The sequence below is a fragment of the Mycobacterium sp. 1164966.3 genome, from assembly GCF_001665395.1.
GTDB lineage: Bacteria > Actinomycetota > Actinomycetes > Mycobacteriales > Mycobacteriaceae > Mycobacterium.
The window spans coordinates 1-375,432 of sequence record NZ_LZSG01000005.1 but is presented as its reverse complement, the minus strand read 5'-3'; the positions used below and the strand labels follow the sequence as shown (position 1 = coordinate 375,432).

Annotated in this window: 341 protein-coding genes, 7 pseudogenes and 2 riboswitches; of the genes and pseudogenes, 193 read left to right on the top strand and 155 right to left on the bottom strand. The window is 65.7% G+C overall.

The genetic code is table 11. The features are described 5' to 3' along the window. A partial coding sequence (locus A9W99_RS03715) for an HNH endonuclease signature motif containing protein (protein ID WP_172828797.1) occupies nt 1-296 on the top strand: 296 nt, incomplete at its 5' end. A 189-nt stretch (nt 297-485) separates the two neighbouring features. Here A9W99_RS03715 and A9W99_RS03710 read toward each other — a convergent pair. From A9W99_RS03710 to A9W99_RS03685, 6 genes are all read right to left on the bottom strand, one after another. Next, entirely contained in the window at nt 486-1,154 is a 669-nt protein-coding gene (locus tag A9W99_RS03710) for a hypothetical protein (protein ID WP_156622920.1), read from the bottom strand. Between the two features lie 32 nt (nt 1,155-1,186). Continuing rightward, nucleotides 1,187-1,933 (bottom strand): PP2C family serine/threonine-protein phosphatase, encoded by a 747-nt coding sequence (locus tag A9W99_RS03705; protein ID WP_067373453.1) that lies wholly within the window; start codon nt 1,931-1,933, stop codon nt 1,187-1,189. Then, entirely contained in the window at nt 1,930-3,273 is a 1,344-nt protein-coding gene (locus tag A9W99_RS03700; RefSeq protein ID WP_067373450.1) for an aromatic ring-hydroxylating dioxygenase subunit alpha, read from the bottom strand. The genes A9W99_RS03705 and A9W99_RS03700 overlap by 4 nt, the downstream gene beginning before the upstream one ends. Before the next feature lie 5 nt (nt 3,274-3,278). Then, entirely contained in the window at nt 3,279-5,042 is a 1,764-nt protein-coding gene (locus A9W99_RS03695; protein ID WP_067373447.1) for an amidohydrolase family protein, read from the bottom strand. Between the two features lie 219 nt (nt 5,043-5,261). Then, entirely contained in the window at nt 5,262-5,687 is a 426-nt protein-coding gene (locus A9W99_RS03690; RefSeq protein WP_216639702.1) for an ATP-binding protein, read from the bottom strand. A gap of 76 nt (nt 5,688-5,763) precedes the next feature. Continuing rightward, nucleotides 5,764-6,132: an STAS domain-containing protein gene (locus A9W99_RS03685; protein ID WP_067373444.1), complete on the bottom strand. Its 369-nt coding sequence runs from the start codon at nt 6,130-6,132 to the stop codon at nt 5,764-5,766. Nucleotides 6,133-6,425: 293 nt separating this feature from the next. Here A9W99_RS03685 and A9W99_RS03680 point away from each other — a divergent pair, with 293 nt between their 5' ends. From A9W99_RS03680 to A9W99_RS03655, 6 genes and pseudogenes are all read left to right on the top strand, one after another. Continuing rightward, nucleotides 6,426-7,472, top strand: a complete 1,047-nt coding sequence (locus A9W99_RS03680) for an ABC transporter permease (protein ID WP_067373441.1) — start codon at nt 6,426-6,428, stop codon at nt 7,470-7,472. 3 nt (nt 7,473-7,475) lie between these two features. Further along, complete coding sequence (locus A9W99_RS03675) at nt 7,476-8,468, top strand: ATP-binding cassette domain-containing protein (RefSeq protein WP_067373439.1); 993 nt, start codon at nt 7,476-7,478, stop codon at nt 8,466-8,468. A 66-nt stretch (nt 8,469-8,534) separates the two neighbouring features. Beyond that, nucleotides 8,535-9,584, top strand: a complete 1,050-nt coding sequence (locus A9W99_RS03670) for an ABC transporter permease (protein ID WP_067373437.1) — start codon at nt 8,535-8,537, stop codon at nt 9,582-9,584. A gap of 3 nt (nt 9,585-9,587) precedes the next feature. Next, nucleotides 9,588-10,583 carry an ATP-binding cassette domain-containing protein gene (locus tag A9W99_RS03665; protein WP_067373435.1) on the top strand — a complete coding sequence of 332 codons (996 nt, stop codon included), beginning with the start codon at nt 9,588-9,590 and terminating at the stop codon, nt 10,581-10,583. Between the two features lie 102 nt (nt 10,584-10,685). After that, nucleotides 10,686-11,579 carry a fructose bisphosphate aldolase gene (locus A9W99_RS03660; RefSeq protein WP_067373432.1) on the top strand — a complete coding sequence of 298 codons (894 nt, stop codon included), beginning with the start codon at nt 10,686-10,688 and terminating at the stop codon, nt 11,577-11,579. A gap of 66 nt (nt 11,580-11,645) precedes the next feature. Next, nucleotides 11,646-11,912: pseudogene (locus A9W99_RS03655) on the top strand (crotonase); the annotation flags it as partial. A gap of 27 nt (nt 11,913-11,939) precedes the next feature. Here A9W99_RS03655 and A9W99_RS03650 read toward each other — a convergent pair. Genes A9W99_RS03650 through A9W99_RS03630 form a run of 5 tightly spaced genes read right to left on the bottom strand, consistent with a single transcriptional unit; the run spans nt 11,940 to nt 19,403 of the window. Further along, nucleotides 11,940-16,139 (bottom strand): AMP-binding protein, encoded by a 4,200-nt coding sequence (locus tag A9W99_RS03650; protein WP_067373426.1) that lies wholly within the window; start codon nt 16,137-16,139, stop codon nt 11,940-11,942. Further along, nucleotides 16,126-16,359 (bottom strand): acyl carrier protein, encoded by a 234-nt coding sequence (locus tag A9W99_RS03645; RefSeq protein ID WP_082929808.1) that lies wholly within the window; start codon nt 16,357-16,359, stop codon nt 16,126-16,128. Before A9W99_RS03645 ends, A9W99_RS03650 begins: the two co-directional genes overlap by 14 nt. Before the next feature lie 4 nt (nt 16,360-16,363). Further along, nucleotides 16,364-17,950, bottom strand: coding sequence for a fatty acid--CoA ligase FadD10 (gene fadD10 / locus A9W99_RS03640; protein WP_067373420.1), 1,587 nt, complete (start codon nt 17,948-17,950; stop codon nt 16,364-16,366). Between the two features lie 23 nt (nt 17,951-17,973). After that, complete coding sequence (locus tag A9W99_RS03635) at nt 17,974-18,537, bottom strand: FcoT family thioesterase (RefSeq protein ID WP_067373417.1); 564 nt, start codon at nt 18,535-18,537, stop codon at nt 17,974-17,976. After that, nucleotides 18,534-19,403: a TauD/TfdA family dioxygenase gene (locus A9W99_RS03630; protein WP_067373414.1), complete on the bottom strand. Its 870-nt coding sequence runs from the start codon at nt 19,401-19,403 to the stop codon at nt 18,534-18,536. Before A9W99_RS03630 ends, A9W99_RS03635 begins: the two co-directional genes overlap by 4 nt. A gap of 159 nt (nt 19,404-19,562) precedes the next feature. Between A9W99_RS03630 and A9W99_RS03625 the strand changes: the two genes are divergently transcribed. After that, nucleotides 19,563-20,372, top strand: a complete 810-nt coding sequence (locus tag A9W99_RS03625; RefSeq protein ID WP_067373410.1) for a class I SAM-dependent methyltransferase — start codon at nt 19,563-19,565, stop codon at nt 20,370-20,372. A gap of 514 nt (nt 20,373-20,886) precedes the next feature. After that, nucleotides 20,887-23,547: an adenylate/guanylate cyclase domain-containing protein gene (locus A9W99_RS03620; protein ID WP_253869549.1), complete on the top strand. Its 2,661-nt coding sequence runs from the start codon at nt 20,887-20,889 to the stop codon at nt 23,545-23,547. Here A9W99_RS03620 and A9W99_RS03615 read toward each other — a convergent pair. Next, nucleotides 23,531-24,118, bottom strand: a complete 588-nt coding sequence (locus tag A9W99_RS03615; protein WP_067373405.1) for a TetR/AcrR family transcriptional regulator — start codon at nt 24,116-24,118, stop codon at nt 23,531-23,533. The two genes, A9W99_RS03620 and A9W99_RS03615, sit on opposite strands and share 17 nt — an antisense overlap. A gap of 105 nt (nt 24,119-24,223) precedes the next feature. Here A9W99_RS03615 and A9W99_RS03610 point away from each other — a divergent pair, with 105 nt between their 5' ends. The 3 genes from A9W99_RS03610 to A9W99_RS03600 are packed head-to-tail and all read left to right on the top strand — an operon-like array spanning nt 24,224 to nt 28,099. Next, the gene (locus A9W99_RS03610; RefSeq protein ID WP_067373403.1) at nt 24,224-26,449 is read left to right on the top strand and encodes an acyl-CoA dehydrogenase; all 2,226 of its coding nucleotides are present in this window, start codon (nt 24,224-24,226) and stop codon (nt 26,447-26,449) included. Nucleotides 26,450-26,458: 9 nt separating this feature from the next. Beyond that, nucleotides 26,459-27,667 (top strand): thiolase family protein, encoded by a 1,209-nt coding sequence (locus A9W99_RS03605; RefSeq protein ID WP_067373400.1) that lies wholly within the window; start codon nt 26,459-26,461, stop codon nt 27,665-27,667. Between the two features lie 15 nt (nt 27,668-27,682). Beyond that, nucleotides 27,683-28,099 (top strand): Zn-ribbon domain-containing OB-fold protein, encoded by a 417-nt coding sequence (locus A9W99_RS03600; protein WP_067373397.1) that lies wholly within the window; start codon nt 27,683-27,685, stop codon nt 28,097-28,099. A 56-nt stretch (nt 28,100-28,155) separates the two neighbouring features. Here the strand turns inward: A9W99_RS03600 and A9W99_RS03595 are convergent, their stop codons facing one another. Both A9W99_RS03595 and A9W99_RS03590 read right to left on the bottom strand, forming a co-directional pair. Then, nucleotides 28,156-29,613 carry an aldehyde dehydrogenase gene (locus A9W99_RS03595; protein ID WP_067373394.1) on the bottom strand — a complete coding sequence of 486 codons (1,458 nt, stop codon included), beginning with the start codon at nt 29,611-29,613 and terminating at the stop codon, nt 28,156-28,158. A 196-nt stretch (nt 29,614-29,809) separates the two neighbouring features. After that, nucleotides 29,810-30,787, bottom strand: coding sequence for a LacI family DNA-binding transcriptional regulator (locus tag A9W99_RS03590; RefSeq protein WP_067373391.1), 978 nt, complete (start codon nt 30,785-30,787; stop codon nt 29,810-29,812). A gap of 139 nt (nt 30,788-30,926) precedes the next feature. Here A9W99_RS03590 and A9W99_RS03585 point away from each other — a divergent pair, with 139 nt between their 5' ends. The 7 genes from A9W99_RS03585 to A9W99_RS03555 all read left to right on the top strand — a co-directional run bounded on the left by A9W99_RS03585 (nt 30,927) and on the right by A9W99_RS03555 (nt 37,808). Continuing rightward, entirely contained in the window at nt 30,927-31,331 is a 405-nt protein-coding gene (locus A9W99_RS03585; RefSeq protein WP_067373390.1) for a nuclear transport factor 2 family protein, read from the top strand. A 230-nt stretch (nt 31,332-31,561) separates the two neighbouring features. Further along, nucleotides 31,562-32,914 carry an amidohydrolase family protein gene (locus A9W99_RS03580; RefSeq protein ID WP_067373387.1) on the top strand — a complete coding sequence of 451 codons (1,353 nt, stop codon included), beginning with the start codon at nt 31,562-31,564 and terminating at the stop codon, nt 32,912-32,914. Between the two features lie 2 nt (nt 32,915-32,916). Continuing rightward, nucleotides 32,917-35,232, top strand: a complete 2,316-nt coding sequence (locus A9W99_RS03575; RefSeq protein WP_067373384.1) for a CoA transferase — start codon at nt 32,917-32,919, stop codon at nt 35,230-35,232. 8 nt (nt 35,233-35,240) lie between these two features. Next, complete coding sequence (locus A9W99_RS03570) at nt 35,241-35,570, top strand: hypothetical protein (protein ID WP_067373630.1); 330 nt, start codon at nt 35,241-35,243, stop codon at nt 35,568-35,570. Nucleotides 35,571-35,581: 11 nt separating this feature from the next. Further along, nucleotides 35,582-36,751, top strand: coding sequence for a thiolase family protein (locus tag A9W99_RS03565; protein WP_067373381.1), 1,170 nt, complete (start codon nt 35,582-35,584; stop codon nt 36,749-36,751). Then, entirely contained in the window at nt 36,748-37,164 is a 417-nt protein-coding gene (locus tag A9W99_RS03560; protein WP_067373378.1) for a Zn-ribbon domain-containing OB-fold protein, read from the top strand. Before A9W99_RS03565 ends, A9W99_RS03560 begins: the two co-directional genes overlap by 4 nt. Beyond that, nucleotides 37,161-37,808 (top strand): PadR family transcriptional regulator, encoded by a 648-nt coding sequence (locus tag A9W99_RS03555; protein WP_067373375.1) that lies wholly within the window; start codon nt 37,161-37,163, stop codon nt 37,806-37,808. The genes A9W99_RS03560 and A9W99_RS03555 overlap by 4 nt, the downstream gene beginning before the upstream one ends. On the opposite strand, the gene A9W99_RS03550 is transcribed toward A9W99_RS03555, so the two are convergent. The 3 genes from A9W99_RS03550 to A9W99_RS03540 all read right to left on the bottom strand — a co-directional run bounded on the left by A9W99_RS03550 (nt 37,805) and on the right by A9W99_RS03540 (nt 40,052). Next, nucleotides 37,805-38,575 carry an SDR family NAD(P)-dependent oxidoreductase gene (locus A9W99_RS03550; protein ID WP_067373372.1) on the bottom strand — a complete coding sequence of 257 codons (771 nt, stop codon included), beginning with the start codon at nt 38,573-38,575 and terminating at the stop codon, nt 37,805-37,807. The two genes, A9W99_RS03555 and A9W99_RS03550, sit on opposite strands and share 4 nt — an antisense overlap. 179 nt (nt 38,576-38,754) lie before the next feature. Further along, nucleotides 38,755-39,036 (bottom strand): hypothetical protein, encoded by a 282-nt coding sequence (locus A9W99_RS03545; RefSeq protein WP_253869545.1) that lies wholly within the window; start codon nt 39,034-39,036, stop codon nt 38,755-38,757. A 185-nt stretch (nt 39,037-39,221) separates the two neighbouring features. After that, the gene (locus tag A9W99_RS03540; protein WP_067373366.1) at nt 39,222-40,052 is read right to left on the bottom strand and encodes an alpha/beta fold hydrolase; all 831 of its coding nucleotides are present in this window, start codon (nt 40,050-40,052) and stop codon (nt 39,222-39,224) included. Nucleotides 40,053-40,119: 67 nt separating this feature from the next. Here A9W99_RS03540 and A9W99_RS03535 point away from each other — a divergent pair, with 67 nt between their 5' ends. Further along, nucleotides 40,120-40,722, top strand: coding sequence for a TetR/AcrR family transcriptional regulator (locus A9W99_RS03535; RefSeq protein WP_067373363.1), 603 nt, complete (start codon nt 40,120-40,122; stop codon nt 40,720-40,722). A gap of 72 nt (nt 40,723-40,794) precedes the next feature. Here the strand turns inward: A9W99_RS03535 and A9W99_RS03530 are convergent, their stop codons facing one another. Continuing rightward, nucleotides 40,795-42,057 carry an amidohydrolase family protein gene (locus A9W99_RS03530; RefSeq protein WP_067373360.1) on the bottom strand — a complete coding sequence of 421 codons (1,263 nt, stop codon included), beginning with the start codon at nt 42,055-42,057 and terminating at the stop codon, nt 40,795-40,797. An 83-nt stretch (nt 42,058-42,140) separates the two neighbouring features. Beyond that, nucleotides 42,141-43,076, bottom strand: coding sequence for a PHB depolymerase family esterase (locus tag A9W99_RS03525; RefSeq protein ID WP_067373623.1), 936 nt, complete (start codon nt 43,074-43,076; stop codon nt 42,141-42,143). Between the two features lie 75 nt (nt 43,077-43,151). Here A9W99_RS03525 and A9W99_RS03520 point away from each other — a divergent pair, with 75 nt between their 5' ends. After that, nucleotides 43,152-43,598, top strand: coding sequence for a MarR family winged helix-turn-helix transcriptional regulator (locus tag A9W99_RS03520; protein WP_067373357.1), 447 nt, complete (start codon nt 43,152-43,154; stop codon nt 43,596-43,598). Between the two features lies 1 nt (nt 43,599). Here the strand turns inward: A9W99_RS03520 and A9W99_RS03515 are convergent, their stop codons facing one another. The 4 genes from A9W99_RS03515 to A9W99_RS03500 form a co-directional block, all read right to left on the bottom strand. Further along, complete coding sequence (locus A9W99_RS03515; RefSeq protein ID WP_082929798.1) at nt 43,600-44,703, bottom strand: glycosyltransferase; 1,104 nt, start codon at nt 44,701-44,703, stop codon at nt 43,600-43,602. Beyond that, nucleotides 44,700-45,317: a TetR/AcrR family transcriptional regulator gene (locus A9W99_RS03510; protein WP_067373353.1), complete on the bottom strand. Its 618-nt coding sequence runs from the start codon at nt 45,315-45,317 to the stop codon at nt 44,700-44,702. The genes A9W99_RS03515 and A9W99_RS03510 overlap by 4 nt, the downstream gene beginning before the upstream one ends. 85 nt (nt 45,318-45,402) lie before the next feature. After that, nucleotides 45,403-46,140 (bottom strand): alpha/beta fold hydrolase, encoded by a 738-nt coding sequence (locus tag A9W99_RS03505; protein WP_067373351.1) that lies wholly within the window; start codon nt 46,138-46,140, stop codon nt 45,403-45,405. 124 nt (nt 46,141-46,264) lie between these two features. Next, entirely contained in the window at nt 46,265-47,083 is an 819-nt protein-coding gene (locus A9W99_RS03500; RefSeq protein WP_067373615.1) for a polysaccharide deacetylase family protein, read from the bottom strand. Nucleotides 47,084-47,455: 372 nt separating this feature from the next. On the opposite strand from A9W99_RS03500, the gene A9W99_RS03495 reads away from it, so the two are divergent. Beyond that, nucleotides 47,456-48,475, top strand: a complete 1,020-nt coding sequence (locus tag A9W99_RS03495) for a nitronate monooxygenase family protein (protein ID WP_067373612.1) — start codon at nt 47,456-47,458, stop codon at nt 48,473-48,475. A gap of 43 nt (nt 48,476-48,518) precedes the next feature. Here the strand turns inward: A9W99_RS03495 and A9W99_RS03490 are convergent, their stop codons facing one another. Beyond that, nucleotides 48,519-49,451, bottom strand: a complete 933-nt coding sequence (locus tag A9W99_RS03490; RefSeq protein ID WP_067373348.1) for a LysR family transcriptional regulator — start codon at nt 49,449-49,451, stop codon at nt 48,519-48,521. Between the two features lie 70 nt (nt 49,452-49,521). On the opposite strand from A9W99_RS03490, the gene A9W99_RS03485 reads away from it, so the two are divergent. Continuing rightward, nucleotides 49,522-50,625 carry a hypothetical protein gene (locus A9W99_RS03485; protein WP_067373345.1) on the top strand — a complete coding sequence of 368 codons (1,104 nt, stop codon included), beginning with the start codon at nt 49,522-49,524 and terminating at the stop codon, nt 50,623-50,625. Nucleotides 50,626-50,663: 38 nt separating this feature from the next. Next, nucleotides 50,664-51,188, top strand: coding sequence for a UGSC family (seleno)protein (locus tag A9W99_RS03480; protein WP_067373342.1), 525 nt, complete (start codon nt 50,664-50,666; stop codon nt 51,186-51,188). A gap of 79 nt (nt 51,189-51,267) precedes the next feature. Here the strand turns inward: A9W99_RS03480 and A9W99_RS03475 are convergent, their stop codons facing one another. Beyond that, nucleotides 51,268-52,665: an alpha/beta hydrolase domain-containing protein gene (locus A9W99_RS03475; RefSeq protein WP_067373339.1), complete on the bottom strand. Its 1,398-nt coding sequence runs from the start codon at nt 52,663-52,665 to the stop codon at nt 51,268-51,270. Nucleotides 52,666-52,730: 65 nt separating this feature from the next. Further along, nucleotides 52,731-53,519: a PaaX family transcriptional regulator C-terminal domain-containing protein gene (locus A9W99_RS03470; RefSeq protein WP_067373335.1), complete on the bottom strand. Its 789-nt coding sequence runs from the start codon at nt 53,517-53,519 to the stop codon at nt 52,731-52,733. A gap of 60 nt (nt 53,520-53,579) precedes the next feature. Here A9W99_RS03470 and A9W99_RS03465 point away from each other — a divergent pair, with 60 nt between their 5' ends. Next, nucleotides 53,580-54,740 carry an SRPBCC family protein gene (locus tag A9W99_RS03465; RefSeq protein WP_067373332.1) on the top strand — a complete coding sequence of 387 codons (1,161 nt, stop codon included), beginning with the start codon at nt 53,580-53,582 and terminating at the stop codon, nt 54,738-54,740. Between the two features lie 161 nt (nt 54,741-54,901). Here A9W99_RS03465 and A9W99_RS03460 read toward each other — a convergent pair whose 3' ends face one another. The 4 genes from A9W99_RS03460 to A9W99_RS27070 all read right to left on the bottom strand — a co-directional run bounded on the left by A9W99_RS03460 (nt 54,902) and on the right by A9W99_RS27070 (nt 59,526). Continuing rightward, nucleotides 54,902-55,987 (bottom strand): anhydro-N-acetylmuramic acid kinase, encoded by a 1,086-nt coding sequence (locus A9W99_RS03460; RefSeq protein ID WP_082929796.1) that lies wholly within the window; start codon nt 55,985-55,987, stop codon nt 54,902-54,904. Nucleotides 55,988-56,035: 48 nt separating this feature from the next. Beyond that, nucleotides 56,036-58,324, bottom strand: a complete 2,289-nt coding sequence (locus A9W99_RS03455) for a cation-translocating P-type ATPase (RefSeq protein WP_067373329.1) — start codon at nt 58,322-58,324, stop codon at nt 56,036-56,038. 12 nt (nt 58,325-58,336) lie between these two features. Beyond that, on the bottom strand, nt 58,337-59,230 hold the full coding sequence (locus tag A9W99_RS03450) for a hypothetical protein (protein WP_067373326.1): 894 nt from the start codon (nt 59,228-59,230) through the stop codon (nt 58,337-58,339). Between the two features lie 101 nt (nt 59,231-59,331). Then, complete coding sequence (locus A9W99_RS27070; protein WP_067373323.1) at nt 59,332-59,526, bottom strand: hypothetical protein; 195 nt, start codon at nt 59,524-59,526, stop codon at nt 59,332-59,334. A 272-nt stretch (nt 59,527-59,798) separates the two neighbouring features. Between A9W99_RS27070 and A9W99_RS03440 the strand changes: the two genes are divergently transcribed. Next, the gene (locus A9W99_RS03440) at nt 59,799-60,272 is read left to right on the top strand and encodes an SRPBCC family protein (protein WP_067373606.1); all 474 of its coding nucleotides are present in this window, start codon (nt 59,799-59,801) and stop codon (nt 60,270-60,272) included. 1 nt (nt 60,273) lies between these two features. On the opposite strand, the gene A9W99_RS03435 is transcribed toward A9W99_RS03440, so the two are convergent. After that, a complete protein-coding gene (locus tag A9W99_RS03435; RefSeq protein ID WP_067373320.1) occupies nt 60,274-60,828 on the bottom strand; it encodes a pyridoxamine 5'-phosphate oxidase family protein in 555 nt (184 codons plus the stop codon). Nucleotides 60,829-61,008: 180 nt separating this feature from the next. Between A9W99_RS03435 and A9W99_RS03430 the strand changes: the two genes are divergently transcribed. Both A9W99_RS03430 and A9W99_RS03425 read left to right on the top strand, forming a co-directional pair. Next, nucleotides 61,009-62,808, top strand: coding sequence for an NAD(P)/FAD-dependent oxidoreductase (locus tag A9W99_RS03430; protein ID WP_067373603.1), 1,800 nt, complete (start codon nt 61,009-61,011; stop codon nt 62,806-62,808). Next, on the top strand, nt 62,805-64,391 hold the full coding sequence (locus A9W99_RS03425) for an NAD(P)/FAD-dependent oxidoreductase (RefSeq protein WP_067373317.1): 1,587 nt from the start codon (nt 62,805-62,807) through the stop codon (nt 64,389-64,391). Before A9W99_RS03430 ends, A9W99_RS03425 begins: the two co-directional genes overlap by 4 nt. A 119-nt stretch (nt 64,392-64,510) precedes the next feature. On the opposite strand, the gene A9W99_RS03420 is transcribed toward A9W99_RS03425, so the two are convergent. Further along, nucleotides 64,511-65,326 carry an SDR family oxidoreductase gene (locus A9W99_RS03420; RefSeq protein ID WP_082929795.1) on the bottom strand — a complete coding sequence of 272 codons (816 nt, stop codon included), beginning with the start codon at nt 65,324-65,326 and terminating at the stop codon, nt 64,511-64,513. Nucleotides 65,327-65,404: 78 nt separating this feature from the next. After that, nucleotides 65,405-66,703: a sodium:proton exchanger gene (locus A9W99_RS03415; protein WP_067373314.1), complete on the bottom strand. Its 1,299-nt coding sequence runs from the start codon at nt 66,701-66,703 to the stop codon at nt 65,405-65,407. 237 nt (nt 66,704-66,940) lie between these two features. Between A9W99_RS03415 and A9W99_RS03410 the strand changes: the two genes are divergently transcribed. Further along, nucleotides 66,941-67,549, top strand: a complete 609-nt coding sequence (locus A9W99_RS03410; RefSeq protein ID WP_067373311.1) for a bifunctional 2-polyprenyl-6-hydroxyphenol methylase/3-demethylubiquinol 3-O-methyltransferase UbiG — start codon at nt 66,941-66,943, stop codon at nt 67,547-67,549. On the opposite strand, the gene A9W99_RS03405 is transcribed toward A9W99_RS03410, so the two are convergent. The 3 genes from A9W99_RS03405 to A9W99_RS03395 are packed head-to-tail and all read right to left on the bottom strand — an operon-like array spanning nt 67,546 to nt 69,827. Beyond that, on the bottom strand, nt 67,546-68,364 hold the full coding sequence (locus A9W99_RS03405; RefSeq protein WP_067373308.1) for an SDR family NAD(P)-dependent oxidoreductase: 819 nt from the start codon (nt 68,362-68,364) through the stop codon (nt 67,546-67,548). The genes A9W99_RS03410 and A9W99_RS03405 overlap by 4 nt on opposite strands. Continuing rightward, complete coding sequence (locus A9W99_RS03400) at nt 68,365-68,778, bottom strand: nuclear transport factor 2 family protein (protein WP_067373305.1); 414 nt, start codon at nt 68,776-68,778, stop codon at nt 68,365-68,367. Beyond that, on the bottom strand, nt 68,775-69,827 hold the full coding sequence (locus tag A9W99_RS03395) for a zinc-binding dehydrogenase (protein WP_067373302.1): 1,053 nt from the start codon (nt 69,825-69,827) through the stop codon (nt 68,775-68,777). The genes A9W99_RS03400 and A9W99_RS03395 overlap by 4 nt, the downstream gene beginning before the upstream one ends. A gap of 41 nt (nt 69,828-69,868) precedes the next feature. On the opposite strand from A9W99_RS03395, the gene A9W99_RS03390 reads away from it, so the two are divergent. From A9W99_RS03390 to A9W99_RS03350, 9 genes are all read left to right on the top strand, one after another. After that, nucleotides 69,869-70,789 carry a helix-turn-helix domain-containing protein gene (locus A9W99_RS03390; protein ID WP_082929794.1) on the top strand — a complete coding sequence of 307 codons (921 nt, stop codon included), beginning with the start codon at nt 69,869-69,871 and terminating at the stop codon, nt 70,787-70,789. A gap of 22 nt (nt 70,790-70,811) precedes the next feature. Continuing rightward, nucleotides 70,812-72,218 carry an MmgE/PrpD family protein gene (locus tag A9W99_RS03385; RefSeq protein ID WP_067373299.1) on the top strand — a complete coding sequence of 469 codons (1,407 nt, stop codon included), beginning with the start codon at nt 70,812-70,814 and terminating at the stop codon, nt 72,216-72,218. A 98-nt stretch (nt 72,219-72,316) separates the two neighbouring features. Further along, nucleotides 72,317-73,087: a DUF2127 domain-containing protein gene (locus A9W99_RS03380; RefSeq protein ID WP_067373296.1), complete on the top strand. Its 771-nt coding sequence runs from the start codon at nt 72,317-72,319 to the stop codon at nt 73,085-73,087. Nucleotides 73,088-73,096: 9 nt separating this feature from the next. Then, complete coding sequence (locus A9W99_RS03375; protein WP_067373292.1) at nt 73,097-73,945, top strand: SDR family oxidoreductase; 849 nt, start codon at nt 73,097-73,099, stop codon at nt 73,943-73,945. A gap of 90 nt (nt 73,946-74,035) precedes the next feature. After that, the gene (locus tag A9W99_RS03370) at nt 74,036-74,551 is read left to right on the top strand and encodes a PaaI family thioesterase (RefSeq protein ID WP_067373289.1); all 516 of its coding nucleotides are present in this window, start codon (nt 74,036-74,038) and stop codon (nt 74,549-74,551) included. Nucleotides 74,552-74,683: 132 nt separating this feature from the next. Then, the gene (locus tag A9W99_RS03365) at nt 74,684-75,514 is read left to right on the top strand and encodes an alpha/beta hydrolase (protein ID WP_067373596.1); all 831 of its coding nucleotides are present in this window, start codon (nt 74,684-74,686) and stop codon (nt 75,512-75,514) included. 86 nt (nt 75,515-75,600) lie between these two features. After that, nucleotides 75,601-76,071, top strand: coding sequence for a helix-turn-helix domain-containing protein (locus A9W99_RS03360; protein WP_067373593.1), 471 nt, complete (start codon nt 75,601-75,603; stop codon nt 76,069-76,071). A 351-nt stretch (nt 76,072-76,422) separates the two neighbouring features. Next, nucleotides 76,423-76,890 (top strand): SRPBCC family protein, encoded by a 468-nt coding sequence (locus A9W99_RS03355; protein WP_067373286.1) that lies wholly within the window; start codon nt 76,423-76,425, stop codon nt 76,888-76,890. Nucleotides 76,891-76,909: 19 nt separating this feature from the next. Beyond that, complete coding sequence (locus A9W99_RS03350; RefSeq protein ID WP_067373283.1) at nt 76,910-77,719, top strand: SDR family oxidoreductase; 810 nt, start codon at nt 76,910-76,912, stop codon at nt 77,717-77,719. A 12-nt stretch (nt 77,720-77,731) separates the two neighbouring features. Here A9W99_RS03350 and A9W99_RS03345 read toward each other — a convergent pair whose 3' ends face one another. From A9W99_RS03345 to A9W99_RS03335, 3 genes are read right to left on the bottom strand one after another with little or no spacing between them, the layout of a single operon-like run. Beyond that, nucleotides 77,732-78,469 (bottom strand): methyltransferase domain-containing protein, encoded by a 738-nt coding sequence (locus A9W99_RS03345; protein ID WP_067373280.1) that lies wholly within the window; start codon nt 78,467-78,469, stop codon nt 77,732-77,734. A gap of 12 nt (nt 78,470-78,481) precedes the next feature. Beyond that, nucleotides 78,482-79,867: an adenylate/guanylate cyclase domain-containing protein gene (locus A9W99_RS03340; protein ID WP_067373277.1), complete on the bottom strand. Its 1,386-nt coding sequence runs from the start codon at nt 79,865-79,867 to the stop codon at nt 78,482-78,484. A gap of 43 nt (nt 79,868-79,910) precedes the next feature. Further along, on the bottom strand, nt 79,911-80,507 hold the full coding sequence (locus A9W99_RS03335; RefSeq protein ID WP_067373274.1) for a TetR/AcrR family transcriptional regulator: 597 nt from the start codon (nt 80,505-80,507) through the stop codon (nt 79,911-79,913). An 86-nt stretch (nt 80,508-80,593) separates the two neighbouring features. On the opposite strand from A9W99_RS03335, the gene A9W99_RS03330 reads away from it, so the two are divergent. The 4 genes from A9W99_RS03330 to A9W99_RS03315 all read left to right on the top strand — a co-directional run bounded on the left by A9W99_RS03330 (nt 80,594) and on the right by A9W99_RS03315 (nt 85,141). Beyond that, nucleotides 80,594-81,550 carry an oxygenase MpaB family protein gene (locus A9W99_RS03330; protein WP_067373271.1) on the top strand — a complete coding sequence of 319 codons (957 nt, stop codon included), beginning with the start codon at nt 80,594-80,596 and terminating at the stop codon, nt 81,548-81,550. 127 nt (nt 81,551-81,677) lie between these two features. Beyond that, nucleotides 81,678-82,571, top strand: a complete 894-nt coding sequence (locus A9W99_RS03325) for an SDR family NAD(P)-dependent oxidoreductase (RefSeq protein WP_067373589.1) — start codon at nt 81,678-81,680, stop codon at nt 82,569-82,571. Then, entirely contained in the window at nt 82,568-84,133 is a 1,566-nt protein-coding gene (locus A9W99_RS03320; RefSeq protein WP_067373268.1) for an AMP-binding protein, read from the top strand. Before A9W99_RS03325 ends, A9W99_RS03320 begins: the two co-directional genes overlap by 4 nt. 201 nt (nt 84,134-84,334) lie before the next feature. Next, nucleotides 84,335-85,141 (top strand): L,D-transpeptidase, encoded by an 807-nt coding sequence (locus A9W99_RS03315; RefSeq protein ID WP_067373586.1) that lies wholly within the window; start codon nt 84,335-84,337, stop codon nt 85,139-85,141. A gap of 8 nt (nt 85,142-85,149) precedes the next feature. Here the strand turns inward: A9W99_RS03315 and A9W99_RS25795 are convergent, their stop codons facing one another. The 3 genes from A9W99_RS25795 to A9W99_RS03305 all read right to left on the bottom strand — a co-directional run bounded on the left by A9W99_RS25795 (nt 85,150) and on the right by A9W99_RS03305 (nt 91,938). Further along, complete coding sequence (locus A9W99_RS25795; RefSeq protein ID WP_082929792.1) at nt 85,150-85,611, bottom strand: hypothetical protein; 462 nt, start codon at nt 85,609-85,611, stop codon at nt 85,150-85,152. A gap of 446 nt (nt 85,612-86,057) precedes the next feature. Next, the gene (locus A9W99_RS03310; RefSeq protein ID WP_067373265.1) at nt 86,058-90,869 is read right to left on the bottom strand and encodes a cation-translocating P-type ATPase; all 4,812 of its coding nucleotides are present in this window, start codon (nt 90,867-90,869) and stop codon (nt 86,058-86,060) included. Nucleotides 90,870-90,975: 106 nt separating this feature from the next. Beyond that, complete coding sequence (locus A9W99_RS03305; protein ID WP_067373263.1) at nt 90,976-91,938, bottom strand: sigma-70 family RNA polymerase sigma factor; 963 nt, start codon at nt 91,936-91,938, stop codon at nt 90,976-90,978. A gap of 137 nt (nt 91,939-92,075) precedes the next feature. On the opposite strand from A9W99_RS03305, the gene A9W99_RS03300 reads away from it, so the two are divergent. The 3 genes from A9W99_RS03300 (at nt 92,076) to A9W99_RS03290 (ending at nt 94,471) form a co-directional block, all read left to right on the top strand. After that, complete coding sequence (locus tag A9W99_RS03300) at nt 92,076-92,894, top strand: SDR family NAD(P)-dependent oxidoreductase (protein ID WP_253869541.1); 819 nt, start codon at nt 92,076-92,078, stop codon at nt 92,892-92,894. Between the two features lie 66 nt (nt 92,895-92,960). Beyond that, nucleotides 92,961-93,716 (top strand): SDR family oxidoreductase, encoded by a 756-nt coding sequence (locus A9W99_RS03295; RefSeq protein WP_067373261.1) that lies wholly within the window; start codon nt 92,961-92,963, stop codon nt 93,714-93,716. A gap of 14 nt (nt 93,717-93,730) precedes the next feature. Further along, nucleotides 93,731-94,471 (top strand): DUF899 domain-containing protein, encoded by a 741-nt coding sequence (locus A9W99_RS03290; protein ID WP_067373259.1) that lies wholly within the window; start codon nt 93,731-93,733, stop codon nt 94,469-94,471. Between the two features lie 76 nt (nt 94,472-94,547). Here A9W99_RS03290 and A9W99_RS03285 read toward each other — a convergent pair whose 3' ends face one another. The 3 genes from A9W99_RS03285 to A9W99_RS03275 form a co-directional block, all read right to left on the bottom strand. Then, nucleotides 94,548-96,233 carry a PPE family protein gene (locus tag A9W99_RS03285; RefSeq protein ID WP_067373579.1) on the bottom strand — a complete coding sequence of 562 codons (1,686 nt, stop codon included), beginning with the start codon at nt 96,231-96,233 and terminating at the stop codon, nt 94,548-94,550. A 122-nt stretch (nt 96,234-96,355) separates the two neighbouring features. Continuing rightward, nucleotides 96,356-96,533, bottom strand: a riboswitch (cobalamin riboswitch). 145 nt (nt 96,534-96,678) lie between these two features. Continuing rightward, nucleotides 96,679-96,903 (bottom strand): hypothetical protein, encoded by a 225-nt coding sequence (locus tag A9W99_RS03280; protein ID WP_067241768.1) that lies wholly within the window; start codon nt 96,901-96,903, stop codon nt 96,679-96,681. Between the two features lie 58 nt (nt 96,904-96,961). Then, nucleotides 96,962-97,363 carry a nuclear transport factor 2 family protein gene (locus A9W99_RS03275; protein WP_067373256.1) on the bottom strand — a complete coding sequence of 134 codons (402 nt, stop codon included), beginning with the start codon at nt 97,361-97,363 and terminating at the stop codon, nt 96,962-96,964. An 85-nt stretch (nt 97,364-97,448) separates the two neighbouring features. Here A9W99_RS03275 and A9W99_RS03270 point away from each other — a divergent pair, with 85 nt between their 5' ends. Both A9W99_RS03270 and A9W99_RS03265 read left to right on the top strand, forming a co-directional pair. Beyond that, nucleotides 97,449-98,306: a rhomboid family intramembrane serine protease gene (locus A9W99_RS03270; protein WP_067373253.1), complete on the top strand. Its 858-nt coding sequence runs from the start codon at nt 97,449-97,451 to the stop codon at nt 98,304-98,306. Nucleotides 98,307-98,346: 40 nt separating this feature from the next. Next, the gene (locus A9W99_RS03265) at nt 98,347-98,808 is read left to right on the top strand and encodes an SRPBCC family protein (protein WP_067373250.1); all 462 of its coding nucleotides are present in this window, start codon (nt 98,347-98,349) and stop codon (nt 98,806-98,808) included. Here the strand turns inward: A9W99_RS03265 and A9W99_RS03260 are convergent. The 10 genes from A9W99_RS03260 to A9W99_RS03215 form a co-directional block, all read right to left on the bottom strand. Beyond that, nucleotides 98,790-100,541 carry a class I adenylate-forming enzyme family protein gene (locus A9W99_RS03260; RefSeq protein WP_253869539.1) on the bottom strand — a complete coding sequence of 584 codons (1,752 nt, stop codon included), beginning with the start codon at nt 100,539-100,541 and terminating at the stop codon, nt 98,790-98,792. The two genes, A9W99_RS03265 and A9W99_RS03260, sit on opposite strands and share 19 nt — an antisense overlap. A gap of 11 nt (nt 100,542-100,552) precedes the next feature. Next, complete coding sequence (locus A9W99_RS03255; protein WP_067373244.1) at nt 100,553-101,749, bottom strand: MaoC family dehydratase N-terminal domain-containing protein; 1,197 nt, start codon at nt 101,747-101,749, stop codon at nt 100,553-100,555. An 11-nt stretch (nt 101,750-101,760) separates the two neighbouring features. Next, the gene (locus A9W99_RS03250; protein WP_067373240.1) at nt 101,761-102,753 is read right to left on the bottom strand and encodes an MDR family oxidoreductase; all 993 of its coding nucleotides are present in this window, start codon (nt 102,751-102,753) and stop codon (nt 101,761-101,763) included. 7 nt (nt 102,754-102,760) lie between these two features. Beyond that, nucleotides 102,761-104,191, bottom strand: a complete 1,431-nt coding sequence (locus tag A9W99_RS03245; RefSeq protein WP_067373237.1) for an aldehyde dehydrogenase family protein — start codon at nt 104,189-104,191, stop codon at nt 102,761-102,763. Nucleotides 104,192-104,205: 14 nt separating this feature from the next. Further along, nucleotides 104,206-105,918, bottom strand: coding sequence for a thiamine pyrophosphate-binding protein (locus A9W99_RS03240; protein ID WP_067373234.1), 1,713 nt, complete (start codon nt 105,916-105,918; stop codon nt 104,206-104,208). 3 nt (nt 105,919-105,921) lie between these two features. Next, nucleotides 105,922-107,085: a CaiB/BaiF CoA-transferase family protein gene (locus tag A9W99_RS03235; RefSeq protein WP_067373577.1), complete on the bottom strand. Its 1,164-nt coding sequence runs from the start codon at nt 107,083-107,085 to the stop codon at nt 105,922-105,924. Between the two features lie 133 nt (nt 107,086-107,218). Beyond that, complete coding sequence (locus A9W99_RS03230) at nt 107,219-108,130, bottom strand: SDR family NAD(P)-dependent oxidoreductase (RefSeq protein ID WP_067373231.1); 912 nt, start codon at nt 108,128-108,130, stop codon at nt 107,219-107,221. Further along, the gene (locus A9W99_RS03225) at nt 108,131-109,993 is read right to left on the bottom strand and encodes an NAD(P)/FAD-dependent oxidoreductase (protein ID WP_067373228.1); all 1,863 of its coding nucleotides are present in this window, start codon (nt 109,991-109,993) and stop codon (nt 108,131-108,133) included. It lies immediately after the preceding gene. 66 nt (nt 109,994-110,059) lie between these two features. Beyond that, nucleotides 110,060-111,436: an SRPBCC family protein gene (locus A9W99_RS03220; RefSeq protein WP_067373225.1), complete on the bottom strand. Its 1,377-nt coding sequence runs from the start codon at nt 111,434-111,436 to the stop codon at nt 110,060-110,062. Beyond that, on the bottom strand, nt 111,436-112,281 hold the full coding sequence (locus A9W99_RS03215; RefSeq protein ID WP_067373575.1) for an SDR family NAD(P)-dependent oxidoreductase: 846 nt from the start codon (nt 112,279-112,281) through the stop codon (nt 111,436-111,438). Before A9W99_RS03215 ends, A9W99_RS03220 begins: the two co-directional genes overlap by 1 nt. Before the next feature lie 218 nt (nt 112,282-112,499). Between A9W99_RS03215 and A9W99_RS03210 the strand changes: the two genes are divergently transcribed. From A9W99_RS03210 to A9W99_RS03195, 4 genes are read left to right on the top strand one after another with little or no spacing between them, the layout of a single operon-like run. After that, nucleotides 112,500-114,131, top strand: coding sequence for an SMP-30/gluconolactonase/LRE family protein (locus A9W99_RS03210; protein ID WP_067373223.1), 1,632 nt, complete (start codon nt 112,500-112,502; stop codon nt 114,129-114,131). Further along, nucleotides 114,131-114,868 carry a GntR family transcriptional regulator gene (locus A9W99_RS03205; RefSeq protein ID WP_067373220.1) on the top strand — a complete coding sequence of 246 codons (738 nt, stop codon included), beginning with the start codon at nt 114,131-114,133 and terminating at the stop codon, nt 114,866-114,868. Before A9W99_RS03210 ends, A9W99_RS03205 begins: the two co-directional genes overlap by 1 nt. A 10-nt stretch (nt 114,869-114,878) precedes the next feature. Then, on the top strand, nt 114,879-116,444 hold the full coding sequence (locus tag A9W99_RS03200) for an AMP-binding protein (RefSeq protein WP_067373217.1): 1,566 nt from the start codon (nt 114,879-114,881) through the stop codon (nt 116,442-116,444). 1 nt (nt 116,445) lies between these two features. Then, nucleotides 116,446-117,219, top strand: coding sequence for an SDR family NAD(P)-dependent oxidoreductase (locus tag A9W99_RS03195; protein ID WP_067373214.1), 774 nt, complete (start codon nt 116,446-116,448; stop codon nt 117,217-117,219). A gap of 12 nt (nt 117,220-117,231) precedes the next feature. Here A9W99_RS03195 and A9W99_RS03190 read toward each other — a convergent pair whose 3' ends face one another. Next, nucleotides 117,232-118,392: an NDMA-dependent alcohol dehydrogenase gene (locus A9W99_RS03190; RefSeq protein WP_067373211.1), complete on the bottom strand. Its 1,161-nt coding sequence runs from the start codon at nt 118,390-118,392 to the stop codon at nt 117,232-117,234. Nucleotides 118,393-118,706: 314 nt separating this feature from the next. Here A9W99_RS03190 and A9W99_RS03185 point away from each other — a divergent pair, with 314 nt between their 5' ends. Beyond that, complete coding sequence (locus A9W99_RS03185) at nt 118,707-120,806, top strand: acyltransferase family protein (RefSeq protein ID WP_082929790.1); 2,100 nt, start codon at nt 118,707-118,709, stop codon at nt 120,804-120,806. A gap of 3 nt (nt 120,807-120,809) precedes the next feature. Here A9W99_RS03185 and A9W99_RS03180 read toward each other — a convergent pair whose 3' ends face one another. Beyond that, nucleotides 120,810-121,469: an O-methyltransferase gene (locus A9W99_RS03180; RefSeq protein ID WP_067373205.1), complete on the bottom strand. Its 660-nt coding sequence runs from the start codon at nt 121,467-121,469 to the stop codon at nt 120,810-120,812. Nucleotides 121,470-121,576: 107 nt separating this feature from the next. Continuing rightward, a riboswitch (M-box (ykoK) riboswitch) is annotated at nt 121,577-121,751 on the top strand. Between the two features lie 254 nt (nt 121,752-122,005). Here A9W99_RS03180 and A9W99_RS03175 point away from each other — a divergent pair. Beyond that, nucleotides 122,006-122,224, top strand: a complete 219-nt coding sequence (locus A9W99_RS03175; protein ID WP_156622917.1) for a hypothetical protein — start codon at nt 122,006-122,008, stop codon at nt 122,222-122,224. A gap of 58 nt (nt 122,225-122,282) precedes the next feature. Here the strand turns inward: A9W99_RS03175 and A9W99_RS03170 are convergent, their stop codons facing one another. Further along, nucleotides 122,283-123,221, bottom strand: coding sequence for an NADP-dependent oxidoreductase (locus A9W99_RS03170; RefSeq protein ID WP_067373198.1), 939 nt, complete (start codon nt 123,219-123,221; stop codon nt 122,283-122,285). A gap of 141 nt (nt 123,222-123,362) precedes the next feature. On the opposite strand from A9W99_RS03170, the gene A9W99_RS03165 reads away from it, so the two are divergent. After that, the gene (locus tag A9W99_RS03165; protein WP_067373196.1) at nt 123,363-123,953 is read left to right on the top strand and encodes a hypothetical protein; all 591 of its coding nucleotides are present in this window, start codon (nt 123,363-123,365) and stop codon (nt 123,951-123,953) included. A gap of 91 nt (nt 123,954-124,044) precedes the next feature. Here the strand turns inward: A9W99_RS03165 and A9W99_RS03160 are convergent, their stop codons facing one another. Both A9W99_RS03160 and oxc read right to left on the bottom strand, forming a co-directional pair. Next, nucleotides 124,045-124,800: a L,D-transpeptidase family protein gene (locus A9W99_RS03160; RefSeq protein ID WP_067373193.1), complete on the bottom strand. Its 756-nt coding sequence runs from the start codon at nt 124,798-124,800 to the stop codon at nt 124,045-124,047. A 173-nt stretch (nt 124,801-124,973) separates the two neighbouring features. Then, on the bottom strand, nt 124,974-126,722 hold the full coding sequence (gene oxc / locus A9W99_RS03155; protein WP_067373190.1) for an oxalyl-CoA decarboxylase: 1,749 nt from the start codon (nt 126,720-126,722) through the stop codon (nt 124,974-124,976). Between the two features lie 181 nt (nt 126,723-126,903). Between oxc and A9W99_RS03150 the strand changes: the two genes are divergently transcribed. Beyond that, on the top strand, nt 126,904-128,460 hold the full coding sequence (locus A9W99_RS03150) for a FadD7 family fatty acid--CoA ligase (RefSeq protein WP_067373187.1): 1,557 nt from the start codon (nt 126,904-126,906) through the stop codon (nt 128,458-128,460). 17 nt (nt 128,461-128,477) lie between these two features. Here the strand turns inward: A9W99_RS03150 and A9W99_RS03145 are convergent, their stop codons facing one another. Both A9W99_RS03145 and A9W99_RS03140 read right to left on the bottom strand, forming a co-directional pair. Beyond that, nucleotides 128,478-130,625, bottom strand: a complete 2,148-nt coding sequence (locus A9W99_RS03145; protein ID WP_067373184.1) for an elongation factor G-like protein EF-G2 — start codon at nt 130,623-130,625, stop codon at nt 128,478-128,480. Between the two features lie 240 nt (nt 130,626-130,865). After that, complete coding sequence (locus tag A9W99_RS03140) at nt 130,866-131,273, bottom strand: TIGR03668 family PPOX class F420-dependent oxidoreductase (protein ID WP_067373181.1); 408 nt, start codon at nt 131,271-131,273, stop codon at nt 130,866-130,868. A 42-nt stretch (nt 131,274-131,315) separates the two neighbouring features. On the opposite strand from A9W99_RS03140, the gene A9W99_RS03135 reads away from it, so the two are divergent. The 5 genes from A9W99_RS03135 to A9W99_RS03115 all read left to right on the top strand — a co-directional run bounded on the left by A9W99_RS03135 (nt 131,316) and on the right by A9W99_RS03115 (nt 136,994). Continuing rightward, complete coding sequence (locus tag A9W99_RS03135) at nt 131,316-131,777, top strand: nuclear transport factor 2 family protein (protein ID WP_067373178.1); 462 nt, start codon at nt 131,316-131,318, stop codon at nt 131,775-131,777. 131 nt (nt 131,778-131,908) lie between these two features. After that, nucleotides 131,909-132,970: a S1C family serine protease gene (locus A9W99_RS03130; RefSeq protein ID WP_067373175.1), complete on the top strand. Its 1,062-nt coding sequence runs from the start codon at nt 131,909-131,911 to the stop codon at nt 132,968-132,970. 102 nt (nt 132,971-133,072) lie between these two features. Continuing rightward, nucleotides 133,073-134,869: a maltose alpha-D-glucosyltransferase gene (gene treS, locus A9W99_RS03125; protein ID WP_067373570.1), complete on the top strand. Its 1,797-nt coding sequence runs from the start codon at nt 133,073-133,075 to the stop codon at nt 134,867-134,869. Nucleotides 134,870-134,915: 46 nt separating this feature from the next. Further along, a complete protein-coding gene (locus tag A9W99_RS03120; RefSeq protein WP_067373173.1) occupies nt 134,916-136,277 on the top strand; it encodes a maltokinase in 1,362 nt (453 codons plus the stop codon). Between the two features lie 9 nt (nt 136,278-136,286). After that, entirely contained in the window at nt 136,287-136,994 is a 708-nt protein-coding gene (locus A9W99_RS03115) for a YoaK family protein (RefSeq protein ID WP_067373170.1), read from the top strand. 66 nt (nt 136,995-137,060) lie between these two features. Here A9W99_RS03115 and ag85C read toward each other — a convergent pair whose 3' ends face one another. The 6 genes from ag85C to A9W99_RS03085 form a co-directional block, all read right to left on the bottom strand. Continuing rightward, complete coding sequence (ag85C, locus tag A9W99_RS03110; protein ID WP_067373167.1) at nt 137,061-138,062, bottom strand: diacylglycerol acyltransferase/mycolyltransferase Ag85C; 1,002 nt, start codon at nt 138,060-138,062, stop codon at nt 137,061-137,063. Between the two features lie 236 nt (nt 138,063-138,298). Beyond that, nucleotides 138,299-139,123 carry an ABC transporter permease gene (locus A9W99_RS03105; RefSeq protein ID WP_067373164.1) on the bottom strand — a complete coding sequence of 275 codons (825 nt, stop codon included), beginning with the start codon at nt 139,121-139,123 and terminating at the stop codon, nt 138,299-138,301. Further along, on the bottom strand, nt 139,113-139,943 hold the full coding sequence (locus tag A9W99_RS03100; protein ID WP_067373161.1) for an ATP-binding cassette domain-containing protein: 831 nt from the start codon (nt 139,941-139,943) through the stop codon (nt 139,113-139,115). The genes A9W99_RS03105 and A9W99_RS03100 overlap by 11 nt, the downstream gene beginning before the upstream one ends. Beyond that, a complete protein-coding gene (locus tag A9W99_RS03095) occupies nt 139,940-140,392 on the bottom strand; it encodes a MarR family winged helix-turn-helix transcriptional regulator (protein WP_067373158.1) in 453 nt (150 codons plus the stop codon). Before A9W99_RS03095 ends, A9W99_RS03100 begins: the two co-directional genes overlap by 4 nt. A 127-nt stretch (nt 140,393-140,519) precedes the next feature. Then, nucleotides 140,520-141,017: a metallophosphoesterase gene (locus tag A9W99_RS03090; protein WP_067373568.1), complete on the bottom strand. Its 498-nt coding sequence runs from the start codon at nt 141,015-141,017 to the stop codon at nt 140,520-140,522. A 182-nt stretch (nt 141,018-141,199) separates the two neighbouring features. After that, entirely contained in the window at nt 141,200-141,736 is a 537-nt protein-coding gene (locus tag A9W99_RS03085; RefSeq protein WP_067373155.1) for a DUF4232 domain-containing protein, read from the bottom strand. A 92-nt stretch (nt 141,737-141,828) separates the two neighbouring features. Between A9W99_RS03085 and A9W99_RS03080 the strand changes: the two genes are divergently transcribed. Further along, nucleotides 141,829-142,284 (top strand): MaoC family dehydratase, encoded by a 456-nt coding sequence (locus A9W99_RS03080; protein ID WP_067373564.1) that lies wholly within the window; start codon nt 141,829-141,831, stop codon nt 142,282-142,284. Nucleotides 142,285-142,301: 17 nt separating this feature from the next. Here A9W99_RS03080 and A9W99_RS03075 read toward each other — a convergent pair whose 3' ends face one another. The 3 genes from A9W99_RS03075 to A9W99_RS03065 form a co-directional block, all read right to left on the bottom strand. Further along, nucleotides 142,302-143,597: an acyl-CoA dehydrogenase family protein gene (locus A9W99_RS03075; protein WP_067373152.1), complete on the bottom strand. Its 1,296-nt coding sequence runs from the start codon at nt 143,595-143,597 to the stop codon at nt 142,302-142,304. A 118-nt stretch (nt 143,598-143,715) separates the two neighbouring features. Next, entirely contained in the window at nt 143,716-144,087 is a 372-nt protein-coding gene (locus A9W99_RS03070) for a nuclear transport factor 2 family protein (RefSeq protein ID WP_067373149.1), read from the bottom strand. A 261-nt stretch (nt 144,088-144,348) separates the two neighbouring features. Further along, nucleotides 144,349-145,461, bottom strand: coding sequence for a F420-dependent hydroxymycolic acid dehydrogenase (locus A9W99_RS03065; RefSeq protein ID WP_067373146.1), 1,113 nt, complete (start codon nt 145,459-145,461; stop codon nt 144,349-144,351). A gap of 54 nt (nt 145,462-145,515) precedes the next feature. Here A9W99_RS03065 and A9W99_RS03060 point away from each other — a divergent pair, with 54 nt between their 5' ends. Further along, a complete protein-coding gene (locus A9W99_RS03060) occupies nt 145,516-146,121 on the top strand; it encodes a GNAT family N-acetyltransferase (protein WP_067373143.1) in 606 nt (201 codons plus the stop codon). A 15-nt stretch (nt 146,122-146,136) separates the two neighbouring features. Here the strand turns inward: A9W99_RS03060 and A9W99_RS03055 are convergent, their stop codons facing one another. Continuing rightward, on the bottom strand, nt 146,137-146,811 hold the full coding sequence (locus tag A9W99_RS03055; RefSeq protein ID WP_067373140.1) for a TetR family transcriptional regulator: 675 nt from the start codon (nt 146,809-146,811) through the stop codon (nt 146,137-146,139). Between the two features lie 69 nt (nt 146,812-146,880). Here A9W99_RS03055 and A9W99_RS03050 point away from each other — a divergent pair, with 69 nt between their 5' ends. The 4 genes from A9W99_RS03050 to A9W99_RS03035 all read left to right on the top strand — a co-directional run bounded on the left by A9W99_RS03050 (nt 146,881) and on the right by A9W99_RS03035 (nt 150,813). Further along, the gene (locus A9W99_RS03050; protein WP_067373137.1) at nt 146,881-147,966 is read left to right on the top strand and encodes a ferredoxin reductase; all 1,086 of its coding nucleotides are present in this window, start codon (nt 146,881-146,883) and stop codon (nt 147,964-147,966) included. A 19-nt stretch (nt 147,967-147,985) separates the two neighbouring features. Beyond that, nucleotides 147,986-149,095: an acyl-CoA desaturase gene (locus A9W99_RS03045; RefSeq protein ID WP_067373135.1), complete on the top strand. Its 1,110-nt coding sequence runs from the start codon at nt 147,986-147,988 to the stop codon at nt 149,093-149,095. Nucleotides 149,096-149,218: 123 nt separating this feature from the next. After that, entirely contained in the window at nt 149,219-149,743 is a 525-nt protein-coding gene (locus A9W99_RS03040; protein WP_172828795.1) for an SRPBCC family protein, read from the top strand. Beyond that, complete coding sequence (locus A9W99_RS03035) at nt 149,743-150,813, top strand: LLM class flavin-dependent oxidoreductase (protein WP_067373133.1); 1,071 nt, start codon at nt 149,743-149,745, stop codon at nt 150,811-150,813. Before A9W99_RS03040 ends, A9W99_RS03035 begins: the two co-directional genes overlap by 1 nt. A gap of 33 nt (nt 150,814-150,846) precedes the next feature. Here A9W99_RS03035 and A9W99_RS03030 read toward each other — a convergent pair whose 3' ends face one another. Together A9W99_RS03030 and A9W99_RS03025 are read right to left on the bottom strand one after the other, a co-directional pair. Then, nucleotides 150,847-151,059 carry a molybdopterin-binding protein gene (locus A9W99_RS03030; protein ID WP_067373131.1) on the bottom strand — a complete coding sequence of 71 codons (213 nt, stop codon included), beginning with the start codon at nt 151,057-151,059 and terminating at the stop codon, nt 150,847-150,849. A 39-nt stretch (nt 151,060-151,098) separates the two neighbouring features. Further along, entirely contained in the window at nt 151,099-151,728 is a 630-nt protein-coding gene (locus A9W99_RS03025; protein ID WP_067373128.1) for a TetR/AcrR family transcriptional regulator, read from the bottom strand. Nucleotides 151,729-151,846: 118 nt separating this feature from the next. Here A9W99_RS03025 and A9W99_RS03020 point away from each other — a divergent pair, with 118 nt between their 5' ends. After that, on the top strand, nt 151,847-153,172 hold the full coding sequence (locus tag A9W99_RS03020; RefSeq protein ID WP_067373125.1) for a cytochrome P450: 1,326 nt from the start codon (nt 151,847-151,849) through the stop codon (nt 153,170-153,172). 28 nt (nt 153,173-153,200) lie between these two features. On the opposite strand, the gene msrA is transcribed toward A9W99_RS03020, so the two are convergent. Further along, a complete protein-coding gene (gene msrA / locus A9W99_RS03015) occupies nt 153,201-153,713 on the bottom strand; it encodes a peptide-methionine (S)-S-oxide reductase MsrA (protein WP_067373122.1) in 513 nt (170 codons plus the stop codon). A gap of 83 nt (nt 153,714-153,796) precedes the next feature. Between msrA and A9W99_RS03010 the strand changes: the two genes are divergently transcribed. The 4 genes from A9W99_RS03010 (at nt 153,797) to A9W99_RS02995 (ending at nt 156,709) form a co-directional block, all read left to right on the top strand. Beyond that, nucleotides 153,797-154,303 carry a nuclear transport factor 2 family protein gene (locus A9W99_RS03010; RefSeq protein WP_067373119.1) on the top strand — a complete coding sequence of 169 codons (507 nt, stop codon included), beginning with the start codon at nt 153,797-153,799 and terminating at the stop codon, nt 154,301-154,303. After that, nucleotides 154,303-155,337, top strand: a complete 1,035-nt coding sequence (locus A9W99_RS03005; RefSeq protein ID WP_067373116.1) for an NAD-dependent epimerase/dehydratase family protein — start codon at nt 154,303-154,305, stop codon at nt 155,335-155,337. Before A9W99_RS03010 ends, A9W99_RS03005 begins: the two co-directional genes overlap by 1 nt. Nucleotides 155,338-155,356: 19 nt before the next feature. Further along, nucleotides 155,357-156,163: a class I SAM-dependent methyltransferase gene (locus A9W99_RS03000; protein WP_067373559.1), complete on the top strand. Its 807-nt coding sequence runs from the start codon at nt 155,357-155,359 to the stop codon at nt 156,161-156,163. Nucleotides 156,164-156,328: 165 nt separating this feature from the next. Beyond that, nucleotides 156,329-156,709, top strand: a complete 381-nt coding sequence (locus A9W99_RS02995) for a DUF427 domain-containing protein (protein ID WP_067373113.1) — start codon at nt 156,329-156,331, stop codon at nt 156,707-156,709. On the opposite strand, the gene A9W99_RS02990 is transcribed toward A9W99_RS02995, so the two are convergent. After that, nucleotides 156,706-157,059, bottom strand: coding sequence for a nuclear transport factor 2 family protein (locus A9W99_RS02990; protein ID WP_253869559.1), 354 nt, complete (start codon nt 157,057-157,059; stop codon nt 156,706-156,708). The genes A9W99_RS02995 and A9W99_RS02990 overlap by 4 nt on opposite strands. Nucleotides 157,060-157,156: 97 nt before the next feature. Between A9W99_RS02990 and A9W99_RS02985 the strand changes: the two genes are divergently transcribed. The 7 genes from A9W99_RS02985 to A9W99_RS02955 all read left to right on the top strand — a co-directional run bounded on the left by A9W99_RS02985 (nt 157,157) and on the right by A9W99_RS02955 (nt 164,187). Next, entirely contained in the window at nt 157,157-158,068 is a 912-nt protein-coding gene (locus A9W99_RS02985) for a DNA-3-methyladenine glycosylase (RefSeq protein ID WP_067373107.1), read from the top strand. Nucleotides 158,069-158,145: 77 nt separating this feature from the next. Continuing rightward, nucleotides 158,146-158,703, top strand: coding sequence for a Dps family protein (locus A9W99_RS02980; RefSeq protein WP_067373104.1), 558 nt, complete (start codon nt 158,146-158,148; stop codon nt 158,701-158,703). A 229-nt stretch (nt 158,704-158,932) separates the two neighbouring features. Continuing rightward, entirely contained in the window at nt 158,933-159,919 is a 987-nt protein-coding gene (locus tag A9W99_RS02975; RefSeq protein WP_067373556.1) for a pirin family protein, read from the top strand. A 52-nt stretch (nt 159,920-159,971) separates the two neighbouring features. Further along, a complete protein-coding gene (locus A9W99_RS02970; protein WP_067373101.1) occupies nt 159,972-160,607 on the top strand; it encodes a TetR/AcrR family transcriptional regulator in 636 nt (211 codons plus the stop codon). Between the two features lie 108 nt (nt 160,608-160,715). Further along, a complete protein-coding gene (locus tag A9W99_RS02965; RefSeq protein WP_067373098.1) occupies nt 160,716-161,657 on the top strand; it encodes a class I SAM-dependent methyltransferase in 942 nt (313 codons plus the stop codon). A gap of 130 nt (nt 161,658-161,787) precedes the next feature. Next, nucleotides 161,788-163,245 carry an aldehyde dehydrogenase family protein gene (locus A9W99_RS02960; RefSeq protein WP_067373095.1) on the top strand — a complete coding sequence of 486 codons (1,458 nt, stop codon included), beginning with the start codon at nt 161,788-161,790 and terminating at the stop codon, nt 163,243-163,245. A gap of 81 nt (nt 163,246-163,326) precedes the next feature. Further along, complete coding sequence (locus tag A9W99_RS02955) at nt 163,327-164,187, top strand: SDR family NAD(P)-dependent oxidoreductase (protein ID WP_067373092.1); 861 nt, start codon at nt 163,327-163,329, stop codon at nt 164,185-164,187. A gap of 3 nt (nt 164,188-164,190) precedes the next feature. Here the strand turns inward: A9W99_RS02955 and A9W99_RS02950 are convergent, their stop codons facing one another. Beyond that, complete coding sequence (locus A9W99_RS02950) at nt 164,191-165,000, bottom strand: tyrosine-protein phosphatase (protein WP_067373089.1); 810 nt, start codon at nt 164,998-165,000, stop codon at nt 164,191-164,193. Between the two features lies 1 nt (nt 165,001). Further along, nucleotides 165,002-166,213 carry an acyl-CoA dehydrogenase family protein gene (locus tag A9W99_RS02945; RefSeq protein ID WP_172828799.1) on the bottom strand — a complete coding sequence of 404 codons (1,212 nt, stop codon included), beginning with the start codon at nt 166,211-166,213 and terminating at the stop codon, nt 165,002-165,004. 120 nt (nt 166,214-166,333) lie between these two features. On the opposite strand from A9W99_RS02945, the gene A9W99_RS02940 reads away from it, so the two are divergent. The 4 genes from A9W99_RS02940 (at nt 166,334) to A9W99_RS02925 (ending at nt 169,718) form a co-directional block, all read left to right on the top strand. Further along, complete coding sequence (locus A9W99_RS02940; RefSeq protein WP_067373084.1) at nt 166,334-166,798, top strand: nuclear transport factor 2 family protein; 465 nt, start codon at nt 166,334-166,336, stop codon at nt 166,796-166,798. A gap of 78 nt (nt 166,799-166,876) precedes the next feature. Beyond that, a complete protein-coding gene (locus tag A9W99_RS02935; RefSeq protein ID WP_067373081.1) occupies nt 166,877-167,965 on the top strand; it encodes a Re/Si-specific NAD(P)(+) transhydrogenase subunit alpha in 1,089 nt (362 codons plus the stop codon). 8 nt (nt 167,966-167,973) lie between these two features. After that, on the top strand, nt 167,974-168,297 hold the full coding sequence (locus A9W99_RS02930; protein WP_067373553.1) for an NAD(P) transhydrogenase subunit alpha: 324 nt from the start codon (nt 167,974-167,976) through the stop codon (nt 168,295-168,297). After that, nucleotides 168,294-169,718 (top strand): NAD(P)(+) transhydrogenase (Re/Si-specific) subunit beta, encoded by a 1,425-nt coding sequence (locus A9W99_RS02925; protein WP_067373079.1) that lies wholly within the window; start codon nt 168,294-168,296, stop codon nt 169,716-169,718. The genes A9W99_RS02930 and A9W99_RS02925 overlap by 4 nt, the downstream gene beginning before the upstream one ends. A gap of 47 nt (nt 169,719-169,765) precedes the next feature. Here the strand turns inward: A9W99_RS02925 and A9W99_RS26400 are convergent, their stop codons facing one another. Continuing rightward, entirely contained in the window at nt 169,766-169,891 is a 126-nt protein-coding gene (locus A9W99_RS26400) for a hypothetical protein (protein WP_156622914.1), read from the bottom strand. Nucleotides 169,892-170,058: 167 nt separating this feature from the next. On the opposite strand from A9W99_RS26400, the gene A9W99_RS02920 reads away from it, so the two are divergent. Then, the gene (locus tag A9W99_RS02920) at nt 170,059-170,682 is read left to right on the top strand and encodes a TetR/AcrR family transcriptional regulator (RefSeq protein ID WP_067373076.1); all 624 of its coding nucleotides are present in this window, start codon (nt 170,059-170,061) and stop codon (nt 170,680-170,682) included. An 18-nt stretch (nt 170,683-170,700) separates the two neighbouring features. Here the strand turns inward: A9W99_RS02920 and A9W99_RS02915 are convergent, their stop codons facing one another. After that, nucleotides 170,701-172,221, bottom strand: coding sequence for a PE-PPE domain-containing protein (locus A9W99_RS02915; protein ID WP_067373073.1), 1,521 nt, complete (start codon nt 172,219-172,221; stop codon nt 170,701-170,703). Nucleotides 172,222-172,305: 84 nt separating this feature from the next. Further along, nucleotides 172,306-173,205 (bottom strand): alpha/beta hydrolase, encoded by a 900-nt coding sequence (locus A9W99_RS02910; protein WP_067373070.1) that lies wholly within the window; start codon nt 173,203-173,205, stop codon nt 172,306-172,308. Nucleotides 173,206-173,333: 128 nt separating this feature from the next. On the opposite strand from A9W99_RS02910, the gene A9W99_RS02905 reads away from it, so the two are divergent. The 3 genes from A9W99_RS02905 to A9W99_RS02895 are packed head-to-tail and all read left to right on the top strand — an operon-like array spanning nt 173,334 to nt 176,541. Beyond that, nucleotides 173,334-174,422, top strand: coding sequence for a diacylglycerol kinase (locus A9W99_RS02905; RefSeq protein ID WP_067373067.1), 1,089 nt, complete (start codon nt 173,334-173,336; stop codon nt 174,420-174,422). A 19-nt stretch (nt 174,423-174,441) separates the two neighbouring features. Beyond that, the gene (locus A9W99_RS02900; RefSeq protein WP_067373064.1) at nt 174,442-175,182 is read left to right on the top strand and encodes a glucose 1-dehydrogenase; all 741 of its coding nucleotides are present in this window, start codon (nt 174,442-174,444) and stop codon (nt 175,180-175,182) included. 21 nt (nt 175,183-175,203) lie between these two features. Then, nucleotides 175,204-176,541: an FAD-binding oxidoreductase gene (locus A9W99_RS02895; RefSeq protein WP_067373061.1), complete on the top strand. Its 1,338-nt coding sequence runs from the start codon at nt 175,204-175,206 to the stop codon at nt 176,539-176,541. A 75-nt stretch (nt 176,542-176,616) separates the two neighbouring features. On the opposite strand, the gene A9W99_RS02890 is transcribed toward A9W99_RS02895, so the two are convergent. From A9W99_RS02890 to A9W99_RS02880, 3 genes are read right to left on the bottom strand one after another with little or no spacing between them, the layout of a single operon-like run. Further along, nucleotides 176,617-177,165, bottom strand: coding sequence for a TetR/AcrR family transcriptional regulator (locus tag A9W99_RS02890; RefSeq protein ID WP_067373058.1), 549 nt, complete (start codon nt 177,163-177,165; stop codon nt 176,617-176,619). After that, a complete protein-coding gene (locus A9W99_RS02885) occupies nt 177,162-178,019 on the bottom strand; it encodes a thioesterase family protein (protein ID WP_067373055.1) in 858 nt (285 codons plus the stop codon). Before A9W99_RS02885 ends, A9W99_RS02890 begins: the two co-directional genes overlap by 4 nt. A gap of 22 nt (nt 178,020-178,041) precedes the next feature. Continuing rightward, the gene (locus A9W99_RS02880; protein ID WP_067373051.1) at nt 178,042-178,863 is read right to left on the bottom strand and encodes an SMP-30/gluconolactonase/LRE family protein; all 822 of its coding nucleotides are present in this window, start codon (nt 178,861-178,863) and stop codon (nt 178,042-178,044) included. A 128-nt stretch (nt 178,864-178,991) separates the two neighbouring features. Between A9W99_RS02880 and A9W99_RS02875 the strand changes: the two genes are divergently transcribed. From A9W99_RS02875 to A9W99_RS02865, 3 genes are read left to right on the top strand one after another with little or no spacing between them, the layout of a single operon-like run. After that, on the top strand, nt 178,992-179,882 hold the full coding sequence (locus A9W99_RS02875) for an acyl-CoA thioesterase II (protein ID WP_067373048.1): 891 nt from the start codon (nt 178,992-178,994) through the stop codon (nt 179,880-179,882). A gap of 15 nt (nt 179,883-179,897) precedes the next feature. Beyond that, the gene (locus A9W99_RS02870; RefSeq protein WP_067373045.1) at nt 179,898-180,812 is read left to right on the top strand and encodes an LLM class F420-dependent oxidoreductase; all 915 of its coding nucleotides are present in this window, start codon (nt 179,898-179,900) and stop codon (nt 180,810-180,812) included. Further along, a complete protein-coding gene (locus A9W99_RS02865; protein WP_067373042.1) occupies nt 180,813-181,958 on the top strand; it encodes an acyl-CoA dehydrogenase family protein in 1,146 nt (381 codons plus the stop codon). It abuts the gene before it with no gap. Between the two features lie 64 nt (nt 181,959-182,022). Here the strand turns inward: A9W99_RS02865 and A9W99_RS02860 are convergent, their stop codons facing one another. Then, nucleotides 182,023-182,697, bottom strand: coding sequence for a DUF427 domain-containing protein (locus A9W99_RS02860; protein ID WP_067373039.1), 675 nt, complete (start codon nt 182,695-182,697; stop codon nt 182,023-182,025). A 91-nt stretch (nt 182,698-182,788) separates the two neighbouring features. On the opposite strand from A9W99_RS02860, the pseudogene A9W99_RS02855 reads away from it, so the two are divergent. The 8 genes and pseudogenes from A9W99_RS02855 to A9W99_RS02820 all read left to right on the top strand — a co-directional run bounded on the left by A9W99_RS02855 (nt 182,789) and on the right by A9W99_RS02820 (nt 189,477). Then, nucleotides 182,789-183,958: pseudogene (locus tag A9W99_RS02855) on the top strand (CaiB/BaiF CoA transferase family protein). Nucleotides 183,959-184,124: 166 nt separating this feature from the next. Further along, on the top strand, nt 184,125-184,697 hold the full coding sequence (locus tag A9W99_RS02850) for a hypothetical protein (protein ID WP_067373036.1): 573 nt from the start codon (nt 184,125-184,127) through the stop codon (nt 184,695-184,697). Nucleotides 184,698-184,701: 4 nt separating this feature from the next. Then, complete coding sequence (locus A9W99_RS02845; protein ID WP_067373032.1) at nt 184,702-185,406, top strand: NIPSNAP family protein; 705 nt, start codon at nt 184,702-184,704, stop codon at nt 185,404-185,406. A 44-nt stretch (nt 185,407-185,450) separates the two neighbouring features. Continuing rightward, a complete protein-coding gene (locus tag A9W99_RS02840; protein WP_067373029.1) occupies nt 185,451-186,626 on the top strand; it encodes a cytochrome P450 in 1,176 nt (391 codons plus the stop codon). A 1-nt stretch (nt 186,627) separates the two neighbouring features. Next, nucleotides 186,628-187,596: a zinc-binding dehydrogenase gene (locus A9W99_RS02835; RefSeq protein WP_067373026.1), complete on the top strand. Its 969-nt coding sequence runs from the start codon at nt 186,628-186,630 to the stop codon at nt 187,594-187,596. 2 nt (nt 187,597-187,598) lie between these two features. Then, nucleotides 187,599-188,360 carry an HpcH/HpaI aldolase/citrate lyase family protein gene (locus tag A9W99_RS02830; protein ID WP_067373023.1) on the top strand — a complete coding sequence of 254 codons (762 nt, stop codon included), beginning with the start codon at nt 187,599-187,601 and terminating at the stop codon, nt 188,358-188,360. Beyond that, the gene (locus A9W99_RS02825) at nt 188,357-188,749 is read left to right on the top strand and encodes a nuclear transport factor 2 family protein (protein WP_067373020.1); all 393 of its coding nucleotides are present in this window, start codon (nt 188,357-188,359) and stop codon (nt 188,747-188,749) included. The genes A9W99_RS02830 and A9W99_RS02825 overlap by 4 nt, the downstream gene beginning before the upstream one ends. Nucleotides 188,750-188,751: 2 nt before the next feature. After that, complete coding sequence (locus A9W99_RS02820) at nt 188,752-189,477, top strand: SDR family NAD(P)-dependent oxidoreductase (RefSeq protein ID WP_067373017.1); 726 nt, start codon at nt 188,752-188,754, stop codon at nt 189,475-189,477. A gap of 88 nt (nt 189,478-189,565) precedes the next feature. Here the strand turns inward: A9W99_RS02820 and A9W99_RS26395 are convergent, their stop codons facing one another. After that, entirely contained in the window at nt 189,566-189,793 is a 228-nt protein-coding gene (locus tag A9W99_RS26395) for a hypothetical protein (protein ID WP_156622913.1), read from the bottom strand. 9 nt (nt 189,794-189,802) lie between these two features. Here A9W99_RS26395 and A9W99_RS02815 point away from each other — a divergent pair, with 9 nt between their 5' ends. After that, a complete protein-coding gene (locus tag A9W99_RS02815) occupies nt 189,803-191,050 on the top strand; it encodes an HNH endonuclease signature motif containing protein (RefSeq protein WP_067373014.1) in 1,248 nt (415 codons plus the stop codon). An 86-nt stretch (nt 191,051-191,136) separates the two neighbouring features. On the opposite strand, the gene A9W99_RS02810 is transcribed toward A9W99_RS02815, so the two are convergent. After that, complete coding sequence (locus tag A9W99_RS02810) at nt 191,137-192,243, bottom strand: alcohol dehydrogenase catalytic domain-containing protein (RefSeq protein ID WP_067373011.1); 1,107 nt, start codon at nt 192,241-192,243, stop codon at nt 191,137-191,139. A gap of 14 nt (nt 192,244-192,257) precedes the next feature. On the opposite strand from A9W99_RS02810, the gene A9W99_RS02805 reads away from it, so the two are divergent. Both A9W99_RS02805 and A9W99_RS02800 read left to right on the top strand, forming a co-directional pair. Next, nucleotides 192,258-192,752, top strand: a complete 495-nt coding sequence (locus A9W99_RS02805; RefSeq protein ID WP_067373008.1) for a thioesterase family protein — start codon at nt 192,258-192,260, stop codon at nt 192,750-192,752. A 51-nt stretch (nt 192,753-192,803) separates the two neighbouring features. Continuing rightward, nucleotides 192,804-193,241 carry an SRPBCC family protein gene (locus A9W99_RS02800; RefSeq protein ID WP_067373005.1) on the top strand — a complete coding sequence of 146 codons (438 nt, stop codon included), beginning with the start codon at nt 192,804-192,806 and terminating at the stop codon, nt 193,239-193,241. A gap of 105 nt (nt 193,242-193,346) precedes the next feature. Here the strand turns inward: A9W99_RS02800 and A9W99_RS02795 are convergent, their stop codons facing one another. Further along, nucleotides 193,347-194,039 carry a GntR family transcriptional regulator gene (locus A9W99_RS02795; RefSeq protein WP_067373002.1) on the bottom strand — a complete coding sequence of 231 codons (693 nt, stop codon included), beginning with the start codon at nt 194,037-194,039 and terminating at the stop codon, nt 193,347-193,349. A 138-nt stretch (nt 194,040-194,177) separates the two neighbouring features. On the opposite strand from A9W99_RS02795, the gene fadD5 reads away from it, so the two are divergent. The 14 genes from fadD5 (at nt 194,178) to A9W99_RS02725 (ending at nt 209,743) form a co-directional block, all read left to right on the top strand. Continuing rightward, the gene (gene fadD5 / locus A9W99_RS02790; protein ID WP_067372998.1) at nt 194,178-195,815 is read left to right on the top strand and encodes a fatty-acid--CoA ligase FadD5; all 1,638 of its coding nucleotides are present in this window, start codon (nt 194,178-194,180) and stop codon (nt 195,813-195,815) included. Nucleotides 195,816-196,192: 377 nt separating this feature from the next. Beyond that, nucleotides 196,193-196,909, top strand: coding sequence for an MlaE family ABC transporter permease (locus A9W99_RS02785; RefSeq protein ID WP_371514915.1), 717 nt, complete (start codon nt 196,193-196,195; stop codon nt 196,907-196,909). Between the two features lies 1 nt (nt 196,910). After that, nucleotides 196,911-197,780 (top strand): ABC transporter permease, encoded by an 870-nt coding sequence (locus tag A9W99_RS02780; RefSeq protein ID WP_067372995.1) that lies wholly within the window; start codon nt 196,911-196,913, stop codon nt 197,778-197,780. 4 nt (nt 197,781-197,784) lie between these two features. Then, nucleotides 197,785-199,098, top strand: a complete 1,314-nt coding sequence (locus A9W99_RS02775; RefSeq protein WP_067372992.1) for an MCE family protein — start codon at nt 197,785-197,787, stop codon at nt 199,096-199,098. Then, nucleotides 199,095-200,135: a virulence factor Mce family protein gene (locus A9W99_RS02770; protein ID WP_067372989.1), complete on the top strand. Its 1,041-nt coding sequence runs from the start codon at nt 199,095-199,097 to the stop codon at nt 200,133-200,135. The genes A9W99_RS02775 and A9W99_RS02770 overlap by 4 nt, the downstream gene beginning before the upstream one ends. Further along, nucleotides 200,132-201,712 (top strand): virulence factor Mce family protein, encoded by a 1,581-nt coding sequence (locus A9W99_RS02765; protein WP_067372986.1) that lies wholly within the window; start codon nt 200,132-200,134, stop codon nt 201,710-201,712. The genes A9W99_RS02770 and A9W99_RS02765 overlap by 4 nt, the downstream gene beginning before the upstream one ends. Next, nucleotides 201,709-203,364, top strand: coding sequence for a virulence factor Mce family protein (locus A9W99_RS02760; RefSeq protein ID WP_067372983.1), 1,656 nt, complete (start codon nt 201,709-201,711; stop codon nt 203,362-203,364). The genes A9W99_RS02765 and A9W99_RS02760 overlap by 4 nt, the downstream gene beginning before the upstream one ends. Further along, the gene (locus A9W99_RS02755) at nt 203,361-204,536 is read left to right on the top strand and encodes a virulence factor Mce family protein (protein WP_067372980.1); all 1,176 of its coding nucleotides are present in this window, start codon (nt 203,361-203,363) and stop codon (nt 204,534-204,536) included. Before A9W99_RS02760 ends, A9W99_RS02755 begins: the two co-directional genes overlap by 4 nt. Further along, on the top strand, nt 204,530-206,113 hold the full coding sequence (locus A9W99_RS02750) for a virulence factor Mce family protein (RefSeq protein WP_067372977.1): 1,584 nt from the start codon (nt 204,530-204,532) through the stop codon (nt 206,111-206,113). The genes A9W99_RS02755 and A9W99_RS02750 overlap by 7 nt, the downstream gene beginning before the upstream one ends. Further along, nucleotides 206,083-206,784, top strand: a complete 702-nt coding sequence (locus A9W99_RS02745; RefSeq protein WP_067372974.1) for an Mce protein — start codon at nt 206,083-206,085, stop codon at nt 206,782-206,784. The genes A9W99_RS02750 and A9W99_RS02745 overlap by 31 nt, the downstream gene beginning before the upstream one ends. Beyond that, nucleotides 206,781-207,758, top strand: coding sequence for an RDD family protein (locus A9W99_RS02740; RefSeq protein WP_067372971.1), 978 nt, complete (start codon nt 206,781-206,783; stop codon nt 207,756-207,758). The genes A9W99_RS02745 and A9W99_RS02740 overlap by 4 nt, the downstream gene beginning before the upstream one ends. Next, nucleotides 207,755-208,318 carry a mammalian cell entry protein gene (locus A9W99_RS02735; RefSeq protein WP_067372968.1) on the top strand — a complete coding sequence of 188 codons (564 nt, stop codon included), beginning with the start codon at nt 207,755-207,757 and terminating at the stop codon, nt 208,316-208,318. The genes A9W99_RS02740 and A9W99_RS02735 overlap by 4 nt, the downstream gene beginning before the upstream one ends. Next, nucleotides 208,285-209,064: a mammalian cell entry protein gene (locus A9W99_RS02730; protein WP_067372965.1), complete on the top strand. Its 780-nt coding sequence runs from the start codon at nt 208,285-208,287 to the stop codon at nt 209,062-209,064. Before A9W99_RS02735 ends, A9W99_RS02730 begins: the two co-directional genes overlap by 34 nt. A gap of 13 nt (nt 209,065-209,077) precedes the next feature. Continuing rightward, complete coding sequence (locus A9W99_RS02725; RefSeq protein WP_067372962.1) at nt 209,078-209,743, top strand: YoaK family protein; 666 nt, start codon at nt 209,078-209,080, stop codon at nt 209,741-209,743. Nucleotides 209,744-209,799: 56 nt separating this feature from the next. Here A9W99_RS02725 and A9W99_RS02720 read toward each other — a convergent pair whose 3' ends face one another. The 4 genes from A9W99_RS02720 to A9W99_RS02705 form a co-directional block, all read right to left on the bottom strand. Continuing rightward, complete coding sequence (locus A9W99_RS02720; RefSeq protein ID WP_067372959.1) at nt 209,800-210,924, bottom strand: phosphodiester glycosidase family protein; 1,125 nt, start codon at nt 210,922-210,924, stop codon at nt 209,800-209,802. A 270-nt stretch (nt 210,925-211,194) separates the two neighbouring features. Beyond that, nucleotides 211,195-212,604, bottom strand: coding sequence for a YhgE/Pip domain-containing protein (locus tag A9W99_RS02715; protein WP_067372956.1), 1,410 nt, complete (start codon nt 212,602-212,604; stop codon nt 211,195-211,197). A 52-nt stretch (nt 212,605-212,656) separates the two neighbouring features. After that, nucleotides 212,657-213,370 carry a pirin family protein gene (locus A9W99_RS02710; RefSeq protein ID WP_371514914.1) on the bottom strand — a complete coding sequence of 238 codons (714 nt, stop codon included), beginning with the start codon at nt 213,368-213,370 and terminating at the stop codon, nt 212,657-212,659. A gap of 4 nt (nt 213,371-213,374) precedes the next feature. Beyond that, complete coding sequence (locus A9W99_RS02705; protein WP_067372951.1) at nt 213,375-214,187, bottom strand: MarR family transcriptional regulator; 813 nt, start codon at nt 214,185-214,187, stop codon at nt 213,375-213,377. A 103-nt stretch (nt 214,188-214,290) separates the two neighbouring features. Here A9W99_RS02705 and A9W99_RS02700 point away from each other — a divergent pair, with 103 nt between their 5' ends. Further along, nucleotides 214,291-215,424 (top strand): dihydrodipicolinate reductase, encoded by a 1,134-nt coding sequence (locus A9W99_RS02700; protein ID WP_082929789.1) that lies wholly within the window; start codon nt 214,291-214,293, stop codon nt 215,422-215,424. 10 nt (nt 215,425-215,434) lie between these two features. Here A9W99_RS02700 and A9W99_RS02695 read toward each other — a convergent pair. After that, nucleotides 215,435-216,533: pseudogene (locus A9W99_RS02695) on the bottom strand (sigma-70 family RNA polymerase sigma factor). Between A9W99_RS02695 and A9W99_RS02690 the strand changes: the two are divergent. Genes A9W99_RS02690 through A9W99_RS02675 form a run of 4 tightly spaced genes read left to right on the top strand, consistent with a single transcriptional unit; the run spans nt 216,481 to nt 220,745 of the window. Continuing rightward, on the top strand, nt 216,481-217,320 hold the full coding sequence (locus A9W99_RS02690) for an alpha/beta hydrolase (protein ID WP_067372947.1): 840 nt from the start codon (nt 216,481-216,483) through the stop codon (nt 217,318-217,320). The pseudogene A9W99_RS02695 and the gene A9W99_RS02690 overlap by 53 nt on opposite strands. 34 nt (nt 217,321-217,354) lie before the next feature. Then, complete coding sequence (locus tag A9W99_RS02685) at nt 217,355-218,104, top strand: DUF2786 domain-containing protein (RefSeq protein WP_067372943.1); 750 nt, start codon at nt 217,355-217,357, stop codon at nt 218,102-218,104. Between the two features lie 11 nt (nt 218,105-218,115). Next, complete coding sequence (locus A9W99_RS02680; protein WP_067373538.1) at nt 218,116-218,625, top strand: TIGR04338 family metallohydrolase; 510 nt, start codon at nt 218,116-218,118, stop codon at nt 218,623-218,625. After that, complete coding sequence (locus tag A9W99_RS02675) at nt 218,622-220,745, top strand: beta-glucosidase (protein ID WP_172828794.1); 2,124 nt, start codon at nt 218,622-218,624, stop codon at nt 220,743-220,745. The genes A9W99_RS02680 and A9W99_RS02675 overlap by 4 nt, the downstream gene beginning before the upstream one ends. Before the next feature lie 21 nt (nt 220,746-220,766). Here A9W99_RS02675 and A9W99_RS02670 read toward each other — a convergent pair whose 3' ends face one another. Continuing rightward, a complete protein-coding gene (locus A9W99_RS02670; RefSeq protein WP_067372940.1) occupies nt 220,767-220,913 on the bottom strand; it encodes a metallothionein in 147 nt (48 codons plus the stop codon). 123 nt (nt 220,914-221,036) lie between these two features. Between A9W99_RS02670 and A9W99_RS02665 the strand changes: the two genes are divergently transcribed. Then, nucleotides 221,037-221,690, top strand: a complete 654-nt coding sequence (locus A9W99_RS02665; protein ID WP_067372937.1) for an O-methyltransferase — start codon at nt 221,037-221,039, stop codon at nt 221,688-221,690. A 69-nt stretch (nt 221,691-221,759) separates the two neighbouring features. Here A9W99_RS02665 and A9W99_RS02660 read toward each other — a convergent pair whose 3' ends face one another. Both A9W99_RS02660 and ilvD read right to left on the bottom strand, forming a co-directional pair. Continuing rightward, nucleotides 221,760-222,743: a nitronate monooxygenase family protein gene (locus tag A9W99_RS02660; RefSeq protein ID WP_067372934.1), complete on the bottom strand. Its 984-nt coding sequence runs from the start codon at nt 222,741-222,743 to the stop codon at nt 221,760-221,762. An 84-nt stretch (nt 222,744-222,827) separates the two neighbouring features. Continuing rightward, nucleotides 222,828-224,519, bottom strand: a complete 1,692-nt coding sequence (ilvD, locus tag A9W99_RS02655) for a dihydroxy-acid dehydratase (RefSeq protein ID WP_067372931.1) — start codon at nt 224,517-224,519, stop codon at nt 222,828-222,830. A gap of 69 nt (nt 224,520-224,588) precedes the next feature. Here ilvD and A9W99_RS02650 point away from each other — a divergent pair, with 69 nt between their 5' ends. From A9W99_RS02650 to A9W99_RS02625, 6 genes are all read left to right on the top strand, one after another. Next, nucleotides 224,589-224,879: a metal-sensitive transcriptional regulator gene (locus tag A9W99_RS02650; protein ID WP_067372928.1), complete on the top strand. Its 291-nt coding sequence runs from the start codon at nt 224,589-224,591 to the stop codon at nt 224,877-224,879. Nucleotides 224,880-225,004: 125 nt separating this feature from the next. After that, on the top strand, nt 225,005-226,246 hold the full coding sequence (locus tag A9W99_RS02645) for an MFS transporter (protein WP_067373535.1): 1,242 nt from the start codon (nt 225,005-225,007) through the stop codon (nt 226,244-226,246). 117 nt (nt 226,247-226,363) lie between these two features. Continuing rightward, complete coding sequence (locus tag A9W99_RS02640; protein ID WP_067372925.1) at nt 226,364-227,362, top strand: L,D-transpeptidase family protein; 999 nt, start codon at nt 226,364-226,366, stop codon at nt 227,360-227,362. Nucleotides 227,363-227,396: 34 nt separating this feature from the next. After that, on the top strand, nt 227,397-228,281 hold the full coding sequence (locus A9W99_RS02635; protein WP_067372922.1) for a L,D-transpeptidase family protein: 885 nt from the start codon (nt 227,397-227,399) through the stop codon (nt 228,279-228,281). Nucleotides 228,282-228,378: 97 nt separating this feature from the next. Then, nucleotides 228,379-228,984 carry a TetR/AcrR family transcriptional regulator gene (locus A9W99_RS02630; protein ID WP_067372920.1) on the top strand — a complete coding sequence of 202 codons (606 nt, stop codon included), beginning with the start codon at nt 228,379-228,381 and terminating at the stop codon, nt 228,982-228,984. After that, nucleotides 228,981-231,221, top strand: a complete 2,241-nt coding sequence (locus tag A9W99_RS02625; protein ID WP_067372916.1) for a molybdopterin-dependent oxidoreductase — start codon at nt 228,981-228,983, stop codon at nt 231,219-231,221. Before A9W99_RS02630 ends, A9W99_RS02625 begins: the two co-directional genes overlap by 4 nt. An 11-nt stretch (nt 231,222-231,232) precedes the next feature. On the opposite strand, the gene A9W99_RS02620 is transcribed toward A9W99_RS02625, so the two are convergent. After that, nucleotides 231,233-233,221 carry a M13 family metallopeptidase gene (locus tag A9W99_RS02620; RefSeq protein WP_067372913.1) on the bottom strand — a complete coding sequence of 663 codons (1,989 nt, stop codon included), beginning with the start codon at nt 233,219-233,221 and terminating at the stop codon, nt 231,233-231,235. Nucleotides 233,222-233,263: 42 nt separating this feature from the next. Between A9W99_RS02620 and A9W99_RS02615 the strand changes: the two genes are divergently transcribed. Both A9W99_RS02615 and A9W99_RS02610 read left to right on the top strand, forming a co-directional pair. Next, entirely contained in the window at nt 233,264-233,938 is a 675-nt protein-coding gene (locus A9W99_RS02615) for a hypothetical protein (protein WP_067372910.1), read from the top strand. After that, the gene (locus A9W99_RS02610) at nt 233,935-234,624 is read left to right on the top strand and encodes a hypothetical protein (protein ID WP_067372907.1); all 690 of its coding nucleotides are present in this window, start codon (nt 233,935-233,937) and stop codon (nt 234,622-234,624) included. Before A9W99_RS02615 ends, A9W99_RS02610 begins: the two co-directional genes overlap by 4 nt. 236 nt (nt 234,625-234,860) lie before the next feature. Here A9W99_RS02610 and A9W99_RS02605 read toward each other — a convergent pair whose 3' ends face one another. The 3 genes from A9W99_RS02605 to A9W99_RS02595 form a co-directional block, all read right to left on the bottom strand. Next, entirely contained in the window at nt 234,861-235,373 is a 513-nt protein-coding gene (locus A9W99_RS02605; RefSeq protein WP_067372904.1) for a hypothetical protein, read from the bottom strand. After that, entirely contained in the window at nt 235,370-238,387 is a 3,018-nt protein-coding gene (locus A9W99_RS02600; RefSeq protein WP_067372901.1) for an MMPL family transporter, read from the bottom strand. The genes A9W99_RS02605 and A9W99_RS02600 overlap by 4 nt, the downstream gene beginning before the upstream one ends. Nucleotides 238,388-238,576: 189 nt before the next feature. Next, entirely contained in the window at nt 238,577-239,749 is a 1,173-nt protein-coding gene (locus A9W99_RS02595) for a TIGR00374 family protein (RefSeq protein ID WP_067372899.1), read from the bottom strand. Between the two features lie 147 nt (nt 239,750-239,896). Here A9W99_RS02595 and A9W99_RS02590 point away from each other — a divergent pair, with 147 nt between their 5' ends. Continuing rightward, nucleotides 239,897-241,090 carry an AI-2E family transporter gene (locus A9W99_RS02590; RefSeq protein WP_067372895.1) on the top strand — a complete coding sequence of 398 codons (1,194 nt, stop codon included), beginning with the start codon at nt 239,897-239,899 and terminating at the stop codon, nt 241,088-241,090. 21 nt (nt 241,091-241,111) lie between these two features. On the opposite strand, the gene A9W99_RS02585 is transcribed toward A9W99_RS02590, so the two are convergent. The 3 genes from A9W99_RS02585 to trmB all read right to left on the bottom strand — a co-directional run bounded on the left by A9W99_RS02585 (nt 241,112) and on the right by trmB (nt 245,507). After that, nucleotides 241,112-243,895: an MMPL family transporter gene (locus A9W99_RS02585; RefSeq protein ID WP_067372892.1), complete on the bottom strand. Its 2,784-nt coding sequence runs from the start codon at nt 243,893-243,895 to the stop codon at nt 241,112-241,114. 94 nt (nt 243,896-243,989) lie between these two features. Further along, nucleotides 243,990-244,706, bottom strand: a complete 717-nt coding sequence (locus A9W99_RS02580; protein ID WP_067373532.1) for an NYN domain-containing protein — start codon at nt 244,704-244,706, stop codon at nt 243,990-243,992. A gap of 6 nt (nt 244,707-244,712) precedes the next feature. Continuing rightward, nucleotides 244,713-245,507 (bottom strand): tRNA (guanosine(46)-N7)-methyltransferase TrmB, encoded by a 795-nt coding sequence (trmB, locus tag A9W99_RS02575; RefSeq protein WP_067373529.1) that lies wholly within the window; start codon nt 245,505-245,507, stop codon nt 244,713-244,715. 175 nt (nt 245,508-245,682) lie between these two features. On the opposite strand from trmB, the gene A9W99_RS02570 reads away from it, so the two are divergent. The 3 genes from A9W99_RS02570 to A9W99_RS02560 all read left to right on the top strand — a co-directional run bounded on the left by A9W99_RS02570 (nt 245,683) and on the right by A9W99_RS02560 (nt 250,233). Continuing rightward, a complete protein-coding gene (locus A9W99_RS02570) occupies nt 245,683-246,690 on the top strand; it encodes a hypothetical protein (protein WP_067373524.1) in 1,008 nt (335 codons plus the stop codon). After that, nucleotides 246,687-248,180 (top strand): hypothetical protein, encoded by a 1,494-nt coding sequence (locus A9W99_RS02565; protein WP_067373526.1) that lies wholly within the window; start codon nt 246,687-246,689, stop codon nt 248,178-248,180. The genes A9W99_RS02570 and A9W99_RS02565 overlap by 4 nt, the downstream gene beginning before the upstream one ends. A 223-nt stretch (nt 248,181-248,403) precedes the next feature. Then, nucleotides 248,404-250,233, top strand: coding sequence for a phosphoenolpyruvate carboxykinase (GTP) (locus A9W99_RS02560; protein ID WP_067372889.1), 1,830 nt, complete (start codon nt 248,404-248,406; stop codon nt 250,231-250,233). Between the two features lie 203 nt (nt 250,234-250,436). Here the strand turns inward: A9W99_RS02560 and soxR are convergent, their stop codons facing one another. Further along, nucleotides 250,437-250,901 (bottom strand): redox-sensitive transcriptional activator SoxR, encoded by a 465-nt coding sequence (gene soxR / locus A9W99_RS02555; RefSeq protein ID WP_067372886.1) that lies wholly within the window; start codon nt 250,899-250,901, stop codon nt 250,437-250,439. A gap of 55 nt (nt 250,902-250,956) precedes the next feature. Between soxR and A9W99_RS02550 the strand changes: the two genes are divergently transcribed. The 4 genes from A9W99_RS02550 (at nt 250,957) to A9W99_RS02535 (ending at nt 255,279) form a co-directional block, all read left to right on the top strand. Beyond that, nucleotides 250,957-251,670, top strand: a complete 714-nt coding sequence (locus A9W99_RS02550) for an SDR family oxidoreductase (protein WP_067372883.1) — start codon at nt 250,957-250,959, stop codon at nt 251,668-251,670. Further along, nucleotides 251,667-252,728, top strand: coding sequence for an S-adenosylmethionine:tRNA ribosyltransferase-isomerase (locus A9W99_RS02545; RefSeq protein WP_067372880.1), 1,062 nt, complete (start codon nt 251,667-251,669; stop codon nt 252,726-252,728). The genes A9W99_RS02550 and A9W99_RS02545 overlap by 4 nt, the downstream gene beginning before the upstream one ends. A 67-nt stretch (nt 252,729-252,795) precedes the next feature. Then, complete coding sequence (fadD4, locus tag A9W99_RS02540; protein ID WP_067372877.1) at nt 252,796-254,325, top strand: fatty-acid--CoA ligase FadD4; 1,530 nt, start codon at nt 252,796-252,798, stop codon at nt 254,323-254,325. Nucleotides 254,326-254,328: 3 nt separating this feature from the next. Continuing rightward, on the top strand, nt 254,329-255,279 hold the full coding sequence (locus A9W99_RS02535; protein WP_067372874.1) for an enoyl-CoA hydratase/isomerase family protein: 951 nt from the start codon (nt 254,329-254,331) through the stop codon (nt 255,277-255,279). Nucleotides 255,280-255,281: 2 nt separating this feature from the next. Here the strand turns inward: A9W99_RS02535 and A9W99_RS02530 are convergent, their stop codons facing one another. Continuing rightward, a complete protein-coding gene (locus A9W99_RS02530) occupies nt 255,282-255,722 on the bottom strand; it encodes a CD225/dispanin family protein (RefSeq protein ID WP_067372871.1) in 441 nt (146 codons plus the stop codon). Between the two features lie 115 nt (nt 255,723-255,837). Beyond that, a complete protein-coding gene (locus tag A9W99_RS02525; protein ID WP_067372868.1) occupies nt 255,838-256,983 on the bottom strand; it encodes an acyl-CoA dehydrogenase family protein in 1,146 nt (381 codons plus the stop codon). Between the two features lie 85 nt (nt 256,984-257,068). Here A9W99_RS02525 and A9W99_RS02520 point away from each other — a divergent pair, with 85 nt between their 5' ends. The 5 genes from A9W99_RS02520 (at nt 257,069) to A9W99_RS02500 (ending at nt 262,638) form a co-directional block, all read left to right on the top strand. Then, the gene (locus tag A9W99_RS02520) at nt 257,069-258,316 is read left to right on the top strand and encodes an RNA-guided endonuclease TnpB family protein (RefSeq protein ID WP_172828793.1); all 1,248 of its coding nucleotides are present in this window, start codon (nt 257,069-257,071) and stop codon (nt 258,314-258,316) included. Further along, complete coding sequence (locus A9W99_RS02515) at nt 258,313-259,362, top strand: MaoC family dehydratase (RefSeq protein ID WP_067372866.1); 1,050 nt, start codon at nt 258,313-258,315, stop codon at nt 259,360-259,362. The genes A9W99_RS02520 and A9W99_RS02515 overlap by 4 nt, the downstream gene beginning before the upstream one ends. 127 nt (nt 259,363-259,489) lie before the next feature. Next, on the top strand, nt 259,490-259,981 hold the full coding sequence (locus A9W99_RS02510; RefSeq protein ID WP_156622910.1) for a hypothetical protein: 492 nt from the start codon (nt 259,490-259,492) through the stop codon (nt 259,979-259,981). Nucleotides 259,982-260,161: 180 nt separating this feature from the next. Continuing rightward, nucleotides 260,162-261,340: a CoA transferase gene (locus A9W99_RS02505; RefSeq protein WP_067372863.1), complete on the top strand. Its 1,179-nt coding sequence runs from the start codon at nt 260,162-260,164 to the stop codon at nt 261,338-261,340. Next, nucleotides 261,334-262,638 carry an amidohydrolase family protein gene (locus A9W99_RS02500; protein ID WP_067372861.1) on the top strand — a complete coding sequence of 435 codons (1,305 nt, stop codon included), beginning with the start codon at nt 261,334-261,336 and terminating at the stop codon, nt 262,636-262,638. Before A9W99_RS02505 ends, A9W99_RS02500 begins: the two co-directional genes overlap by 7 nt. Here the strand turns inward: A9W99_RS02500 and A9W99_RS02495 are convergent. Next, nucleotides 262,623-263,537, bottom strand: coding sequence for an alpha/beta hydrolase (locus A9W99_RS02495; RefSeq protein WP_067372859.1), 915 nt, complete (start codon nt 263,535-263,537; stop codon nt 262,623-262,625). The genes A9W99_RS02500 and A9W99_RS02495 overlap by 16 nt on opposite strands. Before the next feature lie 105 nt (nt 263,538-263,642). On the opposite strand from A9W99_RS02495, the gene A9W99_RS26390 reads away from it, so the two are divergent. The 6 genes from A9W99_RS26390 (at nt 263,643) to A9W99_RS02465 (ending at nt 269,752) form a co-directional block, all read left to right on the top strand. Next, complete coding sequence (locus A9W99_RS26390; RefSeq protein WP_067372856.1) at nt 263,643-264,287, top strand: methyltransferase domain-containing protein; 645 nt, start codon at nt 263,643-263,645, stop codon at nt 264,285-264,287. 59 nt (nt 264,288-264,346) lie between these two features. Further along, a complete protein-coding gene (locus A9W99_RS02485) occupies nt 264,347-265,570 on the top strand; it encodes a molybdopterin-dependent oxidoreductase (protein ID WP_067373515.1) in 1,224 nt (407 codons plus the stop codon). Between the two features lies 1 nt (nt 265,571). Then, on the top strand, nt 265,572-266,105 hold the full coding sequence (locus A9W99_RS02480) for a hypothetical protein (RefSeq protein ID WP_067372853.1): 534 nt from the start codon (nt 265,572-265,574) through the stop codon (nt 266,103-266,105). A 133-nt stretch (nt 266,106-266,238) separates the two neighbouring features. After that, entirely contained in the window at nt 266,239-267,450 is a 1,212-nt protein-coding gene (locus A9W99_RS02475) for an alpha/beta hydrolase (protein ID WP_067372850.1), read from the top strand. Between the two features lie 43 nt (nt 267,451-267,493). Next, nucleotides 267,494-268,903, top strand: a complete 1,410-nt coding sequence (locus tag A9W99_RS02470) for a wax ester/triacylglycerol synthase family O-acyltransferase (protein ID WP_067372847.1) — start codon at nt 267,494-267,496, stop codon at nt 268,901-268,903. Between the two features lie 69 nt (nt 268,904-268,972). Beyond that, nucleotides 268,973-269,752, top strand: coding sequence for a crotonase/enoyl-CoA hydratase family protein (locus tag A9W99_RS02465; RefSeq protein ID WP_067372844.1), 780 nt, complete (start codon nt 268,973-268,975; stop codon nt 269,750-269,752). Nucleotides 269,753-269,818: 66 nt separating this feature from the next. Here A9W99_RS02465 and A9W99_RS02460 read toward each other — a convergent pair whose 3' ends face one another. Beyond that, the gene (locus tag A9W99_RS02460; protein WP_067373513.1) at nt 269,819-270,409 is read right to left on the bottom strand and encodes a TetR family transcriptional regulator; all 591 of its coding nucleotides are present in this window, start codon (nt 270,407-270,409) and stop codon (nt 269,819-269,821) included. A gap of 81 nt (nt 270,410-270,490) precedes the next feature. On the opposite strand from A9W99_RS02460, the gene A9W99_RS02455 reads away from it, so the two are divergent. The 3 genes from A9W99_RS02455 to A9W99_RS02445 all read left to right on the top strand — a co-directional run bounded on the left by A9W99_RS02455 (nt 270,491) and on the right by A9W99_RS02445 (nt 272,892). Then, nucleotides 270,491-271,021, top strand: a complete 531-nt coding sequence (locus tag A9W99_RS02455) for an isoprenylcysteine carboxylmethyltransferase family protein (protein WP_067372841.1) — start codon at nt 270,491-270,493, stop codon at nt 271,019-271,021. Nucleotides 271,022-271,105: 84 nt separating this feature from the next. Beyond that, nucleotides 271,106-272,599 (top strand): class I adenylate-forming enzyme family protein, encoded by a 1,494-nt coding sequence (locus A9W99_RS02450; RefSeq protein WP_067372838.1) that lies wholly within the window; start codon nt 271,106-271,108, stop codon nt 272,597-272,599. After that, on the top strand, nt 272,596-272,892 hold the full coding sequence (locus tag A9W99_RS02445) for a hypothetical protein (protein WP_067372835.1): 297 nt from the start codon (nt 272,596-272,598) through the stop codon (nt 272,890-272,892). Before A9W99_RS02450 ends, A9W99_RS02445 begins: the two co-directional genes overlap by 4 nt. On the opposite strand, the gene A9W99_RS02440 is transcribed toward A9W99_RS02445, so the two are convergent. Continuing rightward, nucleotides 272,875-273,519: a TetR/AcrR family transcriptional regulator gene (locus A9W99_RS02440; RefSeq protein ID WP_253869537.1), complete on the bottom strand. Its 645-nt coding sequence runs from the start codon at nt 273,517-273,519 to the stop codon at nt 272,875-272,877. The genes A9W99_RS02445 and A9W99_RS02440 overlap by 18 nt on opposite strands. A 368-nt stretch (nt 273,520-273,887) precedes the next feature. On the opposite strand from A9W99_RS02440, the gene A9W99_RS02435 reads away from it, so the two are divergent. Further along, nucleotides 273,888-274,706: a crotonase/enoyl-CoA hydratase family protein gene (locus A9W99_RS02435; protein ID WP_067372832.1), complete on the top strand. Its 819-nt coding sequence runs from the start codon at nt 273,888-273,890 to the stop codon at nt 274,704-274,706. Here the strand turns inward: A9W99_RS02435 and A9W99_RS02430 are convergent. Together A9W99_RS02430 and A9W99_RS02425 are read right to left on the bottom strand one after the other, a co-directional pair. Beyond that, nucleotides 274,703-276,172, bottom strand: a complete 1,470-nt coding sequence (locus A9W99_RS02430) for an aldehyde dehydrogenase (RefSeq protein ID WP_067373509.1) — start codon at nt 276,170-276,172, stop codon at nt 274,703-274,705. The two genes, A9W99_RS02435 and A9W99_RS02430, sit on opposite strands and share 4 nt — an antisense overlap. A 104-nt stretch (nt 276,173-276,276) precedes the next feature. Beyond that, on the bottom strand, nt 276,277-277,044 hold the full coding sequence (locus tag A9W99_RS02425) for a class I SAM-dependent methyltransferase (RefSeq protein WP_067372829.1): 768 nt from the start codon (nt 277,042-277,044) through the stop codon (nt 276,277-276,279). Nucleotides 277,045-277,085: 41 nt separating this feature from the next. Here A9W99_RS02425 and A9W99_RS02420 point away from each other — a divergent pair, with 41 nt between their 5' ends. After that, on the top strand, nt 277,086-278,240 hold the full coding sequence (locus tag A9W99_RS02420; protein ID WP_067372826.1) for a glycosyltransferase family 4 protein: 1,155 nt from the start codon (nt 277,086-277,088) through the stop codon (nt 278,238-278,240). 64 nt (nt 278,241-278,304) lie between these two features. On the opposite strand, the gene A9W99_RS02415 is transcribed toward A9W99_RS02420, so the two are convergent. Together A9W99_RS02415 and A9W99_RS02410 are read right to left on the bottom strand one after the other, a co-directional pair. Next, a complete protein-coding gene (locus A9W99_RS02415) occupies nt 278,305-280,023 on the bottom strand; it encodes a hypothetical protein (protein WP_067372823.1) in 1,719 nt (572 codons plus the stop codon). A gap of 7 nt (nt 280,024-280,030) precedes the next feature. Next, nucleotides 280,031-281,269 (bottom strand): DUF3068 domain-containing protein, encoded by a 1,239-nt coding sequence (locus A9W99_RS02410; protein WP_172828792.1) that lies wholly within the window; start codon nt 281,267-281,269, stop codon nt 280,031-280,033. Between the two features lie 110 nt (nt 281,270-281,379). Between A9W99_RS02410 and A9W99_RS02405 the strand changes: the two genes are divergently transcribed. Beyond that, nucleotides 281,380-282,591: an acyltransferase gene (locus tag A9W99_RS02405; RefSeq protein WP_067372816.1), complete on the top strand. Its 1,212-nt coding sequence runs from the start codon at nt 281,380-281,382 to the stop codon at nt 282,589-282,591. Nucleotide 282,592: 1 nt separating this feature from the next. On the opposite strand, the gene A9W99_RS02400 is transcribed toward A9W99_RS02405, so the two are convergent. From A9W99_RS02400 to A9W99_RS02390, 3 genes are all read right to left on the bottom strand, one after another. Further along, nucleotides 282,593-283,342 carry a PP2C family serine/threonine-protein phosphatase gene (locus A9W99_RS02400; RefSeq protein ID WP_172828791.1) on the bottom strand — a complete coding sequence of 250 codons (750 nt, stop codon included), beginning with the start codon at nt 283,340-283,342 and terminating at the stop codon, nt 282,593-282,595. Between the two features lie 106 nt (nt 283,343-283,448). Beyond that, nucleotides 283,449-284,942, bottom strand: a complete 1,494-nt coding sequence (locus A9W99_RS02395; RefSeq protein ID WP_067372813.1) for an AMP-binding protein — start codon at nt 284,940-284,942, stop codon at nt 283,449-283,451. Continuing rightward, the gene (locus A9W99_RS02390; protein WP_067372810.1) at nt 284,939-285,919 is read right to left on the bottom strand and encodes a phosphotriesterase; all 981 of its coding nucleotides are present in this window, start codon (nt 285,917-285,919) and stop codon (nt 284,939-284,941) included. The genes A9W99_RS02395 and A9W99_RS02390 overlap by 4 nt, the downstream gene beginning before the upstream one ends. A 128-nt stretch (nt 285,920-286,047) precedes the next feature. On the opposite strand from A9W99_RS02390, the gene A9W99_RS02385 reads away from it, so the two are divergent. The 3 genes from A9W99_RS02385 to A9W99_RS02375 all read left to right on the top strand — a co-directional run bounded on the left by A9W99_RS02385 (nt 286,048) and on the right by A9W99_RS02375 (nt 289,579). Next, the gene (locus tag A9W99_RS02385) at nt 286,048-287,757 is read left to right on the top strand and encodes an acyl-CoA dehydrogenase family protein (RefSeq protein ID WP_067372807.1); all 1,710 of its coding nucleotides are present in this window, start codon (nt 286,048-286,050) and stop codon (nt 287,755-287,757) included. A 195-nt stretch (nt 287,758-287,952) separates the two neighbouring features. Next, nucleotides 287,953-288,624 (top strand): TetR/AcrR family transcriptional regulator, encoded by a 672-nt coding sequence (locus A9W99_RS02380; protein ID WP_067372804.1) that lies wholly within the window; start codon nt 287,953-287,955, stop codon nt 288,622-288,624. Nucleotides 288,625-288,634: 10 nt separating this feature from the next. Continuing rightward, nucleotides 288,635-289,579: a R2-like ligand-binding oxidase gene (locus tag A9W99_RS02375; RefSeq protein WP_067372800.1), complete on the top strand. Its 945-nt coding sequence runs from the start codon at nt 288,635-288,637 to the stop codon at nt 289,577-289,579. An 81-nt stretch (nt 289,580-289,660) separates the two neighbouring features. Here the strand turns inward: A9W99_RS02375 and A9W99_RS02370 are convergent, their stop codons facing one another. Continuing rightward, nucleotides 289,661-291,037 carry an NADP-dependent succinic semialdehyde dehydrogenase gene (locus tag A9W99_RS02370; protein ID WP_067372797.1) on the bottom strand — a complete coding sequence of 459 codons (1,377 nt, stop codon included), beginning with the start codon at nt 291,035-291,037 and terminating at the stop codon, nt 289,661-289,663. Nucleotides 291,038-291,104: 67 nt separating this feature from the next. On the opposite strand from A9W99_RS02370, the gene A9W99_RS02365 reads away from it, so the two are divergent. From A9W99_RS02365 to A9W99_RS25780, 4 genes and pseudogenes are all read left to right on the top strand, one after another. Then, nucleotides 291,105-292,754 (top strand): acetolactate synthase large subunit, encoded by a 1,650-nt coding sequence (locus A9W99_RS02365; protein ID WP_067372794.1) that lies wholly within the window; start codon nt 291,105-291,107, stop codon nt 292,752-292,754. Between the two features lie 2 nt (nt 292,755-292,756). Further along, nucleotides 292,757-292,945 (top strand): annotated as a pseudogene (locus tag A9W99_RS25785) (LysR family transcriptional regulator); the annotation flags it as partial. Between the two features lie 17 nt (nt 292,946-292,962). After that, on the top strand, nt 292,963-293,331 hold the full coding sequence (locus A9W99_RS02360; protein WP_067373503.1) for a VOC family protein: 369 nt from the start codon (nt 292,963-292,965) through the stop codon (nt 293,329-293,331). Nucleotides 293,332-293,618: 287 nt separating this feature from the next. Then, nucleotides 293,619-293,750, top strand: a pseudogene (locus A9W99_RS25780) (hypothetical protein); the annotation flags it as partial. Nucleotides 293,751-293,830: 80 nt separating this feature from the next. Here A9W99_RS25780 and A9W99_RS02355 read toward each other — a convergent pair. After that, nucleotides 293,831-294,157: a GNAT family N-acetyltransferase gene (locus A9W99_RS02355; RefSeq protein WP_067372791.1), complete on the bottom strand. Its 327-nt coding sequence runs from the start codon at nt 294,155-294,157 to the stop codon at nt 293,831-293,833. Between the two features lie 163 nt (nt 294,158-294,320). On the opposite strand from A9W99_RS02355, the pseudogene A9W99_RS02350 reads away from it, so the two are divergent. Next, nucleotides 294,321-294,839, top strand: a pseudogene (locus tag A9W99_RS02350) (GMC oxidoreductase); the annotation flags it as partial. Nucleotides 294,840-294,961: 122 nt separating this feature from the next. On the opposite strand, the gene A9W99_RS02345 reads toward A9W99_RS02350, so the two are convergent. From A9W99_RS02345 to A9W99_RS02330, 4 genes are all read right to left on the bottom strand, one after another. After that, nucleotides 294,962-296,401: a lipase maturation factor family protein gene (locus tag A9W99_RS02345; RefSeq protein WP_067372785.1), complete on the bottom strand. Its 1,440-nt coding sequence runs from the start codon at nt 296,399-296,401 to the stop codon at nt 294,962-294,964. Nucleotides 296,402-296,471: 70 nt separating this feature from the next. Continuing rightward, nucleotides 296,472-300,656: an alpha-(1->3)-arabinofuranosyltransferase gene (locus A9W99_RS02340; protein WP_067373500.1), complete on the bottom strand. Its 4,185-nt coding sequence runs from the start codon at nt 300,654-300,656 to the stop codon at nt 296,472-296,474. Between the two features lie 85 nt (nt 300,657-300,741). Then, nucleotides 300,742-300,915: a DUF2613 domain-containing protein gene (locus A9W99_RS02335; protein WP_067373497.1), complete on the bottom strand. Its 174-nt coding sequence runs from the start codon at nt 300,913-300,915 to the stop codon at nt 300,742-300,744. A gap of 107 nt (nt 300,916-301,022) precedes the next feature. Beyond that, nucleotides 301,023-301,295 carry a hypothetical protein gene (locus A9W99_RS02330; protein WP_067239412.1) on the bottom strand — a complete coding sequence of 91 codons (273 nt, stop codon included), beginning with the start codon at nt 301,293-301,295 and terminating at the stop codon, nt 301,023-301,025. Nucleotides 301,296-301,427: 132 nt separating this feature from the next. Here A9W99_RS02330 and A9W99_RS02325 point away from each other — a divergent pair, with 132 nt between their 5' ends. The 3 genes from A9W99_RS02325 to A9W99_RS02315 all read left to right on the top strand — a co-directional run bounded on the left by A9W99_RS02325 (nt 301,428) and on the right by A9W99_RS02315 (nt 304,592). Continuing rightward, the gene (locus A9W99_RS02325) at nt 301,428-302,585 is read left to right on the top strand and encodes a glycoside hydrolase family 3 N-terminal domain-containing protein (protein WP_067372782.1); all 1,158 of its coding nucleotides are present in this window, start codon (nt 301,428-301,430) and stop codon (nt 302,583-302,585) included. A gap of 63 nt (nt 302,586-302,648) precedes the next feature. Continuing rightward, a complete protein-coding gene (locus A9W99_RS02320) occupies nt 302,649-303,290 on the top strand; it encodes a TetR/AcrR family transcriptional regulator (RefSeq protein WP_067372780.1) in 642 nt (213 codons plus the stop codon). Between the two features lie 75 nt (nt 303,291-303,365). Beyond that, the gene (locus tag A9W99_RS02315; RefSeq protein WP_067373492.1) at nt 303,366-304,592 is read left to right on the top strand and encodes a chloride channel protein; all 1,227 of its coding nucleotides are present in this window, start codon (nt 303,366-303,368) and stop codon (nt 304,590-304,592) included. On the opposite strand, the gene A9W99_RS02310 is transcribed toward A9W99_RS02315, so the two are convergent. Continuing rightward, the gene (locus A9W99_RS02310) at nt 304,587-305,429 is read right to left on the bottom strand and encodes a MaoC/PaaZ C-terminal domain-containing protein (RefSeq protein ID WP_067372777.1); all 843 of its coding nucleotides are present in this window, start codon (nt 305,427-305,429) and stop codon (nt 304,587-304,589) included. The two genes, A9W99_RS02315 and A9W99_RS02310, sit on opposite strands and share 6 nt — an antisense overlap. 17 nt (nt 305,430-305,446) lie before the next feature. Further along, nucleotides 305,447-306,811 (bottom strand): 3-oxoacyl-ACP reductase, encoded by a 1,365-nt coding sequence (locus A9W99_RS02305; protein ID WP_067372773.1) that lies wholly within the window; start codon nt 306,809-306,811, stop codon nt 305,447-305,449. A gap of 137 nt (nt 306,812-306,948) precedes the next feature. Here A9W99_RS02305 and A9W99_RS02300 point away from each other — a divergent pair, with 137 nt between their 5' ends. Beyond that, entirely contained in the window at nt 306,949-308,268 is a 1,320-nt protein-coding gene (locus A9W99_RS02300; protein WP_156622908.1) for an acetyl-CoA C-acetyltransferase, read from the top strand. Nucleotides 308,269-308,581: 313 nt separating this feature from the next. On the opposite strand, the gene A9W99_RS02295 is transcribed toward A9W99_RS02300, so the two are convergent. Next, a complete protein-coding gene (locus A9W99_RS02295) occupies nt 308,582-310,417 on the bottom strand; it encodes an acyl-CoA dehydrogenase (protein WP_067372767.1) in 1,836 nt (611 codons plus the stop codon). Nucleotides 310,418-310,614: 197 nt separating this feature from the next. Between A9W99_RS02295 and A9W99_RS02290 the strand changes: the two genes are divergently transcribed. Next, nucleotides 310,615-311,640, top strand: coding sequence for an isopenicillin N synthase family oxygenase (locus tag A9W99_RS02290; protein ID WP_067372764.1), 1,026 nt, complete (start codon nt 310,615-310,617; stop codon nt 311,638-311,640). A gap of 6 nt (nt 311,641-311,646) precedes the next feature. Then, nucleotides 311,647-312,138: a flavin reductase family protein gene (locus A9W99_RS02285; protein ID WP_067372761.1), complete on the top strand. Its 492-nt coding sequence runs from the start codon at nt 311,647-311,649 to the stop codon at nt 312,136-312,138. On the opposite strand, the gene A9W99_RS26750 is transcribed toward A9W99_RS02285, so the two are convergent. From A9W99_RS26750 to A9W99_RS02265, 5 genes are all read right to left on the bottom strand, one after another. Beyond that, the gene (locus A9W99_RS26750; RefSeq protein ID WP_172828790.1) at nt 312,135-312,290 is read right to left on the bottom strand and encodes a hypothetical protein; all 156 of its coding nucleotides are present in this window, start codon (nt 312,288-312,290) and stop codon (nt 312,135-312,137) included. The genes A9W99_RS02285 and A9W99_RS26750 overlap by 4 nt on opposite strands. A gap of 53 nt (nt 312,291-312,343) precedes the next feature. Beyond that, nucleotides 312,344-313,090: a succinate dehydrogenase/fumarate reductase iron-sulfur subunit gene (locus A9W99_RS02280; RefSeq protein WP_067372758.1), complete on the bottom strand. Its 747-nt coding sequence runs from the start codon at nt 313,088-313,090 to the stop codon at nt 312,344-312,346. Beyond that, nucleotides 313,090-315,018 carry a fumarate reductase/succinate dehydrogenase flavoprotein subunit gene (locus A9W99_RS02275; protein WP_067372756.1) on the bottom strand — a complete coding sequence of 643 codons (1,929 nt, stop codon included), beginning with the start codon at nt 315,016-315,018 and terminating at the stop codon, nt 313,090-313,092. The genes A9W99_RS02280 and A9W99_RS02275 overlap by 1 nt, the downstream gene beginning before the upstream one ends. Nucleotides 315,019-315,056: 38 nt before the next feature. After that, on the bottom strand, nt 315,057-315,878 hold the full coding sequence (locus tag A9W99_RS02270) for a hypothetical protein (RefSeq protein WP_067372753.1): 822 nt from the start codon (nt 315,876-315,878) through the stop codon (nt 315,057-315,059). 78 nt (nt 315,879-315,956) lie between these two features. Further along, complete coding sequence (locus A9W99_RS02265; RefSeq protein ID WP_067373489.1) at nt 315,957-316,253, bottom strand: hypothetical protein; 297 nt, start codon at nt 316,251-316,253, stop codon at nt 315,957-315,959. A gap of 60 nt (nt 316,254-316,313) precedes the next feature. Here A9W99_RS02265 and A9W99_RS02260 point away from each other — a divergent pair, with 60 nt between their 5' ends. Beyond that, nucleotides 316,314-317,084, top strand: a complete 771-nt coding sequence (locus A9W99_RS02260) for an isocitrate lyase/phosphoenolpyruvate mutase family protein (protein WP_067372750.1) — start codon at nt 316,314-316,316, stop codon at nt 317,082-317,084. A 147-nt stretch (nt 317,085-317,231) separates the two neighbouring features. Here the strand turns inward: A9W99_RS02260 and A9W99_RS02255 are convergent, their stop codons facing one another. Continuing rightward, nucleotides 317,232-317,672 (bottom strand): Hsp20/alpha crystallin family protein, encoded by a 441-nt coding sequence (locus A9W99_RS02255; RefSeq protein ID WP_067373486.1) that lies wholly within the window; start codon nt 317,670-317,672, stop codon nt 317,232-317,234. 215 nt (nt 317,673-317,887) lie between these two features. Here A9W99_RS02255 and nirB point away from each other — a divergent pair, with 215 nt between their 5' ends. Then, the gene (gene nirB / locus A9W99_RS02250) at nt 317,888-320,437 is read left to right on the top strand and encodes a nitrite reductase large subunit NirB (RefSeq protein ID WP_082929782.1); all 2,550 of its coding nucleotides are present in this window, start codon (nt 317,888-317,890) and stop codon (nt 320,435-320,437) included. Between the two features lie 12 nt (nt 320,438-320,449). Continuing rightward, entirely contained in the window at nt 320,450-320,806 is a 357-nt protein-coding gene (gene nirD / locus A9W99_RS02245; RefSeq protein ID WP_067372748.1) for a nitrite reductase small subunit NirD, read from the top strand. Nucleotides 320,807-320,929: 123 nt separating this feature from the next. Here the strand turns inward: nirD and A9W99_RS02240 are convergent, their stop codons facing one another. The 10 genes from A9W99_RS02240 to A9W99_RS02195 form a co-directional block, all read right to left on the bottom strand. Further along, nucleotides 320,930-321,379 carry a hypothetical protein gene (locus tag A9W99_RS02240; protein WP_067239441.1) on the bottom strand — a complete coding sequence of 150 codons (450 nt, stop codon included), beginning with the start codon at nt 321,377-321,379 and terminating at the stop codon, nt 320,930-320,932. Between the two features lie 10 nt (nt 321,380-321,389). Then, nucleotides 321,390-322,184, bottom strand: a complete 795-nt coding sequence (locus A9W99_RS02235) for a sirohydrochlorin chelatase (RefSeq protein ID WP_082929781.1) — start codon at nt 322,182-322,184, stop codon at nt 321,390-321,392. Further along, nucleotides 322,181-323,326, bottom strand: coding sequence for a uroporphyrinogen-III synthase (locus A9W99_RS02230; protein ID WP_067372745.1), 1,146 nt, complete (start codon nt 323,324-323,326; stop codon nt 322,181-322,183). Before A9W99_RS02230 ends, A9W99_RS02235 begins: the two co-directional genes overlap by 4 nt. 89 nt (nt 323,327-323,415) lie before the next feature. Next, nucleotides 323,416-324,834 carry an MFS transporter gene (locus A9W99_RS02225; RefSeq protein ID WP_371514913.1) on the bottom strand — a complete coding sequence of 473 codons (1,419 nt, stop codon included), beginning with the start codon at nt 324,832-324,834 and terminating at the stop codon, nt 323,416-323,418. Between the two features lie 288 nt (nt 324,835-325,122). After that, entirely contained in the window at nt 325,123-326,529 is a 1,407-nt protein-coding gene (locus tag A9W99_RS02220) for a NarK/NasA family nitrate transporter (RefSeq protein WP_067372739.1), read from the bottom strand. A gap of 156 nt (nt 326,530-326,685) precedes the next feature. Next, nucleotides 326,686-327,231: a GNAT family N-acetyltransferase gene (locus tag A9W99_RS02215; RefSeq protein WP_067372736.1), complete on the bottom strand. Its 546-nt coding sequence runs from the start codon at nt 327,229-327,231 to the stop codon at nt 326,686-326,688. Nucleotides 327,232-327,259: 28 nt separating this feature from the next. Then, nucleotides 327,260-328,171 (bottom strand): 5-oxoprolinase/urea amidolyase family protein, encoded by a 912-nt coding sequence (locus A9W99_RS02210; RefSeq protein ID WP_067372733.1) that lies wholly within the window; start codon nt 328,169-328,171, stop codon nt 327,260-327,262. 30 nt (nt 328,172-328,201) lie between these two features. Continuing rightward, nucleotides 328,202-328,873 (bottom strand): allophanate hydrolase subunit 1, encoded by a 672-nt coding sequence (locus tag A9W99_RS02205; RefSeq protein WP_067372729.1) that lies wholly within the window; start codon nt 328,871-328,873, stop codon nt 328,202-328,204. 100 nt (nt 328,874-328,973) lie between these two features. After that, nucleotides 328,974-329,975, bottom strand: coding sequence for an ABC transporter substrate-binding protein (locus A9W99_RS02200; protein ID WP_067372726.1), 1,002 nt, complete (start codon nt 329,973-329,975; stop codon nt 328,974-328,976). Between the two features lie 32 nt (nt 329,976-330,007). Next, entirely contained in the window at nt 330,008-331,264 is a 1,257-nt protein-coding gene (locus A9W99_RS02195; protein ID WP_067372723.1) for a DNA polymerase domain-containing protein, read from the bottom strand. 67 nt (nt 331,265-331,331) lie between these two features. On the opposite strand from A9W99_RS02195, the gene fadD2 reads away from it, so the two are divergent. Continuing rightward, the gene (gene fadD2, locus A9W99_RS02190; protein WP_067372720.1) at nt 331,332-333,011 is read left to right on the top strand and encodes a long-chain-fatty-acid--CoA ligase FadD2; all 1,680 of its coding nucleotides are present in this window, start codon (nt 331,332-331,334) and stop codon (nt 333,009-333,011) included. Between the two features lie 67 nt (nt 333,012-333,078). On the opposite strand, the gene A9W99_RS02185 is transcribed toward fadD2, so the two are convergent. From A9W99_RS02185 to A9W99_RS02170, 4 genes are all read right to left on the bottom strand, one after another. After that, nucleotides 333,079-333,429 carry an ATPase gene (locus tag A9W99_RS02185; protein ID WP_067372717.1) on the bottom strand — a complete coding sequence of 117 codons (351 nt, stop codon included), beginning with the start codon at nt 333,427-333,429 and terminating at the stop codon, nt 333,079-333,081. A gap of 130 nt (nt 333,430-333,559) precedes the next feature. Further along, nucleotides 333,560-335,755 carry an acyl-CoA dehydrogenase gene (locus A9W99_RS02180; protein WP_067372714.1) on the bottom strand — a complete coding sequence of 732 codons (2,196 nt, stop codon included), beginning with the start codon at nt 335,753-335,755 and terminating at the stop codon, nt 333,560-333,562. A gap of 136 nt (nt 335,756-335,891) precedes the next feature. Then, complete coding sequence (locus tag A9W99_RS02175; RefSeq protein ID WP_067372711.1) at nt 335,892-337,025, bottom strand: alpha/beta hydrolase; 1,134 nt, start codon at nt 337,023-337,025, stop codon at nt 335,892-335,894. Next, nucleotides 337,022-337,672 (bottom strand): TetR family transcriptional regulator, encoded by a 651-nt coding sequence (locus A9W99_RS02170; protein WP_067373481.1) that lies wholly within the window; start codon nt 337,670-337,672, stop codon nt 337,022-337,024. The genes A9W99_RS02175 and A9W99_RS02170 overlap by 4 nt, the downstream gene beginning before the upstream one ends. A gap of 99 nt (nt 337,673-337,771) precedes the next feature. Here A9W99_RS02170 and A9W99_RS02165 point away from each other — a divergent pair, with 99 nt between their 5' ends. Together A9W99_RS02165 and A9W99_RS02160 are read left to right on the top strand one after the other, a co-directional pair. Beyond that, on the top strand, nt 337,772-338,368 hold the full coding sequence (locus A9W99_RS02165; RefSeq protein ID WP_067373477.1) for a VOC family protein: 597 nt from the start codon (nt 337,772-337,774) through the stop codon (nt 338,366-338,368). Nucleotides 338,369-338,374: 6 nt separating this feature from the next. Next, nucleotides 338,375-338,923 (top strand): hypothetical protein, encoded by a 549-nt coding sequence (locus A9W99_RS02160; protein ID WP_067373472.1) that lies wholly within the window; start codon nt 338,375-338,377, stop codon nt 338,921-338,923. Here A9W99_RS02160 and A9W99_RS02155 read toward each other — a convergent pair. Beyond that, nucleotides 338,880-339,545 carry a TetR/AcrR family transcriptional regulator gene (locus A9W99_RS02155; protein WP_067372708.1) on the bottom strand — a complete coding sequence of 222 codons (666 nt, stop codon included), beginning with the start codon at nt 339,543-339,545 and terminating at the stop codon, nt 338,880-338,882. The two genes, A9W99_RS02160 and A9W99_RS02155, sit on opposite strands and share 44 nt — an antisense overlap. Before the next feature lie 97 nt (nt 339,546-339,642). On the opposite strand from A9W99_RS02155, the gene A9W99_RS02150 reads away from it, so the two are divergent. Beyond that, nucleotides 339,643-340,551: an oxygenase MpaB family protein gene (locus tag A9W99_RS02150; protein ID WP_067372705.1), complete on the top strand. Its 909-nt coding sequence runs from the start codon at nt 339,643-339,645 to the stop codon at nt 340,549-340,551. Nucleotides 340,552-340,692: 141 nt separating this feature from the next. After that, a complete protein-coding gene (locus tag A9W99_RS02145; RefSeq protein WP_067372702.1) occupies nt 340,693-342,252 on the top strand; it encodes a PPE family protein in 1,560 nt (519 codons plus the stop codon). A gap of 81 nt (nt 342,253-342,333) precedes the next feature. Here the strand turns inward: A9W99_RS02145 and A9W99_RS02140 are convergent, their stop codons facing one another. Beyond that, the gene (locus A9W99_RS02140) at nt 342,334-343,809 is read right to left on the bottom strand and encodes a PPE family protein (protein WP_067372699.1); all 1,476 of its coding nucleotides are present in this window, start codon (nt 343,807-343,809) and stop codon (nt 342,334-342,336) included. Between the two features lie 160 nt (nt 343,810-343,969). Between A9W99_RS02140 and A9W99_RS02135 the strand changes: the two genes are divergently transcribed. Next, entirely contained in the window at nt 343,970-346,213 is a 2,244-nt protein-coding gene (locus A9W99_RS02135) for a cation-translocating P-type ATPase (RefSeq protein WP_067373469.1), read from the top strand. Nucleotides 346,214-346,219: 6 nt separating this feature from the next. Here A9W99_RS02135 and A9W99_RS02130 read toward each other — a convergent pair whose 3' ends face one another. Continuing rightward, nucleotides 346,220-346,939: a DUF2275 domain-containing protein gene (locus A9W99_RS02130; RefSeq protein WP_067372696.1), complete on the bottom strand. Its 720-nt coding sequence runs from the start codon at nt 346,937-346,939 to the stop codon at nt 346,220-346,222. Nucleotides 346,940-346,983: 44 nt separating this feature from the next. Further along, entirely contained in the window at nt 346,984-347,892 is a 909-nt protein-coding gene (locus A9W99_RS02125) for a class I SAM-dependent methyltransferase (protein WP_067372693.1), read from the bottom strand. 339 nt (nt 347,893-348,231) lie between these two features. Here A9W99_RS02125 and eccA point away from each other — a divergent pair, with 339 nt between their 5' ends. From eccA to eccE, 11 genes are all read left to right on the top strand, one after another. Further along, nucleotides 348,232-350,073, top strand: a complete 1,842-nt coding sequence (gene eccA, locus A9W99_RS02120) for a type VII secretion AAA-ATPase EccA (protein ID WP_067372690.1) — start codon at nt 348,232-348,234, stop codon at nt 350,071-350,073. Then, nucleotides 350,070-351,695, top strand: coding sequence for a type VII secretion protein EccB (gene eccB, locus A9W99_RS02115; protein ID WP_067372687.1), 1,626 nt, complete (start codon nt 350,070-350,072; stop codon nt 351,693-351,695). Before eccA ends, eccB begins: the two co-directional genes overlap by 4 nt. Beyond that, nucleotides 351,692-355,672 carry a type VII secretion protein EccCa gene (eccCa, locus tag A9W99_RS02110; RefSeq protein ID WP_067372684.1) on the top strand — a complete coding sequence of 1,327 codons (3,981 nt, stop codon included), beginning with the start codon at nt 351,692-351,694 and terminating at the stop codon, nt 355,670-355,672. The genes eccB and eccCa overlap by 4 nt, the downstream gene beginning before the upstream one ends. A gap of 35 nt (nt 355,673-355,707) precedes the next feature. After that, nucleotides 355,708-356,016, top strand: coding sequence for a PE family protein (locus tag A9W99_RS02105; RefSeq protein ID WP_067373466.1), 309 nt, complete (start codon nt 355,708-355,710; stop codon nt 356,014-356,016). Between the two features lie 2 nt (nt 356,017-356,018). After that, a complete protein-coding gene (locus tag A9W99_RS02100) occupies nt 356,019-357,548 on the top strand; it encodes a PPE family protein (RefSeq protein WP_156622907.1) in 1,530 nt (509 codons plus the stop codon). 64 nt (nt 357,549-357,612) lie between these two features. Further along, the gene (locus A9W99_RS02095; RefSeq protein WP_067238878.1) at nt 357,613-357,906 is read left to right on the top strand and encodes a type VII secretion protein EsxS; all 294 of its coding nucleotides are present in this window, start codon (nt 357,613-357,615) and stop codon (nt 357,904-357,906) included. A 38-nt stretch (nt 357,907-357,944) separates the two neighbouring features. Further along, the gene (locus A9W99_RS02090; protein WP_067238882.1) at nt 357,945-358,235 is read left to right on the top strand and encodes a WXG100 family type VII secretion target; all 291 of its coding nucleotides are present in this window, start codon (nt 357,945-357,947) and stop codon (nt 358,233-358,235) included. Nucleotides 358,236-358,245: 10 nt separating this feature from the next. Then, nucleotides 358,246-359,121 carry an ESX secretion-associated protein EspG gene (locus A9W99_RS02085; RefSeq protein ID WP_067372678.1) on the top strand — a complete coding sequence of 292 codons (876 nt, stop codon included), beginning with the start codon at nt 358,246-358,248 and terminating at the stop codon, nt 359,119-359,121. Nucleotides 359,122-359,174: 53 nt separating this feature from the next. After that, the gene (gene eccD / locus A9W99_RS02080) at nt 359,175-360,620 is read left to right on the top strand and encodes a type VII secretion integral membrane protein EccD (RefSeq protein ID WP_156622906.1); all 1,446 of its coding nucleotides are present in this window, start codon (nt 359,175-359,177) and stop codon (nt 360,618-360,620) included. Next, complete coding sequence (mycP, locus tag A9W99_RS02075) at nt 360,617-362,023, top strand: type VII secretion-associated serine protease mycosin (protein WP_067372675.1); 1,407 nt, start codon at nt 360,617-360,619, stop codon at nt 362,021-362,023. The genes eccD and mycP overlap by 4 nt, the downstream gene beginning before the upstream one ends. After that, nucleotides 362,020-363,006, top strand: a complete 987-nt coding sequence (gene eccE / locus A9W99_RS02070) for a type VII secretion protein EccE (protein ID WP_067372672.1) — start codon at nt 362,020-362,022, stop codon at nt 363,004-363,006. The genes mycP and eccE overlap by 4 nt, the downstream gene beginning before the upstream one ends. Before the next feature lie 169 nt (nt 363,007-363,175). Here the strand turns inward: eccE and A9W99_RS02065 are convergent, their stop codons facing one another. Next, nucleotides 363,176-364,363: a S9 family peptidase gene (locus A9W99_RS02065; protein ID WP_156622905.1), complete on the bottom strand. Its 1,188-nt coding sequence runs from the start codon at nt 364,361-364,363 to the stop codon at nt 363,176-363,178. 179 nt (nt 364,364-364,542) lie between these two features. On the opposite strand from A9W99_RS02065, the gene A9W99_RS02060 reads away from it, so the two are divergent. Then, on the top strand, nt 364,543-365,322 hold the full coding sequence (locus A9W99_RS02060; protein ID WP_067372669.1) for a trans-aconitate 2-methyltransferase: 780 nt from the start codon (nt 364,543-364,545) through the stop codon (nt 365,320-365,322). Between the two features lie 102 nt (nt 365,323-365,424). Here the strand turns inward: A9W99_RS02060 and A9W99_RS02055 are convergent, their stop codons facing one another. From A9W99_RS02055 to A9W99_RS02045, 3 genes are read right to left on the bottom strand one after another with little or no spacing between them, the layout of a single operon-like run. Continuing rightward, complete coding sequence (locus A9W99_RS02055; RefSeq protein ID WP_067372667.1) at nt 365,425-366,822, bottom strand: sulfatase; 1,398 nt, start codon at nt 366,820-366,822, stop codon at nt 365,425-365,427. A 7-nt stretch (nt 366,823-366,829) separates the two neighbouring features. Then, nucleotides 366,830-367,525, bottom strand: coding sequence for a 5,6-dimethylbenzimidazole synthase (gene bluB, locus A9W99_RS02050; RefSeq protein WP_067372664.1), 696 nt, complete (start codon nt 367,523-367,525; stop codon nt 366,830-366,832). Nucleotides 367,526-367,553: 28 nt separating this feature from the next. Next, nucleotides 367,554-368,039, bottom strand: coding sequence for a hypothetical protein (locus tag A9W99_RS02045; RefSeq protein ID WP_067372661.1), 486 nt, complete (start codon nt 368,037-368,039; stop codon nt 367,554-367,556). 47 nt (nt 368,040-368,086) lie between these two features. On the opposite strand from A9W99_RS02045, the gene A9W99_RS02040 reads away from it, so the two are divergent. Both A9W99_RS02040 and A9W99_RS02035 read left to right on the top strand, forming a co-directional pair. Next, nucleotides 368,087-368,779: a phosphatase PAP2 family protein gene (locus tag A9W99_RS02040; protein WP_067372658.1), complete on the top strand. Its 693-nt coding sequence runs from the start codon at nt 368,087-368,089 to the stop codon at nt 368,777-368,779. A gap of 4 nt (nt 368,780-368,783) precedes the next feature. Further along, on the top strand, nt 368,784-369,440 hold the full coding sequence (locus A9W99_RS02035) for a L,D-transpeptidase (RefSeq protein ID WP_067372655.1): 657 nt from the start codon (nt 368,784-368,786) through the stop codon (nt 369,438-369,440). 75 nt (nt 369,441-369,515) lie between these two features. On the opposite strand, the gene A9W99_RS02030 is transcribed toward A9W99_RS02035, so the two are convergent. Beyond that, on the bottom strand, nt 369,516-369,992 hold the full coding sequence (locus A9W99_RS02030) for a nuclear transport factor 2 family protein (protein ID WP_067372651.1): 477 nt from the start codon (nt 369,990-369,992) through the stop codon (nt 369,516-369,518). A gap of 27 nt (nt 369,993-370,019) precedes the next feature. Next, complete coding sequence (locus tag A9W99_RS02025) at nt 370,020-370,640, bottom strand: TetR/AcrR family transcriptional regulator (RefSeq protein WP_067372648.1); 621 nt, start codon at nt 370,638-370,640, stop codon at nt 370,020-370,022. 39 nt (nt 370,641-370,679) lie between these two features. Here A9W99_RS02025 and A9W99_RS02020 point away from each other — a divergent pair, with 39 nt between their 5' ends. The 3 genes and pseudogenes from A9W99_RS02020 to A9W99_RS02010 form a co-directional block, all read left to right on the top strand. Then, nucleotides 370,680-371,906, top strand: a complete 1,227-nt coding sequence (locus A9W99_RS02020; RefSeq protein ID WP_067372645.1) for a hypothetical protein — start codon at nt 370,680-370,682, stop codon at nt 371,904-371,906. A gap of 154 nt (nt 371,907-372,060) precedes the next feature. Beyond that, nucleotides 372,061-373,927: pseudogene (locus A9W99_RS02015) on the top strand (Hsp70 family protein). 208 nt (nt 373,928-374,135) lie between these two features. Next, nucleotides 374,136-375,432, top strand: a 1,297-nt coding sequence (locus A9W99_RS02010; RefSeq protein WP_082929801.1) for a hypothetical protein, incomplete at its 3' end; no start/stop codon positions are given.

The window sequence follows — 375,432 nt, the reverse complement described above, 5'->3', positions numbered from 1 at the left end:
TGCTCGCCCACCACATCCGGCATTGGGAAGACGGTGGGCCCACCGAGCTGGAAAACCTAATCTTGGTGTGCCCGTATCATCATCGGCTGCACCATCGCGGCCTGATCACCATCAGCGGACCCGCCGACGATCTCATCGTCACCGACAGCGACGGACGAACGCTCAGCGCCGCCTCGCTGGCCCGCCCACCCACTGGCCCACCGCCGGCGGTCCCACCGTGCCCCGGACCCACCGGGGAGCGCGCCGACTGGTGGTGGTACGACCCATTCCAGCCACCCCCACCGGCAACCAACTAAGCCACGTCACTACCGGCACGATGCTCGGGCAGCCCAAACCGGTTGAGGCAGAACGCAATTCGCGCATCCTGAAAACAGGACTGCCAACCAGTTCCGCAACGCGCGAATCACGATCCACGCTGACGGCGCACACCAATTTAAACCAAGCCGGGTTCCGCACCAATCCGGTCGACAGGGTGGCTGAACCGCTCAGGGTTCGACCGAGATACGAAGCGATGCAGTGGGACTGGTACCGATCGGGTTGTGCGTGGCGACGTCGGTCCTCGTCACGTTGATGGCGCCCTCGCCCTTGCTGACGGTGAAATCCTGCTTGGCGTCGAGCTGCATTTCCAGGTCGTAGGTGACGACCTGACCTCCGTGTTTCACGTCGAAAGGCGGCACCAGGGTTTGCAGAATGAAGTCCATCCCGCCGGCTTCGCGGACATACGGCGCCGCCACCCATGTGTTGGTGTTCTGGTCGAGCATCCGCATCGACCCCCGGGGCATCATGTGTTGCTCCGGCGATCCGCACGAACAATGGCCCAGGGACACAACGAGTCCCACCTGTGCAATGTCATTGGCGGTGGTATTCAACAGCGTGATGCCGAAGCGCATTGGCGGCCCACCCGGCCGGACCGTGGTGCCCTCTTGCGGATAGATGGTGATTTGCAGTCCATCGGCCTTTCCGGTACGCCGCGGATCGCTGGAGGCCGGCACGCCCGAGGAGCTGGGTGACACTTGACCCGACGGCGATGCGGATTGTGTCTGCGGAATGGAGCTGCCGGAACTGGTTGGTCGTCCCGACGTCGAGCAGCCGACGAGGACCAGGATTGCCCCGACAGACGCGGCCAACGCCGCGAACCGATAGTTGATAACCATGAATGTTCCTTCTGTGGCGTTGCGATGCAACACTATTGGTCGGTCTCGACGATGTCGATCACCACAGCGGTAATGTTGTCCGGTCCGCCCGCCTGCTTTGCGGCGTCGATCAGTGCCGCACAGGCATCTTCCGGCACGGGGTGCCCGCCCAGTATCTGTGCGAGTGACGATTCGTCGACGACGCCATGCAGGCCGTCGCTGGACAGCAGGATCCGGTCTCCGGGAAGCAGCTCCACCGCCGCGGTATCCGGTAGCGCCCGCGGATACATCGCAATGTGGCGGGTGATGATGTTTCGGCCCGGGTGGTCCTTGGCGTCCTCGACAGCCAGCTCGCCCGCTTCGATCAATTCCTGGACCAGGCTGTGATCGCGGGTGATGCGCTGCAGCTCCTGCTCGCGGTAGAGGTATGCGCGACTGTCTCCCAGATGAGCGAACAATGCGCGCGACCCCGAAACGACCAGCGCCACCAGCGTGCTGTTGGCCCCGGCCACCCGTGGATCGGTGTTGGCGTAAGCGCGAAAGTCATTGCAAAATTCCGTGACAGCGCGTCCCAGCGATTCCGAGGCCGTCGAACCCACGTCTTCCGCGGTGAGGTGACGGGCCACATATGTCGGCAGCAACTCAACCACAAGGTGAGCGGCCATGGCGCCGTCGGTGCTGCAGGCCACGCCGTCGGCAACCATGAACAGGGACTGTTCGGGATCGGCTCCCCAGCTGTCCTGGTTGTTGGTCCGTAGACAACCGACGTCGGTGAGACCCGCAAACTGCAAACCGGTCACTTCGGCCGGCCGGTATCGCCCCCGGTCATCCGCTCCGATTCGGGCAGGTCGAGATAGCGCTCGAGATTGCGGTGCATGTTGATCACCCGCCGCTCCTCGTTTGACAGGACCAGGTGAGTGAAACCGGGCTGGTGCATGCCCCGCTGCAAGCCCGCGAGAACTCGGACGTCTTGCGTGAGCACCAGGCCCGGTGCGGACTCGCCCGCGGTGGTGCGCACGTCGGTCGGTTTGCTCCGCGGCGCACCCGGCGGCATGCGTGTCATCAAGAACATGACCATCTCGCCTTGATCGGGGGTGGGGCCGGGTCGTGAGCACATGATCGTCAGGTGGTCGGCGTTGGTCAGAAACGTCATGTTGGGGAACACGTTGTACTGGTGCAGCCGGGTGATCCGGTCGGTGTCCGCCCAGTCCAGATCTACGCCGCGTTGTGCCGCAAACGCGCGGGTGCGCGCCGCGATCAGGTCTTGCACGGTCTGTCCCGGTTGGCGTTCTTCGGCGGGAAACGGCGTGCCTTCCGGTGCGCCCATGAGTGCGCCTTGGGTGTAAACGTAAGCGTCCCAGACTTCCTCGCCGCTGAGCGCGCCGTCAAAGCGTGGGCTCTGCACACCGTAGGGCTGGTCGGATTTACCCGTGTGCCCCCAAATCTGTTGTGGCGCATGGATATCGTCTACACAGCGCAACAGTTCGGGATGCAGCGTCTGAACGTGATACGTCTCGCTGTAGCCGTCGGCAATCGTCTTCCAGTTGGCGTCCACCTCGATGGTCAGCGTGGCGTAGCAGCGGAATTCGCTCAGATTGGTCCAGGCGACGTCTTCCGGTATGGCTTCCAGATACTCGAGCAACGGCATCGCGGCCCGATCGAGGTTGACGAAGACGAGACCCTCCCAGGTATCCACCCGCACCGGCACCAACGGAAAGTCGGACATCCGCAGCGCACCGAAACCTTTGCGGTTGGGCACCCGCTTGAGTGTGCCGGCCAGGTCCCACGTCCAGCCGTGGTAGCCGCACTTGAGTTCGCGCAGGCCCGAACCCGAGCCCACGCACACCGAGTTGCCGCGATGGCGACACGCGTTCTGGAACGCGCGCAGCACGCCGTCGTCACCGCGAACAATCAGGACTCCGTATGGACCGCAACGGTATTCGAAGTAGTCGCCAGGCTCGGCGACATGGTCGACCATGCAGGCTATCTGCCATACCTTGGGCCACATGCGCTCAAACTCGAGCGCCGCGAACGCCGGAGAGTAATAGCGTGCGGCAGGCACCAGCGTCGGGCTTTCCGGCGGTGTGCCGATCGCGTCCTCGTCACGGGTACGGGCCGGATTGCCCGCGGTGGCTGTCATGTGCCTTAACGGGCGCCGCGCACCAGGCGGCCGGGACGCGCCCCGGTGTCGACGTCGTTGCGACGCGTCACCGTTCCACTGACGATGGTCGCGGCGTACCCGCTTGCGCCCTGCAGGATCCGGTTTCCGCCGGCGGGCAGGTCGAAGGCCATCGCCGCGGGGTGCAGCGTCAGCGCGTTCATGTCAATGACGTTGATGTCGGCCTTCTTGCCGGCCTCGATCGTGCCGCGGTCGGTCAAGCCGAACAGATGTGCCGTGTCATGCGACTGCTTGCGGATCACGTATTCCAGCGACAGCTTGTCGCCGCGCTTGCGGTCCCGCGCCCAGTGCGTCAGCAGGAACGTGGGATATGAAGCGTCGCAGATCATTCCGCAGTGGGCGCCGCCATCGGACAGGCCCAGCACGCCGGCCGGGTGCAGCATCATCTCGCGAATTGCGTCGTGGTTGCCGTCTGCGTAGTTGAACAGCGGCAGCATGAGCATGGCGGTCGCGTCCGACTCGAGCATGAGGTCGTACAGCGTCGACAGCGGATCCTCGCCGCGGGCCTTGGCAATCGCGGCGACGGTGCGATCCGGCGTGGGCTCGTAATCGGGCGGGTTGCCGAGCGCGTAGAGCCGTCCCAGGGAGTGTTGCACCAAGGCGAACATGCCGTCGAACAACAGAGTCGGATCGGCGGGCAGGTCGTCCTCGGCGAGGATCGCGGCCTTCACCGCAGGGTCTGCCAGGCGCTGCGCGAGTTCCTCGCGGCTGCACTCGGCCGCCAGCCGGCGATAGGTGGGCCGATGGCTGAAGCCATGATGGCCCTGGAAGCCGATCATCATGCCGAACGGACGCGCCGCGATCTGGGGATGCAGCCGGCTGCCCGCCTCATGCGCGGCCGCAGAGAGCTCCAACATCTCGCGCCACAGGTTCGGGTCGGCGTCCACTTGTATGAGTGCGAACGACACCGGCCGATCGATTTCGCCGCCCAGCCGTCGCATCCACTCCAGTTCCTTCTTGGGGGCGACGATGTCCTCCCCGGCGGCCCCCTGCGGGGCCAGCTCGAACACGCCTTGGCCGCCGGCCGCCATGGCGCGACCGAGACCGAAAAGTTCGTCTTCGGCGGCGAACGTGCCGGGCACTGGTTCGCCATCCATCGCACGGTGTCCCATGGTGCGCGACGTGGAGAATCCGAGCGCGCCAACTTCCATCGCCTCGGTGACCAGCCGACCCATTGCCGCGATGTCCTCGGGGGTGGCCGGCTCGTTCTTGGCGCCCCGCTCGCCCATCGCGTAGGCGCGGACGGCGCCGTGGGCGACCTGGCTGCCCACGTCGATCGCGAACTTTTGCTTCCCGATCGCGTCGAGGTACTCGGGATAGGTTTCCCAGCCCCAGGTGATGCCCTCGGTCAGCGCGGTGCCGGGGATGTCCTCGACCCCCTCCATCAACTCGATCAGCCAGTCCTCGGTGCCGGGCCGGACGGGGGCGAACCCGACGCCGCAGTTGCCGGTGACCACAGTGGTCACGCCGTGCCCGCTAGATGGCTCCAGCAAGCTGTCCCAACTGACCTGACCGTCGTAGTGGGTATGGATGTCGACGAAACCGGGAGCCACCACATGTCCGGTCGCGTCGATCGTTGCGGCGGCTTCGGCGCTGTCCAAGCCCTCGTCGTTGGTACCGCGGCGGACGACGTCGACGATCTTGCCGTCCTTGATGCCGACGTCGGCGCGATAGCGTTCTGCGCCGGTGCCGTCGACGACAGTGCCACCGATGATTTTCAGGTCGAACATGGATCCTCCAGGGCAGCGAACCCGGGCTTGAGGGATTATTACGCTACGCCACGTAGCGTATGTATTGACGGTAGGCGCCTCAGTGGGCTGAGTCAATGAATCCTTTGGCCGGGGTGGCCGTAGCGACGAGTTGAGTGTGCGTTGGCTTTGATTCAGTCGCAGAGCCCAGGATTCACACCAAACCCCGACGCATTCACGCGGACGAGGAAACCTGGGGCGTCAGGTGACTGACCTGGCGCCCGTGAAGTCTGTCCAGGTCAGCCTGACGCTTGTTCCGTGCGGTGTGCCGTCGATGATCGCCTCATCGGCAAGCGCCCGCATCAGGGGGATTCCGCGTCCCCGAACCTGACATAGTCGCCCAGGAGCAACCGGTGCCGGCACACTGTGGCGCCAACGACCGCGGTCGTTGACGGTGACGGCGAGGGTGTCCGAATGTGCGTCGTAGTCTGCGCTGACGTCCATCGTCCCGCACTGCGCGTCATCGATGTAGGCGAACTCGGCGGCATTTGCAATCGCTTCATTCACCGCCAGCAGCAAGTCATTGAACCGTTCGGCGCCGAGGCTGAAATGTTTGTCAAGCCAGTTCCCGAACTCGGCTCGGGTCTGAGCGGCGCTGGACGCGTCTGCGGCAATTCGCTTTCGCACGAATCGTGATTGGTCGTCTCGCGGTAGATCGTCTCGCGGTAGGTCGTCGATGTGAGACACCGAATGCCGCCAATGATCAACAATCGCTCAGCGCGCTATCCAGCGTGCTGTACAGCGGTAATACGCTGTCGATTCCCATGAGCTTTATCGGTCGGCTGGTGGCCGGCCCGTCCGCGACGACCGCGAACCGAGTGGGTGCGACGACTTCCGCCTGCGCGGTGACGAGAGCGGTCATCCCGGCAGATGCGAGGAATTCCACCTTCGACAGATCGACGACCAGGGTCTCAGGCTTGGTGGCCAGGGCGGCTTGGATCGCCTCGGTCAACTTCGGCGCGGTGAGCATGTCCACTTCGCCTGCGACGGTCAGTACGACCGCCTGACCTGCTTGGTGTTTCCCGACATCGAACGGTGTCGGTTCGACGGAGTTGCCAGATTTTTCGATCATCGCTGTTTCTCACATCCGTCCCGACTGGGATAGTTCTCCGACAATCAGTCGCCGACCGGGGCTGTTGCTTCAACCCGTACGGAACAGTGCCGTCCATCCTGTGCAGCCAACTGGAGGTGTAGGGGACCTCCAAACAGTGGTAATCGTAGGCCACCCGGATAACACCGGATGTCAGCGGTCCGCGCGTCGCGGATTTTTCGGCCACCGCTAGCGCGGTATCCACCCGAATTTGTGCGCGCAATAGGTACACAAAATATGGTCAGTTAAGCAGTTGGCATTGGTAGGTTCTGGGAATGTTGTTTGCGGCGCTGCGTGATATGCAATGGCGAAAACGGCGCCTTGTCATCACGATCCTCAGCACCGGACTGATCTTCGGGATGACGCTCGTGCTGACCGGGCTGGCGAACGGGTTCCGGGTCGAGGCCAGGCAAACAATCGATTCCCTCGGTATCGACCAATTCGTGGTCAAAACCGGCGCGGCCGGACCGTTCGCGGGTTCGATACCGTTTCCGGAAGTCGACCTGGCCCGGGTGGCATCCGAGCCCGGCGTCGAGGCTGCCGTCCCACTGGGCTGTGTGGTGACGATGATGCAGGACGGGAAGTCAACACGAAACGTCACCGCCTTCGGCGCGCCCGAGCATGGCCCCGGCATGCCGCACGTGCCTGAAGGTCGGGCACCTTCGGCGCCGGACGAGGTCGCGGTGTCGAGCACGATCGGCCGCCATATCGGCGAGAGCCTGGAAGTCGGGGCCCACGTGCTGCGCATCGTCGGCCTCGTGCCCAATTCCACGGCGATGGCGGTACCCAACATCTTCCTGACGACACAAGGCATACAGCAAATGGCCTACAACGGGCAGCCGCTCATCACATCGATCGGGATCAAAGGTAGTCCCCGGGCACTGCCCGCCGGCTACCAGACTTTCGACCGTGCGGGCGCTGTCAACGAGCTGGTTCGGCCGCTTAAGGTCGCGGTCAGTTCGATATCCATCGTGGCTGTGTTGTTGTGGATCGTGGCCGTGCTGATCGTCGGATCAGTGGTGTACCTCTCCGCCCTCGAGCGGCTGCGCGACTTCGCGGTGTTCAAGGCGATCGGCGCACCGACACGCTCGATCCTGGCGGGCCTCGCTCTGCAGGCGCTCGTTATTGCGCTGGTCGCCGCGGCGGTGGGCGTCCTCCTTGCACAGCTGCTCGCGCCGTTGTTCCCGATGATTGTCGCGGTGCCCGTCGGCGCCTACCTGGCGCTACCGGTGGTCGCGATCGTGATCGGTCTGCTGGCCAGCCTCCTCGGACTGAGGCGCGTCGTGGCCGTCGATCCCGCGCTCGCGTTCGGAGGTCCCTGACCGGTGGGCGACCTCAACATTCAGAACCTGGTTGTCGAGTACTACAGCGGTGGCTACGCACTGCGGCCGATCAATGGTTTGAACCTCGACGTGTCAACCAGCTCGTTGGTAATCCTGCTGGGTCCCAGTGGCTGCGGGAAGACGACGCTGCTGTCGTGCCTCGGCGGCATCCTGCGGCCGAAGTCTGGGGCAATCAACTTCCGGGATGTCGACATCACGACTCTGGAGGGCACCGCGCTGGCGAAATACCGGCGCGACCAGGTAGGCATCATCTTTCAGGCCTTCAATCTCGTGCCGAGCCTCACCGCATTCGAGAATGTGATGATTCCGCTGCGATTGGCCGGGTGGTCACGCGCTGCCGCCCGAGAGCGGGCTACGGAACTGCTGACGCGGGTCAATCTTGAGGAGCGGATGAAACACCGCCCGGGTGACCTGAGCGGCGGGCAGCAGCAACGCGTGGCCATTGCTCGCGCGATCGCGCTTGATCCGCCGCTGATCCTCGCCGACGAACCCACCGCACATCTCGACTACATCCAGGTGGAGGAGGTGCTGCGGTTGATTCGAGAACTCGCCGACGGGGAGCGCGTCGTGGTGGTCGCGACTCATGACGCTCGGATGCTGCCGCTGGCCGATCGCGTCGTCGAGCTGACGCCCGATTTCCCGGAGGCAGCCGGGCCCCCCGAGACCCTGCAGGTAAAGGCGGGCGAGGTGTTGTTCGAGCAGTCCACGACGGGCGAGCTGATCTACGTGGTGACCGAGGGTGAGTTCGAGCTGGTGCGCGAATTGGCAAACGGCGGTGAGGAATTGATCAAGGTGGTGGGCCCATGGGACTACTTCGGCGAGATCGGAGTGCTGTTCCACATGCCGCGTTCGGCCACGGCGCGCGCCCGCACCGATGCGACCGTCATCGGTTACACCGCACCGGCGTTTCGTAAGCGGGCCGGTATGGGTGCGCTGCGCGACGTGATCGAGCACCGCGAGCTTGCCAGCGATTGATCTGACGCGCCCCAGGGACCAAGAAAGGGCTGTCCGCGACGGGGCTGCGGCGGTAGCGTCGTGACCATGCTGATCGCGGCGTTACGCGACATGCAATGGCGAAAGCGGCGCCTCGTCATCGCAATCATCAGCACCGGGCTGGTCTTCGCAATGACGCTTGTCCTGACCGGACTGGCGAACGGCTTTCGGGTCGAGGCCCAGCGGACCGTCGACGCTATGGGCGTCGACGGGTTCGTGGTCAAAGCCGGTGCGGCCGGACCATTCCTGGGCGCGACTCCATTCGCCCAGGTAGACGTCGCCAGAGTGGCCGCGGAGCCCGGGGTGGTTGCAGCGGCGCCGCTTGCCACCGCCGCGTCTGCGATCAGGGAAGGAACCTCGGCGCGGAACGCCACAGCTTTCGGCGCCCCGGCGCACGGACCTGGCATGCCGCAGGTTTCGGAAGGCCAGACACCGACGGCGCCCGACGAGGTCGAGGTGTCGAGCACCCTGGGGAAGCACATTGGCGAGGACCTGCAGGTCGGCTCGCGCACTCTGCGGATCGTCGGCATCGTGCCCAACGCCACCGCACTGGCGAAGACGCCGTGTATCTTCCTGACGACCGAGGGCCTGCAGCAACTGGCGTACAACGGGCAGCCGATGATCACGTCGATCGGGATCATCGGCAAGCCCCGGCACCTCCCCGAGGGCTATCAGACCGTCGATCGCGCGGCCGGCGTCACCGACTTGATGCGTCCGTTGAAGGTCGCGGTGGGTGCGATCACGATCGTTGCCGTCTTGCTGTGGATCGTGGCGGTGCTGATTGTCGGCTCATTGGTCTACCTATCCGCGCTCGAGCGGCTACGCGACTTCGCGGTTTTCAAGGCAATCGGTGTGCCGACGCGACAGATTCTTGCCGGCCTCGCGCTGCAAGCGGTCGTCGTCGCGTTGCTTGCGGCCGTGGTCGGCGTTCTCCTTGCGCAGCTGCTGGCGCCGCTGTTCCCGATGATCGTGGTGGTGCCCATGCGGGCCTACCTGGCACTGCCCGTGATCGCGATCGCGATCGGTCTGCTCGCCAGCGTTGCGGGACTAAGACGCGCGGTAGCAGTCGATCCGGCGCTCGCATTCGGAGGTCCCTGATCGATGGGCGACCTGAGCATTCAAGATCTCGTCGTCGAGTACTCCAGCGGCGGATACGCGCTACGGCCCATCAACGGGCTGAATCTCGACGTGGCCGCGGGGTCGCTGGTGATTCTGCTCGGCCCCAGCGGTTGCGGGAAGACGACGCTGCTGTCGTGCCTCGGCGGAATTCTGCGGCCGAAGAGTGGAGCGATCAAGTTCGGCGGCACCGACGTCACCGCGCTCGACGGCCACGAGCTGGCCAGGTATCGGCGCGACACAGTGGGCATCGTCTTCCAAGCCTTCAACCTGGTGCCCAGCCTCACCGCCCTCGAGAACGTAATGGTTCCGCTGCGCGCAACCGGATGGTCGCGGGCGGCATCGCATCGGCGCGCCGAGGAATTACTGAAACGGGTCAACCTCGAAGACCGGATGAAACACCGTCCGGGCGACCTCAGCGGCGGACAGCAGCAACGGGTCGCAGTCGCTCGCGCGATCGCGCTGGAACCGCCACTGATCCTCGCCGACGAGCCGACTGCGCACCTCGACTTCATCCAGGTGGAGGAGGTGCTGCGGTTGATCCGCTCGCTCGCGGAGGGAGAGCGTGTCGTGGTCGTTGCGACCCACGACAGCCGGATATTGCCGATGGCCGATCACGTCGTCGAGATGGCGCCCACGCAGGCTTCGACGAACCGGCCCCCCGAGACGGTGCAGCTCAAGGCGGGCGAAGTGTTGTTCGAGCAATGCACGATGGGTGACCTGATCTATGTGGTGTCCGACGGCGAGTTCGACATCGTGCGCGAATTGGCCGACGGCGGCGAGGAACTGGTCAAGGTGGCGGGACCGGGGGACTACTTCGGCGAAATGGGTGTGCTCTTTCATATGCCACGATCGGCAACGGTGCGCGCCCGAACCGACGCGTCGGCCGTCGGCTACACGGCGCAGGCATTCCGTGAGCGACTCGGTGCAGCGGGTATAAGCGGGGTAATCGGGCAACAGGAGCTTGCCAGGACGGAGTGACGACCTGCCTGCTCCCGGCCTGACCGCACGAATATGATCGGCACGGTTTGGGCTTGACGGTGCGCCGTCCCCGAGAGTGCCACGACGAAGTGGAGGAATTCCATGCCGAACCAGCAGCAAGCCGACCGGATGACGTCGGGTAAGGGATTCATCGCCGCCCTGGACCAGAGCGGGGGTTCCACACCAAAAGCGCTGCGCCTGTACGGAATCGAAGAGGACGCGTACTCCTCCGAAGAGGAGATGTTCGACCTCATTCACCAGATGCGCTCGCGAATCATCACCTCGCCGGCGTTCACCGGCGATCGGGTCCTGGCAGCGATCTTGTTCGAACAGACCATGGATCGCGAGATCGGCGGTCAGCCGTCGACCACCTATCTGTGGGAGACCAAGGGCGTGGTTCCCATCCTCAAAATCGACAAGGGACTGGCCGACGAATCCGACGACGTGCAGCTCATGAAGCCCATACCAGGGCTGGACGAACTGCTGGAGCGGGCGGTGGGCAAGGGCGTTTTCGGCACCAAGGAACGGTCGGTGATCGGTGGTGCCAACCCCAAGGGCATCGCCGCGGTGGTCGCCCAGCAGTTCGAGCTCGGCCAGCAGGTGCTGTCGCACGGTTTGGTGCCCATCCTCGAACCCGAGGTCACCATCTCGATATCGGACAAAGCACAGGCCGAGGAGATACTTCGCGACGAGATCAGCAAGCAGCTCGAAACCGTGCCCGATGGCCAGCGCGTGATGCTCAAGTTGAGCCTGCCAACCGAGGTCAACTACTACCGTCCGCTGATCGAGCATCCGAAGGTGATGCGGGTGGTGGCGCTGTCCGGCGGCTACTCACGCGAGGAAGCCAACGAACTGCTGGCGAAGAACACCGGTCTGATCGCCAGCTTCAGCCGAGCGTTGACCGAGGGGCTCTCCGCCGACCAGTCTGACGAACAGTTCGACGCCACCCTGGACAAGTCGATCCAGTCGATCTACGACGCCTCGGTCGCCGGCTGAGACCCGACGGCAAATCGGCTTTGAGCGATCTCACCGTATCGATCGCCGATGGCGTCGCGCTGGTCACGCTCAACCGGCCATGCGATGACGGTGGCCCGCGACATCGCCGTCAACGTTGCGCCGATGTCTGCCGCGCTGAGCAAGCGACTGCTCTGGGACACCATGAGCAACGGGTATACGCCGCGCCAGGTCGCGGACCTCGAGACGAAGCTACATCACCGGGTCATGGGCAGCGCCGATGCGCGCGAGGGCGTCGACGCGTTCCTGCAGCACCGTCCGCCGCGGTGGAGCCGATCGGTGTCGACCGATTGGGAACCGCTGCCCAAGTTGTGACGCGAATAGCCCCAACGCTCGAATTGATTATCCAACAACCACTTCCGGCGCCTGCGAAAAGCCATTCGCCACCAGGGTACGCAGCGATTGCGGTGGCGCGGCCAGCTCTCCGACGGAGTCGATGCCGAGGGCGATGGTCGGGTAGTCCGCCAGGTACTCCGCGTATGAGCGCGTGCCCAATCTCATGCCCAGGCCGAGCCAGGCGTCAACTACCGACCACCTTCGGGGATTTCTCTTCGCCCAGTCGCTTTCGTCGAGCCGGTGCTTCCACTCAGCCACGTCAAGTTCGTCGAGCGCATACCCGCTGAGAAACTCACCGTATTCCACTGCTTCACCGCGCACCACGGTGATTCCGCGTCCCAGTCGAGTCGCTTCTGCCGACGGGGCCAATTGGCCAAGGATCGCGTTCGCGACGGCCCGGCCAGTGGTGACTTCTTCGGTCAAGGTCAGAGAAGGGAAGGCCCGCAACGCAGTACAGGCGTCGGCAACCGAGAGCAGGATGTCGGCGGAATCGTGCAGTTGATAGTCCTCGCCAAGTACCCGCGGCAGGCGCACGATGGTGAAATCGAGTTCGTCCGGGGATCCGGCCACTACCAGCTCCGCGAGCGACTTGGATGCCGCATAGGGATACGGGGCATCGCGGGGATCGGTAACTCGCGGCACGGTGACATCCGCATTGACGACAAACGTCGACAGATGCACCAGTTTCACGGCATTGTTCGCGCATGCCTCAGCGATCGCGGAAACCAATTCCACGTTGGCCGGCCGGAGTTCGCGGTATGGCACCAGCACATTGGTGTTGCCGATGCAGTTCACGACGGTTCCGGCGCCCGTGTCGTGGATCAGCGCCTCCAGCTCTGATCGGCCGACTTCAGCAGACAACTGATGGATCCGCACCCCATCGATGCTGCGGAGAGCAGCCCACGGATTGTGTTCGGGCAGTTTTGATCTCGTGGCCAACACCACGTCGGCGCACGGGGCTCCCGACCGCCTGAGGTCTAGAACCGCTTGCGCGAACCCGGTGCCCAGGACGCCCGACGCACCCAGCACGACGATTGTTTCGCGGCTGTTCGGGGATCGTTTGACACTGGACTGGGCAGCCGCGCGCCGTCGCCGCAGCGAAGAAAGGTCGCTCTCTATCTCGGCGGCGGTGTCCGCATCCATCCATGCATCGGCTGTCAACCCGTCGTCGATGAGGTTTGCGGCGGTATCGGCACTGATCAGATCCAGGATCGAGACGTGTCGACCCAGATACCTGCGGGTGTCGGGGAGGATTCTGATGAGATCCAACGAGCCGATGCCCTCGCCGAGGAGCGATGAGTCCGGCCGGATGGTCCTCCCGAGATGCCGGCTCCAGACCTCCGCTAGACCGGCCGCCTTCTCTCCCGTCGCGGTGTCGGCTAGCACGGTATTCACGAACTGAGGCATCGTTCGCAAATTGTCGCTGTCGACCTTCCCATTGGGCTTTCTCGGGATACTCGGGACTCCGACAACGAAAAACGAAGATACACCTGAGCTTACGAGGATCAATCTGATCCGTTCCGCTGCTGCACTGTCATCGCCGGCTTCGCGGGTCTGCTTAGTCTCGAACCACACGCCAAGGCTTCCGCTGTGAAGTTCGACGGCGACATCCGACACCGCGGGGTCCGCATAGATACGCCGAGTCACCTCAGCCGTGTCGACTCGCTTGCCGGAAATCTTGACGATGGCGTCTTTGCGTCCGGCGAAGACCGGAAAATCCTCGGCATCAAGCGTTACCCGGTCGGCGGTGGCAAACGCGCGACGTCGTGAACCGTCACCGGTGGCCACCGTGCCGAAGCTGCGGTCGTCTGTCCCGAGGTAGCCGGGAGAAACCAAGTCTCCCGCGATGACGACTTCACCGAAGGCGATGAACACGGAATTCGGTACTACCGGCCGGCCCAGCCTGAGCCGTGCGCCACCCGTAACGGTTGCTCCGTTGCAGGCGATCGGCAAAAAGGTGACTACTACGGTGGTTTCCGTCGGACCATACGTCGAGACAAGCGAAATCGACTGAGAGGCACCAGAATCGAGCCATTTGTCGACTGCACTGGAACGGATGGCCTCACCGCCGATCACGATCTGCCGAAGGCGAGAGCGGCGGATCGCGTCAATCGCGTCGTCGTCCTCGCACATCAAATGCCATACGGCGGTCGGCAAGTCGAGGACTGTCGCGCTCTTGTCGACGAGATCTCTTGCAAGCGTGTCCAGGTCGCCCGTTTTCATGCCCGTGGATCGGAGCAGCTCCGATCCACAGCTAGCGCCACCAAAGATCTCCTCGACGCTGATGTCCGACGTCAGCGGCGCACATTGCAGGATGGTGTCGTGCGGGCCCCATCCGTAGGCCCGTCTGACGGCGTCACAGAAAAGCGCGAGCGAGCCGTGGGAGATTCGGACCAGCTTGGGCTGGCCGGTCGACCCCGAGGTCGGCATGACGTACGCCGTCTTGGTGGCTAACGAAACATCTTGGGTGACTCCCCTGATGCGTTCATTCAGGAGCTGCTGTAACTCGTCACTCAAGCTCTCCGGCAGCTGTGCGGCTACGACGTCGACCACATGCGCGGCGACACCATCGATGTGATCAGCGATGGCGCCGGCGCGTAGAGGAATCTGGTCTGGGGTGTCGCAGACGCTGTAGCCGCAGCCGGCAAGGTGGCACGCGATCAGTAGATCTATGGTCCGTGAGGTGTTGTCGTCAGTGAAAATCAGGACGTCACCGGGCGCGGCGCCGCTCTGTACCAACCAGGCAATCCATTGCGCAACGTACTGGTGTCGTTCCAGGATTTGGTGCACGCCACCTGCCGCGTCCAAAAACCATGCCGGCGTTGTCGGCAGTGTCTCGATTGCCGTATCGCCTTGGCAGCGCGCCCCGTCCGGACCGACACCGAACCACTCGTCGACGGTCATGGCGATCGGCTGATCCCACGTCTTTGCCATCGAGTCCAGCGCGGCAGCGATGCGCTCCGCGACTCGGTGGTGCATACGATGCGGGGGCAGATCTGCTCTGTTCCAGATCGCCAGGTCAAGCGTCCGGTGGTCTTCGTCCAGGACACACGCCACGGTCATGCCCTCGACCGGACCGATATCCGTCGCGACCGGTGTTTCCGAGAGGAACGGACGAAGCTGGGGCGCACACGCCTGGCGGATGAAGTTGAGCGTCAACGCCTCAACGTGAGATGTCCGGTTGATCGCCAAATACATTCGGCGGTAGTGCTCTTCGCGAAACCATCGGCGTCGCACGGCCTTGACGTAGCCGCGGTCGAGCAGTCGAACGACCTCTTGCACCGAAGCGAATGGTGAAAACCGGACGGCGTGCGCAACCGAGTTGACCAGACATGTCGCGACATTCAGCTCAGGATCGCCGAACCGGTTGTCCACGGGATGAACCAGCAGACCCTCGGTGCTCTGCCGAAGGCTCGCGTCCACCGCGACCGCGGCTGCGGCCACCAACACGTTGAGCGGGACCTGCTTCTCCTCCGACAGGGCCAGGATCGCGTCATAGGCCCGGCCGGAGATTGTCACTGACTCGCTGAGGACGCCCTTAGCTGCCATACCAGGGGCATCGATTGTGTCGTGACCATGCCCGCCGTAACGCGCTTCGTCGGCCAGCTCACGCCGCACGACATCGGCGAGACGCTGCAGCGATTCTTCGACTTTGGTCGTCTCACGCCGGTGTGCTTCCGTCAGCTTGATCAGACCCGCTGTGAGAGAAGGAGGTTCAGCAGGAGCACCGGCCGCGAGGTGTCGGGCCAGGTCGGTCTCGATGATCGCCGTCGCGCCGCCGTCAACCAGAATGTGGTGGGTGTGCACGTTGAGGCCCGACACGTCGCCGGTTTCGTCTGTCAGCACGGTATAGCGTGCCAGTGGCTTACCGAGGATGCCGGAAGTCCACGCGGACTTCAGTTCGTCGGCACTGTGGGGCGTCTGGTCCGACCGCACCTGGACGATGTCATCGAACCTCAGCCGAGGCACCAGAACCGGATAGCCAACCTCCGTCGCAGACTTCTCGAGAACGCAGAGCTGCCCTGCACTTTCGAGCATCGCGGTTTCCAGAGCGGCCAGGAATGTCGTCAGCTCCAGCGGGTGGAACCGATAACTCTTGCCGATCAGATACAACTCGGGATTGCCGTCTTGCAGCACCCCGTTGTAGAGGTTTTGTTGCGACCTGCTCAGCGGAACTCGTAGCACGCGTTGTTCAGGCGCGTTCACCGAGATTCTCCAGCTCCTTAACCCAGCCCTCAATCGACAGGTTTTCCGCCAGTCGGGACGGTACCTCGGATTCTCGGTCCACGCCGAGCTGCTTCATGATGAGAACGAACCGAACGGAATCCAGCCCGAGGTCTCTGAGATCGGTGGCATCGCCGTCGGTGAGATCCGCTTCTTCGATGTACAACACATCGCAGACGGCTGCGAAGACCTTTTCCCTCAACGTGTCAGCCACGAACGACCACCCCGGCTTTGTCTTCGCTTACCGTCGCAGCCAGTGAAGTACGCATGACCTTGCCGGACTGCGTTCGAGGAATATCCCCGACGATCTTGATCGTCGAAGGCCGCGCCATCGACTCCGATTGTTGCCGGAAACGTGCCGCGATCGCCTGTTTGAGCTTGCGGGCTTCTGACTCGTCCAGTTGCGTGGAGGAGACCACAGCCAGACCCACCAGCGCTCCGAACTCCGCATCCGGAATTTCGTAACATGCCGCCTCGCGGACGCCCGGAACCCCCTCCGCGATGCGATCGACCTCGTCGGGCGCGATGTTCACGCCACCGGAGATGAACATTTCCGAAGATCTCCCCTTGATGTAGAAGAAGCCGTCGTCGTGGCGCTCCAGTAGGTCACCGGTGTTCACCCATCCGTCGACGAGGACCTCTTGGGTGCGTTGCGGGTTATTCCAGTACCCCAACATGTTTGCCGGCGACTTTATCCACAAAGTGCCGAACGTAGCGGAAGAATCGGTGCTGCCGGCGGTGGGCCCACTGTCGCCTGGGCCTGCCAGATAGACCTCCACGCCGGGATAAGGACGCCCCACCGCGCCCGCCTCTATTTTGGCGATCGATCCATCATCGGTCGGCAAACACAAAGCGGTGCAGCCTGTTTCGCTCAAACCGTAGACCTGTGCGGTGCGAACACCCGTGGCTTCGATGAATCGCACGTCGGCCGCGATTGCCCGTGAACCACCGTATCCAAGCAGTCGCAGCGACGGCAGCGTCGTGTCGGCCAACTTCAGCTCGGCAACCAGTTTCGTAAGAAGAGTCGGAACCACGCACGTACTCGCGACCTCATTGTTCCTGAGCAGCTCCATGAGGGAGGACGTGTTCTCACCGCCGGTGATACACAAACATCCGCGCATCAGACAAGTGAAGATCCACCACAATCCGCCGACATGGGTAGCCGGCAGCGGCGAGTAGGTGGTTTCGCCGTCGACCCAGGTGACCCAGTTCAAACCGTTGTCCCGCAAGATGTCCGGGATGGCGAAGAAGGTGCGATTGGCCAGCAGCACGGCTTTTGGCTCACCCGTCGTGCCACTGGTGAAGATCATCGCCAGTGGATCATCGGCGCCCAGTTGTGGGGTGTTGGCAGCCGCCGGGTGAACCGTCTCCCGGGCGCCGGCGGTCAGATCGACCCGGGTCGCCGGTATCGACTGCAGACCATCAGGCAGGCCGGCCGATGCGGTTCTGCTCCCCGGTGCGATGAGAATCGCGCTCGGGGTGGTTACCTGACCGAATCGATCGATGGTGGCGGGCGGGAGATTCCCGTCCGCCATGACGGCGATCGCGCCGACCTTCGCACACGCCAGCACCGAAAGGTATGTCTCGGGGCCGTTGTCGGAGATGACGAGCACCCGGGATCCCTGAGACACCGACTGGGTCCGAAGCGTCGCGGCAAGCCTGTCGATTTCGGCGACGAGTTCGCGGTACCGCAGTGCGCTTTTGCCGTCGCAGCGGCGCAAGGCGATTGCCTCGGGCCGCTGCCGGGCCTGCTCGACGACCCGTTCCAGCACCGTAAGCGGTGAGTGCGACATAGCTGTAAGTGTCCCTCAGTACCTTACGGGATGTTAAGTGCTGCTAGTTCGACCTCGCCGGACGCGGCTCCGCCGAACTCGTCCCAGAACTCGATGGAGCACTCGATGTTGAGATAGCGCGTCCTGCGGTCGACCACCTGGAAATTCTGGCACTGCAAGCGGGCGGAGAAGGCCGGGGCGTGGATCATCCTTTTGAATCGCGATGCCGTGTTCTTGATCAGCATGCTCGGCAGCTGAAGGTCGAAATAATCCGAGATCGACCAGCCCCGCAGTACCGGGATCTCCTCGTTGAGGATGGCCGGCGCGAACGCGCTGTACGCGAGTTGGTTGAAGCACATGATGAATTCCGCGGCGTTGAAGTGGCCCGTGCTGCGAATGTAGGCCGGCTCGCCGATGCTGAAATTTCCGATTGCGAGGACCGAGTCAGGGGTTGCTTTGTACTCGGCGTCGAGCAGATAACGGCATCCTTTGTATGCGTACGGGTCAAGGACTCTGACGAGCAGCTCCTCTGCGATCGGAGTTGTCTCGCTGGAATCCGCGAATTCTGCCTCGAACTGCGTGGGCTGGATTAAGTCGATGATGGTCATGCTGCATGTCCTGGTGTGATAAGGCCGTCCAACATGGTCAGCCGGTGGGTGGTTAAATGGCCTGCGGCAGTACCGTGCTTCGCGCGGTGCATGAGAACGCGGTTGTCCCACAGAATGATGTCGCCAACTTCGTAGTGCTGCGTGTGTATAAACGGCGATTTGAATTCGGTATCGAGCTGGCCGGTGGCGACCATGAGTTCTTGCAGAATCGACGGGTCAAGCAAATTCCCGTCCTTGTCCTCGATCTTGGTGGTGCCCGAGGCACAGATGTAGAGGATCTCTTCCCCGGTGTGCGGGTGCCTGATCACCGTGGGCCACTTGATGGGGGGCGTGGTCCTGGTGATCTCGTCCCAGATTTCGCCGATTGGTTTGTGCACGTCGCTGGGGCGAATCTTGATGTGCCGGCGAGGATCGTGGGTGCTGACGGTTCCGCGGACCGGGTCTTGCTTGGCGGCGGGCAGCGATTCCCAAACTTTGTTCAAATCGATGAAGTAGGTGCCGCGGTCGCTTCCCGGCACCGAAAGAGGCAGCACCATGGAAAACGCAAAAGGCTCCGGCATGAACATGTAGTCGATGTGCCAGAACGCGCCGGTTTTCGGCACGCCGCGCCCTTGTTCGGTCGAAGAAACGAAGATTTCCGGGTAAACCGGGTGGTGATACATAGGCTCGTAGTAGGTGACGATATCCCCGACTATTCTGCCCAGTTTCAGGAATTCTTCGGGAGAAGGGTGAACGTCTTTCAGAACAACGAGCTTGTTCGTGTAGACGATTTCGCGGATCTCCTCGGTAGTGAGGTGGTCCAGGTTTTTGGGATCGAGGCCGGTAACCTCGGCACCGAGTCCCTCGCCTTTCACATTGAGCGTCATGTACTGTCTTCTCCTGAATTCCTTGCCGTTCTGGTTGATGCGGATAAGGAAACCTCAGGTCACTCAACGTATTCTTGACGAATCCTTGAAGGATTCTTGGAGTCGCGGAGACAAGAGGAAAAGCTCGCACTGCGCGCGTCTCGATGCTTAGGTGGATCCATGGCAGTCGTCGACGGCCGTCATCTCGACGGGATATCCGAAACCGCTCTGCTCACGTTGCATCAGCGCGCGACCGAGGCCGCACGGCCCGACGGGATCATCGACGACCCGATGGCTATCGCCCTGCGCGACAGCATCGACTACGACTACCACCACTTCGGTCGCACCCACCAGGCGACGGCATTGCGCGCCTTGGCTTTCGACGACGGTTCTCGCGATTACCTAAGCAACCATCCGCGTGCCTCCGTGGTGGCACTGGCGGAGGGGCTGCAGACCAGTTTCTGGCGCCTCGACAATGGCGAGCTGACCTGGCTTTCGGTAGACCTCGAACCGATCGTGCGACTGCGGCGGCAACTGCTTCCGGAATCGGATCGGTTGCGATACTGCGCCCAATCCGCACTCGACTATTCCTGGATGGACGAGGTTGAAGACACGAATGGTGTGCTGATAACCGCCGAGGGGCTGTTTCAGTATCTCGAGCGCGATGTGGTCTACGACCTGATCGCGGCTTGCGCCAAACGGTTTCCCGGTGGTCAGTTGATCTTCGACAGCATCCCGTGGGTGTTGAGCGCATATTCGCGCAGACGCGGTTTCAGACCCAGTAAGCATTACACGGTGCCACCAATGCCGTTCTCCTTCACCGCCAACGAGTACGCCGAACTGCGCGCGTTCGACGGCGTCCGCGCGGTACGCGAGCTGCCGCCGCCGGCAGCGCGGGGCAAGGTCTTACGGTGGGCTCTTTCATTGGCATACCGGGCGCCTCTATTGGAGCGACTGCGGGCCCCAGTGACAGTCGTCGAATTCGGTTGAGAGGCACTTTCGCGAGCTCGTTGGTGTGCGCCGCGTGACAGGATGAGACCGGCCGGAAGCTCACCAGTCACATCAGCCACGCGAGTCCCTGCGCGTGTGGGCGAGCGATCTTGAAACTTGGTATCGCCCGCGCTATCACCTTGACAATCGCGACATGACCACCATTTTTGGTACATCAGTGGCATTCCAACGATCGAGTCGGTGGGGGCGCCCGACGCCGCGACCAGATGAGCTGCCAGGCCGAATGCCGAGAAAGCCTGAGCTGCAGAGCTTCTCATAACCGTCCATCCTAATTGGGCTAAATCGAGGCATACCAGAATGGCGGTGCCCTCGTCGAGATCGACGCCACCGCGGGAATCTACGAGGAAATCCCGCGCTAGCGTCGATCTCGATGAATTCATTCGCGAGCAGACGCAAACTTCCCCGATCACCGCCCCGGCGTGTCGGGGGATTTTTCGTCTGCTCGGCGGGGCTATGGCCATGTTTGCCAGGCTTGTTGTGGGATGCTGCGTGAGTGCGCCCTGCTGGGCTGGTGACGTTCCTGTTCACCGATGTCGAGGGTTCGACCCGTCGGTGGGAAGCCGATGCGGACGCGATGCGGGCAGCTTTGTCCGCGCACGACGAGGTGCTGCGCACGACCATCGAGGCGCACGGCGGCTGGTTGTTCAAGCACACCGGCGACGGCGTCTGTGCCGCGTTCGCGTCGCCACGATCAGCCGTCGACGCCGCGGTGGCCGCGCAGCGCGAGTTGGCGTTGCCGGTTCGCATGGGCATTGCGACCGGCGAGGCGGAGCTGCGCGGGGGCGACTATTTCGGTGCGGTGCTGAACCGGGCGGCGCGGGTGATGGCGGCCGGGCACGGCGGTCAGATCCTGGTGGCGGAGTCAACGGCCGGTCTGCTCAGTGGAGTTGATCTCGTCAATCTCGGTCCTCGGCGGCTGCGCGATCTGCCCAACCCGATTGGAATTTCTCAGGTCCGAGCACCGGGTCTGCGCACCGACTTTCCGCCGTTGCGTGCGCTGGATACCAGTCAGGGCAATCTGCGGCCCGCAGTCACCACTTTCATCGGCCGGGAGTCGGAGATCACCCAGGTTGAAGCGGCCGTACGCGCGCACCGGTTGGTGACGCTGACCGGCGTCGGCGGGGTCGGCAAGACCCGCCTCGCACTAGAAGTCGCGGCACGGCTGTCCGATGAATTCCCGGACGGCGTTTGGCTTTTCGAGCTGGCGGCTGTCGCCGACCCGGCGGCCGTGCCCGAAGCCGTGGCTGCGGTGCTCGGAATCACCCCGCAACCGGAAAAGAGCGTCGCCGAGAACGTGGCCGCCACTCTAGAGGGCCGTGTTCGGTTGTTGGTGTTCGACAATTGCGAGCACCTGCGCGACGCCGCCGCAGATCTGGTCGAGGCGATCCTGGCTCAGTCGACGAGCGTCAGGGTTCTTGCGACCAGTCGCGAAGGCTTGGGCATCGCGGATGAGCAGCTGTGGGTGGTGCCGTCGCTGGACGTCACGGCCGGAGTTGACTGCGCCGCGGTGGCCCTGTTCGTCGAGCGAGCCCGCAGCGTTGCCACCGGCTTCTCGGTCGAGGCGTCTGACGAGGCGACCGCGGTGATCGAAGTCTGCCGCCGACTTGACGGGATTCCGTTGGCCATCGAACTGGCGGCCTCACGCATGGCGTCGATGACCGCCGGCGAGGTGCGCGATCGCCTGGATCAGCGGTTCCGGCTGCTGGTCGGCTCGCGCCGCGGATTGGAACGCCACCAAACGTTGCGCCATGCGGTGGCGTGGTCCTACGAACACCTCGATGACGAGGAGAAGCAACTGCTCGATCGGTGTGCGGTGTTCGCCGGAGGATTCGATCTCGAAAGCACGTGCGCTGTAACAGGAACCGACGATACTGACGAATTTGCCGTTCTCGATCTGCTGGACGCGCTGGTGCGCAAGTCACTGTTGGTCGCCGACCGGACATCGGGACGCACCCGGTATTCGATGCTGGAGACGATCCGCCAGTTCGCCGAGGAGCAACTCGTCGCTCGCGGTGAGGCGGCAGTGGCCCGGACCGCGCACGCACGCTACTTCGCCGGACGCGAAGCCGACATCCTGGACGTATGGGACAGCCCCCGGCAACGGGACGCCTACAGCTGGTTCGCCACCGAGCAGGCCAACCTGCGCGCCGCGTTTCGGTGGGCCGCCGATTGCGGTGACCTCGACTCGGCAGCCTCCATTGCCACGTATGCGACGCTACTTGGCGCGATGGTCGAAAATTACGAACCCATCGCGTGGACCGAGGAACTGATCGCGCCCGCCCGGGCAGCCGGACATCCCCGACTCGCCGCCCTGTACACGTTGGCGTCATGGTGCTACCTGACTGGCGGACGGCTCGAGGAGGCCATCGATTACTGCGAGGCTGGCCAAAGCGTTGTCGCGGGCAGCCCCGAGCGGGTGCTTTACGGCTTCGAGACCTGGCTTGGCGGTGTGTACAACTTCACTGGCGAGTTCGAACGGAGTGTCGAGTGGACTCGGCTCCTACTGGCCCGCGGACCGGACCCATACGCAAATATCAGGGCCGGGCTGGTCTTCGGGCTAATACGGACAGGTTCTTACGCGGAGGCGGTGGCCGTCGCGAAAGACGTCCTCAAAGCCGCCGACGTCATCGCAAACCCATGGGCGGTGTCGTTTGCGTTGCTGACCTACGGGATAGCTTGCGGCGACGTCGATCCCGGCGGCGCGCGCGACGCGATGCGTAGGGGTCTGGCGATCGCTCAAGATAGCGGCAACCGTTACAACATAACCCATCTGGCGAATCTTCTCGGTCGGTTCGAGGCGCGATACGGGGAGCCGCTTGTTGCGCTCGATTATCTGGCTCTTGCCATCCGTAACTACCACGACTCGGGCAACAGCACCATCATGCGAGTTCCGCTCGCCGTTCTCGCCTCGATTCTGGAGCGACTCGGACACGCGGAGCCAGCCGCAACCATTGCCGGATACGCCTTCAGCCCAGTTACCGAATCCTGGACCCCTGAGATCAGTGCGCTGATCGCACGCCTGCGCCATGTGCTGGGCGATGAAGCTTACGAATCGCTGGCCCGAAGCGGTGCATCGATGACGGCCGCCGGCATCGCAGCGTGTGCCTTCGACCAAATCGACCAGGCCCGAGCAGAACTCATCGCTCGGCAGTGACCGCAGCGACGATGATCCGGGTGGTCAGCTCGGCACGCCGCCGTGAATACCGTTGCACGCCAGAAAGAATCGGATAAACCACGCCACCGACGACGGCATCCGCGGCTGATTCGGCCGTCAGTTCGTCGACGCCGTCGGCCAGCAGCCGGTTCCGGACGCTGTCGTGCAGCGGCTTGCTGAATCCCGCGCGCAGCTTCACCGCGGTGTCCTCGTGCTCCATGCCGGCAGCGGTCAACGTGCGCAGCATGGCCTTGCCGCGAAGGGTCGTCAGGCTCGTCGCGAGCTTGCCCACCCACTCCACCAGGTCGCCGGCCAGGTCATCGGTGTGGCGGACCGACGCAAGAATCTTGTCGGCGTCTTCGAGCATGACGTCGGCGACGAGCGCGGGACGGCTGGGCCACCAGCGGTAGATGGTCTGCTTTCCGACCCCGGCACGGGCCGCGACCGCCTCGATGCTCAGGCCGTCGAATCCACGCTCGAGCAGCAGTTCTCGCGTGGCGGTGACAATCGCCATGCGCGACTTCTCGCTTCGCCGCCGGGGCGGACTCGCCTGGCCCAGATCGGCTGGCATCTGGTGATCCTCTCGGGGTCGAACGCGCTTTACATATCCTGCCCCGCACCGTAGTCTTCCACAAGACGAGACGGTTCGTCTTGTAACACGAAAGGGTAGCTGCCTGTGGGCCTGGGCCTGACCCCGGAGCAGCAGACGCTCAGCGAATCCGTCGGGCAGTTCGCTGCCCGGCATGCGCCAATAGCTGCAACGCGGGACGACTTCGACGCGCTTGCGGACGGGAAGTTGCCGCCGTGGTGGGATGAATTGATCGCCAACGGCTTTCATGCAGTGCACCTGCCGGAGCATCTCGGCGGTCAGGGCGGCGGCCTGATGGACGCCGCCTGCGTGCTGGAGGCGGCGGCCAAGGCACTGCTGCCGGGGCCGCTACTGCCGACGGTGATCGCGGGAGGTGTTGCGTCGCTGGCTGATCCGGCGCCTGCTGCCGAATCACTGATACGCGACCTGGCGTCCGGTGCACCTGCGACGGTGATCCTCCCCGACGAGGGTGACTTCCAGGCTCGGGCCGCGGAAGGGCAGTGGCGGATCGACGGCACCTCGGACGTCGTCGCCGGCGCATGCTCGGCACGGAAGATCCTCCTTGGCGCACGGACCGCAGCGGGCGACGTCGTGTGGGTGCCGATAGACGCCGACAAGCCCACGGTCACAGTCGAATCCGTGTCCGGCACCGACCTGGCCACCGACGTGGGAGTCGTGCGCATCGCGCAATACGCCGTGGCCGAGTCAGACGTGCTCACCGGCATCGACCCGGACCGGGCAGCGTGCGTCGCGTTGGGTCTGGTGGCCGGCGCCACCGCCGGCATCGCGCAGTGGTGCGTCGAGGAGGTCACCGCGCACCTGCGAACCCGCGAGCAATTCGGCAAGGTGATCGGCACTTTCCAGGCCTTGCAGCACAACGCGGCAATGCTCTTGGTCAACAGCGAGTTGGCCACCGCGGCGGCCTGGGACGCCGTGCGTGCCGTCGAGGAGTCGGTCGACCAGCACCGAATCGCGGCGGCTGCAGCGGTGGTGATCGCGATTTCGCCGGTGCCCGATCTGGTGCTCGACACACTGACCATGTTCGGCGCCATCGGCTTCACCTGGGAGCACGACCTGCACCTGTACTGGCGGCGGGCCACCAGCCTGGCCGCGTCGACCGGCGGCGCGAGCCGTTGGGCCCGGCGACTGGGGCAACTGACGTGCACCCGGCAACGCGAGATGTCGGTCAACCTCGGCGATGCCGAACCAGACTTCCGGTCGTGGGTGGCCGAGACGCTGGACGCGGCAATGAAGCTGAGCAACGACCAACCAGGACGTCAGGGTGACTATGAAGACTTCAAGACCGGGCCGCAGCGCACCCTGCTCGCCGAGGCGGGGCTCATTGCGCCACACTGGCCGCCGCCGTGGGGAATAGACGCCGGCCCGCTGCGGCAACTCATCATCGACGACGAGTTCGCCAAGCGACCCGGCCTGGTCCGCCCCTCCCTGGGCATCGCCGAATGGATTCTGCCGTCTATGATCCGCGCCGCGTCGAAGGATCTGCAGGAGAAGCTGATATCGCCGACACAACGCGGCGAGATCGCATGGTGTCAGCTGTTCAGCGAGCCGGGAGCCGGCTCGGATCTGGCTGCGCTGACCACCCGGGCATCCAAGGTCGACGGTGGTTGGAAGATCAACGGGCACAAGATCTGGACGTCAGCAGCGCATCGCGCGGACTTCGGCGCCCTCCTGGCCCGTACCGACCCGTCAGCCGGAAAGCACCGCGGCATAGGGTATTTCATTGTCGACATGCGATCGCCAGGGATCGAAGTCCAACCGATCAAGACGGTAACGGGCGAGGCGCACTTCAACGAGGTCTTCCTCACCGACGTGTTCATACCCGACAAGATGCTGCTCGGCGGGCCGGGTGACGGCTGGACCCTCGCGATTGCCACCATGGCCGAAGAGCGGTCGGCCATCAGTGGCTACGTCAAGTTCGACAGGGCGGCCGCATTACGGGAGATCGCGTCCCAGCCGGGACCGGACCGTGACGACGCGGTACGAGCGCTCGGTGAGCTGGACGCGTACACCAACGCCATCAAGGCATTAGGGGTTCGGGAGACCATTCGATTGCTGGACGGCCAGCCGTCTGGACCGGCATCCAGCATCGCCAAGGTGGCCATGAATGTGCTGTTGCGGCGCACCTTCCAGGCCACGCTGCAGTTGACCGGCAGGCTGGCGATGCTGGCCGATTCCAAGCCCGCGATCGTAGAGCCATACCTGCACCTGCCTGCCGAGCTTTTGGGCGGCGGTACCAGAGAGATTCAGCTGAACATCATCGCCCAGATGATCCTCGGGCTGCCCCGAAAGTAAGGACACGCCATGGGATTACGTGGGGAAGCCGCGATCGTCGGATACGTCGAACTTCCGCCGGAGCGGCTCAACAAAGCCTCACCCGCGCCGTTCGTCATCGAACAATGGGCGCAACTCGCCGCCGCGGCACTCGGTGATGCCGGACTGCCGGCCGACGTCGTGAACGGCATTGTCGCTTCGCACCTGGCCGAGTCGCAGATCTTCGTCCCCTCCACGATCGCCGAATACCTGGGCATCGGTGCCAGATTCGCCGAGCATGTGGATCTGGGCGGAGCCAGCGCCGCGGCCATGGTGTGGCGGGCAGCCGCGGCGATCGAACTCGGCATCTGCGACGCCGTGTTGTGCGCGCTACCGGCTCGATACATCACACCGATGTCGAAGAAGAAGCCCCGGCCGCTGGTCGATGCGATGTTCTTCGGTTCCTCGAGCAATCAATACGGTTCTCCGCAGGCAGAATTCGAGATCCCGTACGGCAATCTCGGGCAGAATGGGCCATACGGCCAAGTGGCGCAACGGTATGCGGCCGTCTACGGCTACGACGAACGGGCCATGGCCAAGATCGTCGTCGACCAGCGGGTCAACGCCAACCACACCGATGGCGCCATTTGGAAGGACAAGCCGCTCACTATCGACGACGTGCTGGACAGCCCGGTCATCGCCGACCCGCTGCACATGCTGGAGATCGTCATGCCATGCGTCGGCGGCGCCGCCGTCGTCGTCGCCAACGCCGACCTCGCGCGACGCACACGACATCGTCCGGTCTGGATCAAGGGATTTGGCGAGAATGTGCCGTTCAAAACCCCGACCTACGCGAAAGACCTGTTGCACACACCAATCGTCGAAGCGGCCCAAACCGCCTTTGTCATGACGGATTTGACTCGTGATCAGATGGACATGGTGTCGATCTACGACTGCTACACCATCACCGTGCTGCTATCGCTCGAGGATGCGGGCTTCTGCGAAAAGGGCAAGGGCATGGAGTTCGTGGGAAGCCACGACCTGACCTTCCGCGGAGACTTCCCGCTGAACACCGCGGGCGGACAGCTGGGCTTTGGCCAAGCGGGGCTGGCGGGCGGAATGCACCACGTCTGCGACGCCACCCGCCAGATCATGGGACGCGCGGGTGCGGCGCAGGTTCCGGACTGCAACCGCGCCTTCGTGTCCGGCAACGGCGGCATCCTTTCCGAGCAGACCACGCTCATCCTGCAGGGCGACTGAACGAAAGACAGAGTCATGCCAATCAGCTTCGAGCGGCCGATGCCCGTCAAAACACCTACCACCGCGCCGTTTTGGGATGCGCTGGCCGAGCACCGAATCGTTATTCAATATTCGCCGTCGGCGCAGTCCTACGTGTTCTATCCGCGGGTGCGCGCTCCGGGAACCCTGGCCGACGACCTGGAATGGCGCGAGATTTCTGGCATGGGGACGCTGTACTCGTTCACGGTTGCCCGAAGGCCGGTAAGCCCGCACTTCGCCGACGCCGTCCCGCAGCTGCTCGCGATCGTCGAATGGGACGAGGGGCCAAGGTTTTCCACCGAAATGGTGAACGTCGATCCTGGTGATCTGCGCGTCGGGATGCGGGTGCGGCCGGTGTTCGTCGATTATCCGGAGCACGACGTTACAATGCTGCGCTACCAGCCCAGCGACTAGGAGATCGCGAGCGCGGCAGAGCTGGGCGAAGCGGGTTGCCTACATCCTGACTGGGCTTACATCTGCGCCCAAACGATTTTCGTTTGCAGGTAAGTGTCGATGCCGGCCTTGCCCGACTCGTAGCCCCAGCCGGACTGCTTGTACCCGCCGAAGGGCATTGAGTGGTCGAACTGCATCTGACAGTTCAGCCCGACGGTTCCGGCCTTGAGCCGCTTGGCCAGCCGGTGCGCGCGGCCAAGGTTTGTGGTCCAAGCCGTCGCTGCCAGCCCGTAGGTGCTGTCGTTGGCCAGGGCGATCGCTTCGTCATCGTCGTCGAACGGAAGGATCGTGACCACCGGCCCGAAGATCTCCTCCTGGAACAGCCGGCTCGCCGCGGGGTCGACGTTGGTGACCACGGTGGGGTGGACGAAGTAGCCCTTCCGGTCGAGGCGGTGCCCGCCGGTGACCAACTCGTTGCCGTCGGACTTGCCCTGTTCGATGTATCCCAGGACGCGGGTGAGTTGCTTCTGGCTGATCAGCGGCCCGACCATGGCGCCCTCGTCCTTGGGGCCGCCCAGCAGCATGTTGTTGGCCATGTTGGCGATGCCCTCGACAACCTGCTCGTACACGCCGCGCTGCGCGAAGATGCGCGATCCGCACACGCACGCCTGGCCGGAGTGGATGAACGTCCCGAACGACGCCATTGGAATGGCCATATTCAAATCGGCGTCATCGTAGATCAGCACCGGCGACTTGCCGCCGAGTTCCAGCGTGACCTTGTTCAGGTTGCTGTTCGCCGACGCGTGCACGATTTCCCGACCGACTTCCGTCGACCCGGTGAACGCCACCTTCTCGACATCGCGGTGTGCGGTGATGGCCGCACCGGCGGTGTGACCGTAGCCGTTCACCAGGTTGACGACGCCCTCGGGGACTCCGGCTTCGGCCAGAATCCTCTCGAGGACAAGCGCTGACAACGGCGTCTCCTCGGCGGGTTTGACGACGCTGCTGCAGCCCGCTGCCAGCGACGGCGCCAGCTTGGCGCAGAAATTGAAGACCGGCCCGTTCCACGGGAATATCAGCCCCACCACCCCGTAGGGCTCTTTGAGGGTGTAGGTGTGCATGTGCGAGTCGACGCCGGTGAGGCCGCCGGTGTTCACGTCCCGGGCGATGCCGTCGATCTTGGTGCACCAGCCGGCGTAGTAGCGGAACCATTCGGAACCCACCTTGGTGATGATCTGCGCCTGCGCCGGCGGAATGCCGGCGTTGAGCGACTCGAGCTCGGCGAGGATGTCGGCGTTCTGGTCGATCAGATCGGCGACGCGCCAGAGCACCTTGGCCCTGTCGTAGTCGGGCAGACCGGACCAGACGCCCGACTCGGCGGTTGCCTTGGCGCGCGCGACCGCGTCGTTGATGGCTTCGGGTCCGCAGTCGGTGAACTCGGTGATCTGCTCCTCGGTGGCAGGATCGATGATCGGGATGACGTCACCGGTGCCGGGTCGTTCACGAATCTCGTCCAGCACAGCCTGCACCGTCATGGGCACTCCTCCTTGAGTATCCGGCTCGTCAAGATCCGTAGGTTATGCGCTTAACCAGTGGTTGTCCAGTGGGTCCGCTCGCAGAGTCGTTCGAGACTGCGGCCAGGGCTGCTCCGCACAGCGACGCGCGCTCACCGCAGTTTCGGCGACCTCACCGCAGACTCGACGCAGCGATCATGTGCTGACTGCCGCTCGCTCAAGTCGATGCGCGCACGATCAAGCGAGCGATGTCGGTCGGCTCCGGAGGCGGCTGGGCCGGATAGCCCAACTCGGTGAGCACCGCTGCGAGCGCGGCATCGGCAACGGCACCGGGGTTGAATTCCACCGTGGTCAAAGGTGGTGTGCTGAGCACACCCATGGGACTCGCATCGACACCGATCACGGCCAGATCTTGTGGACAGCGAAGCTGCGCCTGGTGGATCCCGTAGAGGACCAGACAGGCTATGTCGTCGCTCTGCGCGCACACCGCGGTGACGCCGTCGCCCACCCAGCCAGCTGCCACATCGGCCGCGTTGTCCGCGGTGATCTCACTGACGCGCACGGGCGCCAGCCCACGTAATTGCGCTGCGCGCGAAACGCCTTCGAACCAGTAGTCGCCCAGAGCCCGCCATTTGGCGACGCCGGTGTATGCAAATGCGATGGCGTGGTGACCGCGCGTGACGAGATGGTCGACCCGCATCTCCCCGATCGAAAGGTGCGGATCGCCGAGGGCGGGCAGCGTCCCGATTTCGATGTACGGAATCACGGCGGCTTTCACCGCGCTCACCGCGGCCTCGCTGAGCGGGAACAGACTCGTCACTGCGACCGGGTCGAGATTCTCGATCGCGTCGACGACGATTTGATCATCGTCAGTCTCGAAAATCTGCACCTGCAGCAAACCGAGGCGCGCCAATTCCGTGGTCATGCGACTGCCGGCTTGCATCGGCATCTCACCCACCGCTACATGCGGAATCACGTACAAGACCACACCGCTTTTGCCGCGGGCGAGATTACGCGCGGCGAGGTTGGGCCGATAGCCCAAGAGCTTCGCGGCGCGGTAGACCTCGTCCCGGGTTTGCTCGGAGATTCTGCGTCCTTCGGCGTTGTTCAGGACGTAACTGACCGTCGCGGTCGACACACCGGCCAACCGGGCCACGTCAGCGGTGGTTGGCCGGACAGCTTTGTTAGTGGTCAACTCGCATCACCTTTTCCGGCCCGGTCATGCCTCATGGTGGCATGCGGATACGAGCGCCGTCACCAGCGCGGCGGGCGGATAAGCGAGTAACTTGTCCGCTACGTCGTCAAGCCACCTTCGGAAACGTGAGAGGCATCCCATGACCGACCAGGACCGGCGAGCGCGCCGCGAGGCCAGGAAAGCTCGAGTGATCGAGCACATGCAGAGCGAGAACGTGCAGGAGTGGGACCGGACCATGGCAACTTTCAGCCATGCCCGCTACGAGTTGCCCGACGGGACGGTGATCGACGGCGCCGAGAACGTGATGCGGTATTGGATCGAAGGCCGCACGCTGGTGCCTGATCAGCGTAACGAGCTGATCGAACTGACCCACCTCGACGACGGCCGAGTGCAGATCGAGTTCTGGCTGCGCGGCACACCCGCCGCCAGTGGCGAGCCGTTCGAGGCGCGGCTCTGGGCGGTGTTCGGCTTCGACGAGAACGATCTCATGACTGGCGAGAAGGTGTATGCGGCTAGGCCGACGGCCGATCAGCTCGCTGGCTAGTCCGGAAGAATCCAAGGACTAATAGTCAGATCAGTCGATGTGGTCCACTGCGGGCGACTGCACGGCGCTCGAGCACCCAGCAGTCCGCTGGGCTTTCAGCAATGCCATGCTACAGCTGGATTTAGCGCTCACCGCAGCTGACAGCCGTACAGAGCAACCGTGCGCCGCCGATCGTTGACACTGTGACGCAGATCAATGTCTACTAGTCATCAGCCAACCGGGAGTGCAGCATGAATAAGGACGATCTGATCCTGATCAGCGTGGACGATCACATCGCCGAGCCGGCCGACATGTTCGACGCGCACGTGCCCGCAAAATACAGGGACCTCGCCCCCCGGGTGATCATCGAGCCCGACGGCATCCAGCAGTGGTATTACGGCGAGATCCGCGGCCGCAACATGGGCCTGAACGCCGTCGCCGGAAAACCCCGCGAGATGTACAACGTCGACGCCTCACGCTACGACGAAATGCGGCCCGGATGCTTCAACGTCGACGAGCGGATCCGCGACATGAATGCCGGCGGGCAGCTGGCGGGTTTGAACTTCCCGAATTTCACCGGCTTCTCGGGCCAGGTTCTCAACCAGGGCCCGGATCGCGACGTCAACCTGGTGATGATCAAGGCCTACAACGACTGGCATATCGACGAATGGTGCGGGACCTATCCGGGGCGGTTCATTCCGTGCGGCATTCTGCCGCTGTTCGACGTCGCCGAAGCGGCCAAGGAAGTCAAACGACTCGCGGATAAGGGCTGTCATGCGGTCACGTTCTCCGAAAATCCGGAGGCGTTGCAGATGCCCAGCATCCACACCGAGTACTGGTACCCGCTCTTCGAGGCCGTTTGCGAGAACAACACCGTGCTCTGTACGCATGTCGGCTCCGCATCGCGGTCTCCGATGGTGTCGACGGACGCCCCGCCCAGCGTGATGATGACGGCGTCGTCGATGATGAGCATGTTCACCTTCACCGAGCTGATTTGGGCCGAGTTCTGGGCCGACTTCCCGCAACTCAAGTTCTCCCTCACCGAGGGCGACGTCGGCTGGATTCCGTACTTCCTCTGGCGTGCCGAGCATGTCTACCAACGACATTCGGGTTGGACACTGGCGAAATTCCCGCCTGGCTGCAGCGGACCGATCGACGTCTTCAAGCGGCATTTCTACACCTGCTTCATCAGCGACAAGGTCGGCGTGCGAAACATGGAGTGGTTCAACGAGGACATGCTGTGCTGGGAGTCCGACTTCCCGCACTCCGACAGCAACTGGCCGTTCGCGCCTGAGGACGTCATCGAAACCATGGGGCACCTGGACGACTCAGTGATCAACAAGATCACCCACGAAAACGCCATGACCGCTTACTCGTTCGACCCGTTCCGCCACATCCCCAAAGAACACGCCCGCGCCGGTCACCTGCGCGCCCAGGCCACCGAGGTCGACGTGGTCACCCATGTCGGTCACCAGGCCAGCCAACGTGACCGCGACGCCTGGACCAGAATGACGACTTTTGCGTTGCAAGCACAGGGCATACCGGCGCCGGTGACGGCGGAGGCCACCGGAATCGCCGGCCGCGCGACCACTCTGGGCAACTGAGCGTGACCGCACTGCCGCCGTTCGCCGGTTGGCGCGTTTTGGAGCTCGCCAACGGTATCGCGGTGTCCTACTGCGGCAAGATGTTCGCCGACGCCGGCGCAGAAGTGGTGAAAGTCGAATCGCGGCGGGGTGATTTGCTGCGCCGGTGGTCGGCTGGCGGTCCGCCGGGCGCCTTGTTCGGTTATCTGGCCGCGGGCAAGAAGTCGGTGGTGAACGAGGTCGAGACGGCGGGGCTGCTCGGCGGTGCGGACATCGTGCTCACCGACCTCACCGATGGCTGGACACTCGACGCTATCACCGCTCACACTGCCCCGTCGGCGGTAGTCGTCGCCGTAACACCTTTCGGTACAGCCGGTCCCTATGTCGACGAGCACCTGATTGCCAACGAATTCATCCTGCAGGCGTTGTGCGGCTCGATCGCGGGCCGGGGCTGGCCGGACGACGAACCGGTACAGGCGGGCGGCCGGCTCGGGGAGTGGCTGGCGGGCACGTTCGCTGCGGCCGTGGCCGCTGCGTCGGCTCGGCATGCCTTTCGGGGCGGTGGTGGCGAGGTAATCGACGTGTCGACGTTCGAGGCGATGGTGATCGCGATGGGCGGCTTGTCCGCCATGTCGGCCAGCGTGCTGGGCGCGGATTCCCTTGTGCATCAACGCAGTCTGGAACTCCCGTCGATCGTTCCCACCGCTGACGGAATGGTCGGCTTCTGCACCATCACCGCACAGCAGTTTCAGGACTTTCTGGTGATGATCGATCGCGCCGATCTGGCCGACGATGCCGAGCTGGCATCGATGACGGGACGGATCACCCGGCGCGACGAATTCCTTGGCATGGTCGGCGAGTGGACCGAGACCCGCTCCACAGCCGAAATCGTGGATCTCGCTGCGGCATTCCGGATTCCGGTGGCACCCATAGCCACCCCGGCCACATTGCCGAAGATCGACCACTTCGTGCAGCGCGGCGTGTTCGTCGAGTCGGGGCAAGGGGTGCTGGTGCCGCGCGTGCCGTATCGCAGCGACGCGCTGACGACCACGCCACCCGGCCCGCCGCCAACGCTGGGCGCCGACAACGGCCGCGTGCAATGGCCTCCCCGCCCCGAGCGGCCTGGTGATTCCGGCGCACTTCCGTTGTCAGACATACGCATAACCGACCTCACCGCGTTTTGGGCCGGACCCGTCGCCACTCAACTCCTTGGTGCGCTGGGCGCCGACGTGATCAAACTCGAAGGAGTTCGCCGCCCCGACGGCATGAGATTTTCCGCGGGCCGCCCACCTGACTGGGACCAGTGGTGGGAGTGGGGGCCGGTATTTCTGTGCAGCAACAACAACAAGCGCGATGTCAGCGTCGAACTCAGCACCGAAGCCGGACGCGGCATCGCGTTGGAGCTCATTGCCGCAAGCGATCTCGTCATCGAGAACTTCTCACCGCGGGTGATGGAGAATTTCCGCCTGGAATGGGATGCGGTCAGTGCGGCCAGCCCGCGTGCCGTGATGGTCCGGATGCCGGCATTCGGTCTCGACGGGCCGTGGCGCGATCGGGTGGGATTCGCCCAGACGATGGAACAGGCAACCGGAATGGCCTGGATGACCGGACATTCCGACGGGCCGCCGATCATTCCCCGCGGCGCGTGCGATCCGATAGCCGGGCTGCACGCCGCGTTCGCCGCCATCGCGGCGCTGGTGGTACGCGACCGCGACGGGATCGGCGTGCACGTGGAATCGACCATGGTGGAGTCGGCGCTGAATGTGGCAGCCGAAATGCTGGTGGAGTACTCGAGCAACGGAATCGAAATGCGTCGCAACGGAAACCGGGGCCCCGGCGCATGCCCGCAAGGAGTTTATCCCTGTCGAGGGGACGACGAGTGGGTGGCGCTTGCCGCAATGGACGACGTTGCCCGCGGCGCGGTCGCTGACCTGGTCGGCGAACCTGCTGCCGCCGCACGGCAGGACCGAGTCGACGAACTGGACAAGCTGATCTCGGATTGGACCGCCCGGCGTTCGGTGCACGAAGCGGTCGACGAACTGCGTTCCCGTGGTGTGGCCGCAGCGCCGGTGGTGGCACCGCCCGCACTGCTGAATGATCCGCAACTACTCGCGCGGGGCTTCTGGGAACCCGTGGAGCATCCCGTCGCCGGGACATTCCTATGCACCGGGATGCCGTTCTCGTTCGCCGGCAAACCGCGTCGTTGGATCCGGCGGGTGCCGCCGTTGTACGGGCAGCACACCGACGAGGTGCTCACGGGTGTGCTCGGGCACAGCCGGGAGGATCTGGTTTCGTTGCGAGAGTTAGGCGCAACAAGTACACGGCCGGCAGGATTGTGACGCAACGTATCTCGGTGACCCTCTGCGTGCCGCCGCGCGCCGGCGAACTGTGCGCACCGGTGCGCTTCTTGGTGCGGCAGGACTCGCTGGTGATGGAGCTGACCGCTCGGCACCGGATCACCGGCGTCGAATGGGACGAAGCCGAGCGTGCGGTGGCTATGCTCGTCGAGATCACCGACCCGCAAACCGCCCGCCCCGTCGACGTGCGCGTCGACATCGTCGAAGCCGGCACGGCACCCGCTGATCCCCGGACCGTCATGATCGGCACCATCACGCACGACAGACGCCAATATGACGTGCTGGGAACGTATCTCGGTGTTGTCGCGGACGAAAACTGATCGGGAACGGAGTGAGTTTGACGAAGTGCACCGCAGCCATCGTCGGAGTGCACAACACCCGACAGGGCCGTCGGCTGGACGGGGAGACGTCACGCGGCCTCGCGCTCAAGGCCATTCACGGCGCACTGCTCGATGCCGGCCTGAGCCTGAACGATGTTGACGGCATCAGCGCGGGCCCACAATCCACGGCGCTGATCTACGACCTGCGGATCGGACCGGCGTGGCAGGGGCTCGGCTTTGGGGTCGGCATGATCACCGAGGCCGCATCCGCAATCGAGCACGGCATGGCCGACGTCGTCGTGCTCGTCGCCGCCCAAGCAGGCGAATACCGCGATCACGAAGCCACGGCGCCGTGGACCAGACCGGAGAACGAATTCGTCGCGCCATGGGGGATGTTCACCACCGCTGAGTTCGCCCTCATCGCCCGCCGTCACATGCACGTCTATGGCACCACACGCGAACAACTGTCGATCGTCGCGGCGACGATCCGTAACAACGGTTCACGAAACCCGGAAGCCGTTTATTACCAACGTGGTCCGTTCAGCCCGGGCGATATTACGGCATCACGTCCGGTGGCCGAACCGTTCCATCTGCTCGACTGCGCCACCACTTCTGAGGGCGGATGCGCGCTGGTCGTCGCGAACATCGACAAAGTCGAAACTGCCGGCCGGCCAATGTATGTCCTCGGCAGCGGCGCCGACTTCCACGGCCCGTCATATCAGCACCCCCCGGCGTGGGACCTCGCAGGCCGCCGCCGCGATCACGGTCACCACGTCAATGGCGTCGTGGGCAGGCGCGCAGCCGACCGTGCCTTCAGCTTCGCCGGGTTGCGACGCGACGACGTCGACGTCTTGGAACTCTACGACCCGTTCTCCTTCGAGATCATCCGCCAATTGGAGGCTTTCGGCTTCTGCGCCGATGGCGAGGGCGGGCCATTCGTCGCCGACGGGCACATCGCGATCGACGGCAGCCATCCGATCACCACGGACGGAGGAACCATGTCCTTCAGCCATGCGGGCGCCAACCCGCAGATGATGCAGCGCGCCGTCCGGGCCGTTGAGCAATTACGCGGTGTGGCAGGCGATTTGCAGGTGCCCGACGCACACGTCGCGCTCTGCAGCAACGGAGGAGCTGGGGCGCTGTTCACCACGGTGCTGATTCTGGGAGACGAGCCACGATGACTTTGTTGAATCCGCAATCCGGGCCGGTTCCACATGCCGTTAGCCATCTCAGCGCTCCGTTCTGGGACGCGTGCCGCGCGGGGGAGCTGCGCTACCAATGTTGCCGGGCGTGCGGTGCAGCGAACTTCCCGCCGACCGAACACTGCCGTCAATGCCTTTCCGACGACCTGGTTTGGAACGCGAGCGACGGCGTTGGCGAAATATACAGCTGGACAGTGGTTTACCGGCCCGTGACCGCGGAGTTCACTCCGCCCTACGCGCCGGCGATCGTGACCCTGGACGAGGGATATCAGATGCTGACCAACATCGTCGGGGTCGAACCCGACCAGCTGACGATCGGTATGCGTGTGCGGGTGCAGTTCCATCCGGTTGGTCCCGACGTCAGGTTGCCTTATTTCACGAGGTTGCGGTGAGCCCGCAACGCACCAGCAACGGCTTGCCGGTAACGGCTTACCTCGTGCTGGGCGTGCTGGCCGCCAACGACGAGCAACTGACCGCCGGGGAGATCAAGGTCCGCGCCGAATTGTCGGTCGGCCACTTCTACTGGTCGCCGTCGGTCAGTCATGTGCGGCGCGAACTCAACCGGTTGCTGGCGCGGGGCATGGTCAACGAGATCGGCGCGCAGTCCGGCAAGCGTGCCATCACGTTGTACGAGACAACCGACGCCGGACTCGACGCGCTGCACCGGTGGGTGCAAGATTTCCCCGGCCAGGAGCGGGTCGTCATCAAGCACCCCGTCATCCTCAAGACCTGGCTCGCCCGCGGTGATGACCCAGCGCGCGTCGTCGATACGTTGGACCGGCATCTGGAGGCGACGCGCGCACGGCTGGACGAGGCACTCTGGTCGCGCCGCCGTTCTCGTGAAGTCGGCATCATCGACGACCCGCAGCAGCGGTACTCCTTCGCCGTCCTCGACTATGCGATCCGTGGCCTCTACGCCGAAATCTCCAACATCACCCAGCTGCGCGACGAAATCGCAAGCGGCACAACGCGAGATCCGGTCAAGCGGGTACGACGTCCGAAGGGTCAGATGCGTCGCCGCGCTCGCGTTATCTAGGCGCCCACCATCATCAGCCCGCCGTCCACCGCCAGCAACTGCCCGGTGATGAAGCCCGAGCCGGGTCCGGCGAGGAAAACCAGCATCGGCCCGACGTCACGGACGGGGTCTCCCAAGGCCCCGCCCAGCGGAATCATCGACTTGATCTGTTGGTCGATCAGGGCGCCGGCGTCGGGACCGAGGAAATCTCGCAATCGGTCCGCGCCGGCCGTCTGCACCGCAGGCGCCAGCGCGTTGACGGTGACGTTGTCGGCGGCCCAAACCCGGGCCGCGGATCGTGTCCAGGCCTGCACCGCGCCCTTCGTCGCGGCGTAGACGGCCGAGATCGGGCTGCCCACAACGGCTTCCGAGGAGCCGAAGTTGATGATGCGGCCTCCTTTGGGCACCTGGTCTTTCATCACCGCATATGCGGCTTGATTGGTGAGGATGGTCGCCTTCACGTTCGTGTCCAACAGGAACGAAATGTCGTCCGGGCTGATGTATCCGGGTACCCCGGCTTGCCACAGTCCGGCGGCGTTCACCAAGACGTCGAGCCCGGCGAGCTGCGCGGTCGTTTGCCGCACCATCGCCGAGACCGCGTCGGCGTCACGCACGTCGCACTGCAACCAGGTCGCCGCGAGATCATCCGGCGGCGGAGTCTGGTGGTACGTCGCGGCTACCTGCGCCCCCGCTTCGGCGAGCACCCGTACGGCGGCCGCGCCGATGCCGGTCGCCGCGCCGGTCACCAGGACTCGTCGGCCTCGCAGTGGTTGCGCCCCATCTGACATGGCCGAAACGCTATCTGCCCACCATCAGTGACGATCGGTCGGCCTCAGCGAGAACAGTCCACCGCGATCTCCGGGGGCTTTCGGAGGCTCGCGTGTGAATCCTGGGGCAGACGGGTGAACACAGGAGCGGTTCCGGCCAAAGCCGACGCTGTACACCGGACGCGACACAAAACCGCGTCCTATGGCAGCGTGCCCTGCTGACTCAGACTGAACAACACGTAGGCAACGCACACCAAGAAGTTCAACACCACCAGAACCAGGCCGGCGAACACCAGCGAGCGAGCGCTGCGGCGGCGCAGGCGCTGGAATCTCGCGCAACGCTCGTCGTGGTTGATACGCGTCGCGATCAGAGCGAAATTGAAGTCGGTCATTTCGTCGTCTGTGACGGGGCCGCCGGCCAGCATCTCCTGCAGTCGTTCCGGCGAGGTCTTGACGCCGACGCTCGCGAAACACCTGCTCAACCGCCTCGCCTGTCTACGGCCGAGGACCGGGCCTCGCATCGGCAGCTGCCGCGGAAGCCGCTTTCGTTGGTCGCCCCAGGGGTTTGACGGGGTCGTCACAACGGGGAGCCTAGTTCGCAGAGTCCACTTTCGGGGCGGTAAAAGCCAAATACATCTGCTGGCGCCATCCCGTCGAGTCGGACGGGCTAGGTCCGCACCGCGATCGTCGACAGCAGATCGGCGAGTTGGTCCGGCCGGTCCAGCATCGAAAAGGTTCGTGCACCGGCAATGACCTCGAGGCGGGCGTTGGGAATGGTCGCGGCCAGTCGTTTCCCGTCGTCGAGCTCGAAGAACTTGTCGTCAGCGGACCAGGCGATGAGCGCCGGCTTGTCGAACTCAGGCAGCCGGGCGGCCACGCCGGTGGTGACCTCGGTGCGCATCGACAGCGAGAATTGGCGCAGATCTTCCGCGATCGCGGGGTCGGACATCGCCGGACGCACCCACTCCGCAGCGAGTTCCTCCACGTCGTGGTATGCCAGGTCGCCATACGCGCGCTTGCGCGCGACGGGGGCCCGCATGACCTGCAGTGCACTGCGGAACAGTGCCTTCGACTTGGCCGCAGCAATCACCGGTTTCAGGATCGGCGGCGGAAAGTGTTCGAACGCATCGCAACTCGTCAACACCAGCGCGCCGATCCGCTCGGGATGATGCACGGCCACGAGTTGGGTGACGACCCCCCCGGTGTCGTTGCCGACCAGCACCACGTCGTCGAGCCGCAGGGCCTCCAGCGTGTCGGCGACGATGTGCGCGATGCCGGTGATGGTCCGGTCGGCGCCGGGGCGCAGTGGCTCGGGATGTGCGCCGAGCGGCCAAGTCGGAGCGATGCATCGCAGGCCCTGGCCGGCGAGACGCTGGCTCACCTGACGCCAGAGCTCGCGGCCCATCATGTAGCCGTGCACGAACACGACAGGCCTGCCGTCTTCGGGTCCGGTTGCTTCGTAGTGGATGGTTCCGGCACTAATGTCGATCGTCGACATGGATTGACTCCTACTTCGGGATAGAGTTACAAACAGGCTGTCTGTTCGTAAGTTACCAACAGGTTGTATGGAAATCAAGAGACGCACTCAGGAAGAGCGCTCCGCGGCAACCCGCGACGCGCTGATCTCCGCTGCCCGCAAGCTCTGGGGACAGCGGGGCTATGCGGAGGTGGGCACCCCGGAAATCGCCAAGGAGGCGGGGGTGACCAGGGGTGCGATGTATCACCAATTCGCCGACAAGGCAACGCTATTCCGCGAGGTCGTCGAGGCCGTGGAGCAGGATGTGATGGCCCGGATGGCGATCACCGTGGCCTCCTCGGGGGCGACGACGCCCGCCGACGCAATTCGGGCCGCGGTCGACGCCTGGCTCGATGTGTCCAGCGATCCCGAGGTGCGACAGCTGGTCCTGCTCGATGCGCCCGCTGTACTCGGCTGGGCCGGGTTTCGTGACGTTGCCCAGCGTTACAGCCTGGGCATGACCGAGCAATTGCTTACCGAGGCAATCCGCGCGGGTCAACTGGTTCGGCAGCCCGTGCGGCCGCTGGCAACGGTGATGATCGGCGCGCTCGACGAGGCGGCGATGGCCATCGCGACGGCCGACGACCCAAAGCGGGCCCGCAAGGAGATCAGGTTTGTGTTGCGCCGCCTCATCGACGGCATGCTTTCCTGATGCCGAGCAGACGCAAAATCGCCTATATCATGCCCGAAAATGGGGATTTTGCGTCTGCTCGCGCCACTATAGTCACCCTTTGACCAGGCGGCCGTCCTTGATGATGGCGGTGAAAGCCTCGTGGGGCCGGGCCAGCAACGAAATATCGGCGACCGGGTTGCCGTCGACGAGAATCAAGTCGGCCAAAGCCCCTTCGGCCACCACACCCAGTCGTCCCGGGTAGGGGTTGCGGGGCCCGGACATGGCCAGCAGTTCCGCATTGCGAATCGTTGCCTGCTGCAGCACTTCGGCCGGCGTGTACCAGCGGGTGAGCTTGGCGAGTTGAGCGCCTTGCCGGCGGGCGAGCTTGTCGTCGAACAGGATGTCCGTCCCGAACGCCACCTTGACCTGGTGCTTGATGGCCAACTGATACGCCGTGTCGGTGCCCGCCGTCATCTCCAGGAATTTCGCCTGATTAGCCGGGGGCAGGGGTACCGCGTCCTTGTCGTCGAGGAACGGCTGCAGGCACCACCAAATGTCCTTTTCGGCCAGCATGGCGGCGGTCTCCTCGTCGGCAAGGTGGCCGTGTTCGATGCAGCGGACGCCGGCGTCGACGGCAGTGCGGATGGCGCGCGGCGTATAGGCGTGCACCGTGACATAGGTGCCCCAGTTCTCCGCAGCCTCGACCGCGGCGCGAATCTCGGCCTCTGTGTATTGGGCAACATCGAGCGGGTCGTACGGCGAGGCGCAGCCCCCGCCGGCCATCAGCTTGAGCTGAGATGCCCCGCGCCGCAACATCTCTCGCGCACCGCGAAGTACCTCGGCTTCGCCGTCGGCGATGACGGCAGCGCCAATGATCTCGCTGTAGCTCAGATGCCCGGTCACGCCGCGGGGAACTTCGTTGGGCAGCCGGAAGTCGCCGTGCCCACCGGTCTGGGAGATGAAGCCGCCCGCCGGGAAGATCCGCGGGCCGTCGACGACGCCCTCGTCGATGGCCTGCTTAAGGCCGAACACCGGACCTCCCAGGTCGCGGACCGTGGTAAAGCCGCGCAGCAATGTCTCGCGAGCGTTGACGATCGCTCGGGCGAAGACGTAGCCGATTTCGCTGAGCTGCGCGACGGCTGCCGGAACGGTGGTGAACATCGCGTGCCAGTGCGCGTCGATCAAGCCGGGCAGCAGCGTCTTGCCGGTCCCGTAGATCGTCTGGGGGGCGGACGCGGACGGCTCGGTCCGCGCCGCGGGGCCTACCGACACCACCAGCCCGTCCCGGACGCTGACGTCCATCGGCCCGACGACGCGAGCCGCGACGCTGTCGAAGACATGGACGTTCGAGATCCGCAGCTCCGGAGTTTCCACCGCTTCAGCCTAGCCACGCCGAGCAGACGCAAAATCACCGAATTTCGGCAAGAATTGGGCGATTTTGCGTCTGCTCGCGCCAGTTACCGGTGGTGCTCGGCGAAGAATTGCCAGATGGTGGCGGTGGCGTTGAGCGCCGACGACGGTCCGGGCAGGCCGAACCTTTCCACCAGCGGACTGGGCTCACCGCCGGGCCACTGATGGCCGGCCCCCGCCACCGAGATCAACTCCACCGTCCGCCCGTCCGCGCACACGGCCGTAGAGGTCGTCACCGGTCCGGAAGTGTTAGCGGCTGGTTCTGCGCAGGCGTCGATGGCACGCCAGGTGGCGTTGACCGACGGTACGGATGGGCCGTCGACACGTGGGTTGCCGTTGATCGCGAAGACCTTGCCCGGGCCGCCGTCATAGGGCACCCGGTCGTCGGCGGTGCCGTGGATTTGCAGCACCGACGTAGGCCGAGCGTGCGAGCAATCGGTGAGCAACGTCCCCGCGACCGGCGCGATCGCCGCGAACATGTCGGTCTGGCATCCCAATCGAAGCGCCATCATGGCTCCGTTGGACATCCCGGTGACATACACGCGGGCCGGATCGATGGACGTCTCTTGCCCGATCGCCGAGACCATGGCCGTGATGAATGCGTCGTCGTCGACGCCGGTGCGCTGCGAATTGCCGCAGCATGACCCAGCGTTCCAGGCGCGGTTGAGACCGTCGGGGTAGGCCACCAGGAAATGCCCGTTGTCGGCTTCGGTATCCCAGTGATAGGCGCGTTCTGCCTGCGGGCCGCTGCCAAAGCCGCCGTGCAGCATCACCACCAGCGGCGCGGACCCGGCAAGTCCCTGCGGCCGGTATAGGTGGAAGGTTCGGCTGACTCCGCCGGACTCGAGGGACTGGGTGGACTGGCCGACCGGGATCGACTTGGGATCGGGCGTGCCCACCGCATGACCACCGCCCAGACAACCGCCGACCAAAAGCACCAGGCTTCCGAGCAGACAGATCGCGAGTACCCGTCCAGACCGCATGGCCCCATAGTGGCAGCCGCAGGTCATTTTGACAAGTAGCTTGTCAATCTGGCACCGGATGGCAAACTCGAGTCCATGCCACGTGTTCCGGATGCCGACTGGGAGCCGACCGTGCCCGCGCTGGTGCAACTTGTGGCCGCATCGCGTGGCCCGCATCTGAGGGCGGCTTTCGCCGCGGCCGGGCTCGACGGGATCCGCCCGGCGCAGTCGGTCGCACTGGTACCGCTGACGGCAGGCGGGCTGCATGCGTCAGATCTGGCTGACCGGCTCGGGGTGAGTCGCCAAGCGGTTGCTCAAGCGGTCGCGGCACTGGAACGGCACGGCTATGTGAATCGGGTGGCCGATCCGGCTGACGCCCGCGCTCGCATCATCGAGTTGACCCCCCGCGGCCGACGGGCACTGCGGGTAATGCGTTCCAGCGCAATAGAGTTGGAAAAACGGTGGCAGCAGAGCCTGGGCGAGCGACGACTAGCCGAACTGCGCAAGACCCTCATCATCCTGCTGTCCGCGGAAGATCCGTAATTCACTGCGCGACATATGATTCCGCGAACTCGCTGATCGCGTCGGCTGCTCTCTCAGCGCCATCACGTTCCCGGATGCTTTCGCCGAGGCGGCGTGCGGCATCTCGGTAAGCAGTGTCTCCCAGCACCCTGCTGATTGCCGAGCGTATCCGGCGCGCAGTGGCGTGCTTGGGTAGCAAGATGCCGGCGCCGACATTCTCCAGGACGGCGCCGACGCGCTTCTGGTCGATCAGCGTATTGGCGGGCATAACTACCAGTGGCACACCGAAAGACAGCGCCCGCATCGTCGTGCTGTGTCCACCGTGGCCCACGACCAACGAACTGGTCGCCAGCACCTCGTCGTGATCGAGCCAAGCGTGCAGCGTCGCGTTGGCCGGAACGCGCAGTCCGGAAGCATCGATGGCCGGTCCCACCGTCACCGTCGCCTTCACCGGCAATGGTCCGACGGCGTCGAGGATGTGCTGCAGCATGCGCCGTTGGCCGGCGAATGCGCACGTACTCAGGCTGACCAGAACTCGCGGCACCGGCATTTCCGTTGCGGCGCTCGGGGTTCCCTGCCATACCACGCCGACATGACGCACGGGCGGAGTGCCGCGCATCGGGTCGAGATCGGAACGGGCAGTGACGATTCGCAGCGCCGCGGTGCGTTCCAGCCCGAGCGGCGGGGTGCCGCGAAGACGTAGGAGCCACCCGACCGGACCGGCGGCCAGGTCTTGCAATCCGCGATAGAAGAAGTGCACGAATACCACGGTCGGGATACCGGATGCCACGACTTCATAGATCGCCGCCGGCAGCAATACGTCGACGACGATCACGTCCGCACCGTGGCGCTGTCCCGCTGCCAACACGTCGCGCCCGACTCGGCGGTCCATGGCGACCTTGGCGAAATCGCTCATCAAGCTCAGTAACGGTCGTTGCACCGTCGGGCTGAATTCCCCTGTTGTCATGAATGATTCGAAGGAAAAGCCGGCGTCCTGGACCTGGGCACGGATGCCCTGATGACCGATGAAGTGGACCTCGGCTCCGCGAGCGCGCAAAGCGCGGGCGACCGCCAGCTGTGGCGGGATATTTCCGCCTCCGTCGACCACCGCGAACAGCACCCTCATCGCATTGCCCCTTCGACGGCTGCATTGGCCGGCGCGGCCAAAACGGCACCGCACATCAGCAGCATCCGGTCGCGAACGTCATCGACGCTCAGACACCGATCCCGTCGCAGCAACTTCCAGGCGTACACGTCGGTGGCCACCACCAAAGCGTCAACAAGCCGAGCCCGTTCAACGGCTTCGGGCGGCAGTTCCGAACCGAACAGGTCTTCGACCCATTTGCGATGCAAAGCCCTTCCGGTATTGCAGATTTGACGGGCTCGAGGGTCGCCATCCTCCTCGGCCAGCACGCCAAGCACGGGGTCACCGCGCCGCTCGTAATGCGCGATGAGCACCGTCAATGCATGTTCGACGTCGTCGGGCGGAGCCGTCCGCTCGAGGAGCACATCCTGCAGGGCCCGCGCGGCGGCTTCCTCGATGAGCGCTTCGCGAGTGCCGAAGTGCCGCAGCACAGTCTTGACGGTGACGCCGGCGCGGTCGGCGACTGTGCCCAGGGTGATTCCCAGCGACCGCTCCGCCATGACGGAATCTACCGCCGCTGCCACGATGGCGCTGCGAGTCGCGGCCGTCGCCTCCTTCCGGGCCCGCATCTCGTAGCTGCGCTTTTTCGTGTCCATGGCGAGGTACATCAAATCACAATTTGACGTCCCGCGCAATGGACATTAAAGCGCAGCGCTGCGGCTAAGTTGTTCGGGATCGGGACTACGCGTAAGACCGGCAGCGCTCGACGAGGAGCTCTGCCAGCCGTTCGGGTTCGCTGACCATCAGCATGTGGCAGGTGTCTACCTCGAAGACCGCTTGAACTCCGCCCAGCGCGTCGATGTATTGGCGCTGCACTTTCGGAGCCAGTGCGCGATCGCGCCGAGTCAGAATCCAGGTGCGATTGATCTGGTCGGGAATTGCCCGCCGAGACACCTTCTCGGTGAGGATGCGCAGCGACTCCGCATAGAGCTTGCCGTTCATGAATCGACGGCGATCCGAAGGCACGCCATTCATGAACACGAGTCGCGCGTACCACTGCGGTGTGGGCGCCGGCACGTTCTTCTTTGCCCGATGCCGGGCGATTGTCGCAATAATCCGCGGTGAGCCATCCACGATCGATGTGCCTTCAGGCGGAAGGAAGCTGGCGGCGAAGATCATTTCGCGTACTCGCGCCGCTCCAAGCTTGGTGACCACCCCGGGCAGCGTCATCGCTCCCAGTGAGTGGCCAGCGATGACGATGTCGTCCAACCCGGCGCTTTCGACATCGCCGACAAGCGAGTCCACATAGTCGGCGATGGTCATCGTCTTGAGATCTCCCGGCTTGTTCCGCCGTCCCGGCATATCGGGGGTCAGTACCGTCAACTCCGGTGCCAGCCGGTGGATCTCGTCGACAGTCAACTCCCACGAATCGGCGGCGAGTCCACCGCCGTGCACAAGAACCAAAGCGGGCAGTGCCATGGCGAGCCTCCTTCAACGCCGCTGCACCGCATCGTAAAACCCGCGGCGCGACGGCGCGCCAGATTTCGCTACATCAATAGGTCGCCAACGCGACCGCTGAGGCGCTCAGCGAAACCCATTGCCGCTAAGGAGTTTTCAGAAACACGTCGTTGAGTGTCACGGTACGCAGATTGCGGGCCCGGATGACCTCGACGAGCTGCGGATAGACATGCGTGACCGGTAGGTGGTTGAGATGTCCGATGACGATGGCCTGAGGGGTGAAGTACTGGTTGGCCATCTTCACGATGTATTCCTCGGTGATCAGCGTCGAATCCGACAGCGAGCCCGACCACAGAACCGGAACGGTGTAGCCGAGGTCGGCCGCCACTGCGTCGACGGCGCCGTTGTGCTTTGCGTACGGCGGACGCCAATATGGTTTCGCGCCAACGCCGTAAGTCTTTTTCAAGAAATCGTCGTTCCGGGTCAGCTGCTGAGCGATCTGGCTTTTGGTCTGCGTCGTCAAATCCGGATGCGACCAGGTGTGGTTGCCGAGCTGGATCTGCCCCGAATCCACCAGCGGCCGAAGCAGCGCAACGTTCTCGGTCCACGAGTCATAGGTGCCATTGACGAAGAACGTCAGCCGCACGCCGGTGTCTTTGGCGAACTGGATGTAGGCGCGCACTACTTCGCTGTTGACACCGTCGTCGACGGTCAGCGCGAGCAGATCACCCTGGCCGGGCAGCTTCATCAGTGCCCCACCGCCCGGCAGCCCGATGCGCGCGGTCGACGGTGGGGGAGGCAACACGCGCGCCGCTCGGACGGCGGTCGCCGCCCCCGGCGGACTCGCTGCCGCCACGGGCGCTTGGGCGAATGTTCGCGGTTGCGGGTCGACCACCAGACGCGCCGCTCCGACGCCGGCGACGGTGGCCGCGGCGAGCGCCCCGAGGAAGCGACGACGGTTCAGGTCTGACACCGCGCGTCCCTCAGCAGCGGGCACGGGTGGTTTGCGGCGCGCTGCGCAACGGACACCCCTCGGTGAAGGATGCCCGGGTTGAGAAATGACGCCGCCACAGCAGCGAACCGTACCAGTACCAGGCCGGATCTGTCGGATTCGGGGCGGGAGGTCACCGCTGATATCAAACCGAGATGTGGCTGCTGACCTTGCCAGAACCCACGGCCGCGAGGCCGCTCTGCGATACATAGCCGCGCTGCATTCGTCCTGAGCCGAATCGGCGCCGTTGCGAACGTTGCAACCGGTGTGCTTTACCTGGAGGCGTTGCCGTCGCGACCGTCGACCGGCGCGGTATGACGAGGATCACAACTGACAGGTGTGAGCATGCTCGAGCAGTTCGGAATGTCCTTTCCCATCGTTGCCGCACCGATGTCGGGCGGTCCGACCACGCCGGCGATGGTCTGCGCGGCGACTCGGGCGGGCGGTCTGGGCATGCTCGCGGCCGGCTACAAGACCACCGAGGCCGTGGCGGCCGAGATCAAACAGGTACGGGCCGACGGTGTCCCGTTCGGGGTCAACGTGTTCGCCCCCAACCCGCTGCCGGTCGACCCGGAGAGCTACCGAAGCTATGCCGCCATCATTCAGCTTGAAGCCGACCGGTTTGGCCTGACCCTGCCGCCCGAGCCCATCGAGGACGACGATCGGTTCGATGCCAAGATCGCGCTGCTGCTCGACGACCCGGTGCCGATCGCGTCCTTCACCTTCGGCATTCCACCCGGCAACGTGCTTACCGCGCTGCAGAAGGCCGGCACTCTGGTGATGCAGACGGTCACCACTGCGGAACAGGCGACTCAAGCCCGCGCCGCCGGTGTCGACCTGCTCGCCGTGCAGGCGTCGACGGCCGGGGGGCACTCGGCTACCCTCACGCCGCGCGAGCCGGTGGCTACGACGCCGATCGCCGAGCTGGTGCGCAGCGTCACCCAGGCGGTGGACATCCCCGTCGTTGCAACCGGAGGCATCGCCACCCCGGAGGACGTCGTCGAGGTGATCCGTGCGGGCGCCGCCGCGGCCATGGTCGGCACCGTCTTGCTGCGTGCCACCGAGAGCGGCGCCTCGGCCACCCACCAGGCCGCCCTCGTCGATCCGTCGCGCACCGAGACAGTGTTGACCCGAGCCTTCACCGGCCGCCCCGCCCGCGGGCTGCGCAACAGCTTCATCGACGCCCACGAAGCGCAGGCGCCCTTGGGGTATCCGGCGATTCACTACTTGACCAGCCCGTTGCGCAAAGCGGCGGCTGCGGCCGGGGAACCGGACTACGTCCACCTATGGGCGGGCACCGGATATCGCCACGCCACCGCCGAGCCCACCGCTGACATCCTGCAGAAGCTCGCCGGAAAGCTGTGAGGGGCATGACCAGTCACACCTAGGATGCTGGGCCTTCAGGCCGCTATGCGAGCTGCGGGTAGTGCCGACTCAGGTCGCGCAAGTACAACGGCGACGCCTGCACGGCGACGTCGAGAAAGCAACGCAGGGTTGGTGATTCGGTTGAGGTGCGCCACGCCAGCGCCAGCGGCCGGTTCGGCAGCGGACCGTGCAACGGGATGAACCGGACGCCCCTTCGGCTGAGGTTGATGAATGACGTTGGCAGCAAGGCTATTCCGGCCTCGGATGCCACCAGAGCGAGGATCGTCTGGATTCGCGCCACTTCGTCGACGATCGGCGACTCGATGTTGTGCATCCGAAACAGCTCGACGACGTCGGCGTAGGTGGTGGCCGCGGCGCCCCGAGTCCACATGATGATCGGCTGATCCGCCAGCAGTGCCGGGGCGACTCGATCATGCTCGGCGAGTGCGTGACCCTCCCATACAACTGCGGCAAGCGGATCGTCGACCAGAGTCTTTATGGTCAGCGACGGTTCGTCGACGGGTCCGCGCAGGAAGCCGACATCGAGTTGGTGTTCCAGCAATTGGGAGACCTGCTCGGCGGTGCTCAACTCCGACAGCTCGAGCTTGACGTCGGGGTAATGCCTGCGGTGCGAGCGCATCACATATGGCAGGACACCGTCGACCGCGGCCTGCAGGGCACCGATGTGAAGGTGGCCGAGCTGGCCGGCCGCGGCCCTACGCGCCGCAGCGAATGCTCGCCGACCGTGCGTGAGCGCAAGCCGCGCCTCCTGAAAAAGGGCAGTGCCAGCATCGGTGAGTTCGATCGGCCGCCGGGAACGGTCGATCAGGTCCACTCCCAGCTGACGTTCCAGCTTCTGAATCTGCTGACTCAGCGGAGGCTGAGCGATGTGTAGCCGTGCGGCGGCCCGGCCGAAGTGCCGTTCCTCGGCGACGGTCACGAAGTAGCGCAGCAACCGCAGCTCAGGATCTGACATATCTCCAAAATATATTAGGTGTGCAGATATGTCTTAGACAGTGAAGATACGACGAGCCTACGGTTGCCTTATGACCGCTCTGATCACCGACGAACGCGACCTCGTCGAGTACTACTTCGACCAGCCCTGGAGTGACGGGCTTCCAGTGGTCCCGCCGACGCCCGAGCGGGTAGCTGAGGTGCTCGACGTCCTGGGCGGAGATCCCGACAAACTCGTGGCGCGCATTCCACCGCGTTGGGGCAGCCTGACGCGCGAACTTCTGGCCGTCAATATGGTGATGGCCGGGTGCAAACCCGAGTACGCGCCGGTGGTGCTGGCGGCTGTGCTCGCCCTGGTTGACGCGCGCTTCAACCTGAATGGCATCCAGGCGACGACGCATGTGGTCGCACCGCTGATCGTCGTCAACGGACCCATCGGCCGTCAGATCGGGATGAACTCCGGCGGCAATGTGTTCGGTTCCGGCAACCGTGCGAACGCCACGATCGGCCGGGCGGTTCGGCTGGTCCTCCTGAGCGTCGGTGGCGGCATTCCCGGCGCGCTCGACAAGAGCACGCTGGGCCATCCGGGGAAGTACACCTTCTGCATTGCCGAGAACGAGGAGGCCAGCCCGTGGGCGCCCTATCACGTCGAGCACGGATATGCGCCCGACGACAGCACCGTCCTGGTGATCGGGGCGGAAGCGCCGCATAGCGTGACCAACCACATTTCCGATGACCCACAAGGGATTCTGGATTCCATCGCCTCCGCGATGAGCACCATCGCGCACAACAACGCTGTGCTCGGCGGTTCTTGCGCGGTCGTCATCGGTGTGGAACATGCACGCACAATCGCCTCCTTCGGCTGGAGCCGAGACGATGTGCGGCGCTACCTGTGGTTGAACGGCACCAACGATTGGGACGACGTGAGCTATGGCAATCGCTACGCACCGCCTGGGGGGCGCACCTACAACCGAAATCTGCCGAAATGGTTTCCGCGCGAAGCGGGCCGGCGAGTGCCGATCGTCTTCACTCCCGACGACATTCACCTGTTCGTCGCCGGCGGATCAGCCGGCCGCTTCTCGGCGTTACTGCCGGGGTGGAGCACCGCGACGACTCCGGTGCTGCGCGCAATCGACGATGACACCGGCGGGGCCGGTCGCGAGTTCGACTGCTCCGACGGTACCTGCCGACTGTGAAGCACTGCGCGGCAAAGTAACTCAGCAAAGGAAGTCCGATGACTGAATACATTTATGACCCGTGCGGCGTCGTCGAGGTGGAGGCCCTGCCCATGGCTCCCCGGGTGAGCAGCCTGCTCGGCCTACGCCTGGGCGTGCTGAGCAACACCAAATGGAATGCCGCAAAGCTGTTGCGTGCCACTGTCCGCGAGCTTGCCGATCAAGGGCACACCTTCGCCTCGGTCACCTATTACGACAAGCACCACTTCTCGTCGGACGCGAACGCCGAGTTGATCAGCCAGATCGCCGCCGAAAACGACGTCGGGCTAACCGCAATCGGTGACTGCGGCTCGTGCTGCTCGGCCTGTGTGAACGACGCGGTGCGTCTGGAAGAGGCCGGGCTGCCGACAGTGGTAATCGTGACAACGGAATTCGAGCAGGAGGCTCGGCTGCAGCGGGAGTCGCGTGGAATGGCCGGTCTGGAGCCGGCGGTCGCGACGCATCCGATCAGCAGCCTGACGCTTGAACAACTCGACGGCCGTGCCGCCGAAATCGCGCCACAGGCCCTGCGCATCTGGTGCTAGTTTCTCCCCCGCGAGCGACCGCATATGTACGCGATGACGCCGGTTTGGCCGGCAATTCGCGGACGCTCGCGGCAAGAAATCAGGCGTCAGCGGGATAGGACGCGGAAGCGATCTCGATGATCTCCTCGCGATCTGCCGGCAATATGAAGCCCGACCGGATCGCCGTGTCGAGCGCCGCAGTGAAGCGTTCCAGATATTCCTCGCGCCCGCCGGGATAGAGCCGGCGCAAAGTAGCGGCGTCGAATAACTCCCCGGAGCCGAAGATGGCCGCCATCAGGCTCTCGGCGCTGCCGGTTCCAGATGTCCGGGCAACCGGGATGTCGACCCATGGGGTACGGATGCCGCCGGTTGCAAGGCCGTTGGCATCCAGAACCGGCTCCGGCGGATCGGCGTCGGTCAGCTCGATGTCTGCGCCGCCGGGTGCCGGTTCGCCCGTTCGAACCCATCGGCACAGCTGGGATAAGGCCGCCTGCAGCACATAGTGGTGCTGCGGGGCGAAGTTGATGCAGTGCTGCAATTTCTGACCCATCAGCATGTCGGTCGGCGCGTATGCCGCCACGATGTCGCTCAGCGGCGCCGAGCCCGAGTCGATCGGTGCCACCAGGATCGTGTAGTTGTCAGCGTGTGCGGTGCCGGCAATCTCCCAGACCCGCAGCCGGTCGTTATCGGGTTGGCGCGCAAGGTAATAGCCGGATCGGATACCACCGAACAGGTCGGTCTCGGTGATGATGGCAACGAGTGGGACGCGCAGACCGGGATTGAATCTGGCGGCTTCGGGGGTGTTGGCTTGCGATTCGTCGAAGATCGAGCTGTTGTCCAGCGGTGCGGCGGCCGCGAATCTGGAATGAACCAAGAACCCGTCGTAAACCTGGGCCAGCGGGTCGACGGCGTTGACGTAGGTGGTCATGAACAACGCCGATTGGGATTCACCCAAGGCGACGACGTGCTGTGGACGAAGCTCACCCAGCACGCCATCTCGCACGAGTCGCCCGGTCTGGGAAAAGATGTCGTAGGAGAAGGCGTCGCCCGGGTGGCTCAGCGGCTCATACCGCGTCGGGTTCTGGCTCTTCAGCGACATGTCGATGCCCATCAGGTTGGCGCCGCCCTGCACACCCACCTGTTGGGCCGAGACGCCGACGTACGCGTAGCCGGAGCGCACGATTTCGCGATGCGCCATGAACCACACCGCCGGGGCATCGATGCCGCCGCTCACGTTGAGCCACTCGACGAGCACCGTTCCGTTGAAATGCGCCGGGTCTATTGGCTTCACTACGACCATTCGGGTGGTGTAATCAGCTGTGTCATAAGGTTTTACGGGCCAGCGGCCATCGAGTCCGAGTTCTGCGGTGGGCGTGTAGCAGGCAGCCGTTCCGGAGACGAAGAATTCAACGGCGTCGTAGCCCAGGGCGCCGAGGTCAAACGCGCCAAGCAATAGGGCTGGTGTTCCGGGTACGGGCGTTGCGATGGGGCGATCCATTACAGGACCCCCTCAATTTGTAAAGGCGACACAGTTACTTCCTACACCAAGGCTCGAGACGTCAGTCAGCCACGGTAGGCACGGCTCATTCGTTGCTTGAACGCTTCGTCGAAGCGGCGGTAGGTGTCCCGCAGGGTGTGCCCCGGCCACCGGGCCGGTATGAGTTCGGCCGGCAATTGAGGGTCGAGCTGAAGATGCCTGACAACCGCGATGGACAGCGCGAACTCATCGGCGAGACGTTGCGTCGAATCGGCCCGCTTGTTGGCCCGGAGGTTCATCGCCTCGATCAGCACCTCGGCGTCCGCTGCCCATTCGTCCAGCGAGAAGAGTGACCGCATCTGGTCGGGCGAAATGTCCGTCGCGGCGCCGTGGAAGTGGATGCACTGCCGATCCAGCACCGCACGCGATCCCGGAAGCCGTTGGGAGTCAAGGTTATCCGGACGTAGCCAGACACCCTCACGAAGCTCAGCTAGGTGTAGTGCGATGGCCGCCTTGCGAAGTTCGAGGCGTTCCGCCGCGGGCCGACGCTCGAGCGAGACGATCGCCAGTTCCCAGGTCCCGTCCCACTCGGCTGCGTCGTCCATCCGCGATGCCTCGTCGACGCGTTCGCGGCGTTCCAGCAGGCGTCCGGCGAGCGCATAGTTACCGTCGTCGGCGGAGAGTTCGCCGGCCGACACCATGCGCCACAGGCAGGTTCGGGTGGCGCCGGCGCTAATGCCGAACAGCGACGCCACGTTGATGAGTTCGCCCGCCGTCAGCCGGGACTCATCGGACCCCAGTAACGCTGACGCAAGCACAGAGCGCGCGCTCAGCGGCCGGTTGCCGATCAGCTGCTTCACCAGAGATTGCGCCACCGCGGTACCGTATCACTAAATCATTGACGCGTGTCCATAAGAGTGTGATACTGACAAACCATGAGCTCCGCGACGACATCGTTCATTTCCAACGACGTGGAAATAGTTCGGCGCATCCTCGCTCATATCGACGCCGGCACCACCGATGAGGGTGACGGTTGGCGCGAGCCCGTCGAAAACTACTTGAGGCCAGAGCGTTTCGCGGCGGAGCTGCGGATGCTACGCGCGATGCCGAGCGTCTTCGTTCCGTCGGCGACGATTCCCAACCCGGGTGACCATGTCGAGCGAACCGCCTTCGGTGTACCGCTATTCGCAGTGCGCGGACGAGATCACCGGGCCCGCGTCTCCCGCAACGCATGCCGGCATCGAGGTGCCGTCCTCGTCGAGGGCGCGGGTTGCTCGCATGCCCTGGTGTGCCGCTACCACGGTTGGACATACCGGCTGGACGGTTCGCTCTCCCACGTGCCCCACCCGGAGGCTTTCCCGGACCTGGACATGGCCGCGCGCGGGCTGGTCGAGGTGGAAAGCCACGAGGTGGACGGGCTCATCGTCATCGGCCCGCTCGACCCCTGCGACCGGCAAGCCGGCGACGAGATGGCCTGGCTGACGGACGGAAGCCCCTGGCGCGACAAGCTGCTGCCGGCCCGACAGCTCGTCTATGTGGACTCCACGCGGCGAGCGATGAACTGGAAGGTGCTCGTCGAGCAGTTCCTTGAGGGCTACCACATTCGCTCGACCCACAAGGACACGTTCTACCCGCTGCAGTACGACGACCTCAACGTGGTCGAGAAGTTCGGGCCGAATTGCCGTATTGCCTTCCCCTACCGCAATATTGAACGGCTCCGCGACCGGCCGGAGAGCACCTGGTCGACCGATACGCGGGTGACCTACGTGTACCACCTGTTCCCCAACGCCATGTTGGCGACGTTCCCCGACCTGGTGCTCATGGTGGTGATCGACCCGGTGGACATCGATCACAGCATGTTCACCGTGTATTCGATGGCACAGCCCGATTTCGCCGAACGAGCAGCGCTCGAGCCGCCGGTCAACCCCGCGGGCACGCTGGTTGCGCGCGGCAGTGTGGAGGACAACGAGATGTCAGCGGCCGTACAACGGGGCTTGCGCGCCAACGCGAACGAGTTCCTCGAGTTCGGGCGACACGAGAGCGCGATCGGGCACTTCCACGCCAATTTGGTTGACCGCCTGGATCAATTGGCATAACTGCCAGTCCCTGCAGGAGGGTCAGCTGTTCCTCGGTCGTGGACCGCGTTTCATGCCAGGGTCTGTGCGCCGAAAACCTATCAGACTCAACGCGCTTCACGTCCACGATCGCGGGAAGCTGATATCTGCGCCAACGCCTTCCGACTGCGCGGCGATCCGCTTCACACCGATCGGATCTGCAGGCCGGTGGGCGGAGCGGCGGGCCGCGGAAGCGCGAGCGGCGCGTCGCCCGGAGAGATTCGTCCGAGCACGTGCGGTCCGGTGAGCAACGGCACCTGGTGCCAGGCGAGGAAGCCGATCAATGCCATCAGGTAGGCCTCTTTGGCCTGTGCCGGTAGGCCGCGTTCGTCGCTGACGGTGAGGGGGAGGCGGCGGTCGAGCTCGGCGAGGAGCGACGGGTTGCGGACGCCGCCTCCTGACGCGACGACTTCGGCGGGCGCGTACGGCGCGAGCGCGTCGGCGACGGTGATCGCGGTCAGTTCCGTCAGCGTCGCCAGCAGGTCTTCTGGCGGGAGATCAGGCAGGTCGCCGAGGTGGAAGTGTTCGCGGCCAGTCGATTTCGGCGGCGTCAGCGCATAGTAGGGGTCGTCGAGCAGGTTTTGGAGGAGCGCCGCGTCTGGGGCGCCGCGGGCGGCGAGCCGGCCGTCCTCGTCGCTCACCCGGCCGATCGTGCGCCGGGCCGCCTCGTCGAGCAGGCAGTTGCCTGGGCCGGTGTCGAATGCGATTGGGGGACGGCCGCTGCGGACAATCGTCACGTTCGCGATCCCGCCAAGGTTGAGCGCTGCGCGCGTGTGCTCGCCGCGCAGCCACAGGTCGTCGAGGATCCCGGCCAGCGGAGCGCCGTGGCCACCGGCGGCGACGTCCCGCGCGCGGACGTCGGAGATGACCGGCAACCCGGTGGCCTCGACGATCCACGCGGGCTGCCCGAGCTGCAGGGTTCCCTTCGCCTCGCGGTCTTGCACCCAGTGGTGGACCGTCTGCCCGTGGCTGACGACGAGGTCGGCGGGCAGCAGCTCGGTGGCGAGCTCCGCCGAAGCCTGCCCGATCAGCTGATCGAGCTCGCACAGTTCGGCCGCCGTCGTCGGGCCTAACGAGGCGTGTAGCCGCGCGCGCATTTCGTCCGGCCACGGCCGCTCGATATGACCCAGCGGCGACATCGCGACCGCAGCGCCGTCCCATTCGAGCTCCGCCACTGCAGCGTCGAGGCCGTCCATCGACGTCCCCGACATCAACCCGACCACCCTCATGTGAGGTCGAGCGCGACGCGTTGCCCGAGCCGCTCGGGCGCGTTCATGTCACGCCTCCTGGACCCCAAGCGGCTGGCTCTCCTCCCTGATACCGCATTTAAAGTTACGCAGGCGCAGGCTATTACCGACCACGAACACGCTGGAGAATGCCATGGCGGCGCCGGCCAGCATCGGGTTGAGCAAGCCCAGCGCGGCAAGCGGAATCGCGGCGACGTTGTACCCAAAGGCCCAAAACAGATTCGCTTTGATGGTGGCCAGGGTCCGCCGGGAAAGCCGGATTGCATCTGCGGCGGCTCGCAGATCCCCGCGAACCAGGGTCAAGTCGGCGGCTTCGATGGCGACATCTGTACCGGTGCCCATGGCCAGCCCCAGGTCGGCGGCCGCCAGGGCGGCCGCGTCGTTGACACCGTCACCAACCATGGCGACCACCTTGCCTTCGGACTGCAGGCGCTGAACGGCGGTGACCTTGTCAGCTGGCATGACGTCGGCGATGACGTGGCTGATACCGACCTCATCGGCGATGTGCTGTGCGACGGCATGGTTGTCGCCGGTCAGCAACACCGGCGTCAGCCCCAGTCGCTCGAACTCCCGAATCGCCTCTGCGCTGGTGGGTTTGACGGTGTCGGCGACTACCAGAATCGCGCGGACGCGGCCGTCCCAACTGACGGCGACAGCGGTCTTGCCGTCACTTTCGGCATGGGCTTTGCCTGCCGACAACGTCGGCTCGAGCTGTTGGATCCACTCGGCCAGTAGGCCCGGTCGCCCGACCATGATCGCGTGCCCATCGACAATGCCTTGCACGCCTTTGCCTTCCACGTTGGCAAAGTCCTCGGGCGCGGGCAGGGTGCCGAGTTCCGCCTTGGCGCCCTTCGCGATTGCCTGTGCGATGGGGTGCTCAGAGGCGTCTTCCAGCGCGCCGGCATAGCGCAGCACTGTGGTGCGGTCGGTGTCTGGTGTGGCGATCACCTCGACCAGGGTCATCTTGCCGGTGGTCACGGTGCCGGTTTTGTCGAGCACGATCGTGTCGACTTTGCGCGTGGACTCTAGCATTTCGGGTCCTTTGATCAGGATCCCGAGTTGGGCGGCGCGACCTGTGCCGACCAAAAGCGCGGTGGGAGTGGCCAGCCCGAGTGCGCACGGGCAGGCGATGATGAGGACCGCGACCGCGGCGGTCAACGCCGCCGTGACGGGAAAGCCGGCGCCCAGCCATGCCCCGAAGGTGGCCACGGCGATGGCAATTACGACGGGGACGAACACGCTCGAAATGCGGTCGGCGAGCCGCTGCACCTCGGCCTTGCCCGATTGGGCCGTTTCCACCAGCTGGGCCATCTGCGCCAATTGCGTGTCGTCGCCGACCCGGGTGGCGCGCACCACCAGGCGCCCGCCGGCATTCACCGTGGCCCCGGTGACCGCGTCGCCCTGACCAACCTCGACGGGAACGGACTCGCCGGTCAGCATCGAGACATCCACGGCCGACGAGCCCGAAACGATCGTTCCGTCGGTGGCGATCTTCTCGCCCGGACGCACGACGAACTCGTCGCCCACCTCGAGTTGGTCGACGGAGATGCGCGTCTCGGCACCCTCACGCAGGACGGCGACGTCCTTGGCGCCGAGCTCCAGCAGGGCACGCAGCGCGGCACCGGCGCGTCGCTTGGAGCGCTTCTCGAAGTATCGGCCGGCCAGCACGAACAGGGTCACGCCCGCGGCCACTTCAAGGTAGGTGTTGGCGGCGCCGTCGTTGGGTGTCACGGTCAGCTCGAAACGATGGCGCATGCCCGGTTCACCGGCCGTACCTAGGAAGAGCGCATACAGCGACCACACGAACGCCGACAATGTGCCGACCGAGATGAGCGTGTCCATGGTCGCGGCGCCGTGCTTGAGGTTGGCCCAAGCGGCGGCGTGGAAGGGCCAACCCGCCCAGACCACAACCGGCGCGGCCAGGGCCAACGACGCCCATTGCCAATATCGGAATTGCAGGGCCGGGATCATCGCCATCAGGATCACCGGTGTCGCGAGCACAACGGCGGCAATCACGCGGTTGCGCAGCGATCTCAGCTCGGCTTCTTCCGCCTGCCCGGCCGGTGGTTCTGCGCGCCGCTTTCGCGGCAGCACCGCGGTGTAGCCGGTCTTCTCGACCTCGGCGATCAGCGCCCGGGGGTCATAGCCGGGCGGGACGGTGACGGTGGCCTTTTCGGTCGCGTAGTTGACGGTTGCGTTGACCCCATCGAGGCCGTTCAGTCTGTTCTCGATGCGCATCGCGCAGGAGGCACACGTCATCCCCGCGATCTGAAGCTCGATGTTGTTCATCGCGGCGGGTGAGCCAGTCATCTCCGGCATGATCGCATTCCTCTACTGATGTGTTGTCAGCGCGTCGACGACGAACTGGGCGGTGTGCATTTGACCGTCGACCTGGAAGTCGAGGTAGAGCAGATAGCGCCCGGGCGTAGGCGGTTCGGCCATGAACGTGATCTTCCCGGCACGTTGGGCCGATATGGCCGTGGAATCGGCATCCTGCGGATGCGCGTGCAAGTAGGCCAGATCGCCCTCGCGCAGTATCACCAGATGGCCGTACGTGCCCAGGTAGGGCTGCACGCTGACGGGCAAGCCGTCGCGGGTGATGGTCGTGGTCAACGTCGATACGGCTCCCGCCGCGAGGCTGCCGTCGACGGTGACGGTGAACCCGTCGACGAGGCTGATCGCCGACGGCGTCCATGGGCGGTGCGGCGTGACAGTGCCCTCGACGTTGATGGTGGCGGACAGCACCGTGTTCTGGCCCGCAAGTGCGCCCGCGCTGGGAACGAAGTCGGCAAAGATGCGATAGGGCCCCGGCGCATCCCACGCCCACGGGATCGACCACTGGCCGTCGTCGTTCATCGTGGGATGCACATGACGAAACTCGGTGCCGTCGCTACGCACCACGATCAGATGCAACTTCTTGGTGTCTTCGGTGTCGAACTTCGTCACCGGCACACCCGCAACGGACTGGATCCGAAACGACAGGACGCCGCGGGGCCCGACCGTCGGTGGGGCTGTCACCGCGCCCAGCATCAGGTCGCCCGCGCTCAGCGACACTCCACGCACTGGCTCGGTGCCCGGTCCGTGGCCGTGGTGGCCGCCGTCCCCGGCTTGGGTCCACGACGACGCGACGTGGTGCGGAATCAGCGCTCCGCCGGCCATGAAGGCGAATCCGAACACGACCGCCAAGCCGGCTCCGAACAGCGCGAGTTTGGTGGATGTTCTCATTGCGCTCCTCTCGAGCGAGACTCTATTGGATTTATACCCCTAGGGGGTATATGCGTCAACTGCGGCCTCGCCGACTCGCGGTTGTCGACCGGCGCGGCCGCTCAGGGAAAGGACAGCAGCAGCATCACCCCGGCGATGGTGCGTTTCTCCTTGAACCACATCACACCCAGCGGGATGCACACGATCGCATACATCATCACCAACAGCATCAGCACCGGCTTGAAGGCGATCTCCCAGCCGAGGCGGCCCACCCGCTCTTCGGTGGCCGGGGACTCCAAATGCGCCGTGAATGTCAATGAGCTTTCCGATGAAGAACATCAACGGCATGACGAAGAAGAACTCGATCAGCCAGATCTGGATCAGTTGCGGGATGCGCGAACCGATTCGGTCAAAAGCCAGCACACGCTGCCAGATGAACCGTAGGACGCCCATGACGGGACCCTATCCGGACCGGGAAGCGTGGCGCCGACGATTAGCGCACTGCTGCGGCGCCAGTCCCGGGGTATGGAAGACCGAACGGGCGAAGCGTAGCGTCGACCTGGCGCTGCAGGATACCGAAGGAGCCATCATGACCGTGACTGTCGTCGACGCCGGACCCAGGCGCGTTTCTCGGTCGGTAGAAGTGAACGCACCGGCCGCCGAGCTGTTCGCGATGGCCGCCGATCCGCGGCGGCACAGCGAACTGGACGGTTCAGGCACGGTTCGCGACAACATCAAAGCACCGACGGAACTAGTTGAAGGATCGAAGTTTTCGACCAACATGAAGATGTTCGGCCTGCCCTATCGAATCACTAGCACGGTGACCGAGCTCAAGCCGAACGAGGTGGTCGAATGGCGTCACCCGTTAGGGCATCGCTGGCGTTGGGAATTCCAGTCGCTCTCACCGACATCAACGCGCGTGACCGAGACCTTCGATTATCACGCCGCGGGCGCGCTGAAGAACGGCCTCAGATATTACGAGCTGATGGGTTTCGCGAAGGCCAACGCGTCGGGCATCGAGGCCACCCTGGCCAAGCTCCGGGACCGCTACGCTGCGCAGTAGCTCACGTGGGATCGGCGGCATCCCACGGGACCACGCCGGACACCCAGTGGCTTAGTTGCTCTACCTGGTCGTTGCGATGCAGGTGCCGAGGCGGTGTCGCGAAGCTGGAATACGGCCGGCAACGGATGACCACGCGGTTCTCCCGGTCGCACATCTCTTCGACGGACGGGCGCGCCTCGTCGGGGAGTGGCTCGCCCGACATTCGGCCGGCTACGGCCATCATGACGTCGACGGCCAGATCGCGGTCTTCGTCGAGTGTGGCGTCGGCGTAGACCTGCAGGTAGCTGAAGGGCCACCGCTCGTCCAGGACGCACAAGCTGACCTTGCCGTCACGTTCGACGATGCGGGCCTTGCCGCGGCCGGCCATCGTCGACACCAGCAATTCGTCGGTGTCGGTGGGGATGTAGTAGACGATCGACATGGCCGGGCCGTCGTTGCGGCGACGGTAGCCGTACACGGCGGTGCGGTGGGTGCGCACGAACTCGCGCCGCTCGGAGGGAAGCATGTCGCGATCCGTCGGAGCCGTAAAGGGCTGTGCGGCAAGAGGTAACAGCATGACGAAAGGTCCTTGTTGTCAGGAGCATTGACTCGAACAGGTATTTATGGATACAGTGTGTTCATAAATCACCGGAATGTCAAGTGACTGCTGAACCGCGCTCTCGCGGGCGTCCGCCGGAGGCTCCCTATATGATCGGGCGATTACCGAGTCGGGGTGACCAAGAGCGGAGTCCGGGCCTTGACCGAAACCGTCGGCGTGAGTTTCGACGTCGATGCGCTGCGCCAGAAGTATGCCGAGGAGCGGGCCCGCCGATTGCGGCCCGACGGCATCGAACAGTACGTCGAGATAGCGGGAGAGTTCGCCCGGTTCGCCGAGGATCCTTGGGTGGAACGGGAATTCAAGCGTGAGCCGCTGACCGACGAGGTCGACGTCGCGGTCGTCGGAGCAGGCTTCGGTGGGTTGTTGACCGGCGTGCGACTGCGTGAGCTCGGCGTCCAGAGTGTCCGGTTGATTGACCGGGCGGCGGATGTGGGCGGCACCTGGTATTGGAACCGCTACCCCGGTATCGCGTGCGACGTCGAATCCTACGTGTACATCCCGCTCTTGGAAGAGCTCGGCTATCTGCCCGCGGAGAAATACGCCAAAGGCGCCGACATACTGGCGCACTGCCGATTCATCGCCGAACACTACGACCTGTACCGCGATGCCTGCCTGCACACCGACGTGCATGAGATCCGTTGGGAACCAGCAACTTCCCGCTGGATCATTCGGACCAACCGGGGCGACGAGATGCGGGCCAGGTTCGTATCCATGGCCAACGGTTATCAAGCCAAGCCCAAGCTACCCGGCATCCCGGGCATCAACGCCTTTCGCGGACACACATTCCACACCAGCCGGTGGGACTACCGGTACACCGGCGACGAGCTGCAGAACCTCGCGGGCCGGCGAGTCGGCATCATCGGCACCGGCGCGACCGCGATTCAATGCGTGCCTCATCTCGCATCCGCGGCGCAGCACCTCTACGTTTTCCAGCGCACCCCGTCGTCGGTGGACGTGCGATTCAACGGGCCAACAGATCCCCAGTGGGCCAGCGCATTACAGCCCGGCTGGCAGAGCAAGCGGATCCAGAACTTCCAGATCCTCACCGCCGGAGGGCAGGCCGACGAAGACCTGGTGGCCGACGCTTGGACCAGCATCACCCGCAAGCTCCCGGTGATGCGGCACGCCGCTGACGGGTCGGAGAACTTTGAGCAGCGCACCCGCGACATCGAGCTCGCCGACTTCGCCAAGATGGAGGAGATCCGGGCCCGTGTCGACGAGATCGTTTCCGATCGCGCGACGGCGGAGGCGCTCAAGCCGTGGTACGGCTATTTCTGCAAACGACCGTGTTTTCACGACGAGTATCTGCAAACGTTCAACCGCGACAACGTCACACTCGTCGACACCCGCGGTCGAGGAGTAGAGCGCATCGCGGAATCCGGGGTGGTCGTCGACGGGGCGAGCTACCAAATCGACTGCCTGATCTTCGCGACGGGCTTCGAGGTGGGCACCGACTACTGCCGTCGTACCGGGTTTGAATTGATCGGCCGCGACGGTGCGACACTGACCGAGCGGTGGCGCGACGGCGTCCGTACCTTCCAGGGCCTGTGCGCCAACGGTTTTCCGAACTGCTTCATCGAAAGCATCGCCCAAGCGGGCCTGACGGTGAATTTCCCGTACTTGCTCGACGTGCAGGCTACGCACGCCGCGTGGATCATCGCGTGGACCCTCGAACACGGTGCCACCGAAGTCGAGGCATCGCCGGAGGCCGAAGCCGCCTGGGTTGACACGGTTCTGGCCCGATCGTCGTTAACCGCCGAGCGTGCCAGGACATGCACACCCGGTTACTACAACCGAGAGGGGAGGGCCGACGCGAAAACCCGCCAAGGCAGTTTCTTCTTCGGTGGACCAACGGAATACGCCGACATCCTGGCTGCCTGGCGCAGGAAAGGTGAATTGACGGGGTTCGACATTCGCGGCGGCGATTTCGGCCCATGAAACCCCGCGGACGGTATCTCGTCGGCCGGCTGCGAGCGGCTGCCCGTCATCGACGCTCACCCCAGGTGGCGATCATCGGCGCGGGCTTCGGCGGATTGGGCGCCGCTGTCGCGCTGCGCCGGGCGGGCATCGACGACCTGGTAATTATCGAGGGTAACGATGGCGTCGGCGGAACCTGGCGGCGAAATACCTATCCCGGTGCCGCCTGCGACATCCAAAGTCACCTGTACTCATTTTCGTTCGCGCCCAACAAGTCCTGGAGCCGCACCTACGCCCGACAACCCGAGATACTCAGCTACCTCGAGTCGGTGGCCGACGATTTCGACCTGCGCCGACATCTCATGCTGAGCACGACGGTACGCACGGTCCGTTGGATCGCGGACGCTTGCCGCTGGGAGTTGCGCATTGACCACGCAGGCCACGAAGCGACATTGACCGCCGACGTGATCGTGTGTGCCGTGGGATTGTTCGGGTCAACGAAGCTTCCCGACATCGCGGGCCTCCCCGACTTCGGCGGCGCCGTGATGCACACCGCGCAGTGGGATCACGGCATCGACCTCACCGGAAAGCGCGTAGCCGTCATCGGCACCGGGGCCAGCGGTGTGCAGGTGGTACCGGAGCTGTCGCGGATCGCCGCACACCTGACCGTGTTTCAGCGCACGCCGCCCTGGATGGTTCCCAAGGATGATCGGCCCTACAGCGCAACGGAATTGGAGAGGTTCCGGCGCGACCCGCTGGCCGTGCGCCGCACCCGCTGGCAGATTTGGAAATTCCAGCACGACAACACCGCGACAATGGCCGACGACCCCATCGTCACCGCGCGCAGCCACATCGCGACCTCGTTTCTCGAGCGCACCGTAGCCGACGAGCGGCTGCGGCACGCGCTGACGCCCGATTATCCGTTCCGCTGCAAGCGCGTACTGCTGGGCGACGACTACTATCGGGCGTTGCAGCAAGACCACGTCGAGCTCATCGCCGATCCGATAGACCGGATCACCCAGACGTCGGTCGTCACCAAGCATGGTCGCGCCGTGGACGTCGACACGATTGTGCTGGCCACCGGATTCGAAACGTCGCGCTACTTGTCGGGTATCGATGTCATCGGCACCGAAGGTCAGCACCTGCACGACCGTTGGGGCGATGACCCCAGTGCTTATCTGGGTGTGGCCGTCAGCGGATTTCCGAATTTCTTCATGCTCTACGGACCCAACACCAACCAGGGCGGCAACTCGATCGTCTTCATCCTCGAGGCGGGCGCACGCTTGATTGCCAGCGCCGTAGGCCGGATTGCGCGTCGGGGTGGCTACCTCGATGTGCACCCCATTGCCGAAAAGCGCTATAACGACCGGCTTTCCGCTGACCTCGAGCGCAGCATCTGGACCAGGTGCGACAGCTACTTTCGGTCACCGAGCGGCCGCATTGTCACTCAATGGCCCTACACCGAACTGGAATACGCGCGCCGCACCTGGCGCCTCCGGCCGCGGGACTGGGTGCATCGCAGCACCGCGAGCAGACGCAAAATAACCACAAATCGACTTGAAGTGGGGGACTTTGCGTCTGCTCGCGCTGTCAAGGCGCGCTGAGTCGGCGCAGCGAGCGAGGGAACGTCGCGGTGCGGTCTTGCGCAGCGCCCGTCCGCGTGCCTCATCTTGGCTCAGAACTTCCAGATCGATCAGACGTTCCCGCAGCACCCGCTGTGGCATCAGGGGTTTCCGGCCTTCACCGCGGCGACGACACCGCCGTCGACCAGCAGGTCGGTGCCAGTGATGAACGTGGCATCCGGGCCGAGCAGGAACGCCGTCGCCGCGGCGATGTCGTCGGGAGTCCCGATCCGGCCGGTGCCAGACATGGCGATCATCGCACGCATGCCGTCGCCGACCGGGGAGGCCAGTTCCTGGTGGCCCATCGGTGTCGAGATGATACCGGGACTGATCGAGTTGATGCGGGCACCTCGTCGGCCCCACTGCGCACTGGCAGCGCGAACTCGAATGTGGTTGGCGTGCTTTGCAATCGGATAAGCAAACGCTTGCTCGGTGATACGGCTGACAAAGTCCAATCGCAGCAATTCACTTGGCGGGCTGTGCGCGAGTGCGCGTTCTTGCTCAGCGGACAGGGCGGGAACCAGGTGCCCGGCCATGCTGGCGATTACCACACCGGCGCCACCTGGTGCGACGACTTCGCCGAACTCCTGCAGCACCAGCGCGACGCCGAGCAGATCGACGGCCAGGATGGCCTCGGCGGACGCCTGCGCCGGGGACAACCCGGCGGTGTGTGCCACCTGCGTGACGCTGCCGAGCGATGCCGCGTACTCGGCCAGCCCGTGCACGGACTCCGGTGACGCAACGTCGACTCTGCGGGTTTCGACGTTGTGACCGTCCGCGGCCAGTGATTCGGCCGCCATGGCCAACGTCTCTTCGTTGTAGTCGGCCAACAGCACCTTTTTGCCAGCGCCCAACCGGCGGGCGATCGCGTGGCCCATGCCGCCCACGCCGATGATGGTGAGCACCTCTGCAACCACGCCAACTCCCGAATCCGCGGTGAATCAAGTTAACTGGCGATGCTATACAAGCCAGCCGAGCAGTCCGCGTCGCGTCGGCTATGCCGCTAGATCTGCGGCGTCTGATGTCAGGTGCGGGTGGCCGCTATGCCGAACGGCGGTCCCGACGAACGGTGCCTTGACGGTTGCGGCCAGGTGGCGCCGATTGACGACGAGGCCGGCGAGGGCCAGCGCGGTGTAGACGCCGCAGAGCAGCAGGCGGCCATGCGTCGAGGCGATGGGGAACTGGACGAGGAACAAGGCCAGCAATGCCCAGGCGCTGAATCGATGGAAGCGCAGGGCCAGGATCAGTGCCACACCCATCAGGGTCTGGGTCGCGGTCAGCAGGACTTCCTCGACCTGACGGGGGTCCAGCCCCAAGGAGAATCCGCCGCCGCCGAGCAGGTGGGCAACTGGCAGCGATCCGATGAGCAGTGTCCACTGGTTGACCTTGGACGAGATCAGCGTGGCGATGGCTGCCGTGCCTTTGCCACGGGCGGCGAAGATGGTCGCCACGATGAACTCCGGCGCTTCGGAGGCCAGCGGTGCCAGCCACTGCACCAGCAGGAACCGGTCGACGCCCAGCTCGGTCCCGGCGGCGACGAGATTGTCCGCGAACGGTTTGGCGCACAGCAGAATCAGTCCACCGGACACCGCGAAGAGGCCGAATACGGCGATGCGCCGAATCCGGTCGGGCAGTTCCGCCAGTGCGGCGGCGGTGCCGATCAGGTCGGGCTCTTCCACGTCGCCGTGGCTGACCTTGTACAGGTAGAAGCCGAACCACGCCAACAGGGCCAGCCCCAGCACCAGGTGGATTTGGCCGTCGAGGGGTATGACGAACGCCACCACACCGGCGATCAGCAGGAACCCGAGTTCCACCCGGTTGGCGGGTTCCAGCGCCAAACCGCCGTTTCCGCGGGCGCCCACCCGGCGTGCCACGACCATGCCGACCAGCACCACGACGGGCCAGCCCAGCCCCATCAGCAGCCGGTTGGAACCCGTCATGTTGGCTGTGGCGTACTGGGTGTAATCGGGATTGTGGCCGGAAGCGTAGGCGTAGTAGAGGTCGACCGCGTATTCGGGGAGAACTGCCACCAGCGCCAGCACAGCAATCGCCAGTCCACCGGACACGTCGATCTGGGCCGCTTCGGCGGCCCAGGCGAGCAGGAAGCTGGCTGCCACCACCGCGGCACCGAAGATCAGTAGCGCAGCGACCGGATTCGGATGCAGGCCGAGGATGCGGACGACCACCGCCGGGCTGATGAATGCACCGGTGAACAGCGCCGAGCGGGCCAGGACGCGCCACCGCGGGCGGGGCTTCGTCGTCGTCGCGACGACGGCCCGATCTGTGGTGACCAATTCTGATCCTTCGACTCGACGACGGGCTATTGCTGGTGGCCGTTTCGACACACGGCCCTGACGCACAGCTATCAAACGTACCCGCACGTCCGTCGTCCCAGCAACGTTGCGGGTTTGGGAAGTGAGGGCGGGCATGGCCCTCTCTTTGCTGGTCAGACCACACAAGTTTTAGAGTTAGACCGTCCTAAACCATAATTTTGGCAAACCTTCCCCTTCGATTCCGATATCTTCGGCGGGGTGGAACACCCGACGTCGGCCAACCCGTGGAACATCAACATCCACTACGACGCGTTGCTGGAATCAAAGGTTCCGTCCGGTGCCCGGCGCGTGCTCGACGTCGGATGCGGCGACGGGTTCCTGGCTGCTCGCCTGGCGCGGCGCATTCCGGATGTGGTGGCGCTGGATATCGACGCGCCCGTCCTCCAACGCGCTCAGGCCCGATTCGACACCGCGCCGGTTCGCTGGACGCACGGAGACGTCATGACGGCCACCTTGCCGAGCCACGGTTTTGACGCGGTGGTGTCGAATGCCGCGCTGCACCACATCTCCGACAGCCGAGCCGCGCTGCAACGCCTCGCCGCGCTGGTGCGCCCGGGCGGGACCCTGGCGATTGTCACGTTCGTCAGACCGTCGTTCCGAAACGCCGTGTGGCATCTCTCAACGTGGGTGGCGGGTGCCATTGCAAATCGCGTCAAGGGCAAATGGGAGCACTCCGCGCCGATCAAATGGCCGCCGCCGGAAACCCTGCGACAGCTGCGTGCGCATGTTCGCACGACACTGCCGGGCGCCCGCGTCCGTCGGCTCTGGTACGGCCGCGTGCTGATCACCTGGCGTGCGCCCGATTAACCCGGAGGTCCCATCGCCGCGGCGGCTGCCTGTGCGAACAGTTCGACGGTCTGCCTGCGGGTCAGTGAACTCGTCAATCGCTCTGCGGCGCGCATCATTTCGCCCGCGAACCAGGTGGGCCCGTTGCCCAGATTCTCGAACGCCTCGGCGATGACCTCGTCCACCGCGACCGCGCCCGGTGGCACCTCGTCGAGCGAACCTATCTGGCCCCGGCTGTATTCGAGCGTCCGTAGCGCGGGCGTATCCGTCTTACCCAAAATCAGACCCAGGACGTCAACCCCCTTGTCGTGCAGCTCGGCCCACAGCGCTTCGGCGAAGACCATGTCGAATGCCTTGGACGCGCCGTAAGCGACCATGTTGGCTCCGCCGGCCAATCCAGCGCCGGACCCGAAGATGACGATTCCGCCGCTACCCCGCTCGACCATCGCCGGCGCGAAGTGGTGGCACAACTGCATCGGAACCATGCAGTTACGCTGCACCATCTGCTCGGCGGCTTCGATCGAATTGGTCAGAAAGGGCTGGTAATTCGGGTCGGCCCCGGCGCAGTACACCAGGAACCCGATCTCCAGGTCACGGGTCGCTTGGGCGATCTTGGCCGCCGCACCCGGCCGGGCGAGGTCGACCGCCAGAGTGCGGGTTTGTGCTGAAGATGTCGAATTGATCTCCGCTGCAACCTGATTCAGTACCGCCTGTCGGCGCGCGAGCAAGACGACGTTGACGCCTCGCTCGGCGAGACCCTTCGCGAACGCGGCACCAAGGCCGTCGGAGGCTCCGGCGACGAGCGCCCAGGGCCCGTACTTCGTTGCGAATGCCATCTAGGTGCTCCCCACCGTGGTCAGCCGCACTTGCGTGTACTTGCGTCGCGCGATGCGCCAGCCCTCATCGGTGCGGACGATCTCGTCGTCGTAGAAACCGATCGCGTTGACGCCAGAACTGTTGTCCGCGGCCATGATCAGACCGTCGATGTAGGTACGCGCCTGCGCCCTGTCGCCGTCGAGGGTGACGGCGATATTGCTCAGCCGGTGCATGGTGTGGCCCGCCATGGCGTGGACCTGCTCCATGAAGTCGGCGACCGCGTCGACGCCGTTCCATGCGCCGATCTCGCCATAGTCGAGTCGGCAGTCTTCGGTGAACACGGTGCGAAACAGCGGCCAGTCGCGGCGGTCGATCCCGCTGGCGTAGCGCACCAGCAGATCGGAAATGTCTTGCCGGTCTTCGCGTTCGGTCATGCGATGTCTCCATTGGGATGGACCACGATCCGCGGCGGTCCGTCGGACCTGCGGGCCAGGTCAAGGGCATCCGGCACTTCGTCGAGCGTGATGACCTTGCCGACGCTCGGGAGCGGGTCGAGGCGTCCCGAAGCGATGGCGTCGAGGGTTCCGTACCAATCCTGTGGGTGTGGGCCGCCGCCGAATTGAATGGTGACGCCGTGGCGAGTCGCGGTGGTGATGTCCAGGGTGTCGCCGGTGTACCAACCGCCCGCGCAGTAGATCCGGGTTCCCATCTCGGCGGATTCGACGATGTTCTGGATCAGGCCGGCCGCTCCCACGCACTCGAAAACGACTGCCGGGCCGGGCAACCCGCGTTCAGCCCGGACCCGGTTGAACGCGTCGAACGGCGGGGTCTCGGCTGGGTCGACGACGATATGCGCGCCGAAGCGGTCGCGGGCGAGCTCGCGACGGTCGGCCTTATAGTCCGCCACGATGATGGGTTCGATGCCACGCACTGCCAACGCGGCGACGGCCGAAAGGCCGATGGCCCCGGCTCCTATGACGATCGCGATTTCACCGGATTGGATGTTCGCCGAGCGGACGTAGAACTCGCCGACGGCGAACGCGTCCGTCAACGCGACGGCATCGCAGGAAACGTCGCCCGCAACGGGTTTGGCCGCCGCCTCCGAAACCACCAGCAGCTCAGCGAAACTTCCCTGCGCCTCAGGATGCTGGCCGATGATCCGCAGGCCGCCGGCGCCGCCGTCGACCAGGCGTACCGGCATGGATGCAACGCGAGAGCCGACCGCGAATTGATCGGTGCATTCGGGCCCGTGGCCGAGTACCTCGCCGACGAACTCGTGACCGAGCACGATGTCTCGATCCGGGTCATACAGCGAGCGGCCGGTCGGGTCGTTGATACCGAGATCCGGGTGGTCCATGAAATGCACATCGGAGGCACAGATCGCGGTGCTCAGAGTGCGCAACAGCAGTTCACCACGGCCGGGCTCGGGGTCCGGAGTCTCGCGGACCTCTAGCCGTCCATCTCGCAACACAACGGCACGCAACGAATCTACCCGATTCTCGAATAATCGATATAAGCTCTCGAATGTTCGGAAATCACTGTAAGAACCCCGGTGGGAAGGAGTCAAGCATTCGCGGATCTCCGTCGGCCCCGACCGGCCGGGTTCTTGACGTCGTCGAGCTGCTGGCACGCTCGGGAAATAGGCAACTGCGCTTCTCTGACATCGCGCGCGAACTAAACCTCACTCAAGCGACCGCACACGCGATCCTGAAGACGCTGTGTGACCGCGGTTGGGCCAGCCGCGACCCGCTGGCGAAGACCTTTGCCCTGGGCCCCGCCCTGGCCGTGGTGGCCGCCCGAACGGACATCGCTCGGCCGCTGACGCACGCGGCACGTGCTGCGGCGCTGCGGCTTTCCGGTGATTTCGGCTATGCCGGCTCGGTGGTGGAACGATTCGGCGATTCCCTGGTGGTCACGGCCTTCGAGGGTGAGCCGGTCACCGAGCCGTCCGGGATCCCCGGTGACCGGATTCCGTATTCGCCCCCGTTCGGTGTCGCTTTCGCCGCTTGGGATACCGAGGAAGGACAGTGCGAGTGGATCCGGCGGGGTGCCGGAAACAACGCCGATCGCGCTCAGCGGCTGCGAGACGTGTTGGCTCGGACCCGTGAGCGGGGATTCGACATCGACTGGACCACGCCCGCGCTGGCGCAGGCTGCCCAGCTGGTCGGCACCCTGGACAGCCACGAGGTACCGGCGCCGGTGCGTCATATCATGGACCAGCTACTCGCCGAGTTCACCACCATCGGTTTTCTCTCCGATGACAATCCGGGCCGTCGCAAGCAGCCCGTCGTGACGATATCCGCGCCGGTATTCGACCATCGGCAACGAGTTGCGCTGATCGTGGCCGTGCATCCGCTCTGCACTCTGAGTGCAAAGCAGATACGGGCCATCGGCGGGCGGCTCACCGAGGAAACCGCCGCGATCACGGCAGACACGCCGTCATGATTGGCTGGAAGGATGAAAAGCCTTGCTAGGCAACTACGTTGTAGACGATCTTGCCGGCTTTGCCGTCGGGGCTCGACAGGCGGATCTGGATGTGCGCTCCCGGAAGATGTTGAAGCGCAACGTGCTCGACAGCATTGCCTGTGCCGTGGGCTCGCTGGACGGCGAACTCATCCCACAGATCCGCGAGCATGCCGAAGAGTTCAGTAGTCGCCCGACGGCCACGCTCGTCAGCGGCCCACGGGTATCGGTCGATCAAGCAGCGTTCTTCAATGCGGTACTGGTGCGCTACCCGGACCTGCTGGACACTTATCTGACGCCCGGGGGGCTGTGTCACCCAGCCGACAACTTCGGTGCGGTACTGGCTGTGGCCGAGCACGTCGACGCCGGCGGCGCCGATTTCCTGTTGGCCCTTGCAGTCGCCTACGAAGTCCAATGCCGGTTCAGTGCCCAGGTTCCCGTCATGGCCCGAGGCCTCAATCACGCACTGCAACTGGCGATGTCGGTGGCCGCCGGGTCGGCCAAGCTGCTCGGCCTCGATGCAGGGCACACCGCCGACGCGATCGCGGCCTCGACGGCCGACAACGTGTCCCTCGCGGCCGTGCATGCTGAACCGGTCTCCAATTGGAAAGGCATCTCGCCGGCCATCACCGGGATGCGCGCTGTGTACGCGACGATGCTGGCCGGTCGTGGTGTCACCGGGCCCAGATCGCTGTTCGAAGGCCCGCAGGGGTTGGTGCAGCTCTTCAATGTCCCCATTGATTTCCATACTTCGGACCGGAGACTGACCGCGGTCGAGCAGACCTACCTGAAGCAATACTGCTCACTTATCCACGGGCAGGCCGTGATTGACGCGGTGCTGGCGATCCGCGACGAGAACGGACTCAGCGGCGACGATGTCGACCGGGTGCGGGTGGAGGTATTTCAGGGTGCATATGACATTGCCGGTGGTGGAGTCTATGGCAACAAGAATCATCCATGGACCAAAGAGCAGGCCGACTACAACCTCAAGTATCTGAGTGCGGTCGCGCTGCTGGACGGCGCCGTCGGTCCCGAACAGCTCGAGACCGAACGTGTCCGCCGCGAAGATGTCCAGGGCCTGCTGGCGCGGATGGAGGTCGAGCCCGCGGGCGACTTGACCGCGGACTATCCGCAACGCACCACCGCCCGGGTGCACGTGGTTACCCGCGACGGACGCGAATTCAGCCGCGAGGGATCCGATTACGAGGGTTCGCCTACCAGGCCGCTGTCCTGGGAGCGGGTGGTGGAGAAGTTCCACTGGCTCGCCGAGCCGTTCTCCGACGAGGGTCTGCGTACCGACATCATCGCCGCGGTCGACCAGCTCGACGACATTCCCATCGCGGAACTCACCGGGCTCCTCGGCGCGGTGAGCCGTCACCCGCAACGACCACGCAGCAGGCATAGGTTCTAGCCGGTTCGAGCGTCCGGCAGCGGCCGAGTGCGCGTCCTCTTGCGCGCTTCGCCGCCGGCATTGAATGATCGGCACATCCTGCCAGCAGAGGAGTCCACGTGGCGAAGAAGGAAAATCGGATCGGCAACCGCTGGGAGCTGATCACCTGCGCGCTCTCCGGACATGTCACTTACGCGCCCGACGAAGAAGCGCTCGCCCAACGGCTCACCGGTACCACCGGACTGGGCGAAGTATGGCGCTGTCTGCGTTGCGGCGACTTCGCGCTCGGTGAGCCGCATGGCCACGGTCACGCCAACGAAGCGCCGTTGATCATGCGCGGCAAGGCTTTACGCCAGGCGATCATCGTTCGCGCACTGGGGATCGAGCGCTTCTTCCGCGCGATCGTGTTGGCACTCGCCGCATGGGCGGTGTGGAAGTTCCGCGGCGCGCGCGGTGCGATTCAAGAGACCCTGGACCGCGACCTACCCATCTTTCGGGCCGCCGGATTCAAGGTCGATCAGATGTCGGCCATACACGAGCTGGAAAAGGCGCTGGCCGCAAAGCCATCCACGCTGGCCCTGATAACTCTGATGCTGGCGGCTTATGCCGTCCTGCAGGTCGTCGAGGGCACCGGCCTGTGGCTGCTCAAGCGCTGGGGTGAGTACTTCGCCGTCGTCGCCACCTCGATCTTTTTGCCGCTGGAGATCTACGACCTGACCAAGGGCATCACCATGACACGCGTGGTGACCTTCACGATCAACGTGGCCGCGGTGGTCTACCTGCTGATTTCCAAACGGCTGTTCGGTTTGCGAGGCGGGCGCAAAGCCTACGACGAGGAACGCCGCGGTGAGCAACTGCTCGACGTCGAGCGCGCGGCCATGCGGGCCTGACACCAGAAGATGGGCACCTACGCGATAACCGGATCCGCTTCCGGTATGGGCCGCGAGACCGCACAACGGCTTCGCGACGACGGCCACTCGGTAATCGGCGTCGATCTCAGGGAGGCCGACGTCGTCGCCGACCTGTCGTCGCCACACGGGCGTCGCGAGGCTGCCGAGGGTGTCCTGCAGGCCTCGTCCGGCAAGCTCGATGGAGCGGTGCTGGCTGCCGGTCTGGGTCCGAGCCCCGGGCGGGATCGTCCGCGCCAGATCGCCCAGGTCAATTTTTTCGGGGTCGTCGAACTGCTCGACGCGTGGCGACCGGCACTGGTCGCCGCCCAGAACGCCAAGGTCGTGGTGGTGGCAAGTAACTCGTCGACGACGGTGCCCGCGGTGCCCAGACGAGCCGTGCGAGCGCTGCTGGCGCAGGACGCCGCCAAAGCGGTGCGTTCGGTCAAGTTGTTCGGCACAGCCGCACCCGTGATGATGTATGCGGCGTCCAAAATCGCTGTCAGCCACTGGGTTCGGCGGCATGCAGTGCTGCCGGAATGGGCGGGATCGGGTGTGCGGCTGAATGCGCTTGCGCCCGGCGCCATCATGACGCCGTTGCTGCAGGAGCAGCTGTCGAATCCACGGGAGGCCAAAGCTGTCAGATCGTTCCCGATTCCGATCGGTGGATTCGGCGATGTCGCACACATGGCAGATTGGATGTGCTTCATGCTGTCCGGTGCCGCAGACTTCCTTTGCGGCAGTGTAGTTTTCGTTGACGGCGGCACCGATGCATATTTCCGCGCCGATGACTGGCCAAAGGCCGTGCCGACGTATCGAATGCTCGGATACCTGCGGAGGTACGCTCGGCGCCGGCTGTGAGCCTGCCAACAGCTAACTTGACTCGAGTTTAGTCAGATGTGACGATGGGTGGATCGATGCGTGCGGCCAGACCAGAAAGTGTGATCTTCGATGAGTGAAACAGTCTGCGAGACAACGAACTTCGGACGCACTCGGACGATCGAATGGTCCGACCCGCAGATATCGGCCGAGGCTGCGGCGGCCCTGCCGGGAATTGAGTTCTTGCAGCGGATGATCGACGGCGCGATCCCGCAACCACCGATCATGAGGACACTGGACGCCAGGCTGGAGTCGGTCGCAGAGGGTCAGGCGGTGTTCACCATGACGCCGTCGGAATCGCATTACAACCCGATCGGGTCCGTGCACGGCGGCGTGTACTGCACGTTGTTGGATTCGGCTGCGGCATGTGCGGTCCACACCCTGTTGCCCGCCGGCGTCGGCTACACCAGCCTCGATCTGTCCGTTCGGTTCATCGGGCGGATCAGCGTCGACACCGGACCGGTCAGATGCACCGGGACGGTCACCCACATGGGCCGGCGCACCGCGCTCGCCGAGGCGGTATTGACCAGTCGCAACGGCAAGCTGCTGGCAACCGCGACGAGCAGCTGCCTCATCCTCAGTGCCTGATGGACGGTCGCCGAATCGACGCCGGCGCGGGAACGTCCGGGACCTCTGATGTCGATTCTGTCGAAACAAGTTGTCGCCGACACGCTGTCGCGTGCGTTCACCGCTGCGGTCAACCCGAGCCCGAAGGCTGCGGTGCAGTTTCCGGAAATCGAGGCTGCCACCTCAGAAGTCAGCATCCCGACCAGACACGGCGACGCGTCGGCCACCATCTACCGACCGCCGGCGACCACGCCGAAACCGCCCGTCTACGTCAACGTCCACGGCGGTGGATTCGTCGTCGGCCATCCCGAGCAAGACGATCCGTGGTGCCGATATCTGGCCGTCAACGCGGGAGTGGTCGTGATCAACGCCAGCTACGTCCTGGCCCCAGATCATCGCTTTCCCGCTGCGCCGCAACAGATTTACGACATCGTATGTTGGGCGGCGAGTCCTGACCGTGACTGGGACGGCGCGCGACTGTGTGTCGGCGGCCAAAGCGCAGGGGGCAACCTCAGCGCCGCCGCAGCCCGGCTCGCGCACGAAAGCCGCGAGCCCCAGATCTCGCTGCAAGTACTGCACTACGCACCGCTGGACCTGGTGACACCCACCCGTGACAAGCCCTCCCCGGCAGGTCGTCGCGCAGTCATGAAGCCGTGGATGGGCGAGATCTTCGACACCGCCTACATTCCCGATCCGGCGCAGCGACGCGACCGCCTGGCGTCTCCAGCCTGGGGTGACAACGCCGATGGACTGACCGGCATCGCGCCGGCCCTCGTCGTGACGGCGGAGCATGACCGCCTTCGCGACGAAGCCCGCAGATACGCGGACAAGCTCGCCGCCGCCGGCGCATTGGCCGAATACTACGAAGTGGCCGGCGTCGACCACGGTTACAACATCATGAGCGAGGCCATCGACGCCACGCGGCGAACCTACGCCCGCATTGCCGAACACGTCACGCGGGCAACCAACAACCGGAACGTTTGATTGACAGCGTGGCGTGCGAGGCTGGCTAGCCTCAAGTCAAGTCAGCGCGTAGTGTCACAACGATGAACACGGATGGTTCCGGAGTGATGAAGCTGGCGGGTCCGCTTGCTGATCGCGACAGTTGGACGGTCGCCGACCTCTGTCCGATGGAGCATGCGCTCGAGTTGATCGGTACCCATTCGGCGATGGTGTTGCTCCGCGAGGTGCTCTGGGGCGGGCGGCGTTTCGACGATCTGGCGCGCCGTGCGGGCGTCACCGAACAGATCGCAGCGAAGCGTCTGCGCCAGCTTGTCGACGCCGGGCTGCTGGCCAAGCAGCCGTATCGGCAGCCCGGGCAGCGGACGCGCCACGAGTATGTGCTCACCGAACGCGGCCGGGACCTGTTTCCGGTACTTCTGAGCCTGATTGAGTTCGGCAGGCTGTTGCAGGGCGAGACCAAAGCACTGGAATTCATTCACGAAGGATGCGGCGCCGCACTTGTTCCCCAGATTCATTGCGGTGCAGGACACGACGTGTCGCTTTCGGAGACGACGGCACGCATCGCCTGCCCGCCCTAATGCGAATGTGACGAGGTGCTCGTAACGGCTCATGCTGTGCGGGACACCACAGTACCGCTTTGCGTGGTGTTTACCGGGGCGCGGCATGATGGTAAATCATCCGCGATGAAATTCGTTGCAGCGGGGAACTTTCGAAAGGACCACGCGCATGCCGATTATCCAGACCTGGACCGACCAGAGCCCTGACAACTTGGTTGTGGCCGCGCCCCTCCGGGCGCGAGCGTGTGACGCCTTCTACGCCTTGCTGAGGCGCAGGCCTCGCCACCTCGGCAACGGCCCACAGCTGATGCAACGAGGCGCTGAGCGCTGCTGACGACGCGGACGTCAAGCTCGACGTGCTTGGATTGCGTCATGGAACCCGAAGAACGAATTGTGAGCGTAACCCGCATCATCGCGGCGAACGCGCAGCGGATTTTCGACCTCATCGCCGACCCGTCCCTGCAGCCAAGTTGGGACGGCAACAACAACCTTGCCTCGGCAGCGCAAGGCCAGCGTGTCCGGCAGGCCGGCGACGTGTTCAAGATGACGTTGACCCAAGGTGGTGTGCGGGAGAACCACGTCGTCGAATTCATCGAGGGAAGCCAAATCGCTTGGCGGCCAGCAGAACCCGGTAAGACACCGCCCGGCCACCTGTGGCGCTGGCTGCTCGAGCCGGTGAGCACCGACCTCACCCGCGTGACCCACACCTACGACTGGACACAGCTGACCGATCCCGTCCGCCTGACCCGTGCCCGTGCGACCACACGCGACATGCTGCGCGCCTCCCTGGACCGGCTGGCCGTGCTTGCCCAGGCGTCCGACTCGGGCGCCAATGCCTGAGGCCCGGTAGGGTCCCGGTATGGCTCTCCCACCACCAGAGAAAGACCGCGCGGCCATCGTCACCGGCGCCTCGTCCGGCATTGGCGAGGAATTTGCGCGGATACTCGCCCAGCGCGGCTATCAGGTCGTGCTGGTAGCCCGCAGCGCCGATCGGCTCGAAGAACTCGCCGGACGGCTGGGCACGCACGCCCACCCGTTACCCGCCGACCTGTCGAACCGAGAGGACCGAGCGGCTTTGCCGGACCGGGTGACGGCGCTGGGTCTGGTCCCCGACATCCTGGTCAACAACGCGGGGCTCTCGACCACCGGGCCCGTCGCGAAATCGGTTCCGGAAAAAGAACTCAACCTGGTCGAGGTCGATGTCGCCGCGGTAGTCGACCTGTGCAGCAGGTTCCTGCCGGGAATGGTCGACCGGCATCGAGGTGCGGTGCTCAACGTGGCGTCGACAGCCGCGTTCCAACCCCTGCCGGGCCAGGCGGCCTACGGCGCCGCCAAGGCGTTCGTGTTGTCCTACACCCACAGCCTGCGCGGAGAATTGCGTGGCACCGGGGTCAACGCGACCGCGCTGTGTCCGGGGCCGGTGGACACCGGATTCGGCGAAGCGGCCGGCTTTTCCAAGGAGGAAGCCGACTCGGCACTGCCGAAGGTGATGTGGATTCCGGCCGACCAGGTCGCGCAGGCCGGTATCGACGGTCTCGCGGCCGGCAAAGCCGTCGTCATCCCGGGGCGGGTCAACCGCGTGGCTGCGTCGCTTTCCCGGGTCACGCCGCCGGAGTTGCTGCTGCCCTTCCTGGCGCGCAGCCACCCCGCACTCAAACGGGACCAGTAGCGGCGGTAGGGCTCATCCTTTTTTGCCGCGCACCCACTGAAATACTCCGAGGGTCTTGACTCGCACGCTGACGAATTCGTGGTCTTCCAGCGTGTCGGCGATTTCGTCGTCGTCGAACGCGTGCGCGCCGGTGTTCGGCAACATGCGCCAGAACCGGGCGGCACGCCCCGCGGTGGGGACCATCACCGCCAGCCGTCCACCTGGCCGCAGCACCCGCGCCATCTCGGCGAGCGCCGCCGCCGGATCGGGAATCAGCTGCAGCATGGCGATCGAGACTACTGCATCGAAAACACTGTCGCGCAACGGAAGTCGTTGTGCGTCGGCGCGCAGGAAGCCGACTTGCGGGCCGGCTTCGGCGCGCACCGCGCGGGTAAGCATCGGCTCGGAGATGTCCACACCCAGTGCCAGGCCGTCCGGCCCGGCGGCGCGGGCCAACGACGCGGTCACGTTACCCGGGCCGGAGCCGACGTCCAGCGCGACGCCGCCCGACGGGATGCTGAGCCACTCGACGGGGTGCTGCCACGCGCTGAGCACGCGGCGACTCAGGGCTTGTGCGTTGTCGTAGAGCATCGACCCGACCGGTGACGCCCAGGCGGCCTGGATCGCGCCGGTGTTCTTCGGCACGGTGTCGGATGCGGTGCCCAGCAGATCGAGATACCCCTTGCTGACGTCCGGATGCGCGGGCGGATCGATGAGCAGATCCAGGGCCCGGCGCAACGCCGGCGGCATCGAGAGATTCACGTCGGTCATAGGGCTCCTTCGCTAGCGCGCGACGACCGCGTGCTCGCGCTCCAGGGCATACATCCGCCACAACCCGGGCACGCCTTTGAGGACGCTTTCGCCGCGGTCGGCGAACCTGTGCCGCGATCCGGTGACGATGTCTCGCACCGTCGACGACACCCGTACCTCGCTGGCCCCGGCCAGGGCGGCCACGCGCGCACCGATATGCACGGCCATGCCGGCCACGTCGTCTTTCAACCCGCCGCGCACCTCTACCTCACCCGCGTGAATCCCGACCCGCACCTCGATGCCGAGCACCCTGATCGCGTCGACGATCTCGTCGGCGCAGGCGAGCGCGGCACTGGGGCTGCTGAATGTTGCGACGAATCCGTCGCCAGCGGTGTTGACTTCGCGGCCGCCGAAGCGCTGCAGTTCATGGCGCACGATGGTGTCGTGGTTGTCCAGCAGGTCACGCCACCGATCATCACCGAGCAGGGCGGCGCGCTCGGTGGACCCGACGATGTCGGTGAACATGATTGTGGTGAGCAGACGCTCGGTATCCGAACCACCCCGCATCCCGGTGATGAACTCTTCGATCTCGTCGAGCAGCGGCCCGGTGTTGCCGACCCAGTACAGGTTGTCTTCGCCGGGTAGTTCCACGAGGCGGGACTCGGCGATGTGCTCGGCCAGGTACCGACCATGTGAGACTGGCGTGAACGTCGAGTCGGCGCGGTGCAGGATCAGGGTCGGCGCGGCAACCCGCGCCAACTTGTCCCGCACGTCGCCGGCCCGGATGGTTCTGATCATCGCCAGCGCCATGCTCGGGGAGGCGGCGCGATTACCGGCCATGTCCCACCAGGAGCGGAAAGCCTCATCATGGACGACGCTGGGTGCGATCATGCCGAGCATGTCGAAACCCTGCTGGACGGCATCGGGGTCGACCAGGAGGTCCGTGTAGGGATCGAGCGAGTCGACAGTGGCGCCGATGGGGTAGTCGGACGCGTAGAGCGACCGGGCCGAGCCGTTGATGATCACCAGGCTGCTGACCCGTTCGGGGTAGTCGGCGGCCAGCACGAGTCCGGTCATCGCGGTGAAGCCGGGCGCCACGATGGTCGCCCGCTCGCATCCGACGGCGTTCATCACGCCGACGACGTCCTTCGCCCAGAACTCGGGCCCGATCATGTCGGGCGAGGAGACCCGCGACGACAGGCCGATCCCGCGCTGGTCCAGCCGGATCACCCGGGCGAAGGATGCCAATCGCCGGTGGAAGCGGTACATCGAGGGCTCGGCATCGATGCAGTCGATCGGGATGGACGGCCCCGGCAGCACTACGAGGTCGATCGGGCCGTCGCCGAACACCTGATAGGCGATGTCGGTCTCGCCGCAACTGGCGTAGCGGGTTCGCGGAGCCCCAGCAAACCGGGTCACGGCATCCAGGCTAGTTCAGCGCACCGACAGGTCGCAGCGGCAGCTAGCGGCCGGTCCGGCCGAGGATCGGCACCAGATAGCGGGCTGCGTATTCACGAACGGCCGCGGGATCCGAGGTGTCGAGCCGGTCGGTGGGGAACACGATGATGCCGAGGGCTACGCGCAGCAGTATGTCGGCGATGTTGGCGAGGTCGGCCTCGGGGATGTCGGCACCGCATCGCCGCAGGGTATGGGCGATTCCGTCGGCGAACTGGGAGATCGGGAAGGCGCGGGAATGGGAGAACATGCCGAGCAGCTCCGGTTCGCTGTCGGCGATCCGCGAGTACAGCGGCGAGTCGTGGACCAGGCGCACGCCGAGCGCGAAGGCCTCGACTACGGCCTGTTGCGGATCACAGCCGGCGGTGGCCTGGTCCAGCGTGGTGAAGAAGAGCTGCGCTTCGCGTAGTACGACGTGCTCGAACAGGTCGTCTTTGGTGGGGAAGCGCCGGTAGATGGTGCTGCGGCTGACACCTGCGCGAGCGGCGACGTCTTCGATGTTGGCGCGCCGCACGCCGTAGGTCTCGAACACCGTTCGAGCCGTGTCCAGGATGGCGCGATCGAGTTCGGTGAGCGCCTCGGGTGCTGCTCGCTTGGTCTTGATGGCTCACCTGCTTTGCGGACGCTTGAACCGGTTGCTAGGTTGGAACAAAGATAACATTTTGTTCCACTGTCGCATGGAGGTCGGGCATGACGGCCCAGAATGACCAGCTGGCCGGGTCGAGCGCCGGTGCCCGATTCGACACCGGCGTGCGAGAAGCGGTGCCGGTGCTTGCCGATGGAGCCAATAACGATGCGCCGCGGCTGGGACCCGATTCGCTGATCTGGAAGTTCTATGGCGATCACCGCACCCAATTCTTCGGATTCCAGCGCGTCGCGGGCGTCGAAAACTGCATCGAACAGCTCGGCCAGGGCGTGCTCGACCACTCGGTGATTTTCAGCGATACGTTGGGCCGGGCCAAGCGGACCGCGCCGCCGTTAATGAAAACCGTCTATTCCGAAGACCCTCACGGTTGGGGCCGCACAGTGCGGGACTTCCACAAGCCGATCAAGGGCACCATCAGCGACGGGTCGAGATACCACGCGCTGAACCCGGAGTTGTTTTATTGGGCGCACGCCACGTTCGTCGACCAGGTCATCTACAACACCGACATGTTCATCCGGCGGCTGTCGCACGCCGAGAAGGAGCAGATCTTCAACGAAGGCAAGATCTGGTACAGCCTCTACGGAGTCAGCGACCGCGGCCAGCCGCAAACGTACGACGAGTTCGTCGAATATTGGGACGCCATGCTCGAGCGCTTCGTCCCACACAAGACTGTGCTCTACGGCACGGGTTATATCCGCAAGGGCATCCCCGGCCCGCGCTGGATCCCCAGGCCGCTGTGGAAGATCCTGTCTGCGCCGCTGAATGCCTACACCCGCCTCGTGCTGGTCGGAACCCTGCCGCCGCAGATGCGCTCGGTCTGCGACCTGCAGTGGGATGCCAAGAAGGAGAAGCGTTTTCAACGCTTCGCAGCCGTCATGCGCGCGCTGAATCCACTGATCAACCGGATGCCGCTGTGGTTCGTCTACGCGCCCTGGGCGGCCACGGCCTGGCGACGCGCCGGCATCGACCCACGCCGGCTCTATAACCGCGCCGCGGCGTAACCGTCCGGCTTCCCCGACAGGCAGGCTGGGCGCCGCACCCCAATCGGGTTGTGGTCTGCTAGTGGTTACATGTCGAGAGCACAGGGTCGAGCAGCGGCGGTGTGCGAAACGAAATGCGGCAGTGAAGATGAATGTGATTACCCAGGCCGTCGAGGCCACACTCGACAGAGTGGCCAACCCGGGGCAGGTATCGGATCCAGACAGGCTGCGCAAGGCCGTTTCAGGCAAGACCGTGCTGGTGACTGGGGCGTCCTACGGCATTGGCGAGGCGACTGCCCGCAAACTGGCTGCGGCCGGCGCGAAGGTGCTGGTGGTGGCCCGCTCGGCGGAACGGCTCGACGACCTTGCGGCGTCGATCAATGCCGGCGGCGGCACAGCGGTCGTGTACCCGACGGATCTGAGCGACGAGACCGCAGTCAACGTGCTGACCAAGCAGATCACCGAGCACCACGGCCCGCTTGACGTCGTGGTGAGCAATGCGGGCAAGTCTTTGCGGCGCTCGCTGCACCACCAGTACGACCGCCCGCACGATTTCCAGCGCACGATCGACATCAACTACCTAGGGCCGATCTGGCTGCTGCTCGGCGTGCTACCGGCCATGCGGGAGAACGGGCGTGGCCACATCGTGAATGTGTCGAGCGTCGGCGTGCGTGTCGTGCCCGGCCCACAATGGGGCGCCTACCAGGCGTCGAAAGGGGCGTTCGATCGCTGGCTGCGCAGTGTGGCACCGGAACTGCACAGCGACGGCGTCGACGTCACGTCGGTCTACTTCGCGTTGGTCCGTACCCGCATGATTGAGCCGACGCCGATGCTGGGGAGGTTGCCGGGGTTGTATCCGGACCAGGCGGCCGACTCGATCGCGAAAGCGATCATCGAGCGGCCGCGCACCATCGAACCGCCGTGGGTGTGGCCGGCCGAGATCGCCTCGGTGGTGCTGGCCGGGCCGGCCGACTACGCGGCCCGGATCTGGCACCGCCGGTTTTTCACCGAATCCGGCGACCGGCGGCGGGATGACGCATGACGACCGGTAGCGTCGCCGCCACCGCGGTGCGGGGCTTGGCTTTTTCCGGACTGCTCAGTCCTCCTGCGCCGGTCCCACTGTTGCGGTTGATCCGCGAGCTGTACCGGGGAGGCACCAATCTGTATACGTTGCTTGCCATTTCGGCCGCACGGTGGCCGGACCGGACGGCGATCATCGACGACGACGGCGCGCTGAGCTATCGAGAGCTGCAGTCCCAGGTCGAATCACTTGCGCGCGAGCTCTCTCGCGGCGGCGCCGGACCCGGCGAGGCGGTGGGAGTCATGTGCCGCAATGGACGCAACTTCGTCGCAGCGGTGTTCGCGGTCGCCCTCGTCGGCGCCGACGTGGTGCTGGTGAGCACGGAGTTCCGCCTCAATGCGCTTGCCGGCGCGCTGGATTCGCACCAGGTCAAGGCGATGTTCGCCGACGAGGAATTCAGCGGGCAGATACGCGAGTGCGATGGGCGCGTCACGGTGATCGATCCGGCAACAGTCGAGACGCAACCCGGCGATTCCCGGCCGAAGGTCGCGGCGACGGGCCGCCTCGTGTTGCTCACGTCGGGCACCACCGGCATACCCAAGGGAGTGCCGCGGGCACCGCGACTAAGTTCGGGAGTGGGCGTCGGCGTCACTATTCTGGAGCGCACGCGGCTACGCGTCGGGTCGCGAATCGCGTTGGCAGTACCCATGTTCCATGGTCTCGGGTTCGGTGTGCTGATGCTGACCGTGAGCCTGGGCGGTACCGTGCTGACCCATCGGCGCTTCGATCCCGAGACCACGCTGGCGCAGGCATCGCTGCAGCGTGCCGACGCGATGAGCGTGGTCCCCATCATGCTGGCGCGCATTCTTGACCTGCCGCAGCGGGTGCGGGCGCGCAACGCTTTACCGTGCCTGCGGGTGGTGCTCTCCAGCGGCGATCGCCTCGATCCCAGCCTGTCGCGACGCTTCATGGATGCTTACGGTGACGTCCTCTACAACGCCTACGGCTCCACCGAGGTTGGCATCGGCGCGCTGGCCACACCGGTCGAAGTGCGTAATGCCCCGGAGACGGTCGGAAGACCGGTCGCGGGATGTCCGGTGCGCATCTTCGACAGAAACGGCAGGCCGGTCGGGCCGCGTGTGACCGGCCGCATCTTCGTGGGCGGTGAATTGGGCGCGGATGGATACACCGACGGCGGAGGCAAAGCCCGCATCGACCGCATGACCAGCACGGGTGACATGGGCTACCTCGACAATTCGGGACGGCTCTACATCGTCGGTCGCGAGGACGACATGATCGTCTCGGGCGGCGAAAACGTCTACCCGCGGGCACTGGAAAACGCGCTTGCCCAACACCCCGGTATCGCCGAAAACGCGGTGATCGGGGTGCCCGACGAGAAGTTCGGGCGGCGACTGGCTGCCTTCATCGTTCCGCGGCCCGGCAGCGACATCGACGAGTCGGTGATACGAGAGTATTTGAAGGGCAAGGTATCTCGATTCGAGCAGCCCCGGGACATCAACCTCGTCGACAGCATTCCACGCAACCCGGCCGGCAAGGTGCTGCGCAAGCAACTTGTTACTTGAGCGCGAGCAAAAGCACCCAATTTCTGCGCGAAACAGGAGCTTTCGCGCCTGTTCGCCGTGATCAAAACTTGACCGAGACTTGATCGAGCTGCCCGCGCGCGCTGGCGTCGCCAGCGTCGTGTCGCCCCTACCATCGACCAACGACACAGCTCTTTTGGAGTTCTTCTTGGGCTCTTCGGCGGGTAAAGGATGACGGAAGCGATGCGAGCGGCACTTCGGTCTGTTCTGGTGGTGATCGGGATCTGCGCGACGTTGATTGCGCCGCCCGAGCGGATAAGTCTCGCGGCAGCCAACCAGTCGCATGACTTCGCCGTCGCGTCGGTGCTGCCAGCGCGAGGGCAGGTGGTGGGCGTCGCACACCCCGTCGTGGTGACTTTTACTGCGCCTGTTGCCAATCGGCAGGTGGCGGAGCGCGCCATTGAAGTGAAATCGACGCCCGCGATGACCGGCAGGTTCGAATGGCTCGACCGTGATGTGGTGCAGTGGGTACCCGACCGATTCTGGCCGGCGCACAGCAGCGTGAAGTTGTCGGTAGGCGCATTGGCCACGGATTTCAAAACCGGTCCCGCTGTGCTCGGTGTCGCCAAAATCTCGGATCACACGTTCACGGTCACCATCGACGGAGCAGAACCGGGAACATCGCCGCCGCTGCCGTCACCGCACCATCGGCCGCACTGGGGAGAAGACGGAGTGTTGCCCGCCTCGATGGGTAAGTCTGAATTCCCGACGCCGGTCGGTTCCTACGCCGTCATGTCGAAAAACCGTTCAGTCACCATGGATTCGAGCAGCGTAGGTATTCCGGTCGACGATCCCGAGGGCTACCGGGTCACGGTTGACTACGCCGTCCGTATCAGCAGCCGCGGGCTCTTCGTGCATTCAGCTCCGTGGGCGGTTCAATCGATGGGCGCCGAGAACGTCAGCCACGGCTGCATCAGCCTGAGTCCAGCCGACGCAGAGTGGTACTACAACGCCGTCAACGTCGGTGACCCGGTAATCGTGCAGGGATAGCCTTTTCGTCATCCACCCGCGCAACCCGCACGGGTATCCGGGGCAACGGCCCCCACCAGAACAGCCGTAGGTTCTGTCGGCGCAGGCAACGGGCCGGGCAGCACTACCGGAGCCGACACCGGGGCCGCTGGTGCAGTGGGCACGCCCTTGCCCGCTCGCGGGACAGCCCCCGCCATGGTTTCAAGTGGCGCCGCCGCTGGAGCAGGGGCGGCCGCGCCCGCCCCGGCCGGCGCAAGAGGTGCGGGCACATCGAGCGGAAGAGGCGGCGCCGCGACGACATGAGGGCCGGGCAAAGCCATCGGCGCCGGCGCGGCTACCGGTGCCGCGGCCCCCGCCATCTGCTCGAGGCAGGTGGGCCCGCCCATCGGCAGCGGGGTGGCTGCCGCATCCGGACCGAATGCCATAGCGGCTCCGCACAATCCGGCGCCGACGGCAATCGTGATGTTGAATCGAGCCAAGATATTCAACATTCTCCCTTTGGTATCAATAGTCTCCGCTATCACCCCCTGCGGAACCGTATCGGTGGCAGGAGGATTTTGCCTAGGTGGGCAACGTAATTGGTTACGGAACCGATGCGGGCCACGGGCCACGCCGTAATAACGTCGTCGCCGAACAGTGACTTCCGATGGGACCAGCCCGACGGGTTGTCGGGAGTGGTGCGCCGACTACGCGTTGGCCGGGATTTGCGTGTGAATCCTGGGCTTTGCGTGTGAATCCTGGGCTTTGCAGGTGAACGCAGGGCGGCGAAACGTTCCGATTCCCGCCCTGTAGTAACACGGAACGCCCAGAATGCACACCCAACGCCGTCAGTTCACACCGAACGCCGTGAGTTCACACCGAACATAGGCTGATCCCCGTCCAGGGGTTGGAGCGACGGCCGGTGCATCCGCTCGCCCGACCGCTCGCCCGAAAATTTCTACTGCTGATCGGGTACGACGGCGCCGATCGTCTTTGTCAACCACTGCGGCGCCAGCACCGAGACCGCGGTGGCTCCGGCTGTCGCGGTGATCACCCCGGTCCAGGCCACGGGGCCCAGCGGCGTGCACCCGAAGAAGTTGCTGAGCACCGGGGTTTGGATGATGCCGACCAAAACCCCCGCACTGCCCAGGGCGGTGGCCACGACCAGCGGGCTGTGCCGGCGCGTCAGCAGCGTCTGCGCCAGCTGCGTGGTCACCACGGCGGTCAATCCCATTGTGGCCGTGCGGCGTTCGGTCCCCGGCGTCCAGCGTCCCATCGCCCAGGCTGCGGTGGCACCGGCAGCGGTGACCACGCCGCGGTTGACGATCTGGCGCATCAGGGGCGCGTCGAGCGAGGGCGTCGGCGACGTCAACACCATACGTTGATATGCACGACGCGCCTCCTCGGCCTCGGCCTCGGATTCGTAGTCCTCGTCGTCGGGCTCTTCGAACTGCGAGGTCACCGCGACGGCGAGCGCGGGGAACATGTCGGTGAGCAGGTTCACCAGCAGCAGTTGCCGAGTTCCGACCGGCGCCCGCCCGTCGCCGAACGCCGTCCCGATGATCGTGAAAAGCACCTCGCCGACATTGCCGCCGACCAAGATCGTCACCGCGTCACGCACGCCTGCCCACATGGTGCGGCCCTCGACCAGAGCGTCGAGCAGCACGCCCAGGTCGTCGTCGGTCAGCACGATGTCTGCGGCCCCGCGCGCTGCCGAAGAACCCCGACCGCTGACCCCAATACCCACGTCGGCCATCCGGATGGCGGCGGCGTCGTTGGCCCCGTCGCCGACCATCGCGGTCACCCGCCCGCAGCGCTGCAACGCCGCCACGATCTGCACCTTCTGTTCGGGGCTGACGCGGGCGAAAACCTGTACGTCGGCCGCGAGTTTGGCCGACGCGTCTTCGTCGAGGCCGACGAGTTCGGATCCGGTCACCACCCGTGCATTCGGTGGCAAGCCCAGCTGTCGGGCGATCGCCCGTGCGGTGACGGGGTGGTCGCCGGTGATCAGCACCACCTGTCGCTTGGCGTCCACCAGCGCTTCGATCAGAGGGCGCGAGGATGGCCGCGCGGTGTCCGCCAATCCCACGTAGCCGATCAACTCGAGGTCGTGCGCGGCCTCGTCGACGGCGTCGGCATCGGTGTCCTCGTCGTCGTCGGTGTCGTGCTCCCAACGGCGCTGCGCCACTGCCAGCACCCGCAGGCCTTGCTCGGCGAGGTGGTGTACCAACGACTCGGCGTGCTGGTGATCGGCGTCCGGGTCGGGGAACAGGCAGCGCGGCAGGACCGTCTCGGGAGCGCCTTTGAGCATCAGCATCGGGGTGTCGGGGTCAGTGCTCAACGTTCCGATGGACGCGGCGAAACCACGACTGGACTCGAATGGTACCTCGGCGATCACCGTCCAACCCGAATCGCCTTGGCCGTTAAGTGAACTCGCCGCGGTGAGGATGGCTTCGTCCGTGGCGTGCGCATGGCCCTGACCGTCGTGGGGCTGGGTGGACGCCCATGCGGCCTTCCGCAGCACCACCGCGGCATCCGGATCCGTCGTGTCCGGGTAGGGGCCCCGCACCTTTGCCTTCGCCGGCACGACCCGCACCACACGCAAGCGGTTCTCGGTGAGGGTGCCGGTCTTGTCGAAACATATGGTGTCCACCCGGCCCAGGGCCTCGATGGTACGAGGAGCGCGGACCAGCGCGCCGCGTGCCGTCAGCCGCTGTGCCGCGGCGAGCTGGGATAGCGTGGCCACCAGCGGCAGTCCCTCCGGCACGGCGGCCACCGCGATCGCGACACCGTCGGCGACCGCCTGCCGCAATGACGCCCGGCGCAGCAGCGCCAAACCGGTCACCGCGACACCCCCGGCCAGCGTCAGCGGAAGGACCTTGCTGGTCAGCTCACGCAGCCGGGCTTGCACGCCGGCCGACGTCTCCACGTCGGCGACCGCCGAGATCGCCCGCTGCGCGGCCGTGCCGACTCCCGTGGCCACGACGATCGCGCGGGCGTGTCCCGCGACGATCGTGCTGCCCTCGAACAGCATGCTGGCCCGGTCGGCGTCGTTGACCGCGACGGGTTCGACCTGCTTGTCCACCGGCAGCGATTCTCCGGTGAGCAGGGACTCGTCGACCTCGAGGTCCTCGGCTACCAGCAGCCGGCAGTCTGCCGGGACTACCTCTGGCGCGGCCAGGTCGATGACATCGCCGACCCGCAGCGACTTCGCGGACACCGTGGCGGTACGGGTGGTGTGCTGGGCGGCCTCCAGCCGTCGACGGGTGGTCGCCACGGCCGGGACGACGACGCGGCGCACGAGCTGGTCCTGTTCGGCAAACAATTCCGCAGCCGCCGCCTCGGCCCGCAACCGCTGTACCCCACCGGTTATCGCGTTGACGGTCATCACCCCGGCAACCAGAAGGGCGTCGATGTTGCTGCCGACGATCGCCGACGCAGCGGCGCCGACCGCCAGGATCGGCGTCAGCGGGTCGGCCAGCTCATGCCTGGTGGCCACCGCCAGCCGGCCCAGTGCTTGTAGCGGGCCGCGCAGCGGGGCGGCCACCGGTTCGTAGGACAGGTCGTCCAGAATGCGCCGCCAGGCCGGATTCCCGGCCTCGACGGCCAGCGGGCGCGCGCCACCGGCCAGCCGCGAATAGACGATCTCGGGGTCCAGCGCATGCCAGGCGGTCAGCGGTTGGGGGGTCGGGTCGGCCAGCCGCAGCACCCTGGCGGCCGACCACGTTCCCGACACCAAAGCCGTTGCGGCCGCGGCATTTACCGGGTTGAGCCAGCGACGGAAGCTGGCCGGGTTAGTGGATCTGCCCTCCTCGCCGGTGACCAGCAGCAGCCCGGCCAGCGTCGTGCCGCCCTGGGCGAGATGCACCGCCGACTCGCTGGCCGAGCGGGCCACCGGAATCGCCGACAGGATCCGCACGGCTGCCGCGAGATCGGTGCCGGTGATGATGTCGGCGGTCCAGGGGGTGGCGGCGCGGGGATCGTCGAGAGCCACGCCGACGTCGGCGATCGCCAGCGCCGCCAGGGTGTCCGTCGATGCGAAGTCGCGGTGCACGGCGGTGATCAGCAACACCGGTCCGCGGTCGGTACGAAGGTCTCGGACCAGCTTCAGCAGCGGCGTGCCCGGCGGGTGCGTCGCGCCGACGCTGGCGGACAGGTCTTCGGTGCCGGCCACGTGGCGCAGAACCACCCGGGCTCCGGTTCGGTGCGCGGTCTGCAGCAGCGGGATCGCATACGGGTCGACCTCCCAGCCGACGGCGACACCGCCGACGCGCTGGCCGTCGACCACCAGGTCGGCGCGTTCCAGGCCTTGGGCGGGCGCCGCCGACGGCCCCTGTGCCGGAAGCCATCTCAGCCGCGCGCCGATCGCCGGCAGCTCGTCGGGGTCGGGCTCGGGCGCCTCCTCGCCGTGCAGCAGTGCGTCAGCGACCTCATAGACGCGGTCGTCGTCCCAGCCGGGCTCGTCTCCCTCGGCATGCAGGACAGCCCGGTGGTCGCCGCGCAGCGCGGCGCCGTCGATCACGACCACTCGAACGCGGTCCAGGCGGCGCAGTGCACCGGGGTCGAGCACCAGCTGGCCGGCGTTGGCCAGGCCGCGACCCAGCACGGCCGCGAACGCCTGCCGGCCCATATGAGCCGCGCGGGGTACCCCGGCCAGGATCGCGCCGGCCGCATCTTCGGTGCCGCCGCCGGCGAGTAGCGCGCTCGCCGCGGCGATCAGCGAGCCGTTCGCCGCCGAATCGGAGTAACTCTCGACGGGCCCCTTCATCGACCCCTTCGCGGTGTCGATAGCGGCATCGATTGCTCCGCCGACCACGACATGTGCTTCGTCACCCGCCGCCGCGGCCGCCCACGCGTGCCGCGGCGCGTGCGACTTCGTCCCGGCCGACGAGATGACGGGGACCACCGGGGCCTGCGGCCGTTGCGGCGAGGCCAGCTGGGGTTCGCGGTCGCGCCATACGCGGCGATGGGCAGTCGCCTCGGAAAGCTGCAACCCGCGGCTCACCAGATCGAGCATGGGGGTGCCGAATGCCTGGGTGAGCCCGTTCGCCGCTGCCGTCGCGGCGCTGAGCGCGATATCGGTCCCGACTCGACCCAACCGCGACTCCAGCACCGACACCATGCGCGGCTGATGGTTGATGAGAGCGACCACGGCCCGGGTGGTTTGCGGTGCGGCGGGCAGTTTGGCGACCGAGCCGGTGATGGCGGCAGTCATTGCGACCAGATCCATCGCCGCGGCCGTCAGCGGCACCAGGATTGCCAACGGGTTGCCCGGGTCGGCGAACGCCGCGACCGGTGGCGCCGATCCGGCCCCCACCAGCGTCAGGTCCTCGGCGACGGCGCCAACCACATCACGCACCTCGTCCATAACCGCGTCGGCGTCGGCGTCTGGGTCGAGCTCGACCACCAGCCGGCCTAGCGCGCACTCGACGTGAGCCTTGGCCACCCCGGAGATGCGCCGCACCGGCTCCTCCACCACCGCCGCATGTTCGTCCCAGCGCGGGAACGGCAGCAGCGGGTCCAGATCCAGATGCACCCGGTGGCCGCTCTGCCAGCGCACCGGTGGTGTGGGCCGGGCGGCCGAGCCGTTAGAGATGCCGAGCACCCGGCCGGTCGACTGAGCCGCGGCCTGCGCCACCGGCCCAACCAACTCCACGACCGGGCTGGCCAGCATCTGCACGGTGCCCGCGGCACCAGACGCAGCTTGCGCACCGGCCTGCACGACACCATCGGCCAAACTGCCCACCAGGCCGATACCCGGAATTTTCACTCAGTCACCCTTCAACGACCAGTACCGCGCCTAATACTCATGGTGTGTTACCACCCCTGTCCACATCTGAACCAGATGTGAACTCGAGGGTAGGCGCAGCGCGGGTTTATCGGCTCGGCGGCAAGCCGAAAGTGGCGAAGAGCGCCGGATCGAGAAAGACGGTGAGGGCAGCAATTCCGCTGGTGCCGAGCGTGACGACATGAATCGAATGGGCCCGCATGACGCCGTCTTCGGTGCGTCGGTATTCGGCGACAGCGGGCTGGCCGTTCGCCGCTGTCGGGATCAACGCCATGTCTCCGGGTGTGGTGAAGGCCCGCGCGGCAAGGAAGCCGGTGACGGCGTCGCGTCCGGTGAACCACAGTGGCACCGGCGGCATTTCGAGCTTCACATCGGCTTGTAGCAGTTCGGTGAGAGCGGCCATGTCGGCGTTCTCGAATGCTGCGCAGTAGCGGTCGAGCAATGCCTTGAGCTCGGCGTCGTCGGGCTCGGCCACGCTGTCCTCGCTGGGCGCCACCTCGGCGAGATGTGCACGGGCGCGCTGCAGGGCACTGTTGACGGCAGCGGGCGTGGTTTCCAGGAGTTCGGCAACCTCGGCGGCGCTGAACTGTACGACGTCGCGCAGGATCAACACGGCTCGCTGGCGCGCCGGAAGCTCCTGCATCGCGGTTATCACCGCCAGGCGGACGCTTTGCCTTGCGGTGAAGGCAGATTCGGGGGTCGGCACGGTCAGGTCGTCGGGGATCGGTTCCAGCCAGTCATAGCCACCAGCGCCGTCGAGGCTGGCGTGCGGGTCGGTTGACGCGGTAACCGGTGGGCCGACTCCGGCGGGTAGGACGCGACGAGCGCGGTTCTCGAGCGCACGGAGGCATGCGGTTGTCGCGATCCGGTACAGCCACGTCCGCAATGCCGCGCGTTGCTCGAACGCCTCGTAACCGCGCCAGCCGCGCAGGTACGTTTCCTGGACCAGGTCTTCGGCGTCGTGCACCGAACCGAGCATCCGGTAGCAGTGCGCAATCAACTCGGCACGAAACGGCGCAGCCCGCTCCATGAATTCGGCCTGCAATGGCATGCTCGCCCTCCGACGCCTCGGGATGGAAAACCCTGTATCAGTACAGATACACGCGGCGGACGCAATTCATCGCTCCGGATCCGCCGCGACATCGGCGACCGGCCCACCGATGACTTCCCGGGGCCCGACGTATCTCAATGAGTGCGGACCGAAAACCGGGTGCCGCGTCGACGTTGCACCGGCTCCGTCGAAGGGTCAACGAGGAGATCGTCATCATGGTGAGAATCGCCGAAAAAGCAGTTCTGGTCACCGGCGGAAACCGCGGCATCGGGCGGGCGCTGGTCGACGAGGCCCTGGGCCGAGGCGCGAAGCGCGTGTACCTCGGTACCCGCGCGCCCATGGTCCACCCAGATAAGCGCGTTACGAACCTGATCATGGACGTGACCGACACGACGCAGATCCAGGCGGCGCTCGGTGAAGTCGATTCGCTCGACGTCCTCATCAACAACGCCGGCATGGCGCTCTACGACGACTTGAGCGAGCGCTCCGCACTCGAACGCCACCTCACCGTCAACCTCTTCGGCACTTACGACGTAATCCAGGCCTTCCTGCCATTGCTGACCCGCTCCCGCGGAGCCATTGTGAACAATCTGTCCGTGAACGCGCTGGCTCCGTTGCCACTCATCCCGGCCTACTCGATCTCGAAAGCGGCCGCGTTCAACCTGACGCAATCGCTGCGCGTGCTGTTGGCCGGACGGGGCGTGAGCGTTCACGCGGTAATCACCGGCCCGGTGGACACGGATATGACGCGCGGTCTCGACATACCGAAAGCCGCCCCCGAATCAGTCGCGAAAGCCATCTTCGACGGAGTCGGGAAAGGCGCGGAGGACATTTTTCCCGACGCCATGTCGCAGGCCATCGCCGACAACTGGAGCCGCGGTGCGGCGAAGACTCTCGAGCGGATGTATGCGGCGTTGGAGACCGGTTCAGCGCGTGGCTCCGCACAAGCCAGCTAGACCCAAACGCCTTGTTATGGACATCGAGCACTTCAACACCAAGAACTCAAAGGAAAGGTCACCACGATGAACGATGCGAACAACGGCCTCTTCGGCACGACAGCGATCGTGACGGGAGCCGGTCGCGGGTTCGGCCGCGCCATCGCCCTGACCCTGGCGGCAGCCGGTGCGCACGTCGTGGGGGCCGCGCGCACCTCTGCGCAACTCGATGAGCTGCTCGATGAGTTGGGCGACGCATTCACCCCGGTGGTTGCCGACGCCGCTGATCCGGCCACCGCTTCCCGACTGCTCGGCGAATACCGGCCGCGCACCCTGGTGCTGTGCGCGGGCGCCGCACCGCAAATGCGTCCGCTGCAAGAACACACGTGGGAGACCTTCAGCCGGAACTGGAATGTCGACGTCGCGCAGGCGTTCCACTGGAGCCGGCAGGCGCTGCGGCTCCCGCTGGCGCCGGGGAGCGCGGTGATCGCGTTATCCAGCGGCGCCGCCGTCAACGGCTCACCGCTGAGCGGCGGCTATGCGGGGGCCAAGGCAACCGTCCGTTTCATCACCGGCTACGCCGCTGTCGAATCGAAACGGGCCGGCCTGGGCATTGGCTTCGTGTCGGTGCTGCCGCGCCTCACGCCGGCGACTGACCTGGGCGCCGAGGCCGTCGCAGCCTATGCCGAGCGGCAGGGCGTCGACGTCGAGACTTTCGTCCGGTCCTCGGGACCCGTCCTCAGTCCCGACCAGGTCGGCAAGGCGGTCCTCGAGATTGCCGGCGACTCGCAGGAACACGATGCATACCTACTCACATCCGCCGGCTTGTCACCGCTGGCCTGACGGGAGGAAACGCAATGAGCAGACCGCGGATTGTGTCGGCACAGGAATGGCAGGCAGCACACCAGCGATTGCTGGTGAAGGAAAAAGAGGTGATGCGCGCCCACGACGCGTTGGCGGCACTGCGCCGGAGGATGCCGTGGCTGGCGGTGGACAAGGATTACGAGTTCGACGGGCCGGACGGCAAAGTGACCCTGCTCGACCTGTTCGCCGGCCGGCGGCAGCTGATCGTGTACCGCGCCTTCTTCGAGCCAGGGGTCCACGGGTGGCCGGAGCACGCCTGTCGCGGCTGCTCGATGATTGCCGACCATGTCGGACACCTCGCCCATCTCAATGCCCGCGACACGACGTTGGTGTTCGTATCGCGTGCACCGTGGGCGGACATCGAACGGCTGAAGGCGCGGATGGACTGGCGGATGCCCTGGTACACGATCACCGACAGCTTCGATGCCGACTTCGGCGTGGACGAGTGGCACGGCACCAACGCGTTCATCCGGGACGGCGCTCGCGTTTTCCGCACCTACTTCATCAACAACCGGGGCGACGAGGCGCTGGGCAACACCTGGAGCTACCTCGACATGACCGCCCTGGGCCGCCAGGAGTACTGGGAGGACTCGCCGGAAGGTTATCCGCAGACGGCGCCGTACGAATGGTGGGACTGGCACGACGCGTACGGGCAGCACGAGCCGTCACGGTGGTTCGGTGAGCCCGACCCGGACGATCCGAATGACATACGACCACCCAGGACAAGCGAGTGACGTCGGCATAAGTCGGGTTTTTAGGACGCGCAGGACATGGCCCGCTTTTCGGGGACCGAGTGGCTGGTATGACGAGCTATGCACCCGCGTCGGGCTCCCAGGTGCGCGGCATCATCGGCATGCGTGGACCGCCTAGCGCTTCTTCTGTCAGCGTGATTAACCCGGCCGGCTGTCCTGCACGGGTTTTGGCGGCGGTCCCGGCGAATCCCTGCGTGCCTGCACCCTCGCCCGAGGCCGCCGTCTCCGAATCCGGCTCCAAATCCATGTATTCGTAGCCACGCCCGAGCATCTGCGCCTTCGCCCGCCGGCGCCGGTGCGTTTCAGTTTCTTCTTTGGGCGTCGCCGCGATTGGTTCAGCTTGGTCATGGTCGGGCTGCGCCGCCTGCTTTCGGGCGCGACTGCGCGCCGACGAGCTGACCGCCGAGTTCAGCTCGCCCACCAGGTAGGCGAACTCTTCCATGCCTGCGCCCATGCCCGCCCCGACGGTGTCCGCACCGGTCACCGTCGGGGGTGCGGCGGCAGACGGCGGTGGCGGCGCGGTTGCCGGTGCGGACGTCGTTGCTTCCACCGGAGATGGCGCCGGGGACGAGGTGGAAGTCGGGACACTGGGCGGCGCAAATGCCACCACGGGCGGCGTGACGGGCGGAGCGACGGGCGGCGCAGGGGGCATGGCGACCAGCGCCGCCAAGCCCTTCACCCCGATCGGCGCCAAAACGGCGCCGACGGCCAACGGCAACAACGGGGTCGCCAGTAACGGCAGAGCAATCGTCAGGATCAGAAGCGTTTGCTCGAGCAAAGTCTTGAGCAACGCGATGGTATCGGTGATCACCGTGCCGATGACTTCGACGGTGGTGAATAGAATGGTGAAACCGATGGTCGCCGGATTACCCGAAGCAAACGCCGCCGTCAGATCCAGCGCCACAAAGCTGAACATTTGCGACAGCAGTGCGACATATGTACCGATGTCCATCGGATAGCCCAGAGCGAACGCGATGTTGAATGGGCTCAGGTAGCTGAGTGGATTGCCCAGGATGGGCAGCCACGGATCAAATCCACCAAACATCCCTTGGAAGAAGGGACTGTTGTACAGCGCGTCTATCAACGGTTGAAGACTGTCGTTGTAGAAGTCGATAAAGCCGCTCTGCTCCAGCCATTGATAGATCTCGTTCTGCCGGTCAGGCGGCAACGCGAACGGATCGTCGGACGCCGCAGCCATCGTGTCGGCTTTCATGATCTGCGGGGTCGCGCTGGTCTCCGGCGTCGAGGCGACCGCCGCCGACGAGACCGTCTCATAGGCGCTCATCACGGTGGCGGCCTGGATCCACATCCGCACGTAGTCCGCTTCATTGAGCGCGATCGGAATGGTGTTGATGCCAAAGAAATTCGTGGCCACCAGCACGGCGTGCGTCGCGTGGTTGGCAGCCAGCTCGGGCAGCGTGGGCATTGCGGCCAAGGCGGTGGCATAGGCGATGGCCGCCGTCTCGTGCCGTGCGGCCATCGCCGCGCTGTCGGCAGCGGCTTGCGTCAGCCACGCCAGATACGGGGCGTGGGCAGCCGCATACGCGTCAGCGGTCGGACCGTTCCACGTTCCGGCCTGCACGCCCGCCACCAGGGTGGCCAGCTCGTCGGCGGCCGTGCTGTACGCGGTGCTCAGCGAGGTCCACGACGCGGCCGTCGCCAGCAACGGCCCTGGCCCCGGCCCACTGCTCAACAGGGCCGAATGCACCTCCGGGGGCAAAGCCATCCACACCGGGGCGGTCATCGCCGCCCGCCTGCGGGCACGGTTGGTAACCATGCTTTGCCAGAGACAGTAGCGGTCGGACCGCAGGACAAAAACTGCAGCGTCATCGCAGGTCAGCTCTCTCCGAGGTACATCCGCCCCGGGCTAGCAGGACACGATGACGCGAGTCTCCTGGCTCTCGGATCGCCGCTCGCCTCGCCTTCCAACCAATGGCCGTGGCATATGAGGGTCGCTCCCCGATGACAGTGGCGGGACCGCGCCGGATTTGCACCGGCTTCCTGCGTCGTCATCGCCTTACGGGCGATATTGTCGCATCCCAGCCGCGGTTGCGCGCACGCTCTTGCAAGTCTGTTGCAAAAGGATGTTCAGGACAGCTGTGGAATCCGAGAACGCCTGCAGATCAAATACGTGAAGCAGCGGTAGCCTCCCAACGGCTACGTATCGCGATATTCAGCCGAAAATTGCCTTACAGGTATCGGTGGTTCGCCCGGCCGACGTGGTAGCCGGCCGGGAAAGACTTCTCGATGACCTGCAACTGGTGGTCCACTCGGGACTCGAGTTCGAGGACGACGCAACTATCGCCGACGGCCTTTGACTCGAGAACTATGTAGCGCTGACCGCAATCGGTGATCGGGTCGCCAGAGTGCAATTTTTCGACTGGCACCAACTCGGGTGTTCCGTCTGCCTCCACCCAAGACACAGTAGGTCAACTCAGCGGGTGAGGGAATAGCTCTCGGGATCGTTACCAATCAGTGCGCATTGCGCCGTGGCGCGCCCTGTTCGGCGCCGCGCTGCTTGAAAAACACGCTGACATGAGTGATCAGCCCGTCGTCGTTGCGCTCGAAAAGTAGGCATTCGGGCCATGCCGCCGGGGCGCCGTCGATCTCGAAGGCCTCAGTCAGCTCGACGTATGACAGCCGGGTGTCCACGTGCGATACCCGCTGCACGTCCAACCGGTGGTCCTTGAGTTCGGTCAGAACCTTGCGCAGGTATGCCAAGTAGCGCTGCTTGCCTTCGATGCGGTCGCAGAACGGGCCCTCCCGGGTCAGGCCCTCGTCGGCAATCGTGGTCGCCAGACCGTCCCAATCGTGGGCGGCCAGAAACTGAAGATAACGCTCGACTGTGCGGTCGGAGCCGCTGCGGTCAGCCACGGCAATCACGCTAGATCAGTGTCCTGCACAAGTGAATACGGTTGCTGAACGGCATTGGCTGGACCACGCACGACAGAATGGTGCGATGAGTGGACCCAGCGTGCCGCAGTCGCCCGCCGAGGCGCCGACCTGTTACCGGCACCCGGACCGCGTCACCTATGTGCGCTGCACCCGCTGTGAACAGCCCATCTGCTCGGACTGCATGCGCAGCGCGGCCGTCGGTCATCAGTGTGTCGAGTGCGTCCGTGCGGGGGCCAAGACGATTCGCCAGCCGCGCACGGAATTCGGCGGTCGGGAACGGTCGGGGACCCCGGTGCTCACGTACGTGCTGATCGCGATCAACGTGGCGGTCTTCATCCTGCAACTGTCGTCGCGAAATTTGGAATTGACGCTCGCCATGTGGCCGTGGGGCGTTGCCAAAGGCGAGCTGTACCGCTTGTTGACTTCTGCGTTCGTGCACACGGGCCCGGCGCACCTGCTGTTGAACATGTGGGCGCTCTATGTGGTGGGTCCGCCGCTGGAGATATGGCTGGGCCGGCTGCGGTACAGCGCGCTGTATGCGCTGAGCGCGCTGGGCGGTTCGGTCCTGGTCGACCTGCTGGCTGCGCCCGGTTCGGCCGCCGCGGGCGCATCGGGAGCGATCTTCGGACTTTTCGGGGCCGTCTTCGTGGTGGCTCGGCGACTGAACCTCGACGTCCGCGGCGTAATTGCGGTGATCGTCTTCAACTTGCTCTTCACCTTTGTCGTGCCCGCGGTCAGTTCGCACCGAATCAGCTGGCAGGCGCATATCGGGGGGCTCGTCACCGGGGCACTCGTCGCAGCGGCCTACGTCTATGCACCCAAAGCCAGCCGGAATTTGATCCAGGCCGGGGTGACGGTCGCCGTCGTCGCCGTGTTCGCCGGACTCGTCTGGTGGCGAACCGGTGTTCTTCTCGGCCACTAATTTGTGCTCGCGCGGAGAAGTGCGCACTACCTTTTCTCTTATGAGCTGGTTGGTCGCCCACACCGAGCGGACGCTGACCGAACAGATGCCCGCGCCACCCGAGCAGGTCCGCGGTTTCTACGTGGACCTGAACAACATCAAACTGGTGCACCCGCTCATCGTGTCGGTGGAAGTGCTGTCCCGAAGCGACACCCAGGAAGGCTACGACCAGACCTATCGGGTGGTCGACCGAATATCATTGGGGCCATTCACTTTTCGGACCGCATACCGGGCACGGCTGCACGTCCCTGACGACGGCGACGTACTGACCGAGGCCGACCAGTCCCCCGGAGTGCGGTTGCGTGGAACGGTCAGTTTCGAGCCCACCGACGCCGGCACCCGCGTCACTGAACGAATCCGGATCGCCGCGCCAAGGCCGTTGGCGGCGTTCACCACCCGCGAGGCGGTTAAAGCACACATCGCGATGCTGTCAGGCATCCGCGGTCACTTCGAATCTGGCTGATCAGCCGGCTCCACTGTGACATCGGGACTGGTGTCGGCCCAATCGCCGGCCAGTCGCTTGGCGGCTAGTTGCCGAATCTCGCCGGTCTTGATCTTGGCGCTACCGGTAACCGCGACTTCATCTTCACGGAAGAACAGCACATGGCGCGGCACCTTATAACTCGCCAATCGCTCCCGCAGGAATGCCAGTAGTTGCTTCGCGTCGAGGATCACGTTGTTGTGCGCGACGACGCAAGAGACCACAACCTCGCCGAGGGTTTGGTGCGGAACGCCGACGGTCGTCGCCAGCTTGACGCCGGAGTGTTCGTAAAGAGCCTCATCAACCTCCCGTGGCGAGACATTGGCACCGCCGGTCTTGATGATGTCGGTGAGCCTGCCTTGCCAATAAAGTCGGCCGATGTCGTCGAGATAGCCGCCGTCGCCGGTAGGAAAGAAGCCGTCGCGGTCGAGCGTCTCGTCAAGCGGTGTGCCGATATAGCCGAGCATCAGCGTGGGTCCCTTGACACGGATCTCTCCGGCCTGGCCGCGCGAAACGATGTCGTCGGTAAGCGGATCCACAATCTTGAGGGTCACACCGGGCAGCGCTTCTCCGAAGCTCTCCGCATGGACTTCAGGCGCGGTGTTGGCGGGGTAACCCGTTGTGATTGTGAATGTTTCAGTGTTGCCGTAGGCGTGGCCCGGCTCATACCACTCGCTCGAAACGGTGCGATGGTGGGCGATTGGGGTCTTGAAATCCACGAACTTCACGCTACTCAAGTCCACCCGCCGCCAATTGGGCGCGCTTTCCAGCTGCGCCCACTGATGGGGCCAGGCAAACGGGAAGTTCACCCGCTCGGCCTGCATGAGCTCGAGCGCATCGGCGGCGTCAAAAGTCGATTGGAGGACGAGGGCCCCGCCACTGGCAAGCGTCGAGCCGAGCACCATTGCGAAATTGCCCGACCAGAAGAACCCGTTCGCGGTCCAGCCGCGAACATGATCCTGAGGGTTGAACCCGTACATGCGCCGGAAGCGCCACAACTGGATACACACCCCGCGATGCGAGTTAAGTACGCCTTTCGGCTTGCTCGTGGAACCCGACGAAAAGAACAGTACGGCGGCATCGCTCGGCAGCACCGCCGCGGCAGCCGCCTCGACCGGCTCGCGAGGCTCCGTGTGCCCGGATGCAAGGAATTCATTCCAGGCTTCGATCCCGTGCTCCGGCGCGCCCACCGCTGCGAGTTGACGCAGATATGGGTACTTCGCTGATTGCAGCGCCTCCGGTCGCGGTGTGCTGATCGCCGGTTCCAATTCGGCCAGGATGGCGGCGAAGTCCTTCGCCAGCACTCTGCGCTCGAACAACAATACCGATATGGCGGAAGTCCTTATCAGATAATCCAATTCGGACGGCGTGGAAAACGTGCTGAGGGTTACGGCCACCCCGCCCGCCAGCGACGTACCGAACACCGCCGCAAGCCATTCCGGCCGGTTCGTCATCAGAACGCCGACGCGGGCACCCTTGCCCAGGCGGCACCCGCGCAACGCACGGGCCACCTCCATCGCCCGTTCCCAAAGCTGCGCATACGTCCAGCGCATCACGCTGTCGGCGGAACGCCACACCACCGCCTCGCGCTCGCCGTAGGTCTGCGTCACTTCGCGTAGGAACCCCGGCAACGTGAGCGAGCCCAGCCCCGCCTCATCGCACAAGGGTGGCCCCGTTACGACGGAAAGGCGTTGTGCGTGTTCTGTACTCGTCACGTCGACCATGGCTACAGCGGCAGTTCAACCTCGGCGGTGCAGCCGACCAACATGTCTCCGTTCTGGTTCGTCAGGCGCAGCTTTACCTGCACCAGAGGCACACCCCACGTGGATTCCCCTTGCTTGTCAACGATCTCAGCATCGAAATAGGTCACGTCGCCCTCAAAGGCGGGGGTGCGGAAGTCGGCCTTAGAATGCCGAACCATGCCATCATGGCCCGCCCAGTACGCGAGGTAGTCGGTGCACCAGGCGCCCATCGTTGCGCCATAGCCATAGGCGCGCGCCATGCCGACCTCGCTGGCCCGGTCGGCGTCGATATGGCCGCGCGAGGGGCCGACATAAAGCCCGTCGCGCTTGCGTGGATCGATCTTCGCGTCTTCCTCATCAAAGGCAAAGTCCTTGCCCCAGCCTGGATCCTGATAGACCCACGGATCCTCGATAGCGGGCGGCGCGACCCAGTGAAAGGTGCCCCAGATGTTGAACAGAAACGCCCGATATTCGGTGGTGAAGCTGGCGATGCTGTGCGGACCGATCACGCGACGCGGCAGTGTGTCGCCAATCTTCACTTCGCCAAAGCGAGGTGAGACACCCATCCGGTTGGACTCGAGCCAGTCACGGCGCAGCCTCTCGACTTCCTCGAGCTCGAGTTGTGTCCACCGCTTGATGTCGCCGAGCTGATTTTCGAACATGCCGCGCTTCTTCGCTTCCTCGTAGAGATAGCGGATGGCGGTCGAGCGCTCGCGCGCCACCAGGGCGCCGTGCTGGTTGGTGTGGATAGTGTCACCGCGGGAGAACATCGTCGGGCCGGCGAACTTCGTCTCCGTCACCTTGTAGTCGTGGAAGCGACGCACCTGGAACAGTTTGTCCCCGGGCCGCACGGGACAGCCGTAGAACCACCACTCCTCACCACCAAAGATCAAGTGACTGTTGGGGATATGGCCGACGCACGCGGGCGCCGCACCGTGCCCGTAGTCCAGCGCCACCGCGATGGACTGCGGTGCGACGATACCGCCGAACTTTGACTCGCGAGCGAACTGCTCGTCCCAGTGCACCGGGTTGGGGTAATCCATCGCCATGACCCAGCGCCGGACGTCGGAGGAGCTACACGGATCCCACAACTGGCCTCCGCCCACCGGCTTGCCCACCCGGTGATCGACGTCGGACAAATCCAGCTGGGCGGTCGGTGATTGGGTCGTCTTGCCGGTCATCCGCGCTCCCGTCAGCGATTGACGTCGACAACGATGCGGCCGCGCACCTTGCCGTCCATGAGTTGCCCGGCCGAGGCGATGGCTTCCCCGAGCCCGATTTCCTGGGCGATGGAGTCCAGCGCATTCGTGTCCAGGTTGCGCGCCAGGCGGTCCCAGGCGGCGATGCGCGGCTTCTTGGGTGCCATTACGCTGTCGATGCCGAGCAGGGAAACGCCGCGCAGAATGAACGGCGCAACCGTGGCCGGAAAATCCATACCCTGGGCCAGGCCGCACGCGGCTACGGCGCCGCCATATCGTGTCTGGGCGCAGGCGTTCACCAGCGTATGGCTGCCAGCGGTGTCGACTACCCCCGCCCAGCGCTCCTTCTGCAGCGGCTTGCCGGCCTCGCTGAACTCGCCGCGGTCCAACACCGTCTCGGCGCCGAGTCGCTGCAAATAGTCTGCCTCAGAGGGCTTTCCGGTCACCGCGGCCACCTTGAACCCGGCCGCGCTCAGCAGCGCGATCGCGACGCTTCCGACGCCGCCCGTTGCGCCCGTCACGAGGATGTCGCCTTGCTCGGGTGAGATGCCATGGGCCATTAGCGCATCCACGCACAGGCTCGCCGTGTAACCGGCTGTGCCGATTGCCATCGCTTGGCGACTGGTGAATGCGGAGGGCAGCGGCACCAGCCAGTCGCCGTTGAGGCGGGCACGCTGAGCGAGGCCACCCCAATGAGTTTCGCCGACGCCCCACCCGTTGAGCACCACGCGATCGCCCTTTTTCCAGTCGCCGTGGCTGCTTTCGGTCACCACGCCGGCGAGATCGATACCGGGAACCATCGGGAATTTGCGCACGACGGGCGACTTGCCCGTAATGGCCAGGGCATCCTTGTAATTCAGCGTCGAATATTCAACGTCGACGCTGACATTGATCTCCGGACCGTCGGGCAGCTGCGCCTGGTCCAGGTCGGTGACCCCAACGGTCTGACCCGCCTCGCCCTTCTCGATCAAAACTCCTGAAAACATCTGCGTCTCATCCCTTCTCGGGTGCATAGCCCAAAGTGCTCTTGACCTCCAGGTACTCGCGGAATCCGGCCTCGCTCCACTCCCGGCCGTTACCGCTGTGCTTGTAGCCTCCGAACGGCGCGTTCATGTCGAAGGCGTGATTGATCGTCACCCATCCGGCGCGCATCTTGCGGGCCACCTCACGCGCCTTATCCAGGTCCGCCGCAGAGACATAGCCGGCCAGGCCGTAATCGGTGTCGTTGGCGATCTCGAGGGCCTGCTCGATGTCGGCATAGCCGAGGATGCAGAGCACCGGCCCGAAGATTTCCTCCCGCGCGATTGTCATGTCATTGGTGACGTTGGCGAAGACGGTCGGCTTGACGTAGTAACCCGCGTCCAGCCCTACCGGCCGATCCGGACCGCCGGCGACAATGGTCGCGCCCTCGTCGATGCCCGTCCGGATCAGTCGCTGGACCTTTTCGAACTGTGCCTTCGATGCCACGGGCCCGATCGACCGGTTGTCGTCGGGGTTGCCCACCGTCACCTGCTCGGCCACCTCGCGCGCGAGGGTAATGGCTTCGTCCATGCGCGAGTTCGGGACCAGCATGCGCGACGGCGCGTTACAACTTTGCCCGGAATTCGGCATCATGTTGAGCACACCGGCCCGTACGCTGTCGGCAAAGCCCGCGTCGTCGAGGACGATGTTGGGGCTTTTGCCACCCAGCTCCTGAGTCACCCGCTTAACCGTCGGAGCGGCATTCTTAGCCACCTCGACGCCGGCGCGCGTGGATCCGGTGAACGACACCATGTCGATGTCGGGATGGCGCGCCAGGGCCGCCCCGACGCCCGGACCGTCGCCGTTGACCAGGTTGTACACCCCGGCCGGTACACCAGCGGCATCCAGAATCTCGGTGAAGATGTAGGCCGAATACGGCGCAACCTCAGACGGTTTCAAGATCATCGTGCAGCCCGTTGCCAGCGCCGGGTACACCTTGACCGCGATCTGGTTGAGCGGCCAGTTCCACGGAGTGATCAGCCCGCAGACTCCGATAGGCTCATTGACGATCAGTGTTGCGCCGCGCTGTTCCTCGAAAGGGAAGTTTTTCAGCACGTCGATCGCCGTCACCAGGTGCCCGAGTCCGAGCTGGACCTGCGGGCCCGCGGCCAGCGAGGGTGGCGCGCCCATTTCCTCGGTGACCGCATCGGCGAGATCGCCTGCGCGCTTTTGGTATTCGGCGAGGATGCCCTGCAGCAAGTCCAGGCGTTGTTCGCGACTGCTTTGTGACCAGGAGGCGAAAGCGCGCCGGGCGGCGTTGACCGCCACGTCGACGTCGGCAGCCGAGCCGAGCGAGATCTTCCCGGAAACCTGCTCGGTCGTCGGGTTCTCAACGTCAAAAGTGTTGGGCCGCACCGGGTCGATCCACTGGTCGTCGATGTAGAACTTCAGGTATTCGCGCATGGCTTCTCCTTTTCTTATTGGGTGCCCTCGGCGTACCAGGTTCGGAATCGGTCGTACTTAGGCATCTCCTCGGAGTTGGCCTTCGGATCGATGCACACGTGCACTACACCGACTTTGCCACTGGCGTAGGCGCGGGCGATCGCCGGGCCGATCTCCTCTTCCTTCTCGACGTACTCGCCGTGGCAGCCGAACCCCTCGGCAACCTTGTCCATCCGGACGTCCTTGCTCCAGTGCACACCGGGCTGCGGCGACGGCTGCTCGAAGGTGCGCTTGTACACGCCCACTTCCAAGCCCCATTGGTGGTCCACGCCCACGACGCACACCAGCGGAATATTCTGCCGCGCAGCGGTTTCCAACTCGGCAATATGGAAGAGGAAGGCCGAGTCGCTGGTGAGCAGCATCACCGGGCGCTTGCCGCCCTCGGCGACGGAGGCTCCGACCGCGTACGGCAAGCCGGTGCCGAGGTGGCCGAAGTTCTGGTTCCAGATCACGTCGCGCGGTTTGGACTGCGAGTAGGTCCACTGGAAAATCACGGTTGCGCCACCGTCGCGCACCATGATGCCGTCCTCGAGTTCGTTGAACGCCTTGGTGGCCTCGACGACGTAGCGGGCCGGGTGGATCGGCGAGCGTCCAGACGGTGCCGATTCCGCCATATCCGCAAGCTCTTTCGTGTCCTTTTCGATCAGGACTTGCAGCGCGGGCGCGGGTTTGCGCGGGGAATCCTTGAGCGCGTCGACCAGCTGCGGCACCACACCGCGCAGATCGCCGACCAGCGCCACGTCGACGGTGCGATTGACGCCGATGGCGGTCGGGTCCTGCTCGACCAGAACCCACTTGCGGTTCGCGTTGTTGCCGGCCCAATGCTGGGTCCGGCCGTAGTGCATCGGCTCACCGAGTTCGGTACCCAGCGCGACACACAGGTCGGATTCCTCGACCGCCTCGTTGGCGGCCGGGGAGAACAGGTAGGGGAACGTCCGGTCCTGCAGTCCCGGGATAAACGAGGTGCCGCCGGAGGTCTGGATCACCGGGCAGGCCATCAGCTCGGCCAACTCCTTGACCTGCTGTTGGGTGCGGGACGTGTGCACGGCGTGACCGACCAGCAGCACCGGGCTTTTGGCCTCGCGAATCAGCTTGACCGCGTCGGCCACCTCGCGGGTACCGGCGCCCTGATTGACCAGCCGGTAGCTGGACGGCGCGGGCGCCGCGTCGACATCGAGCTGCTCGAGGATCACGTGCGAAGGGAACTCGACGTAGGACGGGCCGGGGGTACCGGACATCGCCTTGCGGATGGCCTCGTGGATGATCTCGTCGGTCTGGTCGGCGTACTCGATCGAGCTGCTGTACTTCACCGACGCGGCGACGAGCGGTTCCTGTTGGACGAATTGGATGCGGCCGCGGCGCACCCTGCGCTCGGTGACCCGGGCCCGCTGCCCGCCCAGGAAGATGACCGGCGAGTTCTCGACGAGTGCACACTGGATCGCTCCGGCGATGTTGGCCATGCCGGGGCCCAGTGTGCCGATACACAGGCCCGGGTTACCCGTCATCCGCGACGCCGCCTCGGCCATGAAGCCTGCGCTCAGTTCATGATGGGGCGCGACCACCGACCAGCCGCGCGCGTCGGCCTCGGCGAACATGTGCACGAAGTTCGGATCGGGGATACCGAACAACGTATTGACACCCTCGGCTTCGAACAGGTCGAGGATGCGCTTGTAAACCGGCACGGCCATGCGTCAGAACTCCTTAGCGACAGATACTTTGAGCGAGTCGTTGTCAGTGAGCCCCAGTTCGTCGAGGACCTCCGCGGTGTCGGCACCGAGCTCTGGGGCCGGGCCGGCGATGCGGCCGGGCGTTGCGGAGAACCAGGTGGGTACGCCCGGGAAGCGCACCGGTCCGTGCGGGGTGTCCACGGTCTCAAACATTCCGACGGCGTTCAGGTGCGGGTCGTCGAACAACGCGCCGGGCGTGTTCAGGGGCGCGGCCGGAATCTCCAGTTCCCGGAACAGCGTCAGCCATTCCTCGGTCGAGCGTTGTTTCATCGTCTCGGCCAGCAACCCGTAGACCGTGTCGATCTGGCGCGCCCGCTGTTCCAGCGTGGAATACAGGTCCCCGGCCCACGCCGGCCGCACCGCGTCGATGAACGCGTTCCAGTGCTTGTCGTTGTAGATCAACGCGGCGATATAGCCGTCGCTGGTGCGGTACGGACGGCGGTTGGGCGCGATGGTGCGCGGGTATACCGCTGGCCCCAGGGGAGGTTCGAACAAGGCACCGTTGGCGTGTTCGACGAGGATGAACGAGGCCATGGTCTCGAACATGGCGACCTCGACTTCTTGCCCCTCTCCGGTGCGCGCGCGGTGAAACAGCGCCATGGTCGTGGCGTAGAGCGCGGTCAGCCCGGCGACCTTGTCGGCCATGATGGTTCCGACGTAGTCGGCCTCGCCGGTCAGTTGCTGTTGTACCGCGGGTAGGCCGCATTCGGCCTGGATCGTGTCGTCGTAGGCGGGCCGGTCGCGCTCGGGTCCGCGGCGGCCGTAGCCGTAGCAGTTCGTGTAGACGATCGCTGGGTTGAGCGCGGCGACGTCGTCGTAGGCGAAACCGAGTTTGGCGATCGCCTTGGCGCGCATCGAGTGGATGAATACGTCCGCGGTCTCAATCAGCGCCCGCAGGGCGCTGGCTCCCGCGTCGGTTTTCAGGTCGAGCACGATGCTGCGCTTGCCGCGATTGACGTTGACGAACACACCACTCATGCCGGGCGCCGGACCGACGGAGATGTAGCGGGTGTTATCGCCCTCTGGTGGTTCGACTTTGATCACATCGGCGCCCATGTCGGCCATGATCTGGGTGCAGTACGGTCCCATCACCATCGCGGTGAGGTCGACTACCCGCACACCGGCCAGTGGACCGGTCCTTTCCGCGCTGGGTCCGATGGCGGCGACCCGCTGCACCCGGCTACCGCCGCGGTTGCGATCGCCGCTAGGTCCGATGGCGGCGACCCGCTGCACCCGGCTACCGCCGCGGTTGCGATCGCCGCTAGCCATTGGCGGCCAGCTCAAAGCTGTAGCGGATGTGTTGGCCGTGCCCGTCGGGCAGGACCGGAAGGATCAGCGGCGCTTCGAGGCATCGAATGTCGTCCAAATGTTCGCCGACGTCTTCGACCGTCCACGACGGCCGGTATACACCCGGGCTCTCGGCGATGACGGCCCGCGCGACCCGACCCGCCAGCGCGATGAACACTTCCCCGCTCACCGAACAAGATTCATGTGTGAGCCAACCTACAACGGGCGCAACGAGTTCCGCCTCCATCGGCGGATAGGCCGACGTGTCGATGCCGGCGGCCATCCGGGTCACCGCCGCCGGAACGATCACGTTGCACGCCACATCGTCAGCGGCGCCTTCCAGCGCCGCGACGTTGGACAATCCGATCACGCCGGCCTTCGCAGCGGCGTAGTTGGCCACCCCGTGGTTCCCGTACAGGCCGCCGATCGACGACGTCAGCACGATGCGTCCGTAACCGGCCTCGCACATGACCGGGAACGCAGGCCGCAGGACGTGGAACGCGCCGCGGAGGTGGACATCCAGCACAGCGTCGAAGTCGTCGTAGCTCATCTCTCTCAGTGAGCCACGACGGACGTTGCCTGCGTTGTGGACAAGAATGTCGATGCGGCCGTAACGTTCTCGCGCGGTCTGTATGATCGCCTCGCCGCCTTCGCGGGTCGCAACCGAAGCCGTGCACGGAACGGCTTCCCCGCCTGCCGCGGTGATCTCGTTCACGACATCCTCGGCCGGGCCGGCGTCCGTCCCCTCGCCGCTGAGAGTGCCGCCGACGTCGTTGACGACGACCTTTGCGCCCTTCGACGCGAGCAGCAGGGCGTAGGAGCGGCCGAGTCCTCGGCCGCCGCCCGTCACGACGGCGACGCGGTCGTCGAATCTCAAGTCAGTCATTCAGCTTCCAAGGACCAGGCCATCGAGATCACCCTTGGCGCGCCATTCTCTGAGCAACTCGTCGAACGCGTAAAAGCCGGGCATGTAGTAATCACCCAGGGCCGAGCGGATACCCTCGCCGCCGCCACCGCCCTCGTTGTTGTAATAGCCGGGTGTGCAGGAGACTGCGAATTCTGACAAATCCATTGAGGTTTCGCGGATCGTCTTGATCCAGCTGTCCTGAGCTTCCTGGCTAGGTTCGACGGTCGTTGCGCCGCGCGCCATGACCTCGGAAATGATGTAAGCGATGTGCTCGGCCTGCTGCTCGAGCATCGCGGTGGTGTTCCCTGCCACGCCACCCTGAATGAAGCCGGTGAACAACTGGTTCGGGAAACCGCGGCTGGTCATGCCGTGCAGGGACTTGTAGCTGTCGCGCCAGTGATCGAACAGCGACAGTCCGTCGCGGCCCTCGATCACGTCGACCGCATAGCGACGGCTGATGTCCGTGGTGATCTCGAAACCGCTGGCGAAGATGACGCAGTCGACTTCGTACTCGATGCCGTTGGCCACAATCCCCTTCGCGGTGAGCCGTTCCACGCCTTTGGATTCCGACACGTCGACCAGGGTGACGTTAGGGCGGTTGAATGTCGGCAGGTATTCGTCGTTGCTACAGGGACGCTTGCACAGAAACCGGTAGTACGGCTTGAGCGCTTCGGCGGTTTCCGGGTCGTCGACGAGCTCCGCGACGCGGCGCCGCAACCGCTCCATGACCTTGTAATCCTCTTCTTCGCGCATGGTCGTGATCTGCTCAATGCTCAGGGCAGTGGGATCGTCAGAAGCCGCGATCCGTGCGGTCAGGTTGCGCCCGAGTTCAGTCCAGAAATCGCACACCATGTCGGGCTCGTCGAATACCGCGCCTTCCCCCAGTGGTGACCAACGGTGGAAGTTGCGTTTGCGTTGCTCCTGCCAGCCCGGCTGCAGGGCAGCCGCCCACTGCGGGTCGGTCGGCTCGTTGCCCCGTATGTCGACCGATGACGGCGTCCGCTGAAACACGTAGAGGTGCTGGGTGTCTCGGCCCAGGTGCGGAACGAGCTGCACACCGGTCGCGCCGGTGCCGACAAGCGCCACACGCTTGTCGTGCAGCTTGTGCAGCCCACCGTTGACGTCCCCGCCCGTGTAGTCGTAATCCCAACGCGCGGAATGGAACATGTGTCCGGTGAAGTCCCTGAGCCCGGGGATGCCGGGCAGCTTCGGCCGGTTGAACGAGCCTTGCGCCATCACCAAGAATCGGGCCCGGATGTCGTCGCCGCGGTTGGTGGTCAATCGCCAACGCCTGATCGTCTCGTCCCAACGCGCCGCGCGCACCTGGGTGTGCAGCAGCGCGCCGTCGTAGAGTCCGAAATGCTTTGCGATGCGCCGGCAATGCTCGTAGATCTCGGCTCCGTCGGAAAACTTCTTCGACGGGAGGTAGTTGAGTTCTTCCAGCATCGGGATGTAGCAGTAGGCGTCGTTGTCGCACTGGATCCCCGGGAAGCGGTTCCAGTACCAGACCCCGCCGAAATCCCCGCCCATCTCGATGATGTGCACGTCATCGACGCCGGCCTTCTTGAGGTACGCGCCCGCCAGCAGTCCGGTGATGCCGCCACCGAGGATGGCTACGTCGATATCCTCTTTGATCGGCGTGCGCGGCGTCACCTGTGTGTGGGGATCGACCTCGTAGAACTCCGCGAACTCGCCCTCGAGCTCGAGGTATTGCTTAGAGCCCTCCGGCCGCAGTCGTTTATCGCGCTCGAATAAGTACTTTTCGCGCAGCGCGTCGATGTCGATGTCGTCCGGCGTCTGTGTCGGCCCGCAGGTGTCCGACGGCCTATCAAACTGGGTCATCTGTCTCCTTGGTCTGGTAGCGCCGACCCGCGGCGCCCGGCGCCAGCGCCGCGCTTGCGATCGGCACTAAAGCTCCCGCGGTTCGCCGGTACCCATGTACTTCGACAGTTGGTAATGAAGGTTGACGGTGCTGCGTTCGCGGTACGGGTTGGGCTTGGTGCCCGAAAAGCCAAGGGATTTCATGCCCCGCTGCACCGCGGCCATGTTGGAGAAATCTTGCGGCAGTACCGACCGCCACCGCGGGTCGCCGACCGGGGTGTACTCCCATTCCGTTTGGGGCTCTTGGCCTTTTGGGTACAGCTCGAACACCGACACCTCGAAGATGCACTTGTCGGGGTGGTAGCTGGGATGCGGTCGCGCGCTGTAACATAGCGCGCTGGTGAGGCCCTGTCCGACCTGGAAGTTCGGGAAGATCTGCCATGCGGTGCCGGCCTGTCCCAGGATGTCGGCAGGAATCGTCGGCCAGATGACGCCGCGGGCTTCGTCGTCGCGGCGCGCCGACGCCAGCCAGTGCTCGAGGACCTTGTCGGCCGGTGTGCCCTCCGGCAATTCGTCCACCAGCCGCTTGGCAGCGTTCACCAGCGTCTGGGTGGTGGTGGCGTTGGTCTCCTCCATCGTGTACACCTGCATCTCTGCGGTCGACACCCGGGGGTCGGCGCCGATGCCGAGGCGAATCTTGGACTTGGTCGCCTCGAGATCCTTTGGTGCGTCATAGCCGATATTGCTGTGTCGGCCTTGCGCTTTGGCCCATCCCTTGAATTCGCCGAACTTGTTGAACTCCGGATGGGTCGTGTACACGTGGTAGGTCTCGTTGAAGGCCTCCATCGCGACCTTCCAGTTGCAGTCGAAGTACAGCCACTTGCGCCATTTGCAGCGCATGTTCTCCAGGCCGAACGGGTCGAGGATTTTTGCGGCGGGGAACAGGTAGTCGGCCAGCGGCTCGCATTCGGGATCCATGTTGATCCACAACCAGCCACCCCAGGTATCGACCTTGACCGGCCGCAGGTGGGTGTTGTCGTCGGTCAAGGTTCCCTGCCAGTCGTCTTGCTCCCGGATATAGGTGCACGCCCCGTCCAGCCCGTACGTCCAGCCGTGGAACCCGCAGACGAATGACTTGCGGGTTCGGCCGCAGGCATTCTTCTTGCCGTCAGGGGTGTCGATCAGCCGGCGGCCGCGGTGCATGCACACGTTGTGGTGGGCCGTGAACTCGGCTGTGCCGGTGCGCACCACGATGATCGAGTCGTCGAGAATGTCGTAAGTCAGGTAGCTGCCCATCTCGGGCAGCTCTTCGACGCGGCCGACCTGCTGCCAGACTTTTCGCCACAGCTTGTCGCGCTCCGCCCGCGCATAGGCCTCGGAGACGTAGGCGTCGACACCGATCGTCATCGGCTGTGAAAGTTCCTCTTGCGCTGCAGGATTCACGTCATTGGCGAGGTCGGCCATCACATCCTCCTGATGTCTTCACGGAAGGATTGATCCTTGAGAAACAACGAGGTGTTGTCGGCGGCCAAATGGCTCCATTTGAGATCGAGCCCGCCGTCTACGAGCAGCGTCTGTCCGGTGATGTAACTCGACAGCTCCGAGAGCAGGAACAGGATCGCGCCGGCCTGCTCCTCGGGCCGTCCACGCCGGCCCATCGCGATCGCCTGCAGGTCCCGCTCGGGGTCCTCGCCGGTGTAGGTGAGCGAAGCCGTGGTCGCGGTGACGCCGGGCGCGACGGCGTTGACCCGTATCCCGGCCGTCGCCAGCTCGAGCGCCATGGTGCGGGTCATCGCCACGATCGCGGCCTTGGCGGTGCCGTAGGCGACGTGAAACGGCGCGGTGTTCATGCCGCTGATCGAGGAGATCGAAACGATCGATCCCGGTAGCTGTTCCTTGACGAGTTCGGCCGCCACGGCGGAGCTCATGAAGAACGCCGTCTCGAGGTTCGCGGTGAAGATCTCACGCCAATCGCCGCGCGTCACCCGGGTCGACGGCATCCACGTCGACGGCTCGGCGCCACCGGCGACGTTGACGAGTCCGTAGAGGCTGCCGTCGGTGCGCCGCGCATGCTCGATCACCGTGGCGATGCCCTCATCGGTGGACGCGTCGGCCGCGACGGGCACGACCGCGAGACCTTCCTTGGCCAGCGGACCCACGTGCTCGTCGAGGTTTTCCTTCGATCGGCTCACCGCGATCACCGTGGCCCCCGCCCGCGCGACCATCGCCGTCACGGTCGTGCCGATGCCCCCGCCGCCGGCACCGGACACCACCACAATGCGGCCGTCGAGCCTGAGGAAGTCCTCCATGACCTGCTTTCCGCTGCTGCGGACACCCTCAGGCTCCACAACAGCATGTGCTCCAATTTGTCCAGACAACATATGAGGTTCTGCCGGTTGGAGAATACTATTCCGAAGTGCGGACTCGCCTGTCAAGGCTAGTCGGGGCCCTATGGCAGGCTATTGTCTGGACTAAAACGACTTGATAACGTCCAGCCAGACGACACACGGAAGGATCACGGCGAGACATGTCCATCTCGGCGCAGCCATCCCGATATGCCCCCTTGGTATCCGGGGCCCAATCGGTAGCTGTCGCGGAGCACTGGCGACTCACGCGGGTAACCGCTGCAAGCCGACTCTTTGGCGCCAACGGTCTGCGCACCGGCCCGGACGGGCGCGTCTACATCGCGCAGGTGACCGGCAGCCAGATCAGCGCGCTGGACCCGCGCACCGGGCAATTGGAAACCGTGAGTGCCAAGGGTGGCGACATCGTCGCTCCCGACGACGTCGCTTTCGACGCCAGCGGCAACCTCTATGCGACCGAGGTGATGGACGGACGGGTCAGCGTGCTCGACGCCGCCGGCCGAAACCGGGTGCTGCGCGACGACGTTCCCTCGGCCAATGGCATCACCGTTCATCGAGACCGGCTGTTCGTCAACGAATGCCGCGAGGGAGGGCGCCTGCTGGAACTCAACCTGAACGGCGGGCCGCCGCGGGTGATCCTGGAGAACCTGCCCTCGCCGAACGCGATGGAATTCGGCCCGGACGGCCTGCTGTATTTTCCGGTGATGGGTGCCAACGAGATTTGGCGCGTGGACCTTGCCGGAGGCGAGCCACAATGTGTCGCAGGCGATCTCGGTGTGCCCGATTCGGTCAAGTTTGACTCCCAGGGCTACATCGTCTCGACCCAGGTGGCCAGCGGGCAGGTCCTTCGCATCGATCCGCGCAGCGGTGAACAGCGATTGCTCGCCCAGTTGACCCCAGGCCTGGACAACTGCACCCTCGTCGGCGACCGGTTGCTCGTATCCAACTTCACCGGCGAAGTCACCGAGATATCGCCAGGCGGCCAAACGCGAACCGTGTTGCCCGGTGGGCTCAACTGGCCGCTCGACCTGGCTGTGGCCGATGACGGACGGCTATACATCGCCGACGGCACGTATTTCTATGCCGCGCTGCCCGACGGGTTGTTGCAGACCGTCGGGATGTTGTTCAGCCCCGGCTATCCCGGATTCCTGCGCGGGGTCGCGCCGAGCGGGTCCGGCGAATTCGTCGTGACGACCTCGGGTGGCCAAGTAACCCGCTACTGGCCGGCCACGAGCGAAAGTGCCGTGCTGGCAAGCGGTTTCGATCAGCTCTACGGCGTCGCGGTCGGGCCCAACGGTCCCAATGAGATCGTCTTCGCCGAACTGGGCACCGGCCGAGTACTGTCCTTGCGGTCGGGCACTGTCGAGGTGCTGGCGAGCGACCTGAGCGATCCGGTTGGCATTGCGGTCGACACGAACAACGGCTGTCTGGTGGCCGAGTCCGGCGCCGGACGGGTGGTCAGGGTGAGCGGATCAACGACCGAGACCGTCGTCGCCAATCTTGAATGCCCGCAAGGCATTCTATTGCGCAACGACGTGCTCTACATCGTCGACGCCGGTGCCCGCCAGGTGATCGCGGCCGACCTGAACACCGACACCCGGCAGGTTATCGCCTCCGGCTTGCCGATCGGCGCGCCACCGGGTGTGGTGCCGAAGCCCCTGAAGGGAATGCCACCGTTTTCGGGGCCTCAGGGTCCCTTCGCCGGCATCGCCGCCGCCCCCGACGGGACGCTCTACATTTCGGCCGACGGCGACGGCAGCGTGCTGGCTCTGCGCCGGACCCAGGACGGGACCTGATGGCCCAAGCCATCGGTGAGCACCGATACCTTCAGATCGCGCGGACCCTGCGCAAGGAAATCGTCGAGGGTATCTACCCGGTCGGCTCGCAGCTGCCGACCGAACATCAGCTATGCGAACGATTCGCGGTGAGCCGCTACACCGTTCGCGAAGCGCTGCGCCGGCTGCGCGAAGACAATCTCGTCACGTCGCAGCCCCGAGCCGGCACCCGCGTGGTTCCCCGGCCGGCGTCCAGCTCCTATGCCCAGGACGTGATGTCGATCGGCGACCTGCTCGCTTTCGCGGCGGGCGCGCAGCTGACCATCGAGTCCAACGCGATGCTGACTATCGACGAGGCACTTGCCGCTCGGACCGGATTGGAGATCGGCACGCAGTGGCTGTCCGTGCGCGGGTATCGGCGAAGCGACGGTGCGTCGGCGCCGATATGCCGAACGGAGTACTACATAAATCGCACCTTTGCCGCGGTCGGCAGGCTGCTGCAACGCCACACCGGCCCGATATTTCCCTTGATCGAAGACCTCTTCGGAGTCACCATCGCCGAGTTACACCAAGAGATCGCGGCGGTCCTGCTCTCCCCCGAGCTGGCCGACGGCCTCGGAGCCGAGGCAGGGACAGCGGCGCTTCAGATGCAGCGCACCTACAAGACCTCCGATGGCGAGGTCGCCCAGGTGACGATCAACACTCATCTATCGCCGAGCTTTCGGTACGCGATGACCATGCGCCGTGTGAAAGGTTAGGCCGCTTGCGGTGATTGCGGCAGAGGCATACCGGCGCGGGCTGTGGGTGAATACCACATTAGCGGATTCGCTGCGGGTGGCCGCGGAAACCACGCCAGGACGAACTGTATTGGTGGACGGGCGTACTCGGCTGGACTGTGCCACGCTCTACGTCCAGGCGACGGCGTTGGCGAACGCACTCCTGACCCGGATGCCGACCGGCAGCGTCGTGTCGTTCATGCTGCCGAACTGGCACGAGGCAGCGGTCGTCTACCTCGCCGCGACGCTGGCGGGGATGACGGTGAACCCGATCCTGCCTTCGTTGCGTGACTACGAATTGCGCTTCATCCTCGAAGATGTTGCGGCCGCGATGATCTTCGTCCCGCAGCGATTCGGCGGCCACGACTACGCGGCGATGCTCGATAATGTGACCGCCACGATGGACCGGCCGCCCGAAGTGGTCACCGTGCGCGGCGAAGCCGATTCACTCACGGCGCTACTAGGAGAGCTGGCGGCTGACACGAAGCTGCCAACCCTCGATCCCGACAGCGTGCGGATGGTGCTCTACACCTCCGGCACTTCGGGGCGGCCGAAAGGCGTGCTACACAGCCACAATTCGATCCACGCTCTGATGGTTCAGATCCATGACCACTGGAGCATCGACGCGGGCGACACGTTCCTGGTCCCTTCGCCGATAGCCCACATCGGCGGCTCAATCTATGCATTCGAATGCCCACTGCTGCTGGGCACGACCGCGGTCCTCATGGACCGGTGGGATCCGTCGGTGGCGGTAACGCTGATGCGCGGCGAGCGATGCACCCACATGGCCGGGGCGACGCCGTTTCTGCAGCAGCTGTTGGCGGCAGCCGAGCGCGCCGGCACCCGGCTGCCCGACCTGAAGGTGTTCATCTGTGGCGGCGCATCCGTGTCGCCGTCACTGATCCGCCGGGCCACCGAGTATTTCGACCAAGCAGCGGTCACCCGGGTGTACGGCTGCACGGAGGTGCCCGTCACGACAGTCGGGGCGCCGCGGCGAGACGAGTCCGGCTATGCCGCGGACACCGACGGGCGCCCCGGCATCGCCGAGATCCAACTGGCCGCACACGAGGCGGCGCCGACCGGGGACGGCGAAATCTGTGTGCGCGGTCCCCAGATGCTGCTCGGCTATCTCCATCCTGAGGACGAGGCCGGATGTTTCGATGCCGCAGGCTTTTTCCGCACCGGCGACCTGGGGCGCTGGATCGACGACCGGTACCTCGTCGTGACCGGCCGGGCCAAGGATGTCATCGTCCGCAACGGCGAGAACATTTCGGCCAAGGAAATCGAGGACCTGCTGGCCGACCACCCCGGAGTCGCCGAGATCGCGGTCGTCGGGCTGCCCGACGAGCGCACCGGAGAACGTGCCTGTGCCGTGATCGTGCCAGCGGGTGCGTCGAGGCCGGACGTCGCCAGCCTGCATATGCTGTTGCAAAGCAAGGGTGTCGCGAAATTCAAGACGCCAGAACAGGTGGTCATCTGGGACGCGCTGCCCAAGAACGACGCAGGCAAGATTCTCAAACATCAGATCCAAGCGGCGCTGACCAAGATAGAGGGCTGATATGCAGGTCGCAATCGTCACGGGCGCAAGCAGCGGCATCGGCTTCGGGTGCGCGAACCGGCTTGCCGAGATGGGCATGGCGATCGTGGGCACGGGCCGCGACGAGCATCGGCTCACCAAGTTGGAGAAGTCTATTGGCGGTCCAGATCGTGTTGCGACGCTCGCCATCGACCTGACCGATGACGACGCGCCGCGGCGGATCGTGGATCTCGCGGTCGATCGCTGGGGTCACATCGATTTCCTGATCAACAACGCCGGCGCGGGTAGCCCCAAGCCGCTGCACGAGACCGACGACGAAATGCTGGACTACTTCCTCGGTTTAATGCTGCGCGCACCGTTCCGGCTGGCGCGCGACGTAATCCCACACATGGGACCCGGATCGGCGATCATCAATGTCACCTCGACGTTCGCCGTCATCGGAGGGCTTCGCGGCGGCGCCTACTCCGCGGCCAAGGGGGGGCTGACCGCGCTGACTACCCACATCGCCTGCCAGTATGGGGCCTCCGGCATCCGCTGCAATGCCGTCGCGCCCGGAGTCACACTCACGCCGATGGTCGAAAAGCGCTTGGCGGATGAGCGATTTCGTAAGATCAATGCCGAGATGACGCCGCATCAGCGGCTGGGCAACATCGAGGACATTGCCAGCACCATCGCGTTCTTATGCTCACCTGGTGGAAGTTTCATCAACGGACAGACCATCGTTGTCGACGGCGGCTGGAGTTCCACAAAGTATCTGTCGGAGTACGCGCTGACATCGGAGTGGAGCGCACGCTGAGTTTGTCCGCGGTTACGCGCTGGCGAAATCGATGATTCCGCGAATGTTGCGGCCTTCACGCAGGTCCACGAACGCCTCGTTGATCTGGTCGAGCTGGTAGTGGCGGGTGATCAACTCGTCGAGTTTCAGTGCGCCTGCCTGATACATCGACAACAGCAACGGCACGCTTGTGCGCGGATTCATCCCGCCGTAGAGCGCTCCCCTGAGCTGTTTGGCCGACAGCACCATCTCCTGAAGAACCAGCGGAACCGGCGGCTCGGTGAAAGGGGTGATGCCGGTGACCACACAAATTCCGCCTTTGCGAAGCAGCGTCATCGCCAGCGGGATCAGGTCCACATGCACAACGCCGGGTGTGACGATGACGCGGTCGGCCATGACGCCGGCGGTGATGTCTTTTACCAGCGGTATCGCCTCCTCGGCGGACGCGGCGCTGTGCGTCGCACCGAAGATCTTGGCCGAATCCCGCTTGGAGTCAACCGGATCCACTGCCACGACATTTTTTGCGCCTACGGCGCGCGCTCCTTGCAGGGCGTTCATCCCGACGCCACCGGTCCCGATGACTACTACGGTGTCGCCGGGTTCGGTGCCCGCCGATATCGTCGCGGAGCCCCACCCGGTGCTGACACCGCACGACACCAGTGAGGCGGCATGGAAAGGGATCGCGTCGTCAACCTTGATGACGGACTTTTCCGACAGCACCGCATATTCGGCGAATGTGCCGAGTTGACCATAGGCCAACAGGTTTTCGTCCTGCAGATGCCGACGGCATGTTCCGTCGGTGGGCATCTCCTTCACGAACAGACTCGCGCCGACATCGCAGATGTAGCTCTGACCATTGACACAAAACCGGCAACTGCCGCACGCGGGAATGAACGAGAGCGCCACGCGGTCCCCCGGCTGTACGGTCGTCACGGTCGGCCCGATTTCTTCGACGACACCAGCACCCTCGTGGCCACCGAGCAGTGGGAACCAGTCTGGTGCGGGCTGACCGCTGGCGGCCAGCACCTCTGGGGTCGGCACCACATCGCCGGTAAACAGGTGGTCATCCGAGTGGCAGATTCCGGCAACGGCCATTCGCACCAGGACTTCACCGCTTCGAGGCGGATCAAGAGCAACCTCGCGGATCTCCCAATCTCTGCCTACCCCGCGCAGGACCGCCGCCCGACACTTCATCGCAATCTCCTAATAGTTGTTTGAAGCACAACCGGCGCAGGGACTGCACGCGAGAGCTACAGCGGCCATGCTGATGCATTTCAGGTCAGGAGTCGTTGCGCTTGCCGGGGGTGGCCATCGCCGAGCCGCGCCTTCCATGGATCCGTTGTACTACATTCACTGGATCCGCAATCGTGTGCCTCATATCCCGCCGAATGAGCCCGTCGCCCTCCTGCGCGTGTCGCCCGTGAATCCGACTGCGTCGCACCTAAGCTGGCTGAGATCACGAGGAGGGGCAGCGACGTATCGGCAGCAACGACGGCGCCGGACGACAAATTGGTCAGGGCGCGCTAACAGCGAGCACTGAGCCGGGCGGGAGTCACCCCGCGCCGGCATGTTCTGCTCCGCGGCGCCGGTGGGTCGCCCCGGTACGCCGGGTCGGCCGCCGGGCTGCGTGGGATCGGCCCGAGCGCCGCGACGGCATTCCCGCACTGGATGGCATCCGTGCCATAGCGGTCGCGCTGGTGCTCGTCGGGCACGGCGGCATCCCCGGTGTGGGCGGCGGGTTCATCGGCGTCGACATCTTCTTCGTCCTCAGCGGATTCCTGATCACCTCACTGCTGCTCGACGAACTCGGCCGCACCGGTCGTATCGAGTTGACCGGGTTCTGGATTCGACGGGCCCGACGGCTGCTGCCAGCGCTGGTGCTGATGGTCCTCACCGTGGGCGCGGCCCGAGAGCTTCTTCCGGCGCAGTCTCTCGCCGGATTGCGCGGTGATGCGATCGCCGCGTTCATGTGGATGGCGAACTGGCGGTTCGTGGCGCAGAAAACGGACTATTTCACGCAGGGCGCCCCGCCCTCGCCGCTGCAGCACACCTGGTCACTCGGCGTGGAGGAGCAGTACTACTTTGTCTGGCCCGTCCTGCTGATCGGGGTGACCCTGCTGCTCGCGGCACGAGCCAGGCGCTATTTCCGGCGGGCCACCGTGGGCGGAGTTCGGTTCGCCACCTTCCTGATTGCCACGCTGGGGGCACTTGCGTCGGCAGCTGTCGCCGTTCTTCAAGCCCACGACGCCACCCGCGACCGGATCTATTTCGGGACCGATACCCGCGCGCAGGCATTGCTGACGGGCTCGGCCGCAGCGGCTCTGCTGGTGCGGGATTGGTCGTCGCTGAACCGAGGCTGGTGCCTCATCCGGACCCGCTGGGGGCGGCGCGTCGCCCGGATACTGCCGATCCTCGGTCTGGCCGGGTTGGCAGCGGCGGCTCATTACGCCACGGGTAGCGCGAGCGAGTTCCGCCATGGCCTGCTGATCGGGGTGGCCGTCGCTGCTGTCATGGTGATCGCGCCGGTGGCGATGGAGCAGCGCGGCATTATCGCCCGGGTTCTGGCCTGGCGTCCGCTGGTGGGGCTGGGCAGCATTTCCTACGGCGTCTACCTGTGGCACTGGCCGATCTTCTTGGCGCTCAACGGCGAACGAACCGGATGGTCCGGAGCCGGATTGTTCGCCGTCCGGTGCGCCGCGACGGTGGCAGTGGCCACCGCGTCCTGGTGGTTGCTCGAGCAACCCATCCGCCGTTGGCGACCGGCTCGGGTGCAGTTGCTGCCGCTGGCCGCGGCCACCGTAGCCTCCGCCGCAGCGGCGACCATCCTGGTCGTTCCGGTCGGAACGGGCACCGGCCTACGGGAAGTCGGGCTGCCGCCGGGTGTTTCGGCCGTCGCGGCCGTGTCGCCGTCGCCACCGAAAGCCGTTCAGCCCGCACCCCGGCCCCGGGATCCCAACCGCCCGTTCACCGTTTCGGTATTCGGCGATTCGATCGGGTGGACCTGGATGCACTATCTGCCGCCCACACCGGGATTCAGCTTCCTGGACCACACGGTCATCGGGTGCAGCCTGGTGCGCGGCACTCCGTATCGGTACATCGGCCAAACCTTGGAGCAGCGACCGGAATGCGACACCTGGCCGGGCAGGTGGTCGACGCAGATCAACCAGGATCAGCCCGATGTCGCGCTGCTGATCATCGGCCGCTGGGAGACCGTGGACCGGGTCAACGAGGGGAAATGGACTCATATCGGTGACCCCACCTTCGACGGGTACCTCAACGCCGAGCTGGAGCGGGCGCTGAATATCGTGAGCTCCACCGGCGTTCGCGTGATGGTTGCCACCGTCCCGTACAGCCGGGGTGGCGAAAAGCCGGACGGCCGCCTCTATCCGGAGGACCAACCCGATCGCGTCAACCAGTGGAACACCATGCTGCGCAACACGGTTGGCCATCACCCGAATGTCCAAATTCTCGACCTGAACAAGAAGCTCTGCCCCGACGGCGTTTACACCGCGAAGGTCGACGGCATCAAGGTACGCAGCGACGGCGTCCACCTCACCCCCGAAGGCGTGAAATGGCTGACGCCCTGGCTGGAGGAGTCGTTGCGGTAGCGGTTAAACGCTTGCGCGACAACTGACTTCCATGCTGTCGCTGTCGCGAACCAGAAAGTTGAAGCCCACGTAACCGTTGTCGGGATTGCGCACCCGATCGAGATAGGGCTGGGTGTCGGCCGCACTCGTGTTGTCGGCGACCACCAGCGCGCCCGTCGACAGCCGCGGTTCGAGCAGCTCGATCACGGGCAGATACAAGTCCTTCCAACCGTCCAGCAGGACGAAGTCGACCGGTCCGTCCAGATCGGCGAGCGTGGAAAGCGCATCTCCTTCGAGAATGGTGATCACATCATCTAAACCGGTCTCGGCGAATGTCTTTCTGGCAGCGGCTATCTTGTCCTGGCTGAGCTCGGTGGTCACCACCCGGCCGTTGCCGTTGTCACGCACCGCCGCGGCCAGGTGAATGGCGGAGATGCCGAAGGACATCCCGAATTCGACGACTGTGGCAGGGCGGGTGGCACGCACCAGCGCGTACAGCAGCCGGCCGGCTTCGGGAGTCACCGGGATGTAGAACTCGCTCATCGCCTCGGCGCGTTCTTGGGCGGTCATCGGCCGGCCCAGCTCGTCGCGTTTATCGCGCAGGAGCGACATTTGGTTCTTCGCCTCGCTGTACATCCGGTCGAGGGTGGTCGCGACTTTGGGGTCCTGCAAAGTAATCGTCATGGTCTGAAAGCGTAGGCGCCGGGCTTGCAACGGTCATGACACGCCGAGTGACCAGTAGACGCACAGCGTTTGACGAGCAGCGGGTCAGAGTGCGAGCATGGTTTCCGCATGCACCTCGTTAGGTGAGGCGTCTGCATGGATACAGGCCACTGACCTCGAACGTCGAGAGACGCCCCGGGTCAGGACAGCTCTTCCCGGACCCAAGGGTCGAGCCCAAGTGGCTTCTGGGCGATGGTCCAGATACGCCGTGCAGTGCCGAAGCTCCGACGAGAGAGGTGTAGGTCCGGCGGCCTAGCCGGTTCTTTCGCCTCTTCCGTGCAGCTGAACGCGACACCCGCGGGTGTCCCGGCCGTGAGGAGGTGAGGGCGAGATGAGTCCTAGCGACTGTCCCTATCCGCAATCCATCTTGTTCGGATCCGGTTCCGGCATTTGCGCTGACGCCTGAGTTCTTCCATTCCCGCCGCAAGCGGGCGCGCTAGATGCGCGGTGCGTTGTGAAATGCCATGAGCCGGCTGGCATTCAGGCAGGAGAAGATCATGGCTTTTGTTGTCGCACACCGTGTTACCGGTGCTGAAAGGGTTTCCCGGACGTCTGGGCGCTCGCTGCTGCGGACGGGCCGGCTGCTGGCGAACAGGTTGTGCGCATGGCGCACACCGACTCCGCAACAGCGGGCAAACCTGTACGTGTCGCGGATGCCAATCGCGGTGATCACCGCCTCGCTGGGCGGGCATCCCTCCGACCCCGCGGGCCGCTAGCAGCGAGAAGGCGCAAAAGCCCCCGAAATCAACTGATTTCAGGAGCTTTTGCGTCTGCTCATCCGTTCGGCAGCAGAACGATTTTCCCGTGGGTGTGCCGGCGTTCGAGTTCTTCGAACGCGTCGGCGACCCGGTCGAGCGGGTAAGTCGCGGCGATGTCGAAGTCGACGGCACCGCCGGCGATCAGGTCGGCGGTTTCGGCCAGCACTTCCGGCGTCGACGCGTCCATGCTGCCTTCGGTTTTGGCGCCGACCTCGCCGGCCTTCTGGAACGAGATGATGGTGTCGATCCGCTCGGGTGACACCCCGAGGTCGACGGCCAGATGAACGTAGTCGGGACCGAATAGGTCTATGAACGCGTCGATTCCCTCCGGTGCCGCCTCGCGCAACCGTTCCGCCAGCCCGTCACCGTAGGCGATCGGGATGACGCCATGCGCGCGCAGCCAGTCCGCGTTGCCAGGCCCCGCGATGCCCAGCACCACCGCCTCGCGCAGAACCAGCAGCTGCACGACGAGACTGCCGACTCCGCCGGCAGCCGCCGAGACGGCGACGGTCTCACCCGGCTGAGGTGCGACGGCGCGCACCGCCGCATAGGCCGTCGCACCCACCACGTACAGCGAACCCGCTACCTCCCAACTCAATTGAGGAGGTTTGCGGATCAGCTGACCGACGGGGACGGCGGCGTGGGTGGCGTGGCTGGACCGGCGCAGGCTGAACCCCAGCACCTCGTCGCCGACCGAGAACTCGCTGACCCCCGGACCAACCACGGTCACGACGCCGGCCAGGTCGCTGCCTTCGCCGGACGGAAACGTGGCGGGGAACATCTCGTGCATCGCCCCGATCCGGATGCCCGCCTCGCCGGGATTGATCCCGGCGGCGCGCACCTCGACCACCACTTCGCCCGGCTCTGGCGTCGGCATCTCTATGTCCGCCACATACAACACCTCACGGCCGCCGTAGCGGTCGAACCGTACGGCGCGCGCCGCTGCAGCCGTCATTTCGAACTCCCCTCCCACCGGTGAAGCCTGTTATCGCAGCCCATGCTGGTGCGCAACACCGTGAGCGTTGCCCTTGTTCCCGTCCGCAATTGCCAGTAGCGTCAGGCGCCGCGGCACACTGGTGGGGATGGAAGGAACGCTATGAAGCTTTCTCGGAAGACAGTTGCCGGATGGGCGGTCGCCACGGTGGTGGTGGGCGCCGCGACCACCGGTTGTGGGCCCGGTGAGAGTCCAGGGTCGTTGCCGTCTGTCGCCCCGAGCACTTCGGCCGGACCGCCGTATCCGCCGCTGGCCGACTACACGAACCTGCTGATCAAGGCGACTGATATCGGCCCGGATTTCACCGGTTCGGACCCAGTGCAGAATCCCAATGGTGCCCCCGGTGTGTCGCAGCTCTTCACCAACGGGGACAACAGCCGACGCATCGGCGACATGATCATGCTCGTCAACGAAGCCAAGACGGCCAAAGTGGGCCTCGACAACACCAAGAACAACTACGGCAGCAAGGTCACCGGCACTTGGCAGCCCGCCGACGTCGGCGACGGCGGAGCGATCATTTCCGGTACCGCGCCGGACAATTCCCAGGCGGTGACTGTCTTGTTGTTCACCGAGGGCAAGGCTCTGGTCAGCCTGGAATTCGACAGCGCGCCCAATGACCCGACGGATCCCGAGTTCGCAAAGGACATCGGCCGCAAACAAGACGCCGCGTTGAAAGGCCGACTGCCAAACTGACACGGCCGCAGCAGTTTTGGGGTCCTGCGGGCGCCGCCGAACACCGGTGTTATAGTTGCTGCTCGAAATCCCCTGTGGGCGTTCGGAATTGTCAGGCTACGACGTTGATGGGGTCACCGATGTTTACGGTGTTGAAGTACCACGCGGCGTTGTCCGGGCTCAGATTGATGCAGCCGTGGCTGACATTGGCATAGCCCTGCGAGTCAACCGACCATGGGGCCGAGTGCACGTACACACCGCTCCAGGTGACACGGACGGCGTAGGAAGCGGTGATCTTGTATCCGTCCGGAGAACTCAGCGGTATTCCGATCGTCCGCGAGTCCATCACGACGGTGCGCTCTTTCGATAGAGCGGTGAAGTTGCCGGTCGGTGTCGGACGGCTGGGCTTACCCATCGATGCCGGCATGGTGCGCAGTATTTCCCCGTTCCTGCTGACGGTGAAGGTGTGCGCGGAGATGCTGGCAACACTCAATAATGCGTCGCCCGTTTCGAAGCCGGTCCCCATGCCCTGTACCTCGACCGAGACGCGGGTGTGGCTGGGCCAGTACTGGCTCGGAACCCACTGGACGACATTGTTCTCAACCCACTCGAAGTGTCCGGTGAGGTTGCTGGGGGAGACCACGCGAATAGAGCGCTCAGCCGCGGCACGATCGGCGACCGGCGCGGTGAACGTCACCACGACCGGATGGGCCACTCCGACCACCGCACCGTTGGCCGGCAAAACGGACTCCACGCCGGGGACCGGCTGGCCCACCGGAACCGCCGCAACGCTGCGGGTGACCGGTACTGCCATGCTCAGCGCTGAGATCGCGACCATAACGAACAGATAACGAACTGCTCGACGCATCGGGTCCACCCTTCGAGATGGTGCGATCAACATGAATCCATTCTAGTCGGCTCCACTCTATAGATATCTCTAGCAAACACTCGTCCGTTAGCTTGGCCGCCATATTAGCGGTCCCCGGCTGTCCGTCGCCGGGAAAATTCTCACTTGATTGGTCCTGAACGAAACCGCGCTGCTCACCCGTCGGCGCTGACCGCCGACGGCGCTGGCCTGGCTGCACTGGCCGGGTTGAGGCCTGACAGATGGCCGCTTTCCACGCCGGCGGCCGGGTCGAGCACGCAGTTGACGATGGCCGGTCCCCGCGACGCGAGAGCCTCGGACAGCGCGGAGCGCAGTTCGGGCGGGGTTGTGACGTGGTATCCCTTGCCGCCGAACGCCTCTGCGAGCAGTTCGTGCCGAGCCTGCGCGTTCAAAACGGTCGGCGCTGGGTCGCCACCCGAGGCGGCCCCGGCGGGGGCGACTTCGTCACCGCGATAAACCCCGCCGTTGTTGAGGATGACGACGGTCACCGGGAGCCGGTAACGGCAGATGGTCTCAATCTCCATGCCGCTGAAGCCAAATGCGCTGTCGCCCTCGATCGCGACGACCGGTTTGCCGGTCTCGACCGCGGCGGCGATGGCGTAACCCATACCGATGCCCATCACGCCCCATGTCCCGGTGTCCAGCCGATGGCGCGGTAGCTCCATGTCGATGACATTTCGCGCGAGGTCTAGCGCGTTGGCTCCTTCGTTCACCACATATGTGTCCGGATTGTCCTGCAGCACAGAGTGAATGGCTCCCAGCGCATTGTAGAACCGCATCGGCCGCGGATCTTCGGCCAGACGCCGGCGCATCTTGGCATCGTTGGTTGCCTTACGGTCGGCGAGCTCGGTGACCCATTCCGTCGGAGCGACGACGGAACACGCGCGCACTCCGTCGAGCAGCGCGGACAGCACCGAGCCGATGTCGCCGCTCAGCGGTGCGGCGATCGGCCGGTTGCTGTCGAATTCCGCAGCGGCGAGGTCGATTTGGATGAACTTGGCGTCGGGCGACCATTGCGGTGGCTCGCCGTGGCCGAGCAGCCAGTTGAGCCGGGCGCCGACCAGTAAGACAGTGTCCGCGCGGGCTATCGCCAGCGAGCGCGCCGCGGCCGCGGACTGCGGGTGCGAATCCGGCAGCAGCCCCTTGGCCATCGACATCGGCAGAAACGGGATCTCGGTGGTCTCCACGAATTCCCGAACGAGGCCGTCGGCCTGCGCGTACGCCGCGCCCTTGCCGAGCACGATCAGCGGCCGCTGGGCACGCGCCAGCAGTTCCAGCGCACGCTCAACCGCCTCCGGGGCCGGCGGCTGCCGCGGAGCCGGGTCGACGACCCGCCAAATCGTGTCGGCGGCGGCCGTGGCCTCCAGCGCTTGACTGAGGACCTCGCCGGGGATGTCAAGGTAGACACCACCCGGACGGCCCGAGCTCGCGGTACGAATGGCCCGCGCGACACCGCGCCCGATGTCGTCGACGCGGCCGATGCGATAAGCCGCCTTGGTGAACGGCCTTGCGGCGCTGAGCTGATCGAGGTCCTGGTAGTCGCCTTGCTGTAGGTCCACCATCGACCGCCGGCTTGATCCGGAGATCTGGATCATCGGGAAGCAGTTGGTCGTGGCGTTGGCCAGTGCGGGCAGGCCGTTGAGAAAACCCGGGCCGGATGTCGTCAGGCACACACCCGGGCGACCGTTGAGAAAGCCGGCGGCGGCGGCGGCGTTGCCGGCGGAAGCCTCGTGCCGGAAACCGATGTACCGGATGCCGGCTGCCTGGGCGGTTCGGGCGAGGTCGGTGATCGGGATGCCGACCAGGCCGTAGATGGTCGCGACGTCGTTGGCCTTGAGGGCGTCCACGACGAGGTGAAAGCCGTCGGTCAACGCTGCACCGGGAGGTGCGGAATTGCTGGACATGGGGCCGACTCCTTCTTATGGTTCGTCCTCACTTTGGCCCGGGTTCTCGTCGGTGTCCAAGTTCAACCGGATCAATGTGGCTATCGGTCGTGTGTGTGTGCAGATATTGGGACCCAGAACCGTCGTCCGGGCCGGGCGCGCAGGAAGTGCTTTTCATAAGGGAGTAAAACAGGCACGGTCGATGACAGTGCGCACGAATGCGGAGGTGATCCACGGAATGCAAAACCCGCGCTTTGCCGACCTGGTCCAGGTGACGGCAATCCGGTCGCCGGACGCCGCGGCGCTTGTCGTCGGCACCAACCGGATAGCGGTCAGCTACGCCGACCTGATCCGCGTGGTCGATGACCTGGCCGGCCGGCTCCAGCGGCGTGGCTTGCAACCGGGTGACCGGATTGCGTTGCGGGCCGGCAGCAACGCCGAGTTCGTTGTCAGTTTGCTGGCGGCGTCGCGGGCGGGCATGGTCGTCGTTCCGCTGGACCCCGCGTTGCCCGTCAGCGACCAGAACACCCGCGCCGAGGCGGCGGGCGTGCGGGTAGTACTGGCCGACGACCAGCGCGAGCCGATGCCGCGCTGCTGGCGGGTCTCGGTGGACACCGGCGAAAACGGCCTGGCGGTCCGGCTCGACGCTGACACGGCCCCCAGCCAAATGACGCCGCCTACCGGGTTGCGCGACGACGACGCGATGATCATGTTCACCGGCGGGACGACGGGCCTGCCGAAGATGGTCCCGTGGACACACGAGAACCTCGACACCTCGATCCGGGCCGTCATCGCCGGGTATCGCCTCGGTCCGCAGGACGCGACCGTCGCGGTGATGCCGCTGTACCACGGTCACGGGCTGGTCGCCGCATTGCTGTCCAGCCTGGCATCCGGCGGGACGGTGTTGCTGCCGGCCGGCGGGCGGTTCTCGGCGCACACGTTCTGGGATGACATCTCGGCGGTCGGGGCCACCTGGTACACCGCGGTGCCCACGATTCACCAGATCCTGCTGGAGCGGGCGGGCAGCGATTCATCGCCGAATGGCAGAGCAACGCTGCGCTTCATCCGAAGTTGCAGCGCGCCACTCACTCCGGAGACCGCGCAAGCGCTGCACGACGAGTTTTCGGCGCCGGTGGTGTGCGCGTTCGGGATGACCGAGGCGACCCACCAAGTGAGCACCACTCGTATCGATCAGAACGAGAGCCCTTCTGGGGCAACTGGTCTGGTCGGCAGGTCCACCGGCCCGCAGATCCGCATCGCCGGGCCGGACGGGAATCCGCTGCCGGCGGAGGCGGTCGGAGAAGTCTGGTTGCGCGGGCCCACGGTGGTGCGCGGCTATCTCGGCGACCCGGAGATAACCGCCGCCAACTTCACCGACGGATGGCTGCGCACCGGCGACCTGGGGTCGCTATCGGCGGCCGGCGACCTGAGCATCCGCGGCCGGATCAAGGAACTGATCAACCGCGGCGGCGAGAAGATCTCGCCCGAACGTGTCGAGGGCGTGCTGGCCTGTCATCCAAATGTGTTGGAGGTAGCGGTCTTCGGTATGCCGGACAAGATGTACGGGGAGACGGTGGCCGCAGTGGTTGTGCCCCGCGTGTCGCCCGCGCCGGCGCCGGCGGAGCTCGCTGAGTTTTGCCGCGATCGGCTGGCGCCCTTCGAGGTGCCGGCCAGCTTCCAGGAGGTCAGCGGGTTGCCGCACACCGCGAAAGGCTCACTCGACAGACGTGCCGTGGCCGAGCAATTCCGGTCGGTATGAGGCGGCGAATTGCACCTTCACGCAGTGCTTTTCACTTTCGCGGCGGCGGACTCCGGCATCGGCTCGTAGCGGACGAACGAACGGGTGAACGACGCGGCCCCATGCGCCAGTGAGCGCAAGTCGATGGCGTATCGGGTCAGCTCGACCTGAGGCACTTCGGCCTTCACCACCGTGCGTTCGTGGCCGGCGGTCTCGGTGCCGAGCACCCGGCCGCGACGACTGGACAGGTCACCCATGACCGCGCCGACGTAGTCGTCGGGCACCAGCACCGAGATCTCGTCGATCGGCTCCAGCAGGACGACCTTCGTCGCGGCGGCGGCCTCCCGCAGCGCCAGCGCGCCGGCCATCTGGAAGGCGAAGTCCGAAGAGTCGACGCTGTGGGCCTTGCCGTCGAACAACGTGACGCGCAGGTCGACGACCGGGTAGCCGGCGTGTACCCCCTTTTCCATCTGCGCGCGAATGCCCTTTTCCACACTGGGGATGTAGTTGCGCGGCACCGCCCCGCCGACAACCTTGTCGACGAACTCGAACCCGGAACCCTCCGGCAGCGGTTCGACTTCGATGTCGCAGACCCCGTACTGGCCGTGGCCACCGGACTGCTTGATGTGGCGGCCGTGGCCTTTTGCCTTGCCCGCGAAGGTTTCTCGCAACGGAACCCGAAGGTCCACCGTGTCCACGCTCACCCCATAGCGGTTGGCTAACGCGTCGAGCACCACCCCGGCATGGGCTTCACCCATGCACCACAGCACGATCTGGTGCGTTTCCTGGTTCTGCTCGATCCGCAGTGTCGGATCCTCGGCGGCCAACCGGCCCAAGCCGACCGACAGTTTGTCCTCGTCCGCCTTGGCATGGGCCTGAATGGCGACCGGCAGCAGTGGCTCGGGCATGGTCCAGGGCTTCAGCACCAAGGGCTCGGACTTGTCGGAGAGCGTGTCACCGGTTTCGGCGCGGCTCAACTTGCCGATCGCACAGATGTCGCCGGCCACCACGGCAGGTGCGGGGCGTTGCTGCTTGCCGAGCGGGAAGGACAGGACGCCGATGCGTTCGTCTTCATCGTGGTCGGGGTGGCTGCTGCCCGAACCATTGGATCCTCCGAAGAACGACGCAAAATGGCCCGACACGTGAACCGTCGCGTCGGGCCTGATGGTCCCGGAGAACACCCGGACCAGGCTGACCCTGCCGACGTAGGGGTCCGACGTCGTCTTCACCACCTCTGCCAGCAACGGTGCGCTGACGTCACAGGCCAGCTCGGCATGTGGAGCGCCGGCCGGCGTAAAGACCTCGGGCAGCGGATGTTCCATCGGCGAGGGGAAGCCGCGGGTGGCCACCTCCAGCAGTTCGAGGGTGCCGACACCGGTGCCGCTGCACACCGGGATGACCGGGAAGAACGAACCGCGGGCAACGGCCCGCTCCAAGTCTTCGATCAGCACCGACTCGTCGATGGTCTCGCCGCCGAGGTAGCGCTCCATCAGCGACTCGTCCTCGGATTCCTCGATGATCCCTTCGATCAGGGTGCCGCGCGCCTCCTCGATGCGGTCGGCATCCGCCGGATCCGGCGGCCCGACGGTCCGCTTGCCGGCCGAATATGTGTAGCGGGACTGCGACAGCAGCCCGATCAGGCCGTCGGAGGACGGCAGATAAAGGGGTAAGACTTTGTCGCCGAAGGCGTCCTGCGCCGCGTCGAGTGCCTCGGCGTAGTTCGCTCGGGCGTGGTCGAGCTTGGTGATCACCACCGCGCGCGGCATGCCGACCTGGCTGCATTCCTGCCACAGAGACTTGGTGGGCTCGTCGACACCTTCGTTGGCGGCGATGACGAACAGCGCGCAATCCGCGGCCCGCAGCCCCGCGCGCAGCTCACCGACGAAGTCGGCGTACCCGGGGGTATCGACAAGGTTGATTTTGGTGCCGTCGTGCGACAGCGAGGCCACCGCGAGCCCGACCGAGCGCTGTTGCCGGATCTCGGCGTCGTCGAAGTCGCAGACCGTCGTGCCCTCGGTGACCGAACCGGGGCGATTCAGCACACCGGCCGCGACGAGCAAGGCCTCGACAAGGGTGGTCTTGCCACCCCCCGACGGTCCCACCAGGACCACGTTGCGAACACCCGCCGGGGTGTCCGCGGTGGGAGCGGCTCCCGCTCCCTGGGAAGCACTCGCTCTGTCCGCCATGGCTGTCCTCCAGTTCTCCCGGGTAGCGTCGCTCGGCCCGCCAGCGGGCAGGGTCCTTCCGGTGTGTCCCAGACCACAGAAGGCAGTAAGCAACTTTTCCCCGAACAGCCGCCCAACACAAGGGTCGGACCACGCCCGTCGCGGGTAAACGGCGTCGCGACACTGAAACCACGCACAAGCCACGACGATGGGAGCCGCAGTGGCTGCAGTCTCGGCAGCACACGACGCGACGTAAGTTACTCAGGCCTGCCAGCCGGCCCAGCGGCGCACCGTAACCACGATTACCGGACCATTCAACGGAACAGCTTGGTACTGACCGTATTTGGCGCGCAATAGCCGGTATCCCGTGTGCATCGCGTCGTCGTCGGTGTGGATCGTGGCGACACCGTCGGCCCGGACCCACCACAGCTGCGTCCAGTCCTCGGTGTAGTGGTCGACGAGGAGGCTGACGTGCGGATTGTGCTCGATGTTGGTCAGGCGGCGCAGCCGTTGAGTCGTCTTCGGCTTCGCGTCGACGGCGGTGTAGATGCAATCTTGATCGACCGCGAACACCACCGGAACGAGGTGCGGCGTGCCTTCGGGAGAGACGGTGGCCAGCCGCGCCACCGGGGACTGTGCGAACCTGACCGCCGGGTCGAATTGGCCCACTGGACCAGCTTAGAAGGGCTGCGGCCGCGCTAACTTAACTGCATGCAGGCCGAGGCGCAGATCGCGAACCTTCTCTACCGCTATGCCGAGTGCATCGATACCGGCGACCTGGCCGCAGCGGCCGAACTGTTCGAACACGCCCGCATCCGCGTCGGCGGGCCCGATCCCGGCCATGACACGGTCGACGCCACCGGGCTGCTGGGAATCTGGAAATCGCTGATCCTGCTTTATCCGGACGGCACGCCCCGAACCAAGCACGTGGTCAGCAACCCGATCATCGACATCGACGAAGACGCCGGAACGGCCGACTGCCGCAGCTACTACACGGTGCTGCAGCAAACCGACGAGTTCCCGTTGCAGACCATCGTCACCGGCCGCTATCACGACCGCTTCGAGCGCGTGGAGGGCCAATGGCGATACTCCTACCGCGACCTCACGCTCATCGACATGGTCGGTGACGTCAGTCACCACCTCACGCGTCCGATTGCGCCCACGGCCGGCTGACGCTGGGATTAGAAAGACTGAGTTGGCTACCTGGACTACGGTGATCTAGACGGTGTCCGGCCTAGGCCGAAGGCCCAGAACCAAAGGCTGAGACAATTTTGATCCTTTCCCCGACGCAGGAGGTTACGCCGATGAGCAAAGCGCACCACCGCTCCCTGAGGTGGTCATGGCTGGTCAGTCTGCTGGCTGCGGTCGGGCTGGGCGTGGGCCTGGTCGCCGCGCCGGCCCACGCCGGAACCCCGGGGACGCTGGCGCTCGACCGCTTCGGCGACCGACCTCCGCTACCGCTCGACGCAGCGTCGATGGTCGCCCCGCAGGTTGTCGACATCAGCACCAGGTTCGGCTACAACAACGCGGTGGGCGCCGGAACGGGCATCGTCATCGACCCCAACGGCGTCGTGCTGACCAACAATCACGTGATCTCCGGCGCCACCGACATCAGCGCGTTCAGCGTCGCCGACGGCCGCACTTACGGCGTCGACGTCGTCGGCTACGACCGCAGCCAGGATGTCGCGGTGCTGCAGCTGCGCGGGGCCGGCGGTCTTCCGGCTGCCGCGATCGGCGGTGGGGTCACCGTCGGTGAGCCGCTGGTCGCGCTGGGCAATGCCGGTGGTGCCGGCGGAGCGCCCACGGCGGTATCCGGGCGCGTCGTCGCGCTCAACCAGAGGGTGCAGGCCACCGACACCCTGACCGGCGCCACCGAGACGCTGGGCGGTTTGATCCAGGTCGACGCCCCGATCAAGCCCGGTGACTCGGGTGGGCCCCTGGTCAACCAAGGTGGGCAGGTAGTCGGCGTGAACACCGCCGCTACCGAGAGCTACAAGATGTCCGGCGGGCAGGGCTTCGCGATTCCGATCGGCCAAGCGATGGGCGTGGCCAACGCGATCCGCGGCGGCGCCGGCTCCAATACCGTGCACATCGGCCCGACAGCCTTCCTCGGGATCGGTGTCGTGGACAGCAACGGCGGTGCGCGGGTCGAACGCGTGGTTGGCACCGGCCCCGCCGCCGGAGCCGGGATTTCCGTCGGCGACGTCATCACCGCGGTCGACGGTGTCCCGATCAACTCGGCCACCGCGATGACGGATGTGCTCGTCCCGCATCACCCTGGGGACACCATCGCTGTGACGCTGCGCACCAAGACCGGCGAGAACCGCACGGTGACCGTCGCGTTGGCAGATGGGCCGCCGGCCTGACGTCGCTATACTGCCCGGCCGCCCAATTCGATTGTGGCCGCACATGATTCCCGGCGTGATTCCCGAGGCCGCCCGTCGGGTACACGTGGCATCGTGGAATTGATGAACGACGCAGACCGCGCTGTCCACCTTGTCGAGCACCATTCCCACCATTCCGGAGAGGGCAGTCACGTTGAGGGTGGCGTCGTCGAACACCCCAACGTCGAGGACTTCGGTAACGCCACCAAGCTGCCTGCCGACCCCACGTGGTTCAAGCACGCGGTCTTCTACGAGGTGTTGGTCCGCGCGTTTTTCGACGCCAGCGCGGACGGTTCCGGGGACTTGCGTGGACTGATCGAGCGACTGGACTACCTGCAATGGCTCGGCATCGACTGCATCTGGCTGCCGCCGTTTTACGACTCACCACTACGCGACGGCGGCTACGACATCCGGGACTTCTACAAGGTGCTGGACGAGTTCGGCACCGTCGACGACTTCGTGGCCCTGCTCGATGCCGCGCACCAGCGCGGAATCCGGGTAATCACCGATTTGGTGATGAATCACACATCGGAGTCGCATCCGTGGTTTCAGGAGTCACGCCGCGACCCCGACGGTCCGTACGGTGACTACTACGTCTGGAGCGACACCAGCGAGAAGTACACCGACGCCCGGATCATCTTCGTCGACAGCGAAGAGTCGAATTGGACCTTCGACCCGGTGCGCCGGCAGTTCTACTGGCACCGGTTCTTCTCCCACCAGCCGGACCTGAACTACGAAAACCCAGCCGTGCAGGAAGCGATGATCGACGTCATCCGGTTCTGGCTGGGCCTGGGCATCGACGGCTTCCGGCTGGACGCCGTGCCCTACCTGTTCGAGCGCGAAGGCACCAACTGCGAGAACCTGCCCGAGACGCATGCGTTCCTCAAGCGGGTCCGCAAAGTCGTCGACGACGAATTCCCCGGCCGGGTGCTGCTGGCCGAAGCCAACCAGTGGCCCGCCGACGTGGTCGAGTACTTCGGCGACGCCACGACAGGCGGCGACGAGTGCCACATGGCGTTCCACTTCCCGCTGATGCCACGAATCTTCATGGCGGTACGCCGCGAGTCGCGCTTTCCGATCTCGGAGATCCTGGCCCAGACGCCACCCATCCCGGACCTGGCCCAGTGGGGGATCTTCCTGCGCAATCACGACGAGTTGACGCTGGAAATGGTCACCGACGAAGAACGCGACTACATGTACTCCGAGTACGCCAAGGATCCGCGGATGAAGGCGAATGTCGGCATCCGCCGCCGATTGGCGCCACTGCTGGACAACGATCGCAATCAGATCGAGCTGTTCACGGCGTTGCTGTTGTCGCTGCCTGGTTCGCCGGTGCTCTATTACGGCGATGAAATCGGCATGGGCGACGTGATCTGGCTGGGAGACCGGGACGGCGTCCGCACGCCCATGCAGTGGACGCCAGACCGCAACGCCGGCTTCTCCACCGCCAACCCCGGGCGCGTGTACCTGCCGCCCAGCCAGGACCCGGTGTACGGCTACCAGGCCGTCAACGTCGAGGCGCAGCGCGACACATCGACGTCGCTGCTCAACTTCACCAGGACGATGCTGGCGGTGCGCCGCAGACATGAGGCGTTCGCGGTCGGGGCCTTCCAGGAATTAGGGGGATCTAACCCGTCGGTGCTGGCCTTCGTGCGGCAAGCGCCGGGTGAGCACGGCGACACGGTCCTGTGCGTCAATAACTTGTCGCGGTTTCCCCAGCCCATTGAACTGAACTTGCAGCATTGGAACAACTACACGCCCGTCGAGCTGACCGGGCAGGTGAATTTCCCGCGCATCGGACACCTGCCCTATCTGCTCACGCTGCCCGGACACGGGTTCTACTGGTTCCAGTTGTCAGAATCCGACGAGGAGCACCCGTGATCACGCTTGCGACGATGCAGGGCGTAGCGATGAGGAGCAGCGTCAAATGACTTCTGCAGTCCAGCTGGCGGCGAAGCTGCCCTGGTCAGAGTGGCTTCCGCAGCAACGTTGGTACGCCGGCCGTAGTCGCGAACTCAAGACCGCCGAGCCGGCTGTGGTTGTCCCACTGCGGGAGAACCTCGACTTGGTACTGGTCGACGTCGCCTATACCGACGGATCGTCGGAGCGCTACCAGGTGATCGTGGGCTGGGATGCCGCGCCCATCTTCGAGTTCAGCACGGTGGCCACGATTGGCGCGGCCGACGATCGCACCGGTTTCGACGCGCTCTATGACGTGAGCGCCCCGCAATACCTGTTGTCGCTGATCGACTCGTCAGCAGTGCGGGGGTCGTCGGGCATTGAAGTGCGATTCGCTCCGGAACCCGATGTCAAGCTCCCGGTGGAGGCATATCCCCGTGTGCTGGACGCCGAGCAAAGCAATACCAGCGTGATCTTCGACCCGCAGGCGATCTTCAAGGTGTTCCGCCGGGTCAGCAACGGCATCAACCCCGACATCGAGCTGAGCAGGGTACTGGGGCGCGCCGGCAACCCGCATGTGGCGCGTCTGCTCGGCGTCTACGAGCTCACTGCACCGGAGCAGTCGGATGAGGACGCGTGCCCGCTGGGCATGGTGACCGAATACGAGCCCAACGCCGCCGAGGGCTGGGCGATGGCAACCGCCAGCGTCCGTGACCTGTTTGCCGAAGGCGACCTGTATGCCCACGAAGTCGGTGGCGATTTCGCTGGCGAGTCTTACCGGCTCGGCGAAGCCGTCGCCTCTGTCCACGCCACCCTCGCCGACCGCCTGGGAACCGCTCAAGCGAACTTTCCGGTGGATACCATGCTTGCGCGCCTGTCGTCGACGGTCGCGGCGGTGCCGGATCTGGGTCAGTACGCGGCCACGATCGAAGAGCAATTCCGCAAGCTCGCGGGAGAGCGGATCGTGGTCCAACGGGTGCACGGCGATCTGCATTTGGGTCAGGTGCTGCGCACCCCGGAGAGTTGGCTGCTGATCGACTTCGAAGGCGAACCCGGACAGCCGCTCGACGAGCGCCGGGCGCCGGATTCACCGCTGCGCGACGTAGCCGGTGTCTTGCGCTCCTATGAGTACGCCGCTTACGGCCCACTGGTCGACCACACGGGCGACAAACAGCGCGCCGCACGCGCCCGTGAATGGGTCCAGCGCAACCACGCCGCGTTCTGCGACGGCTACGCGGCGGCCTCCGGCGTCGACCCACGGGATTCGGCGTTGCTGCTGGCCGCCTACGAGCTGGACAAGGCCGTTTACGAGACCGGTTATGAGGCGCGGCACCGGCCCGGATGGCTGCCCATCCCGCTGCGGTCGATCGCCCGCCTCACCGCCGCATAGGGTGTCAGGGTGGCAAACGAGATTTTCAACAGCGAGTCGCGGCTGTCCTGGGTGCTGGCAGCCCTGGCAGGTGTTCTCGGGGCAACCGCGTTCACCCACTCCGCCGGCTACTTCGTCACGTTCATGACGGGCAACGCGCAACGCGCCATCCTCGGCTACTTCCGGAACGACGTGGTGTTGTCGGTGACGGCAGGGCTGTTGCTGCTGTGCTTCGTCTCCGGCGTCGTGGTCGCCTCGGTGTGCCGGCGCCATTTCTGGGTGGCACACCCGCACGGGCCGACCGTGTTGACGACTTTCAGCCTGCTGCTCGCCACCGCGATCGACATCATCGTCGGCAAGTGGAGCCAGACTCAGCTCGATTTCATCCCGATCATGGTCGTGGTCTTCGGGGTCGGCGCCCTGAACACGTCGTTCGTCAAGAACGGCGAGGTCTCGGTGCCGCTCAGCTATGTCACCGGCACGCTGGTGAAAATGGGCCAGGGCATCGAACGCCACATCGCCGGCGGACGGGCGGCGGACTGGCTCGGCTACTTTCTGCTGTTGAGCAGCTTCATCTTGGGGGCGACGGTCGGTGGCGTGATCAGCATGTTCGTCAGCGGAACCCAGATGCTCGGGATGGCCGCGATCGTGTGTGCGTTGACGACCGCTTACACCTACTTTCACCAGGACCGCCGTGTTCTGCTGGAGAGCAGCCAAGAGCAGCAAAAGGTGGAGTAGCGCCCAAAAAGCATCGGCAGCAGCGCTGGCCGTTGCACTGCTGCCGATGCCGGCTTGGGTCGGCTGCTACGCGGCGTTGCCGCCGGCGTTGAGCACCTGCAGGATGTCGGGCTTCATGGCCATCAGCTGCTGGTTCCAATACGGCCACGAGTGCGTGCCGTTGGTCGGGAAGTTGAACACTCCGTTGTGTCCGCCCGACGCGGCGTAGGTGCTCTGGAACGTCTGGTTGGTGCGCAGGGTGAGGCCTTCCAGGAACTTCGCCGGCATGTTGTCGCCGCCGAGGTCGCTCGGTGTGCCGTTACCGCAGTAGACCCAGATCCGGGTGTTGTTGGCGACCAGACGTGGAATCTGGACCATCGGGTCGTTGCGCTTCCACGCCGGGTCGGTGGACGGGCCCCACATGCTGTTGGCGTTGTAGCCGCCGGCGTCGTTCATCGCCAGACCGATCAGCGTCGGCCACCAGCCCTCAGACGGGTTCAGAAAGCCTGACAGCGAAGCGGCGTAGGGGAACTGCTGCGGGTAGAAGGCCGCCAGTACCAGCGCCGCGCCACCCGACATCGAAAGGCCCACTGCCGCATTGCCGGCCGGCGAAACCTGCTTGTTGGCTTGCAGCCAGGCGGGCATCTCCTGAGTCAGGAACGTCTCCCACTTGTAGGTGTAGTTCTGGCCGTTGCCCTGCGACGGCTGATACCAGTTGCTGTAGAAGCTGGACTGGCCGCCGACCGGCATGATTACCGACAGGCCGGACTGGTAGAACTCCTCGAACGCGGGGGTGTTGATGTCCCAGCCGTTGAAGTCGTCTTGTGCCCGAAGGCCGTCGAGCAAGTAAATCGCGTGCTGCCCGCCACCTTGGAACTGAACCTTGATGTTGCGGCCCATCGACGGCGAAGGCACCTGCAGGTATTCCACTGGCAGGCCCGGCTTGGAGAACGCCCCCGCGGTCCCCGTGCCACCGACGACGGCGACCAGACCGGATAACAGGGCAGCGCCTACAGCCGCGATAGCCAGCCGGCGCGGCCAAGTTGCCGTGGCGCCGCGTAACTTTCGCACTTCTTCGAAGAACGACATAGCTCCCTACCCATCTCGACTTTGATCTGCCGCGCGCTGCGGTGGAATCTCGCTCTGGGCGAGTCAAACACAGGGGCACTGCGGATTTCGGGTGTCACGGCCGGGGTACGACGTCGCGGTTGGCTAACGATTAAGCGTCGGCGCGGACTCGAATGTGGTGAGCCGCTAACCGCGGGCAGACGCAAAATCACCCATTTCGTGCCGAAATAAGGTGATTTTGCGTCTGCTCGCCGGTGTTAGGTGACCAAGCGGCGCAACAGTGTTGACGCCGTGACGATTCCAAGCACCGCCGCCACCAGCAGCACCACGATGTCCAGCGGGTGGAACGGCGTGCCGATCAACAGTGCGCGCAGTGCGTCGACCTCGTAGCTCAGCGGGTTGACCCGGCTCAGCGCGTGTAGCCAGCCCGGCATCACGTCGACCGGGTAAAGGGCGTTGGAGGCGAAGAACAACGGCATGGTGATCGCCTGTCCAATACCCATCAGGCGTTCGCGATTGCGCACCAGGCCGGCCAGCGTCATCGACAGGCACGCGAAGAAGCCGGCGCCGAGCATCACCGTGCCCATTGCCGCCAGGATCCGCAGCGGATTGATGGTTAGGCCGACATGCATCAGATAGGCCAGCGCCAGCACGCCGACGACCTGGGCGACCGATCGCACGCCGGCCGCGAATGCCTTGCCGGTGATTAGTGCCGACGGCGGCGCCGGGGTCGCCATGATCTTGGCCAGAATACCGGCGTCTCGATCCCAAATGATCTGTATCCCATAGAAGATCGAGATGAACAGCGCCGATTGCGCGATGATGCCCGGCGCCAGGAAGGCCAGATAGGACACCGAGCCGGTGTTGATGACGTGCAAGTGGCTGAACGTGGTTCCGAAGATCAACAGCCACAGCGCCGGCTGCACCATCCTGGTGACGAGCTCGGTGCGGTCGTGTTGCAGCTTCTGCAGTTCGACGATTGCGAACGTGCTGATGCGGCTCAACGTGACGCCGACCCGTTGCCAGCCGTGCGGGGCACGGACGAGACGGGCGTCGTCTTTGACGGCTGGGTCAACCTGCATGGCTGGCAGCCTTTCTGCTGGAACGTATTTCGCGTATGCCGGGTGATTCCTCGGCCGCGTCGTCCAACCCGGAAGCCGCGTAGTGGCGAAACACATCCTCGAGCGTCGCGTGCGCCGAGCCGTTGGGTATCTGGGTCTTCAACTTCGCGGGCGTTCCCACGGCCCGTAACACGCCGTGATGCATCAGCGCGACCCGATCGCACAATGCGTCGGCCTCTTCCATGTAATGGGTGGTGAGCAGCACCGTCATGCCGAACCGCGCCTGCATGTTCTGCACTTGGGTCCATACCCGGTCACGGGCGATCGGATCGAGCCCCACGGTCGGTTCGTCGAGCACCAGCAGTGAGGGCCGGTTCACCAGTGCTTGGGCCACTTCCAGGCGCCGGATCATGCCACCCGAATACGTCGCTGCCAGCCGGTCCCCGACATCCAATAGGTCCATCGCCTCCAGCGCCTGATTCACCCGGTCGGTCCGATCGGCGCGCCGCACTCCGTACAACCGCGCGAACCACTGCACGTTCTGCCGGCCGGTCAGCGCCGGTTCGATCGAAAGCTGTTGGGGCACATAGCCAATATTGCTCCGAATGTCCATGGTTTGCTGGCGGGCATCCATTCCGAAGATGCGTAATTCACCCTGCTGCACCGGGGTCAACGTGGTCAGCATCTTCACCAACGTCGTCTTTCCGGCGCCGTTGGGTCCCAGCAGGCCCATCGTTTCGCCCGGCCGTACCTGCAGCGTCAAATCGTCGACGGCGGCGAACCGCCCATAGCGAAAGGTCAAGTGCCGGCAGTCGATCGCCATCGGCAGCGATCCGCTCATGAACTTCGCTCCTGCAATCGCCGGATCATCGTGTCAAGAACCTCCAATCCCCTTGTCAGGGTTTCGATTTGAGCGTCGTCAAGTTCGTCCAGCACTTCGGACAGCACGGCTCGCCGCGTGGCGCGAGACGCGTCGACGACCTGCTGGGCGGGCTCTGCGAGCCGCAACTGGCAGGTGCGACGGTCGGCCTCGCCGACGGTCCGGACCAGCAAGCCGTTGGCCACCAGTTTGGAGACCAGAGTCGACGCGGTGTTGGGTACCAGTCCGAGTTCGGCGGCGGCGGCGCTGACGGATATCCCGGGCCGGCGGCCGACGAGCCACAACAGCTCCGACTGCGACTCGGACAGCCGGGTGGAGTCGAACCCGCGCCCGGCTGACCGGCGCAGTTGCCGACGGAATCTGCCTACAACGCCGAACACATCGGAGACCAGGTCAGTACGAGTCTTCATTGTTTCGATAATACCTCTGTATACGAGCTATCTATGTGTCAGCTATGTCGCCGTTATATGTCGGGTTGGTATCTGGGGCGGGCGCTCGGGCGACGTGCGGAGGCCGTCGGATTTCAAAATCGTCGGGCTACTTCTCGACGCGATGGAGCACCACATCTGTAAGTGCCCCGTTTCGAGCCTCGGCAGTCATATAGCTGCAAAACGGCTGGCGGCGGCGATCGGTCGGGGAGCCGGGGTTCAGCAGGTGCAAGCCCGTTTTCGTCGTCGTATCCCAGGGGATGTGGCTGTGCCCGAACACCAGGACGTCGCTGTCGGGGTACAGCCGCGACATGCGGGTTTCACGCCCCGACGCGGCGCCGGTCTCATGCACGACGGTGAACCGCAGACCCGCCAGCGTCACGTCGGCGCGTTCGGGCAGCCGGGCCCGCAAGAGGGGACCGTCGTTGTTTCCCCAGCACGCGATCAGTCGGGTGGCCCTGGATTCCAGCTGATCGAGCAGTTCCGGCATCACCCAGTCGCCGGCGTGGAATACGACGTCTGCGCGCGCTACTTCGGCCCATACCTGCGCAGGCAGGTCGCGCGCGCGTCGCGGGATGTGCGTGTCGGCAATCAGGAGCAGCCTCACCGTGTCATCTTGCGCCATCGTTGCGGTCGCTGACTTCGTTGGCGTCGTCGGGGCAGGTCTCTTCCCCATACGTGCCGTCGTCTGCACCTTCGGCGGCACGCGAACGCGACTCATGGGACTCTGCTTCCCCGCCGCACACTCACACCAAAGCCGCCAGCGGACAGCGACTCCGGCACTGACGTTCAGTCGGCGGTCAGCGGGTGGACCTGCAGATCGCACAGACCCTCGTTGGGCCCGATCGAGACGGGGATGTCAAATGTTTGCCACGTCCCTGGCGGTATCACCTGTAAGGGTATGGAGGTGGGAGCCGACCCGTAGGTGCGGCAGTCCGGATCTTGCGATGTGCCGGTAGCGACCCATTCGACCATCGCATGCGCTCCGTGACCGGGCACCAGCGTCGCCGTCGCACCGGGCGTCGCGCCGCCCAGGTAGCCCTGCGGTGTCGGCTTGGCCTGGATTTGCGTTCCGGTCGGTACCAGGGCGACGACCGCCGGATAGCCCGACAGCTGACAGGCACTGACCTCGGGTTGCGCGGTGAAATTCAGCTGGATGGAGCGATGACCCACCCCGGCCTGCTGCGGGCCCGCGGCCACCGATAGCTGCTGAATGTCGCACGGTGCTATCTCCGGGTCGGCATGGGCGGCACCCACGGAGCCCATCGTCGTCGCGGTGGCTGTCAGCCACACCGCCGCGGTCCAGGTGGCCAGCGTTGTTCTCATAGCCTGTCCTTTGTAGTCGGTCGCGGGCTCCCTCGCCAGGTTCGCCGATGCCGAGTGGCACGATGTTGATCACCCAAGCAGAGGAGAGACCCATGCGCACCTTTGAGTCAGTCGCCGACCTCGCCGCCGCTGCGGGCGAGACCATCGGGCAGAGCGACTGGGTGACCATTACCCAAGAAGACGTCAACAAGTTCGCCGACGCGACCGGCGATCACCAGTGGATCCACGTCGATCCGGAACGAGCTGCCAAGGGCCCGTTCGGCACGACCATCGCGCACGGCTTCATGACCCTGTCGCTGTTGCCGCGGCTGCAGCATCAGATGTACACCGTCAACGGCATCAAGTTGGCAATCAACTACGGCCTCAACAAGGTTCGGTTCCCCGCGCCGGTGCCGGTCGGCTCCCGGGTGCGTGCGACGAGCTCGCTGGTCAGTGTCGACGACGTCGGCAACGGTGCGGTGCAGGCTACGGTGTCGACGACGGTGGAGATCGACGGATCGCCGAAGCCGGCGTGCGTGGCGGAAAGCGTCGTCCGCTACATCACCTAGTGGGCGTCTGCTCGCCGTCAAAATTCGGCGATAGCGTGTTCCAGACGCTCGGCCAGCCGGGCCTGGGCCTCGGCGCGGCGGGTCGGGATGTGCTGCGACGGGAATGGCGTTGTCACCGGCTGGTATTCGCGCAACGTTCGACGGGCCACCGTCATCTTGTGCAGTTCCGTGGCCCCGTCGGCGATGCCCAGTGACTCGGCACCGATCAGCATTTTGACGAACGGCATCTCGTCGGAAACGCCGAGCGCGCCGTGCAGGTGCATCGCTCGTTGCGCCACGTCGTGCAGCACCTGGGGCATCGCGACCTTCACCGCCGCGATGTCACGCCGGACCTTCTGGTAGTCGTCGTGCTTGTCGATCAGCCAGGCGGTGCGCAGGACCAGCAGCCGGAATTGTTCGATCTGGATCCAGCTGTCGGCGATCTTCTCCTGCGTCATCTGGAGATCGGCCAACCGCCCGTGCCGGGTCTGCCGCGACACCGCGCGTTCGCACATCATGTCAAACGCCTTGCGGGCCAGCGCAATTGTGCGCATGGCGTGATGGATGCGACCACCGCCGAGCCGCGTCTGCGCGATCATGAACGCCTTGCCCTCACCGCCGAGCACGTGGTCGGCCGGTACTCGGACATTGTGGTAGCGGACGTAGGCGTGGCTGGCGTGCTTCGCCGATTCAGCTCCCACACCGACATTGCGGACAATCTCGATGCCGGGGGTCTCGGCCGGCACGATGAACAGCGACATCTTGTCGTAAGTGCGTGACTCGGGATTGGTGACGGCCATGACGATGAAGAACGATGCGTGCTTGGCGTTGGTGGAAAACCACTTCTCCCCGTTGATGATCCAATCGTCACCGTCGCGCGTCGCGGCCGTGACGAACATCCCGGGATCGGAACCGCCCTGCGGTTCGGTCATCGAATAGCACGAGGTAATCTCACCGTCGAGCAGCGGCTGCAGATAGCGGGCCTTCTGCTCGTCGGTGCCGAACAGCGCGAGAATCTCGGCGTTCCCGGAATCCGGTGCCTGGCAGCCGAATACCGATGGCGCCCACCGGGACCTCCCGAGGATCTCGTTGAGCAACGCGAGCTTCACCTGACCGAACCCTTGGCCGCCGAGCTCGGGCCGCAGGTGGGCGGCCCACAGGCCTTGTTCCTTCACCTGCTGCTGCAACGGCCGCAGGATCGCCATCATCTCCGGGTTCTTCTTGTCGTACGGGTCGAGGGCAACCAGATCGAGCGGCTCGAGTTCGTCGACCATGAATTTCTCGACCCAGTCCAGCTTCGCCTGGTATTCCGGGTCCGTTTCGAAGTCCCACACGTCGGCAACCGTTCCCCGGTGCCGCGTCGCACCGGCTCTGTTTTGACTTGTCCGGTGCATGTGTGCACCGGGCCTTGCTGATGAAGTCAGACCATCGTAAAGCTGATGCGACGGGGTTCTATAGCGCCCGAATGTCCGAAGGTGACCAGAAGGCCCGCATCGAGGTGATCTTGGCGTCCTCGTCGAACGTCATCAGCGAGATGGGCGACATCCGGCTGCGGCTGTCGCCGGCGTGGAGGGTGAGGTGCCATAGGAAGGCCGCTTCGTGGCCGCAGACCCGAAGCTCCACGAGTTCGGTCTCCTTCTTGAGGTCTTGGACGTTCGCATAGAACTCGTGAATCGCGTCATGGCCGCGGCGGAGATCGGATCCGATCGGATCCTCGAGGGTGGCATCGGGGGCATACAGGGCCACGACATCGTCGGCCGTGCCCTTGGCGACGAGTTCGAGATAGCGCTTGACGGTCTGGGCGATGGCTTCCTGGGATGGCATGGCCCCGCACGCTACACGGTCGGCGTCGAGAACGAGCCACGCCGTCCCAACGAACGGGTATTTACTACACTGCGTAGCAGTTACGGGATCCGGCCGGTCGAGGGTGGGGACATGATCATGGCCGAACAGTGCAGTGCGGCGCGCGATTTCGATATGTACTGATGGCTTTCGTTGTGTACCCAGGGATTTCGATCTGAGTCCAGGGCGGCCTCGGCGGAAATTTGCGCCCAGGCTTCATTGACACGACGCTCGCGCGCGCACTCAGTGCAGTTTGGGTAGCACGTTGGTGCGGTAGAAGTCGATGGCGGCTATCGGATCCTGCTGGGGGAAATGCAGATAGGGCACGGCTCCGACGTCGAGAACCGCTTGCACTGCCCGGATGTGAACGGCCGGGTCGGTGCCGACCGTCCAGTTCGCCAGCACCTTCTCGGTGGGGTGGGATTCCGCGGCCCGCTGGATCTCGACGGGATTGGGCTGGTCGACGGCTCCGGCGGTGAAACGCCATAACACGGCGGCCTGGGCGGCCGTGTTCTGATCGCCCACCACGGCAAACAGCTCGGCTCGTTTGCCCATTTTGGCGGGATCGTGGCCGGCGGCATGCGCGCCTGCGCTGAAGGCGTCGAGCAGTTTCGGGCTCTCCAGGTCGCGGACTTGGGTGATCCAGCCGTCGCCGTACTGGCCGGCCAACCGGGCGCTCTTGGGCCCGCTGGCGGCGACGAAGATCGGCGGCGGGGTGGACGGCAGATCGTAGAGCTTCAGCGAGTTGGTCTGAAAGTACCGGCCACTGAAGGAGATTCGGTCACCGCTCCACAGCTGGCGGATCAGCTCGATCGCCTCGATCAGCCGGTCATGACGCTCGGTATAGCGGCCGAACATGTTGGTCGCAGCCTGTTCGTTGAGCCGTTCTCCGGTGCCCAGCCCCAAGAACACCCGTCCAGGGCTCAGGATGGCCAGTGAGGCGAAGGCCTGGGCCACGGTCGCCGGGTGGTAGCGGTAGGTCGGACACGTTACTCCGGTGCCGAATGAAATGCGGCTGGTGCTGCTTCCCACCAGCGCCAGCGTGAGCCACGGAAACATCGAGTGGCCCTCGTTGTCCTGCCACGGTTGCAGGTGGTCGCTGGCCCACACATGCTGAAAGCCGGCCCGCTCGGCGGCTTGTGCTTGCGCCACCAGCTGGTCTGTGCGAAATTGCTCGTGCGACAACACAACTCCCACGTTTTTGGTCGGCGGCGGGGGGGGTATCGGCGACGGCGAGGGCGACGGTGCCGCCGGAGTCTTGCGGCTGGTTGTACAGGCACTGGCCAACCCTCCGGCGCCGGCTGCGCCCACGCCGGCCGCGAGGGCACCAAACGTCCGTCTTGAGATACCGGTCATCGGAGCGGAATACCCGTGACGTCACCGGCCACACTTGCCGCTACCGTGGCACGAATGATCCCGCAGGCCCGTCCGGCAGACAAAGCCGATGTGCGCGCGCTCTCGCATATCCTGGCCCGGGCCTTCTACGACGATCCGGTCATGCTGTGGCTGCTCCCTGATGACAAGTCCCGGATCGCACATCTGCGCCGGTTGTTCGCCACGATGACCCGCCATCATCATCTGTCCCGCGGCGGCGTCGAGGTTGCCTGTGCGGGGTCCGACATCGGCGCGGCGGCACTGTGGGATCCACCGCAGCAGTGGCAGGAAACCCGCCGCGGAAAGCTGGCGATGGTGCCGACGTTCGTGCGAGTGTTCGGCCGCCGGGTGGCAATAGGCAGTGCCGTACAGGAAGTGATGAAGCGCGCGCATCCCGAAGAGCCGCACTGGTATCTGGCCGTCATCGGCAGTGACCCGACGGTGCGCGGCCAGGGGTACGGTCAGGTGTTGATGCGATCACGGTTGCAGCGCTGCGATGCCGAATACTGCCCGGCCTACCTCGAGTCCTCGAAGCCCGACAATGTGCCGTACTACGAGCGTTTCGGCTTCAAGGTCACCGGCGAGATCAAGTTGCCCCATGGTGGCCCGCCGATCTGGCCGATGTGGCGGGAACCGCGGTAAGACGGCGGGCTCGGCTCAGGGGGTGCTGCGCCAGCCGGCGACGCCGATGGCGATCATGCGCAGCTGCTTGACGGCTATCCGGTGAATCTCGTTCAGCGCCTCGGCGCTCTGGGCGTCCTCGATGGCCTCGGCGGTGACGATCATCGCGTTGACGAAAAGGCTTGCCAGCACGTTGAGATCTTCTGTGCTCCATTCGTTCAGACGCGGAAAGCGCGCCAGGTCTGTGGCCAGCTCCGAGGTGATCAGCCGGATCTCGGTGCGAATCGCATAGCGCAGTACCGAAACGCCGGTCGAGCGTTCGCGGGCGATGAAGCGCCAATGCTCACGCTGTTCGGCCACGCTGCCCACCAGGATCTCGACGGATGACTCGATGACCCGGCTCGGATCGAGCTTGCCGGCACGCGCTCCGCGCAGTGTGTCACGCAGGCTGCGAAACGACTCGTCGATCAGGACCAGTCCGAGCGCCTCCATCGATTCGAAGTGACGGTAGAAGGCCGCGGGCACGATCCCGGCCTCCCGGGTGACCTCGCGCAGGCTCAGGTTGCTGAAGCTGCGGTCGTTGAGCAGCTTGAGCGACGCGGAGATGATGGCGCGCCGCGTGGCCTCTTTGCGCTCCTCGCGGGAACGGCTGTCCCGGCCCTTTTCGCTGCCGGAGCGTCGGGTATGTGAGCTAGGAGTACGACTGTTCACTATGTGAACCGTAACACAGAGCTGCCGAAACCCTTGACCACCTGCGCCGGGAGGTGTCACGGTGTACACATGTTCACTCAAACTTTCACTCGGACGATCGCCCGGCGAGTCCTGAGTTCTGACCTTATCGATCTGCTCACCGGTCCGCACGGCGTCGACCGGTACACCGAGCTTGTGACGCCGACGTGGACGTCGGGCCAAGCCCGCGCCAAGGTGATGGACGTGCGACGGACCACGCCGCGCAGCGTCACCCTGACCCTGGCTCCGAACGCCGCGTTCACTGACCGCAACACCGTCAAGGCGGGCCAGTTCGTCAACGTGACCGTCGAGATCGACGGCCGCATGCACTCGCGCTGCTACTCGCCGGCCAATGTGGAAGGCAGCGGACAGCTCGAGCTGACGATCGGCCACCACGAGGGCGGGCTGGTGTCGAACTACCTCTACGAGCGCGCCCGCCGCGGCATGGTGGTGGGTCTCGACGGTGTCGGCGGCGACTTCGTATTGCCTGAGCAACGTCCGCGGCGGATCCTGTTCGTCTCCGGCGGCAGCGGCATCACACCGGTAATGGCGATGCTGCGCACACTGGTCGCCGAGGGTCATTTGAAGAATCAGGGCAGCGAGATCGCCTTCGTGCATTACGCCCGCACGGCTCAGGAAGCCTGCTACCGCGATGAGCTGACCACGCTGCCCGGGGTTCGGGTGCTGCACGGATACACCCGGTCGGACGCCGGCGACCTGGTCGGCCGGTTCGGGGCGGAGCATCTGGCTGCCGCGATGCCGTCGCCCGACGCGGTGTTCGCCTGCGGTCCAACGCCTTTGGTCGAGGCGGTAAAGCAACACTGCGAGAACGTCTACTCCGAGAGCTTCGTGCCCCCGGTGTTCGAGCCGCCGGCGAATCCGTCGGGCGGCCGAATCACCTTCGCGGACAGCGGAGTTGACCTCGTCGACGACGGACGCTCGCTGCTGGAGCAAGCCGAATCGGCCGGCCTCAAGCCGCAAAACGGATGCCGGATGGGCATCTGCCACACCTGCACTCGGCGCAAGGTCTCGGGAGCGGTGCGCAATCTGACCACCGGTGCCGTCTCGACCGGGCCCGACGAGGACGTGCAGATCTGCGTAACAGTCCCCGTCGGCGACGTCGATATCGCCCTCTAACAGCCCAAAGGAGTAACTCATGTCAAACAAGATCACCCTCACCAAAGAGCAGGCCGACGCCTTCGGCAGTGAGCTCGACGCCATCAAGGAACGCGTGATGGCCGACCTCGGCGAAGAGGACGCCGAATACATCCGCCGGGTCATCAAGACGCAGCGGGCCCTGGAAGTCGGTGGCCGCGCGCTGTTGTTCCTGCCGCCGGCCTGGCTGCTCGGCACCGCGATGCTGGGCGTCGCGAAGATCCTGGACAACATGGAGATCGGCCACAACATCATGCACGGCCAATACGACTGGATGCGAGACCCGACGATCTCCGGCCGAGAGTTCGAGTGGGACACGGCCTGCCCGGCCGACCAGTGGCGGCACTCGCACAACTACATGCACCACACCCACACCAACATCGTCGGGATGGACCGCGACATCGGCTACGGCATCATCCGGATGAGCGAAGACCAGCCCTGGGAACCGTACTTCCTGGGTAACCCGGTCTACGCGTTCCTGCTGATGGTGCTGTTCCAGTACGGCGTCGCATTGCACGAACTGGAAACCGAGCGGATCCGCTCCGGTGAGATCAAGCTGCGCGACAAGCGCGAGACGCTGCGGGAGATCTGGAAGAAGACCCGCCGGCAGACGCTGAAGGACTACGTCGCGTTCCCGCTACTGGCCGGCCCGTTCGCGCCGTTCGTGTTCACCGGCAACCTCACCGCCAACTTGATGCGCAACGTGTGGTCGTACATGATCATCTTCTGCGGCCACTTCCCGGACGGCACTCAGGAATTCAGCGTCGAGGAAACCAAGGGCGAGTCCCGCGGCCAGTGGTATTTCCGCCAGGTGCTCGGGTCGGCAAACCTAACCGGCGGCAAGGTCTTTCACCTGCTGTCCGGCAACCTGTCGCACCAGATCGAGCACCACCTGTTCCCGGACATGCCGGCCCGGCGGTACGCCGAGATCGCGCCCGAGGTGCAGGAGATCTGCGAACGCTACGGCATCCCCTACAACAAGGGCCCGCTGCTGCAGCAGTTCGGCACCGTCGTCCGCAAGATCGTCCGGCTCACCTTTCCGGACTCCTGGAAATTGCGGTCGCGCGGTAAGGCCGCCGCGCCGGCCGAAAAGGAGCTTGTTGCCGCATAGCCTCAGCGAGCCTGCGCTGAGGGCGCCGAGACTGCGTCCAGGGTGTGTCTCCTCGACATCGGGCCGCCCTGGACGCAGTCTCGAGCCATGCCGTAGGCGCTTTATCGGCCCGGCGAGAGCACAATGGTCGCCGTGGAGTGGACCGGCGCGCGTTATGCGGACAGGCCGACGGTGGAGGCGTCGATTTGGATCGACGCCGACCCCGCCCGGGTCTGGAGCCTGGTCTCCGATATCGAGCTGATGCCCACCCTGAGCAGTGAGCTACAGGCCGTGGAATGGGCCGACGGCGCCGACCGGCCCCGCGTGGGCGCCCGCTTCGTCGGCCATAACGAACACCAGGCATTCGGACGATGGACCACCACCTCGCATATCGTGGTCTGCGACGAGCCCCGCGAATTCACCTGGGCCGTTGGTGATTTGGACACCCCTTCGGCGACCTGGCGTTTCCGGCTGGTACCCAGGGACGGCGGGACGGCTCTGAGCTATCGGGCGCAGATGGGGCCGGGCCGCTCGGGTTTGTCGGTGGCCATCGACTCGATGCCCGACAAGGAACAGAAGATCGTGTTCGTACGGCTGCGAGAGTTCGAGGCGGCGATCGACAAGACGCTGGCGGCGATCAAAAGGCTCGCCGAACACGGGGTGCGTTGATGCGTACCGCCACGACGGTCGAACTCTCCGGTTCGGCCAAGGATGTGGTCGAGTTCGCCGTCGAGGCCGAGCAGCTGGGATTGGACGTCTGCTGGGTCGCCGAGGCATGGGGCACGGACGCCCCGTCGGCGCTGGGCTACATCGCGGCCCGGACGCAGCGCATGCAACTGGGCTCCGGTGTGCTGCAGGTCGGTACCCGGTCGCCGGTGGTGGTGGCCCAGACCGCAATCACGCTGTCCAACCTGTCGTCAGGGCGTTTCCTGCTCGGCTTGGGCGCGTCGGGCCCGCAGGTGATCGAGGGTCTGCACGGCGTGTCCTTCAGCCGTCCGCTGGCCCGGATCCGCGAGACCGTCGACATCGTGCGGCAAGTGTTCGCGGGCGGCAAAATCTCCTACTCCGGCAACGAGTTTCAGATTCCCCGCCCGGGCGGCGACGCAGTACCCATGCGGCTGTCGACGCGACCAGAGCACGCCATCCCGATCTACCTGGCCGCGCTGTCGCCGGCGATGCTGCGGTTGACCGGGCGGATCGCCGACGGCTGGCTGGGCACCAGCTTCGTTCCCGAAGGCGCCGCAAGCGCTTACTTCACCCACCTCGACGAGGGGCTGGCCGCCGCCCGCCGCCGTCGCACCGACATCGACATCTGTCAGGGCGCCGAGGTCGCGTTCGCGTCCGACGAACACGAGCTGAGCAACATGATTGCCGGCCGCAAAATGGAGCTCGCATTCAGCCTGGGCGGGATGGGCTCGGCGAACACGAACTACTACAACCAGGCCTACAGCCGGCAGGGCTGGGCCGACGTCGCCGCCGAGGTGCGTGAGCGCTGGCAACGCGGTGACCGCGAAGGCGCAGCCGGGCTGGTGACCGACGAGATGGTGCTGGCCACGACGCTGATCGGCACCGAGGAGATGGTTCGCGCGCGGCTCGCGGTGTGGCGCGACGCCGGTGTGAACACCGTGCGACTGTATCCCGCGGGCGACACCGTTGACGCCAAACTGCGGACCCTGGGCCGCGCCATCGAACTGGTCCGCGAAGTTGGTGCCGAGCAGACGCAAAATCCCCCAGAATAGGTCGAATTCAGGGGATTTTGCGTCTGCTCGCCATTAGTCGACGCCGACCGTCACCTCGGTCGACTTGATGAACACCGTCGCGGGCTGGCCGACCTCGAGGCCGAGGTCCAGGGCCGCGTCCTTGGTCAGCGAGGACGTGACGACCTGGTCGCCGCCGTCGAGCTGAACCTTGACGACTGCCATGACATTGCCCAGGTCCACTTCGGTGATGATGCCCTTGAGCTGGTTGCGGGTTGATAGGCGCATCGTGCGGTCCTCCAGTGGTCGACGGTCGGCAGACCGAGCCTACTGTCGAGGGCCGAGCAGAGCGATAGATGCATCCACCGCAGGTTCGACGATCTCGCGGACGGATCGTCCGTCCTCGACGGCCTGCGCGACGAGTTCGCGCAGCCCGCCCACCAGGATCACCGCCAGCGGAGGCGTCAGCGGGGGCAGGTTGGCGCGCCGGAAACCCGGGCTGCCGCTCAGCCCGATCAGCAGATTGGTCAGCAACTCCAAGCCATGACGCTGGAAGGGCCGGGCCACGTCGCCGAGAGACGGAAGTACGCGAATCCAGCTCAGCGTGATGGCCGGTCGCGACTCGATGTTGCCGACGTAGCCTTCCACGGCCTGCCGAATCTGCAGGTGCCAGTCCGCCTCGGGATCAACGGCCCCCCGGATGTCTTCGGCCATGATCTCGATCTCTGCCTGGAGCAGTTGCAAGAAGCATTGCTCCTTGCTGGCGAAATGGTCGTAGAAGGTGCGTTTCGAGGTGCGTGCGTGGCGGACGATGTCGGCGACGGTGGTGGCGGGGTATCCGCGCTCGCGGATGGAGGCGGCGAGGCCGTCGAGCAGCCGAAGCCGAAATGGGGCAACGGAATCCGCCGCGCCGGCGTTCAAATCGGCCGCGCCGGCCACAGGTGCCACTGATGTCATTGACCCCGGCCCTTTCAGGCTTGTCAGGTTTGGTACTACAGAGTACCGTACCTGGAAAGGCTCGCGGTACACCGTCGTACCAACCCGATCTCGGGCTGACATTGGGAGCAACAGCGTCATGACCGAAGTAGTCACCGCCCCATCGGTTTCCCCCGCAGTCCGGCTACCACCCGCGACCCGGCTGCCCAAGATCGTCCAGGGCGTCATCTTTTCGATGTCGCGGCGACGGATGTTCCGGTGGCTGGCACGCCGCTACGGCAACGTCTTCACGCTCAATGTCCCGATTTTCGGTCGGGTCACCGTCGTCGCCGATCCGCAGCTGGCCAAGCAGATCTTCACCACCAGCCCCGAGGAACTCGGCAACATTCAGCCCAACTTGAGCCGGTTGTTCGGCTCCGGCTCGGTGTTCGCACTCGACGGTGACGATCACCGTCGCCGGCGGCGGTTGTTGGCTCCACCGTTCCACGGCAAGAGCATGAAGCAATACGAGGCCATCATCGAGGAAGAGACCCTGCGGGAGACCGCGAACTGGCCGGAGGGCCGGCCAGTCGCAACCCTGCCGCCGACCATGCGGATCACGCTCAACGCGATCCTGCGCGCGATTTTCGGGGCCGACGGTGCCGAGCTCGACGAACTGCGCCGCATCATCCCGCCGTGGGTCACCCTGGGCTCGCGACTGGCGGGGTTGCCGAAACCTGAACGAAACTATGGCAGTTTCAGCCCCTGGGGCAGGCTGGCCGAATACCGACGGCAGTACGACCTGTTGGTCGACAGGCTGATCGACGCCGAGCGGTCAGACCCGAACTTCGCCGAGCGCACGGACGTGCTGGCGTTGATGCTGCGCAGTACCTACGACGACGGTTCGGTGATGTCGCGCAAGGACATTGGCGACGAGCTGCTCACCTTGCTGGCCGCCGGGCATGAAACTACCGCGGCCACGCTGGCCTGGGCATTCGAGCGGATAATCCGCCACCCGGACCTGCTGGCGGACCTGGTCGAGGAGGCCGATGGCGGCGGCAACGAGTTGCGGCAGGCGACGATCCTGGAAGTCCAGCGGGCCAGGACCGTCATCGATTTCGCCGGCCGCCACGTCTATCCAGAGGTCTACCAGCTCGGCGAATGGGTTCTGCCGCGCGGAGATTCGATCCTGATCAGCATCTCGCAGATCCACGAGAACCCCGACGTGTTCGCGGACCCGGAGCGCTTCGACCCGCAGCGGTACATCGAAGGCAAGCCGGCTACGTTCGCATGGCTGCCGTTCGGCGGCGGCGCCCGCCGTTGCGTGGGGGCCGCGTTCGCCAACATGGAAATGGACGTGGTGCTTCGAACGGTGTTGCGGCACTTCACCCTTGAGACGACTACCGCCCCCGCAGAGCGGTGGCACTGCCGCGGCGTTGCCTATACCCCGAAGGATGGTGGACGGGTCGTGGTCCACCGCCGTTGAGCCGCACCGGCTTTCGCTGACGAACGAGTCAATTGACGGGAGCCCGGCGCGGCAGCTTCCAGCCGGGCCGCACGTAGTGGCAGGTGTAGCCGTTCGGGTAGCGCTGCAGGTAGTCCTGGTGCTCGGGCTCGGCCTCCCAGAAGTCGCCGGCCGGGCTCACCTCGGTCACCACTTTGCCCGGCCACAAGCCCGATGCCTCGACGTCGGCGATGGTGTCCAGCGCGACGCGCTGCTGCTCCTCGTCGAGGTAGAAGATCGCCGACCGGTAGCTGGTGCCCAGGTCGTTGCCCTGCCGGTTCTTCGTGGTCGGGTCGTGGATCTGGAAGAAGAACTCCAGCAACGTGCGGTAGTCGGTGACCGAGGGGTCGAAGCTGATCTCGACGGCCTCGGCGTGCGTGCCGTGGTTGCGGTAGGTCGCGTTGGGGACGTCGCCGCCGCTGTAGCCGACACGGGTGGAGATGACCCCGGGCTGTTTACGAATCAGGTCCTGCATCCCCCAGAAACAGCCGCCGGCCAGGATGGCTTTCTGAGCGCTTGTCATTGTCGTCCTCCTAGCCGCGCCGGGATCCGATACGTCCGTCGTTTCGGCCCAGGCTACACTCCGGCGGTGAGGTGTAACGGCTTGTGAGCAGCCAGGAATTCGCCCGCAGCGAACTGGCGGGAGCCTTCGACAAATTCGAGCAGACGGTCGCCCGGGCCGCCGAAACCCGCGACTGGGACGCGTGGGTGGAGCAGTACACACCCGACGTCCTCTATATCGAACACGCGGCGGGCACTATGCGCGGCCGCGAGCAGGTCCGCGACTGGATTCAGCGAACGATGACGACGTTCCCAGGCAGCCACATGACCGCGTTCCCGACGTTGTGGTCGGTCATCGACGAGGCCACCGGGCGGATCATCCTCGAGCTGGACAACCCGATGCGCGACCCCGGCGACGGCAGCCTGATCAGCGCCACGAACATCTCGATCATCACCTATGCAGGCGACAATCTCTGGCGGCGTCAGGAGGACATCTACAACCCGCTGCGCTTCCTGAAGGCGGGGCTCAAATGGTGCCTCAAGGCGAAGGAGTTGGGCACCCTCGACGACGACGCGGCACGCTGGCTACGTGAGAACGGCGGCAGCCGCTGATGGCGAAAACCGCACGCGCGAAACCCAAACTGGTCATCGGAGCCAACGGCTTCCTGGGCTCACATGTGACCCGGCTGCTCGTCAAGGACGGCGAAGAAGTGCGGGCGATGGTGCGGCCTACCGCCAACACCCGCAGCATCGACGACTTGCCGCTCACCCGATTCGAGGGCGACGTCTTCGACACCGACACCGTGCGCGAGGCGATGGACGGCTGCGACGACGTGTACTACTGCGTCGTCGACACCCGCGCTTGGTTGCGCGATCCCGCACCGCTGTTCCGTACCAACGTCGAAGGGCTGCGCAACGTTCTGGACGTCGCGAAAGAGGCCGACCTGCATCGGTTCGTCTTCACCAGCAGCTACGTGACGGTCGGTCGCCGGCATGGGCACGTGGCCACCGAGGAAGACCGGATCGGTGACCTCCGAGTGACCGCCTACGTCCAATCCCGGTTGCAGGCCGAGGATTTGGTGCTGCGATATGTCGCGGAGCACGGCCTGCCCGCCGTCGCGATGTGCGTCTCGACCACCTACGGCGACGGCGACTGGGGCCGAACCCCGCATGGTGCCTTCATCGCCGGCGCGGTGTTCGGCAAGCTGCCGTTCCAGATGAACGGTATCCAGCTGGAAGCGGTCGGCGTCGATGACGCCGCCAGGGCGATGATCCTGGCGGCCGAACGCGGCCGGAACGGTGAGCGCTACCTCATCTCCGAGCGAATGATCCCGTTGAACGACGTCGTGCGGATAGCGGCCGACGAGGCGGGCGTGCCGCCGCCGCGACGCGCGGTCCCGGTCCCGGTGCTCTACGCCCTGGGTGCGTTGGGCAGCCTGCGGGGGCGGGTGACCGGCAAGGACGCCGAACTCAGTCTGGAGTCGGTGCGGATGATGCGCGCCGAGGCTCCCGTCGACCACACCAAAGCGGTACGGGAGTTGGGCTGGCAGCCGGCCCCGGTGGAGGAGTCGATACGCGGCGCGGCACGATTCTGGGCCGCGATGCGCAAGCCGGAAGCGGCGCGCGACCTATTCAAAGCCAACTAAGCTCGCGTCAGTGGAACGCATTCAGGTTGTCCTCGAAGGACCGCCCCAGACGATGCTCGCGACGCTGTACGCCAAGGCGCTCGATGCCGATGCCAAGAATCCCATTCTGGCCGATGAGTACGCGAAAACCGCTGTCGCACGGATCGATTACGACTGGGCTAAGACGACGATCACCCCGCGGCGGGCACCATCGGTGGCGGTCCGCACCGCCCATTTCGACAACTGGGCGCGCCAGTTCCTGGCCGTGCACGACGAGGCGGTGGTGCTCCACGTTGGTTGCGGCCTGGACGCTCGCGTGTATCGGCTGAACCCCGGTCCGGGCGTGCGATGGTATGACATCGACTACCCCGACGTCATCGGGTTGCGTCAGCGGGTATATCCCGAGCGACGTGACTATCAGATGTTGCCGGCATCGGTTACAGACCTGTCCTGGCTCTCCGAGGTACCGGCTGATCGCCCTACCCTGTTTCTCGCCGAGGGCCTGACGATGTACCTGACTAAGGACGACGGGCTTGCGTTGTTCCGCCGAGTGGTTGACCAATTCCCTTGCGGGGAACTGCAATTCGACTCGTTTAACACGTGGGGGATTCGCACGCAGGTGATCAACGGCGTGGTCCGGCGCTCGGGTTCGACGTTGCACTGGCCGATCGACCGACCTGCTGACATCCTCGACGCCGTTGCCGGTGTTCGGCTGTTGGCGTGGGAATCGGTATTCGACAGCGACACGTTCGATCTGGTGTCTCCGGCGGTTCGGTGGTTGGGCAGGGCCATGGCAATGGTGCCTGCCTTGCGGATGATGGCGCAGTATCACCGTTATGCGTTCTGACGGGAATGCCGGACGTCCGGTCGCGTTGAACCTAGTCTGGCGACGATGCGGGCCTTTTAGGCCCGAGGAGGAGCCGGACAATCGAACCTAGTCAGGCAACGATTCGGGCCGTTCCGACCAGAGGAGAGCGGGACAATCCAACCCAGTCAACGAGAGAGGTGAGGCATGAGCCATCCGGAAATCAAAGTGCCCAGTGCGGGCCATCCAATCATCATCGAGCCGACCAACGGCCGGGTCACGGTTCGTGTCAACGGCGAGGTGGTTGCCGACAGCATCTCGGCGCTGGTGCTGCGAGAGGCCACTTTGCCTGCGGTGCAATACATTCCGTTAGCCGACGTGGTACAGGAGCGGCTGACCCGCACGGACACCAGCACCTATTGTCCTTTCAAGGGCGAAGCCAGTTACTACAGTGTGACCACCTCGGGCGGCGACACCGTCGACGATGTCATCTGGACTTACGAGCAGCCGTATCCGGCGGTGGCGGCGATTGCCGGGCACGTCGCTTTCTACCCTGACAAAGCCGAAATCAGCGTCGTCGCAGACTAACCCAGCTCGGGAAACACTGCCGCGAGCGCTCGGGTGTCACTGTATTCCCGCATCGACACGATCAGACCGTCGCGGGTCTCGAAGATGCAAACCATCGGGCTCTCGTAGTGGATGCCGTCGATGCTGACGCCCTCGACCTGCGCCTCGATGACCACCGTCTCGCCCTCGTTGACGCAGCGCAGCAGCTCGATCTTGATCTCGAGTCTCTGCATGCGCCGGCCGGTCGCCTGACGAAAAGTCGCCTTGTCGAATGACACCCCGGTGACGAGACTCCAGCAGGTGAAGTCATCGCTGAGCAGCCCGAAGCCCTCGTCCAGATCCCCGCCCTCGCACACGCTCTGCAGGAACATCCAGGCCAGTTCGGCCTGCGGGTCATCGAACGGTGTCGTCACATCGCAATATTGTCTTGGCCGACTGTTGCCGGTCAATCGAAATGGAGCCATTGGAGTGCAGAGCGCGCGCACCGTCACGTTCGCGGGAGCGGCCAGCTTCGGGCATACGTTGGCGCCGCTGCGCCGCGGTCCCCGCGATCCATGCTTTCAGCTGCCCGGTGACGGCACTATCTGGCGGACCAGCTTGTTGCCCAGCGGGCCCGTCGCAGCGCGGATCAGCCGCGCGGCACCCAATGCCGCCCACTGCGAGGCGTGGGGTGGTGGAGCCGAGGAATTCCTGGAGACCGTGCCCGCGTTGCTGGGTGTCGACGACGACGCCTCGGATTTCGTGCCGCGGGAGCCGACGGTCGCGGCCGCGCACCGGCGGGTGCCCCACCTGCGGCTCGGCCGCACCGGTCGGGTGCTGGAAGCTCTCGTTCCGGCGGTGATCGAACAGCGGGTGCCGGGCGCCGACGCGTTCCGGTCATGGCGGGTGCTGGTGACCAAATACGGAACGCCCGCGCCGGGTCCGGCGCCGGCGGGAATGCGGGTCCCACCCTCGGCTGACGTGTGGCGAACCATTCCGTCGTGGGAGTTCCATCGCGCCAACGTGGACCCCGGACGCGCGCAGACCGTGGTGAGCTGTGCACGTCGCGCGTCATCACTGGAACGCCTGGTGTCATGGCCGGCCGAGCAAGCTCGCGCCGCGTTGCAGTCAATGCCAGGCGTCGGGGCGTGGACCGCGGCCGAGACCGCGCAGCGGGCGTTCGGCGACGCCGACGCTGTGTCGGTGGGCGATTACCACATTCCGAAGATGATCGGCTGGACGCTGCTGGGCCGTCCCGTTGACGACGTCGTGATGCTCGAACTGCTGGAGCCGATGCGACCGCATCGCCACCGGGTGGTGCGGTTGCTCGAAGTCAGTGGTCTGGCCTACGAACCGCGGCGTGGCGCCCGATTACCGGTGCAGCACATCCACTCGCTTTAGTGCGCGTCGTTGTTTCTGCTTTCGTCCATCGGGTAACCCGTCGGGAGACGTGACCGTATCCGAATTCAGGAGAATCGATGGCGCAGTTCACCATTCCGGGATTGACCGATAAGCAGGGAGCGCAGCTCGCGGAACTACTGCAGAAGCAGCTGAGCACATACAACGATCTACATCTCACGCTGAAGCACATTCACTGGAACGTGGTGGGTCCGAACTTCATCGGTGTGCACGAGATGATCGACCCGCAAGTCGAGGCGGTGCGCGGGTACGCCGACGAGGTCGCCGAGCGGATAGCCGCGCTGGGCGCGTCGCCCCAGGGCACCCCCGGCGCGATCATCAAGGATCGTGCTTGGGACGACTATTCCGTCGGCCGTGACACAGTGGAGGCTCATCTGGCCGCGCTGGACCTGGTCTACACCGGGGTCATCGAAGACATTCGCAAGGCGATCGAGGAGACCGAGGAACTCGATCCGGTCACGCAGGACATCCTGATCGACCACGCCGGGCATCTGGAGCAGTTCCAATGGTTCGTCCGCGCGCATCTGGAAAGCGCCGGCGGAAAATTGGCCCATGCCGGCAAGTCCACCGAGCGCAGTGCTGCGAAGACCGCTAAGACCGCGCGACGCAGGTCATAGCCGGTCGGCGTAAACACTGTCACATCCGTCACTCTGGTACCAAGCACGGAACCATTTGACGATCCTGGAATGCGCTATCGCGGGTGATATATCAAGTTCTAAGGTCGCCTAGCCCCCATCCTGGGGGACTGATGTGGCTGATGTGTTTCCACGCGGGGTTCTAGAGGCCTCTGGGAATAATCGGACTGCGGTCCGGTTATACCGGTAACTCTAGGAATGGAAGATGGATATGCCTGCAGTTGCCGCCAACACCCTGACATTGCCGAAGGTCGGCGATCCCGGCCCCGCCGACACCGAGCGGCCGGTGCGATCCGTGACGACCGGACCGCGAGGCTACGAGGGCGAGGGCTTCCCGGTCGTCCGGGCATTCGCCGGAGTCAGCGCCGCCGCACTGGACCCGTTTGTGCACATGGACCAGATGGGCGAGGTGGAGTACGAGCCGGGGGAGCCGCGGGGCACCGACTGGCATCCACACCGTGGCTTCGAAACCGTGACCTACATGATCGACGGGAAGTTCGCACACCAGGACTCCCACGGCGGGGGCGGATTGATCACCGACGGCGCAACGCAGTGGATGACCGCCGGTTCGGGGATCCTGCACATCGAGACTCCGCCCGCCGAACTGGTCGAAAGCGGCGGCGTCTTCCACGGCATTCAGCTCTGGGTCAACCTCCCCAAGGCGGATAAGTTCGCGACCCCGCGATATCAGGCGATCGAGGGCAACGACGTCAAGCTGCTCTCGTCCGGCGACGGCGGAGCCTTGATACGCGTCATCGCAGGTGAGATCGACGGTCATCGCGGACCCGGGATCACCCACACGCCAATCACACTGGCGCACGCCACGATTCAAAACGGGGCGCGGCTGAACATCCCGTGGCAGCGCGACTTCAACGCACTGGTTTACGTCTTGTCCGGACGCGGCCACATCGGCCCGGTCGGGCACCCGATTCGTCAGGGTCAGTTGGCAGTCCTCGGCCCCGGTGACCGGATTACCGTGGCCGCCGAGCCGACGCAGGATTCTTACCGCACGACAGCCATTGATGTGCTGATCCTGGGCGGGCAACCAATTCGGGAGCCAGTGTTTCACTACGGGCCTTTCGTGATGAATTCCCGAACAGAAGTGATCGAGGCCCTCGAGGACTACCGGGCCGGCAAATTCGGTCATGTCCCGCCGAATGCGCTGATGCCGCACCGCCGGGGTGGCACAATTCAGTAATGTCGCCTCCGGCGAGGAGTCAGTAAGTGCCGCCTCCGGCGAGGAGTCAGTAATGCCGCCTCCGGCGAGTCGCCGGCCCGGTCGTCCTCCCGCAGCCAAGGCGGACGAGACGCGAAAGCGCATCATGAACGCGGCTCGTCAGGTGTTCAGCGAGCACGGTTACGACGGCGCTACGTTCCAGGCCATCGCGGTGCGCGCCGATCTGACCCGGCCGGCGATCAACCATTACTTCTCGAGCAAGCGGGTGCTTTACCGAGAGGTGGTAAACCAAACGAACGAACTGGTCGTCAAGGCTGGAATCGACCGAGCACGTAGCGCGAACACCATGATGGGTCGGCTTTCTGCGTTTCTATCTGAAACCCTGCACGCGGAAGCCAAACTGCCGGCCACGGCGGCGTTTTTGGTCACTTCCGTAATGGAGTCGCAACGGCATCCGGAATTGAGCCGCGATGGAAATGATCCGGTGGAAATCAGCCGGGAGTTTTTGACGTGGATGGTGAACGACGCGATCGAGCGCGGCGAGCTTGTTGCCGATACCGATGTCTCGACGTTGACCGAGACGTTGCTCATGGTGCTTTGCGGCGTCGGATTCTATGCCGGATTTCTTCGCGCCCGTCATGAGATGGACGCCGTCATCCGCTCCCTGCAGGAGCTGCTCGCCGGCCAACTCTGGCGTCGTGTTACCTAAGAACTGTTGCCTAAAGCACATAGCTTACCTAACTTATTCGGGTACCATAGTCGCCAGTCGCCGGCGGGTATATCGGCTGGCTGAAACCCAACACTTGGAGCACCCACGATGAGCTCACTTCGCACCCATGACGACACCTGGGACATTAAGACCAGCGTCGGCACCACGGCGGTGATGGTGGCCGCCGCCCGAGCGGTTGAAACCGAACAGCCCGATGCCCTGATCCGCGACCCGTACGCCAAGCTGCTGGTCACCAACGCCGGCGCCGGCGTGTTGTGGGAGTCCATGCTGGACCCAGACGTCGCGGCCAAGGTTGAGGCGCTCGACGCCGAATCAGCGGCCCACCTCCAGCACATGCGCAGCTACCAGGCGGTGCGGACAAACTTCTTCGACACCTTCTTCAACGCTGCCGTCGCCGACGGGATCCGGCAGGTCGTGATCCTGGCGTCCGGCCTGGATTCGCGGGCGTACCGCCTGGACTGGCCGGCCGGCACCACCGTGTATGAGATCGACCAGCCTCAGGTGCTGGATTACAAATCCACGACGCTGGCCGAGAACGGAGTGACGCCCAAGGCCGATCGCCGTGAGGTCGCGATCGATCTGCGTCAGGACTGGCCTGCCGCCCTGCGCGGCGCGGGCTTCGACCCGGCGGCCCGCACCGCGTGGCTGGCCGAGGGACTGTTGATGTACCTGCCGGCCGAGGCCCAGGACCGGTTGTTCACTTTGGTTGGCGAGCTGAGTCCGGCGGGAAGCCGGGTCGCGGCCGAAACCGCACCCATGCACGCCGACGAGCGGCGTCAGCAGATGCGCGAGCGGTTCAAGAGGGTGGCCGAGGAGATCGGTCTGGAAGAGACCGTCGACGTCGGGGAACTGATGTATCGCGACGATCACCGGGCCGACGTCGCGGATTGGCTCAACAACCACGGCTGGCTCGCTCACGCGCAGCCCGCACCGGACGAGATGCGCCGGTTGGGCCGCTGGATCGAGAACGTCCCGTTGGCCGACGACAAGGACGCATTCTCTGACTTCGTCAGCGCCGAGCGCTTGTAGAGCGCAAGCCAGCGGCGGATCTTCCCTACTGCTCTCCCAACCGGATGGTTAGGATCGCGGTTATCACCGATGTGTGACGGCGTGGACAAGCGCGGGCACTTCCGGCGAGGTCCGAGAAGGGAAGACGACGATGACTACCGAATCGGTTACACCGAAGGCCCAGGAAGCCGAGGGCGAGGCTGCCGCCGCAAACGGTTCACCTGAAACGAGCGAGATCGCCGCGACGGTTGCTCGGCTCCGAAAGACTTTCGCCAGCGGGCGCACCCGCAACATCGAGTGGCGCAAGCAGCAGTTGCTGCAGCTGGCGAAGTTGATGGAGGAGAACGAGGACGCGATCGCCAAGGCACTCGCCGAAGACCTGGACCGCAATGCGGCTGAGGCGTTCATCGCCGACGTCGCGGGCACGGTGGCCGAAGCGAAGTACGCCGCCAAGAAGCTGCGCAAGTGGACGCGTCGCAAGTACCTGCTGCTCGAAGTCCCCCAACTGCCCGGTCGCGGTTGGATCGAGTACGAGCCCTACGGCACCGTACTGATCATCGGCGCGTGGAATTACCCGTTCTACCTGACGCTGGGCCCGGCGGTCGGGGCGATCGCCGCCGGAAATGCCGTCGTGCTCAAGCCTTCCGAAATCGCCCCGGCGTCGTCGCGGCTGATGGCCGAACTGGTGCCTCGCTATCTCGACAAGGACGCCATCGCGGTGGTCGAAGGCGACGGCATGGTGAGTCAGGAACTCATCGCGCAGGGCATGGACCGCGTCATGTTCACCGGCGGCACCGAGATCGGCCGCAAGGTCTACGAAGGCGCGGCGTCGCATTTGACGCCGGTCACCCTCGAACTCGGCGGCAAGAGCCCGGTGATCGTGGCCGCCGACGCCGACGTCGATGTCGCGGCCAAGCGCATCGCCTGGATCAAGATCATGAACGCCGGGCAGACCTGTGTGGCGCCCGACTACGTGCTGGCCGACGCGACCATTCGCGACGAGCTCGTCGAGAAGATCGGCGCCGCCCTCACCAAGTTCCGGTCCAAGGACGACCCGAGCGGGATGCGCATCGTCAACCAACGCCAGTTCGACCGCCTCAGTAGTTACATCTCGGAAGCCGAGAAAGACGGGAAAAGCAAAGTGGCCGTGGGCGGCAAGTCCGACGCGTCCAGTCTGCGCATCCAGCCGACCGTGGTCGTCGACCCCGACCCGGAGGGCCCGCTGATGAAAAACGAGATCTTCGGGCCGATCCTGCCGGTGCTCACCGTCAAATCCCTGGACGAGGCAATAGCTTTCATCAACGCGCGGGCCAAGCCGCTGTCGGCCTACGTGTTCACCAAGTCACGGGAAACCCGGGAACGGGTGATCAAGGAGGTGTCGGCGGGCGGCATGCTGGTCAACCACCTTGCGTTCCAAGTGTCGACGGCCAAGCTGCCGTTCGGCGGCGTCGGGCCGTCGGGCATGGGCGCCTACCACGGCAAGTGGGGCTTCGACGAGTTCAGCCACCGCAAGTCGGTACTGACCAAGCCGACCCGGCCGGACTTCTCGAGCATGCTCTACCCGCCGTACACCGAGCGGGCCCTCAAGCTGGCTCGTCGGCTGTTCTGACGGCAGCCCGGCCAGTTGTTCTGAGGCCGGTGCCGGCAGTCGTTTTCAAGTTCTCCGAACCCCATTCAGGAAGGAATCTTTATGCCCGGAGTGCAGGATCGTGTCGTCGTCGTCACCGGAGCCGGCGGGGGACTGGGGCGTGACTACGCCCTCACCCTCGCCCGGGAGGGCGCCAGCGTCGTCGTTAACGACCTCGGCGGGGCCCGCGACGGCACCGGCGCCGGTTCGGCCATGGCCGACCACGTCGTCGCCGAGATCCGCGATGCGGGTGGCCGGGCGGTGGCCAACTACGACAGCGTCGCCGAGGAAGACGGCGCGGCCAACATCATCAAGACCGCGCTCGACGAGTTCGGTGCGGTCCATGGTGTGGTGAGCAACGCCGGCATCCTGCGCGACGGCACCTTCCACAAGATGACGTCGGAGAACTGGGACGCGGTGCTCAAGGTGCACCTGTACGGCGGATACAACGTAATCCGGGCGGCCTGGCCGCACTTTCGGGAGCAGAGTTTCGGCCGGGTGGTGGTGGCCACCTCCACCAGCGGGTTGTTCGGCAACTTCGGTCAAACCAATTACGGCGCAGCGAAACTCGGGCTGGTCGGCCTGATCAACACGCTGGCGCTGGAGGGGGCCAAATACAACATCCACGCCAACGCCCTCGCCCCGGTCGCGGCCACCAGGATGACCGAGGACATTCTTCCGCCCGAGGCGCTGGAGAAACTCACGCCGGAGTTCGTGGCACCGGTGGTCGCCTACCTGTGCACCGAGGAATCCGACGACAACGGATCCGTCTTCGTCGTGGGTGGCGGCAAGGTGCAGCGCGTGGCCCTCTTCCAGAACCCGGGCGCCAACTTCGACAAGCCGCCGTCGGTGGCGGACGTCGCCGAGCGTTGGGCTGAGATCACCGACCTGTCGAAGGCCGAGAAGGCCGGCTTCAAGCTGTAGAGCTCAGGCGAGCAGGGCGCGGCGAAGCCGGTCGATGTCGGCTTCGCTGACGCCTGCGTCGCGCAGATAGTTGTCCAGCGATCCGTAGGACTGATCGATCGCTTCCCGCGCGGCGAGCAGGTACTCCTCGCGGACCCCAAGGACCTCGTCGGAGAGTCGGGCCTCGGTGAACTTGATTACCTCGGGGGTCAATTCGGTGTCTGAGCGTTGCCGGATCATCTCGGTGATCTGGCTGCGCAGTTGCGGTACCGCGTCGTTGCTGCGCAGGTAGTCGGCGGCAATGGCGTCCCGGTCGACGCCGATCGCTTCCAGCACCGTCGCAACCACGAAGCCGGTGCGGTCCTTGCCCGCGAAGCAGTGCGTGAGCACCGGCCGTCCGGCGGCCAGCAGCGTGATGACGCGGTGCACCGCGCGTTGGGCGCCGTTGCGGGTGGGAAAGCCGCGGTATTCGTTGGTCATGTGCCGCGCGGCGGCTTCGCCGAGCGGTTCGTCGTCAGGGCTTTCGGTCAGCAGTTTCTGGAATGCCCGCTCGTGTGGCGCTTCCTCGTCCGTCGGCTCCTTGTCGCCGAGATCGGGCAGCGGCAACAGGTGGATGTCGACAGTGTCGGGAACGCGCCCGGGGCCGCGGCGCGCAACCTCCCGGGCCGCGCGTAGGTCGGCGACGTCGGTGATGCCCAGGCGGCGCAGTGCCGCCCTGCCGTCGTCGTCGAGGCGACTCAGCTCGCTGGACCGGAACAGCCGTCCCGGACGCAGCGCCCCGGTGCTTTCCGCGACGTCGCGGAAGTTCCACGCGCCCGACAGTTCTGCGGCCATGTCAGGTGACCGCCGCGGCGAATGCCGACTTCTCCCGGCCGATCTCGGCGCGCGCGATGGAGCGCATGTGCACCTCGTCAGGACCGTCGAAGATCCGCATGGCGCGGTGCCAGCCGTACATCCGGGCCAGCGGAGTGTCGTCGCTGACCCCGGCGGCGCCATGGACCTGGATGGCGCGGTCGATGACGTCGCAGGCCACCCGCGGCGCTACCGCCTTGATCTGCGAGACCAGCAGATGGGCAGCCTTGTTGCCGTGCTGGTCGATGGTCCACGCCGCCTTCTGGCAGAGCAGCCTGGCCTGGTCGATTTCGTTGCGGGACTTGGCAATTGCCTCTCGTATCACGCCCTGTTCGGCAAGTGGGCGCCCGAACGCCACCCGGTTGGTGACGCGGTCCACCATCAGCGCCAGGGCGCGTTCGGCGCCACCGAGCGCGCGCATGCAGTGGTGGATGCGACCCGGTCCCAGCCGGGCCTGGGCGATCGCGAACCCGGCGCCTTCTTCGCCGAGCAGGTTGCTCACCGGCACCCGGACGTTGTCATAGCTGATCTCGCAATGCCCGGGCTGGTCCTGGTAACCGAAGACTGTCGTCGATCGGATGACCGTCACACCCGGGGTGTCTATCGGGACCAGCACCATCGACTGCTGTTGGTGGCTGGCCGCGTCGGGATTGGTGCGGCCCATGACGATCAGGACCTTGCAGCGCGGGTCGGCGGCACCGGACGTCCACCACTTGCGGCCGTTGATGACGTAGTCGGCGCCGTCGCGCACGATGGACGTCTCGATATTGCGGGCGTCGCTGCTGGCCACCGCGGGCTCGGTCATCGAGAAGGCGCTGCGGATCTCGCCGTTCAGCAGCGGCTCGAGCCACTGCTTGCGCTGCTCCTCGGTGGCGAAGAGGTGCAGGGTCTCCATGTTGCCGGTATCGGGCGCCGCGCAATTGAGCGCTTCGGGCGCGAGCTCGAGGCTCCAGCCGCTGAGCTCGGCCAGCGGCGCATAGTCCAGGTTGGTCAGGCCTGACTCCGCCGGCAGGAACAGGTTCCACAGGCCACGCTCTTTGGCTTTGGTCTTCAGCTCTTCGATGACCGGCGGCACGGTGTGGTCGTTCGGTCCGGCCTCTTCGCGGTAGCGGTCGTAGTCGGCTTCGGCGGGAAAGACATGCTCCGTCATGAAGTCGGACAACCGCTTGTGGTAGTCGCTGGCCTTGTCCGACATCGCGAAATCCATAACGGCCACGATAGGACACCCGCGATAACGGGTCGCGAGCAGACGCAAGAGCACCCCAAAATGGTTGATTTCAGGGGCTTTTGCGTCCGCTCGCCGTAACTTCGGGGAATGACTGACGAGGCGCGCCCGCCATTCCCGCCGTTCACGCTCGACACCGCCACCCAGAAGGTGCAGGCCGCTGAGGACGCCTGGAACACCCGCGACCCCGAGCGCGTCAGCCTGGCTTACACCTTCGACTCGCAGTGGCGAAACCGCCACGAACACATCGTCGGCCGGGCAGAGATAGTTGCCTTCCTCACCCGCAAGTGGGAGCGCGAGCTCGACTATGCATTACGCAAGAGCCTGTGGAGCTTTTCCGGCAACAGAATTGCCGTGCGCTTCCAGTACGAATGCCACGACGACGCCGGTCAGTGGTACCGCAGTTACGGCAATGAACTTTGGGAATTCACGCCCACCGGATTAATGTCACGCCGAGAAGCCAGCATCAATGACGTGCTGATCGCCGAATCCGAGCGCCGATACTTCGGGCCCCGCCGGGCAGCGGAGCACGGCCGTGAGATCCCGCTCTGGTAACGGGTCAGCCGCGCGCCCCCGGTAGGGTGGCTGAGCAATCAGACCGGGGCTGGAGTAACGAAAGAAGATGTACGCGCCATGACAGATGCGCAGACGAAGGTGGGGGTTGTCGCCGAGTCCGGACCCGACGAGCGGCGTGTAGCGCTGGTACCAAAAGCGGTCGCGTCGCTGGTCAACAGTGGTGTTGCCGTGGTAGTCGAGTCCGGCGCCGGAGAACGCGCGCTGCTGCCCGACGAGCTATACACGCAGGCCGGCGCCAGCATCGGCGACGCATGGGCGGCCGATGTGGTTGTCAAGGTCGCGCCGCCGACGGCCGAGGAGGTCGGCAAGTTGCGCAGCGGCCAGACGCTGATCGGCTTCCTGGCGCCGCGCGACGCCGAGAACTCGATCGGCGCGCTGAAGAAGGCCGGTGTGCAGGCATTTGCGCTCGAGGCCATCCCGCGGATTTCACGGGCGCAGGTGATGGACGCATTGTCGTCGCAGGCCAACGTGGCCGGATACAAGGCCGTGCTGCTCGCGGCCTCTGAATCGACCCGGTTCTTCCCGATGCTGACCACGGCCGCGGGAACGGTCAAGCCCGCCACCGTGCTGGTGCTCGGGGTCGGTGTCGCCGGCCTGCAGGCGCTGGCGACGGCCAAACGGCTGGGTGCCCGAACCACCGGCTACGACGTACGCCCCGAGGTGGCCGATCAGGTGCGCTCGGTGGGAGCGCAATGGCTAGATGTGGGTATCGAAGCGTCCGGCGAGGGCGGGTACGCACGCGAGCTGACGGAAGACGAACGCGCCCAGCAGCAGAAGGCTTTGGAAGATGCCATCAGCGGCTTCGACGTCGTGATCACGACGGCGCTGGTCCCGGGCAAGCCCGCGCCGAAGCTGGTGACCGCCGCGGCGGTGCAAGCCATGAAGCCGGGCAGCGTGGTGGTGGACCTTGCTGGGGAAACCGGCGGCAACTGCGAGCTCACCGAGCCCGGCCAGACCGTCGTCAAGCACGACGTCACCATCGCCTCGCCGTTGAACCTGCCCGCGACGATGCCCGAGCACGCCAGCGAGCTCTACAGCAAGAACATCACCGCGCTGCTGGACCTGTTGATCAAGGACGGCAAGCTGGCCCCGGACTTCGGCGACGAGGTGCTCGCGGAATCGTGTGTGACCCGAGAGGACTCCTAATGCACGGCATGTATGACGAACTGCTGTCCAACCTGGCCATCCTGGTGTTGTCCGGGTTCGTCGGGTTCGCGGTGATCTCCAAAGTGCCCAACACCCTGCACACCCCGCTGATGTCGGGGACCAACGCCATCCACGGCATCGTCGTGCTCGGCGCGCTGGTGGTGTTCGGAGAGGTGGAGCACCCGTCGCTGGCCGTACAGATCATCCTGTTCGTCGCGGTGGTGTTCGGGACCCTCAACGTCATCGGCGGGTTCATCGTCACCGACCGGATGCTGGGCATGTTCAAGGGCAAGAAGCCGGTTCCGGCCAAATCTGACGAGGTCGCCAAATGAACTACTTGGTGATCGGCCTCTACGTCATATCGTTCGCGCTGTTCATTTACGGGCTGATGGGCCTGACCGGGCCCAAGACGGCGGTGCGGGGCAACTTGATCGCCGCGGTGGGCATGGCACTGGCCGTGACGGCGACCCTGATCAAGATCCGGCACACCGATCAGAAGTGGCTGATCATCGCCGGCCTGGTGCTCGGCGTCGTGCTCGGTGTGCCGCCGGCGCGGTGGACCAAGATGACCGCCATGCCGCAGCTGGTGGCGTTCTTCAACGGCGTCGGCGGCGGAACCGTCGCGCTCATCGCGCTTGCGGAATTCATGGAAACCGACGGTTTTTCGGCCTTCCGGCACCACGAGCAGCCGACCGTGCACATCGTGGTGGCGTCGCTGTTCGCCGCGATCATCGGGTCGATCTCGTTCTGGGGATCGATAATCGCGTTCGGCAAGCTGCAGGAGATCATCTCCGGCCGGCCGATCGGCCTGGGCAAGGCGCAGCAGCCGGTCAACCTGCTGCTGTTGGCCGCCGCCATCGCGGCCGCGGTGGTAGTCGGTGTCCACGCACAGCCCGGCACCGGCGGCGCGCCGCTTTGGTGGATGATCGGGCTGCTGGCCGCTGCCGGCGTGCTGGGTCTGATGGTGGTGCTCCCGATCGGCGGCGCCGACATGCCGGTGGTCATCTCGCTGCTCAACGCGATGACCGGGTTGTCGGCCGCTGCGGCGGGACTCGCGCTGAACAACACCGCGATGATCGTGGCGGGCATGATCGTCGGCGCCTCGGGTTCGATCCTGACCAACCTGATGGCCAAGGCCATGAACCGGTCCATTCCCGCGATCGTCGCCGGCGGTTTCGGCGGAGGCGGCGTGGCCCCCAGCGGGGATGGCGGCGGCGACAAGCACGTCAAGTCCACCTCGGCCGCCGATGCCGCGATTCAGATGGCCTACGCCAACCAAGTGATCGTGGTGCCGGGCTACGGCCTGGCCGTCGCGCAGGCCCAGCATGCGGTGAAGGACCTGGCCAGCCTGCTGGAAAACAAGGGCGTGCCGGTCAAATACGCCATTCACCCCGTCGCGGGCCGGATGCCCGGGCACATGAACGTGCTACTGGCCGAGGCCGAAGTCGACTACGACGCCATGAAGGACATGGACGACATCAACGACGAGTTCGCCCGCACCGACGTCACCATCGTCATCGGCGCCAACGACGTCACCAACCCGGCGGCCCGCAACGAAGCGTCCAGCCCGATCTACGGCATGCCGATCCTCAACGTGGACAAGTCGAAATCAGTCATCGTGCTCAAAAGGTCGATGAACTCGGGATTCGCCGGCATCGACAATCCGTTGTTCTACGCCGACGGAACGACGATGCTGTTCGGAGATGCCAAGAAATCGGTGACCGAGGTGGCCGAAGAACTGAAGGCCTTATAAAACCCGACCGACGTCCATCGGGCGTCGGTCGGGGTGCTCGCAGCTGGCTAGACGGGCGGGTACGCAGGTGGCGGGTATCCGTTGCCGTCTTCGACCCCCCGCAACCCCCAGGTGAGGTACCTGAAGAAGTACTCGATCTCGTCGCTCATGTCGTAGTCCGGATTCGGATCCATTCAGTCCACCTTTCCGCTTGCGACCAAGTCGTGACAGAAGTCTAGTCGCATGCGTGTCCGTGCGACAGGCGTAGGGGCCTTGCTTAGACTGTCCAACCAGTTGATTGGTAACTTTCCTTGACCGGACCCGCGTCCGGCGACTCTGGGCAATGACGAAGAGAGTTGAGATGCCATCCGAGAACGGGCTCACGCGCCGCGAAGAGCTGTTGGCTGTTGCCACCAAGCTGTTCGCCGCCCGTGGCTACCACGGCACCCGGATGGATGATGTGGCCGACGTGATCGGGCTGAACAAGGCGACCGTTTACCACTACTACGCCAGCAAGTCGCTGATCCTCTTCGACATCTACCGGCAGGCCGCGGAGGGCACCCTGGCCGCTGTGCACGACGATCCGTCCTGGTCGGCCCGCGAGGCGCTCTACCAGTACACCGTCCGGCTGCTCACCGGGATCGCCAGTAATCCCGAACGGGCGGCCGTGTATTTCCAGGAGCAGCCCTACATCACCGAGTGGTTCACCACCGAACAGGTGGCCGAGGTGCGGGAAAAGGAAGCCCAGGTCTACGAGCATGTGCACGGCCTTATCGACCGCGGGATCGCCAGCGGCGAGTTCTACGAATGCGACTCGCATGTGGTGGCGCTGGGCTACATCGGCATGACGTTGGGCAGCTACCGGTGGCTGCGGCCGAGCGGGCGGCGCACCGCCAAGGAGATCGCCGCCGAATTCAGCACGGCGCTACTGCGAGGGCTCATTCGCGACGAGTCGATTCGGAAGAATTCTCCGCTCGGGCCGTAGCGCCACCGCCACGCCGGGTTACGTGATCGGCGGAATCAGTTCCAGCACGTCGCCGGCGGCGCCGCTGAGCAGCGACAGGCCCGTCACGCTCGGCTGACCCAGGAAGAAGTTCAGGCCCGGATCCAGCGACGGGACGTAGGGGTAGGCGGTCGGCAAAGCCGACTGCGGCAACAACCCGAGGTCGACCAGGGCGGCTTGCGGCCCTTGCACGGCGCCGATGGCGAGGTCGGGGAGGACGGTGAACGGGTTGGGTATCGACAGCAAGCTGGCGGGGGTCGGAACGTTGGCATAGTTGAGGCCCGGCCCGTAATCGCCGTAGCCCAAGTCCACCAGTACCCGCAGATCCGGCTGGAAGATGTCGGCGATGGGGTCGCCCAGCAAGGGGATTGAACGAATCGGCTGCACCAGCGGCAGATCCTGCGTCAGAAACATGTAGTAGTCGGTGCTGCCGGTATAGCCGGGCGAGGTCGGCAACTGCACCGCGTTGGCAACCTGAGCGGCCGTCAGATCGGGATACGTGTGGTGCAGGTAGAAATACCCCATGACGGCATTGAGGTCCGACACCGGATTGAGCGGGTATTGCGGGGCGTTGGCGACGCCGTCGTACTGGATCGTGTAAACGCTGGCCGGGTAGGGCGAATTCGGCGGGGTGGCGCCGTTGAACGGCACATCCAGGAACGGGATGTAGAAGCCGGGAAAGCGCTCGAGGATGCCGCCGACGGGGTTGTTGGGATCGCCGATCATGACGAAGGACAGCTGGCCCTGATACGGCGAGCCCGCTGCCATCAGGGCTCTGATCTCGTTGGTCGCGATGGTGGCGCTCTGCGAGTACCCGAAGACGACGGCGCTGTTTCCTTGCGTGAGCACTCCGGTGGGGCCTTGCAGGGCGTTGTCCAGCAGGGTGACGCCCTGGGAAACCGACTGGCCGAACGTGAGGTTTCCGAGGTTCGGTGAAACCGGCCAGAACTGCTCGGGCGTGAACACGCCCTGCGGCGTGGCGCCGGGAAAGCTGGGCTGGATGTACGAGTTGAAAACGTTCGTCACGTAGCCGGGATCGGGCGTCGGGTTGAATGTGCCGCCCATGATCAACGCGACCAGCGGGTCTGCGGACGTGGGCACCGACTTCAGCGCGACGATCCCGCCGGACGCTCCGGTGCCGGCCGACGTCGGCCCCAACAGGGACTGGAATGGCGAGGTGAGGGCACTTGGGACCGTCGGGGCACTTTGGGCGTTTGAGGCCGCCTCCATCAGCGCCGCGTTGCCGGCCTCCGCTTCTGTGTAGGCGCTGCCCGCGGCGGCCAGGTTCTGAGTGAACTGGGCGTGGAACGCCTCAGCCTGCGCGACGAGTGCCTGGTATTCCTCGCCGTACGCGCCGAACAGCTTTGCGATGGCCGCCGAGACTTCGTCCTCGGCCGCCGGCAGTAAAGCGGTGGTCGGGACCGCCGCGTTCGCGCTGGCCGTGCTTATCGCCGAACCGATGTCTGCTACGTTCCCAGCCGCATTCGCCAACATGTCCGGGGCGGTGAACACGTACGACATGTGGTCCTTCCCCTGGGCAAAAGTACGGACAGAGCATAGAAGGGTGCCGACGGGAAGTTCGCCGTTTCGCCCAACTCGATCCGGCTACCGGCTCGCGGGCCGCAAATGCCTGTCGAGGAAGGCGATCTGGTCGCCGACGACTCGTTCGAACGCGGCGTCGACATAGATCGCGAAGTGACCTTCGGGATACTTCTTCACCTCGCCCCGCGGAGCCTCGCCGGCGTAGCGCAGCGTGGGCCCCGCCGGAGCAACCGAGTCGCTCTCGCAGACGCAGAACAGGATCGGGCAGCCGATCCTCTTGGCACTGCGGCCCGGGCGGTAGGTGAGGATCTTGATGCCGATACGCGCCGCGACCTCGTTGCGCAATTCCACGCCGTCGGGCACCAACCTCAGGTAGCCGGCGTACGCGTCGGGAGCGGTCATCAACGCCACCTCGCCCGGTTTACCCGCCGTCGGGATCATGACCGGAGGTCTGCCCAGCCGGGCACCGACGAGGTCGCGCACCGCCCGCGCCGTGATGCGCGCCGCGGTCAGCGGATTGACCGCGCCGATGGACGCGATGCCGTCGGTAAACGGGCACTGCGCGACGACGGCGGCTACCCCCGGTAGCCGGGCTGCCGACGCGATCACGTGCCCGCCCCCGAACGACGTGCCCCACAAGCAGATACGGGAGTGGTCGATGCCGGCCAGGGTGCGGGCATAGGAAACAGCCGCGGCCCAGTCCGCAAGCTGCATGTCGATGTCGAGCAGTTGACCCGTCCGGCCCTCGCTGTCACCGAAGTTCCGGTAGTCGAACACCAGGCAGGCGTAGCCGGCCGCGCTGAACCGTTCGGCGTAGGCGTCCAGGCGCATGGTGCGGACCGCGCCCAGGCCGTGCGCCATCACCAGCAGTGGCGTGCCGCCCGCGCTCGCGCCGGGTCGGTACAGCCACGCGCTGATCAGGTCGTCGCCGGATTTGAACTGGACATCTTCCCGCTGTGCCATCAGGGGTCCAATTGTGCCCGGCCGCGGCTCGGGATGATAAATAGAGCCCGGTAAGGCGTCGTAAAAAATATGGACTACTGTCTAGAAAGTTTTCGGGGCTGTTCAGGCCGGGGACGAAAGGGACTCTCATGGCGATCCGCGTCGCCCATGTCGGCACCGGAAATGTCGGCCGGATGGCACTGACCGAGCTGATCACCAATCCGCAGTTCGAGCTGACGGGGTTGTGCGTGTCGACGCCGGAGAAGGTGGGCCGCGACGCCGGGGCACTCGCGGGCATCGATGTGGAGACGGGTGTCAGCGCCGTCTCCGACCTCGACGATGTGCTGACGGCCAAGCCCGACTGCGTCGTCTACTGCGCCATGGGCGACACCCGGCTGCCCGACGCCATGGACGACGTGATGCGCATCCTCGCCGCCGGCTGCAACGTCGTGGGATCCGCACCCGGGCTGCTGCAGTACCCCTGGGGTGTCATGCCCGACAAGTACATTGCCCGAGTGGAAGATGCTGCGAGGCAGGGCAATTCGAGCATCTTCATCAGCGGTGTCGATCCGGGGTTCGTCAACGACCTGTTGCCGTTCGCGCTCGCCGGCACCTGCCGGCGCATCGAGCAGGTGCGCTGCATGGAAATCCACGACTACGCCAGCTACGACGGCGCAGAAGTCATGTACTACATGGGATTCGCCCGCCCCCTGGACGAGGTGCCGATGCTGCTGCAACCGGGCGTGCTCAGCATCGCCTGGGGCACCGCGATCCGTCAGCTGGCCGCCGGCCTCGGTATCGAAGTCGACCAGATCACCGAGTCATACCAGCGCGAGCCGGCGCCCGAGGACTTCGACATCGCGGTGGGACACGTTCCCAAGGGAACCCAGGCCGTGCTGCAGTTCGAGATCCGCGGCATGGTCGACGGCCACCCGGCCATCATCGTCGAGCACATCACCCGACTGCGTCCCGACCTGCGACCCGACTGGCCGCAACCGGCCGCCGGCGGCGGCTCGTATCGCATCGAGATCACCGGCGAGCCGTCGTACGCCGTTGACATCGTGCCGAGCAGTCGAAACGGTGACCACAACTACGCCGCGATCCTCGGCGCTGCCGGGCGCATCGTCAACGCCATCCCGGCGGTGATCGCCGCGCCGCCGGGTATCAGGACGACACTCGACCTGCCGCTGGTCACCGGTGAAGGCCTGTACACACCAAATGCTTTGGTGACCAACTAAACCGAAAGGAACTAACTTCATGGGCCGAGTAGACGGAAAAGTGGCACTCATCAGTGGGGGTGCCCGGGGAATGGGTGCCCAGCATGCGCGAATGCTGGTGGCCGAAGGCGCAAAGGTGGTGATCGGCGACATCCTCGACGACGAGGGCAAGGCGCTCGCCGATGAAATCGGTGACGCCGCCCGCTATGTACACCTCGACGTCACGCAGCTCGAGCAGTGGGAAGCGGCGGTCGCGACGGCGACGGCAGATTTCGGCAAGCTGGATGTGTTGGTCAACAACGCCGGAATCGTCGCCCTGGGCCAGCTGCGCAAGTTCGACATGGACAAGTGGCAGAAGGTGATCGACGTCAACCTGACCGGGACGTTCCTCGGCATGCGGGTGGCCGTCGACCCCATGACGGAGGCCGGCGGCGGGTCGATCATCAATGTCTCGTCGATCGAGGGACTACGCGGCGCACCGTTGGTGCATCCCTATGTCGCGTCGAAGTGGGCAGTCCGCGGGCTGACCAAATCGGCGGCGCTCGAACTGGCGCCGTTGAATATCCGAGTGAACTCGCTGCACCCGGGTTTCATCCGCACCCCGATGACGGCCCACCTACCGGAGGACATGGTCACCATTCCACTCGGCCGCGCCGCCGATTCCAGAGAGGTGTCGACGTTCGTCGTCTTTCTTGCCAGCGATGACGCGTCCTACGCGACCGGCAGCGAGTTCATCATGGACGGCGGCCTGGTCACCGACGTGCCGCACAAACAGTTTTAAAGGCCCATGCCTCCCGCGAGCATGCTGCGGGATCTGGCGGCCGCGGTGGGCTCGAACCACGTGGTCACCGACCCCGACGTGCTGGCCGCTCGCAGCGTCGACCACACCGGACGCTATCGGGGCCGGGCCCGTGCCCTGGTACGACCCGGTTCGGCTGACCAGGTCGCCGAGGTGCTGCGAGTGTGCCGCGACGCGGGCGCATACGTCACCGTCCAGGGCGGCCGAACCTCATTGGTGGCGGGTACCGTGCCTGAACACGACGATGTGCTGCTGTCCACCGAAAGACTCTGCGCGGTAAGTGATGTCGATACCGTCGAGCGGCGCATCCAGGCCGGTGCCGGAGCCACCCTGGCGGCGGTGCAGCACGCGGCGAGCACCGCCGGGCTGTTGTTCGGCGTGGATTTGGGAGCCCGGGACACAGCGACGGTCGGGGGTATGGCGTCGACCAACGCCGGCGGGTTACGCACCGTCCGCTACGGCAACATGGGCGAGCAGGTCGTCGGGTTGGACGTCGCCTTGCCCGACGGTTCGGTGCTGCGCCGCCACAGCCGGGTGCGTTGCGACAACACCGGCTACGACCTGCCGGCGCTGTTCGTCGGAGCCGAAGGCACCCTGGGGGTCATCACCGGGCTGGACCTGCGGTTGCATCCATCGCCGTCGCACCGGGTGACGGCGATCTGCGGGTTCGCCGACCTCGAAGCACTGGTCGACGCCGGCCGCACATTCCGGGACCTGGACGGCATCGCCGCGCTGGAGATGGTCGACGCCCGGGTGGCCGCTTTGACCGGTGAGCATCTCGGGGTGGGTGCGCCCGTGGCGGGCGACTGGCTGTTGCTGGTGGAGCTGGCCGCAGACCACGACCAGACCGAGCGTCTGGCCGGCCTGCTCGAAAGCGTACGACTATGCGCCGAGCCCGCGGTCGGTGTGGATGTCGCTGCGCAGCAACGCTTGTGGCGGGTGCGCGAATTCGTTCCCGAAGTGCTCGGCGTGTATGGGCCACCGTTGAAGTTCGACGTGTCGTTGCCGTTGTCGTCGATCAGCGGGTTCGTAAGGGATGCAGTGGGTTTGGTCAGCTCACGGGTTCCCGAGGCGCTGCCGGTCGTGTTCGGTCACATTGGTGAGGGCAACCTGCATTTCAACGTGTTGCGTTGCGCGGTCGACGCCGAAGCAGAACTCTTCGCGGCGATGATGGACCTGACTGCGGCGGGCGGTGGCAACGTCAGCTCCGAGCACGGTGTCGGGAGCCGCAAGCGGGCTTACCTGTCGATGTCGCGGGAGGCCGCCGACATCGCGGCCATGCGCACCGTCAAGGCCGCGTTGGATCCCACCGGCTACCTGAACCCCGCGGTGCTGTTCTAGTCGCGTTGGCCGCGAAAGTGCAACTGCCGACGGTGCTACTCGAGAAACGCGTTGCCGGTTGCACTTTCGCGGGGACTAGCTCGTGTTTTTGATGCCGACGGCGTGGCGCAACTGGGCCAGGAACTGGTCGGCGTCGTCACTGCGGACGATGTAGTGCGAGATCGCGATCCGGATCACCGTCGCGGCCTTCACGGCGGCGTTGGGCCCGGGCAGCAGCCGTTGCAGACCCTCGCGCATCTCCGGGATCACCCGCGAGACCTGTCCGATGACGTGCTCGGGTTCGACGTCGACCATCCGGACCCCGGAGTATGAGTACTGCCATTCGACGATGAATCGCAGTGCGGCGTCCAGCCTTTCGACACCCTTCAAGCCCGCGGTCGCCTTGGCCAAGCCGCTTTCGAAGCTATGGCGCTCGTAGCGTGAAAACGCCGACAGCAGTTCCTGTTTGGAGGCGAACCAGCGGTAGAGGGTGGGCCGGGATACTCCGGCCTGGGCCGCGACTTCGGAAAGACTCAGCTTGGTGGTCCCGCTGCGTCCGAGTACCTCGGCGGTGGCCGCGAGAATGCGTTGGCGAGTCGAGGTGTCGGTTTCGCCGAAGTCTGTCGCCTGGGCCGGCTGGCTCATAGTTCAGACCCTAACCGCGTCTCCGGGCGGCTCGGGCGCCTTGGGCGGGGCCGAACCAGTACCGACTGCTGAATGGCGCCGATCGCGCCCCGCTCGTCGAACAGCGTGCCGACCGTGGTGCCGATGCCGTCGGGCCCGTAGTGGGTTTCCGCCCGGATACCGATCCAGTCGCCATCGGGGATCCGGAACACATGCGCGGCCAGATCGGTGTTGATGAACGTCCACTTGGTGATGTCCAGTTTGCTGCCGATGCCGTTGGCGCAGTCGGCCACCGCGAACAATCGCTCCACCTGGGTCATGGCCTCGCCTTTGACCAGGTCGACTGTCGGCTTGATCCAGGATTCCCCCGGGCCGGGCGTCAACGGTTCGGTCAGCCAGAGCCACTCCAGGCTGTGTACGTAGTTGCGGTCCCACTTCCGCGCCGCGAGGTTGCGTGGGTGCGCCTCGCTGACCGGGCGCGGAGGTGGCGTTGCCGAGTGCGCCACGGCCTGGGTGTCCAGCTGCTGCAATCGCCAACCGCTCGCCCGGGCGACGGCGCGCGGCCGGCCGTCGGGGCCGTCGGCCAGCATCTCGGCGGTGACCAGCTCGATCTGCTTGCCGCTGCGTTCCAGCGTTGGGCGGACCCACAGATCACCCTCGGCCGGCACCGGCCCCAGCAGGTCTATGACCACCCGGCTGAGCCTGGTGTCCTCGCGTCGTTCGCATCGCTCCAGGGCGCGCACCAGCAGCGCCGATACGGGTGCGCCGTGCTGTATCGACGCCGACCAGGTGCCCCGGGCCAGGTCGGTGGCGCGGAACTTCTCCCCGAGATCGTCGGTGTCCCAGGCGAGCAGCTCGTAATACGAATCAGACATGCGTTCACCTTTGCAAAGTTTTTCAGGGCAGACCGGCACCGGGCGTGGCGACCGTGACGGCGTCGAGGCGGGACAGGCGGGTGCCGGCCAGCCGCTGGGGATAGGCGTCGGTGCTCGACAGCAGGAACAGCGTGCGACGCTCCGGGCCGCCGAGCGTGCAGGCGATGGCCACCCGGTCGCCGATGTCGATACGGTCCGTCACGGCGCCACCCTCGACTATCCGCTCGAACTGATGTGCCAGCGTCATCGACGTCCAGACTCCGCCGTCGGCGTCGAGCGCGATGCCGTCCGGCGGGCCGTCGAGGCCGTCGGCGAAGACGCGTCGGTCGCGCAGCGCGCCGTCGTCGCCGATGGTGTAGGCCGTCAGTTGCCGGGCGATCGACTCGGCGACAATCAGCGTCGTGCGGCCCGGCGTGATGACCATCCCGTTGGGAAAGTCGAGGTCGTCGGCGACGACGGTGGTGCTGCCGTCGGGATCGAGGCGCACGATGAGGCCGTTCCCGAACGCCTGCGACCCGATGTAGGCGCGCCCGGCGTCGTCGACGACCATGTCGCCGAGGTTGGCAGGAGTTATGTGGGACAGATCGGCAACGGTGACCACGGTTTCGCCGTCGTAGCGCAGGACCTGGCGGTCGTCGGTCGACACGATCAACAGTGAGCCGTCCGGCCGAAAACCGAGGCCCGACGGCGTGTGGCCGGGCAGCGGCAGCGTGGTCAACGAGCCGCGCATGTCCGAGGTGTGTACGGCCTCGCCCAGCATGTCGGAGAACCACAGCAGTCCCTCGAACCACCGTGGTCCTTCGCCGAAGCAAAAGCCCTGGGCAAGGGCGGTGGGCTCGGTCATGACGTTACAAAACACTGCAGAAGTGTCATGCACTGACGGTATCCCTGTCAACGTGGGGCGGCACGTGCCCCAGCTTTACAAGCAATGCGCAAAGTGTCACGCTGAGCCGTGAGTTCCGGGAGCGAGAGGTGAGCGTCTTGACGACAGAATCTGATCAAGCCCAGTGGTCGGTAGGCGGCCTGCTCGATCTGTTCGACGTAGCGGCGGACGGGTCCGACCGATTCACCGGCGACACCGGCCTCGCGGGTCAGGACGGTCGGCAGGTGGTGGAAGGCACTCAGGTGCTCGCCCAGGCGATTGTCGCTGTGGCCAAACGATTTCCGGACAAATCGGTGCGGTCGGCGCACGCGGTCTTCTCCCGTGCCGTCACGGTCGGGCCGCCGGTCGAACTGGTCCTCGACGTGGTTGCCGAGGGCCGCTCCACCGCCACCGCGGTCGTCGCCGCGCACCAGAACGGCCGGCGCTGTATGAGCGTGACGGTGCTGGCCGACGTCCCGACCGACGACGTCATCCGCCACCACTTGCCGCGGCCCGATGTGGCCGGCCCGGCCGAGGCGAACCCCGCGGAGATGCCGATGATCGGACGTGAGTTGCGGCTGGTCGACGTCGTCGATGTCAACAGCCCGGATGAGGTCGGGCCGCCGGAGCTCTATGCGTGGCTGCATTACGACCCGGTCCCCGAGCGGGACGATCTGGCCAAGGCTCTCCTCGCCTATTTCACCGGCCATCTGGGCATCTCCACGACCATGCGCGCGCACCCCGGCATCGGAACCAGTCAGGCGCACCTGACCGTGTCCACCGCACCGATGACGATCTCGGTCGCCTTCCACGAACCGGTGCGCTGGGACGGCTGGCTGCTGTACACCCACGAGAGCACCCAGGTCGGAGCGGGGATGTCCTACGTGCGCGGAGCGGTGCACACCGAGCAGGGCGAGCTGTTGGCGTCCTTCGCCCAGGAATCGCTGATTCGCCCGCTGCGCACCAGCGACACCGCGATCGACTCACGGTCCCGTTTCTAGCGCCCCGCAACGACCATGCATTTCGCGATCACTCACCCGATGCACAGCCATCCCTACAACCCGGAGTTGTTGAGCGGGGACAGCATTGCCGCTGTGGCGGCGGCTGCCGAGGCCGCGGGATTTCACGGATTCGGCTTCACCGACCACCCCGCACCGTCGCAGCGCTGGCTGGAAGCCGGCGGACACGACGCGTTGGATCCTTTCGTGGCGTTGGGTTTCGCCGCCGCGCGGACGACGCGGATACGCCTGGTGCCCAATATCGTGGTGCTGCCTTACCGAAATCCGTTTGTGGTGGCCAAGTCTGGTGCGACGCTGGCCCTGTTGTCGGGGGACCGTTTCACCCTCGCCGTCGGCGTGGGCTACCTCAAGCGGGAGTTCGCGGCGCTGGGCGTGAACTACGACGAGCGCGCCGAACTCTTCGAGGAAGCCCTGCAGGTGATCCGGGCGGTCTGGTCCGGCGACGACATTTCTATCGACGGAAAGCATTTCAGCGCCCGCGGTATCACCGCACACCCCCGGCCGAGCAGTCAGCCGCCGATATGGGTCGGGGGCAACACGACGGCGTCTCGCCAGCGAGTCGCCCAGTACGGCGACGGCTGGTGTCCGTTCCCCGCCCCGGCGCAGCTGGCGCAGACGGCGGGCACCGCGGTCATCGACTCGGTGCAGCGTCTGAGCGAGGGCATCGACGACTTGCGGTGCCGATGCGATGCGGCGGGCCGAGACTGGTCGGCGATCGACATCACCTTCACCAACTTCGAAGGCGGCAGCCCCGCCGGCGACGAGTTTCATGCCGATGCGTACCTGAGTGGTCTGGAAAAGCTTGCCGCCGTTGGTGTTACCTGGGTGCAGGTCGGTTTGCCCGGTGACAGTCTGGCCCATGCGCTGGACACCATCGACCGCTTTCGGGCGCTTGTCATCGACGTGATGTGAATGGATTTCTCAGAGGTCGCGCTGAGCGCGGAGGAGCAGGCTTTCCGAGACAGCACGCGGGCGTTCCTGGCCGAGTATGTCACCGACGAGGTACGCCGGCGTGACCGGGAGCTGGGCGAAAACTTCGATGAGCGAGTGCATTTGGCGCTCGGTGAGGCGGGTTACCTGGCTGCGGACTGGAAGCTCGAATCCGAAAGTGGATTCGACCCCGTGCGCCGGCGGATCTTCGAACTCGAGATCGCCAGGGCTCACACGCCTTGGTACCACTGGGGAACGACGTCCGTCGTGGCCCGGTTGGTAAAGCAGTTCGGCAAGCCGGACCTGAGCAGGCAAGTCTTGCCAGGCGTACTCTCCGGGGAGATACGGCTTTGTCTGGGCTACACCGAACCGGAAGGCGGCTCGGATGTCGCCACTTGCAAGACCCGTGCGGTGCGGGACGGCGACGGCTGGATCATCAACGGCTCCAAGATGTTCACCTCCAACGCGCAGAACGCGAAGTACGTGTTTCTGCTCACCAACACCGATCCGCAAGGGCCGAAACACAAGAACCTCACCATGTTCCTGGTGCCGCTGGATTCCCCGGGCATCGAGATTCAGGGCATCCGCACGCTGGACGGCGATCGCACCAACATCGTCTACTACAGCGACGTGCGCGTCGACGACCTCTACCGGATTGGCGACGTCAACGGTGGCTGGACGGTGATGCGGTCCGCACTGGACTCCGAGCACGGCATCGTCGACCCCGAAGACCATGGCTTGCAGAATATTTCGGCGATGTCCGGGCACGGGATGCTGATGGCCGAGGCGGTGGACACGGTCGCGGCTCGTGCCGACACGGGCGATGATTCGGTGCGATACCGACTCGGCCGTAGCTTTGCGCGGATGGAAGCGGCGCTGTCCACTCCGGGCATGTTCGGACGCGTCGCGCTCGCCCAGACGATGCGCGACGTCTCGCCGGACCTGATGGACATCTTGGGCAGCGCATCGGCGCTGCCGGCCGATGCTCCGGGTGCCGTGGGCGACGGTGCGGCGGAATACCTCTTCCGGTTGGCGCTACCGACCGGCATCTACGGCGGCACACTCGAAGTGTTCCGCAACATGATCGCGCAGCATGAGCTCTGCCTCGGACGCCCTAGCTACCAGTAGCCGCGAGAGTGCAACTGCCCAGGGTGACACTCGGGAAATGCGTTGTCAGTTGCACTTCGCGGAGTCAGCCGGGCAGCTCGGCCAGCACGTCGGCGCGGGTTTCGTCGAAGCTGAGAAATCCCTTGATCGGCAGGCTTTCCGGAAGCGGGTCCGGGTAACTCCAAGCGACGTCGTCGACCACCGTGTCGTTGATGACCGCGGACCAGTAGGCCGCCGGGCCCTTGTAGTTGCAGTAGCTCGTCGTAGCCGTCCGCTGCAGCAGATCGGTGCGAACATGCGCGGGGTCCACGTAAAGTCGCGGTGCGAGCGCGGTTTCGAAAAGGATGACGGTGTCGTGGGTGTCCACCAACACGGTGTCGGCCACCGCCACGCGCAGATGGCGCTGTGTGGGACGGCAGTCCACCCGGTGGTACGGATTCGGCGGGTAATGGACGAGTTTGCGGCCTTCCTCCAGCCAGGTATCGACGGAATCCCATGGCACGTGGACAAAACCGGGCGCCTCCGGTTCGGGCTCGGCTGGTAGGTCGGCGATTTCGTCGACCGGGAAAACATAGCTGAGCGGACGGCCGTGTCGGTGCACCATCAGCGCGTGTTCGGTGTCGATCACCAGCTGGTTTTGTCGAAAAGCCTGTATCCGCCGCGGATGTGGCTCGATATAGATGAGCCCCGCGGGCACCTGGGGAGCGAACCGTCCGGCGGGATCATTGCTCAGCGGACCGCGTCCGGCAACCAGACTCATGCTCACCTCTTCCTCGCCGACTGTGGACTCATTGTGCGCGTATCTCGGGGTCGCCGTAACACAACCCCACATTCGCCGGTAGGAATAAGTGATGGCTGGACCGGTGGAAGGCATCAAAGTCGTCGAGCTCGGAGTGTGGGTGGCCGGACCGGCTACCGGCGGCATCCTGGCTGATTGGGGCGCCGACGTCGTCAAGATCGAACCACCGACCGGCGATCCGGGACGGCTGTTCGGCCGGATGCTGGGCTGCGACCTCGGGGTCAACCCGCCGTTCGAGATGGATAACCGCTCCAAGCGGAGCATCGTGCTGGACCTCACCACCGCCGACGACCTCGATACCGCATTCGAATTGCTCTCCGACGCAGATGTTTTCGTGACCAATGTGCGTCCGGGAGCATTGCAGCGGCTCGGACTGGACTACGAGTCGGTACACGACCGCAACTCTCGGCTGGTCTACGGACTGATCACCGGCTACGGCGAAACCGGGCCCGACGCCGACCGCGCGGCCTACGACGTGGCGGCGTTCTGGTCGCGCGCGGGCGTCGCCCACCTGCTCACCCGGCCCGGGGACACGCCGCCGTTTCAGCGTGGCGGCATGGGCGACCATTCGGCCGGCATGACCCTGGCCGCCGCCGTATGTGCGGCGCTGCTGGCCCGCGAGCGCACCGGTGCAGGACAGCTGGTGACCACCTCGCTGTACCGTCAGGGCGCCTACACCGTGAGCTTCGACCTCAACACCTACCTGCTCACCGGTCAACCGATCGCGATCGGACAGCGGGAGTCGATGGGCAACCCATGCATGAACAACTACGCCGCGGGCGACGGTCGGCGTTTCTGGATCGTCGGGCTGGAGGTCGACCGGCACTGGCCTGCGCTGTGCCGCGCCGTCGGGCGGCCGGAGTGGCTGACGGATCCGCGATATGGCGACGCCCGGTCCCGGGCCGCCAACGCGGGTCAACTCGTCGCCGCCCTGGATGAAATCTTCGCGACGAAGTCGCTCGACGAATGGGCGGAGGTCTTCGCAAGCTAACCGGATTTCTTCTGGTCGCCGGTCAACGCGCTGGAGGATGTCGTCGCCGACGAACAGTTCCACGCCGCGGGCGGGATCGTCGACGTGCCGGACGGAGACGCGAATATTCCGATGGTCGCCACCCCGGCGGATTTCCATGGCACACCGTGGGCGCCACGTTCTGCCGCACCGCAACTCGGGCAGCACACCGACGAAGTGCTCGCCGAACTCCGGGCGCGCCACAAGGCCTGACGCATCGCGCGGACCTTTACAAAATCGCCTTGAAGTGTCACGCTGTCCGGTGAGCCGCGTCACCCCGGCGGACCGGGCGGTGAGGCGGCGACAGCCCATGACAAGCGCCCAGGCCACGCCGTAGGCACCACGATCCGTGGCAATGGGAATGGTGAGGAATGGATGGATGGTCACCGGAACTTTCGACATCAGCGACTACCGCAGACGAGGTGCAGCGAGGCGACCTCGTGCGGATGCAGAGAGCCTGCGATACCGACTCGACGTGGTGGCCGCCAGCACGCGCGACGCGGTGTGCGCGGCGGGCGGCTGGATGTACGACCGGGTGACGGCCGGTTGGGAGGTGACCGTGCTGTTGCCACAGGGCTCAGACGTCCGGCCCCTGCGGATTCTCGGGGTAGCGGCGGTGGATCTGGAGTCGTGGTTCACCCGCTCGGTGGGACAGAGCCTGGCGGTCAGCGCCGAGGCGTTCACCGCGGATACGACCGTTCAGGCCCGCGTCCTCAAGGCGCTGAATCACCGGTCTACGGACGTCGCCCTATGGGGTGACGGTTGGCCGCCCGAAGTGAATCGGGGGGTGACCAGAGTGCAGCACGTGCTCAGCGGCGCGGCGCGGATGTTCAAGGGCCACGCGCTTGCCGCAGCTGGGATTAGCTGCGACGCAGTCGATTCCACCGAGGCACTGTTGCGTGACGCGGCTAGTTGCCCACCGGTCGAATCGGAGCTGATCCGGCTTGGCTAGCAATATGAAGAAGTACTACCGTCACACGCTGCTGTACCTGCACGAGACGATCGCGCTGGGTTCCGGTCGAAGTGACCGCTTTACCGAGCTTTTCGCAGACATCTATCTGCCGATGATGGACGAGCTCGGCGCGCGACTGTTCGCAATGTGGGAATGCACTCCCTACAACGGACACTGGCCGCAGGCGACGATCATCTGGGAGATCGACGGGTTCGCCGACTACGCGCGGATCGGCGCCGCCCAGGCACGCGGCGGCAGCCATGAGGTCGCGGCCGGGAAGTGGTCGACGTTTCTGGCTGACATCGGCGCGTCGGGGGAGGGCCGCATCATGTACCCCGGGCCGAGCAACAAAACGCTGGCTCAGCTGCGCGAGGCGAACTTCACTGCGCCGCTTGTGATTCAAGAGATCATGCAGACCAAGCCGGGCCGTCAGGATGACTACATCCGCGAGCTGGAGCGCCTCTATGTCCCATGGTCGGAGCGCACCGGCAAACGATGGCTGGGCTCATTCACCACCACGTTCCGCTACAACGAGGTCATCCACTACTGGGCTCTGGACGGCGGCTGGGAGTGTTTCGAGCAGCACTACCCGTCCTGGAAGCACAACCCGCCCGCCGAGATCGTCACCTGGATGAGCGTGGCACCGGCCCTGCGCGACGGCTGGGAGGACTCGATTCTGCAGGCCCTGCCACCATCACCACTGCAGTGAATAGTCCGTCGGGCTTCCGGTACGACCCTTTCGACGCAGAAGTAATGGCAAATCCGTTGCCCTACTACCGGATTCTGCGTGACCAGCATCCGGCGTATTACCTGCCGCAGTGGGACACTTTTGCCCTCTCGCGATTCGACGACATCTGGCGGGTGCTGGAGGTGAACGACGGCACATTCGTTGCGTCCGAAGGGACCTTGCCGGCCGCGTCGGTGCTGGCCAACCACAACACCGGGCCGGTCGACGACCCGCCGCTGCATCCGCTGCCGTTCCACGCGGTGTTCGACGCCGATCTGTACGGACAGATCCGCCGCGCACATTCGCAGCCGTTGCGGCCGCGGCCGGTGGCCGGGCTGGAGGCCAGAATTCGCGAGTTGGCCAACCAGCGACTCGATGTGCTGTTGCCGCAAGGCTCATTCGACTTGACCCAGGACTACGGCGGTGTCGTGGTGGCCTCGATCGTATGCGAACTCCTCGGCATACCAACCGATCTCGCACCGGAAGTGCTGGCTGCCGTCAACGCCGGAAGCCTCGCCGAACCCGGCGTCGGTGTCGACACCGCGCAATCGCGGCCCAACTATCTGGAATTCCTGGTACCCGTGGTCCAGCGGCGCCGCGCTCGCCAATCCGACGACGCGCTGCCTATTGTCGACGGGCTGCTGGGCTATCGGCTGCCCGACGGCAGCGACCTCGATGACGTCGAGATCGCCACCCAGATGCTGTGCATCTTCATCGGCGGGACGGAAACGGTGCCCAAGATCGTCGCCCATGGATTGTGGGAGCTGAGCCGGCGGCCCGAACAGTTGGCCGCGGTGCGCGCGAACCCAGCGGCCAATGTGCCCGTCGCACGCGAAGAGATGATCCGCTACTGTGCGCCCGCGCAATGGTTCGCCCGAACGGCACGCAAGCCCTTCACAATTCACGATCAGACCATCGAGCCGGGTCAGCGCGTGATCACGTTGCTGGCCTCGGCCAACCGTGATGAGCGGGAATATCCCGAACCCGACGAGTTCGTCTGGAACCGGCCCATTCGTCGCTCCCTGGCATTCGGCCGCGGCCAGCACTTCTGCATCGGCTATCACTTGGCCCGGCTGGAAGTTGCTGTGCTGCTACAGGAATGGCTGCGTCGGGTTCCGGACTTCGCGATACACAGCGAGCAGGCCACTCGGCTGCCCTCCAGTTTTCAATGGGGCTGGAACAATATCCCGGTGGCGGTGTGACGTGTGGTCTTACCGGATCGTCGCCCCCTATCTCTTCGAGCGGACGCAGATCGCCGACAAGACCCCCGAATCGCTGGCCGATGGTCAAGTGCTACTGCGGTTCTTGGCGGCCGGCGTGTGTGGTAGCGATCTGCCCGCGTTTCGCGGCGCGCGGGGCCGGCTTCCGGGAGATGACGGCCGCAGCGCGGCGGAGAAGGACGGTTTCTCAGTCCACGAAGTGGCCGGCGAGGTAATCGCGAGCCGGCACCCGCAACACCGCGCGGGCGACCGGGTAGTGGGCTGGGCATCGGGATTCGACGGCCTGATGGAGCGGGTGATCAGCGACGGCGACGGGCTGGCGCCTTACGATCCGTCGCTAACCCCGGCACAGGCGGTCGGGCTGCAACCGCTGGCGTGCGTCCTCTATGCGTGTGAGCAGCTGCCGGACCTTGCCGACCGCCATGTGGCGGTGATCGGGCAAGGTTCGCTCGGGTTGCTGTTCTCCTATGTCGCCAAAGCGGCCGGGGCCAGGCGTGTCACCGGAGTCGATCCACTCGATCGCGAAAAGCTGTCCAGCGCATTCGGAGTCGACGAGGCGGTCCGCGCTACCAGCGACCGCTGGGTGAGCCAGCTGGCGCCCGGCGACCGCGCGGACATCGTCATCGAAGCCGTCGGTCACCAGGTTGCTACCCTGGATCACGCCATCGCCGCGGCGGCGCCGGCCGGCACGGTTTTCTATTTCGGCGTTGCCGACGACGATTCCTACCCGATTAACATGCGCACCATGCTGCGCAACAATCTGACGCTGAAATCCGGTGTGACACTTGACAGACGGCGGATGCTGGAAACGGCCGGGAAGTTCGTCGCGGAGCATCCGGCGCTACTCGGCGCATATCTGACGCACACGTTCGGTGTCGACGAGGTGCAGTCCGCGTTCGAGCTGGCCTGCCGACCCGTTCCCGAGCGCGTCAAGATCGCGATCGCGGACTGAACATGGTCGAGAACCTCACCAGCAACCTGCAGCGGGCGCTGAGCCGCGGAACGCCGCTCTTTGGTGGATGGATCACCGGGCCGACGATGATCGGCCCCGACGAATTCGCTCGCGCCGGTTACGATTACGTCGGTCTCGACGCCCAGCACGGGTACCTCGACGACGCGGGCATCGCCGTGATGCTCCGCCACATCGAACATGTGCCCATCGGCACCGTGGTGCGACTACCCGACGCCGCCCCGGCGCCGATCGGGCGGGTGCTGGACGCCGGTGCCGACGCCGTCGTCATCGCGATGATCGAGTCTGCCGAGCAGGCGGCGGCGGCGGTGGCCGCCACCCGTTATCCGCCGTCGGGCATCCGCAGCTTTGGGCCGCTGCGCGCCAGCATGGGCTACGACGCCGCCGCCCTCGCATCTCGAGTGAGCGTATTCGCGATGATCGAAACGGGCGCCGCGCTCTCCGACCTGGATCGAATCTGCGCCGTCGAAGGCCTGGCCGGAATCTATGTCGGCCCCGCCGATTTGGCCATCTCGATGGGTTTCGACGCCGTCGGGGCGACCAGAAAGCCAGAAGTCCTGGATGCGATAGTGCGCATCCATCGCACCGCCACGGCAGCCGGCCTGGTCACCGGTGTCCATGCCGGCGAGGGCAAGGCCGGACGTGCCATGTGCCAGTTGGGTTTTCGAATGGTCACCCTAGCCGCTGAATCACAAGCGCTGCGGCGCGGTGCAGCGGATTACCTTCGTGAGGCGACCGCGCAATGAATGGTGACCAGGCTGCGATTCGCGAGCTAATTGCCCGCTACGCGCTCTCACTCGACGCCGGTGACATCGACCAGTGTGTGGAACTGTTCGCCGAGGATTCCGAATTCCTGGTCTACGGGAAGTCTTTCGCGGGGCGCCAGGGTATCGGCGGCATGTTCCGGGAGGCGCCTCACGGGCTGCATCTGACCGGAGTCTCGCGGATCGATGTCGACGGCGATACCGCGACGGCTCGATCCCAGGTGCTGTTCGTCCGGGCCGGCAGCCTGCAGCTTCGGCCAGCTCTGTACGACGACGAATTGGTGCGTGATGGCGGCTACTGGCGCTTCCGTCGGCGGCGATGCCGGTTCGTCACCATCCACGGCCTGTCCGACACCCCCGAGGTTCCGTGACCATGACACGTGTGGCATTGGTGACCGGAGCGGCCGGAGGTCAAGGCTGGGCGATCATCGAACGGCTTGAGGCGCAAGGCTATTGCGTGGCCGCCTGCGACCGGCGCTCAAACGAGCTTTCTGCCGCGGTGGACGGGTTGGGCACCGGCGACGTGATCGGAATCGGACTCGACGTGACTTCGCCACAACAGTGGGAGGCGGCCGTCGAAACCGTCATCGACCGATTCGGATCGCTGACCACGCTGGTCAACAATGCCGGGGTGTTACACCGCGCATCGTTGGCCGACGAGACCGTCGCGGACTTCGAAAACGCTTGGCGAGTCAACTGTCTGGGCGCCTTCCTCGGCATGCATGCCGCGCTCGATCATCTGCGTGAGGCGGAAGACGCTGCCATCGTGAACATCTGCAGTACCGGGGCGATCCGCCCCTTTCCGCAGCACTGCGCCTACGGCTCGTCGAAATGGGCATTGCGGGGACTGACCCAGACCGCCGCGGCCGAGCTGGCGCCCTTCGGAATCCGCGTCAACGCCGTATTCCCGGGGCCGGTCGCCACCCCGATGCTCGATGACGCAACCCAGCAGCGGCTGGTCAGGTCATCGACCTTGGGACGGCTCGGCCGTCCCACCGAGATTGCCGACGCGGTAGCGTTTTTGGTCTCGCCGGAAGCGTCGTTCATCACCGGTTCCGAACTCGTCGTCGACGGCGGACAATGCCTGCAGATCCGCTGATGGAATTGGAAGGCGTCGATCGGCTCTACCCGGAGCTGCGCAGTACCTTCGTCCCGCGGTAATTTATTGCCACGCGCGCGGATTCGCACTATGAAATCTCGATACCGACCATCGGCAGTGTCTGGAACTCGCTCGCCGGCGAGCAGGCGCAAATCACCCAATTTGACTGCAAATAGGGCGAGTTTCCGTCTGCTCGGCCCTGCAGCGGATTGAGCTGTTGTTTTCCTTTGAGTGCTGTTGTTCTGCCGCAAGGGGATGCGTGCACCAGTTCAGAGCGGGGATCGGGCCGCCGGGTTTTGTCGTAGGTGGCTGTCATGATGCGGGTATGTCTTTGGCCGCATCGCCTGCCGCGTCGGTGAGCCCCGCCGATCGCCTTGAGGCGTTGTTTGAGGAGTTGGCGGAGTTGGCCGGTCAGCGTAATGCGATTGATGGGCGCATCGTGCAGATCGTCGCCGAGCTCGATCGCGACCAGCTGTGCGGGATTACGGGTGCGCGGTCGGTGCCGGCGTTGGTGGCCTGGAAGCTGGGGGTGTCCTCGGGAAATGCCCACACGATCACCACGGTGGCGCGCCGGCGCGAGGAGTTTCCGCGCTGCGCGGCGGGCATGAGCGAGGGTCGGCTGTCGTTGGATCAGGTCGGGGTGATCGCGGCGCGGGCCGCGCAGGGCTCTGATGAGCATTATGCCGCGCTGGCCGCGGTGGCCACGGTCGGCCAGTTGCGCACCGCGCTCAAGTTGGCGCCGCGACCCGAACCCGAACCTCGGCCCGAAGAGCCGGAGCGTTCGATCACCAGGATCTGCGAGGAGCAGTCCACGTCGTGGAAGATCACCCTTCCGCCGGTGGATGCTGCGAAGTTCGACGCGGCACTGGGCTCGCATCGGGATGCGCTGGTCGCGCAGTGGAAGCGCGAGCACGACACCGGTGGGCGCGGCTCCGATCATGCCGTCCCGTTGCCCACTACTGCGGATGCGTTTATGCGGCTGGTCGAGGCGGGGTGGGACGCCGAGGCGGCCCGCCGCCCGCACGGCCAGCACACCACCGTGGTGGTGCATCTGGATGTCAAAGAGCGCCTGGCGGGTCTGCATCTGGGTCCGCTGCTCACCGACGCCGACCGCCAATACTTGGGCTGTGATGCCATCGCCGAGGTGTGGTTCGAGCGTGACGGGCACGTGATCGGCGCCGGGCGCACCACCCGTCTGATCAATCGGCGGCTGCGCCGCGCCCTGCAGCACCGTCATCCCACGTGTGCGGTGCCGGGCTGTGGGGCCACCCGGGGACTGCACGCCCACCACATCCGGCATTGGGAAGACGGTGGGCCCACCGAGCTGGAAAACCTAATCTTGGTGTGCCCGTATCATCATCGGCTGCACCATCGCGGCCTGATCACCATCAGCGGACCCGCCGACGATCTCATCGTCACCGACAGCGACGGACGAACCCTGAGCGCCGCCTCGCTGGCCCGCCCACCCACTGGCCCACCGCCGGCGGTCCCACCGTGCCCCGGACCCATCGGCGAGCGCGCCGACTGGTGGTGGTACGACCCATTCCAGCCACCCCCACCGGCAACCAACTAGGCCGAATCACTACCGGCACGATGCTCGGGCAGCCCAAACCTGTTGAGGCAGCACGCAATTCGTTCAATACCCGGCTGACTGCCGCGTCAGAAAGTGATCAACTGTCGGACCGCCGTGCCGTCGGCCAGATGATCCATCGCCTCGTTGATATCGTCGAGCCGAATGGTCGACGACACCAGCGCCTCCACCGGCAACCGGCCCGCCTGCCACAACGCGACGAACCGTGGGATATCGCGACTCGGCACCGCGGAGCCGAGATAGCTGCCGATCAGCGATCGGCCCTCGGCGACAAAACCCAACGGCGACACGCTGATTCGGGCCGTCGGCGGCGGCAGGCCCACGGTGACGGTGCGACCACCGGGGGCGGTGAGCCCGATCGCGGACTCCAGCGCGCCGGGGTGCCCGACCGCCTCGACCACGACGTCGGCCTTGACGCTCCCCTCGGCGGCCTGCTGTGGAGTGTAAGTCTCATGCGCTCCCAATCGCCTTGCCGCCGAGAGCTTTTCGGGCAATTGGTCGACGGCGACCACCCGAACGTCGTCGTAGGTCAAAGCGGTGAGCACTGCGGCCATTCCGACACCGCCGAGGCCGACGACGGCCACCGCCTGGCCCGGCCGGGGATGGCCCACGTTGAGCACAGCGCCGCCCCCGGTCAGCACCGCGCAGCCGAGCAGTGCCGCGACCTCGGGCGGCACGTCGGGCGGCACCGCGACCACGCTCGCCCGGTTGACGACCGCATGCGTCGCGAAACCCGAAACACCCAAATGGTGGTAGACAGGGCGATCCGCCCGGGCCAGCCGGATACCGCCGCCCAGCAGCGTCCCCGCGGTGTTGGCGGCACTGCCCGCTTCGCATGGCGTCAGGCCATCGGTTGCGCACGCTGCGCAGCGGCCGCAACGCGGTAAGAACACCAGCACCACCCGTTGACCGGCCGCGATGTCGGTGACGCCTGGCCCGACGGCTTCGACGATGCCGGCCGCTTCGTGGCCGAGGAGCATCGGCACCGGCCGCACGCGGTTGCCGTCGACTACGGACAAATCGGAGTGACAAACGCCGGCGGCTTCGATACGGACCAGCACCTCATCCGTATGCGGAACGTCGAGCTCGAGATCGCCGACGCTGATCGGCCGGGAATCGGCATACGGCCGGGGGGAACCGATCCGTTCCAGGACCGCGCCCCGAATGTGAAGCATGCTGGAATACAACCATGAGCACACCCCCGGGCGTCCCGCCGGTCACAGCCTCTCCGGACACGCTGACCAGCAAAGACTTCCCGGTGCTGTGGCCGGTGGGAACGCGGTGGGCCGACAACGACATGTTCGGTCACCTCAACAATGCCGTCTACTACCAGCTTTTCGACACCGCGATCAACGGCTGGATCAATACAAGTACCGGTCTTGACCCACTCACCACGCCTGCGCTGGGCATCGTCGCCGAGTCCGGCTGCCGCTATTTTTCCGAGCTCCACTTCCCGCAGGGCCTCGCAGTGGGACTCGCGGTGACCCGGTTGGGACGCAGCAGCGTCACCTACCGGCTCGGGGTGTTCCGGCACGCACGTACGGACAAGGCCCATGACGAGGCCCAGCCGATCACCGCGCTCGGGCATTGGGTGCACGTCTATGTCGATCGGTCCACCCGCAAGCCGGTCCCGATACCCGAGGCCATCCGATCGCTGTTGGCCTCCGCCTGCGTACCGCAATAGACCGATAAGTCAGCGCGGAGATGCTGCCGGGCACCCGGATATGCTTCGCCAATGCCTGTTTTGAGCAAGACCAGCGAGGTCGACGCCGACGCGGAGCTGATCATGGCGATCGTGGCCGACTTCGAGGCATACCCGCAGTGGAACGAAGCGGTCAAAGGCGCTTGGGTGCTCGCCCGCTACGACGACGGGCGTCCCAGTCAATTACGACTGGACACCGAGGTGCAAGGCACGCCGGGTACCTATATTCAAGCCGTCTACTACCCTGGGCCCAACCAGATCCAGACCGTGATGCAGCAGGGTGACCTGTTCGCGAAGCAAGAGCAACTGTTCAGTGTGGTGCCGGTGGGGAACAAATCCTTGCTGACGGTGGACCTGGACGTAGAGCCAAGCATGCCGGTGCCCGCGCCGATGGTGAAGATGCTCCTCAACAACGTGCTCGACGCCCTAGCCGAAAACCTCAAGAAGCGCGCCGAGCAGCTCGGGGCTTGATCGATGGTGGCGACCGGCTTCGCCCGGCTTCGCCGCGCTCGCGATCGCCACTTGATCGATGGTGGCGACCCGCTTCGCCCGGCTTCGCCGCGCTCGCGATCACCACTAGCCGAAGATTCCCTCGCGCTCCAGCGTCTCCTTCAGCCGGCGCGCACCGTCGGTGAACTGCCAAACCGTGTGCTCGATTACCGCGGCAGTGTCGCGCCGGCGTAATGCGGCAATCAATTGCCGGTGGTTGTCGACCGCCGCGGTCCCCCATTCCGGATCAGAGGCATACACCAGCACCGGCATGTAGCGCGCGGCGTTCAGCAGGAACCAGGCCAACTTGATGCGGCCGCTGGCCTGGTTGAAGACGCGGTGGAAGGCGAACTCCATCGCCGCGATGGTGTCGGCGTCGCCCGCGCTGACCGCGCCGGCCAGCGCATCGTTCATCCGGTCCAGCTCGTTGATCTCGACGTCGGTAATGTGGTCGGTCGCCGCCGCGGCCAGTTCCCGGGCAATGGTGGCCTGCAACCAGAAAATGTCATCGAGGTCCTGCCGGGTCAGTGGCACCACCACGTGACCGCGGTGCGGCTCCAGCTGCACCATGCCTTCGCCGCGGAGTTTCAGCAGCGCCTCGCGGACCGGGGTAATGCTCACGCCCAGTTCGGCGGCGGTCTCATCGAGGCGGATGTATGTCCCCGGGCGCAGCTTTCCGGACATGATCGCCGCCCGTAAGTGGCCCGCGACCTCATCGGACAACTGTGCGCGGCGCAGTTGCCGCCGGCTACGCGGCCGCGCTGAGATCGGGGCGTTCACATCGGCTGCCAGGACTTTCAGGGTCTCATCGGGTCTTGTCTTGGGGGTACCAGCGCCATTAGTGTGACCCAGACAACACTAAGTTTTATCAAATATCAAGCCGTCGCAAGCGGTGCTGGAGTGAAGGGGAGTAAACGAGTGACCGCGCAACTGGCCAGCCATCTCACGGAGGCTGACAAGCGCGCTCAAGAACAGCCCTACCTGGCCCGTCGCCAAAATTGGGTCAACCAGCTCGAGCGGCACGCCATGATGCAGCCGAACGCGACGGCACTGAGATTTCTGGGCCGCACGGTGACGTGGGCGCAGCTGCGGCAGCGGGTCGCGGCGCTGGCCGATGCGTTGAGCCGCCGAGGGGTCGGCTTCGGCGACCGGGTCATGATCCTGATGCTCAACCGCACCGAGTTCATGGAATCGGTACTGGCCGCCAACATGCTCGGGGCAATCGCGGTCCCGCTGAACTTCCGGCTCACTCCGGCCGAAATCGCCTTCCTGGTCCAGGACTGCGAAGCGCGGGTGATGATCACCGAAGCCGTGCTGGCCCCAGTGGCGACCGCGGTTCGAGACCTCGAGCCGCTGCTGAACGCAATCGTCGTCGCCGGTGCCGCTACCGACGATGCGGTGTCGGGCTACGAGGACCTGGTCAACGAGACCGGCGACGCGCACCAACCGGTCGACATACCGAACGATTCGCCGGCGCTGATCATGTACACCTCGGGCACCACCGGCCGTCCGAAGGGCGCCGTGCTGACGCATACGAATCTGGCCGGCCAGACCATGACCACGCTCTACACCAGCGGCGTGGACCTCAACAACGATGTCGGCTTCATCGGTGTCCCGTTGTTCCACATCGCGGGCGTCGGCAACATGCTCACCGGCATGCTGCTGGGGGTCCCCACGGTGATCTATCCTCTCGGCGCGTTCGAGCCGGGGCAGTTGCTCGACGTGCTCGCGGCGGAAAAGGTCACCGGCATCTTCCTGGTGCCCGCACAGTGGCAGGCGGTCTGCGCCGAGCAGAAGGCAAGGCCCCGCGACTTGAAGCTGCGAGTGATGTCATGGGGAGCCGCTCCGGCGCCGGATGCATTGCTGCACGAAATGTCGGCGATCTTCCCTGGGACTCAAATTCTGGCCGCATTCGGTCAGACCGAGATGTCGCCGGTCACCTGCATGCTGCTGGGCGATGACGCAATTCGTAAGCGGGGATCGGTCGGAAAGGTGATCCCGACGGTCGCCGCCCGGGTGGTCGACGAAAACATGAACGACGTGCCCGTCGGCGAAGTCGGTGAAATCGTCTACCGCGCACCGACGATGATGAGCGGCTACTGGAACAACCCGGAGGCGACGGCAGAAGCGTTCGCCGGTGGCTGGTTCCATTCCGGCGACCTGGTCCGGATGGACGAAGACGGCTACGTCTGGGTCGTGGATCGTAAGAAGGACATGATCATCTCCGGCGGCGAGAACATCTACTGCGCCGAGGTCGAGAACGTTCTCGCAAGCCATCCCCGCATCGTCGAAGTCGCCGTCATCGGCCGCGCTCACGAGAAGTGGGGTGAAGTGCCCATCGCGGTCGCGGCGGTAACGGATGAGGGTCTGCGACTCGAAGAGCTTGGTGAGTTCCTGACCGAAAGGCTCGCGCGGTACAAGCACCCGAAAGCGCTCGAGATCGTCGACCGGCTGCCCCGCAATCCCGCCGGGAAGGTCCTCAAAACTGAGCTGCGGGTGCGCTACGGCGCCCAGGATAAGTCCGAAAGTCATTCTGCGCCAAGGGATTCAACATAGCGAAAGGGAAGTCGAAGCATTCTGTAACGTTTGCCCACTGTTGACGAAGGGTTAATTGTGCGTATCCGGTTCACACCTGGACGGCCATCGGGTACATTCCTGTGGTCTCCGTTACTACCTGCGGGTAGGGAGCCGAGGGTCACACACGGAGTGGCGTTCGCCAGCGCGGCGCAGCCGGGCGCAGCGGGCCGCCACCAACGCCGAGGGGTTGGGGCAAGGAGGAGGCGTGCGACAGGATCCGCCGCGGCGCCGCGGAACTTGGGGTACGCCGGCGTGAGGGGGCACCTGTGACGTCGACGTCGGCGCGGCCGAGTGCGATCGGGTGGGCCCGCGACCAGCTCGAGACCCCACTGACCCTCATCGGCGGCTTCTTCCGGATGTGTGTACTGACCGGAAAGGCGCTGTTCCACTGGCCATTTCAGTGGCGAGAGCTAATCTCGCAGTGCTGGTTCATCATGCGCGTCGCCTTCCTGCCGACCATCATGGTCTCGATCCCGCTGACCGTGCTGCTCATCTTCACCCTCAACGTTCTGCTCGCCCAGTTCGGTGCGGCCGATCTCTCGGGCGCGGGCGCAGCGATCGGTGCCGTCACCCAGCTCGGCCCCTTGACCACAGTGCTGGTGGTGGCCGGCGCGGGTTCCACAGCGATCTGCGCCGACCTGGGCGCCCGCACCATCCGCGAAGAAATCGACGCCATGGAGGTGCTCGGCATCGACCCGATTCACCGGCTGGTGGTGCCCCGGGTGATCGCCGCGACCCTCGTCGCGACCCTGCTCAACGGTCTGGTGATCACGGTCGGTTTGGTGGGCGGCTACCTCTTCGGCGTCTACCTGCAGAACGTGTCGGGCGGCGCCTATCTCGCAACGCTGACCACCATCACCGGCATGCCCGAGGTGGTCATCGCGACGGTCAAAGCCGCGACGTTCGGATTGATCGCCGGTCTGGTGGGCTGCTATCGCGGCCTGACCGTCCGCGGCGGGTCCAAGGGTCTGGGCACCGCCGTCAACGAGACCGTGGTGCTGTGCGTGGTCGCCTTGTACGCGGTCAACGTCATCCTCACCACGATCGGCGTGCGATTCGGAACGGGGCACTGACATGTCGACAGGAACGGTGGCCCGCCAGCGCTTCCCGCGGGCAGTCGCCAACGTCAAGCACTACGGCGGCGCCTTCAACCGGGGTATCGACGAAATCGGCCAGATGGCCTGGTTCTCGCTGGTCAGCCTGGGGCAGATTCCGCACGCGATCCACTACTACCGCAAGGAGACGCTGCGGCTGATCGCCCAGATCGGCATGGGCACCGGCGCGATGGCCGTCGTCGGCGGCACCGCCGCGATCGTCGGATTCGTGACGCTGTCCGGAAGCTCGCTGGTCGCCATCCAGGGTTTCGCATCGCTGGGCAATATCGGTGTCGAGGCGTTCACCGGGTTCTTCGCCGCGCTGATCAACGTGCGCATCGCAGGTCCGGTGGTCACCGGTATTGCGTTGGCGGCCACGGTCGGTGCCGGCGCCACCGCCGAGTTGGGGGCCATGCGGATCAGCGAGGAGATCGACGCCCTGGAAGTCATGGGCATCAAGTCAGTCTCGTTTTTGGCGTCCACCCGGATCGTGGCCGGCCTGGTCGTGATCATCCCGCTGTACGCACTGGCGATGGTCATGTCGTTCCTGTCGCCCCGGATCGTCACGACCGTCCTGTACGGGCAGTCCAACGGCACCTACGACCACTATTTTCGGACCTTCCTGCGCCCGGATGACGTGTTCTGGTCTTTCCTGGAGACCATCATCATCGCCGCAGTCGTGATGGTGACCCACTGCTATTACGGCTACAACGCCGGCGGCGGCCCGGTCGGCGTGGGCGAGGCCGTCGGCCGATCGATGCGGTTCTCGCTGGTCTCGGTACAGGTAGTTGTTCTGTCGGCTGCGTTGGCGCTGTACGGCGTCGACCCCAACTTCGCACTGACGGTGTAGCGCCATGACGACTCCGGGGAAGTTGAACAAGCCACGCAACCCTCCGTACAAGCTGGCGGGCATCGGCTTCGTGGTCATCCTGGTGGTGGCTCTGATCTTGGTGTTCGGGCAGTTCCGGGGAAGTTTCACAGCCAAGACGAAGGTGACGATGGAGTCACCGCGAGCGGGTTTGGTGATGGACCCGGGCTCGAAGGTCACCTTCAACGGCGTCGAAATCGGCCGGGTCGCTCAAGACGGAATCAAGGAGATTTCGCGTAACGGCCAGCCGGCCGCCCGGTTCACGCTGGATGTCTACCCGAAGTACATCCCGCTGATCCCCAAGAATGTGCGGGCCGACCTCAAGGCCACCACCGTGTTCGGCGGCAAGTACGTGTCGTTGACGACGCCCAAGGACGAGCCTCCCCGCGGGCAGTTCGACCCCAAGCGGGACAAAATCGAGGCCAAGTCGGTGACGACCGAGATCAACACCCTGTTCCAGACCATCACCGAGATTGCCGAGCGAGTCGACCCCGTCAAGCTGAACCTGACGCTGAGTGCGGCCGCGCAAGCCCTGACCGGATTGGGCGACAAGTTCGGCCAGTCGATCATCAACGGCAATGCCGTCCTCGATGACGTCAACCCGCAGATGCCGCAGGCTCGTCGCGACATTCAGGGGCTGGCCGCGCTGGGCGACGTCTACGCAAATGCCTCGCCGGATTTGTTCGATTTCCTCAACAACGCGGTCACCACGTCACGCACCATCAACGCGCAGCAGAAGGATCTGGACCAGGCGCTGTTGTCGGCAGCCGGATTCGGTAACACCGGCGCGGATGTCATCGGTCGCGGCGGACCGTACCTGGCCCGCGGTGCCGCCGACCTGGTGCCCACCGCTCAACTGCTGGACACCTACAGCCCCGAGTTGTTCTGCACCGTGCGCAACTACCACGACATCGAGCCCAAGGCCGCCCAGTTCCTCGGTGGTAACGGCTATTCGCTGAACAGCCACTCGCAACTGCTGTCCGGGTTGGGCCTGCTGCTGAACCCCGTTTCGGCGGTGGTCGCGATCGCCTCGCAGCTGGGTGCGCTGGCAGGAGTGGTCGGTGGCGCGCCGAATCCCTACATGTGGCCGGAGAACCTCCCCCGGGTGAACGCTCGCGGTGGGCCGGGCGGTGCGCCCGGATGCTGGCAGCACATCACCCGTGACCTGTGGCCCGCGCCCACCCTGGTGATGGACGCCGGCAACAGCCTTGCGCCTTACAACCACGTAGACACGGGTTCGCCCTATGCGATCGAGTACGTGTGGGGCCGTCAGGTAGGGGATAACACGATCAACCCATGAGTATCAAAGGGACCATCGTCAAGCTCAGCGCCTTCGCAGTGGTGCTGCTGCTCTTCACTGTGATGATCTTCGTCGTGTTCGGGCAGATCCGTTTCGACAGCACCAATTCCTACTCCGCGGAGTTCAGCAACGTCAGCGGGCTGCGGGAAGGCCAGTTCGTCCGCGCTTCCGGGGTGGAGATCGGCAAGGTCAAGACGGTCGAACTGGTCGACGGCGGCAAGCGCGTGCGGGTTAAGTTCAACGTCGACCGCTCGATCCCGCTGTACCAGTCGACGACGGCCCAGATCCGCTACCTCGACCTGATCGGCAACCGCTACCTGCAGCTCAAGCGCGGTGACGGGGAGGGCTACGACAAGATCTTGCCGAAGGGCGGATTCATTCCGCTTTCGCGGACCTCGCCGGCGCTGGACCTCGACGCGCTGATCGGTGGTTTCAAGCCGGTGTTCAAGGCGCTGAGCCCGGACAAGGTCAACGAGATCGCCAAGACGCTCATCACGGTCTTCCAGGGTCAGGGCGGGACCATCAACGACATCCTCGACAACACCGCGCAGCTGACCAACCAGCTAGCCGAGCGCGATCACGCGATCGGCGAGGTGGTCAAGAACTTGAACACCGTGCTGGACACCACGGTTCGGCACCGCAAGGACTTCGACCAGACGGTGAACAACCTCGAGGTGTTGATCACGGGTCTGAAGAACCACGCCGACCCACTGGCCGCCGGGACCGCACACATCAGCAATGCCGCCGGGACGGTCGCCGATCTGCTGGCCGAAGACCGGGCTTCGCTGCACAAGGCGGTCAACTACCTGGACACCATTCAGCAGCCGCTGATCGATCAGCGGCAACAGCTGCTCGACTTCCTACAAAAGGTGCCCACCGCGCTTAACTCGATCGGGCGCGGCATCGGCTCGTACGGCGACTTCGTGAACTTCTACGCGTGCGACATCACGCTGAAGATCAACGGGCTGCAGGCCGGCGGACCAGTCCGCACGGTCCGGCTCTTCCACCAGCCGTCGGGTAGGTGCTCGCCACAATGAGAACTCTCGAACCTCCAAACAGACTGCACATCGGGCTGATGGGCATCGTGGTGACCATCCTGGTCATCGGTGTCGGCCAGAGCTTCACCAGCGTCCCGATGATTTTCGCGCGGCCCAGCTACTACGGGCAGTTCAGTGATACCGGCGGACTCAACAAGGGCGACAAGGTGCGCATTGCCGGCATGGAAGTCGGCAAGGTCGAGGAACTCAAGATCGACGGCGACCACATCGTGATGAAGTTCTCGATCGGCACCAACCGAATCGGCACCGAGAGCCGGCTTGCGGTGCGGACCGACACCATCCTGGGTAAGAAGGTCCTCGAGATCGAGGCGCGGGGCAACAAGCTGCTGGAGCCAAACGCCGTATTGCCGATCGGGCAAAGCACTACGCCGTACCAGATCTACGACGCGTTCTTCGACGTCACCAAGGCGGCCAAAGACTGGGACATCAGTTCGGTCAAAGAGTCGCTGCACGTGCTGTCCCAGACCATTGACCAGACCTATCCGCATCTGAGCGCCACGCTCGACGGTGTGGCCAAGTTCTCCGACACGATCGGCAAGCGCGACGAGGAGATCAAGCACCTACTTGCGCAGGCCAACCAGGTGGCCAGCGTCCTGGGCGACCGTAGCCAACAGGTGGACCGGCTGTTGGTCAACGCCAAGACCTTGCTGGCAGCATTCGAAGAGCGCGGACGTGCGATCGATGCGCTGCTGAGCAACATCTCGTCGTTCTCGCAGCAGCTGTCGGGATTCATCAACGACAACCCGAACCTGAACCACGTGCTGGAACAGTTGCGCACGGTCAGCGACATCCTGGTGCAACGTAAAGACGACCTAGCCACCGGTTTGGTCGAGGTCGGCAAGTTCCTGCCGTCGCTGAACGAGGCCATCGGCTCCGGTCCGTTCTTCAAAGTGGTTCTGCACAACCTTTTCCCCGGCCAGATCGTGCAGCCGTTCATCGACGCGGCATTCAAGAAGCGCGGGCTTGACCCCGAAAACTTCTGGCGTAGTGCGGGCTTGCCCGAGTACCAGTGGCCCGACCCCAACGGCACGCGGTTCCCCAACGGTGCGCCCCCGCCGGCACCACGGGTGCTCGAGGGCACCCCCGACCATCCGGGACCGGCCGTCGGCCCTGGCAACCCGTGCAACTACACCCCACCCAATCCCGGTGGCAATGTCACCGTCGGCGACGAGGGTCTGCCGCGGCCGTGGAACCCGCTGCCCTGCGCAGGGGCGATGCAAGGCCCGTTCGGCCCGGTACCGGGCGGATTCCCGGTGCCGTTCGACGTGCAAGCCTCGCCGCCGAACCCGAACGGCCTGCCGCCCACTCCCGGCATTGCGGGCAGTGCGCGCCCGGGTCAGGAAGCTCCGGGCGTCCCCGGCACGCCGGTGCCGGTGCCTGGCGCGCCGCCACTCGCGCGCACCGACCAGGCGCCGCCGGCACCGCCGTCGACGTTCGCGCCGGGCCTGCCGCCCGGTCCGCCGGCGCCACCCGGACCGGGGGCGCAACTGCCGGCACCGTTCATCAACCCGGGTGGAGCTGGTGGCAGCGGAATCACGGGAGGTAGCCAGAATTGAGCACCATCTTCGATATCCGCAACATCAAGTTGCCGCAGATGTCGCGGGCAGCGGTGATCATCGGATCACTGGTGGTGGTACTCGGGCTCGTCGCGGCCTACGTCGGCTGGCACCTTTACCAGAAGCTGACGACTAACACCGTCACCGCATATTTCCCTGCCGCCAACGCGCTCTATGCCGGTGACAAAGTCCAGATCATGGGCTTGAAGGTCGGCGCCATCGACAGCATCCAGCCGGCCGGCGACAAGATGAAGGTCATCTTCCACTACGAGAACAACTACAAAGTCCCTGCGGATGCCCAGGCGGTCATCCTCAACCCCACCCTGGTGGCCTCGCGAAGCATTCAATTGGAGCCGCCGTACAAAGGCGGCCCGGTGCTCCGCGATGGCGCGGTGATCCCGCTCGAACGCACCAAGGTGCCGACGGAATGGGACGAGCTGCGCAACAACATCACCCACATCATTTCCCAGCTGGGCCCGACCTGCCCCCGGGAATCCGGTGAGGGCTGCACGGTTCTGCAGCGCGAGGGGCCCTTCGGTGAAGTCATCGAGTCGTTCGCCAACGGGCTGGCCGGCAAGGGCAAGCAGTTCAACACCACGCTGAACAACCTCTCGCAGGCGCTGAACGCGCTGAACGAGGGCCGCGGCGACTTCTTTGCGGTGGTGCGCAGCCTGGCGCTGTTCGTCAACGCCTTGCACCAGGACGACCAGCAGTTCGTGGCGTTGAACCAGAACCTGGCATCGTTCACCACACGGCTCACCCACTCCGATCAAGACCTGTCCAACGCGCTACAACAGATCGACTCGCTGCTCACCACGGTGCGACCGTTCCTCGACAAGAACCGCGAGGTGCTCAGCACGGACCTCAAGAACCTGGAGATCGTGACCAACACGCTGCTTCAGCCAGATCCGCTGAACGGGTTGGAAACGGCCCTGCACGTGCTTCCGACAGCAGCGGCGAACGTCAATCAGATCTACCACCCGTCCCACGGTTCGGTTGTTGCCATTCCGGCGATCACCAACTTCGCCAACCCGATGCAGTTCATTTGCAGCTCGATCCAGGCCGGCAGCAGGCTGGGCTATCAGGAGTCGGCCGAACTGTGTGCCCAGTACCTGGCGCCGATTCTCGACGCGATCAAGTTCAATTACCTTCCGTTCGGGCTGAACCTGTTCAGCACCGCCGAGGCGCTGCCGAAGGAGGTTGCGTACTCAGAACCGCGGCTGCAACCGCCGAACGGCTACAAGGACACCACCGTTCCGGGTATCTGGGTGCCGGATACGCCGTTGTCGCACCGCAATACGCAAACGGGTTGGATCGTCGCGCCTGGGATGCAGGGAACCCAGGTGGGGCCGGTCACGGCCGGGCTGATGACCCCCGAATCGCTGTCCGAGCTCATGGGCGGCCCGAACATCCAGCCGGTTCAGTCGAACCTGCAGACGCCGCCCGGCCCGCCGAACGCGTACGACGAGAACCCGATCCTGCCGCCCATCGGATTGGTTGCGCCGGTGCCGGTCCAGCCGCCGCCGCCGGGGCCGGAAGTCCGGCCGGGACCGGTGGCTCCGACGCCGGGCCCGGGCCCGGGGAACGCACCGGCACCGGCACCGGCACCGGTCGGAGCGCCGCTGCCCGCTGAGGCAGGAGCGGGTCAGTGAGCCGGGTGACGCGTGTGACCGGGCTGCTGCGCCGCCGGGCGTGGCAGGGACTGGTGCTGCTGGTAGCCGCACTGATGCTGAGTTCATGCGGGTGGCGCGGCATCTCCAACGTGACGATTCCGGGCGGCCCGGGCAGCGGGTCGGACGCGTACACGATCTATGTGCAGATGCCGGACACGCTGGCCATTAACGGCAACAGCAAGGTGATGGTCGCCGACGTCTTCGTCGGGTCGATCAAAGATATCCAGCTGAAGAACTGGATTGCCACCCTGACTTTGGGTGTGTCCAAGCAAACCAAGCTGCCCAAGAACGCGCTGGCCAGGATCGGCCAGACCAGTCTGCTGGGATCTCAGCACGTCGAGTTGCTCTCGCCGCCGAACCCGTCACCGGAGCTGCTCAAGGACGGCGACACCATCCCGCTGAAGAATTCGTCGGCCTTCCCTACGACCGAGCAGACACTGGCGAGCCTCTCGCTGGTCTTGCGCGGTGGCGGCATCCCCAACCTGGAAACGCTGCAGAACGAGGTCTACAACATCCTCAACGGGCGCGGCCCACAGATCCGCGCATTCCTCGGCAAACTGGACACCTTCACCCGCCAGCTGAACGAGCAGCGCGATGACATCACGCACGCGATCGACTCGACCAACCGGCTGTTGACGTATGTGGGCGGCCGAAACGACGTCCTCGAGCGCGTGCTGACCGACGTTCCGCCGCTGATCAAGCATTTCGCCGACACGCAGAATCTGCTGATCAACGCCGTCGATTCGGTCGGAAGGCTGAGCCAGGTCACCGCGCAGTACGTGGGTGAAGCGCGCGGGCCCCTGCATCAAGACCTGGTAGCCCTGGAATGCCCACTGCGGGAACTCGGGCGAGCATCGCCGTATCTGATCGGCGCGCTGAAACTTATCCTCACTCAGCCGTTCGACATCGACACCGTTCCGAAGATGTTCCGCGGTGACTATGTGAACGTGAACCTGACGCTGGACGTCACCTATAGCGCGGTAGACAACGCGTTCCTGACCGGTACCGGATTGTCGGGCGCACTACGCGCACTCGAGCAGTCGTACGGACGTGATCCCGCGACGATGATTCCCGACGTCCGCTACACGTCGAACCCGAATGACGCCCCCGGCGGGCCACTGGTGGAAAGGGCGGAGAGAGGGCAATGCTAACTCCCTTCATCAGACGCCAGCTGATCCTGTTCACGATCATGACGGTGGTTGTACTGCTCGTGCTGGGTGTGTACTACCTGCGGGTCCCGAGCCTGGTGGGCATCGGCCGCTACACCCTCAAGGCCGAGCTGCCGGCATCGGGCGGCCTGTACCCGACGGCCAATGTGACCTATCGCGGCATCACCATCGGCAAGGTCACGTCCGTCGAACCGACCAAGACCGGCGCCGAAGCGACGATGAGCATCGACAGCGACTACAAGATCCCGATCGACGCGACCGCGAACGTGCATTCGGTGTCGGCAGTCGGTGAGCAGTACCTGGACCTGGTGTCGAAAGGTGGCAAGCAGGGCAAGTATTACGCCGACGGGCAGACCATCACCTGCGGTTCGGGTCCGGACTGCAAGAACACCGTGCCCGAGGAGATCGGGCCGGCGCTGGACACGGCCAACCGCGGGTTGGCGAAGCTGCCCAAGGACAAGATCAGCTCGCTGCTCGACGAGACGGCGCAGTCGGTCGGCGGGTTGGGCCCGGCCCTGCAACGGCTCGTCGACTCCACTCAGGCGATCGTCGGCGATTTCAAGACCCAGATCAACGACGTCAACGACATCATTCAGCACTCCGGGCCGGTAATTGACAGTCAGGTGCAGTCGGGCGACGCCATCGAGCGCTGGGCCCGCAACCTGAACAGCCTGGCCCGGCAGTCTGCCGAACGGGACCAGAACCTGCGCAGCATCCTGCGGCAGGCCGCGCCGACGGCCGACCAGGTCAACGAGGTATTCAGCGACGTCCGGGAATCGCTGCCTCAGGTGCTGGCGAACCTCGAGGTCGTCATAGAAATGCTCAAGCGCTACAACAAGGGCGTCGAGCAGGCGCTGGTGTTCCTGCCGCAGGGCGCGGCGATCGCGCAGACGGTGTCCGCGCCGTTCCCGAACATGGCCGCGCTGGACATCGCGCCGTCGATCAACCTGCCGCCGCCCTGCCTGACCGGCTTCATCCCGGCATCGCAATGGCGGTCTCCGGCCGACACTAGCCTCGCGCCGCTGCCGACCGGTACATACTGCAAGATTCCGATGGAGACCCCGGCGAACAGCGTGCGCGGATCGCGCAACATTCCGTGTGTCGACGTACCCGGAAAGCGCGCCGCCACACCCCGCGAGTGCCGCGACCCCAAGCCGTACGTCCCGCTGGGCACCAACCCCTGGTACGGCGACCCAAACCAGATCCTGACCTGCCCGGCGCCCGCGGCTCGCTGTGATCAGTCCGTGCGGCCGGGCATGGTCATTCCGGCGCCGTCGATCAACACCGGCCTGAACCCGGCGCCGGCCGACCGGTTGCCACCCGGCGGTCTGACGCCACCCCCGACCAGTGACCCGTTGCAACGGCCCGGCTCAGGTACCGTGCAGTGCAACGGACAACAGCCCAACCCGTGTGTCTACACTCCGAGCGGTCCTCCCACGGCGGTATACAACCCTCAGAGCGGCGAAGTGGTAGGGCCCGACGGCGTGAAGTACTCCGTCGAAAACTCGACCAAAACAGGAGACGACGGATGGAAGGAGATGCTGGCACCAGCCGGCTGAACCCCACCGACGCGGACGATTCACCTGAATCCGAGGCAGAACAGGTCACCAGCGTGATCGACACCGAGGATTCCCCGGAATCGCAGTCTGACCAGGTCACTACCGAAGCGACGGTCGAAGATCCATTGGAGTCCGGAACCGCGGCTGACCAACCGGCGGCCGGGGGTAAGCCATCGCGGCTCGGTCGCGGCTGGCTGGCCGCCATCACCGCGGCGCTGCTACTGGCCGCCGCCGGCCTCGGTGTCGGCGGCTATCTGGCGCTGCGTTCGCACCACGAAAGCCAGACGATAGCGCGCAACAACGCCGCGGCGCTCAAAGCGGCATCGGAGTGCATCGCGGCGACGCAGGCGCCGGACACCAACGCAATGGCCGAGGCCGAACGGAAGATCGTCGAGTGCGGCACCGACGAATACCGCTCCCAGGCCCTGATGTACACCAGCATGCTCATGCAGGCCTATCAAGCCGCAAACGCGCATGTCCAAGTTGTGGATAACCGCGCTGCGGTCGAGCGCACCAACGACAACGGGTCGGTCAATGTCCTGGTCGCCCTGCGCGTCAAGGTGTCCAACAGCGCTGCCCAGAACCAGGAAATCGGGTACCGGCTGCGGGTGACGATGATGCCTGTGGAAGGCCAGTACAAGGTTTCCAGGGTCGAATCGGTGACGAAGTGACATTGCTGGTCGAGGAGACTCAGACCACGGTTGCCACCCCAGAGTCATCGGAGCCGGCCTTGGCGCCCTGGCACGTTCGCGCGGGTGCTTTCGCGATCGACGTCCTGCCTGCGATGGCGGTGGTGACCACGATGCTGCTGGTCTTTTTCACCGTGCCGCTGCGCAGCGCGTGGTGGTGGGTATGCCTTTCCGTTGCCGGAGTTGCCTTTTTACTGATGCTGATCAACCGGTTGTTGCTACCGGTGGTCACCGGCTGGAGCTTGGGACGCGCGTTCTGCGGAATCGCGGTGTCACGTCGCGACGGCAGCGCACCGGGGCCGTGGACGCTGCTGCTGCGCGACGTGGCGCATCTCCTTGACACCGCTTCGTTGCTGGTGGGATGGCTATGGCCACTCTGGGATCCCGGTCGCCGGACATTCGCCGACATGTTGGTGGGCACTGAGGTACACCGCGTCGAAGGCGACCGCCGGCCACGCATCATCGGGAGCTGGACCGCACTGGTGGTGCTGATCGCGGCGGCGCTCTGTATGGATGGCGCCCGCGTCAGTTATGCGGTGGTGTACACCCAGCAACAGGCGACCGACCGGACGCGCGCGGAGATCGCAATTGAGGGCCCCAAGATGGTCGCGCAGATGCTGACGTACGACCCGAAATCCCTACGCGACGATTTTGCGCGTGCCCTATCGCTGGCTACCGACAAATATCGCCCACAACTCGCCCACGAGCAGGACGTGGTGCGAAAGGGCCAGCCCGTGATCAACGAGTACTGGGCGACCGACGGCGCGATTCAGTCGGCCGGTCCGGATTGGGCGAAGATGCTGGTGTTCCTGCATGGCCGCCGCGGCGATGGGGCCGACCAGCGCTATATCACCGCCGGTGTTCGAGTTGCTTTTGTCAAAGGCGCAGACGGCCGTTGGCGTATCGACGACCTCACCGTTCTGAGCAGGCCGAAACCGCCGCGGGAGGGAAGATGAGCCCCCGCCGCAAGTTTCGGCCCAACGAGAGGCCGTTGTTGGCCGCGCAGGCCGCGCCGTCGCCTAGGCGGCGGTGGGAGTGGCCGCTCGTTGCCACGGTGGTGGTGCTGCTGACGGTGGCGGCGATCACCGCATCCACCCTGATGCTGATCTCCCATGAATCGCATCGGCGCGCCGCGCAGAAGGACCGCGAGGTGCTCAGCTACGTGACCTGGTTCATGAGCGGCTTCACGACCATCGATCCGTATCACGCGAACGATTACGTCGACCGGATATTGGCGCAGGCGACCGGCGAATTCGCCAAGCACTTCCGGGAGACGGCCAACGAGACACTGCTCACCATCGCCCGCGCCGAGCGGACGACGGGCACTGTCCTCGCCGACGGGGCCGGCGTGGAACGGTGGAACGACGACGGCACCGCTACCGTGTTGGTGGCCACTGACGTCACCTCGAAGTCCGCCGATGAAAACCAGGTATTCCATAACATCGATCGCTGGACCGTAACCGCTAAGCAGGAAGGGAATCAGTGGAAGATCAGCAGCCTGCTGCAGGTGATCTGACGGCCGACGCGGTTTCAGCAACCGACGTTACCGAGACCGCCGAAGTCGACACCGAACAAGCCGAACCCGACGAAAGCACCGTTGCCACTGCAGAATCCGGCGGTACCTCCGAAAAGGACGACGGTGAGGCGGCGAAAGCCGAGGAGCGCGAAAAAAAAGCCACACCCAAGGGCAAGAAGAAGGCGGCAAAGCCTAAGAAAGACCGTGATCCCCGGGCCAAGCGACTTCGCGGGAAACGCGTCGCCGTCGCGATCGCGGTGGTGGCGAGCCTGCTGTTCGTCGGCTCCGCGGCGTTCGCGGGCGCAACCATGCATGCGTACCTATCCGAACGCGCAACTGTCGCAACCAAACTCAAAGTGGCGCGCACTGCGGCCGCCGCCATCACGACGCTGTGGTCCTACACGCCGGAGAACATCGACACCCTCGCGGACAGGGCAGCGAAATATCTCTCCGGAGACTTTGCGGCTCAGTACCGGAAGGTCATGAGCGAGATCGCGTCGCCCTACAAACAGCACAAGATCACCAGCAGCACCGAAGTCACCGGCGCGGCCGTCGAATCGCTCGTGGGCCCCAACGCCATCGCGATCGTGTACACCAACACGACTTCCAAAAGTGCACTGAAGAAGAACATTCCCGGCCTGCTGTACCTGGCCTACCGGGTCAACATGACGCGTGACGATCATGGCCGCTGGCTGGTGACCAGGATGTCGACCGTTACCTCCGTGAATATGACGCCTCAGCTGTAGCCGGCCGGAGCGCATGCCCGTCACCTCGCCGGTATCCGAACGGCGGACCGTCACGGCACTGTTGTTGCTGACCTTTGCCACCGGCCTGGCGGACTCGATCAGCATCCTGGTGCTGGGCCATGTGTTCGTCGCGAACATGACCGGCAACGTGATTTTCCTTGGCTTCTGGCTGGCCCCGAAAACCAGCATCGACCTCACCGCGGTGGTGGTGGCCCTGCCGACGTTCGTCTGCGCCACCGTGCTGAGTGGCCGCTTGACACGGCAATTCGGTGATCGGACACGCCCGTGGCTGACGGCGGTGTTCGGTATCGAGATAACGCTGTTGGTGACGATGTCGGTGCTGGCGGGCACCGGGATGTTGCGCTATGGCGACAACACCAAGCTCATCCTGATCGGTTGTCTCGCAGTGACTTTCGGCCTACAGCATGCCACTGCCCGGCAGTTCGGGATCCAAGAGCTCAGCACCACGGTGTTGACGTCGACGATCGTCGGTCTCGGAGTGGACAGCCGGCTGGCCGGCGGCACGGGCGCACGGGGAAGGTTGCGCCTCAGCGTCGTGTTGACGATGTGCGCCGGTGCGGCGGTCGGCGCGACGATGTCACGCTTCGTCGTCGCTCCGGTATTCGCGCTGGCGGCGGCGGTGATTGCGGTGAGTATGCTGATCTTTCGCTTCGGTTAGTTGACGTGGCGACCCGCCGCGCCGGGCCAGTTGACATGGCGACCCGCCTCGCCAGGCTAGTTGAACGCGAGCCAGCTCGGCAGCGCCCGCTCATGCGAGTCGCAGAGAACCTGGCGGGTGTCGCAAGAGCCCCGCGGCGACCCAGCACCGGCCCACATGCCTCCGGTGTCGCGGCGCAGCACGATGGCCGATGACCCACCGCCGTCGAGCAGGATCGCCGTGTCGCTGCCCAGACCGCGGAACAGGTCCTGGATGTTGTCGGGCGTGTAGTTGCCGCCCTCGAAGATGTACATCTCGTCCCGCTGCTTCACGTAGGCGAGAGCCGTCCGCGCGGCGCTGGGACCACCGTCGTGCAGCTGCCCGGTCTTGCCGGGGGACAACAGCCCGATCCCGGCGACCGCCACGAACCGCTCGTTCTTGTTGAGCAGATCCTGAATGACCGGAGTTGCGGCGTCATAGTCCTGGGTTCCCTTGGGCCGCAACACGTACGGCGCACCTCCGGCCGGCAGGATCATCGTCGTCAACGACGTCCAGCTCTCACCGCCGCCGGACAGTCCCTGTTTGCCGGGGTAGGCGACGGTTCCGGTCACGGCTTGGTTGGCCCGGCCCTGGCCGTGGGTGTTGTCCACGAAAGCGCCCAGCGGTGAACTGCACCCGGTCGACCTCCAGGTGCCGCCCTTCTGCGGACGCACGTCGAAGAAGTTCGCGTTGATCGCGATCGTCGGTTGCCCCATCCGCTGCCACGCCTGCAGCGGCGCGTAGGTCTCCGAGGCCTGCCACAGCCCCTCGCCGGTGCGGGCACCCGGGTTGTTCTCGCAGCGCGCCTGGTCGCCTTGGTGGGTGTCGACCAGTAGGTGCGGCTGAAGTCGCTGCGACGCATTCTTGATGACCATCAGGTGGCCGCCGTTGTTCATCTCGTACCAGCTGCCACCGCCGTTCAGCATCGGCGTGGGGTGGCCGGGGCCGAAGTTGTAGACCAGGTACGAGCCCTTGGTGGTGGCGATCGCGCTCTCCAGCATCTCCCGGCCGTCAGCGGCGCGGGCCACGGGCCGGCCAGTCGTGACAGCCAGCGTCGCGCACACAGCCAATGCTGCGCAGCAAGCGGCCAGCCGGCGCAAGCCGGCAGCTGGTGTCAGCACGTTAGCCCTTTCGGCCCGGACGCGATAGCAACATCCAAGCATCAGTCACACCAGTCACACTGTCAACTTTGGTAACAGGCCCGTGACGGTTGGGCGGCACTGCAGTTTCAGCAGGCTTTCCGTGTGAGCTGATGGCGTTGAGCGTGAGCTGATGGCGTTGAGTGTGTATCCACGGCTTTGCGAGTGAAGTGACGGTGCAAATCCGGGCCGATCGACGCCCTGGACTCACGCCAAAAGCCAACGATTCACGCGCAAAGCCAACGATTCACACCCAAAGGCCGCCTGCACGTTGACGGGTAGTACGGCCTGCAATTACGTTTGCTCGCTTGGGCTTTCGAGTTCGGGTTCCGGCGCGCTCTGCGGATGGGCAACCGCCCTCGCATCAGCACTGGTATCGCGCTTACTTTTCTGCGCTTGATGTTGCGCTTGGTGCGCCTCGGCAATCGCCAGACCGACCGCCCCCGGGAGCCGGTGAAAGCCGCTGCGGTCATAGATGCGCGTGGTGATGCCGCCCAGCAGCAACCCGATGACCAATCCGATGGCCGTCATCAGCAACGCCTGGGACAGACCGGCGTTCCCAACGCCGTTCAGATACAGCAGCGACCGCACGCCCAGGAAGACCTGGTGCATCGGCTCGAACTTCGCGAGCCAGCGGAAGAAGGTCGGCACCGCTTCCAGGGGCACCGTAGCGCCCGCCGACGGCAAGCCCAGAATCACGAAGATCAGCATGCTGAACAGCATTCCCATCGAGCCCAGCACCGCGATCAGCGAACTCGACGTGATACCCACCGCGCTGATGGCGAACACGCCGAAGATCCACAGTTGCCAGCCGCGGTCGACGGGCATGCCGAGCCCGTGGGCGATCGCCAGGTATACCGCGGAGGTAAGCAGCGCCAGCACGACCATCAATCCCCACTTGACCAACAGCGTGCGGAATCGGGAGATGCTGATCAGCTCGGCGAAGCGATAGACGGGACCGAATTCGGCCGGCACATAGCCGAGCATCGAGTCCACCAGCGTGCTGACCACGATGCTGCCGGTAAAGCCTGCCAACAGCAGCAACAGCGCGTAATAGAAAGCCGACAGGCCGTTGCCGGTGCCGTTGGGCAGCGGGTTGTACACCGCGGACTTGACGTCGATCGGGCTGGCGAGCCCCAACGCCGACGCTCCGGTCAGCGGTGCGCCGCCCGTCTGGGCCGCGACCTCCTCCGAAACATACTGACCCACTTGGGCATTGGCTTTGGCCATGGCCTGGGAGAGGGTCTGCCCGGCGATGCTCGAGCCCAGTGTGCCGGCGCGCTGGTTGGTCAGGATCGTGACCGACGGCCGGTTCGGGCGGTTGGGCGTTACCGAGCTCTCGCCGAATTCGCGAAGATTGGTCGAGAAGTTCACCGGAATGAACAGTTCGCCGTAAACCTTCGCGGTGTCCATCAGCCGCTTCGCCTCGTCGGGGTGCACCACCCGCACATCGAACTTGTTCTTGTCCAACCCGGCGGTCAGGCCGTCGACGATCTTTGCGCCCGCGGGGCCGGCGTCCTCGTTGACCACGGCGATCGGGAAGTGGCGCAGGTTGGTCGTCGGGTTCAGGATGCCGCCCAGGTAGAGGGCACACAGCGCTGACATCAGGGCCAGCGTGATGACGATCGGCGCCCCCCAGAACCGCACGGTCCGTATTGCCTTCAGCGGGTTGGGCGCCGCGTGCCGCGGCTGTGTTTGAGGCATGCGGGCTCCTCTCTGTCGCGCCCACTCTATGTGGTGCTATCGACGTGCGGTGCTACCGACCGAGCGTGGCATGCATCTCCCAGACCAGCGCTTCCGACGGCTCGCTCGCGGTCACCCGCCGCCCGTCGTCGTCAGCAAGCCGGACCGCGTCGCCTTCGTCTAGCTCGCCTGCCCCTTCCAGCGTGAGCCGGCCGCGCGGCACGAACAGATGCAGATAGCGAGCCGCGGGCAGGGTGACCATGTCGCCGGGCTGCAAGCGGGCGGCGTGCAGCGCGACGCTGCGGTTGTGCAGGGTGATGGGCGCGTCGTGCCCGGGAATGCCGGACGCGATCGTCGTCAGGCGACCGGCCAACACGTCCTCGTCGATTTCGTGCTGCTGATAGCTCGGGGTGATGCCGGCCTGGTCCGGCATCACCCACATTTGCACGAAATGCACCGGTTCCGTGAGTGATTCATTCTTTTCGGAATGCAGGATCCCGCTGCCGGCCGACATCCGTTGCGCCAGCCCGGGGTAGATCACCCCGCGATTGCCGGCTGAATCCCGGTGCGTGAGCTCACCCTGCAGCACCCAGGTCACGATCTCCATGTCGCGGTGCGGGTGGGTGTCGAATCCCGTTGCGGGCGACACGATGTCGTCGTTGTTCACCAGCAGTACCCCGTAATGGGTGTTGTCGGGATCGTAGTGGCCGCCGAACGAGAACGAATGCCTTGACTCGAGCCACGATGTCGTGGTGACCGCCCGGTCGGCCGCGCGTCTTATCTGCACGGCTCTACAGTAGTAAGCCTTGCGCATGGCGCAGGGCGGCGTCCAGCTCGGGCAGAGTCAGGCCCTCGGTGCCGCCCAGGTGGATCTCGATCTGGTACTCCGGCTGGCCGTGCCGTCCGAAAATCGGCAGCACGACGAATTCCGTTGACGCCAGCTCTTTTTCGAGGGCATCCGTGACCGAGCGCAGCGTCACCATGCTCATCAGCGTAGTGAGCTGATGGGTCACCCGTGCGGTCGGCTCCAACGATGCCAGCACACTGGCCAGCCGGTGGTGCAGCGATTGGTGCTCATCGTCGAACCGCCACGCGCCGTAGCCGCGGGCCCTGATATCGGCAAGAACGCGAAGATGCTGCGCGATTTGGCCGGTCGTCAGCCGAGGCGTCACTCGGCGCAGCCACGACGCGACGAAATCGTCGTCGCGCCAGGCCATCGCAACCAAACCGAACGGCGGGTCGATGGGGAAGCGCTGCCCGACGGCGTGCTCGCCGTCGGTGCCATGGCCGAACGCGTCGACGGTGGTGAGGTGCCGATCGCCGATCTTCGACATCGAGCACCCTGCGCCGAGGGCCTCATGCAGGTAGCGCAGCGCGTCCCGCCCGCGGTCCAGCAATGGGAACTGCGTCCGCAAGCCGTGTACCAATCCGAACAACCCGCTGCCCAACGTGTAGCGGCGGTCCTCGCGCCGAGCTACCCATGACTGCCGTTCGAGCTCAGCGAGCACCAGCGCGCAGGTTGACGTGCTGATGCCGCATTCCTTTGCGAGTTCGGCCGACGTCCGTCCTTGCGGCGCATCGGCCAGCGCGACCAGTACGTCCATCACCCGGCGGGTGGGCGGTGACTTGACGGTTGACGGATTCACTGGCAGCTTCCTAGCATGCTTCCTAAATCTTAGATGAGTAATCCTAATATTAGGAGAACCACTGTTCAAAGTGGGGGTGTGGGGTCCCGGCTCCATGGGGTTGATCGCACTGCGCGGGGTCGTTGATCACCCAGAGCTGGAACTTGTCGATCTGGTGGTCCACAGCGATGCCAAGGTGGGCCGGGACGCCGGTGACTTATGCGGAATCGCGCCAGTGGGCGTGCTGGCAACACAGGATCCGGGACCGATGCTTGCCGGCGAGGCCGACGTAGTGGTGTACGCCGCGGCGGCTAACCTGCGTCCGCTGGACGCGGTCGCGGACATGGTGTCGATCTTGCGAGCCGGTAAGAATGTGGTGTCGTGTTCGGTGGTGCCGCTGGTGTTTCCCGACGCGGTCGATGAGGCGTTCACGGAACCGTTACGGCAGGCCGCGTTGGACGGCGGCGTGTCCTTCTTTACTACCGGCATCGACTCCGGGTTTGCCAATGACATTCTGCCCCTGGTGCTTTCGGGCGTCTCCCGGGTCATCGAATCGGTCCGGGTGACAGAGATGTTCAACTACGCCACATATCCCGACAAAGACGCCGTGTACGAGATTCTCGGCTTCGGCAAGCCGCCGGAGTTCGAGGCTTTCGCCGCCACGCCCGGAGTTTTCACCTTCGGCTGGGGCCCGGTTCTGCACCAGCTTGCGGCCGGACTGGGCTGCAAGATCGACCATATCGACGAGACAGTCGAGCGGGTGCCCGCTCCGGACTCCTTCGACACGCCAACAGGTCGGATCGAGGCCGGGACGATCGCGGCGATGCGGTCGACGCTGACCGGCTACGTCGGCGACAAAGCGACTTTCGTGCTCGATCACGTCACCAGGATGCGCGACGACATCGCCGGCGACTGGCCGCAACCACGCATCTCCATCGAGCCGAAAAACCTCGGCTACGGACCTGCCAGCGGCCAAGGCCTGTACCGCGTCGAAATCGAAGGCTCGCCAAGCATGCGGTGCGAATTCGAGATGGCCGACGACCGCGACCACGACCTGGGCGCGCGTATCGCAGGCGCATCGCGGATGGTCAACGCCATACCGGCGGTGTGCGCGGCGCGTCCCGGTCTGCTTTCCGCCTTGGATCTGCCGCTGGTCACCGGTGCCGGGCTGGTCGGCCCGCTGACGGGTCCGCCACCCGACAGCCGGCTGTTCTGAAGTTCAACGGTTACAAAGAAGCGGGCAAGCCGAACTTCGCGAACAGGCTCTCGTCCAAAAAGGCCACTACGTGCGAAACGCCGTCGGGCGTCATGTCCAGCACATGCAACTGAAAGGGCACATGCACGTCACCCTGGCGCATATACATGGCGGCCGCGGGCTGGCCGTTGGCGATCAACGGGAGCATGCGCATATCGCCCGGCGACTCGGCCGGGCACTGCTGGTGAATGAGCGTGACGATGGCCTGCGGGCCGTGGTACCAGCCGACGTAGGGCGGCATCTCCCAGATGGCCTCGCTGGTGAACATCTCTACCAGCCGGTCGATGTCGTAGGTCTCGAACGCCGCGATGTAGCGGCCCAGCCGATCCCGCGCCTCCGCGGAATCCGGCGCTACCAGCTGATCGTCGGCGCTGGGCCCGACGGCATCCAGCTGAGAGCGGGCCCGCTGCAACAGGCTGTTGACGGCGACCGTGGTGGTGCCGATCGCGTCGGCCACCTCGGCAGCCTTCCACTGCAGGACGTCGCGCAGCAGCAGCACCGCGCGCTGGCGCGGTGAAAGGTGCTGCAGCGCAGCAACAAACGCCAACCGCACCGACTCCCTGGAGCCGACGATCACCGAGGGGTCCGCGGGATCGTCCACAGTCTCGGGCAACGGCTCCAGCCAGGGCACCTCGGGACGCTCCACCAACTCCGCCGTCGGCTCCGAGCTGGACGTGCCCAGCCCGGTCGGCAATGGCCGGCGTGCGCGGCCCTCCAGCGCGCTCAGGCAGGTATTGGTGGCTATCCGGTGCAGCCAGGTTCGCAGCGACGACTTTCCTTCGAAACGGTCGTATGCCTTCCAGGCGCGCAGAAACGTCTCCTGCACCAAGTCCTCCGCGTCGTGCAGCGACCCGGTCATCCGATAGCAGTGCGCGAGCAGTTCCCGACGGTACGGCTCGGCGTGGGTGGAGAACTCGGCATCGAAACTTTCCGCTAGCACACTCACGTCAACGAGGGTACGCAGCGGGGCTGACATGCCCGCGCGCGGAGGCACCGCGGTCTCGTAAGCTGCCCGTAATGACTACCAACCGCACGGAACGGAATTTCGACGGTGTCGGCGGCGTGCGCATCGTTTACGACGTCTGGATGCCGGCGACTCCGCCGAAGGCGGTGGTGGTGCTTGCGCACGGGTTTGGCGAGCATGCGCGGCGCTACGACCACGTCACCCAGCGCTTCGGCGAAGCCGGCCTGGTCACCTATGCGCTGGATCATCGTGGGCACGGCCGCTCCGGCGGCAAGAGGGTGGTAGTGCGGGATATCGCCGAGTTCACCGCGGACTTCGACACCTTGGTGGGTATGGCCAAGCGCGAACATCCCGGCCTGAAATGCGTTGTGCTGGGGCACAGCATGGGCGGTGGGATCGTGTTCGCCTACGGCGTCGAACGCCCCGACAACTACGACTTGATGGTGCTGTCGGCGCCGGCGGTGGCGGCCCAGGAACTGGTGAACCCACTGGTCGCGCTGGCGGCCAAGGGGCTCGGAGTCCTTGCGCCCGGTCTGCCGGTGCAGGAACTGGACTTCACCGCCATATCACGCGACCCGGAGGTGGTGTCGGCGTACGTGAACGATCCGCTGGTGTACCACGGGAAGGTGCCCGCCGGTCTTGGTCGCGCGCTGCTGCAGGTCGGTGAGACGATGCCCCGGCGGGCACCGGCTTTGACGGCGCCGCTGCTGGTGGTGCACGGCACCGACGACCGGCTGATCCCGGTCGACGGCAGCCGCCGGCTGATTCAATGCGTCGGGTCCACCGACGTCGAGTTGAAGGAATATCCCGGGCTTTACCATGAGGTCTTCAATGAGCCGGAGCGCAACCAAGTGCTCGACGACGTGGTCACCTGGATCACCAAGCGGCTCTGACTGAGATGTCGTACCGCTCGCGTACTTTGACGCTATGACCGACGACAAGATGCTGGCCCGCATCGCCGCACTGCTACGTCAGGCCGAAGGCACCGACAACGCCCATGAGGCCGATGCGTTCATGGGCGCCGCCCAGCGGTTGGCGACGGCGGCCTCGATCGACTTGGCAGTCGCCCGATCCCACCAGTCCAACCGATCGGCCGCACAGACGCCCACCCAGCGCACCATCACCATCGGGACCGCGGGTACCCGCGGCTTGCGGACCTATGTGCAGCTTTTCGTCCTGATCGCGTCCGCGAACGACGTGCGCTGCGACGTGGCGTCGAATTCGACCTTCGTCTACGCCTACGGTTTCGCCGAGGACATCGATGCGACGCACGCCCTGTACGCCAGCCTGGTCGTACAGATGGTGCGGGCGTCGGACAGTTATCTCGCCTCGGGCGCACACCGGCCGACGCCGACGATCACCGCTCGCCTCAACTTTCAGCTGGCGTTCGGGGTGCGTGTCGGGCAGCGCCTGGCCGAGGCGCGCGAGCAGGCCCGCCGAGAGGTCACCGAGGACCGCGGCCGCTCGCCCGGCACCGCCATCGCATTGCGGGACAAGGAAATCGAGCTGCAAGATCACTACCGCAGCGCGTCCAAAGCACGCGGCACCTGGCAGGCCACCCGAGCCACCGCCGGGTATTCATCGGCGGCGCGACGCGCGGGAGACCGGGCGGGCAGGCGAGCTCGGCTCGGAAACAGCACCGAGCTGCCTGGGTCTCGGACCGCGCTGGGCCGGTGATACCCGAGCCGGTGACGCCAGCGGAGTCGCCTCGAGATTCCCAGCGCTCCAAAGTTTATGCTGCGGAGGAATTCATCCGGACGCTGTTCGATCGCGCCGCCGAACACGGGTCGCGTGCGATCGACTTCTTCGGCACCCAGTTGACGCTGCCGCCGGAGGCCCGGTTCGGGTCGGTGGCGTCCGTGCAGCGCTACGTCGACGATGTGCTGGCGTTACCGGCGGTTCGGGAGCAATGGCCGGCGGTGTCCTCGCTGCGAGTGCGGGCGCGCCGGGCGGCCACCGCCGCACACTACGAAAACCTTGATGGCGCAGGCGTTATCGCCGTTCCCGACCGTGGCACCGCCGACTGGGCGATGCGCGAACTGGTGGTACTGCACGAGTTGGCGCATCACTTGTGCCAAGCGCAGCCCGCGCACGGCCCGGAGTTCGTCGCAACCATCTGCAGGCTGACCGAGCTGGTGATGGGACCCGAGCTCGGGCACGTGCTGCGTGTCGTCTACGCCAAAGAGGGGGTGCGATGAGCGATCCCGACCTCCGTGCCGCCGAGATCGAAAGTCAGATGACCGATGACGAGCGATTCTCGTTGATTGTCGGCGTGATGGGGGCCAGTGACATGTGGCCGGTGCGCGACGAGCGCATCCCGCCGGGCGTTCCGATGTGCGCGGGTTATGTCCCGGGGATTCCCCGGCTCGGTGTCCCGGCGCTGCTGATGAGTGACGCCGGTCTGGGCGTCACCAACCCCGGATACCGGCCCGGCGACACCGCCACTGCGCTGCCTGCCGGGCTGGCCCTGGCTGCCGGTTTCGATCCGGAGCTCGCCCACGCCGCGGGTGAGGCGATCGGCCGGGAGGCCCGCAGTCGCGGCTTCAACGTGCTACTGGCCGGCGCCATGAACCTGGCACGTGACCCGCGAAACGGCCGCAATTTCGAATACCTTTCCGAGGACCCGCTTTTGACCGGAACCATCGCCGCCGGCTCGGTCAACGGAATACAGCGGCAGGGGGTCATCTCGACGGTCAAGCACTTTTCGCTGAACTCCAACGAGACCAATCGACATTGGCTGGACGCGATCATCGATCCCGACGCGCACCGTGAATCGGACCTGCTGGCCTTCCAGATCGCCATCGAGCGGTCGGCGCCGGGTGCCGTGATGGCCGCCTACAACAAAATCAACGGCGACTACGCCGCGGCCAACGAGGTTCTGCTCAACGAGGTGCTGAAAGGTGCCTGGGGATACCGCGGTTGGGTGATGTCCGACTGGGGCGCGACACCGAGTTGGGAGTGCGCGTTGCATGGCCTCGACCAGGAGTGCGGCGCCCAGCTCGACGCCGTGTTCTGGCAGGCGGAGATGTTTACCGAGCCGCTGCGAGTCGCCTGCGCCGACGGCAGGTTGCCCAGAGAACGCTTGTCGGCGATGGTCCGGCGGATCTTGCGGTCGGTGTTCGCGGTCGGCGTCGACCGGTGGCCGGCTGCTAAGCCGGATACGCCGGATAGCTTGGTGCACAACGAGATTGCGTTGCAGATCGCACGGCAGGGAATCGTGCTGCTGGTCAACCGGGGGGTGTTGCCGCTGGCACCTGAGACGTCGGCGCACATCGTGGTCATCGGCGGCTATGCACAGTTGGGCGTGCCAACCGGCGGCGGGTCCAGTGCGGTCGTCCCCCCGGGCGGTTATGCGGATGTGATTCCGATCGGCGGACCGGGCCTGACCGGCGGAATGCGCAATCTCTATCTGCTGCCGTCGAGCCCGCTCGACGAGCTGAGGAAGCAATTCCCGCGCGCCCAGATCGAGTTCGACCCCGGTCTCAGTCCGGCAGAGGCGGTGCTGGCGGCACGGCGAGCAGACGTCGCGGTCGTGTTCGCGGTCCGCGTCGAGACGGAGGGCTATGACATTGCCGACCTCTCGTTGCCGTGGGGTCAGGACGCGGTGATCGCCGCCGTCGCTGCCGCCAACCCGAACACCGTGGTGGTGCTGGAGACCGGCAACCCGGTGGCCATGCCGTGGCGCGATTCGGTCAATGCCGTTGTGCAGGCATGGTATCCGGGACAGGCGGGCGGCCAGGCCATCGCGGAGATCCTGGCCGGTCGCGTCAACCCGTCGGGTCGGCTGCCGATCACCTTCCCGGCCGGCCTCCACCAGACACCGCGGCCGGAGCTGCCCGGTCTCGGCGAACCGTTCGGGACGCCGACCACCATCGACTACTTCGAAGGCGCCGACGTCGGCTACCGCTGGTTCGCGAAACAGGGTCACGAGCCGATGTTCGCATTCGGCCACGGCCTGTCCTATACCAAGTTCGAGTACCGCGACCTGACCGTCTCCGGCGGTGAGACCGTCACGGCCAGCTTCACCGTCCACAACACCGGCGATCGCAGCGGGGCTGACGTGCCGCAGCTGTACCTGACGGACGCTCCGGACGGGAAACGGTTGCGCTTGTTGGGGTTCCAGCGGGTAGAGCTTCAGCCCGGCGACAACTGCCGGGTGACCATCGCGGCGGAACCGCGCCTACTCGCCCGCTATGACGGCGGTCACTCCGGCTGGCGCATCGCATCGGGCAACTACGCCGTGGCGGTGGGCGCTTCGGCGGCAGCCCCGGAGTTGGCGGCCGAGGTCGAGCTGGCCGGTCGCGTGTTCGGGCGATAACAAGCGACCGGCCTTCCAGACCTACTCGACCGGCACCAGCTCTTCGCCGCAGGTGCAACGGTAGGCCTGGCCGGCGTTCGAGCAGTGGCACTCGTTTTCGATCCGGACCCGGCATCCGCAGCCCTCGTGGCCACACGTCAGCACGGTTCCCGCCTCGTAGTTGGTCATTTCCTGTCCCTTCTGTGTGTCGCTGCTTCGTACACGTATCGAAGCCTATACCCCGTATGGGTATCCGAGCAAGTGTGCAGCCACACATTTCGCCCTGCTACGCCGCACCGCTAGCGTGGGCGCATGGCCGAAAACCCAACGCCACAAGCAGTGGACGCGTTCTTGGACGGCACCGTGGTCGGCGACGATCCGGTGTTGACGGAAGCCCTGACGGCCAGCCAGGCGGCCGGATTGCCTCCGATCGCCGTCTCGGCCCAGCAGGGCAAGTTCCTGTGCCTGCTGGCCGGTGCGATGCAGGCGCGCCGCATCCTCGAGCTCGGCACATTGGGCGGCTTCAGCACCATCTGGCTGGCCCGCGGCGCCGGTCCGCAGGGACGCGTGGTGACGCTGGAGTACGAACCCAAGCACGCCGACGTCGCACGAGCCAACCTGGAACGGGCCGGTGTGGCAGACCGGGTGGAGGTTTTGGTCGGTGCCGCGCTGGACACGTTGCCGACGGTCCGCGGCCCGTTCGATCTGGTGTTCATCGATGCCGACAAAGAGAACAATCTGGCCTACCTCGACTGGGCGATCCGTCTGTCCCGTCCCGGCTCGATCATTGTGGTGGACAACGTCATTCGGGACCGCCACATCCTGACGGAGTCGGCTGACCCCAGGGTCACGGCGACGCGCCAAACCCTGCAGGTGATGGGAGAGCACCCCCGGCTGGACACCGCGGTGCTGCAGACCGTCGGGGCCAAGGGCTGGGACGGTTTCGCGATCGCGGCCGTGCGCTAGCTGTGCCGAGCAGACACAAAATCGCCCAATTTCGCACGGAAATAGGCGATTTTGCGTCTGCTCACCAAGTTAGCGCGGACTCAGGTCTTTGACCGCTTGTTCGGCTGAGGTGACCTCGGTGATCCGCAGCGCCGTCTCACCGGCGTACAAGGCCGCGCGGTCAACCCACGAATCCGGCATCCGGCGAACCGGCGCCGCCGGTGTGAACAGCGGGCGGCGCGGTGACTGCAGGCGCAGCACGCCGCCCAGGTCGCGGTAGAGCGGCGCGGACAGCGGGCGACTCGCCGCGTTCAGTCTCGCCGGAATTGCCTTGGCCCACCCGTCCTCGCGGCACCAGCGCCGGGTTGCGGCGTTGGGCACCACGCGGTGCCGGAGCGGCCAGGTGACCCCGAACAGGTCGGTCTCGATCGTCTTGTCCGCGTTTATGATTCGCCGTTGGTACTCGCGGTTGGCGTCGGCCTCGTCGGTGAGTAGGAATCGCGTTCCGGCGATGACGCCACTGGCGCCCGCGGCCAGGGCGGCTCGGGTGTCGGCGCCGTCGGCGATTCCACCGGCCACGAACACCGGCCGATCTCCCGCAGCGGCCAGCGCTTGCGGCAGGAAGTCCATGGCCGGCTCGGTTCCGACCAGGTGACCCCCGGCTTCTCGGCCCTGCGCGATCAAGCCGTCGGCACCCCAGGCGACGGCGCGGCGTGCCTGCGTTGCAGTACCGACCATCACGAAGACGAAAATCCCCGCGTCACGCAGATGCTCGATAAGGCTGCGCGTTTCGCCGAAAGCCAGCACGGCGACGTCAATGCGGCTGTCGACACACACTTCGACGTGGCGGCGACCAACGAAGCGCATCAACAGGTTTACCGCGACCGCGCGGCCGGGTGCCGCAGCGCGCACCCGATCGATCCGGCTACGCAGTTGCCACGGCGTGGTCAGGCCCAGTGTGCCCAGCCCGCCAGCCTTGGCGACGGCGGCGGCCAGCGCCGAACCGGCCAGCCCGCCGCCCATGCCCGCCTGTCCCACCGGAACGTCCAGGCGCAGCCGGTCAAGAACGTCCATGAGACTCCCTGCGGCGAGGGTGCACAAAATGCCAATGACTCCCGGCGTGTCGTGTACAAACGTGCACGCTCGCAACGACGTCCACTAGCCGCAGACCGCGCCGACCGCGGCTGAGCCGACGAGCTTGACGTACTTGGCCAGCACGCCGGTGGTGTAGCGCGGCGGTGGAGGACTGAAATCCTCTTGCCGAGACGCGAATTCGGCCGGATCAGCCAGCACGTCGAGTGTTTGGCTGGCGACGTCGAGACGGATCCGGTCGCCGTCGCGCAGGAAGGCGATGGGCCCGGCGTCGACGGCTTCCGGTGCGATGTGGCCCACACACAGGCCGGTCGTTCCGCCGGAGAACCGGCCGTCGGTCAGCAACAGCACGTCCTTGCCCAGCCCGGCGCCCTTGATGGCGCCGGTGATGGCCAGCATCTCGCGCATCCCCGGGCCACCCTTGGGGCCCTCGTAGCGGATCACCACCGCATCGCCCGCGGTGATGGTGCCGTCCTCGAGGGCATCGAGGGCAGCCCGCTCGCCGTCGAAAACCCTTGCGGTGCCTTCGAACACGTCGGAATCGAAACCGGCCGACTTGACCACCGCGCCCTCCGGCGCCAGCGATCCGCGCAGGATGGTGATGCCTCCGGTCGGGTGCAGCGGGTTGTTCAGCGCGCGCAGCACCTTCCCGTCGGGGTCGGGCGGGGCGATGTCGGCCAGGTTCTCGGCCACCGTCTTGCCGGTCACCGTCAGGCAATCGCCGTGCAGCAGGCCGGCGTCAAGCAGCGTTTTCATTACCACCGGGACACCGCCGATGTGGTCGACGTCGACCATCACGTGCTGACCGAACGGCTTGACGTTGGCCAGGTGTGGCACCTTCGACCCGATGCGGCTGAAGTCGTCGAGGGACAGCGCGACGCCGGCTTCTTGCGCGATGGCCAGCAGGTGCAGCACCGCGTTGGTGGAGCCGCCGAATGCCATCACCACGGCGATCGCGTTCTCGAACGCCTCGCGGGTGAGGATGTCGCGGGCGGTGATGCCGCGGCGCAGCAGCTCGATGACGGCCTGACCGCTTCGGCGGGCGAACCCGTCGCGTCGGCGGTCGGTCGCCGGCGGTGCCGCGCTGCCCGGTAGCGACATGCCCAGCGCTTCGGCGGCGCTGGCCATCGTGTTGGCGGTGTACATGCCGCCACACGCGCCCTCGCCGGGGCAGATCGCCCGCTCGATGGCGTCGACGTCCTCGCGGCTCATCAATCCGCGCGAGCACGCGCCGACCGCCTCGAACGCGTCGATGATGGTGACCTCACGCTCGCTGCCGTCGGAGAGCTTGGCCACCCCGGGCAGGATCGAGCCGGCGTAGAGGAACACCGACGCCAGGTCCAGCCGCGCGGCGGCCATCAGCATCCCGGGCAGGGACTTGTCGCAGCCGGCCAGCAGCACCGACCCGTCCAGCCGCTCGGCCTGCATCACGGTTTCGACGCTGTCGGCGATCACTTCGCGAGACACCAGCGAGAAGTGCATGCCCTCGTGGCCCATCGAGATTCCGTCGGAAACCGAGATGGTCCCGAACTCCAGCGGATACCCGCCCGCCGCGAACACGCCTTCCTTGACCGCCTTGGCCAAGCGGTCCAGGGACAGATTGCACGGCGTGATCTCGTTCCAGGAGGAGGCGACGCCGATCTGGGCCTTGGCGAAGTCTTCGTCCCCCATGCCTACCGCCCGCAGCATGCCACGGGCGGCGGCCTTCTCCAGGCCGTCGGTGACGTCGCGACTGCGGGGCTTGATGTCAGGGGTCATCGTCCCAGTATGCGGGTGTGTAACCAGCGGAAATCTGGCGGGTATACCCCGTTAGGGTATATTGGCCGCGTGACTCCCGAGCACGGATATTCGCAACAGAAGGACGACTACGCCAAGCGGCTGCGCCGCATCGAAGGGCAAGTGCGTGGAATCGCCCGGATGATCGAAGATGACAAGTACTGCATCGACGTCCTCACCCAGATCAGCGCCGTCAACAGCGCGCTGCGGTCGGTGGCTCTCAACCTGCTCGACGAGCACCTGAACCACTGCGTGACCCGCGCGGTAGCCGAAGGCGGCAGCGAGGCCGATAACAAGCTGGCCGAAGCGTCCGCGGCCATCGCACGCCTGGTTCGTTCATAATCGCGCGGGCGTGTTGAACCGCCCAGGTGGTTAAAACACGTCGTGGCAGTGCGTACGGTATGGGTCAGCGTGATCCGGCCGGGTACAAAAATGCTGTCCGCGGATCCCACACCCTTGAAAAGCCGATGATCGAAACCGAAACCGCCCCCGCACCCGCACGAACGTGGACGCCACGGATCGCGGTGCAACTATCCGTGCTGGCCGCCGCGGCCTTCATCTATGTCACGGCCGAACTTCTGCCGGTGGGCGCATTGGCAGACCCGAAGGCCAGCCCGGTCGAGGCGGGGTTGCTGCTGGCCTTGTATGCCCTGGTGGCGGCGCTGACAACGGTGCCTTTGGTGCGGTGGACGGCGCATTGGCCGCGGCGACGGGCGTTTCTGCTGAGCCTGACGTGCCTGACCATCTCGCAATTGCTGACCGCGCTGGCGCCCAACTTCGCGGTACTGGCCGCGGGCCGGGTGCTGTGTGCCATCACCCATGGCCTGCTGTGGTCGGTCATCGCGCCGATCGCCACCCGGTTGGTACCGCCTAGCCATGGCGGACGTGCCACGACGTCGATCTATGCCGGAACCAGCCTGGCGCTGGCGGTCGGCAGCCCCCTGGTGGCGGCCATGAGCGGGATGTGGGGCTGGCGGCTGGCGGTGGTGTGCGTCACCGTTGCGGCGGCCGTCGTCACGATCGCCGCAGTGTTGGTGCTGCCGCCGATGGTGCTCACCGAAAGCCAGCTCGCGCACGTGGGCGGGCGATCACGGCATCACCGCAATCGTGGGTTGATCACGGTCAGCCTGCTCACCATGGTGGCGGTCACCGCCCACTTCGTCTCCTACTCCTTCATCGTGGTGATCATCCGCGATGTCGTCGGCGTGGGCGTGCCGAACCTGGTCTGGTTGCTGGCCGCCTACGGGATCGCGGGCGTGGTGGCCGTGCCGCTGGTCGCGCGGCCGCCGGCCCATCGGCCCCGGGGTGCGGTCCTGGTCTGTATGGGTGCCCTGACGGCGGCGTTCGTCGTGCTGACCGCGCTGGCATTCGGCGGCAGCCGCACCATGGTGACCGCTTTGATCGGAACCGGAGCGATTGTGTTGTGGGGCGCCATGGCGACCGGTGTTTCGCCGATCCTGCAATCCGCGGCGATGCGCAGCGGTGCCAATGACCCCGACGGAGCGTCGGGCCTGTACGTGACGGCATTCCAGCTCGGTATCGCAGCCGGCTCGCTGGTCGGGGTCGCGGGGCTGTTGTACGAGGGCAGCGTGGCGGTGATGCTGAGCGCATCCGCGGGCCTGATGGCCATCGCCCTGGCCGGCATGGCCGCCAACCGGCAGTTGTTGGACCACCCGCCTGCGTCCGTGCCAACTTCACAGGACGCGTAAACACCGCAGGTCAGCGGCTTGGGGGTGGCCACGGGCGGGCGGTCCACCGGGGCTGGAATTAGGTAACTGATGGCCGCGCTATGCCAGACTGGGCCAAACGAGACGGGAGGGATGTGTATGTCGCTCTGGACGAGGGGAGGCCTCCTCGCCGCTATGAACGTGCTGGTGTTGGTGCTCAGTCCGGGCGCCGCCCTGGCAGATCCGGAACCCGATCCACCCGCCCCGGGGCCGGTCGCGGCACCAGCTGACCCGGGCGCGCCGCCGGCGTTGCCGTGGTTGGCGCCGGCGCCTGCGGTACCTGGCGAAGGTGCGGTGCCGCCGCCCGGCGCACCGGGGACACCGCCGGCGGTTGCTCAACCGACCGAGACGGGCCCGGTCGCCGGACAGAATCCGACGCCGTTCACCGGTAGCCCCCCGTTCCGTCCGCCGACCTTCAACCCGGTCAACGGGTCGATGGTCGGTGTGGGCAAGCCGATCATCATCAATTTCGCCGTGCCGATCGCAGACCGTCCGATGGCTGAAAGCGCCATCCACGTCTCGTCGGTTCCGCCGGTGCCGGGCAAGTTCTACTGGTTGACTCCCACCCAGGTGCGCTGGCGTCCGCTTGCGTTCTGGCCGGCGCACGCCACGGTTACCGTCGATGCGGCCGGCACCGTGTCGAGCTTCACCACCGGTGACTCGCTGATCGCGACCGCCGACGATGCGACACATCAGATGACGATCACCCGCAACGGCACGGTGGTGCAGACCTTCCCGATGTCGATGGGCATGGCGGCGGGTGGCCACCAAACCGCCAACGGCACCTACTACGTGCTCGAGAAGATGCACTCGGTGGTCATGGACTCATCGACGTACGGGGTCCCGGTCGACTCGGCCAACGGCTACAAGGTGACGGTCGCCGACGCCGTCCGATTCGACAACAGCGGCAACTTCGTGCACAGCGCTCCGTGGTCGGTGGGCGATCAGGGCAAGCGCGATGTCAGCCATGGCTGCATCAACCTGAGTCCCACCAACGCGAAATGGTTCTTCGACAATTTCGGCAGCGGAGATCCCATCATCGTGAAGAATTCCGTCGGCACCCCAAAGAACGACGGCTCCAACGACTGGCAAATGTAGGAATCTTTCGAGAAGCGACCGGAGGGACGTATATATGTCGGGCTGGACGTGGCGAAGTATCTCCGGAGCTCTGAAGACGGTCGGAATAGCTTCGGTATTCGGCTGGGTGCTGGTGCTGGGCGCGAGTCCTGCGCTGGCGGATCCAGATCCCACGCCTGATGATCCAGGCGTTGCCCCGCCACCGGTAGTCGCGGCGCCGCCGGCCGGTACGGCGCCGTTCGGGCCGCCGAAGATCAGCCCGTCCAACGGCTCGACGGTGGGGGTGGCCCAGCCGATCATCATCGACCTTCCCGGGCGGGTCGACGACGCGGGCGCCGCGGAAAGCGCGGTTCACGTCACGTCGACTCCGCCGGTGGAGGGCAAGTTCTATTGGCAGACCCCGACCCAGCTGCGGTGGCGGCCGTTGAGCTTCTGGCCCGCTCATACCGCGGTCACCGTCGACGCGGGTGGCACCGTGTCCAGCTTCCAGACGGGGGACACGCTGGTGGCGACCGCCGACGACGCCACGCACCAATTGACCGTCACCCGCAACGGCACCGTCGTGCAGACGTTTCCGATGTCGATGGGTATGGCAGCCGGCGGCCACCAAACCGCAAACGGCACCTACTACGTCCAAGAGAAATTGGCGTCAGTGGTGATGGATTCCTCGACGTATGGGGTTCCGTCCACCTCGGCGAATGGCTACCGGGTGACGGTGACCGATGCCGTCCGGTTCGACAACAGCGGGAACTTCGTGCACAGCGCGCCGTGGTCGGTGGACGACCAGGGCAAGCGCGACGTCAGCCACGGCTGCATCAACCTCAGCCCCACCAACGCCAAGTGGTTCTTCAACAACTTCGGTCCCGGTGATCCGATCATCGTGAAAAATTCGGTCGGCAGCTACACCAGGAACGACGGATCCAACGACTGGATGAGTTAGCTCCGCCGCCGAGCAGACGCAAAAGCCCCCGTTTCTCGCCTAAATCGGGGGCTTTTGCGTCTGGTCAGCACGCCGGACTATGTATATCGTCATACATATGGCAACTCCCCGCGAGCGCATGGTGGTGTCTGCGGCGCTGTTGATCAGGGAGCGCGGGGCGCACGCCACCGCGATCTCGGACGTTCTCGAGCACAGCGGCGCGCCCCGCGGGTCTGCGTATCACTACTTCCCGGGTGGGCGTACCCAACTGCTCTGCGAGGCGGTCGATTACGCCGGCGAGTACGTCGCCGCCATCATCGGCCGGGCCGGCCGGGGCATCACCCTCTTGGACACGCTGGTCGACAAGTACCGAAAGCAATTGCTCGACAGTGATTTTCGGGCCGGCTGCCCAATCGCCGCGGTTTCCGTCGAGGCGGGGTTCGAAAGAGGTGAAGCGGCCGACCGGGATCGGATGGCCCCGGCCGTCGAGCGGGCGGCCGCCGTCTTCGACCGCTGGACCGAGCTGATCGAGCAGCGACTGATTGCCGACGGCATACCAGCGCCGCGAGCCGGCGAACTGGCAGTCATGACCATCTCCGCGCTGGAAGGCGCACTGCTGCTGGCCCGCGTGCGCCGAGACTTGAAGCCCCTCGACCTTGTTCACCGTCAGCTGCGCGACCTGTTGCTGGCCGAGCTGCCCGAAGGAAAGGCGACCACGCGATGACCACCGATTGGCAGCCGACGGCATGCATCCTGTGCGAGTGCAATTGCGGCATCGTCGTGCAGGTCGACGATCGCAAGCTGGCGCGCATCCGCGGCGACAAGGCGCATCCCGCGTCGCAGGGCTACACCTGCAACAAAGCGCTGCGCCTCGATCACTACCAGAACGGCCGCGGTCGCCTGACGTCTCCGCTGCGGCGTCGCCCCGACGGCACCTATGAGGAAATCGACTGGGACACTGCGATTGTCGAGATCGCCGAGGGCTTCAAGCAGATCCGGGACAGCTACGGCGGGGACAAGATCTTCTATTACGGCGGCGGGGGGCAGGGCAATCATCTTGGCGGGTCCTACAGCAACGCATTCTTGAAGGCGCTGGGCTCGAAGTACCGGTCAAACGCACTGGCGCAGGAGAAGACCGGCGAAGCGTGGGTCGACGCCCACCTCTACGGTGGTCACACCCGGGGCGAGTTCGAACACGCGGAGGTCGCTGTCTTCGTCGGGAAGAATCCGTGGATGTCACAGAGCTTTCCGCGAGCCCGTGTGGTGCTCAACGAGATCGCCAAAGATCCGGCCCGCTCGATGATCGTGATCGATCCCGTCGTCACCGACACCGCGAAGATGTCCGACTTCCACCTGCGGGTGCGGCCCGGCACCGACGCCTGGTGCCTCGCGGCGCTGGCCGCGGTCCTGGTGCAGGAAAACCTCTGCGACGAGGCGTTTCTCGCTGAGCACGTGCACGGCGTCGACGCCGTCTGCGCGGTACTGCGCGAGGTACCGGTCGCTGACTACGCACAGCGGTGTGGGGTGGACGAAGAGTTGTTGCGTGCGGCTGCGCGACGCATCGGGACCGCGTCGAGCGTGTCGGTGTTCGAGGACCTCGGAGTCCAGCAGGCACCGAACAGCACGGTGTGCTCCTATCTGAACAAGATGCTGTGGATACTCACCGGCAACTTCGCGAAAAAGGGCGGCCAGCATCTGCATTCGTCGTTCGCGCCGCTGTTCGGCCAGTTCTCCGGCCGTACGCCGGTCACCGGCGCGCCGATCATCGCGGGGCTGGTACCGGGCAATGTCGTCCCCGAGGAAATCTTGACCGACCATCCGGACCGGTTCCGCGCCATGATCGTCGAAAGCAGCAATCCTGCTCATTCCCTTGCCAATTCGGCCGCATGCCGGGATGCGTTTCAGCAACTGGAGCTGCTCGTCGTCATCGACATCGCGATGACCGAAACCGCCCGGCTCGCCCACTACGTGCTGCCCGCGGCATCCCAGTTCGAGAAAGCGGAAGCTACCTTCTTCAATCTGGAATTTCCGCGCAATGCCATGCAATTGCGACGACCGCTGCTCGAGCCGTTGCCGGGCACGCTGCCCGAGCCGGAGATCTGGGCACGGCTGGTGCGGGCGCTCGGGATCGTCGAAGAGGAAGATCTGCGACCGTTGTGCGAGGCCGCTCAGCAGGGCCGCCGAGCCTACACCGAAGCGTTTCTCAGCGCCGTCGGCGGAAACCCGACGGTGGCGAAACTGGTTCCGCACGTGCTTTACGAGACCCTCGGACCGACACTGCCGGACGGATTGACCGGGGCTGCCGCCCTGTGGGGGCTCGCCCAGAAGACCGCGATGCAGTATCCCGATGCCGTGCGGCGCGCCGGTCACGCCGACGGCAATGCGCTGTTCGACGCGATCCTGGACAGCCCGTCCGGCGTCACCTTCACCGTGCACGAGTACGCGGACGACTTTGAGCTGATCAGCCACGCCGATCGCAAGATCGCTCTGGAGATCCCCGAAATGCTCGATGAGATAAGGTCATTGGCCGCGGCGCCCGCTCAGTTGACCAGTGCGGAATTTCCGATCGTATTGTCGGTGGGCGAGCGGCGTGCCTACACCGCCAACGACATCTTCCGCGACCCGTCATGGCGCAAGCGTGACGCCGACGGCGCGTTGCGGGTCAGTGTCGAGGACGCCCAGGCACTCGGGTTGGTTGACGGATGCCGCGCGCTGATCACCACCGCAGCCGGCAGTGCCGAGGCGACAGTCGAGATCACCGAGACAATGCTGGCCGGACATGCGGCTCTGCCCAATGGTTTTGGGCTTGACTACATCGATGAGGACGGGCGCACGGTTGTTCCGGGAGTTGCCCCGAACACACTGACGTCCACCGAATGGCGCGACCCCTATGCGGGCACCCCTTGGCACAAGCACGTCCCCGCCGACATCCGCCTGGCTGAGGCGGACTCACCCGCCTAGCGTCGCCGCTATCAGTTCCAGATGCGGACGCGGTGCGGGGCATCGAGGAAGAGCGCGTCGTCCTGGCCGACATCGAACGCTTCGTAGAACGCGTCGATGTTGCGGACCACGCCGTTGCAGCGGAACTCCGGCGGCGAGTGCGGATCGGTCGCCAACCGCCGAATCGCCTCGGCGTCACGCGATTTGGTTCGCCATACCTGCGCCCATCCGAAGAACACGCGCTGTACACCGGTCAGGCCGTCGATAACAGGCGGAGGCTCGCCGTTCAGCGAAAGCTGGTAGGCGAGTAGCGCAATGGACAGCCCGCCCAGGTCGCCGATGTTCTCGCCGACGGTGAACGCGCCGTTCACGTGATGGTCGCCGTCCAGCGCTCTGGGTGCGTACGCGTCGTACTGCTCGATCAACGCCTTCGTGCGGGTGCCGAACTCGGTCCGGTCCTCGTCGGTCCACCAGTCGACCAGGTTGCCGTCGCCGTCGTATTTGGCGCCCTGGTCGTCGAAGCCGTGCCCGATCTCGTGTCCGATCACCGCCCCGATACCACCGTAATTGGCGGCGTCGTCGGCCTCGGGGTCGAAGAACGGCGGCTGCAAGATCGCTGCGGGAAAGACGATTTCGTTCATGCCCGGGTTGTAGTAGGCGTTGACGGTCTGCGGCGTCATGAACCACTCGTCGCGGTCGACGGGTCCGCCGAGCTTGGCCATCTCACGGTCGTGGTTGACCGCAGACCCGCGCAGGTAGTTGCCGTACAAGTCGTTGCGGTCAATGACCAGCTCGGAGTAGTCCCGCCACTTCTTCGGATAGCCCACCTTCGGAGTGAACTTGCTCAGCTTGGCCAACGCGCGCTCCCTGGTTTCCGGCGTCATCCAGTCCAGGTTGTTGATGCTGATCCGGTACGCCTCCTGCAGGTTGGCCACCAGTGCGTCGATGCGCTCCTTGGCGCCGGGCGGGAAATGCCGTTGCACGTAAAGCTTTCCGACGGCATCGCCCATTAGGCCTTGCACCAGCGAAACCGCCCGCTTCCAACGGTCGCGGATCTGCTCGGCACCAGTCAGCAGGCGGCCGTAGAAGTCGAAGTCGGCGGCAACGAGTTCGTCCGTCAGCAGGCCGGCGCGCGCGCTGATCAATCGCCAACGGGCCCAGTGCTTCCAGTCTTCGAAGTCCTCTCCGGTCCACAAGGTGGCGAATGCGGTGAGGTAATCAGGTTGGCGCACAACGAGTTCCGTGACAACGTCAGGCTTGGCGCCCAGCGCGCCAACCCAGCCGGACCAGTCGAAACCCAACGCTTCGTTTTGCAGCTCGGCCAGGGTGCGCAGGTTGTACGTCAGCTCGGCGTCGCGACGCTTGACCACGTCCCAATGGGCCGCTGCCAGTTTGGTCTCCAGCGCCACGATGCGCGCCGCGGTGTCGGCGTGAGCTGCTGGGCTTGCATCGGGATAGACCAGGCCGAACATCCGCGCGATATGACGCGGGTAGGCGGCGAGTACCTCGGCGTGTTGGGGGTCGCGGTAGTAGGACTCGTCGGGCAACCCGATGCCGGACTGGGTGAAATGCATCAGATAACGAGTCGAGTCCTTGGAATCGGTATCGATGTACAACCCGACTCCCCCACCGACGCCGGTACGGTCAAACGCGCCGAGCACAGCGGCCAGCGCGTCGCGGTCAGCGGCCGCATCGATGGTGGCCAACTCGTCGAGTAGGGGTTGCACGCCCCTGCGTTCGACGGCGTCCTCGTCGAGAAAGCTGGCGTAGAGGTCGCCGATGCGCTGCTGATCGGTGCCAGGCTCGGCGCTGGACTGGCTGGCGTCGATGATCAGGTCGCGCACCTGCTCTTCGGCCCGGTCGTACAAGGTGCGAAACGCGCCGTCGGTGGCCCGGTCCGCGGGCATCTCGTATTCGGCCAGCCAGCGGCCGTTGACGTGACCGAAAAGGTCGTCTTGCGGTCGGGCATCGGCGTCGACGAAGCTCAGGTCGATCCCCGAGCGGATTGTCTGCACAGTCACCCCGCCATCCTTCCATCTCTTTTCAGGTGCAACGATCGGGCCATGCCTGACGGCGAGCAGACTGAGATCTCCGTGGACGAGGATTCCGACGAGGGCGCCGGCCTCGATGCCGAGGACGACGGCGAGGACTATGACGAGGACTACGACGAGGACTATGACGACGGACGGGTCTTCTCTGGCTATGGGATCGGGTCGACCTTCCTGGCCGTGCTGTCGGTCGCCGCGGTCGTGCTCGGCGCGCTGATTTGGCACGCACACCGCGAAGAAACCCACGAGCGGACCTACCTGAGCCGGGTCATGCAGACGGCCGCCGAGTGGACGGGGGTGCTGATCAATATGAACACCGGCAACCTCGACACCAGCCTGCAGAAGCTGCATGACGGCACCGTCGGCGAGCTCAACACCGACTTCGAAGCCGCCGTCCAGCCCTACCGGCAAGTGGTGCAGAAGTTGCAGTCGCAGAGCGCCGGGCGGATCGAGTCGGTGGCGATCGAAACGGTGCACCGCGACCTCGATACCCAGCCCGGTAAGCCGCGACCGGTGCTGACCACCAAGTTGCCGGCCTTCGCCAGCCGAACCGACTCGGTCATGGTCGTCGCGACCTCGGTCAGCGAAAACGTCGGCGGCAAGCCGCTGACGGTGCATTGGAGCTTGCGGCTCGACGTCTCCAACGTCGACGGGAAGTTGATGATCTCCCGGTTGGAGTCGATCCGATGAGAAACCGTTGGCGCTTGCTGGCCTTCGACATCCTGGCGCCGCTCGGCGCGATCGTCGGGTTGCTGGCGATCGGCGTCGTCCTGGCCTGGCCGCTGTGGTGGGTCTCGGTGTGCTCGGTGTTGCTGCTGTTGATCGTCGAGGCGATGGGGGTCAACTTCTGGTTCCTGCGCCGTGACTCGGTCACCGTCGGCACCGACGATGAGGCCGCCAGGCTGCGGCTGGGCGTCGTCTTACTGTGTACCGCAGCACTGTCGGCGGCCGTCATCACCGGATACCGGCACTGGACGACACCGGACCGCGGATTCAAAGAGGATTCCCGAACGGTGGTGCAGATCGCGAGTGGGATGGCCGAGGCGGAGGCGTCGTTCAGCCCGACAGATCCGACGGCCACCGTCGACCGGGCGGCGGCGATGATGGTGCCAGAGCAGGCGGGCCCGTTCAAGGAGCAATACCGGAAGTCCACCATCGACCTGGCCAAGCGCAACGTCACGGCGACGGCCGCCACCCTGGCCGCGGGGGTCGAGGCGATGGGGCCGACGGTGGCCAGCGTTGCGGTCATCCTGCGGGTGACACAGAACATTCCCGGTCAGCCGCCCAGTCAGGCCGCGCCCGCGCTCCGGGTGACGTTGACCAAGCATGGCGACAGCTGGCTGGTAGTAAACGTAACGCCGATCAGCCCGCGGTAGTGGTCGCGAGGGCGGCCGAGCCGGTCGATGCGGGTCACATAGACGCAGAAAGCACATCAGTCCCGGCGCGAGCTTGGCCAGCCAATTCCGAAACTTGATATCACCCGTGATATCGGGATTACAGAAAGCAACATGGCCGGGTCTTTGTTGCTGAAGTGCCGGATGTGACGACGTCGCTGGCGTCGACTGGTTCATCGGCTTAGAACACCAAGAAAACTTGGCACGGCTCGCCTGAACTAGTTTGCCTCGGCCGTATCGGTGGACTTCACTTTCACGAACCGGTCGGACAGCCGGCGCATGCGCACCATCAGCGAGGCTGACGGGCTGACGCTGCCGTCCAGGTAGGCGGCCAGATCGTCGGGCTCTACACCGATCCGGGACGCGAATTCGTGCTCGGCCAGCCCGGAGCGATCCATTAGCAGGCGCACGTGACGGGCCACCTCGGCGCGTTCGTTGGCTTCCAGGTGCATGCGCGCGCGTTCCAGCACCTCCGCCAACGCCTTGGAGATGCCATACGGCCTGGTGCCCTCGAGCACCTCTTCGACCTGGCGAGCCGTGCGCCCGTAGGGGTCGCGTTTCAGCGCGGCGGCGATTCGCTTCCAGGTGTCGATATCGCCGCCCTGCATCGCCGAGCGGATGGCGGAGGTAGGCCAGAGCTCCACCGCCTGGTCCACCTGGGCGCCGCGTGCCGCAGGCCGCGGTGCGCGCCCCGCTGAGGGCCCGGGCCGTCGGTCGGCTGCCAACGTCACCTCGCCTCCTCCAACATCGCCACGGCCACCGATAGGCAGCGTTGCCTGACCTCTTCCCAGTCTGCCTGGGCGTCTGGTTCGGACAACTGGTCATCATCTAGGTCGGACGGACGTGGATCCGAAAGCCGACGAACCAGCTGGCTGGCCATCCATTGCCGCCTCGAGAACGAGCCGGGTGGTTGACAACAGTAATACCTGTCCATTCCAGCAAGTACCACAGCGGCGGTCTCGGGTTCCATCGTTGCCACCATGTCGGCAAATTCGGCATAGTCGCGCCGACTGTTACGGCACATGATCAGGTAGCCCTTGAGGCGCAGCGCCTCGGCGCCGGTCGGCACCAGCAGACGGTCGCCGGTGGGCAACTGGACGTGCGTGGTTTCCACCGGGCTGCGCCGCTCGTATTTTTGCCGCTCGTCGGCGTCGGGCTCGGCCTCGAGGGCGTCGATGGCGACCGAAAGCCGGCCACGCCACAGGGTGACCGGATGCACCGGTCGGGCGGCCCAGGGAATCGCCCAGGTGATGCCACTGCGGGGCGCCAGGCCGCCGACGAGCTTCCGGGCCGCCGATTTATTGCCGGTCTTCGTGTCCACCGAGACCACCCGCAGCCCCTCGGTGTCCTCGTCAGCGTCCGACTGTTCTGATCCCTGTGCCTGGACTTGCCGTATTCCTTCGAGGGGTTCCTTGCCGCCGTTTCGCTCGCAGCCGGAGAACGCCAACGGATCGGCAACGCAGATGGCATCGGGGGCCAGCTGCTTGAGTTTGGCCGCGGATTTGAGCACCATCCGCAGGTCGGCGCTGGGCGCCAGCGCCGAGATGTCTTCCGGGATCACAACGACGTCGGCCAGATCGACCTCGGGCAGCGGCCGGTCGAAATCCACCGACGGCAACACCCGCAGCATCCAGCGGGGCATCCACCAGTTCCACTGGGTGAACATCGCCATCAGCGCGGGAACCAGCACCAGCCGCACCACGGTGGCGTCCACCGCGATCGCCACGGCGCACGCGACGCCGATCTCGGCCACCAGCGGCATACCGGCGAAGGCGAAGCCGATGAACACCGCGATCATGATCAGCGCTGCGCTGGTAATGGTGCGCGCGCTGGTGCTCACCCCGTAGGCGACCGCATCGCGCGTGTTCCCGGACAACAGGAAGCGCTCCCGGATTCGGGCCAGCAGGAAGATCTCGTAGTCCATCGACAACCCGAACGTCATCGCCAGTACCAGCGGCGGCACGGTGCTGTCGATCGACGTGATGTGGGCGAAGCCGAGTTTCTCCAGCCAGCCCCACTGGAACACCATCACCAGGCTGCCGTAGGCGGCGGCCACCGACAGCAACGTCATCAAGACCCCCTTGAGCGCCAAGAACACCGAGTGGATCGAGAGCAGCAGCATCAGGAACGCGATCATTGCCACGAAGAGCAGCACCAGCGGCTCGGTCTTGGACACCCGGTCGTCGAAATCCTTGATCAGTGCAGTCTGGCCGCCGACGCTCAGGCGTGCTGAGTCGACACCGGGGACTTTGGGCAGCTGCGTTCGCATCCAATTCACGGATTCCCGGGCGCCGAGGTCTTCGGGATCGACCGCCAACACCGCGGACAGCAGAGCGCTACTGTCGTCGTCGGCGAATACCGGCGGTGCCACCGACACCACATTGGGTGCCTGTGCCATCCGCTGCCGGACGGCGGCGATGGTCGAGTTGTGGTCGGGCGACGATGCAGTGTAGTCGGGGTAGCTGACCAGCACCTGGATCGGGCCAAGCGCACCGGGTCCGAGCGCCTGGGACGCCGCGGCCACGCCGCCACGGATCTCGTGCGACGAGTCGAACTGGCGCAGCAGGCTGTTGCCCAGAATCATCGACAGCGCCGGCGCTGCCATCGCTATCAGTACCACTGACGCCGCCAGCGCCGAGATCCACGGCCGGCGCATCACCCAGCCCACCCAGCGGGTCCAGAATCGCGATTGGTTGCTCTCCGGCCGGCGCGACCAGTGCAGCAGCGCCGATCTCTTGGCCGCCGCCCGCCCGAACGTCGCCAGTACGGCCGGCGTCAACGTAGCCGACGTCAGCATGGCGACCGCGACGGCAAGAATCGCTCCGGTCGCCATCGATTTCAGCGCCGGGGTGTTGATCAGGTAGATCCCGGTGAGCGAGGCGACCACGGTCATGCCGGACAACACCACCGCGAGCCCGGAGGTGGCCATCGCGGCATCGACGGCTTCGTTCGGCTGACGGCCGGCACGCAGTTCCTCGCGGAAACGCATCAGGATGAAGAGGGAGTAGTCCACGGCGAGCGCGATGCCGAACATGGAGACCGTCGAAGTCACAAATACCGACATGGTGGTGTGCATCGACAGCAGATAGACCAGGCCCATGGTGACCACGACCGTGCACACGCCCAGGGCCAGCGGAATTGCGGCGGCAGCCAGCGAACCGAACACCGCGAGCAGGACGATCAGGATGATCGGCAGGTTCCAGCGTTCCGCTTCGGCGATGTCGTGCTTGGTGTTGGCCGCCGCGGCGGCGCTCAGCGCGCCCTGTCCGATGACATACAGCCGTACCCGGCCGTTCGGCGTTTGCCCGGATTGATCGCCCTTGATGCCCACCCGGGTGCGCAGCTTCTTGGCAACGTCGCTGGTGTTGCGGGCGTCCAGGCGCAGTGACACCACGTACGGCCGGTCGGGCTGCGGGGACCGCTGGGTCGGATTGGGCACCTCGGTGACGCCGGGGAATTCGGCGGTGATCTGTCGCAGCAACGCGACCGCGTCGTTGATGTCCTGATAGCTGGCGTCCGCGCGGGGCGCCGCGACCAGCGCCAGCGACGATGCGCCCTGCTCGTGGAAATGCTCTTCGAGTTGATCGTGGACGGTCATGGACTGCGATCCGGCTACCTCGAAACCGCCGCCGGTGAGATGCCCCGACTCCGTCAGCGCCAGGTAGACCGACGGCACCAATGCGAGCAGCCAGCCTGTGAAGACCAACCAGCGGAATCTGCGCAGGCTGCGGCTTAGGCGCATCATGAACTGCTGGATTTCGGTCTCCCCATAATTTCTCGGGCGCGCGTGCAGGCGAGCCTACCGCAGCGCCCTGTGGAACAAGCCGGTTCCGGCATATCTGAGCTGCGACGACGGCGCAATTGTGAGGACGTTGCAGAACCGTTGTGAAATCGATAGCAGCCCGGAATTGCAGTCGCGCCTTGGCAGGCTTAGTTAACCGTCGCTTTCGACGGACCGATCGGGTGGCGGTAACGGCCCCTGCAACGCAGTTTGCGTCGGGTCTGCGAACGGTTCGCTTTCCTGCTGCACGATCGGCAGTGGACCGGTGATCGGGTCGTCATCGGGATCGCCGACGTTCTCCGTGCGGAACATGAAGAAGAACACCACCCAGCCGACGGCGGCGATCAGCAACCAACTGATCAGCCGGTACAGCAGCATCGCCGAAATGGCGCTGGGCAAAGCCATTCCGCTCGAAACCAAGCCGGGCACCAGCACTGCCTCCACGACCAATAGGCCGCCGGGCATCAGCGGTATGGTGCCGACCGCGCGGGCGGCGGCATACGCCACCGTCAACCCGGCGACCGACGCGTGGTCACCGGCGGCGTAGGCGGCGAAGGCCAGACAGGCGACGTCGGCCACCCAGTTGAACAGCGACCAGCTGAACGCCACCGCCAAGTCCCGTCGGCCCAGGCTGACCGACTCCAGCTGCATGAGCGTCTCGCGCCACTTCTCCAGGCCGCTGTCGGCCGGTTTGCCGCGAACCGAGTTGGCCCACGCCAGCACCCGGCTGCCGATCCCGTCGATCAGCTCCGGTCGCGACGCCACCGCCTGGGCCAGCAGCAACAGCGCGACGAAACCGCCAAGCGTGAACAGCAACGAGAACGGGTTGTTCTTCGCGCCCAGGAAGAAAGCGCCACCGAGCCCGAGCAGCGCCAATCCCACCGCCTGGAGCACGCCGGACATCACCAGCTGCCAGGACGCCACCACGGTCGACGCACCCCAAATGCGTTGCTGGCGAAAGAGAAACGTCGCCGAGAGCACCGGCCCGCCCGGCAGCGTGGTGCTCAGCGAGTTGGCGGCGTAGAAGGCGGCCTCCGATCGCCACTGCCTGACGTGCACCCCCGCCGATCTCAGCAGGGTGCGCTGTATCTGCGCAAAGCTGTGCATGGACGCGGCCGCGGCCAGCACCGCGGCGATCAGCCACAACCAGTTCGCCTCATACAAGCTCATCCAGGCCTTGGCCAGCTGGTCCCAGCCCAGTGCCACCTCGACGGCGAGCACGATCGCGACGATGCCCAGGACCACCCAACGCACCCACCAGTATTTGCTGCGCGGTGCGTCGGCGCGCTGGGGCCGCAGGTTGCGGGCCGGGGCGTCGTGCGACACGTGAATTAGGGTAACCGTGCTGGTGGCGGCACGATCGGGGCCCACTTCCGACTGTGTCGTGGTCGTGACCGGATCGTGCTGGCCGCAAAAGCCGCAAAAGATCTTGAGTAGACCCAGCCTGTCTCTCGCGCCAGATACGCTTGCCCGATGCTGGCAGATCTCGACGACGCCTCGGTCGAACCCCTGGTCCGCAAGACCGCCGCTTGGGCTTGGCGTTTGCTGGTCATCCTGGCCGCGGTGGTCGTGCTGCTCTGGGTCGTGAAAAAGCTGGAAGTCATCGTCGTCCCGGTGTTGCTGGCGTTGATGATTAGCGCCCTGCTGGTGCCGGCGGTCGACTGGATGGACCGCAAAGGGCTGCCGCGCGGTCTCGCAGTAACGCTGGTTTTGCTGGCGGGATTCGCAATCCTGGGCGGCATCCTGACCTTCGTCGTCACCCAGTTCATCGTCGGTCTGCCCGATCTGACCGAACAGGTCAGTCGCAGCATCGACTCGACGCGAAAATGGCTGATCGAAGGCCCGCTTCATTTGAAGGGCGAGCAGATCGACAATGCGGGCAACGCCGCCATCCAGGCGCTGCACAACAACCAGGCGAAGCTGACCAGCGGAGCCCTGTCCACCGCCGCCACCATCACCGAGCTGGTCACCGCGGCGGTTCTGGTCCTGTTCACGCTGATCTTCTTTCTGTACGGCGGACGAAACATCTGGCAGTACGTCGCAAAGATCATTCCTGCCGACGTCCGCGACCGGGTCCACGAGGCGGGCCGGGCCGGTTACGGCGCGCTGACGGGATATGTGCGGGCCACGTTCTTCGTCGCCCTGACCGATGCGGCCGGTGTCGGCGCCGGGTTGGCGATCATGGGTGTGCCGCTTGCCCTGCCGTTGTCCTCGCTGGTGTTTCTCGGTGCCTTCATCCCGCTGATCGGGGCATTGGTCTCGGGCTTGTTGGCCGTGGTGGTCGCGCTGCTCGCCAAGGGAATCGTCTACGCGTTGCTGACGCTTGGTCTGCTCGTCTTGGTGAACCAGCTCGAGGCCCACGTGCTGCAGCCGCTGGTGATGGGTCGCGCGGTCTCCATTCATCCACTGGCCGTGGTGCTGGCCATCGCCGCCGGCGGTGTGCTCGCAGGAATTGTCGGCGCCTTGCTGGCTGTTCCGACGGTCGCGTTCCTCAACAATGCGGTCCAGGTGCTGGTGGCCAAGAATCCAGAAGCCGAGGTGGAAAAGCAGACCGAAGATGAGGAAGTATCTGCGATCGTCCAGGCGAAGCCGGACGATCCTGAGGACGCCAAAAAAGAAGCCGACGCCAAAGACGCCAAGAAAGAGGTTGAGACCAGCGCCGAGTGAGTCGGCCGCAATGGAAAGGTCTTACAACCGTCCCTCGCGGCGCAGCAATTCCTGCGCTGACACGCCGCCGCCGACCCGACGACGCGGGCGCGCCTTGTCGCCCTCGCCCTGGGCGTTCAACTTCTCCGTGGCGGCCTCGGAGTCGTCGGTTTCGGACCGCATGACCGGCAGGGCGGCGGTGGGCTCGGCCGGGTCACCGTTGCTGTCGCCGGCATGGCTCGACGGCACCGGAATGCGCTGAGTTCGATCCGCGGACGGTGTTGGTGAGGCCGGGCGCGACGAGCCCGGCGCCTGCGCGCTGCCCTGGGGGGCCGTCGGCATCCGTCCCGTCGCGGCGCCAGAGGGCTTCTCCGTGGCAGTCGGGGCCGCGCGCGTCGGCCGCGGCGGTTCCGGCGCACTGGGGTGAGTGGGGTCGTGGTGCGGCCGCTGCGCCTGCGCAGCCACCGCGGATGCGGTGACCGGAGGCCGCACGGCGCGGCCCTCCAGGGTGGGTCGCTTGTGCTCGTCAGGCAGGTCGATCTCGCCCAGTCCGATGCGGTTCTGCAGCCGCCTGGCCCACCGCGGAGCCCACCAGCAGTCGTCGCCCAGCAGCTTCATCACCGAGGGCACCAAGAACATCCGGACCACGGTCGCGTCCAGCAGCAGCGCCGCCATCAGGCCGAAGGCCAGATATTTCATCAACACCAGTTCGGAGAACACGAACGACCCGGCGACCACGGCAAGCACCAGCGCCGCGGCCGTGATCAGGCGCCCGGTGGTCGCAGTGCCGATCCGGATGGCCTCGGCGGTGGAATAACCACGCTCGCGGGCCTCGACCATCCGCGACACCAGGAACACCTCATAGTCGGTGGCCAAGCCGAAGCCCACCGCGACCACCAGCGCGATGAGCACCACCATCAATGGTGTCGGAGTGAAATTCAACAGCGTGGCGAAGTGCCCGTCGACGAAGATCCAGGTCAGGATGCCCATCGTGGAGCCCAGCGTCAGCGCACTCATCACCGCCGCCTTGACCGGCAGCACCACCGAGCCGAACGCCAGGAACATCAACAGCAGGGTGGCAGTAAGCAGGATCACCAACATCAACGGAGCCTTGTCGAACAGGCTGTGAATCGAATCCTGTTCGAGCGCAGGCGTTCCGCCGACCAGGACGGACACCCCCTTGGGCGGCGTGATCGCTCGCAGCTCGTCGATCTTCTTGGCGGCCTCGTTCCGGTTGACCAGGCCGTTCTGGATCACCCGAACCGTCTTGTCCTCCGGATGACTGGTCCCGTTGGGTTCCGCGGCGCACGGGTTGCCGGCGACTATCGGGCAGGGTCGTTCGTCCCACTGTTGATTGGTGAACCCGGTGATACCCGCGACCTTGCTGCGGACGTCGGCCACCTGCTGGTCGGTCACCGGGCTGCGGTTGTTGCTCTGAATCACCACGGTCAGCTGCTCGGTGCGGTAGCCGGGAAACAGCTTGTCGAAGTGCTCCTGCGCCAGACGGACGCCGTTGTTCGGCGGGAGGTACTTCTCACTCATGCCGCCGAAATGAAGGTTCCCCAGCGGGATGACCAGCAGAATCATGCCGACCGCGATCGGGATGGCGAACGCCAGCGGCCGCTTCATCACCCAGTTGACCAGCTTGCCCCAGAACCCGGCCTCGACCTCTTCGCGGGTCTTGGTCTTCTGCAGCCGGTCGGCGAGCCAGTTGAGGTATGCCCGGGACACCTTCCAGTTCCGCAGGAAGGGCACTCGGAACGCGGTCCGCACCCCTAGCGCGTCGACGTGGCGACCGAGGATTCCGAGGGACGCGGGCAGCAGCGTGATGGACAGCAGCGCGGCAAGCCCCACCGCTGCGAATATCGCGTAGGTCAGCGAATGCACGAAGCCCTGCGGCAATACGAGCAGGCTGGCGCTCGAGGCGATGATCAGGACCGCCGAGAACACCACGGTGCGCCCGGCCGTCATCACCGTCCGGCGTACCGCGGCCTCGGTGTCATATCCTTCGGCGATCTCTTCCCGGAACCGGCTCACGATGAACAGCCCGTAGTCGATCGCGATACCCAGACCGATCAGCGAGACGACGGGCTGGGCGAAGAAGTGCACCGGACCGAACAGCGAGATCAGCCGGAGGATGCCCAACGCACCTGCGATGCTCAGCCCGCCGACTATGACTGGCAGGCCGGCGGCGACCGCGCCGCCGAACACCAGGAACAGCACCACGGTCACCAACGGCAGCGCCAGGACTTCCATGCGGCGTTGGTCGGTGGCGATGGTGCCGGTCAACGCATTGGCTATCGGCTCGAGGCCGGCGAGCTCGACGGTGCCGCCGTCAAGCTTCTGCAGGGCAGGCTCGATGGACTTGTAGTTGTTGAGGATGGTGTCGTCGTCATTGCCTTTCAGCGGGATGCTGACGAAGGTGTGCTTCTTGTCCTCGGTCGCCATTCCCTTGATCAGCGGGGGCGCGTCGGCGGGGTTGGACAGTGCCAGGTAGCCGGCCCACCCGAGAACCTCGTTGGAGTGGTCGCTCTTGAACTTGTTGAGTTCGTCGATGATCTTCTTCCGCCATGCGGGGTCGTCGACGGTCTTTCCATCCGGGGCGGTGAAGGTGGCGACGATGTGGCTGGTGCGGTCGCGGCCGTAGGTCTGGTCGCCCAGGACCGACGCCTTGACCGATTGACTGCCCTCGTCGTAGAACCCGCTCTGTGTGACGTGCTTGCCCAGGCTCATGCCAAAGATGCCGCCGCCGAGGCACAGAACGACCATGACCCCGATTACGATGAACCGGTAGCGGTACACAGTTCGACCCCACCAGGCGAACACGTGAACTCCTTACTGGATCCTTAGCGACCCGCGGCTTGCCGTCAGGCTTTTTCGGTTTTGGACGTGCTGGCAGTTTTCCACCACACGTCGGTTCTCACACACGCGAAGCCAGCAGCGAAGCAAGCGGCCGGAACGGCTGCAGCCAAGCGCCCTGGTCAGGCAGCGAATCCAGGCCGATTCGCGGCAACGGTTCCCGGAAAACACCTGCGATATCTTCCAGGTCGACAAACTCCAAGGTATCCGACGCTAACGCCCAACTGGCGTGTTCACGAAATCCAATCACCTGCACCGCGACTCCGGAGCGTGCGATCTCTTCCAGGGGCTGACGGAACGCCTGACCGTCGGCGGACGCGACGACCAGCGCCGCAAGACCCTCGCGGTGCCGCTGGGCGATGTGTTGCAGCATGTCGCGGTCGACGTCACTGTCCTCGTCGATCTTCGGTTTGGCGAAGACCGCGAAGCCCACGTTACGCAACGCATCCACCCACGGTCGAACGACTTCGGCGCTGCCCGGCGCAATGTTGGTGAAGACGGTGGCCTCGGGCTCAATGGCTTCGCCAGGGCGGCCCGCAGCGACCTCGGCGGTACGGGTCAGCAGCCATCGCCCCAGCGCGTCGAAACGTGGACGTTCGACGCCCGTCGGACGCCGGCCCAGGATGGAGCCCAGTCCCATGTCTAGGTTGGGGCCGTCCCATACCAGCAGCACCCGGCCGATCGGCGCGGCTTCACCAACCAAGCCGGTCAAGTCGGCAATCGAGGAGTCCTGTGGTTCCGGCGCTGCCGGTGGGGATGCTTCCTCTGTCACGCTCATGGTCATCTAGTTCTCGGGCTTCTTCCAGATCAACTCGACAACGGCACTGCCGACATCCTGGGCTTTCGTCTCGTATTTGGTGGTGGGGCGGACGACTGAGATCGGCAGCTGCAGGCCCGGCTGCGCGGGATCGACGCGGCGCAGCCGGGGTTCGGCGTCGCCGGCCTCGGCGATCTGCTCGGCGTAGCCGGCGTGGTCCGTTGCGACGTGCAGCACACCACCGGGGCGCAGCCGACCGCTGATCAGACCGATCGTCGCCGGCTGCAGCAACCGGCGTTTGTGATGGCGCGCCTTCGGCCACGGATCGGGAAAGAACACCCGAACGCCGCTCAGCGCAGCGGGCGTCATCAGCCGCTGCAGAACGTAGACCGCTTCGCCGCGGATCAACCGGATATTGGTGACCTGCTCACGGTCGATCGCGGACAACAGCTGCGCCAGCCCCCGCCGGTAGACCTCCACCGCGATGACGTCGATGTCCGGTTCTTCGCGCGCCATGGCCAACGTGGAAGTTCCGCTCCCGCAGCCGATTTCGAGCACCAGCGGCGCGTCACGGCCAAACCAGGCGCGGGTGTTCAACGGGCCGGCCTCCGGGTGCCTACCCGCCCCCACCGACATGCCCAGCTGTGGCCACAGCCGCTCCCACGTCTCGCGCTGCGCACTGGACAGGGCGGCACGCCGTGCGCGGAAGGCGGTGACCGGTCCGCCGGGCAGGACTTCCCCGGATGAGACATAACGCCCGGCGACTCCTTGTTCGGAGGTCCCCACGCCGGGTTGCGCATGCATTTGTCCATCGTGGCCCATGAACGGGCGATGTAGCCGCACGTGGTCCAGATTGATACCCAACAGTTGCCTTCAGCTGGTAACAGATTGGCGGCCGACTCGCATCTGCGGGCCGCAAGTGCCACGATGCGCTTGCGAAAGCAAGCGGGGTGGGGTCGGATCGAGCAGACAGGACGTAACGGACAGGGGGCACCAGATTTTCGTCGATGAGCTGGCGCGATTTGCTGCCGGCGTCGCTGACGCGCGGGTGACGACGATCGCCGAGACTGCCGCCGCGCCGTTGCGCGTGGAGGTTCGCGGACGTCGCGGGGTGGGCTGCAGCACCGTCGCGCGCGCCCTGAACCGCGCCGGCATTGCCCATGGGATACGCGCCGCCGAAGTGCAGGGCGAGTTCCACCCTGATGCCGACGTGTTGGTGTACGTCGTCGCGGAGGTGGTCAAACCCGAGGATTCCGCGGCCGTCGCGGCGATCTCCACCCGGCACCCGGTGTTGGTGGTGCTGAACAAAGCCGATTTGGCCGGGTTCGCCGGCGAGGGGCCGGTTGCCGCGGCGCGCGCCCGGTGCGCTGAGTTTGCGGGCCTGCTTGGGGCACCGGTGGAACCGATGATCGGGTTGCTGGCCGCGCTTGACGACTCGGACGACGCATGGGCCGCCGTGCGCGAGCTGGCCGCGGAAAGTCCGGTGCCGGTCGAGGGCCGGCGGCGACTGCTGAACTTCTTCGACCTGTTCGGCACCGCGCTTGCACTCGCCGCGGTCGGTAGGGGTTACTCGCCGGCTCAGCTGCGGGCACTGCTGCGCCAGGTGAGCTGTGTCGACGCCGTCGTCGCCAAGATCAATGCCCTCGCCGCCGAGCTGCGCTACCGGCGGGTGCTCGATGCCGTCGCGGCATTGGAGGCTCTGGCCGTCTGCGAGTCGGGCTCCGAGGACCGATTGGGTGAGCGGATCGGTCAATTTCTGACCCACGACGACACAGTGCTGTCCCGGCTGGCCGACGCCGCTGACCTGGTGGACGTTGCCGGGTTGGCCGCCCGTCCACAAGCCGGCCTCGTCGCAGATGGCCCGGACGAGCACCTTTCGCGGGCAGCGCGGTGGCAGCGGTACAGCGTTGACTGCTCTGTCAGCGACGTCCACCGGGCGTGCGCTGCGGATATCGCCAGAGGCTCCCTTCGGTTGTGGTCGCGTGCGGTTGGGGCATCACGGTGAGCGAGGCGGCGCATGACGACCCGGCCGGCCAGGTGGACGCGCTGGTTGCGGCGATCGGCCCGCGGCTGGATGCGCCGGCCATCAACCGCCGCGACGTGGTGCTGGTGACCGGCCCGTGGATGGCCGGGGTGAGTGGTGTCGCCGCCGCCCTGCGGGAACGGTTGCCGCAGCACAAGTTCGTCGAGTCGACGGACCTGGGTCCCGGTGACGCTCCGATCGCGGTGGTGTTCGTGGTTTCGGCGGCTGCCGAGCTGACGGAGTCTGACTGTGCGCTGCTGGACGCCGCTGCGGAGTACACCGACGCGGTGATCGGGGTGGTTTCCAAGATCGACATCCACCGCACCTGGCGCGACGTGCTGAACGCGGACCGAGACAAGCTCGCCGCGCACGCGCAGCGCTATGCCCGGGTGCCCTGGGCCGGGGTGGCTGCGTTACCCGAGATCGGAGAGCCTCGGGTCGACGAGCTGATCCGCGCGGTTGAGAGACAGCTCGCTGCATCGGACGTCGCGCGCCGAAACAGGTTGCGGGCGTGGGAATCCCGATTGCAGACGGTGGCGAAGCGATTCGACCGGGATGCCGAGGGTGCCGGGCGGCAGGCCAGGGTTGACGCACTGCGCGAGCAACGCAGTACGGCCCTGCGGCAACGGCGTCAGTCGAAAACTGAACACATCATCATGCTGCGCGGCCAGATCCAGCAGGCCCGTGTGCAGTTGTCCCACTTTGCCCGCAACCGGTGTTCCTCGGTGCGCGGGGAACTACAGGAGGACGCGGCGGGTCTGTCCCGACGCAACATGCCCGGCTTCGAGACGTATGCGCGCGGCCGGATCAACGACGTGGTCGCCGAGGTCAGCGAAGGCACCGCCGCGCACCTCGCCGACGTCGCGCAGGTGATGCGGGTGCCGGTGGACCTGCCGCCGCTGGAGAAACTGCCCGACGTCGAGGTTCCGGCCCCACCGCTGAAGTCGCGGCGTCAGGAAACGTGGCTGATGATGCTGTTGGGCGTCGGCTTCGGTCTCGGGGTAGCGCTGACGCTCAATCGCTTGCTGGCCGGCCTGGCGCCCAGGCTCTCCCCCTGGCTTTCCGTTGCCGGGTTCGCGGTGTGTGTGGCGATCGGCCTGGTGGCCACGCTGCTGGTGGTGAACATCCGCGGCCTGCTGCGCGACCGCGCCGTCCTGGACCGCTGGGCCGGCGAGGCGACGGAATCGCTGCGGTCCGTAGTGGAGGAGTTGGTCGCCACGCGGGTGCTGATCGCCGAGACGTTGCTGAACACCGCGCTCAGTGCGCGCGATGAGGCCGAGAATGCGCAGGTGGCCGATCAGGTCAGTGCCATCGACACCGAGTTGCGCGAATACGCCATCGCTGCGGCCCGGGCCGCAGCGGTGCGTGACCGGGAGATGCCGACGGTGCAGGCGGCGCTGGACGCGGTACGTGCAGAACTCGGCGAAGCGGGTATATCCAAATCCAAGGGTCCCGCTGAGATGGGTGATTAGCTGGGCCTCGGATATGGCAAAAGGCACGATTTGCGGACGACCATGACGCTTCTGAATCGTTGTTGTGAGAAGGCTTATACCCGCCCGTGCCTGTCTCGACAAGTTGCTCGCGATAACCTGTATGTAAAGCTTCACCGCGTGAACCAGTTGTGTGGGCGATCGCCAAGCAACGCTGATTGCCCCGCAGTACCCCGAAGGACCCAGAAGAATTCAGGAGAGTTCGATGACCTCAGCGACCATTCCCGGGCTTGATACCGCGCCTACTAAACACCAGGGGCTGCTGTCCTGGGTAGAAGAGGTTGCCGAGTTGACGCAGCCCGACCGGGTGGTCTTTGCCGACGGCTCCGACGAGGAGTTCCAGCGGCTCGCCAATCACTTGGTGGAGGTGGGCACCTTCAAGAAGCTGAACGAGAAGAAGCACCCGAATTCTTACCTGGCGTTGTCCGACCCGTCGGACGTGGCCCGCGTGGAGTCCCGGACGTTCATCTGTTCCGAGCGCGAGATCGACGCCGGCCCGACCAACAACTGGATGGACCCCGCCGAGATGCGGGCCACCATGACCGAGTTGTACCGCGGCTGCATGCGCGGGCGCACCATGTGGGTAGTGCCGTTCTGCATGGGCCCGCTCGGTGCCGATGACCCCAAGCTCGGCGTCGAGATCACGGACTCGGAATACGTCGTGGTCTCCATGCGCACCATGACCCGGATGGGCAAGGCCGCCCTGGACAAGATCGGCGACGACGGGTTCTTCGTCAAGGCGCTGCACTCGGTCGGCGCTCCGCTGGAGCCGGGCCAGGCAGACGTGCCCTGGCCGTGCAACGACACCAAGTACATCACCCACTTCCCGGAGACCCGCGAGATCTGGAGCTACGGCTCCGGCTACGGCGGCAACGCGCTGCTGGGCAAGAAGTGCTACTCGCTGCGCATCGCGTCGGCGATGGCGCACGACGAGGGCTGGCTCGCCGAGCACATGCTGATCCTCAAGCTGATCTCCCCTGAGAACAAGGCCTACTACTTTGCGGCCGCGTTCCCGTCGGCATGCGGCAAGACCAACCTCGCGATGCTGCAGCCGACCATCCCGGGTTGGCGCGCCGAGACCCTGGGCGACGACATCGCCTGGATGCGGTTCGGCAAGGACGGCCGGCTGTACGCGGTGAACCCGGAGTTCGGTTTCTTCGGCGTCGCACCCGGCACCAACTGGAAATCCAACCCCAATGCCATGCGCACCATCGCGGGCGGCAACACGGTGTTCACCAACGTTGCCCTCACCGACGACAACGACGTGTGGTGGGAAGGTCTCGAAGGCGAGCCGGATCACCTGATCGACTGGAAGGGTAACGACTGGATCATCCGCGAGACGGAAACCAAAGCCGCGCACCCGAATTCGCGGTACTGCACGCCGATGTCGCAGTGCCCGATCCTGGCGCCGGAGTGGGATGACCCGCAGGGCGTGCCGATCTCGGGAATTCTGTTCGGCGCCCGCCGCAAGACCACGGTGCCGCTGGTGACCGAGGCGCGCGACTGGCAGCACGGCGTGTTCATGGGTGCCACCATGGGCAGCGAGCAGACCGCGGCCGCCGAGGGCAAGGTCGGCACCGTGCGCCGCGACCCGATGGCCATGCTGCCGTTCCTCGGCTACCACGTCGGGGACTACTTCCAGCACTGGCTGGATCTGGGCAAGAACTCTGACGAGTCCAAGTTGCCGAAGGTGTTCTTCGTCAACTGGTTCCGCCGCGGCGACGACGGCAAGTTTCTGTGGCCCGGCTTCGGTGAGAACAGCCGGGTGCTCAAGTGGATCGTCGACCGCATCGAGCACCAGGCCGGCGGACAGGACACGCCGATCGGTGTTGTTCCCGCCGTCGAGGACCTAGACCTGGACGGGCTCGACGTGGACCCCGACGACGTTGCCAAGGCGCTGGCGGTCAAACCCGACGAGTGGCGCAAGGAACTGCCGCTGATCGAGGAGTGGTTCAAGTTCGTCGGCGAGAAGCTGCCCACCGGGGTCAAGGACGAGTTCGACGCCCTCAAGCATCGCTTGGCCGAGGCGCAGTAGCGCGAGCAGACGCAAAATCCCCCCAAAACGCCTGTTTGGGGGGATTTTACGTCTGCTCGGCGCTCCGAGGCTTTGGGAGTGAATCCTGGGCTTTCGGTGTGCGGCCAGGGTGGAAATTTGCGCGGATTCCCGCCCTACGGTCACACCGAAAGCCGTGAGTTCACACCGAAAGCCGTCAGTTCACACCGAACGCGCGACACCGATCACCCCTCCCGTGATCGTCGCAATGAGCGCGGCAGGTACACCGCACCGGGCCCGGCAGCCGCCGCCCAGTCGGCCGGATTGGAGATCGCGCACCGCTTCAACGACAGGCAGCCACAGCCGATACACGAATCCAAGTTGTCGCGAAGCGCCATCAACCCGGCGATCTGATCATCCAGGCGTGCGCGCCAGTCTTTGGACAGTCGACTCCAGTCGGCACGCGTCGGGTTGCGCCCGTCGGGCAGTTTGGCCAGCGCCGCAGCCACCTCGTCCAGGCTCAACCCGACGTTTCGGGCGGCGCGGATGAACGCCAGACGCCGCAACATCTGGCGTTCGAATCGGCGCTGACCGCCGGATGTCCGGGTCGCGCTGATCAGACCCTGGCTCTCGTAGAACCGGATAGCCGACGGTGCGAACCCGCTGCGATTCGCTATCTCGCTGACGGTGAACAAGTCCCGCTTGTCCATGCCGACACCCCTTAGCACTTGACTTAAAGTTAACTTTAACTACCAGTATGGCCGTATGACGCAATCCACGACCAATTCTGTTGCTATCGTCACCGGCGCTTCACGCGGGTTCGGCCGAGCGGTGACCGCCGCTTTGCTCGACCTCGGCTGGACCGTCGTCGGCGATGCCCGCCGCGCCGACGATCTGGAAACGACTGCCCGAGAGCTGAATTCAGCGGGCCTGATCGCGTTACCCGGCGACGTCACCGACGCGGCGCATCGCGCCACGCTGGTCGGTACGGCCACCGGCGCGGGCCGGCTTCGGCTGCTGGTGAACAACGCGAGTCGGCTGGGACCAAGCCCACAACCCGTTCTCGGCGACTATCCGGAAACAGAGCTACAGGCCGTCTATCAGACCAACCTGTTCGCGCCGCTTGCCCTCATCCAGGCGACCCTGCCGGCGCTCGTCGAGAACGCCGGGACGATCGTCAACCTGACGTCCGATGCGGCCGTCGAGCCGTACCCGGGCTGGGGCGGCTATGGCTCGTCAAAATCTGCGCTCGACCAGCTGTCAGCGGTCCTGGCGGCCGAGGCTCCCGCTGTGCCGGTCTACGCATTCGACCCCGGCGACATGCGCACCGAGATGCATCAGGCCGCCTTCCCCGGCGAGGACATCTCCGATCGTGCCGAGCCGGAGTCGGTCGTGCCGGCGTTGCTGCGATTGCTCGACACGCGACCGGCGTCCGGTCGGTACCGGGCAGCGGAGCTGATGGCGGGAGCCGCGCGATGACTGCCGTGACCCTGGCGAGGCCGCATACGCACTTCGTCCGGCCGACGGCGTCGGACGCCAGCGAACCACCCGAAGCCCGCGGCGTCGCGCGCGACGGCGTGAAGCTGCTGGTTGCTCGGTCAGGCGGGGTGAGCCATGCGCGTTTCGCCGATCTTGGTGACTACCTGGCCCCGGGCGACCTGTTGGTGGTGAACAATTCCGCCACCCTGCCCGCCGCGGTCGACGGTCGCCGCGGCGGCGCGCCGGTCGCCGTCCACTTCTCCACCGAGCGTGGCGAAAAGCTGTGGGTGGTGGAATTGCGGCCGGCCGGGAATGCGACGGGGCACCTGAGCGACATCCGCCCGGGTGAACGCATCGAGTTGCCAGGCGGTGGCGCGATCGTCATCAGTTCGTCCTACCCACAGACCGGTGTGGACGGCGGGAGATTGTGGACGGCGCGGGTGGTGCTCGAGGGTGACGTGGTGTCGTACCTGACCCGCTACGGCCGCCCGATCCGCTACTCGTACGTGCCGCGACAATGGCCGTTGCGCTACTACCAGACGGTATTCGCTCAGCACCCGGGAAGCGCCGAAATGGCCAGTGCGGCACGGCCTTTCAGCACCGAGTTGGTAGCCTCGCTGGTTGCCCGGGGCATTGCGATCGCGCCCATCACGTTGCACGCCGGGGTCTCCTCGGCAGAGGCGGGCGAGCCACCGGCCCCTGAGCTGTTCCAGGTGCCGGCCGCCACCGCGCGGCTGGTGAACCTCACGCACGCCACCGGCGGACGAGTGATCGCCGTCGGCACTACGGTGACTCGCGCTCTCGAGTCGGCCGCCAACCCCGACGGCGACGTACATCAGGCCGTCGGCTGGACGGACTTGGTGCTCGGCGCCGACCATCCGAGCCGCGTGGTCGACGGCCTCATTACCGGATGGCACGACGCCGGCGCCTCGCATCTGCTGCTACTCGAGGCCGTCGCGGGCCCGGACGTGGTCGCGGAGGCGTACCGCGAGGCTGTGCAAAACGGCTACCTCTGGCATGAATTCGGCGACAGCGCCCTGCTGCTGCCGGACAGGTAGCGCGAGCAGACGCGTTCACGGGGCGGGAGCTTTTTGCGTCTGTTCGGCAGCGTCGTACAGTCGGCGCATGCAAATCCGCGAGCACACTTCCGGTTCGGGAGGCACCGGCAAGCCGGCGGTCATCCTGCATCCGTCCGGCACGGTCGTCACGTTCGACGAGCTGGAGGCGCGCGCGAATCGGCTGGCGCACTACTTCCGCCGCGCCGGCCTGCGCGAAGGGGACGCTGTGGCGATCCTGATGGAGAACAACGAGCACATCCACGCCGTGATGTGGGCCGCTCGCCGCAGCGGCCTGTACTACGTGCCGATCAACACCCACCTGACCCCGTCCGAGGCCGCCTACATCGTCGACAACAGCGGCGCCAAGGCGATCGTCGGCTCGGCCGTGCTGCGCAAGACTTGCGAGAACCTGTCGGAGCATCTTTTGTCGAGCCTGCCCGATCTGCTGCTCATTGCCGACGAAGACCTGCCAGGCTGGGAGCGCTACCCGGAATGTGTTGCAAGCCAACCAGACACGCCGATCGAGGACGAAATCGAGGGTGACCTGCTGCAGTACTCGTCAGGCACCACTGGCCGGCCGAAGGGGATCAAGCGCGAACTGCCGCACCTGCCGCCGGCTGAGGTACCCGGGATGATGTCGGCCCTGGTCGGGTTCTGGATGACGCCTGAGTCGATCTATCTAAGCCCTGCGCCGCTGTACCACACAGCGCCGTCGGTGTGGTCGATGAGCGCGCAGGCCGGCGGCATAACGACCGTTGTATTGGAGAAATTCGACCCCGAAGGCTGCCTGGAGGCGATACAGCGCTACCGGGTCACCCACGGTCAGTTCGTACCCGCGATGTTCACCCGGATGCTGAAACTGCCCGAGGCAGTGCGTAATTCATATGACCTGTCCAGTCTGCAACGGGTGATGCACGCTGCCGCGCCGTGTCCGGTCGAGATCAAGAAACAGATGATGGACTGGTGGGGTCCGATCGTCGACGAGTACTACGCGTCCTCGGAGGCAATCGGGTCGACGTTGATCACTGCCGAGGAGTGGCTGGCGCATCCGGGGTCGGTCGGCAAGCCGATGCTTTGCGAGATACACATTCTCGACGAGCACGGCAACGAGCTCCCGCCGGGGCAGCCGGGCGAGATCTACTTCGACGGCGGATATGCGTTCGAGTACCTCAACGACGAAGCGAAAACCACGGCGTCGAGGGACAAGCACGGCTGGGTGACGGTCGGCGACGTCGGCTACCTCGACGAGGATGGCTATCTGTTCTTGACCGATCGGCGCCACCACATGATCATCTCCGGTGGGGTGAACATCTACCCTCAGGAAACGGAGAACCTTCTGGTCACCCACCCAAAGGTGTTGGACGCGGCGGTGTTCGGGGTTCCTGACGACGAGATGGGGCAGCAGGTCATGGCGGCGGTGCAGACGGTCGATCCGGCCGATGCCACGGTCGAGTTCGCCGATGAGCTGCTGAGCTGGCTGCGAGACCGCTTGGCGCACTTCAAGTGTCCGCGCTCGATCGCGTTCGAGGCGCAACTGCCGCGCACCGACACCGGGAAGCTCTACAAGAACGAGCTGGTCGAGAAGTATTCGGCGTGATCGATGCTGCGGCTGGTCGATCTGTCGAGTTCGCCGGATCCCGGCGCCGAGGTCCGCGCCGAGTCACCGCCCGGCGTGGTGGTTGCCTTCGGCTCGGTAGTCGGCCTTTCCGACATCGAATCCTGTTTGGACGCCGCGTCTTTCACGCTGACCGAGGAGGCTTGTGACGATCGCCGAGTGGTCACCGTCGACTCGGTGCCCGAAGCACTTGCCGAGCTGACACAGCGCTGTGAGCGCTGGCCCCACGCCAGCAGTGTGTGCGACGACGTATTGCGTACCGTCGACGCGAATGGCGCAATGCTGGCCGGAGTCATCACCGAGTCGCTCGCCTATTCGACTCTGCAGGCCGGACCGGAATTCGCCCGCTGGCTCGAGGAACGTGGTCCGGCCCGCATGCCGGACATTACCGAACCCGTGCAAGCCGAGCGTGACGGAAATACCTTGCGAATCCGGTTCAACCGGCCACAGCGCCACAACGCGTTTTCCACCGACGCCCGCGCCGCGCTACTGGAGGCGCTCACCGTCGCGGAGCTGGACTCGTCGGTGACCGAAATCGTGTTGAGCGGCAACGGTCCGTCGTTTTGCAGCGGCGGCGACCTCGCGGAGTTCGGTACCTTGGCCGACCCGGCGAGCGCGCACCTGGCGCGAACCCGTCACAGTCCCGCGCTGGCACTGGCCGCCGTCACTGCTCGCCTCGGGCGGGCTTGCCGCGCCGAGGTGCACGGCCGGGTTCTGGGCAGCGGGCTGGAGATGGCCGCGTTCTGCGGATGGATTGACGCACAGAGCGATTCGGTTTTCGGGCTGCCGGAACTGGGCTTGGGGCTGATTCCCGGAGCCGGCGGCACGGTTAGCGTTACCCGCCGGATAGGTCGTTGGCGCACAGCTTATCTGGTGTTATCGGGGCACACCATCGACAAACCGACCGCGCTGGCCTGGGGGCTGGTGGACGCTTGACGTCAGTAGCGGCGGTAGTAATGCGTGGTCGGTGTTGAGGGGATATGGCTATAGGTGCTGACGCCGACCATGAACATGATGAGCATGAACACGAGGTAGCCGACAATCAATACGGCGGCGACGATGGCGCTGATGATCGCCCACCTCTTCGCGTTGTTGGCCGCCGCCTGAGCTTCGGCGTACTGCCCCTGCATCCACAGCCCGGAGACCTTGGAGGAGTAGACGATCGACACGACTCCTGCGGGCAGACAGCAGAAGATCGTCGTCAATATCGCCCAGACCAAGTAGTTGTCCGGCGGTTGTCCGCTGGGCCAACCAGGTTGTTGGGCCGGCCACCCTTGGCCTTGCTGCGGGCCTTGCCAACCGGGTTGCTGCCCCTGCCAACCCGGTTGCTGGCCTTGCCAACCCGGCGAACCGCCGTAGGGGTCTGGCGGGTAACTCATGGCCACTGCCTTCCTTCGGCTCGACGGATTCCAGCCGTCTCGCTGGCGCCAAGGTCAGGCAAATATACAGCACTCGCCGGCGGAGCCGCCGAGATAATTGAGAGCTAACCGGTGCTCAGATTCCGCCCCGGGCCACCAATTGTCCGGCGATGACGTTGCGCTGAATCTCGTTGGTGCCTTCGCCGACGATCATCAGCGGCGCGTCGCGGAAGTAGCGTTCGACATCGTATTCGGTCGAATAGCCGTAACCCCCATGGATTCGCACGGCGTTCAGGGCGATTTCCATCGCGACCTCCGACGCGAACAGCTTGGCCATCCCGGCCTCCATGTCGCAACGCTCGCCGCTGTCGTAACGCTCGGCGGCATAACGGGTCAGCTGGCGGGCCGCGGTGAGCTTGGTCGCCATGTCAGCCAGGTAATTGCCGACGGCCTGATGCTTCCAAATCGGCCGGCCGAAGCTTTCCCGTTGCTGGGCATAGGCCAGCGCGTCCTCCAAGGCCGCTGACGCAACGCCGAGCGAGCGCGCGGCGACCTGGATGCGGCCGGTTTCGAGGCCCTTCATCATCTGCGAAAAGCCCTGCCCCATCTGCCCGCCCAAAATCGCCGACTCCGGAATTCGGTAGTCGTCGAATGACAGCTCGCAGGATTCGACGCCCTTGTAGCCCAGTTTGGGCAAGTCCCGCGACACCGTCAGCCCGGGTCCGTGCCCGACCAACGCGATCGAGATACCTCGATGACGTGGTGTGGCATTCGGATCGGTCTTGCACAACAGGGCGATCAGGCCGGAATGGCGCGCGTTGCTGATCCAGGTCTTGGCTCCGTTGATGGTCAGGCCCCCGGAACCGTCGGGCAAGGCGGTGGTCGTCATGTTCTGCAAGTCGGAACCGCCGCCCGGCTCGGTCAGCGCCATGGTGGCCCGCAGCTCGCCGGTCGCCATCGGCGGCAGGTACGTCCGTCGCTGTTCCTCGGTGCCGAACAGCGTCAGCAGCTTGGCCACGACGGTGTGTCCGCCCATCGCGCCGGCCAGGCTCATCCACCCGCGGGCCAGCTGTTCGGTGACGCGGACATAACACGGCATGGACACCGGCGATCCGCCGTACTCCTCGGGAATGGCCAATCCGTAGACGCCGATCCGCTTCATCTGCTCGATCCACGCCTCGGGGTAGGTGTTGGCGTGTTCGACGTCGCGGACGGTCGGTTTCACGTCGCGATCGATGAATGCCCGCACCGTGGCAATCAGCATCTCTTCTTCGTCGTTCACTTGTGTCGCCTCCGTATTTGATCGCTTTCAAGCGTTCCGCGCCAGCGGCGTTAGGTCCGTCGGTACCTGAGGTTAGGTTGTGGGTGTGGCTAACCGTTACCGGCTCTACCCAACCGCGGAACAGGCGGTCTTTATGCGGGACCGCCACTGCGGGGACGCACGTTATGTGTGGAACCTGGCCGTCGAACAGTTCCGCTACCGCGAGCGCCGGGAGCGCGGCACGACGGCACGATCAGCGCCGGGTCCGGCTGCGCGGCAAAGGCAATTGGCTGAGGCGCGCCAGGAGTTTGAGTGGCTGCGTGGCGGTTCGTCATCGGTGCAGCAACAAGCGCTACGCGACTTCGACCGAGCAGCCCAGGCATGCTTCGACGGCAATGCCAACGAGCCCACCTGGCGCAAGCGCGGCAAATCGGAAGGCTCCTGCGTTCGCGACACCAAGGTGGTAGTCCACAGCCGCGCGTGGGCGCAGATTGCCATCCCCAAGCTGGGGTGGGTCAAGTTCAAGCTGTCCCGCGCACTGCCGGCAGGCAAGTTGGGCATGGCGAGGATCACCTGCCGCCCCAGTGGTCGTTGGCATGTCAGCTTCCCCGCGCCGCAACCGGTGATAGCGGATGCCGGCAGGACCGGTAAGTCAATTGGTATCGACCGCGGCGTGGCCACCACCATTGCCACGTCGGATAAGCAGATGTTTCGTGCGCCGAGAATGCGCAAGCGCGAGGAGAGGAAGTTGGCGCGACTGGAACGCGAAAAAGCGCGACGACGCAAAGGTAGTGCCCGCCGAAAGGCTGTCGTGCAGCGGATCGCCGGCCTGCATGAGACGGTGGCCGACCGGCGTCGCGACTGGATCGAGAAGATCACCACCAGGATCGCGGCCCACTACGATTTTGTTGCGGTGGAGCACCTGCCGGTCCGCAATATGGTCCGCAAACCTAAACCCAAGCCGGACCCCGACCACCCTGGGCAGTACTTACCCAACGGTGCAGCGGCCAAGGCCGGACTCAATAAGTGCATCTACGCCAACTGCTGGGGCATGTTCGCTTGCCGGTTGGCACAGAAGGTGAAGGCTTCCGGTACCACGCTGGTCGCGGTTTCGGCAAGGTACAGCAGCCAAGAGTGCCGCAACTGTGGCCACACGGCAAAGGAGAACCGCCAGAGCCAAGCGGTGTTCCTTTGCGTGGTGTGTGGCCACGGCGACCATGCGGACCACAACGCTGCTCAAATAATCTTGGCCCGGGCTAGATCCGCGCCAACCCCCGGACCGGGGGCCATACCGCAAGGTGTGGGCACCGCACGGTGCGCTCACGAACGTGAGAACCAAGGCTGGGCCGCATGAGCGGCCCAGCCGGAATCCCGGCCCGTCACGGCCGGGAGGAGGTCAATGCGAATGGGTACGCGGGCGGGCCCTACTTCGACGATCTGTCGATTGGGCAAGTATTCGACTCGGCGCCTGCGGCGACGCTGTCGTCGGGCTTGGCGGCCGCCCATCAGGCCATCGTGGGCGACCGGATGCGGCTGGCGCTCGATGCTCAGCTGTGCGCCGCGGTGACCGGCGCGCCGGGCCCGCTCGCGCATCCGGGATTGGTGTGCGACGTCGCGATCGGGCAGTCGACGCTGGTCACCCAGCGCGTCAAAGCCAACCTGTTCTACCGTGGTCTCACCTTTCACCGATTCCCCGTCATCGGAGATACGCTCTATACCCGTACCGAAGTGGTTGGGCTGCGGGCGAATTCGGCCAAGCCGGGGCGGGCGCCGACGGGCCTGGCGGCGCTGCGCATGATCACCATCGATCAGGCCGATCGATTGGTGCTCGACTTCTACCGTTGCGCGATGCTGCCCGCCGGCCCGGACTTCGATCCATCCGGCGCTCCTGCCGACGATCTGTCCGGCATCGGCTCAGATCCGCTGACGCCAGCCGCTGATCCGACCGCGGAATGGGACGGCGAGGTGTTCCGAAACCGGGTGCCGGGACCGCATTTCGACGCCGGGCTTGCGGGTGCGGTGCTGCACAGCACTGCGGACGTGGTCAGCAACGCTCCTGAGCTGGCCCGTCTCACCCTCAATATTGCTGCGACACACCATGATTCGCGTATCAACGGCCATCGGCTGGTCTATGGCGGACATACCATCGGGCTGGCGCTCGCGCAGGCCAATCGTCTGCTGCCCAATCTCGTGACAGTCCTGGGTTGGCAGTCCTGCGACCACACCGGCCCGGTGTACGAGGGCGACACGCTGTACAGCGAGTTGCACGTCGAGTCCGCCGAACAGGCGGCCGACCGCGGGGTGCTCGGCTTGCGATCGGTGGTGTACGCGGTCAGCAGCGCGCCAGATCAGCCCGACCGACCGGTGCTGGATTGGCGCTTCAGGGCGCTGCAGTTCTGACTTCAGCTGCGCAGCTCGACCGCCCGGTTCGACGAATTCAGTGCGGCCGTTTTCGGGGAATGATTCCGGGTACCCGGCCACGTACGCCTCGTCGTCGCTAGGTGAGGCAAGTTCAAGGAGGTACATCATGCCCAGTCAGAATTCCGGAGAGTCCGCAGATGCACGGCTCGAACACTTCGACAATCCGGAGTTGGGCAGCGGCGCCCGCGACACAGGGGAGGACACTCCTGAACCCGGCGGAGAAGGCCGCCCAGTGGGGACCGTAGACGAAGACGCCAACCCCCCGATGAGCGATCCCACGGCTTCCGAAACCTACAGCGGCACCGGCGAATTGCCCCCGCAAGACACTGGAAGTGCTATCCCACCCTACGAGGGCCGCAAGGAAGCCGGCGAAGTCACGGAACCGAGCTCGCAAAGCCCCGGCGACGCCGGTGGCGGCGCGGGTCCGGTCATCAATCCCGACTACAAGTCAGCTAGCCCCGCCGATACACCAGGCGGATCCGAGAAGTCTCCAGCAGATGAGCAGCCGGCTGCCCAGACCCCGGAGTCGGATCTAGACGATGACCGCGTAGGGCCGGCGCACGTAGCCGGTACGGGACGCGGTGAGTCCAAGAGCTGAAGTCGGACTTGTCGGGTGCGCGGCCATCGGGATCCGGGCATCCACTGACCAAGCAAGTTCCCAAGCACTGCGCCCCGCCTGTGATCCAGCGCAGGAGGCGGATTTGTCATGGACCGACTGGACCGGCACCCCGTCAGCGGCAAGTTTCGCAGGTTTGTCCCGCTGTGAACCACGGGCACAATGGGGGTCGTGAGCTGCGCGCCGGCCCGATCTGCTCAGAAGTGGGGTAACAGCGGGCTGGCCTATCTGACCGGTCTGCCCGACGGCCCACCCGACTTTTCCCGGGCCAACGTGCTTAGTCACGCCGAACGGATCACCGCCGATACGGCCACCCTGCTCGCCGGGCGGGCCGGGTTGCTCGGGCTGACCCGAGGCGGGCGGGTGTCGGCCGGTGGCGCCACCCGGCTGCTGCAGACCCGCGACGGCTGGTGCGCGATCACCCTCTCCCGTCCCGACGACATCGCCGCCGTGCCCGCCCTGCTGCAAGTGGACAACATACCCGACGATCCGTGGCCGGCGCTTACGGCTTGGGCCACAACGAGTTTGGTATCGAAGGTTGTCGATCGGGCCGTGCTGCTCGACATCCCGGCGGCCGCATTGGGTGAGGCTGCACCCGCATCGCCGCGGATTCGCCGCATTGACGCTGCGGTCGCCGGACGCGGGCTGGAGGGCCTCCTGGTCGCCGACCTGTCGTCGATGTGGGCCGGCCCATTGTGCGGAAAACTGCTGGCCCGCGCCGGAGCCACCGTCGTCAAAGTCGAAAGCCGCCGCCGCCCGGATGGCACCCGCGCCGGAAATCGCGCCTTCTTCGACTGGATCAACGGCGAAAAACTGTCCTATTGCCTGGATTTCGACGGCCAGGCCGATGAGCTGCAGCAGTTGCTCACCGTCGCCGACATCGTGATCGAAGGTTCGCGTCCGGCGGCGCTGGCACGGCGCCGACTCGGACCGGATCACATTGCGCCACGGGCAGGACGAATCTGGCTGCGGATCACCGGATATGACGGCGAGCCCGGACGGCCGGCCTTCGGCGATGACGCCGCGGTGGCCGGCGGCCTGGTCGGCACCAGCGTGGACGGACCCGTGTTCTGCGGCGACGCTATCGCCGACCCGCTGACCGGGCTGGAGGCGACGTTGGCGGTGACCGAATCACTGCGCCGGGGTGGCGGCGAACTGGTTCAGGTGGCCATGGCGGCAGTGTCCGCCGCCTATGCGAACTTACCGGCGGTATCGCCCGTCTCGGCGTATCCGGCCCCACCCCCGCTGCCTCCGGCGGCAATCAGGTCAGCGCCCGAGCTCGGCGCCGACGACGACACGGTTCGCCGCCTGGTTGCCGAAAGACGCTGTCTGTCATGCTGATTCAAGGAGCGACGCTGCTCGACGGCAGAATGGTCGACATCCGGGTCGGCGAGCAGATCGAGGAGCTCGGCAGCGGGCTGAGCGCCACGCCAAAAGAGGGTGTGCTCTACGCCGGCGGCGGAACCGTGCTGCCCGGGCTGCACGATCACCACGTGCACGTGCGATCCGCTGCCTCCGCGCTGAATTCGTTTTTCGTCGGACCGCCCGGTGTCAGTACCAAAGACCAACTGGCACAACTATTGTCGAACGCTACGCCCGGCCCAGACGGATGGATCCGGGCGGTCGGTTATCACGAGTCGGTGGCCGGAGAGCTGGACCGCAACGCTCTTGACGCGGTGGTCCCCAACATTCCGGTGCGCATTCAGCACCGCAGCGGCGCGCTGTGGATGCTCAATTCCGCCGCACTGGGCCGCGTCGGTATGAACGAGCATTCCGATGGACGTCTGCGTAGCGCCGACCCTGGCTGGTCAGACGCGGTGCAGCGGCGCGAAACCAACCTGGCGGAACTCAGCCGGCGGATCACCGCGACCGGCGTCACCGGCGTCACCGACGCCACCCCCGACCTCGGCGCCGACGACATGGTCTCGCTGATGGTGGCGCACCGTCGCGGCGAATTTCGGCCGCGGCTGCATTTCCTGTCACCGGGCAAGAAAATCCTGCAGGACGACTGTCTGGACCTGGACTCCTTGACGAATTGGATTGCCGAGCAACACAGTGCCGGCCGGCCGGTTGCCGTGCACTGCGTCACCGCGGCACAGCTGGTGGTGACCATCGCCGCCCTGCGCGAGGCCGGAAGTCATCCGCTTGATCGCGTCGAGCATGCGTCGGTGGTGCCGGACGAGAACCTGAGCGACCTCGCCGATTTGCAGGTTACGGTTGTCACCCAGCCGAACTTCGTCGCCGAGCGCGGTGACCAGTATCTCGCCGATGTCCCGGTCGACGAGCACGGTCAGCTATGGCGGGTGGCATCGTTGCTCAACGCGTCGGTGCCGGTCGCGCTGTCTACCGACATGCCGTTCGGCCACGGCGACCCCTGGACCGCGATGCGCGCCGCGGTATATCGCACCACGCTCAGCGGCGCCGTCCTCAGCGCCGACGAATGTGTCTCGGCGCGAACGGCTTTGGAGATGTTTCTGGGTCGGCCTGATCAGCCGGGACGGGCCCGGACCGTTACGCCCGGGCAGCCGGGGGACCTGTGTGTGCTGAACGAACCACCGGCGACGGTGCTGGCGGAGCTGGACGCCGGCATGGTGGCCGCCACGGTCATCGGCGGCCAGCTCGTTTACTTCGCCATGTGACCGGCGATCAAACCGGATCGCAGGGCATCACATTGGCTCGCAAAGAACCTTTGTGACACTTGGGCTTTCGGAGCCACCAGGTCGAAGCCGTGGAAGACGCCCGGGACCACTTCGACTTGGCACGGTACGCCGGCACTCTTCAGACGTTCGGCGTAAGCGAGGTCTTCGTCATGGAAAAGATCGTTGTCGCCCACGCCGATCCAGGTGGGTGGCAGCCCACTCAGGTCTTCGCATCTGGCCGGAACGGCAACCACCGGGTCGGCGGTGCCGAGATACGCCGTCCAACCGAACCGGTTGGCGCGCGCATTCCACAGCCGGTAATTCGGCTTATCGCCAGAGTCACAACTGCGGTCGTCGAGCATGGGGTACACCAGCAGCTGGAATGCCGGTGCCACCTCGCCGCGGTCGCGGGCCAGCAGCGCCAGTGCCGCCGCCAGGCCGCCGCCGGCACTGGCGCCGCCGATCGCCACTCGCCTAGGGTCGACCGCGGGCAGCGCGGCCAGCCAGGTCAGCGCCGCGTAGCAGTCCTCCAGCGGCGCCGGATACGGATGTTCCGGCGCCAGACGGTATTCGACCGACGCGACGGTGATGCCCAGCCTTTTGCTGAAGCCACGGCACACCCGGTCGTCCTGCCGCGCGGTGCCCATCACGAATCCGCCGCCGTGAATCCACAGCAGGGCGGGCACCGGTTCGGCGACTCCGATCGGCCGGAACAGCCGGACGCCGGCCCCGGATTCCAGGGTGAGCACCTCGACATCGTCGGATGGTCCGCGACCCCGGATCCGCTCGCTCAAGATCCGAACCAGGGGCAACGTCCGCGGACCGATCAGTTGGCGTGGGGCGATGCGCGCAATGCGACGCAGATCAGGGTGAACATCCGTATTCGAAGTGGTCGACACCAGTCCAGTATGCGGGCCGGCCGACCGGGTGTGAGTGCCGCCTGCGGGTGATTGGGGGTTTCGAGGCCGGGGTAAAGGTACGCCATTGGATGGGAGGGAGGGCGGATGCTGGGGCACCTCTATGACCGGGCGCTGGACGGCGAGCGATGTTGGATCCGCCATGACGACGGTATGGTCCACCCGTTGCCCGCGCATCGCTGGCTGGGCAGTCGAGTCGGCCAACAGGGGTGTGACGATGAAGCGTTCGATGCGGCGGTGACGCACATGTGCATCGCGCCGACCATCGAGTTAGGTTGCGGCCCTGGGCGTTTGGTGGCAAGGCTGATCCGGCGGGGAATACCTGCCCTCGGCATCGACCGGTCTGCGACGGCCATTCGCTTGGCGGACCGCGAGGGTGCACCGGCGCTACTGGGTGACGTGTTCGACGCGCTGCCCGGTATCGGCAGTTGGCAGACGGTATTGCTGGTCGACGGCAATGTCGGTCTGGGTGGGGACCCGCGGCGGATCCTGGGTCGGGCCGCCGAGTTGTTGGCAACCGGCGGCCGGTGCGTCGCCGAGTTCGACATCGAAGCCATCGGCATCTGTGCTCGCTGGGTGCGGCTGGAATCGGCGAGCGGCGTGGGACCATGGTTCAGGTGGGCTTCGGTTGGCGCGGACAGCGCGGGCGCGCTGGCCGCGCAAGTCGGTCTGACGCTGGCCGGCATCCATCTGATCGGCGGCCGGGTGATCGCCAACCTGGTGGCCCGGTAAGCGAATACGGCTTCCCCGGCGGGCTTTGGCGGTCGCTAGAGCGTCATCCGCCGCCAGGCCTGCGGCGTCCGGCGCGGTGGCGCAGCCCGCTGCGTGGTCCGTGGCTGACGTCGGTGTTCGGTCTGGTCTTGCTGGTGACGTTGCCGATCATCATCGTCACCGGCCTGTTGTCATATGCGGCGTATTCGCCCCAGTTCGGGCAGGCCATCCCCGCCGACGTCGGCTGGCTGCGCCTGCCTTCGTTCTCCTGGCCCACCCGTCCGTCGTGGCTGTACCGACTGACCCAAGGCTTGCATGTCGGGCTGGGTCTGGTGATTATTCCGGTGGTCGTGGCCAAGCTGTGGTCGGTGATCCCACGGCTGTTCGTCTGGCCGCCGGCCCGCTCGGTCGCTCAGCTGCTCGAGCGGTTGGCGCTTTTGATGTTGGTCGGTGGAGCGCTGTTTCAGATCGTCACCGGTGTGCTCAACATCCAGTACGACTACATCTTCGGATTCAGTTTCTACGACGGCCATTATTTCGGGGCATGGGTCTTCATCGCCGGCTTCCTGATTCACATCGTGCTCAAGTTGCCGCACATGATCACCGGGTTGCGGTCGCTACCGTTCCGAGAAGTGTTGCGCACCAAGGTAAACGACACTCATCCACAGCAGCTGGACCCCGCCGGTCTGGTGGCGGCCGCGCCGGCCGAACCAACGATGAGCAGGCGCGGTGCACTGGCATTGGTCGGCTCCGGGGTGTTGCTGATCGGGGTACTCACCGTCGGGCAGACGGTCGGTGGGGCCGCCCGCAGCACCGCACTCTTGCTGCCGCGGGGGAGGGGTCGCGATTTTCCGGTCAACAAGACGGCCACGGCCGCGGGCATCACGCCGGAGAACGTCGGCGCTAATTGGAGGTTGACGCTGCGCGGCGGGCCGTCGGAGGTGGTACTCGATCGCGAGATGCTGTGCGGGCTTCCGCAACACACCGTAAGGCTGCCGATTGCCTGCGTGGAAGGGTGGTCGACGGTTCAGAGCTGGAGCGGGGTGCCGCTGGCCGAGTTGGCCCGCATGGCCGGGGTACGGTCACCGCGCTCGGCGCGGGTGACATCACTGCAAAAAGGTGGCGCCTTCGGCCGAGCGATGCTGCAAGCCAACCAGATCGGTGACCCCGATGCGCTGCTGGCGTTGCGTGTGAACGGCGCCGATCTGCCGATCGACCATGGCTATCCGGCCCGGGTGATCGTTCCCGCGCTTCCCGGCGTGCACAACACCAAGTGGGTCACATCGATCGCGTTCGAGGTGTGAAATGCCAAGACTGCGAGAGTATTTCGCCCGACACTACGGATCCCGTCCGTTGCATCTGCTGACCATGGTTGTCGGGTTCGCCCTGTTCGGCTACGTGCTGGCCACTTTCAAGCCCGGCACATTGTGGAATTCGGGCAGCTGGTGGCAGTCGATAATCGTTTGGTTCGCCGCCGCCGTCATCGTCCACGATCTGTTGCTCTTCCCGCTCTACGCGCTGGCCGACCGAATAATCGGCGCCCGGCTACGGCAGCTCCCGCCACATCGGCAGCCGAAAGTGCCTGCTCGCAACCACATTCGGATTCCTGCCCTGGCGGCCGGACTGACATTGCTGATCTTTCTGCCTGGGATCGTCCGACAGGGAGCTCCCACGTATCTGGCCGCTACCGGAGAGACCCAGCAGCCGTTTCTCGGCAGATGGCTTCTGCTCACCGCATTCATATTCGCCACCAGCGCGGTCGCCTACGTGATTCGGCTTGCCGTGGCGCGTCGAAAACGGCGCCGGAAGTGTCCGCAGGGCGATGCTAGGCCCGAATAGCAAATGGGCCAGGAGCTCATAGCTGCACAAATACATATCGAGCAAATCACATAGGCGATCAAATTTTCGCCGACGCAGATTTGGTGTCCGCAAACGTGGTTGCCGCCATCCGCGTGGGGGTACGCTCCGAACCATGACGGCGACGGGACCGCGCATGAAACCCTGTATGAGATGGTTGCTGCGGGCCCGGCCCGCCGATTATATGCTGGCCCTAAGCGTTGCCGGGGCTTCGCTGCCGATCGTGGGCAAGCGCCTTGAGCCGCTTGGCACAATCACCGCGATCAGCGTTTGGGGAGCCCGGCACGCGCCGGAATTCGCGGCTGCGGCGGCACGCGGCTGGCTGACTCCAGGCGCCAAGGACGTCAAGGAAGACCGTCGCCGCGAACGCGAGAGCACCCACGAGGTCTCCGTCACCGCATTGCGTGGCGTCGTGTCCTCGGCGGACCTGGACGCCGAGTGGCCCACTGCGGAGCGCACGCCCCCAATCTGGGAGGCACTGCGGCAGCGCCGGCATCTCTATCGCCGCGGCGTCCACTACGGCGACAGCCCCGCCCAGATGCTCGACGTCTGGCGCCGCAAGGATCTGCCGACCCAACCTGCCCCGGTGCTGATCTTCGTTCCGGGCGGTGCCTGGGTGCACGGCAGCCGCACCCTGCAGGGGTCCGCGTTGATATCGCATCTGGCAGAACAGGGTTGGGTGTGCCTGGCGATCGACTACCGCGTCTCGCCGCACCACCGCTGGCCGCGGCACATCGCGGACGTCAAGACTGCCATCGCCTGGGCGCGCGCCAACGTCGACAAGTTCGGCGGTGACCGCAATTTCATTGCGGTGGCAGGTTGTTCGGCCGGAGGGCATCTGTCTGCGCTGGCCGGACTGACCAGTAACGACCCCGGTTTCCAGGCCGCGCTGCCCGAAGGTGCGGACAGCTCGGTGGACGCGGTGGTGGGGATCTACGGCCGCTACGACTGGGAAGACCGTTCCACACCGGAGCGCGTCAGGTTCGTCGACTTCCTGGAGCGGGTGGTGGTGAGGCGGTCGATCGCCCGGCACCCGGAAGTGTTCCGCGCTGCGTCCCCGATCGCCCGAGTGCACCGAAATGCGCCGCCGTTCTTGGTGATTCACGGCAGCAAGGACACCGTCATCCCGGTGGAGCAGGCCCGCAGCTTCGTCGACCGCCTGCGTTCGGTGTCCAGCTCGCTGGTCAGCTATGTTGAGCTGCCGGGGGCCGGTCACGGCTTCGACCTGCTCGACGGACCCCGGGCGGGTGCCATGGCACACGCGACGGCTCTGTTCCTCAATCAGGTGTATCGCAACCGCACGCAGTTCGCGAAACGGGTTATCTGAGCGCCAGCCGATTGTAAGGTTCCCGTATGAGTAGGGGCCTGCGGTGAAACGGCTCAGCGGGTGGGACGCGGTACTGCTGTACAGCGAGACGCCCAACGTGCATATGCACACGATCAAAGTGGCCGTGATCGAACTCGACGAGGAGCATCGCGGCTTCGGTATCGACGCGTTTCGTCAGGTGATCGCGGACCGAATGGACAAGCTGGTGCCGTTGGGCTATCAGCTGGTCGACGTCCCGCTGAAGTTCCACCACCCGATGTGGCGGGAGAACTGCGAAGTCGATTTCGAATACCACATCCGCCCCTGGCAGCTCGCCGCGCCGGGCGGCCGTCGGGAACTCGACGAGGCGATCGGACAGATCGCCAGTACGCCACTGGACCGGGCCTACCCGCTGTGGGAGATGTACTTCGTCGAGGGTCTGGCCAACCACCGGATCGCGGTGGTGGTCAAGATCCACCATGCACTTGCCGACGGAGTGGCATCGGCGAACCTGATGGCCCACGGCATGGACCTGATGCCCACACCTCAGAGCGGCTCGTACACCCCCGATCCGGCGCCCAGCAAGCGGGAGTTGATGACTTCCGCGTTCGTGGACCATTTGCGGCACATCGGACGAATCCCCGCCACGGTCCGCTACACCGCGGAAGGCGTCGGCCGAGTGCGGCGCAGCTCCCGCAAATTCTCACCAGAACTGACTCGGCCGTTCACCCCGCCGCCAACCTTCATGAACCATATGCTCACTCCTGAGCGCCGATTTGCCACTGCCACAATGGCATTCGCCGATGTCAAGGCGACGGGCAAGCAGCTCGGCGCGACCATCAACGACATGGTGCTGGCCATCTCGAGCGGTGCGCTGCGCACCTTGCTGTTGCGGTACGACGGTAAGGCCGAACCGCTGCTGGCGTCGGTCCCGGTGGCCTACGACTTCTCGCCGGAGCGGATCTCCGGAAACCGGTTCAGCGGAATGATGGTGGCGCTGCCGACCGACTGCGACGACCCGCTGGAACGGGTGCGTTACGCACACGAGAACGCCGTGTTCGCCAAGGAAAGCCATCAGTTGCTGGGGCCGGAGCTGATCAGTCGCTGGGCGGCGTACTGGCCGCCGGTGACGACGGAGGCGCTGTTCCGGTGGATGGCGGGGCGCGACGGACAGAACAAGGTGCTGAACCTGAACATCTCGAATGTTCCCGGCCCTCGCGAACGCGGGAGAGTGGGCGGCGCGCTGGTCACCGAGATCTATTCGGTGGGCCCGTTGACCGCAGGCAGCGGCCTGAACATCACCGTGTGGAGTTATGTCGATCAGCTCAACATCTCGGTGCTCTCGGATGGTTCCACGGTCAAGGACCCGCATGAGGTCACCGACGCCATGGTTGCCGACTTCGTCGAAATACGCAGGGCTGCTGGGCTTTCCGAAGAACTGACGGTGGTCGAGACCGCCATGGCTCCGGCATGATCAAGGCCTAAGCCGCCATTACACTGACCGGCCGGTTCGTCACGCCGGCCGACCGTTACCATCTGCACTGTGAGCGACGAAGCTAACACTGAACCCGAGGTCCTCGTCGAGCAGCGGGACCGGATCCTGATCATCACCATCAACCGGCCCAAGGCCAAGAACGCGGTCAACGCGGCGGTCAGCCGCACGCTGGCCGACGCCATGGACCGCCTCGACGGCGATAACGGCCTTTCCGTAGGAATCCTGACCGGCGCGGGCGGCTCGTTCTGCGCGGGCATGGATCTCAAGGCATTCGCCCGCGGCGAGAACGTCGTCGTCGAAGGCCGCGGCATGGGCTTCACCGAACGTCCACCCGCCAAGCCGCTGATCGCCGCGGTGGAGGGATATGCACTGGCCGGCGGGACGGAGCTGGCGCTGGCCACCGACCTCATCGTGGCAGCAAAGGACTCCGCGTTCGGTATTCCGGAAGTGAAGCGCGGGCTCGTCGCCGGCGGTGGCGGACTGCTGCGGCTGCCGGAACGCATCCCGTACGCCATCGCCATGGAGCTTGCTCTGACCGGTGACAATTTGTCCGCCGAGCGCGCGCACGAGCTCGGGCTGGTCAACGTTCTGGCCGAGCCTGGCGCGGCCCTGGACCAGGCGATCGCGCTGGCGGAAAAGATCACCGCCAATGGGCCGCTGGCGGTGGCGGCCACCAAGCGGATCATCGTCGAGTCCCGAGGATGGAGCCCGGAGACCAGGTTCGCCGAGCAGATCAAGATCCTGGCCCCGATCTTCATGTCCAATGACGCCAAGGAAGGCGCGATCGCGTTCGCCGAGAAGCGTCCGCCCCGCTGGACGGGGACATAGCCTGCCGAGCAGACGCAAAATCCACCATTTTGGGCCGAAATAGGGCGACTTTGCGTCTGCTCGCCACTAACCCGTCAGATACCGCTGCACGGTAGGGCCCAGCCAGGTGACCAGATCCTCGATGCTGGTCGACGCGATCGGCTCGATCTTCAGCTGGTAGCGCGCGAACGCCAGCCCGGCCAGGTGACTGGCCACCAGCTCGACCCGCAGCTCGGCGTCCGTCACACCGAACTCCGTGGCGACCCGCTCGGCCATCGGGCCGGCGAGGCTGTCGTGCAACACTTTTCGCGCCTGTGGGTGGATGGCCGCCGATCGCCATAGCGTCAGCAGCGGCTCATAGGCGGCACCTTCGTCCCAGTGTTCGAGGAAGCGGCGAACCAGCCGCGCCCCGACGTCTTCGGTGCCCTCGTCGAGCAGTGTGGCCAGGTGGTGCAGCGGGTGCTCGGGTCCGGTCAGCGCCGACGCCGTGAACAGGCCCTCCTTGCTGCCGAAGAAGTAGTAGACCATCGCGACGTCAACCCCGGCGTCGGCGGCGATGGCGCGGACGGTGGCCCGCTCGTATCCGTCGTGCATGAAGCGTTCGCGCGCCGCGTCGATGATCCGCTGCCTGCTCTGTTGACCAGTGCGCCAGCGGCCGCTGCGCCGCCCCTCTGACATGCACGTCAGCATACTTCAACAACTGTTGACCAATGCCGAGCCGCAGGCGTACATTCCTTTCTTGAACGGAGGTTGAAGAATATGGTTACCAACACGCATGAACGACGCCTTTGGTGGCGCCACCTGCTCTCGGTCCTGGTCGCACCTGTCACGATGACGCTAGTCATCCCCGCGCTCATCGTGATCCCGGACGGCGTGCGGTTGCCGGACCTCGACTCACCCGCGTCAATCGCGCTTGCGGTCGTGGGGGTCCTGCTGATCGCCGGCGGCCTGGCCGTGATGGTCTGGACGATCGTGCTGTTCGACCGCATTGGCAAAGGCACGCTCGGTGTGGGCCCGGTGCTGGGCGAGCCGGTACACCTGGTCGTGCGCGGCCCGTACCGGCACGTCCGGAACCCGATGATCACCGGGGTGCTCTGCGTCCTGCTGGGCGAGGCGGCGATCACCGCATCCGGCTGGCTGCTCGGCTGGTTCGCAATCTTTTTCGCCGTTCTGGCGACCGTGATCCGGTTCTGGGAAGAGCCACATCTGGTTCAGCGCTACGGAGCTGAGTACGTCGAGTACCGGCGCAACGTTCCGCGCTGGATTCCCCGGATGTCGCCCTGGCGGTGACCGGGCGGGCGGTAACGCCCCTCGCGATCATGGGTTACACTACGGCCTAGATTTGTAAAGGCCAATAATCCAGAAAGATCGCGGATGAGCGTTTCGTTGCTGCTCGAGATGGCGGCGTCGAGCAACCCCGATCGCACGGCTGTCGTCGATGGCGACTTGCGGTTGACCACGCAGCAGCTCAGCGACCTTGCCGACGGCGGCGCGGGTGTCATCGCGGGTTCCGGCGCTCGCCACGTCGCCTACGTCGGCACCGGCGGTGCGATGTTGCCGGTGCTGATATTCGCCGCGGCGCGGGCCGGCCTGGCCTTCACCCCGATCAACTACCGGCTGTCCGTCGAGGGCATCCAGAACCTGGTCCGGCGGTTGCCAGAGCCGCTGGTGATCGTCGCTAGCCGCTATCGCGAGGTGCTGGGCGACGCCGCGCAGCGGGTAATGCTCTCCGACGAATTCTTGACCGCTGCGCACAGCGCCGGCCCGGTCGCCGAATTCCCCGACCCCGACGCCGTGGCGATCGTGCTGTTCACCTCAGGCACCACATCGCAACCCAAAGCGGTCGAGCTCTCGCACAACAACCTGACCAGCTACGTCACCGGCACAATCGAATTCGAGTCGGCAGATCCCGCGGACGCCGCGCTGATCTGCGTGCCGCCGTACCACATCGCCGGCGTGGGCGCTGCGCTGTCGAACCTGTATGCCGGCCGAAAGATGGTTTATCTGCCCAATTTCGATGCGCAGGAATGGGTTTCGCTGATCAACGCCGAGCAGGTGACCACCGCGACGGTGGTGCCCACCATGCTGGACCGCATCGTCTCCGTTCTGGAGAGCGGCCACCATGAACTGCCCTCGCTGCGCAACCTGGCCTATGGCGGCTCGAAGGTCGGTCTGCCGCTGGTCCGCCGTGCGCTGCAGCTGTTGCCAAACGTGGGCTTTGTCAACGCGTACGGCCTGACCGAGACGAGCTCGACGATCGCTGTGCTGACCCCGGACGACCACCGCGCCGCGCTGGCCGCGTCAGAGCCAGCCGTCGCCAAGCGCTTGGGATCGGTGGGGCAACCGGTGCCCGGCATCGAGCTGCAAATCCGCGGCGAGGACGGCACCATCCTCGGCCCGGGTCAAAGCGGTGAGCTGTTCGTGCGCGGCGAGCAAGTCTCCGGCCGCTACACCGGGGTCGGTTCGGTGCTGGACGAAAATGGTTGGTTCCCAACGAAAGACATCGCCGTCCTGGATGCCGACGGCTACCTTTTCATCGGCGGACGCAGCGACGACACTATCATCCGCGGCGGTGAGAACATCGCGCCGGCGGAACTCGAAGAAGTGCTGGTCGAACACCCGCAGGTGCGCGACGTCGCGGTTGTCGGCGTCGAGGATCCGCAGTGGGGCCAGGCGATCGTCGCGGTGGTGGTGCCGGCCGACGGTGTCGAGCCCGACCCCGACGAACTGCGCGAGTACGTCCGCGAGAGCTTGCGCGGATCGCGCACCCCGGACCGGGTAGTGTTTCGCCACGAGCTGCCAACTACCGCTACCGGCAAGGTACTTCGCCGGGAGATCATCGAAGAGCTAGAAGGACTACACGCATGATCAAGAACGGAACCCGTTTGGCCAGCCAGGTCTGCGACACCCAGGTGATCGTGGTCAGAAGTGCCGACAGCCTTGACGACCTGCGCTGCGGCGGAGCCCCGATGGTCGAGATCGGCGGCGAACGGAAGGGCGAACTCGACCCCGCCTTCGCCGACGGCACCATCATGGGGAAACGCTACGTCGACGAGACCGGCGCCGAGGTACTGGTGACCAAGCCGGGCGCGGGGAGCCTGAGCATAGGCCAGACGGCACTTCAGCTCAAAGAGGTCAAGCCGCTACCGGCCAGCGACTGAGCCGGCGCCGGCAGGAACCTGCCGTGACACGAATTCCCTTGCCTTGATTAGGAATTCGAGCTGTTCGGCAACCTGGCGCAGCGGGAGCACGCTACGCGTCGAGCGGCACAGCACAATTGCGCCCTCCATCGCGGAGATCGACATCACCGCAAGCGAGGCGGCGTCCGTGTCCGCGAAGCCCTCGGCAACGAACGCGCGCGTCATCGCGGTACACCACCGGCCAAGGATGGCGCCCGCCTCGGCGGACAGCTCTGGTTCGTCGTCGGCGCCGCAGCCGATCGCCGCCGCCACGACGGGGCAGCCGGCGTTGAAGTCTCCGTCGATCAGCAGTCGTTCCCAGAACTTGACGTACTCGCGCAGCAGGACCTTGGCACCCCGATCGACGGCCTCGTCGATGGTGGCGGTGATGGAGTCTCCGGCGTAGCGCAGCGCTTCGGCAAGGATCTGGATGCGGCCCTCAGGAAAGTGGTAGTACACCGAGCCGCGCGGCGCGCCGCTGCGGGCGAGCACCTCGTCGATTGTGACGCCCGCCGCGCCGCGTTCGCGCATCACCTCGGCCGCGCTGATCAGCATCTTCGTGCGGGTGTCGCATCGCTTGGCCGACGCGCCGTCCTTGGCTGACCTCATGCAGCGTGAGACTGTCGCAGGGCCGGCCAGTGCACATTGCGCCGATTGAACCAAGTTGGCCGGCGCCGCAGGTCGGGCATCTCTCGCGTGTAGTGATAGCCGGCCACGTTGAGGTCGAGGATCCACATAGCTTCTCCTGCTCGGGCTTCTCCCGGCGGTTGTTATGCGCCGGATTTCCGCCGACCCATAATTATGCTAGATAGCATATGAGACAACCATACAGTAAGCAAGATCCATTCCCGGTTAAGGGTCGGTGTACTGCGGAGAACGGGATAGCAACACCGGACGTGCCCGATCGGAAAATCCGTCTGATTTCGGCCTCTGTATGTGGTATTGCATATTAGCTAGCTCTGCGTTTGACTGGCCCGATGACTGATTCGCAGCCTTCAGCGTCGGAGCTACCCAGCCTGGACACCGTGACTCTCGAACGAGACGGGCATGTCCTGCTGATCGGCCTGAATCGGGCCCACAAGCGCAATTCGTTCGACCGCGCGATGTTGGCCGATCTGGCTCGCGCGTACGGATTGCTGGAATCCGACGCCTCGGTGCGCGCCGGAGTGCTGTTCGCGCACGGTGACCACTTCACCGCGGGTCTGGATCTCGTCGATGTCGCACCGGCCATCGCGGCTGGTGAGCGGCCGGTTCCGGAGGACGGCCGCGACCCCTGGCGGCTGGACGGGCCGTGGACCACGCCGCTGGTGGCGGTCGCACACGGTTGGTGCATGACGCTGGGCATCGAGCTGCTGTTGGCAGCCGATATCCGGGTCGCCGCCGCAGATACGCGGTTCACGCAGCTGGAAGTGCAGCGCGGGATCTACCCGTTCGGCGGTGCGACGATGCGGCTGCCACGCGAGGCCGGGTGGGGCAACGCCATGCGCTGGCTGCTCACCGGCGATGAGTTCGACGCCGCCGAGGCACACCGCATCGGCCTGGTGCAAGAAGTCGCCGACGATGCGTCCGCAGCGCTGGCCCGCGCCCGGGAAATAGCGCACACCATCGCCGACCGCGCGGCGCCGTTGGGCGTTCAGGCCACGCTGGCGTCGGCGCACACGGCACGCGATCACGGCGACGCTTCCGCGATCGAGCGGCTGGTCCCGGTTATCACCGAACTGTTCAGCAGCGCTGACGCCGCCGAGGGTGTGCAGTCGTTCATCGAACGACGGCAAGCCCGTTTCCAGGGTCGCTAGCTCTCCAGCGTGTAGCCCATCGGCATCAGGACGCTCTTCTGCTGGGTGAAGTGCTCGACACCTTCAGGTCCGTTCTCGCGGCCGATGCCGGAATTCTTGTAGCCGCCGAATGGACAGCAGGGATCGAACGCATACCAGTTGATGGCGTAGGTCCCGGTGCGGATCTTCTCTGAGATCTCAATGCCGCGCGGCACATTCGCGGTCCACACGCTGCCGGCCAGCCCGTACACCGAATCGTTGGCGATCTTGATCGCGTCGTCCTCGGTGTCATACGGAATGATGCTCAGCACCGGCCCGAAAATCTCCTCCTGGGCGATCGTCATTTTGTTGTCGACGTCGGCAAATACGGTGGGCTGCACGAAGAAGCCGTTGTCCAGCCCCTCGGGTCGCCCGCCCCCGCACACCAGCCGGGCGCCCTCCTCGATTCCCTTGGCGATGTATCCCTCGACCCGGGCGCGCTGCTTCTCCGAGATCAGCGAACCGATCTGGGCGGCCGCGTTGGATGGCGGCCCGACCGGCAGCGCCTGCACGAAGTTGCTTACCGCGTCGACGATCTCGTCGTAACGCGAGCGCGGCGCCAGGATGCGGGTCTGGCCTACGCAGGCCTGACCGGTGTTCATGATCCCGGAGAACACGAGCATCGGGACCGCAGCGGCCAAGTCGACATCGTCGAGCACGATCGCGGCCGATTTCCCGCCGAGCTCCAGCGTGCACGGCTTCAGCATTTCGGCGGCACGGCGGCCGATCTCCTTGCCGACGCCGGAGCTGCCGGTGAAGGTGAACAGGTCGACGTCGCGGTTCGACGTCAGCGCCTGTCCGGTCTCGATGCCGCCGGGCACCACGGACAGCACACCTTCGGGCAGACCGGCTTCGGCGAACACCTCGGCCAAAGCGTTTGCGGTCAAGGGCGTTTCGGCGGCTGGCTTGAGCACCACCGTGCAGCCGGCCAGCAAGGCCGGACCCAGCTTGTTGACCGCGAGGAACAGCGGCACGTTCCAGGCGATGATCGCGCCGACCACGCCGATCGGCTCACGATGGACGATGGTCTGCCCGTAGGAGCCATTGCGAATATCCCGCCACTTCACCTGGTCGACTGCAGGCCCGGCGAAGAAGTTCAGCGCACCCATCGAACCCATCCAATGCATCGTCTCGATGGTGGTCGGCGGTTGGCCGGTCTCGTCGGCGAGCAGCTTGGCGAACACCGGCTTGCGCTCCTCGAGCAACTTGACCGCGCTCGCGATGACGGCCGCGCGTTCCTTCGGCGGCGTCGAGGGCCAGGGGCCGGTGTCGAAGGCGGCGCGGGCAGCGGCAACGGCGGCGTCCACGTCGGCCGCCGCTGCCAGCGGCACCTTGCCGACGTACTCGCCGGTCGCCGGGCAGTGCACCTCGATGACCTCGGACGTCGACGGCTCCGTCCACTTGCCGCCGATGAAGAGTTTGTCGTATTCGGTCGTGGCGTCAGTCATATTGCGCCGCTCCTCCTCGCCTATTTCGTCGCTGCGCGCTATATCGTCGCCGGCGCGCATGGCGCCACCCTACCCAAGGCGCAGCAAGATTAGAACATGTTCCATTATCGCGGTTGGAGCACCAGCACGAGATTGCTGACCAGGAACTCTCGCAGCACCGGCACCGCGGTCAGCCACCATGCCCATCGCGGGTGGTAGCGCGGAAAAGCGGCGATGACTGCGCCGGTGCCGGAGGCCCAGTTCAGCCCGTCGGCCGCGGACACCGCGAATAACGACGACCCGTAGTTGTTCTTTGCCGGATGACCGTGCCTGCGCGCATAGCGGGCGGCGGCGCGGTATCCACCGAGATAGTGGCTCAGCCCCATCTCGTGCCCTCCGAAGGGCCCGAGCCACACCGTGTAGGACAGCACCGCCAGCCCGCCCGGCCTGGTGACTCGCAGCATCTCGTCGCCCAGCTGCCAGGGCCGCGGCACGTGTTCGGCGACGTTGGACGACAAGCAGATGTCCACCGAGTCGTCGGCGAAGGGCAGCGCCATGCCCGATGCCCGGACGAACATGCCTGAGCCCCGGGGTGGGGCCGGTCCGCTCGCATGCATCTCGTTCGGGTCCGGTTCTAGACCGATGTATCGGATGCCGGCGTCGGCAAAGGCACTCCCGAAGTAACCCGGGCCGCCGCCGACGTCGAGCAGGGTGCGGCCGACGGGCGACTCACCGTGAGTGGCCCGCCACAGATCACCGATCATGGTCGCGGTGTCGGCGGCCAGTGCGCCGTAGAAGCGCGCCGGGTCCGGCTGTTCGTTGCGGAATTCGGACAGCAGCCGCAGCGAGCGGGCCAGCGTCGCCCGCCGCGCGAAAATGTCGGTCGCCGCCACTCGCAACACCCTACGGCCGTTACCGGTTAGGCTGACGACTTATGTCTGACCTGCGCTCGGTACTGCTGCTGTGCTGGCGCGATACCGGTCATCCACAGGGCGGCGGCAGCGAGACCTACCTACAGCGCATCGGCGCTCAACTGGCCGCCTCCGGGATCGAGGTCACCTTGCGCACTGCGCGCTATCCGGGCGCGCCGCGACGGGAAGTCGCCGACGGGGTGCGGATCAGCCGCGCCGGTGGGCGGTACTCGGTGTACATCTTGGCGCTGTTGGCGATGGTCGCCGGCCGATTCCGGCTCGGGCCACTGCGACGAGTGCGCCCCGACCTGGTCGTCGATACCCAGAACGGCCTGCCTTTCCTTGCCCGGTTGGTGTACGGGCGACGGGTGGTGGTGCTCGTGCACCACTGTCACCGCGAGCAATGGCCGGTGGCGGGCCCTGTGATCTCGAAGGTCGGCTGGTTCGTCGAGTCGACGCTGTCGCCGCGGCTGCACCGGCACAACCAGTACCTGACGGTGTCGCTGCCGTCGGCGCGCGATCTGGTCGCGCTGGGGGTGGGCAACGAGCGGATCGCGGTGGTACGCAACGGTCTCGACGAGGCACCGGCGCTTACCCTGTCCGGACCGCGGGCCGCAGCGCCCCGGGTGGTCGTGCTCTCGCGACTGGTGCCGCACAAGCAGATCGAGGACGCGCTGGAGGCCGTGGCGGAGCTACGGCCGCGCATTCCGGGTCTGCACCTCGAGATCGTCGGCGACGGCTGGTGGCGGCAGCGGCTCGTCGATCACGTCCAGCGGCTCGACATCGGCCCGGCGGTGACATTCCATGGCCACGTCGACGACGTGACGAAACACCATGTGCTGCAAAGCGCGTGGGTGCATGTGCTGCCTTCGCGCAAGGAAGGCTGGGCGCTCGCGGTGGTCGAGGCGGCCCAGCACCGCGTCCCCACTATCGGCTACCGGTCGTCGGGCGGATTGTCCGACTCGATCGTCGACGGGGTGACCGGGGTGCTGGTGGACGACCGCGCCCAATTGGTGGACCGGCTCGAGCAACTGCTGTCCGACCCGGTGCTGCGAGACCAGCTCGGCACCAAAGCGCAGACGCGCAGCGCCGAATTCTCCTGGCGGCAAAGCGCCGACGCGATGCGCAGTGTGCTGGAGGCGGCGCAAGCCGGCGGCTTCGTCAGCGGTGTGATGTAGAGCGCGAGCAGACGCAAAATCGCCCATTTTGGCAACGAAATGGGCGATTTTGCGTCTGCTCGCGTTAGGACGGGCGCCGGCGCCAGCCGGTGAGTACTGCCCCGGCAGCGGCCCCGAAGAGTAGCGCCAGCCATGCCCAATGCGCGATCAACGTCGCCCGCACGCGACTAACGGGCGCGCCGCCGGTATGCCCACCGATCCAGTACACGGCGATTTGGCCGTCGCGATAGGTCGGTGTCAGCGCGTCGACGGTGCGCGCCGCATCGCCCATGTCGCCGGCGGTGTCCGACTCGACCACCAGCCACGCCACCCCCGCGGCGGCCAACGTAGCGGGATCCTGCCCGGCCCGCAGCAACTCCTGCACCGAACGGGCATGCGTCCCTTCTCCGGGGATCGTCACGCCGGAAATGGTGAGATCACCGGTGCTCAGCACGTCGGCGCGCACCCAGCGCGGTAGCGGATCGAGTACCGGTGCCGGACCCGACCAGAAGTACATCCGCATGGTGCCGGCCGGCAGCACCGCCACCGTTCCCGGCCGCGCGTTGACTGCGGCCGCCACTGCGCTCCACCCGGGCGGGTATCGCACCGACTGAACCTTGCCCCAGACGCCCCAAGCCAGATCGGGCAGCGCGAGAATCAACGCGAAGCAGCAGACCAGCGCCGTCAAGCCGGGCTGCGACAGCCGGCGCAGCGTCACCAACGCCCCCGCGCCGGACAGCGCGTAGCCCGGCATCGCCAGCGCCACCCACTTCTGTCCGTCGCGCAGCACACCGAAGCCGGGGAAGGCGTCGACCAGCGTCCGCAGCACATGCAGGCCGGGGCCCGTCGCCAAAGCGGCCGGGACCACCACGGCCACCGCCGCCAGCACCAGCAGCGGCACCGCAGCCGGGAGGCGCACGACTGACGGTAGTCCGACGGCCACCAAGCCCAACAGCACCACGGCCGACGAGACGGCCAAAAGCGTTGTCCGCGAAGTGGGTACGGCTTCGCCGTTCCAGATGCCGCCGAGGCTGGCCAGGCTACCGAGCGTGCCCAGCCCAGGCTCGGCGCGAGGCGCGAAGGCGGTCACCCCGAGTGCGTTCGCCGGCGTACGCGACGGCAACGACGAGCCCAGCGCCGCTGCCGTGAGCCACGGCAGCGCAGCCACCACGGCCGCACCCAGAGCCACCGCCGAGCACAGCCAGCGTGACCGGCCCTCGCCGCGCACTGCGGCGCTGACCAGCGCCACCGTCGCGGCCAGCAGCAACCCCGTCGGGGTTAGCCCGGCCAACGCGACCCAAAAGGCGAGTTCGAAGATTCCCCTCCACATCCCGTCGGGCGCTGAGCGCAGGGTCAGCATCGCCGCGGCGACCCAGGGCAAGCAGCCGTAGCCAACCAGCAGGCTCCAGTGACCCTGTAGCAGCCGTTCGCCGACATAGGGATTCCAGATCGCCAGGGTGATCGCGACGAACTGGCCCCCGGCGCCCGCCGCGGGCAGCGCCACCGCAACCAATCGCGCCGCGCCCCAGCCCGCCAGCCACAATCCCAAGACCAGCAGTGCCTTCACCACGAGGCCGCCGTCGAGCACGTGCGAGGCCAGTGCAACGGCGAAATCCTGCGGCGTCGCCCGCGGCGCCGCCGTCAATCCCAGCGCGGTGTCGGAGATATACGACCGGGGAGTGGAAACCGCATCGCGCAGCAGCAGGTATCCGGGTCCCAGCGCCGGCCCGATCACCAGCAGCGCAAGGAGCAACGCGTAGCCCGGCCGGGACCAGTACTGAGCCTGGCGGAGTACTGCGGTCACCCCGTCGTTAGGCCTCCACGGTTGGGGCGCCCGCGCCCGGGGGATCCGGTGGGGGATCAGGCGGGCTGGGATCCGGATGCAGATCCGGACGCTGCGTGGGCAATTTCTCGGTCTCGGCCTCGGCGCCCGGCACCGGCTCGTCGAGTCCGCGGCCGTAGTAGTCGTGGTCGCCGCGGTCCAGGCCCGGATCGATCAACGCGCTCTCGGTGCGCAGGCTGAACGACGCCAGCAATCCACCGCCGACCAGCGCGATCAAGCCGACCGCGGTGAACGTGATCGGTAGCACCCGCGACCACAGCGCCAGCCGATCACGCTCGTCGCGCGCTGCGTTCACCTGGGACTCGACGGTGTCTTCGGTGAAGGTGACCGTGTAGTCGGCCAGCCGCACTTCCGGCTTCATCTTGTCGCGAGCGAAGTAGTGGTTGGCGCGCTCGGTTTTTTTGACGATGGTGCCCGTCACCGGGTCCACCCAGAACGTCCGCTGCGCGGCGTAGTAGCGCGTCATCGTGATCTGTTCGTCGGGCTCGCCGGCCACCCCCCACATCTTCGCGGAGGTGGTGATCTTGCCGTCCTCTCTGTTGGTCAACAGCGACGGGTACTCGATGGGGTCCGTCAGCGTGCCTGCGGCGTTGTAGCCGACGTTCTGTTTGAACCGGTATGTGGTCAAACCGTTGACGTCTTCTTCGTCCTCGAAGGTGGCGTCGAACGGCTTCTGCGCGATCGGGTCGAAGTATTGATACGTCTTCTTATCGGTGTGGAACGGGAATCGGTAGGACAGCCCGGTGTGCGGCAGCGGCGTGGTGGTCGGCGGATTGTCGTCGTTGAAAGCGCGCGGCTTCTGGACAAATCCGCTGGGGTTCGAGACCGCCATCGCGGTCTTGCGGTTGAGGGTGACGAAGTCGACGATCGCCAGCAGCAAGCCGGTGTCTTTTTGCTTGTCGGTGCGCCGCACCGAAGTACCTGCCTGAAACGTGACCACATCGGCATTGGCGGGGTTCTCGACGGTGATCTGCTGCTGCGAGACCAGCTGCACGTTCTGGTTCGTGACGACGTGGTCGGTTGACAGGGACGCCGCGTCGAGCGCCGTGCCGCTGCCGTTACTGATCAGTGTGGCGTCGACATTCAGCGGGATCTTGGTGATTCGTTTGCTCGTGTACGTCGACAACAGCAACGCCGCGATCAGCAGAGCGGCGCCGAGTCCGATGATCCCGCATGCGCCGAATCGCAACATGACCGCCCGATTCACGTTGCTGTGACCTCCTCCTGATGCATTGCAGTCCATTGGACTCGTCGGTCGCGACCCGCTCCGACCTGACCAAGCAGCGAGGCAAACCCGTTCGACCCTAACAGCAGAATATGGGTGTACCCGATTGTCGTGCGCTGCAGGACGGGCAAACTGGGACGGTGAGCGATGCCCAGCAGGTCGGCGGGGTCCGCAGCTTCCTGCCCGCCGTTGAGGGAATGCGCGCGTGTGCCGCCATCGGCGTCGTCGTCACCCACGTCGCGTTTCAGACCGGCCACTCCGGCGGTGTGTTCGGTCGGTTGTTCGGCCGGTTCGATCTGGCCGTCGCGGTGTTCTTCGCGTTGTCAGGGTTCCTGTTGTGGCGCGGACATGTCGCGGCCGCACGCGATCTGGGGCCCCGGCCGCTGACCGGCCACTACCTGCGATCGCGGGTGGTCCGCATCATGCCCGCCTATCTGGTGGCGGTCGTGGTAATCCTGAGCCTGCTGCCCGACGCGGACCACGCCAGCCTGACGGTGTGGCTGGCTAACCTGACGCTCACCCAGATCTATGTGCCGCTGACCCTCACCGGCGGGCTGACCCAGATGTGGAGTCTGTCCGTCGAAGTCACCTTCTACCTGGCGCTGCCCGTGCTGGCGTTTCTTGCGCGCCGGATTCCGGTCGCCGCGCGGGTGCCGGCGATTGCGGCGCTGGGCGCACTCAGCTGGGCGTGGGGCTGGGTGCCGGTGAGCGGCGGTCCGGGGATCACGCCGCTGAACTGGCCGCCGGCGTTTTTCTCCTGGTTCGCCGCGGGCATGTTGCTGGCGGAGTGGGCCTACAGCCCCATCGGGTTGCCGCACCGAATGGCCCGCCGCCGGGTGCCGATGGCCGTCATCGCGGTGCTGGCCTACCTGGTGGCGGCCTCCCCGCTGGCCGGTCCGGAGGGGCTGGTCCCGGGCACGGCCGTCCAATTCGCGATCAAGACGGCGACGGGGTCGCTGGTGGCGTTCGCGCTCGTGGCCCCGTTGGTGTTGGACCGGCCCGAGACGCCGCACCGATTGCTGGGCAGCCCGGTCATGGTGACCCTGGGGCGTTGGTCGTACGGCCTTTTCATCTGGCACCTGGCCGCGCTGGCGATGGTGTTTCCGGTGATCGGCACCTTCCCGTTCAGCGGGCGGATGCCCACCGTGCTGGTGCTGACGGTGATTTTCGGTTTCGCGATTGCGGCAGTCAGTTATGCCCTGGTCGAGTCGCCGTGCCGGGAAGCGTTGCGGCGCTGGGAGAAACGTGCCCACCCCGCCGAAGTCTCGGTGAGTGATCCGGAAGCGGAAGCCATCGCTCCCTGAGCTATTGGCCGACGACGTCGATGACGATGGTGGTGATGTTGTCGGGCCCGCCACCGTTGTTGGCCGCTTCGATCAGCGCCGCGCATGCCGCACGTGGACTCGGCTGGGAGCCGAGGATCTGGGCCAGCGACGCATCGTCGACCACTCCGTGCAAACCGTCGCTGCACAGCATTACGCGGTCGCCCGGCTGCAAATCGACTGCGGAAACATCGGGATGCGCCGGCGGAGCCATGCCCACATGCCGCGTGATCACGCTGCGCGACGGATGCGCCCGGGCATTCTGCGGCTCGACTTCCCCCGCATCGACCAGGGCCTGGACCAGGCTGTGGTCGCGAGTCAGGCGATGCAATTGCTGGTTGCGGTACAAGTAGCCGCGGCTGTCGCCCAGATGGCCGACCAATGCTCGCAGACCGGAGACGACCACGGCCACCACCGTGGTGCTGGCTCCGGCCATCCCGGGATCGTTGTCGCCGCTGCTGCGCAAGTTGTTCGAGATTTCGGCGATCGCGGTGGCCAGCCGCTCGGGAGCGGTGGGGTCGTCCAGGCCGACGGAGTCGAGGTGGCGTTGCAGGTATTGCGGGAGCAAGTCGACAACCATTTCGGCGGCCCGGTCGCCGTGGCTGCTGGAGGCAACGCCGTCGGCGACTATGAACAGACCCTGCTCGGCATTGACTCCCCAGCGGTCCTGGTTACTGGTTCGTTGACGGCCGGTGTCGCTGAGGCCGGCGTAATCAACGGTGTGTGTGGGCATTTCGCCACCAGCCTCCCCGCTCATGGTCGTTCCCGACGGCCCGGCGCCGCTGAGAAATATAGTCTCAATCCAACACCCATGCTTGCGATTCCGCGACTCACCGTCATCATCGAACTTCACCAGATCGCAACCGCGCGATGACCTCATCTCGCACTGCTGACCGCCGCGCCTTGCCGGCGTCGTCGCGCAGCGGATTGCTGACGAATTCGACGACCCGGGGCACCTTGTACGCCTCGATGCGTTCGCGCAGAAACTGCTGCACCGCACCGGCGTCCAGCGTGGACCCGTCGGCGGTGTGCACCAGCGCGTACGGCACTTGGCCCAGATCGCCGTCGTTCGGGTCCGGTACACCGACGACCAGGCAGGACAGCACCTCCGGGTGAGCCGACAGCGCACCCTCGATCTCGGCGGGGTAGACGTTGCGCCCGCCGACGGTGAACATGTCGACCCGGCGGTCCGAGAGGTACAGGAACCCGTCGTCGTCGAAGTAGCCCAAGTCGCCCAAAGAGTCCCAGCCGTCGCGAGTCTTGGCGTTGACGCCGACGTAACGGTAGGTGGGCGCGCTGCCCGGAGCAGGCCGCATGTAGATCTCGCCGACGACGCCGGGCGGGCACTCCCGGCCGTCGTCGTCGAGCACCTTCATCTCACCGGCGACCACCGTGCCGACCGAGCCGCGATGCGTCAGCCACTGGTCGCCGGAGATGAAGGTCAGCGCCTGTAATTCGGTGCCGCCGTACAGTTCCCACACCACTTCGCGACCCAGCAGATCGATCCACGCCTGCTTGACCGCCGGCGGGCAAGGCGCTCCCAGGTGCCAGAACCGTCGGATCGACGACAGGTCATAGGAGTCCGGATCGTCTTCCCGACTGGCTTGGTACACCGGCAAAACCCGTTGCATGATCGTCGGGACTGTGGTCAGGAAGGTGACCCGGTGGTCGGTGATCAGCCGCAGGAACTCGTGCGGGTCGAACCGCCGCATCAGCACCAGGTGGTGGCGCATCAGCAGCGCGATCACCGCTGTGGTGCAGCCGGTGTTGTGACTCAACGGCACCGGCACCAGCGTGGTGTCGCCCTCTTGCGCGCCCAGCGGATAGCCGATGGCCGACGGGACCCGGCTGTCCCCGCCGGCCTCGATGAGCTTGGGCCGGCCCGTGCTGCCTCCCGACGCCAGCGACTTCCAGCACGGCGACACCGCCTCCGGTAGCGGGGCATCGGACAGGCCGGAGTCCGGAACGAAACCCGCTGGGACGCTGGGGATTCCGGGGCTCGATCGGCCGACCAGCAGGGCGCGGGGCTTCAGTTGCAGCAGGGCCTCGAACTCCGCGTCCGGCAATCGTGGGGACAGCGGCTGCGGCACCGCACCGAGCTTCCAGCACGCCACCGCGGCCTGCACCCACTCGACGGAGTTGGGCAGTGCGATGGTCACGTAATCGCCCGTGCCCACGCCACGCTCGGCGTAGGCGCGCGCCAGCCGGTTGGTCGAGATGTCCAGCTCGGCACGGGTGATGGTGCGTCCGTCGCTGCTGACCGCCGGTTCGTCGGGAGCAAGTCGGGCCAGGGCCGAGATCTGCGCGCCGATCGGCGGGACGGGCGCCGTCACTGATAGGCGCCCTGCCGCTCGAAGATGCGTCGGGGGTTGTCCACGAGCATGGTGTGCAGCTGCTCGTCGGTGACGCCGCGCTGCTTGAGCGCCGGGATCACGTCGTTGTGGATGTGCAGGTAGTGCCAGTTGGGCGCGGCCACCGCGAGCATCTCCTCGGGCAGAGCGTCGAAGTAGCAGTTGGCGTCGTGCGAGAGCACCATCTTGTCGGCGTGCCCGCGCTCGCACATCGTCGCGACGATGTTCACCCGCTCCTCGAACGGCAGGATCACGTCGATGCCGAACCTGTCCATCCCCAGGTACGAGCCGGCGGCGATGAGTTCCTCGAGGTAGCCGACGTCGGTGCTGTCGCCTGAGTGGCCGATGATCACCCGGCTCAAGTCGACGCCTTCTTCTTCGAAGATGCGCTGCTGCTCGAGTCCGCGGCGCAGGCCCGCATGGGTGTGCGTGGAGATCGGCACCCCGGTGCGTTTGTGCGCCTGGGCGACGGCGCGCAGCACCCTTTCGACACCGGGGGTGATACCGGGTTCGTCGGTGGCGCACTTGAGGATTCCGGCCTTGATGCCGGTGTCGGCGATGCCCTGCTCGATGTCGCGGACGAACATGTCGGTCATGATCTCCGGGCCGCCCAGCTGCGCGCCGGGACCCATGTAGTGGAAGCAGAACGGGACGTCGTTGTAGGTATACAAACCGGTGGCGACGACAATGTTCAGGTCGGTGGACGCGGCCACCTTCGCGATGCGCGGGATGTAGCGGCCCAGCCCGATCACCGTCAGGTCGACGATGGTGTCCACGCCGCGGGCCTTCAGCTCGTTGAGCCGCGCGACAGCGTCGGCCACCCGCTTTTCTTCGTCGCCCCAAGCCTCCGGATAGTTGAGCGCGATTTCGGTGGTCATGATGAACACGTGCTCATGCATGAGCGTGACGCCGAGATCGGCGGTATCGATGGGTCCGCGGGCGGTATTTAGTTCTGACACGTAACCGATGCTAAGTCGCTGCAGGTCGCTTCGGCCCCCTTTTATAAGGCTTCTCGCGGTGCAGCCCCGGGGGCAGTGCGGTTGCAGTACCGTCTACCCGTCGTTAGTCGGAACCCGCGGGAGCCACCATGCTGCTGAACCCAAACAACCTGACACGCCGTTACCCCGACGCGCGCTCGGGAGAAATCATGGCCGCGACGGTGGACTTCTTCGAATCCCGTGGAAAGGCGCGACTGAAGCACGACGACCACGAGCGCGTCTGGTACTCCGACTTCCTCGACCATGTCGGACGGGAGCGGCTGTTTGCCTCCCTGCTGACGCCGGCCGAGTACGGGGCCGCCGATTGCCGTTGGGACACCTACCGAATCAGCGAGTTCGCCGAAATCCTTGGCTTCTACGGGCTGAACTACTGGTACCCCTTCCAGGTGACGGCCCTGGGCCTGGGCCCGATCTGGATGAGCGACAACGAAGACGCGAAACGCAAGGCCGCCGCCCAACTGGAGCAGGGCGAGGTGTTCGCGTTCGGCCTGTCCGAGCAGACCCACGGCGCCGACGTCTACCAGACCGACATGATCCTGACCCCGTCGGAACACGGGTGGACGGCCAACGGCGAGAAGTACTACATCGGCAACGCCAACGTGGCCAGGATGGTCTCCACGTTCGGCAAGATCGCCGGCGACACCCCGGACAAGGACGAGTACGTGTTCTTCGCCGCCGACTCGCAGCACGACCGCTACGACCTGATCAAGAACGTCGTCAACTCGCAGAACTACGTGGCGAACTACGCCCTGCGCGACTACCCGGTCACCGAGGCCGATCTGCTGCATCGCGGCATCGGCGCGTTCCACGCCGCCCTCAACACCGTCAACGTCTGCAAGTACAACCTGGGTTGGGGCGCCATCGGCATGTGCACGCACGCCATGTACGAAGCCGTCACGCACGCGGCGAACCGATACCTCTACGGCACCGTCGTCACCGACTTCACCCACGTGCGACGGCTGCTCACCGACGCCTATGTGCGCCTGGTGGCCATGCGGCTGGTCGCCGGCCGCGCGTCGGACTACATGCGCAGCGCATCGGCCGACGATCGCCGCTATCTGCTGTATAGCCCGCTCACCAAGGCCAAGATCACCAGCGAGGGCGAGCGGGTCATCATCGCGCTGTGGGATGTCATCGCCGCCAAGGGTGTGGAGAAGGACACCTTCTTCGAGACGGTGGCCCGCGAGATCGGCCTGCTCCCGAGGCTGGAAGGAACCGTCCACATCAACATCGGGCTGCTGGCCAAGTTCATGCCCAACTACCTGTTCGCCCCCGACGCCGCGCTGCCCTTGATCCCGCGCCGTGACGACGCGGCCGACGACTCCTTCCTGTTCGCCCAGGGGCCGACGGGCGGACTGGGCAAGGTGCGCTTCCACGACTGGCGCGCGCCGTTCGACAGTTATGCCCATCTGCCTAATGTCGCGCTGCTGCGGGACCAGATCGACGTGCTGGCCGAGATGCTGGCCGCCGCGACACCTGATGCGGCACAACAGAAAGACATCGACTTCGCCTTCGGTGTCGGACAGATCTTCGCCTTGGTGCCGTACGCGCAGCTGATCCTCGAGGAAGCCCCGCTTTCCGGTGTGGACGAGCCGCTGATCGACGAGATCTTCGCGCTGTTGGTACGCGACTTCAACACCTATGCCGTCGAACTGCACGACAAGGCCGCGACGACGGACGAGCAGGCTCGTTTCGCGATGCGGATGGTTCGCCGCCCGAGCGCCGACCGCGGCCGCTACGACCAGGTGTGGAAAGAGCACGTGCTGCCCATCAACGGGGCATACGCCATGCGGCCGTAGCTTCGGCTTCGGGCTTTGAATGTGAATCCAGGGCGTTGCGTGTGAATCGTGGGCTTTGCGAGTTCAGCCAGGGCGGAACTTCGCGCCGAATCCCGCCCTTCAAAATCGTCAGCTCACTCCGAACGCCTAGCCGCTCCTTGACTGTGAGCTAGCTCACCGTAGAATGACCAGTGGTCATTCCTGCTAGGAGGCGCGATGCCGACGGTGACGTGGGGGCGAGTCGATCCGGCCCGTCGAGCGGCCATCGTGGAAGCCGCGGAAGCCGAATTCGGAGCCAATGGCTTCTCCCAAGGCAGCCTGAACGTCATCGCGCGACGCGCCGGCGTCGCCAAGGGCAGCCTGTTCCAATACTTTGCGGACAAGCGCGACCTGTATGCGTTCATCGCCGACGTCGGCAGCCAGCGCGTGCGGTCCTACATGGAAGCCCGCATCCGCGAACTCGACTCGAGCAGGCCGTTTTTCGAATTTCTCACCGACCTGCTGGACGACTGGGTCGCCTACTTCGCCGACCATCCGCACGAACGTGCGCTTCATGCGGCGGCGAGCCTCGAGGTCGACACCGATGCCCGCATCAGTGTGCGGTCCGTCATCCATCGCCACTATCTGCAAGTGTTGCGGCCCTTGGTGCGCGACGCGCAGGCCCGCGGTGACCTACGGGCGGATTCCGACACCGACGCACTGCTTTCGCTGCTGCTGCTGATCTTCCCGCACCTGGCGCTGGCCCCGTACATGCGCGGTCTGGACCCGGTTCTCGGGCTCGACGAACCCTCGCCGGACCAGCCGGCGTTGGCCGTGCGCAGGTTGGTCGCGGTGCTTGCCACCGCGTATTCGCCTGTCCCGCAACCCATTAGCCCTGAACTGATCTGAGGAGGTCAACATGAATCGCACACGTCTGGGCTCGCTCGCTGCGGGCGGCCTGAACTGGGAAAGCCTGCCGCTGAAGCTGTTCGCCGGCGGCAACGCGAAGTTCTGGAATCCGGCCGACATCGACTTCTCCCGCGACCGGGCGGATTGGGAGCGGCTGACGGATATCGAACGTGACTACGCCATCCGGCTGTGCGCCCAGTTCGTCGCCGGCGAGGAATCGGTGACCGAGGACATCCAGCCGTTCATGTCGGCGATGCGGGCCGAGGGGCGGCTCGGCGACGAAATGTATCTGACTCAGTTCGCGTTCGAGGAAGCCAAGCACGTTCAGGTGTTCCGCATGTGGCTCGACGCGGTCGGCGTGACCCAGGATCTGCACAGCTATCTCGACGAGCTGCCCTCCTACCGGCAGATCTTCTACGACGAGTTGCCGGAGTGCCTCAGCGCGTTGACCACCGACCCGTCACCGGCCGCGCAGGTTCGCGCGTCGGTCACCTATAATCACATCGTCGAGGGCATGCTGGCGCTGACCGGCTATTACGCCTGGCACAAGGTCTGCGTGGAACGCGGAATTCTGCCCGGCATGCAAGAGCTGATCCGGCATATCGGCGACGACGAGCGACGCCACATGGCGTGGGGCACGTTCACCTGCCGGCGCCACGTCGCCGCCGACGACGCCAACTGGGCGGTCTTCGAAACGCGCATGAACGAGCTCATCCCGCTGGGGCTGTGCCTGGTCCAGGACGGGTTCGCCCTCTACGACGACCCCAAGCCGTTCGACCTGTCCGAAGACGAGTTCTTGCAGTACTCCACCGACAAGGGCATGCGGCGCTTCGGCACGATCTCCAGCGCGCGCGGGCGACCCCTCGAGGAGATCGACCTGGATTTCTCGCCGGTGCAACTGGAAGACACGTTCGCCGTCGAGGACGCACAGGCGCTGGCGGGGGCGTCGGCGTAATACTCAGCGCGCCGAGCGTGGGCTCCTGGTACGCAACCGCCCTCGAATCCGTCCGTAGCCCCCACACTCGGCAGCTGAAAGTTACCCGACCCAGACGGTTTTGGCGTTGCAGAATTCGCGGATGCCCAGACCCGCAAGCTCGCGGCCGTAGCCGGAGCGCTTGACGCCGCCGAACGGCAACTCCGGGTAGGAGACCGTCATCCCGTTGATGAAGACCTGCCCGGCCTCGATACCGTCGATGAAGCGCTGCTGCTCGGCCTCGTCATTGGTCCAGGCGTTGGATCCCAGCCCGAAGGTGGTGGCGTTGGCGATCTCGATGGCCTCGGCGGCGTCGGCGGCGCGGTACACCGAGGCGACGGGGCCGAATACCTCCTCGGTGTAGAGCGCCATGTCCTTGGTGATGTCGGTGACCACCGTCGGCGGGTAGAACCACCCGGGCCGCTCGGGCCGCTCACCGCCGCAACGGATCACCGCGCCCGCCGCGGCGGCGTCCTCCACTTGCTTGGCGACCTCGTCGCGGCCAGACTCGGTGGCCAGGGGGCCCACGTCGGTGTCCGGGTCGGTCGGGTCGCCTACCCGCAACGCGGCCATCCGCTCGACGAACTTGTCGACGAAGGCGTCATAGATGTCGGCATGCACGATGAACCGCTTGGCGGCGATGCAGGACTGGCCGTTGTTCTGCACCCGCGCGGTGACCGCGGTCTTGACCGCCTCGTCGAGGTCTGCCGACGGCATCACGATGAACGGGTCACTGCCGCCGAGCTCGAGCACGGTGGGTTTGATCTCGTCGCCGGCGATGGCGCCGACGGATTGACCGGCCGGCTCGCTGCCGGTGAGTGTGGCCGCCGCGACCCGCGGGTCGCGCAGGATGGTCTCGACGGCGCTGGAGGGAACGAGCAGCGTCTGGAAGCAGCCCTCGGGAAAGCCGCCGCGGGTGATGACGTCGGACAGGTACAGCGCGCACTGCGGCACGTTCGACGCGTGCTTGAGAATGCCCACGTTGCCGGCCATCAGGGCCGGCGCCGCGAACCGGACGGCCTGCCACAGGGGGAAGTTCCACGGCATCACCGCCAGCACGACGCCCATCGGCTGATAGCGGGTGTAGGCCTTCTTGGCGCCGACCTTGGCGGCGTCAGCCGGCTCGTCGGCGAGCAGCTGCTCGGCGTGCTCGGCGTAGTAACGAAAACCCTTGGCGCACTTGATCGCTTCAGCCTTGGCCGAGGCCAGTGTCTTACCCATCTCCAGGGTCATCATGGCGGCGGTCTGCTCGGCCTCGGCCTCCAGCAGGTCGGCGGTGGCATTGGCCCACTCGGCGCGCTGGGCGAACGTGGTGTTGTGACGGTAGTCGAGGAACCGTTCGTAGGCGCGGGCTATCGCGGCTTCGACTTCTTGGTCGGTCGCGGGGTTGAAGGTCTGCACGGTTTCGCCGGTGGCCGGGTTGATCGAGGCGATGGGCACGGTGACATCCTCTGCTGCTTGTCTAAGCGGAAGGTTTCCAGCCCAGCCTGCCACTATCGTGGCCGGTGTGACTACCGCCGCTCAGTTGATGGTGAAGTGCCTGGAAAACGAGGGGGTCTCCGTCGTCTTCGGGTTGCCCGGTGAGGAGAACATCCGCTTCGTGCAGGCGCTGGCGTCCTCGGACATCCGCTATGTGCTGACCCGGCACGAGCAGGCGGCGGCCTTCATGGCCGAGATGTACGGCCGGGTCACCGGCCGTGCGGCCGTGGTGTCGGCCACCCTGGGGCCGGGCGCGATCAACATGCAACTCGGCGTAGCCGACGCCACCACCAACAGCACCCCCCTGGTCGCGATCTCGGCGCAGGTCGGCCACGACCGCGAGTTCAAAGAGTCGCACCAATACGTCGATCTGGTGTCGATGTACGCGCCGATCACCCGCTGGGCGGCCGGTGTCCCGACCGTGCAGGCCATCCCGGAGATGTTCCGCAAGGCATTCAAGGTCGCCGAAGCCGAACGGCCCGCGGCGGTCTACCTGGCCGTGCCGGAGCACATAGATACCGACGAGGCCGACTATCCCGAGTTAAAGCCCTTGCCACGCAACGTCGTTCGCGCTGACGCGCCGGCGTTCCGCCAGGTGGCACGGGCTGTCGACATTCTGCGCGAGGCGAAGTGCCCGGTGGCGCTGGCCGGTCATGGCGCCGCCCGCGGCGACGCCACCGCGGCCCTGGTCCGCTTTTCCGAAGAACTCGGTATCCCGGTCGCCAACACGTTCCACGGCAAGGGCGTCATGCCCGACGATCACCCCAACACCATCGGGACCCTGGGCTTCATGCGCCACGACTATGTGAACTTCGGGTTCGACGACGCCGACGTGATCATCGCGGTCGGCTACGAGCTACAGGAATTCGACCCCGTCCGGATCAACCCGAACGCCGACAAGAAGGTCATCCACATCCATCGCTTCCCGGCCGAGGTGGACCTGCACTATTCGGTCGACGTGGGGATCATCGGCGACATCAGCGCCTCGCTGGAAGCGTTGACCGAAGCGCTGGAAGGGCACCGCTTCAGCGGCGACGAAGACATCCCAGGCTCCGGCCTGCTGGCCGAGGAATTCGCTCGGGGACAACAGGATTCGCGCTACCCACTGGCCCCAGCCCGGGTGGTGGCCGACACCCGCGCCGCCCTGGGCCGCAGTGACGTCGTGCTGGTGGACACCGGCGCCACCAAGATGTGGATGGCGCGACTCTATCCGACCTATGAGCACAACACCTGCCTAGTGTCAAATGGATTGTCCACCATGGGGTTTGCGTTGCCCGGCGCACTGGGAGTGAAGCTGGCCAGGCCGGATGCCAAGGTGCTGGCCGTGGTGGGTGACGGCGCCTTCCTGATGAACTCACAGGAGATCGAGACCGCGGTCCGCGAACGGATACCGCTGGTGGTGCTGATCTGGGAGGACGACGGCTACGGGCTCATCGAATGGAAGATGGACCTCGAGCTCGGCGACCACTACTACGTGAAGTTCGGCAACCCGGACGTGGTGGGCTACGCGAAAAGCTTTGGCGCCAAAGGATATCGGATCAACGCCGCACAGGAGTTGTTGCCGACGCTGAAGGCAGCGCTGGACGACGACGGGGTGTCGGTGATCTCTTGCCCGGTGGACTACTCCGAGAATCTGCGGTTGACCGACCGGCTCGGTGAGTTGGACGAGACGTTGTAGTCATGCAGTTCCGGCAGCTGGAGTACTTCGTAGCGCTGGCTCGCGAGCGTCACTTCGCCCGTGCCGCCAGCGCCTGCTACGTGTCGCAGCCGGCGCTGTCGGAAGCCATCCGCAAGCTCGAACACGAGCTGAAGGTCCCGCTGGTCCGGCGGGGGAAGAAGTTCGAAGGCCTGACGCCCGAAGGCGAACGGCCGATACCGTGTACCTCATGCGGCGCATGGACTACGTCATCCAGTATGTCGAGTCGCTCGAACGATCGGTCACGTTCTACCGCGACGTGATCGGGCTAAAGGTGCGCATCGAGGGCGACGGCTACGTCGAATTCGAGATGCTCAACACCAAGTTCTCGCTTTTCGAGCGGTCGAAGCTGCCGGAGCTGATCGGCCGCGAAGGCGGCAATGCCCCGTGCGGCGAGATCGGGTTCCTGATCGACGACGTAGATGAGGAAGCGGAGCGACTGAAGGGTCTCGGCGTCGAGGTCCTCAGCGGCCCGGTGGACAGGCCGTGGCGGGAAAGGACGCTGCACATCGCCGACCCGGACGGCAACGTCATTGAATTCGCGCAGAAGCTCGGATGATTCGGTGCTGCTCAACCGCGGCCAGCGGCCGTTGCTGCCGGCTGCAGTGCCAATTTCCCTAGCGTCAGGTCGATTTCGCGATCTGGCCGGATTCTTTGTCGCTCGTCACAACGTCGTCTCTCGAACTTGTAGCGCCGCAAAAGATTGGGGCGCCGAGCGGCTGTCCGGGACGTCACTCTCAATGTCACCACCTAAGCGTCTGAGCGACCGTGGCGAACACGGGCGTCAGAGCTCCGACCACTTCTTCGGACACCACCTCCGCGATATAGGACGTGGTCTTGGCGCACAACAACCTCCGTGTCATCGATGCTTCCGTCTTCCTGATCATCCCTGACTGTCGCATCCAGAACACCGTCTACATGATTGGTGAGGAAGGCGTGGACATGGTCAAGGATGGCCATAAGGGTCTGTTCAACTAGTCAGTGAAACTTCGGTTGGCCCGGCAACGGCGCCAGGCCAGACGATACTTCAAAGTGTAAGAGCGTCTTGGTATCTCGGCTCAAGAAATTTGGGCTCGCACCACCGCGTGTGCCTGTGGAGTGATGGGATCGAGTATGTCGTCGTAGTCCTCGTGTTTGTCGACATAGGCGGCGACGAACGGGCAGATCGCCACAATCCGGATGCCGGCGGCTCGAGTATCGTCCAGCGCGAACGCAATCAGCGTGCTGGCCAGGCCGCGACCGGCGAACTTGTCGTCGATCTCGGTGTGGTAGAAGATGCGCTGACTGCGAGTGTCGACATAGGCGGCCAGGCCGGCGTAGACGCCGTCGGCGGTGATCTCGTAACGCTTGTGCTCGCCGACAAGGGTGACCGACGCCTCACTCACCTCGCCGCTCGATGGTCGGGCAAAAAGTCCTCGGCCTTTTCGTCGTCCTAGCACGGGACCCCCTATGGCAGTGTTGGTCGCTGGTAAAGACGTTACCGCCTGAACGGTGTGTTGCGCGCCAAGGATTTCAGCCCTTCGCTGGTGAGGCCGCAGAAGACGGATCAAGCTGTCGTCGCGGCAAGGTCACGGTGTACCCAACCCGACCTGGATTCCGGCCGCCAACGAGGCCGTCCGGACGCTCGCCCGCGATATCAACGGCTTGCCGTGGGGCAGCATAGGCGAGATCTTCGACGTCCCCATGACCGCGCACTTCCTGGGCGGCTGCGTGATTGGAGACTCTGCGCAACGCGGAGTGATCGATCCGTACCACCGAGTGTTCGGGCATCCGGGTTTGCACATCTTCGACGGATCGGCGATTTCGGCGAACATCGGGGTGAACCCGTCGCTGACCATCACGGCGCAGGCCGAGCGGGCAGCCTCCTTCTGGCCCAACAAAGGAGAATCCGACGCACGCCCAGAGCTCGGCGCCGGCTACCAGCGGATGCAGCCGGTCGAGCCATTGAAACCCGTAGTCCCCACCAGCGCGCCAGCAGCGTTGCGGCTGAGCAAGTTTCAAGGCGAGACGGTGTCAGGTTCCACTCCACCCGTGGCGTCGGAGGGCAGTGCGGCATCTACACCCTGATGCACCCGTGTCCCGGGCGATGGTCGTGAATGTTGTGCGCCGAGCGTGCTGTCACGGCGAAAAAATCGCCCAAAATTCGCCCTCAGAACACGCTCGGCGAAACGTCGGGCAAACGAGGGGCGTCAACCCTTACGCGACGCTACTTTCTGCAATGTCATCGGACGGGTGTACATGCTGATGCGGGCGCGGTGCCACCAGGCGTGCTCGCGTCGCAACTCGGCCCAGGTGGTGAAGCGGTACTGATAGAGCTCTGCACGCACATACCGGGGCGGTGTCTCGGGGAAAGGGTTGTGCTGCAACAGACGTAGCGTGTGCGGGTCGTTGCGCAGCAGCCGTTCCATGAACGGCTGCAGCCAGGGCTGCGCGTAGCCCGGCGAGATAGCGGCGAACCACATCAGCCAGTCCAGGCGGAGATGATAGGGCGCCCATTGCCGTGGTAGTCGGCGCACCGCACCGGGCTTGCCTTTGAATCCGTATTCCTTCCAGACGGTTTGGCCGGTGATCCGGGCTTCGTCGGTGCCTTCGATCACCACCTCGCGGCGAGTCCGGCCGATGCTGCCAAATGCCCCGTAAGTGTTGATCAAATGAAATGCGTTAAAAGACGCGTTCATTCGCTGATGCGACGACAACATGTTGCGTGCGGGCCAGTAGCTCAGCACTAGCACCGCTGTGGTGAAGGCGATCACCACCCCGACGAACCACAGCGGCGGTTCCGGCATAGGGGCGGTCACGTGCAGCACCGCGGACACCGACGACTGATCGATCGCGCTGCAGGCCAGGACGATCGTGATCCAATTGAGCCAGGCGAAGTTGCCAGATGCCACCAGCCACAGCTGCGTCACGACGATGATCGCGGCGGCCACGCTCGCCACCGGCTGCGGCGCGAACAAGCCGAACGGCACGACGAGCTGAGCGAAATGGTTGCCCGCCACCTCGATTCGGTGCAACGGCTTAGGAAGATGATGGAAGAACCAGCTCAACGGCCCTGGCATGGGCTGGGTCTCGTGGTGGTAGTACAGGCAGGTCAGATCGCGCCAGCATCGGTCGCCGCGCATCTTGATCAGCCCGGCGCCGAACTCGACCCGGAACAGCAACCAGCGCACCAACCACATCGTCAGCACCGGCGGCGCCGCGCGGTCGTTGCCGACGAAGACCATCAGGAACCCGGTCTCGAGCAGCAGCGACTCCCAGCCGAACGAATACCACGTCTGCCCGACATTGACGATCGACAAGTAGAGCACCCACAGCGTCAGCCATATAACCATCGCGGCCCACAATGGCACGGCATCCGCCGCGCCGGCGACTACGGCCGCCGAGAGCCCCGCACCCGACCAGGCTACGGCTGCGAACAGCCGATCCGAGTAGCGCAGGTGGAAGAGACTCGGCGCTTTCCAGAACGACAGTCCCGCCAAAAACCGTGGTACCGGCAGCATTCCGTGCTCACCGATCAGCGCGCGGAACTGCATCCCGGCCGCTACGAACGCGATCAGGTAGATCGCAGCCACGCCGCGTTCGAGCACCAATCTGCTTAGCCAGTATTCAGGTGCCGAAAACCATCCCATGGCCGTAACTCCTCGGACGGTGGTGTATCCAAGTGAATCAGCCGTAAACCCGGCTCGCCAGCCCCCGAAGTCACTCGCCGCGCGCCGGCCGCGCGCGAGAAGGCGTCGTCACCACGGATGCGGCCACCGCCGCGAGCGAAACAAGGGCCAGCAGTTGCACATTCGCGGAGTGGCCCGCGTAGCCGTCGACCGATCGCCACGGGTGCCGGGACAGCGCAGCCCCGGCCAGGATCAGCCCGCCGGCGCTGAGCCACATCGTCACCCGGTCACATCGCCTTGGATCGCTCAGCGCATACCGCAGCCCGAATGCCGCGAGAACCACGACGACACCGGCCACGCCGGAGATCATCGCCCCGGCGGCCACTACCGCGACGGCGGCCCACGGCCCGGGTGTCCAGGGCCGCACGGGCGGGTCGTCGCGGCTTGCCGGCCTGGCGCGCCAAAACGCCAGTAGGGCCAGCAACGGCAGCAAGGCCAGGCCCACTCCCAGGCCCGCCCGGTACAGCGAGTTGGAGACGAACGTCAGGGTGATGGTTCCGGGGTCACCGGGAGGCAATACCCAACCCTGCTGCCACCCGTTGACGGCGACCGGTGTCAACCGCACGCCGGCGCTGGTGCGCGCCACCCAGCCGGGGTTGATGCTTTCCGGGACTACCAGCACCCGGCTTGTTGTCGAGGCGGGCGCCCGCACCTCGCGGTGGTCGGGACCCCAGCCCCCGGTGGTCGCGGAAGTCGCTGTGGCACCAGGCGACTCGGCCGCGCCGGACACGTGCAGCCTGATGCCGTCCACGACGAACTGCGGACCGGGGCTGATCAGCAGTTCCTGTTTACCCGCCGGCAGCGCTAGCGGGTCGCGGTCACAGACATCCGTTGCAAGCGGCTGGTCGTCCAGCAACGCGCCCACCGTGGTCCGGATCGAGGTGTGCACAAAACGGCCGGCGACCGCGATGACCGGCCCGTGCTCGCAGTCGACCACGATCTCGCGCGAACGGTTGCGGTTGGCGTCGGCGGGCGCGATTGGGCTGCCGTCGGCGCCGAGCACCGCGATCTCGGCCAGGCCCGGCGGCTTGAGCTGGTCGAACCCGAGCGCATTGCGGTCGATGAGGTCTTCCCAGTCCAGCAGGCTCATCGTCACGGTGTCCGTGACCCGGGCCTTGACTGACAAGGTCTGCTGCTCACTGCCGGAATCGCTGCCGCCGGGCTTCAATTGCCGGACCTGCGGTCCGTCGCCGAGATTGACGGCGACCACCGTCGGGCGTGCGGGCAACGCCGAGGGACTGAGGATCAGGCGCAGCGCGCTGACCTCGGTGGGTCGCGGAAGCTTGATAGTCAGTGTGGGTGGGGTCTTCTGCTGCACCACCCGCTGCGGCGCGGTCCATGCGGTGGCCGGATCACCGTCGGTGGCCGCGTACGACGAGCCGAGGACGTCCACCAGATCGGAATCACCGTGAGCGCGAGTGGTATCCGGTTCGGCGACCAGCTCGGCCAGCTTGGGACCCTGCCGCGGCCGCACCCACAGCGTCGGCGTCACCGACACCGGATTGGGCACGCTCAGCGTTCGACTTAAATTGACCGGCTCCTCCGGCGTCAGCGCCATGGCTGCCGCGCACCGCACGCCGTCGGGCGCCTGGGCACAGCCCGGCCTGCCCAGCAGCTCCGCTCCCAGGTCCCATCCCGCGACGGCAGAACCCGGCGGCGGACCGGGAACCAGCACGGTGTGGCGCAGCTCGACGGGGTGCGCGAAACCCGACGCGTCATACTCGGTGAGCGTCAGGTCGGTGATACCGAATTGCACCCCGGCGGACCCGTCGTCGGTGGCGGTCGCGGTGATCCGCACCCAGGATGTCTCTCCGTACGGCAACGCGGTAGTCAGTGGCTTGCCCGGCTCGCTGAACCGCAGAGTGGTTGTGCCGCTAGCCGTTTCGATCTGGACCCGACGGACCTGGGCGCCGACCGCGGTCGCGCTCGGCGTCAGCGTGATGACGGCGTTGGCCACCGGTCGGTCGAAATCCACTCGCAACCACTGGCCGACGGCTGACTGCAGCGAGTTGGACACCCAGGCGGTCGCCGGATCGCCGTCGATCGCGGCGGTGGGCGAGGTCGCCGGTGTGACGTCTGGCAGTGCGGTGGCATCCGACGCCGAGCTCGATGCCGTGATGCGGCCGCCGTTCCACGCGCCGAAGACGGTAGAGGCGCCCGGGGCCGGGTAGTCGAGTACCCGGTTGAACGTGTGCCGGGCGTCGTCAACGGTCCGGATCGCCGAAGAGTGGTGATCGACCCGGCCGTAGTCGGTTTCGCGCGCCAGCGGGGTGTCGGTGAGTACGACGCCGACTGGTGGCGCTAGTCCCGCGCTGCCGGCGTCTGCTGTCATCAGCACCGGCCCCAGCCCAGGCCGGCCGAGCAGCCGCTGGCGTTCGTCGAGCCGCAGCAGCGCCTCCGGTCCGCCGGCGACGCGGGTCATCCGATCGATGTCGGCAAAGTAGGGCGCGCCCGAATTACCCGCGGCGTCAACGCGATAGATCTCCACCGCGGGATACCGCGGCCGCAGCCCGCTGTCGGTGACGAAGCCGGCCAATGCGCCCGCGCCCACCGGTGCACCGAACTCGGCCACCTTCCGCAAGCCGGGTGAGCCCGTGACGGTGCGCTGTACCAGGATCGGACGCGCCGACCGCGAAGTCTCCGGGTCCAGATCGTTGCGCACCACGACATAGGAAATGCCTTGCCGGGCAAGGGTATCCGCGAGACCGGGTGAAGGGCGCCCGGCGGCGAAGAGACGCTGCACCGAATCCAGCGCCCGAATGGTCTGCGGCGGCGTCAACGGGATGGAGTCGCGCACCCCCCATGGGCTACTGCCCAGCACCTGCAGCGGTTCGTCATGGCTGGTACCCCAGACCTGGGTGGCGAACGGCGCGCCCGGAACCACCAGCACCCGCGCTGCGTGGCCGGCCCTAGCGTTGTGCTTGTCGAGCCAGTCGGCGGCGTCGTGCCAGTACTCGGGTATCGCGCTGAACGTTCCCGGCGGGGCGAGCCGGCCGGTCCACGCCAGCGAGGTGCTGACCGTCAGCGCGGCCAAGACCACGACGCCGACCGCGACTCGCTTGTCCCGCTCGGGGTGTGCGAACGTGCGCAGCCACCCTGCCAGCGGCGTGCCAGCCGGACGCGGCAGTCGGCCCAGCAACTGCGCGATACCCAGCACCAGCGGGATCCGGATCACCGAGCCCAGCTTGTGGACGTTGCGCAGCGGCGCGCCGGCCGCGTCCAGGAAGGCCTGCACCTCGACGGCCACCGGTGAGCCCAGCCCGCCGCTGTAGCCGATCGCCATCAGGACCACTCCGGTCAGCAGCATCGTCACCAGACGGCCGCGTGCCGGCATGGCGCGGCTGGCGAGCCCGGCCAGGCCGGCCGCCGCGACCAGACAAGTGCCCAGGACGGCAGCCGATACCGAGACCAGCGGGGCGCCCGCGGTCGCGTCCGGCGCCACGAACGGGGTCCAGCTGTCTGTGCCGCGCAGCATCTCGGTCAGCGACGACCACTGGGTCGTCACGCCGGAGGATTCGATGAAATCCAGGAACGGTGGACTGACCTTGCGCAGCAGGCTCAGTGCCACCACCCACCACGATGTCGCCAGGCCGAGAGCCAGCACCCACCATCCGGTATATCGCCACCACAGCCGGTTCGGCCCGTGACAGGCCCACCAGATCACCGCGGGCAGACATCCGGCCAGCGTCGCGATGGCGTTGACGGCGCCCATCAGGGCGACCGCGACACCGGCCTGCGCAGCCAGGACACGGACTGACCGCCCGGAATTCCCCCGCAGCGCCAGAATCGTGGGCAGCAGCACCCACGGCGCCAGCATCATCGGCAAGGTTTCCGACGAGATCGACCCGAGGGTGGTCAGCACCCGTGGTGACAGCGCGAACGCCACCGCGCCGATCACCCGCGACGTCGGGGTGCCGATGCCCAGCGCCTCAGCGACTCGCAGCAGCCCCCAGAAGCCGGCTGTGAGCAGCAGCGCCCACCACAGCCGCTGGGTGATCCAGCCCGGCACCCCCAGCAGGTGGCCTGCCAGGAAGAACGTGCCATGCGGAAACAGGTATCCGTAGGCCTGGTTCTGCGCCTGGCCGAACGGCAACTCGCTGTTCCACAGGTTGGTGGCGCGGGCCAGGAAGCGCAGCGGGTTGGCGGTCAGGTCGAGCTTGGTGTCGGGCGAGATCTGTCCGGGCGACTGCCCGAAGGTCAACGCCAGGGCGACCATCCCGGCCACCAGCAACCATTTCCGGGACAGCGGGATAGCGGAGGCGGTTTCCGCCGGTGACGCCGCCGCCGGCGTCACCGCCGGGCTAGCTACGGTTGCCGTACTCGACCCGGTTGAGAACCGACGACGACGGGTCGCCCCCGGGAAGTGGCGGCTTCGTGTCCTGCTGCACCATCAGGGTGATCCCGAAAATCGCGGCCGCGCCGAGCAACAAACCAACCACCACGCTCGCAGCGGCGGGCGCAATGATCCGATTCATCGATTGGCTCCTTGCGGGTGTGCGGTCGCGGCGTGGCATGTCCATTGGAGTGCCACAGCAGCGTAAGCGCCAACCTAGCAGAACAGTGTCAAGCGTCTTCAGGCCGCTTACCGCAGTCCCGGCGGCAGCTTGTTCCTGCAACTCTGGACGCTGTTGCAGGGCGGCGCGGGCACCGCGGGCGGAGCGGGGATCGCCGGCACTGCGGGCACGCAATACCCGCCGTAACAGCGACCGCCGTATTCCACCAGATGCGGCGCGCCCGGAGCCGGCGCGCGCTGGGCAGGCATGTGGTCGTCCGCCGTGGCGCCGATGGTCGCGGCGGCGGCGATCAACAATCCCGCCGCGATGCCGGCCCGCGCGCCACGCGAAAACCCGGTCATCGCTGGCTCCTCCCTGCCAGTCAATAGGAGCTGTGGCAAAGGTAACAGTATTTGACCTGCCTAACACTGCAAACGACATCTTTCGGCGCGCCCGTGACACGGCGCGCCGGACGGCCATGACAACATGGCCCGATGGCTTTTCGGCGCACCCTGGCTGCAGCTTTGGCAATAGGAGTCGCAGCATCGGCGCTGGCGGGCTGCGGTCACAGCGGGCGGCCACCCGCCGCCACCTCGACCAAGGTCAGCGCGCCCCCTCCCGCTCCGCCGCTGTGCACCGACCCGACCGGCGTCCCGGCCGGTCTGTCACTGCAGGAAAAGCTGGCCCAGCTGCTCATGGTGGGCGTGCAGAACGCCGACGACGCCAAGGCCGTCGTCACTACCTATCACGTCGGCGGGATCTTCATCGGCAGCTGGACGGACCTGTCGATTTTCGACGGCCCCCTCGCCGAGATCGCCAAGAGCGCCGGCAAGCTGCCGCTGGCCGTGAGCGTGGACGAGGAGGGCGGCCGGGTCTCGCGGTTGAAGAAGCGGATCGGGGAGTCGCCGTCGCCTCGCGAGCTGGCACAAACACAAACGGCGCAATACGTCCACGACTTGGCGCTCGAGCGCGGCCGCAAGATGCGCGCATTGGGCATCACCATCGACTTTGCGCCGGTGGTCGACGTGACCAGCGCCCCTGACGACACCGTGATCGGGGACCGGTCCTTCGGCGCCGATCCGAAGACCGTCACCGACTACGCCGGGGCTTACGCCCAGGGCCTGCGTGACGCCGGCCTGCTGCCGGTGCTCAAGCACTTCCCGGGCCACGGGCACGGCTCGGGCGACTCACACAAGGGCGGGGTTGTCACGCCGCCGCTGAGCGACCTGCAGAACAACGACTTGGTGCCCTACCGGGCGCTGGTGACGACCAACCCGGTCGGCGTCATGGTCGGTCACCTGCAGGTTCCCGAGTTGACCGGTGACGACCCGGCCACCCTAAGCCGGGCCGCGGTGCAGTTGTTGCGGACCGGGACGGGTTACGGCGCTCCGGCTTTCGACGGCCCGATCTTCAGCGACGACCTGTCCAGCATGGCGGCGATATCCGACCGGTTCGGCGTATCGGAGGCGGTGCTGCGCAGCCTGCAGGCCGGCACCGACATCGCGCTCTGGGTCACCACCAAAGAGGTGCCCGCGGTCCTCAAGGCGCTGGAACAGGCCTGGAACGACGGCAAGCTAGACAAGGCGGCGGTCGACGCTTCGGTGGTGCGGATCGCGAAGATGAAGCAGGTCAAGCCGGGGTGCGGGCACTAACACGACCGCGCGTTGCCTACTCTGGAGTCAGATAGACAGGCTAGAGAGGCATCAGAGGCATCCATGGCGGGTGGTACCAAGCGGCTACCGCGTGCTGTCCGGGAACAGCAGATGCTGGACGCCGCCGTGCAGATGTTCTCGGTCAACGGCTATCACGAGACGTCGATGGACACTATCGCCGCCGAGGCGCAGATCTCGAAGCCGATGCTGTACCTGTACTACGGCTCCAAAGAGGACCTGTTCGGCGCCTGCCTGAACCGGGAGATGGGCCGGTTCATCGACGCGGTGCGCGCCGACATCGACTTCGAACAGAGCCCAAAAGACCTGCTGCGCAACACGATAGTGGCGTTCTTACGCTATATCGATGCCAACCGGGCATCGTGGATCGTGATGTACACCCAGGCCACCAGCTCGCAGGTGTTCGCCCAGACAGTGCGCGAGGGTCGCGAGCAGATCATCGAGCTGGTGGCCGGCCTGGTGCGGGCCGGCAGCCGCAGCCCGCGTCCCGACGCCGAGCACGAGATGATGGCGGTCGCGCTGGTAGGTGCGGGTGAGGCGATGGCCACCAGGGTCAGCACCGGCGACATCGACGTCGACGAGGCAGCCGAGCTGATGATCGAGCTGTTCTGGCACGGCCTGCGGGGCGGACCGGCCGAGCGGGACGTGGATGCGAATCAGCAGGGCCCGAACGTCGCCGCGGGCTAGATTCAGGGCGTGGACGGATTGCCCGCCTCCTCCTCGGACCGCTCCGCCTCCACCCCGGAAGGCTCCGCGGTCCGCATCGTTAGCGGGCGGCAATACCGCCGCAATCTCGATTTCTATTGCGCGGTAGTCATCGTCGGATTGCTGGCCGGGGTCGCCGGATTGGCGACGACGGTCGTGTTGCGTTCCGTCGAACACCTCACGTACCACTACACATTCGGCACGTTGCTCGCCGGAATCACCGGCAGTAGCCCGTTGCGCCGCGCGCTGGGCCCGATGGCCGGCGGCGCGCTGGCCGCGGTGGGGTGGTGGATGCTGCGGCGCCGCAACGACGTACCCGCGCTCGAGCCGACCATCACCCAACATCGTCGGATACCGCGGCTGTCGTGGAGCATCGACGCCCTGCTGCAGGTGCTACTGGTCGGCTCCGGCGCCTCCCTCGGCCGGGAAGGGGCTCCCCGCCAATTCGCTGCTGCACTCAGCGATTTGGCGACCGGATGGCTCAAGCGGCTGTCGCCCGGCGACCGCGAAATCCTGCTGGCCTGCGCGGCCGGGGCGGGCCTGGGATCGGTCTACGCGGTGCCGGCGGCCGGTGCGCTGTTCACTGTGCGGATCATCCTGAGCACCTGGCGTCCGCGTGCCGTCGGGGCGGCGCTGATCACCTCCAGCCTGGCCGTCGCCGTCGGTTCTTTGATCACGCACGATCACCCGAATTTGGAGTGGCCCAACGCGGAACGCACATTCGAGTTGAGCGGGCAGGCGCTGATCTTGGCGCCGGTGACGCTGGCGGTCGGACTGGCGTTCAACCGGCTGATGGCCGCGGCGCGCCCGGCCAGCCCGATGCGCAGCTGGGTGCTGATCCCGGCTCTGGCGGGCGCCGGGTTGGTGACGGGAATCTGCTCGCACTGGTGGCCCGAGCTGCCCGGCAACGGCCGTAGCATTCTGACCGTCAGCCTCGCCGCCGGCATGACGCTGTCGGCGGCCGCGGTCATCCTGGTGTTGAAACCTCTGCTGACTGCGCTGTTCCTGCGCGCCGGCGGCGCCGGCGGAATGCTCACACCGTCGCTGGCCACCGGCGCCGCCGCCGGGTCGGTACTGGTGCTGGCCGTCAACTCCGCGGCGGGCACGCACCTGCACGCGCCGGTGGTGTCGTTGGCCGGGGCCGCCGGCGTGCTCGCGGTCACGCAGGGCTCACCGATCTGGGCCGCGATCTTCGTCTGGGAACTAGCCCGGCCGCCGGTTTGGCTGTTCGTGGTCTTTCTGGTTACCGCGGTCGGCGCGCACGCGCTGAAGAAAGCGCTATAGCGGCCGTACGGTACCGGTCAGGTAGGGGTATCCCTTGGCGATATTGCGCAACGCGAGATCCCAGCCGTCGTCCCGCTTTTCGACGTAGAGTCCCCCGGTGCCCGGGAGCACCAGGGGCTTGCCGAATTTCACCGAATACCGCACCGCGTCCGGGAACTGTGCCTCAATATTGGCCAATACCGCTGCGGCACTGAACATTCCGTGCGCAATCACGGTGGGGAAGCCGAACAGCTTGGCTGCGACTGGGTTGGTGTGGATCGGGTTGTGATCGCCGCCGACGAAGGCGTAGCGACGGATTTGGCTGGGCGTGACCCGCAGGACGGTGCTCGGAGGCGGCGGCTTGGGCTCCTTCTGCGGCGGCGGCTTGGGTTCGTCGGACAAGCTGGTCCGCTGCTGGTGCAGGAACGTCGTCACCTGGTGCCACGCAGTGTCATTGCCGACGTTCACGTCGGTCACCAGGTCGACCAGCAAGCCTTTCCGGTGTTCGCGCAGGTTCTCGGCATGCACCTGGATGCCGACGGTGTCGGTGACGGCGATCGGCCGGTGCTGCGTGATGTGGTTCTCCAGGTGAATGGATCCCATTGCGGCAAAAGGGAAGTCGAACGACGTCACGAGCGACATCATCGTGGGAAAGGTCAACGCGAACGGATAGGTCAGCGGCACATTGTTGCCGTAGCGCAAACCGGTGACGGCCGCATAGGCGGCCACGTTGGTGTGGTCGATCGGCAGTTCGTCCACTTTGACGGTGCGTTCGGGCAACTTGTCGTTGCGGGGTACGAACGGGATGGCACCGGCGGCTGCGCGCAGCATGTTTTTCAGGCCGCTTGGTTGATTCATTTGGTTCCCTCCGGACCTCAGGCGCCCAGCATGGCCTGGCCGCAGACGCGAATGACGTTGCCCGTCACCGCATTCGAGGCCGGGCTGGCGAAATAGGCGATGGTCTCGGCGACGTCGACGGGCTGGCCGCCCTGCAACAGCGAGTTCAGCCGCCGGCCCACCTCCCGGGTGGCCAGCGGGATCGCCGCGGTCATCTGAGTTTCGATGAAGCCCGGTGCGACGGCGTTGATCGTGATGCCTTTTTCGGCGAGTCCGGGTGCCAGCGCCTGAGTGAGGCCGATCATCCCGGCCTTGGTGGTGGCGTAGTTGGTCTGGCCGCGGTTGCCGGCGATGCCGGCCATCGACGACAGGCCGATCACCCGGCCGCCCTCGCCGATGCTGCCGTTGCCGATCAGGCCTTCGGTAAGACGTTGGGGGGCAAGCAGATTGACGGCCAGCACGGCGTCCCAGCGGGCATCGTCCATGTTGACCAGCAGCTTGTCGCGGGTGATGCCGGCGTTGTTGACCAGGACGTCGGCGCGTCCGCCGTGGTGGTCGCGCAGGTGCTGGGTGATCTGGTCGACGGCGTCGTCGGCGGTGACGTCGAGCCATAGCGGCGTGCCGCCGACCTTGCTCGCCGTTTCGGCCAGCGTCTCCTCAGCGGATTCCACGTCGATCGCGACGACGCGTGCGCCGTCGCGGGCGAACACCTCGGCGATGGTTGCGCCGATGCCCCGCGCGGCGCCGGTCACGATGGCGATCTTGCCGTCCAGCGGTCGGTCCCAGTCGGCCGGTGGCGTGGAGTCGGCGGCCCCCACGTAGAAGACCTGGCCGTCGACATAGGCCGACCTGGCGGAGAGGATGAACCGCATGGTGGATTCCAGGCCCGTCGCGGCCGGCTTGGCGTCCGGAGACAGGTAAACCAGCGCCACGGTGGAGCCGCGACGCAGCTCCTTGCCCAGCGAACGGGTGAAACCTTCCAGCGCGCGCTGCGCGATCCGCTCGTCAGTGCCGGCGGCCGCCTCGGGGGTGGTGCCGACGACCACCACCCGCGCGCAACGGCCCAGATTGCGCAGCAGCGGAGTGAAGAACTCGTGCAACGCCTTCAGGCGGGGAGGTGAGGTGATGCCGGTGGCGTCGAAGACCAGCCCGCCGAACGAATCGGCCCAGCGGCCGCCCAGATTGTTGCCCACCACGTCGTAGTCGTGGTCCAGCGCCGCGCGCAGCGGTTCGACGACCCTGCCGTCACCCCCGATGAGCAGGGATCCGGCCAGCGGCGGATCACCCGGCCGATAGCGGCGAAGGATCTCGGGCTGCGGGACACCGAGTTGCTTGGCCAGAAAGGATCCAGGACCGGAGTTGGCAACCTGGGATAACAGATCGGGGGAACGCTTGGGGGCCACTGAGATGCCTTCCGTGTTGCTTGCGTGAGCGTATAGGGCAACGGTATCTGGGGACGAACTTACTTCAGAGTAAGAACAGTGAGTAGTATGGCCCCTAACGGCCTACCCCAAACTGACTAATGACAGACGGAGACGAAGTGGCCCCTGCTCAGAACAATGCTCAGACCAGGCGGCGAGTCGCCGTGCTCGGTGGCAATCGCATCCCGTTCGGAAGGTCGGACCGCGCTTACGCCGAGGCGTCCAACCAGGACATGTTCACCGCCGCACTCGGCGGACTGATAGACCGCTTCGGGCTGGCGGGTCAGCGGTTGGGTGCGGTGGTAGGCGGCGCGGTGCTCAAGCACAGCCGCGATTTCAACCTGATGCGCGAATGCGTGCTGGGCTCGGAGCTGTCGCCGTACACCCCGGCGTTCGATCTGCAGCAGGCCTGCGGCACGGGTCTGCAGGCCGCTATCGCCGCCGCCGACGGCATCGCCGCCGGTCGCTATGAGGTGGCCGCAGCGGGCGGGGTGGACACCACGTCGGACCCGCCGATCGGGCTGGGGGACGACCTGCGCCGCACCCTGCTGAAGGTGCGCCGGTCGAAGTCGAACATGGAGCGGCTGAAGTTGGTGGGCACGCTGCCAGCAAACCTCGGGCTCGACCTTCCGGCCAACAGCGAGCCCCGGACCGGCCTGTCGATGGGGGAGCACGCCGCCATCACCGCCAAGCAGCTGGGGATCAAGCGCGTCGATCAAGACGAGCTTGCCGTCGCCAGCCATCGCAACATGGCGGACGCGTACGACCGGGGCTTCTTCGACGACCTGATCACGCCGTTCCTCGGGCTGTATCGCGACGACAACCTGCGTCCCGATGCCAGCGTCGAGAAGCTGGCGGCGCTGCGGCCGGTATTCGGTGTCAAAGCCGGCGACGCAACAATGACGGCGGGAAACTCGACGCCGTTGACCGACGGCGCCTCGGTGGCCCTGCTGGCCAGCGAACAATGGGCAGAGGAGCACTCCCTGGCTCCGCTGGCGTACTTCGTCGACGCTGAGACGGCGGCCGTCGACTACGTCAACGGAAACGACGGGCTGCTGATGGCGCCGACGTATGCGGTACCGCGGCTCCTGGCGAGAAACGGGTTGAGCCTGCAGGATTTTGACTTCTACGAAATTCACGAGGCGTTCGCCTCGGTGGTGTTGGCTCACCTGCAGGCGTGGGAGTCCGAAGAATACTGCAAGCAGCGGCTGGGCCTGGATGCCGCGCTCGGGCCGATCGACCGGACCAAGGTCAACGTCAACGGCTCGTCACTGGCCGCCGGCCACCCCTTCGCAGCCACTGGCGGACGGATTCTCGCACAGGCTGCCAAGCAGATCGCCCAGAAGAAAGCGGAGCAATCCGGTGACGGCCCGGTGCGGGCGCTGATCTCGATCTGCGCAGCCGGTGGCCAAGGAGTGGCTGCGATTCTGCAGGCCTGAGCCGCTCGGCCGAGCGTCGCGCTCACACTAAACACCTCGCCGGCACAAACGGTTTACGTGGGGTTTGGTTAATAAACCAGATGAACGGGTATTTGGGGATTGGATAGCCCCGTGTTGTGGTCAGACCCCCGACCCCGACGGCAATACGGGGCTTCCCTACACACGATCGCCGGTCAGCGGAGACGGGCGTCTGGAACGGACCGCCGCTGGAGTGAGGGGATCCAGCGGCGGTCTTTTGTCAACTCGTCGATAAACGCGAGTTCCCCCGCTTCAGCGTGGAAGCGGGGGAACTTTTGCGAAAGCGCAGGCCGGCTTAGAAGGCAGCCTCGTCGAGCTCCATGATGTCGTTGTCCAGCGTCTCGATAACCTCGCGAGTGCTGGTCAGCAACGGCAGGAAGTTTTTCGCGAAGAACGACGCGACCGCGATCTTGCCCTCGTAGAAGGACCGCTCGGTACCGCTGGCGCCGGCGTCGAGCGCGGCCACCGCCACCGCGGCCTGACGCTGCAACAACCAGCCGATGACCAGGTCGCCGACGCTCATCAGGAAGCGGACCGAACCCAGCCCCACCTTGTACAGGCTGGTGACGTCCTCCTGCGCAGCCATCAGGTAGCTGGTCAGCGAAGCCGCCATGGCCTGGACGTCGACCAGCGCCTTGGACAGCACCTCGCGCTCCATCTTCAGCCGACCGTTTCCGGACTCGCTGTCGACGAACTGCTGGATCTCGCCCGCCACGTGCGCAAGCGCCACGCCCTTGTCGCGGATGATCTTACGGAAGAAGAAGTCCTGCGCCTGAATGGCCGTGGTGCCCTCATACAGCGAGTCGATCTTGGCGTCACGGATGTACTGCTCGATCGGGTAGTCCTGCAGGAAGCCCGAACCACCAAAGGTCTGCAGGCTCTCGGTGAGCTTCGCGTAGGCCTGTTCGGAGCCCACGCCCTTGACCACCGGCAACATCAGGTCGTTGACCTTGGCCGCCAGCTTGGCGTCGATACCGTGCACTGCCTCGGCGACCGCGGCATCCTGGAACGTCGCGGTGTAGATGTACAGCGCACGCAGACCCTCGGCGTAGGCCTTCTGGGTCATGAGGGACCGGCGCACGTCGGGGTGATGCGTGATGGTCACCCGCGGCGCGGTCTTGTCCGTCATCTGGGTCAGGTCCGCGCCCTGCACCCGGGACTTCGCGTATTCCAGCGCGTTCAGGTAGCCAGTCGACAGGGTCGCGATGGCCTTGGTGCCGACCATCATGCGGGCCTGCTCGATGACCTCGAACATCTGGGCAATACCGTTGTGCACCTCGCCGACCAGCCAGCCCTTCGCGGGCACGCCGTGCTGGCCCAGCGACAGTTCACATGTCGCCGATACCTTCAGACCCATCTTGTGCTCGACGTTGGTGACGAACACACCGTTGCGCTCACCGAGCTCGCCGGTCTCGAAATCGAACAGGAACTTGGGTACGAAGAACAGCGACAGCCCCTTGGTGCCCGGGCCGGCGCCCTCCGGGCGGGCCAGCACCAAGTGGAAGATGTTCTCGAACAGATCGCCGGAATCGGCTGACGTGATGAATCGCTTGACACCGTCGATGTGCCAGGAGCCGTCCTCCTGCTGGACGGCTTTGGTCCGTCCGGCGCCCACATCGGAGCCGGCGTCCGGCTCGGTGAGCACCATGGTCGATCCCCAGCCGCGCTCGGCGGCCATGATCGCCCACTTCTTCTGCTCCTCGGTGCCCAGGTTGTAGAAGATCTGCGCGAAACCCGCGCCACCGCCGTACATCCAGGCCGCGGGGTTGGCGCCCAGGATGTGCTCGTGCAAAGCCCACAGCAGGGCCTTGGGCGCCGGGGTGCCGCCGAGCTCCTCGTCGAGGCCGACCTTGTCCCAGCCGCCGTCGATAACCGCGCGAACGGACTTTTTGAACGACTCCGGCAACGTCACCGAGTGGGCGGCCGGATCGAAAACTGGCGGGTTGCGGTCGCCTTCGACGAACGACTCAGCCACTGGTCCCTCGGCGAGTCGACTGATCTCTGAGAGCATTTCGCGCGCGACATCAGCGTCCAGATCGCTGTACTCGCCTTCGCCTAAAGCCTTGTCAACGCCGAAGACTTCAAACAGGTTGAATACCTGGTCGCGGACGTTGCTCTTGTAGTGGCTCACTACATTCCTCCTCGTTGAGAATGCCACTTGTGGTTGGGCACTAGGGCTAAGTTACCCACCAGTAACACCGCTAAACTATATCCGTCGGACAGTCCAACGCAAGTTAATGTGAGCTAAATTTCACTATCTAACTAACCAACCGGTTGGGAACTCGCTACCAGTCTTTTGACCTGCGGCGATGGGACCGCGTGAGGAGTGTGGTGAGCGTCACGGCCCTCCCGGTGATCGACCTGCGGGGCGAGCCCGGCGGGTTGCGCCAAGGCCTGCGCGAGGCCGCCCACGAGGTGGGTTTCTGCTACCTGACCGGCCACGGGGTGCCGGCGGCGCTGGTGAACAAGCTGCTCGGTGCGGCGCGACGGCTGTTTGCGCTGCCGCAGGCAGACAAAGACGCGATCGCCATGGTGAAAAGCCCCCATTTCCGCGGCTACACCCGACTCGGTGGCGAGCTGACCCGCGGCGAGGTGGACTGGCGCGAGCAGATCGACGTGGGGCCGCAACGCCCGTCAATCGGAGGGCCCGGCAAGCCGGACTACCTGTGGCTGCAGGGGCCCAACCAGTGGCCGGCGGCGCTGCCGGAACTTCCCGGCGTCATCGCGGAATGGGACGCCGCGCTGTCGCGTGTGGCCCGAACGTTGCTGCGTCACTGGGCGGTTTCGCTGGGCAGTCCGCCCGACATGTTCGACGCGGCGTTCGCCGAGGCGCCCGCCACGCTGATCAAGGTGATCCGGTATCCGGCGCGAACGCCCAGCGCGCAAGGCGTTGGCGCGCACAAGGATTCGGGAGTGCTGACGCTGCTGTTGGCCGAACCGGGCAGCCGCGGACTTCAGGTGCGTCTGCCCGCTTCAGGGCAATGGATCGACGTGGCGCCGTTGGACGGGGCGTTCGTCGTCAACATCGGTGAGCTGCTCGAGGTCGCGACCAGCGGCTACCTGCGCGCCACCGAACACCGGGTGAACCTGCGCTCCCCGGCCGCCGAGCGGCTTGCGGTGGCGTACTTCTTCAATCCCAGGCTGGACGCGCGGATACCGGTGCTGTCGCTGCCTACCGAGCTGGCCGCGCGGGGCGGGATGCGGCCGGACCCGTCGGACCCGATCTTCGCCGTCTACGGCCGCAACGCCTGGAAGAGCCGATTGCGCGCGCACCCCGATGTGGCTGCCGCGCACGGATATGCACCCGGTAGGCTCCAAACCGAGAATCCCGTTCTCGGCTCGAGGGGCGAATGAACTCCGGTGAATTCGAACAGCAATCTGACACCGTCGTCACTGCGTGAGGCGTTCGGCCACTTCCCGTCCGGGGTAGTGGCTATCGCGGCCGAGGTGAACGGGGTGCGGGAAGGCTTGGCGGCCAGCACCTTCGTCCCGGTCTCGCTGGACCCCCCGCTGGTTTCGTTCTGTGTGCAGAACATCTCGACGACGTGGCCGAAGCTCAAGGACGTCCCGATGCTCGGCATCAGTGTGCTCGGCGAAGCGCACGACGAAGCCGCGCGGACCTTGGCCGCCAAGACGGGGGACCGGTTCGCGGGCTTGGAGACGGTGTCCCATCAGTCCGGAGCGGTGTTCATCAAAGGCACCGGTCTCTGGCTGGAAAGTGCGATCGAGCAGATGATTCCGGCAGGGGATCACACCATCGTCGTGCTGCGGGTCAGGCAGGTCACCGTCGATGCCGAGGTGGCACCGATCGTGTTTCACCGCAGCGCTTTTCGCCGACTGGTTACCGGCTAGGGACGGCGGCCGAGTTCTTCTCGGTAGCCCTGGATACGCCGCTCGATCTCCGCGGCGTCTGACTCGCGGCCTTCCTTGTGTGCCAGGTCGGCGCGGACCGACAATTCCCGGATCGCCGTTCGAATGTCGTTGATACTCGTGGCTTCCTGCATGGTTTCCGGGTAGCCGATGCTTCGCCGACCTACGCCGGGCTGACGGCCTCGCCTCAGCGGCGAAACAGCTTGTTACCTAGCCATACCACCGGATCGTACTTGCGGTCGGCGACCCGTTCTTTCATCGGGATCAGCGCGTTGTCGGTGATCTTGATGTTTTCCGGGCACACCTCGGTGCAGCACTTGGTGATGTTGCAGTAGCCCAGGCCGAACTCGTCCTGCGCCTGGTTGCGCCGGTCCAGGGTGTCCAGCGGATGCATTTCCAGCTCGGCGACGCGCATCAGGAAGCGCGGGCCGGCGAATGCCTGCTTGTTCTCCTCGTGATCGCGGACCACGTGGCAGACGTTTTGGCACAGGAAGCACTCGATGCACTTGCGGAACTCCTGTGAGCGCTGCACGTCGACCTGCGCCATCCGGTATTCGCCGGGCTGCAGCTCCTTGGGCGGCGCGAACGACGGGATCTCGCGCGCCTTCTCGTAGTTGAACGACACGTCGGTGACGAGGTCACGGATAACCGGGAAGGTGCGCATCGGGGTGACGGTGACGGTTTCGTCCTCGTCGAATGTCGACATCCGGGTCATGCACATCAATCGGGGCTTGCCGTTGATTTCCGCGGAGCACGACCCGCACTTGCCCGCCTTGCAGTTCCAGCGGACCGCGAGGTCGGGCGTCTGGGTCTGCTGCAGGCGCAGGATGACGTCCAGCACGACCTCGCCGTCGTTCACTTCGACGGTGAAGTCGCGCAGCTCGCCGCCGCTTTCGTCGCCGCGCCATACGCGCAGGCTCGCGTTGTAGCTCATCAGCTCTCCGTCCTCGGGGTCCGTCCCGGATGGTCGGCCAGCTCCTCGTCGGTGTAGTACTTCTCCAACTCGGAGATCTCGAAGAGCTCAAGCAGGTCAGGCCGCATCGGTACCTGTGGCTCGCGGGTGATGATGATGCGCGAATCGCTCGTGTCGCCGTACCCGACCCGGCACACCAGCAGGGTATTGCGCCAGTTGGCGTCCATGCCCGGGTGGTCGTCGCGGGTGTGCCCGCCGCGGCTCTCGGTGCGCTCCAGTGCTGCCTTGGCCACACATTCGCTCACCAGCAGCATGTTGCGCAGGTCGAGGGCGAGGTTCCAGCCGGGATTGTATTGACGATTCCCCTCGACCTGGACGTTCTGGTACCGCGTCCACAACTCGTTCAACCGGGTCAGCGCCTTGGTGATCTCGTCCTCCTTGCGGATGATGCCCACCAGGTCGTTCATCACCTGCTGCAGGTCGAGTTGCAGCGCGTACGGATTCTCCGCTGCCAAGCCGTCGGCCGGGCCCTCGAAAGGTTTCACCGCCACTTCGGCGGCGGCGTCGATGGCTTCCGGTGAAACCGTCGGGCGGCTGCTCAGCGCGCGCACGTAGTCGGCGGCTCCCAGGCCGGCGCGCCGGCCGAATACCAGCAGGTCCGACAGGGAGTTGCCGCCCAGCCGGTTCGAGCCGTGCATCCCGCCGGAGCATTCGCCGGCCGCGAAGAGGCCGGGGACGGTGGCCGCTCCGGTGTCGGCGTCAACCTCGACCCCGCCCATCACGTAGTGGCAAGTGGGGCCGACTTCCATCGGCTCCTTGGTGATGTCGACCCCGGCCAGCTCCTTGAACTGGTGATACATCGACGGCAGGCGCCGGTTGATCTCTGCGGGTGTCAACCGTGAGGCGATGTCGAGGAAGACGCCGCCGTGCGGGCTGCCGCGTCCGGCTTTGACCTCCGAGTTGATCGCGCGCGCGACCTCGTCGCGGGGCAGCAGGTCCGGGGTGCGGCGGGCCGAGTCGTTGTCCTTGAGCCACTGGTCGGCCTCTTGTTCGGTCTCGGCGTACTGGCCCTTGAACACCGGCGGGATGTAGTCGAACATGAACCGCTTGCCCTCGGAGTTCTTCAGCACTCCGCCGTCACCGCGAACACCCTCGGTGACCAGGATCCCTTTCACACTGGGCGGCCACACCATGCCGGTCGGGTGGAACTGGACGAATTCCATGTTGATCAGCGTCGCCCCGGCCCGCAGCGCCAGCGCATGACCGTCGCCGGTGTACTCCCAGGAATTCGAGGTGACCTTGAACGACTTGCCGATGCCGCCGGTGGCCAGCACCACGGCGGGCGCCTCGAACACCACGAACCGGCCGCTCTCGCGCCAGTAGCCGAACGCTCCGGAGATGGCGCCGTGGTCCTTGAGCAGCTCGGTGATCGTGCATTCGGCGAACACCTTGATGCGCGCCTCGTAGTCGCCGAGTTCGGCGTAGTCCTCCTGCTGCAGCGAGACGATCTTCTGCTGCATGGTGCGGATCAGCTCCAAGCCCGTACGGTCGCCGACGTGTGCGAGCCGGGGATAGGTGTGCCCACCGAAGTTGCGCTGGCTGATCCGGCCGTCTTTGGTGCGGTCGAACAACGCGCCGTAGGTCTCCAGCTCCCAGACGCGGTCAGGCGCCTCCTTGGCGTGCAGCTCGGCCATCCGCCAGTTGTTCAGGAACTTTCCACCCCGCATCGTGTCGCCGAAGTGGGTTTTCCAGTTGTCTTTCGGGTTGGTGTTGCCCATCGCGGCCGCGCAGCCGCCTTCGGCCATCACCGTGTGGGCCTTACCGAACAGGGATTTGCACACCACGGCGACCTTCAAGCCGCGTTCGCGCGCCTCGATGACCGCGCGCAACCCAGCGCCGCCGGCACCGATCACGACTACGTCGTAGGAGTGCCGTTCGACCTCAACCATGAAACCTCGCTAATTTTGCCGATCAATGAAATGGCTTATCAGCCAACAAATCTCAAGTCGGTGATGGCGCCGCTGGCCACCAGCATGACGTAAAAGTCGGTGATCACCAGGGTTCCCAGCGTGATCCACGCGAATTGCATGTGCCGGGTGTTGATCCGACTGACTTGCGTCCACAGCCAGTACCGGACCGGATGTTTCGAGAAGTGCTTCAGTCGACCGCCGGCGACGTGACGGCAGGAATGGCACGACAACGTGTAAATCCACAGCAGGATCACGTTCGTGACGAGAATGACGTTGCCCAAACCGAATCCGAAGCCCGACGGTGAGTGGAACGCCATTATTGCGTCGTAGGTGTTGATCAACGAGACCACCACCGCGAAGTAGAAGAAGTATCGGTGGCTGTTCTGGATGATCAGCGGAAGTTTCGTCTCACCGGTGTAGTGGACCCGCGGTTCGGGCACCGCGCAGCCGGTTGGCGACTGCCACACCGACCGGTAGTAGGCCTTGCGGTAGTAGTAGCAAGTGATGCGGAATCCGAGCAAGAACGGTAATACCAGCATTCCCAACGGAATCCACCACGGGAAGTGACCGAACCAGACACCCAGGTGACTGGAACCCGGCACGCAGGACTCGCTCACGCACGGTGAGTAGAACGGTGTCAGGTAATGGTATTTGTCAACCCAGTAGTCGCGGCCGAGCATCGCGCGGGTGCCGCCGTAGATGAGGAAGGCGGACAAACCGATGTTGGTGATCAGCGGGGCCTGCCACCAGCGGTCGGTGCGCAGCGTCCGTTGCTGAATTTGGGCGCGACCAGGCGAGAAGACGCCGGACGCAGGACGGTTCGCCGTGGGTGCGCTCATCTAGTGTTCCTCTTCGAACGGGCTGTCTCGACGAAGGGTACACAGACGAAACCCCACCTTTTTAGGCGGGCTTACGTGTCAGTACCGACTGTGACCTCCGACACCCTCGTCGTCGACGTCGCGCCAGAAGTCGCGGTCGTAGTCGGTGTCGGGAATGGCGATCTTGTCGCCCGATTGCTGCACGGTAGCCCGGTCCAAATCCAATTCGGTGATGTCGGTGTCGAGCAATTCGACGTCGCTGAGGATTCGGTCGGCGTCGATCACGATGCGGCGCATCGCCGGACTGTCGCCGTAGCGAATCTTCAACGAGGTCACACACCGCCGCAGGCCGCCGATGAGGTCGTGCAGTTCGGCGAGTTCAGTAGTGGCGGACAACGGATCTCCTAGCACAGACGGTGGTACGGATCACAGTACTACCTCGATACTATCCACAGCATGGGGTCACCGCCGGGTCAAACCACACCAGCCGACCGTGCTTTCGCGTTGCTAGCACTGCACCGGCCGGGAGACCCGGTCGTGCTGCCGACGGTGTGGGACGCCTGGTCGGCCCGCCTGGCCGTGGACGCCGGGTTTGCTGCGATCACGGTGGGCAGTCATCCGGTGGCCGATTCGGTCGGCAAGCCGGACAACGAGGGCATGTCGTTCGAGGATTTGCTCACCCGGGTCGCGCAGATCACCGCCGCGGTCGACGTTCCGGTGTCGGTGGACGTCGAATCGGGCTACGGGTTGTCGGCGCAACGCCTGATCGACGGCCTGCTGAGGGTGGGCGCGGTCGGACTGAACATTGAGGACACTGTGCACTCCGAAGGCCGACGCCTGCGGTCGTCCGCCGAGCACGCCGACCTGGTGGCCGGGCTGCGGTCGGCGGCCGATGCCGCCGGAGTGCACGTCGTGATCAACGCCCGCACGGACCTGTTTGTGCGCAAGGACGGTGACGACGCAGACCGGGTTGAGCGAGCGGTGGCGCGACTGGCCGAGGCCGCGGCGGCCGGTGCGGATGTTCTCTATCCCGTGGGGCGCCATGACCCGGATACGTTGCGGCGCTTGACCACTGAACTGCCGCTGCCGGTCAACGCGATCGCACTGCCCGACCAGGACGACCTGGCGTCGTTCGGGCCGCTGGGCGTCGGCCGGATCAGCTTCGGGCCTTTCCTGCAATACGCGCTGGCTGCCCGGGCCAAGGAACTGCTGGCCCGCTGGCGCTGAGGCGTTGGGTGTGAAGCCACGGCTTTCGGTGCAGCCACGGCGCCGATCCGGCGATTTTTCGCCCCGGTTTCACGATGAAAGCCTAGGTTTCACAACGAAAGTACAATCCGGCGAGGTCGTCGGGACCTCGCCGGATCAGCCGCGAAATTACTTCGTGATGGCGATGCGCTTCGCCTGCGTCCCGGTGTAGGCGCCGGCGACCCGGACGGTCAACACGCCGGCGTCGTAGGAGGCAGTAACCGCCTCGCTGGTGACATGCGCGGGCAGTTGGAAGGACCGGCGGAAGGATCCGTAACGAATCTCACGCAGAACCCGGCCGTTTCCTTCCTCGGCGTGCTCGTCGCGGTGTTCGCCGTGAATCACCAGGCGACCGTGGTCCACCTCCACGTTGACGTCTTTTTCGACATCGACACCAGGCAGTTCCACGCGGACCACCGCGTCGTCGCCGTCCTTGACGATCTCGGCTGCCGGGTTGAAGCCGCTGGTCACGGGCTTGAACCAGTCCGTCGCGGCGGCCGGGCCGAAAAAGTCGCGTAGCCACCGGTCGGTGTCCCAGGCTGGACGGGACCACAATGCGAGGTTGCTCATGGACATCTCCTTATGCTTGCTTGTGAGTTTGCTGTGGCCGGCGCCTTGCCGGCCGGCTACCAATACAAACTTGAGTCGACCGCACTGAAGTTCCACCTGCCAGTTCGCCGTCAGAGAACACTGTCACACAGGTCGCTGTGAGGTGTGAGGACGTCGTCATACGGGCGTCACATTGAGCGCCTTTTCCTTAATTTCAGACCCCTACCCTGCTTTTCATGGCCCCAGCCGGAAAGTCAGCAGCCCGCCACGTGATCGTGGTCGGGCACGGCATGGTGGGCCATCGACTGGTCGAGGCGCTTCGCGCCCGCGACGCAAATGGCTCGTGGCGGGTCACCGTGCTGGCGGAGGAGGCAGACGCCGCCTACGACCGTGTCGGTCTGACCTCCTACACCGAGAGCTGGGAGCGGGGCCTGCTGGCCTTGCCCGGCAACGACTATGCCGGTGACGAGATGGTCCGGCTGCTGCTGAGCACGCGCGTCACCGAAATCGACCGCGCCACAAAGTCGGTGGTCACCGCCGACGGTCTGCGACACAGCTACGACGCCCTGGTGCTCGCCACCGGGTCATACGCATTCGTCCCGCCGGTGCCGGGCCACGACCTGCCGCCCTGCCACGTCTATCGCACGCTCGACGACCTGGACGCGATCCGCGCCGGCGCCCAGCGCACTGTGGCGGCCGGCCAGGTCGGGGCGGGCGTTGTCATCGGCGGTGGACTGCTTGGACTCGAAGCCGCGAATGCCCTGCGCCAGTTCGGATTACACACGCACGTCATAGAGATGATGCCGCGATTGATGGCCCAGCAGATCGACGAGGCCGGCGGGGCACTGCTGGCCAGGATGGTCGCAGACCTCGGAATCGCGGTGCACGTCGGGACGGGCACCGAATCGATTGATTCCGTTGCACATTCGGACGGTTCGCAGTCGGTGCGAGTGCGACTCACCGACGGTGAGGTCATTGATGCCGGTGTGGTGGTATTCGCGGCCGGTATCCGACCCCGCGACGAATTGGCGCGAGCGGCCGGGTTGACGATCGCCGACCGCGGCGGCGTGCTCACCGATCTATCCTGCCGGACAAGCGATCCCGACATCTACGCGGTCGGCGAGGTCGCGGCGATCGAGGGCCGCTGCTACGGCCTGGTCGGACCCGGTTACACCAGCGCCGAAGTGGTGGCCGACCAGCTGCTGGACGGCGCCGCGGAGTTTCCCGAGGCGGATCTTTCGACCAAGCTCAAACTGCTGGGCGTCGACGTCGCGAGCTTCGGCGACGCGATGGGCGCAACCGAGAATTGCCTCGAAGTTGTCATCAATGACGCAGTGAACCGGACCTACGCCAAGCTGGTGCTGTCCGACGACGCCAAGACACTGCTCGGTGGCGTCCTGGTGGGCGATGCGTCGTCGTACGGGGTGTTGCGGCCGATGGTCGGCAGCGAATTGCCGGGGGATCCACTGGCGTTGATCGCACCGGCCGGCTCGGGTGACGGCGCGTCTGCGTTGGGTATTGGGGCGCTGCCGGATTCGGCGCAGATCTGCTCCTGCAACAACGTCACCAAGGGTGACCTGAAGTGCGCGATCGGCGACGGCTGCGGCGACGTCGCGGCGCTCAAGGCATGCACCGCGGCCGGCACGTCGTGCGGCTCTTGTGTGCCACTGCTCAAGCAGTTGCTGGAAGCCGAAGGCGTGGAACAGTCCAAGGCACTCTGCGAGCACTTCAGCCAGTCGCGGGCAGAGCTTTTCCAGATAATCTCGGCCACCGAGATCCGGACGTTCTCCGAGTTGCTGGAGCGCTTCGGCCGCGGAAAGGGTTGCGACATCTGCAAACCCGTCGTCGCTTCGATCCTGGCTTCGACCGGCTCGGACCACATCCTCGATGGAGAGCAGGCGTCGCTGCAGGATTCGAACGACCACTTCCTGGCCAACATACAAAAGAACGGCAGCTACTCGGTGGTGCCGCGGGTGCCCGGCGGTGACATCAAGCCGGAGCACCTGATCGTGATCGGCCAGATCGCACAGGATTTCGGCCTGTACACCAAGATCACCGGTGGCCAGCGGATCGACATGTTCGGAGCCCGGGTGGATCAGCTGCCCGCCATCTGGAAGCGGCTCGTCGACGCCGGTATGGAATCCGGCCACGCCTACGGCAAGGCGTTGCGCACCGTCAAGAGCTGCGTGGGCAGCGACTGGTGCCGCTACGGCCAACAGGATTCGGTGCAGTTGGCCATCGATTTGGAACTGCGCTACCGCGGATTGCGGGCCCCGCACAAGCTCAAGCTGGGCGTCTCAGGTTGCGCGCGGGAGTGCGCCGAGGCACGTGGAAAAGACGTGGGCGTCATCGCCACCGAAAAGGGCTGGAACCTCTACGTCGGCGGCAACGGCGGCATGACGCCCAAGCACGCCCAGCTCTTGGCCAGTGACCTCGACACCCAGACACTGATCCGCTACGTCGACCGGTTCCTCATGTACTACATCCGGACGGCCGACCGGTTGCAGCGCACCGCGCCGTGGGTCGAATCGCTTGGGCTGGATCACGTGCGCGAGGTGGTCTGCGAAGACTCGCTGGGCCTGGCCGCCGAATTCGAGGCCGCAATCCAACGGCATGTGCAGAACTACAAGTGCGAATGGAAGGGCGTGCTGGAGGATCCGGACAAGCTGTCGCGGTTCGTCTCCTTCGTCAATGCGCCGGACGCCGTCGACTCCACAGTGACCTTCACTGAACGTGAAGGGCGCAAAGTGCCTGTGCCCATTGGTATTCCGCGAGTCAGATCGTAAATAGGAGGAACCATGACGCTTCTCAACGACATTCAGGTGTGGACTACCGCCTGCGCCTACGACCATCTCATTCCGGGTCGTGGCGTCGGTGTGCTGCTCGACGACGGCAGCCAGGCGGCTTTGTTCCGGCTGGACGACGGCACGGTACACGCGGTGGGCAACGTCGACCCGTTCTCCGGCGCGGCCGTGCTGTCACGCGGGATCGTAGGCGATCGGGGTGGCCGCGCCACGGTGCAATCGCCCATCCTGAAGCAGGCTTTCGCGCTCGACGACGGCAGCTGCCTGGACGACCCGAGGGTCTCGGTGCCGGTGTACCCGGCGCGCGTCACGCCGGCAGGGCACATCCAGATCGCACGGATGGCCGCCTAGGGGCGATCGCAAGCGCGGCGAAGCCGGGCGCGGCGGGTCGCCACCAATGGGACGAGGGGCGATCGCAAGCGCGGCGAAGCCGGGCGCGGCGGGTCGCCACCAATGGGACGAGGGGGGCCTGCACTAGTCGATTTTGCCGACGAGGTACCGCTGCATCGTTGGACCGATGGCGTCGACGAGTTGTTCCACCGTCATCGAGTGCAGCGGCTCGGAACGCACCCCGTAGCGCATAATGCCCAAACCGACGAGTTGAGAGGCGCATAACGACGCACGGACGGCGACCTTGTCGGCTCCAAGCATTTTGAGCAGCGGGTTGAAGACCGGTCCGATGAACATCGACTGCACGATTTCCGCGGTCTTGGCCAGCCCCGTCGACGCTATCGCGCTGGCGGCAAACGGGCCGCCACCGGCCGCATCCCAGGTGGTAATCAGCATGAAAAGCGTGCGCCGGCCCACTTGGTTGACACTGCCGGTGACTATGCGGTCGATGAACTCCGGTGTGCTGAACGGCAAACGCAGCATTTTCGCCACGTCGTCGAGGAGCCCACGCGAAGGCTCTTCGTTACGGGCCATGTTGTCAGGATTACCTGGATATCTCCAAAGAGCAAGCGTAGGCGGCTTCGGCGTGGCAAACGGGCAGAGTTGTATGCACCACGCCTTTCGACAAGTGTCGGCGACTGCCCCGATGCGTCGCGGTGCCCTGGAAAACCCGGAACCGATTCGCGATCACCCGCGCCAGCCCGGGATGGGTGCCAAGTGGCCGGGTCACGAGGTCGGCGCCAGACGCGTGCAACCGTCCTTGAAAAAGCCCGTCGGCCAGCAGATACGAGGCAACCGCGACGCGCTGAGCACCCCGGCGTCGTGCCTCGGCCACTGCCGTGCGGACATCGGGTTCGCCGGCCGCCGCAAATGCCAAGTCGACTCGTGCTCCGGTCAGCGCGGCTAGCAGCGTTGCGGCGCTGCGCAGATCCGCCCGGGCCCGTCGATCGGAGGTACCCGCTGCAGCCAGGATCACCGAATCACCGGGACGCCAACCTGTTTTCACCAGTTGATCGTCGAGTAGCCGGGTGATCTGCGGCCCCGGACCCAACGCGGGGGTGACCGTGACATTCGGATGTCCGCTGGCCGCGACGTGAGCGGGAAGGTCGGTGCGGACGTGATATCCGCGCGACAGGAACGCCGGCACCACGATGGCGGGGCATGCATGGGAAGGCGCCGCATACCGCGAAAGCAGCTCGCTGGGGGTAGGCCCGAGTACGTCGACGAACGCAACCCGCACGATTGCGCCGACCAGCTCGCCCACCTCCTCGGCGAGGCGTCCGATCATCGCCACGCCGTCGGTTCTGCGGGTGCCGTGCGCCACCATGACCAGATTCATCGCGCACCCGTTGGTGCGTCGACGGCGAGCCGATAGCCACGTTTGACCACCGTCGCGACAATGTTCTTGTCGCCCAAAGCTGTTCGGAGCCGCAACACAGCGGTGTCCACCGCATGGGTGTCGTTGCCGTTGCCCGGCAGCACGCGGAGCAGTTCGCTGCGCGTGACTACGTCACCGGGACGCTTTGCGAGCGCGCGCAATATCGCCATCCCCGATGGCGACAGCGATTTGACCGAACCGTCCACCAGCACGCTGGTCCCGCGGATGTCGACCGCGTGGCCGGCGGCCTGCACGGTACACGAACCCAATATCGGCAACTCCTCGGCAATATGGCGGGCCAAGGCTCCCAAGCGCATTCGTTCCGGCGATGACGCCGGAATGCCTTTGCGGATCAGCGGCCTCGAGGTCACCGGACCGACACACATCGCGTGCACATCGGTGCGCAGTGCCTCCAGCACCTGATCCTGGAGATTCAATTCCCGGCTGCGTTCCAGTACGGCTGCCGCCGCAGGTGCCGATGTGAAGCTGACCGCATCGAATTGCCGCCGCGCTATCCCGGTGACCAGTTGGTCGAAATCGCCGCCCAAAGGCGTTGGTTTCCAGCGGTAGACCCGGATCGGCACCACCTCGGCCCCCGCGTAACGCAATCCGCCGAGAAACTCCGGAAACGGGTCCCAGGCGTCCGCGGCGCCGTGCAGCTGGACCGCGATGCGCGCACCGGACAGATCCGATTTGAGTAGATACTCCAGCACTTCCTGCGAGGACTCTGAATCCGGAGACCACTCCTCGTGCAGGCCCGCGGCGCGCAACGCCCCGGTGGCTTTCGGCCCACGAGAAATGATCCGCACCGGCGACAGCGACTCGATGAGCTGGTTGGCCAGTCCCCAGCCTTCGGCGGCGGCGATCCAACCCCGAAAGCCGATGCCGGTGTGCGCTACCAGAATGTCGGGCGGCTGGGCGATCAGTTGCTCGGTGTTGCGGTGCAGCTCGTCGTCGTCGGGTAAGGCGATCATGTTGATGGCCGCGGCGGCACAGACCTCGGCGCCCTGCCGGTGCAGTAGCGCGCAGAGCTCCTCGGCGCGCCGGGCCGACGTCACCGCAATGCGGTAACCGGTCAGCGGCGCAGAGTCTGGCTGGCCCATATGAACTGTGTATGCCCGGTTGATTTCCGTTGCGTTACCACGCAATTGCTGACGCATTGCTCATGATGGGGCGTGAATCACACGTGAGCTCAGACACTCGCCAGCCGCGATTCGTCCTGCGCTCCGGCCAGGTCTGCGGCTTGTGCCGGCCGGCGAACGTACATCGCCCAAGTCAGGAACGCAGCGCCGACATAGGAACACAGGAATGCCCAGTAGGCCGCGGTGCCCGTGCCGCTGCGCAGGTAGGACTCGCGCAGCGCCATGTTGATCCCGACGCCACCGAGCGCACCCACCGCTGCACAGAAGCCGATGAGCGATCCCGACATGGCGCGCGACCAACGGCGGCGCTCGGCCTCGCCGACGTCCAGCGAGCGGCTGCGGGCCTCGAATACCGACGGGATCAGTTTGAACACCGAGCCATTGCCCATCCCGGATAGCACAAACAGGGCCATGAAGCCGACGACGTAGCCGATCATGGCGGCGGAGTTCCCCGCACTCCCAGCCCCGCCGCGGTGGGCGAAGGTGCTGATGGCGACCAGCAGCCCGGCGGCTGGGATCATTCCGCCGAGGACGATCAGCGTCACCCTGCTACCGCCCAGGCGATCGGCCAGCCTGCCGCCGTAGACGCGAGCCAGCGAGCCCAGGAGGGGACCGACGAACGCGATCTGCGCGGCGTGCAACGACGCGTGCTTGACGCTTTCCCCGCTGGCCATGAAGTTGACCTGCATCACCTGCCCGAAGGCGAAGGCAAACCCGATCCACGAGCCGAATGTGCAGATGTAGAGCAGGGAGATCGCGTAGGTGTGCCGGTCGAAGAGGATCGACCGCAGGTGGCTCACCTCGATGCCATGGTCCAGATTGTCCATGAACAGCGCCGCTGCAATGCCGACGATCGCAAGCAGCACCAAATAGACGGCGCAAACCCAGTAGGGCGCTTCGTGTCCTGCACTGGCCAGAACCAGCAGGCCGACCAATTGGATCACTGCAACGCCGAGGTTGCCCCCGCCGGCGTTGACGGCCAATGCGGCCCCCTTCAGTCGTTGCGGGTAGAAGGCGTTGACGTTGGCCAGCGACGCCGCATAGTTGCCGCCGCCCAAGCCGGTCAGCGCGGCGCACAGCACATACGGCCACAGCGGCAGGCCCGGGTTGGCCAGCAGCACGATGGTGCCGACGGTCGGGATCAGCAGCACCAACGCCGAGAACGTCGTCCAGGCACGGCCGCCGAACTTGGCGATTCCCAGGGTGTAAGGGATGCGCACACAGCCACCCACGAGGGTCGCAACGGCGCCCAGCAACAGCTTGTCTCCGGCGGACAAGCCGTAGACGGATGCCGGCATGAACAACGCCATCACCGACCAGAGGCTCCAGATCGAAAACGCCACATGGTCGCCCGCCACGGTGCAGATCAGGTTGCGTCGCGCTATGCGCTTGTTACCCGCCTCCCACGCGACGATGTCTTCCGGATTCCAGTCGGTGATGCGATGGTTGCGTCCGGCCCTGACACCCAAGCCGCGCAAACTGCCATGCACACCCATTAGCCAAGAGCCCTCTCGTCGAGCCATCCCACTGCTGAAGCTGCCTGGCCGACTTTGGCCTTATGGAGCGCCGCACTGAACTCGACTGAAGACGCATGCGCCGCTGGCGGTTTCGATGCTCACATTCCTGATCGCGGGTCGTCAACTCGGTATGGCCGGTTATCGCCTGAAAGTTGAATCCCAGTTGTCTGGTAATTCACTGGCAGCCACGCGCGGCAGTCAGGCCGACGCCAACGGGTGTGAACTGGAATACATTTCGCGTCAAACGTAAGCCAGCTCCGCTGGCGAAGCAGCCTCCGATACAGCGGCTTCCAGCGGCCGTCGCACGTATACCGCCCAGGTCAGTACCGCGGCGCCGACATAGAACAGCGCGAAGGCCCAGAACGCCGCCGTCGCCGTGCCACTGCCCAGATACGACTGTCGCAGTGCGAGATTGACGCCAACGCCACCCAGGGCGCCGATCGCCCCGGCCAGGCCGATCAGTGCCCCCGACATGGAACGCGACCAGTCCCGGCGTTCGGATTCACTGAGTTGCAAAGAGTGGCTGCGTGCCTCGAAGATCGACGGAATCATCTTGTATACCGAGCCATTGCCGATCCCCGACAGGATGAACAGTGCGACGAAGCCGATCACGTAGCCGACCATCGTCGCGGCCGGCATCGGTCGTCCGGTGTGTTCGCCGAAAGTGCTTGCGCTGATTACAATCCCGGCGGCCAGCAGCATCGAGCAGAAGACGGCGAGGGTGACGCGCCCACCACCGATGCGATCTGCGAGCCGGCCGCCGTAAACGCGGGAGATCGAGCCCAATAGTGGCCCCAGAAAAGCGATCTGGGCGGCGTGCAGCGATGCCTGCGCCGTACTTTGCCCACCGGCGATGAAGTTGATCTGCAGCACCTGACCGAAGGCGAACGAGAACCCGATGAACGAACCGAACGTGCCGATGTACAGCAGCGCCACCACCCAGGCGTGCGGCTCGGACAGCACTGCTCGCATGGTGCTCATCTGGATCCGGTATTGCGGCAGGTTGTCCATGTACAGTGCCGCGCCGATTCCGGCGATTGCCAACAGCTCCAGATAAACGGCACACACCCAATAGGGTTGCCGGTTGCCTGCCGTGGCGATCACCAACAACCCGACCAGCTGGACCACCGGCACTCCGAGATTGCCGCCGCCGGCGTTGAGCGCCAGCGCCGAACCTTTGAGCCGCTGGGGATAGAAGGCGTTGATGTTGGTCATGGACGAGGCGAAGTTGCCACCGCCGAGACCGGCGAGTGCGGCGCACACCAGATACGGCCACAGCGGCAGGCCCGGATGAGCCAGCAGCAGCAGGGTCCCGACGGTGGGAATCAACAGCACCAATGCGGAGAAGACGGTCCAATTGCGACCGCCGAACTTCGCGGTGGCGAACGTGTAGGGGAATCGCAGGCAGCCTCCGACCAGGGTCGCAGTGGCGCCCAGCAGGAACTTGTCGCCGGCCGACAGGCCGTACACCGACGCCGGCATGAACAGCACCATCACCGACCAGATGGACCAGATCGAGAACCCGACGTGCTCGGCAGCCACCGACCAGATCAGGTTGCGCCGGGCGATGTTCTTATTGCCGGCTTCCCAGGCCGCAGTGTCTTCCGGATCCCAGTCCAAAAGAATATGTGAACGGCCTTTACCCATACCGAAAGCTCCTCACGTCATCGCTCCTGGCGATCACGCTAGAAATCCTTTGTTGCCCGCGGCCCTGCCGACCGTGACCCGGGCGTGAAATTCCGCTCACCCCTGGTGAACCGGCGGTGTGAGCGTCAGTTGATTCGTGTGACGGTCACCACATGGTCACCAGACATCCCCTGCGCGCCAATCGCACATGAGCTCCGCGGAGGTATCCAGGCTGAGCCCGACCGGCAGCACGAATATCGATCCGTCGTCCTCAGGCGTACGAGTCGGGCCTGCGGGTGACAGCACCGACGTCGGGCCGCGCCAGGGCAACCAGCCGCGCGACGTATAGAGACCGCGGGCGCGGTCCGAGGAGCTGAGCGCCCCGAGCTGGTATGCGCCACGCATCACCTGCTCGACGCCGTCCAGTAGCGCGGTCACCAGGCCCTTGCCGCGCCAATCCTCGCGTACTGCAACACCTTCGACGTATCCGCAACGCAGCGCGGCACCGCGGTAGTACAACCGGCGCTGGACCACGGCGGCATGCGCGATGATCGCGCCGTGCCGGCAGATCACGGCGTGCATGCCGCCCAGCGTGTGCTCCCAATCGGTTTCGGTGAAGTCGCCGGCGAAGGCGTCGGTGACCATCTGGCGGACGCGCTGGCGGGCCTCGACGTCTAGATCGGCGGTGTGGACCAGGCGGGCGGTGTGTACCTGGTTGGGCACCTGCGTGCCTCCGGCTTCGCCTAACGGATCACGGCCAACTCGGGGTGGCTGCGCTCAGCCGGGCCCCATGCGGCGACCGGGGGCGCGCCCAGTGCAGCTGGACGTGCTGACCAGGCCGCACCTGCGCGAGTTTGTCGATGTCCTCGTCGATCACCACGCCCACCACCGGGTAGCCGCCGGTGACCGGGTGATCGGGACCCAGAATCACGGGTAACCCGTTGGGCGGCACCTGAATTGCGCCGCGAGTGACGCCCTCGCTGGGCAGTTGCCGGTCCGGATTGCGGTATTGCATGGGCCGGCCCACCAACCGCATCCCCACCCGGTCGGTGCGATCGGAGGCCATCCAGATCTTGTGCACCAACGCGTCGGGATCCACCAGCCAGTCGTCATGCGGCCCTGGCACCACCATGAGCTCCACGATTTGCCTGTTGATCGCTGCTACCGGCGCCTGTTCGAGTTCGGGATAGTCGTCGGTGTGCTCACCGACCGGCACCACGTCGCCGGCCCGTAGCGGTGCCGGGCCTATCGCCGACATGACGTCGTAACTGCGTGAGCCCAGCACCGGTTTGACGCAGATGCCGCCGCGCACCGCCAGATAGGTCCGCAACCCGGCCCGGGGGGTGCCAAGGGAGATCACCTGGCCGTCGCGCACATGCTGAATGCTGTTGGTGCCGAACGTGATTCCGTCGACCGTCGGGTCGGTGTCGGCACCGGTCACCGCGATGTCGACGTCGCCGCCGCGGACCCGGGCGCTGAAGCCACCGAATGTCACCTCGACGGTGGCTCGGTCGTCGGGGTTGGCCACCAGGCGGTTGGCCAGGGTGTGCGAACGGCGGTCGGCGGCTCCGGACCGGCCGACGCCGATGTGCGCCAGACCCGTTCGGCCCAGGTCCTGGACGACCGCCAGCGGTCCGGTGCGCAAAACTTCCAAAGTTGCCACGGTGCCTCCTTCAAGCCACCCTCAAAGCCGTCAAGCCGCCCGGAACTGCACCCACATGCCCGGCGTCAGCAATGCCGGGTTGGATCGGTCGAGATCCCACAGCACGGCGTCGGTGTGGCCGATGAGCTGCCACCCACCGGGTGACTCTCGCGGATAGATCGCACTGAACTCGCCGGCCAAGGCGACCGAACCGGCCGGGACCGACGTTCGCGGCTCGGGCCGGCGCGGCACTTGCAATCGGGGGTCACCGTCGACCAAGTACGCGAAACCCGGTGCGAAGCCACAGAATCCCACCCGCCACAGGGTCGCGGTATGCGCGTGGATGACCTGGGCAGTGCTCAGTCCGGTGCGGCTGGCGACCTCGGTGAGATCGGGGCCGTCATAGACGACGTCGATCACCACGTCCGCGGTGCGCTCAGACGACGAGGGCGGTGCCGGGTCGGGGGCGACCCGCAACTTGCGCAGCCGGTGCCGGGTGCCCGCCTGGTAGCGCGGGCCATCCAGCTTCACCAGGACGGTGCGCGATGCCGGGACGATGTCGAGCACACCGGGCAGGGCCGCCTCCCGCAAAGCGGTGGTCCACGCCAATACCTCGGCGGTGCTGTCGAATTCCAGCAGCAGCGCTTGGTCGCCGTAGTCGGCAATGGCAAGGTTTTTCGCCGGCCCGACCGAGAGGTCCGCAGAGAGATCCGTCACGCTCATAAAACGACGGTAGCGCTGCCGTCGCGGGCTCGGCGAGGATCTTTCGCGGATTTTCGAGCACTGCCAGAGGTGCCTTAGCAAACGCTCAAATACCTTTGGGTCAGGCTAGGACCTTGCCGATCAGCGGGGGCAGTTGATCGGCGACCATCGGGTAACTCAGCGGCGAAGCGAACGCGATCGCGCCGGCAAGTTCCTTGGACGTGAAGATGTGCCGGTTCTGTGCGGTCGCCTGGGATCCCGCCACCTCGGGATCGGCCAGCAGCGACTTCTGATCGTCCGGACTCTCGGTGGACCAGATCACCACGTCGGCGGAATCGAGGACCGCTTTGATGTGATCGCGCGGGATCACGGCACGGTGATCGGCGCCGAATTCCTTGATGCTGTCGGCGATGGCGAGACCCATCTCGGTGAGGAAATCAGTGCGCCAGCCTGCCGCCGTCGCAACCACAGTCCCCTGCCAGAGCCGGCCCTGCATCAACAGTGCCTTCTTGCCCTTCCATTGCGAATTTTTTTGGGCCACAGCGGCGAACTTCTGGTCGACCGCATCGATCAGCGACTTCATCTGGTCGGCCTGAAACACCGCCTGGCCGATCGCGTTTGCCTGGTCTTTCCATGGCTCGAAGAACGCGTCCTCACCCGACTGCGGGATGGTCGGTGCGATTGCCGACAGCTTCTGATAGGTGTCGGCGTCCACGCCGGCGTTGGTGGCCACGATCAAATCCGGTTTCAGGCCGGCGATCTGGTCCAGTGGAATTCCGTTGTCCAGGCTCAGCACGGCCGGTTTGGCGTCGCCGAGTTTGGGCTGGGCCCACGGCCAGACCGCGAATGGCTGGTCACCCCACCAATTGGTCACTGCGATGGGCACCACGCCGACGGCAAGTAGGTCGTCTTGCTCGGTATATCCGGCACTGACCACGCGCTTGGGCGGCTGTTTGACGACGGTCTGACCGAACAGATGGCTGATCGTCACCGATCCGCCGGGGGAACCGGGTTCCGGCTTCGGCGACGAACACCCTGCCAGGGACTCCGACGCTCCCGCTGCGAGCAGCCCAGCGGCTCCGGCGAGCTGGAAGAATCCCCGTCGGCTCCATCGCTGTCGCACAGCGTGAGAGTATCGCGTGCTCCGCGCGCCGGTCAGTTACGCGGCCGCGGTTTGGGCTGATAGTGCTCCCACGGGCTGTAGTCGGCGATCAGCTCTTCCTGCGGCGGACGCTGGTCGGCCGGAACGTGCTGCAGGTTGATCCGGATCCGGTACCAGATCGAACTCGGCCCGCGCATGCCGTCGACCAGGATGTCGGCCGGCTGCAGGCGGGCGGCGGCAGCCGGATGACGATTGCGCCAAGTATCCAGCGCGGCCATCGCCTCGTCGCGTGTCTTGGTGCGGGCGACCTCGATCAGCGGCATCGATGACACCCGCCGGCCATCGCGGCCTCTGGCTGTGCTCTTCGTGCCTTTCGGAGCGCGCTCCGGCGGCCCCATCTCTTCGGCCAGGATCAGCAGGCGGTCGAGCTCGCCGACTGCTGAGTCCATGCCCGCCCACGGGTCACCCAGTTCGGCGAACCTGGCCGGCACGGTGGCGATGGTGAACGCTTCAGGCCGGCAGTCGGCGACCTCGTCCCAATGCAGCGGGGTGGACACCCGGGCGTCCGGAGTGGCGCGCACCGAGTAGGCCGACGCGATCGTGCGGTCTTTGGCGTTCTGGTTGAAGTCGACGAATACTCCTTCGCGCTCTTCCTTCCACCAGCGGCTGGTTGCGGCGTCGGGGGCCCGCCGCTCGACCTCGCGCGCAACGGTCTGGGCGGCCAGCCGCACCTGCTTGAAGGTCCAGCGCGGGGCGATTCGGGCGTAGACGTGGAAGCCTTTCGACCCGGATGTCTTAGGCCAGGGGACCAGGCCGTAGTCCTCGAGCACCTCGCGCGCCACCAGCGCCACATCGACAATCCGCTGCCAGGACACCCCGGGCATCGGGTCGAGGTCCACCCGAAGTTCGTCGGGATGATCGAGGTCTCCGGCGAGCACCGGATGCGGGTTGAGATCGACGCACCCCAGGTTGATCACCCACGCCAGCCCGGCGGCGTCGTGGATCACCGCCTCCTCGGCCGACGTGCCCGACGCGTACCGCAGTTCGGCGACCTCCACCCACTCCGGCCGGTTGGCCGGCGCCCGCTTCTGGAAGACCGCCTCGACGGAGATGCCCTTGACGAAGCGCTTCAGGATCATCGGCCGCCCGGCTACGCCGCGCAGTGCCCCTTCCGCGACCGTGAGGTAGTAGCGGACCAGGTCAAGCTTGGTGTAGGCGGGTGCGTCGCCGTGCGGTTCGAAGACGACCTTGTCGGGATGGGTGATCGTGACCTGGTGTCCGGCCACTTCGAGTGATACCGGCTCGGTCATGGGGTACAGGGTAGTTATACGCAAATTTTCCAACCGCACTGCGACCTACGTCACATAGGGTGAGACCATGCCTAATCTCAGCGACCTGCCAGGGCAGATCCCGGCCAAGGTTCAGCAATACGTCGAACGCGGCGCAGCCGAACTGCACTATGTCCGCAAAATCTTCGAAGCGGGGGCGTTCCGGCTGGAGTCGCCGCTCAAGACCGCCGCGATGGCGGCCGAGATCGCGAAGTGGGGCGAGTTCGGCATGCTGCCGTCCCTCAATGCCAGGCGCCATCCCGACCGCGCGGCGTGCATCGACGAAGACGGCGAATTCAGCTATCGGGAGCTCGACGAAGCCGCGCACGCGGTGGCCAATGGCCTGATCGAGAAGGGCGTCAAGGCCGGCGACGGTGTCGCGATCCTGGCGCGCAACCATCGCTGGTACATGATCGCCAACTACGGCGCTGCCCGGACGGGCGCCCGCCTCATACTGCTCAACAGCGAGTTTTCCGGCCCACAGGTAAAAGAGGTGTCGGAGCGCGAAGGCGCCAAACTGATCATCTACGACCAGGAATACTGCGACGTCGTCAAGAAGGCCGAGCCCGAGCTGGGCAAGCTGCGCGCGCTTGCCACCAACCCCGACAGCGACGAGCAGACGCCCTGCGACGACGAAACCCTCGCCGACCTGATCGAGCGCAGCAGCAAGGATCCGGCTCCCAAGGCCAGCAAGCACGCGTCGATCATCATCCTCACCAGCGGGACCACCGGCACCCCGAAGGGGGCCAACCGCAGCACTCCGCCCACCCTGGCCCCGGTCGGCGGCATTCTGTCGCACGTGCCGTTCAAGGCCAACGAGATCACGTCGCTGCCGGCGCCGATGTTCCACGCGCTGGGTTATCTGCACGCCACCATCGCCATGTTCCTGGGTTCGACGCTGGTGCTGCGGCGCAAGTTCAAGCCGCCGCTGGTGCTGGAAGACCTCGAAAAGTACAAGGCGACCGCCATGGTCGTGGTACCGGTGATGCTGTCACGGCTCCTCGACGCGATCGAGAAGATGGACAAGAAGCCCGACCTGTCCAGCCTGAAGATCATCTTCGTGTCCGGCTCACAACTCGGGGCCGAGCTCGCTTCGCGGGCGCTCAAGGACTTCGGCCCGGTCATCTACAACATGTACGGCTCGACCGAGATCGCCTTCGCCACCATCGCCGGGCCCAAGGACCTCGAGAAGAACCCTGCGACCGTGGGACCGGTCGTCAAGGGCGTCAAGGTGAAGATCCTCGACGACAACGGCAAGGAGAAGCCGCCGGGTGAGGTCGGGCGGATCTTCGTCGGCAACGCCTTCCCGTTCGAGGGCTACACCGGCGGCGGCCACAAGGAGATCATCGACGGCCTGATGTCCTCGGGCGACGTGGGCTACTTCGAGGATGACCTGCTCTTCGTCAGCGGTCGCGACGACGAGATGATCGTCTCCGGCGGCGAGAACGTGTTCCCGGCGGAAGTCGAGGATTGCCTCAGCGGGCATCCCGACGTGGTCGAGGCCACCGCGATCGGCGTCGAAGACAAGGAGTGGGGTCACCGGCTGCGCGCGTTCGTGGTCAAGAAAGAAGGCTCAGACGTCGACGAGGACACCCTCAAGAAGCACGTGAAGGAGGAGTTGGCCCGCTACAAGGTGCCGCGGGAAGTGATCTTCCTCGATGAATTGCCGCGTAACCCGACCGGCAAGATCCTCAAGCGCGAGCTGCGCGAGATGGACGTCGACAAGTAGCGCGAGCAGACGCAAGAGCCCCCGCACGCACGGCGTGTCGGGGGCTTTTTGCGTCTGCTCGCGGCCGTCAGCGGCGGGCCTGGATGGCGCGGGTGATCTGAGCGGCCAGCTTGGGATCAGCCAGCAGCTGGTCGACGAGTGCGGCGAGTACTTCTTGCCCGGTCACCCGGGCCACTCCCAGCCGGTCGGCGGCGTCGCGCTGCCAGATGTCGAGGGCTCGATGCGTTGCGACGGGCAGGTCGACGGTTCGGCGGGTGCGTTGGGCGCCACGGGCTGCCTGTTCGCGGGCCTGGCTGACCATCTGTTGCGGCGACTGGCGGAGGTGGCTCAGCCGCACAGTGGGCACCGCATCCCCGGGTGGTGGGGTTTGAGGACGATGCGAGCCGCCGGGTTCGTTGGGACCTGGGTTGACGCTCACGGGGGCCACCTCCTTTCGCGCGACGCAAATCAGTAACTCAGTACATCAGTATACCATCGTCTTGATGCGGAGCGGACGCGAAAGCCCCAAACCCGGTCGCTGCTAGGGACTTTCGTGGCTGCGCGGGGACTCAGGGATCGCGCGGCAGACCCAGCAGACGTTCGGCGATGATGTTGAGCTGCACCTCAGAGGTGCCGCCGTAGATGGTGGTGGCCCGGCTGCCCAACAGGTATTCGCCCCACTTGCCCGGCAACTCATCGGGGTCACCGATCGCGGCATCGGTGCCGAACGACGACACCGCGAATTCCGCATATCCCTGGCCCGTGCGCATCGACAGCAGCTTGGAAATCGCCGCCGACGGCATCGGGTCGCCACCGGCCAGCGTCAACAGCGTCGAACGCAGGTTGAGCACCTTGGCCGCGTGACCTTCGGCGATCAGCTGCCCCGCGCGGTGCTGGGCAACTTGATCGAGCTGGGCTTCAAAACGGTAACTGCGTACGAAATCGACGAACTCCGGCAAGGTGGCCAGGAAATTGGCGTCGCTGCCGCCGATCGAAACGCGTTCCGCCGTCAGGGTATTGCGGCTGACCTCCCAACCGCGGTTCACCTCACCGAGCACGCACTCGTCGGGCACGAATACGTCGTCGATGTAGACCGTGTTGAAGAATTCTTTGCCGGTGAGTTCTCGCAGCGGTTTGACCTGTATGCCTTCACTTTTCATGTCGAGCAGGAAGTAGGTGATGCCGTTGTGTTTGGGGGCGTTCGGGTCGGTCCGCGCCAGCAGCGCACCCCACTGCGAGAACTGCGCGGCGGTGGTCCAGATCTTCTGGCCGGTGATGCGCCAGCCACCGTCGACCCGGATGGCCTTGGTTGAGAGCCCGGCCAGGTCCGATCCGGCGCCCGGCTCGGAAAACAGCTGACACCAGATCATTTCGCCGCGGAACGTCGGCGGCAGGAACCGCTGCTTCTGCTCTTCGGTGCCGAAAGCGACGATGGACGGGATGACCCACGCCGCGATGCCTATCGGCGGTCGCTTCACCCGCCCTGCGGCGAACTCCTGCGCGATGATGACCTGCTCGACCGGGCTGGATGCGCGGCCCCACGGCTTGGGTAGGTACGGCAGCACCCATCCACCCTCGGCGAGCGCGATCTTGCGTGCCTCTCGATCCATCGCTTTGAATGCCGCTACCTCGGAACGGATTTCGCTCCTCAGCTTCTCGGTGTCGGGATCCAGGTCGATGTCCACCGCACGCATGCCGGTGGTGGTCGCGGTGTCGACGACTTTCTGCGGGTGTTCCGAGGCGCGGCCGAAACCCGCGGCCAGCACCAGCGCCCGGCGGTAGTACACGTTGGTGTCGTGCTCCCAGGTGAAGCCGATGCCGCCGTGCACCTGAATGCAATCCTGCGTGCACCGCTGGGCGGCGGTCGGCGCCAGCGTCGCGGCCACCGCCGAAGCGAACTCGAGATGCTCGCTGACCTCGTCGACGGCGCGCGCGGCGTCCCACACCGCCGCGGTGGCCCGCTCGGTGTCGGCCGTCATCTCCGCGCACTTGTGTTTGACCGCCTGGAATTGGCCGATCGGCCGGCCGAACTGTTCACGGATTTTCGCGTATGCCGACGCGGTGTCGGTCGCCCATCTCGCGACACCGACGGCCTCGGCGGACAGCAGGGTGGACATCAGCGCATGCGCGGTGGTGGTGCTCAGGTTGCTCAGTACGGCGTCGTCACCGATTTCGACGGCGTTGGCGCGCACATGGGCGATGGGTCGCAGCGGGTCGATGCTTTTGACAGGCTCGATCTCCAGCTGGTCGGCTCGCAGCACCACCCATTCCTCGCCGCTGTCGATCGCCACCGGGAGCACCAGCACCGACGCCTGCGCCGCCGCCGGAACCGCGCGGGCCTCCCCACGGATCACCAGCACTTCTTCTTCGGGGCCGTGCCGGGTAGCGGTCAGCGCCGACTCCCGCGCGTAGGCGGCGATGGCCGCGCCCGACGCCAGTTCGGCGAGCACCTTGGCGTCGGGGTCATGGGCGGAAATCAGCGCGCTGGCGATCGCGGACGGCACGAATGGGCCGGGCACCGCGCCGTAGCCGAACTCGGCCAATACGATGGCCAGCTCCAGGACCCCAAAGCCTTGCCCGCCAACGGATTCCGCGAGATGCACGCCCTGCAGTCCTTGATCGGCCGCGGCCTGCCAGTACGGCGGCGGATTCTCGAGGGGCGTCTCCATGGCCTCATGCAGCACCTCGGACGGCGCCACCCGCGCCACCAGAGATCGCACCGAGTCGGCCAGGTCCTGATGCTCAGGAGTTATCGCGATCGGCATTGGTCGCCTTCCCTGCTTTTCGGGTGCTTTGGGGTCCTGTTTTCGGACAACCACCTTCCAAGCTAACAACCGGGCGGTTGGTTGACGACAGCGGTTGGGTCTGTCGGCCCGTCAGCCCGACAGTGGACCGGGACCTTCAGCGCCACCGCTTGTGGATCCAGGCGGCGATGGTGTCGGCCTGCTCGCTGCGCGCACCCGGGGTGGTGAAGTAGTGGTCGGTGTCGATCGAGGCGCGCGCTTTGTCGGTGCTGCCCAGCGCGTCGTAGATGCGTTGGGCGTCAGAGGGAAACACTCCGGTGTCGGCCTCGGCGTTGATTACCAGCGCCGGGCAGCTGATGCGCGCGAGGTGGGGCTCGGCCCGGGTCTGCGCCACCCGCAGACTCCACATGCCCAGCCAATTCCGCAGGGTGCACGCTGCGGCGATCCCGTGCGCGGAGCGGTTAGCCTTGGCCGGAACGCCGGCGTAACACGAGTTCGGAGCACGCTTGGTCGGTTCGATCGTGGGATCGACCATGCGCGGGTCGGCCCAGGTCCGCATCACGGTGAACGGCCGGTCGGAAAAGCCTGCCCCACGAACACGTTTGAGCTCGGCCTCCGCCCATTCGGTGATGGCGTGGTTGCGTGCGGTCTGCGCCGCGCGGTAGCGGGCGACGAAGTCAGGCGAGAACGGCGGTCCGTTGCGCTCGTCGAACACGTCGAGGCCGGGATCGGTTGCGATCGGGTCGTTTTCGTCGACGACCGCGGCGTCCATCCAGGCCGTCAGCACCTCGGGTCGGCCGGGGTGCGCGGCGGTGGCGACGTACCCGTCGGCGGGCGGCAACTCGGCCAGACCTGCCGCGGGCCGCATCCCTTCCAACGGGGTCACATTTGGTTCCACCGCCTGCGACTGATAGGCGGCCATCAGTGAACCACCCCCCGAATTCCCAAGCAGCACAACGGTTTCGATGCCCTGAACCTCACGCAACCACCGCACCCCGACTCCGATGTCGACCAGTGCGTGGTCGAGCAGGAAGCTGCTCTCGAAGCCGCGAAACCGGGTGTTCCAGCCCAGAAAACCGATCCCGCGGGTGGCCATGTAGTCGGCGATGTAGTGCTCGGAGAAGTCGATCTGGTAGTGCGTGGCGATCATCGCCACCTTTGGCTTGCGGCCCACCCCGCGGTAGTACAACCCTTGGCAGGGATGCCCGCCGGCACCGGCGCGCCCGGCGGTGCGCGACGGCAGCCCGACGAACTCCCGGATAACCCCCGCCGTGCCGGCCTGACGAGTCAATGTGAGCGATCCTCCCGGCTGTAGATGGCTCGGTAGTAGATGTTGGCGAGGGTCTTGATGCAGGCCTCGTCGTCCGTCGAGCGTGCCCGTGTGTCGGACCCGCTGAGCCGGATGTAGCAGAACTGGTTGAACATCGCCACGATCGCCTCGGCGATCAGTTGTGGGTCGTCCTCCGGGCAGTAGCCGTCGGCCTGAGCGCGCCGCACCGAATCGGCGATGAACGATATTGGGATCGAGCACATCTCGGCCCAGTAGCGTGCGAAGTCGTCGTTGACCATCGCCAGCTGCGACACGCTGATCACCTCGGCGAGCCGGTTGCGGTAGGTGTGCCAGTGGGCGGCGGCGGCCTCGTGGGCGCGCTCCCGATTGGTCAGGCCGTGCCGGGTGACCGGAAGCGCGCGCTGGTTGGCCTCGTCGCGGAAGCGCAGTGCCCACTGGCGGACCATCGCCTCCTTGGAGTCGTAGTAGTTGTAGAACGATGCCGCCGAGCGCCCCGCCGCGGCGGCGATGTCGGCGATGGTGGTTGCCAGAATTCCCTTGCGCGCGACGACAGTTCGCGCAGCGGCGTCGATCGCGGCCTGGGTGCGCCGACCTCGGTGAGTCGGGAGTTGCGCGGGACGGCCCGCCCCGTCGAACGCGGTCGACACCTGCACCTCCTGGATCAAAACTGAATCTGATGTTAGATTCACATTTGGATCTTGGCCAGCGCCGGCCCGTCTGGCCGCGAAACGATGGAGCCCACCGCGATGAGTCCGGACAACGCAATCAAGCCGCACAACACCAACTCAGAGTTCGAGCTCGGCGGGATCAATCACGTCGCCCTGGTCTGTTCGGATATGGCGCGCACCGTCGACTTCTACACCAATGTCCTCGGCATGCCGCTGATCAAGTCGCTCGATCTGCCCGGCGGGCAGGGACAGCACTTCTTCTTCGACGCCGGCAACGGCGACTGCGTGGCTTTCTTCTGGTTCGCCGACGCACCCGACCGCGTACCGGGCATCTCGTCGCCCGGAGCCATCCCGGGCATCGGTGACATCACCAGTGCGGTCAGCACCATGAACCACCTGGCCTTTCACGTGCCTGCCGAGAAGTTCGACGACTACCGGCAGCGGCTGAAAGACAAGGGTGTGCGTGTCGGGCCCGTGCTCAATCACGACGAGAGTGAGATGCAGGTATCCGCGACGGTGCATCCGGGGGTTTACGTGCGCTCGTTCTACTTCCAGGATCCCGACGGCATAACACTTGAATTCGCCTGCTGGGTAAAGGAATTCACCGACAGCGACACGCGGACGGTGCCCAAGACCGCGGCCGACCGCCGACCCGCGGTGGTTGCGGGCCGTTAGCCCATGATCACCGAAGGCATCTTGACCGACACTCAGATCGCCGCGCTGACGCCTGAGGAGCGGCGAGAGTTGATCCGCCGCCTGGAGAAACCCCTCAACCAGTTAATCGACCCGGAAATGGTGCTGCGGATACGGCGAATCCGATTAAGCCTCCTGGTCGGCGGCTCGATCGCTTTGATTCCCTGGATCGGGTATCTCTCGATGACCCTGCCGCAGAAGTATGTGGCGCACAACTGGGACGTGACCTGGGTCGGCTTCGACGTTTTGTTGGTCGCGTTCATGTTGGCGACGGCCATTCTGGGCTACCTGCGCCGCCAGGTGCTGCTGCTTGCCGCGTTCACCTCCGGTGTGCTGCTGATCTGCGATGCATGGTTCGACCTGATGACGGCGGGACCTGCTGACATCCGGTTGTCACTGGTGACCGCGCTGCTGATCGAACTGCCGATCGCGATCTTCCTGATCACCAGTGCGCTGCGCATCATCCGAATCACGATGATGCGGCTATACCTGCTCAAGCCGGGGATGCGCCTTTGGCAACTGCCGTTGTTTCCGTGACGCGGTACAGCGTCGGCTCGGTGAGTTCGTCGAGCAGCGACGCCAAGAGTTCGACGAACTCCTCCTCCTGCATGCGCACGTCTCGCGCCAGCCAGGCGCTGATGGTCTGTGCGACTCCGCCGACCGCGAAGTGGGCGCCCGCTTTCATCCGGTCGTTTGCCGGAGCCCGCAGCGCGGTGACCGCATGCTGCCCGGACAACACCGCGAACAATGCGCTGGATTCGGCGCGCTTGCGCACGATTACGGGATCGGCAAGTTGCGTGCTGAACAACAGACGTCCCACGCGGGCATCGCTGGAGATGGTCCGCACGAGCGCAGCGATCCCCGCGCGAGTCTGCTCTTCTGGCGGGACTGCGGCAACCGCGGCTTGGGTGGTAGCCGCCAGATCGCCGATGGCCCAATCGAAAACACCGCTGACGAATTCATCTTTGTCTGCGAAGCTTTCGTAGAAGTACCGAGATGCCAGGCCGGCTCGCCGGCAAACGCCTCGCACGGTCAGCGCCGCGATATCCGGATGGTCGGAGCCCAACAGGTCCAGGCCGGCTTTCAGCAGCCGGCCGCGACGCTCGGCCAACCGTGCGGCGGCGTCGACACCGCGGTAGGGCCGCGTACTCGGGCTCACCTAGGCCTGACCCACCTTGACACCAGAGCAGAGTACCGCCAAAATCAGGAAACAAGCGTTCTCACAATTTGCGGGCGAATCGGGCGGGAGTTATCAGATGGCGATTCAAGAGACGGTTCAGCAACTCGTGCCCCATGTTGAGCGCCCGATTTCTGATCCGGCCCGGCCGAACCGGCGCAAACGCCGACGACGGGCCGCCGAAGACTACGGCCTGATGGGTGTCGCGCTGCTGGCCGGCCCGGCCAACGTGATCATGGAGCTGGCGCGCCCCGGCGTCGGGCACGGCGTGGCGGAGAGCCGGGTCGAGAGCGGCCGCATCGACCGCCATCCCATCAAGCGCGCCCGTACCACCTTCACCTACATCGCGGTGGCCAATGCCGGCACCGAAACCCAGAAGGCGGCCTTCCGCCGCGCGGTGAACCGAGCGCACGCGCAGGTCTATTCCACGCCGGAAAGCCCGGTGTCCTACAACGCATTCGACCCCGAACTGCAGCTGTGGGTGGCGGCCTGTATCTATAAGGGCGGCGTCGACATCTATCGCACCTTCGTCGGTGAGCTGGACGATGAGGAGGCCGATCGCCTCTACCGCGAGGGCATGTCGATCGGCACCACTCTGCAGGTGCCGCCGGATATGTGGCCACCGGACCGAGCGGCCTTCGACCGGTATTGGCAGGAGTCGCTGGAGAAGGTGCACATCGACGACACCGTCCGCGAATTCCTGTATCCGATCGCGGTGTCCCGCGTTCGCGGAGTGACGCTGCCCGGTCCGCTGCGCCGACTGTCGGAGAGCTTTGCCTTGCTGATCACGACTGGCTTTCTGCCGCAACGGTTCCGCGACGAGATGCGGTTGCCGTGGGATGCCGCCAAGCAGCGGCGCTTCGACCGGTTGATGGCCGTGCTGGCCACGTTGAACAACATGTTGCCGCGGACGGTCCGCGAGTTCCCGTTCAACCTCATGCTCTGGGACCTGGACCGCAGGATCCGGACGGGCCGGCCTTTGGTCTAGCGCGCTGCCCCCGGCGCGGCAGCTGTTGAAAACGACAATCATATTCATTAAGCTTCCGGACTGGTAAGACTCTCCAGCCCGAGGAGTACCTGTCGTGACGTTGCTCGTCGTGCCCAATGCCGGACAACAGAGTGGTGTCCCATGACGGCACCGGTGTGGATGGCTGCCCCGCCTGAGGTGCATTCGGCATTGCTCAGTGCCGGCCCCGGGCCCGGCCCATTGCTCGCTTCGGCGGCAGCGTGGTCGTCACTGAGCACCGAATACGCCTCGGCGGCAGACGAACTCGTAGCCTTGCTGGCCGCGGTGCAGGGCGGTGCATGGGAAGGGCCCACGGCCACACAGTACGTCGCCGCACATGTGCCGTACCTGGCGTGGCTGACGCAGGCCAGCGCCAACAGCGCGGAGGCCGCCGCCCGGCATGAGACCGTGGCCGCGGCCTACACCGCGGCGCTGGCGGCGATGCCTACATTGCCCGAGCTGGCCGCCAACCACACCGTGCATGGTGTCTTGGTCGCGACGAATTTCTTTGGGATAAACACGATTCCGATCGCGCTGAACGAGGCGGACTACGCGCGGATGTGGGTCCAGGCCGCCACCACAATGGCGACCTACGAAGCGGTGTCCGACACGGCGGTGGCGTCGACGCCGACTACGACGCCAGCGCCGCAGATCCTGAAATCCGATGCGCAGACGCTGGATTCCGGCCACGACCACGACGGGGGATTCGAGAGCGAGTTGGATACCGCCATCGCGAAATTGCTTCGCGAGAGCACCAACGGCTGGATCAACTGGGACCCGGCCGCGGGCACCCTCAACGGACTGCCCTTCGACTCGTATACGAGCCCGCTCGACCCGCTGTGGTGGGTGGCTCGGGCGCTGGAACTGCTTCAGCAGTTCGAGCAGTTCGTCAAATTGCTGTTCGAAAATCCGATCCTGGCGATTTGGTACCTGATCCAACTCGAGTTGTTCGACTGGCCGACTCACATCCTTCAGCTGGCCCCCTTCATAGGACCGCAGTTGCTCGGTCTCATGGTGGGCGCCGGCGCCGCCGGTGTGGGGGCGATAGTCGGGTTGGCCATGCTGGCCGGGCTGCCCGGCGTCGAGCCGATCGGTATGCCTGTCGCGCCGCCGGCACCGGCGCCCGCGCCGCCGCCCGTGGTCGTGCCGACCTCCGGGTCTGCCGCACCCGTCACCGCGCCGGCCACCGCTCCCACGTCGGCCTCGGCACCCGCGTCGGCTACCGCCCCTGCCTCCGCCCCGGCGCCCGCGCCGTCGGCCGCCGCGATTGGGGGCTTTCCGCCCTATCTCGTCGGCGGTGGTCCCGGGATCGGGTTCGGTTCGGGAATGTCGGCCCGCGCCAAAGCCGAAGAGCCGGCCTCGGATTCCGCGGCCGAGGCGGCCGCGGCAGCGGCGCAGGCGGCGGCGCGTGCGCAGCGGCGCGCCCGTCGGCGCCGGAAGGCGACGGTCGGCGAACGCGGACATCGCGACGAATACATGGATCTGGATTCCGATTCCGGGATTCCGCCATCCGGCGCCGCGGCTTCCGACCAGGGTGCGGGGCCGGTGGGGTTTGCGGGCACGATGCGTCGGGAAGTGGCCCCGCAGGCCGCCGGACTGACCGCGCTGGCCGGCGATGAGTTCGGTGGCGGTCCGCGGGAGCCGATGCTGCCCGGCACCTGGGATTCGGACGAAACCAAGTAGTGTGGCTCCACCGCGAGCGCGCGCATATGTACCAGGAAACGACGGTTTGACCGGCAATTTGCGCACGCTCGCGCGCGTGGCTTACGGCCGTTCCGGATCGGGCTCCCACGTGCCGGGGACCATGGGAACGGTCGGGCCGCCACCGAACCCGTCATCCTTCAGGGTGATCAGACCCGATGCGGCGCCGGCGGTTTGGGGAGCCGTTCCCGTGAAACCCAGCGTTCCGCCACTCTGATCCGAGGCCACCGTCGAGGGAGGCGGCTCGGCATCGGAGTCAAGGTCCAAGAACTCGTATCGGTAACCGTGGTGGTGCTCGTTCATCGCGGCTCGCCGGCGCCGACGGGCCCGCTCCTTCTCCCGCGCCGACGCGGCGGACGGCGCTGCGGCGGCGGCGATTTCGGGTTCGCGTGCCTTCCGATGTGCGCTGGTGCTCATCCCTGTGCCCGCCCCCATGAACGGGCCGCCCACCAAGTACGGGTAGGGCGGGGGCGTCGGGCCGGCTGCCGGCGTGGGCACGCTCGCGGCCGTCGTCGTGACTGTTGGTGCGGTCGCCGGAGCCGTGGCCGAGGTGGGTGCCGTGCCGGGAGACGAGGCCGAGACGGCGTTCAGTGCCGGCGAAGTGGCGGTCACCGGCAGATTGGGCGCCTCGTCGGGAATCGGGGTGGTCGCTTCGGGAACTGCCGGCGGCTGCACGGCGGCCAGACCGCTCAACGCGGCGAAGCCTCCCGCCGCGAATCCGATGTTGGCGACCGACAAACCCAGCGCCAGCGTCGTCAGTTCTGGGAGGAAGGCCTGGATCGCTTCAAACAAGTGCCCGATCTCGTCGGCGATCAGTAGCGGTATGTCATTCAATATCTGCTGTAACGCCGCAGCCGGATCAGACGGAAACTCCGCCAGGTCCCGTCCCAGGGTGTCGGTGATCTCGGTGATTCGATTAAGCCACCAACTCGCCTCGTGCGGATTCCCGCCGTCATTGTCGATGATTCCGCCGTCGTCGCCGCCGTCGCCTGAGTCGTCGGCGGCCATGATTTGGGGCGCCGCATCGGTTCGCGGGGCCGCTGCCAACGCCGCTCCCGAAACCGCCTGATAGGTGGTCATCGTTGTGGCCGCCTGGATCCACATTCGCGTGTAGTCGGCCTCGTTGAGCGCGATCGGGATGGTGTTGATCCCGAAGAAATTGGTGGCTACCAGGACCGCGTGGATCGCATGGTTGGCGGCCAGCTCGGGAAGGGTCGGCATGGCCGCCAGCGCGGCGGTATAGGCCGCAGCGGCCGTCTCGTGCTGAGCGGCCACGCCCGCGCTGTTCACGCTGGCCCGCATCAGCCAGGCCAGATACGGCAGGTGCGCCGCGGCGTACCGGGCCGCGGTAGGCCCTTCCCAGGACCCCCCCTCCACCGCGCCCAACAGCGCGGACAGCTCCGCGGCGACAGCGGCGTAGGTAGCGCTCAACGAACTCCACGCTCCGGCCGCGGCCAGCATCGGGCCCGGCCCTGGACCGCTGCTGAGCAGCGCCGAATGCACCTCGGGCGGTGCGGCCATCCACACCGGAGCCGTCATTGTGGGCCGCCGGACTGCAGCCGAAGCGCCAATGAAAACTCCTCAACAAATCAAACGGTACGCAAAAGTAGTCGGTGACCAGCCCGGAAAGTTCCCGATCGGCGGCAAAGCCCAACAAGGTAATTTGAATGAGCATCGGGGAAAGTTCGCGTCGAGGAAGATGAGCGTGCCGTCAGCCATCGCACAAGGTCCGGAAAGCTCGCGGGCACACCGCCTCGAGCTCGAAGTGCTGGGCATGACGTGTGCGGCCTGCGCCAACACCGTGCACCGCGCGCTGAACAACGTCGACGGGGTCCACGCCTCGGTGAACTTCGCGACCAGGACGGCCACCATCGACACGGACACCGTCAGTGTCGAATCGCTGTGCGCGATCGTCGCAGAATCCGGCTACCGCGCAAGGCCCCGCCCGGGAACGACGCCGTCAGCCGACGATCCCGCGGCCGAGCGTGCCCGCGGCCTGTTGCGCCGGCTCGTGTTCGCCGCAACGTTGTTCGCGCCGTTGGCCGGCTTGTCCGTGCTGTTCGCGCTGTCGCCGCACAGCCGGTTCGCCGGATGGGGATGGCTGCTCATCGCGCTGGCTGCCCCGATAGTCACCTGGGCGGCATGGCCGTTCCACAAGGTGGCCGCCACGAACCTGCGGCACGGCAACGCCAGCATGGAAACGCTGATCTCCATCGGGATCCTCGCGGCAACCGGGTGGTCGCTGTACCGGATTTTCTTCACCAGCAACGTCCATGCGTCCGACGGCGCGTGGCGGGCGATCATGGGCAGCGATTCCGTTTACCTGGGAGTCGCCGCCGGCGTCACCGTATTCGTCCTCGCCGGACGGTACTTCGAAGCCCGAGCGGAATCGAAAGCGGGAGAAGCATTGCGGGCGCTGGCGGCCCTGAGCCCGGCGGAGGTATCGGTGCTGCTGCCCGACGGGGCCGAGGTGGTGATCCCCGCCGACGAACTCAGCGAGCAGCAGCGGTTCGTGGTGCGCCCGGGCCAGCGCATCGCCGCGGACGGCCTGGTGGTCGAGGGCGAGGCCGCGATCGACATGAGCGCGATGACGGGCGAACCCAGCCCCGTGCAGGCCGGTCCCGGCAGCACCGTGATCGGCGGCACCGTGGCCCTCAACGGCCGGTTGGTGGTCGAAGCCGCTGCGGTCGGCCCCGATACCCAGTTCGCCGGCATGGTGCGGCTGGTGGAAGAGGCGCAGACGGGCCGGGGTGAGGCCCAACGCCTGGCCGATCGTGTCGCCGCGGTGTTTGTGCCCGCCGTGCTGGCCATCGGCGCCGTCACCGCGGTGGCCTGGCTGATCGTCGGCGGCAGTGCCGATCACACGGTGTCGGCAGCCCTGTCAGTTCTGCTGGTCGCGTGCCCGTGCACCCTGGGACTGGCGACGCCGACCGCTTTGATGGTGGCCTCCGGCCGGGGCGCGCAGTTGGGCATCTTCTTCAAAGGCCAGGTCGCGCTGGAAGCCAGCCGCAGGATCGACACCATCGCATTCGACAAAACCGGCACCCTGACGACGGGCCGGCTCACATTGACCTCGGTGACCACCGCGGCGGGCTGGGACCGCGGCGACGTACTCGCCTGGGCGGCCGCGGTGGAGTCCGCGTCGGAACACCCCGTCGGACTGGCCATCGCCGGCTCCGGTGACCGGTCGACAGGGTCGCTGGCAGTCGCAGACTTCCGGGCCATCCCGGGAAACGGCGTGGTGGGCACGGTCGAGGGACGCCGGGTGAAGGTGGGCAGGCCGGGGTGGGTCGCCCGGTCCGGAAACGTTGGCGCGGACCTCCGCACGGCCCGGTGCGACTGCGAATCACGCGGTGAGACAGTGGTTTTCGTCTCGGTCGACGATCAGTTGTGCGGGGTGATCGCGGTTGCCGACGTGGTGAAGGAGTCCGCTGCCGGTGCCGTCGCCGCGCTGCATCAGCGCGGCCTGAGCGCGGTGCTTCTCACGGGTGGCAGTGCCGTCAACGCGCAGGCGATCGCCGCTCAGGTCGGTATCGAAGAGGTGATCGCGGAGTTGCTTCCGGAAGGGAAGGTCGACGTCATCGAACAACTCCGTGACCGCGGGCGGGTGGTCGCCATGGTCGGTGACGGAATCAACGACGGGCCCGCCTTGGCATGCGCCGATCTCGGCCTGGCTATCGGTCGTGGCACAGACGTGGCGATAGGCGCCGCCGACGTGGTCTTGGTTCGCGACAACCTGCACCTGGTACCCCAAGCTCTCGATTTGGCCCACGCGACGGTTCGCACCATCCGGGTGAATATGTTCTGGGCGTTCGGCTACAACCTATTCGCGATACCGATCGCGGCCGCGGGTCTGCTCAATCCGCTGATCGCCAGCGCCGCGATGGCGTTCTCGTCGCTCATTGTGGTGTCGAACAGCTTGCGGTTGCGCAAGTTTCAGTAAGTGGGATCAGGCCGCCGAGTCGTCGGCGGACCGCAGATGTCCGCGTCGCCGCCCGCGGCTCGCGTTGTCCGGCAACACGATGTCGTCCATCCGGGCGTTCGACGAGGTTGTATCCGGTCCGCCGCGACGCCACAGCAGCAAAGCCAGCACGGTGGCGATTACCACCGGAAGATGACTGAGCGATCGGCCCCCGGTCACCCGCTCCGACAGGCCGTCGCTGAACTCATAGCAGGCCAGGACCACGGTGAAAGCGGTCAGGATGCACGTCACGCCCGGCAGCGTCGTCCGCCAGAGCGCCGCAACCACCATTGCGGCGCCCAGCGCCAACGACCAGGCGGTGGACTCGTTGAGCAGATGTGCGCCGCTCATCGCGCTGTGCGCGGTCCCGTGGCCGGCCACCATGCCGAAGTCGGCGCCACCGATCTGTGCGACGGCAAGCGCGATTTGGACGACGCCGACCAATGCCAGGGCCATTCGCAACCAATGCGATCGGATCCATTTCATCCAATCGCCTGCTGTCTCGGAGGCGTCGGGTGCCACCTCGGCCGACCCGCGCCCGTAATCGGCCATGCTGCGCAGCTGCAGAGTCCAACCCTGCGCATCGGCGTACCACGCCCGGCACTGCCGGCACGACGCCAGATGCTCGTCGACACGAGCCGACGGCACAGGTTCGCGCTCACCGTCCAGCCGCGCGGACAGCGCCTCGCGGGCGATGTCACAGTCCACAGCCGCCAAGATAATTCAGTCCGCCACCGAACTAAAGGATCAGTTCATTCTTTGACGGCACTGACCAGGGTGTTACGCGCGATCATCGGCCCGGATTCGGTCTCCGGCGCCGGCACTGGCCGGCCGACCGAGTGCAGGTAGTCGGCCAACGGAGTCCCGACCGCCGTCCAGCCCCGCTGGGCGAAAAATTCGGTGGCCGGTGCGTGCCGTTCGTTGTAGACCAGCTGGAAAAATGCGCGATCCTCGGCACCCGAGGCCATCGCGGCGCGCTCCTCTTCCACCTTCGATTCGAACTCGTTCTGATCCAGCGGCGCGCCGTCCTCGACCGCGACATGGCTGCCCGGCGCGGCCAGGCTGTCGATCCCGGTGAATAGCTGTTCCTGCGCGGTTGCCGGGAGATAGATCAGCAGGCCTTCGGCAATCCACGCCGACGGCCGAGCTGCGTCGAAACCGTTGTCGCGCAGAGCTTGGGGCCAGTCCTCCCGCAGGTCGACGGCGATCTCGCGGCGTTCGGCACGCGGTTGGGCGCCGTGCCCGTCGAGCACCTCACGCTTGAACTCGAGGACCTGGGGACGGTCCAATTCGAAGATCGTGGTTCCGTCCGGCCATGGCAGCCGATAGGCGCGAGAGTCCAGTCCGGCCGCCAGCACCACCACCTGACGTACCCCGGCGTCGGCGGCACGGCGGAAATATTCGTCGAAGTATTTGGTGCGGGCGCCCTGGAAGTTGACGAAATGCTCGCCGAAGTCGTCGGTCTTGAGCGTGTGGTCGGGAAGCTTGCCGTCGAGAACGTCGGCGGCGGGACCGCCCACGGCGCGGCAGAAAAGCTCCGCATAAAGGTCGACTGCCAGCGGGTCGGGCTTCTGCGCTTCCAGCGCTCGCGCGGTCGCCACGAACAACGCGGTTGAACCGACACTCGTTGTGATGTCCCAGGTATCGCCTTCACTACGCACGCAACCGACAGTACCGCCGGGCGATCGGCTGCCTGCTTGTGGAACTCCGGGACGGGTCGATCCGACTCTTATAGAGGTGCGCCACGGGCGACGCAGTTGATAATGAAAATCATATTCATTAAGTTGACGGATCATGGCGCGGCATGTGCGGCCAGCGACAACAAGGAGGGGAGCCGGTGATGGTGCGAAACGCCTTGGCCAGCAGCACAAAGCCGGGATTAGAGACCGGGAGTAGGGGCGTGATGCAGCCGGGACCCCACTGCTCGACAAGCAGCTTAGGTAATGCTAACTTCAGGCAGGTTAGGTTAGGTTTCGCAACATACGGGAGACGAAGCGGCCGTGGAACGCGGTGACACTGGCGTGCTTGCCGCTCAGCCAGGCATTTCTCGGGTAGACGGGGACATCGTCAGCAGATTTGCTACGTGCTGTCGCGCGCTCGGCATCACGATCTACGACCGCCAGCGTCCAGCCGACCTGGCCGCCGCCAGGTCCGGTTTCACCGCCCTCACCCGAATCGCTCACGACCAATGCGACGCGTGGATTGGCCTCGCCGCCTCCGGTGACGTGTCAATGCGGGTGCTGGAAGCGGTTTCCCGCACCGCTCCGACGGCAGGCACGCTGCAACGCAAGGTGGAGCTGGCGCCCGGCATTCTGGGCTTCCGCTACGACACCGGAATGTACTTGCAGTTCCGGGCCACCGATCCTGACGACTTCCACCTCGCCTATGCCGCGGCGCTGACCTCGGCCGGTCAATACGCCGAGGCCCATCAGCTGATCACCGACATCACCGAGCGCCGCCCGAGCTGGCGGGAGGCCCGGTGGGCCGCCGTCGTGCTCAACTACCGCACCGAGCGCTGGTCGGACGTCGTCAAGCTGCTGACGCCGATCGTCAACGACCCCGATCTCGACGCGGCCTACTCGCACGCAGCCAAAATCACGCTGGGCACCGCGTTGGCCCGGCTGGGCATGTTCGCCCCGGCGCTGTCGTATCTCGAAGAGCCCGACGGGCCCGTGCCGGTAGCGGCGGTGGACGGCGCGCTGGCGAAGGCACTGGTACTGCGAGCTCACGTCGACGAGGAGTCGGCCAGCGAGGTTCTGCAGGATCTCTACGCCGCGCATCCGGAGAACGAGCAGATCGAGCAGGCGCTGTCCGACACCAGCTTCGGGATCGTGACCACCACCGCGGCGCGGATCGAAGCTCGCACCGACCCGTGGGATCCCGCCACCGAGCCGAGTGCCGACGACTTCGTCGACCCCGCGGCCCACGAACGCAAGGCCGCGCTGCTCCACGAAGCCGAATGCCAGCTGGCCGAATTCATCGGCTTGGAAGAGGTCAAGAACCAGGTATCGCGGCTGAAGAGTTCGGTGGCCATGGAGCTGGTCCGCAAGCAGCGGGGGCTCGCGGTCGCCCAGCGCGCCCACCACCTGGTCTTCGCCGGACCGCCCGGGACCGGCAAGACCACCATCGCCCGCGTCGTCGCCAAAATCTATTGCGGCCTGGGCCTGTTGAAGCGAGAGAACATCAGAGAAGTACATCGCGCCGACCTGATCGGCCAGCACATCGGCGAGACCGAGGCCAAGACCAACGCCATCATCGACAGCGCGCTGGACGGGGTGCTGTTCCTGGACGAGGCCTACGCGTTGGTGGCCACCGGAGCCAAGAACGACTTCGGTCTGGTCGCGATCGACACCTTGCTGGCCCGCATGGAAAACGACCGCGACCGGCTGGTGGTCATCATCGCCGGGTATCGCGCCGATCTGGACAAGTTCCTGGACACCAACGAAGGCTTGCGCTCGCGCTTCACTCGCAACATCGACTTCCCGTCGTACTCGTCGTCGGAGCTGGTCGAGATCGCGCACAAGATGGCCGAGCAGCGCGACAGCGTCTTCGAACCGGCGGCACTGGAAAATCTGGAGGTTCTGTTCTCCAAGTTGGCCGCATCGTCGACGCCCGATGCGAATGGTATTTCGCGGCGCAGCCTGGACATCGCGGGCAACGGCCGGTTCGTCCGAAACATCGTCGAACGCTCGGAGGAGGAACGTGAATTCCGGCTGGACCACTCTGAACATGCCGGATCTGGCGAGTTCAGCGACGAGGAGCTGATGACGGTCACCGCCGAAGACGTGGCCAAGTCGGTCGACCCGCTCCTGCGTGGTCTGGGTCTTTCGGTGCCGGCATGACGCGGCGCGAACGGGACTGGGACTCCGAGGATGGAGAACGGCGCTCCTTCACCTCCCGCACGCCGGTGAACGACAATCCCGACGCGGTGGTCTACCGTCGCGGCTTCGTCACCCGCCATCAGGTGAGCGGGTGGCGGTTCGTGATGCGCCGCATCGCCTCGGGTATCGCGTTGCACGACACCCGGATGCTCGTCGACCCGCTACGCACCCAGTCGCGCGCGGTGCTGATGGGTGCGCTCATCCTGATCACCGGACTGGCGGCCTGTTTCGTCTTCTCCCTGATCCGGCCCAATGGCACGGTGGGCAACAATGCCATCCTGGCCGATCGCTCGACCGCGGCGCTCTACGTGCGGGTCGGCGACCAACTGCATCCGGTGCTGAACCTGACCTCGGCTCGGCTGATCGCTGGTAAGCCGGACAATCCGACCACAGTGAAAAGCACTGAGCTGGACCGCTTTCCGCGTGGCAACCTGATCGGCATCCCGGGAGCGCCGGAACGGATGGTGCAAACCACCGTCAAGGACGCGAACTGGACGGTATGCGACACGATCAGCGGACCCGTGCAGGGCGGACGCGCCGGCCACAGCACCGGCGTCACCGTGATCGCCGGCCCGCCCGACAGCCACGGCGCGCGAGCCGGCGCCCTGAGCTCCGACCAGGTCGTCCTGGTCGACTTCTCCGGTGACCGCGGCAGCGGCACCTGGCTGCTCTGGGAGGGCAAGCGCAGCCAGATCGACGTCGCCGACCACGCGGTCACCAACGCCTTGGGTCTCGGCACCGACCTGCCCGCACCGCGGCCCATCGCCGCGGGCCTGTTCAACGCCATTCCGGAGGCGCCGCCGCTGGCCGCCCCGCCCATCCCGAACGCCGGTAACCCGGCAAGCTTCCCGGTGCCGGCGCCCATCGGGGCGGTGGTGGTCGCCTACAGCGTGGGCCAACACGCTTCCGACACCTATTACGCGGTGCTGCCGGACGGCCTGCAGCCGATCTCGCCGGTGCTCGCCGCGATCCTGCGTAACGCCAATTCGTATGGTCTGCAACAGCCGCCGCGGCTCGGTGCGGACGAGGTCGCCAAGCTACCGGTGTCGCGGATGCTGGACACCGCGCGCTACCCGGCGCAGCGGGTCACGTTGGTCGACTCCGGGCATGACCCGGTGACGTGTGCGTACTGGAGCAAACCCGCGGGTGCCGCCACCAGCGCATTGCGCCTGCTGTCCGGTTCGGCGCTGCCGGTGTCTGACGGGATACGTACCCTAGATCTGGTCAGCGCCGGCGCGCCCGGGGCCGCTGCCCGAGTCGCCCTGGCACCCGGAACGGGCTACTTCACCCAGACCGTCGGTGGCGGGACCGCTGCACCGCCCACCGGTTCGCTGTTCTGGGTGTCCGACACCGGGGTGCGCTACGGCATCGACACCGAAGTAGGAACGGGCACCTCCGGACGCTCCAAAACCGTTGAGGCCCTTGGTCTGAGCAACCCGCCGCTCGCCGTGCCGTGGTCGATCCTGTCCCTTTTCGCGAACGGTCCGACGCTGTCCCGCGCCGACGCGCTGCTGGCACACGACGGCCTGGCGCCCGACACCAAGCCCGGCCGCCCAGCCGAGGCTCAAGGAGAGCCCCGATGAGCAGACTGATTTTCGAGGCCCGCCGGCGGCTGCCGCCACCGAAGACCCGCAAGGGCACCATCACCATCGAGGCGCCTCCCGAGCTGCCGCGAGTGATTCCGCCGTCGTTCCTGCGACGCGCCATGCCGTATCTGATCGTGATCCTGATCGTCGGCATGATCGTGGCGCTGGTCGCCACCGGGATGCGGCTGATCTCCCCGCAGACGCTGTTCTTCCCCTTCGTGCTGCTGCTGGCCGCCACCGGGCTGTACCGCGGCAACGACAAGAAGATGCGCACCGAAGAGGTCGATGCCGAGCGGGCCGACTATCTGCGGTACCTCTCCGTGGTCCGGGACAACATCCGCACTCAGGCCTCGGAGCAACGCGCGGCCGCGGAGTGGTCACATCCCGAACCCGCGGCGCTCACGGCCGTGCCCGGCTCACGCCGGCAGTGGGAGCGCGATCCGCACGACCCCGACTTCCTGGTGTTGCGGGCCGGACGGCATTCGGCGCCGCTGGCGGCCCCGCTGCGGGTGCAGGACACCGCCGACGAGATCGACCTGGAACCGGTGGCGCACAGTGCATTACGCAGCCTGCTCGACGCCCAGCGCACCGTCCACGATGTGCCGACCGGAATCGATTTGACGAAAGTCTCCCGGGTCACCGTTCTCGGTGATCCCGCAGAGGTGCGCGCCGCGCTACGTGCCTGGATAGCCCAAGCAGTGACCTGGCACGACCCGACGGTGCTCGGGGTGGCGCTGGCCACACGCGACGTAGAGGGCGACGATTGGTCCTGGCTGAAGTGGCTGCCCCACGTCGACATTCCCGGACAGATTGACGGGGTGGGTCCGGCCCGCTACCTGACCAGCGATCCCGACGAGCTGGTCTCCCTGATGGGCGCGACCCTGACCGACCGCCCGGCGTTCGTCGGCGAGGTCGCCGACGCGCTGCGGCACCTGTTGATCGTCGTCGACGATTCCGAGTACGACCTGGATGCTTCGCAGCTGGCGGTCGCCCGTTCCGGGGTCACCATCGTGCACTGCTCGGCCACACCGCCGCACCGCGAACAGTATTCGGACCCGGAACGGCCGATCCTGCGCATCGCCGACGGCGCGATCGAGCGCTGGCAGACCGGCGGCTGGCAACCGTACATCGACGACGCGGACCAACTCGGCGTCGAGGATGCCGCGCATTTGGCCCGCCGGCTGTCCAGGTGGGATTCCAACCCCACCCACGCCGGCCTGCGTTCGGCGGGTACCCGTGGCGCCAGCTTCACCACGCTGCTCGGCATCCCCGACGCGTCCCGCCTGGATGTCCCCACGCTGTGGGCGCCGCGCCACCGGGACGACGAATTGCGGGTTCCGATCGGCGTCACCGCCACCGGGGAACCGCTGATCTTCGACCTCAAGGATGAGGCCGAGGGCGGCATGGGCCCGCACGGCTTGATGATCGGTATGACGGGTTCGGGGAAATCCCAGACCCTGATGTCGATTCTGTTGTCGCTGTTGACGACTCACTCGGCTGAGCGGCTGATCGTGATCTACGCGGACTTCAAGGGTGAGGCCGGAGCCGACAGCTTCCGCAACTTCCCGCAAGTCGTCGCGGTTATCTCCAACATGGCCGAGAAGAAGTCGCTGGCCGACCGGTTCGCCGACACGCTGCGCGGTGAGGTGGCACGCCGTGAGGTGCTGCTGCGCGAAGCCGGCCGCCGGATTCAGGGCAGCGCGTTCAATTCGGTGACCGAATACGAGAGCGCGGCGGCGGCAGGACATGACTTAGCCCCCATCCCGACACTGTTCGTGGTCGCCGACGAGTTCACCCTGATGCTCGCCGATCACCCCGAGTACGCGGAGTTGTTCGACTACGTTGCCCGCAAGGGCCGCTCGTTCCGCATCCATATCTTGTTCGCTTCCCAGACGCTGGATGTCGGCAAGATCAAGGACATCGACAAGAACACCTCTTACCGGATCGGGTTGAAAGTGGCTAGCCCCAGCGTTTCCCGCCAGATCATCGGCGTGGAGGACGCCTACCACATCGAATCCGGCAAAGAGCACAAGGGAGTGGGTTTCCTGGTGCCCGCGCCCGGTGCCACGCCGATCAAGTTTCGCAGTACCTATGTCGACGGGATCTACGAACCGCCGCAGGCCGCTAAAACCCTTGTGGTGCAATCTGTTCCAGAGCCCAAGCTGTTCACCGCGGCTGCGGTGCCGACGGATCAGGGCACGGTGATAACCGGTGGTGAAGACGACGAGTCGGCCGGCCCGCCGCGCAAGTTGATCGCGACCATCGGAGAACAGCTGGCGCGCTACGGCCCGCAGGCGCCGCAGCTGTGGCTGCCCCCGCTCGACGATCCGATCCCGCTGCCCAGCGTGCTGGCCCGGGCCGGGGTGCCGGAACGTCAATGGCGCTGGCCCATCGGTGAAATCGACAAGCCATTCGAAATGCGCCGCGACCCGCTGATCTTCGACGCCACGTCGTCGGCTGGGAACATGGTGATTCACGGCGGACCCAAATCCGGCAAATCGACTGCGCTGCAGACATTCATCCTGTCGGCCGCAACCCTGCACTCGCCGCGCGACGTCACGTTCTACTGCCTGGACTACGGCGGCGGCCAGCTACGCGCCCTGGAGGACCTGGCGCACGTCGGCAGCGTGGCGTCGGCGCTGGAACCCGAGCGGATCCGCCGCACTTTCGGTGAGCTGGAGCAGTTGCTGCTGTCGCGCCAGCAGCGCGAGGCGTTCCGCGAGCGACCGCGACATGGCCGTAACGGTCACGGGAACGGCTCCGCGCCCGACGACGGCTTCGGCGAGGTCTTCCTGGTCATCGACAACCTCTATGCGTTCGGCCGTGACAACACCGACCAGTTCAACACCCGAAACCCGTTGCTGGCCAAGGTGACCGAGCTGGTGAACGTCGGGATGGCGTACGGCATACACGTGATCATCACCACCCCGAGCTGGCTGGAGGTGCCGTTGGCGATGCGCGACGGCCTCGGGTTGCGGCTCGAGCTCAAGCTGCACGACGCGCGCGACAGCAACGTGCGGGTGGTGGGGGCCCTGCGCCGGCCGGCCGACGCCGTCCCGCCCGACCAGCCGGGCCGCGGTCTGACGATGGCCGCCGAGCATTTCCTGATCGCAACTCCGGGACTGGACCAAATTCCCGCGATCAATGCGCGCTACCCGGACATGGCCGCGCCGCCGGTGCGGTTGCTGCCCACCAACCTGTCACCGGAAGCCGTCGGGGTCCTGTACCCCCGGCCGGAGCAAGTCGTGATCGGCCAGCGCGAAGAGGATCTCGCGCCCGTCGCAATCGACTTCTCCGAAAATCCGTTGCTGATGGTGTTCGGCGACAGCAAGTCCGGTAAGACCACCTTGCTGCGGCACATCATCCGAACCATCCGAGAACACTCCTCGGCTGACCGGGTAGCTTTCACTGTGCTGGATCGCCGGCTGCACCTGGTTGACGAGCCGCTGTTTCCGGACAACGAATACAACGCCAACGTCGACCGGATCACCCCGGCGATGATCGGCCTGGCCAACCTCATCGAATCGCGGCGCCCACCGGCGGGCATGTCAGCGCCCGAGCTGTCCCGCTGGACGTACACCGGGCACACGCACTACCTGATCATCGACGATGTCGACCAGATACCGGATTCACCGGCGATCAGCGGTCCTTACATCGGCCAGCGTCCGTGGACCCCGCTGCTCGGATTACTAAGCCAGGCTGCTGATTTGGGGTTGCGGGTGATCGTCACCGGACGCGCCACCGGATCTGGGCACGTCCTGATGACCAACCCGTTGCTGCGCCGTTTCAACGACCTGCAGGCGACCACCTTGATGCTGGCGGGCAACCCGGCGGACAGCGGCAAGATCCGCGGTCAGCGGTTCGGCCGGCTGCCGGCTGGACGCGCGATTCTGTTGGGCGACAGTGATACCCCGACATATGTGCAACTGGTCAACCCCTTGGTCGGCGAGGGGATTGAGGGGATGGCCCGTTGATTTCTGGTGAAACGCAACAGTAAGGAGTGGATGTCATGACGTTGCGAGTGGTTCCCGAGGGCCTGGCCGGCGCGAGTGCTGCGGTCGAGGCGCTGACGGCCCGGTTGGCGGCAGCGCACGCGGCCGCGGCTCCGTTGATCACGGCGGTGGTGCCGCCCGCGATCGATCCGGTGTCCTTGCAGACCGCCGTCGGATTCAGTGCCCAGGGCGAGGAGCATTCCGCCGTCGCCGCTCAAGGCGTGGAAGAGCTGGGCCGCGCCGGTGTGGGCGTCGGCGAATCCGGCGCCAGCTATCTGGCCGGTGATGCCGCGGCCGCCGCTACCTATGGGATCGCGGGCGGCTGAATGTGAGTGCGCCCATTTGGCTCGCGTCACCGCCGGAGGTGCATTCGGCGTTGCTGAGCGCTGGTCCTGGACCGGGGTCGCTATTGGCGGCCGCCGGGGCATGGACCTCGCTCAGCACCGAATACGCCTCTGCGGCAGCAGAACTCAGTGGGCACCTAGGGGCGGTACAAGCGGGGGCTTGGCAGGGACCCAGTGCCGAGCGGTATTTCGCCGCGCACACGCCATACCTGGCCTGGTTGATGCAGGCGAGCGCAAACGCCGCAGGCGTAGCGGCCCAGCACGAGGTTGCCGCGACGGCCTACACGGCTGCCCTGGCGGCCATGCCGACACTGCCGGAGCTGGCCACCAACCATGTCGTTCACGGTGTGTTGGTGGCGACGAATTTCTTTGGGATCAACACCATTCCGATCGCCGTGAACGAGGCCGACTACGTGCGGATGTGGCTGCAGGCCGCCACCACCATGGGTGTTTACCAGGCCACGGCCGGTGCGGCATTGGCCTCGGCGCCGCGTACCATGCCGGCGCCGATGGTGCTGGCCCCCGGTGGCGAGGCGCAACCGGCGGCCGATCTGAACCAGGCAGCGGCGAGCGCGCAAGCCACCAATGCCGGTTCGTCGCTTGACAGTTCGGACAGCATTTCCCAATGGCTGCAAAACCTCATCAAGCAGCTCGAGAACTTCCTCTCCAATCCCCTTCAGTCGCTTCAGCAGATGCTGAGCGACTTCCTGACCAACCCTTCGGCGGCGCTCGTTACCTGGGCGCCCCTGCTCTTGTTTGTCGCATACGAGGCGTTCTGGGTGCCGGTCGGATCTTTCACCTGGGGGGTCATGCTGAGTGCACCCCTGTGGATACCTCTAGTCATCGTCGGGCTGACGAATCTGCTTTCGTTGGACCCGCTCGACTTTGACGCCGTTCCAGACGGCACACCGGTGGAGCCGACGCCGGTTTCGGGCGGTGTCAGTCAGCAGCAGCCCGCCGCGGTTCCCGGAATCTCCTCGACGGCGGCAAGTGCATCCGGAGCACCGGCATCCGGCACGGCGTCCGGGGTGCCCGCCAGTGCTGCTCCGGCGCCGGTTCCAGCTGCGCCGAGTTTTCTCTATGCCATTGGCGCCGTTGATGATTGGGGTCCCGATGTAGGTCCGACATTGGGCGGTCGCGGTGGCATCAAATCACCCGCGTCGACCATTCCCGCGGCCGGTGCGGCGGCGCCGATTCGGGCCGACGCGCGGGCGCGCCGGCGCCGTCGCGCAGCGATGCACGACCACAGCGACGAGTTTTTGGACATGGATTCCGACATCGGCGTCGTCCCAGACTTCGGCGCGGGCGCATCGAACCAGGGCGCCGGACCGCTGGGGTTCGTCGGCACCGCGCGCAAAGACAGCGCTGCCCAGGCGGCGGGGCTGACCATGCTGGACGGCGATGAATTCGGCGGCGGCCCGAAGATGCCGATGGTGCCTGGAACTTGGCAATCTGACCCGTCCGGTGCCAGTGGCCCCGACGGGTCCGGATCAGCCCGGGAAGGGGGGACCTGACAGTTAGCCAAAGAGTTCTCAACAAGCTGGTGATCAATCGAAACCCGAAGGGAGACAAGTCATTATGAGTATGTTGGACGCTCATATTCCGCAGTTGGTAGCGGCTGAGTCGGAGTTTGGCACCAAGACGGCCTTGATGCGGCACACCATTGGTCAGGCTGAGCAGGCGGCGTTGGCGGCGCAGGCGTTTCACCAGGGCGAGTCCGCGGTGGCGTTCCAGGCTGCGCACGCTCGCTTTGTCGAGGTAGCAGCCCGGGTCAACACGTTGCTGGACATCGCGCAGACGAATCTTGGTGCCGCCGCCGGTACATATGTGGCCACCGACGCCGCGGCCGCGTCGACTTACACCGGATTCTGACCCGCACCTACTAATCGCTGACCCGAAAGGACATTCTGATGTCGCAGATCATGTACAACTACCCGGCGATGTTGGGCCACGCCGGGGATATGGCGGGCTACGCCGGCACACTGCAAGGCCTCGGTGCCGACATCGCCAGCGAGCAGGCCATCCTGTCGAACGCCTGGCAGGGCACCACCGGTATGACCTACCAGGCCTGGCAGGTCCAGTGGAACCAGGCTATGGACGACTTGGTGCGCGCCTACCAGGCGATGGCCACCACCCATGAGTCCAACACCATGGCGATGATGGCGCGTGACCAGGCCGAAGCCGCCAAATGGGGCGGTTAGTACCGGCTAGATGAGCGTCAAACCGAATGCCGTCGAGCTGACGGTCGATCACGCATGGTTCATCGCGGAAACCATTGGGGCGGGCTCGTTCCCATGGGTGCTGGCGATCACCACCCCGTACCGCGATGCCGCGCAGCGGAATGCGTTTTTCGACCGTCAGCGGGCCGAGCTGACCGAGATGGGTCTGATATCGGCCGACGGCACCATCAATCCCGCGGTCGCTGACTGGATCCGAGTGGTCTGCTTTGCCGATCGGTGGCTCGACCTGCGCTTCGTGGGCCCCTCCAGGTCCGCCGACGCAGGCTTGTTGCGCGGGTTGGTCGCCCACCGCGGCGCCACCACCAACGGCATCCCGAAGACGGTCGTCGCGCTGCGCAGTGCGCAATTGATCACCATCACCGCGATGCAGGTGGACGGCCCGCTGGCGCTGGTCCCGGTGCTCTGTGTCGGCCTGGCACAGCGGTCGCCCGCGCGGTTCGACGAGTTCAGCATGCCGACGCGGGTCGGCGCCCGTGCAGACGAGCGGCTGAGGTCGGGCACCCCGCTCGCGGAAGTCATTGAGTACCTGGGTATCCCGGCGTCAGCTCGCGCGGTGGTGGAGTCGGTGTTCACCGGCCCGTGCAGCTATGTCGAGGTCGTCGCCGGGTGCCGCCGCGACGGCCGGCACTCCACCACCGAAGTCGGGATGAGCGTCGTCGACACCACCGTGGGCCGGGTGCTGGTGAGCCCGTCCCGCGCATTCGACGGGGAGTGGGTTTCCACCTTCAGCCCTGGCACACCATTTGCGATCGCGGTCGCGGTTGAACAGCTGACCGCCAGTTTGCCTGACAGCCAATGGTTCCCGGGCCAGCGGCTGTCCCGAGATTTCTCTGTTCAATCGTCCTAAGCCCAATCGTCATAGCACCAAACAGATAGAGAAGAGAGCACGATGTCTCACCAATGGCCGCAAACCTCGACGGAGGTCCGGTGACGTCCGGCGCCGTCATGCCGATCGTCCGCGTCGCGATTCTCGCGGACAGCAGGTTGACGGAACTGGCCCTGCCCGCGGAGTTGCCACTGCGCGAAATCCTGCCCGCGGTACACCGGTTGGCGGCTCCAGCCGCTTCCGACGGCGACGCCGGGGATCCGGCTGATGCGGCTACCCACCTGAGCCTGGCCCCGATCGGCGGTGCGCCGTTCAGCCTGGATGCCAGCCTGGACACCGTCGGTGTCGTCGACGGTGATCTGCTTGCGCTGCAGTCGGTGCCCGTCGGTCCGGCCGCACCCGGCATCGTCGAGGACATCGCCGACGCCGCGATGATCTTCTCCACCTCGCGGCTAAAGCCGTGGGGCGCAGCTCATATCCAGCGTGGTGCGCTGGCGGCGGCGATCGTCGTGACCCTGCTTGCAACCGGCCTCGCGGTCACCTACCGGGTCGCCACGCACGGCCTGGCCGGACTGCTTGCGGTCAGTACGGTCGCGGTGGTCGCCGCGGTGACCGGTCTGGTCGTCAGAACGCGTTCGGCGGCCGCGGGGATCGCGCTGTCGGTCGCGGCGCTGGTGCCGATCGGTGCCGCGTTGGCTTTGGCGGTGCCCGGGCAGTTCGGTGCGGCGCAGCTGCTGCTGGCCGCAGCGGGCGTCGCCGCGTGGTCGCTGATCGTGCTGATGGTGCCCGGCGAGGGGCGTGAGCGCATCGTCGCTTTCTTCACAGCCTCGGCAGTCGTCGCAACCGTGGTCGGGCTGGCGGCCGGTGCCGAGTTGCTTTGGCAATTACCGGTATTGTCCATCGGCTGCGGTCTGATCGTGGCGGCGCTGTTGATCACCATCCAAGCGGCTCAGCTGTCGGCGCTGTGGGCCCGCTTCCCGCTCCCCGTCATCCCGGCGCCGGGTGACCCCACGCCGTCGGCGCCGTCGTTGCGGGTGCTGCGGGATTTGCCGCGGCGGGTGCGCGTCAGCGATGCCCACCAGAACGGGTTCATCGCTGCGGCCGTGCTGCTGAGCGTCCTGGGGTCGGTGGCGATCGCATTGCGGCCCGAGACGTTGAGTGGCTTCGGCTGGTACGTGGTGGGAGCCACCGCAGCCACCGCCACGCTGCGCGCCAGGGTGTGGGATTCGGCCGCCTGCAAGGCCTGGCTGCTCGCCCAGCCGTATCTAGTCGCCGGTGTGCTGTTGGTGTTCTACACGGCAACCGGACGTTATGTCGCCGCGTTGGGGGCGGCCCTGGTACTCGCGGCGCTGCTGTTCGTGTGGGTGGTGGTCGCGCTGAACCCGCGGATCGCCTCGCCGGAGAGTTACTCGCTGCCGCTGCGCCGCCTGCTGGGATTCGTCGCCGCCGGCCTGGACGCCTCGCTGATCCCGGTGATGGCCTACCTGGTCGGGTTGTTCGCCTGGGTACTGAATCGATGATCCGAGCCGGATCAATCCGTCTCGCAGCGACTTTGGCCTCCCTCACGGTCGTCGTCGCGCTGACATGCCCGTCGGCAGTCGCCATCACCAGTCCGAAGGTCGACCCGGCTGTACCGCCGCCGAGCGGCGCCCCGGGACCTGGACAGCCGATGGAGCAACGCGGCCCGTGCAGCACCTCTGGAACCATCCCGGGCACCGACGCCGGCATCGCGACGCCGAGCCAGACGATGCTGGATCTGCCTGGCGCGTGGCGCTTTTCGCGCGGCGAGGGCCAGCTGGTCGCCGTGCTCGACACCGGGGTGCGGCCTGGTCCGCGGCTGCCCAACGTCACCGCTGGCGGCGACTATGTGGAAACGACCGACGGCCTGACCGACTGTGACGGGCATGGCACGCTGGTCGCCGGGATCATCGCCGGACAGCCGGCAGACGACGGTTTCTCCGGCGTCGCCCCCGGGGCTCGGGTGGTGTCGTTGCGGGTGACCTCTGCCAAGTTCTCGCCGAAGACTCCAGGCGGCGATCCGCTTCTGGCGCAAGCGACTTCGGACGTTGCGACGCTGGCCCGCGCGATCGTGCATGCCGCCGACCTCGGCGCCCGGGTGATCAACATTTCGTCGACAACCTGCCTGCCCGCCGACCGGCCCATCGACCAGACCGCACTCGGCGCAGCCCTGCGGTACGCGGCGGTGGACAAAGACGCGGTAATCGTGGCCGCGGCGGGCAACACCGGGCCGACGGGATCGGTCACCGGCGGTACTTCCTGCGACTCCAACCCGCTCACCGACCTTGGGCGGCCGCAGGATCCGCGGAACTGGTCGGGGGTCACGTCCGTTTCGATCCCATCGTGGTGGCAGCCGTACGTGTTGTCGGTGTCCTCCTTGACACCGGATGGGAAGCCATCGAGATTCACCATGGCCGGGCCCTGGGTCGGTATCGCTGCACCCGGCGAAAACATTGCGTCGGTGAGCAATCGCGACGGCGGCGGCCTGGCCAACGGCCTGCCCGACGAGCACCAGAGGCTGATACCGCTCAGCGGCACCAGCTACGCCTCCGGCTACGTCTCCGGCGTCGCGGCGCTGGTGCGCAGCAAGTATCCGGCACTGACCGCAGAGCAGGTGGTGCACCGCATCACCGCAGCCGCCCACAATGGCGCCAGGGCCCCCTCCAACCTCGTCGGCGTCGGCAGTGTCGACCCGGTGGCGGCGTTGACATGGGAGCTGCCCGCCGGTCCGGCTGGAGGTGCCGCGCCGGTCAAGCCGGTCGCCATTCCCCCGGCCCCGGCGCCGAAGGACAACAGACCGCGGGTCGTCGCCTTCGCGGGGACCGCCGCGCTGGCTCTGGTCGTCGCGGCCGTCGCCGTGGCCGTCGCGATCACCTCGCGCCGACGAAAGGACTCCACCTCGTGAGCCAATCCATCGTGTGGCCGGGAACCGGCCGCATCACGCTCGCACTGCTGGCCGTAGTGCCCGCGGCGATGGCCTACCCGTGGAACTCCAACCGCGACTACTGGCTGATCGGCATCGCCGCCGCAGTCGTGATCGTGCTGTTCAGCTGGTGGCGCGGGCTGCACCTCACCACCATCCTGGGCCGCCGGTTGGCGATGCTCTTCCGGCGCAGGCACCACGCCCACGAATTCAGCAGTGACACAAGCGCGACAGCGCTGTTGCGGGTCGGGCCGTCCGATGGCGGGCCGGATGTCTTCCCGCTCCCGCTGGTCGCCGGCTACCTGAACCGCTACGGCATTCGTGCCGACAAGGTGCGAATCACCAGCCGCGGCAACGCATCTGGTACCCAGGAGACCTGGGTCGGTCTGACCATATCGGCGGTCGACAACCTGGCGGCGCTGCAGGCCCGGTCGTCGCGCATCCCGCTACACCAGACCACGCAGGTCGCGGCCCGCCGGCTCGCAGACCACCTGCGCGAGATCGGCTGGGAGGCCGGCGTTGTCGGGGCCGAAGAAGCCCCGCGCCTGGTCACGTCGGTGGCACGCGAGAAGTGGCGTGGGCTGCCGCAGGGGTCGGACTACCTGGCGGCATACCGGGTCGCCGTGGATGGCGAGCTGCCCGAGACGCTGCAGGCGATTCGGTCTCATCCCTCTCGCGAGACCTGGACCGCGCTCGAGATCGCCGGCGAGCCAACCAATTACACGGTCGCCGCCGCGTGCGCCTTTCGCACCGAACGCCAGCCGGGCAGTGCGCCGCCGCTGGCCGGCCTTGTTCCGCAGCGTGGGAATCAGCTGCCGGCGCTGACGACTTTGAATCCGTTGTCCACTCGGCGCCTCGACGGGCACACTGCTGCGCCGGCCGACCTGCTGACAAGCCTGAATTGGCCTACTCCGCTCACCGGTGCCCACCGTGCACCGCTGACCGAGGCCGCTCCTCGAAGCTGACCTAGTCCCGATGGTGGCGACCCGCCGCGCCCGGCTGCGCCGCGCTTGCGATCGCCACTAGTCCCAATGGTGGCGACCCGCCGCGCCCGGCTGCGCCGCGCTTGCGATCGCCACTAGTCCCGATGGTGGCGACCCGCCGCGCCCGGCTGCGCCGCGCTTGCGATCGCCACTATTCGAACATGAAGCTGTGCAGAAACGGGGTCATCCGCCGCAGGTAGTCCAGCTGGCTGATGTGCATTACATGGCTGCCGGGAAACCAATGCAGCCTGCAACGATCCCAATGCTCCCAAAGCATTACGGCGTGTTCCGGCGGAGCCATCCGATCGCCGAGGCCGGTAATGATCATCCGGCGCTCCTTGGGGACAACCGGCAGGTAGCTCAGCGGGCAGTGGTATGCCAGCCCGGCGTCTAATTCTCCGCGGTCGATGCCGGTGAGCCACAGCCCCAGCTTCACCAGCTCGCTGGCCGGGAACCACTCGCCGAACAGGTTCGCCGGGGTGACGACGGGGCAGTTGGGAATCACGGCCTCGAGCCGGTCTTCGACCGTCGCGAGCAGCGCGGAGGTATAGCCACCCAGCGAAAGGCCGGTCAACGCCACCCGTTCGACACCGGTGTGGCGCAGATAGTCCACGACGGAACGGAAGTCGTGCACGGCTTGGGCCATCGACTCGGCGAAACCGCTCAGCCCACGGGCGAAGTAGCCGAAACCGCTGAACGGCGAGTACTTTTCGGCTCGCCGGCCGTGAAACGGCAACGTGTACAGCAGCACGTCGTAGCCCGACCGGTAATACCACGGCAGCGAAAAGAACAAGCCGTTGAGCACGTAGGACGAACCCATGAAGCCGTGGATGACGCACAGGGTGGGACGTGGTCCGTCGTCGTGGCGCCAATGCTGCGCCCGCACGATGTTATTGGACCGCAGCTGGCTCCATTGTTTGCGCAGTGCGGGATTGATCGCCCTGAAGCTGCTGGCGAATTCGATGTTCTCGACGGTGCCGTGTGCGATGCGCTCCGCGATCACGTTGGCCCGGTGCGACGAAACGCGCGGCAGTTCGGTGGGCGCCGGAAACGACTTCGCCGGATCCCGTTCGGCTGCCAGCTCGGCATAGAAACCCAGCTTGCCGCGCTCACTACCGGATTGGCGCAGGACGTTGGCAACCACGACCGGCGCCACTGTCGTCGTCAGCACCGATGCGACGGCGGTACGCATCGCGAGGTCGCCGATCGCCGAGGTGTCGACGACCAGGCGCTGGCCCAGCGGCAGGTCGGAGCGTCGCGGCAGTCCCTCGGCGCCGGCCGGCACGTCAGCGCCGGGTACATCGGGAATGGGCGGATCGATCGGTTCTGCGTCGGACATCGGTGTCAGCTCGCCTTTCTTGCCGATGCACGCGATGGTATCCCGTCGTAACGGCGCCGCCTGCGCATATGGCCGGTGTCGTTGCCTTGCTACCCCGGTAGTGCACATGCGGGAACCATTCGGTAATACGGTTTGTCTAACCGTGGCGATGAGCGACGGTGTTGATCAGGAGGACCGACATGTGGGATCCCGACGTCTACCTGGCCTTCGCGGACCATCGCAGCCGCCCGTTTTACGACTTGCTCTCGCGGGTGGGCGCCGAACGTGCGCGGCGGGTGGTCGATCTCGGCTGTGGACCGGGCCATCTGACCCAATACCTGTCCAAGCGCTGGCCCGGCACGGTTATCGAGGCGCTGGACAGCTCGCCGGAGATGGTGGCCGCCGCCCGGGAACGTGGAATCGACGCCACCACCGGGGACTTGCGCAATTGGAAGCCCAAGCCCGACACCGACGTGGTGGTCAGTAATGCTGCCCTGCATTGGGTGCCCGAGCATGCCGATCTGCTGCTTCGCTGGACCGGGGAGCTCGCCCCGGGCTCGTGGATCGCCGTGCAGATGCCGGGCAACTTCGAAACGCCGTCGCATGCCGCCGTGCGAGCCCTGGCCCGTCGGGAGCCCTACGCAAAGATCATGCGCGACATACCGTTTCGAGTTGGGGCAGTGGTACAACCACCGGTGCATTACGCCAATCTGCTGATGGACGCCGGATGCCGGGTAGACGTCTGGGAGACCACCTATCTACACCAACTCAAGGGTGAGCACCCGGTATTGGAGTGGATCACCGGCACCGCACTGGTCCCGGTGCGCGAGCGGCTCGACGACGAGGACTGGGAGCATTTCCGTCAGGAGCTCATCCCGTTGCTGGACGACGCCTACCCGGCGCGGGCCGACGGCACCACGATCTTTCCGTTCCGGCGGGTGTTCGTCGTCGCCCAGATCGGATCGCGCCGCGCCGGCTAGGGCGTATCTGACGAAGTTTCACTGAGTTGCACCGAGATTGACGGTAGCGCGGAAATGTCCGAGTAGGAGTCGCGCCAGCGTCGATCTCGGCGCTGACGGCGGTTACCGGCGGGTCTGCGTGGGCTGCTCCTCAATACCGCGGTCGAAGGCGATCGCCGAGCGGCTGGTCACCTTCGCATGGTGGGTCTTCAGATACGTTTCGGTGTAGCGCGCCGCGATACGGGAGCCGGCGAAATCCGACGGTATCACGTCGTCGATCCGCTGGCGCCAATCATGCAGGCGCACAGCCAGATCGGCCGCGATCTCGGCAATCTTCCCGGAATCCTCGGAGCCAGCACCGGTAAGCAGGTTGTTGGTCTCGGTGGGATCCGCGCGCAGATCGTAGAGTTCGCGCTCCGGGCGCGGCGCCGTGACCAAAGGTGCGACCGCCAGACCGGACGGGCTTTCCTGGATGTCCCACGGCAGGTCCAGCAACGGTCGCGGCACGTAGTTCTCGATGTAGCTGTATTCCTTTGTGCGGATTGCCCGTATCGGGTCGAACGCGTCGTGATAGGTCTTCATGGTGTACAGGTGCTCGCGGACCGGATCGGCTGGCTCGTCGGGCGCGAGCAGCCGGGCCGCGTGCGACACCCCCTCGACATCGGCCGGCACATGGATGCGGAGTAGGTCCAGCACCGTCGGGACCAGGTCGACGCCACTGAACAGCTCGTCGTAGATCTTCGGTGCCAACGCCCGGCCGGTGGGCGGACGGACGATCATGGCGATGCCGGTTCCGGCGTCGTAGAGCGTCGATTTCGCGCGGGGGAACGCCGGACCGTGATCGGTGAGGAACACCACCCAGGTATTGGCGTCCAAGCCGGCCTCGGTCAGTGTGTCCAGCAGCTGGCCGACGGCCGCGTCGGCCGTGGCGATGGAGCCGTAGAAGTCGGCGAGGTCCTGGCGTACCTCGGGGGTATCGGGCAGATAGTCGGGCAGCTTGACGGCCGCGCTGTCGGCCGGTTCATAGCGCTCCGGTGGATAGGGCCGGTGGGTCTCGAAGAATCCGGCGGTCAACAGGAACGGCTGACCGGACTTCACCGGCGTGCCGCCGCGCAGCCATTCCTGCACCTTCTCGACGACGTACTCGCAGTAGGAGTTCGATACGTCGTACTCGTCAAAGCCCAGCCGCTTCGGGTAGGACGTCTCGTGCTGCATCCCGAAAAGTGCTGAATACCAGCCTGACTCGGACAGGATCTGCGGTAGGGTCCGCACGCCGGCGCGGTACTCCCAGCCGTGATGGGCCAGACCGACGAGTCCGTTGCTCTGCGGGTAGCGGCCGGTGAAAAGCGATCCCCGCGACGGCGAGCACAGTGGCGCGGTGGAATGGGCCCGGGTGAACAAGATGCCCTCTGCGGCAAGCCGGTCCAGCCGGGGGCTGGACACATCGGAGTGCCCGTAGGCGCCGAGGTAGCGCCCCAGGTCGTGCCAGTGCACCAACAGCACATTGTCACGGCCGGCCATCACAGCTTCAATCCTTCCCGTCACCTCGTCCGGCGACGATACCTGAGCCGTGATCCCATCGGTTCTCGGAAACGAACTCGGCCAGCGGCCGCGCATACGCCCAGCCGTCCAGCTCCAGCGCGGGCCGATCCGGAAATTCCGGTACCGGTCCCAGACACAGGATGGCCACCGGTTCTGCGCCGGGGGGCATGCCGAGCAGGTCTGCCAGCCGTTGCGGATCGAAAAGGGAAACCCAACCCATGCCGAGGCCTTCGGACCGCGCCGCCAGCCACAAATTCTGGATGGCGCATGACACCGACGCCAGATCCATCTGCGGCAGCGTTCGACGGCCGAAGACGTGCGCGGCGCGCTCGTCGCACAGCGCCACGACGAGAAGCTCCGCGCACTCGCGGATGCCCTCGACCTTGAGCTGCAGAAACTCCTCCGCGCGCGGCCCCAGGGCTTTCGCGGTGAGCCCCCGCTCCTCGTCGACCAGCGCGTGGATGCGCGCGCGCAGCAGCTCGTCTGTGATCCGGATGAAGCGCCACGGCTGCATCAGGCCCACACTGGGTGCGGCGTGCGCAGCCTGCAGCAGCCGTGCCAGCACATCCTCGTCTACCACCCCGCCGGGCACGAACCGGCGCATGTCTCGTCGTTCCGAGATCACCCGGTAGACGGCCTGGCGCTCCTGCGGACTGAACGCATAGGGGGGCACGAGAGCCATCGTAGAAAGCCCGGGCCGCGGATCACGATCACGGACTGAACGTGACGCCGACCGCGCGGAACACGTATTCGGGTGGCACGTCGAAGACCAGCGATCGACTCGGCAGGCGGGCGAGCACGTCATCCGGGATGGCGTCCTTGTAGTGCAGCGAGAGCTGACCGCTGAATTTCGGGTCGACGTGGGCGACGTCCAGATCGAGCTGCAGCCCGGTCGGCGAGATGTCGGCGGTGGCGGCGCCACCGCGCTGCGCCTGGTCCCAGCGCACGTCGATCATGCGGCCGGCCAACCGGGGCACCACCGACAGCGTGGCGAGCACCCGCTCGGGGGTGAAGGCCAGCGAACCCACGAAGCTGCCGACCGTGTGTGAGGCCCGCAGACCGGGAATGGCGCCGCTGAACCGCCTGGTGACCGCGACGTACTCGGCAAGATAGAAAGGGTCTTCGGCCTCGATCTCGGCACGCAGATCGGCGGGTAGCTTGCCGATGCCGAACAGCTTGCGAACATAAACCGCCATACGACAGTATGACGGACCCTGGCATCCGTGCTGGTATCGATAGTGGGGTGACCCGCCCCCGAATCCTTGCCGTTTCTTGCGCTGTTCTCGCCGTCGTGGTCTACACCGGCATGTGGTTGGGCTATCGCCAGAACTGGAGCTGGCTGCACACCGTCGATTGGTCGTTGCTGAATGCTGCGCACGCCATCGGGGTCAAGCATCCGGGCTGGGTGCGGTTCTGGGACGCCGTGTCGTTCATCCTGGGCCCAATCCCGTTGCGGATTGTCGGCATGGTCGGCGCGGTGGTCTCGGCGGTCAAGCGCAATGTGCGGGCCGCGCTGTTGCTGCTGACCTGTTTGCCGCTGACCACCTTCGTGACGTCGACGGCCAAGGATCTGGCCGGCCGTCCGCGGCCGGTCACCGCGTTGGTAGCCGTGCCGCAGACGTCGTTCCCGTCGGGGCACGCGCTGGAGGCGACGGCCGCGGTGCTGGCGCTGCTCACCGTTGTCCTGCCAGTGCTCAGTGGGTGGTGGCGGTGGACGGCGGTCGCGGTCGGGGCGGTCTGGGTGCTGGCGGTCGGCAGTGCCCGAGTGGCGCTGAACGTGCACCATCCGTCCGACGTGCTGGCCGGCTGGGCGCTGGGCTATCTGTATTTCCTGTTGTGCCTGTGGGTGATTGGGTGGACCGTTAGGTCACGACAGGGTGACCGAACCGGGTCTGAACATTTACTTGACCCAGCGGTGGAACCCATCCGACGATGAACGGATGCGCCGACTGGGAGCTCTGCTGTGCGCTGCGGCGTCCCTGCTCGGCGCATGGCTGTTGCTTGCCCCGGTGAGTTGCGCGGTCGGCAGCCCCTGGTTCGCAAATTCGGTTGGCAATGCCACACAAGTGATTTCGGTTGTGGGGACTGGCGGTTCGAACGCGAAGATGGACGTCTATCAGCGCACGGCTGCCGGCTGGCAACCGGTCAAGACGGGAATTCCCACCCACATTGGTTCTGCCGGCTTGGCTCCGCAGGCCAAGAGCGGGTACCCGGCCACCCCGATGGGGGTTTACAGCCTGGACTCGGCGTTCGGCACCGCGCCGAATCCCGGTGGGGGACTGCCGTATACGCAAGTCGGACCCAACCATTGGTGGAGCGGAGATGACCACAGCCCCACCTTCAACACCATGCAGGTGTGCGAGAAATCCAAGTGCCCGTTCAACACCGCTGAGAGTGAGAATCTGCAGATTCCGCAGTACAAGCACGCGGTGGTGATGGGTGTCAATAAGAACAAGGTGCCCGGCGGCGGCGCCGCGTTCTTCTTCCACACCACCGACGGCGGCCCCACCGAAGGCTGTGTGGCGATCGACGACGCCACGCTGGTGCAGATCATCCGGTGGCTGCGGCCCGGTGCGGTGATCGCGATCGCCAAGTAGCGTTTCACCGGCGAGCAGACGCAAAATCCCCTAATTCCCAACCAAATTGGGCGATTTTGCGTCTGCTCGCGGTGGTTAGTCGGCCATCGCGCGGCCGGGTTTGACTTTGAAGTTCAAGCCGTCCAACGACATCGTCGCCTCGTAAGTCCGGTCGTACCCGGTGGCGCTGATTCGCCATTCGCCGTCGCTGCGGCGGTACTGGTCACGGTAGAAGGCCGCACCGATCAGCATGAAATTGAACTCGGCCACGATCACCCGGTCCTGCAGGTACCAACTGCCCGACGCGGTATCCCCGGTCACGTCGATTTCGGGATGGGTCACCCGATGCTCGGTGACGACGTTGGGGCCGCAGGCGGAACGCATGTATTCCACCAGATCGGCGCGGTTGGTGAAGTGCAACTCCTTACCGACCGACGATCCGTAGTCGCCGCGCACGTCGTCGGTCAGCGTGTCGGCGAAGTCGTCCCAGTGCTTGGTGTCTAGCGCACGCAGATACCGGTACTTGACCCGCTTGATCGCTTCTACATCGGTCGCTGCATCGTTAAGGCTCATCAGGTCATTGCAGCATACGGCGACAGGTCAACTGCTCTCCAGGTAATGGGTGACCATGTCGATCAGCGTTCGTCGCTCCTGAGACCAGTCGATCGGGGTGCCGATGATCATCTGCGCCAGCACCATTCCGCGCAGTGCGGCCCAGATGACGTCGGCCACACCGGAATTCGCCGGATCATCGGCTATCAGGCGGCCGAGCTGGCCGATCGCCTCGTTCATCTCGAGCAGGTGGCGGCGCGAGGATTGGTCCGGCCCGCCGCGGATGGCCCGCAGGATTTCGAAGGCCGCCAGTGAAGTGGGACTGCTGTAGCAAGCCCAGGCGGTGTCCACGACGACCTCGATGCGCTCGCGCAGCGGTAGTTCGCTGACATCGGCCGATGACAGGCTCTCGACCAGCCTGGAAACCCCTTCGTCGACGACCGCCATCAGCATGCCGTTGCGGTCGCCGAAGTGGTACTGAATGACGCCCCACGTCACGCCGGCGCGCTCGGCTACATGCTTGGCGGTGGCTGCCGCGAATCCCTCCTCGACGATGCAGCGGACCGTCTCATCGATGATCTTCGACCGGGTGTCGTCGCCGCGCTTGCGCGGCGCGCTGGTACGCCGCGTCGGGCTGATCGAGCGGGCCTGGCCTGCGGTAATGGACATTGTTGACTTTATAACATAAATTTGACTATTTTTGGGCGAGTGAGCGCATCTCGATACGCGCGGTTGTCCCGTGCGGAGCTGGCCGTCCTGGTACCCGAGCTGTTGTTGATCGGGCAGCTGATCGACCGCTCCGGCATGGCGTGGTGCATCAAGGAGTTCGGCCACGAGGAAATGCTGCAGATCGCCATCGAGGAATGGGCGGGCGCCAGCCCGGTCTACACCAAGCGCATGCAGCGAGCACTGAACTTCGAAGGCGACGACGTGCCCACCATCTTCAAGGGCATACAGCTCGACATCGGGGCTCCGCCACAATTCATGGATTTCCGTTACACGATCCATGACCGCTGGCACGGAGAATTCCATCTCGACCATTGTGGGGCACTGCTTGACGTGGAACCGATGGGCGACAAGTACGTCCGCGGCATGTGCCATACCATCGAGGACCCGACGTTCGACGCCACGGCCGCGGCCGTCAACCCGCACGCGCAGATGCGGCCCATCCACCGGCCGCCTCGGACGCCGGCAGATCGGCACCCGCACTGCGCGTGGACCGTCATCATCGACGAGTCCTACCCGGTCGCCGAGACCATTCCGGCGGTGGACGTCATTCGCAAAACCCGCGCCGCGACATGGGAACTCGACCCCGTCGATCGGTCTGACGAGGGGCAGGCAGATTACTCGGGACCGTTGATGTCCGATTTCGACTTCGGCGCCTACTCGCACTCGGCGTTGGTACGGGTGGCCGACGAGGTCTGCCTGCAGATGCACATGCTCAACCTCTCGTACGCGATCGCAGTGCGAAAGCGGGCCCGCGACGACGAAATGGCGACCTCGATAGACACCCAGCAGCTGATCGGGTTGGCCGGCGTCGCAGCCGAGCGCATTCACCGAGCTCTCGAGCTGCCCGCCGGAACAGACGGTGTGCTACGGGTTTTGGAGTTACACCCGCTGCTGAACCCGGCCGGTTACGTGGTAGCAGACGTGAATGCGAACCGCCTTGTGGTACAACGCTCGCCGGCTCACGACGACGGCGCTTGGATTTCACTGTGTTCACCGGAATCCGTGAAACCGTTGCAGGCGATCGCCACTGCCGTCAACCCGCATATCCAGGTTCAGGTCAGCGGGACCAGCACGGACTGGGTTGCTGAGTTCGACGAATCTGAAACCGCTGCAACCGAATTGCCAGAGGTCATGGTGGCCAAGGTCAGTCGCGGCTCGACGTTCCAGTTCGAGCCGAGGCGTTCGCTGCCACTTACCGTGGTATGACCTGACGCCCGCTGTCAAGGGGTTGGCGGTACCGCTTCGGTGACGACACGGCATCGACCATGTACCAATGGGCTTGCGACCCAACCGCATCGGACCTGTCCGCGGATAAGGTTGACGCTGGCCAAAGACCCCTATCGACGAAAGTTTTCGCTTTATGTACGACCCTCTTGGGTTGTCGATCGGAACCACCAACCTCGTCGCAGCACGTAGCGCAAGTCCGCCGGTCACACGTCGGGCTGTGCTCACGCTCTATCCGCACTGCGCACCGAAAGTTGGTGTGTCCCAGAACGACGCGGAGAACCCGAACCTTTCCGCACCCGGTGTGCTGGTCAGCGGGTTTGTCGAGCGCATCGGCGGCTCGGTCGCACTGGTGTCCAGCGACGGGTCCGCTCACGACCCGGACCTGCTGATGGTCGAAGCCCTGGACGCTATGGTCAACGCCGCCGGCGCGGATGCGAGTTCCTCAGAGATCTCCATTGCCGCGCCCGCGTACTGGAAACCGGCAACGGTACAGGCCCTGCGGGACGGGCTGCGCACCCATGTCGGCTTCGTGCGGAGCGGGATGGCACCGCGTTTGGTGTCGGACGCTGTCGCGGCATTGACTGCGGTGGACTGCGAACTGGGACTGCCGGACGATGGCGTTGTCGGGCTGCTCGATTTCGGTGGCGCGGGCACCTCGGCCACGCTGATCAAACTCGGTACGGACTTCGAGCCCGTCAGCCCCACGATCCGGTGCCGGGACTTCTCCGGCAACGAGGTCGATCAAGCATTGCTGCTGCATGTCTTCGAGGAACTCGGCCACAGCGGCGATATGGACCCGGCCAGCACCCAGGCGTCCGGGGGGATCGGTGAGCTGACCGAACAATGTCGTGCGGCCAAAGAGCGCTTGTCTACAGACCAGGTCACGGAACTGACCACCAGCTTCCGCGGGTACAACTGCAGCATCCAGATAACTCGGGACCAGCTCGAGGATCTCATCCAGGATCGGCTGACCAGCTTCATCTACGCGTTCGACCATCTGCTGGTGCGTTGCAAGAAGGGCTGGCCGGAGCTGGCAGCGCTGGTCGCCGTCGGCGGCAGCGCCAGCATTCCGCTTGTCACACATCGCCTTTCGAGACACGCTCGGATACCGGTGCTGTCTCCGTCGCAGCCGGAGCTGGCCGCGGCGACCGGTGCGTTGCTGCTCGCCTCGGGCCGCGATCACCTGGAGTCGCGGACCCGGACGTCGATCGGCCTGGCGACGGCGGCAGCCGGTACGAGTGTCATCGAGCTGCCGGCCGGCGACGTGATGGTGATCGACGAGGATGCCATGACCGACCGTGAGTTGGCGTGGTCTCAGACCGAGTTTCCCGGCGAGGCGCCGCCTCGCCTGCCCGTCGACTCCTACGACGAAGACGGTCCTTCCCCGTGGTCGATGCGCCTGAACATCATCGATCCGCCGAAGGCACGACGGCGGCGATTCCGGTTCTCGCAACTGGTCATCGGGCTGTGCTCGGTCGTGGCCGTGACCGCGATCGGCGGTGGCGTAGCTGAGGGCGGTGGCGGAACCGGACGGGGCGCAAGGGAACTGACAGGCGGGGCGGGCAGGGGAGCAGTGTTGGGCACGGTCGGCGCCTGGCGGTTTTCGACGCCGGTCAATGTGTACGCCACCACCGCCGCCGTCGCCCACGCCGCCGCCCCCGCCGGTGGTGACGCCTACCGCGCCGCCGCGGGTCGCCACCACTGCGCCGCACACCACGACGGTGCGTCCCACCCCGCCGTCGACCACTCCGCCGACCACGATGGCCACCACTCCGCCGACCACGACGACTACCACTGAACCGACCACGACGACCACCACCGAGCCGCCTACGACCACCACCACCACGACCACCGTGCCGATGACGACCGAATGGTTGCGTATCCCCCTGGTTCCGGTGCCCATACCGGTCCCGGTTCCGCAGAGCCAGGTGCCGCCCCCGCAAAATCCTGCGCCAGTCCAGCAGTACCCGCAGAACCCGTACCTGGGTCCCGGCTACTGACGACGTCTTGGTTTCGCCGATCAGGCGAAATTTCCTCGATCAGGCGAAGCTCGCCCGACCGCAGGCGGGTACCGTTGGTGTATCCAGTGCGGTGGGGTTTCGGGTGCTGAGCTAATCACCGAGCCTGGTTCGGGGTTTTCTCGGAGCCACTGACCCGTCGCGACGGCAGCTAGCCGGCAGAGCGGCAAAAGGGGTCTTTGGAGGAGTAGTGGACATCGTACTTGGCGTATCGATGGAACCTACGACGGTCCGATTGGTACTGATTGAGGGCGACAATGCCGACGGCGTGACCGTCGAAGAGGACAATTTCGAGGTTGACGCCGCAGGACAGTCGGCCCCGCCCGGCGCGGTGGCCGACCAGGTGATCGAGGCGATCATCGGCACCCGCGAAGGCGCGGTGCAGGGCGGCTGCCAGTTGACGTCGACCGGGGTGACCTGGACGGACCCAGCCGAGGTCGCCGTGCTGCGTGACAAGCTCGCCGCCCTCGACATCAGGGGCGTGATGCTGGTCTCGCCGTTGCTGGCCGCCGCCGCGCTGGCGCAGACGGTCGGCGTCTCGCTCGGGTACGAGCATCTCGCGATGTTGTTCGTGGAGCCCACGAACGTGACGTTGGCCGTGGTCGACGTCGCGGACGGGTCGATCGTCGACCTGCACCGGCAGTCCCTGGACGGTGACGGACAAGATGACGGACATTGCGACACTCAACCCAGCGTCGCGGCTCGGCTGGCGACGATGATCGCGGGTCTAGACGCGCGGGGATCGCGGGCCGACGGTGTATTCCTGATCGGCTGTGGAACCGACATCGTCCCGCTCAAGCTCGCGCTCGAGGCGTCGGCCCCGCTTGACGTGACCGCTCCCGAGGAGCCCGACATGGCACTCGCCCGCGGGGCGGCGCTGGCGTCGGCGAATGCGCCGCTGTTCGCGTCCTCCACGGCCGCATTGGCCTACGCTCTGGACCCGGGAACCGGAGAGGTGAACCCAGGCTCGCTCAGTCCGACCTACCTCGACGTCAGCGCCCACGCCGACTTGGGCGATGATGTTCGCGCATACAGTGCCCTGGCTGATGAAGCCGACGATTTGCGCATGCGACGGCGCAGGCCGTTGGTACTGGTTGGTGGCACCCTCGCTGGTAGCGCCGCGGCCGCGGCTGCGGTGCTGGCCCTCACGCTGACGTCCGACCGGCCGCCTCCCGTTCCGCAACACAGGCATGGCGGAGCCGTGGCCACCCCGGTGAGCCAGGCGCCGGCTGAACTTCCGCCCGCGCCGTCGCCCGCACCAAGCGTCGCTCCCGCTGAGCTTCCGCCAGCAGTCGCCGCCCCCCCGCCGCCGTCCCCGGCGGAACAAGTCCCGCCCAGCGTGGCGCCGATACCGGCCGCGGCGGCCCCCCCCCCCGCTCGCGCCCCGGCCACGCGTGCGCCGGCGCCGCGGGAGCAGGCCCCCGCCCCGGCGGCGCCGCCTCCGCCGCCGCCGGCCGCGCCGCCTCCGCCGCCCCCGGCCGCGCCGC

Coding starts and splice junctions, on each gene's coding strand:
- A9W99_RS02915 (WP_067373073.1), bottom strand. CDS start 172,221: ATGTCGTACGTGTTCACCGCCCCGGACATGTTGGCGAATGCGGCTGGG.
- A9W99_RS03595 (WP_067373394.1), bottom strand. CDS start 29,613: ATGACGGTGCAGGCTGTGCTGGACGAGATTCGTGAACGACCCGGCACC.
- A9W99_RS03465 (WP_067373332.1), top strand. CDS start 53,580: ATGAGCTCCGCGACGACATCGTTCATTTCCAACGACGTGGAAATAGTT.
- A9W99_RS02510 (WP_156622910.1), top strand. CDS start 259,490: ATGCCCAGTCAGAATTCCGGAGAGTCCGCAGATGCACGGCTCGAACAC.
- A9W99_RS02840 (WP_067373029.1), top strand. CDS start 185,451: ATGGCAAATCCGTTGCCCTACTACCGGATTCTGCGTGACCAGCATCCG.
- A9W99_RS03005 (WP_067373116.1), top strand. CDS start 154,303: ATGGCGAAAACCGCACGCGCGAAACCCAAACTGGTCATCGGAGCCAAC.
- A9W99_RS02255 (WP_067373486.1), bottom strand. CDS start 317,672: ATGAGCAACCTCGCATTGTGGTCCCGTCCAGCCTGGGACACCGACCGG.
- A9W99_RS03025 (WP_067373128.1), bottom strand. CDS start 151,728: ATGACATCAGTGGCACCTGTGGCCGGCGCGGCCGATTTGAACGCCGGC.
- A9W99_RS02890 (WP_067373058.1), bottom strand. CDS start 177,165: ATGAGCCAGCCGGCCCAGGCGACAGACTTCGGCGAAACCGACACCTCG.
- A9W99_RS02785 (WP_371514915.1), top strand. CDS start 196,193: ATGTGTGTACTGACCGGAAAGGCGCTGTTCCACTGGCCATTTCAGTGG.
- A9W99_RS03615 (WP_067373405.1), bottom strand. CDS start 24,118: ATGCCAGCCGATCTGGGCCAGGCGAGTCCGCCCCGGCGGCGAAGCGAG.
- A9W99_RS03240 (WP_067373234.1), bottom strand. CDS start 105,918: ATGGCCGTGCCGGTTTACAAGCGCATCCTCGACCTGTTCGAAGCCGAG.
- A9W99_RS02340 (WP_067373500.1), bottom strand. CDS start 300,656: ATGGTCGCCCTGGCGTTGACCTTCGGGCAGTCGCCCGGACAGATCTCG.
- A9W99_RS02815 (WP_067373014.1), top strand. CDS start 189,803: ATGTCTTTGGCCGCATCGCCTGCCGCGTCGGTGAGCCCCGCCGATCGC.
- A9W99_RS02095 (WP_067238878.1), top strand. CDS start 357,613: ATGAGTATGTTGGACGCTCATATTCCGCAGTTGGTAGCGGCTGAGTCG.
- A9W99_RS02940 (WP_067373084.1), top strand. CDS start 166,334: ATGACTGACGAGGCGCGCCCGCCATTCCCGCCGTTCACGCTCGACACC.
- A9W99_RS02360 (WP_067373503.1), top strand. CDS start 292,963: ATGCGGCGCATGGACTACGTCATCCAGTATGTCGAGTCGCTCGAACGA.
- A9W99_RS03315 (WP_067373586.1), top strand. CDS start 84,335: ATGCGAGCGGCACTTCGGTCTGTTCTGGTGGTGATCGGGATCTGCGCG.
- A9W99_RS02275 (WP_067372756.1), bottom strand. CDS start 315,018: ATGGTTGAGGTCGAACGGCACTCCTACGACGTAGTCGTGATCGGTGCC.
- A9W99_RS03245 (WP_067373237.1), bottom strand. CDS start 104,191: ATGCGCGAATACCTGAAGTTCTACATCGACGACCAGTGGATCGACCCG.
- A9W99_RS03225 (WP_067373228.1), bottom strand. CDS start 109,993: ATGACCCAGTTTGATAGGCCGTCGGACACCTGCGGGCCGACACAGACG.
- A9W99_RS02195 (WP_067372723.1), bottom strand. CDS start 331,264: ATGACCGAGCCGGTATCACTCGAAGTGGCCGGACACCAGGTCACGATC.
- A9W99_RS02530 (WP_067372871.1), bottom strand. CDS start 255,722: ATGAGTTACCCGCCAGACCCCTACGGCGGTTCGCCGGGTTGGCAAGGC.
- A9W99_RS03680 (WP_067373441.1), top strand. CDS start 6,426: ATGTTGTTTGCGGCGCTGCGTGATATGCAATGGCGAAAACGGCGCCTT.
- A9W99_RS03350 (WP_067373283.1), top strand. CDS start 76,910: ATGGCTCTCCCACCACCAGAGAAAGACCGCGCGGCCATCGTCACCGGC.
- A9W99_RS02625 (WP_067372916.1), top strand. CDS start 228,981: ATGACCACCGATTGGCAGCCGACGGCATGCATCCTGTGCGAGTGCAAT.
- A9W99_RS02615 (WP_067372910.1), top strand. CDS start 233,264: ATGCCTGACGGCGAGCAGACTGAGATCTCCGTGGACGAGGATTCCGAC.
- A9W99_RS02725 (WP_067372962.1), top strand. CDS start 209,078: ATGCCCGTCACCTCGCCGGTATCCGAACGGCGGACCGTCACGGCACTG.
- A9W99_RS02990 (WP_253869559.1), bottom strand. CDS start 157,059: ATGTTCCTGCAGAGCGTGTGCGAGGGCGGGGATCTGGACGAGGGCTTC.
- msrA (WP_067373122.1), bottom strand. CDS start 153,713: ATGACAAGCGCTCAGAAAGCCATCCTGGCCGGCGGCTGTTTCTGGGGG.
- A9W99_RS02035 (WP_067372655.1), top strand. CDS start 368,784: ATGCGCCGACTGGGAGCTCTGCTGTGCGCTGCGGCGTCCCTGCTCGGC.
- A9W99_RS02945 (WP_172828799.1), bottom strand. CDS start 166,213: ATGTCGGACAAGGCCAGCGACTACCACAAGCGGTTGTCCGACTTCATG.
- A9W99_RS03270 (WP_067373253.1), top strand. CDS start 97,449: ATGAGTGGACCCAGCGTGCCGCAGTCGCCCGCCGAGGCGCCGACCTGT.
- A9W99_RS03550 (WP_067373372.1), bottom strand. CDS start 38,575: ATGTCAGATGGGGCGCAACCACTGCGAGGCCGACGAGTCCTGGTGACC.
- A9W99_RS02675 (WP_172828794.1), top strand. CDS start 218,622: ATGAGCGATCCCGACCTCCGTGCCGCCGAGATCGAAAGTCAGATGACC.
- A9W99_RS02905 (WP_067373067.1), top strand. CDS start 173,334: ATGGCGATCCGCGTCGCCCATGTCGGCACCGGAAATGTCGGCCGGATG.
- A9W99_RS03130 (WP_067373175.1), top strand. CDS start 131,909: ATGAGCAAAGCGCACCACCGCTCCCTGAGGTGGTCATGGCTGGTCAGT.
- A9W99_RS02280 (WP_067372758.1), bottom strand. CDS start 313,090: ATGAGCTACAACGCGAGCCTGCGCGTATGGCGCGGCGACGAAAGCGGC.
- A9W99_RS03255 (WP_067373244.1), bottom strand. CDS start 101,749: ATGACCGGCAAGACGACCCAATCACCGACCGCCCAGCTGGATTTGTCC.
- A9W99_RS03435 (WP_067373320.1), bottom strand. CDS start 60,828: ATGCTGTTACCTCTTGCCGCACAGCCCTTTACGGCTCCGACGGATCGC.
- A9W99_RS02830 (WP_067373023.1), top strand. CDS start 187,599: ATGGTCGAGAACCTCACCAGCAACCTGCAGCGGGCGCTGAGCCGCGGA.
- A9W99_RS02820 (WP_067373017.1), top strand. CDS start 188,752: ATGACACGTGTGGCATTGGTGACCGGAGCGGCCGGAGGTCAAGGCTGG.
- A9W99_RS02735 (WP_067372968.1), top strand. CDS start 207,755: ATGAGCCCCCGCCGCAAGTTTCGGCCCAACGAGAGGCCGTTGTTGGCC.
- A9W99_RS03625 (WP_067373410.1), top strand. CDS start 19,563: ATGGCAGTCGTCGACGGCCGTCATCTCGACGGGATATCCGAAACCGCT.
- A9W99_RS02055 (WP_067372667.1), bottom strand. CDS start 366,822: ATGGCCGGCCGTGACAATGTGCTGTTGGTGCACTGGCACGACCTGGGG.
- A9W99_RS02335 (WP_067373497.1), bottom strand. CDS start 300,915: ATGAATCGGATCATTGCGCCCGCCGCTGCGAGCGTGGTGGTTGGTTTG.
- A9W99_RS02320 (WP_067372780.1), top strand. CDS start 302,649: ATGGCGGGTGGTACCAAGCGGCTACCGCGTGCTGTCCGGGAACAGCAG.
- ag85C (WP_067373167.1), bottom strand. CDS start 138,062: ATGTCGTTCTTCGAAGAAGTGCGAAAGTTACGCGGCGCCACGGCAACT.
- ilvD (WP_067372931.1), bottom strand. CDS start 224,519: ATGACCCCTGACATCAAGCCCCGCAGTCGCGACGTCACCGACGGCCTG.
- A9W99_RS02635 (WP_067372922.1), top strand. CDS start 227,397: ATGTCGGGCTGGACGTGGCGAAGTATCTCCGGAGCTCTGAAGACGGTC.
- A9W99_RS02845 (WP_067373032.1), top strand. CDS start 184,702: ATGAAGAAGTACTACCGTCACACGCTGCTGTACCTGCACGAGACGATC.
- A9W99_RS03560 (WP_067373378.1), top strand. CDS start 36,748: ATGACTTTGTTGAATCCGCAATCCGGGCCGGTTCCACATGCCGTTAGC.
- A9W99_RS03660 (WP_067373432.1), top strand. CDS start 10,686: ATGCCGAACCAGCAGCAAGCCGACCGGATGACGTCGGGTAAGGGATTC.
- A9W99_RS02515 (WP_067372866.1), top strand. CDS start 258,313: ATGAGCGGCCCAGCCGGAATCCCGGCCCGTCACGGCCGGGAGGAGGTC.
- A9W99_RS02480 (WP_067372853.1), top strand. CDS start 265,572: ATGCCAAGACTGCGAGAGTATTTCGCCCGACACTACGGATCCCGTCCG.
- A9W99_RS02270 (WP_067372753.1), bottom strand. CDS start 315,878: ATGAGCGCACCCACGGCGAACCGTCCTGCGTCCGGCGTCTTCTCGCCT.
- A9W99_RS26750 (WP_172828790.1), bottom strand. CDS start 312,290: ATGCAGGAAGCCACGAGTATCAACGACATTCGAACGGCGATCCGGGAA.
- A9W99_RS02235 (WP_082929781.1), bottom strand. CDS start 322,184: ATGAATCTGGTCATGGTGGCGCACGGCACCCGCAGAACCGACGGCGTG.
- A9W99_RS03265 (WP_067373250.1), top strand. CDS start 98,347: ATGAGCTGGTTGGTCGCCCACACCGAGCGGACGCTGACCGAACAGATG.
- A9W99_RS02780 (WP_067372995.1), top strand. CDS start 196,911: ATGTCGACAGGAACGGTGGCCCGCCAGCGCTTCCCGCGGGCAGTCGCC.
- A9W99_RS03095 (WP_067373158.1), bottom strand. CDS start 140,392: ATGAAGACTCGTACTGACCTGGTCTCCGATGTGTTCGGCGTTGTAGGC.
- A9W99_RS03455 (WP_067373329.1), bottom strand. CDS start 58,324: ATGCCGGAGATGACTGGCTCACCCGCCGCGATGAACAACATCGAGCTT.
- A9W99_RS03425 (WP_067373317.1), top strand. CDS start 62,805: ATGAAACCCCGCGGACGGTATCTCGTCGGCCGGCTGCGAGCGGCTGCC.
- A9W99_RS02775 (WP_067372992.1), top strand. CDS start 197,785: ATGACGACTCCGGGGAAGTTGAACAAGCCACGCAACCCTCCGTACAAG.
- A9W99_RS03540 (WP_067373366.1), bottom strand. CDS start 40,052: ATGTCGACGATCGACATTAGTGCCGGAACCATCCACTACGAAGCAACC.
- A9W99_RS02590 (WP_067372895.1), top strand. CDS start 239,897: ATGCTGGCAGATCTCGACGACGCCTCGGTCGAACCCCTGGTCCGCAAG.
- A9W99_RS03045 (WP_067373135.1), top strand. CDS start 147,986: ATGTCAAACAAGATCACCCTCACCAAAGAGCAGGCCGACGCCTTCGGC.
- A9W99_RS02995 (WP_067373113.1), top strand. CDS start 156,329: ATGAGCCATCCGGAAATCAAAGTGCCCAGTGCGGGCCATCCAATCATC.
- A9W99_RS03320 (WP_067373268.1), top strand. CDS start 82,568: ATGACGACCGGTAGCGTCGCCGCCACCGCGGTGCGGGGCTTGGCTTTT.
- A9W99_RS03400 (WP_067373305.1), bottom strand. CDS start 68,778: ATGACCGAACGCGAAGACCGGCAAGACATTTCCGATCTGCTGGTGCGC.
- A9W99_RS03120 (WP_067373173.1), top strand. CDS start 134,916: ATGACTTCTGCAGTCCAGCTGGCGGCGAAGCTGCCCTGGTCAGAGTGG.
- A9W99_RS26400 (WP_156622914.1), bottom strand. CDS start 169,891: ATGGATCCGAATCCGGACTACGACATGAGCGACGAGATCGAGTACTTC.
- A9W99_RS02105 (WP_067373466.1), top strand. CDS start 355,708: ATGACGTTGCGAGTGGTTCCCGAGGGCCTGGCCGGCGCGAGTGCTGCG.
- fadD2 (WP_067372720.1), top strand. CDS start 331,332: ATGCCTAATCTCAGCGACCTGCCAGGGCAGATCCCGGCCAAGGTTCAG.
- A9W99_RS03495 (WP_067373612.1), top strand. CDS start 47,456: ATGCTCGAGCAGTTCGGAATGTCCTTTCCCATCGTTGCCGCACCGATG.
- fadD10 (WP_067373420.1), bottom strand. CDS start 17,950: ATGTCGCACTCACCGCTTACGGTGCTGGAACGGGTCGTCGAGCAGGCC.
- A9W99_RS03515 (WP_082929798.1), bottom strand. CDS start 44,703: ATGAGGGTGCTGTTCGCGGTGGTCGACGGAGGCGGAAATATCCCGCCA.
- A9W99_RS03670 (WP_067373437.1), top strand. CDS start 8,535: ATGCTGATCGCGGCGTTACGCGACATGCAATGGCGAAAGCGGCGCCTC.
- A9W99_RS03205 (WP_067373220.1), top strand. CDS start 114,131: ATGGCCCAAGCCATCGGTGAGCACCGATACCTTCAGATCGCGCGGACC.
- A9W99_RS02580 (WP_067373532.1), bottom strand. CDS start 244,706: ATGAGCGTGACAGAGGAAGCATCCCCACCGGCAGCGCCGGAACCACAG.
- A9W99_RS03165 (WP_067373196.1), top strand. CDS start 123,363: ATGAAGCTTTCTCGGAAGACAGTTGCCGGATGGGCGGTCGCCACGGTG.
- A9W99_RS02085 (WP_067372678.1), top strand. CDS start 358,246: ATGAGCGTCAAACCGAATGCCGTCGAGCTGACGGTCGATCACGCATGG.
- bluB (WP_067372664.1), bottom strand. CDS start 367,525: ATGGCTCTCGTGCCCCCCTATGCGTTCAGTCCGCAGGAGCGCCAGGCC.
- A9W99_RS02445 (WP_067372835.1), top strand. CDS start 272,596: ATGATCAAGAACGGAACCCGTTTGGCCAGCCAGGTCTGCGACACCCAG.
- A9W99_RS02690 (WP_067372947.1), top strand. CDS start 216,481: ATGACTACCAACCGCACGGAACGGAATTTCGACGGTGTCGGCGGCGTG.
- A9W99_RS03630 (WP_067373414.1), bottom strand. CDS start 19,403: ATGACGCTCAATGTGAAAGGCGAGGGACTCGGTGCCGAGGTTACCGGC.
- A9W99_RS03285 (WP_067373579.1), bottom strand. CDS start 96,233: ATGACCGCCCCGGTGTGGATGGCTTTGCCCCCGGAGGTGCATTCGGCC.
- A9W99_RS03345 (WP_067373280.1), bottom strand. CDS start 78,469: ATGACCGACGTGAATCTCTCGATGCCGCCGGCGTTGCGCCGGGCCCTG.
- A9W99_RS02230 (WP_067372745.1), bottom strand. CDS start 323,326: ATGGGCCAGCCAGACTCTGCGCCGCTGACCGGTTACCGCATTGCGGTG.
- A9W99_RS02180 (WP_067372714.1), bottom strand. CDS start 335,755: ATGCCGATCGCGATAACTCCTGAGCATCAGGACCTGGCCGACTCGGTG.
- A9W99_RS03305 (WP_067373263.1), bottom strand. CDS start 91,938: ATGCCATTGCAGGCCGAATTCATGGAGCGGGCTGCGCCGTTTCGTGCC.
- A9W99_RS03290 (WP_067373259.1), top strand. CDS start 93,731: ATGAGCAGACCGCGGATTGTGTCGGCACAGGAATGGCAGGCAGCACAC.
- oxc (WP_067373190.1), bottom strand. CDS start 126,722: ATGTCCAGCAATTCCGCACCTCCCGGTGCAGCGTTGACCGACGGCTTT.
- A9W99_RS03220 (WP_067373225.1), bottom strand. CDS start 111,436: ATGGCCGACCTCGCCAATGACGTGAATCCTGCAGCGCAAGAGGAACTT.
- A9W99_RS03070 (WP_067373149.1), bottom strand. CDS start 144,087: ATGCCATCCCAGGAAGCCATCGCCCAGACCGTCAAGCGCTATCTCGAA.
- A9W99_RS03355 (WP_067373286.1), top strand. CDS start 76,423: ATGGAACCCGAAGAACGAATTGTGAGCGTAACCCGCATCATCGCGGCG.
- A9W99_RS03210 (WP_067373223.1), top strand. CDS start 112,500: ATGTCCATCTCGGCGCAGCCATCCCGATATGCCCCCTTGGTATCCGGG.
- A9W99_RS02535 (WP_067372874.1), top strand. CDS start 254,329: ATGCTGCGGCTGGTCGATCTGTCGAGTTCGCCGGATCCCGGCGCCGAG.
- A9W99_RS03485 (WP_067373345.1), top strand. CDS start 49,522: ATGACCGCTCTGATCACCGACGAACGCGACCTCGTCGAGTACTACTTC.
- A9W99_RS03710 (WP_156622920.1), bottom strand. CDS start 1,154: ATGGTTATCAACTATCGGTTCGCGGCGTTGGCCGCGTCTGTCGGGGCA.
- A9W99_RS02405 (WP_067372816.1), top strand. CDS start 281,380: ATGGGTGTACCCGATTGTCGTGCGCTGCAGGACGGGCAAACTGGGACG.
- A9W99_RS02930 (WP_067373553.1), top strand. CDS start 167,974: ATGTATGACGAACTGCTGTCCAACCTGGCCATCCTGGTGTTGTCCGGG.
- A9W99_RS02910 (WP_067373070.1), bottom strand. CDS start 173,205: ATGGCACAGCGGGAAGATGTCCAGTTCAAATCCGGCGACGACCTGATC.
- A9W99_RS03065 (WP_067373146.1), bottom strand. CDS start 145,461: ATGACCGGTATCTCAAGACGGACGTTTGGTGCCCTCGCGGCCGGCGTG.
- A9W99_RS02090 (WP_067238882.1), top strand. CDS start 357,945: ATGTCGCAGATCATGTACAACTACCCGGCGATGTTGGGCCACGCCGGG.
- A9W99_RS03300 (WP_253869541.1), top strand. CDS start 92,076: ATGAGTGCGGACCGAAAACCGGGTGCCGCGTCGACGTTGCACCGGCTC.
- A9W99_RS02500 (WP_067372861.1), top strand. CDS start 261,334: ATGCTGATTCAAGGAGCGACGCTGCTCGACGGCAGAATGGTCGACATC.
- A9W99_RS02645 (WP_067373535.1), top strand. CDS start 225,005: ATGATCGAAACCGAAACCGCCCCCGCACCCGCACGAACGTGGACGCCA.
- A9W99_RS03635 (WP_067373417.1), bottom strand. CDS start 18,537: ATGACCATCATCGACTTAATCCAGCCCACGCAGTTCGAGGCAGAATTC.
- A9W99_RS02885 (WP_067373055.1), bottom strand. CDS start 178,019: ATGTCTGATTCGTATTACGAGCTGCTCGCCTGGGACACCGACGATCTC.
- A9W99_RS02630 (WP_067372920.1), top strand. CDS start 228,379: ATGGCAACTCCCCGCGAGCGCATGGTGGTGTCTGCGGCGCTGTTGATC.
- A9W99_RS03450 (WP_067373326.1), bottom strand. CDS start 59,230: ATGAGAACATCCACCAAACTCGCGCTGTTCGGAGCCGGCTTGGCGGTC.
- A9W99_RS02670 (WP_067372940.1), bottom strand. CDS start 220,913: ATGACCAACTACGAGGCGGGAACCGTGCTGACGTGTGGCCACGAGGGC.
- A9W99_RS03330 (WP_067373271.1), top strand. CDS start 80,594: ATGACGGCCCAGAATGACCAGCTGGCCGGGTCGAGCGCCGGTGCCCGA.
- treS (WP_067373570.1), top strand. CDS start 133,073: ATGAACGACGCAGACCGCGCTGTCCACCTTGTCGAGCACCATTCCCAC.
- A9W99_RS03190 (WP_067373211.1), bottom strand. CDS start 118,392: ATGAAGTGTCGGGCGGCGGTCCTGCGCGGGGTAGGCAGAGATTGGGAG.
- A9W99_RS02960 (WP_067373095.1), top strand. CDS start 161,788: ATGACTACCGAATCGGTTACACCGAAGGCCCAGGAAGCCGAGGGCGAG.
- A9W99_RS03440 (WP_067373606.1), top strand. CDS start 59,799: ATGACCGTGACTGTCGTCGACGCCGGACCCAGGCGCGTTTCTCGGTCG.
- A9W99_RS02135 (WP_067373469.1), top strand. CDS start 343,970: ATGAGCGTGCCGTCAGCCATCGCACAAGGTCCGGAAAGCTCGCGGGCA.
- A9W99_RS03390 (WP_082929794.1), top strand. CDS start 69,869: ATGTTCGGAAATCACTGTAAGAACCCCGGTGGGAAGGAGTCAAGCATT.
- A9W99_RS03170 (WP_067373198.1), bottom strand. CDS start 123,221: ATGACGGCTGCAGCGGCGCGCGCCGTACGGTTCGACCGCTACGGCGGC.
- nirD (WP_067372748.1), top strand. CDS start 320,450: ATGACGCTTCTCAACGACATTCAGGTGTGGACTACCGCCTGCGCCTAC.
- A9W99_RS03100 (WP_067373161.1), bottom strand. CDS start 139,943: ATGAGCGGATCGCTGCCGATGGCGATCGACTGCCGGCACTTGACCTTT.
- A9W99_RS02550 (WP_067372883.1), top strand. CDS start 250,957: ATGACGCAATCCACGACCAATTCTGTTGCTATCGTCACCGGCGCTTCA.
- A9W99_RS03535 (WP_067373363.1), top strand. CDS start 40,120: ATGGAAATCAAGAGACGCACTCAGGAAGAGCGCTCCGCGGCAACCCGC.
- A9W99_RS02705 (WP_067372951.1), bottom strand. CDS start 214,187: ATGGACGTACTGGTCGCGCTGGCCGATGCGCCGCAAGGACGGACGTCG.
- A9W99_RS03150 (WP_067373187.1), top strand. CDS start 126,904: ATGACAGTGCGCACGAATGCGGAGGTGATCCACGGAATGCAAAACCCG.
- A9W99_RS02970 (WP_067373101.1), top strand. CDS start 159,972: ATGCCGCCTCCGGCGAGTCGCCGGCCCGGTCGTCCTCCCGCAGCCAAG.
- A9W99_RS03250 (WP_067373240.1), bottom strand. CDS start 102,753: ATGTTTTCAGGAGTTTTGATCGAGAAGGGCGAGGCGGGTCAGACCGTT.
- A9W99_RS03295 (WP_067373261.1), top strand. CDS start 92,961: ATGAACGATGCGAACAACGGCCTCTTCGGCACGACAGCGATCGTGACG.
- A9W99_RS03180 (WP_067373205.1), bottom strand. CDS start 121,469: ATGACGATTACTTTGCAGGACCCCAAAGTCGCGACCACCCTCGACCGG.
- A9W99_RS03480 (WP_067373342.1), top strand. CDS start 50,664: ATGACTGAATACATTTATGACCCGTGCGGCGTCGTCGAGGTGGAGGCC.
- A9W99_RS26395 (WP_156622913.1), bottom strand. CDS start 189,793: ATGACAGCCACCTACGACAAAACCCGGCGGCCCGATCCCCGCTCTGAA.
- A9W99_RS03195 (WP_067373214.1), top strand. CDS start 116,446: ATGCAGGTCGCAATCGTCACGGGCGCAAGCAGCGGCATCGGCTTCGGG.
- A9W99_RS03605 (WP_067373400.1), top strand. CDS start 26,459: ATGGGATTACGTGGGGAAGCCGCGATCGTCGGATACGTCGAACTTCCG.
- A9W99_RS03080 (WP_067373564.1), top strand. CDS start 141,829: ATGCGCACCTTTGAGTCAGTCGCCGACCTCGCCGCCGCTGCGGGCGAG.
- A9W99_RS02240 (WP_067239441.1), bottom strand. CDS start 321,379: ATGGCCCGTAACGAAGAGCCTTCGCGTGGGCTCCTCGACGACGTGGCG.
- A9W99_RS02955 (WP_067373092.1), top strand. CDS start 163,327: ATGCCCGGAGTGCAGGATCGTGTCGTCGTCGTCACCGGAGCCGGCGGG.
- A9W99_RS03160 (WP_067373193.1), bottom strand. CDS start 124,800: ATGCGTCGAGCAGTTCGTTATCTGTTCGTTATGGTCGCGATCTCAGCG.
- A9W99_RS03145 (WP_067373184.1), bottom strand. CDS start 130,625: ATGGCGGACAGAGCGAGTGCTTCCCAGGGAGCGGGAGCCGCTCCCACC.
- A9W99_RS03600 (WP_067373397.1), top strand. CDS start 27,683: ATGCCAATCAGCTTCGAGCGGCCGATGCCCGTCAAAACACCTACCACC.
- A9W99_RS02400 (WP_172828791.1), bottom strand. CDS start 283,342: ATGCCCACACACACCGTTGATTACGCCGGCCTCAGCGACACCGGCCGT.
- A9W99_RS03580 (WP_067373387.1), top strand. CDS start 31,562: ATGAATAAGGACGATCTGATCCTGATCAGCGTGGACGATCACATCGCC.
- A9W99_RS03135 (WP_067373178.1), top strand. CDS start 131,316: ATGCAGGCCGAGGCGCAGATCGCGAACCTTCTCTACCGCTATGCCGAG.
- A9W99_RS02770 (WP_067372989.1), top strand. CDS start 199,095: ATGAGTATCAAAGGGACCATCGTCAAGCTCAGCGCCTTCGCAGTGGTG.
- A9W99_RS02420 (WP_067372826.1), top strand. CDS start 277,086: ATGTCTGACCTGCGCTCGGTACTGCTGCTGTGCTGGCGCGATACCGGT.
- A9W99_RS02330 (WP_067239412.1), bottom strand. CDS start 301,295: ATGACCGGGTTTTCGCGTGGCGCGCGGGCCGGCATCGCGGCGGGATTG.
- mycP (WP_067372675.1), top strand. CDS start 360,617: ATGATCCGAGCCGGATCAATCCGTCTCGCAGCGACTTTGGCCTCCCTC.
- A9W99_RS02935 (WP_067373081.1), top strand. CDS start 166,877: ATGACAGATGCGCAGACGAAGGTGGGGGTTGTCGCCGAGTCCGGACCC.
- A9W99_RS02380 (WP_067372804.1), top strand. CDS start 287,953: ATGCCGACGGTGACGTGGGGGCGAGTCGATCCGGCCCGTCGAGCGGCC.
- A9W99_RS02345 (WP_067372785.1), bottom strand. CDS start 296,401: ATGGGATGGTTTTCGGCACCTGAATACTGGCTAAGCAGATTGGTGCTC.
- A9W99_RS02825 (WP_067373020.1), top strand. CDS start 188,357: ATGAATGGTGACCAGGCTGCGATTCGCGAGCTAATTGCCCGCTACGCG.
- A9W99_RS03685 (WP_067373444.1), bottom strand. CDS start 6,132: ATGATCGAAAAATCTGGCAACTCCGTCGAACCGACACCGTTCGATGTC.
- soxR (WP_067372886.1), bottom strand. CDS start 250,901: ATGGACAAGCGGGACTTGTTCACCGTCAGCGAGATAGCGAATCGCAGC.
- A9W99_RS02220 (WP_067372739.1), bottom strand. CDS start 326,529: ATGGGTAAAGGCCGTTCACATATTCTTTTGGACTGGGATCCGGAAGAC.
- A9W99_RS03060 (WP_067373143.1), top strand. CDS start 145,516: ATGATCCCGCAGGCCCGTCCGGCAGACAAAGCCGATGTGCGCGCGCTC.
- A9W99_RS02260 (WP_067372750.1), top strand. CDS start 316,314: ATGGGGTCACCGCCGGGTCAAACCACACCAGCCGACCGTGCTTTCGCG.
- A9W99_RS03700 (WP_067373450.1), bottom strand. CDS start 3,273: ATGACAGCCACCGCGGGCAATCCGGCCCGTACCCGTGACGAGGACGCG.
- A9W99_RS26390 (WP_067372856.1), top strand. CDS start 263,643: ATGCTGGGGCACCTCTATGACCGGGCGCTGGACGGCGAGCGATGTTGG.
- A9W99_RS02720 (WP_067372959.1), bottom strand. CDS start 210,924: ATGCTTGGATGTTGCTATCGCGTCCGGGCCGAAAGGGCTAACGTGCTG.
- A9W99_RS03405 (WP_067373308.1), bottom strand. CDS start 68,364: ATGGCATTCGCAACGAAGTACGGGCCCTGGGCGCTCGTCGCCGGAGCC.
- A9W99_RS02865 (WP_067373042.1), top strand. CDS start 180,813: ATGGATTTCTCAGAGGTCGCGCTGAGCGCGGAGGAGCAGGCTTTCCGA.
- A9W99_RS02450 (WP_067372838.1), top strand. CDS start 271,106: ATGAGCGTTTCGTTGCTGCTCGAGATGGCGGCGTCGAGCAACCCCGAT.
- A9W99_RS02750 (WP_067372977.1), top strand. CDS start 204,530: ATGCTAACTCCCTTCATCAGACGCCAGCTGATCCTGTTCACGATCATG.
- A9W99_RS02475 (WP_067372850.1), top strand. CDS start 266,239: ATGACGGCGACGGGACCGCGCATGAAACCCTGTATGAGATGGTTGCTG.
- A9W99_RS02440 (WP_253869537.1), bottom strand. CDS start 273,519: ATGAGGTCAGCCAAGGACGGCGCGTCGGCCAAGCGATGCGACACCCGC.
- A9W99_RS02205 (WP_067372729.1), bottom strand. CDS start 328,873: ATGAGCGTGACGGATCTCTCTGCGGACCTCTCGGTCGGGCCGGCGAAA.
- A9W99_RS03040 (WP_172828795.1), top strand. CDS start 149,219: ATGGTCGCCGTGGAGTGGACCGGCGCGCGTTATGCGGACAGGCCGACG.
- A9W99_RS03175 (WP_156622917.1), top strand. CDS start 122,006: ATGGCTTTTGTTGTCGCACACCGTGTTACCGGTGCTGAAAGGGTTTCC.
- A9W99_RS02745 (WP_067372974.1), top strand. CDS start 206,083: ATGGAAGGAGATGCTGGCACCAGCCGGCTGAACCCCACCGACGCGGAC.
- fadD4 (WP_067372877.1), top strand. CDS start 252,796: ATGCAAATCCGCGAGCACACTTCCGGTTCGGGAGGCACCGGCAAGCCG.
- A9W99_RS02900 (WP_067373064.1), top strand. CDS start 174,442: ATGGGCCGAGTAGACGGAAAAGTGGCACTCATCAGTGGGGGTGCCCGG.
- eccCa (WP_067372684.1), top strand. CDS start 351,692: ATGAGCAGACTGATTTTCGAGGCCCGCCGGCGGCTGCCGCCACCGAAG.
- A9W99_RS02325 (WP_067372782.1), top strand. CDS start 301,428: ATGGCTTTTCGGCGCACCCTGGCTGCAGCTTTGGCAATAGGAGTCGCA.
- A9W99_RS03050 (WP_067373137.1), top strand. CDS start 146,881: ATGTTCACTCAAACTTTCACTCGGACGATCGCCCGGCGAGTCCTGAGT.
- A9W99_RS02610 (WP_067372907.1), top strand. CDS start 233,935: ATGAGAAACCGTTGGCGCTTGCTGGCCTTCGACATCCTGGCGCCGCTC.
- A9W99_RS02925 (WP_067373079.1), top strand. CDS start 168,294: ATGAACTACTTGGTGATCGGCCTCTACGTCATATCGTTCGCGCTGTTC.
- A9W99_RS02065 (WP_156622905.1), bottom strand. CDS start 364,363: ATGTCCGACGCAGAACCGATCGATCCGCCCATTCCCGATGTACCCGGC.
- eccB (WP_067372687.1), top strand. CDS start 350,070: ATGACGCGGCGCGAACGGGACTGGGACTCCGAGGATGGAGAACGGCGC.
- A9W99_RS03105 (WP_067373164.1), bottom strand. CDS start 139,123: ATGCAGGTTGACCCAGCCGTCAAAGACGACGCCCGTCTCGTCCGTGCC.
- A9W99_RS02060 (WP_067372669.1), top strand. CDS start 364,543: ATGTGGGATCCCGACGTCTACCTGGCCTTCGCGGACCATCGCAGCCGC.
- A9W99_RS02715 (WP_067372956.1), bottom strand. CDS start 212,604: ATGCCTCAAACACAGCCGCGGCACGCGGCGCCCAACCCGCTGAAGGCA.
- A9W99_RS02765 (WP_067372986.1), top strand. CDS start 200,132: ATGAGAACTCTCGAACCTCCAAACAGACTGCACATCGGGCTGATGGGC.
- A9W99_RS02805 (WP_067373008.1), top strand. CDS start 192,258: ATGAGCACACCCCCGGGCGTCCCGCCGGTCACAGCCTCTCCGGACACG.
- A9W99_RS02860 (WP_067373039.1), bottom strand. CDS start 182,697: ATGAGTCTGGTTGCCGGACGCGGTCCGCTGAGCAATGATCCCGCCGGA.
- A9W99_RS03475 (WP_067373339.1), bottom strand. CDS start 52,665: ATGGATCGCCCCATCGCAACGCCCGTACCCGGAACACCAGCCCTATTG.
- A9W99_RS03360 (WP_067373593.1), top strand. CDS start 75,601: ATGAAGCTGGCGGGTCCGCTTGCTGATCGCGACAGTTGGACGGTCGCC.
- A9W99_RS03230 (WP_067373231.1), bottom strand. CDS start 108,130: ATGACTGACTTGAGATTCGACGACCGCGTCGCCGTCGTGACGGGCGGC.
- A9W99_RS03490 (WP_067373348.1), bottom strand. CDS start 49,451: ATGTCAGATCCTGAGCTGCGGTTGCTGCGCTACTTCGTGACCGTCGCC.
- A9W99_RS02385 (WP_067372807.1), top strand. CDS start 286,048: ATGCTGCTGAACCCAAACAACCTGACACGCCGTTACCCCGACGCGCGC.
- A9W99_RS02850 (WP_067373036.1), top strand. CDS start 184,125: ATGGTCACCGGAACTTTCGACATCAGCGACTACCGCAGACGAGGTGCA.
- A9W99_RS02965 (WP_067373098.1), top strand. CDS start 160,716: ATGAGCTCACTTCGCACCCATGACGACACCTGGGACATTAAGACCAGC.
- A9W99_RS03585 (WP_067373390.1), top strand. CDS start 30,927: ATGACCGACCAGGACCGGCGAGCGCGCCGCGAGGCCAGGAAAGCTCGA.
- A9W99_RS03020 (WP_067373125.1), top strand. CDS start 151,847: ATGACCGAAGTAGTCACCGCCCCATCGGTTTCCCCCGCAGTCCGGCTA.
- A9W99_RS02140 (WP_067372699.1), bottom strand. CDS start 343,809: ATGACGGCTCCGGTGTGGATGGCCGCACCGCCCGAGGTGCATTCGGCG.
- A9W99_RS03030 (WP_067373131.1), bottom strand. CDS start 151,059: ATGCGCCTATCAACCCGCAACCAGCTCAAGGGCATCATCACCGAAGTG.
- A9W99_RS03520 (WP_067373357.1), top strand. CDS start 43,152: ATGCCACGTGTTCCGGATGCCGACTGGGAGCCGACCGTGCCCGCGCTG.
- A9W99_RS02665 (WP_067372937.1), top strand. CDS start 221,037: ATGGCCGAAAACCCAACGCCACAAGCAGTGGACGCGTTCTTGGACGGC.
- A9W99_RS02030 (WP_067372651.1), bottom strand. CDS start 369,992: ATGAGCCTTAACGATGCAGCGACCGATGTAGAAGCGATCAAGCGGGTC.
- A9W99_RS02150 (WP_067372705.1), top strand. CDS start 339,643: ATGGCGATTCAAGAGACGGTTCAGCAACTCGTGCCCCATGTTGAGCGC.
- nirB (WP_082929782.1), top strand. CDS start 317,888: ATGGCCCCAGCCGGAAAGTCAGCAGCCCGCCACGTGATCGTGGTCGGG.
- A9W99_RS03460 (WP_082929796.1), bottom strand. CDS start 55,987: ATGAGGGTGGTCGGGTTGATGTCGGGGACGTCGATGGACGGCCTCGAC.
- A9W99_RS03085 (WP_067373155.1), bottom strand. CDS start 141,736: ATGAGAACAACGCTGGCCACCTGGACCGCGGCGGTGTGGCTGACAGCC.
- A9W99_RS03325 (WP_067373589.1), top strand. CDS start 81,678: ATGAATGTGATTACCCAGGCCGTCGAGGCCACACTCGACAGAGTGGCC.
- A9W99_RS02895 (WP_067373061.1), top strand. CDS start 175,204: ATGCTGCGGGATCTGGCGGCCGCGGTGGGCTCGAACCACGTGGTCACC.
- A9W99_RS02165 (WP_067373477.1), top strand. CDS start 337,772: ATGAGTCCGGACAACGCAATCAAGCCGCACAACACCAACTCAGAGTTC.
- A9W99_RS02975 (WP_067373556.1), top strand. CDS start 158,933: ATGCCTGCAGTTGCCGCCAACACCCTGACATTGCCGAAGGTCGGCGAT.
- A9W99_RS02880 (WP_067373051.1), bottom strand. CDS start 178,863: ATGACCGAGCCCACCGCCCTTGCCCAGGGCTTTTGCTTCGGCGAAGGA.
- A9W99_RS02505 (WP_067372863.1), top strand. CDS start 260,162: ATGGGGGTCGTGAGCTGCGCGCCGGCCCGATCTGCTCAGAAGTGGGGT.
- A9W99_RS03510 (WP_067373353.1), bottom strand. CDS start 45,317: ATGGACACGAAAAAGCGCAGCTACGAGATGCGGGCCCGGAAGGAGGCG.
- A9W99_RS03035 (WP_067373133.1), top strand. CDS start 149,743: ATGCGTACCGCCACGACGGTCGAACTCTCCGGTTCGGCCAAGGATGTG.
- A9W99_RS02460 (WP_067373513.1), bottom strand. CDS start 270,409: ATGTCAGAGGGGCGGCGCAGCGGCCGCTGGCGCACTGGTCAACAGAGC.
- A9W99_RS02545 (WP_067372880.1), top strand. CDS start 251,667: ATGACTGCCGTGACCCTGGCGAGGCCGCATACGCACTTCGTCCGGCCG.
- A9W99_RS03525 (WP_067373623.1), bottom strand. CDS start 43,076: ATGCGGTCTGGACGGGTACTCGCGATCTGTCTGCTCGGAAGCCTGGTG.
- A9W99_RS02920 (WP_067373076.1), top strand. CDS start 170,059: ATGCCATCCGAGAACGGGCTCACGCGCCGCGAAGAGCTGTTGGCTGTT.
- A9W99_RS03215 (WP_067373575.1), bottom strand. CDS start 112,281: ATGGAGGACTTCCTCAGGCTCGACGGCCGCATTGTGGTGGTGTCCGGT.
- A9W99_RS02800 (WP_067373005.1), top strand. CDS start 192,804: ATGCCTGTTTTGAGCAAGACCAGCGAGGTCGACGCCGACGCGGAGCTG.
- A9W99_RS03375 (WP_067373292.1), top strand. CDS start 73,097: ATGGGCACCTACGCGATAACCGGATCCGCTTCCGGTATGGGCCGCGAG.
- A9W99_RS03370 (WP_067373289.1), top strand. CDS start 74,036: ATGAGTGAAACAGTCTGCGAGACAACGAACTTCGGACGCACTCGGACG.
- A9W99_RS02455 (WP_067372841.1), top strand. CDS start 270,491: ATGGTTACCAACACGCATGAACGACGCCTTTGGTGGCGCCACCTGCTC.
- A9W99_RS02870 (WP_067373045.1), top strand. CDS start 179,898: ATGCATTTCGCGATCACTCACCCGATGCACAGCCATCCCTACAACCCG.
- A9W99_RS02950 (WP_067373089.1), bottom strand. CDS start 165,000: ATGGCCGCAGAACTGTCGGGCGCGTGGAACTTCCGCGACGTCGCGGAA.
- A9W99_RS02560 (WP_067372889.1), top strand. CDS start 248,404: ATGACCTCAGCGACCATTCCCGGGCTTGATACCGCGCCTACTAAACAC.
- A9W99_RS02660 (WP_067372934.1), bottom strand. CDS start 222,743: ATGGACGTTCTTGACCGGCTGCGCCTGGACGTTCCGGTGGGACAGGCG.
- A9W99_RS02640 (WP_067372925.1), top strand. CDS start 226,364: ATGTCGCTCTGGACGAGGGGAGGCCTCCTCGCCGCTATGAACGTGCTG.
- A9W99_RS02375 (WP_067372800.1), top strand. CDS start 288,635: ATGAATCGCACACGTCTGGGCTCGCTCGCTGCGGGCGGCCTGAACTGG.
- A9W99_RS02310 (WP_067372777.1), bottom strand. CDS start 305,429: ATGAATCAACCAAGCGGCCTGAAAAACATGCTGCGCGCAGCCGCCGGT.
- trmB (WP_067373529.1), bottom strand. CDS start 245,507: ATGGGCCACGATGGACAAATGCATGCGCAACCCGGCGTGGGGACCTCC.
- A9W99_RS02810 (WP_067373011.1), bottom strand. CDS start 192,243: ATGCTTCACATTCGGGGCGCGGTCCTGGAACGGATCGGTTCCCCCCGG.
- A9W99_RS02145 (WP_067372702.1), top strand. CDS start 340,693: ATGACGGCACCGGTGTGGATGGCTGCCCCGCCTGAGGTGCATTCGGCA.
- eccD (WP_156622906.1), top strand. CDS start 359,175: ATGGCCGCAAACCTCGACGGAGGTCCGGTGACGTCCGGCGCCGTCATG.
- A9W99_RS02685 (WP_067372943.1), top strand. CDS start 217,355: ATGACCGACGACAAGATGCTGGCCCGCATCGCCGCACTGCTACGTCAG.
- A9W99_RS03505 (WP_067373351.1), bottom strand. CDS start 46,140: ATGGCACTGCCCGCTTTGGTTCTTGTGCACGGCGGTGGACTCGCCGCC.
- A9W99_RS02045 (WP_067372661.1), bottom strand. CDS start 368,039: ATGGCGGTTTATGTTCGCAAGCTGTTCGGCATCGGCAAGCTACCCGCC.
- A9W99_RS03665 (WP_067373435.1), top strand. CDS start 9,588: ATGGGCGACCTGAGCATTCAAGATCTCGTCGTCGAGTACTCCAGCGGC.
- A9W99_RS02430 (WP_067373509.1), bottom strand. CDS start 276,172: ATGACTGACGCCACGACCGAATACGACAAACTCTTCATCGGCGGCAAG.
- A9W99_RS03695 (WP_067373447.1), bottom strand. CDS start 5,042: ATGTTCGACCTGAAAATCATCGGTGGCACTGTCGTCGACGGCACCGGC.
- A9W99_RS02980 (WP_067373104.1), top strand. CDS start 158,146: ATGGCGCAGTTCACCATTCCGGGATTGACCGATAAGCAGGGAGCGCAG.
- A9W99_RS02600 (WP_067372901.1), bottom strand. CDS start 238,387: ATGATGCGCCTAAGCCGCAGCCTGCGCAGATTCCGCTGGTTGGTCTTC.
- A9W99_RS02025 (WP_067372648.1), bottom strand. CDS start 370,640: ATGTCCATTACCGCAGGCCAGGCCCGCTCGATCAGCCCGACGCGGCGT.
- A9W99_RS25795 (WP_082929792.1), bottom strand. CDS start 85,611: ATGTTGAATATCTTGGCTCGATTCAACATCACGATTGCCGTCGGCGCC.
- A9W99_RS02435 (WP_067372832.1), top strand. CDS start 273,888: ATGACTGATTCGCAGCCTTCAGCGTCGGAGCTACCCAGCCTGGACACC.